Raw genomic sequence first — 461,373 nt, 5'->3', positions numbered from 1 at the left:
GCGAGTTCTGGCTCAGAGACCGGCTCGAGCATTTCGACATGGTGAATCCGGCCCAGATCGTCGGTCAGCTCGACAATCAGCCAGCCTTCGGCCTCCTTGCCGTCATGTTCGGCTGTCAGGGTGTCTTCGACCCGGACATCGACCACCTTGATGGTGTGGGCGTGCTGAAAGCCCTCGTCGTAACCGAGCGCCTTCCACAACAGCCAGAAATCGGTGCGCAGATGGTTTCCAGCAGCGTCGAAATGGGGGGCGATCCGGGTGACGGTGAAGCTGTCCACCAGGGTGTCCAGAAAGAGATCCCCGGATTCTCTGACCGTCATGCGGCTGCCCCTGCTGTTGAACCAGTGCAGCGATTCCTGCAGCCGCCGTTTCTCCTGTTCGATAAAGTCCTTCATGGTCATTGTTTGCGTTTGCTCCAGCTTTGCGAGGTATGGACGATGTCCTCCACCTTGCGCCCGTCGGGCAGTTTCTTGATGCCACGCCGGGTGAAACTCTGGATGATCTCCCGGCGTTCGTTGTCGCTTCTGGCCACGATGAACTCGATGTTGTCCAGCAGCGTCACCGAGTATTTGAAGATGGTTTCGTTGCCATGGCGCTGCGAGAACCGCTTCCAATCATCGATACTGGCTCCCCGGTTGCGCTGCACGTAGTCGTCGATCACCTTGCCGTAGGCGTCATGGTCATAGCTGATGGCGTCCATGCGCCGCAGCATCTGTTTCTTGAAGTAGAGGGCCGGTGAGGCGTCGCTGGCCGGTTGCTTCTTGATTCGGGTGAAGAAATAGCTCGCGCCGCCGGTCTGCATGTCGGCCACCGGGGACATTCCTCCCGGAGCCACGCCCATGCGCATTTTCTCGACCGTGCTGACCATGGCTCCGTTGTTTTCCATGATCAAGTCGATAAAGCCGGACATGCTTTCGCCGTTGGTCAGATCGTGGACCAGCGAGTAGCCCTTCATCTGTTTTTCCAGGTCCTCCTCGGTGATGTCGAACCGGAACTGGTGCCGGTATCCGCCCTTGGCGTCGCGGTCCAGAAAGCCCGCCTGGTATTCGCCCAGCGGGTTGTATCCGGAAAGCTGGGTGATGTCCTGGACACCCAGTTCCTTTTGCCAATAGCCGCGCAGAGCCTGGACCCGCTCGGTGGTGGTGGCGTTGCGGTCATCGAGGGATTTCTGCAGCCGTTTGAAATCGGCGCTTTTGTCGCTCTTGCGGATGTAGGCGAGCTTTTCGAGGTACATCTGCTCCGCGTTTTCCGCCGTGGCCACCCGGGTGTCGATCCCAAGCTGTTCGAGCTTTTCCAGCATCGCCTCGACCCGTCCGGGGGTGGCGTCGCCATCCAGGATCATTTCCAGCTCGCCGCGCTGGGCATAGAGGTTGGTGTCGGACCAGGGGCGATAGCGGACCCGGGTGCCGTCCTCGAAGGTGACGGTGTACTGGTGCCCGTCCTGCATGCGGGAGTTGTGATTGAACAGCGTCCGGTTGTCGATGTCGTCGGCCTCGACGGTAATGGTGCCGGACCCGATCCTGCGCTTGGTGTGGGTCACCTTGCCGCGTTCCACCTTGAACGGCGGTTTCTCCTTGGGTTTCTGCGCGTCGAGCTTGGGCAGGTACTGCTCGAATACGCCGTTGGTGGCCCGGTCCCAGTCGACGGACTCTTCGATCTCCTTGACCCATTTCAAATAGTGGTCCGCCATCTCCTTGACCTTGGGGTCGGCGCTCTTTTGCAGGGTTTCCAGTTTCTTCCGCAGGCGCAGGGCCTTGTCGATCTTGGTCCGGTTGTACTTGCCGTCGCCCACGTGGAAGTTGACGTTTTTGACGGCGTCCAGAATCGTCGGAAAGAAGCTGTCCTCGGCCAGCGGTTGTCCCTTTTCACAGGCCGCCGTCTGCACATACCTGCGCAGCACCTCGTCGATGCGGCGGTCGGTGTCCGGCCGGATCTTCATCTTGACCACGGTGCGCTTCTTCCCCTTGAAGCTCTCGGTGAAGATCAGCGCGTTCTGGTCTTCCACGTCGCCGCTGTCGAAGGGCAGCGTCTTGCCCTGCCAGCCGAGCTTGCGGGCCTCCTCGACCAGGGCTTCCTCTGTTGAGGAGAGCAGCTTTTTCTTGCCGGTGGCGGTACTCAGCTTGTCGAAACGGAAGCCCCGATCCCCCAGCACATCTGCGTAATAGCCCTCGAAGTCCCGCCGGAGATTGTGTTTCCGCTCCAGGACCTGATCGTAGAAATGCCGCAGCCCGGCCGGGTCCTTGGCGAACCGTCCCTCGGCGTAGGGTCGCAACAGATCGAGGTAATCCTCGTCGGCGATCTTTTCGACTTCCTGGATGTAGCGCAGGGTCGCGTTCGGATCGACCCGTACCTTCCCTTCCTTGGCCGCCCGGAAGACCTTGTTGTAAAAAGGCTCCTCCTCGCCGCAGACGCCGTTGGGGTGATAGTCGAGCGAGAGCTTGTCCTGGCCCAGAAACTTGAAGGCCTGGCCTTTGTCGATTCCGTAGACGCGACCGTCCCGGGCACGGATGAACTGCTTGGAATGTCCGTCGTGATTGGCGATCAGCCAGTCGACCACATGCTCGCGCTGGATCTGCTCCAGTTCGATGGTGGTCAGATCCTGGGGCAGGATGTTGCGAAAATCGAAGTCTTCCCGCAGATCGGTGCGCCATTTCTGGATGGAGCCGGTGCGGCCGTTCAATTGGATGGTGCGCACCTCGATGGAATGGGGGTCGATCAGGCGGCCGATCTTGTAGACCGCTTCCTCTCCGAAGGCGATGAACTCATCGTCCTTGCGGCCATGAGGCTTGAACAGCCATTTGTCGCCGTTTTCATCAGTCCAGAACTCCTTTTCATGTGCGCCGCCGACAGCGGCCTTGCCGGTTTTCTTGAACTTCGAAGGCAGACCCTTCTGCTGCCACGAGGCATCGACGGTGGCGAACTCCGCGCCTTTCTTGCCGATCTTGGGCTCGGGCGGCTTGACCGGGCTCGGCTGCGGAGCCGGTTTCGGCAGTTCCGTCTTCGGCGTGGCGGGCTTGGCCGGTACGGTTTTCTTCTTGCCTCCATGCTTTTCGGCCCAGGCCGCGTGCTTGGTGTCGATGCTGGCCTGAACCGCCTTGATTTTCGCGGGATCGGTCTCGGTGAAGAGCGTGGTCAGCTCGTCTTTGTTGGCCCACTGCCAATACTGGACCTTGGTCTCCTTGGCGAGCGTCTTGAGCTCCGCCGATTTCAGTTTGCCGACCTGATCCTGGAAGAGCTGTTTTTTGAGGGCGATTTCCTTGCTGTGGGCCGCAAGCAGTTCCTGGGGCAGATCGGTGCCGCCGGAAACCGCCTGTTCCGCCTTGGCAATCGCGTCGAGGAAATCCTTATAGCCGGTCGGCGTGTCGGGAACGACAACGGCCTTGGCGGCGTCTTCGAGGGCCGTTTTCTGTTTCAGGATCAGCTTTTGTTTGGCCTCGTCGACCGCCTTTTTCTTGACCGACTCGGCCATGTCGGCACCGGCCTTTTTCTGCAGCGCCTCGACGAGCTGCTGCTTGTTCTTGAGGATGCCGATGCCGTGCTTCTGTTTGGCCGCCGCGAGTTCCTTGCCCATCAGGCCGCTGTGGTCCACGCCGGGTTCCAGCTTGTCCAGCAGCTCGATGGTCTCCTGCTTGGTCATGTTGAGGGAGATGCCGTTCTCCTTTGCCATCTCCTTGAGCTGCTGGGCGGTCATGCCTTCCAGCCCCTCGGTGGGAGGGATCTTCGCCATCTGGGCGGCGAGCAGCTTGGCCTGTTTGAGTTCCGCCTGCTTCAGTCCGAGCAGCTCGACCAGTTCTTCCTTGGTCCGCAGCAGGCCGATCTTGTGTTCCTTGAGCTTGGCGCTGAGCGCCGCTCCGGCCAGGTCACCGTGATCGATCCCCGGTTCAGCCAGATCGAGCAGCTTGATGAAATCGGCCTTGGTCCGGGCGATGGCCACGCCGTTCTGTTTCGCCAGAGTCTGAAGCTGTTTGACCGTCAGCGAGCCGAGGTCGGCAATGTCGCCGTTTTCAAAGGCGCTCTTGAGCTTGGCGTTCTCCTTGGCCTGGGCGTCGGCCAAGCCTTCCAGCACGTGGGGCGGGAGAATGCAGGCGTCCCCCTGCGATGCCTGGGCGGCGGCCTTGGCGGCCATCTCGCTGCCGCAGACGGTCATCGGCCACGCCACGATGTTGGTGCAGCGGCAGTGCGGATGCGCGGGTTGCTGGGGGAACTTGTCGATGGGAAAGGTCTTGCCGTCCAGGCCGCCGCAGACCGGGCACATGCGCTCGTCCTCCATGGCCAGCCATTCCAGTTTCTGGATGCCGACCCGCTCGTGGAACTTGAGCCTGCCCATGTTGTGGGCGCGGAGGACCTCGGTGCGGGCGATCATCTCCATGCGGTACTGGGCCTTGCTGAACACCCGGCTTCCGGCCTGGCGAAAGGAATCCTTGTCGATGATCACCTTGCCCATGTCCCGGACGATGTCGTCGGCTCCCTTGCCCGTGGCGACGCCGTTCAGGATGGTGCGCTTGATGCCGTCTGCGAGTTCGCGGTGGACGTCACCGGCGAGCGTGAGGTTGTACTGCGCCATGAAGTCGAGGGCGTTGGTGTCGACGATGGTGAACACCTTGGTGGCCAACTTGTCGATGCCTTCGGGTTTGAGGTCGGCGTAGAACGGCAGCGCCGCGTCGGCGAGCTCTCCGATTCCCTGCTGGATGCCGAGTTTGAAGGAGTCCTTGGTCGTCTTGCGAAAGACCAGGGTCTGCTCCCGCTTGAGCCGCTTCATGGTGTCGTCGAGTTCGAGCTGAAGCTTTTCCAGCCCCTTGAGGGCGGCGAGCTTGTTGTCCGGCAGGGAACCGAGGGAGCGGTACTGGAGAATGGCGCGGGCGACCTCGTCTTCGGCCTGTTTCAGCGCCTGGGTGAGCTGGGCCGTGACCTGGTCGTTGTAGCGGTTGCGGGCCGTCAGACTCTTCAGGGTGGCCGCCTGGATGCGCTGCTTCAGGTCCGACGGCATCAGCGGGGCTCCCGGCGGTCGATGAAGCGACAGGCCGGGGCGTCGAAGGTGCGCTCGCTGTTGTGGACCCGGCAGTGGTTGGTGTCAGCTATGAAGTGGCTGCACTCGTCGCACACGGCAGCAATGCCGGTGGATTCCAGGTCGCCCGACCAGACTAATGCCGCCTCCGCCGTGGGTTCATCGTCCTCAGCCGGAATCCCGAGCATCTTCCGGGCGCGAGGCACGCTGAGGATGCCGGAGACGACCATATCCACCACCGGCTTCACCTGCTTCTCGTCCATCAGGTCGATCTGCTTGCGTTCAGTCTCGCGGTTGGCGGCCTCGATGTCCGGGTCCAGGTCCATCTTGAGCTGAAGGCTGGAGCGGCTGATGAGCTTGCGGTCGTAGAGTTCGATGAGGAGCTTCTTGAAATCGACCGCGTCGCTGGGGTCGAGGTCGTTGAAGATGAACTGGATGCTCTTGTCGCCGTGGTCGTTAAGTTCCATCCAGTCGTCGAACACCCAGTCGAGGAGCTTGCGAGCGGCCTGTTTGATCTCGCGGATCATGACCATCATCTTCTGCATGCTCACCGAGGCGGTGGCGAAGTTCGGACCGTCGCCGGTCACCAGCGAGCGTGACAGCCCCAAGGCCACCACGATGTCTTCCTTCACCTCTTTGACCTTGTCCTCGACGTTGAGGACCTGGCCGTCGGTGCCGTGGGTTTCGACGTTGACGTAGAACGGGACCACCAGGCCGCTTTTCATGTCCATCTTGTTGACCATGTCGCGAACCTGTTCGAGCATCCGCTGGTCCGGCATCACCATCTTCTGGCCGAACGCGCCGCCCACCTTGAGCAGACGAAAGGGCGTGGCCCAGCGCTTGGCGATGGCCTGTTCGGCCCGGCGGTAGTCGCGCAGCAGTTCGATGGCTTGAAAGGCGGGAAGCACGAGGGAGTTGCCTCGGGGCGAGAAGGCCGGTGCGTCCCATTTGAGGTGGACCACCTGCTCGACGGGCAGCGGAATGGATTCGCCGCCGCCGGGTGTGTCCTCGGGAAATTGCCGGGCCTCGATCAGTTCGCCCTGGGCGTATTTGACCTTGACCGAAACCGGGTTGACACAGACCAGCTCCTCGATGTCCTGGCCGGACTTGGTGAAGCGCTTGAAGCCGATGGCGTCACCTTTCACCAGAAGCTGAAGAACCATGTCCTTGATGAACTGCGAGACGTTCAGCCGCCAGGCGGCATCCAGGGCCTGCTCCTTTAGGTTCTCGTCATCGCTGGTGATTTTGATCTCGTCGCCCACGGCGAAGGTGCGCCAGGAGTTGACGCAGTTCTTCACCAGCGGCTCCTCGACGTAGTATTCCCAGGCCTTGCGGGCGCGTTCTTCCCAGGTGGCCGGAATCGCTTCGGCGGCGTTCACCTTGGCGAAGGCGGCCGAGTCGAGCGCGGCCGCTGCTGCCATCGGCGCGATGACAAAGCCGGTGGTGTCCAGGCTTTCGGGTTGTTCGTCCTGATGGGCGGTGCTTTCCACGTGATCCTCTCGGTAGTTTCGGCCATGACAGCCGCACATCCGGCCCGTGTGGGCCGAATCCGGCTCGATGCCGGTTACTTACCGGAGCGGGGTGGAAAGCGTCGGAGGATGCGGTCAGATGAAGACCGGATTGGTGAGCACCGGCTTGAGGGAGACCACCTCTTCACCGACCGGGTCGAGGTTGCCTTCCTCCCGGATCAGCATGGCGCAGCGCACCGCGTCGATGATGTGGTCGTTGCCCTTGGAATAGATGATCTTGCCGTCCCGCAGGGTGTAGGTGTGGGTGGTGAACTGGTCTTCCACCTCTAGGTCGTCCGAGGGGAAAATGAGCTGCTTGCGTTGCAGCGCCCCGTTGATGAGGCTGGTCATCAGCTCCTTGGTCCGTTTCTTGATTTCCTTGCCGTCCCGCACCGCCAGCCGGGTCATGCCGCCGAAGTCGTATCCCTTGAGCCTGCCTTCCAGCTCCAGCCCTTTGTACTTGTCCAGGGTGAGCAGCTCCTGAACCACGGCCAGACCGTTGCCGCCATTATCCACGCCGATGCCCGCCGGGGTGTAGTAACGCTCCAGCAGCGCGATGATCTGGGCGATGTGCGGATAGGATACGTGTTCGAGATGGACGCGCAGGATCATCTTCAGCAGCGTCCGCTCGCCGATTTCCGTCTCCTGGAATACGACGATCTCGGTGGGGTCGTTGGTGTAGCCCAAGTCGCCGCCGACCCAGAACTGCCCGCTGCGGGGAGTGAGGTTGAGCAGCATCTCCAGCCGGTCGTGGGCCGCTTCCTCGGTGTCGCAATCGCGCAGCTCGGAATCGGTGATGACGATCTTCTGGTACTCCAGCAGATCCTGCCGACAGAGGTTGAACTGTTCGACATTGAAGGCCCCATAGGAGGGCTTGCCGTGTTCACCGGCCACCTCGTGCTGCCAGCCGGAGCTGTCGCGGCCGCCGTAGAACTCCAGCAGTTCGGCCTCGCGATCCTCGGTCCACAGGGGGTTGAGCCAGGACGGCCAGCGGAACACATGGAACTGGTCCGACGAGGTGAGCCGGTAATAGGTGGTGTCGCGCAGGCCGTTGGGCGTGGAGTAGATGCGTAGCGTCCCCCCGGCCTTGAGGCACTGGCGCAGCGCCTTCCAGGCCCGTTCGGTCAGCCAGGCTCCTTCATCGACCCAGACGCGGCCCACGTGCAGGGACCGGAAGGCGTCGCCATAAGCCCCGGCCGGGCGGAAATAGAGCACCGAACCGTTGGTGAACTCCAGCCGGAAGTAGGGTTTGCGGTGGATCTTGGGCTTGCCGTACTTGGTCAGGGCGATGCTGTTCATCAGATCCGGGTTGCTGTCGAGCTGGAACTCGATCTCCTCGATGATGGTGTCGAGGTGCCCCTGGTGCGGAGCCGCGATGAGGCCCTGGCCGCCCCGGGTGGTGAAGGCGTAATGGAGCGCGTCGGTCGAGAGCACGATGGACTTTCCCACGTCCCGGCCGTCGAGGTGGATGATGTTCTTGGCCGGGCAGCGCAGGTCCTCCACCTGGTGCGGCCAGTAGTCGCGGCCTGAGCCATCCCGGTTGTAGAGGTAGGCTTGCCCCCACAACACGGGATCGCTCAGGGTCGCCGCGAGTTTGCGCTCCTTGTCGGTTACCGCCATCAGTGCATTCCCGTCCTCAAGGCGCTGCCGAGGATGGTGCCCACCAGTTCCGTCAGGATCTGCTGCACGGCCAGGGTGTTCTTCCGGTCGTGGACAGCCTCCTGAATGTCGATGATGGCCTGGTCCAACTCCGCCCAGGCCCGGTACTGCTGCTGGGCCGCTTCCAGACGGCCGAGGGCGTTCTCGATCCGTCCCGCCGCCAGTTCGGTGCCGATTTCAACCAGGGCCTCACCGGCCTGGCGAACGGCATCGCTGTTTTCCTGAAGGATCTCTTTCATTGGCCTGCCTCCTGGTTCGCGCCGTTGGCCCACTGGTCAAGGGCGTCCACGGCGGTCTGCAGACGCAGACCGACTCCGGTCAGGCGCTCGGCGTCCGGGTGGCCGACCTCGCGCAGCGCCTTGTTGGCCTCGGTCACGTACTCGGGCGTGTGGCGGTTGACGGTGGCCACCGCCGACTGGATCTGGGCCGGAGGCCGGTAGGTGGCGCAGCCGGTCATGATCCCGGCCAGGGCCAGCGGGATGGTCCATTCGAGGGTCTTCTTCAACATGTTGATCTCCTTTGGGTTATGGGTTTGGGGCACATGCAGAAAGATCTCTGCAAACACTTGATTTCCAATGAAATAGAAGCGTCATTGGATGTGACGCGGGATGGTCCCGCATCCACGAAAACCGGAACCGGAGGCAGGCCATGACCTACGACAGAAACCGCCAGCAGGCACTCAAGGCGTACCGAGAAAAGCAGGAGAACATCGCCCGGCTGATAGAGGGCATTCGCGGCAAGCTCGAAGCGGACGCGAAGCAGCCGGACATCACCTGGGCAAGCGTCGGTTCCCTCGGCCACGTCGAGGAACTGCTGCGGGAGCTGGACGAGTTCCTGTCCTGAACACACCGGGCCACCGACAAAGGAGACATCGACATGACCGAATGCACCGTGCATCAAGCCGCCGAGGCTTTCATCGGCTACCTGCGGGAATCCGGAAAGAAAGAGCGGACCCTCTACACCTACCGGAAGGATCTCGACGTGGTTGAGTCCTTCTTCGGCGCGGATCGCCAGCTCGCCGAGATCCGGCTCCCCCAGGTCGGCAAGTTCTACAAGTCGGACCTGCTGCTCAAACTCCCCGACGGCAAGGAGCGGGCTGAACGCACCGTCGCCAAGACCGTCCGGGTGTTCCGCATGATGATGGTCTGGGCCAGGGAGTCGGGGCGCATCGAGGAGCTGCCGCTGCCCAAGAGCACACCCATGGGCCACAGCCGGGTGAAGGAGTCCAGCGATGAGCAACCGAACGGCTGACCTCGACCTGACGGGCGCGACAGAGGCGTTCTGTGCCCGCCTGTCCGCCGAAGGACGCGCCACTGCGACCATAGCCGCATACCGCCGGGACCTCGCCCTGGTGGCCCGCGTTGCCGGGGAGCTGGCCCCGGGTATCGTCTGTCGGGCGGTCACGGCAGGATTCCTCGACCAGGTGTTCTCCGCTGGGGCGGTCACCGAGAGTGAGCGCGGCCCACGCTCGGCGGCCTCGCTCCATCGGATGAAGGCGGCGGTGCGGGCTTTTTTCGCCTGGGCCGTCGAAGTGGGCGTGGTCGATGACAATCCGGCCCGGTCCATCCGCATGCAGCGACTGCCGAGAAAGCTGCCGGTTTTCCTGACCACCGCCGAAAAGAAACGACTGCTCAAGGAACTCAAGGGAAGGACCGACTTCTCCGCGCTGCGCGACCGCGCCATGATCGAGGTGCTGCTGGGCACCGGGATCAGGCTTGGCGAGCTGGCCGCGCTCGACATGGATGACATCGACCTCGACGCCAAGCATCTGCGGGTGCGGGCCAAGGGGAATGTGCCGCAGGTCAAGTTCATCAAGACCGACCTCCGCACATTGCTGCGCCGTTACCTGGCCGAGCGACGTCGACACGGCCGCCCGGAAATGGAAGCCCTGTTCCTGTCGAACCGGGACGGCAGACTCTGCCAGCGGCAGATTGCCAACCGGCTCGCCCACTGGCTGCGGAAGGCCGGGATCGAGAAGGAACTGACGCCGCACGGGCTGCGGCATACCTTCGCCACCCACCTCTACGGCGCGACCAACGACCTGCTCGTGGTGCAGCGGGCCTTGGGGCACCGGGACGTGTCCACCACCCAGATCTACACCCACCTCGTGGACGGTCAGCTCGAGGAAGCCCTCGAACGCCTTTGATCCTTCCGGACCCGACGATGGGAGCGGCCTCGGCTGCTCCTGTTTTCGTTGGGCGAGACAGTGTCGAAGACAGTGAATGACAGTGCCCGCAAAAGAACACATCCGCCGATGATGAATGATCATGACGATGGTTCTCAGCCTCTCGGGTGGAGCGGGAAATATCGATTGACCGGAATTTCTCCTTTTCTGTCTGTCGGCCGCACATGGCTATAACTGCTTGGCTTGTGCGCTCTCGGCGCGGAACACACATGGCAATATCTGCTTGGCATGTGCGAGGGCCGCTGCCGAAGGAATGGCTGTGTGCGGGGCTTGGCCGGTTCTGCCTGGAGCACGATATGCCCATATTTACTTGGGTTGTGTGAGAGAGCCCCGGCGTGAACATGCCAATATCTACTTGGCTTATGCGGCTCGGCTTATGCGCACACATGCCAAGCGGATATCGAGAGTCGCAGGAAAAAATCAAGGAGTGAAAATGATGATCGGCAGCCGGAGATTGCCGATTCCGAAAGTGCAAGGAACACGTCTTATCCGCAATTCCTGGTGAAGCTGTCTGCTGCAAGTCGCCGTGTGCCGGGGTCATCGGAAAAGCCCTCCATGGTGTTATCCGCAATTCTTTCCGCGTTTCTTGCGGCCGGAGGGTTTCGTGCCCGGGACGTTGGCGGCCTCGGCCACCTTCTCAAGCAGCGCCGCCGCCCATTCCGCCGGAGAGGTCTGCGGGCCTTTCGGCTCCTCACCCTCGCGGGCGATCTTGGTGGTCTTGAGATCCTTCATGTGGCAGCGGATCATCCGGTCGAGTTTTTCGGCGGCGTCCGTGTTTCCCTCGATCTGGGCGCGGACCAGCTTCACCGAGTAGACGCCCACCAGCTCCACCTGCAGGAAGTCGCTGGACTTGTTGAACTCGAAGTCCTGGTTCAGGCGGTCGATGATCGCGTCGAACATGACCTTCTCTTCCGGCGTCAGACATCGGTCGGCGAAGATGCCGTGACGCAGCCGGTTCTGGTTGCCCTCGGGCGCACCAGGCCCGCGCCGGGGCGGTTCGGTCTTGCCCTCGTTGCGGTGCCAGCGGTCCAGCGTCTCTTTGTCCGGTTTGTTCAGTGCCACGTGGAAATCCTGCCGAATATTGTTTTCCCAAGCCGGGATGCGGGGCGGGAGGCCGATTTAGCCTCCAAACGCGCTCCCGCCGGTTCAGGGGTTACTTACCGGAAGCGGCGGCCAACTGTCGGTCCCGGTCCTGTTTTGTTCGCCCCATCCCTGGGGCTCACCCCTCCGGGGCTGGCGCGAAAAACTGCTCCTGGCAGTTTTTTCGTTCGGCGGCGATGATCTGGTTGACCCGGCGGGTGGTCACTCCAGCGAGGTTGGAGATCTCCTGGCTGCTGATCCCCTGCAGATGAAGGGCAAGCACCAGGTCGCGGCGCTCCTGGTAAAAGCGGCTCGGTGCCGGGACCCAGAGAATCCCGGTGTAGTGCTTCTGGATCTGCTCGAAGAGTTCCTCGGGCAGGACATCCTTGGCGTTGGCGTAGCGTTTCTTTTTCTTCACGGCTCAATCCTCCACTTTCTTCATCCACGGCTGCGGCACGTCCGGGTTGTAGAACCGCAGCGTGCTAGGACGCCCGGACTTCGGCCCGTGGATAATTTCGATAGAACGCTCGGTGACCTCGCCAATCTCCTGATCGCCATCGACGAAGCAGACCAGGCCGTAGTCCTCGCCGCAGGGAAACCGGAAGCGGCCCTGGTTCCGATAGAGGCGTGCCTCGGACCAGCCCTTGGCCATGGCCTCCTCACGGATGGCGTCGACCTTGGCGACAGCCTGGGAAGTCACCGGCTGCTTACATTTCCAAGCTTGGTTCCCGGGATAAATCCAGTCCTTTCTGGGAACTTCGACGGGTTTCTCCTGGGGCTCGGGACGAAGCGCGGGTGGTTGATAGTTCTTTGGAGAAAAGGACTGCAGGACCTCTTGAAGGCTTTCCTTGCCGAACTCCCGGATGGCCAGCTCCTGCAGGGCGTTGAACCTCTGCCGCAGCGTGTTCCAGGCATCCTCGGGGAGCTTTCCGGCCTTGTGCGCGGCTTGGGCGGTGACCATGCGGGAACGTAGCCAAGCAAAGTATTCAGGCGACAGACGGCGACACAGCGTTCCGTTGACCTCCCTGTCTTCAGGCCAGTCACTGGCGTCCTCGATCTCGTGGACGTCGAGCCCGGTGGAGACATAGATGGCGGGCTGCGGTGGTTGCGGTGGTAATAATGGGACTTCACATCCGGCCGAGGCGTCCTGTCCTCCAGCGGTGTGCTTGATCATGGTTTTCAGAAGGCTCATGGCTTCGGGCTCCAGAAATACGGGTTAATCGCTTTTCCCGTTACTTACCGGAGCAGCCCTGAAACCGTCGGTGACCAATAGCTGCGGTGGATATGTGCGGTGGCTGCGGTGGTCGTGCGGTGGAGGGTTTTCTCGTCCCACCGCAGGGGGTGGTGCGTTGTTTGTTTATTGTTTTTCGATAGTTATGAAGAAAGAGAAGATAGAGTGCGGTGGTTGCGGTGGTATTTTGGGAATGTCTCTCACGCTGGGCCGGAATTTCCCTGGCGTGGGATGCCAGGCTGGAAGGTAGAAAAAATATTTCAGCCCATAGGGGGTGAGACCTCTGGATTTACCACCGCATCCACCGCAAAGGCCATGAAAGCCTTGTCTGGTAAGGGTTTGGCGTGCGGTGGTCATCCACCGCAAGGGACAGCGGTGTTCACCGCACCACCGCAAAAGAAAAGGACGCCCGAGAGCGTCCTGGATGATTGGGAGGGCGAACCGATTGGGGTTCAGACCTGGAGAATGTTTTCGACCAGCTTGTAAACCGTGGTGCCGCCAAGGGCGCGTGGCCAGTCAGCGCAGGGAGGATTGTCGCGCAGCCTGGCGCGGTGGATGGCTTCATCGATCCGGTCGCGGGTGATCTTGCGTGCGTCGATCCCCTTGTCGTAACCGGGAAGGTGCCGCTTCAGCCGGTCGCTGCAATCCCGTGACGATGCGATGCCGGTGCCATCCTCGAAGTGGAGCAGCAGCCAGTATTCGAACTTGGGATTGCTGAGGGCGAAGCCGTAATTGTCGCGTGCCTGAGCCCAGTCACGAAGCTGGTCCAACTGTTCGTCGGTCCACTGATCCTTGTCCACCACGAGCCAGGCCTCGTCGGACGATCTCAGCTCCTCCTGCCGGAGATGATCTTCCATCCGCTTCAGTACCTGCGGAGGAGAGCTATCGTGGCTGCCTTTGAGGCAGTTCACCCGGATTACCGATTGCTGGTCATTGAAGATGGCGAAATACTGCGGCTCGGTCTTCACGCCTTCCACCGCGATCACGAACAGTTTGCGGTAGCGACGCTCGCCAATGGGTCTCTGGAATTTGCGTCTCTTCGGGGGCATCAGTCATCCCCCTCATTTTCCTCGGTGAGGCAGGGATTGGTCAAAGCGCCTCCCAAGAGAATCCGGGGAATCCCACCCAGTCGCCCCTGCAGGTAGCTTTTGCGGATATCCTTGTCATACCGGACATCCTTGTACTCGCTGAAGGAGAGCAGGTTCGAGGCTCCGGTGGCGTCTCTTTCGGCGACCCACATCTCGTCACGGCGCAGGAGTTGCTGATCCATGAGCAGCACGTCATGGGTGGTCAGCAGCAATTGCGTTCTGGTTTCCGTGGAGCAGTTGGCCAGGTACGCCTCGAGCAATCTGCGTGTCAGCAGCGTGTGCAGGCTGCGGTCGACCTCGTCGATCACGTAGACCTTCTTCGAGACCTGGGCCGAGAGCTCAAGAAACGCGGGCAGCAGATCGATCACCCGCTGCGAGCCGTCGGACTCCTGACGGATCTCGAACTTGGCTTCAGTGCCGTCCGCCTTTGGATGATAGGTCACCAGCTTCTTGGCGATCAGCTCGCCACCTTTGCGGGTCACCACGAACCGTTCGTTGATCGGCTCGGTCAGCAGACGAACGGTCATGCCTTCCTTCACGTCTTCCTGCAGCTTGGTCTTCAGCGGCTCGGGCAGCGGAATGTTTTCGAAGGGGATCTCCTCGCCACCCAGGTGCGCGATGCCGGTGTCGAGCTGCGGCAGCATCTCGTTCATGGTGGAGTAGAGCGGATGCCCCTCGTCGAGGAATTGCTCGAAAGGTTCGAAGCGGGAATCGGGCGCGACCAGCTCGAGCGTGTCCTTGAACCAGTCGTAGACCGGCCGGAAATTGTCGACCTTCTGGGAGACCGAGTTGGTCAGGAAGAGTTGGTTGTCCCGGGTCCCTTTGAAAGCGAACTGGAGGAACTGGTCCTTGGCCAGGGAATCATCGAAGTTGGGCTTTCCTTCCCGACGGTGGTAGAGCACCTTTTCACTGGTGCTTGTAATGGCCACCAGCTTCTCTTCCAAAATCGCCTTGCGAGTCACCGCGAAGCTGAACTCGTAAATGATCTCATCGATCAGCAGCTCGAAGCCAAACCGTGACGGCTGATCGGCCACCTTGGCGTCCAGCCGGAACGGCTCGACAGGAATCAGGCTGTCGGGCTGGGTACCCTTGACGACCAGCGCCTTGGCGAAACTCAGGGCCTTGAAAAAGTTGGTCTTGCCCGACGCGTTGCCGCCGTAAATTGCCGCAACCGGAAGAACTCTCGTCTGGTACTTGCCGAGCTTGGGAACCCTGTCTCCATGCTGGCGCTCCCTGCTGGCGACCATCGAAAATGTGACCTGGTTGCGGAAGGACATCCAGTTTTCGAGTGAGAAACTGACTATCATCTTACCGCCTCCTAAAGTGAAATATTCGCTTTATCATGCCTTTAATATAGGCATTGGCGGCCTGAAAGTCAATCTAAAAGAGAAAATGTCTCGTTAAACACCTCTGCAACCGATGCGGTACTCGAAGTTCTTGGTGTGGGCGTTGCGCTGCCGGTCGATGTCGAACCCGGCGTCCCGGATGACGTCCAGGTCGTTGCTGATGCGCCGACCGAGCTGGGCGGGTTTTTTGTATTCGAACTCGAGGTTGAATTCCCGGCCGACCCTACGCAGCGCCGCGAGCAGCCGTCCCGCCGATACCGGTTCCATGGTGTTCTCGTTCTCGAACCTCACCTGGTAGCGTTCGATGAACCCGACGACGTGGTTTGCCCGGTCGTCCTCGCCGTAGCGGGCCTTCTCGTCCAGCTCCACCGCGTTCCGATAAGCGTGAAATAGTGACGCCAGCGCCGTTGCGATGGGGTTCGACTCCCGCGCCATCTCCTGGCTGGTGTCGTTGATGGAATGGATCTGCTCGATGAACAGTGGGCTCAGCTCCTCGAGTCCGGTGGTCACCTCGTGTTCCTCGGACCCGGCCAGCATCATCAGGTACATCAGGCTCAGATAGTCGTTGCACCGGCGTTTGCCATGGGTCGGCATGGTTCGGTGCAGCAGGCGCATGACCTGCTTCTGGGCTCCGTCCCGGATCATCGCCAGCACATGGCTGGTCCGCTTCATGATGGCCGAGATGATCAGATCCCGGTTCTGCTGGATGGCGGAGATGACCTCCGATTCCAGAAAACAGTCGCTGGCCTGGTTGGCGAGGTCGAAGTTGATGACGAAGGACCTCGACAGGATCTCCGAAAGCTCCCCGCACAGCGGCTCGATGCCGGTGGTGTTCAGCAGGCATTTGGTCCGCTCCGTGATGGTCTCGCTGTCGGTGCCGCTCTTGCGTTTCTCCTTGGCGATGCCGGTGATGCTGGTCAGCATGAAGGTGGTCAGGTCCTCGGTCATCTGCTTGACCTCGATGTTGTCGAGGACGATGAGCGGGTTCTGCGAGCCATCGGTGTAGTTCGCCGCGTCGGTGGCCTTCTTGTGCTGGGGCTCGCCGTAAAGCAGCGTCGACGTGATCTTGCTGGCGGTAGTCTTGCCCGATCCGGCCGAGCCCTCGAAGCGGGTCATGGGCCGCGTCCCGGCGAAATCGATCAGCAGGAAGCAGGAGAGCCAGGAAAGGATGAGAAAGCGATCCCCCTGCGGACAGGTCATGTTGCCCACCAGCAGATCGACCAGGAGCCGGTCCGCCTCTTCGAGGTCGGCGTCGGGCAGGAATTTCAGCGGCTTCATCTTCCGCGAGCCGTCCAGGATGATGCCATCCTCGTTGCCGCCGTTTTTCATGATCTGAATCTCGTCCGGGGTGATCTTGGCGATCTCGTGCTCCGGATTGTTCAGATTGAAATAGACGGTGTAGGAGGCCACATCGGTGTGCAGCCAGGAGAAATGGTCGCGCACCTGGCCACGGATCATGGCCAGACTGGGCAGCACCTCGAAAAATGTCCGTCCGCCGCCCGTGGTCGGCACCATGCCCGTGTGCTTGTAGAGCATGGCCGCGTAGTGGCGCTTGCGGCCCCGGTCCGGCGAATCCATCCAATAGATGGCGTTATCGAAATACATGAACGGCTCGCCCTGCAGGGTGTGAAAGAACTGGGCACCGTTGGCGTTGAACCAGTCGTAGGCGGCCTCGGCGGCCAGGGTGTAATCAGGAGCTCCGTTCTCCAGCTCCGTGTCGATCAGCACCTCGTCGACCCGGGCGCGGCATGATCCGGGCATCGCGCCGGACATCCGCTTGGCCTTCTTCTTTTCGTTGCGGAACTCTACCTTGCGGTCCTTCTGGATGGCGCGGATCTGTTCCTTCAGGGTGGCCATGGAAACACCACCGCCGATGCGCTCCTGCACCAGCTTCAGCAGACGGGCCTGTTCCAGCGGCGACTGCTCGGAAATCTCTCCAAGGATCGGTTCGAGCAGGCGGTTGCGTTCCTCCTCTTCAGCGCCCTCGGGTAGCGAGCGCACGCCGAACTCGATGGGCGTGCTGGCTTCGGCGAGCAGACGTTCGAAATCCTCCCGGGTATGCCCGGCGGCAATGTAATCGTTGACGTCGATCTTGGCGGTGGCGAGAAGCGCCTCGGCCGCCTGAATCTCTTCGGCGGGCCGTCCCGCCAGCAGCTTGGCCAGCTCCTTCGGCCCCACGCTCGCCGTCAGGCCGAAGCGTTCGGTCAGCTCCTGCCGGGCCGAGATTTGTGTCTCCGACAGAGGCAGCGTTACCAGACGGGTGTCGATCTTGTGTTCGGCCAGGGTGCGGGCGGTTTGCAGCGCCCCCTTGAGACCGGCCTGGGAAAGTTCGTTGTCCTGGCAGATGTAGACGGTTTCGACGCCGCGCAGCTTGGGGATCAGGCGCTCCCAATCGGCGGCCCGGATGCGGACGGTGACCGGCGACACGGTGGGCAGTCCCAGTTGCATCAGCGCCAGGCAATCGGTCACCCCCTCGGTGATGATGACCTTGCCGGGCCTTGCCAGCAGACAGTCCTCGTTGAACAGCAGCGCGTTGTTGATGAAGTCGGCGACGTAGGGCCGCTGGTGCTCGTCGTGAACCGGCAGCTTCTTGTATTTCCCTTGCTCCCAGCCCACGTCCGGGGTCCACGGCGTCTTGCGGCCGATCATGAACACCACCCGGCCACGGCTCCAGTAAGGAAAGACGATGCGGCGCTCGAAAAATGGCGTCAGCCCGTCCTGGCTGGTGGGCCTGAAAGCGCCGGTGGCGGCGAGCTCTCGCTTGGAGAAGCCGTCTTCACCTCCGGTCAGTTGGGCGACCGCGCCGGACGCGTTGTCCGCATAGCCGATCAGGAGATCGTCGATGGTTTTCTCGCTCAGGGCATATTTTGATTTCAGCCAGTCGAGGACCTCCGGCGACTCCTTGAGTCTGGCGTGGTAAAGCCTGGCCAGCGCCGTCAGCGCGTCCTTGACCCGCAGCTCGAAGGCGCGGTCCGCCTCCGTCTGAGCCAGACGCTCCTGGCTCAGGCCATAGCGCGACAGTGGCGGCAAGCCCGCCTTTTTGGCGAGATAGTCCCGGGCCTGGCGGTGGCTGTCCGGCATCGGACCCGATTGCCCGGCGGTGACCGAGCCCGTCTGAATGAACTCCACGAGCTGCAGCACATCGCCGCCAACCCCGCAGCCGAAGCAGTACCAGCCCTGCTTGTCGAGCATCACGTGCAGCGACAGGCGCGACTGGCTCTGATGGTTGGGGCAGTCGCACATCAAGCGCTGGCCGGTCTCCTGGGTGATCCGTCCCGGCAGGAGTTCCCGGGCCACGTCACCGATGTCCATCTCGGTGACGAGCCGGTAATACTCCCTGACGTTATCCGTTCCGCCCATGCTCATTCGGCCTCCGCGATACGGGCGAAATCGGCTTCCTCGTGCTGGGCGGCGTCCAGAAACAGGGGCAGAAAGGTCCGGCGGTCATCCACCTGGCATCGCTTGGCGCAGTTCTGGATGCCCCAGTGATCACCCAGAACAATGGCGGTGCGCCGGGCGCGGGTCACCCCGGTGTAGAGCAGATTGCGGTGGTGCATGAAGGAATGCGCCTTGTGAACCACCACCACAGCGCAGGGGAACTCGGAACCCTGAGTTTTGTGGATGGTGAGCGCATAGGCGAGCTGTAGATCCTGCAGGTCGGGCGACCCTTTCTCCAGTTCCACCGGCATGCCGTCGAAGTCGATGACCAGAGTGCCGTTCGCGAGAACATCGACCACATAGCCGATGGCACCGTTCATCACGTTCAGGTCGTAATTGTTCCGGGTCTGGATGACCTTGTCGTGCTTGAGAAACGGGGCGCGGCGGCCCAAGGCGACCGGCGGCACCTCGGTGTTCCAGAGCTTGCGCTGGATGAGCCGCTGCAGTTCCTCATTCAATTCCTTGGTGCCGAGTGGCCCCTTGTGGGTCGGCGTCAGCACCTGCACGTCCTTGATGATGTCGAAACCCAGGGCATCGAGCCGCTCCTGAAACAACTCCAGCAGGAACGAGCGTGCCGCCATCGGGTCGGTGAACTGATCCACCAGATACCAATCCCGGCATCCGGCCACCGACGCCTCGCTGGTCTTGCGCACCTCGCCCTTGAGAACGGCGGTGCAGTTCTCCTTGAGGACGCCAGCCTGACGCACGACCTTGTCGAGGATGACCGTGGGGATGGCGCGTGTCTGGATCAGATCGCGCAGGATGTTCCCTGGTCCCACCGGCGGAAGCTGGTTGTGGTCCCCGACCAGCAGCACCGTGGTCCGCGACAGATCGACCGCCTCGAACAGGTGCCAGGCCAACGGCACATCGACCATCGAAAACTCGTCGACCACCAGGACATCGGCATCGATGGGGTTCTCCATGCTGCGCGAGAAACCCTTGCCGTCATAGCCGAGCAGACGGTGGATGGTGGTGCCGCTGCGACCGCTGACTTCCTCCAGGCGCTTGGCCGCCTTGCCGGTCGGCGCGGCGAGCACGACCTCCAGATCGCTCTCCTCGCAGATGGTGTTGATGACCGAAATGGTGTAACTCTTGCCCGAACCGGCTCCACCCGAGATCAGGCTGATGCTGTGCTGGAGGGCCGAGCGCACCGCTTCGAGCTGCTTCTCGTTCAGCGTTGATGCGCAGCGCCGAATCAGGGCATCGAGTTTCTTGACGGACTGGAAATGCGGGTTGGGTGTTTCGGCCTGTCCGAACAACGAGGCCAGCTCCTGCTCCATGCGGACGATCTCCGGCAGAGCGACCACGAAACGTTCGCCGTGGGAATCGCAGGCAAGCGCCTGTTCTTCGATGAGCGCGTCGAGGGCGCTTTCGATACGGACCCGGCTGTCCAGGGCATCCATGACCAGCAGCAGATTGGCCTGGTCCACCAGATCCTCGTATTCGATCCAGCAGTGGCCATTGTCCAGGGCTTCTCGGACGCAGAAATTCAACCCGGCCCGGATACGAGGGGTATGGTCCTTGGGGGTGCCCAGCTTGCGGGCAATCTTGTCGACCTTCTTGAAGCCGAATCCCCGGATCTCCCGAATGAGGATGTACGGGTCTTCCTTCAGGATATCGAGGCAGTTGCCGCCGAGTCTTTCGACCAGAGTGGTGACCTGATGATGGGTCAGGCCGAATGCCGACAACCAGGCCATGACGGCGTTGACGCTGCGGTTCTTCAACCATTCGTCACGCAGCCGCCGGGCAGCATCCAAGGGCAGCCGAGCTTTGAGCGCGATGCGCTCGGGGTCGTTCAGAAGGGTTTCTTCAAAGGCGTCGCCGAAACTCTCGACGATCAATCTGGCCTTGCCCGGACCAATGCCCTTGATCTCCGGATGGTTGGCCAGATAGTGGATCAGCCCCTCCGGATCGAGTTCGAGGTCGTGCTCCATCCCGTCGACCTTGAACTGACGGCCGTATTTGGGATGGGTGGCCCACGACCCGAGCAGGACCACAGGCTGATTTTCCCGGGCGAACAAATTGCCCGCGAACTGGACCTCCTCACCGGTCGGGGTGAGCAGTCGGCCTGCGGAAAACTTGGGTCCGGCATAGTAAACGCGCTCTATTCTTCCCCGGAGTCGCGCCGGGTTACTCTCATTTCTTTTTGACATCTCGCGATCCTCCGGTGAAAACGTGTCAGGTACTCCTCGACAAAACGGCAGGCGGCCTGCCGGTCCGAGCAGAAGTAGACGGGGACACCGAAGTCGACGACGATGGAGGCGACCGTTCCGATCAGCGCGTGCGGGTGGGCATCGCTGCGGTAGCGGCCATCGACCAGATCGCGAAAGTTGCACTCGACAACCACGCAGGCGGATTCGTAGGCAGAGAGCTTTTCCAGCTCGCGGTGGAACCGCTTTCGCCCCCGGATGACGGTGGAGACGAAATCCGTCAGGGATTTACGCTCCACCGCCACCCGTTCCTCGAGGCCGACCAGTGAGTAATCACCGGCGGGCAGCGCTTTGCGAACTGCCGAAACCTTGTCTGTATCGAAGCTGTAGGGCTCCTGTTCGCGGGTGTCGACGACAACGGTGATCCGGTCCATCATCAGAACGGGATCATGTCGTCCATCGCCGCGCCGGGAGCCCCGGCATCGTCGGCCATGACAATGCGACGGTTGAAGTAGATGTTCTCGTTTTCACCGCGAGTGCGTTTGGTCACCTCCAGCTTGATGTTGAGAAGCTGCTCGAGGTGGCCCGGCAGGTCGGAGAGCTTCTGAAGCTGCAGCCCGCAGGTGTAGAGGTCCTGCTTGAGCCATTTGATGTTCTCGTTACTGGCCATGACGTTGTTGCGCCAGAGCAGACGGCCCTTGTGGGTCGGCGCAAGAATGCGCAGGGTCCACTTGAGCATGGGATTGCCCGAAGTCTGGGCGCGGGTCAGTTCGACCCGGTCGACGTTGACCTGGTACTTGCCGTCGGGGACGGCCTCGAACTCACGCTCCTCGACTTCGGCTGTTTCGAAGGCGTCATCAAACTGCGCCAGGTCGAGGTTGCTGTTGGATTGGTTTTCGTAGTGTTCCATGGTCGGATCTCCTTACTGTTGGGGTTTCGCCGCCGCACTCGCGGTCGGCTCCGGCTTCGGCCGGGCGGCACTCGCCGCAGCTCCGGCTGCCGTGTTGTTGAACGCTTTCATGAAGCTCGGAAAATCGAGGGGGATGACTTCGGGGAGCCGGCCGGTGCGGTCACCGGCGTCGTAGTTGGGACTGGGCTTGGTGCGCATCACGCGCTGCCAGACCGGCTTGCCGTCCTCGCCGGTTTTCATGTCCAGGTCGCAGAACAAGATCAGGTCCACCAGACCGGTGACCAGTTTCCGCGCCTTCTCCGGCAGCGTCGGCACGATGCGGGTGTGCTTGCCGGTCCGGGTCTCGATGTCCCGCTCCTGGGAGTGGGAGATCAGGATCAGCCCATAGGGCAGGAAGGCGAGCTTGTTGATGACGCGCTGGAACTCGTTGTTGATCAGCGCGTAGCCCTTGCCGTAGCCCAGGTCGGACTCGTGCTCGATCTTGAATTTCTTGCAGACGTAGTCCGAGCACATCTTGTAGGCGTTATCCACCGTGTCGACGACGATGGTCTTAAATTCGTGCTTGCCCTCGGCGATCTCGGCGCAGGCCTGCAAGAGGTCGTCCCAGCAGGTGATCGGGGTCTGGAACACCTCCAGGGCGTTCAGGCCCGGCTCGGTCGCCAGGAACAGTGCGTCATCGGCCTTGGAGCACCAGGTGCTCTTGCCGATCTTGCTCGGGCCGTACACCAGGGCGGTGAGGTCCGAGAGCGTGTGTTTGGGTTTGCTTTTGGTCTTGGGAAGCATGGCTTCGTCTCCTTATGGTTGGGATTTCAAAACACCGGAGCGGCGTCTTCACCGGCTCCGTCCCGCAGCTCTTCGTGCGGGGCGATCCGTTGGAAATGGTTTTCGATGACGTTGGGGTTGCCGCCCGAGCGGCAGAGCTGGAAGTAGGCGCAGGGTCTTCCGTACTGGAAGCAGTAGCTGGTGTTGCGGTAGAAGGTGTCGCGCCGACGGGCGTCGAGCATGGCCTTGGAGAGTTCCCACAGCTCCGCCCGCAGTTCCTCGAACTGGTCTCGGGAGATGTAGAGCACCTCGCGATGGAACATGCCCGGCTCGAGGTACTTCTCCTGGAGCCGCTGCTGGAAGGTGTCGTCGTCCTCCGGCAGCTTGCGCTTGGCGCTGCTCTTGCCGGTTTTCGACTTGGCGAGCAGCTCCGCCCGGCGGGCCTCGAATTCGGCCTCGGTCTCACCCTTGCCCTGGCGCAGCTTGGCCTTGACCAGAACGTTGTAGATGATGCCGCTGACCGTGATGCCGAGGGTCTGCTCCAGGTACCAGGCGTAGAGGATGATCTGGAAATCGGTCCACAGCCGCTCCAGGTAGCTGGCGTCGATCTGTGAAGCGGTTTTGTGTTCCAGCAGGAAATGCTGACCATCTTGACGGACGATGCCGTCCACCTTTCCGGCGAGAATGAAACTGCGCGAGGTCGCGCCTGTCGCCGGGTTGACGATGGGACCTTCGAAGGTCTTTTCGAGCGCGACGACCTCGAATTCTTCGGCCGGGTAGTGTTCCGCATAGGCGCTCATCATGGCTCGGGCGAGATGCCAGTCGGCCTGTTGATGATCGTCCTGCGCCCGGTTCGGATATGTCCGGTCGATGTGGTCGAGGACCTTGGCCAGATCCCGCTCGCCGTGCCAGCACTCCAGGCAGTCGTGAATGACCGAGCCGAAGGCCAGATTGGGGTCGCGCTCGAGTGGTACCAGCTCGTCGATATAGCGCCACTTGCAGGCCATGCGGCAGTTGCGGAACAGCCGCCACATGGAATAGGTGGTGGTCATCAGCTCGCTCATACCGCCACCCCCGCTTCGGCAGCGGCGGGCGCTGCGCGATGCTTTGAGGCACAGGCGCAACCCGACGGCTGGGTACGTTCGATCAGGACCGAGCGTTCGCCGTATTCCTTGGTGGCGAAGCCGGTGAAGATGCGGGCGAGGTCGCTGCCGACATCGGTGGAGGCGTCGATCACGCAGGTGCGTCGGGCCTTGTCCAGATTGAACCGGCTCTCCATCCGCACACGGGAACTGCCATGCAGGCTTTCGACAGCCAGCATCGCCAGCATGAAAGTGTCTTCCAGTTCCTGGGCCGGGACCGACTCGTCAAAACGGTACTTGTAGGTGTCGTGAGTCATGGTTGAACTCCTCTTTTGTTCAGGTTCTGATTTCCGAGGCCCCGGATAGCCGCACCATGCGGCACGGTGCTTACTTACCGGAGCCGGAGTCGATGCGTCGGAGATCACAGGTAGTCCGTCAGGCCAGCCTCGATGAACGCCTCCCGCAGCTTGCTCAGCCGGTCGTAGAGGGTGGTTCTGGGAATGCCCATTTCCCGGGCGATTTCGGCCATGGTGCTGTCGTGTAGGCGCACGCACAGATCCCGGAGCTCCTCCGGTAGCGAGGCGATGGCCCGGTCGAGATCCATGCGGATCTCATGGGCGAGACGCTCCCTTGTCTCGCGGGTGCCGCTTCCCAGGGAGCCCTCGCTGTCCAGGAAGTCGATCCGTTCGGTGGTGTCGCCTTCGCCGTTGTCGAGGGGTTCGTTGAGTGAGGTTTGGCAGAGCCGCCAGTCCCGGCATTGGGCGAAACGGGCCTCCAGGATGGTGGAGATGTGACGTTCGACGATTCGGGCCATGAAGGTGGTCTTCTTGGCCTTGGCTGGATTGAAATGCCGCATCCGCTGCAGCAGATCGATCATCAGTTCCTGTTCGAGGTCGGGTCTGTCGTCCTCGGTGAATCCGGCCTTGCCTACGAGTTGACGTGCTTTGTGCCGAATGAGGTCGGCGGCATACTTGTCGATGCCGTCGTAAGAATTCTGTGAAACCATCGGGGCCTCCTCGGAGCGAGGAGGAGGTCCGCGTGGGTGTCGGCACGGGCCAGATCACAGGACAAAGCTGTCGCGTGGGCGAAGGGGTCGCAGGTACGCCGCCAATTGCCGTATTCGGCTCGGCGACACCCACAACAGCCTCCGCCATGCGTCCAGCTTGTTGTCCAGTGTCTAAGGGTTCAGGTCGTTACGTGTTCAGGCTGCCCGTTCCTCGATGCGCATCAGGAACGGGAGACCGTGCTTGATCTCGAGCAGGCAGACTTTTCCGCTGCCCATCTGCGCGAGGTGCTCCAGCAGCGCTACGACCTCTTGCTTGAGGATGAAGTCATCCTGGTCGCGCTCGGGCCGGGGACCGCTCTGTCCGCCCAGCTTGATCTCGCGCTCGATGACCGTGTCAGGGGTGAGTTCCGGCTCGCCGTCGCGGACCGGAATGTTGGAGATGCGGCCGAAGTTGATGTCCTGCATCAATTCGATGAGTCGCCGCTTCGGTGGGGTGAGGTGTGCTTTGCTTGTCTGGTTCATGCCGAACCTCCTTCATTTCTGGACCGACCGGGAGACAGGTCCGGCATGAATTTCCCGGGTAGCGGTCGTGAACTTTTTGTGTTCACCAGACCTGTCACCCTGCTTTGGCGAATTTTCGTTGCGACCCCGAAAAACGCCCTGGCTCAAGAAGGAGGAAAGCCCGTAAGGCTCTGATTGGTGGTGGATTTACAGAGGAAAACTTTTTTAACTTTTTTTGCCCGGACCCAGTGAAATTTCACCGAGCGGGCCTCCAAGACGCAAAAAGCCCCGATCCAGAATCCTGAATCGGGGCTATAGATTTGTCGGGCGCAAAAAAGGGTGGTCAGTAAACCTCGGCACCTTCCGGGAGGATGCGGAACTTACACCGGTAGGTCTTGGTATCCTTGACCCATTCGATGGGATCGTCATCGAGCCGGAAGAATTCCCGCAGGTGCTTCGACAACTCTTGCTTCTGTTTCTTCAGTTTGTCCGACGCGTATCGGCTGCGCCAGTCGATCTCGCCACGGGAGTTGGCAAACCCCTCAAGCAATTTCCATTGCTCGGTAGGATTGCCATTCTTCCTGCTCGCCATTCCCATTTGCGTATAGGTGTATCGACCGCTCTGATCTCCCGCCCATATTGTGACGGTATGGCCATCACGGAATTGAATCTTGATTTGCGCCCATGTGGTACCCGGCGGTGTTGAAAAAAACACCGTGCCGCCAGAATCCGGCTCAGGCACCTGGCCGATAAGGGGTGCGAATATTGCGGCCTTGTCCCGACGGGTCATAAACCGTGGTGCATCTCCCAGGTGCAGCTCTTCGTTCAGCGCAATGAAGGGGCTGCTTCTCTGCGCCAGCAGTGTTTCAACTGCAGGACTCAGATGAAGGCGCGTGGGCGCGATCAGGACAAAGGGCTTGGGGATCGAGAGACATAATGATCGAACGACCTCTGCCAGCGCATCCATGCTGTCCTGCATCGTCAGAACAACCGGGAAGTCCATCCCCGCCGTGGGTATGAAATCGCCCAGTCTCCATGTATGAGGCAGTCCATCGAGTTTCGACTCTCGGTGTTCTATTCCCAAGGCCGCGCAGATAGCGCCATTGATGGCTGACTGCTTGAGCCGGTAGATCAGGGTCTGCCTTGTGGTGAGTTGGACGGCTGGATATTCCTTTTCATTGCAGATGGCCCGGATGTTGGTCTTCACATGGGTGACAACACTCCGTGGGCATCCGAGGCCACATTCCGTTGGGCAATCCACGGCGGTCGCGTGATTCTTGGTCAGTTGAAGGAAGTGATCCCGAAACAACGGGTATCGGTCCCAACCGGAGAGCGCCTTATCCCAATCGAACAGCGCCGCCGACTTTCCAGGCAATCTCTCCAGATATGCCCAGACGGGATCACTCATCCGAAACGCCCCCGGCTCCGACGATGAAACCCCTGAGTCCAAGCCACCTCTCGATAATCTCGGCATCACCATCACGTTTGAATTGCGCCCGGTTGCCTGAACTCAAAATCACAGATCTTGGAGTCTTGGACCCCTCGAACTTAATCTGAAAACTTGCTTTGATGATTTTCCCTCCGCCCGGAAGTGAAACTCCTCGATCACGAAGGGATGCAAAAATGTCTTCAGACCTGCGGATTTCGACGTCCTTGTGAGCGCCGCCCCAAAAGACCTGAACTTCCTTGAGCCTGACATACTCGATGCCATCGACGTCGTCACATAGGAGCGCGTCCTCACCAATTTGCCGCAAAGGTTCCAGGTCAAATCGGCTGCGCTCGTTGAAAAACTCTTCGTCTCCGAACAGGTGGAATCCGAATTTCTTGCGGTAGAGCTCCTTCTCCCCCTTGGTTTCAGCGTTCATGCGGATTTCCCCGATCACGGGGTTGTAGGCAAGCACGTCGAATTTTTCAGGACGGAAGTATTGGCTGGTGGACTCACCGGCCTCAATGACCGCCTCACGGGCATAGGGCTTGCCATGGCGTACGAGGAACCATGTGTGGCCCTCTTTGGGATAGACGAACACCTTGGAATACTTCCCCCGACGCTTCTTGGAAAACCATTCGTCGAGATCGGCTTCGAGGGCCGCGAGGGTTTCCTCGGATGGCAGCACGAAATCCGGCAGCGGGTTTTTCTTGGTCTTAAAATACTCGAAGGACCTGACGTTCATGAAGAACTGCTCGGCGTGTACCTTCTCGATGATTTCCCGGTCAGCCATCCAAACCTGGATCGCCAAGTCTGCAGGGGCGGCGTTCTCGCCAATTTCCACGTCGATGTCCGTTCCGGCGATCTCATCCTGAATGGAGTCAAAACCCTCGGGGGTCGAAACCTCATTCACATAAAACAGCGCCTCGGCCAGATCATCCGGGGTCGTACTGTCCGGCGTCAGCAAAAGGTGGCTGAGGGCGTTGTAGTCCAGGCCATCTTCCTGCTGGACTGGTGGCAACTCTACGCCGCGAGCTGAAAAATAAGCGGCATGAGGTTCCAGAAAGGCAATGAGATGCTTCCTGTCGATTCGCCGGAGCATCTCCGGCTTCGAAAAGCGGCGTAGGTTAAAAGTTGCCATCAATTACTCCTGTCGTTTTGTCGTTACTCTTCCATGTCTGTCTCGATCAATTCCGTTTCCATCCAACGACCTTGCCTAAAACTCGAAGGTCATCCTCCGGCCTGATCCGGATCTTTCGTACCTCCGGGTTCTCGGGCACCAATTCGATGAGCTCGTCTTTGATTTTCAGCCGCTTGACGGTTGCCTCGTTGTTGAGAAGCGCGACAACGATGTCTCCGTCCTCGGCGATGGGCTGCTGCCGCACGATGATCAAATCACCATCGTTGATACCGGCACCGACCATGCTGTCACCCACCGCACGGAGTGCGAAGTGCTGACCGGAACGAACGACGTCCGATTCGACCAGTACTTGGCCGGTGACGTTCTCTTCCGCCAGGATGGGGCAGCCAGCGGCCACCATACCCACAACAGGTACTGAAACCAGGGAGGCAGCCATCTCGCTGGGACGGCGGGCGACGGCAATGCCGCGAGACTTCCCGTCCTCTCTCTTCAGGTATCCCTTGCGCACCAGTTGGTTGATCCGGTCATGGGCACTCGCCGGGCTGATTTCAAAGATCTCGCTCAGTTCCTTCACCGTTGGAGGGAAGCCCTTGGCATCGACAAAACGACATATCGCTTCGAGCGTTTTCCGCTGCAACGGCGTTATCTCATCCGTCTTCGCTTTGCCCATGGCGTCTCCATTTCTGTTGAAAGACAAAAAGGCGCAATGCGCCAGCAAACCCTAATAATATAAACCTGATGCATATCAGGTCAAGAAATAATCTCACACCTGATTTCCGACACTTCCACGAGCCCCTCGGTAGGTAAGGCATTGAAGAATGCCGGTTTGAAACCGGACGAACAGTTAGAAACCAGATAACCGACCAGAGGCGGAGCTGAGGCGGTTGTGGGTGCCATCGAACGCGCATCCCGACCGCCACCGTTTTCTGGCATCCACACCATCCAGCCCCCCGGTCCCACCGGAGGTGTTCGATGTTGGATGTACAGGAAATGAATGATGGGCCGGGGCTTGATGACCTTGGCGAAAACGGCAAACCCGGCCGCCTGTCGGGTGAGGCGAGGCTCCAGTCAGCCGCCTCCATTCTGGCCACGGCGGTCCTGCGCCGAAAGGCCAAAAAAGCATGTGTTGGCAATGAGTTAGATGTTTTCAAAGATTCTTCCCCTGTGCTCGGAGAAGGACTTGATTCATTGCCGGAACAGAGCATTCATTCATGACAACTCGTCCGGAAACCAAAATAAGGAGTTGAAAATGAATGAGTTACAGAACGCCGCCACCGGCGGCAAGAACCAGGACCGAACCCGAAACTCGGTTCTTCGGCAGATGGCCCTGCTGCAATCCATGTCCCTGGAGCAGCTCCGGGAAAAATGGCTCGACCTCTACGGTGAAGAGCCGCCCCAGTACAAGAAGCAATTCCTCATCAAGAGGCTGGCCTATCGCATCCAGGAGCTTTTCTACGGCGGGCTGTCCGAGCAGGCCAAGGTCCATCTCCAGCAGGCCGCCAAGGAGGACCCGGTCGCCACTGTCAATCGACGCATCCCAGAGGGGCGGAAATCGAACGAGGCGATCCTGCCTGGAACCAGACTGGTGCGGGTCTGGAACGACCGGCGCTATGAGGTGATCGTCCTTGCCGATGGCTACGAGTTCGAAGGTCGCACCTTCCGGTCGCTCAGCGCGGTGGCCAGGGAGATCACCGGGACGCGCTGGAACGGCAAGGTCTTTTTCGGACTGAAGAAGGTTTACGGCAGAAAAGCCGAGGGAGGGTCGGATGCTTGATAACAGCAATGTCGCGCCGGGAAAGAAAAAGACCCTGCGCTGTGCCATCTACACCCGCAAGAGCCACGAGGAAGGGCTCGAACAGGAATTCAACTCGTTGGATGCGCAACGGGAATCGGCGGAACACTATATCGAAGCCCAGAGAATGCGTGGCTGGACGGCTCTGCCGGATCGCTACGACGATGGTGGTTTCTCGGGTGGGAACATGGAGCGCCCGGGGCTGCGCCGACTGCTGGCGGACATCGACGCCGGGAAGATTGATGTGATCGTGGTCTACAAGGTCGACCGACTGTCCCGCTCGCTGCTGGACTTCATGAAGATGATCGACCTCTTCAACGAAAAGGGCGTCAGCTTCGTTTCGGTCACCCAGCACTTCAGCACCACCGACCCCACCGGCCGAATGTTTCTCGGCATCCTGATCACCTTCGCCCAGTACGAGCGGGAGGTCATTGCCGAACGCATCCGGGACAAGGTGGCGGCAGCCAAGCGCCGGGGGAAATACTGCGGCGGCGTACCCATCCTCGGATACGACGTCGACAGGGACAACAAGAAGCTGCTGGTCAACCCAGATGAAGCCAGGACGGTGCAGTACATCTTCCGCCGGTTCATCCAGATCGGCTCGGCCAAGAAGCTGGGCCAGGAATTGAACGAACAGGGATACCGCACCAAGGCCTGGACCACCAAGAAAGGAAAGGTGCGCGATGGCTCCGAATGGAACACCGCCCACATCTACCGGCTGCTCAACAACCGAATCTATATCGGCGAGATCGCCCACAAGGATCGCAGTTACCCCGGCGAGCACGAAGGGATCATCGACCGGGCGACCTGGGACAAGGTGCAAGCCATCCTGGAGGACAACAAACCGGTCAAGGTATCCATGGCCAGAACCAAAATGGTCGCCCCGCTGAAAGGCGTCATCCGCTGCGGCCACTGCGGATGCGCGATGGGACCGACCTACGCCCGCAAGAACGGCCGCCACTACACCTATTACATCTGCCAGAAGGACAGCAAGCGGACCGTGAGCCGATGCCCGCTCAAGCGGATTCCCGCCGGGGACATCGAGCAGGCGGTAATCGAGCAGTTGAGCGCCGTGTTCCGCACACCGACGCTGGTGGCCAAGACCTACTTCGCAGCCCGGGACATCGAGCAGGCGGAGCGAGAGCGGCTGTTCAAACAGAACGCCCAGCTCGAGATTGAGCTGTCGCAGGCGCGAGAGCAGGCACTTGAACTGATGAAGCCCGGCAACGATCAGCCGGGCAAGGCCGAGATGCTGACGACCGTCAACCGCCAGGCGGTCGAGCTCTCAAAACAACTGACCCATGTGAGCGAGCGATGCAGAGCCTACCAGGGGAACAGCATCACGGAACAGGATGTGTCGGAGGCCTTCCAGAATGTGGAGGGGTTCTGGGAAGACCTTTTCCCGGTGGAGCGGAATCGCCTCATCCGCCTCCTGGTGGACAAGGTGGAGATCCGCGAGACCGGAATCGACATGGAGCTGCGCACCAACGGGCTGACAACGCTAATCGCCGAGCTGGCCGGTCTGGCATGCGAAGTCACGGAACGGAGGACAAGCCGATGAAAATGAAGCCGACCATTACCGTTGCCGACAACGGCAACCTGCAGATCCACATCCCGATGCTGATCCGGCGCATGCGCGGCCGCAAGACGGTCATCGCTCCCCAGGCCCTGGATGGAGAAATCACCGGAGCGCAGGAACCGGTGCAGTCCGCCGTCCTTCAGGCGCTGGGAAGGGCCTTTTCCTGGGCCGACATCCTCGAATCCGGCCAGATCAAGTCCATCAGCGAGCTTGCCCGTACCCTCGACGTCGATGGCTCGTATGTGGCCCGCATCCTCAAGCTAACGACCCTGGCCCCCGACATCGTCGAGGCCCTGATCAACGGCGAGGAACCAAACGGGTTATCGCTGGCCAAGCTGACCCAGACCTTTCCCGAGGACTGGGCCGAGCAGCGCCGCCAGTTCGGCTTCGCCACCGACTGACGACCGGACCGGAGACCGCCCCAGAGAGCCGACCATCAGCGTCGGCTTTTCTTCTTTAGGGGGCAGGAAGCCGGAGTTGACCGCGCTTCTTTTCATGGCCGAGGCGGGCGATTTCGAAAAAAACGTCCGGTTGCGGCATCGAACGATGACCTAAGACAACCGCCCAAAATGGCAATCAGCCGCAAACCCATATCAATCAAGGATGTAGCTTTCCGGACGAGCTTCGGACTTGGTCCGGAGAAAACAGAGAATCAGGGGCCAAACAGAGAAAGAAAGGCTGGAAGATGGGGAGAATCGATGGTGCGGAGAGGTGCCTTGGAAAGATGTGAAACGGGCGCAAACCCTTTAGAAACAAGGGGAAAAAGAAAACCCGTCACCCCGGAGAATGACCCCAGAGAGACGGGTTTGTCTTTTCTAAATGGTGGAGGCGGCGGGAGTTGAACCCGCGTCCGAAAGCATTCCGCCTAGGCTTCTACATGCTTATCCCGCATTTTGAGTTTCGCTCCGGAAGCCTCCCACGGGCAGGATGCCGCCTTCGCTAGCCCGCAGAGTCTCGTTCGCGGCGCTGCAGGCAACACGCCGAAAACCATCCCGCTGAGTCGACGCTCCGTACGGCCTCGCAGGAGAAGGCCGCGGGAACGGTAGCCGCTTACGCGGCTACGGCGTACGCATAATCGTCTGCGTTTGTGTTTAGCCCCAACGGTTTTACGAGGAGTCAGGACCTCGGCATGCAACGTAAGCTTCTTTACCTCCGTCGAACCCGTTTCGCCCCCATTTCGGCAGGAAAACAGACGATGGCAATCGTATATTAACCCTTTGGCCCGTTAAGTCAAGCTGCTACCGAAAGCCGCGTGCGTCAGACCGCGTGCGTCCGGCTCTCCGAGCCGTCTTATTCATTGCCCCGACCGCGGGTTCGAGAGTGACGGCAGCTCGCGCGGGCGGATTCTCGGCAGTCCTTTTCTACAAAATCGCCGCCGAGCGCGACGGGAGCTCGCACGCGGATTCTCCAACCTGGTGAACCATATGATGGAATCGGGGTTCGGCAGAGTCCCGGGCATGCGGATTCCCGGTTTGAAATCCGAGGCGGACGCGGCGTCGTCACGGCTGGGGTTCGCGCGGGCGGGATCTCGTTGGTTGTAAAACTAGGCCAGTCCTAGCTTTATAGCTAACCGCGGTTCGCGCGGGCGGGATCTCGTTTGAGTGCCATGGCTTTTTCGGGAGGGATGACGGCACTGTCCCGCCCGGGCGGATTCCGGCGCAGGACAATCCGTTAGAGGTCATGACGTCGCGCATCGTCCCGCGCGGGCGGATTCCGCAAGTGGAAGCCGGTTGTTGAAGCCATATGACTTGCCCGTCGCAGTCCAAATTTGCTATGTTTCCAGGTTGGCTGTCCGACGACGGCCCGCGCGCATTTGTGGCGCCGTGCGCCCGTGCCGGCGGATAATCCGGCGGGCTGTAGACAATAAACCCTTGCCGGGCGTCGGATGGAGTGGCACCTGTTCGACACGAATCCAGCGGGGTTGTCGTTGACGTGGAGCGCCGGTAGGAATCGCCGGCGGAGCACCGCCCCGGAGACGGTTGGTATGACCAGACGGAAGAAAATGACCCTGTGGGCGGGTGGCGGAGCCGCATTACTGCTCCTAACGCTGGTGGCCGCCCCCTTCATCGCCTCGCGGGTGATCGGCCTGGAATCGGTCAGGGAAAAGCTGCTCACCGACGTCCGCGAGCAGACCGGCCTTCACATCGAGTTCAGGAAACTCGAGCTTTCCTTCCTGCCCACTCCCAGGCTCCTGATTCATTCCGGAGGCCTGACGCTCCCCGGAAAACTGGACGGCACCGTTGACACCCTCGTCCTGGTCCCCAGGCTCCTGCCGCTTTTCAAGGGCGAGTTGAAGGCGGACATCATTCGGCTGGAGTCTCCCAAGTTCTCCATCACGCTTCCGCAGCCGAGAGTGGAAGCGCAGCCCGAGCCCACGAGCTTCAGCAGAAGGTCCGCCGAAAAGGGGGTTCGAGCCCTCATTTCGCTGCTCAAACCCGAGACCCACGAAATCACCATACGGATCACCAACGGCAGCTTCGAATGCCGGGATGCCGCGGGCAGTCGCTTCTGGTTCCGCGAAGTGAACGCGCGCGCCGCCATGACCTCCGAACGGCTTGAATTGAGCGCCGACTGCATGCGGTCCAACCTCTGGGAAAGCCTCATCGTCAGCGGCTGGATGAACCCCAGGGATCTGTCGAGCAGCGGCCGGGTGATTCTCCACGGTTTCTCGCCGGAACCGCTTTGGGCTTACCTTTTTCCCGGCGCCGCGATGCGTTTCGGCGAATCGAGGCTGGACCTGGACGCGACCCTGGTGAGCGAAGGTCCACGGAACATGCGGGCATTCTTTCAGGGTTCCGCGCCGATCGTCACCCTCATCGAAACCGACGACGACCAGCTTGCCCTCAAGGGCGGCGCCGTCCAAGGCTCCTTCGCGCTGGAAGGCCGCAGACTCGAAATCGACCTGACGCGACTCGATTTTCTGTACCCCCAGGCCAACCTTACCGGCCATTTCTTGCGGGACCCCGCCTCATCCACGGTCAGCCTGGAACTGGAAGGCCGGGACATGGGGGCTTCGTCTGTGCGCGAAGTGGCCCTGGCTCTACAGGGAGAACGTCGCGTCGTCCAGAATATTTTCGAGATCATCCAGGAAGGCCAGGTGCCTCGGATCACCTTCAGCACGCGGGGCAAGCGCATGGGAGATCTGCGGAAGCCCGAGAACATCGTGATCAAGGGCAACATCCACCACGGCAAGGTGTACATCCCGAAAATCAAGATGACGGTGGAAGACGTCGTGGGCGATGTGGTCATCACCAACAACGTTCTCGAAGGAACCAGCCTCATCGGCCGCACGGGCAACTCCCGGGGAAGGGACGGTTTCCTCAGGGTCGGCCTCACCAAAGACAACTCGACCTTTCACCTCGACATCCTGATCGACGCGGATCTCGCCGACCTGCCCCCGGTTCTCGACAATACGGTGAAAAGCGATGCTTTCCTGCAGGAACTGGCCATCATGAAGAACGTGGAGGGCAAAGCCACGGGGAAACTGATCCTGGGGGAGAGCCTGCGGGACGTCAACACGCGGGTGGAAGTCGGAGCGTTCGAGCTGTCCGGAGACTACGCGCGCATTCCCTATCGCATCGATCTCAAAGGCGAATCGCTCCTTTTCGACGAGCGGATGATTTCGACGTCGGGCTTCAGCGGTTCATTCGGGAAGACCTCCTTTTCCCGGATCAACCTGCTCTATCGCTGGGGGGAACAGCATTACATGGAGATCACCGCCCGGCAACAGGGGGCGAAGATCAACATTGACGAGGTCCACCCGTTGTTGAGGGGCGTTGAGAAGAACCGCGGGATTCAAAGACCCTTCGACGTCGTGAAAGGGACCCTCTCCCTGGACGCCCTTGATTTCAAGGGCCCCATCCTCTACCCCAAGGAGTGGATCTTCACCGGCAAGGGAAGCGTCGACGACGCGGTCGTGCAGATTCCGGTGTTTCCCGCGCCGTACAACGTCAAGCGGGGCCGCCTCGAAGGCGACCAGGAAACCCTCTTGCTCCAGGATTGCCAGACCCGGTTTCAGGACGCCTCGGCTTCCGTTTCCGGAAGTCTCAAGGGATACATGGAAAACCTCAGCTCCATGGACTTGACTTTCCAGGGTAACGTGGGCGTCGACGCGAATCGGTCTTTCCACGACTTTATCGACCTTCCGGCCACGTACCGCAACGCCGCGCCCGTAGCCGTCTCCGACGCTCACCTGGTGTGGGAAAGGACGGGCAGGACACTCTTCGAAGCGAACATGGTTCCGAAAGGGGGGCCGCGTGTGTCCATGGAATTGGAAAGGATTCCGGGCCAAATCGACATCCGGAGGCTGAGCATCAAGGACAACGATTCCGACGCGTTCCTGTCGCTCAAGATCAGGGAAAAAGGTTTCAAGCTGGGTTTCTACGGAGTCCTGAGCAACAAGACCGCGGATCGTCTCCTGATCCGGAACGAGCTCCTCGGCGGCTGGATACGGGGCAACTTCAAGACGTATATCCGCCTGAACAAGCCAATGAATTCCACAGCCTGGGGGCAACTCGAAGCGGCGGGCTTCGTCTACTCGCACAAGCTCGGAACACCGGCCCGGATCGAAACCGCCAGGCTCACGGCCAACGGCAACAAGCTGAAAGTGCGATCCGCCCGCGTGAACTGGCTGGACGCCAGGATGAATGTCGTGGGAAGCGTCAAGTTCACTCCGAGCGGATTCAAGCTCGACATGGACCTGTCCGCCGACAGAGTCGACTTCGAGAAGCTTAAAGGGATCTGGGACGACACCCGCAAGGCGCCCGTCCCTGCCTCGACTCCGAAAACGAGCGAAAAACGCAAAGACCTCAAGCTCCGGGGAACACTCAGGACCGGGATCGACAACTTCACTTTCGGGAGCCTCAACTGGAGTCCGGTCCAGGGCACCGTGCGCTTTCTCGAGAACGAGGTGCACATCGACATCATGCGCGCCGACCTGTGCGGCATTCCCACCCCCGGCACCGTGAACATCGCCGACGGGCGCATGCAGATCAATCTCAAACCGGGGGGAAGCGGCCTCGACCTGGACTCGACCCTGACCTGCCTGTGGAACAGGAAGGGCCTCCTGAGCGGCACTTTCGACCTCAAGGGGAACGTCTCGGCCGCGAATGTGAACGACGACGCGCTCGGCCTGCTGTCCGGGAACCTGGAGCTGCTGGCCCGCAAGGGCCGCATGTACCGTTTCGAAATCCTCGCGAAGATCTTCACTCTGATCAATTTCACCGAGATTTTCCGCGGCAGGCTTCCGGACCTGCTCACCGAAGGATGTTCCTACGACACCATCAAGGCCGCGGGAAAGCTCCAGGACGGCAAGCTGATCCTGGACAACTCGGTGGTGGACGGCTCGTGCGTGCGGATGGTCTGGAAAGGCGAGGTCGACCTGGTGAACAGGAAAGTGAACCTCATCGTCATTGTGGCGCCGTTCAGGACCGTGGACCGGATCATCGACAAGGTTCCGGTGGTGGGCAAGCTGATGAACGGCACCCTCATTTCCATACCCGTGCGGGTCACCGGCGACCTGGCGGACCCCACCGTGATCCCTCTGTCGCCCTCCGCGGTGGGTTCGGGTTTGCTCGGCTTCATGAAGCGAACTTTCGAGCTTCCCTTTTCCCTGCTTGAGCCCTTTCGCAATCAAGAATCTCCCGAAACCTCCCCCAGCGGCGCGCCGCCCGACACCGAAGTGAAGTGAAATCGCACCGCGGCCGCGTTCTATTCCGGGACCCAATGCATTATATTACATAAGGCACCGGGCAGCGGGGCGTAACGACACTTCATCGCGGTTGCGAGCGCCGGCGGGGTTATCCGGGCACACGGCGACGCGACGTTTGCGCGGAGTGCCGATCGAAGGAAAAAGAAGAGGGAAATCGCGCTGATGGAAAGGATGGCCTTTCGGATCAGGGGCATGTGCTGCGGGGACGAGATCTCCGTTCTGAAGAGGCAGGTAGGGCCTCTGGTCGGCGGCGAGCTGAACCTGTCCTTCGACTTGTTGAACGGCAAGATGACGGTGGTGTCCTCCGGCCCCCCCATACGCGCGGAGGAGATCACGGCGGTGGTGGCCGCGACGGGGATGCAGGCCGTTCCATGGGTCGATTTCTGTTCGGGCGGCGTGTGCGCGGTCGAGGAAGGCCTGTGGCGGCGCCACGGCCGCCTTCTGCTGTGCTGCGCCTCCGGTCTGTTGATCGTCGCGGGATTCCTCCTTCACGTTTTCCAGAACGGGAGCTTCCTCGAGGCGCTGGCGGGCGGAGAACACGCCGGTCGGCCGTTTCCCCCGGGAACCGTCATGCTCTACGCCTGCGCCATCGTCGCCGGCGGCTGGAATATCGCGCCCAGAGCCTTCTTTGCCGCAAGAAATCTTCAACCCGACATGAACCTGCTGATGGCCGTCGCGGTTGTCGGCGCCATATGGATCGGCCAGTGGACCGAAGCGGCGTCCGTTACCTTTCTTTTCTCGCTGGCCCTGCTGCTCGAATCCTGGAGCGTCGGGCGCGCCCGCAACGCCATCCGCGCACTCACGGACATTTCACCCCGGACGGCCCGGTTCATCTGCCCCACGGACGGAGATATCGAAGAAAAACCGGTGGACGACGTCCCGGTGGGCGCCACCGTTCTGGTGCGCCCGGGCGAAAAGATTCCCCTGGACGGCACCGTCACGGCGGGTGCCTCATGGGTCGACGAAGCGCCCATTACGGGCGAATCCCTCCCGGTGGAAAAGCGAATGGGAGACCCCGTATTTGCGGGGACCGTCAATGGCGAGGGCGCGATCGAGTTCCGCGCGACGCGACCATCCGGCGACACCACTCTGGCACGCATCATCCGGATGGTCGAGGAAGGCCAGGCCCGTCGCGCGCCCGCCGAACAGTGGGTCGAGCGGTTCGCACGGTTCTACACGCCCGCCATGATGATCCTGGCGGGACTGATCGCCGTGGCCCCCCCGCTGGTGTTGGGAGGCGATTGGACCGGGTGGTTCTACCAGGCCCTTGTCATCCTGGTGATCGCCTGTCCCTGCTCCCTGGTCATTTCAACCCCGGTGAGCGTCGTCTCCGGGCTGACCGCCGCCGCCCGCCATGGAGTCCTGATCAAAGGCGGAGCTTTCCTCGAGGCTCCCGCGCACCTGCGTTCCATCGCCTTCGACAAGACCGGGACTCTGACGCGGGGAGAACCCCGCATTCAGGAAATCATCCCGATGGACGACCACACCGAGAGCGGTCTGCTGTTGAATGCCGCCGCCCTCGAATCGCACAGCACTCACCCCCTTGCGCGAGCCATTCTGAACGCGGCGCAGGCCAGGGGCATCGAGTACACGCCGGCCCGGGACTTCACGATTCTTCCCGGCATGGGAGCCAGAGGGGTGATCGACGGCAGGCCATACTGGATCGGCAGTCATCGGATGCTGGAAAGCCTCGAGCGGGAAAGCCCGCTGTTCCATGAAATGGCCTGCCGCCTCGAAGACGCGGGACATTCACTGGTGGCCATGTGGTGTGACGATCACATCTGCGGCGTGATGAGCGTGGCCGACATGGTGAGACCGGAGGCCGGGGAGGTCATCCGGGAATTGAAGTCCCTCGGTGTCCGCCGGGTCGTCATGATCACCGGCGACAACCACCGGACCGCCGCACAGGCGGCCCGTGCGATCGGCGTCGATGAATTCCATTCGGAATTGCTGCCGGAAGACAAGGTTGAGCTCGTGTCGAAAATGGAGCAGGAATCCGGCCCCACCGCCATGGTGGGCGACGGAGTGAACGACGCGCCCGCCATGACCGCCTCCTCGGTATCCATCGCCATGGGCGCCATGGGGTCCGACGCGGCCGTCGAGACCGCCGACATCGCCCTCATGTCCGACGACCTCACCCGACTTCCGTGGCTGGTCCGGCACTCCCGCAGGACCCTGGGGATCATCAAATCGAACATCGCCTTCTCCCTCGGGGTCAAGGCGCTCTTCGTGGTCCTGTCCGTCATGGGACTGGCCAACCTCTGGGGGGCCATCGCGGCCGACATGGGTGCATCGCTCCTGGTGATTTTCAACGGGCTGCGGCTGCTCGGCGATACCGTCCCCCGCTCGCCCGCGCTCACCGGAACAGCGGCATAGTCAAACACCCGAACACCACGCTCCATGACGGTTTCGTCACCCCGCGAGCAGACAAATCGGTGCTCTCCGTCAGTCCGTCGACATCCGTCTACTCCAGCACGCCGTCTTCTTTTTGGAGGATGGCGAGTTTGTCCGGCGAGGGCTCGGTTTCTTTTCCCCGCAGTCGTTTCAATCCCTCGCGGTACCACTTGAGCCCCGACCTGGTCCGAAGCCTCTGCCGGTCGAGATCCCTGGGCAGCTTTCCGCGGGCGCAGCGCTGCAGGACGTGCAGCTTGGTCTCGGCTTCCAGCGCGGTGTGATTGGCAATGTACTCCACGAGCGCGGCCCATTCGGCGGAGGAAGGCCCTCCCCACTGCAGGGTGACGGCGAACAGCCGATAGCACACCAGGGTCGCATCGCGGTCTTCCTCGGTGAGAAAGCGGCGGCCGCTGTAGAGGCGTATGGCTTCCTTGCCCACCTGGCTCGTGAAGGCGAGATGAAACCACCGCAACAGGAAGAAGTAACCCTCGCGGCTCAGTTCCTTGCCCGCCCAGTACATCGGATTTCCCAGGTTTTTCACGTTCAAGGCCCATCCCGCGATACGCTGCAGATGCGGATTCCTGCGCAGAATCCGCATGATGGGATGCTCGTTGAGCTTGCGGTACACCTGGTAGTAGCGCTGAAAGTCACTGAGCTTGCGGTTGCCGAGATACCGGAACGGAGGAGCCTGGGCAATCCGATTGATCCTGTTGGTGACCCGTCGGATCAGTTGAAGGGATTCGATGAGGGACGCTTCGTACTGCGGCACTTCGGCTTCGGGATGGTAGACCGCGCTGACGGCCCGCACGATCTTGACCGCCCGTTGATTGAGGGAATCGAGACCGAGCTCCAGCTCCACATCGGGAACGGACCAGACCTCGCGGCGCATTTCGCGGATGAGCTCCAGCGCCTGTCGGTCCGCCGGCCCGGGAGAGGGCAGGGCATCCAGCTCGTGATCCTCCTCGAACTGCTCATCGAGCATCCGCCTCAGGCGGCGCCTCAACCACCAGCGGGCCACCACCATTGCCAGGATGGTCCCCACAGTCAATGCCAGCAGGACGACGCTCACCCAGTGCCGGGACACCAGGTCCACAAAAAAATTCAGGCTGGATTGCTCGTTCATGGTTCAGCGGCCCAAAAAACGTCAAAACGGTGCGCAGTCGGCCTCCGCTGCCGTGTCGGGGCCCTCCTCCCCCGCCGGTTTTCCGCCTTCCATCCACTTGATCATGAGTCCCAAATGCTCGGATTCCCAGTGTGGCCCCAGCCTTTCGGACAGGAAACGGGTGTAGAGAACGTCCAGGACCGAGAACACTTCCTCCAGGAAGAACATCTTTTCGAGGAATTCACCGTCCTGATCCTCCTGATCCGAATCGCGTGCCTGCCTGGGCGTCTTCAGTCCCTTGAAGGTCCACAGCGCGCTGTCCAGGGTGAAGGTGTACTCGTTGTCGCCGACCACCAGGAACAATTGAATCTCGTGGACCATTTTGCCCTGCCGCAGCCCGGTGCGGGCTTCATGGAGCGAATTGGCCTGCGTCGTGCACACCACTCGTTCCATGCCTTCGCCCGGCTTGTTGAGCACGAACCGCTCGCCGAGGTGAAGCTCGGCGACCTTCCCCGGGATTTCGATCCTCCCACCGTGATGCTCGACAAAAAACCACAGCCATGTCAGGAATTCGTATCCAAGGAAACGCCCTTCGTCCATGGCGAGTGGAGACTGCACCGTGATCATGGAACCGAGGTGGTCCTTCTGGCGCCCGTCCAGGGGCAGCAGGTTGAGCGCCCAGTGAACGTGATACAGAGGGACCGGATACATGTGGAACATGTCTTCGAAATGCGTGAGAAAAACGTCCAGGAGCTTGGCGCTCGTGGTTCCCACGAGCAGCCATTTCCGCGCCGTGTTCCACACCACCTCGCAGGCCACGGGCTGGAAAAGCGCGCGGCTGAGCAGCCAGCTCCTGACGTTTTCCTGGATTTCGATCTTCTCGTGGCGGGCGGGCCACTTGCCTTCATTCTCATCCCGGTGCTTGCGCACCGCCTCGCGAACGTACTTTTTCAGAACGATCGGCGGCACCTTGCGCTGGTCGATGCGGAAATTGAAGGCCAGGTATTCACCTTTGTGATACGAGCCGTAGGGGAAGGACGATTCGAAGAAATCCTCCCAGGAAGTGAATCCCTGGGCCAATTCCTGGCCGTCGTCGGGGTCTTTGAACATCCCTTCGTTCAACTTCTCGTCCACGTAACTCCAGAAGTCCTCCCGGATTGCATCGGGAACAAAGAACCGGGTAAAGGTCGCTGAGGAAGACGAAATTGCCATGTGCGATTCATCCTGTAAGCTGGTTTTCGGGAACGGCGCAACGGCCGCGGCCTGCAAGCCCTCCGGCACGATAAAACATCATGCGGTTGCCGGGATGCGGCGTCAGCGACCCGTCTTCCCGGATTGTTCCCTGGCTCTGAGCTTCCTTGCCTCTTCCTTTCTCCTGCGGCGTCGGTCGATTTCCTTCCTTCTCTCGGTCTTCTTGTGCTTGGCCATGTACCCTCCCTGGTTGTCGGGATGCCGAGCGGCAAAAACAATAAAGCCGGGAAACACACCGGCTGCCTGTGCCCTGATCGGACATCCCGGAAAAGGATTATGCAAAAATGACGACGAGCCGTCAGACTAGTCGAAAATGCCTGCGGAGTCAAAAGCGAATGCGGCGAGGCCAGCGGGGGAAGGAAAACATCAGAATTTGACCGTTCTGACGATCATTTCGTACTCCTGGATTTCCTCAGGGCTCAGTTCACGCCGCAACAGCTTCTTGCTCACCATGATCGGGCATTTCTGATGAAGAGCCAGGGCCACCGCGTCGCTCGGCCGACTGTCGAAAACGGCCTCTTCACCCTGGATTCGAACGTATATTTTTGCGTAGTAAGTGTTTTCCTGCATGGCGAAAATCTCGACCCGTTCGATGACAACCCCGGACCGGTTGAGAATCGAGATGTAAAGGTCATGCGTCAAGGGCCGTTTCGGTTCGACGAGGCCTTTTTCTTTGGCAATGGCCGTGATTTCGGCGTCACCGACAAACATCAGGAAATAGTGGGTGTCATTTTCCGATTCCTTCAGGACCACCATATTCCCCTGGATCCGGTCCGTCTTTATGTATACTTCCCTGGCTTCGACAAAATCCTTCGACTCCATGGTTATCTCCCTCATGCTGTTTGTCGTCCGTTCGGAATTCCCGTTCCGGATTCCCGGTCGCAACGGCCCCCGCCCCGCGCCATCTTATGAACCTCAGGTGCGTCTGCCGGGCGCAGACGGCGCCGCACGGACCGTCACAATCACTGCATTGAGAACACTACCACTTATATATAGTACTTTGAAACCCGTTTTCAAGGAGTGACCCGCGCGCGCGAAAGCGCTCCGGAAAGCTCACGCGGGGCGTGGGGCAAGGAGCGCCCCATCGCGGCGAACGGCGGGACGGCGGAAATGCGCCGGCCTGAGGCGTGAGCCTCCGTTTCACGGCTCCGGCCGCCCCAATTCTTCGAGAGCTCCGGCGATGCTGTCGAATTCCTTCAACCGCTTCCGGGCCCGGTCAAGGAACGGCTCGGCCTCCGGGTTTCCGTGACGCTCCAGGGCCGCTGCGGCCGCATTCACCAGGTAGGGATTTTCGTGTTCGGTGAACTCGACGAGCAACCGGAAACCAGCCGGAGTGCGAAGATTTCCCAGCACGGCAAGAAGGCCGACCTTCAGCTCGTCGAAGGCTCGGTCTTCGTCGAGCACCGCCTCGATTTGCGGCAGAGCGCGCTCGCCGAACGATTCGATGTTCTGCAGGCATTTCTGGGAGAAATACGGAAACCGGAACATGGCCAGTTCCGCAAGCAGGCGAATGGAATCGTCCGTGCCGCAACCCCGCAGCAGGTCGGGCACGAACAGGCTGACCCAGGAAAACGTGTAGCACAACGGAAGAAGATAGGGAATGGCGGCGCTCCCCTGGGCTTCGATCTGCGCGAGGACGGGGGCCAGGGCCTCCCGCCGGGCTTCGAAACCGGCCTCCTGCCTGGCGGGAAACCGCTCCAGATCGTTGGCCGTCTTCAACGCATCGATCAATTTCAACAAATTTGCGTCGTCCCCGAGGGGGAACCGGCTGCGGTAGGTGCGAGCCCGCTGTGCGACCCAGAACTTGTCCAGCCACGTGGACGGAGAATAGAAGTGAACCGGCACGGACCGATCCAGCCCTTCCCTTTTGTGATAGCCGTTTTCCTGGTAGAAGATCTTCTCTTCGCGGGCAACCTGCCAGCGCGTCCGGCACAGGTGCAGGGCGCTGTCGTAGTCGCCCGTGGCCAGATGCACCGTGGCGACGATATCGTGCAGCCGGTCATCCTCTGGATAGGATTCGAGCAGGAGCGCGGCAAAACGGGCAGCCTTGGCGAAATCCCGGGAGAAGAGCAGCTCGAAGCCCTTCCTGATCTCTTTTTCGAGCCTCTCCCTGGCCTTTTCCCTCTGTTCCATCTCCAGCAACTGCTCGGCGGGAATACTCCGCCGCGCTTCCTCCCGCTTTGAGAGACAGCATTTCTTGTACTTTTTCCCCGAGCCGCAGGGACAGGGATCGTTGCGCCCGACCTTGCCCGCAAACAGGTTCTCCTGGAGCGCCATCCGGCGGCGCGACACCTGGTAGGCTTCCAGTCTCTTATCCAGTTCCTCGCGGCTGATTCCATATTTTTCACAGGCGGCGACCGGGTCCCCTCCCTTGAGGACTTCATAGACGGGAGCCATGGGGTCCGGCACGGCGGTTGGTCCGGATCTTTGCATAATTTTTCCTTTCAGACCGGGCAGGCGTAATCGGACGGCCAATTCCGGCCATCCGGAGTGCAGCGCTTTTTAACAACTTTGAGCAGCCATGTCAAAGGGATATGCGCCGGTCACACAGTGAAAGCGTATCCGTGGCCATGTGAAGAAGGACAATCCGCGAATCGCGGGGCACGTGCCGAGCCCCCCGCTCAATCGGCTTGACCGCGTTGTATCGCTTCACATAACATGGTATTTGATACTATTGGAACCCATGCAACCTGCTCTGCGCGGGAGTGCGGTCCGGGGCACGGGTTCGGAAGATTCCGTCTTGTCCGGCATATCTGATCGGAGCGATTCATCGATACGGTTTCTTCCTCACCTTGACGCATGCCACTCGAACGGGTAACTTAACGGAACCGGATCAAGAAAGGCGTTTTTTCAATGCTCCCAGACGATGAATTCCATGATGATCTGTCCGCCAGCCTGGAGGATTACCTGGAAGTCATTTTCCACCTGGAACAATCCAACCGGGTTGCGAGGGCGAAAGACATCGCCGACCAGATGAGCGTTCAGCGCGCTTCGGTGACGGGGGCGCTCAAGGCTTTGGCCGCCCGGGGGCTCATCAACTACAGTCCTTACAGCTACATCACCCTGACCACCGCCGGGCGCGACATCGCCCGCGACGTCATCCATCGCCACGACACGCTGAAGGAGTTTTTCGTCACCGCGCTCCAGCTCAGCGCCGAGGAGGCCGAAGCCAATGCCTGCCGCATCGAACATGCCATTGCGCCCCTGGCCGTGGAGCGCCTGGTTCGGTTCCTCGAATTCATCAACGCCTGCCCGCGCACGGGCAAGGACTGGTTCGACGCGTTCGCAAGGTACTGCACTCGCGGAGCCCGGACTTCGAACTGCGAGCAGTGCCTGAAGGACTGCTTCGAACGCAACAGCGCACCCGACGGGAAGGACGACGACTAGGACGTCGCCTGTCTGCGTTCAATCGCCGCCGGACCCGCCCTCCGAACATTTCACCACCGTCTCGTGGAGCACCGAGCTGTCCCGAAAGGCCCGGGAGCAGAACTCGCCCAGATACCGGGCGCTCCTCTCGAAATCCTTGACAAACCCGGACAACTCTTGTTTCTCGAACCATCCCCCGTAGAGCTCCAGACCCTCCCTGAGTTGGGCGAGGACTTCCCCCGTGCCGGGATTGCCCTGTATGATCGCCGAATACAGCTCCGGACTCTGGGCAAACAATCGGCCCACCTGGCTCAGTTCGACCCGGTAGCCGGGACTGGCGTATTCGAGGACCTCCGCCAGGTCGATTCCCATCCGACGCATCACCCTTCCCGTCAGCATGGTGGTCATGTGGAAAAGGACCTGGATGATGCTCATCATGCGATCGTGTTCCTCCGGGGTGCTCTCCTTGACTTCCATCCCCCCCGCGGACAAAAGGGAGCGCAGGCGAAGCCAGTCCGGAGTTGGAATGCGCGCGGGGCAGGCCACGATGGTCTGGCCCCGGAACGTGGAGATCCTGCCGCCGAACATTGGATGCAGGCCCACCACGAACGAGGCCGAGCGCAGCATTTCCCTCACCGGTCCAACCTTGAGGCTGCTCAAATCCAGCAGTAGTTGGTGCGGCTTCGCATAGGGGACCAAATCCCGGATGATGGCTTCGGTCCGGTGGAGGGGAACCGAGAAGAGGACAATGTCGGACGATTCCAACACTTCGCGGGCCGTGGGGTTCGTCCCGAGGTCGCCCACGTTCACCCGGAAGCCGCAGCTCTGGAAGAAACCGCTGAAAAGGCGTCCCATTTCACCTTTCCCCCCGATCACTCCCACCGTCGCTCCGGGGTCCAGCTTCACCTTGACCTCGCTCTCGCCTTGAATGAAATCGGACAACAGCATGCCTCCTCCCCTTTCGGAGCTGTCGAGAAAAACCCCGAGCGTGCCCGGGGACTTTACATCGTTCGGCCGATGGCGACCGCGACCCTGCGGCACTCTTCCATCATTACCGCAAACGCTTCGGGACGCAGCGACTGCGGACCATCGCTCAGCGCCTCCTCGGGCCGCACGTGGACTTCGACGAGCAGTCCATCCGCGCCCGCTGCCACGGACGCTCTGGCCATGGCGGGAACGAGGTCCGCTCGCCCCACGGCATGGCTCGGATCGACGATCACCGGCAGGTGGGTCAGGTTCTTGAGCAGCGGGACCGCGCTGATGTCGAGCGTATTGCGGGTCTCGGTTTCGAACGTGCGAATTCCCCTTTCACAGAGGATGACCTTTTCGTTCCCCTGGGCCGCGATGTATTCGGCCGACATGAGGAACTCCTTGATCGTGGCGCTCATGCCCCGTTTCAGGATCACCGGTTTGTCGATGTTTCCCACCTCGGTGAGCAGCCGGAAATTGGCCATGTTCCTGGTGCCGATCTGGATGATGTCCGCGTACTTGCAGAGCAGCACCGTATCTCTGGGATCCATGAGCTCGGTGACGATCATCATTCCGGTCCGCTCGCGCACGCCGGCCAGGAGCTTCAGCCCCTTCTCCCCCCACCCCTGAAAGCTGTAAGGAGACGTGCGCGGCTTGAAGGCGCCGCCGCGGAGAAAATGGACTCCCGCCGCGGTGAGCTCGCCGGCGATCTCTTCGAGCACTTCCCGGCTTTCCACCGCACAGGGTCCCGCGATGACCTGGATCTCGTCACCCCCTATTTGATGGCCGTTGACCTGTACGATCGTGTTTTCTTCCTTGAATTCCCTGCTGACCAGTTTGTAGGGTTTCAGAATGGGAAGAACCGACTCCACGCCGGGAAAGGATTCCATCGGGACCTCCCGAAGGACCCTCTCGTCTCCGATGGCCCCGATGATGGTCCTGTGCTCTCCCTTGGAGATGTGGGCGCCGAGGCCGAGGTCCTCGAGGCGCCGGACGATGCGGTGCAGATCGCTTTCCTTGTGGTCGGGTTTCAATACGATGATCATGATTCCAATTCCTCCCTGGAATTCCCGGCCGATCGCTCGAACCCGGGGTGATTCCCTGCCTTCTGAAGTCAGGCATCCTGCATGTTGGTTCCGCCGGCTCGGCAGCGACGTTCCCGATTCCCCACGACCGGATGCCTTGCTGTTCTTCAAAACAAAAAGGCCGTGGGGATCCAGGGGATACCCACGGCCTGAGTAGCGTCTTCAAATTCGGCTATGGCTTATGCGCACCCCTGCGTCTCCGGTAGGTGCCCGGATAATAGGTGCCGCAATAATAAGGAAAGCCACACATCCGATTGTCCATCCAAAACCCTCCATTCACTGCAATAATGTGGTAACATAGCCTTGCCGGGGAGGCGGGTCAAGAATTTTCTCGTCTTTTTCTTTGCCCTTCCCTCTTGGATCAACTTCCATTAAAAAGACTATTGCTGGAAGTTTTCCCCCGTGCCCGCCGGGAAACGCCCGCGTGCGGGCCGCGGGGCCGAACTGACGCATCCGGGGCTGCCGCAGCTTATGAAACCTCTATTCCGCGTCCTCGTAGTCGACGACGAGCCGTTGACCCTCCAACTGGTGGTCGAGAGCCTTACCGTCGAAGGGTATGACGTTCAGATCGTCTCCAGCGGCGCGGAAGCCATCAGCGCGTCTCAGAAAAACGACTTCGACGTCGTGATCACGGACCTTGCCATGCCGGGTATGGGCGGCATGGAGGTGCTTGCCCATTTCACCGAACACCACCCCGATACCTTTGTCGTTGTCGTGACCGGCTACGGGACGATCGAAACGGCGGTCGGCGCCATGAAACGCGGGGCGTTCGATTACCTGGCCAAACCGGCGAACCTGGACGAGCTCCTGTTCACCCTGAAAAGAGCCCAGGAAATCAGAAGCCTCAAGGACGAAAACGTCCTTCTGCGCACTCAGATCCAGGAACAGCACCGCTTCGACCGGATCATCGGTCAGAGCCAGCTGATGCAGTCTCTCTACCACATGATCCGGCGCGTGGCCAAATCGCATTCGACCGTTCTGATCATGGGCGAAAGCGGCACCGGCAAGGAGTTGATCGCCAACGCCATCCATTACCACAGCGAACGCAAAGACAATACCTTCGTACCCATAAATTGCGGGGCGATACCCGAAGAATTGCTCGAGAGCGAACTGTTCGGCCACGAACGGGGGGCTTTTACCGGGGCGCTCCGGGAGCGCCGCGGGCGGTTCGAGCTGGCCCATGGCGGAACCATCCTGTTGGATGAAATCGGCGAAATGAGCCCGAAGCTCCAGGTGAAGCTGCTTCGGTTCCTCCAGGAGAAGAAGTTCCAGCGCCTCGGCGGTTCCCGCACGATCGAGGTGGATGTGCGGATTCTGGCCGCGACCAACAAGAACCTCGAGAGAGCCGTTGCCGCCAGTGAATTCCGCGAAGACCTCTTCTACCGTCTCAACGTCATTCCCATCATCGTGCCCCCGCTCAGAGAACGTGAGGGCGACATTCCCCTGCTCGTCGATCATTTCCTGAGGCAGCATTGCCAGAAAAAGGAACTTTCACTGAAGCGCATTTCCAAGTCGGCGCTGGACGTCCTCGAAAGGTACAACTGGCCGGGCAATGTCCGCGAATTGGAAAATGTGATCGAACGACTGGTCATCATGACCGAAGACGGAGAGATCGAAGTCGATGATCTTCCCCAGAGGATCCGGGCCTACCAGGAAAGCGGCATCAAGCACCTGGAGATCGGAGAAGCAGGGATCAGCCTGAAAGACACGTTGGACGATCTCGAAAAGCGCCTGATCCTGGAGGCGCTGCAGAAGGCGGGCGGCGTCAAGAACAAGGCGGCCAAACTGCTCGGTTTGAATCGCACCACGCTGATCGAAAAGCTGAAAAAGAAAGGCATCGTCTGTCCGGACGGCGTGGCCTGATACCGGTCTCCTCCGGCACTTCGCGGCCTTTTCTCCGAAGGGTTCCCTCCTGGAAAATGGACATCAGGCGACAGCATTTCCTGCTTGCAAACGATTGAAAGAGCCTTATGATGGAACCACGCTGGGCGGCAAACTCCGTTCAACCGACAGAGCCCATATGAGCAAGCAATTGGCAGACATTCGGATATCCTTCTTGCAGGGATTGGTTGTTATTGCACTGTTGTCGATGTTGCTGTCCTCCTGCGGTAAGCAGGTCTATCAGGAACCCCCTTCCCCGGCGTACCCCCCGGGCGGCACCGCGACTTCTCCGCGACCATCCGTCTCGACCCCCGCCCCACGTTCCGGAACAGTCGTCGAAAAGCCGCTTGCCGATCTGGGAACTCCCCGCACGATCACCCATGAAGTCGGCCCGATGGAGACAATCTGGCGCATTTCCAGGATGTACAACGTTTCCCAGGAATCCATTTACGCCGCCAACGGCTTGAGACCCGGGGAGCCGATCGCGAAGGGACAGAAGCTCACAATCCCCAACGCGCGAGTCATGAAACACGTCATCGCCCTCTACCCGAATTCCCAGTGGAAATACATCATCATCCACCATACGGCCACCGATATCGGGAATGCATCGTTGATCGACCGGACCCACGAGGATCGTGGTTTCTGGTACGGCCTCGGGTACCATTTCCTTATCGACAACGGCACGTTGGGGAAGGGTGACGGCCAGATCGAAGCGTCGCCCCGCTGGGTCAAACAGCAATGCGGCGCTCACTGCAAAGCGGGCGGAATGAACGATAAGGGCATAGGAATCGCTCTCGTCGGGAACTTCAACGAGGAGCAACCCTCCTCCAGCCAGCTTCGTTCGCTCGACTATCTGCTCAAAACCCTGATGGACTATTATCGTATCCCTGCCGGCCGCGTCGTGGGCCACCGTGACGTGGACGGTGCCGCAACCGATTGCCCGGGCAGGCGGTTCCCCTGGCAGACCGTGCGCCGGTCTCTATCGGCGAGTGTCCTGAGTCATTAATTAGTTGAATAATTCAGTGATCTCCTGTATGCTCTGGCCACTTCTCACATGGAGGGCCATATGCGAACGGGGCGACCAAAGGCGGAACTCGAATTGAGCTTGGCTGAAAGAACGGAACTGGAACGGCTGGCACACCGGCCCAAAACGTCGCAGTCACTTGCATTGCGAGCTCGAATCGTCCTTGCCTGCGCCGAGGGTATTGCCAACGATGCGGCCGCCAGGCAACTTGGAATAACGAGCGCCACTGTTGGCAAATGGCGCATGCGGTTCGTCGAGCAGCGGGTCGATGGCTTGTTGGACGAGCCAAGACCCGGCATGCCGCGAAAGATTACCGATGAAGATGTGGAGCGTGTTGTGACGCTCACCTTAGAGTCGACTCCCCGAAATGCCACTCACTGGAGCACCCGTTCGATGGCCAAAGCCACAGGCATGAGCCAATCGGCGATAAGCCGGATTTGGCGCGCATTTGCGTTGCAGCCCCATCGAACTGAAACCTTCAAACTCTCCTCGGACGCTTTTTTCATTGAAAAAGTCCGGGACATTGTCGGACTGTACCTGAACCTGCCGGAGAAGGCCGTGGTACTGTGCGTGGATGAGAAGAGTCAAATACAGGCGCTTGACCGGATGCAACCGCTCCTGCCTCTACGGCCGGGACAGGTCGAGCGTCGGACTCACGATTACCGGCGCTACGGGACTACCTCGCTTTTTGCAGCTCTGAATACGGCAACCGGCGAAGTGCTCGGCAAATGCCACAGACGGCATCGCAGCGTTGAGTTTCGCAAATTCCTCGACCTCGTGGAGGATAACGTCCCCGATGGTCTGGATGTCCATGTCGTTCTTGATAACTACGGAACTCATAAGACTGCCATGATCCAGCGCTGGCTGGTCAAGAGGCCTCACTTCCACATGCATTTTACTCCGACCAGTGCCTCATGGCTGAATCTGGTCGAGAGGTGGTTTGCCGAACTAACGGAGAAACAGATTCGCCGCGGCAGCCACCGCAGCGTAAATCAACTTCAGAACGCCATCCGTAGATACATTGCCATTTGCAATGAGGATCCCAAGCCATTTGTCTGGACCAAAACCGCTGACGAAATCCTCAAAAACCTGAAGCGATTTTGTAAACGGATTAATGACTCAGGACACTAGCCGCCGATTGAATGATGTCGTCAATGACTGCGGAAGTTGAATCCGTGCACCGCAGCACTGAGCCAATACCTACAGACTGGATGAGAATAGGGGAACCTGAGATTGTCTGGATCCTTTATTGATGGAAATTTCATGCGCCAAGTTCAATCCAGAGGGTAAACCTTTCGGTGAAACCTGCTAACGGGGAATGTCCTAACGGCAGATAGCCGATTTGTGCTATACAAAGATGGATAATTCTCGAAGGGTGGGAGGGACGAAATGCGTGTAAACTCTGTCCGTTATAGCCCGGACGGGAAAATCTTCAGACTATCAAATGGTGAAATCCTCAAAACACACCGATATTCCTGCCTCGGTCCGAGCGATGACGTAATTGCAGACCAGTCACAAAATGCTCATGTAACATGCCAAAATGGCAAGGCACAAATTCTTCCAGCGTATTGCCGTAGTGATATTCTGAGAGTGGGTCCCCGGACGCTTCGTTTACAGATCAAGGAAATCCAAACAGAGGAGGAACTTGCAGGATACCATCAGTTAGAGGACTACCATTATCGAGGTAAAGTGCTCCATGGACGTAGAGCACCATTGATTGTACGGTCTGAAGACCCCTTGCTTCCCCGCGTATTGGGCTATGTCGAGCTGTCAACAGCCTTTTTAATGAATCGCGCGCGCGCGATGCTCCTCGACAGCGTATTTCATCATGCTTCAGGGGATATTTCCTGGACCACCTGGAAGAAGGCCACAGTTCGCAAATACACGAACCTCATTGTTCGGATAGCTCGAACAGTCGTTTCTCCTGAATTTCGTGGATTAGGTATCGCGCGAATTCTGGTCAAACACGCTGCACGATTTGCACGAGACCATTGGCATGTCGGAAAACTCAAGCCGTTGTTTATCGAAATAACAGCCGACATGCTCCGTTACGTCCCTTTTGTCGAATCATCAGGAATGCATTACATCGGCGATACAGAAGGGAATTTGGCGCGCGTCAATGAGGACATGGCCTATATCTTAAAGAATTTAGAACGGGTCAAGGCTGGGGAAATATTGAAGGAGGAGAGTGGCGGAATTGTTGACCTGCAGGTTTCTTACGCTACTCGCCTTGAACAAATTGAAGAAGAGCTGGCTGTTCCCCGTGAGCGTCTGTTAGACTTATTGCTCCGTTCACCTCAGCGGTTGTCCGACGAAAACTGGGCTTTACTACATAAAATTTTTCGACTCCCGAAACCGACATTTATAATGGGTCTGACGCGGGCTAGTGAAAACTTCGTCCGGAGGCGCATCGGTGAACGTGGTTTGCCGGATTATTACCCTGCCCAACAACCTCTTGTAAATGTTCCGCGCCTACAATCCCCTATTGACGTGCAAGAGTGTACGCTTACGCTATCGGCCCCCTTAATCCGCACCCGCTCGACAAGGAAAATTCAGCAGGCTTTTGGCGTAAGCCGCGAGATGTTAACCACCACATTGTTTGCCAATATAAACTTCACAATCCAGCCTGGAGACATTGTTCTGATTTGCGGACCCTCCGGTGCTGGCAAGACAACCCTATTAAATCTACTCGAAGGGAGTTTGAACGATCCTCAATATCGGCCTGAAGGCATGACTGGTAACATCAAAGTCCCCGATTCCCTCACGGTTACTTCACTCGGGCCTCTGCCAAGTTCTCGGCCTCTCGTAAATGCATTTGGCCGAATTTCTTTAGATCGGGCTCTTTTCGCTCTGAATGTGTCCGGCTTAGCGGAAGCACATCTCTATGTTAAACGCTTTCGCGAGTTGAGCAACGGACAACGCTATCGTGCTATGGTCGCCAAACTTATTGCGTCTGAATCAGATATTTGGGTTGCGGACGAATTTTGCGCAACCCTGGATTCGATAACGGCCAACATCGTTTCTCGCAATCTACGCCGATGCGCTAAACAGCTCGGGATTACCGTTATTCTTGCTGCTGCCAACTGGGCTGAGTTTATTCACGAGCTGCAACCTAATACTGTGGTACATTTGCGTGCACCTTGGGATTACCGGGTATTCTCATGGGATACCTTCCATGCCGCAATTCACGAGTCGCAAATTCTTGGACGCAGCACGAGCAGGCAAGAACTCGAGAAGTCCGGCCTTGGGGAGTTGAGTCAGGATGGTAGCCATAATGAAAATCGGTGACTCAGCTGTGCTTAGGGCAGGATTCCTTCGGCTCCTCTGCTACGTGGCGAATTAGTAGATGTGACACAGTGTTTTGAACCAGACGCATCATTATGAGCAGTTCTGCGCTGAGACATCTATTGGCATCTTACTTGATTCCGAGGCCCCAGAATGTCTCTCGAATGGATCAAGAATGTAATAGCTGCCCTTCCTGGGACAGAGGATGTGCTTTTCCAAAAATTGTGGAATGAGCGCCGACTTCTGTTTGATGGACAGAAAGCCGGGGATGCCGTTGATGACTGGAATGCACGTCTTATCGCATCTACACTCAGGAGCCACGAACGACTATTAATCACAGTCCCCGATTTTCGGCCCCATCGCCCTGCCTTTTCATTCGCGACAGCACTGATTCGTCATTTTTTGGATTCTCGGCTACCAGTTGGCAGTAACCCCATACCCCAAAGTGGTCCCGTCCTCTATTTTGGGTCTACAGTTGGAATCCGGGACCAGCTGCGCCGCACAGGCGTGCAAAACCTGGAGCTGAGTCTTGCGGAGGTGTTTTCTCAACAACATATTAGCCGCTGGGCATCAGGTTCAGGATGCCCAACATCTGATGCATCATCAGCAGTGGGCTTGCCTCGTGTGGTCACGGTTTATGCTCCAGCCGATCCCGAAGCAATCGTCCGAACGTACTGCCCATGTTGGATTGCTGTTGACTGTGGCGATGCGCCATCATTGAATTGGCTGTGGCCTTTGCTTGACGAAGCGGTTCGACGTGGAATTGCAGTGATCGCTTGGGGTCAAAATCCACTTTCCGAGTGCGTCAAAGACTTTGAAGGTCACGGGCAGACGTTTGTCTGGCCGCCGAGCATTCAACGCCCGAATATTGACCCATGCCAACTTCAATTGAACCCCGTCAACCTCTTAAATACTGATAAGAACACAGCACTTATTCCCATTATGCTCGCGGGGAGGGTGGTCAGCTCATTTAGCGACACTATTCGCGATGCAGGCCAAATGCTCGGTCGTGCTTCACAAAAGCTAGAAGGGCAATTCCAAAGAGATGCTATTGCAGTCCACTGGAGGTATCTGCGAGCTTTGGAATCTTTGGCCGCGCCATTAGACTTCTATGAAGCAGAAGCACCCAGATTATGGGGATTGAAGTCTTTTAACCAGCTAGGATCTGCCTGTGCTAATTTCCGAAATTCTTGTGAACAAGTTGCACGGAAACTGTATGGTGAACTTGAAAGAATAGGAAACCTCTTGAATGTGGCGAAAGATAACCTGGAGAACCACGGCTGTCCTCTATGGGAGGCGCTTAGCAATCTCTGCATCTCGGAACCACCCAATGGTGAGGCTCGGATTATCCTGTTCGCCAGTAATGCAAGGAAGAGACTATTCATTTTTGCTCTGCTCGCCCGCCATAATATCACCGAAGATGACTTGCTCGATTTCCACACTCATGTTGTGAGTCTAAACGACCTTCGGCGCTGGATTTATTGTCAGCACATGCCAGTAGAGACAGCAAATACAATTGACCTATTGATGCCTCCGAGAAGCTTTCTTTGGCATCCGGTTGTGGTTGGTCTCCCAAGCCCGGCCATAGCCGCACGGCTCTTGCCGGTATTCGTTCAGCCAAATGTTGATTTAGTGGTATACCCGCACCAATGCCCGTCGTTCATTCGCAGAGCGGCTGAGTGGTCGGATCGTTTAAGCACCAACAGGCGGACTATGGGAACAATTGCTCGGCTTGGAAAAATAAGAGAGCCGGAAATAAAGACCTTCCCATCGCGGTTAACTGTGACTGAAGCTATTGAAATGAACGCCGAAACCGCTGCGACGCTGAAGATAACTCCTTCTGGCCAGCTTTGGAAACCAGACGACGCTGTGGTTGAAGTTGCCAGAATTTTTCAGAATGAAGGGGATGAGTCGGCAGAAGAGGATTATCTCTGGGCTGATCAAGATGAAAATAGCACCGCAGATACTGTCTCAGACCCTGGCAATCTTTGGTGTCAAGAAGCGATAGAGGTGCAGTTTGAACAGGGCTGGTTTGCCCATTTCGCGCCGGATGACATCATAAACCTCGTTAGAAATGGCGCACTCGAACAACGGTATGTCCGTTCACTGAGAACAGGTGACTTCGTCTTGCTTATCCATGGGCAACAACGGCAGAGTCTTTATGAATTGATTATTTCTCGTGTCCACAAACATCCTTCTATAGAACTTCATCTCGCGATGATTCGTCGTTGGCAAGAGGATTTGCGTGTGCGGTTTGAGCAATGGCAGGCAAATAAAGGCGACTCGGCAGAATTGCGAGCTTTCGGGGTGCGAGATTTGAACGGGTTATTGCGACGAATGCAGGCAAGAGGAAGCCAACTTGTGTCCACTCTGACCTTGAATTTTTGGCTCAGGGGGATGGTATTATGTCCTCTTGATCCTGAAGATTTGCAGAGAGTGGCGCATGTGCTCAATATGAGCTTTGTACTACAATTCCATAAGTTCATCTTACAAGCTGCAAGCAGATTACGGGGGCTTCATCGAGGCTTATCGATGAAACTGAATCGCTGGTTGGCTGAGCACGCAACAGGGTCAGTATCCAAGAACGACGACGAAGTGATTGACCCTGACCTAGGTTTAACCTTTGGAGATGTGCGAAGTTCCTTATTGGTGTTGCACGTGATCCGGATACAGAACGTCGCCGGTCCTTTCTTGCGTGGTAGTCTGGGGCTGGCTCAAAAGGATGCATGAATATGAGCAATGGGAATTTGAATCAAGATGAGATCAGATTGGCGGAGTACTTGGTTGCCAATTTACGTGATAAAACCAGTGGTCGAAGCGAATCCGAATGTGTACGAAACTATCCACGAGATGTTTATTTCATAGGAAATCTGCGTCCATCTTTAGATGAACTTTCTGACCAGACTCAACCGGGTCACTTGCGCGAGTTGATGGTCAAGCTTGCACCAATGGCTTTCGGAGCCGAATTCCTTGTGAGACCCGAGCGCGAAACTGTAGAGGTCGATGTTACATTAAACTGGGCATGTTACTACCGAGTATTCCCAAGTTTCTCACAGCAATGCGAACACCAACGGCAGGATGTGGCAACAGGTCGCACAACTGGTGCAAAAACGGATGTGGCTGCACAAAATCAAGCTAATGAAAAAACTGGTTCCCCTGCACAGGATGACGAAACGATTGCAACTGAGCAAGAACGTGAGAATCAAACTGCAGAGGCAGATTCTCCCGAGATTGCTGATTCCGCTCGTGATCGACGTCGTGCGCGAACTCCACAGGATTCGCTTTTTCTCCGTTTCCGCAAGATTTCCTGCCAGGTTAATGGTCTTATCGTCGTTAATATTGATCAGGGCGGTTTTTGGGCGGTGGACAGTAGCAACTTACAAGCATTCTTGGATCAGGAAATGGCTCGTGCGCAGCAGATCGCTTTAACTGACCCTGACAGAGTGCAGACTGATGGGAATCCATATGCGAAAATACGCGTCCCTGTCACAGCATTGGCATCGGAGACGGTGTACCAGGAGTTTTTACAATCACTGCACGGGGCAGTGATTCCTGAATGGCATTGGCAAATACGAGCTGAAATCTGGGCAACTATGTCAACCGATCCCGCAGAACGCGTGATGGCTGTGGAGTTTGTAAATACTTCACCGATGCTTGCGGACTCACCTAATACAGAAGCATTCCTGTTCGATACGGTGGCCTCATTTGCCTTTGCAGGTCGAGAAGTGCGGCCATTTGAAGTTGATTTAGTGCCTAGAGGTTTTCGCTTTGATCGGTATGTCTGGGGTCGTGGGATCAATTGCGCAGTCGAAAGGGAAAATAATGAAATCCCAGGCTTTCAATTCGTAACAACCCACACACCCGTGTACCGTCAAATGCGCTTCGCAACACATACAGTTCCTCCTGCTAGGTTTGCCGATCTGGCGCAAAACCCCTTGCCGATCCTGAATTCGATACTGCAGTCAATGGAAGATTACAGACAGGAGTGGGGACAGGAGTTACAGCGGTACATTTCAAATAATTCGGGCTGGGAAATTCAGCACGGCGCAGAGTTTGATCGAGATCGGTTGAAATTCGAAGAGGAGATTGAATGGTTCAGGCGTGGCTGTGAACTCATTCGCCTAAACCCTGACGTACAGCTTGCATTTCAGCTCACGAATGAAACTTTTAATCGTGGCCCTAAAACAGAGTGGCGACTTTTTCAAATCGTTTTTTTGGTGAGCCAAATTCCAGGTATTGTTGCCTTGGCGGACCCAGAGGGAAGCGCCTCAGGGATTGGTGACCGAGAGAGAGTCGATATCATTTACTTTCCGACGGGTGGCGGCAAAACGGAAGCATATTTGGCAACAATTATCTTCCATTGTTTCTGGGACCGGTTGCGTGGGAAGGCATGCGGGGTCACCGCATGGACTCGATTTCCGTTGCGTCTTTTGACATTGCAGCAGACACAGCGTGTGGCAGATGTCATTGGCATGGCCGAGATTGTACGGCGTGAACAGAGCGACTCACGACTTGCAGGCAGTGGTGTGGATGGATTTGCAGTGGGATACTTCGTTGGGCAGGGCGGCTCGCCCAATGAGATTGTCAACCCTCAAGGGAATCCCCGTGCCAGTGCAGAAATTCAGGTCATTTGGAGCAAAGTCAATGACCCCGATGCAAGGCAAAACTGGAAACGTGTCGTGCGTTGCCCCTCGTGCAGAGCTTCGGTACAAATAGAATTCGATCCAACAAGCACTGAGTTAATTCATCGCTGCAGTGAGCCAACCTGCCGTTTCCCGCAGAGAAAAATTCCCGTCTATATCGTGGATAACGAGATTTATCGATACTTACCATGTGTCATTGTCGGCACAATTGACAAGCTTGCTGGCCTGGGCAACCAGCGGAAATTCGCGTTACTTTTTGGACAGGCAGATGGCCGGTGCTCCATTCACGGGTATTACAAAGGCCGCTGCTGCCAGAAAGATTGCTCTGATTTAAAACGCCTTCAGCCGACTTTACCTAGTGGCCTCTCGGGTCCAACGCTATTCGTTCAGGATGAGCTCCATTTGCTGAAAGAGGGTTTGGGCACATTCGATGCCCATTACGAAACCTTCACTCAGCAGCTACAACAAGAATTCGGGCAAACACAGCCATTGAAAGTAATTGCATCATCTGCAACAATCGAGGCTTTTGAGCGACAAGTTAATCAACTATATGGGAGAAGTCCTACCCTGGCGCGAGTCTTTCCAGGTCTAGGACCGACACTGGGGCGGTCGTTCTATGCAGAGACATTGCCCCATCCTCAGCGACTGTATGTGGGCGTAATCCCGCACAACAAGACAATCTTCAATTCTATTCTCGAACTGCTTGACTTTTATCATCGCGAAATTCAAGCTCTACAAAGACTTGCAACAGGTTCTCCAAACCCATATGGTGGTGCTTTTATGCCCGGCTCACCTGATTGGGAGCAACTCCTCGATGTGTACGCTACTTCATTGACTTATTTCTTGGCCAATCGTGAACTGAACTCCATCCGAACCGATATCGAGGGAGATGTTATTCCGCACCTATTACGTGACGGACTCCTGCCTGTTGAGATCTCTGAGCTTACCGGTAGCACCTCCACCGATGATGTATCACGCATTCTTGATAGACTGGAACGTGCGGCGCCTCCCAATAGTTCTCCAGATGCAGTGCTGGCAACGAGTATGGTTAGTCATGGTGTGGATGTTGACCGCCTCAATGCAATGATTTTTTACGGAATGCCTCGCCAAAATGCTGAGTATATACAGGCATCCAGCCGCGTTGGTCGAAGCCATGTTGGTCTTGTATTCACCTGCTTGCACCCTGTACGAGAAAGAGACCAGAGTCATTACGCATACTTCCTCAAGTTTCATGAGTTTCTGGGGCAGTTGGTGGAGCCAGTAGCCATTAATCGATGGTCCAAGTTTAGTATTAATCGCACTTTGCCGGGCCTATTCATGGCTGTGCTCCTTCAGCTTGTGGCAAATCGTTCAGGGGAAGGTAATCCCAACCGGTATTACATGCTCGATTTCGTTAGGGGTAAGATTAGCGATGGCAGCTTGCGGCCGGAGGATTTCATATCTTTACTGGAGCAAGCTTACGGTGTCCAAACTCCGACAACGCCGGGGGAAATCGTATTCCGAGATGAGATTCACCTTCGCGTGCGTCAGTATCTGGATTGGATACTGAGTCCAGCAGCAGGGCTTAGATTTGTTTCAGATGTTTTGATCCCAAAACCAATGCGAAGTCTTCGTGATGTGGACGAGGCTATTCCAATCGAATTGGATTCTCTCGGAACACAGTGGACTGGGCGCGCGGGTGGGCAATAGCGGAGGATATTGTGGCACGAACAATGACTCGTGGAAAACAACAAGTTCTATTTAATTACCTGCCCAACCGTACTTTCGATTTCGAGCGTGTCGCGGCCATTGCTCGGGTTGTTGAAATTCGTGGTGATCCGCGAACTGATCTAAATGCGTCTGTCATCCTCCGCAGGATTGCAGAAGAAGCTAGTGCTTGGCAAGAGGACTTTAGGCCCGTGCTTCGTGATGATGTGTTTAGGCAGGCGGATCGTTTTGTTCTCCTCGATCCCCGGAGCATTCAATCAGAGCTATTCCCAAAAGTTTTTTGGTGCCAAGATCGCCGATGTGGCCGGATTTTCGATTTCAGCAATAGAGATTCCTTGCCTCAGCAATGTCCATCATGCCGCCAAGGACGATTGGTGCAACTGCGTTTTGTGAAAATTCACCGCTGTGGTGCTTTACAACCACTGCTTCCACCACAATGCCGGCAGTGCCGCACTGCGAACCATATGGCTTTAGATACGCGTGGTAGCGAGCGTATATCTAACTTTCGGTGGGTCTGTCGCCGCTGCAATTCGGCACAGACTCCATATGGTGGGTACTGCGCCGAATGCCAGTGGCCGGACCAAAATCTCCGTGGCATGGACATCGAAGTACATCGAGCGGGGCGCACATTTTATGCTCATACAACCGTCCTGCTCAATATTCCCCATCGAAGGTTTGATTCGTTTTTTGCCTTACCTGAATGGCAAGCTATAGCTTCGGCGAAGTTACTGGAAATGGAAGAAGTTGCCGGTCATAATTTGACAGAGTATGGAACGAGGGCCCAAGCTTCGCAAGGCACTCAAAGTGCGGGCCTTTCAGGAGCTGACTTAGATGAACTCATGCGTCGGCAGGCCAGCGGCGAACTCACACCTGAGCAATTTGTTCATGAGATGCAGAGCCTCCGCGAGGTGCGGCAACAAGAACAACAAGCAAGTTCGCCAAGCGGTATTGTTCGAAGTCTTTGTGAGCGTACCGGTGTACCTTGGTCAATCTGGAATCGAGCCGGTCAGGAAATGCTGGAAGCGATTATGCCGATGGAAACTGGCCGACCAACGGAACTCGACATGCAGAATCCGACTGAACCGAGCACTATTGCACGGCAGATGGGATTTTCCAGGCTGGCTTTGGTATCTGATTATCCTATAATTACTGCCACCTATGGATTCAGTCGTGCTGAATATTCGCCAAATCAGTGCCGCTTGAATCCCTTTCCAGCTCACAAGGATCATGGCGGCAAATCCCCTATCTTTGTTGACCAAGTGCAGGCCGACGCTCTACTGCTCAGCTTGAGCCCCGAGCGCGTTATTATCTGGCTCGAAATGAACGGATATCACCCAGTCATTCCTCCTGGAACCGATCAACACCTTGCCCGAAAGGCATATTTTGTTCAGCTTCTCAGTGAGGCACCTGTCCGCGAGACGTTGCGTGCTGATCGCCCAGAAGCCAGAATGGTTTTTGGCTTATTGCACACGCTAAGTCATCTGTCAGTCCGCCAAGCGGCTCTCCTCAGCGGCTTGGATCGCACCAGTCTATCTGAATACGTGCTGCCTCGTGCACTTACGTTTGCTCTCTATTGTAATCACCGTTTTGGCGCAACAATCGGTGCACTGACCGCGTTATTCGAACAATCGCTGACAGAGTGGCTTCATGCGGTGCGGGAAACTAGCCCGGAAAATTCATAAATAGTGCTTGAAAAAGAAACGGACATCCTGTAACGTGTTGACTTGACAAGAGAAAACACGAAACAAAAGGAATGTCCGTTGAATACAGTCTGTCATAAACAACTCTCTTTTGCAAACCTTGATTCGCGCTCTGTTGTGGCCGAGTTTTCGGCCGGCCCAATGACCTCGGACGGCGGCTCATTGCTGCTGCGGGAAATCGATCGCGCAACGGATCTTTCTTCCTCCATGAGCCGGGCACTTTCCGACCGTCGCGATCAGGCCAAAGTGCACCATGGCCAGGAGGAACTCTTGCGCCAACGCCTTTTCGCCATTGCGATGGGCTACGAAGACGGCAACGATCATCAATCCCTGCGCTTTGATCCGGGGCTCAAAACCGCCGTTGGCAGGTTGCCCGAAACCGATCCGGCACTGGCTTCCCAACCGACGCTCTCACGTTTCGAAAACCGTGTAGGGAACTGTGAGCTTCGCCGCCTGAGCGACGCCCTGATTGACGCCTATGTGGCCGCACACCCGGCTCCGCGCAAGGTAATCGTGCTCGATATGGACGCAACGGATGATCCCGTTCACGGCTTGCAGCAACTCTCCTTCTTCCACGGCTACTACGATCAGTACATGCTGCATCCGCTGCTGATCTTTGACGGGCTCACCGGTTTTCCGGTAGCCGCGGTGCTGCGCGCGGGCAACGCACACGCGTCCAAAGGAGCGGCGGCAATCTTGAAGCGCATCATCCGCCGCCTCAAACATGCCTATCCGGGCGCCACTATTCTGGTGCGCGCCGATGCAGGCTTTGCCGTACCGGCCATCTACAGGCTCCTTGAGCGCGAGAAGGTCAAATACACGATCGGCCTGATCACCAATGACCGTCTTCGCAAACGTGCCGCCAACCTGGTGATCAAAGCCGAGAGGCAGTTCGCCAAAACCGGAGCGAAGCAAAGACTCTTTGGCAGCTTTTACCATCGAGCCGGATCCTGGCAACGATCACGTCGGGTTATTGCCAAGGTCGAGCGACTCTCCCGGGGCCTCAACACCCGCTTTGTGGTGACCAACATCCTTGAATCCGCCGCAGGGATTTATGACGGCATCTACACCGGCCGGGGCGATGCCGAGAACCGGATCAAGGAGCTCAAGGTTCATCTCAAAGCCGATCGGCTGAGCTGCACCCGGTTCCAGGCCAACCAGTTTCGGCTGCTGCTGCACACCTTCGCCTTCGTTCTGTTTTGGCACCTGCGCCGGAGCCTTGCCGGAACGGAACTGGCTGCCGCCACAGTCGACACCCTCAAGCTCAAACTGCTCAAAGTCGGCGCACGGGTGGTCCAGAGCGTGCGGCGCATCCTCTTTACCATGCCGCGCGCCTATCCCTATCAACGCCTCTTTGCCACCGCACTGCAAAATATTCGGCAAATGCCGCTCCGATGCTGAAGGCACGGCCTCCCGTACCGAAGCCTGATCACCATGAAAACCGATGTCAACACTACAGGTGCGCCCAATATCGGGCTGTCGGGCACAAAAATATGAGGCGAAAACCGAAACACAGGATTCGGGACCGATTCCAGTGCCTCTCAACAGCACGGACCACCGAAAAATCCGTCTCCGTCACTCATGATGGTCACATTCAACGGCTTTCTCGCCAAGCCTCGTGAATAATGCGGGCTAGGCGCTGTGTCTACGATCCGGTGTGTCGTGACAGAACCGGCAACTGTCATGCCTGCACTCATTTGGCTGAAACGAGTTGTCGTTTTTTCAACTTGAATCTTAGCCGCGCATTCTTGTTCGGCGGTTATGATGCTGAATTGGGCGAAATACCGGTTGGTTATTTTGACCCGACCTTACCGTGACAAAGCATGAGCGAATCATTTGAGCACATTGCTGAACTGGTAATAACCGCCCCAGAACCATTCGGTGCTTTGATGGCTTATCGTACCCGATGTCGGACTACTGTGGGCGCACTCACCCAACTCATAGCGGAGGCTAAGCAGCACGTCATCATTGCAGCTCCGTTCATGCAATCGGGCTATGGTCTTTCTTCGGGAACTTTAGCCGATGCATTGAGGGCGGCATTGCACCGAAGAGTAAATGTGGACATCCTGAGTACTAGCCAAAGTCAGCAAACCATAAATCGGGAGCATTTAATTCTGAATTCAAGCGGTACGCTACGTTTCTTCCAAGCCGCCGCTCATTTCGAAAACTGCCAACAGCTTGGTTCACATGCAAAGTTTTGCGTGGCAGATGGCCAAAGGGCATACGTGGGGAGCGCAAATCTGACCGGACCCGGTCTGTCAACCCAAGTAGAAATGGGAATTCTCATTGGCGGCGCTGTTGCCCAGCAGATTGAACAATTCTGGGAATATGCAGTTGAAATTGGTCTATTTTTACTTGTTACATCTGAATAACTTGTACTTTAACCCGGAAAATTCATAAATAGTGCTTGAAAAAGGAACGGACATCCTGTAACGTGTTGACTTGACAAGAGAAAACACGAAACAAAAGGAATGTCCGTTGAATACAGTCTGTCATAAACAACTCTCTTTTGCAAACCTTGATTCGCGTTCTGTTGTGGCCGAGTTTTCGGCCGGCCCAATGACCTCGGACGGCGGCTCATTGCTGCTGCGGGAAATCGATCGCGCAACGGATCTTTCTTCCTCCATGAGCAGGGCACTTTCCGACCGTCGCGATCAGGCCAAAGTGCACCATGGCCAGGAGGAACTCTTGCGCCAACGCCTTTTCGCCATTGCGATGGGCTACGAAGACGGCAACGATCATCAATCCCTGCGCTTTGATCCGGGGCTCAAAACCGCCGTTGGCAGGTTGCCCGAAACCGATCCGGCACTGGCTTCCCAACCGACGCTCTCACGTTTCGAAAACCGTGTAGGGAACTGTGAGCTTCGCCGCCTGAGCGACGCCCTGATTGACGCCTATGTGGCCGCACACCCGGCTCCGCGCAAGGTAATCGTGCTCGATATGGACGCAACGGATGATCCCGTTCACGGCTTGCAGCAACTCTCCTTCTTCCACGGCTACTACGATCAGTACATGCTGCATCCGCTGCTGATCTTTGACGGGCTCACCGGTTTTCCGGTAGCCGCGGTGCTGCGCGCGGGCAACGCACACGCGTCCAAAGGAGCGGCGGCAATCTTGAAGCGCATCATCCGCCGCCTCAAACATGCCTATCCGGGCGCCACTATTCTGGTGCGCGCCGATGCAGGCTTTGCCGTACCGGCCGTCTACAGGCTCCTTGAGCGCGAGAAGGTCAAATACACGATCGGCCTGATCACCAATGACCGTCTTCGTAAACGTGCCGCCAACCTGGTGATCAAAGCCGAGAGGCAGTTCGCCAAAACCGGAGCGAAGCAAAGACTCTTTGGCAGCTTTTACCATCGAGCCGGATCCTGGCAACGATCACGTCGGGTTATTGCCAAGGTCGAGCGACTCTCCCGGGGCCTCAACACCCGCTTTGTGGTGACCAACATCCTTGAATCCGCCGCAGGGATTTATGACGGCATCTACACCGGCCGGGGCGATGCCGAGAACCGGATCAAGGAGCTCAAGGTTCATCTCAAAGCCGATCGGCTGAGCTGCACCCGGTTCCAGGCCAACCAGTTTCGGCTGCTGCTGCACACCTTCGCCTTCGTTCTGTTTTGGCACCTGCGCCGGAGCCTTGCCGGAACGGAACTGGCTGCCGCCACAGTCGACACCCTCAAGCTCAAACTGCTCAAAGTCGGCGCACGGGTGGTCCAGAGCGTGCGGCGCATCCTCTTTACCATGCCGCGCGCCTATCCCTATCAACGCCTCTTTGCCACCGCACTGCAAAATATTCGGCAAATGCCGCTCCGATGCTGAAGGCACGGCCTCCCGTACCGAAGCCTGATCACCATGAAAACCGATGTCAACACTACAGGTGCGCCCAATATCGGGCTGTCGGGCACAAAAATATGAGGCGAAAACCGAAACAGAGGATTCGGGACCGATTCCAGTGCCTCTCAACAGCACGGACCACCGAAAAATCCGTCTCCGTCACTCATGATGGTCACATTCAACGGCTTTCTCGCCAAGCCTCGTGAATAATGCGGGTTAAAGGACTTTTATTCTTGTCTTGACCGGTGAAATGGCGAAAAATGCATTGCATGCCTCGTCTCGAAATCTGCCAAGAAAGCATCGACAGCAAGATCAGCCAGTTTACTGATTTCTGTGCTCTCCGGGTTCAGCAGGACCGGTGTTTTTGCATGGTAGGCAAACACAATCATAAAATGGCTATAAATCCAGCAAGTTGCACGCTGGGGTCAAATTTGGCGTGTGCCTACGTGTGAGAGGGTGTCGATTTGATATCCAGGACGGCCTTAGGCATTGGAATCTCAAGATATTTTAGGATTCGGACCAGCTCGGGAGACGGCTCGTTGCGCTGAAAGAATTGATTTTCGGGGGTCTGAAACTGCGTTGCCTGGAGCGTGGAAAGGACCCTTCGGATATGCGGCCAGGGCTGCTTGCACTTGAGCTCGGCAACCGGCTCGATGAGCAGGGCGAAGACGCACAGCTTCACGTGGGCTTCGATACGCTTGGGCGGCCAGTGGTACATGGGCTCCATTTTGATCCGGGTGCTTTTGAGGGTCCGGAAGGCCCTCTCGATCACAAGGAGTCCCTTATAGCCCGCGGCTGCGTCCTCTACGGTGACGGTATCGTCGTTGGTCTGGAGCACCCATTTGCCATCGTACTTTGACGCCTGAGAGGCAGCTTCACGGTCGAGCCGGATGCGGCCCTGTTTGTCGATTGTAAGGTAGCGCTTGTACGTGCCGGAGGCCAGAAGGTCGATAGCCCATCTGGCGGTCGCCTGCCGGTCGGGATGTGTTTTGAGCTCTTCTTCAAGCTCTTTGACAACTTGTTCCCTGTGTTTTCGCTCCCTTTCGGCCTCACGGGGATTGTGACACACGATATACCGGCGCCGAAGCTCTCCATTGCCGGCGACCACTTCCTTTGCCTGGAGGTTTTCAGCAATCGTTCGAAATCGGCCGGGCCGGGTGAGTACATCCTCCTTGATTTCTGAAACGCTTGCCATACGGGTTGCCAGGAGGTATTTTCCGCAGGCCCTGGCCAGCTCTTCCCGGTTTGTGCCGGAATTCATGCCGGAGTCGGCAACGAAGAGCGCCCGGCCAAGCTTCCATCCGCGAAGGTCTTCCCGGACTTTCTTTACCGTGTCCACATCGGAAGTGTTGCCGGGAAAAACCCAGCTTCTCACCGGCAGGCCTTCCCGTGTTACGGCAAGAGCGACCACGATCTGCGGACTCCATGTTCCGTCTTTTGAATGGCCGTACTTGCGAAAACCCCGTCCAGCTTGGGTATCTTCGTCCTCTTCGTCGATGGAGAAGCTTGCGGTCGTTGTGTCGTAGAAGATGACATCCACAACGAGGTTGAAAAGGTTCGCCGTGTGGAAGAAGATCGCATTCTCGACCTCCTCCACATTCCAGTTCAGCAGGTCCATTGCCTCATACATCTGGTAGAGCTTTACGGCCCCGCACGAAGGCATGTAGACCTTTTGCAGCCAACGGTCCCAGACTCCGAGCTTGGAGTCGGGTTCACACAGGCGGTTTGCAACCATGGCAAGAAGAGCCCGTTCGTGGAGATCGCCGCCTCCCGACTCTTCCATGACCTTGCGCAGGGTGGGGCCAATCTTCAATCGCTCCCAGAGCGTCTCGACCACCAGGGGAACACCGAGCTCAAAGGTTTGTATCAGCCGCACCTCTTCAGGCAGGCTGGAGGATTGCACACCGCTTGCAGGACATGCGGCAGATTCAATAGGATCATGAATCTCCAAGCCGAAAACCCTGGCGATGGAGCGACACAGCCGCACGAGATCATCCCGGTCGAGCTCGTCGGCCCGCCCGAAATTATGGATGATGTCGGCGACGGGTTTTCCTGTCACCGCATGGCGGACATTGTGAGCGAGCTGGTAGTACTCGACCACCGATCCATCTCTGTTTTTGCGTTTCGTTGTTCGTAGATACATGCCTACTCGTTTAGCATCTATTACATGGCAGAGTAAAGAATAAATACGAAAGTCGTGTGCCTACAGCTTTTTGAGTTTTTATGAGGTTGCGGGGTTGGAAACCCGCATGAAATCTAGGGGCACCTACAAAAATCGGGGCCAAATGTGCCTACTCGGCAAAAACGTCAGCCTGAGTCTGTAGCTCTCCCAGTTGCTGCTGATGATATCGGCGTTGTGCGTGACGCGGTCCAGGAGTGCGGCCGTAAGGGTCGGGTCGCCGAAGATTCTTGTCCAGTCCGCAAAGCCGAGATTGGTCGTGATGATGACCGATCCTCTTTCATGGCGTTTCGGCCCGCTAGGCGGCCCGTTTTCCGTCCGGTGACGTCCGGACGGGGCGGGGTTGTCAGCGGCGGCGCGAGACTGTAGAATGATGTCGGTGTTGCCTTTTTTGTGAATTGTTTTATATGATGGTGCCTCAGAGGGGTATTCTGTCCATATTGTCTTGGCGAGGGAGAACTCGATGAATGAACTGCTGGCACCCGGCGGAAGTCTCGAGATGGTGGAAGAAGTCTTTCGGCAGGGCGCCGATGCCGTCTACGTAGGCTCCAAGGGATTCAGCAGGCGCAAGTGCGCGTGGGAGCTCGAAGATTCTCAAATCCGGGACGCCGTCGCCATAGGGCGGCGGATGAACGGCAGAATCCGTGTTGCCGTCAATGCCGAGGTGCCGCGGGAAAAGTCCTCCATTGTGATGCGCAAGATCGGCAAATACGCGGAGTGGGGAATCGAGGGAGTCATCGTCAAGAGCCCTTTTATCATGGAAATGGTAAAGGAGGGTTTCCCGGAGCTGGTCATCCATGCCAGCGTGGGGTGCAATATCCGGACGCCCGAACAGATGTCCGAATACAAGGCATATGGGGCAACCCAGGTGGTGGCTTCCACGGAAATCGACAGCGTGACGAAGTTGAGAGCGTTCAAGGAGTCCGCCGACAGGCTCGGACTCGGCACGGAGGTCCTGATCCACGGCAACCGTTGCCTGGGCGGCGTGGGCAACTGCATGTTCCACGAGCTCATCAGCGACTCGTACATCAAACGTATCCACCACGACGAAGAAGGCAACGAAATCGTGGAGTACGAAGGCTGGCCCGACCGGAGCGGCAGCTGTTTCCGGCTGTGTCTTTTGACCGATGCGCAGCGGGAGAAGGTACTGCGGCAGCGCCGCCATCGCGATGAGGAAATTCGGGCGATCAACGAGCGTATCCGGCTGCACCCCAATGTCGCATTCATGATCAACGGCGAGGAACTCTGGGACTACCTGGGGATCGGGCTTCACACGGTCAAGGTCCAGGGCCGCGAGTATGCAACCCCCCTCATCGGGCGGATGATCGGAATCTACCGCAGGCTGATCGACGCTTTTGGTTCCGGCAGGGCTTGTGCCGAACCGGAACTCGTCGCCTTGCAGCGTGAGCTGGCCGAAATCGCCGCCGACCGGGACCGTGCCCGCATGGAAAAAACCCGGGAGCTGCATCGCAACATCAAGGGCTTGTACGCCTGACGCCTGCCCGGCGGCAGCCGCACGCCGCCCTCAATGCCTTGCCCCCCTCACGGCTACTCCCGTAAACGATTGGAGCGACGACGACCGGCAAAAAGCAATCGTTGCGATCCGGTAAATCGGCGAATCCGTAGCTCATGAATCATTCCCCGGTGTTCCGGGGCTCGGGCACCCCGCCCCTTCCCGAAGGTCGACCGCACCGGGTCATCCTTTCCAGAATCAACCGGGCCAGTTTCGGGCCGGGACCGGGGTGTGACGCCATGAACTCGATTGCGGCCGTCCGCATGCGCTCCCTTTTCGCGGAATCGGCGAGGCAGCTTCGCATTGTGTTTTCGAGTTGGGCGGCATGGGGCACGCAACAGGCACATCCGGCTTCAAGCAGGTCTTTTTCGATCTCTCTGAAATTGAACAGATGAGGTCCCCACAGGGCGGGCTTCCCATGCCGGATCGCCTCCAGGGGATTGTGCCCGCCGAACGGGACCATGCTGCCGCCGATATAGGCGACATCGGCGAGCGCGTAGAATCGGCTCAATTCTCCCATGGTATCCAGGAGATAGACGGACCCGTCGTGAGCGGTCCGGCCGCTCGACCGCGCAACCGCGCTCAAATCGTGGCTTTCGCAAAGGGCGAGCACTTCGGACCTTCGCGTCGGCTGACGCGGGGCGAGGATCAGCAAAAGACGGGGGTGTTCGAGCAGGAGGGAGCGATGGACCCGGAGCAGGAGGTCCTCTTCTCCTTCGTGGGTACTTCCTGCAATCCAGACCGACCGGCCGGGATCAATGCCCGCGCTTTCGCGCAGGGCGGCCGATTCCTCCGCCGTCGGGAGGGAACCCGAAGCATCGAATTTCAGATTCCCCGCCGCGACCACCTTTTCCGGCAAGGCCCCCATCGCCAGGTACCGCTCCCGGTCCTCAGCGGACTGGGCGAAAATGAGATCGAAGGCTCGGTAGAGACCCCCGATCCACGCCTTCCAGGGGACAAGCTTCCGAAACGATCCGGGCGAAATCCTCCCGTTGAGAAGCAGGGCGGGGATGCGACTCCGCCTCAGGGAGGCCAGCAGGTTGGGCCAAATGTCCGTTTCCACGAGCACGAAAAGATCGGGTCGAATCCGTTCGACCACTTTCTTCATCGCCCATGGGAAGTCGTGAGGCAGGGTAAAAAAAAGGGCGGCAAAGGGTGCCAGTTGGTCTTCGGCAATCCTGCGTCCCGATTCGGTGGCGCTCGACACCACCACCTCGAGCTCCGGGCACCGGATTTTCAATTCCTTCACCAGGGGCGTCACCGACACGGTTTCCCCCACAGAGAGTGCGTGGATCCATATGCGGCGCGACGTGCGCGAAGACCGCGGCGGCAGGCTCACGCCCATCCGCTCCCTCAGGTTGGACCGGTATTTTCCGTCCGTCTTCGAACGCACCAGGTAGTAAAGGAGTAACAAAGGCCAGGAGAGGGTCAACGGTGCGTTGTAGAACATCCCGGCAAGGGGCGCTGCAACCGCGGCCGGCTTCATGGTTCGAGCATCCTCAGAGCCATCGTCGCCACCCGCCGGGCGACGCCCGGTTGCCCGAGGCGCTCCCGAATCCCGGCGAACGCGCGCCTCTGAGCGGCCGGCAACGCCGGGTCCCGCAGGAAATCCAGCACCCGTTCGCACACGATGTCCGCCCGGGCTTCCTGTTGCAGGAGCTCGGGAACCACGCCCCGACCGGCAATGAGGTTGGGCAATCCCACGTACCGAACGCGGATGAGGTCCCGTCCGAGGGTGTAGCTCAGCCTGGAAACGCGGTTTACGATGATCATGGGAGTGTCGAGCAGGGCGGCTTCCAGGGTGACCGTGCCCGATACGGTGACGATGAGATCGCAGGCCCGTATGACTCCGTAGGTATCCCCGGAGACAACCCGGGCGGGCAGCTTCGCTTCGGCCAGGGCCGAGCGAATGGGTTCGGGAGCCAGGGTGGGCGCCGCGGGGACGATGAATGAAAGCCCGGGCATGCGCTCCCGCAGCCGACGCGCAGCCTCGATCAGGACGGGAAATACGAGCCTGACTTCACTCTGCCTGCTCCCGGGCAGCAGGCCGATCAGGAGCGACCCGTCGGCTGCGCCGTAACGCGTCAGGGCTTCATCCCGCGGCGGGGCGTTTCGGACCGCGTCGAGCAGAGGATGCCCCACGTAGCGGACCGCCATTCCATGACGGCGGTAGAAGTCCACTTCAAAGGGCAGGATCACCGCCATTTCATCGACGACGCGCTTCAGCGTCCTGACCCGGCCGCTTCTCCAGGCCCAGACCTGGGGGCTGACATAGTAGAGGATTTTCATCCCGCAACGCCTGGCAAGACGCGCGAGCAAAAAGTTGAAATCGGGAAAGTCGATGAGAACGATCAGGTCCGGCCTCTGCCGCACGATGTGATTGCGAATCCGCTTCCAGGCGTTGAAGATGTCCTTCGCATGGCGGAGAACTTCCGTGAGCCCCACCACCGCGATCTCTTTGTTGTCCGCCAGGACCTCCGCTCCGGCGTTCCTCAGCATCGTTCCGCCCAGGCACGCAACACGCACGTCCGGCCGAAGCTCCTTGAGCGCCCGCACGAACCCGGCCCCGTGCAGATCACCAGACGCCTCACCGGCACTCAGAAAGACCCTTGGAGGACGTTGCGCGAAAGCTCCCATTTCTCCCGCATCTGCTCGTCGATTTGCCGCGAAATGCTCAATGCCACGTCCAGCGCACGGCGCCCGTCGTTCCCGTCGACTCGGGGCCTGCCGCCGGTTTTGACCGCTTGCAGGAAAGCGTTCACTTCCTCTTCGAGCGCGTCGCGTTCATCGATCTCGATCTCTTCCATGGACATTTCAGGATAGCCCGAATCATCGGCCTCCTCTTCCCGGTACACCGCGTAGGCCCGCTTCCGGCCGTAGTCCGCCGCGACATAGCAGTCTTCCTGGAAGATGCGGAGCTTGCGCAGGTTCTTCAGCGAGATTCGGCTCGCAATGAGATTCGCCACGGCCCCATTGGCAAATTCCATGCGCACGTTGGCGATATCGGGCAGTTGCGTGAGGACGGAAACCCCCGAGGCACGGATCTGCTTCAGGGGAGACTGGACGATGTGAAGCGCGATGTCGATGTCGTGGATCATGAGGTCGAGGATGACATCCACTTCGAGGCCGCGTTCATTGAAGAGGGCCAGCCGAGTGGACTCCAGGAACATGGGGTTCTTGAGCCTGGGAAGGATGGCCGTGAAAGCGGAATTGAACCGTTCGAGGTGTCCCACCTGCAGCACGCAGCCCTTTTGTTCCGCCAGTGCGATCAACCGGTCCGCTTCCTCGATCGTCGTGGTCATGGGTTTTTCGAGCAGCACGTGGACTCCGGCGGCGAGAAAATCCCGGGCGATGGCGAAGTGATTGGGAGTGGGCGTTACGACGCTGACGCAGTCCACTTTCCCCATCAGTTCGCGATAGTCGGTCAGGGGGGCGGCGTCCACCTCGGCGGCCACCCTGGCCGCCTGTTCGGCGTTGATGTCGACCACGCCCATGAGTCGCGCTTTGGGCAACCGGGCATACTTGTGGGCATGAAATCTCCCCAGATACCCCACGCCCACAACACCCACCCGCAGTGCATCGGGCCTCGACTGCCGGATCAGGACCGGGGTCTGATCCGTTCGAAGAATCGATTGCGCGGAACCCCGGCCCATGAAATCCGGCAGTCCGATCTTGGACGGCCGCTCATGGACTTCGGGAAGCGTCTCGTCGGGCTGCACCAGGATCGAAATCCCCGCCGCGTCCGCCGCATCGATCATCTTCTCCCGGTCGAACATGAGCGTCTTGCCCGCCTCGACGGCCAGAACACGGGCTTTCACCCGCTTCATCGTCTCGATGGTGTCATACCCGACGGCCGGCACGTCGAAACGCAGATCCTGGATCGGCTTGCTCACCTTCACGATGATGGCGCCTTCCCGGCACAGCCGCCCGCCCCTCAGGATGGTGGAATCGGTCCCGTCGATCCCTTCCACCGCCAGGACCGCCTGGTTCTTGACGACCAGGCACTGCCCGATGTCCAGCCCACCGATCACCTTGGCCATCTTCCAGCCGAAAACGATGTCGACCTGCTCCCGATGATTGGGCTTGCGCCGGGTCAGGATGCCTTCGGGAGCGAGCAGAGACGGCAGGAACATGGTGGAAGGCTCGATCTTTATTCCTTCGCTTTCGAGCTCGTCCGCAAACGCTCTGAGCAGGGAGTCGTCCTTCTTGTTCCTCAGGCTGTTCAGAAACTTCACCGCACGCCAGTCAGGCCTTATGCGCGTGTAGAGTTTCGTTTTGTTGATCGCGCCCGCCATGGCGGCCCGGGTGATTCCCGCCCTGCGAAAAGCGTTGATCATCCGGCTCAGCTGCCCAAGTTTCAACATGTGAAACTCATTGACATACTTGGACAATGCGGGATCGGTTTCCCCCTGGAACCCGAGGGCCACGACCTCCACTCCGGCCTGCCGCGCCGCGTGAGCAAAAAGGAGCGGAAACTGCCCGCTCCCCGCGATCAATCCGATTCTTTCACGAATCGGATCACCGGTCTTCAGGTCAAAATCGGCCATATAGATTTACCTTATCACGCCTCGCTTCGAGCTTCCCACGAATTCGAGCAGGAGTTCCACTTCCGCGCACGTTTCCACTTCCACGCGAATCTTATCCACGGCGTCCCGGACGTTCAAGCCTGAACGGAACAAGATTCTGTAGCTCTTCTTCAGGGCGCTCAGGACATTCGCGGAAAAGTCGTGCCGCTTGAGGCCGGTGGTGTTGAGACCGTAGAGCTTCGCGGGACGTGAACCCACCACCAGCATGTATGGGGGAACGTCCATGCTGATGCCGGACCCTCCACCGATGAAACTGTACGTGCCGATCCTCACGAATTGGTGAACGGCGACGGCTCCGCCGAGGGCCGCGAAATCCCCGATTTCGACGTGCCCGCCGAGCACCGCGACGTTGGCCATGACGACGTTGTCCCCGATCTGACAGTCGTGGGCGATGTGCGCCGCGGACATGATGTAGTTGCGGCTGCCGACCCGTGTGGTGCCCCGTCCGCGCCGCGTGCCCCGGTGTATGCTGACGTGTTCGCGAAAGACGTTGTCGTCGCCGATGAGCACGCGGGTTTCTTCGTCCCGGTAGCTGAAATCCTGGGGAGGATGCCCGATGGCAACGAATGAACACACCTGATTCCGGGCGCCGATCGTGGTCCAGCCGTCGATGACGGCATGAGGTCCCACCGAGGTGCCGGGACCGATTTTCACGTTCGGCCCGATGATGCTGTATGCCTTTATGACAACGTCGTCAGCCAGTTCGGCTTTGGAATCCACAATGGCCGTAGGATGAATTTGCATTGACGCTGGTTCTCCTCGAAACCTGCAGGGGCACTCGCGCGCGGACCTTCGCCTAGGCTTCCCGTTCGGATTTCGCGGCGCCGATGGTCGCCAGCAGTTCGGCTTCGGCCACCAGTTGCTCCTCCACGAAAGCTTCCGCGCTCATCTTGAACGTCGGTCCCCTGCGCTTCAAGATTTTCAGCTTCAAAATCAACTGGTCTCCAGGCCGAACCGGCTTGCGGAAGCGAACCTTGTCCATCCCCATGAAGTAGATGGGCTTGCCGCGGAAATCGGAGACGAGCGTGAACGCGAGGACCCCCCCGGTTTGCGCGAGCGCTTCGATGATCAGCACTCCGGGCATGATCGGTTCCCCAGGGAAGTGCCCTTGGAAGAAGGGTTCGTTGATCGTCACGTTCTTGAGCCCCACGATCTCTTCCGAGGTCAGCTCGAGAATCCGGTCCACCAGGAGGAACGGATAGCGATGCGGCAAGTATCCCATGATTTTTGCGATGTCCATAAGGTCATTCCCCGTCGAGTGCTTTTTCGATCCGTTGCACTTTCTCGACCAGCAGCCGCAATTCCTCCCGAAACCGCGCGAGACGCTGGATATTGGCGTAGGTTCTTTTCCATTCCCTGGCCGGTACACCGGGTATTCCCAGGATGTCCTCGCCGGCCCCGACGGAATGATGCACCCCCGACTTCGCGCCCACGCGCGCGCGGTCCCCTATTTCAATGTGCCCCGCCACACCGACCTGGCCGGCGAGAACGACGTGACTGCCGAGTGTGGTGCTCCCCGAGATGCCCACCTGGGCCACAAGGATCGCGTGTTCACCGATCACGACGTTGTGCGCGATCTGGACCTGGTTGTCGATCTTGGCGCCCCTCCGGACCCAGGTCCGGCCGAAAGTGGCCCTGTCGACGGTGCAGTTCGCTCCGATTTCCACATCGTCGTCAATCTGCACGATCCCCGTCTGCGGAATCTTGACGTGACGCCCTTTCTCATCCTGGGCATACCCGAATCCATCGCTGCCCACGACCGTTCCGCTGTGAACGGTCACGCGATTTCCCAAAAGGCATCGGTCCAGGATCACGGCTCCGGGATAAAGCATGCAGTTCTCACCCACCCTTACGCCGGGACCCAAGTAGGCCGAACCGTAGATGCGCGTTCCCGGCCCAACGACGCAGTCCTCCCCGATGTGCGCCTGCGGACCGACCGATACCCCTTCCCCCAAATGCACATTGGGCCCGATGTACGCGCCGGGATGGACCCCCGGAGCGAGAAAGGGAGGCTCGGCGAACAGCTGCGCAGCCCTGGCGAAGACCACATACGGGCGTTCGGCGACGAGCAGAGGGAACTCCAGCTCCGCCAGGGCGGGAGACACAATGATGGCCGCCGCCCTGCATTTCGAAAGCAACGGCTTGTAGCGGACATCCGTGATGAAGCTCAACTCGTCCGGAAGCGCATCTTCCAGAGAATTGACTCCACGGATTCGAATGGCGGGATCGCCTCGGACGGCGGCTCCCAGAATCTCCGCAAGCTCCGAAAGCGAGTAGGACTTCCTGGAATCACCCTGGAAACAGCTTTCCATCGGATTTTCTCAATGAATGGGCCATGGACGAGCAGGGGGATCAGCGGGCTGGGGCCGGCGCAGGGAGAAACGCCCTCCCTGCCGCCGGCCTCTGCATTTTCTTTCCTGACGAACACCGGCCTGAGTGCCCTCGCCGGGGAGGCCTATTTCTGGGGCGATCGATCCAACTCTTGAATGATCCTCTTGGTCAGATCTTCCTTGTCGTTGGCAAAGACCAAACCCGCCCGCTCCCGCTCGAAAATATAATCGAACTTGTCCTCTCTTCCGATTTTCTTCACGATCTCCAGGATCTTGTCGATCAACGGAGCGCTCAGCTCGTTGGAGAGCTTGTTCATCTTGGCGTTGGATTCGGACAGCAGCTTCTCGCCTTCCATCTGCATGTCCTGGAGCTCTTTGAGCTTCTTTGCCCTGGTTTTTTCGTCGAAGACGTCCTTCTTCCTGTCGAATTCTTCCTTGGCGGTCTTGTAGGACTGAGCCTTCGTGTCGACTTCTGCCTTTATCTTTTCCCCCTGTCGCTTGAATTCCTCATTGGAGCGCTTGCCCCACTGAGACTGCTGCAGAACCAAAGGGATATCGAAATACCCGATCTTAGGATTGCCTGCGGCCAGGACCGGCATGGAGGACGCCAGGAAAATCCCCAGGAACAACAAGATCCACATCGACTTCTTCATTTTCATGTTTTCCACTCCTTAGAAAAAAGCACCTGCTGAAAACTGCCATTGGTAATTGTCTTCACCCGGTTCTGGATCGAGGTTTATACCGATTTCCATCCTGAGCGGTCCGAATGGAGAGTTCCACCTGATACCGGCACCGGCGTCGGTCCGAAACTTGGAGACATCAAAACTCTGGTCTCCGGTAAACGCATTTCCGGCGTCGAAGAAGACCACTCCGCGAATCCCCATCTTCTCGGCTATGGGAAAAAGCAACTCCGCGGTCATCACTCCGTACTTCACACCGCCGACGACATTCCCGTAGGCATCCCGGGGGCCGACATCCCCCCAGTTGAAACCGCGCAGGTTGTTGATGCCTCCCAGGAAAAATCTTTCATAGATGGGAACCGGATTGTCAACGGGATCGATCTGATAGAGATACCCGTATTCGCCGCGCAGAAACCCGATGAATTTCCAGACATGCAGCGGGACGTACACACCCGCGTGCATTTCATATTTCAAGAAGTTGCTGTCACTGCCGAAAGCCGGGCTGGCGTACTGGCCGGTCGCCGCGAGGACGGTTCCCTTGGTCGGCAGGAACGGATGATCGGTGGTGTCTCTTTCGAATCCCAGGGTGAACGCGCTCAGAGTGGTCCACCCGACCTGCGATTGGATATACGGGTCATCGACGCTCACATCGGTCACGTGCGCTCTTTCCCAGGAGTAGTACGCCAGCAGCCGGCTGTACTGACCGAACGGATAGGCGGTGCGAAGCCTGAATCCGGTGGAATCCTTGACGAAAGTGTCGTAATCGCGCAGCCAGTTGTACAGATCGATGCCCCCGGCCACCTGGTAGCCGAACAACCATGGTTCGGTGAAACTGAAGATGTAGCGCTGCGCCTCCTCCCCGAAGTAGGCCTTGACGCCGATCGTCTGGCCCCGCCCGAAGAGGTTCCGCTCCATGACCGCGCCGCTGGCGAACAAACCGTCGTCGGACGAGAAGCCGCCGCCCACGCTGATCGACCCGGTCAGCTTCTCCTTGACCTTGACCTGGAGGTTCATGACGCTGGACGTTTCCGTATCGAGCGGCACGATCTGCACATCTTCGAAATAATCCAGCTTCTTCAGCCGGGAGAGGCTCTTCTCTATCTTGCTGGCGCTGAACATATCCCCTTCGAAAATCTTCAGCTCGCGCCGAATCACGTAATCGCGGGTCCTGGTATTGCCCGTGATAAAAATCCTTCCGATGTGCACCTGCTCGTTTTTCTTTATTCTGAACTCGATATCGCTCGTCTTGGTGCCGGTATCCCGCTGGATGGCGGGGTCGACCTCCGTGTGCGCGTAGCCGTCGTCCATATAGGTCTTGGAAATCAGGTCCATGTCATGCCTGACTTTCTCCCGGCTGAAGTGGTCCTTCACGCGCACGTCCATCTTTTTTTCCATGGCGGGGGTGCCTTCGATCATATCCCCGCTCAGCTTCACCGACGAGACCTTGTATCGCGCCCCTTCCTCGATTGGAATTTCGATATAAAACCCGTCGTCCTTGCGAACCACCTCGGGAGTGCCCACCTTCGCGTCCATATACCCCTCATCGTGGTAAAAGACGGTGAGGCGGTCGACATCGGTATCCAACACTTCCTTCTGGAGAATCCCGCGTTCGGAGATCATGGAAATGAGGAACATCTTCTTTTTGGTCTGCATCACCCCGCGCAATTTCCGCGCGGAGATGTGAGTGTTTCCGCGAAAGTTGATTTTCTTGATCCAGATTTTCTTGTGCTCTTTGATGTCGAAAGCGACCGTTGCTTTTCGGGGATCCTTCGGGAAGGTGATCGACGACTTCACGTCCGCGGCGAAGTAGCCCTTCTGCTGGTAAAGCTTGAGGATCTTCTGGACGTCTTCGGTCACCGTGGTCTCCTGAAGGATCGTATACGCCTTGGTGCCGATGGCCGCCAGGATGTCCTTCTCCTTGATCTTCTTGTTCCCCGCGATGCGCACTTCCTGGACGGTGGGATTTTCCTGAACGACGAAAGTCAGGACCTTGCCGGCGGGCGAATCCGATTCCTCCACGTCGACCTTTTCGAAATACCCCAGCTTGTAGATGGCCCTGATGTCCTCCCGAACCTGCCCGGGGCGGATCCCTTCCCCCTTCTTGCTCTTGACGGCGGCCTTGATGGCATCGGCTTCAATCCGGTCGTTGCCCCGGACCTTGATATCCGCGATGACGCCCTTGGACGTCGCTGCCATGGTCATCTGCTGCACGATCCGGCTGCTCGCCGCCGCCAGGTTTTCGATTCCCTTTTCCTCGGCGAACAGATTCGCCGTCCTTTTCTGCCCGGACACATCGCTCAGCTTTGCATCGAGACTGATGGTGTTGCCGAGCATATTGAAGCTGCCGAACAGAACGTAACCGGCCCCCAGTCTGCGCCCCAGGGCCCGCGCCTGCTCTTCGGTGCGCGGGGCTTCGCCCGGTTTGACGACCTTGCGGACTTCCGCGGAGTCGACAACTTTCACGCCTTCGGTGGCGGCGATGCGGACCAGAGTTTCCTCCACGGATTTCTGGATCGAAGCCTGATCTTTCGGACTGTGAACGACGAAAGGAAGTATGGCGACTCTCGGATTCTGCTCCTGGGCGTGTGCCCCCCAAGCCATCGTGAATACAGCCGCAAGGACCAGTAGTACCCTCTTGACGTATTTGTCGCTCACCATCGTATTATCCTTTGCCCCCTAAGCGCGTCCCGCCACTGCGGCCCCGTTCCCGACAGCCGCCTGGATTCCTGTCGTCGAAGGTATTGGAGAAATCGTGCCGAAACCCCGTGCCGCGATCCGTCCCCCTCCCGGAGCGGGGAATCGAACCGCACGCACAGGAGCGTTCCTTGTCCGGCGCCCGTCGGCATCGGCAAAAGAAAAAGAAGTGCCGGGCACTTCAAAAGAGAGCCCGACTATACCACCTTCTCCCGTTCATCCCAACAGAATTCTCTGAGAACGACCGTACTTGCGCCGGACATCGACCGGCACGGCGAGAGGCCGTGGTTCGCCGTTCCGACCGAATCCGCGAGGTCACTCCTGCTTGAGCTGTCCGTCCACGAGATGGAGCACCCGGTGCATCATGGAAGCCAGTTCCGGGTTATGGGTGACGATGACCATGGTCAAGCCGAGCTCCTCGTTGAGCCCAACAAGCAGCTCGTGCAGCCTCCGCCCCGTGCGGCTGTCCAGGTTGCCGCTCGGCTCATCCGCGAGAAACAGGCTCGGCCGGAGCAACAATGCGCGGGCCACCGCCACGCGCTGCTGTTCTCCCCCGGAAAGCTCTCCGATCCTGTGTGTCAGCCGGTGCGTGAGGCCGAGCTTTTCGATCAGCACGAGCGCCTTTTCTTTCACCTCGCCCCTGGGCTGTCCCGCGATGAGACCCGGCATCATGACGTTTTCCAGTGCGTTGAATTCCGGCAGCAGGTAGTGGAACTGGAACACGAAGCCGATATGTCTGTTGCGAAACTGGGCCAGTTCCTTCTCTTCCCAGAGAAAGACGTCCTGCCCGCCATAGAGCACTTTCCCGCCCGTAGGCCGTTCCAGCGTGCCGATGATGTTGAGCAGAGTGGATTTCCCGGCGCCCGAAGCCCCCACGATGGCGATACGCTCCCCGCGGCGGATCACCATGTCCAGGTTCCGGAACAGCTCGATGGACTGAACGCTGCTGCCGAACACCATGGTGAGCCCAAGGGCGTGGACTTCTATGGACTGCCGGTCGTTATTCATATCGAAGCGCTTCCGCCGGATCCAGCTTGGCCGCCTGCCGCGACGGATAAAGCGTCGCGATGAGGCTGATCATGATCGCCGCCAGAGCGATGAACGCCACGTCGGACCCCTCGATTTTCACGGGCAGCTTGGAAATGTGATAAATGCCCGGCGGCAGATCGATGAACTTGTAACGTTCCAGTATTCCGCAAAGGCCGAATCCCCCGAGCAGCCCGAGGATCGTGCCCGAGACGCCGATCATCAATCCTTCCAGCACGAAAATCTTGCGAATGCTGGCCGTGGTCGCCCCCATGGCCTTGAGGATCGCGATGTCGCGCCCCTTCTCCATGACCAGCATGATCAGCGAGCTCACGATGTTGAAAGCGGCCACCAGGATGATCAGGGTCAGGATGACGAACATGACGACCTTTTCCAGTTTGAGCGCCGAGAAGAGGCTCCGGTTCATCTGCATCCAGTCGCGCGCCCAGTAGGGGGCGCCGAGCCGCTCACGCAGGGACTCGGACACCTTTGCCGCCTCGTAGATGTCTTGCAGGCGGATCTCGACCCCCGTCACCGTATCCCCGATTCCCAGGAACTGCTGGGCGGCCGGCAGGTCCACGTAGACAAGGGTATTATCGTACTCGTACATCCCCGATTGCAGCATCCCCACCACTTGGAAAAGCTTGCTCTTGGGGGTTTGCCCCATCGGCGTCAGCCGGCCGGTCGGGGAAATCATGGTGACCCAGTCCCCGGTCCTGACCCCGAGATTGCCGGCCAGTTCCGATCCGAGGATGATCGCCGGCGGGGCATCGGCGTCCCCACGCGGCGACGAGAGATCCGCCAGGTTGCCGATCATGTTTTCCTGGAGCCGGATGACCTTCGAGGCGGACAAAGGGTCGATGCCTCGAAGGATGGCCCCCGAAATGCCCCGTCCGGAGGTGAGCATGACCTGGCTGTAGACGAACGGCGCGGCGGCGACGACCCCCGGCTCCTTTTCCACTTTGGCGATAACGTCCGGGTAGTTGTTCATCGCCCCCGTGAGGCTCCCCACCACCACGTGCGACGTCACTCCGAGAATCCGGTTGCGCAGATCTTCCTGGAAGCCGTTCATCACGGCCAGGACCACGATGAGCGCCGTTACGCCCACCGCCACCCCCGCGATGGAAATCAAGGTGATCAGCGAAATGAACGTCTGGCGCCGTTTTGCGAAAAGATAGCGCAAACTGACGAAAAGTTCGAAATTCATGGTCGCCTAGATCTTCTTCTCCGGCCTGAGATGTGGGAACAGGATCACGTCGCGGATGGATGGAGAATCCGTGAACAGCATCACCACCCGGTCGATTCCGATACCTTCGCCCGCCGCCGGCGGCATTCCGTACTCGAGGGCACGAATGTAGTCCTCGTCCATGAAATGCGCTTCCTCGTCCCCTTCCTGGCGTGCCTGGAGCTGGAGGAGGAAGCGTTCGCGCTGATCGCGGGGATCGTTCAACTCGGAAAACGCATTGGCCATTTCCCGGCCCGCGATGAACAGCTCGAACCGATCCGTGACCGCTGGATCGGATTCGCTGCGGCGCGAGAGTGGAGAGACTTCCAGCGGGTAATGGCTGATGAACGTCGGCTGGATGAGCTTGGGTTCCACTGCGACGTCGAAGATCTTGGTCAGCAGCTTGCCGTGGCCTTCGAACCGCTTGGTTTCGATCCCCATGGACCGGGCGACGGCGGCGGTGTGCTCGGGATGCTCCAGGGCTTCCCGAGGGACTTCGCCGACCTCGACCAGCGAATCGAGCAGCCGGTAGCGTCGCCAGGGCGGCTTCAGGTCGATCGTCATATCCTGGTAGGTGACCAGGCGGCTCCCGCCGTTCACGGCGTCGCAGAGCACTCCGAACAGCTCTTCGGTGAGCTGCATGAGGTCTTCGTACGTGGCGTAGGCCTGGTAGAATTCGAGCATGGTGAATTCGGGATTGTGCTGCGTCGATACGCCTTCGTTGCGGAAGTTGCGGTTGAGCTCGAAAACCCGCTCGAACCCTCCCACCAGGAGCCTTTTCAGGTAAAGCTCCGGGGCGATGCGCAGGAAAAGCTCCATGTTCAGGGCATTGTGGAACGTCTTGAACGGCTTGGCGGTGGCGCCGCCCGGGACCGCCTGCATCATCGGCGTTTCGACTTCGAGGAAATCGCGCTCGGACAGGAACCGGCGCACGGTCTGCACGATCGTGGCCCGTTTGCGGAAGGCCTCGCGCACCGGCTCGTTGACGATGAGATCCACGTAGCGCTGGCGGTAGCGGATTTCCACGTCCTTGAGGCCGTGGTATTTTTCGGGCAGGGGCCGGAGGTTCTTGGTGAGAAGGCGCAACTCCCGGACGAGCAGCGTCAGCTCGTTGGTCCGGGTGCGGAAGAGCGTGCCCGTGACCCGGACGAGGTCTCCGATGTCGAGCTTTTTGGTCAGCGCGTAGGTTTCCTTGCCCACCTGGTTTTGCTGGACATAGAGCTGCACGCGGCCGCCGGCATCCAGGACATGCATGAAAATGGACTTGCCGAAGGACCTGAGCGACAGGATGCGCCCGGCCACGGTGAACGTTTCCGGAGACGCCTCTAGCTCTTCGGCGCTCTTGTCCGCATAACCGTCCAGGAGGTCTTTGATATGATGTGGAACCGGGTATCCGTTCGGGTACAGGGGAACGCCGCTCCCCTCCAACTCTTCAGCCTTCTGCAGCCGTTCCCGCATGACGATATTCAGATCTTCCATTCCGAACGAACCCTTTCCCTATCCTTACCATAGCCGTCAAAGCGCCCGTTTAAGTGGACGAACGTTAGTTTATTTGCGTCACCACGTCAAGGGCATTTCCCCCCGGGCCTTGCCCGGCATGGATTCGTTGGCCGGCCGCACGCGTCTTCGCACCCGGCGATCCAGCCGCCGGGGATGCCCATCGCCCGATCGTTTGAGCGCTCATCGCCTTCGGCTGCTCAACCGCGGCGTCGTGCTCACCCGCGCCCGTTCGATCGCCTGAGGGTCGTCCCGAGCCATGCCGATCACGAGGCCGTAAACGGAGCCCGCTCCCGATGGGCTCCGGGTCGTCAGGCTCCTTTCCGCGTCGGGTCGGCGGCGTTGAAGTCATGCCCGGCCGGCCGCGGGTCGCCCCTCGGCCTGGATGGACTCCGCGTCCCGGTGCCCCTCATCGGGCCGGCTTCGGATCGCGCATCGCACTAGGCGCCGCAACCGGCGAGACCCGCTCCAGCGGGTTCAGTCCTTCTTCTGCTTCGATTTGGCCATGGCGGACCAGGTGAAGGCAAGAATCAGGACGCTGATGACGAGAAGCGTCCAGTCCTCCCCGCGGGCCACTCTGAAAAGGCTGTAGACGAGCAGCAGCAGGCCTCCGGCAAGGGAAGCGTACTGCGTCTTTCGATCCATCACATCCTTGCTCCTTGATAACGTCCGAAAAACGCTATTTGCATCGGGTCAAAGTTTTTGATTTTTAGCGATTTTTTTTTGGAAACGCAAAGACAAAATACAACCGGGACCCGATGCGGCGGGCCGGGCGACGGGAACTCCCGCCGCCGGGCGCGGGTGCGCTCCCGCCGTGGCGTCGTTGCGGCGTGGCGTGAGACTGAAATGCCTTCCCCGCATGTGCGTGCTACTGGAAAACCCCGAGTTGAAACCCTGGAGATAATGGAGAATCTCCCGGGGGCGTGCGCTCTACCTGTCAATACGAATTGAGAATTAACCCTTAATTACGAATTGAATTTTTACCCCCTGGTTTTGATGAATGGTTTTGGTAACGGACTCCCGTCATTTTGGTTGAGAAATGAAGGGCGGAGCGTTGCGTCGTTGCGGCGTGGCGTGAGACAATAATGCCTATGCCGCACTTGCGTGTCGGCGCTGCGGGCACTGTGACCCGGGGTGAGGCAGAACCGGAACACGTATCTCCCCCGCGCGGGCCCGTATCGCAACGAGACAATGCCGGACCATGACGACACAACAACGCCGGAGGCTCCGTGAGCGCACGCGGCGAGGTCCCGTGCTTCGTGCAACCCCAATCATGAATAAGGAACTCGCCGAACGAGCCGGGACCGGCCGCAATCCTGGAAAATCATTGACAGGAAGCGCCTAAAACGACTATGTAGAGTCCAGCTGAAGTGTTCGCCTGCCCCGCCGGACAGGAGGGTCGGCTGCCCCCTCGCGGAGGACGAATCCGGCTCGAAGGGTGCCTTTGCCGGCCGCCGCTCTTGCAGATGCGTGTCCGGGCCAAATCCGGGGCAACGGGGCGAGGCCGGAGAACTCGAGGGGTCCGGTAATCTTCGATGGACACTGCCCAACCCGCGGAGGGCTTCGCCTCACCCGGGTACCTCCCATGCGCGCCTGTAGCTCAGTTGGATAGAGCAACGGACTTCTAATCCGTAGGTCGGGGGTTCGAATCCCTCCAGGCGTGCCAATTTGATATTCGGCAGATACTTCATTGCCTCATTTGCCGGCCTATTGTTAACCACAAATCTTTCATCGCCGCTCCAAAGAAGCTCAGCATTACGATTACCTAGAAAATAGACTCCCTCGGGAGTCTGTTTTCATGCTTCGCGGGTGAAGCGCAGCCTCATGGATAATTACCTAGAAAATAGATTCGCGGGTGTCGCGGGGGGCATGGATAATTGCGTTCAAGTTCTTTGTCTCAAGAAGGAGACGATCTCCTCCACTCACCCGGGAATCTCACATATGGTGCTCAAGAAACGAACGGACATCCTGTAAGATCTTGTCTCGACAAGAAAAAACATAAAACAAGAAAGATATCCGTCGAAAACACTCCGTCACAGACGACTCTTTTCTGCAAACCTTGATTCGCGTCCTGCCGTGGTCGAGTTCTCGGTCGGCCCCGTGACCTCGGACGGCGGCTCATTGCTGCTGCGCGAAAGTCTGTCCGCACCATTCATAATGACCGCATTCGAGGGATTTCCCGGCGAGCTTCGTGAACAATGCGCGCCAGGACGATTGGTGTGGAGTCGGCCCCAAGGCAGCTGGAGCCCCGGTTGTGGATGGGAGACATCTGCCGCTTGAGGCTCAATCACCCTGGCTATGCGATCTCCAGGACCCTCCGGACCGTCCCGGCAAGGCGCTGGAGGGTGACCGGCTTCATCAGCAAGGCCCTGATACCGATACTGTTGACGGCATCTTCCGAGATCTCTTCACTGAAGCCTGTACAGAGAATAATGGGGAAGTCGGGCCGGATCCCTATGATCTCTCTGGCAAGATCGATCCCCGTCATGCCGGGCATGGTGTAGTCAGTGATCATCACGTCGAACCCCTCCGGTTGTTGCCGAAACAGGGAGAGCGTGGCGACACTGCTTGTCATCGCGGTAACCTTGTATCCGAGATATTCCAGCATGCGCTTGATGGCGATAACCAGTTTTTCTTCATCATCCACCACGATGACGCTCTCACTTCCCGTAGCGATCGAGACAGGGGCCACCTCGATGGATGATGCTTCTCTTTCCAGCTTCGGCAGGTGCACGTGGAACACGGTTCCTGCCCCCGGCTTGCTGTGGACGGTAATCGCGCCGTTGCAGTTCTTGACAATGCCGTGAACCACGGCCAACCCGAGACCGGTCCCTTCACCGGAGCCTTTGGTCGTGAAATAGGGATCGAAAATGCGATCGAGGACGGTGCGGTCCATCCCATGCCCGGTATCCTGAACCGTAAGCCTGAGATACCGCCCCGGGCTGAGACCCATGACGCCGGCATCGTTCGCCGGGTCGAACGCCACTTGGGTCAGGAACACGGACAGAATGCCTCCATGCTCCCGCATGGCGTGAGCGGCATTGGTCGACAGGTTCATCAGGATCTGGTGGATCTGAGTGGGATCTCCCAAAGTCAGGTCCTCACCCTCCGGGAGATCGATCTCCCCGCGAATTTCAACGGTTGTCGGCAGAGTTGCTCGAAGCAGTTTCAAAGCTTCCTTGACAACCGGGACAGTGCGCAGCGGCCTCTTCTCCTGAACGTGCTTGCGGCTGAAGGTGAGGATTTGCGCCGTCAGACCCCTGGCCCTGCGCGTAGCCTTCAACACCTCGGCGATACTCTCTTTGGCGCTGGAGTCGAAAGGAAGATCGAGGTTGGCGATCTCGGCGTACCCCATGATGATCCCAAGGATATTGTTGAAATCATGGGCGATTCCTCCAGCAAGGGTGCCGATGGCCTCCATTTTTTGGGCCTGTGCCAGTTGAGCCGTCAGTCTGTCCTTCTCCTCTTCAATCTGCCGCTGTCTCGTGATGTCACGAAACGCCACAACCGCTCCCAGCACCTTCCCGCCCTCGATAAGAGGGGCGCAGCTGTACCTCACCGGGAAACTTGAGCCGTCTTTCCGCCAGAACGTGGCTTGCGTGAGCGAACAGGCTCTGCCGCTCCGATAGCTTTGATAGATTGGGCACTCTTCTTCAGGAAAACGGTCTCCGCTCTCCCTGGTGTGATGGTACATGTCGTGGCCCCGCCGACCGATGAGCTCGGCGGGCTCGAATCCCAGCATTCCCATGGCGGCGGAGTTGACAAAGGTGTGCCTCCCTTCCACGTCCAGCCCCAGGATGCCTTCTCCGACCGAGTTCAAGATGAGTTCGTTTTGACGCCTGAGCTGCTCGATTGCTTCCTCCGCCAGCTTCCGTTCGGTGATGTCTTCAACGAAACCCTCTATGTGGAGGATATTGTCGTGTTCGTCCCGCACCGTCCAGAGATGAATGTTGCCGATGAAGGACGTTCCATCCCGGCGCAGAAAGCGGCCTTCCGTCCGGACGGGCTTCCGGGTCTCAAGGAGTCTCTGGACGATCTCCTTCCTGCGGGCGGGATCATCGTAAACGCCGGCGAGATTGCCCACAGAATCTTTCATCTGTGCAGGCGATTCAAAACCGAACATGACGGCGAGAGCCGGGTTGGCATCGACAAGACTGCCCGTCGGCGTGGATCGGAAGATCCCGAGCACGGCATCCTCGAACAGCCTCCCGTACCTCTCTTCGCTCCGGATCAATGCCTCCCCTGCCTGCTTCCGCTCAGTGACGTCGGTGATGAATCCATGCCAGACGATACTTCCGTCATCCAATCGCTCGGGCGTCGAATTCCCCAGCATCCATCGGACGGGCCGGCCGGGAACCTGTACTCGAAAGGTACATTGCCAAATCGTCATCGATGCGGCAGACTCTCCAATGGAACGGATCACGCCACCCCAATCCTCGGCCGAGATCACGCCGGCTATGGGAGAGTAGTCCTCACGCACCGCTTCCGGAGTGCAGCCAAAAATTTCCCTTACGGCGTCCGTGGTGAACGGGACGCAATAGGTGCCGTCCGGCCTTCTCTTAAACTGATAGATCATTCCGGGAACGTGGGAGGAGAGTTTCTTGAACCGGTCGTCACGCTCTTTCAGTTCCTCTTCCGCCTGCTTGTGCTGGGTGATGTCGGTCAGCATCGCCAGAGCGCCCTCAAACTGTCCGGACGCACTCACAACAGGACTTGTCGAGACCATGGCCCACAGTTCGGAACCATCCCGCCGGACGAGCTTGAACTCGTAAGTCCCCGGCATCCCGCTTTCCCGCCCGGCCATCTTTTCCCGGGCAAGCAGCCGTCCTTCATCATCCATGAACTCCTCGATGTGCCGTCCCAGCATTTCACCGGGCTCGTACCCAAGCATCCGCTCGAGCCGGGAGTTGACATAACTGGTCTTCCACTGACGGTCTGTGAGCCAGATGCCTTCCTCGGTCGTCTCAATGATTCTGCGGTACCGCTCTTCGCTCGCCTGCAGGGCTTCATAAGCCTGTGTCCTTTGAACCGCGGAATCCTTCAGGCTGAGACGCATGGCTTCAAGGGTCCGGGCCAGGGTGCCGATTTCCCCTCCCCGGATGCCTGGCACCGGCTCTTCCAGATTGCCGGCGCCAATGGTGCGGGCGACCGCCTCGAGCCGGGACAAGGGAGCGGTGATGCGGGTGCTGACCAGGAGCCCCATGAGCGCGGCGGCTATCGCGCTGAAGAGCATCACGGCCATAATGATATTTCTCAGGTGCATCGCGGGGGCGTTGGCATCGGCCAGTGGTTGTTGCACCACCACCCCCCAGCCGCTCGGGGTGACGGGAGTGAAGGCCGCGAGCATCGCGATGCCCTCGAAGTCATAGGTGACCACCCCGCTTTTCAGGCTCATGGTCTCGCGAACCGGTGCATATTGGCTGAAATTCTGCTGTTCCAGGGAACGCCTCGTCTCCGGGTGAGAGATCACAATCCCCTGGCGGTCTACCAGAAAGGCATGGCCACGAGAGCCGATTTCGGCATCATGGATCACTTGATTGAAGTTCTCATGGTGAACGTCGAAGGTGGCGACCAAGACCCCAACCCTCTCTCCGAGTTGGTCGACGATGGGCATCGAAACCGCCACAGTGATGGTCTTATCCAGGGTCAGAATGCTGTCGGAGAAGAAACGGCGTCCCTCGTTGCGTGCCACCTGAAAGTACTCCCTCATGGCCAGGCTCTTGCCCACGTGTTCGGGGTGGTCCACGAAGGAGACGACCGTGCCGTTATGATCCAGGACGATAAAAGAGGTTACCCCTCGCTCCATCGTTCGGGCGGTACCGATCTCCTGATCCATCCAGGCGGGGTCCATTTGTTTGACCGAACGAAGCTGGACGATACCTTCCAACAGCGACAATTTGTCCTTGAGCAGGTTTCCCAGCGTGTCGGCCAAGGCATGCGCGAGGATGGACTGTGATTCCTTGGCCCTTTCCGTCAGCGTCTTCATTCCCCGCTCTACCGCGACAATTCCCAGCAACAGCAGGGCGATCACCACCAGGGCGGTAAAAGGAAAGGCGATTTTGAAGCGCAGACTCCCCAGGCATGAGCCTTCATGTCGTCCCATAATTGCCTCCATCCCGAACCAAGCGACTCATGAGCCGGTTGCTCGATGCGGGCGGGGGTGAAGCCCACTCCCACGCAAGAACTTGTGCACCTCATCGCAAGGGGCGAGGCAGGGTTTATTCCCGCCCGCCCGGGACGCAGTTCCGCACCGGGTTGGTGACACTGATCCCTCAGGTTGCCTCAATGAAAGACCCTCAGTTGGCGTTATGGAAAATGCCTGCTCGACTCACGGGGAAAGGAAGCCGGTGTCGTGATCCTTCCTCACCGTCGAAATGAGCTCGGCGATTCCCTTCAGACTCACCGGTTTCATAATCAAAGCGCTGATGCCCGCTGCCGCCGTTTCTTCTTCATCGAGCCGTTCGCTGAAACCGGTGGAAAGGATGATGGGAATGCTGGAGCGGATCTTCAGGATCTCTCGGGCGAGTTCCGTCCCGGTCATTTTCGGCATGGTGTAATCGGTGATTATCAGGTCGAAGGCTTCCGGCTGCCCGCCGAAGATTTCGAGGGCCTCCGGACTGCCCGTGACTGCCGTCACCTGGTAGCCCAGGCGTTCGAGCCTCTTCTTGAGGGCCTTGGCCAGGGCTTCTTCATCATCGACGAGCAGGATGCGTTCGTTTCCCCCGGGAAGGGTCGATGAGGGTGCCGGTGGTTCCACCGGCTCCACGCTCTCCAGCACCGGGAGATACACATGAACGACCGTTCCTTGGCCAGGCTCGGAGAAGACCCGGATTGCTCCGCCATGGTTCTTGACAATCCCGTGCGCCACCGACAATCCCAGTCCGGTTCCCTCGCCCGCCTTCTTGGTGGTGAAATAAGGATCGAAGATCCGTTCGAGGATATCCTGGCTCATGCCATGTCCGGTATCTTCAACCGCAAGGTCAAGGTATTTTCCCGGGCTGAGCTCAACCGGTCTGGTTGGATCAAGCGAGTCAAAAGAAACGGGGGAAAGCGCCACGCGCAGCCTTCCCTCCTTCCCGCGCATGGCGTGAGCCGCATTGGTCGCCAGATTCATCAGCACCTGGTGGATCTGAGTGGGATCGGCCAGGACCAGATCCCCAACTGCCGGCAATTCTTCGGCCTGATCCATTTCAATGGACGACGGCAGGGAAGCTCTGAGGAGCTTCAGCACTTCCTTGACCACCGGAACCAGTCGCAGGGGTTTCCGTTCGTATTCGCGCGTTCGACTGAAGTCAAGGATCTGTCTGACCAGTTCCTTGGCTCGATGCGTTGCCTTCAGCACCTCATCGATACTCTCCCGCGCGGTGGTTTCCCTTGGGAACTCCATCCTGGCGAGTTCGGCATAACCCATGATGATTCCGAGAATGTTGTTGAAGTCGTGGGCAATGCCACCGGCAAGAGTACCAATGGCTTCGGTCTTGTGCACTTGCCGCAACTGCAGCTCAAGAAGCTCCCTCTCCTCCTCCGCCCGTTTGCGCTCGGTGATATCCCGGATTGATTCGATGGCCCCCACGATCTTTCCCTTCGAATTGCGCAGGACGCTGGCTTTGCCGTAAAGACAGGCTCTTTCCCCCTTCAGGCTTGGCACAAATGCTTCCGCCTCGAGCATCGATTCTTTTATTGTCATGCCCTGGTACTCGCCTGCAAACTCGCATCCGTGATCGAGAACCAGGTCGATCAGGATAGGTCGCCTCACACCGTAAAAGGGCAAAGAGTATTCGTAGTTGCCTCGACCCAACATTTCCGAAGCCTTGACCCCCGTCATCTCCTCGATGGCCCGGTTCCAGGCGATGACTGTCCCCTCCTCATCCATCACAAAGGTGGCATCCGGCAGAAAATCGATGATATCCGACAACCGCTGTCGGGACTCCAGCAGCTCATCCTCCGCTCGCTTGCCGGCGGTGATGTTCTCGGAAAAGCCGATGATGCCGACCACCCGACCCGCGCTGTCCCGATAAGGTATCTTCTGGGTTTTGAGCCACAATGTCTTGCCATTGACCTGAATCTCCCCGAGGATATCCTTCTTGGCCCGGTTTGAAGCGATGACCTCCAGGTCGTCGCGGTAGAACCTTTCCGCATCCGCTTTCAGCAAGAATTCGTCCAGGGATTTGCCGATCACGGCTGCTTCGCTCAGACCAAAGGTTTCGAACCACAATTGATTGGCGCGCATCAGGCGGTTTTCCAAGTCCTTATAAAAGATCAAGGCCGGCACGGCGTCGAAAATCGTCTGCAGTGTTGTGCTCTGCCCCTGGAGGGCCATCTCCGCGGCCTTGCGCGCGGTGATGTCCTTCAGAATAAAGAGCCTGCCCTTCTGCGTCTGCGTTTCGACCTTCGCCGTAGAGAGCAGGACGTATTTCGCGGCGCCGGATTGCGTTCGCAGACGGCATTCGAGGTCCTGGACCTCGGTGCCGGCCGTCTGCAGATTCTGGATTTGGTCGCGATCCTCCAGGTCGTGCCAGATGTCGAGAACCATGAAGGGCCGGCCTTCAATCTCAGCACGGGAGAGACCCAAAAACCGGCAGAAGGACTCATTCACATCGACTACGGCGGCATCGTCGCCGATAGCCAGGGCCAAAGGCTCGGGAATGGAATGAAAGAGGATGCGGAATTTTTCTTCACTCTTGCCGAGCTCCCATTCGCGGGCTTTGATCCTCTCGGACATGATCCGGAAGGCCGAGGCAAGCTCGATAACCTCGGTGGGGCCGGTATCGACCTTGAAGTCCCACGATTCTCCGGGACCCTGGCGAAGTACCTGATCGCGAAGTCGTTTGATGGGAGCGGCAATGTAGCGCGAGAAGAACAGTACCGCGCAAAAAACCACCAGGATGAGACCTGCAAAAAGCAGGTTGTGGTGTCTCAGATCAGAATTGATGGCAACCATGGCGTCTTCCTGGAGGCGACTCGCGGACGCCACCCAGCCAGTGCCCAAAACGGGGACGAAGGCGACCAGGCGCTCTTTGCCGGTTAAAACGGAGGTAACGACGGTGGCGATTTCATTCCCGGCGAGAGCCTCTTTGATGGCGGGATAGCTCTTGAGCCAGTCGCGTTGTTCCGGGGTATAGTTTATGGGTGGGAAACGATACGCGTGCATGCCCCTGCTGTCCACCAGGCTCACGCCCGCATCCTGATGGCGCTTGATGGCCATGACCCAGTCCAGGTCGGCCGGTTGGACGGCAGCTGCCACAATCCCTGCCAGTTCGCCATGTTCCGAGCGAATTGCGCGGCTGATGACGAACAGTTGCCGGCCCGTGACCTTTCCGGAAAAAACCTCGCTGACGAACCACTCCCGCCCGCTCTTGATCTTTTTGAAAAACAGGCGATCGCTCACATCCATGCCGATGACGTCTTCGGGACTGGGCGCAATCACCTGGCCGTCCGGGTTGATCCAGTGAACGCGCCACACGGCGGGATTATCCGCGTTAAATTCCTCGACCAGGCGACGTTGATCCGCTTCCGACATGGGCGGAGAGACCGTGAGCGCCAGCCCGAGGACGAGTTCGCTGTGGACGACATCCCGCACGAACGATTCGAAATTCCTGGCGGTTGCCCGCGCAACCTCAAGATTTGCCTGAAGCTCCTCGCCGATGCGGGTCTGCAATTGTTGGTGATAGACGTAAATCCGGATCAGAATCGCTGGGATGAGCAGAATGAAAAGCAGCAAAACCAAGTTTCCCTGGATGCTTTTCCAAAAGCCGGGGGACGCAGATTCGGTCTTCTTGTTCATCGAGTTACGCATGGACCATGCCTTCTACAGTTCGTTCAATGGAGATCATCCAGCCGGGCACCCTGCTGCGGCAAGCATCCGGTCTCGAACCCGCAGGGCTTTGCGCCTCGGTTTGCACCGCCTCTCTTCAGTGGTTCCATTCGTTGTCAACCCTTGGGGCTAGGTTTTGTGTTGCAAGAACCATACGCGTTCAGGATGAGAGTTTTCACATAAAATTCACCGGCGCTTCTCCCGCAGGTATTGTCGGCCGTTTCACTCGCGGCGGCAGGGTCGTCGGCAAGGACGAAGATTTTCACGGAAAGGCACGGCGCTTGCTAAAGAAGCTTCACGCTCCGTAGCCTGGATTTTCGCCAAACGCAACGCTTTTTGTCAATGGCCGCCTGCTGCAAAACTCGGGATAAGACTGACGACATGATTCCGCGGCTGGACCGCTTCATTGGTGGATCATTCTTTGTGTAGACGTCGAGGGACGAAATGGACGCCTTCCAGAAAAGCTCCCCTTTCTCCTGCGAAGAGGACCCGGCAGCCGACAGCGCCGATGGTAATGCGCCTCTGATGTTCTCCGGCTGTGAATCCATTCGGGCCATGAGCGAGGCCTTGCGCCGGGCGAAAACCGACCCCGGGAACGGCGGGTTCGCGAAGGAAGGATTGTGGAACCGGGATGACGCCCGGGTCATCCGGCGGTTGCTGGTGGTGGATGACGAAGACTCGTATCGCACGTTGATCAAGAACATGGGTGAGCGGTTCGGCATCGCCTGTGAGGCCGCAGCGGACGCCGGGGAAGCCATGGAGATGCTTCGCCGGAACGCTTTCGACCTGGTACTCTCGGATATCAGGATGCGCGGCATGGACGGCCTCACGCTCATGCGGCGGGCTCAGAAGGAGTTCCCGCAACTCGATTTTGTCATCATGACCGGGTTTGTGCCGGACTACTCCTATTCGGAGATCATTGCCGCGGGGGCCGCGGACTTCATTGCCAAGCCCTTTCAGGTTGGTGAGCTCGAGGCCAAGCTTGACAGGATCACGCGGGAAAAACTCATCCTTCGTCAACTCCGCGAAACCTTGATGGAAATCGTTGAAGTCCTGACCTCGGCTCTGGAAATCCGCGATCCCTACACGGCCGGTCACCAGCGCCGGGTTGCCCGGCTCGCTCAAGCCATAGCCGCGGAAATGGGGTTGACGGAACCAACCCTCACGGCCGTCCGCATGGCCGGACTGGTCCATGATATCGGCAAGATCTCGGTGCCCTCGCAGATTCTTTCCAAACCGACTCAGCTCCATCTTGCAGAAATTCGCCTCATCCGCGAGCATTCGGAGGTGGGCTATGAAATCCTCAAAAAAGCCCACTTCCCGTGGCCCATCGCCCGCATTGTCCACCAGCACCACGAGCGCCTGGACGGTTCGGGTTATCCCCGGCAGCTTACGGGGGATGAAATCCTCCTCGAGGCAAAAATCCTGGCCGTGGCGGACGTTGTTGAAGCCATGAGCTCGCATCGACCCTATCGGGCAGCCATCGGCCTGGCGACGGCCCTGGAGGAAATCGGCCGACAGCAGGGGCGATTGTATGATCAGCGCGCTGTCCAGGCCTGTCTCAGGATTTTTTGTGAGAAAGAATTCCGGTTTGATTAGGACAAGCCCGGTTCGGCCATTCTCATCGGGGCGGACGGCTCATCTCGGTGCTTTGTTGATGGGGAGCCGTGCGTGATCACCCGGGGTCTGCCGATGGAAAGCAGGCCGGCTGGCCACAGCTTCGGGCGGCGAGCGCCCTCTGCGACCATCGCAGTGTTTTTCCTCCTGGAATTATCCGTTCGTATCCGTTACCATGATTCATAAGCGTTGCATTGTCGAACTCTCTCGCGTAATCCAAAGCATTGAAACAGGATTTGCTTTTGGCCAAGGTGTTGATCATCGATGACGATCCTGAGTTCTGCCGGGTGTTCTGTCGCATGGCGGGGCAATTGGGACATGCGGCCGTATCGGTCCAGCGGCTTGGCGACGGCCTCCTCAAGGTCTACGCTGAAGCCTTCGATGTCGTTTTCCTCGATGTTCGAATGCCGGACGGCAACGGCCTGGTGGACGGACTGCCTCAAATTCGGGAGGCGCCGTCCTGTCCGGAAGTGATTATCATTACCGGCTTTGGAAGCCAGGACGGGGCCGAGCTCGCCATCTGCAGCGGCGCCTGGGACTACCTGGAGAAACCCGCCTCCCTGGAGCGAATGATGCTGGCGCTCCTCAGGGCATCCCAGTACCGTGAGGCCAAGGCCTGCCGGAATACCGCCATGGCTCTCAAACGCGGCAACATTGTCGGCAACAGTCCCGGTTTGGCTGGATGCCTGGACCTCGTGGCGCAGGCCGCGGGGAGCGACGTCAACGTCCTCATCAAGGGCGAGACCGGTACCGGCAAGGAGCTTATTGCGGCCGCCATCCATGAAAACAGCCCTCGGGCAGCGGGAAACTTTGTGGTTGTCGACTGTGCGGCATTGCCCGAGTCCCTCATTGAGTCCATGCTTTTCGGCCACTGCCGGGGGGCTTTCACCGATGCAACCCATGACCGCGTCGGGTTGATCAAACAGGCCGATGGCGGCACCCTGCTGCTGGACGAAGTGGGGGAGCTGCCCTTTACCGTGCAGAAAGCATTTCTCAGAGTACTCCAGGAACGGCGGTTCCGGCCCCTTGGCTCGAGCCGGGAAATCAACAGCAACTTCCGCCTCATTGCCGCAAGCAACCGCGATCTCTACCAGATGGTCAAGGCTGGACATTTTCGAGAGGACCTCTTTTTTCGCCTGCAGACGATCACGATCGCGGTGCCGCCGCTGCGTTCCAGGGTCGAAGACATCCGTGACCTGGTGCTGCATCAAGTCCACCGCATTTGCCGCTATTGCCGCATTGACAGCAAAGGCATTTCTCCCGATTTCATCGAAGCCCTGGAAAGCTATGAATGGCCCGGCAACGTGAGGGAATTGATCCACGTGATCGAACGTACCATCACCCTCACCCGCGATGAACCGACCCTTTACGCCTGCCACCTGCCCCTTCATATCCGGGTGAAGGCGGCGCGAAACTCCGTATCTCATTCCCCGCCAGCCCAGAAAGCGAGCGACTCCCCGCCGACGCCGGGGTCGGCGGGCACTTCGGGGAACCATCCTCTCACGACGCTCCAACAGGCCCGAGAGAGTGCCGAGCGCCAGTACCTGGCGGACCTCATCCGCTCGGTCGGGCGTGATATCGACCGATGCTGCAGGCTCTCCGGACTCTCCCGTGCAAGGTTCTATCAACTCCTGAAGAAATATGAGCTGTAGGGGCCGGAGCCGATTCCGATGCGTGTCCGACATGTGCCTGAATTGTGCCGTGCGGTCGAAAGCGGGGGCCGGTAAAGCTCGAAAGACCCGGCCATTCCCCCCGCCTGCCGACGGGGTCTAATTTATTAGACGGCCGCTAGCCTTTGCCTCGTATGGATTTAGTTCTGTTTGTCATACAGCCGGGCCTGCTCCGTCTCGTTTATTGGACTGCTGGGTACTGCGCCGACACGGTGCTGACCGATGCTTTGCTTCGCCGCGCGCTGTAATTGACCTTTCGGCAGAACCGGAGATTCCTCCCTGCTGCAAAGGCCGGGTGAGGGGGGCGACTCTCTCGGTGGCATGGAATCTGCTTTGTGGAGGCTGGAGAGCGATGTCTCCTTCTGAAGAAAAGGCTACTGCGATGCATACGATCATTTTCTTTGTCCCCTCCGAAACGCTCTGGTTGAGGCAACTCATAGACGAGGTTGCCCGCCGCCTGCCCCGGGACACGATGGCTGTCTGTCGAACTGCCGAAGAGCTGATCGAGTCGGTTTTGACAAGCTTTTCTGGAGCAACCACCGTCGTCCTGGCTGTGTTGACTCACGACGATCTCGGCGCTGCAGTATCACTCAAGGGGCTGCTCAAGAGTGTTCGCAACCTGCTCATTCTGCCCGATGACAGCAGCGAAGCCTTGAACAAGGCTTTGTCCCTGCAGTGCTGCTATCATACGAGCGCGAACCGGAATCAACATGAGCTGGTGGCGGTTTTGGAAAAGATTTCGGCTCAGGAAGACGGACGGGGCGGCCGGGTTCCTGAACGCTTCCAAAGGATTTGAGGGCATCATGCAACCAGGTTCCGGTTTGGCAATCATGGTCCGGGGCAAGGGGGTGCAGCGAAGACGGCAATCCTTTTCTTCGATGATCGTTTCCTGAAGGGCTTCCAGGTCCAGCTTGATCTCATCCCACTCGAAATGATGTCCCCTGGTCTCCAGGCGGCCGTAGAGCTCCTCTTTGAGCAGGAGCGCAAGAACGCTGCAAAAGACATGACCCCGTATGGTTTCATCACGCCGCTGGAAGACGGGGCGCGTTTTCAGCACCGATTTCATCTCCCGGAAGATGTGCTCGACCTGCCACAACTCCTTGTACTTCAGAGCAAACTGCCTTGCGGGAAGGTTCGTGTTGGTCCGCAGCGCCGAGGTGGCTCTGGATTATATCGGGCGGCTCTATGCCATTGAAAAAATCGCTCGGGCAAAGGAGCTTTCCCCGGATGGAATCTTTGCCTTGCGCAAGGAAAAAGCCGAACCGATTCTTGAAGAGTTTAAAGCCTGGTTGGAAAAGCGCGTCAGCCAGACGCCGCCCCAAGGTCTTCTGGGGAAAGCCTTAAACTATGCCCTCTCGCACTGGGCAAAACTCATTCGGTACTTGGAGGACGGGCATATCAGCCCGGACAACAATGCCGCCGAAAATGCCATCCGGCGATTTGTAATCGGCCGGAAGAACTGGCTGTTCAGCGGGCATCCCAACAGCGCCAATGCCGCCGCAACGCTCTACAGCCTCATTGAAACCGCCAAGGTCTGCCGACTTGAAGCTTACCAATACCTGCGCTATTTGTTTGAAAGACTCCCATACGTTCGAACGCAAGAAGACCATCTCGAGCTGCTTCCCCAACGGTTGACACCGGACCGCCTGGCCCGTTTCATGGCCCACCAGTAAGCCGGCCACTCACTCTCCGGCATCCATGATCTGCCTCCATACATCCCGAGAAATCATGCCACAGCCTCGATGCGGGGAGAAGATGGGGTTTACCGAACGCTTACGGAAAAACATCATCGTTACCGACCACACGGACTGGTCGACTGATGAGATTGTAAGAGCAAGCCTGGATCGCTACCTGGTCGAAGAGGCATTCCGGCAGTCAAAAATGACGAGCTCGTCAGCGTGCCTCCCATGTCGCCCATGCGGCACTGGACCGACGGAAAGATTCGTTGCCACATTTTTACCTGTATGGCAGCCCTCACGTATCTGCGCATACTCGAGAACCGTCTGGCTCAGGCCGGAATCGGGCAAACCGCCGCTGCGGCAATGGAATCCATGCGCAACCTCCATTCATGCTTCTGCTGGTATGCCGGAAAGTCAAAACCCCAATGGATGATCGAGGAGCCCACCGAGAACCAAACCGACATCCTCAAGGCGTTCGGCCACAGAATCGCCGGTGGGGTCTTACAAAAACTAGGCGGCTAACTATTTGAATTATTTTCACTAATGCTCTATTCCGCCCTGGGATTCCTTGGACTCCCGACCGAGAATGACATACATCGCAACGATCATCCGTGGATAAACGGTGAGTCGTTCATGATTCAACCGTTCCAAAATGCATCCTTCCGAATCTAAAAGTTGTTGTTCTATTCCGGATGACTCACAATAGTGATTTGGAGAGAACAGCCAGACAGGAGGAAACCATGTTGCTGGTAGGTCTGATTCATACCGAGGCCGCTTCGGGTTTGCCACCTCGATCTCCGTTTAGATTCGATCCTGATTCATTTGTGAACTCAATCAGCAGTGGCTGCCGAAGCGCATTTTGCATCCGGAGTAGATGGTCTTGTTTTCCCGCCATTCTTCCCGCGTCACCGGGGCGCTCTGCTCCCGCTCCAGGGCGGCCGTTGCAGCCATGGTGTTCTCGAGGCCGCCGCCCCACTTACGGAAAGATAAACTGAAGCCCAACCCAAGAGCACTTCGCTCTCAACTTCAGGTAATCACTCATATTTCATGTAAAATCCGAAAATGGTTTGCTTTTCATCCGATTGCCGCACAGTGAAATACCCGTTGCAATTTGTGAAAGATAGTGCAAAATGCACCTTGCTTTCCACGGTTCTCGTCTTTGGCTTGGGCTTTCCTGTTTATTGGGTTCGTTGGAGGTTTTTCACTGCGGGACAAAACACCTGCCGAAGGGGAATCATGCGCTCGAGATTCCACACCGCAGCGGGCGGGCACAAAGCCCTCCCCTTGCTGCTGCATCTGACCGGCACATCGGTCCGCATACAAAAAGGCGGGGTTATCCCGCCCGCGTCGCCTCTCGCTGGGCAGGTGCCGTGTAATCTTGAACGCACCGCGGTATCGGAGGGGCAGGAGTGATACACGCTGCCGTAATCGGGTGTGCACCACCGAGAAGCGGAGACCAGCCGCCCGAGACGATTCAGGTCATCGATACACTCTCTCAATGCACAGATATTTATGACGCTCTGAACAATGGAAGTTTCAGCCTTCTTGGCCTGGAATTGGATTATGGGAGAAGTATTCAACACACCCCCGGCACGAAACACTGAGAACATCAAGGAGTGCAAGAATGAAAACATCAAGAATGGTGCTCATTGGAGCAGTGGTCAGCCTGGCAATCCTTACGGCCTCCGTCGCTCACGCGGCCGCGCCCGGGGTCCCTGCCCCTGTCTCCCCGTCAGGTAAGGTGGCCGGCTCCACCATCACCTTTCTCTGGAAAGCGGTTACGGGTGCGACCAAGTACCAACTGCAGGTGAAGTCCGGCTCCGTCATCAAGCTCAACACGATCTTCACCGCGGCCCAGGCGAACTGCTCGGATGGAACCGGAACCTGCTCCGCCCAAGCGACTTTTGGAGGCACAGCCGCGGCCCTGACCTGGAACCTTCGGGCAGGCAACACGGCGGGCTTCAGTGCATGGAGCGCCGCCAAGAACCTTGTCATGACCGATGAGATGAGAACCCCCATCTCGTCTCTTCCCTATACCATCAGCTCTCCCGGCTCCTATTTTGTCACGGGAAACCTCACCTCAACGGGCACCGGGATCACCGTGAATGCAAACGATGCCACCATCGACCTGGGCGGCTATGTTCTTACCGGGCCCGGCAGCGGGGACAACCACGGCGTTCATATGGTCGGCAGGAAAAATGTGGAGATAAGGAATGGGACGATCAAAGGCTTCGGAACGAATGGAATTTATGAAGCGAACGGCGGCTACTCCGACCCCGGCCACAGGGTCATCGGGGTCCGGGTGATTGAAAACGGTTCCAGCGGCATCTTTCTTGTCGGTAACCAGCACTTCATCGAAAACTGCACTGCCATCAACAATGCTCAATATGGTATCTATGTTGATTACTACTCCATCATTAGAGAGTGCACCTGTACAGGAAATCAAAATGGTATCTATTGCTACTCAGGATCAACAATTTCAGACAATATTGCTTCACAAAATAGTGAAAATGGAATACGTGCAATTGATGGGAATAGTGTAATCAACAACATAGCAATGGAAAACGGCAACCATGGAATAATGGCAGATGGATACAATACGATTAAAAACAACACGACTTCCTGGAACAAGTATAGTGGAATCCAGCTTGGCACCTACAGTGTGCTGGATGGAAACACCTCTTACCTCAACAACCAATCCGGAGGTGCCTATCCAAACATAAGCGATTGCGTGACTTGTGCATCGGGGATCAACGTGAAGTAGGAGTCAGGAATGCAGGACGCGGCTTCCTGCTTAGCCAAGCTTGAACCGCTGAACCCGACGTTTTTTTCCACGCCGATGGGGGCTGTCTTTGCCATAACTGACATCCAAGACATCTTCCGACTTGAAGCGAATGATGCCTGTGTCCATCTCCACATACCCGTCCGCCCAGCACGTGCCCCACTCGAACGGCTCGCCGTTACAGATGTCTCCCGCAAATGCATTTGGTGGCGGCGCCGGTGCCGGACCCAATTCCTTAACTTCGTCTCGTTCAATATCGATAACGTATAAGGTGCCGGTTGTGCTCCGCCCTCCAATGAAAACGATGTACCTGCAACCAGGGGCTGGTTATGACGGTCATCGCAAAGTAGCCCAACCGGTCAAAAACCGATGGTTCAAGTGAGTTCTTGTCCTCGCGCAGGTATTGAATGGAACACAGCGGAAGCCAAGCTCCGCGCTCCAGGATACCTCCCATGATATAGGTTTTGGTTGTTTTATTGAAACCGATACAGATCCAGTTGCCTTCGTATTCTTTGCTTAAGAGTACCTCACCGCCCGGTTCAGAACGCAGGACAAGGCTTGTTTTACAGAGACTCTGGCCATGCCTGGGCACGAAGGGAACATTGACTCGACTCAATTGAAGACTACTCCGTGTTCCTTTGGTGCAGTCGGCGGCATGGCCAGATGCTGAGAAGAGTGAAAAGACGAGGATAACTAATAAGTGTACTCGTAACCTCATTTCGATTTCCTATATGATTAACGAAATAACCGCAGTTCTGAGAAACATAAGGGCTGGTCAATCAAGAATATACACATGGCAATGGTGTAAACTTATGGGGTGTAAGCTATCTGAACATGGATCATTGTAGTTTTCACGATTGCACAAGTACTATAGTGCTTGATCGCGGAAGTGAACGTCATATGTGAAATGGCTTAATGTAAAGTTTTAAGCCCTTTCTTCATCGCGATTGTCTAATACGAAGTTGCGTTCAAGATGGATCTTTCAAGCACAAAAGAGCGGGGGAATGATTCCCCCGCACCCCCCAAGTTTCGGCCACACGCGCAAGCGCGTGAGGCCGAGTGCTCGGCGCTGTCGGCGACTGGCCGAAGGCCGCCGCCGCAGCGCCACACGGAGCCGCGAAGCGGCGAGGGGGTGTGGGGGATACGTCCCCCACACTTTTAGAGTATCATTTTGAACGCAATTATCCATGCCCCCCGCGACACCCGCGAAGCATGAAAATGGACTCACCCGGGAATCTATTTTCCAGGTAAATCCGTATAAGAACTTAAGCACTGGCTTGCGCTCACACCTGCGGCGCGCACGGCGACGGAGATGCCTTGGCTTTGCGCGAAGCGCTCCACCAGATCAGCAATCTGCTCCGTTCCGTTCTCGGCGCTCAGCGCTTGCCCGATCCGGCGCGCACGCTCGGCGACTTCCGGACGCAACAGGCCGCCGAGCGCGGCGGACAGACGTTTCGGCTCGAGCTTCTGGAACGGAAATGTCGTTCCCGCTCCGAGTTGCTCGATGCGCTGCCCCCAGAGCGGCTGATCGCTGAAGAGCGAGCAGACGAGGGTCGGCAATCCCGCGCGCAGCGAAGCGGCCGTGGTTCCGGCGCCACCGTGATGAACCGCTGCACGACAGCGCGGCAGGACGCGATCGTGATCGAACGCAGGCGCGATGAACACCGTCTCGGGCAGCGCGCCCCGGGCATACTCGGTCCAACCCGCCCCCACGAGCGCGCGGATCGAATGTTTTTCGCACAGCAGAACGACGTCACGCAGCACCGCTGCCGGGTCCAGCACAGGCAAGCTGCCGAATCCAAAAAAGACGGGAGGAGGTCCCGCAGCCAGCCATTTGTCAAGTCCGGGCGGGAGAGCCCTCTCCCCCAGCCGCTCGCGAAGCTCCGCCGACATGGTCGCGTAACCGCCCTGCCAGTGCGACCGGGGCACATCGTCAGGAATCGGGAGCACATGCTTGCTGTACATGTGGATGAAGGCACCGTCCTCCACGCGTGGGCGATGTTTCCATTCCGGTAGCCCCAGCGCCCGACGTGTGGCGTTGAACACGTGCCGTTGCCCGAGCCAATATGCCGCGATGTACAGGTCCCAGCTCAGCCGGTTGAGCCGGCCGGCGCGGTAATCGCGGATCGGCAGCAGGTAACTCGCGAAGCTCGCGGTTCTGAACATCGGCAGCGTGGCGAGGCATACGTGCGGCGCGCCGAGCGCCTCTGCGAAGCCGGCGCCGCGAAAGACGGTCACGATCGTCGAGCACACGAGGTCAGCTCCGCGACAGGCTTCACGACAGACCCGGATGATGTCGTCGTTGTGGCGCTCCTCCAGGGCGGCAAGCTCGCGAAACAGTGTCGACGATTTGCCTTTGGCGAGCAGCTGTTTTCCTCCCGGCGACTTCAAGAAAGCCTCAGCGTCCGGATGCATGGGAAGAATGTCGATGCCGCTGCGCTTCGCCCAGTCCGCGGAGTTCACGTTGACGGTGAGCCGGACCTCGTGTCCGCGGCGTCTCAAGGCATCCGCCACCACCAGCACAGGCTGAATGTCGCCACGCGACCCGTACCCCAGAATTGCGACCCGCATCTGTCCTCCTCTCCGAACCATGGATCCCGACCGTCAGCGGCACCCTGGGAAAGCTGGAAACAGCGTGGGCCGGAGCGGAAGAGCTCTGCGAACTTCTGCAGAAGTCTTGATGGGACTTGGACACCGGCACACCGCCTGCCCCCATGCGCCCCCATGAGAGCGCTCTCCCTCGCAGTCAGCCTCGCATCTCTCACCGCCCGCGGCTCATGCCACAAAAAACCCGAGCCCGACCAGTGGCCCTGATGGCCGTAGTACAAGGCCACGCGCGCAAGGCGTACACGATGAACAGCGCATCAACGCAAGTCTTTATAATACGGAAGTAAACATCCGTATTCTCTTGCTCCCCCCACTCCACCAGCTCAACAGAGACGGAGAGCGAAATGGTCGTCGCCCTTGTCGGATAATCGCCCATGCGGCAGGGGCACCGGAGTCGCCGGGGGATTTCATGCCGAAAATCTCTGCGATGATCTCCACCCTATACGAAAACCTTGGACAAAAGCAAAAGTCAAGACACCTCTCCTATATGGCTCAAGTTTAACGGTAGTAACTTTATTACATTGTACTTTCAATAAGATATAGAGCGTCTTATCGGTCTTGGCACTTCAATTTCCGGCTTCTTTGAAAAATTGTTCCAACCGATCCGTGGCCTGTGCAAGACGGTCGAACACAATCCCTCGTGCAGGCACAGTCCCTTCTCATGAGCCGGGTTGTAGGCGATTGGACAGATACTCCTTCAATGCCGCGGCGTTGTTGAATTCCGTGTCATGAGCGCTGTAGAGCAAAGTGACATTGCCCTTGCGGGCAGCCTCCACGATTGGTTGAATAGCGTCAGGCTTTCCATCCAGTTCGGCGAAGTAACGCTCCCGAAACTCGATCCACTTCGCTGGATCGTGACCGAACCAGCGTCGCAGCGCATCGCTCGGGGCCACATCCTTGAGCCAGGCGTCCATGTGGAGTGATTCCTTCCTCATGCCGCGCGGCCATAAGCGTTCCACCAGAAAGCGGGCTCCCTCATCGGCCCGGGGTGATTCGTAAACGCGCTTGACTCTTATCATCGTTTCCCCCGTTATTCCTGCGACCGTCCAGGAAACCGGCATGGTCAAGTCGTTTCAGCAACAGATGAAAATAAATGAGTCCTCCGTATGGGCTCCACGCAGCAATGGAGTCGCGCACTCCATGGTAATCGAGGGTTTCGGGCAGACCCAACCAGCGTTGGAGGTTATTGCGCGCCCCCACGTCATCCCCCGGAAAGACGTTGAGCCGCCCAAGCACGGGAAAAAGCGGGTCTGCCGGGGGGCGGCCCCGAAAAAGTGATCACCGATAAAGCCACTTTCCGTTTTGACGCCGAAACCAGGAAAATGTACCTCCACAGCATCTATCCCGGCTTCACCGCCGGGGCCGTCCAGGAGGAGATCGGCTTCAAGATCGATTTGACCAGGGCGGTCGAAGAACCAGCCCCGACCGAACATGAGCTCGATACCCTTCGAACGCAGTGCGATCCCGACAGGATGGTTCTAAAGAGTTGAGCGCGCGGCGGTCTTCGCGCTTTCAGGTCTCCTCAACGCCCCGGCAAGGCGGCGGATCATGGTCGGGAGCGGCCGCGGCAATTGGAACGAACAATGAGGCATACATGAGGGTTGCTGCCCGGAACCATCCGGAAAAGCCTCATCGTTACGGTTCCGGGCGTGCGTTCGGGCTTGAGAGCGAATGACGCGTGGAGCCCCGGTTTTCACCAAAACTTGGCGACGTCCACCATGCCTTTGAAGTATTTGAGCTCCTTGGTCAGCTCCTCGAACATCCTGGCATTGGTGATGGCCTGGGCTCCCAATTCTCCCACGGCACAGGCAAAATCGACCTCATCCATCGTGAACTGCCTGGGCTCGGAGGTCACCAGGCGCATCACTCCTATGACCTTTCCCCCCCTCGCCTTCATGGGGATAGTCAACATGCTGGCGATGCCCTCCTCCCTGGCCTGTTTCGGATACTGCATGCGAGGGTCGTTGCCCGCGTCCAGCACGAGCACCGGTGTTCCGGTCATGGCCTCCGCCACGCTCTTGTCCAGGTCCACCGCCCCCTTTTCGACATATTTCCGACTCACCCCAACCGAGGCCATCCATTCCAGGGTATTGGTCTTGGGGCTGACGAGGCGGATGGTACCCCCTTTCAGGCCCAATACCCTGGTGATTTCTTCTAATATGTAATTGAGAATTTCCGGCAGTTCCATGGTTGAGCTCAAAAGCTTGCTGATCTCCTGAAAACTCCTGAGAGCGACTTTTTCATCAAATGATGACATGGCAATTTCTCCTTATTTCCATTGAAGGCAGCCCAAAGAGAAAACCTGCACGGCCAGTGACTATAATGTTTCCCAACGCCGCGAGAGGCATTCTCGCAGGCGCAACGCTCCGGGTGCCGGCGAAGCCTTCTCTCCCGTTCATACTCACTCTTTGCCCCTCGGTTTCTTGAAGCTGATGGCCAGCAGAAAGCCCAGCACCAGAAGAACGGCCGCGACGTAGACCGCGATGGACTTGATTTGAGCGAATACAAGCGGCCCCACGATGCCGGCGCACCCCCAGGCGGTCAACATCATGCCGTAGACCTTTCCGATATTGGCCGGTCCGAAGGAATCGGCCGCGAAGGCCGGCATGGTGGCGAATCCGCCTCCGTAACAGGCGAGAAGGTAGCAGGCCACGACGGTGAACAATATCTGGTTCCCGATTTGGGGCAATGCCACGTAAAGGATGGCCTGGCTTGCAAACATGATGACGAAGACCATTTTTCTTCCGACGGCATCGGACGTCCAGGCCCAGAAGAGACGCCCCAAGCCGTTGAAGATGGAGGCGATCGCCAGGATCGTGCCGCCGGCCACCGCCAGGTCCTTGGCGGAGATATCGGTGCTGACCCTCTTGATCACATCCTGTGCCATCGGGGACAATTGAGACAGCAGACCAAGACCGGCGGTGATGTTCAAGAACAGCATCGACCAGAGCATCCACCATTGCGGGGTCTTGACGGCTTCATCGAAGGTGTAGGACTCGGTCACCTGAACGCCGCCTGCGCTGGTCTTTGGGACGAACCCCCTGGGCAACCACCCTTTGGGAGGATTCTTGTACAGTTGCGCGGCCGCGGTCACGGCCACGAGGAAGATCGCCCCCCAAATGTAGAACGTATTAGCCACTCCCAGAGAAATAATCATTTTGGGAGCAATGATGCCCATGAAAAACGCCCCGGCGCCGAAGCCCATGACGGCCAGCCCGGTCACCAGGCCTCGTTTGTCGGGGAACCAGCGGATCAGCGTGGCGATGGGGGTGATGTAGCCGAAACCGTTGCCCAGACCGGCAACCAGGCCGAAACCGAGATAGAGGAGCCAGATGCTGCCCATTTGATCGGCCAGGCCGGCCAACAGCGTTCCGATCCCAAAAAGGATGCCGCCCACGGTACCCACATATCTCGGCCCTTTCTTGTCGACCAGTGTCCCGCCGAAGGCGGCGGCCAGACCGATCACTCCGATGCAGATCATGAAGGTAACCTGGGTGGCCGTTTCCCCCCAACCGTGCGCGGTCATGATGGGTTTCTTGAAAACGGACCACGCATACACCGTTCCCAGACACAATTGCATGATGATTGCCCCAACGGCAATCCACCACCTTTTCCCTTCCAAATTTTCATTACTCATGAGGCGACTCCTCAAAAAGCATGGACCAGTTGGAAGAAGTGTGAAAAGAGACGGGGTTTCCGTGCCGTACACACAGTGTCTGATATCTGGATTTGATCCCGGACAGTGCGACAACTTGATCGCAAGCGGAAAGACAGGCGCTTCAGGCTCGCATTTCACCCGGAAGGCCTCTTGAAACAACAGGAGACATTGATTCTATTATCTTCGATTCACATCAAATGTTCAAGCGATATGCCGACTCATCCGGCACGGGCGCGTTCACGGCACGGCGGCGTGCTTTCGATGAAATGCTCATTGTCCCGCCCGGCAGTTCCGAACAGGTCTTGGACCGCGGGGAAAACCGGTTTCTATCTCCTTCCCCCCAGGATCGAACCCAACACCCCGCGGACGATCTGACGACCGATGGAACTGCCGATGGCCCGCAAAGTACTCTTCGCAAAGGCTTCCACGACGGTGTCGCTGGAACGTCCCGGCCGTCGCCCCGGAGCCGGTGCCCGGTAACCGGCCTCCGGCTGCTCTCCTGCCTGCCGGCTTTCCTCGATCCTTCGTTCTGTTCGCGCCCGGATCATTTCAAAGGCCGATTCCCGGTCGACCGTCTTCTCATAATTGCCGAAGTGGATCGAGCTTCGAATGATCGCGTCTCGTTCATCGGCCGTGATGACACCCACCCGGCTCTCGGGCGGACACACGAATGCACGTTCGACCACCGCCGGGGTCCCGTTTTCCTCCAGGAAGGAAACGAGAGCCTCTCCCACGCCCAGCTCCGTGATCACCTTCTCGATGTCGAGTCGCGGGTTCGGGCGGAAAGCCTGCGCCATGCTCCTGACCGCTTTTTGCTCCTGGGGAGTAAAAGCCCTCAACGCGTGCTGCACGCGGTTGCCCAGCTGGGCCAATACCTTGTCGGGAACATCCCTCGGGTTCTGCGTGACGAAGTAGACCCCGACCCCCTTGGAACGGACCAGCCGCACCACCTGTTCGATCTTCTCCAGCAGAGCCGGCGGAGCGTCTTCGAAAAGCAGGTGTGCCTCGTCGAAAAAGAAAACCAGTTGGGGCTTCTCCAGGTCTCCGACCTCCGGCAGGCGCTCAAAAAGCTCCGCCAGGAGCCACAGCAGAAAGGTTGCGTAGACTTTGGGCCGGGTTATCAGTTGATCCGCGGCCAGGATGTTGATGATTCCCCTTCCGTCCGAATGCGTTTGGATGAGATCGAAAATGTCGAGCATCGGTTCGCCGAAGAACCGGTCGCCCCCCTGCGACTCCAGTTCCAGCAAACCTCTTTGGATGGCGCCCACCGAGGCCTTGGAAATGGTCCCGTATTCGGTGGTGAATTCCCGGGAGTTGTCGCCCACGAATTGAACCATGGACCGGATGTCTTTCAGGTCCAGGAGCAATAGCCCATCATCGTCCGCGATCTTGAAGATCAACGTCAAAACGCCGGTCTGCACCTCGTTGAGATTCAAGAGCCGGCCCATGAGCAGCGGCCCCAGGTCGGAAACCGTCGCCCTCACCGGGTGACCGCTCTTTCCGAAAACATCCCAGAACGCCACCGGGTATTCCCGGAAGCGATGATCGGAAAGAGAAAGCAGCTTGACACGCTCCATGATCTTGGGATGCTCCGCACCCTTGCGGCTGATCCCGGCGAGGTCCCCTTTCACGTCGGCCAGAAAGACAGGCACGCCGTTTTGACTCAAGGTTTCGGCGATTCTCTGCAAGGTTACCGTCTTGCCCGTTCCCGTGGCACCGGCCACCAGCCCGTGCCGATTGGCCATGCGGGGGATCAGGCAGAACTCGACGTTCTTGGAACTCTTTGCAATGAGCATCGATTTACTCATTCTTGAAAACCTTTCTTTCCGGAAAGTGGTAACCATGTTGCGAGCACGCCGCCGGCGTCTTCACCGTCGCCCGCCCAACGGGAAACGTCCATTGCCGGGCGCTCCATATGGCCTTGATCTCAAAACAAAAAGCCATGATCCGCCATTCGGCCGCAACAATGCGCCTCATGGGCCGCCCGGGCCCGTCCTGACGATCCGCGCCCGAAGAAGCTCCCGGCCCACGCTCGGAGCCCGTCCAATCATCAAATATCCCTGTGGAAAACGCAAGAAAAAGGTCAAAGGCGCCGATTTGCCCGGTTCACGAGATAGGCCGGGGGAGGGCCTGTAGGCCGGGAAGAATCGCCGGTCGAACAGCCATCGCTCCGGACTTTTTCATGGGGCGGCTAAAGCCCCTTGTCGGCTATGCCGAATCATATTATTGTAATGTTCGGAGGCTCTTGCGCTCCGAGCCGATTAACCTGTAAAGGGCAAACCATCCGAAAGGGTGGGACGCAAAGCCGCTGGCCTAAGTCCCCCGCGTGGGATATGGCAGCAGGGTTGCCAGGGGAGGTTTCCCATGTTCAGAACTTTCAACTCCGGAACGTTGTTTCCCAAGAGAACCTTTCAGTCTTCATGTCAGCCCATTCGGGGCTCCACTGAAACCGGCCGTGAGAAGTGACTCGTAGAATCTCAACCGATTCATTTGAGAGAAGATATTGTGGGCATCTGGACGGTCCGCGGCGCCGACGTCAAGCCGGGGGTGTAAGGTCTGGCATTCAGGCCGGAGCTTTATCCGCAGGGCTGTGCAATCTCTTCCTCGAGCCGGCCGACCGGTGAAAGAGGCGATGAAAATGACTTCCGTCATTCCCAATTCCAGAATTGTCACTTACGCCAAGATCCAGAATCTGCTGAGGCATATCGATCGGCAGCGCCAGGCGGCCGCGGCCGCGGCCGAACCGGGGGCGCCCGAACCATTCGACAATGCCGGGCTGACGTGCGTTTCCAGCGACGGCCCACTCACCGTCCTCTGTGAAGCCAATTCAGAGGTGTGCTATTTTCATGGAGGACTGATCTTTCTCACCAGCAACGAGGATTTCAACCGGTTCGCGAACGGGCCGAATCCGGCGGAATACGGCCGGCCTTCTCCTTCCCGCCGGGACCGCAAGCTGAGCGTCATGGAGGTGGAATTCGTCCTCGGCATCGCATCCGTCCTGGACCCCCTCGCCTATTGGGTGATCCTTGGCAGCGATCTCGTGCTGTTCGTCGACCGGTACAAGAAAAAACTCAAGAAATGGACCGTTGAAATCCTGTCGCTCCTTCTCACGCAAAGGCTGCTGAAAAAACACGCCGGGGACTTCTACCGGAAAGTCTCCGCCCTGCTGACGGAAGGCGCATGGTCGAAGCTTTCGGAGGCGGTGCCGACGAACGATGCGTTCATCGCCCGGTTTGCCGGACACCTGCTCGGGACCTACGGATCGATGGAAGCCATGGAGAAAGCCCTGGATGCGCGATGGCATACCTCCCTGAATATCCTTCACAGCCTGGCCTTCCTGGTAAACATGAGCCCGAAAGACGGCTTGACGGCGGACAAGCTCCAGGGCAGGGCCGACATGCTCTGGGGTTCTTTCAAGAAACTGGGAGTCCATCTCACCAAGAACGAGGTCGAGGCTTTCTTCCGCGAGATCGAGCTCCAGCCGCACGAAATCAAGAAAGCCATCGAGATACTCGGGAAAGCCTTCGAAAGCAAAAACCCCTACCAGAATTCAGTGATCTATCCAGAGGCCGATTCCCGGTGAAATGCGACAGCGGCCGGCCGGGGGGAAGGCTATCGAGGAGAGCTGGGTTCCATTGGGGTTTGCGGGTATTCACAAGCATGACGTCGACACGGTGCGAGGTGCGGAACGAAAGTCAGGGGGCTCCGCTGAAGAAATGAGCGGGCCCCCCTTCCATTGCTGCTAGTTTCTTGCGAACGCTCCGTATTTTACGATGGTCAGGCATTCCACGACCGGCGTATAGTCCAGAGGCTTCTTCCATCCGTTCAGCTTGGCGTTGACCGCCGCGGGGTCAGTCGGGGCAACAGCCTGGAGCACCTGGGCGACATCCGCCTTGAGCGCCGGAGGAGTATTGGCCCCTGCCGCGATGCAGAATTCCGGGTAGAGTTGGGTGGTGTGAACGAACGGGAAGTTGTCGGCGGCCTGGTCGATCACCCTGAAATCGGCCATCTTGACCTTCCCGGCGGCAGCCATTTCCTCGAGGGTGCCCGCCATTATGGCACCGCCTTCAACCGCCCCGTTCAGTACCGCGTAGACCACGTGCTCCACTGACTTGGCCTCCTTGATCGCCTTGAATTCCTTCTCCGGGTCAATCCCCTTGTCCAGGAAATGACGCTTGGCAACCATCCACCCGGCAAAAGAGCTTTTCGCCCTCGTCATGAACTCCTTGCCTTTGAAATCCGCAAGCGTTTTGACGGGACTTTCCTTGCGGGTGAAGATGGTGCCGGCCAGGTATTCGGTCGGCTGGGTCCTGGTGGCTTTGACCATGGTGACCAAAACCTGTGCGCCGTATTGCTTGTTCATCTCCGCAAATATGGCGGGATTGGCATAGAAGAAGTCAATCTTGCCCTGCTTGACCCCCTCCATCAGTTCGTTGTCCGTGCAAGGCACCACCGTGAAGGTTTTGCCGAGCTTGGCCGTCAGGTAGTCCGCGGTCGCCTTCCACTCCTTCATGGCCGTGTCGGCCCCTTTGAACGCCTGTATCCCCAGCTTGTATTCCTGCGACCAGCCCGGAGACGGAAACGCACATGACATGACTGACAACACCGCGATCAACAAACCCTTCCGAATCATGATACTCCTCCTGTGTGAATGAGAACCCGAGTTGAGGGAACGATGCGCCGGCGCACGGAATCCCGGGCACGAAGGCGACAATCCACGCGAATGCAGACCGAGCTGCACAGGCCGACCCAGTGTCGGTGCGAACCGACAACGATATCCGGGAACACGAATACCTCTTTTGCTCCTCTGCCTGAGATCAAGAGTCCACACAAACAAACGAGGCCTTCGATCATGTTTTCGTCGCGTGCAACGGGGGCCCGACGCAAGATCAACCGCGGCGCCCTTCCACCACGCGGGAACGCTCACCACCATGGAATGCCTCAAACACGAAAACTCCGGCACCTCCGTCGGAATCAGACGAAATTCGGGAGCCTGCCTCCCGGAATCGACGAGCCCTTCTCGCCCCGCAGGGTTCCGACCGCTCAACTCGAGACCGGACGAACACCCACGCCTCGCGCGAAAGCCCGGCAATCTCAGCTCCGCACAAGCGCACCGGAGCGCGGCATATACGCAGCCTCTTCGGCGTGCTCGGTATTGAGCTTTTATTTCAACGCGTTATTAAATTCAGGAGTGATTCCGACTCACTCATACGAAGTTGCGTTCAAGAGATGGACCTTTCAAGCACAAGAGAGCGGGGGAATGATTCCCCCGCACCCCCCAAGTTTCGGAGCCGCGAAGCGGCGAGGGGTACGTCCCCCACGCTTTTAGAGTATCATTTTGAACGCAATTATCCATGCCCCCTGCGACACCCGCGAAGCATGAAAACAGGCTCCCGAGGGAGTCTATTTTCTAGGTAAATCCGTATCAGACAGCCGATCACCCCGGCCCGCAAGGCGAGGCGCAAAGAGAAAGATTAAATCCGACACCGCTCACGTTGCGCCGCCCATTAAACGAAACGCATCCTTGCCGCTTCCCTGACCGGCCTCGAAACCGCAAACCTTCGCATTGCCGGCAAGACCCCGCGGCGCCCCGCTGCAGGAATGCATTTCGCCGCCCCGGCGTTTCGGCTTCGGAAATTTCCTTCTATTTCAACGTCTTATTGTATATAAGAAAGATTACGGTCCTCGTATGCCGCTTATATATTCGGAACACAAAGAGAAGTACCTTAATTAAATATTAAAACGTTCTGCGTTCCGCTCATCCCTCGGTCTTGGGGCTCCGGCACCGCCCCTTTCAGGAAATTAGACCACGGGAATCCGACGGGGATTCCCTTGTCGGCCCAGGCACGGCCAACGCCCTTCCGGACCGCGGACGGCATTGAGCAGCGCCTCCCGGATCGCTTCTCATCGCGGTTCGCTCGATGTCCGCCCCCCTCCCCGACACCCCGGGATGATCTCTTCCGGCTGCAATGAGTGAGCATACAATACGGCCCGAAGTGCTTTCGTTAATGTCCGTCCCCCGTTTCGCCGATCGGCAAAGGCAGCGAATGACATCGGAGAATCGGGTGCTGGAACAGAGCGCTGTTTCTGAATTTCTGCAAGCGTCCGGTAGACTTCACCTTCCGGGCGGGTCCGTGGCATTGGATGATTTCACGGGTGCATCTTGTCGCGCGGGATGTCGGATTTGGGATTGACAAAATCTCCCCGCGCATCTAAGCTTCTATAGTTGCTGATGAAAGGATGCCGATGTTGAGGAATTTCGTGTCACGCACAGATCGTTTCGTCCCCGGTGGAAGCCTGCCGGAAGGGCCGGTTTTTGCGCCCTTTTTCGGCTTTTTCTTTTTCTTCTTTAGGAGCATCCACCTGGGATACTGATGTCTGAACAAGCCCCGGGTGGAGAAGAACCTCCCCCGGGGTTGCTTGATTTTGAAACCCCGAGGAAATTTCCTTGGGGTTTTTTTATTTTAAACACCCCAAAATGAAACGGAGGATTGGCCGTGATTCTTATCCTGAAAAAGAAGGCAACCGCTGAACAGATGGAAAGGCTCAAGGATGTCCTGCGCTCCGAGGGATACCTGGTGAAGGAGATCGCCGGCGTGGACGAGAAGATCCTGGGCGTCGTGGGCACGATGTACAAGGAGACGGCCTTCTATGAATCCCTGCCCGGGGTGGAGCGGGCGGTCCCCATCTCCAAGCCGTACAAGCTGGTGAGCCGCGAGCTCCATCCCGCCCCGTCGGTCATCAAGGTTGGCGACGTCACCATCGGCGGAGACCGGCTGGTGGTGATCGCCGGTCCCTGCGGTGTCGAGGACCGGAAGAGGACCCTGGATATCGCGCGCACGGTTCGCAAACACGGAGCGGTCCTGTTCCGGGGCGGTGCGTTCAAGCCCCGCACCTCGCCCTACTCGTTCCAGGGCCTGGGTGAGGAGGGCTTGAAGATTCTGCGGGAAGTGAGAGAGGAAACCGGCCTCGGAGTGGTCACGGAGATCACCTCTCCCAGCCAGGCGGACCTCATGGTGAAGTACGTGGACGTCGTCCAGGTCGGCGCCCGCAACATGCAGAACTTCGAGCTCCTGAAGTCGGTCGGCCGAATCGGCAAGCCGGTGCTCCTCAAGCGCGGGCTGTCGGCGACCATCGAGGAATGGCTCATGTCGGCCGAGTACGTGCTTTCCGAAGGAAACGACCAGGTCATTCTGTGCGAGCGGGGCATCCGGACGTTCGAGCGCTACACGCGAAACACCCTGGACCTCACGGCCGTTCCGGTCATCAAGAAACTCACCCACCTCCCGATCATCGTCGATCCGAGCCACGCCACGGGGATCCGGGAAAAGGTCAGCCCCATGGCCCGCGCGTCCATCGCGGCGGGAGCCGACGGGCTGATCATCGAGGTTCACACGGAACCCGACAAGGCACTCTCCGATGGTCCCCAGAGCCTCTATCCCGAACAGTTCGAGCAGCTCATGCGCGACCTCTACGTCATCGCCCCGGTGGTGGGAAAGCAGGTCGACTACGCCTACCTCGACAAGGCGGCCATCATGAAGCCTCGCAAGGGCAAAGGCAAGGCGGCCCCGATGGTCGTCTACAGCGGCGTCCCGGGTTCCTTTTCGCACAAGGCGTGTCTGCAGTTCTTCGGAACGGAGGTCCCGATCCGGGAATGCACATGCTTCAGGGAGGTTTTCGACTCCGTGGCCGGCGAACAGGCCGCCTTCGGCGTCATCCCCGTGGAGAACAGCCTTACCGGGAGCATTCACGAAAACTACGACCTGCTCCTCGAATACGCTATCATGATCGTCGGGGAACTGACCCTGCGCATCAAGCACAACCTTCTGGGACACCTGGACTCCTCCATCGAGGGAATCGAACGCGTATACTCGCATCCCCAGGTATTCCAGCAGTGCCGCGAGTACCTGGACAAGCATCCCGCGTGGGATCAGATTGCGTGCAAGGACACGGCCAGCGCCGTGCGCAAGGTGGAAGAAGCCGGCGATGCGAAAGAAGCCGCCATCGCCGGAGTCGGTGCGGTTCAAACCCGGCGGATGACGGTGCTCAAGGAAAGCATCGAAACCAATCCCCGGAATTTCACCCGGTTTGTGGTCATTTCGAAAAACGAGTCGCTGCCCGGGCCCAAGAACAAGTCCTCCCTGATCTATTCGGTAAGCGACAAGCCGGGCGCTCTCTTCGAGACGCTGCGCATCTTCGCGGAGAACAATATCAACCTGGTCAAGCTGGAATCCCGGCCCATCCACAGCAGGCCCTGGGAGTACCTGTTCTATGCGGATCTCGAGGTCGACGTCACGGAAGACGGCCGCAGGCACATCCTCGAAGGGCTCATGAGCAAAACCGAATTCTTCAAGTTTCTCGGCAGCTACCAGAAGGGGACCGAAGTGAGTCATTAGGAGCGGTGCCGGGACATGACGTTTTTTCAGAGAATCCTGCAAGAGCGCTGGCGCAGACTGCTCGGCCGACCTTGATCCTGCAGGGGTAAGCGCTCATTCAGGTGCCGTTCCGCGCCCTGAAGCGGGAATTGCGGCCATCCGAGCCTTTCTCCCACGGGCTCCCGCTGCGTGCCAGGGCGGCGGGACGCCGCGTGCCGGGTCACACGGCCTGGCCACGGCAAGCCAATGAGCTCGGGCGCACGGGGGCGTGGAGCGCCACGCCCTTTCTTTGCCTCCGGCAAGCCTGTCCTTCGAAGCCCCGCCTCACCTTCTATCCGTCGTTTGCGGTCGTCCGCTCCGGATTTTCCGGCATGTCCGCGGCGGGTGGTGCGGCGCCCTTTGCCTCCACCGGACGCCTTATGCCGCCGCCGGAATCGTCGGCAATGATCCGCACCCCGCCGTTCCGGTCCCCGGCGGTTGTTGACACGAAATATGCGTTAATCTAATATAGCCCATTGCGTTTCGATCAGTCCTGTCTCAAGGGTTTCAATTCACTAACGAACAAACCACCATGGAAGGAGAGGCATGATGAAAAGACTACTCGTCGTATCCGTTCTGCTCCTGGTCTTTGTGGGCACCCTCTGCTCGGCGCAAGCCGAAGAAGTCAGGCTGATTCTCGGCACGGGAGGCACCGCCGGGACCTACTACCCGCTCGGGGGCTCCATGGCCAAGATCTGGAATTCGAAGATTCCCGGCATGAACGTCACGGCACAGACCACGGGGGCTTCCGCCGAAAACGTTCGCCTGGTGAACAAGAAGGAAGCGGAGCTCGCGCTGGTCCAGAGCGACACGCTGGATTTCGCGTTCAAGGCCGAGCCTCCGTTCAAGGAGAAACTCACGGCCATGGCGGCCATTGCCGTGCTCTATCCGGAAGTCATCCAGGTCGTGGTGCGCGCCGATAAGCCGGTCAAGACCTTCGCCGATCTCAAGGGACTGAAGATGGGCGTGGGAGCCCCGGGCAGCGGAACGGAGGCGAATTTCCGGCAGCTTTGCGACGTGCACGGACTGGTAAAAGGCGACATCAACGCCCAGTATCTTTCCTTTTCCGAGAGCGCCGAACAGTTCAAGGACAAGCACATCGACGCCTTCCTCGTGACGGCCGGTCTCCCCAACCCGGGCATCATGGACGTCAGCACCCAGAACGACATTCGGATCCTCAGCATTTCCGACGATATGCTGAAGAAGATCACGACCAAGTATCCTTTCCTCTCTCCCGTGAAGGTCCCTGCCAATACCTACAAGAACGTCCCCGAAGCGAGCACCGTGGCGGTGAACGCCGTGCTCATCGTGAATTCGGGGATCAAGGAGGACGTCGTCTACAACCTGACCAAGGCTCTGTTCGACAACCAGCCGGAACTGGCCGCGGCCCACGCCAAGGGCAAGGAAGTGAACCTGCAGACGGCGGTCAAGGGTGTGTCCATCCCGTTCCACCCGGGAGCGGTGAAGTACTACAAAGAAAAAGGCGTCATGAAATAGGGAGCACGAGCCGTGGGCCTTCCCGGGACGGGGCGACCTTCCCGGGAGAGCCGCGACTCACCTCGTATGCGTCCTCGACTCGGTCTGGGCTTGCTTCTTGCGGGGATAGCGAGCGCCGTGCTCTTCTGGCCATGGACGAAGGTCCTGGAAGTTACGGCGGTCGCCACTGGAGATGTGAGGTGGTGCGCTTGCGTAGCCGAGGGCGATGAATTCGTCCTTTCCTTTATCCACTCCGTAAACAGACGACCGGTCCACGACACGCTGCGGGTCCGGCGCGAGCATATCGTCATCGTCAAGTCCCGTTATGACTCCTTCGGTGCGGGGATGCCGGGGACTTCCGACGAAGAAGGCACTTTCACCATTCTCCCCGGCGGATGGATCGAATGGACCGTGAACCGCGAGGTCCCCGAGATCACCGTGCGGGTGGGCAGGGTGGCGAACCATATCCTGAGCATCAAAGGGCGGGAGATCCCGCTCGCCGATCTTGCCGAGCCCGGAAGTGCGCTTTCCTTCAGGGTTCGCAGCAACTCCCTCTTCAGCGCAATGAAAGGCAGGTGCGTGCCGTGAGCGAACGCGAAAAAGACGCTGTCAGACCCCCGCAGGCCGAGTGTCCCACCGGCGCCGTACAGGAAGCCGACGAAGAGGTATCCAGAGAAGAACTCGAAGAACTGATGCGAAAGGTGGACCGGGAATCCAATGCGCGTAAGCTTTTCGGGATTCCGCGCTGGATCGTCTATTGGATCGCGGTCGCCTTTTCCTGCTTCCAGATCTACACGGCGGCTTTCGGGTTGCTTCCCGCGCAGTTGCAGCGCTCCATTCACCTCTCCTTCACCTTCGCTCTCGTTTACCTGCTGTTTCCAGCCCGACTCTCCAGGACCAGCGATCGGCCGGCCTGGCACAATTTATCTGTTGACCGCTTTCGCCGTCGCGGTCGGTCTCTACATTACCATCAACTATACGCGTCTGATGGAATCCGGCGGGGACTATGAGACCATCGACTTCATCGTCTCCTGGTTTGCCATCCTGCTCACCCTGGAAGCGGCACGGCGAGTGGTCGGGCTTCCCATCGTCATCATCGCCTCGACCTTCCTCGCCTATGCCTACTTCGGAGCCTATTTCCCCGGTTTTCTGAATCATCGCGGATATTCTCTTGAACGGATCGCATCCCACATGTACCTGACCACGGAAGGCATCATGGGGATTCCCCTGGGAGTTTCCGCCACATTCATCTTTCTGTTCATCCTGTTCGGTTCGTTCATGGAAAAGTCTGGCCTGGGACAGCTTTTCGTCGACGTTTCCAACGCCTTGGCCGGCTGGGCTTCCGGAGGGCCCGCCAAGGTCGCCGTGGTCTGCAGCGCGCTGGAAGGCATGGTTTCAGGGAGCTCGGTGGCCAACACCGTGGAATCGGGGAGTCTCACCATCCCCATGATGAAGCGGCTCGGGTACCGGCCCGAATTCGCCGCGGCGGTGGAAGCGTCCGCCTCCACCGGCGGCCAGATCATGCCGCCCGTGATGGGAGCCGCGGCGTTCATCATGGCCGAGTTCCTCAACATCCCCTACCTCGAAATCGCCAAGGCGGCGGCCATCCCCGCGTGCCTTTACTTTGCCGGGATTTTCATCGAGGTGCACTTCGAGGCCAAGCGATGCAAGCTGCGCGGCATGAGCAGGGACGAGCTCCCGCGGTTCTCCCGCGTCATGGCGGAACGCGGCCACCTCTTCATGCCGCTGGTGGCCATCATCGGTTTTCTCGTTGTGGGATACACTCCCCTCTATGCCGCCCTGATGGGCCTCGCCATGTGTATCCTGGCGTCATTTTTGAGGAAATCGACCAGGATGAGTCTCCGCGAAATCGTGGACAGCCTGGAAACGGGAGCCCGTAATGCCATAGGAGTCGCCACCGCCTGCGCCACCGCGGGCATCATCATCGGGGTGGTAACTCTTACCGGCCTGGGCCTCAAGATGGCCACCGGCCTCATCGAACTGGCCGGCGGCTACCTGCTGCCGACCCTTTTCTTCACGATGATCGCTTCCCTTATCCTGGGCATGGGAGCGCCCACGACCGCCAACTACATCATCACCTCAACCATAGCCGCTCCATCCCTCATCATGCTCAACGTTCCGCCCCTGGCGGCCCACATGTTCGTCTTCTATTTCGGAATCGTCGCCGACATCACCCCGCCCGTGGCTTTGGCCGCATATGCGGGATCGGGCATCGCAAGATCGGATCCGATGAAGACCGGGTTCACCGCGACCAAGCTCGCCATCGGTGCGTTCCTCGTGCCTTATATTTTCGTCTACAACCCCGCCATGCTCCTCATCGGAACCACACCCCTGGGCCTGGCTCAAAACCTGGTCACCGCCTCCCTCGGCATGTTCGGAGCGGGAGTGTCCATGATCGGCTTCTGTCTTGCGCCCATGACCTGGTACGAAAGGGTTTGGTTCTTCGCGGGAGGCCTTCTGATGATCGATCCGGGAACCCTCACCGATTTGGTTGGTTTGGGCATACTGGCGGCGGGAGTCTTCATCCAGTGGCGCAAGAGGAAATCGCTCTCCCTCGAAGCGGACTTGAGCCCGAACGCCTGAACCCGCGGGCGTGTCCGCGGCAGTCGGCCGAACCGTGGATCAGCCCTTCAGGACCGCCGCCGCGCCCGTCGTCCCGGCCTCGATGCGTCCGACCGATCGCTCACGTCGCCCGACACGATCCGGTGCCGGCAGCCCTCGTCGTCCCTGAGTATCAAAAGCCCTTCGGGATCGATGTCGAGCACCTCCCCGGCCAGGGTCCGGCCGATCATCTCCACCACGATACACCGCCCGATGATGCCTGAAAGCTCCTTCCACCGCTGCCTGAAGGGTTCGAAACCCTTCTGCGAAAAGATTGCGTAGGACGTTTCGAAATGTTCGAGGATGGCCCGGATCAGCCCGGCCCTCGCCAGGACCTGCCCGGTTTCGATGAGAACGGAGGTGGCCGACTCCCGGATCTGGGGATGAAGATCCTCGTGACGGTTGTTGACATTCACCCCGAGTCCCACGACCACATGATCGATCCGATCCATTTCGGTGCTGATCTCGGTCAGGATCCCGGCGATTTTCCTCCCGCCCACCATGAGGTCGTTCGGCCACCTGATCCTGACGTCCAGGTCCGTGAGCGAAAGCAACGCCTCGGCGGCCGCAACACCCGTCATGAGCGTGATCCCCGGAGCTTCGCTCGGAGTCATGGTCGGACGAAGGATCAGTGAAACATAAATCCCCTGGCGCGGTGGGGAAAACCATCCCCTCCCCTTGCGCCCTCGCCCCGCCGTCTGCATTTCCGCGATGACGATGGTCCCCTCGGAGGCTCCGCCCGCCGCCAGGTCCTTTGCCCGCAGGTTCGTGGAATCCGTCGCGTCCAGGTAGACGATCTCCCCGGCGCCGAAGATCCGGGTCCGCAACCCGTCCCGGATTTCCTCCGGCAGCACGAGGTCGAACGGCCCGCCGAGGAGATAGCCTTTCCTGGTGGATGTGGCGATGGGGTAGCCGACCTTCTGCAGGTGACGCACGTGCTTGTTGACCGCCGCTCTGCTGACCCCCAATTCACGACTGAGCCATGCGCCGGATACCCAGTTCCCGCCGCTCTGCTTCAAATGCTCGAGCAACATTTCCCTTGTGGTCTTCACCGGGGCCCCCACTTTTGCGCCCTCTATTGTAAACTCATAAAGAAAATATAGTTGACAATGCGCGGCGGTTCTGCTTTAACGTCGTCGTCCGCCGCTGCGCGGGCCTGCGTGAACGCGGCGGCCCGAGGCGGATTCCGAATGCCGCAGGTTAGCATATCGGCGGGAATCTTGAAAGCCCCGGGACAGCCCCGGGACAGCCTCAGGAAACAAAGGCCCGGCCAGGGTTCCCGTCTGCGGGCCGTGCCGTTCGCAATGCATTTCGGGAGCAAACAACGGGAGTCGCCGATGGTCATCTCCAATGCCGCAAGAAGCCGACTGGCCGCTCACGACAAGCAACATATCTGGCATCCGTTCACACAGATGCAGGAATACGTCGAGGAAAAGCCGCTCATCATCGAAAAGGGGAACGGATGCACACTGTTCGACATCGACGGCAACGCGTATCTTGACGGCGTCGCTTCGCTCTGGACCAATGTGCACGGGCACCGCAAGGCGAAGCTGGACAACGCCGTCAGGGACCAGTTGGATCGCGTCGCCCATACCACCTTGCTCGGTCTTTCGAACGTTCCCGCAATCAGCCTGGCTGAAAAACTGATCGCCGTCGCCCCCCGCGGGCTGACCCGCGTATTCTATTCGGACAATGGTTCCACCGCCGTCGAGATCGCCTTGAAGATGGCTTTCCAGTACACTCGGCAATGCGACGGAACCAATGAAAAAACCGGGTTCATCACTTTCCGGAACGCCTATCACGGGGACACGATCGGCTCGGTAAGCGTGGGGGGCATCGATCTTTTTCACGAGAAGTACAGCCCTCTGCTGTTCACTGCCCACAAGGCCGAATCTCCGTATTGCTACCGCTGCCCTTTCGGCCTTTCTCCTTGCGCCTGCGGCCTCGAATGCCTCAACCGCCTGGAAGCCCTGATGCGAGCCCGGGCGCGCGAGGTCTGCGCGCTGGTGATCGAACCCCTTGTCCAGGGCGCGGCGGGGATACTGGTCCATCCCCCGGGATTCCTGCGGAAAGTGCGGGAGCTCTGCACTCGCTACGATATCCTGATGATAGCGGATGAAGTGGCGGTGGGATTTGGAAAAACGGGCAGCATGTTCGCCTGCGACGTGGAGGACGTCGCGCCCGACATGATGACTCTGGCCAAGGGCATCTCGGGGGGATATCTGCCGTTGGCGGCCACCCTCACCACCGAAAAAATCTATTCGGGATTTCTGGGAAGATACGAGGAGTTCAAAACGTTTTTCCACGGGCACACCTACACCGGGAACCCCCTCGCCTGCGCGGCGGCGATCGCCAACCTGGAGGTTTTCGAGGAAGAGCGCGTCCTGGAACACGTTCGGGAGATCGCCCGACACATGGCCGAGCGGCTGGAGTCTTTCCGAACGCTCACTCATGTGGGCGATGTCCGACGCATCGGGATCATGGCGGGCATCGAGCTGGTGGCGGACCGTGCTTCCAGACGGCCGTTCGCGCCGGAGGAGAAAGTCGGTCACCGGGTGATCCTGGAGGCGCGAAGACGCGGCCTCATCATCCGGCCGCTGGGCAACGTCATCGTCCTCATGCCGCCGCTCGCCATCTCCGCCGAGGAGATCGACCGGCTTTGTCAAATCACGTTCGACTCGATCCGGGCCGTCACCGGACCATAATCCGGGGTGACCGCACATGCCGCCGAACCGCTCCCGCCACATGTCTCTCGAAGGCACTTTCGTGTTCGATCCCGAAGACCGGATCTATGGAGACCATTTCCCGGGCAGACCCGTCGTTCCGGGAAGCATGATCGTGCATGCCTTCACTCTGGCGGCGGCGGGCCTGGAGTTCTGCAGCGGGCCGTGCGCCGTCAGGAACTTCAGGTTCAGGAGGTTCATCGAACCGGGTGAGTATTCGTATCATATCGAGATCGCCGGGGACGAAATGAAATGCACCCTGCACGACGGCCACTCGGTGGTGGCGACCGGAGTCCTCGTGCGATGAAGCTCCGATTTTCCGGTCACCGCGTACTGATCCTGGGCGGCAGCTGCGAACTGGCCGGCAAACTGGCGGAGCGCCTCGTCGTCGAAGAGCTGCGCCCAATCCTGGCCTGCCGCGACGAACGTGGAGCGCAGCGGGTGCTTTCCTCACTGTCAGCCATTCCGGGGCGGTTCGACACCGCACGCATCGACTTCGCCGACCGTCGCACGATCTCCTCTGTCTTCGGCGGGATCGAGGGAGGACCGGACTTCCTGGTCGACTTCGCCCAGGGACACATGGAAACGCTCATCGGCGCATCGGACCCGGAACTCGTTCAACGCTACTTTGCCGAGAACGTTTCGTTCCGGGCGGAAATGCTGAGGACGGCCTGCAGGGTCATGCTGCGCAAGAAGCGGGGACGGATGGTTTTCATTTCCTCGGCCGCGGCCTCCAGGCCCAATGCCGGGCAGGGATTCTACGCAGCATCGAAGCTGGCCTCGGAAGCGCTCTACAGGAATGTCGGCCTCGAACTGGGCAGCCGCGGGATCACCTCGGTGATCCTGCGACCGGGGTATGTCGATGCCGGACGGGGAAGGAAGTACATGCGCTCTCATGCCGAGTCCTTCACCGGGCGCATGCCCCTCGGCAAAGCCCTGAGCTGCGAAGAAGTGGCCGATGCCGTAACGTTTCTTCTTTCGGACAACGCACGATTCTTCAACGCAACGGCGATCACCATGGACGGCGGACTGACGGCCGGCAAATGACGACGCGGGAGGCGATTCGCATGGATGTTTTCCAGGGTATCAGAGAATCACTGACGGAAATCCTCGACGTGGACACCGAAGAGATCACGCCGGAGACTTATCTCATGCGGGATCTCGGCGCTGAATCCATCGATCAGCTCGAGCTTTCTGTAGCCCTCAACGCGAGGTTCGGCATCGAAATCAACGACGATCAGCTTTTCCTCAGAACGCTGAGAGCCTGCCTCAACGAAGCCGCGGAACATCGCGGGGACGCGGCGGTCCATCTCGGCGAGCGTTTCCCGTTCCTCGGCCGGGACCGAATCGGCGAAGTCCTGGCGACCCTCGACGGCGGTCCGGTACTCAAGGTGAAGGATCTTGTCGCATACACCTCCTGGCGTCTCGGGACCGGACGATGAACCAACCGGGGGACTTTCTGGACGAAATCACGAGTGGGAGAAGAAGTGTCCGGAAATACCGGGCCGAGGTTCCCCCGCGCGGCGCGATCGAAGCGATGATCGAATGCGCGGCCAAAGCCCCTTCCCCTTCCAACAGCCAGCCGGTCAGGTTTGTCCGGATCGTGTCGCCGCCGCTTCTCGAAGCCCTGCACGGGGAGATGCTGCGGGCTCGCCGGGAGCTTCTGCAAAGGGTGGAGGCGGAAGGCGGCTCCAAGAAAACCAGGAACCTCGTCAACGCGTGCTTTCGCTGCTCGGAATTCATGTTCCGGGCGCCCGTGCTCATTGCCGCCGGCACCGTTCCCGTTCACGCCGGATTCTCTTCGAGGCTCGCCGAAGCGAAAATCCTCCGGGCGGATCGCCGAGGCGAGAGGGACCTCGACATCACTTTGGGATTGGCTCTTAAGGGATTTCTCCTCAAAGGCCGGGCGCTCGGACTCGGAACGTGCATTCTCACCGCTCCGCTGCTGTTTCTTTCCGACGTGCGGAAGACTCTCGGATTGGAGGATATCCGCATCAGCTGTTTCGTCACAGTGGGATTCCCCGACGATACTCCGCCCTTCATCGAGCGGAAAAGCGCGGCGGAGCTCTACAGGGAGATTTAGCGGGAACAGGCCCCCGGGACTTCAGCCCGGGGAGACTCCGGATCGGCGTTTTCGCTCCGGGCACTTCGTATCGAGCACCTGAAAGCGAGGTTGCGTGGCAAACAGAGTAGTCATCACATCCGTCGGGGTTGTATCCGCTCTCGGCTTTTCCACCGGTGAAATCGTCCGCAGCCTCGAAGACGGCGGTGCGGTCATGGTGCCCACCGGGTTCGAAGGGGATGTGTGGGCTTTCCCCCTCGAACGTGAATTTGACGTCAGGAGATTCACGGGGCGCTGCAGGAACGCGAGGTATCTCAACCGCGGCGCCCGGTTTTGCGTGGCGTCGGCCATGGCCGCCGTGAAGGGGGCGGAACCGGCGGGACACATGTGGGAGAGGGCCGGGCTCTTCGTCGGCGCCGGCCCCAACCTGGACATCGGAAACGAGTTCCCGGAAATCAGGAGCGGCGCGATCGATAGCAAGTCTCTGTCCGCGCTCTGGATTCTGAAGTTTCTTCCCAACACCGCCGCTTCCGTGATCGCCGACCTCGCGGGCATCCACGGCGAGAATGCCACCATCGGGACGGCGTGCGCGGCCTCTCTTCAGGCCATCGGCGAAGCTTTCCGCAAGATCCGGCACGGGGACCTGGACGTGGCGCTGGCCGGAGGCGGAGATTCGCGGCTGAGCCCCGGAGGGATCCTCGCATACCGCAAAGCCCAGGCGCTCCAGACCGAAGAACCGGGCCGCGGTCAAGAATACAGCCCGTTCAGCGCCGCCCGGGCGGGCTTTGTGCCCGGCGAGGGAGGGGCTTTCGTGGTGCTGGAAAACCTGGAACACGCCCGAAGCCGGGGCACCCGGATCATCGCCGAAATTTGCGGTTACGGCGCATCCATGGACGGGTACAACATGACGGCTCCCGACCCGTCGGGACGGTGGGCGGAAGCCGCCGTGCGCTCGGCACTGAACGAATCCGGCATGGCGCCTGCCCGGGTCGACGTCGTCTGCGCCCACGGTACCGGAACCGTCCTCAACGACGCCATGGAAGCCGACCTCATCGCCCGCGTGTTCGGCGAGCACCGCCCCATGGTCACTGCCTTGAAATCCCGCATCGGGCATCTCGCGGCGGCGTGCGGGGCCGTGGAGCTGTCCATCGGGCTCGCCTGCATGGAACACGGGTACGTGCCGGAGATCCGGCACCTCGAAGAGCCCTGCCGCGCCGGCATCGACTTCGTCCTGGCGCCCCGGAGCGCGCAGGTCTCCACGATGCTGATCCAAAACTTCGGATTCGGCGGTCAGAACAGCGCCCTGGTGGTGAACAAATGGGAAAACTAGCTTTCAATTCCGGGTTGTGCGGATTCCGCCTCATCGATGCCGTCACCGACGTGCATGCCCGCGGAATCGAAGGATTCAAGCGGTTCGTCCGCTCGCCGCCGTTTCTCGGCATCGAAGCCCTGGCTCAGCTGGGAGCGCTCCATGTGCGGTTCGTCACCGGTTTTGACAAACACGCCTTTCTTTTGACCCTCAAACATTTCTCGAAAGCGTCCGGGCCGCCTCTGGACGGCCCCTGTCGACTCCGGGGCCGATTGATCGGCCGCGGGGACTCCGCCTTTTCCTATCACCTGGAGGCTGTTCCGGAAGAAGGGCCTCGTATCGAAGGCGAATTCGTCTTCGCGACGATGGAGTACGACCGGGTTTTTCGACGCGAAATGCTGGCCGAACACTACCGGGAGGTGTTTTCATGTTTGCGGAACGGCTCCGGCAAAGGTTGTTGATGCAGCGGCAGGCGGGTCTTCACCGGAATCCCCCGGAGGCGACGGCCCGAGACGGCAAGTATCTTTTCTTCGGCAATCGGAAGGTGCTGAACTTCTCCTCGAACGACTACCTGGGGCTCGGCGCTTCGCCGAAGCTGAGGGAAAAGGTCGCCGCGAACTTCCGTCGCTACGGCACATCCTCTTCCTCGTCGCGGCTGGTCTCCGGCCATTACGCGCTGATATCCCGCGCGGAGGAAGCCTACGCCCGCCACTTCGGCTACGACGAAGCCCTGTTCTTTCCCTCCGGCTACCAAGCCAACCTGGGAGTCATTTCAGCGCTGTTCGCGCAGGGCGACACGGTTATTTTCGATAAGCACATCCACGCCAGCAGCGTGAAGGGCATGGCCTTGAGCAAGGCGGAATTCCTCGGCTACCGGCACAATTCCATGTCACACCTCCGCAAGCGGCTGGAAGCCCGCAAAGACGACCAGGCGGGCGTTGTGACCGAATCCCTGTTCAGCATGGACGGGGATTTTCTTGATGTCGAGGGCATCCGGAAGCTCAAGCGGGAGCACGGCTTCCTGTGCATCGTCGATGAGGCTCACGCGTTTGGCGCCCTGGGTGAAAATGGACGCGGCATCGCGCGAACGGTTGCGGACGTCGCGGTCGGCACATTCGGCAAGGCCCTCGGGCTGTTCGGGGCGTTCGCGCTACTGCCCGCGGGATACAAGGAATACCTGTTCAATTTTTGTTCGCCCTTGATCTATTCCACCACCCTTCCCGAAGCTCACGCCGCTTCCGCGCTGGATCTGCTCGAAATCCTCGGCGACAGCGACGCCGAAAGGGACAGTCTGCGCCGAATCAGCGTTCTCATGAGAGAAGCGCTGCGGGGCGAAGGATTCCATGTGGGCGGAGACGCGCACATCATCGTCGTCGAAATCGGCGATGAAGCACGGGCCGCCGCCGTTTCGCGCGGCCTGTTCGAGGGCGGCGTGTTCGTCTTCCCGGCCAGGTACCCGACCGTGCCCATGGGGCGGGCCATCCTGCGGATCGGAATGACGGCCCGGCACAGGGAGCAGGATGTGAGCTTCTTCGTCGACGCGCTGAAGGGAGTGTATGCGAGAACCCAACCGGAATCGCGGTAGCATTTTCGTCACCGGAACCGACACGGGAGTGGGCAAGACCGTGCTTTCGCTCCTCCTGATGCGATTCTTCCTGATGAGAGGGAGGACTCCTTTCTACCTCAAGCCGATTCAGACCGGATGCGTCGACGCGCATGACCGCGACAGCGACGCGCGGTTCATCTACGAGCACGTGCCGGCGCTGGCCGGAAAAGATCCGGGCGATTCGGTCGTATACTGTTTCAGGAGTCCCAAGGCCCCCTGGTTTGCCTCCGGACACGAGGCGGAAGCGATCGATCCCCGGAAAATCGCCGCTTACGCGGAGCGCAAAAGGTCCGCCCATTCGCACATCGTGCTGGAAGGGGCCGGCGGGCTGTTCGTACCGGTCACCGAAGACGTTCTGATGATCGACCTGATCGCCCTGTTGAACGCCAGGCCGATCCTTGCCGCGCGCGCCGGCCTCGGCACCATCAACCACACGATCCTTGCCGTGGAGGCGCTGAAAGCCCGGAGGCTGGACCCTCTCGGCATCGTGTTCATCGATTCCGGACCCATGGAAACCCCGGAGCAAATGGTCGCGGAAAACATCGAAGCGGTCGAACGTTTCTCCGGGGTGAAAGTGGCCGGAACGATCGGGAGAATCGAGCGGTGGTCGGAGCCGGGCCAGGAGTGCTACCGGCCGCTTGCGAGGCTGTTCGGCGAACGCTGACGCGGTGACGGTCCCTTCATGCGAAGTTGCGTTCAAGAGATAGATCTTTCAAGCACAAAAGAGCGGGGGAATGATTCCCCCGCACCCCCCAAGTTTCGGCCACACGCGCAAGCGCGTGAGGCCGAGTGCTCGGCGCTGTCGGCGACTGGCCGAAGGCCGTCGCCGCAGCGCCACACGGAGCCGCGAAGCGGCGAGGGGATGTGGGGGATATGTCCCCCACGCTTTTAGAGTACCATTTTGAACGCAATTATCCATGCCCCCTGCGACACCCGCGAAGCATGAAAACAGACTCACCCGGGAATCTATTTTCTAGGTAAATCCGTATCAACAGGTCGACAACCTTGCCCAAGCAGTCGAAGCCGCCTTCCTCGGCGAAAGTTGATGCCGTCACGGCCCCCTCAAGAGGGGAATTCCGGACACATGCCGTGCCGCAACGGATGTCGCGGCTATTGACAAACGGCCCGGCAGGCGGGTAATTTAACGTTTGAGCGGTTTTCATCCAGGCCCGGCTTCGCGCGACGGCGAACACCTCGCGGCGAACCGGCGCATCCGGGATGAAAAGCCGCGTGTTGAGGGTTATGCCAGGCACAAGCCACCCAGACCCAACGGTCGGGGTGGCTTTTTTATTGTCCGGGATGCATTCGGGAGGGGACCATGCGCCTTGTCGTCATAGACAATTATGATTCTTTCACCTTCAACCTCGTCCAGCTTTTCTTCGAATTCGACCTGGAGGTATCCGTGTTCAGGAACGACCGGGTGACGCTCGACGGGATCGATGCGCTGCGCCCGGACTGGATCTGCATTTCCCCGGGCCCAAGGAGCCCGGCCCATTCGGGAATCAGCAAAGCCGTGGTGGAACGGTTCGGTCCGACGATCCCCATCCTCGGGGTGTGCCTCGGGATGCAGGTGATCAACGAGGTCTTCGGTGGAAAAACGATCAAGGCCCCGGTTCCCGTGCACGGCAAGTGCTCGCGGGTGGATCACGAGGGCCGGAGCGTCTTCCGTGGAATTCCCTCCCCGTTTTGGGCGGCGCGCTATCATTCGCTGTGCGTCGAGCTGCAATCGGACTGCCTGCTCCCCGTCGCCCATGCCGAAGACCGGGTCCTCATGGGCATCCGGCACCGTTCCTGGCCGCTGTGCGGGGTCCAATTCCATCCCGAATCCTTCATGACCGAGCACGGGCTGGAATTGATCCGGAATTTCCTTTCTCTGCGACGCGGTTGGATTGCGCCCGATGACGCCGCCGATCCCGACCGGTTTCCGAGGATCGACACGCCGATCGGCTATCCCGACCGGCGCGAGGAGGCGGCATGAAAACGTCCACTCGTTCCGTGCACGTCGTGGAGCCGGTCCTCTACCGGGCCCTGGAGACCCCGGTTTCCGACCTTGAATTCATTGCCGTGGCACGCCGCTGCGCGGCGCAACCCGATAGCGTGGTGCTGCTGAGCGGCGGGAAGGTCCCGTTGGAAGGCGAGAGCCGGTACTCCATCGCCGCCTGGGACCCGTTCCTGCTGTTCAAAAGCAAAGGCTCGCGCTGCCTCGTGCACGGTCCTTCGGGGTCTGAGTCGCGGCGCGGGGACCCGCTGGCCGTGCTCGATGAGCTGTTCGCACGATTCTCGCCCGGCTACTCCCCGGTGATCCCGCCGTTTTCGGGAGGCGCGATCGGCTACTTCGCCTACGATCTCAAGAACGCCATCGAACGCCTGCCCCGGACCGCCCGTGACGACCTGGGCCTTCCCGACATCTGGCTCATGTGGCCCCGGCGCATTCTCGTGCACGACCGGATCGAAAAGCGCCTGCACTATCTCTATCTCACCCCGGCACCCGCCGGAAAACGAGGCCCACCACACCGGACGCCGTCGCCCGACCCGGTCGAAGCCTTCCTGGACGGGATTCCTCCGGTTCCGGAACCGGAGGAACGGGACAACGGGTTCCGCGTAAACGGACTCAGAAGCAATTTCTCCCGGGACGCCTATCTGCTTGCGGTGGAGAAAGTCCGACTCTACATCGGGGAGGGGGACATCTACCAGGCGAACCTCTCGCAGCGGTTCCAGTTCAGGCTTGACGGTGATCCCTTCCTGCTCTGGGAATCGCTCTTCCGGGCAAACCCCGCGGCATTTTACGCTTTCGTCGACGCCGGCGACCATCAAGTGCTGTCCACTTCCATGGAACGCTTCCTGTACCAGCGCGACGGGCGGATCGAAACACGCCCCATCAAGGGGACGGCCCGCCGGGGCGCCACCCCCGAAGAAGACGAGGCTCTGAAATCGGCCCTGCTCACCAGCCGCAAGGAAGACGCGGAGCTCTCCATGATCGTGGACCTGTTGCGCAACGATCTCGGGCGGATCTGCCTGCCCCGGACGATTCGTGTCCGGGAACACAAACGGCTCGAATCCTACCAAAACGTTCATCACATGGTCTCCATCGTCACTGGCCGGCCGAGGCCGGAACTGACCCCGGGGGAGTTGTTGCGGGCGGTGTTCCCGGGCGGCTCCGTCACCGGTTGCCCGAAAATCCGCGCGATGGAAATCATTGACGAGCTGGAACCCCACGTGAGACACGTATACACCGGTTCCATCGGATACCTGGGGTGGCACGGAAACATCGACCTGAACATCGCCATACGCACCGGCATCCTCCAGCGCGGCACGTGCCGTTTCTCGGTGGGCGGAGGCATTGTCCACGATTCGCGGCCCGAGGACGAATACCAGGAAACCCTGGACAAGGGGCAGACTCTTTTGCGGCTGATCGAAGCCTCCATGAAAGGCAAACCATGAACCCGCAGTCCCCGGAACACCCCGGAATCGTCTGGCTGAACGGCTCCTTTGTACCCGCGGGCGAAGCTTTCGTCTCGCCCCTGGACAGGGGGTTCCTCTATGGGGACGGGGTTTTCGAGACCATGCGCGCCGAGTGCGGGCGCGTGCTGTACCTGGGGGACCATCTCGAACGGCTGCACCGTTCGCTGGCAGCGTTGAGGATCCGCGTGTCGGCGGCGGCGCCGAACTGGGGCGAGGTGGTGCGGGAACTGCTGGAGCGCGCCGGGTTGCGCCGCTCCGTCGCGTCGGTGCGGATCACCGTTACGCGCGGCGCCGGGTTGTCGCCGGGTCTGCCCGAAGCCTCGGCCCCGACGCTTTGCATCACCGCGCGCGGATACGTTCCGCCCGCGCCGTCCGTCCACGCCGAAGGTTTCCGGCTGCATGTCTTCCGGAGCGGGTTCTCGCCGCCGCTTGCCGGCATGAAGACCCTCAACTACCTCTATTTCCTGTGCGCAAGGCAGGCCGCACTGGATGCGGGAGCCGACGAGGCGCTCATCCTCGATCCCGAAGGCCGCGTCGCGGAGACCTCCGCCGGTTCCCTCCTCGCAAGAACCGACGGGCGGTGGTGGACACCTTCCAGCCCGTTCCGGCTTCCGGGCATCACCATCGCGAGAGTCACGGACCTGCTCGCCGCCCGTGGACACAACGTCGAAGCGCGCCCAGCCTCCCTCGAAGAGCTCGTATCAGCTCAAACCCTCTGGGTCCTCAATTCCCTCATGATCGTCATGCCCGTTCGCTCCCTGGGCGAACACCGCTTCGTGCACCCGGCTCACGACGAGGCGGCCGAGCTCGCGCGGCGGTTCATCGCCGCGGGCGGGAACTGATCCCGATTCACTTGCAATATCGCGGAATAAGGGGTCTGCGGAAGGCGAGGCGGGCATGGACGGACCCCGCCCCTTGCACGACTTGCGCGATCGTACGAGGGGCAGGCTATATGCACGCCCCCGGTGTGTTTTCCCGCCTAGACCAATCGCTTCTCTGAGGCTCGGGAACCGGCTTGCTGTATCGGAATTCGAGGAACAGACCAAACCCGCGGCACAGGAGCCTTTTTATACCTGTCCGATGACTTTGCCGGTGCAGGAAGACCCGTAACCGGGAAGGGCGCTCAATTCCTCCCGCAAGGCGCGCGTCTGCATCACTTCGAGCAGAATCTTGACGGCCGGCAGATCCAGGAAATCGTGGGGAATGACCAGGTCGCACCGAACGGACTCGATGGGAACGAAGCCCAGTCCGTGTGCGGCCGCGACGGCTCGCAGCCCGAGGGCGGCATCGGCCATGTCGAGAGCGACCATCTGGGCGCACTGGTTGTGGCTCGATCCCTGCCGGTCGTAACCATTGACGGCCTCGCCCGAGAGCCCCACCTGCATCAGGCGCTCGTCAAGAAGAGAACGCAAAGCGGCTCCGGGCTCACGGTTGACGAATCGAATCCGCTTTCGAGCCAGGTCGCCGACATCCCGGATGTCGAGCGGATTTCCCGCGGCAACCATCAGACCTTCCTCGAAAATCGAGAAAGCGACCACCATGGCCCCTGTGCCCGCCAGCGCCGTCTTGGCCAGCACCACATTGGATTCGACCGACTCCCGGTTGTGCATGTGAGTGCCCGCGATGTGGGCGTGCCCGGCGGAAAGCCTCGCCAGTGCCAGGTAACTGGATGCAAAACGGCACTGCACGAATGCATCCGCCATCCATCTGGAGGCATGCGCGCTCAAGATGGCGAATGCGGGATCGCAGCCGAAAAGGAATATCTTCTTCTCAAGCGCCCTGCGCCCCTGGAAGAGACGCACATTGCAGCCGTCGGCCAGGAGCAGGCCGTCCGCGGAGTGGAATCCGTCGCTCAACAGCCATTTTCCGTCCACGGGGTAAGCAACGAGTCGCTCGCGCACACTGGCCACGGCAACCCTGGGGTTAGCCGCACCCGCTTTCTCGACCAAAGTGACGGGTTGTTCCTCTTCCGATTCCTCCAGGACGAACAGGTCTTCGACCCTGCAGCCGAGCTCTCTTGCGATGTAAAGCGCCAGGGCGGTGTTGGGCAGATACCGCCCGCTTTCCATGTCATAAATCGCCTGCCGCTTGACCCCCACTCTACCGGCCAATTCGCTCTGGGACAACCCCCTGGCTTTTCGCGCCGACTTGAGGTTACAGACCACCCGCTCTTTGACCGATCCCATGGACACCTCCGTGGCACCTCAACCCTTGGTTTGGATGCAAAAGGCTACAAAAATGTAATCTATAGTATACCTGTTGGCGTTGCCCTGGAGAAGTGCAAAGTTCCTTGTCGGCCAGGCAGCCGGGAGCGGCCCTGTTCCCCGCCGGCGGCCCGGTTTCCCATCGTCGGATGAAGGTGCAATCGAGGTAGAATCGCGCCGGAACGGGTCCGGCTCGGGCAATCGAAGCGCGCGTCACTGATTCGAGAGGATGAATGAGGTCGGCACGGAAGCATCCGGAAACGGTTCAAGCCATCCCCCTGACGGGGTGGCGCGACTGATGCGCCCGTCGATGCTTCCGTGCGATGAACGCGACGGCGCCGACACGGGCGTCGATCAGCACCATCGGCGGGCATGTTGGAGGGAGGCGGCGGGGCTTCTTCGCAACGGTCCATCAAATCCCGTTGCGAAGTGCCGCGGCGGGCGGGCCGCCGCGTGCCGCACCTTTCCCGACAATGTCCCGTCCACGCCTTGCGGCAAAACCTCAAACATCCTCCGGCCGCTCCCTCACGGGACCAGGACCACCTCGATCGTGCTCAACCCTTTCACATAACGGGAGCCGGTAAAGTAGTCCTCGGCGGATATGAGCTCGAGTCGCCCTGCCTCGTCGACCAGCGATTCGCCGTCCCTTTCCACCAGGATCATCACTCCGCCGCCGATCGGCGTGTTGAAAATCTCCTGCCAGGAGAACACGACCTTGAAGCCGTCGCGGGCCGAGACGATGAACAACATCTTCTTCGTGTCGTTGTGTTCCTCCTTGATCACCTCGGCCTTACGGATCACCTCTTCGAGCAGCACCCCCCGGCAGCTCCGGATACGGCCCTTGGGTGTTCCGCTGCCGCATATTACGGGCAAGTCCGTCACTTCCTCCGTGTTCATACTTTGGAGATCTTTCATCTCCAGCAAAAGGGGTTGCGCAACCCTTCCGGTAATCCGGATCGCGCCGTTCCCCCCGCCGCCGTTCCGATTGTCGCGTGTTCCATTCCCATCAGCATTCATATGACCCTCCGTATGCGATTCATTCTGTACGAATTGTTCTCATATTTCAACATGCCTGGAAGCGCAAAACCTGCGGCTCCTTTTTTTCACCTCCACCACCGGCCGACGGAGCATGACATGCGGCCTTCACCCCTTCGGTACGTCATCTCGACAACCTGAAGTGCACCGACAGGACGACCCATGTCGCCACGGCTTCCCCTCGGTGGCAGCCGGGCTTGAACCTCCATTTGTTGACGGCTTCCAGGGCGTTCCGCTCGAAGACCCCCGGGGGTTCCGCCCGGACAACGGAGGCCTCGCCGACGCTTCCATCCGTTTTGACGAGAAACCGCACCTCCACTCTGCCGCCAACGCCCATTCGGCGTGCCGCCTGGGGGTACTCCGGTTCGACCTTTCGTATGGGGCGGGGAGCCTGGTCCACCTGTTTGAGCTCGAACCTGCCGGACCCGGTTCCTCCTCCCCCGGGAGATCCTCCGCCCGGGAGACCGCCCGCGGCATGCCCCGCTTTTCCCCGGACGCCGTCCCCTCGGGCATGGCCGCCCTGCGCTTCGTCATCCCGGGCCGTCGATGATGGCTCGCCGGAGTTTGCATCGGAGGAGGGAGCGGCGGTAACGACGGAAGCCCCGGCGGGCGGAGCCGGCTTCGGCTTTCGCTCGGCGTCGGTTTTCTTCCTGTCTTTGCGTGCGGGAATTTCGCGCGGGGCCGGCGACAAAACACACGTCTTCACGGGATCGGCGGGCTCGCGGGGCGCTTCGGGTTTCATTTCCTTTGGCGACTCCACGGCGCACACTTGCGCCGCGGGCTCGCGCGACTGCGCCTCCTCGCGAGCGGCTCCAATGACCTCCGGCGTGAGCGGCCGCGGACCCGCCCCGGGGAGAGAATCCCCCGGCCCTGATCCACTTGGGCCTTTTTCGGATCCGACGCCTCCATCGGCTGCTCCGACAAGGGTGACCGTGATGAAGGGATCCCGGTGCTCCATTACCGGCGGGATATAGAGATGAAGAAGCAAGGCCAGGACCGGCACGGCCGCATGTATCGCCAACGCGAACCCCGCGGCGAGGATGAAGTCACCCCTGAGCGCCACGCGCGGCCTCAGAAACGAGAGGTCCCCTCCGGGTTCATTCTCATCCTCGCCTGGGAGCCTCGCCTGAAACCATTCCTTCCCCGCGGCAACGGATGGCGTTCCAGGGTCGTTTTCGTAGGTTCCCACGCTCCTCATGGCTTTGCGGATATCCGTGCCCTCCCGTTGTTCGCGCCCGGGTTCCGCGTTATCAACGAACGCGGCATGCAGGTTCTCAGCGTCCCGTTCACCTTCAGTATGCTGACCTCGGTGTTGTAGAGCCGGCAAACGGATTCATCGTTCATCACGTCGCACGGTTTTCCGTCTGCGATAACGGAACCCTTTTGCAGCATCACGACCCGGTCGGCGATCCACATGGCGTGATCCGGGAAATGGGTGGACTTGACGAAAGTGAAGCCGAGTCTTGAGAGGCCGGTTATCTGGTCGAGCAGTCTCACCTGGTTCCCGAAGTCGAGGCTGGTCGCGGGCTCGTCCATCACGAGGATGTCGGCGCCCTGGGCCAGGGCTCTCGCGATAAGTGTCAACTGGCGCTCCCCTCCGCTGATGTCGGTGTAACTCTGGTCCTTCAGATGCCCAATGGACAGCCGGTCCAGAGCCTGGAGCGCAACGTCCAGGTCATGCCGGGAATACCTGGAGAAGAAGGGCTTGTGAGGCGTCCTTCCCATCAGGACGACATCCACGACCCTGTAGGCGAAGGCCATTCGGTGCGTCTGGGGAACATAGGCGATGCGCTTCGCCAGTTCCTTCGGGGCGATCCGCGAGATCGGCCTCCCCTCGAGCAGCACGGAACCGCTCCCGGGCCGGTACAGGCCGAGGAGCACTTTCAGCAAGGTCGACTTGCCGCTTCCGTTGGGCCCCAGCAAAGAGACGATCTCTCCTTTTCGAACTGAAAGAGATACGTTGTGCAAAACCGGTGAACGTGAATAGCTGAAGGTGATTCCATCCGCCCGTATCAGCTCCATTGGCCCCATCCTTTCCTTGCGTTTCTCAGGATCAAGGCGAAAACGGGAACCCCGAACAGCGCGGTGAGGATTCCCAGGGGGGTCTCCACTTGGAAGAGCAGCCTGGAGACGTCGTCGACGACGAGAACGAATATGGCGCCGAGAACGGCGGTGACCGGCAGGAAAACGCGGTTGTCCGGTCCCACGAGCATCCGGCCCATGTGGGGAATCACCAGTCCGACCCACCCCAGCATTCCGCACACTGCGACGGTCAAACTGCTGATAACCGTCGAGATGAGGATGAACGTCATGCGCAACGCTTTCGTATTGACCCCCAGCGACCGGGCTTCCTCTTCTCCCATGGTCAAGACGTTGAGGTACGGGGAAAGCAGCAGGAGAGCGAGAACCCCCGCGACGATGGGGAAGAACAGGACGAGCGTGGTCTTTGCGTCCGCCAGCGCAAATCCCCCCATGAACCAGTAGGTGATGATCGGAAGCTGGCTATAAGGGTCCGCCAGGTACTTCATCAGGAAGAAGAGTGAATTGAAGAGCTCCGTGCTGATGATGCCGCCCAGGACCAGCAGGAGTATCCTGTCCCCGCGATACAGCCCGGCAAGGCCCACGGCAACCAGAACGGCCACGATGCCGAAGATGGAAGAGATCGCCTGCACCGCGACCCAGCTGAGCGACAGCACAGTCCCCAGCGCCGCCCCGAAGGATGCCCCGGCAAGAATCCCGAGCAGCCTGGGGGAAACGAGGGGGTTGATGAACACGGACTGCAAGACGGCGCCGGAGACGGCGAGGGCGGTCCCGACAAGCATCGCGCCAACGATGCGCGGAATCCTGATGTAAACGAGAACCGTTCTCAGAGTCTCCAGCCCCCCGGTGTCCGGCTCGCTCATCCCGAATACGGCGTGAGCCAGAAAACGGACGATTTCCCTCGGACCGACGGGGTACCGGCCCAGCGCCAGGGAGGTCAACACGGTCAGAACGAGCAGCACGAGAAGCAACGGGAACAGGATGCGGCGGTCCATCATTGATGCAGAACCTCGCGCAGGGCGTCATCATCCAGTTCGACGTTCAGAAAGAGGCGGTAGAATTCCCTGGTTTCCTTTGCGAGGTCCAAAGGATAACGGTCGGGATACAGAAGGTTCGTCAGCCACTTGATCCCGAGAAGACGCATGAACGAAGGGGGCCGGTCGAACCAGTTGAAAGGCGCCCCGGGAATCAGATGGACCCTCCCGTTCTTCACGGCGCGGATGGACTTCCAGCCGGGATCGGATCGGACACGATCGACGTACTCCTTCTCCTGGGCCAGGATCACCTCGGGATCGGCAAGCATGACCTGTTCGATGGAGATTCTCTCCATGCCGTAGTCGTCCTTGGGCGCGCACCGGTAAATGTTTTCGCCCCCGGCGAGGTTGATGAGCTCCGTGTGCGGGGATGCGTCGCACTCGGTGCTCAGCCCGTCCGGCGCTTCGGCGTAGTAGACGGAAACCCTCTTGCCCAGGGGAACAGCCGCCACGACCGGCTCGACCTCCGCCATGGTGCGTTTCGCATACTCGCTCAACTGCCGGCTCCGTTCCTCCCGGCCCACGAGACGCCCCATGAAAAGAAAGGCGTCCGAATACTCGCCCAGGTGGTCCAATCTCACGTAAACCAGGGGCAGGCCGAGAAGCCTCGCAACCTGTTCGATCTTCTCGTTCGCGGCTTTTGTCTTCCACATCCAGGCGACCATGACGTCGGGTTTGACCTTCAGCAGGGCTTCCTGGTTGGGAGTCCGGCCCTGGCCGAACCATCCCCCGATCACGGGAAGGGATACCACGTCGGGGCGCAGATACGTCCGCTCCTTGGGATTGAACGGATAGTTCAGGCCGGCGATGAGAGCCGGATCCACGGCGTAGAGCAGGTAGGTGGCCGGAGGAGACGCTCCGTAGACCTTGGTGACGCGGTCCGGCACGATCACCTTGCGCCCGGCCATGTCGACGATTTCCTTTCCTTCGGCCTGCACCGAAATGAGGACCGACAGGAACAGGAGGAACAATGATCCGACGATTTGCTTCCTGGACTTTTCGATCATGCGCACCACTCTCCGGGTATGGTCCCTTCCTTGTCCCACCACAGCACCGCCCAACGGACAACCCGCCGGTACGGCAGCTTCCAGCGGCCGTTCTCCCGGATGAGGTGGTGCCCGAGATAGCGGCGGAGCCTTTTCTCCTCGGTCGAGGTCATTTCGTAGATCATCCAGCGCACCGAATCGAGGGCATCCTCGAGGTCCCGGAAGGTCTTGTCGTCACGGCTGAGGGTAAAAGAGACGTTCGCATAGATCCCCATCTGCCTCAGGAGGTTGTAGACGAGGATGTAATCGGCGCCGTGATCGAAACTGCGGCCCACGGCTTCCACGATCCGGTGGTCGTATGGACCGCTGTCCACCAGGGTCGAAAGATATACCCGTTTCCTCGCGCGGCTTTCGAGCTTCGAAACGGCGGCTCTCAGGTCTTCCACGATGAGCGAGCGCGACGCGATGGCGACATCGTGGACGCCGATGCCGAGATCATCCCAGTCGTCCTCCCAGCAGCCCTCGACGATCCGAATATTGGTGATGCGTTGTTCCCTGCAGCGGTTTTCGAGCAGGGAAAGCATGGTCGTCGAGGGATCGAGGGCCGTTACCGACCTGACGATCGACGCAAGCGGCAAGGCAAGCGTGCCCGCCGCGCAACCTATGTCCAGTACGCTCCAGTGCGGCTCGGGTTTGAGGATGGCCATGAACTGTTCGACGTAACCGCTGCTGGATGCATGTTTGGCAAAGGACGGCGCCCTTTTGTTCCAGAACTCGGAATCGTGGTGAGGCGTGTGTTTTCTGGCTTGCGCCTCTTTCCACAGCTCGTTCCAGTCGATCTCCGAAAGACGCATCATGCGCTCCCTTTCCGAACCCTTCCGCGCGATGTCCTCGAAGCACCCGTCGCGGGTCTTCCGTCTTCCAGGGCGTAGTACGTTTGTCTGTCGGCGCACGGCCGGCACAGGATTCTGCCCCATCGATAAACCTCCCTCATGTCCCTCACCGCCTCACCGCAACGCTCGCAGATCACGCTGCTGAGGGGCTTGCCGGGAAGATCCCGCGGCCGGATGTTGACGATCACCCGGCCGATTTTGAGAACCTCCTCCTCCGGCATGGCGGCCAGAGCGGCAAGATATGCCGCTTCCTCACTTTCCGCGGTCTCATTCGCCCGCGCGATGCGCCGGACCTTCTCGTCCAAATCCGCCCGGACGCTGATCCTCACCGCCTTGCCGGTTCCCACATTGACGAATGTCGCCGCCATCTTCCCGTAGTCCAGCATCTTGAGGCTCCGCTTGCCCGGCGTCCTCCCGGTGACGGATATGATGGCATCGGTCGCGCAGCGGTCGATTTCGACGAAAATGACCAGGTCCCTGCCCTCCTTTCCCCTGGGCTCCTTGATGCCGAGCTCCCTCAAACCGGCCATGGCCATCCTGACACCGATGACCTGCCCGCCGCACAGGTGCCCATGGAATTTCACCGCCTCGTCGAGAAGCCTCTGAAAGTCAGCGTCCGCATTTTCCATTTCTTCCTCCCGCGACGTGATTCGCTGGAGCCGACATCGTTCCGAAGACGGCTCTAGAACTTGTATCGAAGGTTCACGAAGTAGTTGCGCCCCTCCAGGGGAAATCCCTCGTCGATGGCATAGTCTTCATCGGTGATGTTGTAGATACCGCCTTCAATGGAAAGGCCCTTGTACACTTCATAGATGGCCTTGGTGTTGACCAGCGCGTACTCCTGCGCCACGCGAACGCCGTCGCTGGAGCTGTACCGGTTGCCGTTGTACTCCACGGACCCGACGAGACTCAATCCGTCCAGAGGCGTGAAGTATTGCAGGTAGGCGAACACCTTGTTGTGCGGAATGTTGACCAGCCGGTCCGTCGAGTCTTCGTTGTCGTACTGGATGTGCGTGTAGTTGAACCCGCCTTTGAGGCACGACAGGATCTGACCGGATATGCCCAGTTCCACGCCGTATTGACGGATGTTCCCGATGTTCTGGTTCTGGTTGATGGTCATGCCCGGATTGTCGGGGTCGGGAATCGTCTTGAAGAGTATGAAATCGCTGATGTCCGAGTAGAAAACGTTTGCTTCGACCGTAATCCTTTTGAACAGCACTTCCTTGTACCCGATTTCATAGTTGATGGATCGCTCCGCGTTGAGATCCGGGTTGGGCAGGCTGGTGCCGAACCGGTAGGAATACTTGTCCTTCAGGGAAGGAAGCCTCGATTTCGCCGCGACCGCGGCATGGACCGTACCCGTGTCGGTGACCTTGTAGAACAACCCGCCCTGGGGGTTGAATGCATCGGTTGCGCTGAGCGGGAAATTCGGCATTCTCCCCGTCGCGGAATCCAGGTCCTCCGCCTCCACCGTCTCCAGCCTGTCGTAGCTGATTCCGATGATCGAATAGAACTTGCTTGTAAGATCGATGGTGTCTTCCAAACCCACGGAAATGATGCGATCCTCGAACCGCTGGCGGGGATTCCCCTCGTTGTGCTCCCTGTGAACGTCGTCCTTGAGGTGGATGGCCATCTTGAGAAAGTTTCTCGGCAGGAGTTGGGTGCCGGCCTCCGCGGAGCAGCCGATGGTGAAGTCATCGTAGTGACTTTTGAAACTGGATTTCTTGTCCTGAGTCGTATAGGTCTCGTCGTCGAAGCCGGAGAGCGCGTTGTCGAAACGGTCCCAGTAAATCCTCGTCTTCACGTAGCTTTTGTCGTAAATTGCCGTGTTCGAGTTGAAATACAGGCTCTCCTTGTCCCAATTCGGCCATTGCCAGAACCTGACCCATTCGCTCGGATCGGTCCCCGCGTACGGCGGTGACCCCTTCTCCGCTTTCTGATTGATGTAGCTGATGGCGTACTCGTCCGATTCGTTCGGAGTGAGCCCGACCTTCAGGTTGACTTTCCAGTCGCGTTGATAGGAGTTCACCCTTTCCCCGCTTCCCTGCACGCCCGTGGGCGTGAAATCGTCCGAAAGATCGAAATGATCCCGGTTGATGTAGGACGCTCCGGTCTGGATGTACCATTTGCCCTGATTGCTTCCGAAGTTGCCGAAAGCGTGGTAGGTCTGCCCGGAAGCATAGCCGGACCCGGCATTCATCTCGAATTCCTTGACGGGTCGGCGGGAAACCATGTTGATGGCGCCGCCCATGGTATTCGGACCGTACAGAACGGATGTGAACCCCTTGGAAACGATCACCTCCGAGAGATCGAACGTATTGAACCGGCTCAGGTCCGGGTAGCCGTCGTAAGGCACGTAGATCGGGATGCCGTCGAGAAAGATCGGGACGTGCTTGATGTCGAAACCGCGGATATAGACCATCTTTTCGTTTCTTGCCCCCGTTTCCGAGAGGGTCACTCCGGGCAGGAGATTCACGGCATCGGCCAGGTCGTTCCGGTCGAAAAGCCGCATTTCGTCGTCGTAGATTTTCTCGACCGTCGTGTTCCTGCTTTCTTCCATTTTTCCGACCACTTCGATCTCACCCAGGCTGAACACCCGGTTCCGCGTGCTTCTCGTCTCCTCGGTTTTCTCCTCCGGGGTTTCTTCCTCCCCGGCCCATACCCCCGGTCCCCCGCCAAACACGAGCAACAGGAGCATTGCGGCAAATACGGCGGCACCTCTCGTCACGAGCCTCGTCATCATGTCCCTCCCCAACCTCTTCTCGAATGCGATTTCAACTGAAAACGTGCTTGATTTTCCGATTCACACGGCATGCAGCGTGTTCCGGCGAATGGTCCCGGGTCTCCGGTCGCAGGGAGGGAGGCGAACGTGAGCGGTCCGGTTTCCCGGGCAATTTGAGGCTTTGCATGGTGAATTCCGGGTAATGGCGTGGAGATTAGTGTATTTTATAAATGTCTTTGCGTACGGTTTCACATTGTATAGATGACGCTTATGCATGTCAATTGTAATTTAAACAGTACTTTTAAAAACTCGAATGCCTCCACAAAATGGTGAAAACGACCACGTGCCGCGAGCGGGGCGGAGCGCCTCGGGCGAAAAAGCCGCGAACCCGGGAGCGATTTGCCCCGCCTTCCGGAAATTTGCGAAGCGCAGAAGGCTGCGAACCCGCGCCCCGGAGCTTCGGGCCTTCCAGCTTCTTCAAGCCTCCCGCGGGAACGCCGCCCTCTGAAAACGGCACCGCTTGAAGGCGGCATAAACAGGCTGCTTGCATCCCACTTTGAAATCGGGTAGAGATATCGTGTATAGACGACACAATGCACATTTTTGGCACTGAAAGAACAACTCTCGATTCACCCCGTGCGTCGGGAACACGACTTTCCCGACCGCGAAGGAAGACCGCCGGGGAACAACAAGGGGAGATGATCCGATGGAAAGACAGGAAAGCTTTCCTGTCCTGTACGGTCTGTCCGGCCGCCGCGGAGGAGCGAAACGCGGGACCCGCATGAAGCCGACGGCGGTTCCCGCGCCGGGCGCCGTGACCTGGGAGGCGCCGCCGTGACGCAAACCCTCGTCCCGTTGCTCCTGACCCTCAAAGTGGCCGGTTTTGCCACGCTGGGGGCCTCCCTGGTCGGCGTCTCCGTCGCTTTCCTCCTGGCTCGCGTCCGGTTTCGAGGCAGAGAATGGCTCGACGCCTTCCTCACTCTGCCCCTGGTGATGCCGCCGACCGTCCTCGGGTACTACCTGATCGTCATCATCGGGCGAAGGGGCTGGATCGGCAGCTGGCTCTACGAGACCTTCGGGGTGACCCTCATGTTCACCTGGCAGGGTGCGGTGGTGGCTTCCACCGTGGTCTCGCTGCCCCTGGTTTTCAAGGCCGCCCGCAGCGCCTTCGAAAGCATCGACCCGAATCTCGAAAAAGCCGCCCGCACTCTGGGACTGTCCGAAGCGGGGGTCTTCTTTCGCGTGTCGTTTCCTCTCGCCTGGCCGGGGATACTGGCCGGGACGATGCTCGCCTTCGCCCGGGCCATGGGCGAGTTCGGAGCAACCCTCATGGTGGCCGGCAATCTGCCCGGAAAGACGCAAACCCTCTCCCTCGCCGTCTACGATGCGGTCCAGGCGGGGAACGAGCGGATGGCCGCCACTTTGGTGATCATCACATCGCTGGTGTGCATGGCGGTTCTGGTTTTTTCCGGAAGAATGCTGAAAACCCGTTATCTCAAGGAGGTTGACCGATGAAGCATCATGTTGCCGCCCGTTTTTTCGTCGCCCTTTTTCTCGCCCTTGCCATCCTCCCCGCGCTGTACGTCGGCAGTGCCTGCGCCGAGCAGGAAATCATCGTCTCCGCCGCGGCAAGCCTGACCAATGCCTTCACGGAGGTGGGCAAGAAATTCGAGGCGGCCAACCCGGGAACCAAGGTAGTGTTGAATTTCGCGGCCTCGGGGCCGTTGCTGCAGCAGATCGAGCAGGGCGCGCCGGCGGACGTGTTCGCATCGGCGGATCAGAAAACCATGGACCAGGCCAACGAGAAGAAGCTCATCCTGACCGAAACCAGGAAAAACTTTGCCGGCAACGGGCTCGTTCTGATCGTCCCCGGCGACGCGAAAACCTCCATCAAGGCTTTGAAGGACTTGACCCTGAAGGAAATCACGAGGATTTCCGTGGGAAATCCGGAATCGGTTCCCGCGGGTCGTTACGCGGAGGAGGCCCTGACCAGCGAGGGTTTGTGGGAAACTCTGAAACCCAAATTCATCCTCGCCAATTCAGTCCGCCAGGTGCTCGACTACGTGAGTCGTGGGGAAGTGGACGCGGGGATTGTCTATGCGACCGATGCCGCCGTCGCCAAAGAGAAGGTGCGGGTTGCGTTGAAACTGGAGAAGCACAAGCCGATCCTTTACCCCATCGCCGTGGTCGCGGCGACCAGGAAGACGGATCCTGCCCGGCGCTTCATCGATTTCGTGCTGAGCGAGGAAGGCGTGGAAATCCTCTCGAAGTACGGATTCGGGAAACCGTGACATGGTCATCGAAGTCTCGGTGGAAAAACGCATGGAATCGAAGGCGAGGCATTTCAGGCTCGATGCCGCCTTTTCCTCCCGGGAGCAGTGCGTGGTCCTTTTCGGCCCTTCGGGTTCCGGCAAGACGCTCACGCTGCAATCCATCGCCGGTCTCGTGACGCCGGATGCAGGAAGAATCGCTCTCAACGGCCGCGTGCTGTTCGATACGCAGAGCGGGGTGAACGTCCCCTCGCGCCACAGGAAGATCGGCTACGTGTTCCAGGACTACGCGCTGTTCCCTCACCGCACGGTGCTCGAGAACGTGGGATTCGGACTGAAAAACGACTGGCCCTGGCGCCTGTCGCGCGACGACCGGCGCCAGGTCATGGAATTTCTCGAAGCTTTCGAAATCTCCCAGTTGGCGCAGAGTTATCCCTTGGACATTTCGGGTGGCCAGAAGCAGCGCGTGGCGCTCGCGCGGGCACTGATCCGGAAGCCGGACCTGCTGCTCATGGACGAACCCTTCGCCGCCCTGGACACGCTCCTGCGCGTGAAGCTCCGCGAAGAACTGGCGAAGATCCGGCGCGCGTTCGACATCCCGATGGTCATGGTCACTCACGACCCCGAGGATATTCGGGTCTTCGCCGAGACCCTCGTGATTTACGAAATCGGCCGGGTCCGCGAGTGCCTGCATTTTCTCAAGAGCGACGGGACCGACCTGGAAGAGGTGCTCGCCTCCTGAGGGACAGGCTCCCCCGTCGATCAATGAAGCGGCACCCCCATTGCACTCGGGACCCATTGCCGGACGGGCGCGTGGGTGTTTTCGCAACACCGTTTCCTCTTCAAGGCTTGCAGGAGTCAGACCCATCGTCCCCCCTTCACATGAGCCTGCCACAATACCGGGCTCGAGATTGAGCGTGAGCGAATCCTGCGAACCGGGCACAAATATCCGGACGCGTTCGTCATCCCCCGAGGAAAGCGGGACAAACATTGACGAATATTAACGTGTACTTTCCGCCTCACACTGCTAGAATGCATTCCGTAAGGTCACACCCTATTCATGAAGCTGAACCGGGCACATCAGGCGCGTGAGTCCCTGAGAAAAGGAAAGGAACGGACACGTCCGGCAGGTTTCATCAATGCGGCCGTTTCCGCTCTTCTGCACTGATTCCGCTGACGATCGAAAGACAATGCGCCCCGAGCCTCGGAAACGACGCGCGGGGCCGTGTGGATGCTTGCGGGGCACACATGTTGGACGAATTCCCGAAAGCCGGGCATCTCCCGTCGCTGGGATACAGTTCGGCTTCGACGGGGGCGTTCGCCCGAAAGACGGCAGGTATCGACTCAAGACCCGATTCCCGTTCCAACTTCCGCTTCTGTTCGATCCGGAACGCAACGACGCCGGAGGAAAAGCTCGACGTTCCGGGCAGGCGGACGAGGGGGTCGGCTCAATTCCACCGCTCCCCGGCCGTGCGTCCGAGATAAGGCAACTCGGAGCGGAACGCGAGGAAATCCGGTCCCATCCCGGGTAGCCCCGATGGTTCGCAGGCGGCATCCCTTGAGGTTTGCGGCGCCTGCGACCTTGAATGCAACGGGAAGGAAAGCCGCCGGAAAGGACCATCCGACGATTCGGCTGTCGGGGCGGTCGTTCCTGAACGCCAGGGCGCACTCAACCGTATCTCCAAGGAGAGAGGGTATGAAAAGAAGCGTGTTCGTTTTTTTGACCGCCGTTTTCGTCTTATCGGCATCCGTGTCCCTGTGTCATGCCCAAACGGATCGCACGGTGACGAATACCTCGAAAAAGGGAAGCCTTCTGGTTTGGCCTCTGATCCGAGGCGGCACGGCAGACACGATGATCAATCTCAGCAATGACTATTATGAGAGTGTCAAAGTAAAGTGTGTCTATCGCTTCCCTTCGTCCTGCGCGCGCACCGAATGGACTTTCACGCTTCAGCCCAATCAGCCCGTCTCCTGGATGGCGTCCACGGGGAAGGGACCGGACGGCAAAGCCGTGCCTCACACCGGCGTGCAGCCCAGCCCCCTGGCGCCCAGGACCCTGGCCGAGCTCAAATGCTGGGCGGTGGACAGCGCCGGAACGCAGCAGATTGCCTGGAATTGGCTGTCGGGAAGCGCGGTGGTCGGGGAAGCTCACGACCGTCACTGGGAATACAGCGCCTGGCGATTCGCCGTGAATTCAGCCACGACCGGCGTCGCGGCGGGTCTGCCGGGAGAGATGCTTCTGACGGGCGATTCCGGCAACTACGACGCCTGCCCGACGGGCCTGCTGTTCAACTTTCTGAAGCAGACCCGGAACACTTCGGGTGTCTTCCCCGCGGGGACCGTCGACAACAGGCTGGCCCTCGTTCCCTGCAGGGAACGGCTTGCGGGAAACCTCGACACGATGGTCTATACGAAGCTGGTGCGCCGCAGTGAAAAAGGGAAAACCCTTTCGACGGCGTCCGTGTGCGTGGGATGTGACGACACCACGACCCAATGGTTCTATCAATCCCTTGCCGGCCCCAAAGTGCATCTGGTCGCGGGCGCCGTCAACCCTTTCACGCACCTGTCGACCCGCAGCGGCACCATCTACGTGCACGGCAGGAAGCAGGCCGCCTGCGCGGGCAGCGTGGGCTCGCCGCTCCTGGGCGTCATGTCCATGCGGCTCTATTCCGGTGACGGACCCGTCGTCGGCGTGGCCCCGACCGCCGTAGGCCCAGGCCAGGCGTACATCAGGGACGCCAACGACGTGAACACCACGACCCCGGTTTCCATCACCTGGTAGCCGGAACCCGATCCGTGCGGCCCTTTCACGGCACGGCACGGATTTTTCGGCGCGTGCCCGTGAAACACCCGAATCCGGGGACACCGGTCCCGCCCGCGAGTGTGGTCCACGCGGAATGCCGGGCGGCTCGGGACTGAATATCGAGGAGGTCAGGCATATGAGAAGGTACATCATCGCAGCTTTGGTCACGGCTTTCATGATAGTCGCGGCAAGCCTCGACGGTTCGGCCCAGATCAACGGCGCCGCCGACACGTCCAAGGAGGGCAGTCTCCTGATCTGGCCAAAAATCCAGACCGACAACGGGACGGAAACCTATATTTTTCTCACCAACAATTCTTCCAACAAGGTTTGTGTGAAGTGTTACTGGGAAGTCAAGCAGGCACGGACCACTCCCGGCAGCCCGTGTCTGCTGTCCGATTTTGCCATGAGGCTGTCCGCCCGCAACAGCGTCATGTTCAGGGCCAGCGACGGCTGCGACCTGTCCGGCCGCGGAGTGGCCGCGGGGATGGGTACGGGCGAGGAAGGGGTCCTCAAATGCTGGGCTGTCGACCGCACCCTGCGCAAACAGATCTCGTGGAATCACCTGAGCGGTTTCGCCATTGTGACAAAGCCTTTCCTGGCCAGCCGTCCCCAGAACGCCTGGCAGTACAGCGCGTGGCGATTCGCTGCAAACGTCATCGAGAGTTCCGGGAACTTCGCCGACGGCTTCTGGGTTGGAGAGGTGACCGGCGTGGGCGGAGCCGACGTCAACATCATGTCCCTGAAGGCATCGCCGACGACGGTCGTCACTCCCGCCAATTGCCCCGGGCCGGATTACAGCGCCGCCGAGTGCAGCCTGCCGAACGCCGCCTACGATGCGTGCCCGAAATACCTGACCTTCGATTTCCTCGCGGAGCCCACTCAAGGAAGCACCACCGACGGGTTCGCCGTCAACAACCTGGCCCTTGTTCCGTGCAAGTCCGATCTCACCGGGGACACTCTGAGCCTGAAGACCAAGATCGAGTACACCATCTGGAATGAAGACGGCCTCCAGTACTCCGGGCTCGACCAATGCGCCGGCTGCGCCTATGAAAGCTACCTCGGCAAGCTCACCGTGCTGAGAAACTACAAACCTTTCCTGTTGAGCAATCTGCACACGCCGGCCGGGCGATTCCGCGTTGAAGGAACCGCCGGCGCCGGGTGCGGAGCGGGCGTTGAAGCCACCTCCATGGTCGGCGTGAGATCGTTCAGACGGGTCGGAGACACCCAGGTGGTCGGGACCAACGGCACGGCATCGGGCAAGGAAACGACGGACTACGGGTACATCCGGTGGCTTCCGACCGGAGGGTACTATCAAATGAAGCGCCGTTAGCGGCCCCATCCGATTCGAACGCCCGGCCCCTTCTAGCAGGGGAGGGGAAGTCGTTCCCCTCCCGCTTTTATCCGTGAGGCCGGGACCGGGCCTGCCGGTGATCAAACACCGATCCGAATCCACCGTCATTGGCAGTATGGCATGACGGCCCACCCGCGGCCAGCCGGGCCGCGTTGTATCCCCCGCCCCCCGGCGCGGTGTCGTCGCTTCGGCCTCCCCTGGACCCTTCTTTCACCACTTCCCAGCCGACACGGTCGGGACGGGCACGTCCTTTCGAGCCCTCGACCGGGACGCGCCGAAGAACGCGCGCGATTGTCGGCGGGACAAAATCGCTGAGGGCAAGTTGGAGCGCCTTGCAACTTTTCGCCGCATGTAGGAGAATTCCGGCTCCGAAGATAAGTTGCCGCAAGGCGCGGTCCAGGGAGCAGCTCTTGCCGCCGGCAGTGACCGCCTTGCGGCGGCGCTGAGTTTTCCCGGTTGGACCGGATGGCTCATCCCGAGGAGAATCTCCCCGGGGAGTTGTCTCAAGCGTTCTCCCGGTATTGGATTGGACCGGATAACCCACCTATAAGGAGATAAAACCATGGTCAAAATCATGCCGTGCCTGGATATGAAGAACGGTCGCGTGGTGAAGGGGATTCACTTTGTGGACCTCAAGGACGCCGGCGATCCCGTGGAAAGCGCCAGGCTCTATCAGCAGGAAGGCGCGGATGAACTGGCGATGCTGGACATCGCCGCAACCCTCGAAAATCGCAAGACCCGTCTTGACTGGGTGAGGGCCGTCTCGGGCGTCATCGACATACCGCTGACCGTCGGGGGCGGCGTTTCCACGATGGAAGATATCGAGCTGCTGCTGGGAGCCGGCGCGGACAAGGTTTCCATGAACAGCGCGGCGGTCAAGCGTCCGGAATTGATCCGGGAGGCCGCAGCCGGATGGGGATCGCAACGCGTGACCGTTGCAATCGATGCCCGCCGGAACGCAGCCATGCCGTCGGGTTTCGAACTGGTGGTTTCGGGGGGCACCCTGGCGGTCGGCAAGGACGCCGTCGAATGGGCCAAACAATGCGAATCGCTCGGCGCCGGCGTCATTTTGCCGACCAGCATGGATGGCGACGGAACGCGGGCCGGCTATGATATTCCCTTCACCCGGGCCATTTCGGAGGCAGTGAAGGTGCCTGTAGTCGCCTCGGGCGGGGCGGGCAGGCTCGAGGACTTTTACGAAGCCGTGACGCAGGGTGGCGCGACCATATTGCTTGCGGCCTCGGTATTCCATTACCGGCTTCTGAGCATCCAACAGGTGAAGACCTACTTGCGAGGGAAAGGCATAGGCGTTTCTTCATAGAGGACCTCGCCCGGGACCCTCGCGGAGGGTCGCCCGCCGTCCTCACTTTTCTCGACATTGCCATGGAAACGAGTGCCCGGAGGGCGCCGGCGAAAGGGGCCTTCTCGGGGCAGGCACGGCTTTGTGCCGCCATCGAGGCGGAGTCGGAGCTTCATGACGCCGGTGCGCCGATCCGTGTTTCGGGCATCCCCGGCTCCCCCTCCTGCGCCACGATCGATGTCCGGGTCGTTCGGGATGCGTTTTTGATCCGGCGAGCCCCGCCCATTGCAAGGAACATCAGGATACCCGACAGGACGCCTCCCGCATGGCAGGCGGGAACGGGCGACCCCATCAGCCCGAAGTGGAGGAATTCGAAGAACACGTGCCCCTGCAACACCTCCACGATGCTCTTGGGAACGACGATCCCGAAGCAGACCATTCCGGTGATGAAGCTCTTGCGATCCCCCCTCTCACCGGTCATGCACTCGAGGGCCGAAACGGCCATGAGACCGTGGGCGATGCCCGAAAGCCCGCACAGGCCCCGGACGGCGATGAGCGGGGTTGTAAGCGTGCTCAAAGCGAGGCTGCCCAGGCCGCACCCGATCACCCACGAGAGCCGCCTCCAACGCGACGGTTCGTCCAGCCCGGCATAGAGGAACAGGAACGCTCCCGCATCGAGCAGCAGGTGATACCAGCTCAAATGAACGAAGGGGTGGGCCGGCACGCGCCACCATTCCCCGGCCTTGACGGCGGCCGGGAAAAAGAGCGCGGACTCGAATATGCCGCCTGTGAGCAGGGGGAAGTTGAGCACCGCCAGGGCGACGCCGAAGACGAACAACTCGGGCGCTTGCCGTGGACGCCGGCTCGATTCATTTGCCGATCGCATGTTTTCCCTCGCTTTTTCTGAGTCGGGCACGACCGGGCGGCGGGGAACCTCTCCGCCCCCCGGTGCCCAAGGTCGCGGCATCTTCTCAAAGGCATGCCTTTTGCCTGGCCGCTCTGCCCCCGGCGCCCGGGGCGACGCGGAAAAAGCCTTTCCATGGCAGTTTCGAAACACCGGACCCGCGGGCTCGATCGTCAAACTGGGAAGAAGGAAGTCCCGGACACGGGAGCTCCCCCCTCCCCCCTTTTCTTTCATCGCGATTTGCGCTTCATTGCAGCCAGCCAGGCCACCAGCATCGCCATCAGAGGCCCCACCGGGCCGCTGCCGACCCCGGGCGCTTTTTGGCCTTGGAACATGCCTCCGTTCCCGGAAGCTTCATCGACGCGGTGATTCCTTACCGGTGCGTTGGCGCGCGCGGTCTGGGCCATACGCTCCCCGGCGACCCGGTCCGCGTTGTTTCTGCCGATTCCTTCGGCTTCCATCGCATCCTGCGGGATCACCACCATGGAAGTGTAGTCGGTCACCAGGGAGTACTCTTTGCCCAACCGGACCACCTTTTCGCGCAGCGACTCGCTTTCGCCCCGTTCCCGGATCATCTCCATGTGCTCCTCGATGGAGGACAAGGCCCAGAGTCTCTCCAATTCGGGATTTTCCTCATCCGTCTCGGGCAGAACGGCCTTGCAGCGCCAGGAACGTTCCTGCCCGGACACTTTGGCCTTCAGCTCGACCTCCACTTCGCCGTGTCCCTCGTAGCGGCCGAAGGCCACCAGTTGCCGGCCCAGGTGGAGGCTGCCCGGCCGGGCGGGAGTCAGCCGACTCACCTTTTCCCCGTGGAATTTCAGCACGACGCCGTGAAGACATTCGTGGAACACCTTCGCCTTGGCCTGGATGAGGCGACCCGCAATGTCGTCCGACTCGGAGACATTCATGGCAAATCCCCCCGATTCCTTGGCAAGCCGGTCCATGAGCGGCTGATTGGCGCTGTTGCCGATGACGAAGGTGAACAGTCGCACGTCATGCTGTTTGAGCAGGCCGAGGAATTCGTCATGTCGCGTGGGCCCGACGTTGCAGACCCCGTCGGTCACGAGGACGATGCCCGTCGTTCGTTCTCCGTCGAGCAGGCGGTAGGCGAGGTCGAGGCCGTCGAAGAGGGCGGTCGAACCTCCGGCCTGGATCTGTTTGACCCGCTGCATCCACGTCTGAACGTTTTCCGGACTCGCCGGGACGTACCCTCCGGTGAAATCCGCCGCGGTGGTGTTGAAGGTCACGATGCGAAAGCGATCGTTGGCCGACATCTTCCCCAGGACCCGTGAAACGCCTTCGATGAGGGTCGTTATTTTACGGCCGGTCATGCTTCCGGAGATATCGAGCACGAACGTCCAGTCCACGCCTTCGGCGATGCGCTTGAGAGACGCCGCCGGGGTCACCACCACCATGAACGTCCCCGCGCTGTCGGGGCCTTTGCGGTAAGGGATCAGTTCCACGCGGGCCGGAACTTCGTCATCCAGGCGGTAGTAGAGCACGACGTCCTTGTCCAGCCTCGCTCCCTCCGTGCTCTCCAGGGCAATCCGGTAAACGTCCCCGGGAGCTCCCCGCTCTCCCATGTTCGACTCTTTGCTGACCACGGCCCGGTCCTGGTGTTCCGGTAACCGGACGTCCTTGATCGGGAACGCGGACTTGAGCTCGACGTTCAACGCAAAGCTCCCCCGGACCGCGTTGTCCACGGTCCAAAACCGGTCCCGCTCATCGTCGACTCCCCCCTCGGCCAGCGGATACACATACCGGCCCACGTTCAAATCGATCTCCAGGGGCTGATAGTAGACGAACCGCACTCGCGTCTCCACCTGAGGGCGAACCACGCCCACGCGGATGTTGAACGTCTTGAAATCGTCTTTTTCAGCCAGGGCGGTATCGCTTCCCTGCGCCTTCCGGCTCTCGTAGACGGCCCTCGCCCGCTCCTTTTCCACGACCTCGCCGATGTTCTCCCGGCCATCGAACCACAGGCTCAGTTCGGACAGGCTCGCCTGCCCGGGAAGAGGCAGCGTGTAGACGGCTTCCAGGTCCTGCTGCCCGTCGTTCATGAAGACCTGGTCCACCTCGGTCCTTGCGAACCCGTTGTTGATGGTCACATTCACCCGGTGCGTTTTGATGTGGATGGCGGTGCTCCGGCCGTCCAGCGGCTTGAGCAACCCCGCGGCCCGCGCATCGCCGCACCAGAGGACGACGAACGCCGCCGCTCCCAGCAACACCCGCGCGCCCAATCTTGTCCATCTCCCCCGGACCTTCTTTTCCATAAGTTGTCTCCTTGCGCTGAGATCGCATGTCCTTCGTTTCGGATCGTTTCCTTTTGCACGCCCGCTTCGCCGTTGCCGCTCCGCGGGCTGACTCGTATGGACATTCGTCTGAGCAGGGACTGTGCCAAGCCGGTGTTCACATTGAAAACCAAGCGATTACAAGGCATTGTGATTCCAGTGCAAATTCGGAGCGCTCTATTGTACGCAAATAATCGTACATAAGATGTACATGTCGTATACATTCATTGTCAGAATATCGGAGCGTATCGGAATCACGGACAGGAATACCGGCAACGCGTCTGCGGCCCGACGCAGACCGCGTCCATGGCCGCCTCCCTTGAGGCCGTTGCCCGGCGTCAGGGAATTTTCTCGGGTACCCCTCGTGAAACAAGCCCCCTGGCGCCTCTTCCGTGCCTCGGCGTCGGTGGGAACAAACCGCCGCATACCCGCTCGCGTTGCATCGCAGACCGCTTCAGCCCCGTTCGGGAAAGGCTGTCAGCCACCACGAAAAAGGGGGCGCGGAGATCATGTTGGTCGAATCGCGGGTCTGCGGGCCTGCTTTGGAAACCGGGCCCCGATGTTGCTTGACAGACGGGAAAGCACGCGGTACAAACGGGTACGGACAGACCGACCGGTCTGTCCGTACCCGGAGTCGTTCGTGAAGGGGTTGCGCATGCGCCTGAAAGAACAGATCATTCACCAGTCTATGAGGCTCTTTTCTCTGCACGGTTTCCTCAACACGTCCATGCGCGACATTCTGGAGGCCGCAAACACGTCCAAGGGCGGTTTCTACAATCACTTCAAAAGCAAGGAGGACCTGCTTTTCGCCGTGCTGGGGGAAGCGCGAAGACTTTGGAAGGAACGGAGCCTGGCAGGCCTGGACCAGACCGGAAGCGCCGTCGAAAAGATCAGGAAGTTCCTCACCAACTACCGGGACAATTACCTCGGGGACAGGGACAGTATTCCCGGAGGCTGCATCTTCGTGGCGCTGGCCATGGAGTTGGCCGATCAGAAACCGCATCTGGCCCGGGAAGTGAGCGAAGGGATGTCGGGCCTGAAAAGGATGATTCTGCGTATATTGAAAGAGGGGATAGCATCGGGAGAAATCAGGGAAAATGTGAACGCGCAAGCTGCTGCCGAGCTGATTTTCTCGGGACTGTTGGGCGCCTCTCTCATTTACAGTGTGGACAAATCGATCGAGAACCTGGACCGATCCATCGGCATCTTCATCGACTATCTCGACGGGCTGTCCCCTTTGAATCCATCGGCAAGAACGCAAGGAACCGGTCCACCGAAGCATGAGAGGAGGAAATGACAATGGATTTCAGGTTTTCCGAACGGGAAGAGATGTTACGGAAATTCGTCAGAGAATTCGCCGAGAATGAAATTCCTCCCAAAATGGAGTCCATGGAAACCAACGGGAAGTTCCCGATCGAGCTTATGCCTTTCATGGCCCAGATCGGGATCACCGGGATCATCACGCCCACGCAATACGAAGGGGTGGGGCTGGGCTACGTCGCCCGCACCATTGTCCTGGAGGAGCTGGGCCGGGTCTGTGCCGCAGTTCCGATGGCCATGCAGGTTCATCATATGGCGTGCGCGGCGCTGGCCGATTTCGGCAACGAGACTCAGAAGAAGAAGTACCTGCCTCGTCTTGCGCGGGGCGACACAATGGGATGCGTGGCGGTCACGGAGCCGGGCGGCGGATCGGATGTGGCGGGCACGAAAACCACGGCCGACCTGAAGGGAGACAAGTACATCATCAACGGCCGCAAGTGCTTCATCACCAACACCCACACCTCGGACTTCTGGGTGGTGATCGCCCGGACCGGTGAAGGAGCGAAGGGCCTGAGCGCTTTCGTCGTCGACAAGAATGCGCCGGGAGCCAGGGTCGGCCGCGAGGAAAACAAGTTCGGCATGCGGGGAGCCAATACGGGAGAGCTCGTGTTCAACGACTGCGAGGTTCCGCGGGAAAACCTCCTCGGGCAGGAGGGGGGAGGAGTCGGCGTGGCCATGAAGACCGTCAGCGAGACGGGAAGGACGGGCATGGCCGCGGTGGCTTTGGGCATCCTCACCTGTGCGTACGAGGAGGCCGCCAAATTTGCCCAGGAACGCGTCCTGTACGGCAAGCCCATCGCCACGCTCCAGGCCATCCAGTTTTACATGGCCGAAATCTTCGCCCAGCTCGAGATCGCCCGGCTTCTGTGTTACAGGGCCAGTTGGATGAAGGACAACAACCTGCGCTTCGACACCGAATCCGCGCTGGCCAAGTGGTACACGTGCGAAGCGGCGGCGACGGCGGCCAAGCGGGCCGTCGAAATCCACGGCTCGTATGGAATCATGAAAGAATACACCGTGCAGCGTCTGTTGAGGGACGCCATGGTGACCATTCCGGCCGGGGGAACCGGCGAAATCGGCAAGCTGGTTCTCGGCCGCGCGGCGCTGGCCCCGTTCAAGAAATAGCGGCGCACGACGCCCGATCCGGTTTGCTTTTCCGGCCAGGGGCAAGGGAGAGGCCGAGCTTGAGCCCCTCCCCCGCCGGCCCCCGGCACCGAAGCTCTTTGATTCCACCAAGAAGGTGCTCGCATGAACAGGATCATCGTCTGCATCAAGCCCGTTCCCGATCCGAAGCATTGGCACAAGGTGTCGATGGATCCGGTTACGATGACGCTGAAGCGGGAGGCAATCCCCAACGTCATGAACCCTCTGGACAAGCACGCCCTCGAGGCCGCTCTGCGCATTCGCGAGACCAGGGGGGGCGAAGTGGTGCTTTTGTCCATGGCGCCCCCTTTTGCAGAGCGCATCCTCAAGGAGGGGCTGGCCATGGGCGCGGACAGGGCCGTCCTGATTTCGGACCGGGTGTTCGCGGGATCGGATTCCCTGGCGACTTCGCGAATCCTGGCCGCCGGCTGTCGCCGGATCGGGGAATACGACCTGGTGCTGCTCGGCAACTTTTCCATCGACGGTTCCACTGCCCAGGTGTGTTCCCAGTTGGCCGAATTCCTGGACCTCCCCAACGTGATGCATGTCGGCGAGCTGGACTGGGACGCCCGGGGGAACATGATCGTAACTCAAAGGATAGAAAACGGCCGAGTCAAGCTGCTGGCCGCTCCTCCCATAGTCCTTTCCGTTCGCAGGGAGCTCAACAAACCACGCTATGTTTCCTTTGCCGGGATTTTAGCGGCGGAGAAGAAGGACATTCAGGTTCTTTCGAACGAGGACCTGAGGCTGGAGCCGGCGACGGTGGGTTTTGCGGGCTCTCCCACGAAGATGGCCGGCCTGGAAGTGCGCCGGTCCGAGAGGGCGCGGGCCAGGATCGAAGGAACCCTGGAGGAGATGGTGCAGCAGCTGGCAGACCGGATTTTTCACTACTGCGTTGTTTGAACGGGAGTCGAGGTGATTTCATGAGCGTTGAAAAACAGGATGGAATCTGGATATTCGCGGAACAGCGGGACGGCGGGTTGCACACGGTCGGCCTCGAGCTCCTGAGCAAGGCGGCAGAACTGGCTGAGGGAGCCGGGGCATCGGTCACGGCGGTGCTCCTGGGCAGCGGCGTGGAAACCCTTGCGCAGGTGCTCGTCGATCATGGAGCGGACAGGGTGCTCGTGGCCGACGATCCCCTGCTGAAACACTATCGAGTCCTGCCTTACGCCTCGGTGCTCGAATCCATGGTGCGGGAGCGCGGGCCGTCCATCCTCCTGATGGGCGCCACCGCCATGGGAGTCGAGCTTGCGCCCCGGGTGGCGGCCAGGCTTCAAACCGGCCTGTCGGCCCACTGCATCGACCTCAAGCTGGACGGGGACGGACGTCTTCTCCAGGTGGTCCCCGGCTGGGAGGGAGGAGTGGTAGCCACCATCAAATGCCCCGACCACCTTCCCCAGATGGCCACCGTCATGCCGGGGATCATGCGTGCCCGACCCCCGGAGCACAGAAACGGGAGCATCACGCGCGTGGCGGTCGATCTCGCGGGCGTCAACCTCGGCCCGGAAGTCCTCGAGGTCAGCATGGAACCGCCGAAGGGGGTTCCCCTCGAAAAAGCGGAGGTGGTGGTCGCGGGGGGCTGGGGAATCGGCGGCAAAGAAGACTGGAAGATGATCGAGGAACTGGCCGAAGTCCTGAACGGCGCGGTCGGAGCCACCCGTCCCGCGGTCGATGAAGGCTGGGCGCATGAGGACTGCATGATCGGGCAAAGCGGCAAAACGGTGCGGCCCGCTCTTTACATAGGGATAGGCATTTCAGGCGTGATGCACCATATCGTGGGTATGGACCAGTCGAAGAACGTGATCGGCATCAACACGGACCCATCCGCCGAGATATTCGCCGTGTCCGACGTGATCGTCGTCGAGGACTATCGGAAGATCGTCCCGAAGCTGATCGAGGCAATCCGGGCACGGCGCAGCACGGGATACCGGGCGCTGGAATGCACGGACCCCGGTCTGAGCGCGACGTAGCCGCTCGCGGCGGCCTTGACCGCGGGAGCGGGCGCGCGTTCTCCCCCCGCGGCAGGCTCGAGGTCCCCCTTCGCTCGTGACGGCGCCGCCCCGAGTGCGGCCTGGTGTCAGTTCACCGGCCCCTTGACCAGGCGGATGTCATCGATCCATACGGTGCCGGTGCCGTTGACCACCAGGTTGAGCCTGACATTGTCGGGATTCTCACCCTTCTTGAAGAAAAACGGCGTCTCCTGCGCGGTCCACTCGTTGGTGCCCGTCAGCGGCGCCTGAAGCGCCCTGGAGAAAAATTCCCCCTTTCCCGGAAACCGGCACCACATTTCCAGGTAGACCTTACCGTCCACTTTCTCCGTGCGCAACTTGGCCCGGTAGATCAACTTCGCGTTCTCGATATCGATGTCGCCCGTTTCAAACAGCATCACCGTGGTCGGCTGCGTCGCCGTCACCTTCAGGCTGCCTTTCCCGTCTGCGGATATGCCTTTGTCGATCTCAACCCCCTTCCCGGTGATCACCCCGTCCAGGCTGTCGAGCGCATAGTGTTTGAGCTCGACCGTTTCCGCCGGGTTGGAGGAGCACGCGGACAAGAACACGCATGACAGCATCAGGCAAAAAATCAGTCTCGTTTTGATCCCCATTTCTCTCCCTCCGGATGGTTGCCGCTCTGCCCGGATGACTTCATCCCGCGAATCCTCGACCATGCCGCCTCGTGCGCCTTCCACTCTGCGGGAGAGGGCTCCGATCCGGGCCGGTCGCCAACATCGATGTCGAGTCCCGTGTTCCTGAAATGGAAAAGGTTGTCCGACTTTGAGGTTCACCGCCTCTTTTATTACAAAAGCGGGCTCGCCGCCAGAACAATAGAGAAGGCCGATGCGATAGCCCGCGGAAGGACGGGGAACCGTCCCGATGGGCTATGAAAAGCAGGAGGGATTGCAGATATCGGTATGCCGATCCCGCTTGCCTGGACCTTCCTCTCGATGGCCGCAAGCCGCGGGGATCGCAACGGAGGACAAAAAGGCGCCCGCCCCGAGCGTTTTGTGACAAAGCCCCATGAGCCGGAAACGCACGATTCTACCGGGGAATATTCCCGGAAGGTTCCCGCAGAAAGACTTCCAGGTTCAGAGGACACTCGTTGGGATCCAGAAATCGTCCGGATTCCCCGCACTTGATTCCACAGTCTCCGGCGCGCAGACAGCCTTCGAGGTAGGACGACCCCGAACCCGTCGAGCCGAGAGTTCCAACGCTGACCTTGACGAAGTCGTGTATTTTGGTGCAATAGAATTCCTGCATGGGTGTTCCTCGAACAATCCGGGCGATCCGTATACCGCGACAGAGACGACCGGTTTTCCCAAGGGTGCACGGCGTTCCCGAACAGGCGCCCCTTGCCTCGGGGGATCCCGAGCGACATGACCCGGTTGTCGCCGCCGAAAGCCGACGATCGCGTGGAGTACCGCAACCGCAAGAAGGAATGACTTGGTCGGAGCGATGCGGCCCCGGGGTCATCCTGCACCCCCGGAACGTTCCACTCCCTGATTCTGCGCAAATAATACGGCACCCTTTTCGTGCGCGAACTGGGGTCAATCGCGTATTTTCACCGCGCGAATCACGCATTCGGCGGCTACTGCGCAGTACCGCCTGCCGGCATCGACTCAAGCCGCCATCAAGACTCGACCTGAGGAGCCCACCCGGCGCTATGGCGTTTTTTTGCCGGGGGAAGGACTTCAGGAGCGGATCCTTACATATGGCTCCCCGTTCCTCCATTTTCCCTTCGCAAGCCCGGGGTCAACTGGTATAGACTTGGCGGTGTATTCCGGTTGCGGCCCGCGCGCGGTCCATTGGGCAGGTTTCGGCAGCCGTCCGCGAGTGCGCCTGCGTTGCGGGATGCGAGGTTTTTGCGACCCTCTTTGGGGAGATCACGAATGGGGCGTGTCGGCCTGCGTCGCTGTCTTAGGATTTTCACGGTGCTCCTGGCATTCGCGACGCTCGGGGTCTGCGGATGCGCGCCCGTATGCGGCCCCCGGGGCTCGGGGTGGCTTCAGGATGTCGCCGGGCACCCGCAGAAGGGCTGGTGGTCCGTTCGTTTCAAGATACAATGGCCTGAAGAGTGCGATGAGCCGCTGTGGCACGTCGATGCCCTGCTCGCCGACCGTGTGGTTGCCCCCGTTCTGAATCGCCGTCGAAGCGACGTCGTTCTGTGGCGCTTTCACCGCAGGGCGTCGCGGGATGACGCCGGACATCAGTTCAGTTTTGCCTTCTATGCGACGCGGAAAACCGCCGACAGGATTTATGACGCCATCCGGAACAATCGGCTGCTCAAGGCGCTGGAGGCTTCGGGCACGATCGTCGCGGTCAAGATCGACGACACCAGGATCGTCGCCAAACCCGATCCGTGCGATACCAGTGACGCCCGCTGGCCCTTTTCCATCAAGAAATCGTGGCCGTATTTCATAATGGGCGCCAGCGAAATGTGGCTCGACCTCATTTCTCAGGCCGCCCGGCGCTGCTCCGCAAAGGACGAACCATCCTCGCCGGAATCGGCCCTGGAATACTACCGCCGGGTGAACGAGCGCGTTGAAGAGCTATGGCGGCAGGAAGGCGGTCATGCCCTTCTCCATCACCTGAACGCTCTCTTCGGCTATGCGCCGTTGAAGATCGGGAACAGGGGACTGATGCGATTCTGAAAGGAAACGGCGGGGAAGCCGTGCCGGAGCGGACGAGCCTGCGAGCGCGCGCGGCACCGTCGAATCGGCGCGGCGGCGTCCCAACCCGAACGGCGTCGGGGGCACGTGTTTTTTCAATTGCCCGCATTCTCCTGCCGATATACATTCAACGCGATCCCAAGCGACCGGCACGGGAAAGGATTTGGCCTTCGGCCCACCCGGCCGTGATTCCACCGTCCACGGGCTCGACGATTGCGGAAGGCTTCGATTGTGCGTATCCTGGCGATCGGAACGAGGTGATGCAACCTACCGAAAAGGAGAGGAAGATGAAATCCATTTTTTGCGCCGCACTGGTGTTCGCATTGGTCGCACCATTCTTACCCACCGTCGCTTTTGCCGACATGCAGGATGATGTCAATCAAGCCGTCACCATTTTCCAGCGCTTCCAGGACATCCCCGAGCAGTCCGTGCCCAGGTCGGTTCTCAAGGATGCCAGGGGCATCGCCATACTGACGGTCTTGAAAGCCGGTTTCATCTTCAGCGGCCGTGGTGGTCATGGCGTGGTGGTGGCGCGGACCCGGAAGGGATGGAGCGGACCGTCGGCAATCGGCACGGGCGGCGCAGGATTCGGCCTGCAGATTGGAGCGCAGGTGACCGAGTTCGTGATGATCCTCAATACGGCTGAGGCGGTGAATGCGTTCTCCAGGGAAGGCAACATACAGCTGGGCACCGATCTGAGCGTCGCGGCCGGCCCCGTGGGCCGCACCGCCGCGGTGGGGATAACTCCGATGGCCGCGGTGTACACCTACAGCCGAAGCCAGGGGATTTTCGCCGGGATCTCCCTCGAGGGTACCGTGGTCGTCACCAGGAAGGATGCCAACGCGGCCTACTACGGCAGGTCGGTCGTCGCCGGCGATATTCTGGCCGGAAAGATCAAACCTCCCGCGGGAGCGAGGCGGCTCGTGCAGGTTCTCTCGAGATATTAGGCGCTGAATTTCGTCCGTTCCGACAGGCCCTTAACCGTCCACGCATCCCTTCGTACAATCGTGGACTTGCCGTCCCGGCCCCCCTGAAGTCTCGGCCCGCGCACAGAGACGCGCGAGGCCGGACGTTCGTCCTTTGCGGCGATTGTCCCGCACCGTGCGGGGCAATCGCCCCGGCGCCCCCCCGGATCGGGTTGCGACCAAGGGTGTGGGAGGCCCGGTTCCCCCGCGTTTTTATAAAGCATTTTTTTGCACCCTTTTTGAATGCCCTGCGCGGCATGGTTTCAGGCCATGCCCGGGCCGTACCCGCGCCTTGCCCCGGAACGATCGCCGCCGTCCCCTCCGCCTTCACCGGGCATGTTTCCCGTGTCGTTCCTTGTCATGCGGCCGCGAACCAACACGCCGGACAATTCCTTTCCCCGTCGAAAGCCCCTGCACCGTTCAACCGCGATGGCCCGTGCGAGCGGCATTTTCCCTCGCGGTCCCGAAGCAGGCATCCCGTGCAGGCCGGCAAAGGGGCAAAAATAGTCCTTGCATTTTTTGAGACAATCGTTTAATTCAAACGAACGTTTGATCTTGTACGGGAAGGAAACCCCATGTCCGTGATGCCCGAGAAATTGACCACGAAAGAACGGATCATCGAAGTCGCCGAGCACCTCTTCGCCGAAAAGGGGCTCGATGGGACGTCCATGCGCGACATTACCGATGGAGCCCGCGTCAACCTCGCTTCCGTGAATTACCATTTCGGGTCCAAGGATGGGTTGATTGCCGCGGTGTTCGACCGGCACCTCACGCCGCTCAATGAAGCCAGGCTGGCCATGCTCGACGCGGTCGAAGACGCGGCCGGCGATCACCCGCCCCCACTTGAAAAAGTCCTGGAAGCCTTCGTCCGTCCCGCGGTGGTCCGCACATCGGCTCCATGCCGGGAAGGCAACCCTTTTCTTCGCCTCATGGGCCGATGCCTCAGTGAACCTCCGGCATATGCCGAAAAGCACGTCTACCCCCATTTCAGTAATGTTGTGAGGCGGTTCCATTCCGCAGTGGCAAGGGCGGTTCCCGAATTGACCGGGGAAAAGGTTTTCTGGAGGCTGGCCTTTCTGGCCGGAGCGCTCCATTATTCTCTCCACGCGTGGAGCATGAACAACTTGCCGCTAAAGCCCGACAAACCGCTGGATACGGAGGAACTCGTCGAGCAGTTGATCGGCTTCGGCGCCGCGGGCATCCGTTGCGGGGCCGCGGGGCAGGTCATGGGAAGACCGGCGAGAACTGATGCTTGTAATAGAGGGCTGTCGGATCGATAATGCGTTTTTTCGAAAAAAGGAGCCGTGCGGAACGCAGTCCCGCGGATCGGGGTGCTGTGTCGACCGTATGCTTTGAGCCCCATCGGATATTCCGGAGGTCATGGATGCAGATGAACAAGACCGTTGGCGAATCGCTCAAACTGATCGTGTTTTTGATGATTCTTTCGGGAGGCCTTTTGACCGGCGGCTGCGGCCGCGGGAAGTCATCCGCTCCACCGCCCGCGGTGCCGGAAGTGTCCGTGGTGGCGGTTCAACCGGAGCAGGTGGTGCTCACCGTCGAGTTGCCGGGGCGCACGGCCCCCCACCTTGTCGCGGAGATCCGGCCCCAGGTCAATGGGATCATTCAGAAGCGCCTGTTCAAGGAGGGTTCCGACGTCAAGGCCGGCCAGGTGCTCTACCAGATCGATCCCGCTTCTTTCCAGGCCGCGCTCGACAATGCAAAGGCATCTCTGGCCAGGGCGGAGGCGAATCGACCGGCAATCAGGTTGAGGGTCGAGCGCTACAAGGAGTTGCTCGCCGACAAGGCGGTGAGCCGGCAGGACCACGATGACGCGGTCGCCTCCCTGAAACAGGCCGATGCGGAAGTCGAGCTCTGGAAGGCGGCGGTGGAATCCGCCCGGATCAATCTTGGGTACACGCGCGTCATGGCACCCATCTCCGGGCGAATCGGCAGATCCAACGTGACCGACGGGGCCCTGGTCACGGCACACCAGGCCACACCCCTGGCAACCATTCAACAGTTGGACCCCATCTTCGTGGATGTTCCGCAGTCGACGACCGAATTGCTGCGGCTGAGGCGCCGATGGGAAGACGGCCGCCTGAACCCGAACGGGACGAACCAGAAGAAGGTGAAACTCCTGCTGGAAGACGGTACGCCCTATCCTCCGGAAGGGACACTCCAGTTTCGCGAGGTCACGGTGGACCCGACCACCGGGTCCGTCATTTTGCGGGCCGTCTTTCCGAACCCCGAAGGAGTTCTCCTCCCGGGCATGTATGTTCGCGCGGTCGTGCAGGAGGGCATCCACGAGCAGGCTATCCTGATACCCCAGCAGACGGTGATGCGCGATCCCAAAGGGAACCCTTCCGTCATGATCGTGGATGCCGAAGGAAAGGTCCAGCAGCGGCCGCTCACGCTCGAGCGCGCCATCGGCGACAAGTGGCTCGTTTCGGCGGGACTGGCCTCGGGCGAACGTGTGATCGTCGAAGGGATCCAGAAGGTCCGGCCCGGTGCTTCCGTGAAAGTTGTGTCCGCCGAAGGCGATGGTCAGCAGGGTGTCGCCGTCCGCGGGAACGCATCACAACCCGCCGTGAAACTGAACTGAGGGAGGTGCGCGATGCTGTCGAGGTTCTTCCTGGATCGCCCGGTTTTTGCCTGGGTCATCGCCATCATCATGATGGTGGCGGGCGGTCTTGCAATCTACAATCTGCCGATAGCGCAGTATCCCCCCATCGCTCCGCCGTCCATCGCGGTCGATTCCTTCTATCCGGGGGCCTCGGCGGAAACTGTTGAAAACAGCGTCACGCAGATCATCGAGCAAAAGATGACCGGCCTCGACAAAATGCTGTACCTGAAATCCAGCAGCGATTCGTCGGGCGCCTCGCGTATCGAGCTGACCTTTGTCCCGGGGACCGACCCGGATCTTGCGTGGGCGCAAGTCCAAAACAAGCTGCAGCTCGCCATGGCCAGTCTTCCCGAAGTGATCCAGCAACAGGGCGTCAAGGTCAGCAAGTCGACCCGGAACTGGTTGATTCTCGTCGGCCTGATTTCCGAAGACGGCAGCATGGATGGAAACGACTTGAGGGACTACGCCAAGTCCAACCTCGAGAAGGTGCTGGCGCGGGTCCCGGGGGTCGGCGAGGTTGAGGCCTTCGGAACAGAGTACGCCATGAGGGTCTGGATCGACCCGGACAAGCTGACCAACTATCACCTGACCATAGAAGACGTCATCTCGGCGCTTCGGGCCTATAACGTCGAGGTTTCGGCCGGCCAGTTCGGCGGGGCGCCCGCGGTACAGGGCCAGCGCATGAACGCGTCCATCATCGTGCAGAGCCTGCTCAGGGCCCCTGAGGAGTTCGCCGCAATCCCCGTCCGGCTGAACCCGGACGGGTCCGCGGTGCGGATCAGGGATGTGGCGCGCACCGAGCTGGGAACCGAGACCTATGACGTCGTGGCGTTTCATAACGGAAGGCCGGCAGCCGGCCTGGCCATTCGTCAGTCCGCCGGGGCCAACGCCCTCGCCACCGCGGATGCCATCAAGGCAAAAATGGAGGAAATGAGCCGGTATTTCCCACCCGGCATGAAGGTCGTCTATCCGTACGACACCACTCCATTCGTCAGAGTGGCCATCGAGGAGGTGGTCAAGACCCTTTTCGAAGCGATCCTTCTGGTTTTCCTGGTCATGTACCTGTTCATGGGAAACATCCGGGCCACCCTTATCCCGACCATCGCCGTGCCTGTGGTGATCCTGGGGACCTTCGCCGTGCTGGGCCTGTTCGGATTCTCCATCAACATGCTCACCATGTTCGCCATGGTACTGGCGATAGGATTGCTGGTGGACGATGCCATCGTCGTGGTGGAAAACGTGGAACGGATCATGAGCGAGGAAGGGCTTCCCCCAAAGGAGGCCACGCGCAAGTCCATGGACCAGATCACCAGCGCTCTCATCGGAATCGGGCTGGTGCTTTCGGCCGTGTTCGGCCCTATGGCCTTTTTCGGCGGTTCCACGGGGGTCATCTACCGCCAGTTTTCGGTGACCATCATTGCCTCGATGCTCCTGTCCGTTCTCGTGGCCTTGATCCTCACCCCCGTACTGTGCGCTTCGCTCCTCCGGCCCGTGCCGAAAGGACACCAGCCTTCGGACCACGCGATCTTCTTCCTGCGCCCGTTTTTCCGGCTCTTTGACGCCGCCTTTTACCGCGCCAGGGATCTGTACATAAGAGCGGTAGGCCACGCACTTGCCAAGAAATTTCGATACCTTCTGGCCTTTCTGTTGATCGTGGCGGCGCTGGGGGTTCTGTTCCAGCGAATGCCCACCGCCTACCTGCCCGATGAGGACCAGGGGACCATGTACGTCCAGGCGATGCTTCCCGCGAATTCGACACTGGAGCAGACTCAGGAGGTCATGGCTGGAGTCAGGGAACATTTCCTGGTGAATGAGAAAGATGCGATCGAGACGGTCATGACCGTCTCGGGCATCGGTTTTGCCGGCAGGGGACAGAACCTGGCCCTGGCGTTCGTCCGGCTCAGGGACTGGGAGCTCCGCGACCGGCCCGACTTGAAGGTCGGCGCCGTGGCTGGCCGGGCCATGAGGGAATTCAGGAAGATCCGCAACGCCATCGTGGTGGCTTTCCCCCCGCCGGCCGTGGTCGAGCTGGGCACTGCCAAGGGTTTCGACTTCCAGTTGCTGGACCGCGGCGGGCTGGGGCACGAGGCGCTGATGCAGGCGCGCAACCAGCTCCTCGGCATGGCTGCCCGAGATTCCAGGCTGGCCTCCGTTCGGCCGAACGGGATGGAAGACGTGCCCGAGTATCGGATCGATGTGGATTGGAACAAGGCGGGCGCCCTCGGCGTGCCGATCACATCCATTCACAGGACCGTTTCCACGGCTTTCGGCAGTTCGTACGTGAACGACTTCATCCAGTCTGGACGGGTCAAGCGGGTTTACGTCCAGGCGGACGCCCCCCACCGCATGCTTCCGCAACACCTGGAAAATCTGTACGTGCGCAACACGTCGGGAAAGATGGTTCCTTTCACTTCTTTCGGTTCCGGGCACTGGACTTCCGGTTCCCCGAAGCTGGAGCGCTACAACGGTTTTCCGTCTATCAACATATGGGGTGAAGCTGCGCCGGGACTGAGCTCCGGCGAGGCGATGCAGGCAATGGAGGAAATCGTCGCCAAGCTGCCCCGGGGGACAGGCTTCGACTGGACGGGGCTTTCCTACCAGGAACGGATGGCCGGCGCCCAGGCGCCGATTCTCTACGCATTCTCCGTCCTCGTGATATTCCTTTGCCTGGCCGCCCTTTACGAAAGCTGGCCGATCCCGTTTTCGATCCTGCTGGTGCTCCCCCTCGGGGCCATCGGCGGGGTGATCGGTTCGAGTCTGCAAGGCCTGCCCAACGACGTCTATTTCAAGATCGGGCTGCTCACTACCCTGGGTTTGACGACCAAGAACGCCATCCTCATCGTACAGTTCGCCAAGGCCCAGGTGGAAGAGGGAGTGGGGCTGATCGAGGCCACCCTCGAGGGGTCCAGGCTCCGGCTCCGCCCGATCATCATGACCTCGCTGGCATTCGGCTTCGGCGTCCTGCCTCTCGCGCTTGCCTCCGGGGCCGGAGCAGGGGCTCAAAGGGCCATCGGGATCGGCGTGCTGGGCGGCGTGGTCACCGCCACCTTCCTCGTGACCCTGTTCGCGCCGCTTTTCTATGTTTTGATCTACAGAACATTCGGCAAAGAGAGGAAACGTGAAACGGCCGCAAGCGCTCTTGCGATTCCATCAGGGGATCACTGATATGAATGGAAGCCTGCTTGTTCTACTGAGTCTGATCGTCGCGTTCCTGAGCGGCTGCACTATGGCTCCGAAATACTCGAGGCCCGAAGCCCCGGTTCCCGCCACCTGGCCGAGCGGGCCCGCCTACGAGGACAGTCAGGCCGTTCCCGGCGCGCCCGAAGCGAGCGCGATCGGATGGCGGGATTTCTTTTCCGACGAGCGGCTTCATAAGATCATCGAGACGGCTCTGCACAACAACCTCAACCTGCGCCTCGCCGCCTTGAACGTCGAGATGGCCCGCGCGATCTACGGCATCCGCCGCGTCGAGCTGCTGCCGACCCTCGACGGCAGCGCCTCTTACGTCAAGTCACGGGTGCCGGCCGATCTCTCGGGTAAAGATCATGCCGTTACGGCCGACGCGTACGACGTCAATCTCGGCATCGCCGCCTGGGAGATCGATTTCTTCGGTCGCCTTCGCAGCCTGAAAGACAAGGCCCTGGAGGAATACCTCGCCACCGAGCAGGCTCGCCGCAGCGTGCAAATCTCGCTCATATCCGATATCGCCCGCATCTACCTGCTGCTCGGCGCGGACCGGGAACGCCTCGACCTGGCCCGCTCCACCGTCGAGACTCAGCAGACCGTCTACGAACTGGTTCGAAGGCGGCACGAAGTGGGACTCGCGCCCGAACTGGATGTTCGTCAGGCCCAGACGCGCGTGGAAGCGGCCCGTGTGGATGAGGCCCGCTACACGAGACTGGTTGCCGAAGGCGAGAATGCCCTGAACCTGCTGGCGGGCTCCCCGGTGGCGAGCGAGTTGCTGCCTGCGGACCTGAGCAGCATTGGCTCCAACTTGGAGATCTCCCCCGGTATTTCCTCCGAGGTGCTCTTGCGCCGCCCCGACATCCTCCAGGCGGAAAGCATGCTCAAGGCCGCCAATGCCAACATCGGCGCCGCCCGTGCGGCATTCTTCCCCCGCATCTCCCTGACGACCGCCTTCGGGACTGCCAGCGGCGAACTGGCCGGACTGTTCAAAGCCGGTTCGAGTGCCTGGACTTTTGCCCCTCAGATCGTGATGCCGATCTTTGACGCCCGCACGTGGTGGGCGCTGAAAGCAACGAAGGTGGACCGGGAAATCGCCGTCACTGAATATCAGAAAACGATCCAGACGGCCTTCAGGGAAGTGGCCGACGCCCTCGCCCTGTTCGGCACCGTGGATGACCAGTTGACGGCGCAGCAGTCCCTGGTGGACGCCAGCGCCGCAACATACCGTCTTTCCAACGCCCGCTACATGAAGGGGATAGACAATTTCCTGGGCGTCCTCGATTCGCAGCGCTCTCTCTACGAGGCGCAGCAGGCGCTGATCGGCACCCGCCTGGTGCGGCTCACCAACCAGGTGAGGCTTTATGCCGTGCTGGGCGGGGGAAGCGACTAGGCCGCGCCGCGCGGCCGGCCGGGCGAGACACGCCCCTCGCCGGTCGCTCACGGGCAGGTCCATCCAGCTCATGAGCCGAAACGAAGCCGAGGGTTCCTCGCCCGCCTCCGCCGGCTTTTTCGGGCCGCCGCCCACTCCCTCCGCCGCCCGTTCATGCATTTTCCCATTTTTTCCGTATTATTGATTGTCGTGCCGACCCGACAATCGCCGGATTGTTCGTTTGATATTGAGGGGCGTTCAACATTACACGACGCCTGCCCGGCGGGAGGTGACGCGGGCGGTCCGCACAGTGCGATCCGGGGACTGACTCCGAACGTGGAGCGGTCTTTGCGCAGCGACCTCTCGACGCGCAAAGACCGGATCGCCCGCTGTCCGGACGAAACAGGGGACTGTGCGTGATCCTCAAATTTCGACATGGAGCGAATATGAGAAAACCTGGACTGTCTTTCGTTATTTGCGCCCTTGTCCCGGTGCTGACCTGGTTCTGCGCGACCGCGCCGGCTGCCGTCGCCGCCGTCGGAAACCCAGTCCTCAAGTGGAAACACGGCGGCTGCTATTCCTCGTGGTGCGAAACGGGCTGGTATTCCTCCCCCGCGGTCGCTGACCTCGACGGCGACGGGAAAATGGAGGTGCTGGGCGCAGCTTACAGTCTTTTCGTCCTCAACGGCGAGGACGGCTCACAGAAGTTCAGCGTGACCGCCGGTTCCGGAGGCCGCGTATGGCCGGGCGTGGTGGTCGCGGACATCGACCGGGACGGCAAGCCCGAGATCGTCCTCGCCCAGGGCGGCGGCTACGTCACGGTGCTCGACCACGCGGGCAAGACCGTCTGGTCGCGGCAGCCCACGACCAGCGAACTGCGCGGCTTGAGCGCCTACGACCTGGACCGCGACGGATTTCTCGAAATCGTCGTGACCGGAGCAGTCGGCAGCAAGACCAACACGTGGGTGTACAACCACAATGGCCGCCTCCTCGACGGATGGCCTCAACTCGCGAACGACAACGGTTATGCCTGGGGCGTTTATAACAGCAATGCCGCGGTCTACGATTTGGACAAGGACGGGCAGGGCGAGATCGTCGTCCCGTCCGATGTGCACTACATTTGCGCCTACAATGCAAATGGTTCCCACATTCCTGCCAACAACACCATGTACGAGGGCAAGAGATGGGGACAGGTGGGGGTCTGGGAAAGCCTGGGCGTTGAAAAGCGCGGCTGGGGAACGTGCGAGCAGGGAGACCCGCGTTCCGAGCGCCACCGCCCCAATTTCGCCCACGGCGCCGCGACCATTGCGGACGTCAACGGGGATTCGAACCTCGAAGTCGTGGTGGCCGGCAACGTCTACGATTGCGCGACGGAAAATTACGACAGCAGGTACAACGGGATCTATATTTTCAACCGCGACCGCACCCGGTTCAACCGGGACGGTTTCGACTGGCGCAAGGTCCCATTGGATACGGGTGCGCCCTTGAGCGAGGATTATGAGGTGATTGAGAATTGTCAGCCGAACCCGGTCGTGGTCGACCTGGACGGCGACGGCAGGAAGGAGATCGTCTATTCCTCATACGACGGTCGGGTGCACGCATTCTGGCTCGACAAGAAAGAGCACGGAAACTGGCCTTTCTCCGTTTACGATTCAGGCGAGGGCATCATGCGCTTCGCTTCCGAGCCGGTTGTGGCCGACCTGGACAACGACGGTTGCGCGGAAGTCATCTTCACTTCATGGGTGGAAAAGAGCGCTCACCGGACCGGCAAACTCCACATTCTCGATTGCATGGGCAACCCCGTGCGTCAGGTCAGCCTGCCCGCCGCCTACGGAAGCCCGGACTGGAACGGGGCACTGGCGGCACCAACCCTGGCGAACATCGACGATGACCAGGCCCTGGAAGTGGTGATCAATACCGCTCATTCCGGGCTGGTCGCCTACGATCTCCCCGGGACGGCCAATGCCCGGATTCTCTGGGGCACGGGGCGAGGAAATTATCAACGCACCGGCACGGCCGATCCATCCCCTCTGCCCATCGTAACCGTCACCGCCACCAAGACCCAGGTGCCGGAATCCGGGGCAAGCGGCACGGCATTCCGCATCAGGAGGACGGGCGGCTCAGCTTCCGCGATCACCGTGAAATACACCCTGAGCGGCACCGCTCGAAACGGCATCGATTACGCGAAACTGTCGGGAACCCGGACACTTCCCGCCGGCGTCTCTTCGGCGCTGGTCAAGCTCACACCCGTCGACGACTCAAGAGACGAAAAAAACGAACGAGTCATCATGAGGATCTCGCCCGATTCATCCTACATCGTCCGCACCCCCGCAACCGCCGAGATCATCATCGTGGACAACGATTGACCCACCTTAAGCCCCTTCCGGCGCGCAGGCATGCAAAGTCTCCGCCCCGGACACTCCTCCGGTACCGCCCGCGGGCAGGCCGCGCCCGGCTGCCTCGCCGCCCTCCGGAGGAGTGTCGGGCTCTTCATTTCCCGCCGAACCGGCGAGGCGGGGCTCATCACCCCTGGTACATTCCGCCGACGACGTCGGCCATCTCGCAAGCGATTCCACGTTCCTCGAGCAACCGGACGATCTCCCCGGTTCGCGCCGGACTTTCCACAACGACTTCACTGCCCCAGGGTTCCTCGATGATTGAAAACCCTTCATCGTTCAGTGACCGGAGCGCGTCATCGAGCCGATCCACCAGGAGCCCCATCACCGAATAGTCCACCATGTAGAAGACGGGCAGCGGCCGGTCGACGGGACAAAATCCCCTTGAGCCGCAGCCTGCGTTGCGGCCGTTCCCCGCCTGTCCAGCCAGTATGGGCATTCTTCCCATATCGTTATCCTCCTTCGAGTTGTCCGGAACGACACAGACTCCAACACCAATCAGCAATAGATTATCATTTAAGAATTGTTCTGAGAGGACGCAAGCACATGGGCATTCCGAAAAGCCGGGAAAGGGTGGGAACCGATACGAAACAGGGATGATCGGAGTGGAGAGGGGGAAGGCGTATGAACAGGATGGCTCACAAAAGCGCATCCGGCCTTCACGGACAGTGTCGGCCGGGCCTGCAGGCCCTGGGAATGCCCGTGCGTCATCGGGGCATCCCCCGGTCATGGGTCTCCTCAGTCCGTCACCCTTTTTGCGGGTTTGACATCGAGGATGCGCTCGACCTCGGATTCCATGCCGGGCTTCACGACCCAACCGATGAAGTGATCGCCCTCGAGAAGCTCATCGTTCTCGGAACTGTCCACCTCTTCCATGCAATGCTCGATCTTGTGCCAGGTGACCCGGTCGACACGGGCACTGAGCGTATATCCGTCGATCGTCAGCCGATTGCCTCGGGAGTGGACTTTGACGAGGCAAATATTCTCCAGGTTGTCGCGGTCCCTGAGATCCTCCCTCAAGGCCAGCATTTTTCCCCAGTCGTCCCGGGCCACGTCGATCAGTTCGCCGGAGGCGTTGACTCCTTCCACGAATCCCCGTTCGGTTCTGCTGACCCGCCAGCCGGTGCACAGCACACGTTTTTCGTTCTTCTCCCCCGCTGGAACGATATGGGCGAAAACCTGGTGCACGGAATGTTCGTCCCGCTCTAGGGTGAAGCGCACCCTGGTTCCCATTCCGGTAGTCATTTCGAATTCCATCGGCCTGCCTCGCAATTGTTGTTGGGCCCTTCGGGTGCGTCCGTCGCGGTCCTTTCGGCCATTTCGCCCGGCGGTGGTCTTCCCGGCTCCGCGGGGGCGTCGCCCCCCCCGGGATATCCCTACGCCCGGGTCTCTTGCGTCGCAGCGGGACGAATCGGGGCGAAACCGGACAGGCCCGGGCTTGCGCCGCGTGTCAATTCATTCTTTTCCCATATAGATATTTATCTCACGGAACACCAGCAATTTCGACAAAGCGAACGGGAGCGTGTGCAGGGATGTCCTTCTTTGTCGGTGCGGAAAGTCCAGGCAGGTGTCGAGCATCGTCTTGACGGCGGTGATGGTTCAACTGGAAGGATGAGGGGCAATACCTCGCGAAAAGCCCGAAAAAGGCGGAACCCTTATTGGCGGACGGCTATGATTCCTTGTCCCCCGGCGAGCTGTCTTCGACCAGGGCATAACCGGCCTTGCGGAAAGTCTGCAGGAGTCTGGGCTTGTTCGGACGTTCCAGTTTCTCGCGCAGCCGGCAGATGTGAACTTCCACGACATTCGTGGCGGGCACGAAGTTATAGCCCCAGACGTTCTCGAGAATCTCCGCGCGCGTGACCACCCTTCCCTTGTTGCGCATCAGGTATTCGAGCAGGGCGAATTCCTGGGGCAGCAGCCGGAACTCCTCGTCACCGCGGAAAACGCGGCGGCTGACCAGGTCCAGCCACAGGTCGCCGGCCTTGAGCTGCACCGTCTCCTGGTTCACCTTGCTTCGACGGATGAGGCTCCAGACCCTCGCGAGAAGCTCGGCCAGTTCAAAGGGCTTGGTGAGGTAGTCGTCTCCCCCGAGCTCCAGGCCGCTCACCCGGTCGCTCACACTGCCCTTTGCGCTCAGGATCAGCACGGGCGTCAGGATCCCGCGATTGCGAAGCTTCTGAAGGATCTCCAGACCGTCCATTACGGGAAGGATGACGTCGATGATGATGGCGTCGTAGCTTTCCTTGAGCGCGAGTTCAAATCCTTGCGGGCCGTTCCAGGCCACATCGATCTTGAAGCCGGCCTCGGTCAACGCCCGTTCAAGGAAATCCGTGATCTGTCTGTCGTCTTCAACCACCAAAACACGCATGGAAATCGTTCCGCTCGGAAAGATTTGTACAATGAAAACATCGAACCGTCCGAATGCAAATACCGCCCGCCCCGTATTCCATCCCCGTGGCATGCATCACAGGCAAAGTCGCACCGCAACATGTCTTCTGATTGGTCTTCAAGGTACCAAACGGCAGAATGTGTCTTTTTCATTAATAAAATAAAATTAAAATAGTTTTAGGTTTCCTCATCCGCCTGCCCGCGGGCGCGGTGTTTGTATGCACTCGTTCAGCGCGGCAGGTGAGCAGCCGACGGCGCGACGCGAATTCCGGAGGGCTTATCGCTCCGCTCCCGATGTCCCCAGCGGGCTCGCAAACCGTGCCTTCCGGGTCGGTTTCGTTTCCCGTTTGGCCCCCCGCGCTCCGGCAGTGCCGCGTTCCATGCGGACCACCGAAAGAAACACGGTGAGCCTTTCCCGGTCCCACCGGCAGGTCACGCTTTGCATGTCGATAGCGCGCAAGAAGCGCCCGGGCTCTCCCCACACCCGATTGCGCAGGCGACGACCGGCCGCGTTCGATTCATCGCAGTCCTTTACGGCAAATCGGTTGCGATGTCGACACAATTGACAATCATTTTCTAGAACGTTAGCTTATCAATAAGTAATCCATGTCGCATTTTACGGAGGCTTTGAGATCGATGCTGGGTGATGGAATACAGAGCTTTCCCAGAATAACGGGGTCCAAGCGGCTTTGTAAACAGCATTGAACGGCATGGAATGGAAGACGTAGGCAGCGTTGTAAATCGCGACGCCGGGAGGAATAGCCATGAGAATGTTGCTAGTGGCTGTGGCATTGATGGCCGTGGTCGGCTTGGCGGTATACACGGGCGCAGGGGTAATGGCGTTTCAGAGCGGCCAGGCGCTGTCCCCGGAAGGAAACATCAGCAAATGCGAACAGGTATTCAAGAACCTGGACTCCGGAGGCAAAGGATACCTGACTTACAACGACTTTCGCGCCGGTGACGGTCTGGGCAAGCACAAGGGATATGGTCAGATCGGCGGCACTCACAGCGCGTTCATGTCCGCCGACACGAAAGGGGACGGCCATCTGACGATGGGCGAATTCTGCGCATGGAAAAATAGATCGTAACACTCGCCTGCATGGCAACGGAAGCGCATCCGTGGAGCTTCCGTTGCCACTACGAAATCCCACCCTCTTTGACGATTCGTCACTCTGCTTATCGTGGCCTTTTCGCAACTGGAAGCAGGCGTCGACAAACGGCAACGGCTTGATCGCGGTGCAATCTGCGAGTATTGTGATGAACAGCGGGACTTTCCGCGCTTTTTGGGAGCATCGGTTGTCCCGTTCTTGAACGCTGCCCGCCGCAAGGCATCGGGGGGCCTCCCGAGGATGAAGAATTGGAAGGGGAGTGAGACAATGGGTAAGAGAAGAGTTGGGATTCTCACGGGCGGAGGAGACTGCGCCGGTTTGAACGCAGTCATCAGGGGCATCACGAAGAGCGCCGTCAACAACTTCGACATGGAAGTCGTCGGCTTCTATGACGGGTTTCTCGGTCTCATCGAGAAGCGCTTCACGATCCTGACTTTCGAGATGGTTTCCGGCATCCTCACACAGGGAGGGACCATCCTGGGCTCGAGCAACAAGGCGAATCCCTTCGAACATCGGGTGCGCGAGGGCGGCCAGGAGCGTTGCGTGGACGTATCCGAGGAGTGCGTCGCCCTTTGCGAGGATCTTGCCATGGACGCCCTGATCTGCGTGGGTGGCGACGGGACCATGACAATTGCGGAGAAGCTGTCCCGCAAGGGAGTCAACGTCATCGGCCTGCCGAAGACCATTGACAAGGACCTTGCCGAGACGGACATCACGTTCGGCTTCGATACGGCCCGCACCGTCGCCACCGAGGCCATCGATCGAATTCACACAACGGCACAGTCCCATCACCGGGTCATGCTCATTGAAGTGATGGGAAGAAATGCGGGCTGGCTCGCCCTGGAGGCCGGGATCGCCGCGGGAGCCGACATTGTGCTGATTCCGGAAATTCCGTATTCCATCAAGGAGATCATTGGAGTGGCGCGAAGGCGAAGCCGCTTCGGGAGACAGTTCAGCATTGTAGTGGTGGCCGAAGGCGCGGCTCCCGTGGGAGGGACTCAGACCGTTCACAGAATCGTCAAGGACAGCCCGGACCCGATTCGCCTGGGCGGGATCAGCCACCGGATTGCGACCGAGATCGAGGAACAGACCGGGATCGAGTGCCGCGTCACCATTCTTGGGCACGTGCAGCGCGGAGGCACGCCCACACCCCTCGATCGCTTGCTCGCCACACGGTTTGCCGTAAAGGCCATGGAACTGGTGGAAGAACGCTGCTACAACCACATGGTCGCTTTCCAGGGAGGCGAAACGGTCCCGGTTCCCATCGAGAAGGTCGCGGGAAGACAGCGGCTTGTCCCGTTGGATTCCCCCCTCATCAAGACGGCGCGGTCCGTCGGTACCTCCCTGGGGTAGGTAAGTGCCGGGCCGCAATTCGACTGCCCCGGATCGCAGCCGGTCCGCTGCCGGTTTTTGGGGCCGCCGCCGCGTTCTTCGCGCGATGATTCGCACCATGCGTCGCGCGGCGCATACCGCAAGGGAGTGGTTTTTGCCTTTGGAGACAATATTCTGGTCGATATTTTGCTCATTTGTGTTAATAAGTTGAGCAATGGATACAATCCCGCTCGCGGGGCGGGCGACGTCGCTTATCGCGCCAGACGCAGGGAACGATGGGACTCCCGGTTGGCGGCAGGAGGAGAGTGTTCATGGATCTGATCCTTATCTCTCAGATATTGGCGGTCACCTTCTGCGTGGTTGTCGTTTTCGCCGCGGCCTACTACCTTGGATACCGCCGCAATGTGAGAAAATTCGAGACTCAATCGGAACAAGATCGTGAAGAGATGCTGACCATCGAGCGAGCTCTCAAGGAATTCTGGGATCACGAGAAGCAGAGGCTCGAACAGGAGAAGGAAGAGCTCAACCGACGCATCGGCTTCCTGGAAACCAGGCTCGACCAGTACCGGAGGAAGGCCGCGGGAATCGGCATGATGGGCCTCAGGAAGAGCAAGGTCACCGATATGTTCATCACGCTGCTCATCGAGAACGAGTCCCTCGAGGAAAAGCTTTTCCTTCAAAACCTGAAGCTGAAGCAGGAACGTGACGAATTCCTGGAGAACGAGCTTCGCAGCATCAGCTATAAGCGCATTCTGCTCTCCGAGCTCCTGGCGCAGTCGGAGGTCAGGCGGGAGTTGGAGCGCGCGATCAACGACAAGGGCCGCCTGAAGAGACTGGAAATAAAGCAGAAAGACATCGATCCGCTGGTCGCCGAGACTTCGGATGAAGCGGAGAAGACGGCCTAGTCCCGGTGGCTGCTCCTGCCTCAACTTGAGCGGACGCGATACAGGACCGCTTTGTTTTCGCCCCCCTTATCGGCATTCACCCCATACACGGCACGATGAACCATAGCCGGACGAGCATCGCGCATTTTCGGGCGATCGGCGCTCAGCGGCGGGCGCGCGGGAACGAAGGAAAACGCTCGCGCTCATCCCGGCGCAGCCGGCCGCTCGGGGAAAAACACCGGGTTCCGAAGCCGGGTCCGGAGGCCGGTCGGCGGTTCGCCGGAGTGGTGTCCGGGCCGGTCCTGCAAGATCGTTCGTCCCCCCCGGATTATGCCGCCGCAAAGGCCCCGGCACGGATAGCGAACCGGCAGCGACTGCGGTTGAAGGGGTTATCGCTCCGGTCATTCAGTAACCCGCCGATTTGGTGATGCTTTTGTCAGATTTCGCTTCCGGCGGGCATGCGTTCGTGCTATTGTTTATCAATTATACGCATTGAGATCTCATTCTCCTGTGGAATTGCCCTTTTCGCATTTCCTGTTCGATGTGCGGAGGTTCTGCTGCTGTGAGTGATGAACGCGACGGGAACAAGACACAGGCGGTGTGCTCTCCGCCTTTGAAATCCCGACAAGCCCGAGAAGAAATAACCGACGACGCCGGAGGCAGACCGCTCCGCGACCGCCCCCATATCACCCGCCGAAATCTCGATATCATTGAATTCCTTCCCGACGCCACTTTTGTCATCGATCGCGAGGGAAAAGTCATCGCGTGGAATCGAGCGATCGAGGAGATGACCGGGGTGAGGAAGAAGGACATCCTTGGCCGGGGAGATTTTGCATATGCGGTGCCGTTTTACGGCGAGCGCCGTCCGATCGTCATCGATCTGGTGATGGGTGCGGATTCGAAATTCGAGCGGAAATACCAGTATGTGAAAAAGCAGGGCGAGACGTATTTCGCTGAGGCTTACGCGCCAAATGCATACCGGGGCAAAGGCGCCTATTTGTGGGGCAAGGCATCCCCCCTGTACGACGGCAAAGGCAACTGGGTCGGCGCCATCCAGTCGATTCGCGACATAACCGACAAGAGGTTGGCCGATCAGGCTCTGGCCAGAAGCGAACGACAGTTTCGCATGCTGGTTGAGACCATGAACGAAGGGCTGTGCGTCCGCGATGCGAATGACCGGGTCCTTTACGCCAACGACAAGATGTGCCGGCTTCTTGGGTACGTCCGGGAGGAGCTCGTCGGCATGCAGGTATCGGCGCTTTTCGACAGCGCCAACCTGCTGATCCTTCAGCGTGAGATGGAGAAGCGCAGGAACCGGGAGGGCTCTCTTTATGAAATCCAGATGAAATCGAGGGACGGTCGGAACATCCCGGTGCTTGTTTCGGGCAGGCCGATGTTCGGCGAGCAGGGCGACTATCGGGGAACCATCAGCACGATGACCGATATCACCACGATCAAGGAAGCCGAAACGAAACTGCGCGAATCGGAACAAAAGTATCGCATGATCTTCGAGAATTCGCCCTTGGGCATTTTCCACTTTGATGCCGACTGCGTCATTACGACGGCCAACGAAAACATTTTCCGGATTTGGGGCACCACCGCCGAGAAGCTTGTGGGCTTCAACCTGAACACATCCTTGAAGAACAAGAAGATGAAGGCTGCGGTCATCGCGTGCATGTCCGGGAAGTCGGCACATTACGAGGGCAGCTACCTGTCGGTGACGGGAGGGAAGATTTCCAATTTGAAAGCGAACTACGGCCCGATCCTGTCGGCGGACGGCAAGGTGATCGGAGGTATCGGGATCATAGAGGATATCTCGGAACGCAAGCAGACCGAAGCGGCCCTGCAAGAGTCGGAGCGGCAGTTGCACCTCCTGTCGAGTCAGCTTCTGGCAGCCCAGGAACAGGAACGCAAGAGGATCGCCCGGGAGCTCCACGACGGCATCGGATCGTCTCTGAGCACAATCAAGTTCAGCCTCGAGGCGACGCTACGACGGATGAGGCAGGGTTCACAGAGTTACGAATCCCTGCAGAACGTCATCGTTCTCACCCAGCACGCCATAGACGAATCCAGAAGAATCATGACCGATCTTCGTCCTCCCATTCTGGATGACTTCGGCATCCTCACCACGATGGACTGGTTTTGCGCACAATTCAGGAAAGCCTACACGCACCTCCGGGTGGACAAGGAGATCGAGGTCGTGGAGGAGGACATTCCGGAGGCCTTGAAAATCGTCATTTTCCGGGTATTGCAGGAGGCGCTTCACAACACCGCGAAGTACAGCCAGGCCAGCCGGGTCAAGATCGGCCTTCGCAAGACGCCGGGAACGCTCGAGCTCAAAATCGGCGACAACGGTATCGGATTTGACCGGACCAGCGCCTCACGCCGCAGCGATTCCTCATCGGGTCTGGGTCTCCCCAGCATGAAGGAGCGAACCGAACTATCCGGCGGAACCTTCTCCGTCGAATCGACCGAAGGGGCGGGAACCACGCTTTGCGCGACATGGCCGCTCTGAGCCCGAAATTCCACACAGGCGCCCGCTTCTTGCCGCAGGGACATTGGTGGTTCGCTGTGAACCCTTTACGGAGAATGCCCTTCTTCCACCGGGCGGCCGATTTTCCTCCGCCCTGCCCCGATCCTTCCCGGCATCGCCGTTTTCTTTCAGCGTCCATCAGGCCCGATCGCCTCGCGGGCGGAATCAACTTCTACTGATCGGATTCTTCAGCGACCTCTTCCTCCTCCTCCTGCGGTTCCTCGTCGGGCTGAGGCTGGGCGGGGGGGGATTCAGCGGGCGTTCCGGGCCGAACGGTTCCGGAATCGGCACCCGGGGCGGCCATGGTCGCGTGACCCGCCCCTTCCGCTCCTTCAGGCATTGGAGGCTGCGCCGGCATCATCCTCCCCCCGGGCATCTCGGGAGGATGACCGGGCTGAGGCGGCCGAGCGGGCCGAGGCTGCGGTGGAACCGCCGCGGCGGCCGGCAGCGGAGTGACCACCTTGCCGTCGCTGAAAAGGCTTATGACGAAGACCTGGCCGTCCTTCTCGAGCGAGACGCTCTTGGATTCGATCTTGACGACCTGGTAGTCCCCGAAACGCTGGCCTTCCCGAACGGTCACGTACGGAGACCGGTCCTTCTTCTTTTCGGCTCCGGGGACTTGCCCCTTGTACCGCAAAAGGGCCTTCCTGGAATCGCCGTGGATGATGATCCCGTCCAGTTGGATCGCATTGTGGGAGGGGCCCGGTTTATTGGACTGGGCAGCCGGAGTGGCCGATTCGGGTGGAGGCGGTTTGCGGTCCTGGGCGAAAAGGTTCTTTTCCACCATCACCGGGGCTGCGACACAAAGGGAAAACAAGAGTAAAACCCCGCAAAAAACTGAGGCAACATACACGCCAAGTCTCATCATGTCGGGCTTCCGGCCTCCCGTTGAGATGAATTCGTGGGTTCACTGTGCTCAACAAGAATATTCTTTCCGATTCTGAGTATATTAGCGCTCATCCGGAAAGTCCACGGGTGTTTTCCGGGAGTTCCCGGCGGGGGTTCTGCGGCGGGGCGTCGCCGCGTTTTTCGGAGCCCCGCCGCGTCCGCTCATCCGACCACCGGCGGGAAGGACCGCGACGGGAAGCATTGAGCTCAACGCGCCGGGGCTTCGGAAGCCGGAGGAACGGCGACGTTTACTTTTGACGACCGATTTGTTAAGGAATTACCGGGAATTTCAAAGGACGAGGAGCCGATATGTCCGAGTCTTCTTCATTGCTCAGTGCTTTCCGGCGGGAGTTCAACCTGCAGGAGGAGCAGGTCTGTCAGTTGCGCGATGCCTATTTCATGGAGGGATTGCCTCTTGCGGACGCCTTCGAGCAGATTTCGGTGACCGATGAGAACCGCATCCTCCGCGTTCTGTCCCAGCATTTCGGGATCCCGCTGCTGGAGCGTGAAGATTACCCGGAGAAACCAGTGCTCCTCGAGGGCGTTTCCATGGTTTTTCTGCGCAAGCACGCCGTCCTCCCCATCCAGATCGAAAGCGGCAAGGTGAAGGTAGTGGTCAACAATCCCTTGAACCTGCCGGTGCTGAACCTCCTGGGCGGTTACTTCGCCGACATGAAACTCAGTCTGTGCCTTGGGCAGCGGGAGGAGATCCGAACGGCCATCGACCGGCTGTACGGGACCGCGGCAAGGGAGGCCGAAGAACAGTCCCGCTCCGGTGAAGGAGCGGTGCTCAACGGCAGCGCTTTCGAGGAGGATCTCGAGCACCTGAGGGGATTGGCCCAGGAAGCGCCTATCGTGAGGCTCGTCAACGTCCTGATCTCGCGCGCGCTCGACATGCGGGCATCCGACATTCATTTCGAGCCGTTCGAGCGCAGTTTCCAGGTCCGATGCAGAGTCGACGGTGTGCTCTTCGACCTCGATCAACCTCAGAAGAGCATGCAGGCGGCGATCGTCAGCCGCCTCAAACTGATGGCCAACCTCAACATCGCTGAACGCAGGCTGCCCCAGGACGGCAAGATCAAGCTCAAGTTCGGCAACCGCGAGGTCGACATCCGCGTTTCGACCGTTCCGACCATATACGGAGAGAGTATCGTCCTCCGGCTCCTGGCTCAGGAGGGGGTCGAATACAATCTGGCCAACCTGGGCATGGACGGGGAGGACCTCGCCTACCTGGAACAGCTTGTCGAACGGCCTTTCGGTATGATCCTCGTCACCGGCCCGACCGGTTCCGGCAAGACGACCACCCTTTACGGGGTCCTCAAAAAACTGAATTCCGTGGTGAGAAAAATCATCACGGTCGAGGATCCCGTCGAATACCAGATCAACGGCATCAACCAGATCCAGGTCAAGCCTCAGATAAACCTCACCTTCGCCAACGCGCTCAGGTCTCTTGTCCGGCAAGACCCGGACGTGCTTCTGATCGGAGAAATCCGGGACAAGGAAACGGCCGACATCGCCATCGAATCGGCTCTCACCGGTCACCTGGTGTTGTCGACCCTTCACACGAACGACGCGCCGGGCGCCATCACACGGCTCCGGGACATCGGGATCGAGTCTTTTCTGATGGCCGACTCCCTTCTGACGGTTCTCGCCCAGCGCCTGGTGCGTGTGCTCTGCCCTCATTGCAAGGAACCTTACACTGCGCGCGAAGCCGATTGGAACCGTCTCAACGAGATCATTCCCGACCTGCCTCGCTCCCTTACGCTTTGCCAGAACAAGGGCTGCGATCGATGCGGCTACACCGGATTCAGGGGCAGACAGGGAATCTTCGAGGTGCTCAAGGTGAATGAGAGCGTCCGATCGGCGATCGTCGCCGGGAAGGATGCCGGGAGCATTGCCCCGATCGCCTTCGAATCGGGCTACCGACCGCTTTTGCACCATGGCTATCGGAAGGTGATCGAAGGCATTACGACGCTCTCGGAGGTGCTGAGGGTGACAAGCCTGTCATGAGTCGGCCCGCGCCTCTGCGCCATTGTCCGTTGGACCCGCGGGCGGGTTGGAAACGGCGCGGGCGACCGACGACGACGCGAACGGGCGGAGGCGGTCGGCGATGAGCCGTGCATGCCCGGCCGGGAACCGGCAGCGGGCGAGATTCGCCGGAGCGGGGTCCGGGCGTTTCGTGGCGGCAGACACACTATCTCGGGTCAATCCGGCGTCGGCCGGATGAACGAGCAAACAGGACGGCATCATGGGATATTTCCAGTACCAGGCGCGGGACGGACAGGGTGAGACGCACCGCGGCGTCCTGGAAGCGCTTTCGGAGGGTGACGCCGCGAGGAAGTTGAAGAGCGGCCGCCTTTATCCCGTGAAGATCAAACCGGTCAAGAGTCACCGTCAGCGCAGGGTACCCGAGGAGCATCTCATTCGGTTCTTCTTCGATCTTTCCGATCTGCTCTCCGCGGGTCTCCCGGTGGACAGGGCGCTGGGCCTCATCAGCAGCAATCAGACCAACAAGGTCTTTCAGAGGATCAGCAAGGGATTGCTCGAAGAGGTTCAAGGCGGAAGCGACCTTTCCGGCGCTCTCGCCAAGTACCGTCACGTTTTCGGAAATCTGTCCGATCACATGGTGAGGGCCGGGGAAGCCAGCGGGACCCTCGGTCCGATCCTGAGGCGCCTGGCGGAATACCTCGAACAGCGCCGCACTTTCAGGCAGAGCCTCGTCTCCTCGATGATCTATCCTGCTATCCTTTTTGCCACGAGCCTTATTTCGATGGTGGTTCTGCTGGTTTATGTCATTCCAAATTTTGCCAAGATTTTCAATGATCTGCACCAGAAAATACCACCCGTGACGCAATTCCTCCTCGATGTGGGAATATTCCTCAAGGACTACGGCTGGGCTCTCGTTCTCGCCGCCGGGGTGGTGTTTTTCGGCGGGCGTCAGCTGTACCGGCACCCGGCAACACGAGGGGCTTTGGACCGCTTCCTGTTCCGCTTCCCTCTCACGCGATATCTCGTTCTCCACAGCGAGCTGACCCGGTTCTGCCGTACCCTCGGGACCATGATCCAGGCGGGCGTTCCGCTCCTGCGCGCGCTGAGCCTGGGACAGGAGTTGCTGACCAACACGGTCCTCAAACAGGCGATTTCACCCCTCTATCAGGAGATCAAGATCGGCCACTCGATGAGCAACTTCTTTAGATCGCGCGAGCTGTTCCCTTCCCGTATGGGAACCATGCTCCGCATTTCGGAGGAACAGGGCAACATGGGCGAAGGACTGCTCGGCCTGGGGGACCATTTCGAAAAGGAGCTGCAGCGGCGCCTCCAGAGACTTATGACCCTTCTCGAACCGGCCGTTATTGTGGTTACGGGTCTGGTGATCGGGTTGATGGTTCTGAGCATGTTTACCGCCATATTCGGTATCAACGACATCAAGTTTTAGCGTGATACGAACCTGCGCTGAGGATGGTAATGTTGACGGGAGGCCATAAAGCTCTCCCCCTCGTATTTTGCGCGGCCGACCGGCGCGCCTCCGCGGGCGATCTCTCCGGCACGGGGACACGGCATGACACGCCCGGCGAACCGGTGTTGTGTGATCTTGAACGCGGATCGGCATGAGAACCCGTTTTCGGACTTATTGTATGCAGGGAGCATCTCCGGGAAATCGTGCGGGGTTCACATTCCTCGAGCTCATGGTGGTCATGGTGATTATCGGCATCACGGTCGCCCTGGTCCTCCCTCGCGTCGGGGCGGGCTGGAGAAGGATGGAAGACCGGGAATTCCTCCAGGAGTTCGTCGATACGCTGAAGAGGTCGCGGTTGAGGGCCATGAATGCGGGAACGATCGTGTTTTTCAGAATCAATGGAGCGGAGCGGGTTTACGATTTCGAAGACCCGCCCCGCAGGCCCATTCCTCCAAACGTGGACATCTTTGCCGATCAACTGGAACGGGACCCGCAGACCGGGGATTACTGCCTGCTCTTCTTTCCGGACGGCAGCCTGTCCGGGGGCGACATCGAGATCGTGTTCGACAAGGTGCGTTCTTTCCGCCTGTACGTTCATCCCCTGTTCGGGACCGTTCACCTTTCGAGAGTGAGCTCATGATCGCAAGACCCGACTCCCGTTTATTGCGTGTCGCAAACGGTTTCACACTCCTGGAGGTCATGGTGAGCCTGCTGGTGGGGACACTGATTGTGGGCGGCGTCATGGGAGTCATTTCCGCATCGCTCCAGTTCAATCTGCGTCTGAAGGAGAAGAGCCTCATCCAACCGGTGCTGGAGGCCGCGGCCCAGGAGATTCTCGCCGATCCCGTCAAGGCGGAACAAGGGGATCTGACGTTGAACGACATGCCTGAAACGCCTACGGTCGCCGTCCGGTTGACGCTGGTCGAAGTGGGGCCGAGCGCGCCGTTCGGGGAACGGTCGCGCCCCTTGTATCGAGTGCAGTTGCTCTACCGGGGAGAACAGCTCGAATTCAGCCTGATGGTGCCCCGGGATAGGTCGAGGTGATCGCATGAGTCCCGCCTTCACCCGGAGAACAACCGTCAAGCCGTCGCGCGTGCTCCCCTCGCGCAGCGGTTTCACCCTGCTGGAGCTGGTCCTCGCGACATTGATCTCGAGCCTCGTCATCGGGATGCTCTCCGTGGCTCTGACTTTCTCCATGCGGGCCTGGGAGCGGGAACAGAACCGAAAACCGAGCGACATGCCGGCGATGCTCGATCTCATGAAGATGCAGCTTGCGCAGTTCGACCCGACGTACATCCGAATCGATGGAGAGTCCAGACCGTTGTTTCAAGGAAACGCTCATTCCCTGACACTGGCAACGGCCCATTCGGTGAAAGCCATTTCGGGAGGCGCCCCGGTGGTGGCCAGGTACCTTTTCGACGAGCGTGAGAAGAAACTGTTCTACGCGGAGATGCCGCTGGATACCCACCATACCGACGCCATCAAGGCGTTCATCGAGATCGGGCCGTCAACGAGCGAGGAGTCATGGCCGCGTTTCTTCTCCGTTGAGGTCTCCGCTCTCACGTTCACCTTCGGCGGCCAGGAGAAAGGCTCGTTTTCCGAATCCTGGGGAGAAGAGGAATCGCCCATGCCTTCCTTCGTGCTGGTGAAGTGGGTCTTGCCCGGAGACGCGGAAGCCGACGCGCGGTCTATCATTCCCAATTTCATTTTTCCCCTGAAAACGGACAGGAAGAACGCCGCAGGGGTGGCCCGGCCGACGCTCCCGGGCGCCGGCTCCGACAGCGAGTGATGCGAAAATGAGGGAGAACGCGGCGGCCTTATGAAGAAACTGCGGCTTGGGCAAGAAAGCGGTGTCGTGATTGTGGCGGTCCTGTGGATCTGCGCTCTGGTCATGTGGCTGGCGCTCCAGATCAGCGCCGAAACGCGGCTACGGGGTGAAGAGCAGACCCACCTGCTACGCAAGTCCCAGGCATTGCACCTTGCAATCGGTGGATGCTACGAGGCGCTGGCCCGAATGGGGCAGAGTCCCTCCCTCGGGCTGGATCGGAGTGGGGAGGACAACTGGCTGCCCGACGGCGCCCCCCACCTGGTGGAGTACGAAACCGGCCGCGCCGTGGTGATCATGGAAAGGGAAGACCAGAAGATCAACGTGAACCGCGCAAATCATGCCCAACTCAAGGCGGCATTCGTGAAACGGGGTATGGAAGGGGAGCCTGCGGAGGAATTGGCCGATCGGATCGCCGACTTCATCGACAAGGACGACTCTCCCCTGCTTCACGGCATGGAACAGGACCAGTACAAGCGTGCGGGAATGCACTACGGCCCTGTCAACGGCCCTTTGGTCAGGCTGGATCAACTCCTGATGATTCCCGGAATGAGTCAGCAGTTGTTTTACGGGTACGGGCCGAAGCAAGAGGATGCGGAAAGGGAGAAATCCGAAACGGATGAATCCGAAACGGATGGTTTCCAGTTTCCTGCAAGAGATTCGCTGTTCCAGATGCTTACGGTCTATGGTAGTAATACCGTCTTGATGGATAATCTGCCAGGGGAGGACCTTCGGCCGCAGGCGGTGTGGGTACGCGGTGGAGTATACCGTATCGTGTCTTGCGGAAAAGCCGGTTCCGGACCACCTTCGGTCACGGTCTGGCTGGTCGTGCGTTTTGCGCCCGAGACGCCCGAAGGGTACCAGGTGCTGTACCGCAAGATTCTGTGATCCGGACAGGAAAGCGAGAATAAAGAAGGATGCTGAAGGGTCTTGTCAAGCATCGTCCCGGGAATCTTCTGGCGGTCTATGTCGAGCCCGGTCAGATTGAGCTCCTGCGTGCATACCGGCAGTGGCGAACATGGAAGATCGACTCCACGGAGCGCTTCGCGATTCCCGAGGGGGAACCCGTCCATGAATTCCTTCAGCGCCTTAATTTGCGGCCCCGCGGAAAAAGAGCCGGAGCCCTGGTTCTGTTCCTTTCCCGCAGTTACTACACTTTCCATCGCGAACACTACCCCGCCGCGCTCCAGGAGCAGTTGGAGGAAGCACTGAACTTCGACTGGCAGGAAAATGTCTTTCACGAGCAGGACCGGACCCTGCATTTTTTCGGTCCTGCCGTGCTCGTCGACAGCCAGCTCTCCGTCCCGATCTTTTCGATACAGAGGGATGTCTATGACAAGTTCTACCAGGCGCTGGGCGGTGGGGTTTACGACAGCTTCTCGGTAATCCCCGGCGCCCTGATGTACAAGGCGTTTGTCCCGGAACTGCGCGCGGAAGAGGACGTCTTTCCCATCGAGATCATGGGGCGCATCATCGACCCTGAGCATGTCGAGATGCACCGCTTTTACAACGGGTTTCTCCTCGATTCCACGTTGCTCGGCAGGAACTGGGACAATCTCGGGCTTTTCCGGGAAAGCCTGCTTTGCCTGGGAGAAGGTCCGGACCGGCAGGAAGTCCGCATCCATCTGCTTTGCTCGGATGAGGAGTGCAACGACACCGAGAGCTACGGCCGGGAATGGAGGAACGAGAAGCTCCCGATGGGCGTCCATCCGGTCGAAGAAAGCCTTGTTCACCAATGGGTGCGATACATCCTGGAACAGGATAGCGTTCGAACGTTCGAGACGGAACTGGTGCTCAAACCCTGGCAGGTGCCCAAGGTTGCCTACCCCGTGCTGGCGCTCGTCGCCGTTTTCACCGCCTTTTCCTTCTACCAGGTGTATGCCGCAAACCGGCTTGTGGAAGACAGCAAACGGCTTCAGAAACAGGTGCTTCAGCTGGAAACGCAGTGGAAGCCCATCGAGGAGCTCCAGAACCGGATCGCCAAGTTCGAGCAGGACCAAAAGACCCTCACCCAGTTCAATCAGCAAGGCTACCCCATCCTGGAGGTTCTCAGTTTCCTCACGCAGGTGACGCCTGAAGATACCTGGCTCAATTACCTGTCCATCAAGAAGGGACAGTTGATGCTGAGGGGCGAGAGCAAATCCGCCATCAAGTATCTGTCCGAGCTCTCCAAGGTCGATGGGCTGGCGGACGTGCGATTTGCCTCGCCCGTCACCAAGAATCCTTCTTCGGACATGGAACGGTTCAACGTGCAGGTCCAGATCGAATCCGAGAAGATGATGAAAACCCTCGAAGCACTGCCGCCGGAAAAGCCCGACGACCAGGCGCCGAGCGTCGCTCCGGCGCCCGCATCCACATCTCCTCCGGTCGGAAAATCGGCCCCCAGGCGCCAGTTGCCGGACGAGGAGGCCGTGGATGAGGACTTCGCCCCGGAAGAGGACGAATAGGACGCAGCCATGATGAAGCACAAGGTATCCTGGTCCGACGTAAAAAGGCAGCGCACCGCGATCCTGGTGGTTACGGCGACTCTTGTGGGAATCCTGGTGGTCTATGCGATCTGGGTCAACCCTCTCCTTGTCCGTAAGGAGGAACTGGCCGCCCAGGTGAGACAAAAGAGCGACCTGGCGAAGAAATATCAGGATAAGCTCAACCAGGCCCAGAGCATCAAAGACAACCTGGTGAAGCAGGAACAGGAGCTCAAAGAGATGCAGAAGCGCCTGTTCCGCGGCAATGATCCTTACCAGTTGGCCGCTTCGCTGAGCGACATGCTGTCCGCCAAAGGCGGCCGGAAGCTCGACATCAAGACCTACCAGGTGCTTGCGAGCAAGGAATATGGCCTCTACCAGGAAGTCCACCTGCGATTCAACTTCATGACGACGGTGGACGGGCTTCATTTCTTCCTGGACAGGGTCAAGAACTTCGAGGCGGCCATCCTGGTCCAGGAGATCAATATCCAGAAAATACAGCGCAGCAAGGGACCGGACCTGATCATCAACGTTATCCTTGCCGCACTCATGGAAAAGGGGGACAAGTCCTGAACGTGAAGTCCGCGCAGGCGATCGGCCCGGGGCCGGTTGCTCCTCAACGATTGTTTTGCATTGCGGACCGTTTCTCATTTATACTGGCGCACCGACGATATCCCTGCTCACGAGGCCTTTTGGGTATTGTATGCATGGGGGGGAAACCATGAAGATATGCCGGGCCATAGGGGTTGTTTTGATGGCCTCTGTCCTGTTGTCCTGCGGTACGGCGGGCACTCCGCCTCCACGGGCGCCGCGCACCGTCTGGGGAGCAGTCCCCGAGCAGAAAGCGAAGTCACCCGCCGAGGTCCTGAGTCCCGTCGCCCTGGATTCACCCAAAGAGAAGCAGGTGTCGCTGGACGATCCGAAGAAAGACTCCGATGCAGCCAAGAAAAAGCCCGTCCTCCCGCGCCACGAGGGGAAGACGACCTCCGGCCTGCTCACCCCGCCCGCCGGGGGAAAAGGAGAGAGAGTTCCAGTCGGGGAAGGCGAACGTCAGAAGGTCGTCTTCAATTTCGACAAGGCCGACCTGGGAGAGGTCACAAGCCAGGTATTCGGCGATTACCTCAAGCTCAACTATGTGCTGGACCCCACTCTTCAAGGCCGGATCAGCATGTACCTGGAGGGCGAGTTCAACAGGACCGAGCTGCTCCAGATGATCATCAAAGCTTTCGAGGCAAACAACGTTTCGATCACCCCCCAGAAGGGACTCTACTATATTCAGCCCTTGCAGCGCAGCGCCAGCAGCAGCCTGTCCCTCGCCGACACCATCACGTTGAAGCCGGACAAGGACGGGGTGAGACCCGTCATCGTCATCTACAAACTGCGCTACCTGGACGTCAAACAGGCGCTCAACACCGTAAAATCCTTCATCACCCCCGGGCGGCCCCTCATTTCGGACACCATGTCCAACAGCCTCATCTTCGTCGAGAGCAGCGACAATGCCCACTCCATCGTTGAAGTCCTCAGAACGATGGATATGAACATCCTTCAGGAAGTGAGCATGGAGGTCGTTCAGCTGCAATCCATCGCTCCGCAGGACGCCGTCCAGGGGATGGACGCCCTTATGGGCAAACTGGGCCTCTTCAAGGAGACGAACCTCAAGAACAATCTCGCGTTCATCCCCCTGGTGAATTTCCGCGGCGTGCTGGTCCTGGCCCAGACACCCGAGTTGCTCAAGACCGCCAGGCAATGGATCAACGCCCTGGACACCCATGGCGGCGAAGTGGGAGAGCAGATCTACGTCTACTACGTCCAAAACGGGCTGGCCAAGGACATCGGAGACATTTTGCTGCAGGTGTACGGAATCGCGGCACCCGAAAGGCGACCGGAAAAACAGGTCGTCCAATCGACCACCGGGAGGAGAACCTTCGGCAGCGGCTCGTCTTTCGGAGGTGGGTCGACTTCCTCGGGTTTCGGCACCTCGTCGAGCGGTTCGTCCTTTGGCAGCTCATCGAGCAGTCGATTCCGCTCGGCGTCCTCGGACTCATCCGGCCAGTATGGGGGGACCGGCTCGGCGTTCGGACAAACCACTGGCAGCGGGGCTTCGGCTCAGCGCGCGGCGCGCAGCGCCGCGGGCCGCGCGGGAGGACAGAGTCCGCCGACATCGGTGTCCCCCGAAGTGATGATCATCCCCGATGAGGTCAACAATGCCATAGTGGTCCGTGCAAACGCCACCGACTACGCCAAGATAAAGAAGACCATCGAAGCGCTGGATATCCTGCCCCGCGCCGTCCTGATCGAGGTCATCATTGCCGAGGTCGCGCTGACCAAGGATTTCGAGTACGGGCTGAAATGGTACTTCAGCCATGCGGAAGTCGGAGCCGGCGTCGGGCAAGGCTCCCTCAACGGACTGGGAGGCGTGTCCGACATTGCTCTCAACCTGGCCGGCATATCCTCCGCGGGCGGCATGGCACTGGCCTGGGTCAGCAATGCCAAAGACATGGCGGGGGTCTTGAGCTGGCTGTCCTCGAAAACCAAAGTGAAGATTCTCTCCACGCCCACCCTGCTGGCAACCGACAACAAGGAAGCCGCCATCCAGGTGGGTGGACGGACGCCCGTACCGAGCGGGTCCTACACCGGGGGGACCTCGACCACCCTCGACACTGTGTTCAGCACCATCGAATACGAGGAAACCGGCACCATACTTACCGTTACACCTCACATCAACGCCGGAGGCCTGGTCCGCCTGGAAGTGGAACAGACCATCCGCCGGGTCGGCGCCAATGCCACCGTCGGGGTCAACAACACCGCGCCCACCTTCACCGAGCGAAACCTGAAGACGACGCTGCTGGCCCAGGACGGCTCCACCGTGGTCATCGGCGGCATAATCGACGAAATCGACCGGGACACCACCACCGGCGCGCCGATGCTGGTCGATGTTCCCATTATCGGCCCGCTTTTTGGGCAGAAGGGCAAAAGCAGGGAACGCACGGAACTGCTCATTGCGATCACGCCGCGGGTCGTCGAAAGACGCGGGAGTGATTCTCTGCGGGAATTCGTGGGCAAGATGAGAGATCTAAGGCAGCTTATCCATCCCAACCCCTGATGGATCGGAACGGCCCGCTCCTTCTTTCTGGAGCGAAATCCTTATTCGTTCGAGCAGACCGGCAAAATCGGGCGGCAGCGGTGCCGTGAATGAGAGGTCCGCTCCGGAAACGGGGTGCCGGAACGCCAATCCGACCGCATGAAGCATTTGGCGGTCCACCTCCATCAACAGCTCTCGCAGGACATCGGATTTGACCGCGCGAGCTTTCCGTTTTCCGCCGCCATAGGTTTCGTCGCCGACCACCGGATGTTGCATATGGCTCAGATGAACCCGGATCTGGTGGGTTCTCCCCGTCTTGATGACGACCCTGAGCAGGCTCACCTCACCCCAGGCGACTGCGACCTTCCATTGAGAAACGGCTTCGCGCCCGCCTTTTTCCAGCACGGCCATTCTTTTCCGATCCACCGGATGGCGACCCATTCCCGTCCGTATCTCCCCTGACGCCCCGGCCATCGTGCCGTACACCAGCGCGAGGTACTCCTTGCCGACCTCATGGTGCTTGAACTGCCGGATCAGCTCGAGGTAGGCCCGCTCGCTTTTGGCCACCATCAAGGCGCCCGAAGTGCCGCGGTCCAGGCGGTGAACGATGCCGGGCCTTCTGGGAGCGCCCCGGGAAGCCAGCCTGGAACAATGGGCCAGCAGACCGTGAACCAGCGTCCCTTCCTCATGCCCCGCGCCGGGATGCACGATGACCCCGGGCGCCTTGTTCAGCACCAGCACATCGTCATCCTCGAACAATATCTCCAGGGGCATGGGCCGAGGCTGCAGCGAATCCTCCCCGACGGCCTCCGGCAGCCACACCGCGATGCAGTCGCCGGATCGGATTTCATAGCTCGCCTTGACCGGCAATCCGTTCACGGTCACACGACCTTCCCGGATCAGCTTCTGAACCTGGCTTCGCGAACAATCCGGGCTCCGGGCGCTGAGGAATACGTCCAGCCGGCGGAGCTTTTCCTCGACGTCCACATGGAACGTCAGGTCAGGGGGAGAATTCCGTGTTCCCATCGCGTCATACGAAGTTGCGTTCAAGATGGATCTTTCAAGCACAAAAGAGCGGGGGAATGCTTCCCCCGCACCCCCCAAGTTTCGGCCACACGCGCAAGCGCGTGAGGCCGAGTGCTCGGCGCTGTCGGCGACTGGCCGAAGGCCGCCGCCGCAGCGCCACACGGAGCCGCGAAGCGGCGAGGGGGTGTGAGGGATACGTCCCCCACGCTTTTAGAGTATCATGCGAGTCACGGCAAGGGGAAGGCTCTATGCCCTCCCGCCCAATGCACTCATCTCCAACGCGCCCCGGCATCAAGGAACGACCCCGGTCTTTCCCTTTATCGCTCACGGACAGGGTACAAGCACTCGACAAAACTTTCATTGGTGGGAGCAAACGCCCCCTCGGTTCATGACCGTTGAACGCGAATCGGTCTCAAGACATCGCACACCCATGCCGGGAAATCGTTTACGAACGCATTCACGCAAAAGGCGGGACATTTCTGACCCGCCCTCGACACGAACAAACCCCGGGGAATCCGAGGGTCAATGCTGGTGCCGGCTGACCTCCGCATCCTTCAACGTGGTGAAAATCAAGCGTCCCGCGGTGGTCTGCAGTATGCTCGTCACGGAGACTTCCACTTCCTTCCCGAGGTGCCGACTTGCATTCTCCACGACCACCATGGTGCCGTCCTCCAGGTAGGCGATGCCCTGCCCCTGTTCTTTCCCCTCCTTGAGAATCTGAAGGCGAAGGACCTCGCCCGGAAGAACCACCGGCTTCAATGCGTTGGCCAGCTGATTGATGTTCAGAATCCGAATGCCCTGCACCTCGGCGACCTTGGACAGATTGTAGTCGTTGGTCACGATCTTGGCGTTCAACCGGAGAGCCAGCGCAACCAGCTTGGCATCGACATCCGACAGGTTGTCGAAATCCTGCCGGTCGATGCGGACCTCGATCATCTTTTCCTGCTGCAACCGTTTGATGATGTCGAGACCGCGCCTTCCCCTCACGCGCCGGGTGGGATCGGGACTGTCGGCAATGTGCTGGAGCTCCTGGAGCACAAATTCCGGGATGATCAGAATTCCGCCCAGGAAGCCCGTTTCCACGATATCCGCGATCCGTCCGTCGATGATCACGCTGGTGTCCAGGATTTTCATGGTCTGGCCCGCGCGCGAATTGCCCCGCGTAAACCACGACCAGTTGGGAATCCGCAACTCTTCGATCTTAAAGCTGCCCAGCACCATTCCTATATAACCAAAAATGCATGATAAGATGACATAGATTGCGACGCTGATAGTGGTATTGGGCAATGTGGTGAAAACGTACCCGAGCAGCTTGACGAGGGACAGTCCCAGCACCAGGCCGACGGTACCGCCAAACAAGACCTTGAGAGGAATGTGTTTGATGAGCTTCTCAACCGACAGGGTGAGCATGGCAAAAACGATTCCGGCTCCCACGCCGGCCCAGGGGCGCCACGCATAATCCCTGAGGCTTTCCGTCTGATCGGCGATGAAATAACCTCCGACGCCGCAGATGATGAACAACAGCATTTTCAGAATAAACCAACCCCATTTCAAACGACTCACCTCCCCTCACGAAAAATTCGATGGTGTCCGGAAACTATGAAAGAATGCCAACAAAACCTGGAACTGTGGAAGGTATTCCTACGGGAGAGCGCAGCACCCCTTCAGATCAGGTCACTGCAACATATCGCGTATGCCCTTATCGACTTCCTCTTCACTGATGTCCTGCACGATGGACAGCTCCTTGAGCAGGAGCGTTCTGGCGGTGTCCAGCATTTTCCTCTCTCCGAAAGAGAGTTCCTTGTCTCCTTTCAGAACGGTCAGGTCCCTGAGGACTTCGGCCAATTCGTAAATGGAGCCCGTCTTGATCTTCTCCATGTACTCGCGGTATCGCCTGTTCCAGGTCCCGCCGTTAACGGAAACCTCCCTTTTTTGCAAGATATCGTAAACCTTGGAGATATCCTCCAAGCCGATCAAGCCGCGCAATCCCACCGTGTGTGCGTTTGGAACCGGAATCATAATCTTCATGTCGTTGTCAAGAATGCGCATGATGTAGAAATCCTGCTTCTTACCCCCGATACTTTTGGTCTCGACGGATTCGATCTTCCCTACCCCATGCGCTGGGTAAACGGCCAAATCCCCTATCTTAAACATCATGTCCTCCATGTTCCCAATCGCTCAAGGGTTTTCGATATAGGGATGACAAATTATTTTACCACCAACCCACACCGATGCAAAGGAGAAACACGATAAACAGGACAGGAGACAGAAAAAGTGAATGCGAGAATTTCTATAAAAAAAGGCAGGTTAGGGACTGTCAAAGGGCCTCGGAAGCGCTTGCGCACGCATCCTCCCTCCTCGCACGCGCGAGTCGGCGCGGTGCGGGAAAATTTCACGCATGATTCTTCAACCGACCTCCTTGCGCGCCGGAGGAAGATCATTCCCGATTATTCATCGGACGCCTTGCGATTGTAATCGTTCATGCTCGACGACAATCCGGCCGCCAGCACCGAGCGCACCACCTCTTCGCCCAGAAGGATCATGTCCTCAAACTTTCGCGCGTCTTCGGCGTATGGAGGCTGGAGCACGTAGGACTCGACCGGTTCTCCATGAAGGGGACGGCCTATGCCCAGTTTCAGTCTTGGAAAATCCCGGGTGTTGAGGTGGGCCATGATGGAGGCTATACCCTTGTGACCGCCCGCTCCGCCCTTTCTGGCCAGCCGGACCCGGCCGCAGGGCAAATCAAGGTCGTCGTGCACGACCAGGACCCGTTCCGACGGAAATCCGAAATACTTGAGGATTTCACCGACCGCGGCGCCACTGAGGTTCATGTAGGTCAGAGGCTTGGCAAGGAGGACTTTCCTGCCTTCGACAAACCCCGTCCCCCAGCTCGCACGGAACTTCCGCTCCTGCATGGCGATGCCGAACCCGGCAGCCAGCCTGTCCACCACCATGAAGCCCGCGTTGTGGCGTGTGTGTTCGTACTGAGGCCCCGGATTGCCGAGCCCGACAACCGCGACCACCGGCTCGTCCATCTCCGAATGCAGGGTCATGCTTTTCCGGCAGCGCCTCGGGACTCCTCAGGAATCCCGGGCCTGGAGGCTCATTCTTCCGCAGCTTCTGCGTCTTCTTTTCCGGCGCCTTCAGGAGCAACCACGTTGACAACCGCCATCCCACCGTCGTCCGTAAGCTCAAAAGGCACGATCGTCCGAAGCTGCTCGACCTGGATCGACGACCCGATGTCCAGCTTGCTCACGTCAACCTGCACCTTCTCAGGAATCTCCCCCGGCAGGCAGCGAACCGACAGCATGCGTTGAATGAGATTCAGCGTTCCGCCCTTCTTCACTCCGACGGGCTCACCCAAGAGCTCCACCGGCACCTCGACCACGATCGGATGATCGAGCGGGACCTCGTAGAAATCGACATGCAGAAAGCGCCTGCGCACAGGATGGACTTGGACTTCCCGGATCAGAACCTGTTTCATCTCCGCCGTTCCGTCGCCCTCGACGGTCAGGCGCAGCAACTTGCTTTCCTCCCCCATGTCGCGGAGCAGCCGTTCCAGCCTCTGCCTGGGTACCGAAAGAGAGACCGTTTCCGCCTTGGGACCGTACAGAACCGCGGGCACCATTTCGTTGCGTCGTAACGCCCTTGCGGGTCCCTTGCCGCTTTTCGTCCTGGTTTGCGCAACCAATTCAATATCCATGCTCATTTGCCTCCTGAAATATTTAAGCACCGCGCTCGAGGCGTGCTCATGTTCTCGTGAACAGCGAACTCACAGATTCTTCATAGTGCACCCGCCGGATGACTTCCGCCAGCATGGATGCCACGCTCACCGTTCTTATCTTTTCGCACCGCGCGGCTTTTTCATCGCGCGGCACGGTGTCCGTCACAGTCAATGATTGAAGCGCGGAGGATTCGATCCTCTCGACGGCATCGCCCGACAACAGAGCATGCACCGCACAGGCCTCAACCGATGCGGCGCCGGCGGCCACGGCTCCCTCGGCAGCCCGGATCAGCGTCTGACCCGTGTCCACCATGTCGTCGAGGATAACCACCCTGCGGCCGCGGACATCCCCCACAATCTGCGCGTACGGCCCGGCTTCCGCCCGCCGGTAATCCAGTATGGCAAGAAACGCGCCGAGCCGTTCGGCAAAAGTCCGTGCCCTTTCGACCCCCCCCGCGTCGGGAGCCACTATGACCTCGTTTCCCTGCAGACGCACCTTCAAATCACTCAACAGCACTTCGGTGCCGTACAAATGATCGACCGGAATATTGAAGAATCCCTGGATCTGATCCGCGTGGAGATCGACGGTGATCACCCGGCTTGCGCCCGCGACCACCAGGAGGTCCGCCACCATCTTGGCGGTCAGGGCCACCCGCGGTTTGTCCTTCTGGTCTTGCCGTCCGTAGCCGTAGTAAGGGACGACGCAAGTGACCCTGCGGGCGGAGGCCCGTTTAAGGGCATCCATGATCACCAGGAGCTCCATGAGGTTCTCATTGACCGGAGGGCAGGTGGATTGCAGCACATACGCATCCTTGCCCCTGACGTTCTCGCCGATCTCTACGCGAACCTCCCCGTCGCTGAACCGCCCCACGAGGGCCTCACAGGACTCTATTCCCAAATGGGAGCATACCTGAAGAGCAAGCGGTCGGTTGGAATTGCCAGCAATCAGAACAATCCGGCCTCGCATGGCCACTCCGTCTCACTCTTCTCCAAGCAGGCAATCCTGCCGGTTCATCAGCCTGATGATCACAAGAGAAATGGCTGGGGCGGGAGGATTCGAACCTCCGGGTGCGGGTTCCAAAGACCCGTGCCTTACCGCTTGGCGACGCCCCAAGCAATCGGAGTCTATGATCGCGCGGAAACCGGAGTCCCCAGAACGCGTGTCACGTCAACCCGGCAATCTTTCCAAACCCGGCGAGCCAGTTCCCCCGCACCGTCCGCCAAACGCTGCTCCGCAAAGACCCCAAAAACAGTTGGACCGCTACCGCTCATCAAAGACCCCACAGCCCCGTTTTCCATGAGCCAGCACTTGATTTGCCCAAGCTGAGGGTATTCGTTCAGGGTAACGGTTTCCAGGTCGTTCCGGAGAACCTCGGACAAGTGCCAAGGCCTGTCCAGAAACGAACGGAGTTTAATGCGGCTTTCTCCCCTTGTCAACTTCAAACTTCCGTAAACCCAGCCCGTGGAAACGGATATGGGCGGCTTGACGAGCAGCAGGGGGTAATCGGGAATCCCGTGCACCGGCAACAGTCGCTCCCCGATGCCGGTCGCCAGGGCCGGAACACAATGGAGGAAAAAAGGGACATCCGCGCCAAGGCCCACGGCGAGCCGATGCAAAACCGCTTCGGACAGCGGATTCTCGCTCAACCGGTTCAGCGCGAGAAGCACCGCCGCGGCGTCTGAACTCCCTCCACCCATTCCCGCGCCCACCGGTATGTTTTTCTCCAGCCGAATCGAAACTCCACGAGTGACCCCCGCAGCTTCGAGATAGGCGTCCGCGGCCCGCCAGGCAAGGTTCCCGCGATCATCGGGCACCTCGGCGCTGTCGCAGCTCAGGCGAACGCCCCCTTCGTGACTCCAGGCCACTTCGACGTGATCGTAAACCGCCACCGGAAGCATGAGGCTGGACAGGTCGTGGTAGCCATCCTCCCGTTTCCGGACGATCTCGAGCCATAGATTGATTTTCGCGGGAGTGCCGACCCTAAGTGCCAATGCATGTCCCTTCCGGATTCCTCGCATCCGGGAATTCCCGGCTACTTGCCGCTCTTTTGAACATAACGCAGCCGCAGATCGTAGAGGACCGTCTTCAGAAGACGATCCTCATCGGGATCCAGATTGCCCCTGGTTTTTTCCTGCAGCATACCCAGGGTGTCGATGATCTGCTTTGCCAGGGGCAGATCGACCCGCACGCTCTGAGACTCGGGATCGGGCACTTCTCCAAGATGCACCAGGGCAGAGGAACTCAGGGAAAAGACAAAGGTGGCGAGGGTCACCTCGGGCAGCGGAACGTGGCGAGATTCCTCACCCGAGGGAGCTCTTTCGCCCTTCGCCTCCGCCTCTCGGTCTTCCTTGCCGGCGGTTTCCGGACCGGCCGCCGCTTCGGGTTGCTCGGACTCCTCCCGGGCTACTTTGCGACGATCCTTTACCACGAATCCTTTATCTTCTTTTTCTTCCATGGTCCACCCTCTCTGTGTGAGGTCAAAGTTCAATGGCCTGAACGACGTTCACATTGTCCATGGCCAGCAGTTCCTCCTTCACGTGGCCCGGAACGGGAGTGTCGGTCCGAAGGAATATGATGTTTTGACCGCGTTCGAGCACCTGTCCGACATCCATCATGGAGATGTTGATGTGGTGTTTCCCGAGACAGGTCCCGATCGCTCCGATGGTGCCGGGAGTGTCGATGTTGTAAATGAGCAGCAGGTGACCTTCGAGGGCGGCCTCCAGGCGGAAATCGTTGATCCTGACCATGCGGGGGTCTTTCTTCCCGAAGAACGACCCTGCCACCAGGTTCTCTTCTTCCGAGGTTTTCACGTGAATGCCGATCAGGTTGGTGAAGTCCTCGGCCTCGCTGCGCACGGATTCCGTCACCTTGATGTTCCGCTCGCGGGCAAGGACCGGAACGTTCACGAAGTTGACCATATCTCCCATTATCGGGGTGAGCATCCCCTTCAGTATGGAATAGGTCAAAGGCTGGGTCTCCATGGACGCCACTTCCCCGATGTATTCGATGGATACCTTTTGAATGGCTCCCCGGGTGATCTGAGTGAGGACGGAACCAAGCTTCTCGGAGAGCTTCAGGTAGGGACGAAGCCGGGCGAGCACGGCGCCGTCGATATTGGGGGCGTTCACGGCATTCCTTATGGTGCCGCGCACCAGGAAATCGATGACCTGGTCCGCCACCGCGATGGCGACGTTCTCCTGCGCCTCGTCCGTGGATGCCCCCAGGTGCGGCGTAGCGATGACGCTGTCGAGGGCCAGGAGAGGGTTGTCCTTGGGCGGTTCCTGAGCGAAAACGTCGAGAGCCGCACCGGCCACGATCCCGGCCCGTATGGCGTCATGGAGATCCTGTTCGTTGACGATGCCTCCCCTGGCGCAGTTGATGACGAAAACACCTTCCTTCATCTTTTTGAAAGCTTTTGCGTTCAAGATGTCCCGGGTTTCCGGCGTCATCGGCGTATGGACGGTGATGTAGTCGGAGCGCGTCAGCAGGTCGTCGAGGGCGACCGCCTCTATGCCCGAAGACTCCAGCACCTCGGAGCTGATGTACGGGTCGAAGGCGATGACGTTCATTTTCAAACCTTTGGCCCGATCGGCCACAATGCGCCCGATGCGTCCCATCCCGATGATACCGAGTACTTTGTTGAACACCTCCCGGCCCATGAAACGTTTCTTCTCCCACTTGCCGCTCTTGATGGAATTGGTGGCCTGGGGAATGCTCCGGCTAAGCGCCAGGATCATGGCGATGGCGTGTTCCGCGGTGGTGACGATGTTCCCTTCCGGGGTGTTCATCACCACAATCCCGCGCTTGCTGGCGGCTTCGACGTCGACATTGTCCAGGCCGATGCCCGCCCTGGCCACAACCTTGAGATTGTCCGCAGCGTCTATGATGTCCCGGGTCACCTTGGTCGCGCTACGGATCACCAGGCCGTCGTAGTCCTTGATGATCCCGCGGAGTTCGTCGGGCGTCAGACCGGTTTTCACATCCACTTCAAATTGTTGAACCTTTCTGAGCTTCTCAACGCCCGACTCAGCCAGGTTATCGCTGACCAGAATCTTCATCACTCCCTCCTAGAACATTGAAGAATATCCGCATGCTGTCATAACTCCCGCGATTCGCGCGCCTTCGATCGGACCCCGACGTGGTGCGAACGATCATCAGACGACCGGTTAGGCTAACCCACGCAGATGGGATCGTCAAGAGCGAAGCTATCGTTGTTCGGGGTTGTCAGGGCCGGCTTCCCTGGCCCGGGGTGACACGGTGAACCGTCGCGGCTGCGACCTTGCGGGCGTCATCGTCCGGCCGCTCGGACCGGACCGAAGCCTCTAGGATTTTCCCTTCGGTTTGTTCAGTTCTTCCTCGATGATTTTTTCAAATCTTTCGAAGGAGGGCCCCCCGACGATCAGCTTCCCGTTGACAATGAATGAGGGCGTCCTGTCCACGCCGATCCGCACGGCCTCTTCCACGTCCCGTTCGACCGCCGTCTTGTATTTCCCGCTGTCCAGGCATTCATCGAACATCCGGGTGGAAAGTCCCAGGTCCCGAGCAAAACGCTTGAGCTGAGTCACATCCAGTTCCTGCTCCCAGGCAAACAGAACATCCTGGTAATCCCAAAACCTGCTCTGATCGCCCGCACACCGGGCGGCTTGCGCAGCCAGGTGCGCATTCTTGTGGCGCTTCAACGGGTAGTCCTTGAACACCAGCCTCACTCGGTCTCCAAAGTGCGATTTGACCTTCTTCACACCTTCCTGGGTGGCCCGGCATGCCGGACACTGGTAGTCGGAGAACTCCACCAGAGTCACCGGCGCATCCGCAGGGCCAAGACTCGGACTCCCGTCGAGTTTCACCTCGACAATGGGATACTGCGGCTCTTTGAGATAAATCGCGGCGCCGTATTTCGGCTCAAGAGATTTCCCGTATGCCCTGATCGCATTGAAACGTTTCTGCTGTTCGAGGAAGCCCCTGATGCGCTCCCTCAATTCCTCGTAAGTGCCGGTCCATTCACGCATCCGGTCCCTGTTCTCCCGGATGTACCCATCGATCTCGGCCTCTTCGATAGTGACGCCGTTCGGCACGATGACCTGATTGACGAAGTCATCGAAGGTCATTCCGCGGGATGCGGCTTCTTTCTCGATGAGCTGGTCAAGAAGTAAATGGTCGATTCGGTCCTTCTTGAGCTTGAAAATTTCCTTTTTCAAGTCGTAGAGACGCGCCCCCAGCATGATTTCGATTCTCCGGTCGGTCACCGATTCCCCCGCTATCTTCGCGATGACCTCGGAGTTGTCCGGTCCGCTGAAAATCTTCCTCAGCCCGGCAGTGTCCGCCAGGAGAAAGAAGGAAAGCACGAACGACAATGAAGCCGCCGACACGGTCTGCCAGGTCAGATGCCTCTGGAATGCAACGACCTGAAGCATCAGCACGATCACCAGGTTGGCCACGCAGAACAGGCACGGCAAATCCAGAGAGATCATCATCCAAACAAGAGTGACCTCCACCCCGGTCGCAACGGCCGCAAGCCAGGCCACCCCCTTCCGGAGCTTCCAGGCGGCAAGGCCCAGCAGGAGATAGAAACCCACGCCCCAGGCCCAGAAAGGCACTTTCAGGAGGGTGTACCTTACGGTGTCCGCGCACCCGTCGGAAACACTCCGGCACATCACCTGCAGCCAGGGCAGGACCTCCGAGAGGCCTGCCATGGCGGATATCACGAATCCGGCTACACTGAGCCCAAACAATACCCTGCCTTGCAGTCGTTCCCCAAACATCGGATTCCACCTCGAATACGCGACTGAGCCGTTCCGCACACCCCTTCAACGCGAGCTTACCGGCGGGCCTGATGTGACACGCTCTCCTTCTTCTCCTTCTCAAGCACTTTGATGGTCTTGTCCAGCTCATTCATCTTTTCAACCGAATCCCTGAGCAGCACTCGGGCCTTCTGGTAGTGGAACAAGGCCAGCTTCAGGTCCTGCTTGCTTTCGTAATAGTGCCCCAGATGGTAGTGAGCCAGTCCGATGCGGTTGTTTTGCCCCAGAATGATCCCCATCTGGTAGTCGATATCGGGAAAAGACAGGGCATATCTCTGAATGCTCTGAAGGTGCTCCAGGGCCTCCTCCCGCTTCCCCTGGTCCTGGAGGACAAGCGCCAGCCTGTATTGAGCGATGATCGTCGAAGAATCCATCAACAGGGCGGTCTGAAGCGCTTTCTGCGCCTCGGGAAGCCTCCCCAGCTGGTGATACACCTTGCCGAGGCTGCTCAGGATGAACGGGCTGCCCGGCCGAAGCCTGACCGCTTCCTGCAGCATGGACAGGGCCTGTGCGTTGTCTCCCTGCCGCATGTAAAGCCTTCCCATGCCGTAGAAGGCTTCCGCCTCTCTTTTCTTGACCCCGGCCGTGAACCGTTCCATGGCTCGTGCAGGCTCTGAGTAATCGGCAATGAGCGCCGCCTTCATGAGCGGGAAATCCATCGCGGTGGGCGACACCCTCTTCTTCCCGAACCATTCCTTGTGAGAGTACGCCAGCTCTTTCAGGTACTGGACCCGCTCCGCCACAGCGGGGTGCGTAGACAGGTAACTCGGTATCCTTGCGTTGTTCAGAAATCTGAACTGCTCGAGCCGTTGCATCGCTTCAGCCATGTCCTTCGGGTCGTACCCCGCCTCGCACAGGTTTCTCAGCCCGATCTGGTCCGCCTCGGTTTCGAATTCGCGGCTGTATTTCAAGGCGGCGCTCTGAGCGCCCGCGGCACCTCCGAGAGCCAGGGCGGGGCTCGCACCGGTCTTGCTGGCAAGCAGAATCCCGGCCAACAATCCCGCCAGCGAGGCAACCGACAGGATGCGGCCTTCCTTCATCCGGCGTTCGATGTGACGTGCCTGCACGTGAGCCAACTCATGACTCAGAATGGAGGCCAACTCCCCTTCGTCTTCCAGCACTTCGATGAGTCCCCGAAAGACGAAAACGTAACCGCCGGGGATAGCGAACGCGTTGGGCACCGGTTCATTGATGACGAAGAACCGGAATTCGTAGGGAGTGGTCCCCAGATGCTCGACGATCCGGTTCCCCACGGACTGCACGTACGTGAGCACTTCGCCGTCCTCGACCAGTTGCATGTGCTGCCTGATCTTTTCGAGAAGCTTTCGCCCCAGTTCGTTCTCTTCGCTGAGCGTGAAGGCGAAGCTTCGGGAGAGCGGCGCCACCGCATTCGTGAAGGTGAAACAAACCACGGTTGCGATCACGAGACACACCCGTGCGGCTCTGGTCAGTGGTTTCATAAGAATTCCTCCGCCTTCACGGCATCGGCTCGATCCGATCGTTCGTTCCAGCGCACCGTCTCGGCTTCAGACCAAAGGCTCTCCAGGTCGTAGAAAAATCGAACGGGTTCATAGAAAACATGGACGATCACGTCGCCGTAGTCCATCAATACCCATTGACCTTCTCGAAGGCCTTCGACTCCCAGAGGCCTGATCCCCGCTTCTTTGAGACTCCGTTCGATACTGTCGGCGATCCCCTGTACCTGGCGGCCGGACTTTCCACTGCAGATGACGAAATAATCGGCAAAAGAAGAATACTTCGACACCTCGAGCAACACCACGTCGGCGGCTTTGAGCTTGTCCGCTTCCTCCGCACAAAGGAAGGCTTTGCTCTTCGAGTCCATCGGCTTCTTTTCGGAAACGGATCCGATCCCTCCGGAAAGTGCTGTTTTTTTCTTAGGTTGCGTCATGTTGCATCATTTCCCCAACGGTCTCAACGCCGGCGTTCCAGCCTGCATACAGTTTATTCTGAAAAATATAACGCATAACTTGCGGCGGAACCAGATACCTGATGGAACGCCCCCGCGCCACCAATTCTCGAATCCGTGTCGATGAAATCTCCAGGTGCGTATTGCACAGATAGTGGACGGGGAGCAGGCCGGGGTGCGCGAACGCCTGCGCGCCGGGCTCCCAGGCGTAGTCGGGAGACACCTTGGAACGCAGGAACGCCTCGATGGCCGTCTCGTCATAAGGGGGACGCCTGAGGACGCACATGCGGGCCAGCTCGAAAAGCTCCTGAAAGTGCCACCAGGTGTTCAGTTCAAGAAACGCGTCCAGTCCGACGAGAAAATAGAGATCCACGCCGTTTGCCCAGTCCTGGAGCAATCTGCGCAGGGTCACCACCGTGTAGGATTTGCCGGGAAGCTTGCGTTCGATGTCGGACAGGGCGAATTTCGGGTGATCCTGGATGGCGAGTTCGAGCATTCGCCGGCGATGATCGAAGTCCAGGATCGCTTTACCCCCCTTATGAGGCGGCGTGGCGGCGGGAGTGAAGTAAAGGGCGTCAAGCTCCAGGGCCTCGACGGTTTCTTCCGCTGCTCGAAGGTGACCGAAATGAACGGGATCGAAGGTCCCTCCCATTATGCCGATGCGCTGACGCATTCTGAATCGCTCCGTCCGTTCCGGACCATCAACTGCGGAGCTGCCCGTTTCCCAACGCGATGAACTTGGTGGTGGTCAGTTCCTCGACCCCCATCGGCCCGAACGCATGCAACCGCGACGTGGAAATCCCGATTTCCGCTCCGAGGCCGAGTTGAAAACCGTCATTGAAGCGCGTCGATGCGTTGACGAGCACCAGCGAGGACTGCACCTCCTGCAGAAAACGGTGGGCCCTCTCGAAATTCCCGGTCACGATCGCCTCGGTATGCTGGGACCCGTACCGGGTGATGTGTTCGATGGCCTCTTCCATGTCGTTCACGACCCGGATCGCGAGAATCAGGTCGAGGTATTCGGCGTACCAGTCTTCCTCGACGGCCTGCGCGCAGTCCGCAACGATCCGCCGGGTCCGTTCGCATCCGCGAAGCTCGACCCCCGCCGCCCGAAAGGCCTCCGCCATCGGAGGCAGAAACCGCTGCGCGATGCCGGCGTGCACGAGCAGAGTCTCCATGGCGTTGCATACCCCGGGCCGTTGCACCTTGGCGTTCATGCAAATGCGCATGGCCATATCCGGATCGGCTTCATCATCCACGAAAACGTGGCAGACTCCCTTGTAGTGCTTGAGCACGGGCATCCGGGCGTTCTCGGCGACAAAACGGATGAGGTCCTCTCCCCCGCGCGGGATCATGACGTCGATGCATTCTTCGAGTTTGAGCAAATCCAGCACGGCCTCCCGGTCGGTCGTACCGACCAGTTGGACGGCATCTTCGGGGAGCCCGGTTTCCACCAGCGACCGCCGGAGAATGTCCGCCAGGCAGCGATTCGAATGGAACGCTTCCGAGCCGCCGCGCAGGATCACCGCATTCCCGGCCTTGATGCACAGGGCCGCGGCATCCACGGTCACATTCGGGCGGGATTCGTAAATGATGCCGATGACGCCGAGCGGTATGCGCATTCGCCCCACGCGAAGCCCGTTGGGACGAGTCCACATGCGGGTGATCTCCCCGACCGGGTCGGAAAGCCGGGCCACTTCCTTGAGCCCGCACGCCATCTCTTCAAGGACCTTTGCATCGAGCCGGAGGCGGTCGACCTTGGCCGCCGGAAGCCCCTTGGCGACGGCGGCCCGGATATCCTTGTCGTTGGCTTCGCGGATCGCCGCTTCCGCGCCTTCAATGTTCAAGGCCATGTGCTCGAGGGCTTTGCGTTTATGCACGTCTCCGACTTTGGCCATGTGATGTGCGGCCTGTCGTGCCCTCTTCCCCATGGTCAACACTTCCTCACGCATCCGGCCCTCCGTCCGTTTCTTCCATCATTTCCCCGGCCAACACGAAGTTGTTCCGGTGAATCACCTCGTCGGAATGCTTGTAGCCGATGAGGGTTTCGATCTCCTCGCTGCGATGACCCTTGATACTCTCGATCTCGGCCGACCTGTAGTTGCTCAGTCCGACGCCGACGACGTTCCCGGCCTCATCCAGGCACCGCACGGGCGAGCCCACTCCGAAAGTCCCCCTCACCTCGCGGATGCCGATGGGCAGCAGCGACTTCCCCTTCTTCCTCAGGGCCAGGACGGCTCCCGCATCGAGAACCAGGTCGCCCGCCGGCTTCGGCAAATTGGCGAGCCACACCTTTCTGCCCTGATACACCCGCTTTCGGGGAAGGAAAACGGTGCCGAGCATTTCGCCGTCAAAGAGCCTCAGCAGTATATCACGTTCCCTGCCCGGGGCAATGATCATGGGGATTCCCGAAGCAAGGCACTTCCTCGCCGCATTGACCTTGCTCAGCATGCCCCCCGTTCCCACCGATCCCGGCTGCGGCGTGGCGCAGGCCAGGATTTTCGCATCCACGCGGTGCACCACGGGGATCAGGCCGGCCGAGCTGTTCAGGCGCGGATCGCAGTCATACAGCCCCTGAGTGTCCGTCAGGTTGACCACCAGATCGGCCCCGATCAGACCGGCGATCATCGCCGAGAGCTGATCGTTGTCCCCGAACTTGATCTCTTCCACCACTACCGTATCATTCTCGTTGATGATCGGCAATATTCCCCAGGACAGCAAGGTCTCCAGGGTATTGCGCGCATTCAGGTACCGGTGCCGATGCGCGAGATCCTCACTGGTGAGAAGCAGTTGGGCGACGAGCAGGTCGTACTTGTCGAAAGCGCCTTCCCAGGCCTCCATCAACGCGCCCTGGCCCACGGCCGCCGTCGCCTGCTTGTGCGGAATGGTCCGGGGCCGTTCGCTGAGCCCGATCTTGCGAATGCCGGACGCAACCGCCCCGGAAGTGACGATCACCACCTCCCGGCCGCGTTCCCGCTCCAGGAACTCGGCAATCTGGTCGCTCAGCCGATGGATCATCACCCGGTTCAACCCCCGGGGCCCGGTCAACACGGCACTGCCGACCTTGATCACCACCCGGCGGCAGCGGCTGAAAAACTTTTTGCGATCCTGCAAATCCTGCATCGGCGCTCGGTTCCTCCCTGCTCAGAATGCGATTCGCAACGTCATATGCCCGGCCGTTCTTCCCCCGAGATCGGGCACAGTCCCCGCAAGGGAACGTTTTTTCTCAGCAAATCAATGCATATACAAAAGAGCCCGGCAGGGCAAGGCATTTTCCGGGTCTCGAGCCGGCCGATCCCTTCCCCCGGCCATTCGAGCCCGTCCGTGCGAGGCTCCCGGAACCCGGTGGAAACGCCGTTGCCCCGGCAACCCGAAAGGCCCTCGGAGGGCAGACCCGGCACCCCGGCCCCCCGCTTTGAGGCTCGGAACAACCGCCGAATGTGAGCCCGCCCCTTGTACGTCGGCCATGACGGCAGGGGCAAGGGTATCGGGACCGTGGACTGCGCTGCCGCGCATCCCACCCTTGCTGCGCGACTCAAGAGTTGACAAAGAACACCGTTGCCGCGGAATCGGAGTCGGTCACGCCCTCCGCGCTCACATCCCTGAAGGATTTCCTGGAAAGACGTCACTTCCCGACATGCTCCTCGACATCCTCCACGGGCAAAGAGACTCCCGATTCCGAGAGGATTCTCACGAGAGCGCTCAAAAGCTCGCCGAGCCCCTCCTTCGTCCGGGCCGAGACGGGAAAAACGGGATGGCCCAGTTGTTCGTAGCGGGATACCAGGGCTTCGAGTCGATCCCTTTCGGGTACAAGGTCGACTTTGTTGAGGACGATCACGCGCTTCTTCTCGCCCAGCCGCGCCGAGTAGCTTGCGAGCTCGCTTTCGATGAGCCGGTAGGGCCGTAGCGGCTCCTCGGGACTCAGTTGACTGATATCGACAAGGTGGGCCAGGATGCGCGTCCGCTCGATATGGCGCAGGAACCGGATCCCCAGGCCCGCGCCGTCGTGAGCTCCCTCGATGAGTCCCGGAATATCGGCCATCACGAACGGCGGCGCCTCCCCGTGTCGAACGACCCCCAGGCAGGGAATGAGCGTGGTGAAGGGATAATCCGCGATCCTGGGACGAGCCGCCGACACAACCGAGATCAGGGTGGATTTCCCGGCATTGGGAAGCCCCACCAGGCCCACGTCGGCCATGAGCTTCAACTCGAGCACGAGCTCTCTGTCCTCACCTTCCCGGCCGTCCTCAGCGATGCGGGGCGCCTGCCTGGTCGATGAAACGAACCGCGCGTTGCCCCGGCCTCCCCGTCCTCCCCGGGCCGCAACCCACCGATCTCCGGGATGGGACAGATCGACGAGCGGCTCTCCCGTCTCGGCGTCTTTGATCACCGTGCCCGCCGGCACCTCCAGAACAAGGTCCCGGCCACCCTTCCCGTGGCGGTTCCGTCCCTGCCCGTGTTTGCCGGACTCAGCCTTGAACAGGTGGCGGTAACGAAAGTCAAGAAGCGTGTTCTTCCCTTCGGAGGCCACGAATATCACGCTCCCCCCCTCCCCGCCGTCCCCGCCGTCGGGGCCGCCCCTGGGGACGTACTTTTCGCGCCGGAAGCTCACGCACCCGTTGCCGCCGTTTCCGGACAGAACATGGACTTTGACTTCATCTACGAATTTCATGGAAATCCTTCTCCGGCATCATTGCGGCCGCCGGTCCGCATGCCAAACCGGGTCCCGGCCCGGGGGAAACCGGCGCAAGGGCCGTCCGGCGCGGGAACGCCGGCCGCTTCCCACGGGCGGCCGAAAGCCCGCTCTTCCCCTCTTGAGGCGGGAAGCCGAAGGGGAAAGCGGGATCAACCTTTCGAACGAGGTCCGAAATGCCTTCAGGAGAAGGAAGGAAGGCAGACTATTCTTGCGCGGGGATCGGGTAGACGCTGATCTGCTGGCGGGTCTTGTCCTTGTATTCGAATGCCACAATCCCGTCAATCATGGCAAACAGCGTATAGTCTCGACCCAGGCCGACATTCTTGCCCGGGTGGAACTTGGTCCCCAACTGCCGCACCAGGATATTCCCGGCCCGGACGAACTCCCCTCCGTATCGTTTCACTCCCCTGCGCTGGCCCGCACTGTCACGGCCATTTCTGGAACTTCCGCCGGCTTTCTTGTGTGCCATGGATGGATCCTCCCAATATGTCGATTTCGGCACCCGGGTTCGCGTTTCCGCGGTCGCCGGGGATTACTGCCCAAGGGTTACGATTTCCTCGACCCGCACAGCCGTGTAGTGCTGCCGGTGCCCCTGCTTCTTGCGGTAGTCCTTGCGTCGCTTGTGCTTGAATATCACTATCTTCCGGTGGCGTCCCTGCTCCACGATCTGTCCCTGGACGGCGATGTTCGCCAAAACGGGCTGCCCGACCTGGATGTCGGTGCCATCGGAAAACAGCAGGACCTGATCCAGCGTGACCTTATCCCCGACCTCGCCGAGAAGCTTCTCCACCTTGACCACCTGCCCGGGTCTCACCTCGTACTGCCTGCCGCCCGATTTCAAAACTGCATACATGGGAACATCCTCCAACCGTTTTCGCATTCAGTATTTCCGGACCGCTCCAGCCCGCCCCGGATTCCGGATAAAAAAAGCGGCCTCGCGGCCGCCATGAGAGTGGCGGGTTGCCCGGTTCTCACATCGTGGCATAAATGCCTTGCTTTAAGATCAATTCCTGGTATTCTCGCAGTCTTTCGCATTCTTCCAGGCACTTGTTCTTGTCCTCGTTGGCCCGATCACAGTTTATGCACGGACTCTTCAGCATGGTCTCAATGCCTCCTTATCGGAAAAATATTGAAACACTTTTATATAGTAAAGGCGGTTACCCACTGTCAAGGCCTTTTTGAGATGTGAGCCGTTCCAATGAAGGAAACCGTCTTCGTCAGGCCTCCTGCGCCGCACATCCTGTGGACGCTCCTGCTGGTCGGAATCCTCGCGATATCCTGCGCCTCCATTTTCATCCGGCTTGCCGAAGCCCCTCCCCTGGCGATAGCCGCATACCGGGTCGGCATCGCCGCGCTGATCATCGCGCCGTACACTCTATACAAACGGCCCCGGGCCGACGATCGTTGGAATTCCCGGAGGCTGTTGCAGGCCATTCTGGCCGGCGTCTTCCTGGCCCTGCACTTCGCCTTCTGGATCAAGTCCCTTCAGATGACGTCGGTGGCGAGCGCGGCCACGCTGTGCAACACCACGCCCCTGTTCACGGCCCTCTACGCCCGGCTGTTTCTCGGGGAACGGCTTCCGGCCCGGGCGACGGCCGGCATCCTGGTGGCCGTGGGCGGCGGCGTGCTCCTTGCGGGAACGGATTTCCTTCTCACCGCGGAGGCGCTCCAGGGAGACCTGCTGGCAGTGTGCGGAGCGATGGCGGCAACGGGATATCTCCTCGCCGGCAGCGCGCTCAGGCCGTGGCTCAGCTTGCCCGCCTACACCCTGGCCGTCTACGGAATCGCCGCGCTGGTCCTGCTCGCCTGGAGCGTCGCCTCGGGAACGACGCTGAGCGGCTTCCCCGCGCAGACATATCTTTATCTCGTCCTGCTGGCCGTCATCCCCCAGCTGATCGGCCACACGACTTTCAACTGGGCCCTGCGCTTTCTGTCGCCCACTTCCGTCGCCATCCTCGTCCTCGGTGAACCGGCGGGCGCGACCCTGCTCGCCTGGCTCTTCCTTGGCGAATCACCGACCCTGCTCAAATCCGCCGGCCTGATGACACTCGGCGCGGGCATTGTCCTGAGCTCGCTTTCAATGCCCTCAAGGGAAAATGCCGATCCGGCCGCCTGAGCGCGCCGCGCAATGCCCACGGCGACTTCGAGTTGACAGCGGGGTGGAAAAACAGTAGTTTCAAGGCGTGAAAAAACAGGGAATGGCGGTCGGCAACACAACAACGCGAACGGCAACAGGTGGTTCATGTCCTTCTTCGGTTATATGATCCGGCAAGTGGCGGAGATCGTCAATACGGTTCTGAGTCTCTACATTTACGTCATCATCGCGCGAGCGCTTCTGTCCTGGGTCAACCCGGATCCGTACAATCCCATCGTTCGAGTCATCCACAACATCACCGAACCCGTGCTGCTCGCCATTCGCAGGCGCCTGCCGGTGTTTTTCGGGGGGATTGATTTCACGCCTTTGCTCGTCATTGCGGGCATCGTGCTGCTCCAATCGGTGATCGCCAGACTTGCCGTCATGATGTAAACCCGATAGGACCAAGAACCGTGGACTCGACATCTGACGATATCAGAAACAAGACGTTCCGGTCTTCCTGGAGAGGCTTCGACCCGAAGGAAGTCTCGGCTTTTATCGAGCAACTGACCGAGGAAATCAAAGAGCTGAAGATCGAGAACGCCGGTTTGAAGAAGACGATCCAGGAGCATGAAAAGGAACTGAAGGATTACAAGGACCGGGAGAATACCATTCGCAACGTCCTGGTCAACGCTCACAACACCGTCGAGCAGATGAAGACGAACGCCGAGAAGGAAGCGAGGCTGATTCTCTCGGAGGCGGAACTGAAAGCGGAGAAACTGGTTCAGGACGCTCAACTGCGGCTGGGCAAGGTGCATGAGGACATCGCCGAGCTCAAACGTCACCGCATTCAGCTCGAAAGCAGGCTCCGCGCCACCATCGAAGCGTACCAGCAGCTTCTCGGCATGGACAAGGCTGAAGAACACCAATAGAAGGCGGCGCCGGCAACGGGGCAAAGGCTCCGAACACGCATCGATTGCGCCTCTGGGGGGAACATGACCATAAGCCAGGAATTGCTCGACATTCTCGCCTGCCCCAAGTGCAAGGGAGATATCCGCTTGAACGAAACGCAGGACGGCCTGATCTGTGATAAGTGCAAGCTTTTGTACGAGATCCGCGACGATATCCCGATCATGCTCATTGATGAAGCAAAACCGTTTCAGGCCTAGAACAGCCGATCTTATGCCCAACCATCCCGATTTGACCGCGAGCGAGAAGCAGCGTCTGCGCGAGGCTGTATCGTCCTTTCCTCAGTTTCATCTCCTTGTTGCCGGGGACCTGATGCTCGATACGTTCATCTGGGGGGAAGTGCGCAGGATTTCGCCCGAAGCCCCGGTACCGGTGGTCGAGGTCAGGGAGGAAACGCGCTTGCTCGGGGGAACCGCCAACGTCGTCCACAACGTTTCCAGGCTGGGAGGAAAGGTTTCGGTGGTCGGAGCCGTGGGGGACGACTCGCCGGGACGCCTGCTGCGAAGGCTTCTCGACGAGATATCGGTGGAAACGGACGGATTGATCACCATCCGGAACCGGCCCACCACGGTGAAGACCCGCATCATCGCCCGCAATCAGCAGGTCGTGCGCATCGATCACGAGAGCAGCGTTCCGGTTTCCGGAGACTCCACGGAAGGAATGCTCGACTTCATTCGGAACAATCTCCCGCGGATTGACGGCATCGTGATTTCGGACTATGCCAAGGGGGTGGTCACGCCGGAATTCATGGACGCGGTGCGTGCGGCGACACGCGGACTGGACATTCCGGTCATCGTGGACCCGAAGGTGAAGCACGCGGAGATCTACCGCGAGGTGACCATGGTCACGCCCAATCACCATGAAGCCGCGCGCATGGCCGGAATCGAAATCCACGACGAGGACTCCCTGGTCAGAGCGGGCCGGCATCTGCTCGAACACCTCAACTGTAAGGCGGTCCTGATCACCAGGGGCAAGGACGGCATGAGCCTGTTCCATCACACGGGCGGCATGGATCATATCCCCACCGTCGCCCGCAGGGTTTTCGACGTCACCGGCGCCGGAGACACGGTCAGCGCGGTCCTCGGCCTGGGGGTCGCTTCCGGTCTGACCATGAAGGAATCGGCCCTGCTCGCCAATCTCGCGGCCGGGATCGTCGTGGGCGAAGTGGGCACTGCCGCGGTATCGGCCGCGCAACTGTTGTCGGCCCTCGACACCTACTGACGAAACCGAGGTCCACATGAGCCGCCCCAAGGAACCCCCTTCCGCAAAACTCATCATGGGGATGCTTTTTCGTGATGCCCGGGTCCACCGGCAGGCGCTTGCCGCGGCGACGGACCTCTTCGGCCCCCTCGATTTCGCCACGGAACCCGAGCCGTTTCATTTCACCACCTATTACGATCGCGAAATGGGACCGGGAATCCTGCGCCGCACGATCGGCTTCCTCGATCCGGTCCGCCCCGAATCCCTGCCGGACATCAAGCTGAGGACGAACGGGATTGAAGACCGGCTTGCAGTGGACGGCAAACGACAGGTAAACCTGGACCCGGGACTGTTGAGCGAAGAACGGATCATCCTCGCCTCGGGGAAAAACTACACCCACCGGGTCTACCTCCGGGACGGCATCTACGCGGATCTCACCCTCATCTATCAGAAAGGCGCCTACCAGTGCCTTCCCTGGACGTACCCGGACTACAGGAGCCCGATTCTGCTGCACTTTTTCGGTATCCTGCGACGGAAGCTCGCTTTCCAACGCAGCGGGAAGCTCCCTCGAAAAATCGTGCCCCAAGGAGGCCCCATTTGATAGCCAGCATGACGGCATTCGGACGAACCCAGAAAGAAACCTCGGGATATTCGATCACGGTCGAGGTCAGGACGCTGAACGGTCGAGGCCTGGACATCGTTCCGAGGCTGCCGAAGAATTTCCTGGAATTTGAGGACGCCTGTCGAAAGCTGGTCTCGCAGAGCTTGCGGCGTGGGCGCGTGGAGGTTTTCGTCCAGATCGAATCGACCAGCCCCGAGCTGAAGGCCCCCCGCCTCAACCTGCCTTTGGCGCGTCACTACTGGGAACAATTGATGGAATTGCACCGGTCGCTCCCGGCCAGCGCGCCCCCGATGCTCGACAGCCTGCTCCGTGTGCCGTACCTGTTCGAAGCCCGCGAGGACGATCCCGACCGGGAGCTCATCCGGGAACTGCTCACGGGCGCATTGTCGGAAGCCCTGGAACAGGTTCGATCCATGCGGCTGGTGGAAGGCGAATCCCTGCGCAAAGACTGCCTGGAACGCCTCGAAGTCCTGGCCCGCGATCTCGCCCTGATCGAAAGCCGCAAGGATCTGGTCGTTCTGGAGTATCAGCAGAAGATACGGGACCGAATTCAGGAGTTGCTTTCGGACACCGAAGTCGACGAAAACCGCCTGCTGCAGGAAGTCGCCTACATCGCCGAACGAGCCGACATCAACGAGGAGATCGTCCGCCTGAAGAGCCATTTCGATCAACTCCGCGAGCTTCTCTCGGAACAGGCGCCCTCGGACGGCAGGAGGCTCGATTTCCTGGCGCAGGAGCTGCACCGGGAAGTCAATACGATCGGGAGCAAGACCGGCGACCTGGAAACCGTTCAAGCCGTGGTGCGCATGAAAACCGAAATCGGGAAAGTGAAGGAGCAGGTCCAGAATATCGAATAGGCCCGCCGGCGGCGCCGTCCCGGTCCCCGGTTCACGGGAATGCCCCGCGGCCGAAAAGTCGGCTCCCGCCGGACAAAACGCTTGCTTTTGCCCGGGGCTTCAACGAATATTCTCGAACACCCCGCGTTCGGTTTTGCAGATCGGCGATCGTCCGACCGCGGAGCGCCTCTCTCGCCCGCAGGAGGCGGTGATCGAAGGCGCCCACGATTCGGAGCGGTCGCCGATGCCGTGACCGTCGAAGATCGCCTTTTGTTTGGCGAACACCGCAACAGATGCCTGAGGGGTCATTCATGGAAGTAAAACTGCTCAACATCGGATTCGGAAACACGGTTATCGCCAATCGAGTGATCGCCATCGTTTCGCCGGCATCGGCTCCCATGAAGAGGCTCAAGGAGGATGCGCGGCAGGCGAACAAGCTGATCGACGCCACCATGGGCCGCAGGACCCGAGCCATCATCGTCACCGACAGCGATCACATCATCCTTTCGGGCGTCCAGGCCGAAACCATCGCACAGCGCCTCTTGACCGAAGGGGGAGTGCGGGACGTGAACCTGCTCAAGCAGGCAAAAGATTAGCCATGTCCCGCCCAGCCTATTCCGGACAGATTTTCATCGTCTCCGCCCCATCGGGTGTCGGCAAGACCACCATGATCCGCGCCATCCTGGACCGGTGTCCCGAGCTGCGTTTCTCCGTGTCGTGCACCACGCGTTCGCCGCGCCCCGGAGAAGCGGACGGAAAAGATTATCATTTCCTGACGCAGCGGGAATTCCTGGACGGCATTTCGGCCGGCCGGTTCCTGGAATGGGCGGAAGTCCACGGGAACTTCTACGGCACGGACGGGAACCAGGTGGAGGAATGGATCGCGCAAGGCCGGGACGTGCTGCTCGATATCGACGTTCAGGGGGCCAGGCAGGTCCGGTGCACCTACCCTTGCGCGCACACCATCTTTATCGTGCCGCCGTCCATGGAAGTCCTCGAGCAGAGGTTGAACATGCGGGGCACCGAATCCCCCCGGCAGATCGGCGAACGTTCGGCTGCGGCACGCCGTGAAATGTTGCAGGCTCCGTGGTACGACTACCTCATCGTCAACGACGTTCTGGCGGACGCGGTCGCCGACCTGCACGCGATCCTGCGCGCCTGTCGCTGCCGCCGCGACGTCCGGATGGGGCGGCTCAAGCCGTTTTTCATGTCCCGGCTGCCCTCCTGACGGTTCATTTGCCCGGATCGTTGATTTCCATGAGAAAGACGCATTCAAGCACGCCGCCTCATCTCTGGGTCTCCGGTTTCAACCCGGTGCGGGAAGTCCTGCTGACGGGTCGCGTCGAAGTCCTGGAAATGATCGTGGCCAGGTCGGACCAGCGCGTCCGGGAACTGGTGGAACTGGGGGCTCTGAGGGGCATTGCGCCCCGGCAGGAAACACGGGACGGCCTTTCGGCCCTGGTGGGGCATGCGCACCACCAGGGGGTTGCGCTGCGCATGCGCGAATTCCCTTATGCCGCCCTGGAGGCACTGCTGGAAAAGCCCACGGGGGAGCGGGAGCCGCTGGTGATTCTCGATTGCCTGCAGGATCCGCAGAACCTGGGCGCCATGCTGAGGAGCGCCTGTTTTCTGGGCGCGCGCGGCGTGATCGTTCCCAGGGACAGGTCGGCCCGGGTCACCTCCACGGTCATCAGAATCGCCGCGGGAGCCACCGCGTACCTGCCGGTCATCCAGGTGAACAACCTGGTGAGGGCTCTGGAACAATTGAAGGAATGCGGGCTGTGGATCTTCGGTCTCGACGCGCAGGCCGCTCAGACGATCTACGACGCGGACCTCACGGTCCCCCTGGGACTGGTTGTAGGCAACGAACAGAAAGGACTGCGACCGCTCGTCGCAAGAGCCTGCGACGCCATGGTCCGCATACCCGAACATGGACCGCTGCAATCCCTCAACGCCGCGACTTCGGGGGCCATTGCACTGGCCGAGGTGCAACGCCGGCGCCTCATGGGGAAATAGCCGGACGCCCCCCGAAGAGCGCCGTCCCGATTCTCACCAGGGTCGCCCCTTCCTCGACGGCCACCTCGAAATCATTGCTCATGCCCATGGAGAGCTCGGTGAGCTCGCCGGGGCGGGGAGCGATCCCCCTCAAGCGCTCCAGCAGCTCCCGCAACAACCTGAAAAAGGGGCGTACCTCCTGTGCGTTTTCGAAGTAGGGGGGAAGGGTCATGAGACCGCGAACGCTCAGCCCGGAGAGCGCTGCGACGGCTTCGAACAGCTTCGGGAGGTCATCGGGCGACACCCCGCTCCTGCTCTGTTCGTCGCCGACGTTGACCTGGAGCAGAACGGGGATCACGCGGTTTCTTTTTCTCGCCTGCCGGTCGAGCTCGACGGCCAGGCGCAGCCGGTCCACCGTATGAACCCAGTCGCAGTATTCCGCCGCCACCCGAGCCTTGTTCGATTGAAGGTGGCCGATGAAATGCCATGACACCGCCAGATCTTCCAGGGCTTCGATTTTTCTTCGCGCTTCCTGGATGTAATTCTCCCCGAGCAGGGTCAGGCCCGCTTCCACGCCTTCCCTGATGCGGTCGGTCGGGACGGTTTTCGTCACCGCCACCAGCCGCACGGCGGCGGGGTCCCGCCCCGCCCTGGAGCAGGCGGCGTTCATGCGCTCCTGAATTCGTTCGAGGTTCTCAGCCACGGTCGCCATGGCGGTCCATGCCTCCTTGCGCCTTCCGGTCCGCGTGCCGAACGGCGCTCAGGAACGTTCTTCCGCAACGGGTGCCACAACCCCGCATTCGACCAGCAGATCCAGGACTTCGCTCAAGGGCAGTCCCACCACGTTGGTATAGGATCCTTCGATGGATGCCGCCAGGAAAGCTCCCATCCCCTGGATTCCGTATGCGCCCGCCTTGTCCAGCGGCTCCCCGGTATTCACATAGGAACGGATTTCGGCCGGGGAAAGCCGCTTGAAGCGCACCGTGGTCGTAACCGAACGTGTTTCGATCATGCGCCGGCTTCGATTCACCAGGCAGAATGCGCTGATCACCTCGTGGGTCGCTCCGCTCAGTTGCGCGAGCATCCGCAACGCTTCCGCGGAATCGGCCGGTTTCCCGAAAACGGTCGCGCCGAGCGCCACGACCGTGTCCGCGCCCAGCACCCAGGAATCCGGGAACAGCTCGGCGACCGCTTCGGCCTTCTCCCGGGCGCAGCGCGCAGCGAGCTCCACCGGGGGACCGAAGACCCTGCCCGTGGATTCTTCAATTCCGCTGACGATCACATCAAAGGTCAGTCCCATCAACGTGAGCAATTCCCTGCGGCGCGGAGAGGAAGAGGCGAGAACGAGGGGCCGGACTGTGCGGAACGGAGGGGGCCCGGTGCCGGACTCAAGCAGGATCATTCCGAGTCCGCCGCGTCGGAAAAGCCGTCCATTCTGAAGACCCGCTGGGCGTTGAGCGTGGTCTGGTCGGCAACGACCGTGAAGGGGCAACCGCGCAATTCGGCCACTTTCCGCGCCGTGTGGTAGACGAACGCCGGTTCGTTGACTTTCCCCCGGTGAGGGATCGGGGCCAGGTAGGGAGCGTCCGTCTCGACCAGCAGGCGGTCCAGCGGGGCCCGCCTCACCACGTCGTGGAGCAGCTCGGCTTTCGGGAACGTCACCGTGCCCGGTATGGAAAGGTGGAAACCGAGATCGAGGCACCTCTCCGCGGTGGTCCAGTCCCCGGAAAAGCAGTGCATCACCGCCCCGACCAATGAAGGAAGGTACTCGGGCACAATCCGGAAAAAGTCATCGAATGCCTGTCGGACGTGAAAGACGACCGGAAGCTTCTCGTCGGCGGCGACTTCGAGTTGCCGACGCAGGCACTTCCTCTGGATGGCACGGGGCTGGTAGTCCCGGTAGTAGTCCAGGCCCGCTTCGCCGATGGCGAGCACCTTCTCCTGCCTGCTGAGCTCACGGAGAATCTCCGTTGCTTTTTCGTCGAGGAGGAAAGCGTCGTGGGGGTGTATTCCCACCGTGGCGTAGACACCGGGGTAGCGGCCGGCAAGGCCGACGGCTTCGCGGCTGCTTGCCAGGCTGATCCCGATGGTGATGATTTTCCGGACGTCGGCCTTTGCGGCCCGCTCCAGCACGGCAGGCAGATCTTGAGCAAATTCCGGAAAGTCCAGATGAGCGTGAGTATCAATCAGCATATCGGTACCCCTCGATGATCTTCAATCCATTCCCGTGTGCACTTCGTTTCGTTCTCCCGCAGAGCCTGTCGATCGCGGTCCGAACGGTTCTCCGGAAGGCCGCTTTGCCGAACCCTGCGGGCTTTTTCCTTGCTGCTCATACCCTGCGCCATTATAATGCCTCTCACCCGGGTCGGAGAATAACCGCATCCCGGTGACAACCGGTTTTCCCCGGCCAATCTCTTGACGGCTGTTCCGGACAAGCATTTCCAATGATACGAGAGGCCCATCGAAATGAAAAAAGCCCTGTGCATTTCCACCGCAGTGTTGTTTTTTACCACGTTTCCATTGCCTCAGGCAAGCTGGGCGGCAAAAGCCTACACGACCGACGCTCAGGAAATCCCCATGAGGTCCGCCGCCGGCGCTCAAAACCGCGTTCTGCTCACGATCCCCAAGGGAAGTGCGGTGGAACTGGTGAAGACCAACGAATGGACCCAGGTTCGATACACCCCCCCCGACGGAAAGTCGAAGGAAGGATGGGTGCAGAGCAAATTCCTCGAATCCAGGCCCTCGGAATCCGCGGCCATAAAGGAATTGAAAGGCGAAAACACGTCGCTCAGGGAACAGCTGCAGGAAGCCGAGATGGCCAGGGCCGCCCTGGCGCAAAGAGAAAGGGAGGTCTCCGAGAAATTGACGAAACTGGAGGTTTCCTACGAGGAGTTGAAGGGCGGAGCCGCCAGCTATCTCAAGCTCAAGGGCGAATACGACGCGGCCAGGGCTACCCTGGCCAGCACTCAGGAAAGCGTCCAGGCGCTCATCCAGGAAAACCAGGGCCTCAAATTCACGCGGACCATGTACTGGTTCGCCCTGGGAGCCGTGGTGTTCTTTGCGGGCCTGCTCGTCGGCATGTGGTTCCGAAGAAAACGCAAGACGGGGCCGACCTATCGCCTGTGATCCATGAGATGTAAACGGGCCGGGACTTCACCTGCGCGGGCGGGGAACCCCGTGGCCCAAGGGTTCCGGACGGCGGGCGGTTCGGGTTCCCCCCCTCGCGCAGGCGATGAGCTCAGAGGTGAACTGCGGCCGGATGAACCCTTTTTCTTGCCAAGCCCGCCGAAATCGTCTAAAGATAACCAGCCTGCAAGGCGGCACGCGGCGCCGTTACGGATCGGCCGCCGGGTATCGGAAATGCTTCCGCGCCGGGGGTCGCTCCGGGCGGATCACTCATAACGCCCCCGTAGCTCAGGCGGATAGAGCACGAGATTCCTAATCTCGGTGCCACAGGTTCGAGTCCTGTCGGGGGTACCAGAAAATCAACGGGTTAGCGGTTCATCCGCTAACCCGTTTTTTTTTGGTTCAAGCGGGAGTCTGCGTGGCCCTCTTGTCGATTCCCGGGGAGGTCCCTTCCGATTTGCCTTCGTTGCGGGACCGGCGCTCGGTTGTTTTCCGATCTTCGGGCTCCGGCGTCTTTTGAACTGCATGGATGAGCGAGGATTTCCCTGCAGGCGCCCCGCGCCTCAAACCGGCCGTTCCCTGGGACGAAATATTCGCCATGACGCTGACTGCCTTGACACAGACAATCTTCCTGATTTCCTTTATCTTGGGTCAGATATGAATCCTGGACCAGGGTGGATGAACAGCCCCAACCCACAAACCGCCTTGACGCTTGGCAAGCACCGGTTCCTTTCGACAAGAAAGGAACTTCATCAAAGGGGCGCTTTGGGGACGGCGCTCGGTATTCTTCGCGTTGGTCGCGCACCGGGGTGTCTTTCAATGACAAAGCGCATTTGAAAATGGATCGCCGCAGTCGAGAGGAGTCGCTCATGAATGACTTGCGGGAATCGCGCAAGGGCCGGAACGTGTGTCGCATCGTTCTGGTCTTCTCAATAATCGCCGTGTTGTCCGTGCTGCACTACGGCACTGCGACCCGCCACATGGAATATCATATTCTTTATCGAGAACTGTATTTTGTTCCCATCGTAATGGTAAGCCTCTGGTACGGCCTGAGGGCAGGCGTGTACTTTTCCCTCCTGGTCGTCATTCTTTACACGCCTCACGTGATGATGACCTGGAGTGGCCAGCCCGGCGTCAATGTAGGGAACCTGTCGCAGATCATCGTATTCATCCTGGTGTCTGCAATCACCGGCACCCTTTCCGACCGGGAGAGGAAACGCCAGCTGGAAATCAGGGAAGCCCAGAATCTGGCATCGTTGGGAAAGGCATCACTGGCGATGACTTCCGAGCTGCGAGAAGTTCTCGACGCACTGAAAGAACTGATGAAGGACCGCGAAATGCCGGCGAGCCCCAATTTCAGCCAGAGGCTGAAGAATCAGGTGGACAGAATCACGACGTTGGATCACACCTTGTCGCATTTCACTCTGGAGCGCTCCGAAGCCCAGAAAGATTTTGCCGAAGTCGACAGCTCCGTTGAACGTGTGAAAAGCAAACTGAAGCCCTTGGCCGAGCGTTCGGGAGTGACCGTTGAAACGCGGCTGGAGCCGGCTTTGGGCCTGCTCGCAGTCAACGAGCTCGATTTCGTGTGGATGATCGAGGAACTCACCACGAACGCAATCGAAAGCTCGACGGCCGGCAGCACGGTGACCATCGCTTCCAGGTGGTCCGAGGGACAGTGTGAGGTCGAGGTCCATGACCGGGGAATCGGTATTCCTCCCGAGAATCTGTCGAAGATTTTTGTTCCGTTCTTCACCACAAAGGAGAGGGGGACCGGTCTGAGCATGGCGGTCTGCAAAAAGATCATGAAGGATTGCGACGGGGAAATACGCGTGGACAGCGACCGGGCCGAAGGGACCAGACTTGTTCTGGTCTTCCGGCGGATACATCCCCAAACCCGCGGTTGATCACCGGCGTTGAGGCCGGAACCCGTGTTGAGATCATTACTATTGGGGTCGGGTATCGGGGTGCTTGAATGCGCACGAGCAAGGCGTGACAAGACTGCCGGCCATCACGCATCCCGGGGCGTTCTTTGAAGGATCAACCCCCGCAAAGCTTCTCCGCCGTTTTTTCCGCCGGCATCATCACGTCTTCGCGCGCCGCTACTTCCCCCGGCTCATTCACGCCGAAAGCACGGATGAGTCGATGATCGACAAAGCCGTAGGCTTTAAAGAAGTATTCGATTTTCCGGAAAATATCGGGGAAGCTGCTTCGATCCCGGTTGTTTTGGAGGGAACAACCAGGTTCAACCACGGCTCATTCAATTTCGACATCGCCCTCGACGATATTGTCTCTGATGATCGGCCGCGGCGAGTTCTCCTTGCTCTGCAGGTTTCCCTTCACATGGTTGCCCGTGATCACACCTCTTCCACGATTCTTGAAAAACTGGAGGTCCCCATCGATCCGGTTGTTCCTGACGGCGTAAGGACCACTGTAATTTTCAACAAATTGAACATTCCCACCAACCCGGCTTGCCAGAACCCGCGCACGTCCGGCGCTTTCTTTCGGCTGCACGTCTCCATCCACCGTGGACAAATTGACCAAAAGAACGTCCACGTCAATGGGAGCGAAGCCTTCATCGATCTGAACATTTCCTCCCACGAACGTGCCGCCCCTCACAAGAACGGAGCGTGTGTACTTTCCCTGAACATTCCCACCCACCGAGGTCCGCTGCCTCAAGTCAACCAGCCTGGAACGGTAGCCCTCAACATTGCCGGTTATGTGCGCGCCATTGGCAAAGACCTTTGCGCCGCGGAGAACGCGCAAATTGCCCTTGATGGTTGTGCCGTTGAGCGTGGCGGTGGCGTCGCGCGGAACGTAGGCATTGTCATCAATGATTCTGGGTCCCACCGTGCCGGTCAGCCGCACATCGGCCAGGGCTGGGGCTGTCATGAGCAGCACAACCGCAGCAATGAAAACATACTTTGTGAATACTCGCATGTCCTTTCTCCTTTTGTCGCGTCCGTGACGCGTTGCGGCTGGGATTCATTGCCTGTTGAATCCGTCCGGAGTTTGTGGGATCAGCATCAAAAGCTTCTTGACACAAAATCTTCTCGACTCGATGACGAAGAAACAAAAAGCCGGGCTACCCTTTGTCAGGCAACCCGGCCATCTCCATGAGACCCGCGGCTTTCCGTCCCCGTCTCGCAACAGGGTTGGCGTTTTCTGACGAGCTCCATTAAGTACCGCTAATACATAGACCACATACATCGTACATTTTAATGTCGCCAAGCTTCGCACGCAAGGGAAATCCAACGGGCATTGGGGAGCGTTATCAATGCCTAGAGATTGCATTTAATCTAAGTATATGCCGGCAAGCTTCGCCTCCCCTCCGCTGCGTTGCCGATACGCCGGTATCCCCTATGCGTGAATCCTCGAGCGAGTTATCCGCGCACTCTCGTCGGGCAACACATATTTTTCGACGACGATCGATCTCAAGATTCAACCCCCGCAAAGCTTCTCCGCCGTTTTTTCCGCCAGCATCATCACGTCTTCGTGCGCCGCGACTTCCCCCGGCTCATTCACGCCGAAAGCACGGATGAGTCGACGATCGACGAAGCCGTAGGCTTTGAAGAAGTAGTCGATTTTCCGGAAAATATCGGGGAAGCTGCTTCGATCCCGGTTGTTTTGAGCGAGGATGCAGACCAGTTTCTTGCCCGGCGCGAGCCGGGACTTGTTGGGATTGGTGATGAAATCCGGAACCAGGTACGAGAAGGTGCGGTCGATGAAGGTCTTGAGCTGGCCGGAGATATCCCAGAAATAAACCGGGGAGGCCATCACCAGGACATCCGTCTCGCGGACGGCCTCCAGGACTTCGGTGAGGTCGTCTTCCAGTACGCACTTGTCCAGCCCGGTCTTGCAGGCCATGCAACCCTGACAGCCGCAATATTCGAGCTTGTTGAGTGTGTAGGTCCGTATTTCAGCGCCGAGCTTCATCGCCCTGTCACAGAAACGTTTGGCGATCAGGGCGCTGTTGCCGTTTTCGCGCGGGCTTCCGAGCACGTTGACGATTTTCATTTCTTCCTTCCCTGTCCCTGGTGTTTTTCCTCTTGCCGCGGTCTGGCCAAAAGGCTTTCGGACGAGCCCGGCATGCGCTTTTGCAGCAGGCCCTTCCCGGAAATTAGTGGGATTCGCCGATAGAAATCGTACAGATCACTAACGCTCTTGACTACTTCCTCTATCCTCGTCATTCTTTTCAAGCTCCAAGATGTCCACGCGATCCCGGGGTGAGTTTCGAGACCTTCTGAGCCATACCAGGTCCAACCTGGCGGCGATGGACACCGTCCCGATTCTCGATTCCGCATGATCGGCGTCGCGGATTATTCTATACTGTTCTTCGGAATCGGCCACAAGAGTATCAACCATGATTCCATCCTCCCCTTCGATCTTCAAAGATCGATGGAGCGTGAGCGTCGAATTGTCGAGCTTCCGGGGTTCGGCCGTCTCTTCAAACCCCAGTTCATCCATGGCCGTCCTCAAGAGATCCATGTCGTCGCCAGGAACCAGGACATCAATATCCCGGGTGAATCTTGGAACGGCATGAAAAGCCAAGGCGATGCCGCCAATCACCGCATACCTGATTCGAAGTCTATCGAACAGCAATGCGATCGAGAAAAACACATCATAGAGGCTCACAGGCTGTCAAACCTCCCTGTCGGCTTGACTCCGCACGGCTTGACTCCGCACGGCTTGACTCCGCACTTGAGTTTCAGTCTCCGCTGGTACATACTCCGCGCAGCGACCCGCATGGTGGTCTCCAAACCCCGTATGCGACACCCCGCCGCTCCATTGCGCGGTTCAGCTCAACCCGACGTTCGACATCGGTCGCACGATAATGAACGTCCGTTTATTCAATAGGGCCGTCATGACCGACAGAACAAAACCCGACGATTTGCATCCGCGAAAATTCGGCACTTTTGGCGGTGTTTTCACGCCAAGCCTTCTGACCATCTTCGGCGTGATCATGTTCCTGCGTCTTTCCACCGTTGTGGGTTACGCCGGGTTGTGGGACGCTCTCCTGATCCTTGCCTGTGCAAAGGCGGTCTCGCTGATCACGGGCCTTTCCATCGCCAGCATTGCAACCAACATGCGCGTCAAGGGAGGTGGCGCCTATTACCTCATCAGTCGCAGCCTCGGCGTGGAGTTCGGCGGCGTCGTCGCGATCTTTTTCTATATCGCTCAAGCCGTAGCCGTCACTCTGTACGTGGTCGGTTTCACCGAGGCCCTCCTCTCCGCGTTTCCCGACATGGGAGCGTCCTTCAGGACGGTCGCCACCCTCACCAATATCGTCGTTTTCGTCTGTGTCTATATCGGCGCCGCATGGACAATCCGCATCCAATACTTCATCCTGGCCATGCTCCTGCTTTCATTCTTCTCGTTTTTCCTCGGGGCGGGCACCGGCTTTTCGCCGGAGATCCTCCGTGCCAATCTGTCTGCGCACTGGTCACCGGAGCATGAGTTCTTTTCCGTTTTCGCCCTGTTCTTCCCTGCCGTCACCGGCATCATGGCGGGCGTCAATATGTCCGGCGACCTCAAGGATCCGGGCCGATCCATACCCCGCGGCACATTCGCGGCAATCGGCGTCTCAACGATCGTCTATGCCGCCATTGCTTTCATGTTCGCCGGCAGCGTCACCCGCGCGGATCTGCTCGGTCACGGGTTCGTGATGAAAGATCGCGCCTTTTTTCCCTCCCTCATCTACGCGGGGGTGATCTGCGCCACGCTTTCCTCGGCTCTTGGCAGCATGATGGGCGCCCCCCGCATCCTGCAGGCCTTCGCACGCGATAACATTTTTCGCCGCCTGCGGTGGTTCGCTCGCGGCAGCGGGCGCTCCGGCGAACCCCGCCGGGCCGTCGTCCTGACCGTCATCATCGCGCAGGCCGGCGTTCTTGCCGGCGACCTCGACACCATCGCGCCCGTCATCACGATGTTCTTTCTCTTGACCTACGGCACCGTCAACCTTGCCTGTTTTTTCGAGGGCCGGTCGAACAACCCCAGCTTCCGCCCCACCTTTCGCTATAACCACTGGTCCGTGGCGCTCCTCGGAGCCTTGGGATGTCTTGGGGTCATGTTCCTGATCGATGCCGTGTGGGCTTCCATCGCTTTGGTGCTCGCCGGAGGGCTCTACTTTCTCATCGCCCGCGCCGAAATCCGCGTCAAATGGGGCGATCTGGACAGCGGCCTCGCTTACCAATTCGCACGCAAGGCGCTCCTGCGCCTGGAGCGGGAACGCTATCATCCCAAGAATTGGCGTCCTTCCATCCTCGCTCTCAGCGGCGGCGCTCACAACCGCCTTCACCTGGCGGAATACGCCTGCTGGTTCACGGCGGACAGCGGCATCGTCTTCATCGGACAGGTCATTCGCGGGGAACTCGAGGAACTGCTCGACCGTCGCCGCGAGGCAGAAGCCATCCTTCGAAGGTTCATCCTCAAAGAAGCCTTGCCGGCCTTCCCCGTCGTCATCGTCGAAGAAGACATTCACGCGGCCATCAAGGCGCTTCTTCAGTGCCAGGGGATCGGCGGCATGCGACCCAATATCGTCTTGCTGGGAATGAGCCGGGACCCCGAGAAAGCCGAAGTCTTCAACGAGACCATCAAGACCGTCAAGAAAATGAAGCGCAGCCTCATCATTGTCGCAGGCGAACAGGAACGTGAGACAGGGCATGTTCCGGAAGGCGTCATCAATCTCCAGTGGGATTGCGCCAGGAACGTTGAACTGATGCTCCTGCTGGCTTTCATGCTCAAGAAGAACCGCGAATGGCGCGACCACCCCATCCGGATCATCCGACCCGTGGCACCGAGTGCCGATGTGGAGAACATCCAGAGCCAAATGCGCGAATTGCTCGCCAAAGCCCGAATCGAAGCCGAACTTCTCATTATACCGACCGAAACCCCTCTCGATGCCGTGCGTTGGAGCATGCAGCCTTCCGCCGTACTTTTCGTCGGGTTTGAGCCCGGTGCCGGTGACGCGGACGAAAACATCTCTTCCCGGTTTCAGGATTCCATGGACCTTCCGGGCGACGTCATCTTCGTGTACAACGCCGGAGACGTCTCCGTCGAGGCGTGATGCCGGATTGCGTTCAACACGGCAGCTCCGGGCGGTTTTTCGTGCGCGGGTGCCGGGAAAGGCGCTGTTGCCGGCATGGCCGCCCCGTTGGATACCGGGCGGGCTTCCCGCACTTGATTGACGGCCTCCATTGCGCTACTGTGAAACGGATCGTCAGGGAAGAACAGGACCATCGCTTCACAGTGCAAGACCGGAAGATGGTGGACCAGGCCCTCCCTTCATTGCAGGCAAAAATGCCGTCCCTGCCCCTGGAACCGGCCCGCCGGAGGGGCGGCTCTCGCCCACCGCGCCGGAACCGTCGTCAACACCGCGAACCGAAAGGAAGACCGTCATATGATCAAGGAAATCACTCTGCAGGAACTGGACACGGAGCGCTTCATTGCCGAGAAGGTGAGAGGCATCAGGGAAACGGTGGGGGATGGGATCGCGATCAACGCCCTCTCGGGCGGCGTCGATTCGTCCACCGTCACGCTGCTCGGACATCGTGCCCTGGGAAATCGCCTCAGGACCGTATTTATCGAGAACGGTCTCATGCGCGAAGGGGAAGCCGCACAGGTGGCGGGTTGGTTTCGCGAGCTCGGCGTGACGGTCGACGTCGTGGAGGCCCGCGACGAGTTCTTCGCCGCCCTGGCCGGGATCGCCGACCCGGAAGAAAAGCGCGAAGCCATTACACAGACCTTCTACCGGGACGTGTTCGGGCGCATCGTCAAGGAAAGCGGCGCCAGGTACCTGCTGCAGGGAACGATTCTCACGGACATCGACGAAACCATAGCCGGAATCAAGCGGCAGCACAACGTGTTCGAGCAGTTGGGGATCGACCCCCAGGACGCCTTCGGGTATCGGATCATCGAACCGCTCATCGAGCTGCGCAAGGACGGCGTTCGAGCGGTCGGCAAGGCTCTTGGGCTTCCATCGGAAGTGTTTACCCGCATCCCGTTTCCGGGACCGGCGCTTTCGGCGCGGGTGATCGGCGCGGTAACCCCGGAGCGCATCGAGACGGTTCGCAAAGCCACCGCCGTTGTCGAGCGCATGCTCGGGAACACGGGGGCGTTCCAGTACCTGGCCATTCTTCACGAGGACCGCGTGACGGGAATGCGCGACGGAAAACGGGATTTCGGCCTGCAGATCGAGGTCCGCTGCTGGGACAGCGTCGACGCGCGGGTGGCCGAACCGACCCAGGTCCCGTTCGACACGCTCAAGACGCTGGCCCTGGAGATCATCCGCGCAGTGCCCGGGGTGGTCAGCGTAACCTACAATATCGCGCCCAAGCCTCCTTCGACCATCGAGGCGATCTGACCCGCAGGACGGAGCGTATCGCCGGCCGGCGTGCCGATCCCGCCGGCATGGGAAGTCGGGACCGCCCGGTTCGGCGATGCCGTGCGTGTCGACAGCCGGCGTGCGGGTCCCGCCGAGATGTGGGTTCTTCCCGGACTGGAGCCCCAGGCGGGCAAAACCGGATCGGCCCCGCCTCCAGTTTCATACGGATTTACCTAGAAAACAGACTCCCTCGGGAGTCTGTTTTCATGCTTCGCGGGTGTCGCAGGGGGCATGGATAATTGCGTTCAAAATGATACTCTAAAAGCGTGGGGGACGTATCCCCCACACCCCCTCGCCGCTTCGCGGCTCCGTGTGGCGCTGCGGCGGCGGCCTTCGGCCAGTCGCCGACAGCGCCGAGCACTCGGCCTCACGCGCTTGCGCGTGTGGCCGAAACTTGGGGGGTGCGGGGGAATCATTCCCCCGCTCTTTTGTGCTTGAAAGTTCCATCTCTTATGAACGCAACTTCGTATCACACGGTCCCGGTGTTGAGGCTCGGCCGGGCAAGGCCGGGGCGCTCGATGCAAACGGCGGGATGGATGCGGCCCCTGGACGGGCGCAGGCCGGCGCCCGCTCCGAAAGAGGCGGGGCATGCCTGCCTCTTCCGGTTCTATCTTCCCGCCGAGAGGATCTCCTCGGCCTGTCGCCGTGCCTTCTCGAAGGGTTCCAGCAGCGTTTGGGCATCGTCCGTGTCGCCCGTGTTGCCCGTCAGCACGAAGTAGAGCGACTGCACCAGGAAGAACATCCATACCCCCAAGGCCCATGCCGCCGTGGAGTGAGGAGTGAAAGACGCGACCAGCGCCGCTCCCCCCATGCCCACCAGGACTTCCGCCCCGATCGCTTTCCACGGCGACTTCCGAAAGCACACGCCGCTTCTGATCCAGCCCAGGACGAGCACCGACAGGAAGAGGAAATCGTACCCGGACCTCAGCCAGAACGCCAGGGCGAGGAGGAACGCCACCGGAAAGCCGCACGCCGCGAGGCCCGCTCCCGTCCACCGGCACAGCATGAGAGCATACACGGCCACGAAGGACCAGAACGTGAGCCGGAATGCCGCCGGCCACGGAAGAAAAAGGTTCAATGCGGCGCTGACCGGGACGAACAGAAGCCCGAAGGCCAGCCCCGTCACGATAGTCGTCCGAACAGGTTTTCCCGGCCGGTTCATTCTTCCTTCCCTCCTTTCACGCCCGCCTTCCGACGCATGAGCTCCAGCTCCACTTCGGCCTCCGAGGGCTCCGAGCAGAGACCGTGGGGAATGGCTCCCGCAACGGCCTTCTCCCATTCCTGCCGCTCGGCCCGGCGCAGGTGTTCGGAAGCCTTCAAGCGGAGCTGTTCGTACATGAGCCGCTGTTCGTCCAGGACGGTCCGAAACTGGGCGATGTCCCTGTCCAGGGCTTGCACATGCCGCTCCAATTCATCGCGATGGAGGGCCAGAGGTTTCATCTTGCGAATGAGCGTGCGAGCGATGTCGTCTTTTTCCTTGGCGACGGCCAGGCCCAGGTCCCGCTCCAGGGCCTCGTGCTCCCGGGAACGTTCTTCCCTCTCGCGTTCCGTCTCCTCGCGCAGGGCCAGCATCCCGGCCATCCGAGCGTCCTTCCTGTCCAGTTCCTCCCGCATGTCCCGGAGATGTTGCTTGAGGAGCAGGCCCTTGTCCTCCATCTGATCCATCACCCCGTGGATATCGGCCTTACAAAGCCTGACAAAGCGAGTCATGATGCCCATCTTGCGCTCCTTTTTCCGTTCGGCGATTCCTTCAATTCTTCGACCTTCTTCCCTGGTATCCTTCAAACTGCATGCTCTTGGCGTTGGCTTTCTGCTTGCGGGCCGCCTCCTCGGGCGCGCCCGTAAAGGAATCCGCCACGGTCCGGCGAAGCGAGCCGACGTCCTTCTCCAGGTTGCCCTTCACCGCGGAGGAGCCGACCACCGCATTGGCCGCCTGCTGGCGCGTCACGTATCGATCGATCTGCTGCACGGCCTCCTCTCGCTTGCCTTCCTTCACCGATGCTGCCACCTCTTCGCGCAATCGGTTGTAGTCCTCCCGTATGACCTTGTCCTCCCACTGGGCCTTGTCGATGGAGGCCATGGCCTCGCTCGGGTCGCGCACGCACGCCACGCGCAGAGGTTGGGGCAGCGACGCGGTATAGGCCCGTTCGCCGGAACGGTAGTGTGCGCTGATGGCGCCGATGTCCCATGTTTTCTCCTCGCCCACGGGGATTCTCAGCGTGAGGAAGAGTTTGCGGGACTGCCCGAAACGTAGGTCTCCGGGCCGGAAGACCGCTCGTCCCTCCCCGACCTCGATGGGGTAACCGGCGGCGTGGACGAGGGTCATGCCGGGAGACAGGGGCACATGGACCTCCACGGACGAGGCGACCACGGTGCCGGCGTCCCGGAACTCCTTGTCAAACACCTGCGCGAAAGCGGACGCGCTCTCCATGAACGTGTAATTGCCGGCTCCCTTGTCCGCGATGGAGGTCATGAGGTGCTCGTTGAAGTCGAGCCCCACTCCGACGGTGCTCACGGCGTAACCTCTCTCGGCGGCAACCGATGCCATCGTCCCCAGGGCCGAGGGGTCGGTGACGCCCCGGTTGGCAAGCCCGTCGGAAATGAGAATCAGACGCGAGAGACGCCCGTTCTGCTGCAACTCCGCGAGTTGACTGATGCCCTCCTGCAGACCCCCGCCCAGGTTGGTGGCGCCGCCCGGTTGAATCCCGCGAACGATCCTTTCCAATGTCGCCCGGTTGGCCGGGGTGATGGGAAGCAGCCCGCCGTGTCTTTGCACATGGTCCGAATAGGAAACCAGGGCGAAGCGGTCCGTCTCCGAAAGCCGGGACAGGAGATTTAGAACGGCCTGCCTGGCGTGGGTGAGCTTGCCCGCGTCGGCCATCGACCCGCTGCGGTCCATCACCACCACCATGTCCAGCTCCCGCCGGGCCTCAACGTTTCCGCCCGGAGCGCGGTCGCACTCGAGCGTGAGAGCGACGGTCACGGTACCATCCCCGCCCATGTGCACCTTGTCCTGGATCAGGCGACCCGACAGGTTCACGGTCCCTGCCCTTGCGAGGCCCGGATCGGGCGGTTTGCGTCCCGGCGCCGCGGCCAATCGTCCGTCTCTGCCGGCGTACGTCATCGCCAGGCATGAGAGGGCGAGAAGCCCTCCCACCAACGTCAACGTTCTTCGATGACTCTTTTTCATGGTTTTTCCTCCTTTTCATCGATACGGGCGACCTGCCGTCCCGTGGCGTCAAGTATCGGAGGGCCGAAAACCAAAGGCAATTCAAAGAATTGCAAAACCGGGGAGTCGATCCTTTTGCATAAGTTTTGCGCTGAGAACACGGATTGCCTGCTATAATGCGCACGGGAACGAAGATCACTTGCGCGCAGGGCGCTTGAGGAGGGTTGTTTCGACGTGATGACGGCATCCAATCGAAAATCCAGGGCAAGCGTGCTCGTCGTGGAGGACGATCCGGCCATCCTCCGGGGGCTTCTCGACGTATTCGTGTTCCACGGCTACCGGGCCGAAGGCGCCGAGGACGGGGTCGAGGGCCTGAGGCTCTGCCTCGAGGGCTCCCACGACCTCATCCTTCTCGACGTGATGCTCCCCGGCGTGGACGGACTCACCATCTGCAGGGAAGTCCGTAAAGCCAAACCCCGACAGGCGATCATCATGCTCACGGCCAAGGGGCGCGAGGGCGATATCCTGGAGGGTTTCAAAGCGGGGGCCGACGACTATGTGAGCAAGCCGTTCTCGCTGAGGGAACTGCTGATGAGGGTGGAAGCGGTGCTCAGGCGGGCGGGCAAAATCGCGGGCGACGAGCAGGTCATGGTGTCCGGTATCCTCTTTGACGGCGGGAATCTGCTCGCCTCGTTCCGGGAGCGCACCGCCGAGCTCACGCGCCGCGAGATGGACATCGTCGCGTACCTGCACCGCCATCGCGACCGCGTCGTGTCCAAGAAGGAACTGCTCAAGGAGGTTTGGAACTACGCGGACCCCGATGTGGAAACCCGGACCGTGGACATCCACATGCTCAAGCTGCGCAAAAAGATCTGCGCCCTGAACCCCGAGATCGCCCTTCTCCCCACGGTACGGGGTGAGGGGTACCGTCTGGAGCCGCTGCCGTGAAGCGCCTGCGAATGCTTATCCTGGTGTTTGTCATGGCCCTGGTCGTGCCGCTGGGGTACCTGGTCTTTCGGACCCACCACAGCCTCGAACAGGAGGAAACCGCGGAGCTCCGCTTTTTCGCGAACACCCTTTTCGACCAGATGGAGCAGGACCTGGCGGCACTGGTGCAGCGGGAAGAGCGCCGTCCCGTCGAGGAGTATCTGCCCTCCCTGCCCTCCACCGGCAACCCGCCGGGCGAGGGAGCCCGTTCGCCGCTGGCGCGGCCCGCGGTGGAGCCCTACATACTGGGCTATCTGCAGAACAACCCGGACGGTTCCTTCAGCACGCCCATGGCGGCGGACGGAGCCGCGGCGTCAGCGGATCGGGGCGCTCTGGTGAGACACCTGGAGGATATGAACCGGGTCTTCAATACCAGGCGCGCCATGCCGCCCGAAAGCTCCGATCGCACCTCCGCGGAGACGCTTTGGAGGAAGAGCGGATCGGAAGAGAAGGACGCGAGGGTCAAGAAGGAGTCGAGCGCGGTTTTTGCCGAAAAATACCTGGATGTCGCCCGTTCGTCGAAGCAAAAGGATTCTCTGGGCCAGACCGGAAAGCGAGTGGAGCAGATTTCTCCCCGGCAGGCCATGAACCTGGCCCAAAGCGACGAGCAGGGGAAGGCTGGCGTGGAGAAAGACCGGTCGGCCTCTCCCGCCGAGCGCCGGACGGCGGCCGGCGACAAGGGCCAGGCACCGGATGCCGCGACTCCGTCGGGACGGTCGGCGCCCGGGAGCGTTGCCGGCGTTTCGTCCCTTCCGACCTCCGCGCACGCACCCGTGTCGCCCGCCCCCGAGGATGCCCTTCGAGCGGAAATCGACCCCCTCCAGTCGATCAGCCTGGACAACGGTCAAGCCCTGTTGTTCCGGCGCATCGTCATCGGCAACCAGGTGTACCGGCAGGGGGTAGTGATCCGGATGGAAGCGCTCCTCGATCAGCTCAAGAACACACATTTCACCGGCCAGCCCATGGCCCGTTTCACCAGCCTGACCCTGACCTCCGTGCACGGCGGACGGGAGACCGCGCGCATCCGGGAGGGGGCTCCGGTCGCCCATCCGCGTTTTTCCCTGGAGCGCAGCTTTCCCCGTCCCTTTTCATTCGTGCGGGCAACCCTCACCTGCGAAGTCATTCCACGATCTCCGGGCCGCGCCACGCTTTACGCGATGGTGGCGGTGCTGGCCGCGGTGATCCTGCTGGGGCTCCTTGCCATCTACCAGAGCGCCCGGGTCGTGACGGATCTCTCGGAGCGCCGCAGTGGTTTTGTTTCCTCGGTGACCCACGAGCTCAAGACCCCCCTCACCAACATCCGCATGTACGTCGAAATGCTGGAGCACGGCATCGCCTCCGACCCGGAGCGGGAAATGGAATACTACCGCATCCTGGGATCGGAGAGCGCTCGTCTTTCCAGGCTCATCAACAACGTGCTGGAGTTTTCCAAGCTGGAGAAAAAGCAGCGCCGGCTCGACCTTCGCGAGGGGCTGCTCGACGACGTTCTTGCCGAAGTGCGTGATGTCATGCAGGAGCGGCTCCGCCAGGAAGGGTTCGCGCTGGCCGTGCAGAACCGCCTGGACCGCTGCTTCCCCTACGACCGGGAGGTCATGGTCCAAGTGCTCATCAACCTGATCGAGAACAGCATCAAGTTCGGCAAAGGATGCCCGGAACGGAAAATTTCGGTGCGCGTGCGGCCCGAGGGAAGCCGGGTGGCGATCGCGGTGTCCGACACCGGCCCGGGCATCCCCCGCCACGCGCTGAAAAAGATCTTCGACGACTTCTATCGAGTGGACAACGATCCGACCCGCGCCGCCAAAGGGACGGGAATCGGCCTCGCCCTCGTGAGGCGCTTCGTGGAAGCCATGGGAGGGCGTGTGTTTGCCGCCAACAACGACGGCCCCGGCTGCACCATCACGATATCGCTTCCGGGGACGCCTCCTTCGTCACCTCCCACCTCCTGACTCCGGGTTTCCCGCCTTCAGCCCGGAGTGCCGATTCCAGGGTGTGTTCCGCCTTCTTCACCTCGTTTCCCGGACCTACGGGTGCTGTGACTCCGCGAGAACCTCGGAACGTTGGATGACTTCGCTCACGAAATTGGACAGCGCTAAGGTAAAAGGACTTGCTTTTTCGCGTTCGGTCAGCGTGCGCCCCAGATCGGAGGCTTCCACCAGGCGGGGGTCGAAGGGCAGCGCGCCCAGAAAGTGGACGTTCATTTGTTCGGCGGTTCTCCTGCCGCCGCCCCGGCCAAACAGGGGACTCTCCTGCCCGCAGTGCGGACAGACATAACCGCTCATGTTTTCCACCAGGCCCACGATAGGCATTGCGAGGTGGTGGCAGAAATTGATGGACTTGCGAACGTCCGCCAACGCGATCTCCTGGGGGGTCGTGACGATGACGGCGCGGGTGCCTTCAATCGTCTGGGCGACGCTGAGCGGTTCGTCACCGGTCCCGGGAGGTGAATCGATCACCAGGTAATCCAACTCGCCCCAGTCAACCTCCGAAATGAACTGCTTGATCACCCCGTGCTTCATCGGACCACGCCAGATGACGGCTGCATCCCGGTCCTCGAGGAGGCATTCGATGGACACGACCTTCAGGTGATCTTCGTATTCATGCGGCATTAAAGCCTTTTCCTTTTCGCTGAAACGAAACATCCCGGAGATGCCGAGCATCCTTGGAATGCTGGGACCGTGAAAATCCACATCGAGCAGTCCCACACGGTTCCCCAAGCGCCCCAGGCCGATGGCCAGGTAAGCGGCCACACTGCTCTTGCCGACTCCCCCCTTGCCGCTCATGACGATCAGTTTGTGCCGGATGTGCGAAAGCCGTTCCCGAACCTTGATGATCTCCTCGCCCGCTTCCTCATGATGCGCATGATCACATGCGTTTCCCACGTTTGTTTCACCTGTTTCCATTGCTTTGAGCTCCCGTTTTTCGTTTCCCTCAGGATTGATCGTTCCGGTCAGTCTCCTTCCGGAGTCGGTCGGGAGAGGGAAAGGGTGAAATCTTGCCTTCATGCCGCAGGCTCGAGTCCGCCCTTATCTCTCCCAAGGGCCTGTGTGAAGGGTTACTGTGGAATCGAGACAGGTATCCGGGGAGGAACGACCTGCCCGACCGCCCTCACTGAGAAACAAGAACAATGCCAATTCAGTCTCTCCGTGTGTCTATCGGCTGATTTCAACGGAGAAACGGTCGGCGAAAGGGATGCGTGGCGGGAAGGGGAAATGATCCGGGAACAAAATGCACCTTGGCGAATTGCTCTCTGATTCGAAATGAACCCTGTACGAGACTCCTGACAAGAAGAGCGGGGACCCAGGGGTACGGAAACCGGCTTCCGGATCGAGGCTTTCAGGTTTCCGCCGCTCGGATCGACGCCTCCGCGGTTTGGAAGGGATCCGGTTCTTCCGTCCTGCCGATGAACGTCAGGAAACGATCTTGCGTTTGGGGATCGGGAAAAGGCGTGATGTCCCAGCGGCCGGCAACGTACTGAAGGAGCGTCGTCTGCCGGGGAGCGGAGAGTTCGATGAGGCCCTTGACACGAAAAATCGGAGAAGGCAGCGATTCGATCGCTGTGATGAAAGCCTGGCGATCCAGGACCCGCGGCACACGGATGGTTCGGGAAATGAGGTGATCGTGCGCATGCGTGTGATGAGGCCGTCCGTCGTCGCCCGCGGCCGCCGGTCCATTCCTGTCGTGTACCGGCCTCGACCGGTCATCCAGGCCGAAGATCAACGCCGGCTGCACATCCCCTCGACAGCTCACAACCACCGGAGCATTCGGGTTGAGCTGCCGCAATCGACGGCGCAAATCCCTCAATCGCATTTCGTCGACCAGGTCGCTTTTGTTGAGGATGAGCACGTCCGCAACGGCGACCTGGTCGGCGACGATGCGGTAATCCTTGAGGCCGGCGTCGAAGTTCAGGGCGTCCACCATGGTGACGGTGGTGTCGAATCTGACCCATTCCGCCAACTCCTCCAGTTCGTCCAACAGGTTCTTGGGGTTCGCCAGCCCTGAGGTTTCAAGGACGATGGCGTCGGGGGAGAAGCTTTTGAGGATGCCTTGAACAGCCCGTTTGAGGCTGCCGATAAGGCTGCAGCATACACAGCCTTCATCGATTTCGGTCACCGTGTAATCCAGGAGCTTTCCATCCAGGGCGACTTCACCGATCTCATTCTGAATCACCGCGACAAAGCGGCTGCGTTGGGTCTGGTATTCGATAAAATGTTGCAGGAAGCTGGTTTTGCCCGAGCCGAGAAAGCCGGTGAGAATGACAAGCGGCGGGCGTTCGTCGAGCGCCGGCAGTTTCTTGCCGATCGTCTTGCCCGGACCGAGCCGGTGTGCCTCCCACCAGAGCCGCTCCGAGTAGTCCGGCGGGCGCGGTTCGGGTGAATGCCAGCGCAGGCAATGGATGGGAGGCCGGTTGGTATCGGGGTCGGCTTCCTCCAGGTTCTCGAACCGGCTTTCACCATAGCCCAGGAGAAGGATTGACTTCCAGACGTCGCCGACCGCAACCGATCGCGTTACGCCCGCGCGGTCGTAGACGATCTGCTCGGCGGGAAAGCGGCGCTCGCTGAGGTGGCACGGGGGTTGCCCGAGATTGAAGGTGATCGAGGCAGCCAGTGTGTCGAAAAGCCCGGACGCCGTTTCCATGGCGGGAAAATCCTGGTCGCGGCCCCCGGGGGCGATCATCGGCACCGGTTGTCCGTTATCGGAGAGGAAAACCCCGTCCTCGGCGATTGTTCGAATTGAGGAAAGGCTTTCCAGTTTCAGCGCCAGCGCCCTGCCGCCTGGATGGACGGCGAGGCCGAACAGGCCGATGCCGAAGAGGTCGCTGAATTCGCCATGGGAAGGGAAATCCCTGACGAGGTGGAGATAGTCCGGTCTTTGGGTCGATTCAACGGCCCGAAGCGAGAATTTCTCGACCAGGTCTTCGTCGGGATCAGGAAAATAATACAGGAGAAACCGGCCTCGGAACCAGGCGGGGCACGATTCGAGTCCGCCGAAAAACAACCCGAACACCCCCGCAAACCCGTTGATCCTGACCGTCCAGCACTCTCCCTCCGCCATCACCTGTTTGAGGCCCCGCCAGCCGACGCGCCGGCGGACCGCCGGGACGAAGTTCGCTCGCACCAGGACGGCCCGCAGGAGCTCCTGGATGCCGTCTTCCGGGCGGGAATGAAGATCGCCCTGAAAAAAACGGTTCAAAAACATATCCGGCTTCATGACCTCCCGCGCATGTTTTCGCAGTGCTAACGTCCAGCGCCCGCGGCCCCGAGAAACTCCAGGGAGATGATGCGTCCCCCCTTCCATGCCACCCGGTAGACCTGGACCGCGTCGGCCGGGATCTCATTGGAAGTACCGACCGTGCGGCCCTGGACCGTGTAGGTGATCACCGCCCCGTCGCGTTCCACCCGGATCACCGAAGGTTCCTTGATCACCAGCAGGGCCATGGCTCGGCGTATGAGACCCGGGTCGGCGTATTTCGCGATCACCGCGGCGTACTTCTCCCGGGAATCATGAGACTGCATGCACTCACGCATTTCCGGGATGATTTCCGCGGTCGACCGGCTTTTTGGCCCGAAAAATTCCAGTGAAACGATTTTGCCGTTATCCCAGCACGCTTTATAGACCTGGGTCGTATCCGAAGGGATTTCGCTGCTCGTCTCGACCAGGATGCCTTCGACCGTGTAGCAGACGGAAGATCCCCTGGTTTCGGTTTGCATCACCGAGGGATTCTTGATGACCAGCAGCCCCATGGCCTGGCGAATGATGCCCGGGTCGGCGTATTTTTTCAACACGGCCAGGTATTCCTGCTGCGAGCCGTGGGCGGCCATGCACTCCTTCATCGGAGGAATCACCTCCGCCGCTCCCGGAGCTCCGACAGGAAACATGGACAAGCACAAAAACAGCATCAACAAGGTTTTCATCGGAAACTCCTCGTTTCATCCGCGAAAACGTCCGCAATCAGTACTCGACTTTGCCTCCCTTGGGGCCGCCCCAGGCAAAGCCGACAATCCTGCCGTTCTTCCACCCCAGGACGAATATGCGCACCGTCCCGGCGGCCGCCTCGGAGTGTTCGCACTTCTCGACCCGGGACTCCAGGGTATAGTAGGTGATGCCGTCCCTTTCCTCGGAAGCGGTAACCACCGGCCTGGCCATGTCGCACATGGTCAGTTCCCGGGGCACCACACCCTGTTCCCCGTATTTTTCCAAAACCGCAGCCCGCTGAGTCTGATTGCTGAACGCGTCGACCAGTTCTCTCATTTGCGGAACAAGTTTTGGCCCGAAAAAACCCATCGTGCCGACGGCAAGCATGATCAACAACAGGCATCTTGCATTTTCTCTCGGAGTCTTCACCATCATTCACCTCCCGGAAGAACAACGCGCCGGAAAGACAGCGCATTCCCACCATGGTTGCCGAAGAGGTCCTCACACTTCGATCCCGAAGCCGATCTTGTCGCCGTTGCCAAGGTAGTTGGTTTCCTTGGTCCGGAAACGCGCCGTCCCCTTGACGACGGGATAGCCGCCTTCGACGAACTTCTTGGCACAGAGCAACCCAGTGCAGTGGTTGCATCCGATCTTTTGAAAGCCGTATTTCCCGAGGGAGAGCACCAGGTCGTCATACTTGGGGTCCCAGTCCTCGAAAGGAGAGATGTGCAGACCGCCGTAAATGCCGAAGAGCTGATCCTTTTCGTACTTGACCTCCTTGAAAGCCGTCTCGGCAAATTGGATGATGCCCTGGTGGCAGCATCCGGTGATGCTGACCAGGCCGTGGTCCTTCACGTTGACGTAGATCGACTGTTCCCCGTAGACGCGACAGATAATGGGAACGGCGAAAACAAAGGTTGCCAGGCCGGAGATGATGGGATTGAGACCCGGTTTGACTTTGATCAGCTCTCCCTTGTGACCGGCATCCTTGAGGTACTGCAGCCCTTCGGGATAGAACCCTTCGGGGATGTACGTGGTAATGGCGGGATCGTACTTGTAGGTGACCGGAATTCCCCAAAAATGGTCAAAGTGCTCGTGAGAAATGATGATAGCCTCGATTTCCCGATTCATCAGCATCCGGTCGATGCCCTCGCGTTTGAAACACTCGTCCATCCACTTGTAGGACCAACCACTGTCGAGGAGGAATTTGCGCGTCCTGCCGTCCAGTTCCTCCAGTTCAATCAGGCAGGCAAAGCCACCTGCATTTTCCGGATGAACGGCCAGTTTTTCGGCCACGGCCCACGCTTCCTCGAGGTTGTTCGGAAGGAAGCGCCGAATCCTGCCCACGCCGCTCTCATAGGTTCCTTTTCCCAGGCCCGTACCATCACCGAAGGGCGGCCAGTTGTAGCTGTATTGATTGACCAGGAGCCCACCCGCGCCTTTGATGTCACCCATGAGCACCGAGTTTTCGAACCAGCTGGTCTCCGAAATGTTCGTCACCTTGACGGACTTGCAGGTGCCTATGTCCGTGAGCTTACGCCCCACTTTCGGCAAGTAGTCCTTGCGCCAGGGGGAATAGGAGAAAAGGCCCATCCCCAAAGCAGCGCCTCCCAGAACGCCCATGGCCGCTCCCTTGAAAAAATCCCGGCGGCTGATTTTGGCTTTTTCTTCAGACATGGATGCTCCTTTTCTCGCGTCATTTGATGACAGTGATGGATTTGTAGGCCCAGGGAAGAACATTCAGGACAAAGAAGTAGAAAGCCACCCCGCACACGGTCCCGACCCCCAACCCCCAGCCCAGAGCCGGACTCCACATGATTTCAGCCACTTGCGCCCGTTCGGCGGCATGGTCCCGAGCGATTTCGTCCGCGGTTTTCGGCTCCATCTTCCAGGCAGGCCAGTTGTCCATGAACCAGTGGTGCGCGAGCCAGATGTTGATCAACCAGATCGTGGGAATCATCGGGAACTGCTGTTCGTGCATGAACCCCTTTTGAGTTCCCAGGAAATCGTGGGAGGTTGCGTAGTAGAAAATGTAAAGCAGCACGGCGGCCGCGAGGGTGATCGCGGTGCGGATCAGCACGTTCACCGGCAGGCTGAAGCGCCGAGGCCAGTTGCCGCAATAAAAATTGAGAAACAGGGCTGGAACCAGGAAAAACACGGCCATTTCACCCACATGCAGCCAACGCCAATCGGGAGCATTGATGAGCCTGGTGCCGCGTATGGCCGGTCCCCAGGTGAGCTCCTGGGCAAAATAGAGAAAGAAGTGCATGGCCCAGGCAATGGCGATGATCCCGAAGAAAGCCGTGACGCGACGCAGCCAGTCTCTCCGGATGAGCTTGAAGGGAAAACGCTCCCAGATGGTTTCCACCAGCCACACTGTCACGGTACAGCACATGATCCAGGCCACGTGAAAGTTGCCCGAAACCGTGTTGGCGAATTTTTCCCAATAAGGCGGCGCGATGGAGGTGAAATACTGCCAGGGATAGTACAGAATCCCCATGTGGGAATGCATGGTCATGAAGAAGACCAGAGTGCTCAGGAAGAAGGTCATGACCAGAATGCTGATGCCCTTGCCCGGTTGGTTCATATCCTGCCAGGGAACCTCTTCACAGGCCACGACCCAGGCCGGGCTCAACCATGAGGCGATGGCGGCGAACATGAGGCAGGCCAGCGAGGCGTATTCAAGGGCGAAAAATTCCGTCATCTTGGGCAGTTTCATCAGGTTGTCGGGGTTGAAATAGGCAATCCCGTAGTTGCCCAGCAGAGATTCGAAGAAGCCCTTGATGAGCACCAGCAGAATCGCAACGGAAATCGCGGTGAGGACGACCCCTTTGACGACCGGGTGGGTCCTTTCCAGCCAACTGCGCTTGAATGGCCAGTAATTGAAAATGTAGACCATCCAGATCAGCATGATCAACCACCAGCGGGTGTACATGTAACCCACGTAAGGGGTGTACATCCGCAGCCACCCGCGAGGATCCTGAAAGATCCACCAGGTGGCGTAGAACACCGCCAGGGTCAACACAAGCGCCACAATGGCCGGGATCGGCTGTGGCCAGCGCTGAACGAGCTTGCGTTCTTCCAGGTATCGTGCACCGAAACGCTCCATTCAAGCCTCCTTATGACAATCACGTGGTTTTTGTCACGGACCCGAATTCCGGGCTGCTCTTTGCCGGTTCCTGAAAACGCTGGTGTGCGGGTTCCGCGAGGCGCGACCTTTGGATGCAGTCCCCGGCTGCTCCGCGTTCATCGTGAGCAGGGGAGGATTGAGCTTGGTTTGAGTAGGATCGAGCTGCTACGCCCAGGCCGCACTATCTTCGAACTCCACTCGTTGAAAGGGAAACCATGCGGAAGCAGGTTCGAACCTGCAACCCAAGTGGAGCACTCAACCTTTTAGCAACAGCGATGCCGTGCGAACGGAATTCAAGCAGGCCGGTCTAACATCATGATTCTAAAAGAAATCAATAAATCGCACGCCGCGCGGGGGAAACTCAGTGGAACAATATGCACCCGAGAACAAGCTCCAAATGGTGCATATTGTTCCTCTTCCCAAAGCTGGTCCGTCGCTGCTCGGGGGAGGTCATCGCACCGGTCGAATCAGGCATGCACGAGTTCAAGCGTGGAATCATGCCCCGTTGCCCTGAAGCTGGCGCAAGCTTTGCTACCCAAGGATCGGATGATACGGCAATGAAGAGAGTTTTCTTTCCGGGAAAGAGGCGCCGGGGAGAAGAGAGCTTGTTTGAAGAGTGGGAGGGTGAGATGAAGAGATCATGCCAGACCAGGGAGAGCGATATGGTGCCTGATATTGCGGAAGGGCTTTCCGCAAGCCTGGAAGACTATCTTCAGGCGATCTACCACCTCCAGGAATCCCATCGTGTGGCTCGGGTCAAAGATATCGCCGACCAGATGAACGTTCAGCCCGCTTCGGTGACGGGGGCATTGAAGGCGCTGGCCAACCGCGGGTTCGTGAACTACAGTCCCTACAGCCCGATTACCCTCACCGCTGCTGGACGCCGTCTCGGACAGGATATCGTGCGCCGTCACGACATCCTGAAGGAGTTCTTCATCAATACCCTGCAACTCCATCCGCAACAGGCGGAAGCCAACGCCTGCCGTATCCAGCATGCCATCGACGCCGTTGCGGTTGACCGACTGGTCCATTTTCTTGAATTCCTGAAACTGTGCCCACGCACCAACATGGAATGGCTGGAGGGTTTTGCGCTCTATTTGCGGAAAGGGCCACAGGATTCAAGCTGTAGAGACTGCCTCAAAGAGTGTCTCGACCGGGTTGACGGATCTCCCGCCCGAATGCAGGGGGAAGGCGACAATACAGCAGGTGTTTCGTTGCGGCTGAGAGGCCGGTCGACTTCCCTCCGCCGCGCCGTCCCGGGCTTCAGGCGGAAGGTGAACACGCGGGGGGCAGGCGAAAGAAAATGAGCCCTTACGTCTATGGACCCGTTCCTTCACGACGCCTCGGCAGGTCTCTTGGCATCGATCTCGTTCCGATGAAGACCTGCACGTACGATTGCCTTTACTGTCAACTTGGGAAAACGACCCTCAAGACCACCAGGAGGCGGGAGTGGGTCACCGTGGAAGCGGTTCTCACCGAACTGGAGGGCCACCTCGCCGGCGAGCCCGACTACATTACCATCTCCGGTTCCGGAGAACCCTCCCTTCACTCAGGGCTCGGCAGCCTGATCAGTGCCATCAAGGCAATGCCCCCTGCTCCCGTGGAGGTCCTGACAAACAGTTCCCTGCTTTGGCTGCCGGAGGTCAGGGAGGCGCTGAGCGGGGCCGATCTCGTCATTCCTTCACTCGATGCCGGCGAGGACCGTCTCCTCCGCCGGGTGAACCGGCCCCACCAGGAAGTCACCTTTCATCGCATGATCGACGGCCTGCATGAATTCCGCCGGGCGTTGGCGAGCGTGCAACCGCGGGCCGCTTTTTTCGATCCCCCGAGGCCGCTTGAGCCGCCGTCCCAGCTTAATCCGGCAACTCCGGAGCCCGCAAGGAAACAGGCTTCCCGAAGCAGCAACGGGAACAGATTGCCTTCATCAAAGCGGAATCAAGTCCTTATTGATGCTACGCCTATGAAACCTCGGGAAGAAACGGGCGGACGACGAAGTAGATTCCCAGCAACCCGATGGCGACCCCCGCAAACTTTCTGAACCAGGCCCCGCCCTCGTAAAACGAGCTGTTCTCGAGCAATTTCCTCACGGTCGCGGTCGAGCTCCCTGCAACCGCGATGGGGATACAGTGCCCGATGCCGAAAAGAACGATGAACAGCACGCCGATGAAGATTTTCTGCTGGATGGTGATAATGGCAAGGATCGGCGCGATGAACCCGAAGGTGCAGGAACCGGACAGGACACCGTAGGCGAGCCCCAGCAGAAAGGCCCCGGCGAGCCCCTTGATTTTTATCTTCGAGATGAGCCCGCCGGACATGGAACACCGGGTCAGGCCCAGCATATCCAAGGCCACCCAGATCAGTATGGCTCCAACGAGAATGGTCCAGTAGGGACCGATTTCGCCGAGCATCAGCCCCAGCAGCGAGCAGACGATGCCGACCAGGGCGATGGTGATGAACAAACCAACCGTAAAAGCCACCGCGTATTGAGCCGCGTGCCGCGCGTTGAGCGCCTTGTCCTGCCCTGCAACGTAGCTGATGATGAGGGGAATCGAAGCCATGTGGCACGGGCTGAAGGCCACGCTGATAACCCCCCACAGGAAACAACCCAGCGCGGCGAGCGCCGTTCCCGTCGACATCCAGGAATTCACCGTCAAGAAAAGTTGGTCGAGCATTACACCTCCAGCGTCTGCGAACGGTCTGCTTTGAACCGGCGAATGGAACGGTTCGGCGCTCGAAACCGAAACCGTTCGATGTCCATCCGGGCATCTTATCTTTGTCTGAAGCCGGGAGCAGGCTAGTCTTCCACTCCGAGTTCCCTGAATATCTCGACGATCCTCACTTTGTCCAGGAATCCTTCATGGCGTCTTACTTCTTTCCCTTCCTTGTCATAGAATATCTGCGTAGGTATCGCACGAATGCCGAACCTCTGTTCCTGCCCCTTGTTCTTCCAGACATCGATGAACACGATAGCGGCGCGGCCTTTATAGGCTTCACCCAATTCCCTCAGGATCGGCGCCATCATCCTGCAGGGAATGCACTTCTCGGCGCCGACGTCGACCATGGTGACCATACCCTTGACGGGCACCTCCGGCAGGGGCGGCTGCTCATCCGCTGCAAAAACGGGCGTGGTTAGAGTCAGCAGACCGAGCAATGCCACGAAACCGATTAACTTGTTCACTCAACCCTCCTTACAGTTTCACCACCATCCAAGCGAGAAACAAAACGATCAGCCACGCGCCGGCAAGGGTCCAGAGGACTTTCTTCCAGCGCTCTCCAAAATATCCCTTGGTGGAATTGACCACCCATGTCCAGTTCAGCCAGACGTGCAGGACCAGTAGTCCCAGCAGGAGAAACGCAAGGACCAGATGAATATCCCCCCACTCGTGCCGATGGAGGCCCATGAAAAACTTGGACGTGTCCGGCACTCTCCCGGACGGAATGACGAAAGCCAGCAACAACCCGATGGCGGCAACGGAGCACAAATCCACGAAAAGCAATGTATCGAGGAGATATTTCCAATCGTTTTTCTTCATGGTGCGCCTCCTTTTATGAAAATCGGTCTTCGGGCAACAAGCGCTTAGAAGAAAAGGTTCCCGAACCGATTCGGTCGGCCCACCGGGCATTCAACGCCGTGGTCGGGTCGCTGAAGTCATGGAACTCAGCGCTTCATGGGCGTCATTTCAGGCCGCGCCGGGCCGGCCGCCGTCCGTTATGAAATGCTTCCGGCGAAATCTCAGGGCCACGTTGACCAGGCTGATGAGGATGGGCACCTCCAGCAGGGGCCCGATCACCGTCGCGAAAGCCTGCCCGGACTGGATTCCGAAAACGGCGATGGCCACCGCAATGGCCAGCTCGAAATCGTTTGACGCCGACGTGAAGGAAAGCGTTGCGGACGTGGGATAGTCCGCCCGGAGCTTCTTTGCCAGAAAGAAAGTCGCAAAGAACATGAGCAGAAAATAGATGGCCAGGGGAACGGCGATGCGCAGCACGTCAAGCGGCAATGTAACGATATATTCCCCTTTCAGCGAGAACATCACGACGATGGTGAACAGCAGCGCGACGAGCGTGATGGGGCTGATCCGGGGGATGAATTTCTTCTCGTACCATTCTGCGCCCTTCATCGGGATGAGGATAAAGCGCGTGAGGAGTCCGCTGAAAAAGGGGATCCCGAGGTAGATCATGACGGTTTTCACCACATCGAGTATGGATACGTTGACCTTCATGGCAAAACCGAGCCCAAGCCATCGGGGCAGGACCGTGATGAAAAAATACGCATAGACCGCGTACAGGGCCATCTGAAAGATGGCGTTGAAGGCCACCAGTCCCGCGCAATACTCCCGATTGCCTTCGGCCAGCTCGTTCCAGACGATGACCATGGCGATGCACCGGGCAAGCCCGACCAGTATCAAACCGACGGCGTATTCCGGGTAACCCGAAAGAAAAACCACGGCCAGGACGAACATCAGGATCGGTCCGATCACCCAGTTGAGAACCAGGGACAGGCCAAGCACCCGTCGGTTCCCGAAAACACGATGCAACTCCTCGTATTTGACCCGCGCAAGGGGAGGGTACATCATCAGGATAAGCCCCACGGCGATGGGGATGTTGGTGGTTCCGACCTGGAACAGGTTGATCACCTCCTTGATGCCCGGGTAGAAATACCCCGCTCCCACCCCGAAAGCCATGGCCAGCACGATCCAGAGCGTGAGGAAACGGTCGAGGAACGAGAGTCTTCTTGTGGCCGGTTCTTCCATGATCCTCCTCCGGTTTCGATTCACTCATCCCGCGTCAGCACTTCAGGGAGTTTCTCAACGAATGCCTTGATTTCATCGCGCACCCGGCGGTAATGCATCATCGCCTCTTCTTCGGTTCGAGCACTCGCCGCGAGCCTGGGAGGATCATCGAACGGAAGGTGCAAAACCCTCGTCTTCGCCGGAAAGACGGGACAGGCCCGCTGGGCATTGTCGCAGAGCGTGATCACGTAATCGAATTCCAGATGTTCCAGGGTGTCCACGTCCTTGGACGACTGGCCGGATATGTCGAGTCCGGCTTCGGCCATGGCCTTGACGGCGCCGGGGTCGAGACCGTGAGGCGTCACGCCGGCGGACCGCGCTTCGATCAAATGCCCTTTCAAATGGTTGGTCCAGGCTTCGGCCATCTGGCTACGACAGGAATTGCCCGTGCAAAGATAGAGGATTCTTATTTTCGGTTCCGTGGACATGATGTGCCGTCCTCCCGCTTAACGACGTTGATTCCTTTGCGCCCCGCTTCCGCCGATTTCCTGCGAGCCCCGACCCGGAGACCGCCTCCTTTCATTCCAACTGAAACCGCTCCAGGTAACTCGCAAGCGTCTCCCTCTGCTCCCGGGTCAGTGGAGGACAGTTCTCGGGGCCTCTGCCGCCGTCGGCCACCTGAGTCGCAAACACCATGCAGGTCGGCTGCCCGCATTGCCTGCAGTTCGTTTTCGGCAGGAACCTGAGGATTTCGATGACCTTCGGCTTGGGAGCGCCTTCGAAACGAGGCTCTATCTCCGCGCGTCTTTCCCAGGCGTCATTGATTTCCCTCTTCAGCCATTCAAGGATTCGGTCTCCCTCTTCCTCGTCCCTCAGAGCGTTCACGGCGATTTTCCGAGGATGGACCGCGATCAGTTTCCCATGAACCTTGAACGATACGCAAAGAGGATCCTTCGTGAATTGAAACCCGCCCAGTACCGCGTTGAGATAAGGGATCACCTCGCCGATGTCCTCATCCAGGTGGGCGACGCAATGCACTGATTGGGCTTCGGGCCTGCATTCCGGGCGAACCACCTCCTTACGGTAACCTTTGAGCAACATGGGGCTGCCTCCTTCAAAAGGAAAACCGTTTGCGGCTCCCAGCGGCTCACTTTTCGAAAAGGAGCGCTTTCACCGCCTCTTTGACTCGCCGGATATCGTGGGAGCTCAGCTCAAAATTCTTGTTCTTCTCGATCCCAAGGTCCGTCAGCACCAGATAGCTTTTCAAAGGCACCCGGGCTTTTTCGAGAATCGCCTTGGCACATCCCACTGAACAGCCGTCGATCGTCACCATTTCAGGAACGTCTCGGGCCGACTGGACAAACCCGCTGAGCTGCCCGCCGATCCCGGCCAGGCAAAACATCTTGCCCACTCCTTCCCGAGTCAGCTCCACGGCTGCCTGATTCGAAAGCTGCCCAACGTTGGAACCGCCCGAACATGACAGAATCATGACAGTCCCACCGGGGACACAACAGTTCTCAGTCATCCGGTTGCTCCCTTCCTTGTCCGAAGCTACGCCATCCTGCGGCCCTCCGGGCCCTTACCGGTCCTCCCTGCGAACCGCGCCGACGACCAACGGCTCACTTGCCGATCCAGCGCTTGATCTCTTCCTTGGTGGGAATCTTGCCGACCGATTTCACCTCACCATCGATCACCACGGCAGGCGTGCCGAACACTCCGTATTCACCGATCTTCAGGATGTCGGTCACTTTCTCGATTTCGGCGTCCACGCCGCTCTCGGAAACCGCTTCCCTGACATTCTTTTCCGTCTGCCGACACTTGGGACAACCCGGACCCAACACTTTGATTTCCATGAAATTCTCCCTTTCGAATCGGGTACCGCCCGCGCCTTGCGCACGGCAGCGCCCCTTATGCAGCGTCAAGCCGAAACATCAAAACACTCAGCCATGCATCATGTTTCCCGCGGGTCTCAACCAGGAAAATAATACCCGAAGACCATCCCGCATGTCGTTGACATGATGATGACCAGGCTCACATAAACGATCGTTTTTTTCGTTCCCATCACGCTCCGAATGACCAGCATGCTTGGCAAGGAGAGCGCCGGGCCGGCGAGCAGCAACGCCAGGGCGGGGCCGTTGCCCATACCCGAACCGATAAGGCCCTGCAATATGGGGATTTCCGTCAGGGTTGCAAAATACATGAACGCCCCGACGACGGCGGAAAACAAATTGGCGCCGAAGGAATTGCCCCCCACCATCTGCTTGATCCACTGGGAAGGAATGATTCCTTCCGTGTGCGGCTGTCCCAGAAACAGCCCCGCAGCAAGCACGCCGCCCAAAAGCAGGGGCGTGATCTGTTTGGTGAACCCCCAGGTGGACAGAAACCACTCTTCCGCATCGCCGCGGGTCGTGGTGATGAGGATCGTCAAGGCGACAATGCCCGCTCCGAAAGCAATCAGCGGCTCATGGGGAAACGCATAGGCCAGGGCTCCCAGGATAATCCCCGCAATCGCCACCTTCGCCGCCTTCACGCGGAACCACAGGATGAGCTCGATGCCGAGCGCCGCCGCGAATGCTCCCGTCAACCACCACTTGATTTGAAACACGGCGTTCCAGAAGCCCTCGGGCTCGGCCGGCCTGCCCCAGGTCGCCGAGATCAAAATACCGACCATTGTGGCGAAATAAACGATATTCTGCCATAGGGGCCGCTCGACCTCCACCGGGGGCAGATGAACGGCCGCCTGCACCTTCCGCTCTTCTTCCTTGATGAACACAAAATGCATCATCAGCCCGATGACAATGCTGAACGATACCGCGCCCACCGCTCGCGCTATGCCCAGCTGCAAGCCGAGAATTCTTGCCGTGAGAACGATTGCAAGGATGTTGATGGCCGGCCCGGAGTAGAGGAAGGCGACCGCGGGACCCAGCCCGGCCCCTCTTTTCCAAATCCCGGCAAAAATCGGCAGCACGGTGCACGAGCACACCGCCAGGATGCTTCCCGAAACGGACGAGACACCGTAGGCCAGCGCCTTGTTCGCCGCCGGTCCCAGGTAGCGCATCACCGCGGCTTGTGAGACGAAACAGGAGATCGCCCCCGCAATGAAGAACGCCGGCACCAGGCAAAACAACACATGTTCCCGGGCATACCACCTGACCAGGGCCAGCGATTCAATGACGGCACCGGTGAAGCGCTTGCTGTCCATCGGCAGGTAGAAGCACACAAGGAAAGCTCCCACGACCAGCAGCATGGGCATCCAGATAATCTTCCAGTCTATCCGGCTCGGCTCCGCTTCCGAAGGAGTCTCCACCGCATCATCCCTCAACATTTTCTCTTCCGCGACTCGAGCATCGCTCATGATTGGTTCTCCCCGGGGGTCACCCGATCGGGACGGAAAGGTTCCACCTTTTCACTCCCTGAGCCGACCGGCATTATCCGAAAGCAGCCGTTCCGCGCCGAACCGATCCGGCCGATTTGAGCCGGCGGGCCGGCAAACCCCCGGAGCGATCCGGATGTCAGTAACGCACATCGCCCTCTCCTGAAACATCTCAGCGATTCTTCCCCGGGTTGGATCGATGAGCACTTTCAACCCTTTTCTGAAATGCTTCATCGCCTCTCCTTGTATATCGTTAAATGTGAATATACAAATACTAAGCTGCAATGGCAATATCTTTTTTCACCAGAGGACCATGAACCGAAGCGATGAACCGTTGTATCCCAGTCTCACGATGTTTGGTCGTGGGGATTGCCAAAGAAGTGCGCACCCGTCGGCGAGCATCGATGCCGGGACGGGACTGGGAAGCGTTCGGAGCGAACCGGAGAACCCGCCCGGTGCGATCCGCAAATGATTTCACGATGGAGGCGCCGGGGTAAAAAGGAGGGCGAGCGGTCCGAGGACGGTATCCCTTCTATCGGGAAGTCCCCGGACCATGAGCAATCCGGAATGCGGTGCGATGGGTGGAATCGGGGAAATGACGGCCGGCACGGAAAACCGCTCTTGTTTTTTCAGGGGCGCAATCAGCGACGGCATCCGCCCCCGTTGCGGCATTCGCAGCTGGATTGAGCGTCGAATTCGGCCAGTTTCCTGCCGAGGATGAGCACGATGTTTTGTCCCACCGTGCCGTGGACCGCACGATACACTTTGACCCCCTGGGCTCTGAGCCTCGTCAACGCTTCACTGCCGATGCCCCCGGCCACCACCGCATCGACCGCACGCCCCCCAAGGGCTTTCGACGGTTCGCACATGCCGTGAACGTGGCAGAGATCGCTGTTCCTGATTTCGTCAACGCTTTTTGCTTCCGTATCCACAATGACAAAGCCGGGAGCCGAACCAAAAAGGTCGAGAACCATGCTGGCGAGCCCCTGCGGTTTTTCCGTGGGAAAACAGATGATCACGCCGATTTCTCCATTCTCGTTTACAGATGATGCAGGCGGCAGTTCTTTGCCCGGGCTCACTTAACACAAAGTCATGCCGTAAATCCAGAATGAACTGCGCGAATGTCACGGGAACGCCCGGCCTTTCCTGCAAACCGCCATAAGACCGGAAGGCCGTCATCGTCATTGCCGCAAGGGCTTGAAGCCGGGCGCCGTGCGGTGGGGGTCCCGCGGGCTGCTAGAAATTGAACACCTTCGATTCAGCGGCCATGTCGATCAGGTGCGGACCGCCGTCGAGGGCCATGTTATGGTAGAATTTGGCCTCGTCGAGCTTGCGGTTTCTTGCGCAGGGGGTGCAGACACCCACTCGAACTTCATTCTCGACGAGGTAGGGCAGATAATCCCCCGGACAGTCTCCCGTCGTGGTTTTCAGGGTGAGGTCTCTCTCCTTGTTCGCCCACATCACCCCCGCGTCTATGAAGAAGAGATTGACCTCGTGCCCCTTGGAGTGAGCGATCCTGGCAAACTGGAAACACCTGGTGGCCGCTTCGTTCTCGTCCTTGCTCAAAATGAATAGAAAACTCGCCATACACTTCCTCCTTTTTCCAGCGGGTTGGGATTGACCCGGGCGTCCATGCACGTTACATCCGCACCTTCGGTCGTTCCCACGACTTCGGTTCCTCTGTCGGAAAGGGATCGACCTCCCGGTGATCCACCTGGAAACGCGGCTGTCGGATCGCGGTTTTCTCCACTTCGTAGAGCAACGGGCATGCCAGTTGCCATAGCGTCTCCCGTGTCGGAAGCGGAGAAAAAACCGCGTGCGTTCGGGACGACGAAACGGGCGGAAGCGGAGCCCCGTCCGGAAACAATCTGCACCCGCCTCTCGCCCACGGTCTAGGAACGCTGCGCGACCCCGGGTGGGATCGGGCGCGAAGCGGCGGGCGCTGTTGAATCCCCTGTTGCGTCGCCGGGAGCCAATGCCCGTGTTGTCGATGCCGTTTCGGCCCATCCATCAAGACATAGGCACATTTCTTGATAGCAGCTTCGAGTGGATGAGGTCCCGCACTTGCGCTCACGGAGAAACGATTGCATCCTCCGGCGAGCCCGGCCGCGGCAGGAAGGCGCCCGCCGGGGATGTTGTCCCCATGGCTCCGGCAGGTTGACCGCCGGAGATCGAGCGCTCCTGCAAAAAAACGATAAGACCCGATGTGGAAAAAGTCCACCGGGTGCGGCGCCGACCGCCGGATCGATTGGGGGGGCCGCGGACCGAATGCGTCCGATCGCATGCCGGTTGCGATTCCGGGCCGGCGATGATTTTGTCTCACATTGTTTCGGAAAGTGAAAGGTTGCGGAGTAGACCACAATGCTCGCCATACCGGTATTCCGCTCACGAGTCGCTCCAGTCCTCAACTGGTGTTCGAAGATTTTCATCATCCACGAGAATGAGACCGACGCTGCGGCGGGTCGTGAAATCGTCCTCTACGACATGAGCGGCTTCGACCGACTGCGGGCACTTCGGACAAGAGGGGTCGACACGCTGATTTGCGGGGCTTTGAGCCCGCGACTGCTGCATTATGGGGAAAACCTCGGCCTCCACATTATTCATGGGGTTGCCGGGCAAATCGATGAAGTGCTTCGGGCCTATCACGAGCGGCAACTGGACCAGCCTTTTTTCAGGCTGCCCGGATGTCCACCGGGGCGACACCACCTCGGGGGTAGGAACTGTGCGAGGAGTGACGCTCCGGAATGTGGGCTCGGTGGGCATCGGCGCCGCGCTCACGGTGGAGATCCCGATGGCGGGGATGTTGTTGCAGACCCCGGGCGGGAATCCGGTCTCAGCTCTGCAAAAGGAGACGCGCGGGAACACGCCAAAACCGAGCCGTGCGGTTTTTGCGTCTGTCTGCAATGTGGGGCGGAGCTTCCCCATGGACGCAGAGTTCCTTGCGTCCACAGACGCTGCCCGGTATGCGGTCACCCCATCGGCATGGAGTGATCTTACGCCTCATCCCATGCCGCGCCGCCGTCCTCTTCTCCCGGATGCCCGTCATCGGTCGTCCGCTCCCGGCCGCCGAAGACCAATAAGGAACAATTCGCACCCGATTCGGCCGTGCCGGGTACGGCTTGTTCCCTTGCCGACCGCGGCATTCGATCCATGCACTAAGAACACCCCCGGAAAACGCATCCCCCTTCCCCGATGAATTTCGCCCCTGAGCACCGGACGGGCCGGTCACCGGCGTGGGTGCTTTTCGACCGTGCGCGGAGCCCTTCGAACCGGACGGCGGGAGCTTCCGGGTTTTCGATTTCTCGAACATTTCAAAACGCTTCAGGTTATTGACGCGGTCCCTGCCTCCTGATTAAATGGAGAATAATGCCCCGGAAGCGGCCGCTGAAAAGCATGGGGCGAAACTTTCGGCCGATGAAAACCGTCTCCCCGGCGATGCCTTGGTGCTCGGGCGAGAGGACCTTTCACGGTTTTTCCGGAATGTGCGTGTCCCGGGCCGCCGGCCTGCCGGCTCGACCGGGCGCGATCCATGGGAAAGAGACGCTCCTCGGAGGGGAAAATCCAGTGGCTCAATCGGCAAAACAGCACATCTTGTCCCCGCAGACGGAAACCATCCTCGACAGTATTGCGGACGGGGTTTTCACGGTGGATCTCGACTGGCGGATCACATCGTTTAACCGGGCGGCTGAAGAGATCACGGGGGTTTCGGCATCGGACGCCATTGGACGGCCGTGTTGCGAAGTCTTTCGAGCCAACGTCTGCGAGTCCACTTGTGTCTTGAAGTTCACCATGGAAACCAGGAAGCCCATCGTCAACAAATCTGTTGCAATCCTCAGGGCCGACGGCAGGGAAATCCCCATCAGCGTGAGCACGGCTCTGCTCAAGAACGCATCGGGGCACACCATCGGCGGAGTGGAGACGTTTCGGGACCTCAGCCTGGTGGAAACGTTGCGAAAGGAAATCGACCGTCAATATCGTTTCCAGGACATTGTTTCCAAGTCCCCAGCAATGCTGGAGCTTTTTGCCATTCTGCCGGAGGTGGCGCGAAGTGAGAGCACGGTGCTCATTCAAGGCGAGAGCGGCACCGGCAAGGAACTGTTGAGCCGCGCGGTGCACAGCTTGAGCTCCCGTGCGGCGGGTCCTTTCGTGGCGATCAATTGCGGCGCCCTTCCCGATACTCTGCTGGAATCCGAGCTTTTCGGACATGTCGCCGGCGCATTCACGGATGCCAGGAAGAACCGCGCGGGCCGTTTCGCACAGGCGGAAGGCGGTACGCTGTTCCTGGATGAAATCGGGGACGTTTCACCCGCTTTGCAGGTGAGACTGCTGAGAGTTCTCGAAGAGCGGACCTACGAGCCCCTCGGTTCCTCCAGAACGGTAACGGCGAACGTTCGGATTGTCGCCGCGTCCAACAGGGACCTGGCTCAACTGGTCGCGGAAGGATCATTCCGCAAAGACCTGTATTACCGCATCAACGTGGTCAAGCTGGAGCTGCCGACGCTTGCCCGGCGCAAGGAAGACATCCCGCTGCTCGCGGAGCATTTCATCGCGCGCCTCAACAAGCTGCGGAACAAGAACATCCTTGGGCTGAGTCACGAGGCTTTGGCCGTTTTCATGCGTCACAACTGGCCCGGCAACATTCGAGAATTGGAAAACGTCATCGAATACGCGTTTATACTGTGCCGAGGAGGGTTGATTCAGCCGGCCTTCCTTCCGGAATACCTGCACGCTCACGCGTGCGTTCTTCCCGATTCGGGAGGACTGTCGCTCAGGGACAACGAGGCGCGCGCCATCAGGGACGCCCTCGATCGCAACCAGTGGCGGCGCATGGCCACCGCCAGGGAACTGGGGATCGATAAGAACACTCTGCGCCGCAAAATGAAACGGCTCAATATCCGCGCCGACGATCCCCGCCGTGACGAATGATCGCGAGAGCAAGTCCCGCAGGATGATGTTTTGATATTCGATGCCGGCCTGCGCTCGAGCCCTGCCGGAATGGCGGCGTGAGGGCATGCCTTTCGCGGAAGATCGGCTTTTGCCGCCATCGACCGGGCGCTTATCTTCCTCCCCGGGGATATCTCGACCGCATCCCCGCGCGCTTCCCAAGCCCGTTTTCCCGGCTCAACCCCTCATTTGCTTGTATGCGTTGATCAGGCCGTTGGTGGAGGAGTCGTGGGCAGCCACGGTCGTGCGATCGTTGAGCTCGGGGAGGATTCTCGCCGCCAACTGTTTGCCGAGCTCCACGCCCCACTGGTCGAAACTGAATATGTTCCAGATCACCCCCTGGACGAAGATCTTGTGTTCGTACATGGCAATGAGGCTTCCCAGCACCCGCGGGGTCAGCTTCCGGAACAGGATGGAATTGGTCGGTTTGTTTCCTTCAAATACCTTGTGCGGCCAGAGCCGCTGAATTGCGTCCTCGCTCCTGCCCTCTCTTCTCAATTCCTCGATGACTTCCTCCCTGTTCTTTCCGCGCATGAGGGCCTCGGTCTGGGCAAAGAAGTTGGAGAGCAGGATGGCGTGATGGTCTCCAACGTCGTTGTGGCTGAGGGCCGGGGCCAGGAAATCGGCCGGGACCAGCTTCGTGCCCTGGTGGATCAACTGATAGAATGCATGCTGGCCGTTGGTCCCCGGCTCGCCCCAGATGATGGGACCGGTCTGGTGGCGAACCCTCCCCCCGCCGCGGTCCGCGCTTTTCCCGTTGCTCTCCATGTTCCCCTGCTGGAAATAGGCCGGAAAGCGATGCATATATTGATCGTAGGGCAGGACGGCTTCACTCTCGGCGCCGAAGAAGTTGTTGTACCAAATACCGATGAGAGCCAGGATGACCGGGATGTTCCGCTCGAAAGGCTCCTCGCGGAAATGGCGGTCCATCTCGTGAGCCCCTTGCAGCAGATCCAGGAACCCCTCGAAACCGATGGCGCAGGCGACGGACAACCCGATGGCCGACCACAGCGAGTATCGCCCTCCGACCCAGTCCCAGAAGACGAACATGTTTTCCGGATCGATGCCGAAAGCCTTCACTCGATCCGTATTGGTGGAAAGGGCCACGAAGTGCCGGGCGATGTGCGCCGGGTCCCCCGCATGCTTCAGGAACCAGTCTCTGGCCGTGTGCGCGTTGGTCATCGTTTCCTGCGTCGTGAACGTCTTGGATGCGATCATGAAGAGGGTGGTTTCGGGGTCCAGGAGTTTGAGCGTCTCCACGATGTGGGTTCCGTCCACGTTGGACACGAAGTGGACCGACAGGCCCTTCGCGGCGTAGGGCCGAAGGCATTCCGCAACCATTTTCGGCCCCAGGTCGGAACCGCCGATGCCGATGTTGACGATGTCCCGGACAGGCTTTCCCGAATACCCCTTCCACCGGCCGGAGATCACGCGCCGGGAGAACTCCTCCATCTTCTTCAGGACGGCGTTCACCTCCGGCATCACGTCCCTGCCGTCCACAAAAACCGGGGCATCGGACCGGTTGCGCAGCGCCGTGTGGAGAACGGCCCGGTCTTCCGTTTCATTGATCCTCTCGCCGGTGAACATCGCTTCGACGCCATCCTTGAGGCCGACCTCCTCCGCAAGCCCCAACAGAAGCAGGAGCGTCTCCTGGTTCAGGCGGTTCTTGGAGTAGTCCACCAGAATATCCCCGAACCGGATGGAAAAACGCTGGAAGCGGTCTCCATCCTCGGCAAAGAGGTCCCTCATGTGAACGTCTTTCATCGTCTGGAAATGGTCCGACAGCTTCTTCCAGCCCGCCGTCTTCATCGGGTCCTGTTTTCGGAGCATGAGCCCGTCCTCCTCGAATAGTCGTTCGTTTCATACAACGTGTGATACCGACGTGCGTTCAAGATCACACAACACCTGCCCGGCGAAAGAGGCGACGCGAAAGGGGATAGACTTGGCCCCTGCGGACCGATGTGCCGGTCAGGTCCGGCAAGGGGAAGGCTTAATGCCCTCCCGCCCGATGCTACGGACTTGAACGCAACCTGGTGTGAATCGCGCAATGCCCGCGCCTGCGCGTCCCCGGCGTCATATGCCGGGGACGCGGGCCGGCCGGTATGCCCGGCCCTGATCCGACCGGTACTCACCCCCGGCCAACCCGTGTATTCTTGTGAAAAGAGTGTGTTTGTGAAAAGTGTAGGTTTGACCCCGAGGACGTCATCGGCACCTTGGCGCATTCATCACGTCGTCGGCGCAAAAGGTGAACATGATGTCGCACGAAAAGGCCGTGTAGCCCAGTCTCGTGACGCATGCGTCGTGATTGAAACAATCCCTGGTGTAGATCTTCACCTCGGGAACACCCGTGCACCTCACCCCGCACCTTCCGAAGCAACGCCTGCCGCCCACGACATGCGTATAATTGAAATACCTTCTCTCCAGGCAAAGCCCGAAGTCGTCAATGCACTTGAAGTAGCGCCCGGTGTAGGAATGACCGATCCTCCGGCATATGCTCGTCCATCCCTGCACCACGGCGATCTCTCTGACGTCGGTGGCGGTCACGTTCAGAGCCGGCGGGGCCATGCGTTCCACGGCGGGCCGGTCGAGAGGAACCAGCTTCACGGCTTCCGTGTTTCGTGCATTCAAATCCTTGCGCGGCATGACGGCGAGCTTCTCGCGTCCGACCGCGGACATGGCCTCGTCGCTGTCGTGCCAGATGAAAACCGCCATGTTGCTCGGCCAGGAAGAAAGAATATTGAGAGCGTGCAGGAACGTTTCCGTATGCTCTCCCAGGTCGATCTTCCCATTGTTTTCCAGCGCGTCCTTGAGAAGGCGCTTCTCGCCCGCCGTCAACCCCGTGAGCGCACCGGAGCCGGCAATGAATCCCTTGACGTAGAGCTCGTCCCGGCCGGCCTGGACAAGGAACGTCTTGTTACCGAGATAGAATTCAATCCGCGTCATCCGCTTTCCGAGAAGCTCGGCATCGAGCCGGGCCGGGCCACGCTCCATGATCTTCCATCCCGCCTGGATCTGAAAGCCCAGGTTCTCTCCCGGCAGAACTCCCACCGTTTCGTTCTCGGAAACCTGTGTCAAGACGATGCCCACGTCCCCGTCCGAGGCCTGCCCCACGGTCGCGGCGGCCAGTACGGTAATAACGATCCAAAAGATGCTGCAACCCTTTCCTGCGACACGCAACCTCATTTTCCCCTCCCTTGCCTCGGCGGAAGGAGCCTGGAAATCACGAGTCCACCTTCCGTCTCCGCGGTATGAGCCGTCCGTCGTCTCCCGATTCCGGGATTGAATGCCGTCGAGGTCTCGAACGTCACGGTGCCGGTCCTCCATCGAGGTGCTTTCGGATCCGGCGAAAATAAGGACCGGCAGCCGGAATCGACATGTTTTTTTATATCACTTCCCCGGATGGTTGACCACTCCCGCGGCGCCTCGCTCCGGGATGGCCCGTTCGAAGTGCGGCGGTTTCTTCGCGCAAATCCGGGGCGCGCGGATCTTCGTTGCGCGCCCGTGAGCGGGGTCCCCGGAGGAAACGCCTCCCGGACGTCCCGGCACGGGACCCGATGCCGGTTCTGCGCCGCGGTGGCGCGAACGCGAAGGAGAGAATTTTGCGCTCCGGTCAAGAATTGTCTTGACAGCAAACAACATTGCCAATAGGATTGTTAACAATTCCGATAGAAATCCCGGCCTTACGTACAAGCTCTTGTCGGCCTGGAATCGTTCCTGGAAAACGGTGACGCCCGGTGACGCGCTCCGGGAGGATGATTCTGTAGGAGTACCCAATGCCGGCATCAGTCCGCGATCGAATCAGGAGCGGCCGAAGGACGTCGGCGAACGATCCCGCGGCCTCCGGTTCGGACCTCGTTCGACGCCGGGAGGCTGTCTGTCGGAACCACCCGGAGACGGACCCGCTCAGCTCGGCAGCAATCGACCGTTCGCCCTTCGCCCCAGTCCTTTGGAATCTCCAAGCCCTTTTTTTCCTCAGCTTCCACCCGGTATTCCTCCCGTTCCGCATGATGGGCTTATCCTGGATGTCGACGAACCTCCGGTGTGTTGAAGGCGGTTCTCAGGACTCCACGCAAGGCGGTGAGGGAGCGATGCGCCGGCGGAAAGGGACGCGGGCTGCGTCGCACGTGCCGCTCCGACGCTGAACCCGCGCGAACAGGCAGGCGGAACTCCGAGGAGTACCCGGCCGATTCGTATGTGCATTAACCCGAAGCAAGGAGAAAAACCATGAAGAGTCATCACAGGTCCTTTCACGTCGTCTTCGCCCTGATCGTTGTATTCCTTTTGGCTTCAACGGTCAGTGTCCAAGCCGCGGAATACCGGATCCGGGTCGCCAACCCGGTGGCGGCGGATCATTCCTGGGGGCGGGGCGCGGAATTCTTCAAACAGGAAGTGGAAAAGGCGTCCGGCGGGAAGATTTCCGTCGAGGTCCATCATGCCGGAGCACTCGGCAAGGTTCGGGAGACCATGGAAATGGTCAGGATGGGAACCCTGGAATCGGCCCTGGGCGGGGTCGCCAACTTCCAGCGCAATGTGCCCGAGCTGGGCATCACCGTTCTTCCCTACCTCTGGAAGGACCTGAAAAGGCAGTTCGAAGTCCTGGAAGGACCTCCGGGCAAGGAACTCGAAAAGAGAATGCTTGCCGCCGGCTTCCACAGCCTGGGTTTCTGGGACAATGGGTTTCGGCACGTGTCCAACAACCGTAAACCCATCGAGACCGTGGACGATCTGAAAGGGCTCAAGATCCGGACCCTCCCCACCCCGGTTCACACGGGATTCTTCAAGGCATGCGGCGCCGCGCCCACTCCCATGGACTTCACCGAATTGTTCGAAGCGCTGAGAAGCGGCGTGGTCGACGCTCAGGAGAACCCGCCGTCCATGACGTACACGGCCAGGTTCTACGAGGTGCAGAAATACTATTCGCTCACCGGCCACGTCAACGAGGTCGGGTGCTTCATCATGAACAAGACGTTCTTCGACAAGCTGCCCAAGGATCTTCAGGCCGTCGTCGATGCGGCCGCCAGGAAGACCAGGGCCTGGCAATGGGCCGAGAACGACAAGGACAACGCAAAGTACCTGAAGGAAATGGAAAAGGCGGGGATGAAGGTCAATACCCTGAGTGAAGCCGAACTGGCAAAGTTCCGCAAGATCGCTTTGGAACTCTATCCGGAAGCCATCAAGGACTTCGGAAAAGACGGGAAGATGCTGACGGACATGTTCGTCAAGGCCAACCAATAGCCGAGGTTGAAGGGCGGGTGCTTTCCAATGCCCCCGCCCGTTTTCTCGAGAGGTGGCAAATGTTCTTCGACATACTCAATAAGGTGATCAAAGCGGCAACCGTCCTGATTCTCGCCGTCATCACGATTTTCGTGTCGGTCGAGGTCGTTCTGCGCTACTTTTTCGGGATGACGCTTTACATCACCGAGGAGTTCACGCGTTACTCCATGGTCTGGATGGTCTTCCTGGGCGCGAGCCTGGCCGTCAGGGAAAATGCGCACACCCGGGTGGAGCTCTTCGTCAACTTTTTCCCCGGCAAGGTCCGCGCCTGGTTGAATCTCGCCGCCCACCTTCTCTTTGTTTTCTTTCTGAGTTTTCTTGTCTACGAGGGGTGCATCGCCCTCTCCTTTCAGTTCGAACAGATCATTCCCACCCTCGGTATTCCCATGTTCTGGTTCTACCTGGCGCTCCCGGTGGGCGGGGTGCTCATGATCCTCAACCTGCTCCCCAAAATCTGGGAAAGCGTTCTGGTAATCTCCGGCAGGATGGCGCCTCCTGAAGAAGAATTCGAAATCCCCGTCATCGACGGAGGTCTTTCATGATCGCCCTGATCATCGCGTTTTTCGTGACGCTCATGCTTGGAGTCCCGGTGGCCTTCTGCCTCGGGCTCGCGGCCTTGGCTTTTCTTCTGTTCTGCGGCCAGGAATCCCTGTTGATCGTTCCCACGCTCATGTTTTCCGGCGTCGATTCCTTCCCGCTGATGGCCATTCCGTTTTTCATCATGGCCGGAGACCTGGCCGAGCGCAGCGGCATTCTGCCGAGCCTGGTCGGCCTGGCGAAGGCCCTGGTGGGGCATTGGCGGGCGGGCCTGGCCCATGTGAGCATCGTCACGGAGATGTTCCTGTCGGGGGTGACCGGCACGGCCGTTGGGGATGCGGCGGCCATCGGGTCTATTTTCATTCCGAGCATGAAACGAGAGGGTTATGACGCGCGGTTCGCCGCGACGCTGGCTGCCGTCGCATCCATCATGGGTCCCCTGATTCCCCCCAGCGTCGGGATGCTGATCTATTCCTTCGTTCAAGGAGGCACCGTCTCCGTCGCCGCCCTCTTCGTGGCGGGTGCCGTGCCGGGCGTGCTCGTCGGAGCGGGCCTCATGATCATTTGCACCATTCTGGCAAGGCGCCGCAACTACCCCGTCAGCAGCGAGCGGTTCAGCATTCGCAAGGTCTTTGAATGCTTCAGGGGAGCCCTGCTGGGCATCACCGCCATGGCGATCATCCTGGGAGGCATCCTCACCGGAATCTTCACGCCCACGGAAGCCGGAGCCGCCGCGACGGCCTATGTCCTGATCGTGGGGGCGTTTTTCACCCGGAAGCTGAAATTTTCCAGTATCATCGCGTCACTGCACATGACCGCCGTGGTCAGCTCCACCGTTTTGATCCTGATGGCCACCGCGAAGGTCTGCGCCTGGATCCTGACCAGCTCCCAGGTGCCTCAGAAGATCGGGGGCATGTTGATGGCCTTTTCGACGAGCCCGATCTTCTTCATCACGCTGGTAGTCCTCCTCCTGACGGTTTTCGGATTTTTCATCGAGGGCATCGCCATCATGATCATGTTTGTCCCGGTGCTGGCGCCGGCCGCCGATTACTACGGAATCGAGGCCCATCACTTCGCCCTGGTTTTCGTCATGGCGATCCAGATTGCGGTGATCACGCCACCCGTGTGCCTGAGCCTCTTCGTCACCTCGAAGATCGCGGGAATCAAGCTCGAGGATACCTTCCGGGAGGTCATGCCGTACTGGGTGTTCCTGGTTGCCCTGACCCTCATGGTGGCCTACTGGCCGGGCATGACGATGTGGCTGCCGAGGATGCTCGGGCTTCTGCATTAGCTCTGTCGGGAGAAGTCGGTGAGACGGGCCCTCGGAGAAACGGGGATTTCGAGTCGAGGGAATGCCTCGGCGACTCCTGATGCCATCTTGCGTTCAGGATGAGTGCACTGGGCGGGAGGGCATGAAGCCCTCCCCCGGCCACGGCTCCGAGCGCCGCCCGGCGTCAGCCGATGCCCAGCCCCTTCAACACGGAGAGCATGATGGCGGCAGCCATGATGGAACCGATCTGACCGCCCGTATTGGCGCCCATGGCATGCATGAGGAGCCAGTTGTTGGTGTCGTAGCGCCGGCCTTCCGTCTGGACCACCCTGGCGGCCATCGGGTAGGCTGAAATCCCGGCCGCGCCGACGAGCGGATTCACCTTTCCGTTGGTCAGGAAACACATCAGCTTTCCAAAAAGAACGCCTGTAACCGTGTCCAGGCAGATTGCCAGGAAGCCGAGCCCGAGAATGAGAAGAGTCTGGGGCTTGAGGAACGCCGAGCCTTCCATTGTGGCACCGATGGAGAGCCCCAGGAGCAGGGTGACGACGTTGGCGATCTCATTTTCCGAGGCTTTGGTGAGCCGGTTGACGACGCCCGATTCCTTCATGAGGTTCCCCAGCATGAGCATGCCCATGAGGGGAGTCCCCATGGGAGCGATCAAGCAGGTGATAACGGTCACCGCGATGGGAAAAATGATTTTGAGATTGGGGGAAACGGATCGTTCGGGATACGGCATCTTCACTCTTTTTTCCCGTTCCGTGGTGAGGAGCTTCATGATCGGAGGTTGAATCAGCGGGACCAGGGCCATGTAGGAATAGGCCGCCACGGAAACGGCTCCCAGCAGATGGGGCGCATACTTGGAGGTCACGTAAATGGAGGTCGGGCCGTCGCACGCGCCGATGATTCCGATGGAGACGGCGTCGAGCAGGTTGAATCCCAGGCCGATCGCCAGGAGCAGCGTGAGAAAGATCCCGAATTGTCCCGCCGCGCCAAGCAGCAGGATCTTGGGATTCTCCAGGAGGGGAGAAAAATCCGTCATCGCGCCGATTCCGACAAAAATAAGACAGGGAAAGACCTCCGTAATGACGCCGAAATCGTAGAACTGCTTGAAAAGGCCTCCCTCCCCCATCATTCCGGACAGGGGCATATTCACGAGGATCGCCCCGAATCCGATGGGAACCAGGAGCAAGGGTTCATAGTCTTTTCTGATTCCAAGGTAGAGGAGCATGCCGCCCGCGAGGATCATGACGCCGTTTTCAAGGGTGAGCGCGCTCACCCCCATAATCAGGCCGCCGAGGCCGGACTGAATCAGGTTCAGCATACTCGCCACCTAACCTTTCTGCCCTTCCTCTTCGCGGTAAGGAAAGAGCCTCTTGACCAGCTCCACGAACAACACGATGAAATAGAGACCAAGAATCGTCCCCCCCATGCCGACCAACGTGATTACCAATCCGTAAGTGAGCGTGTCCATGAGATCATGCCCCTCCTGTTGTGAAATGGTCCTTTCTTCCCGTCCGACATCCTCCGTCGGCAACACCAGGGGGACCGGCCGACAGGCCGGGGTGATGCCGCGACTTCTCGCGCGTGGATCGCTGCCCGATTATTGCCGGGGTTTTCATGAACACATCGCACAGTCCACCCCGAGCGTGACCCCGGCAGGACCGGGGTCCGGAAAGCCTTGGACAAGCTGGTTCCCGCCTGCGCGGGAATAGCGCCTCTATGGTCTTGGTTCGTTGTGAGCCGCCGGCCCCGGGCGGTTCGCGGGGAGAAGGAAGACAACTTCAGTAATCGTTGTGAGCCCCCGGCTCGCGGTGATACTCAGGAATGACGAAAAGGGGGAACCCGAAAGCTTCTCCGAGAGGCGGCTATCGCCTATCTCCCGGTAAACCTGGGTTTACGTTTCTCCAGAAACGCCGACACCCCTTCCCGTTTGTCCTCCGTTCCGCAGGACAGCGCGTGAAGATAGGATTCATGCGCCAGGCCCGCGGCAAACGACCCTTCGCAGTATCGGAGGACCGCCTCCTTGGCGTACTGTACTGCCATCCTTGGCTGTTCGGCAATAATTCGCGCCAGCTTTAGCGTTTCTTCCATCAGTTTTTCCCGAGGCACGACGCGGTTGACCAACCCCATGGAGAGGGCCTCTTCGGCGGGAATCGCCTCCCCCGTCAGGATCATTTCCATGGCACGCCCCATGCCCACCAGGCGCGGAAGTCTTTGCGTCCCGCCGGCGCCGGGAATGATGCCGAGCCTTACCTCGGGCTGGCCCAGCAGCACGCCCGCGGACGCCACGCGCATGGTGCAGGCCATGGCCAGCTCGAGACCGGTTCCCAATGCCCAGCCATTGATGGCGGCAATCGAGGGGATCTCCAACGTCTCGATGCGCGTGTAAACCTCCTGACGCCTCCGCGTCTCGATCCTGCCCAGCCGTGTGTCGCGCCTGGCCAGTTCCGAGATGTCGGCGCCCGCGACAAACGCCTTGTCCCCCGCTCCGGTCAGGATTAGAACGCGCGCGCCCTCGGCTCTCTCCAGCTCGGAAAGCGCGCGGTCGATCTCTTCCACCGTGGCGCCGTCGACCGCGTTGCGCTTGTCCGGACGGTTGACGGTCAGAAACGCGACGAGGCCATCATACTCCAATTTGATGTTTTCGAACATCACTTACCCTCTTCATAAGTATAAAAACCTTTACCGACTTTTTTGCCGAGACGCCCTTCGGCGATCATACGATCCAGCAGATCGGGATGCCTGTACCGGGGATCGTTCAGGAAAGCGCTCAGGGTCTGCATCTTGGCCCGATGCACGTCCAGACCGATGAGATCGATCAACTCCAGCGGCCCCATGGGATGGTTTGCGCCAAGCTTCATCGCCTTGTCGATGTCCTGCGGATCCGCAACGCCGGAGGCGACCAGCCAGGTGGCTTCATTGAGCAACTGTCCCAAGACCCGGCTGACGATTCCCGCGGGAGCCTCGTTCTTGCACACCACCGGATCCTTGCCGAGCTGCCTGGCAAATTCCGCCGCGGCCTCCACGGTTTCCCGGGAAGTTTTCTTTCCCGGCATGATTTCCACGAGCTTCATGATCACCGGCGGATTGAAAAAGTGCATCTGCACCACCCTTTCCGGACGCCTGGTGGCCTCCGCCATGGCGCTGATGGACAGGGACGTCGTGTTGGTGGCCAGAATAGTCTCCGGTGGCGACAGGTTGTCCAATTCGGCAAAAACCTTCCGCTTGATCGCGATGTCCTCGATCACGCTTTCGATGACAAACCGGCATACGGCGGCGGGACCGAGATCGCCCGCCGTTTGTATGCGCGACAGTATCGCATCCTTTTGCGCCGCGTCGAGCTTCCCCTGCTCGACCCTTTTCCGAAGCCCCTTTTCAATGCGTGCTTTCGCCTTGTCCGAAAGCTCCAGGCTGATATCGGCGATCACCACCTCGAACCCCTGCTGAGCACACAACTGGGCAATGCCTGCTCCCATGTTCCCAGCACCGACCACGAGAACTCCGTTTCTGGCCATGTTCCGTTCCTCCGTCCCTCCACGGGATTGATTCACTGTCTTCCGGGACCCCGGCGGCAAGGCATTCCGGCCTGCCGAACGCGCGGCCCCAGGGCTCGCGCCGCGGCGTGCCCGGGGTCGCCGCGCGGGCCTCAGTTCAGTCTTTCCACGACGGCGGCCACGCCGTTTCCCCCGCCGATGCACAGGCTCACCACGCCAAGAGTCACATCACGCTGCCGCATGGCATAGAGCAGAGTGGTGAGCAGCTTCGTTCCCGTGGCGGCCACCGGATGTCCTAGAGCGATCGCGCCCCCGTGAACGTTGACTTTCGTTCGATCCAGCTTAAGCTCCCGCTCGCAGGCAAGATATTGGGCCGCAAAGGCCTCGTTGAGCTCGATGAGGTCCATGTCCCCGAGTCCGAGACCCGCCTGCTTGAGCGCCGCCGGGATGGCCCTGACCGGCGAAAGCCCGAATCGCGCGGGATCGATCCCCACGAAAGCATATCCCCTCAGCAGGGCCAGGGGCTTGAGCCCCATTGACCTGGCCCGGCCCCGCTCCATGATCACCGCGGCGGAAGCCGCGTCGCACAAGGCGCAGGCATTCCCGGCAGTGACCGTGCCTCCCTTCTTGAAAACAGGCGGCAGCTTGGCGAGAGACTCCCCGGTCACGCCCTTTCGGAAAATCTCTTCATCCGTCACCAAGGTGACCTCACCCTTTTTCCCCCTGATCTCGATGGGAACGACCTCATCACGAAACTTCCCCGCCGCCGCAGCCGCTTCCGCCTTGTTGTGGGATTCGGCGGCAAAGGCATCCTGCTCCTCCCTGGAAATTCCCTTCTCCTCGGCGAGCCATTCGGTGATCTCGCCCATGAGACCGCCCCCAAGCGGACAGCGAAATCCATCCTTGTGCATCAGGTCCAGGATCTCGCCGTTGCCCATCCGGTAGCCCCACCGCGCGCGGGGAAGGCCGTAAGGGATCTGGCTGGTGTTTTCGGTCCCGCCGACCAGAACGGTGTCCACGTCCCCGGCCTTTATGGCCTGGGCGCCCAGGATCAATGCCTGGAGGCTCGAACCGCAACGGACGTTGACCGACACCGCCGGGGCGTCCACCGGAACACCGCCCATGACCGCGCTCAAGCGGGCCGCATTGGGACCCACTCCCGCCTGCCACGCATTGCCGAAAATTGTCTGTTCGACGACGTCCGATGGGATCCCGGAACGTTTGATCGATTCCCGGACGGCGGCGGCCCCAAGTTCCGGCGCGGTCACGTTTTGCAGCGAACCTCCGAATTGTCCGCCGATGGTGCGGGCTGCTCCCAGGATTACCACTTCTCTCATGGACTACTCCTTCCGATCTGAGGTTTGGGCCCATGCAAACCCGTTCGATCCAGTTCAAGCCGTTCGATTTCCGACGCTCACCCACTCCTGAAACCCGCGCGTCGTTTCTTCCTGCCGCAATCTGCGCGCGGCACAAGGCATTTTAGTACAAAAGCGTGCCGCCGGCTTGTTCGCGGGCTCCGGAGGATTTTCTTCGCTCGATCGCCGCTCCATGCCCTTGCGGGTACACCCCGGCACTGTGCCGTGAAGCCGGTCAGCTTTGGCGGTCCCCGACCAGCTTTTTCAGGGCTTCCATGCACAGCGGAGGGCTGGAGAGCACCGGGCGTTTGAGCTCCGACTGAAGGCTCTCCGCCAGGTGAGCCATGGACGCCTGGGCCAGGACCACGACGTCATTGCGGGCCGCCAGATCGGCACAGGCCTGACGTATGATCCTGTCGTGCTCGGAAACGTTCCCGGACAGCCGTGCCTGGAATGCCTCCGCCTCGAGCCGGGCATCCACCTCGACCGTTTTCCCCTGACGCTCCGCCTCGCTTTTCACCAGGGCGGCGCTGGGCTCCAGCGTGGTTCGGACCGTGGCCACGACACCGATTTTGGACCCGAGTCGAACGGCCGTCTCCGCCATGGGTTCATCCACCTTCAAGATGGGGACATCGGTGAGCGGCCGGATGCAATCGACGGCAGGGGATGTCGAGGAACAGGTGAACACGATGAGCTCGGCCCCCGCTTGTGCCGCGAGCACGGAATGTTCCAGAATGCGCCGCAGGACCTTCGGAGCCAGGACCCCATCCCGGAAGACTTCCCTGAGGATTCCCTCGTCCACCACGTGAAAGCACGCGACTCCGGACAGGTTCTCCGCAACCAGACTGGAAAAAGGCTCCACGAGAAAAGGCACCGTATGCAGGAAAGCGATGTTGCGTATCATTTGCGCGCTCCGACTCTCGGCGTCCTGCGCAGCAACTCGCCGTAGCCTTCCACCACATCGTTTATTCCGAGCAGTCTCATGAGATGCCAGGCGGTCGCCTGGTTCGATGTGACTACGGGCTTGCCGGAATCCCGTTCGATTTCCTCGATAACGTCACTGCAGCGGAAGTTGGTGCACGTGATGAATATTCCGTCCGCTTCGGGCACCACGGCCTCCATGGCCACTTGGTAGGCCTGGGAAGGCTTGGTCGCGCCGATATCGTAGAGGTCCTCTATGCCGAGTCCCACAACGTTCAATACGTCGAATCCCGACTGTTGATAGAAGATGCGGAACCTCTCATCCAATTCCTTGATGTACGGGCCGGCCAGAACGATCTTCTTGAATCCCATGAAATGCATGGCCTCTTCCGCCGCGGTGGCGGTCGTCGTGCAAGGAATCCCCCGGCTGTTCGCCTCCATCATTTCGATTTCCTTCTTGTCCCACCCGGGGCCCCCCACGAGCGAGCCCGCGGTACAGGCGAAAGCAATGGCGCTCCGCTTGCCGAGCACCGGAGACACCAGTCCCTCCGAAATGACGCTTGCAGCCGCCCCCAGGGGCGTACTCAGCTTGGAACATTCCTCGATGTTGACAACGGGTTCCATGTGAATGCGTGTTTCCCGCATCTGGACATAGCCCGGCAGCATCCGGGCGATTTCAGGGGTCGGGTTCAAATTGGGGCCGACGACGATCAGTCCGACTTTGGCCCGATAACCGTAAGGAACGTCGAAATTCTGTTGCGCTTGCATCCTAACTCCTTTCTCTCTCTTCGTGGTTCACCTGTCGCGGCATCACCTTGCCGACACCGGGGTGCAACGCCACGACGCACGCCAATTCCCCGGCCCGGATCACTGAAGAAGGCAGGAACCCGGATATGCCCCGGCCGTCGGAGCAATCACCGGGAATGAAGCGCCGCAGGCTCCCGCGCCACGACTCCCCAGGAACGTGCAGGACTTCCCGAAACCAGGCGTTCATGCGCTCTGCGGCGTCGTCGCGCGGCCTGTCGGCCTCAGTAGCGAGGCGGCCGGCAGATGGATATCCAGCATGACCTCGTCTTCAGGCCCCGGCAAAAGGTGCCCCCGGACCTGCCAGCTAAAAGGGGCGAGAAACTCGACTGCGCCGTTCCTGATGCAGAAGGGCCGGTCGTGTCCCGGCACCAGCACCTCGGACCTGGCCAGCACACGCCGGATGCTCCCCGCGGCGGCGGCACCGTCCACGCCGGCCGCCGACGGTTTTCCATTCAGCGCCTCCCAGGCATTCTTGATCGTGTCGCCGCAAAGCGCGACCGTCGAAGGACCCTGCCTGTAGACAACCAGGCCGCCGGGCGTGTGACCGGGCAGGACTTCGATCTCCGTGTCGTTGCTCAGCCGCAACGGCCCATCCACCAGCCTCACCTCGTGCGCTTCCAGAATACTCTGCCAGTCGTCAGGAACCGACGGATCCAGGAAATCCCCGTTCGAGACCCGGCGGGCATAATCCACCTCCGCCTTCGCCACGACGAGCGAAGCCTTCCTGAAAAGAGGAACGTTCAGCATGTGGTCGAAATGAAGATGGGAGATGATGACGTGTCGGATATCCTCGGGACGCAGGGAAACCTTCTCCAGCATTTCGAGCAGAAGGGCTCTGTCGCTGTAGTGGCCGGTATCGAACAACACCCAGCCATCCTCGCCGGGGAAAAGCACCACCGAGCAGTATCCGAACCAGCCTCGACTGCTTCTGCAGGGAACGCCGTGCAGCAGAATCCGCACATCCCCCAGCAGCTCGTGCCGCAGCGGCTTGAGCTCCATGTTCATCTCAACCTCCTCGAGGATTCGCGGCCACTCGCCGTCCCAAAGCGACCGTCGGGCGCATCGGGCAAGGAGCCCGAAACGGCGTCAGGCCTTTAGGGCGACCGCCGCATCAAAACCTTCCTTCACGGCCTCATAGATCGATCGGGGCTGCAGGGCATCCCCGATGACCGTCGCAGCGAACCGCGGGTCGAGACCCCGGGAGAGTGTCGCTTCACTCCTGTACCCCACCGCCATGACGATCGTATCAAAAGGGCCCAGAACAACGGGGCCCCCGGGGGTTTCAGCCCGCACCGCGCCGCCGTCCACGGAAACGAGCCTGGTGTTGGGCATCACGGCGACGTTCAGCCTCGCGAGGTTCTCCAGCATCAGGTTCAGCCGAGTTGCATGGAGGCCCCTGCCCAGTGTTTCCGTCATCTCGATCACTGTGACGCTTCCACCGTTTTCCGCGATGAATTCCGCCGTTTCCAGCCCGGCCGCGCCGCCGCCCACGACGATGTACCGGCCCCCCGTCGAAATCCGTCCCGAGCGCAACAGGCTCTCGACCAGGACCACCCTTTCGTTACCCTCCAGGCCGTCGGCCCTGAGCGCGATCGAAGCGCTGCCCGTGGCGACGATCACCCGATCGGGAGCAAGCGCCCGGATGTCCGAAGCTTCCACCGCATGCCCCGTCACGATTTCCACACCGCAGGCAGCAGCCCGTTTCACCAGGTAGTCGATGAATTCCTGGATCGGTTCCTTGTGAGGCGGGACCTTGCCGGCATTCAACATGCCTCCCGGCACGGCATCCTTTTCCACCAGCCTGACGGCGGCGCCCCGCTCGGCCGCGGCGGCCGCGGCGGCCAGCCCGGCAGGTCCCGCGCCGACGACCAAAACGTTGAGTCTCCCGCGCAGCGGCACCGGCCGGTAGAGATCGCGCCCCACAAGCGGATTGACCGCACACCGCACGTCTTCGCCGCGATGCAGGCACAGCAGGCAGTAGTTGCAGGCGAGGCAGGGCCTGATGTCCTCGTCCCTCCCGTCAAGGACTTTCGCGACATATTCGGGATCGGCGATGAGAGACCTTCCGACACCCGCAATGTCCGCGCAGCCCTCTTCCACCGCTTTCCTGAAGACCTCGGGGCGATCCAGCCGACCCACGCCGATGACGGGGACGGAAACGCTCCTCTTGAGCGCTTCGGCCAAGTAGAGCAAGGACCCGCGCGGGACCTCCATGGGTGGGCTCATGCGGTGCTGGGTCTTGCCGATCCCGCCCGAGGCGCTGAGGTAATCGACACCGAGCTTCTCGAGCCAGGTGCCGACCTGGAGCGTTTCCGACAGGGTCAATCCGTCCTCGACGAACTCCTCCATGCTCAACCGGACACCAAGGATCATCGAGTCGCCGACCGCCGACCGGATATCCCGCACGATCTCACGCAAGAGGCGGGACCGATTCTCCAGGCTCCCACCGTACGCATCCCGGCGATGATTGAAATGGGGGGAGAGAAAGAAATTCAACCAGTAATCATGGCAGGCGTGCAGCTCGATCGCATCGAATCCGCAGTCGCGCGCGCGAACCGCCGCCTCGACAAACGCTTTGCGGCAGACCGCGATTTCGGATTCCTTGAAGTCCTCGGGGAGTCTCTGAAGGCTTTTGAAGCTGAGCTGGACGCCGACCCGGGAGTACTTGCCGAGCGCTTGCGCCAGCTCGCTCAACCCCGTCTTGACCGCGTCCGAATGGATGCCCAGCTGCCTCGGGAAGCCTTTCCCATTCTCGTGCACATACACTCCCCCCAAAACGATATACCCGACACGGGCCCGCGCCCGGGCCAGGTAGAAGTTCCGGTAGGCTTCCGTTACCGAACCGTCCTCGCCCGCGCAGTTCGGAACCATGGGCGACATGGAGCAACGGTTGGGAAATACCCGTCCCTTTATGACCAAAGGGGAGGAGATCAACATATCCACGCCTTTCCTTCCCGGTCCGGGCGACCACAGGAATCCGCATTCGTTGAAAGACAGGCATTCGGAAAGCGGCATACCGCCGCTCCCGCGCGGAAGCCGACCGGTGTCGGGGAGTGTCGTGCAACCGGGAGCCGGCCGGCGTGCGATTGCTCCGCTTGCGGATTGGACATTGCGTGTACTCCACCACAGCACCGGCCATCATGTCGTAAACTGCCCGCCCCGGGCCTCGCGAAACACTCCGGAACACCACCGCACGCACTCGGCGGCACTGTTCACACGCCAGATTGTTAACAATACGGTAGACGATCTTGATGACACATGTCAACGGTTTTTTGGCGTTCCTCCGTTTTTTTGCGCCAGCGAAACTTGCGTAACCCTTGCGTTTATTTTCTTTGATTGTATACTTTGTCAATATTGATTTCAGAGATTGGACGGCCGCGCGCCGCCCTGCCCCCGGTATTCCAGCCGCTGGAATGGAGAAAATCATGACGTTTCCGAAGAAAAACCCGAAGCTCGAATTCGAAAGCCTGGTCGCAAAACTCGAAAGCATGATCCTCACCGGTTATTTCCACCCCCGCGAGCGGCTCATAGAACTCAACCTGGCCGCCGCTCTCAACGTCAGCAGGTTCTGGATAAGGGACGCCCTCAAAATTCTCGAAACAAGAGGGCTGGTCACCATTGTCCCGTACAAGGGAGCCATGGTGAGCAACCTGGACGAGGAGATCATCGAGGAGATATTCCAGGTCCGGATCAGCCTTGAAACCCTTGCCACGAGGCTGGCCTGCCAAAACGTGAAACCTGCCGACATCCGGGCGCTCAGACGGATGGCCAAACGCATCCGGGAGAGTTTCGAACTCAGGGACCTGGAAGCCATGGTCGCCTCCAACGCCAATTTTCATGACTACATCTTCAAACTTGCCGGGAATCAGACCCTCCTGCAGATCATCAACCAACTGAAGGCCCGTTGCCACATTCTGCGCCATTCGTCCTGGTCTTCGCAAGCCATCGTGAACCGGATACTCATGGAGCACGACGAGTATGTGACGGCACTGGAAACAAAGGACACGGCCAAACTGGATGAGTTGGCCAGACGGCACATTACTCACGCCAAGGATTTCTACCTTCTGCAGCTCCACACCAGAAAAGCGTTGACCTCGATCGGGTCCGGCCGAGGCGCCGATGAGCGACTGAGCTGAGAGAATACCCCTGCCAGGAAGTCGTGGAGAACATCTCCCCGGAGCGGCCCGGTGGCGGGCACGTTTCCCGTCGATCCCGGACCCGGCTTCCCGCCGCGCTTGACGTCACCGGGCGAAGCGCAGTTCGCCATTCCCGCGAACGGCCATGGGGCGTAGGCTTACGAAAGCACTCCGGAGTGACGTCAGAGAGCCTGCCATGCTGTTTGCGCCACGGGCGTGACGGATGCCATGGGCACTCTGGGGCGCGGGCCGGGTTCCATGACTTCGGGCTGCAGCCTCCAGGGATTGGGAAAGAAGATGCCGCGGTCTCGCCGCGGCATACCCGAGCCGACCTCCTGCAATAGCGCGCGCAAGGCCGAGTCCGCCCTCGTTTTCGTGGTCCCTGGAATAATCCTTGACAAAGATGCGCCGGGAGCCATACTTCGGTGTCCCCTCGTCATTGGACGAATGGGAGATCGACTCTTGATAAAAAGGAAAGCGGCACATATTTTTGTTAACAAAAATATTGACGATTTTGTCAACTTTGTCGATGATTGGACGGAAACCGGATGCCGGCCGCGCGGCACGAAGAACCGAAATCATGGACGGCCCATGTGGTGTGCCGTCCATGAAACGGCTTCCGGGACGCCCTGTCGCCGCCGGATCGTTCCCGAGGCCTTCGGAAAATACCGACGAGCGCTCCCTGCGCGAGCACCCGAGTGACGAACGGACTGCTTTTACATGGAAGCGATGAGCGAGCTCCTCAGTGTGACGACCCTCATCAAGGTGGGGGCCGTCACCGTGATCACCGTGGTCCTCTCCATTCTTGCGGAGGTGGTGAGTCCCAGGTTTGCGGGCATTCTCACGGGATTTCCGCTGGGGGCGGCAATCACCCTTTTTTTCATGGGAGTGGAGATCGATCCCGGCTTCGCCGCGGGAAGCGCTCTGCACACCGCCGCGGGGGTTGCGGCGACCCTGGCGTTCGGGTACTCCTACTACCGCGCATCCGTGCCCGCCGCGCGACTGAAGCGAAGGTTCCTCCACGTGGTGCTGGCCTGTCTGGCGGGACTCGCCGGTTATTTCGCCATGGCGGCGATCTTGAGCACCCTGACATTGAGTCTGCGCATGGCGCTCGTGGTTCCGGCCCTTTCCATCGTGGTCTTCACCTGGCTGGTCAGAAACATCGAGGACGTAAGGATTGACAAGAGAGTGAGGATGAGCCCGAAACTGCTGGTCGTCAGATCGCTTTTCGCGGCCGGCACCATCGTGCTCATCATATCCACGGCCAGGGTGGTGGGCCCGACCTGGGCGGGACTGTTCTCCGCGTTTCCCAACATCATGCTTCCGCTCATGGTGATCATTCAGTTGACCTACAGCCCGGAATACGTTTACGTGATCGTCAAGCATGTCCCGCAGGGGCTGGGTTCGGTGGTGATTTACGCGATCACCGTAAACCTGTGTTACCCGCTGTACGGAGTCTATGCGGGCACAGCGCTGGCGTACGGGGCCGCAACGCTCTACCTCGCGGCAACCCAGTTGGGAAAAAATCTGCTGGCAAGGACCTGGCGCGGCGCGGAACAGTGAGCGGGACGCTCCGGGGCCCGATCAAGGAATGTTCATGCCGGGCAGGACAAGCGACGCCTGACGGGCCCACGGGGTCATGGGAATCCGAGCGCTTTTTTCGACTGGGACTATTTCCGATTATGTGAATCCCGGATCAGTTGACCAATGGAAAAGCAAAACCATTCAAACGAATCTTCGGACGGGCACAAGTCCAGCCCGTTGTTCTCGTCCACCACGTTCTTACTGGCACTGGGTTCCCTGGGCGTCGTGTACGGCGACATCGGAACGAGCCCGCTCTATTCGATCCGGGAGTGTTTCCACGGAACGCATGCCATCGCCCTGAACGAGCCCAACATCTTCGGCGTGCTTTCCCTTGTTTTCTGGTCGATGACCATGGTGATCTGCGTCAAGTACGTCGTGTTCGTCATGCGCGCGGACAATCACGGCATGGGCGGGATCTTCGCCCTGCTTGCCCTGATCCCCGGCGACAGCGGCAGGATTTCGCCCAGGCTGCATGGGGTGGTGGCTTTTGCGGCAACACTCGGGGCTTCGCTCCTGTATGGGGACGGGGTCATCACGCCGGCCATTTCGGTCCTTTCGGCCGTCGAAGGGCTCGAAGTGGCGACCGAAGCCGCCAAACCCCTGGTGGTCCCGCTCACCTGCGTGGTGCTTCTTGCGCTCTTTCTCGTACAGCGTCGCGGCACCGGGGTCATCGGCAATGTGTTCGGCCCGATCATGATCGTGTGGTTCGTCACGATTGCCGCGCTGGGGGCCGGGAAGATCGTGGATAGACCGGACATCCTGCTGGCGGTCAACCCGGTGTACGCCTTCGAATTCTTCGCCGCCAACCGGTTCGTGGGGGTCGTTGTGCTCGGTTCGGTGGTGCTCTGCATCACCGGCGGCGAAGCTCTTTATGCAGACATGGGCCACTTCGGGCGCAACCCGATCCGGCTCTCCTGGCTCGGCCTGGCTTTTCCTGCTCTGCTGCTGAACTACTTCGGCCAGGGAGCCCTTCTTCTCAGCGACCCTAACTTCGCCTTCAATCCCTTTTACGGGCTGGTCCCCCGGACGCTTCTCTATCCCATGGTCTGCCTTTCCACAATAGCCACCGTCATCGCTTCCCAGGCGATGATCTCGGGGGTATTCTCCCTGACGCAGCAGGCCATCCAACTGGGGTTTTGTCCGCGCATGCGGATCATCCACACTTCACGAGAGACACGCGGGCAGGTCTACATCCCCGAAGTGAACTACCTGCTGATGATCGCCTGCCTCGGGCTGGTGCTTGTGTTCAAGAAATCGAGCGGTCTTGCCGGTGCGTATGGAATCGCCGTCACCGCCGACATGGCGCTCACTTCGATCCTTTTCTTTTTCGTCATCACCAGGACGTGGAAATGGTCGCTCGCCAGGGCCGTCCCCCTCCTGGTGCTGTTTCTGTTTTTCGACCTGTCGTATTTCGGCGCGAATCTCTTCAAGATTTTCGACGGCGGGTGGATTACCCTCACGATAGCGGCGATCGTCGCGACATCCATGATAACCTGGAAGGACGGCCGGGCGGCCCTGGCGCGTAAGATATTGAGCTCCCGCCTCCCGGAAAATCTGTTCCTTGAGGATGTGGCCAGGCACAATCCTCCCCGCGTGCCCGGAACCGCGATTTTCATGTCGGTCTCGCCCATGGGAATACCCGTTTCGCTCCTGCATCATTACAAACACAACCAAGTGCTGCACGAACAAGTGATCCTTCTTTCCATCACTTCCACCGACACTCCCACCGTCCCGGACAGGAAAAAACTGCACATCGTGGACCTGGGGCAAGGGTTCTACCGCATCATTGCATCGTACGGATTCATGGAAACGCCGAACATTCCGACGATCATGCGCCTTGCTTCCATGCAGGGCATCGTTACCGACCCCGCCAGGACGTCCTACTATCTCGGGAGGGAATCGCTGCTGACCGGGGGCGATTCGAAAATGATGCAATGGCGCAAAGCGCTGTTTGTCTACATGTCGAGGAATGCAGGAACCCCGACCGCTTACTTCGATATTCCTCCGGACCGGGTGGTCGAGCTTGGCCTGCAGATAGCGATATAGCGGGAGCGCGGTCCGGGACTGCAAATCCCGTGAGGACCGGATTGCGGGCCGCTCCCCCGGCGAACGTTCCCCTGGGTCGTTTCATTCGCGCCGGTGGAGCGGGGACTGTGGAAGCCCGGGCGCCCCGATGGTCCTTTGGCCGATTGTGCGAATACGCCACCCCGAACGCTGGAGGTCCGTGAAAATGAGCAACGAATCCTCTTCCCATGGAGCGGGGCTCAAGCTGTCCCTGCTCAGCGGTGTCTTTCTTCTGCTGTTGCTGGCCTTCATCGGCTTCAAGTTCAAGACCGCCGACGACGGCCTCGAGAGCCAGGTCCACAGACTGATCAAGAAGGAAGACCTTCTGTCCGGGATGAGAATCAACCTTCTGAAGTCGGTGGATATCGAAAAGGGCGCGGTCATGGCGGTCACGGACGAATTGTCCAGGACCCTCGCAGAACAGTCCAGGCAGATGGCGGACGCCGTCGAACGCGACCGCGTGGAGCTCGGCCGCATCATCGAGCAGGATCGATTGACCAGGGAAACGGCGCTTTATGAGGAGTTCAACACCTGCTGGTCGGAAATGCGCAGCCTTGACAAGCAGATCCTCGAGTATGCGGTGGAGAATACCAACCTGAAGGCATCGGCCCTCTCTTTCAACGAAGGCGGGAAGACCCTGGAGCGGTTCGAGCGCAGCCTCGCGGATCTCGGCAGAAATCTTCCGCTCACCGTTCAGGGCGGCCAGGCACAGACGCTCGCCTGGGAAGCCCTCAGGGCGGGATTCAAGGTCTACTTCCTGCTCCCGCCCCATATCGCCGCCTCGGACCCTGCCGAAATGGATCGGATCGAAAAGGAAATACGGCTCCATGAGGAATCGGTCAAGGAATCTTTGAAGGAACTCGAAATCGTCGTTCCCGAAGCGAATCGGCCTGCGTTACGGGAGGCCGCCGCAGCCTACGCCGACTTCCAAGCGGTCACCGCCGAGGTGATCAGGCTCTCGCGCCTGAACACCAACGTCAAATCGTTCGAGCTCTCCCTCGGAAGGAAAAGAAAAGTGGCCGCCCAGTGCGAAGAAATCCTGACCGGCCTGCAGGAAGCCGTGCGCAGCAGAAAGTTCGAGGCAACGAAGTAGAACCTCCCGCGCCGGCGAATGCCGGCGTCCTCCTTCTCCTCACGCACACCATGACGCACAGGCGCCTCCGGGTTGCGACGACCGGGCCGGGGGAGCTACTCGTCCTTGTACTCGCGGATTTTCCTGGCCACTTCGTCTTCCAACCGGCGGATCTTGACGCCGGCCTCGTCGAGTTTTCCCCGCCGGTCCGTGAGGTGCTCCTCGTTGGAGGCGAGGGCAGCAACCCATTTGGCCCGCAATTCCTGCTCCTTGGGCTGGTCCGAACGCAGCGAGCCGAGGTTGGACCGCACGCGTGACTGTTCGTCGCTCAGGCGCTGAACCTGCTGATTCCAGTCGTCGATCTGCCGTTGAAGGGCGGCTCTCTGAGCCATCAGGTCACCGAGATCCTTCATGAACGCCCTGGCACCCCCCGACAGATACCGCTGCGACGCGTAGAAACGGATCTGATCTTCACTGCTCTTTGCCAGTTGCACCGTTTCCCGAACGTCGCGTTTCTCCTCGACCACGAAATCCGTCGTTTCTCCGGCCTTGAGCGGCACCTCGAAGCGGTAGTGGTTGTCCACCTCCTTGAGCGGCTTTTCGGGCTTGCCCAGTCGGAAACCGGCGTTCTTGGGCTGGTTCAGCCACAGCGTGACCGGTTCCTTGCCGCGGTTGACGATTTTCCAGGTGCTGGTGAGGGTCTCGACACAGGTGAGCGTGAGGATGCCGTCCACGAGGCGGCCTTTGAAGTGCGGTTCACGCAGGGTCTTATGCTGCGGCACGACGTCCACCGAGGGGTCCAGGGCGTATGGGACGACCTCCTGGCTCCCCGGGGGGAGCGTGTGGTTGAGTATGCCCTCCCCAAGAGAGGTGCTGCCCTCGAAGAATGTGACCGCCCCGGCTTCCAGCGTCACGTCGGTGTCGTTGCGCATCACGAACGCGTTGGTGACCCTGGACGAGAAAGCCCTCTTGTAATAGGCGAGACGGCGGCCGTTGATCTGCTTTGAGAGGATCGGAACCATGGCGGCCTGACCGCGGGGAATGGAGACCTTTTCCCTGGCTTCGAAACTGAAGAGCTCTCCGACTTGCGTTCCCTGGGCCTCGTCGCCGGTGCTCGAAGCCAGAAGCTCTCCCATCGGCCTGGCAGGAGCGGCGCCCGGGGCCGGGGCCGGGAGAGCTCCGGCCCGATCCATGCTCTGGGCCGCCCCCGCGGGCGCGGACCGTTTTGCCTTCCGTGCCGGGCCTGGCCGCTCCTCCCTCACCATCGGCGCCTCATCTTCCTCGATCAGATCGGGCGACGAAGACGCACCCCAGTCCACCGCCAGGTCCTGAAAGCCCGGGATTTGCACCTGGGGGCGTCGCACGTAGTAGGGCGAATACAAATCCATCACGTAGGAGAGCGGATTCCCGGCGACAAAGGAAATCGTCACATCCTGCCAGTCGTCTTCGGTGGTGTTTTCGGCCAGTGCCCAGCCCTGGAGGAGCGGAGCGGCATCCTTCTTCTTCTCGTCGAATATGACGCGGTAGGAACATTTCCAGATGGGCATCTCGATGAGATAGCCGATGCGCAGCAGTCGCTCCCCCTGCCCCGCGGCACTCAACGTCAGCTTCTTGCGGTTGGTGTACTTGCTGTCGAGGGAAAGATCGAGCAGCCTGCGCAGATCCCGCTGAAGCGCGTCATCGGCCAGCATGAACTCGGAAATGCCGAACAGATCAAGCGACCGGATGGGACCGGCATCGGTCAGGAGCACCAGCCGGTAGCCTTTCCGGACCTCCTGGCCGCCGACCACCTCCGAGACCGGCTCGATGCCCAGAATGCGGCCCTCGACTACCTCTCCGGCCGCCTTGGCCGTCAGACGGGCACCCTTGAGCTGGGCCAGGAACTGGCTGAGCGCCGTCTGCTCGGGCACCGTGATGAGAATATCCTTGAGCTGCCTGGAAAGCGGGTCCCGGGTTTCGTACCGGACCGATGAAATCTTGCCGCCCCCCAGATCCACCGCAAAGAAGCTGGTCAAAAGATCTTTCATCTGGTCGGACCGAAACGCCAGCGAGAGGGTGGCGTTACCCTTGATCTTCCCTTCCCTCTCGACATAGCCCATGCCATGCTTGTAAAAAACAACCTTCCGCACGGGCAGCGGCTCGGACGGCACGGGAGCCATCTGAGCGGAGCACGGCAATGCCCAAAGGAAGAATATCGCAAACAACGAAGAGACGTTCCTCATCCCGATCCTCCTCTCTTTCGTGGATAGGTGTGACCGTCATTCCCGCAGGAACGGAAAGCCGGCCTGTCTTCTCGAGTTTCCGCCTGCGCGGGAATGTAAGCGGCGGTTTTCATGCTCCGCTGTGAGCCCCGGGTGATTTTCGTTGCCGGGGGCCGATCCCGTGATACCTCGCTCAGTGGGAAATAGACTCCCAGGTGAGTCGTTTTCATGCTTCGCGGGTGACGCCGGGGCCACGGGCAATTGCGTTCAAGACGAGTGCATAGGACGGGAGGGCATAAAGTCCCCCTCTCGTCTGACCGGCACATCAGCCCGTACGAGGGGCGGGTTTATCCCCGCCCGCATGTCCTCCCGCCGGGCAGGTGTCGTGTAATCTTATACGCACCTCCGCATGAGGACTTGAATCCCTCCTCACGGCAAAGCATTTTCCCGCTTGCGGGACATTCTAGTGGAAACCGGAAAGCGTGCAAGATCAAACGCGCGGGAGTGGGCGCAGCAGAACAAACACGATGGGTAAACGAAGTCCAAAAGTTCGAAGGGCCGCGGATATCCGCGCCGTTTCCCCCCCATGTGCCCGAAATCATCCTCGAATTTCCCTGTCGTCTTCGAATTTCCCTGTCCTCGAATTTCCCTGTCGTCTTCGAATTTCCCTGTCGTCTTCGAATTTCCCTGTCCTCGAATTTCCCTTGCAAGCGGCAGGTGCCACGGTTAACCTTTGCTCGTGACCGGCCTTGGCGAAGGGGCGCGTTTTCGCGGCGGTGGAGCGCCGCTCCCCGTCCCTTTGGCCAGGCACCTCCGCGTCCGCGGTTTCCCGGTGACGTCCGGCACGGGTCCGGCGACCGGTTCCAAACGTGGATGGAGCAGTCCGTTCGCTCCGATCGCGGCTCTTTGCGACTGCGGTGCAGGCGGGCGACCGATCACCGATACGGAGGCAATCCTGCGTTGTTGTCTCCGTTGTCGGCACCATCGTTCCGTCAGGGTTTTCCCGCGTTCACCTCATCATATGCTTTGCCGATGGAGGAAGTCATGACTCAACCACCCGGTATTGCAGGAAAAAGCATGGAAGGTTGCGTGATGCTGGCTCTCTCCACATTCAGAAGATCCGAAAGAGCCATCGATGTGGCAATCGAAAAAGCTCGAGAAATCAAGAAATTACTTGTAGTCTACGTCGCAGACTCCAATCTGGCCCGCTACATGGTCGATGCCGACCAGAGGCTTTTCGGTGAGCTGAGGGAGTCCGTCGAAGCCAAGGTGCTGGAAAAGCACGAGAAAGAAGGCTGGGAGCACGCGGAGGAAATTGCCGAACGGGCCGAGAAGGAAGGAATCGAAGTCAAGACACACGTCCAGGTGGGTCAGTTCGCGATCATCTGCCTGGAAGCGGTCAAGGCGAGGAAGCCGTCCCTCGTTGTGACAACGCGATCCCAAAGGCCCGCCTGGGTGAAGCGGTTTTTCGGGGCGCCCGTGGATGAACTCATCAAAGGCGCCTCATGCCCCGTCACGGTGGTTTGAAGCCCGAACGGGCATCCGCCGCATGTCCCCTCAAGGATATCCGGCTCAGGCGGTCTGACGGCAGGCGGTCGTATCGGAGAAGACACTGGCGGAAGTTATCCCCGGCAACGCGGGACACGGCGGCGAATTCGGCGGAATGCCCCGGCATGCCGGGCGGAAAGCCCTCGCGGGCTCCGATGGGAGAGCCGGCGGCTTTTTCCGCCGGTACGGCTCTTCCATCCCGGTCCCGGCAAGACACCGGGCGGGGCAAGGATTTCGGGTCTGCTTGCGCCGAGGCTGCGATGCCCGGCGTTCGCCGGGCGAATATTGACGGTGGGGGCTTTTTTGGGCGTGACATCCATTAATGTTCGTGTTATGTGAGAGCATTGACATGTGAGAGAAGTCAAACAGTTGAGGTAAAATATGTACACTCTCTGCCACAGAGCCTGGAATGCGTGTCTGGCTAGCAGCGCCGCGGCGGCGTTGGCAGCCCTGCGGCCCGTGGTTCTGAGAGGAGAGCGAACGGTCTAATCTCCAAAAAAAAACGAAAACTCAGGGCTGCGGGCAGACGGACGCAGCCCTTTTTGTTTGAGGGGCTGCGAAGGACTCGCGGCCTTTTTCATTTTGAGGCGATGGAGTCCGGGGCACACCGCGGCGAGACGAAACCAGGAGCGAGGGGGATCATGCGAACCGACATCGTACACAAGGGCGCCGGCAAACTGACATACGAGATCCGCAACATCATTGGAATAGCCGAAAAACTGCAGCAAATGGGGGTCAAGGTCAACCTGGAAAACATCGGCGATCCGGTGGCCAAGGGTGAGAAGATTCCTGCGTGGATGAAGGCAATCGTTGCCGACCTGGCCATGCAGGATGGCTCCTACGGTTACTGCCCGACGCAGGGAATCCTGGAAACCCGTGAATTCCTGGCACGGCGAAACAACCGTAACGGCGGCGTGCGCATCACACCGGAAGACATCGTCTTTTTCAACGGTCTGGGCGAAGCCATCACCAAAGTCTACGGGCTTCTTCGAAGCACCGCCCGCATCATCACGCCTTCGCCCACCTACACCACGCACTCGGCATCCGAAGCAGCCCACGCCGGCCAGCCCCCGGTTTCCTATCCTCTCGATCCTCACGACCACTGGTACCCGGACACCCGGGAACTGCGCCGCCGGGTGAAATACAACCCTTCCGTGGCCGGCATTCTGCTCATCAATCCGGACAATCCCACCGGAGCCGTCTACCCGGAAAGCATCTTGCGCGAGATCGTCGCCATCGCCGGCGAGTTCGATCTGTTCATCATTGCGGACGAGATTTATCAGAACCTGGTATACAACGGCCGGAAAGCGAAGCCGCTCGCCGAAATCATCGGGGATGTCCCCGGGCTCGCAATGAAAGGAATATCCAAGGAACTGCCCTGGCCGGGAGCCCGCTGCGGATGGATCGAATTCTACAATGCCGGCAAGGATCCGCACTTCGCCCGGTACGTGAGGAGCATCCACAACGCCAAGATGGTGGAAGTGTGTTCCACCACCCTGCCCCAGAAGGCCATCCCGCGTATCTTCGGGCATCCCGAATACGAAGGCTGGCTGGAGGAAAGGCGTCGACGCTACGAGAGGCTCTCGAACCTGGCCCACGAACAGCTGAAGAACGTTCCCGGAGTCCTGGTCAACCGCTCCGACGGAGCTTTTTACATGAGCGTGGTGTTCGAAGACGGAGTGCTGAACGGTCGGCAAACCCTGCCCATCGGCATCCGTGACGCCGGAAACCTGGTTGAGGAACTGACGCGCGACGGCGACATGCAGCCGGACAAGCGGTTTGTCTATTATCTTCTGGCTTCCAGCGGCATCTGCGTGGTTCCGCTCTCGTCCTTCAACACCGAGTTACAGGGCTTCCGCATGACTCTGCTGGAACAGGATGAGGCCGAGTTCCGCGGCATCATCGACAACCTGTCGCACAACATCCGGCTCTACCTCGCCTCGAGCCCCCGGGAGTCGCAACGGGATGCGCCCCGGTTCGGCTCCGCAGCGGCGTGAGCCCGCGTCCCTGAAACCGCCTCGAAGGCGGGCCGCGAAACGACCCGGAAGGGTCGCCTCCGGCGTTGTGACGGATCATCCCTGTTTGGTGGTCTTTGCAACGACGAGGTAGAATTCGCGTTCGTCCCTGAATGTGACGATTTCGAACCCGCGCGGCTCGAGCAGCGTCCTGGCAGCCGCCTCATCGGGCAATAGGTCCAGGTGAAAGGGCGTGTGTTTCTTCAGTTCGACGATAAAGCCTCTGCCCAGTGGATGACTGATGACCAGCCTGCCCCCGCATCGCAGCATGCGGTGCAGGTTTCTCAGGGCGTTCGGCTTGTCCATAATGTTGGAAAAACAAGCATTGATGAACACCACGTCCAGGCTGTCGTCGGGGAGCGGCAGGTCCCTGACGTCACACAGGTGGGTCTTGACGCGGGGGAATTTCTCCTTCACCGCCCGGAGCATGTTCCCGGCCAGGTCGCAAGCATGGATTTCCGAAGGCCCGTACTTCACGATGAACCCAATGAGGATCCCCGTCCCCGTTCCCACGTCCAGGACCGTTTCGCCCCGCGCAAGCCCGCTCGCCTTTACGGTCTCCCTCAAGCGTTCCGGCACCCCCCTCGGCAGAGGAGGCTCAAAAAGATCCACGTTTTCGTCAAAATACTTCTGCTGGAGCCGGTTGATTTCTTCAATCTGCTCGGGTGTGAAGCGGTCGGACATGGTCGACTCCAATGCCTGTCGTGCAGAGTGCCGTGTTTTCGAACCGTCCCGTCATCGCCGGGCGATCCGGGTCCGCATTCAGTGCCGGGTGCCCTCGCCCGCCCCGGAGCAGGGAAACCGCACGGACTTCGTTCGTCGCCTTATTTGCCGTGCTCCTCGCTCGCCGGCATGTCGAAAGGCAACAGGCGTCCGTCGGCATCGAAGACGATGGGAATCGGGGTTTCATCCACTTCGATGCTCTTATCCGCCCGCAATTCCTCGACCACTTCCCGGGTCACCCACAGATGTTCCAGCATCAGGGAGTTGAGTATGCGCGCCATGCGGACCCTGGAAACATCGGTCACATGGGCAAGGGCCGCGTCCAATGCGGCCCGCTCGCTCTCGAGGGCGATGGGCAAACGCACCGCGGCCCAGATACCGGTCGTGAGCGCGTTGGTGTAGGTGGCCTTGAGATCGAGCTTGTCCATGACCCTCCTGGTCGTGAGATCGGCCATTCCGATTCCGACCGCATTTCCCTGGGACTGCTCCGTAATGTCCAGCAGGATCAGTGTGCGGTAGTCCGGTGTGCGGGGTCCGCCTTCCCTCCGCCAGAAACCGATCACGTTGGGGTCGATCCCTCCCCCGCTGATGTTCTTGCCCATCTCGTTGACGATCAGCACGTCCAGTTGTTCCACGGGTATCCTCGGGAGAAGCCGCTTGGCCAACTCGAGAAGTTCCCGGTCCACATCGATGAACTCCTCGGGCCGCGCGATCCTGAAGGTGTGGGCCACATCGAGGGAGTTCTCCACGATGGCCAGGCCGCAGAGCACCGGAAGGCGATCGAGCATCACCCGGGCGGCCGGCTTGATGGAAGCGCCCAGCCCGAACTTGTGCATATTCAGAGCCCCGAGGTGCTTCCCACAACCCACCGTGAGCATCTTACACAAGCCGGACTCGACGTCGGAACGAAAGGCCGTGTGCGGCTTGACCCGGTTGATGACAACCACGTGATCGGCTTCGGCGATGTTCCTGGATACGAATACGTCCGCGCCGTTCTCGATGCGGCCAAGAGAAATCACCTCCATGTTGGAGACCACGGGAGCATTCACCGTCGCTTCGCTGATCCCCAGGTGTTTGAGCACTTCTTCCTGCCCGGCGGCGGTCGCTCCACCGTGAGACCCCATGGACGGCACGATGAACGGCTGCAGCCCGATGCTCCTGAGACACTCCACCATCGCGGCGACGATCATCGCCAACCGATTGATGCCGCGCGACCCGACCGCCACCGCAACCCTCTCGCCGGGGCGGACCTTCCGGGCAAAATCGCCCCGGGTGAATTCATCCCGAACCGCTTTCGGAATGTCGGCGATGGCGCTGCGATCGAAGCGCTGGCGAATGCGATACATCTTGGGATAGTCCGTGTGCATGCTGGGAATCGCCTTCTTTCTCCCGTCTACCGGGGGATGGACGTGTCAGTCGCCGCAGACCCCGCTGTCCGGACGTCGGCCCGGGCAGGTACCATGCCCGCCTCAAAGTGCCTGGCAGACGTCGGCGCGTGAACCGCCAGGCCGGCTCTTCCGCCAGGAACCCGTCCGTGCACGGTGCCACACACCCGAAACCGGGCGTCGCATCGACCGGCGACGCCCCCGGCCAAGAGGGAGACAGGCCCGGCCGGCCGCTGTGCCCGGCATGAGGGCAGTGCATTCATGCGCGCCGGCAGATTGTTAACAATCTTATTGGCTATTTTGTTAACTGTCAAGCCCATTCCGGACTTCAAAAAGAAAATCCGAGCTCGATCCGTCCCGGGGAAACGGTCCTGAATTGCGCCCGCCCAACAGCCTGGCGAACCGGCGTTGTGTAATCGTGAACGCGAGTTGGCATCAGTTCGCCAGCACCTTTCGCAACTCGTCGTAGAGATGTTGGGTGCTGTAGGGTTTCTGGATAAACCCTGCAAATCCGCGATCGCCATATCGGCGGGATACTTCGGCCAGGCTGTAGCCGCTGGCCAGGATCACCGGCATTTCGGGCTGAACGGCCAGTATGTGGCCGAACACGGTGGGACCGTCCATCATCGGCATGGTCAGGTCGAGGATCACGCACCGAATCTCACCCCTGTTGGCGCGGAAGACATCCAGAGCTTCCTCGCCGCCGGCCGCCGTCAAGACCTTGAAGCCGAAATGCCTTAAAATCGCCTCGCACACTTCCCGGACCATGTCCTCGTCGTCCACTACCAGGACCGTCCCGGAAGACAGGGCCGGATCCCCTTCCATGGAAGGAAAAACCGCGGGAGCCCGCGGCTCCGGCTGAACCGGCTTCTCTTCATGAACGCGGAACAGAAGCGTCACCTTCGTTCCCCGCCCCGGGGCGCTGTCCACCATGATCGCTCCGTCGTGGCCGCGCACGATGCCGAGCACCGCCGACAGCCCCAGGCCGCGGCCCACCGACTTGGTGGAAAAAAACGGGTCGAAAAGGAGCCTGCGCGTCTCTTCATCCATGCCGCACCCGCCGTCGGATATCTCCAGGCTGACGAACCGGCCCGCCGGTGGTTTTTCTTCCAGGTAGCTGCGCAGCAGTCCCTTCTCGTCGTATTCGCGCGCAGCCGTGGTGACCGTGATCACTCCCCCCTCTTCGCCCAGAGCTTCCGACGCATTGATGATGACGTTCATCACGATCTGCTGCATCTGTCCGGAATCCGCCATGATGAGAGGCAACTCCGGGGCGAGCCTGAGTTCCAGGGAAGCACTCTTGGATATGGAGACCTTCAACAGGCTGCCCATATCCCTCACCAGTTGGTTCAGATCCAGGGCATCCTTGAGGAAGATGCCCTTGCCCGAGTAGGCCAGCATCTGGCGGGTGAGCTCGGCGGCCCTGTGAGCGCCGGCGGCCGCGTCGGTGATGTTGGAGTGAGCGGGAGATCTTGCGGGGATGGACATCCGGGCCAATTCCAGGTTGCCGAGGATCACCATGAGCAGGTTGTTGAAATCATGAGCGATGCCGCCCGCCAGCAGCCCCAGGCTTTCGAGTTTCTGGGCATGCAGAAGGCGCCGCTCCATCTCCAGCCGTTCCGTCTCCGCATGTTTGCGCTCGGTGATGTCTCGCATGACGATCAACCGTCCGCTTTCAAGCCCGCGACGATCTTTCAACGTGGAGATGTCCATTTCGAGCCACAACGGGCATTCGGGGGAGCCGCCCATGAATTCCAGCCGTCCCTCGGTTCCGGCGAGAATCCTTCCCGTGTGCTCGAGGCCCAGCGCCGGCACCTCCGAGGCCGGTTGACCGATCGCTTCTTCCGTCGCCCCCAGAAACCGTGCGGCCACCGGATTCATGTCCGCGATGCGTCCCCGGTTGTCCAGCACAATGACCCCGTCGCGCATCCCTTCGAATACCGTCGCGCGGGCCACCGGCACGAGATCCAGGAGCCGGTGGCGGAACACCCCCCAGGCAAAGCCGATGCCGCTGAAGGTGAACGCCAGGGGATGCAGGTCGATGCCCCAGGGACTATACCCGGCCAGGTAGACGATGTTTGCCGCCCAGGGGACCACTGAGCTCACCAGCATGACGTCGGCCTGTTTCCTGTAAGGTTCCGGAACACGCAGGCGCATCCTGAGAAACAGGGTATTGGCGAAAAAGAAACAGGCGCTGATATATACCATCTGGACCCAGTACAAGGAACCCGGCGTAAAGGAATGGAGCGGCAAGGGACCGGAGTCGTTGATCCAGCCTGTCCGGTAATAGAGATGATGATACTCGTTCGTTTGGAAGAGCAGAAACGTAAGCAGGGGAATAAGGAACAGAAAGCCGTATACGGGCCTTGTCAACCACTTGTCCGCTCCAACGTGCTGAATGGCGAAAACGACATAGAGGGCGGGAATAAATGGAACACCGAGGTATTCGACTCTCAACCAGAACATCATGGCGGGGAGGGTCGTCACGGTGAGCTCGAACGCGTAGCCGAACGAATAGACGGCGCACGCCAGCATGAGCACGCAGAAGGCGGTCGCCCCACGGGCGTTTCGACGGCGCAGCCCGCTCCAACCGAGAAGAAACAGGACGGTTGCGGAACCGAATACTATCACTGCAAGCGGATTCAGCTGCAACAGAGTACCTCTCGACCATTACCGCCGTGCCTGAAAAAGCAGTCTCTGATCATCCTCCGCCCCGTCAATATTCAGGCGCTGGAAACGGCGCCGATAGATCAGGAACGCCAGGCTCTTTCGTCCATATGAAGCGAGCGTCCCGAAAGCAATCCTCCTTTTCCATGATATTCGCTCGACTATGAAGCCGGGCGATCATAGACCGCGCATGAATGTAGCACCAATGAAGAGACAAGACCAGTGTCAAGTGGCGCGGATTCGCCCAACGACACGGCAGCCCCGGCGGCGGCTCGCGCTTTGCGTTTGAAGGCCCAAACGGACAGTGCCGCCCTGCCTTGGTGGAAAACGGATTGCTTTTTGTGGCGAGATGTGGCTCATTCGTTCGAACGCCTTTTGAGTGCATGGTGAAATGAAGACCCCTTTTCAGAGGCGGATTGATGAGGCAGCGCAAACGGATCGTCCTGGCCCTGTTCACCATTTTGCTGTGCGTGGGATTCGACCAGATCACCAAGGGAATCGCCGCGGAACACCTGTCCCGGGGCAGGGAACTGTCCTTTGCGGGAGACGTGATCCGGTTCAGTTACAGCGAGAACGAAGGCGCCGTTTTCAGCTTCGAGTATTACCTGCCCGAAAAATGGCACGGCGAAATCGCCGGTGCCGCATCCGCGCTGCTTGTCGGCGCCATCGTTGCGTTCCTCCTGTTCGGTCCCGGCCTGCGGCCCCTCCCGGCCCTGGCCCTCTCGCTTTTCTGCGGCGGCAGCGTCAGCAACCTGCTCGACCGAATGGTCTTCGGGGGCAACGTGGTCGACTTCATCATCGTGACCTGGGGCGGTTTCCGTTCCTGGACCTTCAACGTGGCCGACGCCGCCATCGTTTCGGGCCTGACCCTGCTGATTCCATCCATCATCTGGCGCATGCTGCGATCGGGGCAGCGCGGGGGGCGAGGCGGCGACCCGCCGGCAGAGTCCCGGAAAATGACGTAATTTCAGGGAATTCTTCAATCAAAGAGAGGCCGCATGCGAGACTGACCCCGATTCTGCGGGGGTGGGTTCTCATTCAGGCACTCTTTCGAGCTCAAAGTGGGAAGTTGCGCGGGCCGGTCTTTTCTCCTGCGAGCCGCCGGGCGCCGTCCCGACGGTTCGCCGCCCATCCCGGCACCTTCTGGCGTTCTTGCATTGCGTTGACTATTTTATACCTGGACACGCGGCACGCTCCTCGCGGTTTCGTTGAGCGAACGTGTGCGGGAAGGCACTTGGAAATGCGTCCATTCTTGACGCGGAAAGGCGCGTTCATGAGAATACCGAACCTGTGGCGATGGTCGGCGGGGGCGGCGCTGGTGATTGTGCTTTCATGGAGCGAAGCCATGGGGGCCCAGGCGTTCTATGAATTCCCCCCTCACGGGGAAAGCCGCGACGATGTCGCCTTCGCCTGTCGCAGGCATGTTCCGGCCGGCACACCGCCCGATCTGGGCTGGCGGCAGCGTGTCCTGACCGACCGGGAGCTCCTGCAAATCACTGCATGCGACCCGGAGTTGAGCCCGAGCATCGCAAGACACATCCTGTCCAAGCTCAATGCCAGGGCGCCCTATTACATCGACGAGGACATCAAGGCCGGAAGGCCCATAAAGGTGCCCAACAGTTTCGAGGCCTATAAGAAATGGACGCCGCTGAAGGGATACCTGGCCGAGCTGAAGACGGTTCCGCAGTTCATCCTCATCTCAAAGGACCTGCATTTCATCGGCTGGTATGAGAACGGCAAAATGGTCGGCGATTCCTACATCTGCATCGGCAAGGAAGACGCCTGGACCAAAGCCGGTCTCTACACCGTGAAGAACAAGGACGCCGATCACGTTTCGCGAAGCTACAGGAACGCCGACGGGGTCTGGGCCCCCATGCCCTACGCGCTGAGGATATATGATCACGTCTGGGTCCACGCAGGCGACATCGAACGGGGGAACTGTTCCCACGGCTGCATCAACCTTCCCCTCATGCCGGCGCGGGATCTTTTCACCTGGGCCAAAGTGGGCACTCCCGTCCTGGTCGTGGATTCCCTCCGGGACATCGGCCCGATCCTGGCTCAGGACGGTGCCCGAAGGCTGCTCTTCGCCGAACCGTTCGATCCGCACCGCGACGGCGAGAGATAAGCCCTTCCTGCGGGCCGGCGCAGACATTGCCCGACGATTCGCCAAACCCGGGCGCAAAGGGAGGACCAAGGGGGCACAACTCCGTCGTGCCCGCGATGAGGGCGAACGCCCGGGTCTGTCTCACGACCCGGGCGTTGCGAGGCCCGGCACCTCTTCCCGGGCCGCAGGCTGCGCCGCGGCTCAGCCACCTTGATGGACTGCTGCATCTCACTGCCGGCCACCATGTGGAACATCGTCTTCCGCAAATTCCCGAGAACGTCTCGCCCCGGTTGTCCGGGTTCGCCGTTTGCCCCGGGCAACAGGCCGTTGACAGGACGCCCGTGATTTGCGAATATTCCGATCAGAGTCATTTACGGCCCGTCGACTGTTGACCGGAAATCATCGTGTCACCCAACGTCTGTCGACCGAAACCACGAGTAATGGCTTTCGGAGACTGGTTCCATGCGGTTTCCAGTGAGGCCGGCCGTAACGAATCCGCAATAGCGCCACCGGGTTGCCATCTCTCGCCTCGGGAACATGCGCGAGTTTTGCATTTCCGATTCCGTCCCTCGAAGAACCCGGCAGGCGCTCACCCGGTCGCTCTCGAACCTTGATCCAGAAAAAGACCGACGTCACGTTGCGCACGATTGCATTCGTGCGAACGATCCACGGGGGAAGCGACGGGGGGCGCCGGGCGCAGCCGGTTGCGGCACGATCGGGCGAATCGGATGGGAGAACCGATGGTCAAACGCATCCTGATTGTTGATGATGAAGAGCGCTACTGTGACGTCGTAAGGCAGATTCTGAGCTCCAGGGGCTACGAGACCGAAACCGCCGCGGCCCCCGCCGATGCTTTGCGGATGCTGCATGAAAGACCGTTCGAAATGGTCGTTTCCGACATCCGGATGAAGGGCAAGGACGGAATTCAAATGATGCGCGAAGCGCTCGAGGAATTCCCCGAGCTCGACTTCATCATCATGACGGGATATGCGTCCGAATACTCCTACACGGACATCGTGGAGGCGGGGGCCGGCGATTTCATCATCAAGCCCTTCAGCGCCCGGGAACTGGAGGCCAAGATCGGACGGATAGAGCGGGAGAGGCGGATGCAGGGCAGCCTTATCGAGACGAACCGGTATCTGCTCCGGGAAATTTCCCTGAACATGGCCATTGCCGAGCTTGCGAAGGCCATGGTGCTTCCGGTGTCCATGGACGAGCTGTCCGCGCTCGTTGTCAAACACGCCAGGCAGTTGACCGACAGCGGCATCGCTTACGTCGACTACATCAGCCTGGAGAAGAAATGCCTGATAAGCCCCGACCTGAGGGGGAACCAGTGGGACGATCCCGATCCTTCCATCAGGGAAGCCGTCCTGGAGCGCCTGTGCCGGTTGTGGAACAGGGTGTCGGAAGATCGAAAACCCGTCATGACGAATCTTCGCCGGGACGAGAACGAATTGCGGTTCAGGTTCCTGATCACCCCGGTGACGGCCGAAGATGTGCTGCTCGGAATCCTGGCACTGGGGACTTCCCGCCGCGATTACGACGAAAAGGACCTGGTGTTTGCCGGCAGGCTCGCCTCCCTCTATGGGATCGCCATCCAGCGGCGCTCCGCCGACGAAAGGCTCAACCACACGCTACGACAATTGCTGGGCGCTTTCGAGGAAACGGTCGACGCCCTGAGCTCCGCGTTCGAGATCCGCGACCCCTACACTGCCGGTCACCAGAAGAGGGTAGCCGACCTGGCCTCCCGGATCGCCACGGAAATGGGCTGCCCCGGCGAGGTGGTGGACGCGGTGAGGCTCGCCGGCCTGGTCCACGACATCGGAAAAATCGCGATTCCCGCCGAGATCCTCACCAAAATAACCCTCTTGAAGGACGTGGAAATGTCGCTGATCAGGCAACACCCGACAGCGGGCTACGATATTCTCAAGGGAGTGAAATTCCCGTGGCCCGTCGCCCAGGCGGTGTTGCAGCATCACGAAAGAATGGATGGAACCGGCTATCCCCGGGGACTCTCCGGGAAGGACATTCTGCTGGAGGCCCGCATCCTGGCCGTGGCCGATGTGGCGGAAGCCATGAGCTCCGGCCGGCCATACCGGGATGCCGTCGGGACCGACGGGGCCATCGAGGAGCTCTACAGAAACCGGAATACGCTGTACGATCCCGATGTGACGGACGCCTGCCTCAAAATCCTGGTCGAGCAGGGCTTCAAGCCCTGAAAACGGCGGAGAAACCGCCGGGACGCCCCGCTGTCGGGCCCCGCGGGTTTTTGCGGATTATCCTCGACAGCTTCCGGCAAACCCGGGGTGGAACGCAACGATCTACTGGGATTCTTTCTGGGCGGTCACGACCAGCAGCGGCGACCCGAAAGCAAACGGCCGGCCGTCGATGCCGCCGTGGGTCTCGAGGATCGAGAATCCCGCATTCTCGAGCATCCGCCTGATTTCAGCGAGGGTATAGACCCAGTGCAGTGACGTCCGGTTCTCCACTTTCCCGCTCTTCACAAACGTGTACTGCGTCTCAACGCAACCCAGTTCCACGCGGTAGCTGTTTTCCATGGCGAGCAGGATATCGTCCACCTGGAACCATTCGCGTTCGCGGAGGTTCGGCAGGATGGATTCGGCCGCCATGTGCGAGTCGAAGACAAAGCGTGCCCCCGGCTTGAGAGCCCTCGCGAGTCGTCGCAGGAAGGCCAGCATGTCCTGGTAATCGAAATAGCCGAAGCTGTTCCCCAGGCAGAACGCACCGTCGAATTCGGATATCCGCTGGATTTGACACATATCCCCCAGCACCCATTCGATGAGCACCCCTTGCGCCTTCGACAGGTTTTGAGCCTCCTGGATGAATTCCTCGGAGATGTCCAACCCGGTCATGCGAAAGCCGCGCTTGGCCAGTTCCAGCGAATGCCTCCCGTTTCCGCACGGCACGTCGAGCAGTTTCCCGTTCCTCTTCGCCTTCAGGGCCTTCGCCAGAAAAGCCGCCTCCGCCTTCGTCTGATCCGCCGAGATCGCCCTCCTCCACAGATCGAGCGCAACCCCTTGAAAGAAGTCCTCGTACCAGTTCAACTCCATGACTGTGGTTCCTCCGCCCGGGACGTTTCGTTTGTGGCCGGCACGCTTGCCCGCGCGCCGCACCGGCATCAGCTCGCGGGCACCCCTTCTCACGCCCCCGCCGCCCGCCTGCCGTTCCTCCTCTCCGGAGCGGCACAGGACATGCCGCCCCCGGGATATGGCACCGCCGCGGGGTATCCTTCCGTAAGTGGATACTGCCATTTCCGGTCAAGATCAAGGTTTTCTGCGGGGTCAAACCTACACTTTTCACTTTTCGCGAACCTGCATGAGCCGGAAATCTCGACGACGCATGAGAATCTCTCGGACTGAGAGTGTTTTCACATAAATTTTGTGGATCGCGGAGTCAAACCTGCACTTTTCACAAATGCACCCGGATCGGCCTCCGGGAGTGGCGGTGGAGATCAGAGCGGCGGCGGACAAGGCATCCTGTAAGAGCAGCAAGACTCGCCCGGCCGGTGCATGGACATTCGTTTCACAAGCCCGTGGCGGAAAAAGATCATTCCGAGGTGGAGTGCCGCGGCGGCCTTTTGAATTTCCGGTGGATCCGGCGCCGCTTTTCGATTATATCCATCGTCATCCGGCGGGAAACCGGGATCGGCGCGGCGCGGATGCCTTCCCCGGCTTTGAGGACAAGGCGGGCGCGGGTTATGCTTTTTATTGCGGCATCAGTCACCGCGACAGGATCCGATAATCCTTTCGATGGAGCATCGGTCATGACAGGCTTCACCTTTGACGACATCGCGGTGATTCTGGCCGCCTTGAAATTTTCCGCTCAAAGGCACCGTGACCAGCGGCGCAAGGATGCGGTGCAGACGCCTTACATCAATCATCCCATTGAAGTCGCCGATCTGCTCTGGCGCGTGGGCAACGTCCATGACCTTCGAGCGCTCGTCGCCGCGCTGCTGCACGACATCATCGAGGATACCGAAACGTCGCCTGGGGAGATTGAACGGTCCTTCGGGGGAGAGGTGCTGTCCCTGGTCCTGGAGGTTTCCGACGACAAGCGGCTGCCCAAGGCCATACGAAAATCGCTGCAGATCAGGCACGCTCCCAACCTGAGCCTGCACGCCAAGGCAATCAAGCTGGCCGACAAGATCTGCAACACGCTGGACATCACGCATTCTCCGCCCCACGACTGGCCGGTTGAGCGCCGACTGGAATACCTCGACTGGACGGAGAAAGTGGTGGCGGGGCTCCGAGGAAGCAACGCGGCGCTGGAGTCCCTCTACGACAGGGTCCTTGCGGAAGGAAGAGCAATCGTCGAACGCGCCGGCGGCAGCGGTGAATGACCGCCCGCGCAGGAGGATGAAGATGAACGACCGGAACAAGCTGCAGCCCGGAATCAAGGGAACCTCCCGGACCTCGGTCGATGCCGGGATTACCGCCCTTTCCATGGGCAGCGGCGAAATCGAGGTGCTTGCCACTCCGGCCATGGCCGCGCTTATGGAAGCCGCGGCCGTCAACTGCGTGAAGCCTTATCTGCCCTCAAACGAGACGTCGGTCGGAGTCCATATTGAAACCTCCCACATCGCGGCCACCCCGCCCGGGATGGGCGTCAGGGCCGAAGCGACCCTGGAAGGCGTCGAAGGCCGCAGGCTTTTCTTTCGCGTGGAAGCCTACGACGACCGGGAGAAGATCGGCGAGGGCCGCCACGAAAGAGTGATCGTGGACCGGGAGAAGTTTCTCGGCAAGGTGAACAAGAAATGCGCCGGGCCTTCCTGAGCAAGGTCTCCCGGCCGTTTTTCCCGCTCTCGTGGGCCAGGGGTACGCGCACCCCCTCCCCCGTTCCGGAACGAAGTGCGACCAAGAAAGGCTGAATCCCGCCTCCCCGGCGATTTCAGAATCCATGCTTCATGCTGCCGACCAAAGACCTTCTGCTGCTGACGGTCAGTTTCTCGACGATTTTTGCCGGCGTCCTGCTCCCGGGCTTCGGGGCATATTTTCAGCCGTATCCCCTGCACTGCATGATCGTGCTGCTTTTCGTCAGCTTCCTGTCCATCGATCTCTCGGAAATCTGGAAAATCATCCGGCATTCCAGTGCCAGGGTCGTCGTGCTCCTGGTTCTGAAATTGATCGTCCTTCCCGTCGCGGTCTTTTTCCTGTTCCGGCTGTTCCTGCCGGAATACGCCTTGGCGGTCCTGCTGCTGTGCGGCATGTCCACCGCGGTCATGACGCCCTATTTCGCCCAGCTTCTCCAGGCGAACAGCGCTCTCGTGTTCGTGATGCTGGTCGCATCCTCGATGCTGGTCCCGGTCACCCTCCCGGCGCTCGTCAAGGTTTTGCTCGAACGCATCATGGACATCTCGTTTGTCGAAATGATGCGCCTGTTGTGCATCGTCATTTTTGTTCCGATCGTCCTGGCAAGAACGACGATGAGCGTGGCGCCCGCCCTGGGAGCGATGTTGGAGAAGACGAAATACCCCGTTTCCCTGCTGTGTTTCGCGGTGACGAACCTGGGAATCTTTTCCCAGTATTCCGATTTTTTCCGAAGCGATCCGACGGTCATCCTGACGGCGACCCTGGTGGCCACGGGCCTGGCGGGCCTTCTCTTTCTGGCCGGCATCCTGGTTTCCCGCAAGGAGTTTCTCGACGATCAACTGGCGGTCATCATCAGCCTGGCCATGACGAACAGCGTTTTGGTCATCGTGTTCAGCTCCCGCTTTTTCGGACCCCTGGAACCGACCGTCGCCGCGATGTCCTCGATCCCCTTCTTCGCCCTGATCGTTCCGCTCAGGCTCTTTCGCGCCTATCGGCTAAAGAGCGCCGACCCGAAGTGAATGCGCGCACCCGCCCTACCGTACGGTCCACAAATGGACTTGCACCGGCGGAAGCATATGATCTGGGCGTCGATCGGGAGAGAGCCGCCCCGCATCATTCACAAGCATCGAACGCGCTTTCCAGCGTGGCGGTTATTCTTTCAGCGGAAGCGTTGATTGAAACCGATTTGATACGGCCCGTGATTTCTTCGTGCCCGATTCGCGGCCCCAGATTCCTGTATGGAATAAACCGAAGCCTCCTGCCTTCGAGCTCGATGGAGCACGATCGGGCCGATTCCGTAAACTCGGAATACGACGTCACACCGGCAAGTTTGAGAATCGGCTCGAACAGATTGGACGAACGCGCGGGGTGAGGAATATATTCTCTGGATTGTTCCAAGGCATTTTTGATGTGATTGACTTTGACCACATCATCTTCAGAAACGTCTATGGCGACAAACGGTTGAGTCGCCATCCAAATACCTGCCGTAGTCATCGATGAAGAGTGCAAGTATATAACATTTTTTCTTTTATATATATTTGCTCGCTTCATTGCATCGAATATCCTTATTCCATCATAATTATTGCCCTGTTGACCGACAGCCCACCATTCCCGCAAGATATAATAATATTCGATTATTGCTTAAGATTAATTGTCGCTGATGACATTGCGCGGGGATTCACCCGGTGGACACGGACACCCGCCGGTCTTTCCTGCGGAACGGGGAATCCGGGATTCTCCGGGTATCAAGTACCCCGGCTTTGGCCGGAGCGGCGGCTGCAATATGCCGCAAACAGCCCTGAGCCGGACGAACCAAAAAGAAGCACGACGATCATGACCGTCGTCATTCCTGCCTGGACGGCCCGGCACACGGAATAAGAACCGGGGGCTCACAACAAACCATGAAAATGAGCCGGATCCTGGGTATTTCGAAACAGACGGCCGTGAGCCGGAAACTCACGCGCGATGCTTTCCGTAATGCGCCCGGCTCCGGCAACCGGTCACACTCGTGGATGACGGAATGCCCCGGGCTCGATGAGCCGGCACCCCCATGGAAGATGATGCCCACGGGGCACACTCACGAAAATTGCAGTCCGGCGGCCCCAACGGCGCGGCGTCCTCGCTTCCTGGGCTCGACAGTGCCGACCGGTCTCACTCATGAGCGCTGCAACGCCGCCCGCCTGCTCGCGATCACAGCAGCCGCGGCAGGATTTCCCCGGCTTTCCCGGAAATACTGATATCGTAGGCGCCGCTGTACGGGGTCGGATCGAGATTGACTTCGGCCACCGTCGCCCCCTGCTTTCTGGCGATCACCCCCATGGACGCCGCCGGCTGAACGGTTCCCGACGTGCCGACGACCAGCATCACGCCGCAGTCCCGGATCGCCTCGTAGGCCTGATCGAGTATTTTGGGCTCGAGCATTTCTCCGAACCACACCACGTGAGGCCTGAGCAGTCCCCGGCACGAACCGCAGCGGGGCAACTCGGGCAGCGGAACGGTGCGGTCTTCGGTCAGGCTGCCGCACCGGGTGCAGCGAACCCACCACAGGTTGCCGTGCAACTCTAGGATGTTTGCGCTTCCGGCCTTCTGGTGAAGGCCGTCGATATTCTGGGTGATCAGCGTGAAGCGCGGTATCCTGCGTTCCAGTTCCGCAAGGGCATAGTGACCGGGATTGGGATCGAGCGGCGCCAGAAGCTGTCTGCGCCACCCGTAGAACTCCCACACAAGCTTGGGATCGTTCTCGAATGCCTCGGGAGTCGCAAGGTCGGTGGCCCGGTACGTGCGCCAGAGTCCGCCCTCCCCGCGAAACGTGGGAACGCCCGACTCCGCGGAAATGCCGGCCCCGGTCAACACCACGACGTTCTCGGCACCGCTCAGCTTCTCTTTCAGGGCGAGGACCTTGTTCTCGATGGATCGATCCCCCATTCTCGTTCCCTTTCCATTCTCAAGTTAGCGAGGCATGAATCCCGGCATTGAAATCGTGAATCGCCCATCCGCAAGGGCATCCCGGCAGCAGCCGTCGCGGGTCGGAAAGCCCGGCGCATTCATGCGGAACTATCCGCGGCTCATGGAGTTTTGTGAAAAGTGTAGGTTTGGCCCCATTGTCCGCTCAGTCGAGTTCCATGCCTCCGGTCCTCAGCAGGTCGTCGAAGTAGTCGATGGTCTTTTTCAACCCTTCGTCCAAAGGCACTTTGGGCTCCCAGTCCAGAACCTTTTTGGCAAGGCTGATATCGGGCCTGCGCATGATGGGATCGTCCTGAGGCAGGGGCTTATGAACGATCTGCGAACGGGATTTGGTGAATCCGATGACCTTTTCCGCCAGTTCGGCGATGGTGAATTCCACAGGGTTCCCGAGGTTGACGGGACCGGTGAATTCGTCCTTGGTGTTCATGAGTCTCCAGAACCCTTCGATGAGGTCGTCCACATAGCAGAAGGATCTCGTCTGGGTCCCCTCGCCGTAAATGGTTATGGGCTGCCCCTGCAGCGCCTGGACAATGAAGTTGGACACCACCCGCCCGTCCCTGGGATGCATGCGCGGACCGTACGTGTTGAAAATCCGCGCCACCTTGATCTTCAGGTCGTGCTGCCGGTGATAGTCGAAGAAAAGCGTTTCCGCGCACCGTTTGCCTTCATCGTAGCAGGACCTCAGCCCGATCGGGTTCACGTGTCCCCAGTAGGATTCCTGCTGCGGATGCACTTTGGGGTCGCCGTAGACTTCGGACGTGGAGGCCTGCATGATTTTCGCTTTCAGCCTTTTGGCCAGTCCCAGCATATTGATGGACCCGTGCACGTTCACTTTGGTGGTTTGAACCGGATCGTTCTGGTAGTGGATCGGGGACGCCGGGCAGGCGAGATTGAAAACCTCATCCACCTCGATGTAGAGCGGATAGGTGATGTCGTGACGGTAGAGCTCGAAATAGGGATTGTCGAGCAGGTGCAGGATATTGCGCTTGCTCCCGGTGTAGAAATTGTCGATGCACAGGACGTCACGGCCTTCGTTGAGGAGGCGCTCACAAAGGTGCGACCCGAGAAAACCGGCCCCGCCTGTCACTGCACTGCGTTTGCGAAGATGCATTTACATTCCTTTCGGATTGAAATCAGGAGGATCACGCCGCAACCGGAAATCCGGGGCAAATCCCCGCCGAGCGCGGCCAATGCCCGTAAGCGCCGGTAATTATATTCGTTTGCAGAACTTTGACAATCCTTTTGGTGTTCCGGCCCGCATCATTTTGCCGTGCCGCGCCGACGGTTGCCGCCACCCTTCCCCTGTGCGCCGCCGTGCCCCCATTGTGCCCTATGCCCTTGATTTGCCCAGATTTAGGTTGATATCGCACGCCCGTTGGGCTAGATAATCCCATCCGCAGAGTCGGCGGTCCGGCCCGGCAATCCCCGGGCCCGCCGGAAAATGAAACCATTCGCGGCAAAGCGACGAAAATATGAGACGAAAAATTCTGCCCTACCTCTGGCCGTATCGGTATCCATTCCTGTTCGCACTGGCGCAGGTATTCCTGATGAGCGGATGCGAACTGCTCAAGCCCTGGCCGCTCAAGATCGTCATCGACAGCGTGCTCGGCGACAGCCCCTCACCGTGGAACCTGCACGAGCTGTTCTCGAAGCAGGCATTGCTCGTCGCCGCCTGTGCGGGGCTGATCGTGATCTACCTGGTATTGGGCGGCATCACCCTGCTGAACAATTACACCACCATCAAGATCGGGCAGAGGATGGTGAACGATTTGCGCCGCGACCTGTACAGCCATCTGCAGCGGCTTTCCCTGGCATTTCACAGCCGCCGCCAGGTGGGCGATCTCATGTACCGGGTCACGGCCGACACCTACGCCATTCAGAGCCTCACCATGAACGGCGTGTTCCCGATCGCCACCGCCCTGGCGCTGCTGATCGGAATGTTCGCCGTCATGCTCAAGATCGACTGGCAGCTCACTGTGCTGGCCTTGAGCGTGTGCCCGGTCCTGTTCCTGTCGATTTCGCTGCTCAGCAAACGGATCAGCCTCGCCGCGACGGTGGCGCGCCAGCAGGAAAGCGAGGTCTACTCGGTGGTGCAGCGGGGGATGTCGGCCATGCGCATCATCCAGGCATTCACCAAGGAAGAGGAAGAACACCGGAAGTTCATGGCCGCGAGCAACCAGAGCCTCGATGCCAGCCTGCGGCTCTACACGCTTCAGACTTTCTATTCGGGCATCATCAACGTGGTCATGGCCCTCGGAACGGCTTTCGTGGTGTGGGTCGGCGCCCAACACGTGCTTTCCGGGAGTCTCACCGTGGGCGAAATCGTGATTTTCACGGCTTACCTCGCGTCGCTGTACGCCCCGATCAACACCATCAGCCAGACCTGGGGATTGATCCAGGGGGCCAAAGTCGGCGTGCAGAGGGTTTTTGAAATACTGGACGTGGAACGCGACCTGGCCGAGGGCAACCTGGTGTTTCCGGCATCGGGGGCGAGAGGCGACGTGTGGTGGGAAAACGTCTCGTTTCAGTATGTCCCGGATCAGCCGGTTCTGAAGAACGTCTCCCTCCACGTTCCCGCGGGCCGGAAGGTGGCCATCGTCGGGCCGACCGGGGTGGGGAAATCAACGCTCCTGAGCCTCCTCCCGAGATTCTACGATCCGCTGGAAGGCCGCGTGACCCTGGACGGCACGGACATCCGCGACTTCCAGTTGAAATCCCTGCGCACGCAAATCGCCATGGTGCTGCAGCCGCCCCTGGTGTTCCCGATCACGGTGCGCGAGAACATTGCCTACGGCCGCCCCGAAGCCACCCTGGAGGAAGTCGTCGAAGCGGCCAAACTGGCCCGCATTCACGATTCCATCGCTCGCCTGCCCCAGGGTTACGACACGCTGGTCGGGGAACAGGGCGCCACCCTCTCGGAAGGAGAGCGGCAGCGCATCACGATCGCACGGGCCATTCTGCGCGATGCCCCGGTGTTGATCCTCGATGAGCCGACCTCGTCCGTGGACGCCGAAACCGAAGCGCTCATCATGGAGGGACTCAACCGCCTCACCGCCAACCGCACCACTTTCATCATCGCGCACAGGCTTTCCACCGTGCGCAATGCGGACCTCATCATCGTCCTGAGATCGGGGGAGATCGTCGAGCAGGGAACTTTCGAGGAACTCGTCCACGGCAACGGTCCCTTCGCCCTGCTGTACCGGTCCCAGTTCAGTCTCGAGGAGTAGGCCCGCGGCCGGCATCGAGGCCCCCTTTCCGAAGTCCGCATGGATCGGCTCTCCTCCCGCAATTACAGTAGAAAATATTGTGTTTTTTTCTTTTCTTGCAAACAGAAGTTCTTTATAGTCTTTTTCAATCCGCACAGCCATTGATCAAAGCACATGACGTGCCGTCGACCGAGCCGGAGGAGGGCAGTCGCCACCGCGCCGGTCTCCGTGGGTGCGGCATCCCGCAGGAACCGTCCTGCGCCGGCGGATCCGCCGGGGGACACCTCCGTTGAAGCCGGTCCGGATGGCTGGAGGAGAAGGAAGAGCAGGGGGACGAACGACGCCGCCTGCGGCGGGGCGGACGCAGGAAAAAGAGGTGTCGCTCGGGTCTTTCGTCGGAGTTGCGCCAGGGGCTACCCTCGCCGGGGAAGGTATGGAACTGTGAAGCAGTGGGCCGCAGGATTGACCCTGATTTTTTTGTCTCTCGTCGTGCCCGGGAATGCGACCTCGCACTCGCAGGGCATCGCAGACCACGGCCGGATTTCATCGGCCGGGAAAGATGCAATGCCCAATCCCGATCGCGGCGGGGGGAAACTGCCGGCCGGCCTGACGACCCGGCCGTCGGACTTCAGCGCGTCGCCTTTTGCGTATATTTCCAGGAGGGACCTGGTGGTTCCCGAAGGCCTGCGCCTGCTGGTGTTCTCGCCCCATCCGGACGACGAGTCCCTGGCGGCGGGCGGCCTCATCCAGCGTGTGCAGGACAACGACGGGAAGGTATGCGTCGTGTTCGTGACCAACGGCGACGGCTACCCGGAGGGGGTGAAGCTTCGGATCAAGCGCGCGGTGGCATCGAGCAACGATTTCATCGAATACGGCCAGGGGCGGCAGGAAGAAGCCGTCCAGGCACTCTGTGAGCTTGGGCTTCCGCGCGAAGATGCGATTTTCCTCGGTTTCCCCGACTCCGGCATCGACGACCTCTGGGAAACCTACTGGTCCAGGGGTAAACCTTACACTTCCCCTTACACCCGCTTCAACCGCCCTTACGTGAAGGGAAAGCTCAGCCGGTGGGTGAAATACGCCGGGGTGGATCTCGAAGCCGAGATCGCCCGCGTTCTCAACGACTTCAAACCGGACTGGGTGGTTATCCCCGATCCCAGGGACCACCATCCCGACCATGCCACCACGGGAGTGTTCGTGCTCGATGCCCTGCGCAAGCTCAACCAGGAAGGTGAATTGTCCTTTTTTTGCACGCAGGTCCTCACCTACCTGGTCCACTTCAGGGACTACCCTCAGTCCGACTCGTGGTCGAAAGAAATCGACAGAGCGGGAGTTCGCGGCTCCTCGTCGGCTTCAAAGGTCCTGGCCGGCACGGAATGGCTGAACCTGCCGCTGACCTCCGATGAGCTCAACGGGAAGCGAAGGGCGCTCCAGGCTCATGCCAGCCAGTCCCCCGTGTTGGGCTATTTTCTCAATCTTTTCACGGGACCGTGCGAATTGTTCGGGCATCTCGATTCGGCCCAGATCATGGCGGTGCCGCAGGAATACGCGCTCTGCTTCAACCGGGCGGACGCCCGATGACGTAGGAACCCGTGCGACTGTCGTGTTCTTCGTTCCTTCCAGAAAGGTCCGAGGCCTTCCCGGCCGAAGGACCTTGTTTCGTTCCAGGGGACATGATGATCCGTCATCTTCTTCATTCGTTTTTGTCGATTCTGATCGCATGCAGCCTCGCCCTTGCGGGGGAAACGCCGGAAAAGCCGGCGGCATGGGGAACTTCGAAACGGGACGGCGTGTACTGGCTTGTCACTCCTGACGGGGCACCTTTTTATTCCAAGGGAGTCAATATCGTTACGGGAGGAAAGGACAGCGAAAAAAGCCGCCTGCGGCAGGCTTACTGCTGGAACAATTTCTTTTCCTCCCTCGAAGACTGGCGAAAATGCACGGGCGATCAACTCGACGCACTCGGTTTCAATACCCGCGGCGGCTGGTCCGATTCTTCCCCGCAGCTCGACCTGATGCTCACCGTCGATCTCGAATTGGGCCGGAATTCGAAGTTCCACTGGTTCGATCCCTTCGATCCTGCCATGGAGCAGATCACCGCCGACAAAGCCGTGGAATTGACCGCACCCTTCCGGAACGACCCGCGCCTGATCGGGTACTATTCGGACAATGAAGTGGGCTGGTGGAATTCCCCGCTCTTTGAATGGTATCTCAAGGCGGACTGGCACAACCGGACCAAGCGGGTCCTCTGGCAGCTCCTGGCCGAACGGTACCGCAACGACTGGACTCTGCTCCTGGAAGACTGGGTGCCCGCCGAAGGGATCAACGGGTTCGAGGACCTGAAGCAGCGGGGGGCCGCCCTCAAACTGCGCCCGGGGGGACACGGAATCCGCGTGGTGAACCGGTTCATGTACCTGGTCGCCAAAAGGTATTACCATCTTATGGTCCAGGCCATCCGAAAGGCCCATCCGGGAGCGCTGGTTCTCGGCGACCGTCTGCCGCTCTATTACCACCAGGACGCCTTGCTGGCCATCGGCAACAACGTGGACGTGATCTCGACCAACTACAACGTGGATACCCCCGACGGTTGGGTTGCCCCCTATTATTTCGAAGGCATGCAACGCCTGAACGACAAACCGGTCCTGGTGACCGAATTTTTCTTCGCCGCGCACGAGAACCGGAGCGGCAACCGAAACGAAACGGCCCGCAACAAGTACGCCAAGCCCGGCCACCTGATGACGGTGACCACTCAGGCCGAACGGGCCTGGGGCGCCGGAAACGCCATGCTGAACTTCGCCCGGTTCCCCAACGTGGTGGGTGCTCACTGGTTCCAGTACTGCGATGAACCGCTCGGCGGCCGGGAGGACGGCGAAGACTACAACATGGGCCTGATCGACACGGCCAACCGTCCCTACGAGGAAGTGACCGAAGCCTTTCGGAAACTCAACCCGGTGCTCGAAACCATCCACAAATGGAGTCGCACGGCCGTCGTGCAACTTCCGCCGGACGACGACAACGAAGGCACCGGGAAGAGGGCCGTCCCGATCTTTCGCGCCTCGACCCCCATCGACGTAACGGACCAGTCGCTGGTGGAATGGGACAAGGAGCGTTCGAGGGTCACGGGTTTTCGCGCGCCGGAACCATACGTTCCCTTCGGCGACGTGCATCTGGCCTGGAGGCCCGAGGGGCTTTACCTGGCAAGCCTGGCCAACACTTTCGTCGACCCGGCTTTCCTGGCCTACACGGGTGAGTTTCCCCGCTGCGAGGCGTTCCGGATCGACCTCAAATCGACGGTGCAGGGCGAAACTCGCCGCTTTGCCGTCTACCTCGTTCCCGCCGACAACCCGGATTTTCCCGACGGGTTCGAAATCCGCCCGCTGCTGTTTCAGTCCCTGGACGGCAAACCCCCTGAGCGGGTCCCGACGGCGGGCAGGGTCCAGAGACTCGACAAGTCCCTGCCCCACATGGCCGTTGAAGCTTTCATCCCCTCCGAGCTCCTCGGTGTTCCCGAGCTCCGCGAAGGCATGGAACTGGATATGAATGTGACCCTGGTGAGCTATTACCGGGAGTTCGTCATGACGTGGGCCGGAAAACCCGACGCTGAAGGAACCGTCAGCCCCGAGGGGGTGCGAAAGGTGGTCCTCGCGAGATAGCCGGATAATGGCCGGCTGTCGGGACTGACGATCCGCGCGAACGGCTCTGTCTGGAGTCATCCCTGCCCGGGCGTCTTTGCAGGAGGGCGCAAGCCGCCTGAGCCGCCACTCTTCGTCACCCCCCGAACAGCCGGCCGGCGAACCGGTTGGTGTATTTTTCCAGGGGCATCGTCCCCACGGTCATGATCGCGGTGATGGCACACGATGCCGCTATGTAGGCGGGCATTTCGAATTCCCGCAGGAGCTTTCCGAAATAGATCGCGTACGGCTGGTGCAGCAGGTAGAGGCTGTAGGAATAGACCCCTACCGAGGAAAGGAGCCTCGCGGCGGCCGGCCATCGATCCATCCGGACCGCCGCGTGCGCGATGATGATGAACAGGCCGGTGCCGATCAGCATGTCGGTGAAAATGTTGGTGAAGGTCGGCTGATAGCTGTAGGCGCCCAGAATATAGATCACGATGCCCGCGCCCGACGCCCGCCAGGAAAAAAGGCGACGTTCGGTTTCGCCGGTTCTCAGAAAGTATCGCCGCCCCACGACCATGCCGAAGGCGAACTCCCAGAGTCGCGCTCCGAAAAACGCCCCCTGCGCGTAATTGCCGTTCGCCTCCAGGACTTCGGACAGGAGATAGCGGCTCAACAGCGTAAACACCCCGCAGAGGATGAGAAACTTCACCTCCCCCGCTTTGTCCAGCAGCCTGGAGAAGAGGGGGAAAAAGAGGTAGAGTTGCAGGAGCAACCCGAAGAACCACCATGCCGGCACCAGGTAGTAAAAAACCGTTTCGGCGGGGTAGAATCTGTCGCCCAGGACACTCAGCACAAAACGAAAATCGATCGGGTCCTGCCGGTCCATGAAGGGGGAGACCAGGTAGATCAGATGGGCCAGCCAATAGATGGGAAACAGCCTCAACAACCGCCTGCGGTACCAGGAATTCCATCCGCCCGGCCGCCCGCCGCTCCCGGCCAGCGAGTAGGCGAGCCCGAACCCGCTCAACACGATGAAGACGCCCACCGCCTGGGAACCTCGCTCGAACACCACGGCGGCGATGCCTTCGAGGGCCGCGGAAATGGTCCCGAGGATCGAGCCGGAATGCTGCTCGGCAAGCCAGGCGGAAAAATTCCCGAAGCCGAGGAGCCACGGGAAGCGCCCGTTGTTGTAGGCATGAAAGAAGTGGAAGAACACGATCCAGAGGATGGAAATCCCCTTCATCATGTCCGGCCAGGTCAGCCTCTGCGGGGGTATGGGTCGGGTATGAGCGGTCTGCATCCTGTCGCACCAAAGCAGGCCGGCGGCGGAGGGCCGGAAGGCTCGCGGGTCTAGAGACCGGCCCTGTCCATCAGGCTCCTCAAGACCTTTTCGGCGCCGAAATATTCCTCTGCTATTTCCCGTGCCGCCCGGCACGCTCCTTCATAGTCGCTCTCGATGGCGTCCACCGCGGACAGGATATCGTCCATGGTGAGGAAGCCGAAAAGTCCCTTTCCGGTTGGCAGGTACTTGCTGAAACCCGTTTCCTGGGTGATCACGGGCCGGCCGGCGGCCAGGTAGGAGGCGCTTCGGTCGCTGAACCAGCCTGTCCGGGGTCTCACCACCTGCTCCTTGGTGACCGTGAACTCCCCCCTCGACCCCTGGATGTAGGCGCGATAACTGTCGACGCCCCGGGAAATCGGCAGGGATCGGACCGTCTCCCAGCCGTGCCGGGTCAGCATGCGGCGGGTGGGCTCGTTGATCTCCAGGGCCAGCTGAAACCGCACGTTGCGCCGCTCGGGAAGGTCGATAAACCTGACGAATTCGCGGCTCTTGGTCCAGTGGTACTTCTCCCCCCTGAAGACCAGGCTCTTGCCCTTGTTGTGCCACGTCGTGACGGTGGTAAACGCCGTTCCCGGCGCAGGGGGATTCGGATTGTCCCATAGGTCCGTCACCACGGGCTGTCGCGTGGGGAGCCATTTGAACCGTTCGAGGGGAAGATCGCAATCGGGCGCGCCCAGGTTCTCGCCGAAGCTGAAGTGCGTGTCGTGGGCCTCCAGGGCGGCGATGGTCGGCTCATCCCCCTCGGCCACTTTGACCTGGACGGCAAACGGATCCGATTCCACGTAGATCCGTCGCGGACAGGCCATGTGCTCCTCTCTGAGCTCCTGCGACGCGGTGACGTTCAGGAAAGCATCCGCCTCGCGATAAAGCGCCAGGATCTGCTCCTCGGTCATGCCGTAGCAGCTTCCGCCGGGATAATTGCCCCGAAAGGCCCAGCGACCTTTGAATCCATGAGCGTCGAGAATCGGAGCGACGGCCGCGACGTTGTCGGTGGCATCCGGAGAAAACAGGAACGTGTCGGCATTGTAGATCCAGCGGCCGGAATCCTCGACATAGTAAACGTCGTATCCCAGGCGCTTCAGGCCGATGAGATAGTGCAGAAACTGAAAGGTCACGCCGGCCAGCGGATACCAGAACATGATTCCGAAGACGATGATCTTGCCTTTCCCCTGCTTGCGCTCGCTCATATGGAACACGCCCCCTTCAAAAAGCGTCCTCGATGAACCGGGCCAGGACCTTGTCCGAATCGAAGTATTCGGCCGCAGCGCCGAGGGCGGCGCAGGCCTGGCGGGAATAATCCCTCTCCACCCGGCGGATCGCCTCCACCGCTTCCTCCGGCGTATTGAACGCGAGGATTCCCTTCCCGCAATCGAAGATGGAGCAAAATCCCGTGTCCTGCACGACCACCGGGCGGCCCGCGGCCAGGTAGCAGGCGGACCGGCAGCTGAACCAGCCGGTGCGCATGGCGACGTAAACGTGCTTGGCCGTCGAGATTTCCCCACGGGATTCGGCAATGAAGCGCTGATAGTCCGCGGGAGTCACCGTGGCCCCGGGTCCGTCCACCACCTCCCAGCCGTACTCGGCGAGCCGATCGAGCGGCGCATCGACGCCTCCCACCGCCACCTTGAGCCGCGCCTGTGCCTGTCGGGGCAGGTGCATCAGCTTTTCGAACTCGGTGCCCTTGCTGAAGTACTCCACTCCCTTGTAAACGAGTTTCCCCTTGAAGGCGTTCCAGGTCATGATGGTCGTCCAGGGCCTGGCGGAATCGGCCGGCTCTGCCGCAGGCCCGGACCAAAGGTCCAGGATGACGGGCATCCGGGTCGTCTTCCACGCGAAATCCATCCTGGGCACGATGCAGTCCGCCCCATGGATGTTCTCGGCGTAAGTGAAATGCCGATCGTGAGCGGCAACCGTCGCGCACCAGCGGTCCACGTTCTCCGACCATGACAGCCGCTCGCTCAGCATGATCTGATTGTAGCCGGGGTCCGTATCGAGGAACACCTTGACGCAGTTTGCGGACAGGTTTTCGGGGATCATGCACGCCCCGCTGACATTGAGGAAGAGATCCGCCGTGCGGGCGACTTCGTCGAATGCGCTTCGGTCCATCCCGTAGCTCCGGTCGTGCAGATGGAGATAATGCCACCGGCCGGTCAAATCCGGAGCGTAAGTCTTGAAGAAGTCGGCGATGTAGTCGACCGAATAGGTCGGATCCGCCGTGTAGGTCTTTTGGATGGGATGGTAGGGCCAGCTCCATGAGTCTTCATGGTAGTAAACATCATGGCCCAGGCGGGCAAAACCAACGATGTACTGAAGATAGTCCCACGCCACACCGCCCACCGGGTACAGCGCCGCGAGCCCGGTCACGATGATGCGCAGCCGCGAACCTGCCATAGAACTCCTCCGAACCGGAAATCCGCCCCCGAGAACCTTTCGGGTTTTCCATCGACCATGCCGCACCGCATGAGGAAGCCCTTCGGGCCGATCCATTCCCTTGAGGCTCAAGGGCTACACACCATGGGCCTTCCTCATGCGCGCGCACAATTTTATTATAATAACCGAAACATCGGCGGTACGGGAAGATATCACGGCCTGCGGGGTGAGAACAGTCCAAATTGGGAAGGGAAACCCGTCATCCCCGTTTTCTGCTTGATTGGACGATGAGGGCGGCGTCGCGAACGGCTTCGGACAGGGTGGGATGAGCGCGGACCACCCGAGCGAATTCCTCCGCCGTGGCATTGCGTTCCAGGGCCCCGGCGCATTCGCCGATCAGTTCCGACGCTTCCGGCCCGATGATGTGTACACCAAGCAGACGGCCGGTCCTGCCGTGGGCGATGACCTTGACGAAGCCGTCGGTATCCCCGATGCAGCGGGCTCGGGCGGAACCCGTGAACGGGCAGGACCCGGCGACGAAGCTGAGTCCCCTTTCGCGGGCCTGCTCTTCGGTGAGGCCGACGCCGGCGACTTCAGGCGAGGTGTAGATGACCGAGGGGATCGTGTCGTAATTCACTTCACCCGGAAGCCCGGCGATGCATTCCACGGCGGCGATTCCCTCAGCGGAAGCCTTGTGCGCCAGCATGGGGCCCGGCACCAGGTCCCCGACGGCATAGATCGACGCAACGCCGGTGCGATACCGTTCGTCCACCAGCACATGCCCGGTCCTCGGGTCCGTGCCGATGCCGAGTGCCTCCAGGCCGAGGCCCCCGGTGAACGGTTTTCTCCCAACCGCAACCAGTACCCGGTCGCAGGCGATGCGATCCTCCTTGCCGTCCGCGTCGAGCGTCAGGACCACCTGTTCGTCCGTAACTTCAGCCCCGGTCACCTTCGTGCGCAGGCGAAACTCGAGTCCCTGCCGGCCGAGCAGACGCTCGAGCGTCCGCGACACCTGGCCGTCTGCGACGGCCGCGATGCCCGGCATCATTTCGATGACGGTGACCCGAGCCCCCAGGCGGCTCCATACGGAACCGAGCTCCAAGCCGATAGTGCCGCCCCCGACCACCGCCAGGTGCTCCGGGACCCGATCGAAATCAAGGGCTTCCGTGGAGCTCACGATCCTGCAGCCGTCGAAGGGAAGGGAGGGCACCGGGACCGGCTCGCCGCCGGTGGCGAGCACGACGGCATCGGCCTCGAGCATCGTCTTTTCGCCGTCACGGGTCACCTCGACGCGGTGTTCCCCCGCGAGCCGGGCAGTTCCCCGGATGAGCGCCACACCCGCATTCTCCAGGAGCTTGCGGACATTCTCCACGAGACCGCGGACCACCTCCGACTTTCTGGCCATCATGACGGGCAGATCGAGCACCTGGTCGTCGAGCACGATGCCGTGTTCCTGGAATCGTTTTCTCGCGAGGGTGTAGTACCGGCTCGATTCGAGGAGCGCCTTGCTGGGAATGCAGCCCACGTTGAGACACGCGCCGCCGACCCGGTCGCTCTTTTCCACGCACGCCGCCCTGAGGCCGAGCTCCGCGGCGCGCAGGCAGGCGACGTATCCGCCGGGCCCCGACCCGATGACGATCACATCGTATTTCCCGTCTCCCGCCACCTTATATCTCCACCATGATCCGTTCCGGATTTTCGATGCATTCCTTGATCCGCTTCAGGAACGTGACGGCTTCCCTTCCGTCCACGATCCTGTGATCGTAGCTCAGCGCCACGTACATCATGGGACGAACGACAATCCGGCCGTCCACGACCACCGGGCGGTCCTCGATCTTGTGCAGGCCGAGAATGCCGCTCTGAGGGCTGTTCAGTATGGGAGTGCTCATGAGCGACCCGTATACGCCGCCGTTGCTGATCGTGAAGGTGCCCCCTTCCAGGTCCGACATTTCCAGCCGGTTCTCCCTGATCTTGCGCACATGGTCGAGAATGGCCTTTTCCAGGTCCGCAAAACCGAGCTTGTCCACATCGCGGATGACCGGAACCACCAGCCCGCGTTCAGCGCCGACCGCGACGCCGATGTGGATGTAGTTGTGATAGACGATTTCGTGGCCTTCGATGAATGCGTTCAGCTCGGGCAGTTCCTTGAGCGCGACCGCGGCAGCCTTGAGGAAGAACGACATGATCCCCAGGGACACCGAGTGCTTCTTCTGAAAAAGATCGCGGAACTGTTTCCTTATTTCCTGGAGCCTGCTCATGTCGATTTCGTTGAATGTGGTGAGCATGGCGGTGTTCAGGCGCGCCTGGAGCATATGGTCCGCGATTCTTCGGCGAATCGGGGTCATGGGCTTGCGGACCGTCAATTCCTCCGGGGCTAAAACGACCTGCCGCCGCGGCGGCACCCGGCGGGGCGCCTCGGGCATGACCGCGGGTTCCGTGACGGTCTTTTCATCCGGTTTTCCCGTCGTTTCTTGCCCTCGTTCATCGAGGAACGCGAGGACGTCTCCCCGGGTCAGCCTGCCCCCGGGGCCGCTTGGGGTAATCTGTGCGGCGTCCAGCCCCCTCTCGGCGAGGAGCTCCTTCACCGATTCGGACACGATCGGCCGGGGCGAGGCTTCCGCAGTGCCGGCTCCGGGCGGCGACGGCGCCCGGACGGGCGAGACGGGAACCGGTGCCGCCGCGGCCTCCCGTTCCGCCGCCTTTTCGACGACCTCTCCGGTTTTCTCCGCTTCCGGCTGCCGGGCGGGGAGGGGCTTCGCCTCGCGAGCCTCCGAATCGATTGTCGCTACCACCGTCCCGATGCGGACCGTCTGTCCTTCCGGGACCAGGATTTTCAGCAGCCCGTCCGCGTCTGCCGAGACTTCCAGCGTGACTTTGTCCGTTTCGATAATAAAGAGTATCTCGCCCTTGCGCACCATGTCGCCATCACGCCTGTACCACTGGACGAGCAGGGCTTCCTGCACGGATTCGCCGACCTCGGGCACTTTCACCTCGATCTGCATGGTCACTCCTCACTGGTTTGGCAGACGATTGACGGATCGGAAACTCCCCGGTTTCCAGGATGACCGAAGGATTCCGCGGAGAACACGCACCGACCGACCTCGCGCGCCTTCGCGCAAAACCGCCCCTCCAGGCGCGGAGGGATTCTTTTCCCGAGTTCCCGTTGCGTTTTGATACGGATGTGCGTTCAAAATGATACTCTAAAAGCGTGGGGGACGTATCCCCCACACCCCCTCGCCGCTTCGCGGCTCCGTGTGGCGCTGCGGCGGCGGCCTTCGGCCAATCGCCGACAGCGCCGAGCGCTCGGCCTCACGCGCTTGCGCGTGTGGCCGAAACTTGAGGGGTGCGGGGGAATCATTCCCCCGCTCTTTTGTGCTTGAAAAATCCATCTTGAACGCAATTATCCATGCCCCCTGCGACACCCGCGAAGCATGAAAACAGACTTCCGAGGGAGTCTATTTTCTAGGTAACTTCGTATGAGGTCATCGTCCCGACCCCCACACGGTAATACGGCGGTTCGCGGCACTAGAGCTTGAGCGCCTCCCTGAGAATGGCTTCCTGCTCGGCGAGGTGAGCGCGGTGAGAGCCTGTCGCGGGACTCGCGGCGGCCTTCCTGCCGATGAAGCCGACCTCTCGGCCGGTGAGCGCCTCCAGCCTGGGCCCCACGAATCCCCAGCCCCCCATGTTCCGGGGCTCCTCCTGGACCCAAACCCATTCCCCGGCACGGGAACGTTTTGCGGCAATTTCCTCGAGCAGCCGTTCCGGAAACGGATGGAACTGCTCGATCCTGATGATCGGAATGCGTCCGGTTCGAGCCTCGTCCCGTTTCCCGACCAAGTCGTAGTAAATCTTTCCGCTGCAGAAGAGCACGCGTTCCGGAGCCTCGCTTTCGCCCGGGTCGTCCAGCACTTCCCGGAAACGGCCGACGGAGAGGTCGGCCATTGCGGACACGGCGAGCGGATGCCGAAGCAGGCTCTTCGGGGCCATCACCACCAGCGGTTTTCGAACGTTGCGTTTCACCTGGCGCCTGAGCAGGTGGAAGTACTGGGCGGGAGTGCTCGGGTTGCAGACCTGGATGTTGTCCTCGGCGCAGAGCTGGAGAAATCTTTCCAGGCGCGCGCTGGAATGCTCCGCGCCCTGCCCTTCCAACCCGTGCGGCAGCAGCAGCACCAGGCCGCTTCGCCGCTGCCACTTGGTTTCCCCGCTCGAAATGAACTGGTCGATCATAACTTGAGCGTTGTTGGCGAAATCCCCGAACTGGGCCTCCCATATGACCAGAGTGCGCGGCTCCGCAAGCGAATACCCGTATTCGAATCCCAGCACCGCATTCTCGGAGAGCATACTGTCATATCCGCAATAACGGGCCTGACGCGGGCTCAGTGCGTTCAGCGGCGTGAAGCGCTCCCCCGTCTTCACATCCGTCAGTACGCTGTGCCTGTGGCTGAACGTACCCCGCAGGCTGTCCTGACCGCTCAACCGCACCGGCGTCCGCTCCTCGAGCAGTGTTCCGAAAGCGAGCAGCTCCGCCGTGGCCCAGTCGATCCCCTCGCCCTTTTCGACCGACTCCAGGCGCCTGGCGAGAATACGCTCGAGCCTGGGATGAACGGAAAAACCGCTCGGAAACGCATTCATTCCGCGGGCGAGGGAAACCAGCGTCTCTTCGGCAACCCCCGTTTCCACCGGCGTTTCCGGATCGTCGCGGCCGATGTCGTCCCAGCTTTCGATAAACCGGTTCACGGGGAGCGGGCAGGTCTTGTCATGAACGGAATCGAAGGCCTTCTCCAGGCACTCGCGGATACCATCCTGCATCGCCTCGATCTCGCCGTCCGAAACGACGCCCTCGTCCCTCAGCTTCGCGGCATAGCCGCGCCAGAGCTGAGGCCTTTCCTTGATGCGGTCGTACATCACGGGCTGCGTGAAGTACGGCTCATCCCCTTCGTTGTGGCCATAGCGCCGAAAACAGACCACGTCGATGACCACGTCCTTGGCGAATTCCATGCGGTAGTCCAGCGCAAGCTTGACCAGGAAGCAGGCGGCTTCCGGGTCCTCGCCGTGAACGTGGAAGATGGGGACCATGAGCATCTTGGCGACGTCGGTCGAGTAGCGCGTGGACCGGGCATGATCCGGGAGCGTGGTGAAACCGATCTGATTGTTGACGACCACGTGAATGGTCCCTCCCGTGGAATACCCTTCCAGCAGGGAGAGGTTCAAGGTCTCGGCAACCACGCCCTGGCCGGCGAATGCCGCATCGCCGTGAAGCAGGACGGACAACACTTGCCGGCGCAGACAGTCGCCGCAACCGTCCTGGCGCGCGCGGGCAATCCCTTCCACCACGGGGTCCACCGCCTCGAGGTGGCTCGGATTCGCGGCCAGGAGTACACGCAGCGAACGCCCCCCGGGGATTTCGAGATCGGCCATGTATCCCTTGTGATACTTGACGTCTCCGCTGCCAACCATCGACTCCGGGTCGTAATGATCCTCGAATTCGCAGAAGATGTCCGAATAGGGTTTGCGCAGAACGTTCACCAGGACGTTCAGACGCCCGCGATGGGCCATGCCGAGAATGACCTCGCGGCATTGCGCTTCCGCCGCGCGCCGTAACAGGCTGTCCAGCATGGCTGTCACGACTTCCGCCCCTTCGAGGGAGAACCGTTTCTGCCCGACGTATTTCGTATGGAGAAACTGCTCGAAGAGTGTCGCCCGGGTGAGCACCGAGAGAATGGCGAGCTTTTCGTCGGCAGCCGGGTCCGGGCGGTTTCGGATCGGTTCCATGCGGTCCTGGAGCCAGGCCCGCTCGGACGGGTCCTGCAGATGCATGTACTCCACACCGACCGACCCGCAGTAGGTGTCCCTCAGAATGGACACGATCTCCCGCAGCGGCATCCGTTTCGAATGCAGAAACCCGGGAGCCTGAACGTTGCGATCGAGAGCCGCTTCGGACAGGTTGAAGGACGAGAGTCTCAACAGGGGATGGTCGATGGGGCAGCTCGCCAGCGGGTCCAGGCAGGCGAGCAGATGACCGATGTCACGGTAGCGGTGGATGAGCTCCTGGACGCCGGCCTGGAGAAGAACCTCTTCACGATCGCAAATTCCCGAAGGTTCAGGAAAAGAAGCAAGCTCGAAGCCCTCGAAGAAAATCCGCCACTCCCGGGAGACTTTCTTCGGATCGGACTTCCAAAGCCGGTACTGAGCATCGATGTAGTCGGCATTCCAGCCGATTGAAAACTCCATGGGAAACAACCTCTCGGACGGACGTGCTTCTTCGTGCGGCCCTGCATGGGCTCATACCGTTTCGCATTCAAGACGGCAGCATCGGGCGGGAGGGCTTGAAGCCGTTCCTCACCGTTTCGCGAACCGCGGGGACGGTGCCCGTCCACATATGCCTCGCCTTCGGCAACTTCCCTGTTCCGCGATCTTGAAGGCGAACGGGTATCAGTCCTTGAAGCTAGGAATCGCACTCCGGGCTTGTCAAGTCGCGGCCCGGTTTCATCCGAACCCGATGCCGGCCGGAGAGGACGATGCAGTGGAGCTAACCCGGCGGCCGTCCGGCAAGGAAGTTGCCGACGACGACGGTCCGCGCCAAAATGGAAAGGGTGCCGCCCCGCGGGGAGCGACACCCTTTTCTCATTCTCGTCCGATTGACCGGATGCGGCCGATACAGGCCGCCGGCTTCATGAATCGTTCTCTGTCCCCAAGAGGCGCACCATCACCGACATGGCGGCGGAACACTCCTTGACGATCCAGATCATGAACAGGAAGGCGATGGCATAGAAGAGGCCGCACGCCATCCAGGCATGACTCAGGGCCGCGCAGGCCGCAAGAAACCCGAAGAGCAGGGTCACCGCGATTCCCGCCGTCGAACACCGGGGCCAGGTGCGGACGCGCACGAATTGCCTGCCGCCCCCGTGCTCCTCAACGGCCATGAGCACCCTGACGCTGCCGAGCAGCCCGCCGCGCAGCTCGAGGTCCCAGCGGTCGAAATCGCCGCCCCTGAGAACCACGGTCCGAAGTCCTCGGATGCCGGATTCGAGCGACTCCAGCCAGTCCAGCGGAGACCTCCACTGTTCGCTCCACACGGTGAACATCCTGGGCCACGGCCAGGGCTGGGCGATCCCCGGAACGGAGCAGTTCCGCCAGGGGGTGAGGCCGAGCCGCACACGGCCGACGAGCCGGGCCAGGGGCTGCATCAGGTGCAGCGTTGCGGTCAGGACGCGCAGCTTGAAGACCTGCCGGCGCGAGCCGCCGTGCTGGGAAAAATCCACGTGCATGGCGCACATGCATGCGTGCAGAACCGGCACGAAAACCGCGAACAGGAGCAGCGGCAGGGCCAGGAGCAGCGGCGACCATTCGATGCCCAGCACGGAGAAAACCGCGAGCGCCGCGATGATGGCGTACCACTCGGGCATCATCGGCAGGGACCAGAGCAGCGTGGGCGCGGGCTGATAGATCGACTGGAACAGGGCGCTGCCCCAGGTGCCCTGGTAGATACGGCCGCGCGACCAGCTGAGCAACTGCTCGAATCCCTTGAAGTAGAGGCGCCCGGCCCAGGGAACATGCCCGGCCGCGTTGTATTTTTCAGGCCATTTCTTCTCCAGGAAAGCTTCCGCTTTCCCGTAGTTCTTCTGCTGCTTCCAGTAAGCCTTCACCGAATTCCGTCGATGGTGCCAGACCATGGCGGCAGGGTTGAACCCGAGGGTCCAGCCTTTCTTCTGGAGCCGCCAGCAAAGATCCACGTCGTCGCCTGCGATCCGGAACCGGTGGTCGAAACCGTCGATGGCCTCGAGCGCCGATTTCCGAAAGGCCATGTTGCAACCCGGAATGTGTTCGGCCTCCTGGTCGGTGAGCAGCACATGGATGGGACCACCCGGAGAATTCGCCACGCAGGCGGCGATGGGACCGTCTTCCGGGGGAGGCAGATTGGGCCCGCCGACACCGACGTGGTCGGTGGTGAGGAACGTATAGGCAAGATAGGTCAGCCAGTGCGGGTCCGGGCGGGCGTCGTCGTCGATGTAGGCGACAATCTCGCCTTTGGCGGCTCGCATCCCCGTATTCCGGGCGCTGCTCAACCCGTGGTTGGTCGTATTGATCACCTTGAAACCATATTCCGCGGCAATTTCCCCGGTTCCGTCCGTGGAGCCGTCGTTGACCACGACCACCTCAAAGTTGGGGTAGTCCAGCCGGCGCAGCCCGTCGAGGCAGTTGCGGATGGTTCGCGACCCGTTGTAGGAGCAAACCACCACCGATATGCTCGGCCACTCCAGGTCCGGCGCGAACGGGATTTCCGCAAACGCTTTCCTGATCGCGTCCAGGGTCGGCTTGGGATTCCGGTCCCGGTCCGTCACGCCGAATCCCCAGTCGTCGATGTCGAACCCGCCCCGATGCCATTCATCCGTCCAGGAGAAAACGAACATCCCCGCGCAGCCGGTGGCGAACGTCGACCGGATCTGCCAGGAAAGCGTGGAAGCCTGGACATCCACTCCGTTTCGGATGCTGTCCAGCCCGATTTCCGCCATGACCAGCGGTTTCTCCCCGGCAAGGTTCTGCAGGCGGGCCAGGTATCCTTCCAGTTTCTCCCTCGTTTCCAGGTAAACGTTGAAGGAAACGAAATCCACGAATGGCAGCTGCAGATATTCGGTGGTGGGGAAGTTGACGTAGGTCACCAGCGCTTCGGGGTCTTCCGCCTTGGCCGCCTCGTAGAGCCGCTTCAGAAAGTTTTCCACCTTCCGGGCGCCGTACCAGCGCACGATCGAGGCCGGAATTTCGTTGCCGATGGTGAGGCACAAAAGCGCGGGATGGCCGGCGCATTCCTTCACCCCCAGGCGCACCCGCCTCTCGATGTCCCGAGCCATTTTCTTGCTGTCCAGAAAAGCGATGTGCTCTTCCCAGGGAAGCCCCACCATCACCCGCAACCCGTGTTTTTGCGCGATGTCGAGCAGCCAGCGCGGCGGAACCGTGTAGGTCCGTACCGCATTGATGCTGTTGGCGGCCATCTGAGCGAAATCCTTATCGACCACCTCGGGAGTATGGTACTCGCAACCGTCCTCTTCGGGGCGGAAAGGACCGTAGGTCACACCGCGAACGTAAAACTTGTCGTCGCCGACGAAAAGGAACTTGCCCTTCACCTGGGGCCTTACACCGTCAACCACGGGAATGGTTTTGGGGGGGCTCAGGAAGAACCGGGCAACACCCGTGGAATTCCCCGCCTTTGGAAAGACAGGTCTCAGAATTCCGGATTCATCGGATTGAATTTTGAAGGATAAAGGCTCTTTCTTCTCAGCGCCATCCTCGGTTCCCGTGCGTCCGTCGATCGGGACCGCATCCCTGGCGATTCTCGGGCGCAAGACAGTGGTTTCTTCCGCCCGGTTCTCCAGTGGCTCGATCCCGTCGCCGTCTTCCATGCGGTCGTCCGCCGCTAGGTCGAAAATCTTGTGTGCCGGCCTGGCCATGTTGTCCTCATAGGGTGGAATCGTTGATTGTTTGTTGCATCGGCGTCACACATCACGTAAAACGCGATGGAACCATAGAGCAAGGTTTGTGCCAAGAGTTCAATGAATTGATTACATTGGATTAATCAAACGGCGTCGGGGTCGTTCCGGGCCGCGGGTTACGATTCTTGCACACGCCGGTTACAATTCGTGCACGATCCGCGAGAACCGACGCCCGCAGAGACGGGAACCGGCCCCTTTTTTGACTTTGCTCCCGGTTTTTGATAGTATTTTTTTTCGATCCGGAACGGATCTTCCGTCGCGCCGTTCGGCGCGTCGGTCAACGACAACCTGCAAACGGGCGGAGTGCGGTGGATCAGCCGGGCGCGAATCGGGTTCTCCTGGAGGTCGACGACCTTCGAACGCATTTCTTCACCGAAAGGGGTGTTGCCAAGGCCGTCGACGGCGTGGGTTTGCGCCTCGATGAAGGCCGGATACTCGGCATCGTGGGTGAATCGGGATGCGGCAAGAGCGTCACCGCCCATTCCATCCTGCGCCTCGTTCCCTCCCCGCCCGGGCGGATCGTCGGGGGCGCGGTCCGGTTCAACGGCAAGGACCTGCTCGCGCTGAGCGAAAAGGAGATGCAGGAAGTCCGGGGCAGGGAGATTTCCATGATCTTCCAGGAGCCCATGACCTCCCTCAACCCGGTTTTTCGCGTGGAAGATCAGATCGTCGAAGTCCTGCAGCGCCACATGGCGCTCTCCCGGCGGGACTCCCTGGACAGGACGCTGGAGCTGCTGAAAATGGTCGGCATCCGCTCTCCCGAGATCCACATGAAAGACTATCCGCACCAGATGAGCGGAGGGATGCGGCAGCGCGTCATGATTGCCATGGCCCTGGCGTGCAGCCCAAGGCTGATCATCGCGGACGAGCCCACCACGGCCCTGGACGTGACCATCCAGGCGCAGATCCTCGACCTGCTCAGAGAGCTCCGGGAGAAGACCCGAACGGCCATCCTGCTCATCACGCACGACCTGGGCGTCATTGCGAACCTGGCCGAGCAGGTCCTCGTGATGTACACGGGCCGCGTCGTGGAAGAAGCCCCCGTGAGGGCCCTTTTCGAGTTTCCCTTGCATCCTTATACCCGGGGCCTGATGCGCTCGATCCCGGGAAGGGCCGCCGGCGGGGAAAAGCGGCTGGAAGCGATTCCGGGCGTGGTGCCGAACCTCCTGGAACTGCCGCGCGGCTGCAAGTTCAACACCCGCTGCCCGTCTGCCTTCGATCGCTGTTTCGAGGAAGAACCGGGCCTGCTGCACCCCGAAGGCGGGCACCCCGTCCGGTGCTGGCTCTATTGATGCGAATCGAACCGAATTCGGTCGAGAGGATTCGGAAATCGACGCGCGCACATCCCCTGGAGACCGGTTTCATGCAAACAGGACAACAGGAAACCTTGCTGGCGCTCAGCAACCTGAAAAAGCACTATCCCATCACCCGCGGATTCGTCCGCAGGCAGGTCGGAAGCGTCAGGGCCGTCGACGGCGTCGACCTCGCCGTCAGCCGGGGAGAGACCCTGGGGCTGGTGGGCGAAAGCGGCTGCGGGAAATCGACGCTGGGACGCCTGATCCTGCGCCTGGAATCGCCAACGCAGGGAGAAATCACCTACGATGGGAAAAACCTGCTGACGCTCCCGGCCCGGGAAATGCACGCCCTCAGGCGCAGGATGCAGATCATTTTCCAGGATCCCTATTCATCCCTCAATCCCAGGCAGACCGTGGGCAGAACCATCGGCGAAGGGCTGGTGATCCACCGCGTGGGCACGGCGGCCGAACGGCGGGAACGGGTTCGGGAGATCATGGAAGTGGTCGGCCTGAGGCCGGAGCAGATCAACCGCTACCCGCACGAGTTCAGCGGCGGACAGCGCCAGCGCATCGGGATTGCGCGCGCCCTGGCGCTCAACCCCGAGTTCATGATCTGCGACGAGCCCCTGTCCGCCCTCGACGTCTCCATCCAGGCGCAGGTGATCAACCTCCTCCTCGACCTGCAGGAACGGTTTCGCCTGACCTACCTCTTCATCTCGCACGACCTTTCCGTCGTGCGGCACATCAGCGACCGGGTCGCCGTGATGTACCTGGGGCGCATCGTGGAACTGGCGGAAAAGACGACGTTGTTCGACAGCCCGTGCCATCCCTATACGAAAACGCTCCTTGAGGCCATCCCGGTCCCCGACCCGAAAGCTTCCGGAAAGCGCGGACACGCCAAGGCGGAGTTGGAGCCGGACACCTGCGAGCTTGCGCGATGCGTGTTCAAACCGCGCTGCCGGGAGGCGACGCCCGCCTGTGACGATCGAGCGCCGCCATTGGTGGAACACGCTCCGGGACACTGGGTGAGGTGCTTTCGGCACGGCGTGGAATGACGCCGGGGCTCCACCGGAGTCGCGGACACGACGATGCGAAGTGATGCGAAGCGATGCGACCCTTGCGGCGCGTCGGAAAATGACGCCGGAAAGCCACCGGCCGGCAGGGATGTCATACCCCGAAAAGGCACCCTTGCCGTTGAGGAAAGACGGAGAAATTCGCTACCGTCTTCCATTTCCCCTTTGGCATTTCGGGCGAATTCCGGCAGCAGTGGACGTGATGGAACGAAATCGAGACTCGGGCCCGCTCCCCCGGGGAATGTGCGGTTCATCGGACTCGACACGCAAACTGAAGCGCTCTGCGTGACTCTCCCCGGGAAAGGTCGTGAACATGCATCCGGTTTTCTTGCTGATTCCAATCCTGGTCGTCGCGGCGGCCGTCCTCCTGATCCTGAGAAAAAAAGAACGCAAGCCCCCCGCCTCCTACGAGGGCGCCATCCGGTTCACCGATATCCGTGGCCGCGACATGCTGATCATCCGCAAGGAAGACGGGACGTTCGAGACGGTCGAGGACATGCGGGGGAAAAAGCCCTGAGCGCCGGCGGACGATCCCGGCCCATTCGGCCCATCCAGATTGCCGTCCCCTTTGCGGGGATCATGCCTCTGCAATGAAAGCTTCGAGGTCCCGCGTGAATTCCGCGGGTTTTTCCCAGTGAAGGGCGTGACCGGCGGCGTAGGTTTTGATGTTCGAAGCGGGGATCAATTCTCTCAGCCCGTCCTGGAACTCACGGGTGAAAAACCCGTCCTGCTTTCCCCAGGCGATCAGCGTGGGAACGACGATCTCGGGCAGCCGCGCGCTGTGGTCCTCGAGGAGCAGGGTGTGAAGCGTTTCGCGCCAGATACGCGCCGGTATTTTCAAACTCTCGGAGATGATGCCTTCCATGAAGTCCGCCGGAACGGGATTGGTCGTCGCCTGGAATTCGGCCACGAAGGCGCGGTCCACGGGATCGCTCAACCGGTCGACGGCTCCCTTCAGCTCCAGGAGAAGCGGATGATCTTTTGAGGTAGGCGCGGAACTGATGAGGGTGAGGCTCTTCACCCGCTGCGGCGCGATCATTGCGACGCGCTGCGCGATGAAGCTCCCCATGGAATGCCCGGCTAGGTTCGCCCGTTCCACGCCGACGGCATCCATGAAGGACACGACGTCCCGCGCGAAAGCATCGAGGGAATAGGCGCCCATGGGCTTTTCCGAATCCCCGTGCCCCCTCAGGTCAACGGCAACCGCGCGGTGCCGGGGCGAGAGCGCCGAAAGCACGCGACTGAAGGAAAACCAGGAATCCGCGTACCCGTGAATGAAGACCGTCGCCTCCGCCCCGGCGGGTCCCCGTTCCACGTAATGCATGCGGACGCCGGTCTCCAGCGCGACACCGTTGAAACGCAGGTCCGGCTCCAGCGATCCCACAGTCCCTCCCTGTCGAAAAAGCACGCACGAAAACGGCCCCGCCCCCCTTTGCCCGCAGTGGTCACCAGGGTGCGAAAAGGCGCCGAAAAAGAGGCCGGCCGCCGTGGCCCCCTTTTCGGCAAACAGTCCGAAAAGCCCGTCATGCCGCGCGGGCGGGCACTACAGCTTCCCTCCTGATCTTCCTCCACGCGTTGAACGCCATTGAAATGACGCCGATCGAGAGAATGGTCAGCAATATCGCAACAGCGGCCAACATGTAGTTCTGCTTGGGAAGATAGGTGTTTACAAGCAGACTGACCAGGGAATACAAGGTCGTCACCATCATGAAAATGGCCGGGATCACGGTAAACACGGCATTTTTCCCCTTGTTCACCAACCACACCGATACGGCTATCAGGGCCAGCGAGGCAAGCAATTGATTCGCGGAGCCGAACGCGGGCCATATAACCAGGAACGCATTGTTGTAGGCCAAAATATACATGAGGAACACGCAAAGCGCCGAGTTGAACAAATAGGTTTTCATGATCTTCGGAACATTCGTGAACATCACCTGCCACAGCTCTTCGAACAAGTACCGGTTGAGCCGAACGGCCGTATCCAGCGTCGTGACCACGAAACCCTCCACGAGAAGGATTCCGAAAATCGTTCCGTACACGGGCGATATACCAAGCCCTTTGTCGAACAGGCCGCCCGCGCCGGCGGCAAAGGCCAGGATCGGGTTCGATCTTACCCCGGCGGTCGTCGGGAACACGATGTTCGAATAATCCTGAAAGGCGATGCCGCATCCGACGGCGACCAGGACGCCGATGGCGAGCAGGCCTTCCAGCAGCATGCCCCCGTAACCGATTCTCCTGACGTCCGATTCTTTCGAGATCTGTTTGGACGACGTGCCGCCCGCAACCAGGCAATGAAAGCCCGAAATGGCGCCGCAGGCCACAGTAATGAACAGGAACGGCCATATGGGTCCCAGCTTGGCCGACCCCGCCGCGAGGTTCGTCAACGGGGCGTTGAAGGTAACCCCTTTGAAACCCGCCGCGATGCTCGCGATGAACAGTCCCGCAACTCCCGCGTAGAGCAGGAACGAGTTGGTGAAATCCCGGGGCTGCAAGATCAGCCAGACGGGAATGCCCGCGGCCAGCAACGTGTAAAAGCAGAGTATGATCATCCATGTGTTGGCGTTGAAGGAAACCGGAATTTCCATTCCAACGACAACGGAAACAATACATACGACGATCGCGATGGCGGAGGCGAGATATGCGTTGATTCCCTTCTTGTACACCAGAAAACCGAGAAAGGGCGCACAGCAGGTGATGATGATGACCGAGGTGGAGGCGATGCCGCCTATCTGCGCCTTGACGACCCCGCCGGCCTCTATGGTCTTCACCAGGGTTTGCGAAGGTTCGAGCTTGAGCACGTCCAGGGGCAGCAGGGAAGTCAGGGCCGTTGCCGTCAGGCCCAGAAATGCGGACGTGACCAGCAGGAGCATGAGTATGTTAAATGAAATGAAGAGAAAGAACCCCGTGTTTCCCAGGGTCGCCTTCGCGATTTCGGCAACGGATTTCCCCTTCTCCCGGACGCTTGCGAAAAGCGTCGTCATGTCGTGCACCGCACCGACGAAGATACTCCCGAACACCGCCCACAGCCATACGGGTATGAATCCGAAAAGCATGGCCACCGTGGGTCCGATGATGGGACCACCGCCCGCGATGCTGGCAAAGTGGTGCCCGAAGAGAACAATCGGCTTTGTGGGCACATAATCGCAATCATCCTTCATTGCGCATGCCGGTGTGGGATTTGCGTCGTTTTCCTCGAACACCTTGGAGATGTATTTCCCGTAAATACGATACGCAATGAAGAATAAAACGAATGCTACGACCATTAGAACTGCGGCGTTCATGTGCTTCTCCTTGTTTTACCGACTAAAGCAAACCGGTTCAATGATATCTCGATTTGTCTCGCCCAAGTAAAACCGTTACAGAGACATCTGATACTGAGGTGTGTTCAAGATTGCATAACACCTGCCCAGCGGGAGGTGGCGCGGGCGGCGATAAACCCCGCCCCTACGCACCGATGCACCGATGCACCGATCATACATAGCCCCTACGCACCGATATGTCGATCAGATATAGTCCCTATGGACCAATGTATCGATCATACGTAGCCTCTATGGATCGACATTTCGATCAGACATAGACCATACGGAGCGATATACCGGTCATACGTAGTCCATACGGAACGACGTGCCGATCATACGTATGGGAAGGCTTTATGCCCTCCCGCCCAATGCCGTCATCTTGAACGCAACCTGTGATGAAAAACTCCATACCTCCTTTCCGCGTTGATTTTTTCAACCTATTCAGCACACATATAGAAACGGTCCTTATCCTCTCCTGATTGCCCAACGCCCCGCGACCAACCGCACGAACGATGGTCCTCTTCCGGCACAGGTCTTGTGACGGCCGCCGATCATCACGTGATGCCGTCCGCCGGAAAACCCCATCCGCTAAGGTCTTCCCGGGGGTTCCGGTTTTCGGGTTCCCAAAATGGAGACTGCTCCCGGAGCAGGAATGTTCCGAACCGGGATCGGTTACCCCCAACAAAAGAGAGGATGGTATCCGCAAGGCTGTCAAAGGAGCAAGCGAGGCTTTTTCGAGAGCTTTCCGGCCCTCCGCGGTTCCCGGCAAGCTGTTCGGGTAATGGACCGCAACCGATTCTTCGGCCCTGCGGTCATGCCCTCTCGTTGAGGCCGGGCGGATCGTGTGGTCCTCCCCCGGATGGCCGGCGGCATTGCGGTCCGCATGTCTCGCAGCCGCCTTGGAAAGACCGCCGCCGAGCGGCCGGAACGGGACATGATACACGGGAGCCGAGCGTCTCGGACTGTCAGCCCCGTGTGCGGCGCGTTTCAGGAGCCTGAATCGCTCGCGTGCTCGCCGCGCGAGGGGAAAGTCGGTGGATGAGGCGATTTTGTCGTCCAGGGAGCCGATGGGAACTGACCGGTCGAGGCTGGGATGAATGGCCGCGCTCTGTCTTTCGCCAACTTCCGTCATGCCACCCCTCCTCGCTCCGATCAACCGGCAGCATAAAGCCGGAGCGTTGAGGCGAATGCAGCGTGGTTTTACGACCCGGTCACGCGCACTTCGAACCCGGACCCGCACGACCACATTTCCAGTGCCGTTCCTGATCGAACAAACACCAAGGGCATTGCCGGACCGACTTCCGGCAATGTCTTGAGAACGACGTTCCAAATCCCGGGAAGGCATCGCCAACATGCATTTCCGGGAGACAACCCAGGCCGGTGCATCGCATAAAACCGCGTGCATCCGCACGCATCAACCGGTCTGCTGAATTCAAAGGAACGTTGCAGCGCGGGCGCCGAACCCCGTCCGTCGGATACATTCGCTGCGGAATCTGCGGCCAAACGATCATTCAAACACGATCATTACCAAAATATTTTACACCTGATTGCAGAAATTTTCGCAGAAAAAAACCGACCGAACCGCAGGATTTTGTGCCGTGAAAAAATCCGGAAGGGCTCCTGAACCACTGCGCGGAGAAAACCGCAGGACCGACCCGCGCGGAGCCGTGGAAAGGGGGGGACCCACTGAAGGAAACGTTTCTCAGGCAAAAACACGCTCGGCCAGTTCACGCCGCAATTGCTGCGATCGCTCCACGATGACGCCGATGATATCGGAGGCGCCGTTCATTTCGGCCATTTGAGGCATGAGGGCGGAATAGAATTCCTTCTCCACCGTGCTGAGACGGTTGAGCGCGAGGAGGCAGTCGGTGCGGCTGCGGTAGGCCGATCTCACCAGTGCTTCGAAACTGCCGCCTTCGGAGCCCAGCAGATCCATGTAGTGTTCGGCGAGAACCCGGACCCAGGATTCGTACTTCTGCTTCGCGGGTCCGTCCGCAAGCGTGGACCGCGCGACCACCGCGCCGATATCCGGCGCCGTTCCCGCGTCTATCGCGTCCACGGAGGCATCCATCACCCGGCCGCGGGTGATCATGAACTCGTCGTTGAATCGCATCCGGCCATGCTTGTATTTCTGCATGCGGTAAATGAAGTAGAGGAAAAGGATGGGGATGAGCACCATCCAGTAGCTGACCTTCGGCTTCTCGAAGACCGCCGCGCCGACCTGGTTGGCGAATGCCCGCTCGCTCCCGAGGATCAGTTCCTTCCTGCGATTCAATTCTTCACGGTCGGCCAAGGCTAGTCCTCGTTCGGGGCGGACTCGAGGGCATGGCGTATGTATTCCGACCCCTCGTAGGTTTCCTCGAGGTCCGTGTAGTAGATGGCGGTGGCCCTGAGGCCCCGTTCGTCGATCACTTCCGCCATGTGATCCGCACCGGGAATGTACCTGGAGAGGGATCCGAAAACAAAGATGCACACCCAGACCAGAGCGAATCCGATCAGCAGCCTGAACCACGATTTCAGCCCCGTCCGCGAGGCTTCGACCTCGCGGACGGGGCCTTCAACACAGGAGTTCTTTGAAACCATGCGTTAGATCCCGGCGGTGACCTCGGGGAAGATGATATAGAACATGATGTAGGCGACGACCAGCGTCAGCATGAGCTGAAAGGACTGCCCGAACACGTACAGGGTCAAGGGCTTTCCGCCTTTGAAATACGGCCCGAATTCCCTGAAATTGGTTTCAAGGCCGATGGAAGTGAAGGCCAGGGCGAAAAACCACTCGCGCGCGATTCGCGTGAAGCCCCTCAGGACCCCCTGATCGATCATGACCGTGCTCATATCCTTCCCCATGCCCTGGTCGATGAAGGAGAAAACGATCGATGCCACGATGAACCCGATCACGAACTTGGGAAACCGGTACCACACTTCCCACCAGCTCACCTTGGTCCCGGGCGCGCACTCCACCTTGGCACACCAGTAGACGGCGACGCAGAACGCCGTAACGCCGATGAGCACGTTCTGAATCATCTTGATGGTGGCGGCCACGTAAAGCGCCTTCTCGCCGTAAAAGGCCCCGGCGGCGGCCACCGCGCCGGTGGAGTCGATGGTGCTCCCCATCCAGGCGCCGGCGAGAATCTGCGGCAGCCCGACAAGCTTGGCGAAGGCGGGCTGGGCCACCATGCAGATGGCGGTGAACACCATGGACAGGCCGATGGCCAGCGTCAGTTCCTCTTTCTTGGCCCGGCAGGCGGCCGCGGTGGCGATTGCGGCGGAAACGCCGCAGACCGACATGTCCGCGGAGATGGTGATGTTGAGGGTCTTGGACGGCATCTTGATGACCCTTTGCCCGAACCAGTAGGTCAGGATCAGGGTGATGGGCGTGCACACCCAGGCGACGAAGATTCCCGGTTTGCCGATGGCCAGGATCTTGTTGAAAAGGATTTCCGCGCCGAGCAGCACCAGGCCCGTCTTGATGAAAAACTCGGTTGCCACCGCGGGCTGAACCCATTTGGGCGTCCCGACGGTGTTACTGATGAGCAGGCCGAAGATGATCGCCCAGAGCGGAAAGCCGAATCCCCAGTAACTCATCAAAGACTGTGTCTCGGCCATGTACGCCAGTACCGCAAGGAGAAAAACAACGGGAAAGCCGAGCACGAACCTGCCGAAGGATTCTCCCATGACGGCCTTGCCGATTCCGAAAAAGACGGCCAGAATGGCACACAACCCGATGAGGTAATAAATTCGGTTGAAAGGTTTGTTGGAGGCACTCCCCTTGGCCTTGGAAGACTTTTCCTTGGCGGCCTGCCAAGCTTTGATTTCCTTATCCGCAGCCTCATTCAACCCCGTGTCCTTGAACCCCGCGGCCGCAGCCGCGGCCTGGGCCGTCTTCGCGGTCGCCAGGGCGCCGTCTTCGGCTGCTTTGGCCTTATCCGCCGCTTCCTTGGCCTTTGCGTTCATGGCGTCGGCCTGTTCCTTACTGCGGTAGACCGCATCCAGCGGATTCTCCGACCATTTGCCGGGAGCGGCAAAGAAATTCTGGATTGTCTTGCCGAACTCCTGATCCCTCGCCCGGATGCCCTTCTTGGCCGACGAGGCATTGTACCACTCGATGGTCTTGAAGGGGGCCTTGGCCGCCTCTTCCTTCATCGTGGCGTTGTACTTAGGGATTTCAGCGCTTTTTTCCGGCGGCTGGGGCAGGTAGATAGCCAGACCGATGATGAGGAGCAGGAAGCCCATCCAGATGGCCATCCAGTCCTCCTTGGTGTATAGATCCCTAAATGAGGTCTTGCCGCTCTCGATTACGACATATTCCGGTTCCTTACCGTTCTTGTCTGCCATAGTCTCTCCCTCCTCCCGAACCCGAACTGCGAACAGAAGAAATGATAAATCCAGCGGGATCCATGATTGAATCTATGAGGATCGGGTCCCAAACGCCATAATTCGCTTAAGATTCAATAAAAACACCAAGACGCATGACTGCGGACATCCGAAGATATTCTCCCTGCATCACCTCCTTCAGCTCAGAGGAAGTCAATTGTGGACTCCAATCGGGGGGACAACCACTCGATTCTCCTTTGTAATCATCCCAACAACGGTGGGCGGCCCGCCGCCGCGCCGGCCCACGTTTCGAGGCGGAAAAAGGCCCACGGCATAACGCCGGGGAAGGCTAGACTTATCAATAAATATGATATCTTTCCGAAAACATTCTTTCAATAAATAAAAAGGTCAGGCAGCGGGTGCAACGCCGGGGGCTTCCCGATCGTTCACGGGGGAGTGTCTCGGACTTCACTTCCTGTTGAGCGAGCTTCGGCAGGTTTCCGTAAGCGGCGATTCTCGATTTGTCCGGCCGGGTCGTCTCCGGCCCGCGGATGCTTTTCCATGGAGACGGTCGTTCATTCCTGCTCGGCCTCTTCCTTGATTCGCACGTACTTGGAGGTCTCCGTGATCCGCTTCCTCTCGGCGGCTTCTTTCTCCTCGACGGTCAGATGAATCTCCCCGCACTCCGGGCAGGCCACGTTGATGAACTCACCCACAGTGCGTTCCCTGATCTCGTCCACCGTCATGTGCCCGATGTAGCCGCACTTGGTATCAACCCGCTCGGCCCGGACCTTGATCTTGTTTCCCTTCTCTTTCACAGCCGCTCCTCTCAACCCGTCGCCGTCTCACGTCAATTCGCCTGCGTTCAACATCAACAATCCGGGATCGAGGAAACGACAAGGCGTATGGAGACAAATCCCGTCCCTCTTCACACAATCGAAAGGGTGAGCGTCGCGCACGCCCGCCGTCATGAGTTTCGAGCCCGACTCGACCTCAGCACATGAGTACTCTCCGGAGCACCTCGAAGCCCAAACGAAGCACCAGCCGGCTCGCCACCGCCAACCGTCTCGAACCGGACCTTGCGGAAACCCGGCATCATGGAATCACCGGCTGCAAACAACATAGTGATTCATTGCTCGAAAACAAGTGCGGCACCCCGGGATGAACCACGGCCGCGGGCCGTTCAACCGGAGCCGGCCACCATCACGCCCGATGCGTCAAAAACCCTGATCTCGATTCCCGGGCCGCCGTCCAGGCGGTGCGTCGCGCAGGAAATTCAAGGGTCGTAGGCGCGCACGGCCATCTCCACCCGATTGAGCAGTCCCTCGTCGACGTTTCCGTTTTGAATGAGGTCGCGGGCCGCCTTTTTCACGCTCATGTTGATGGGGGCGAGGTTGTGGGTGGTGCCCACAATCAGGTTCGCGCGGGTGATGCAGCCGCTTTCATCCGTGGAGTAATCATGAATCAGGGTGCCCCTGGGGGCCTCGACGCAACCCACCCCGCGGCCGGCCCGAGGCCACACCTCGTCTCTCACGCGCGGATCGGTGATGTCGGGCGACTCGAGCAGTTCCACGACCTTCTCACAGGCATGCAGCAGCTCGATCATCCTTGCCCGATGATAGAGCATCGTCGACTGGGCCGGTCTTCCGAACTCCGACCGGAATTCGACAAGCTCCGCCTGGGCGAGGGGTGTGTCGATGCGATCCGCCACGTTGATGCGCGCCAGGCAGTTGGTGCGATAGACCCCTCGAGGCTGTTCCAGATCCATGGAAAATCCCTCGCCCCATGCGTGGGCAAAGGGGAATTTGCCGTAAGACCAGGGTTCCACGTGTTCCCCGATGAAATCCGCGTATTCACGGGACGAGAACTCGTGGAAGGAACCATCCGGCCTCATCAGGCGCAGGAGGCCTTCGTAAAGGTTCAGCGAACCGTCGGCGGGGCTCACCGTGCCGAGAAACCCCGTGGTGATGTCCCCGATCCGCTTCGTGGTCGGATCGGTCGCCGAGAAAACCCGGCTTTTGGCGAAGTCCATGGCGTACCGCGCGAATTCGAGCTGTTGCCGGGAACCCGCCAGGAGCTCCTGCCGCTCGGATTCGACCATGGGCTTGGAAAACCCTCCGGGTACCACCGCCACCGGGTGAATCGCCTTTCCCGCGAATCGTTCCATCATCATTTGGCCGAGGTAGCGCATCTGCACGACTTTTTCGGCCAGTTTCGGGGATTTTTCGGCGATCCCCATGATGTTCCGAACGGAGTATTCACTGTCGGACCCCAGGAGGAAATCCGGAGCGGCCAGGAAAAAGAAATGCAGAATCTTGTCGTTGATGTGGGCCATCACCTGCATCAGCTCGCGCAGCTTCCTGCCGGCCGAAGGGACGGAAGCTCCGAAGCACCCGTCCACGGCTTTGCTGGATGCGACATGATGCTGCCAGGGACAGATCCCGCATATGCGGGTCACGATCCTGGGCACTTCCTCGGCCGGCCTTCCCTCGATGAATTTTTCGAAGCCGCGCATGGACATGATGTGAACCCTTGCATCGGCTACGTTGCCCTCATCGTCGAGGTGAACGGCAATGCGCGCGTGGCCTTCAATCCTGGTGACCGGCTGTATGTTGATGACTTTCCGGGCACCCTCGCCGTGGCTCTGTGTCGTGTCCGCGGGTTCGATCTGAAAAGCTTTTCCCATCGTGTGTCTCCGAGTTCCCGGGAAGAAAAGGGTATCCGGGCGAGGATCAGTGTTCCGCCGGGGAGCGGACGTCCCTGCCCTCGCCTCTCGGGCTTCTGCCGGACGCCCTGATAAGACGCCCGTGCGCTCCGGAAAACCTCAACAGCGAATGCCGGTCCGGGATACTCCGGACATCGATGCCGTTGCTTGCCAGGGCGTTGAGCATATCGAGCAACTGGTTGCCGTCCTGTTTGACCGGGCCGAAGCATCCCCGGCACGGCACCCTGGCGCTGATGCACATGGGCACGTTCCCGTGCAGGCCGGCGCAACCGGCGCGCGTCACGGGGCCCATGCACAGAAGCCCCTGTTCAAGGAGACACTTCATTTCCGAGAGCGGTTTCTCATTCTGGAATCGGGCACTTCGAGTGAAGCGCCGGATCTTCTGGACGTTGCCCTTGCCTTCCCGGCGCGTGGGGCAGGTGTCACAAACGCTCTTGGTCGGCATTTCCGGCCATTGCCCGTCGAGGAGCGTTCGGAACATCGCGCCGAGATAATCCGGATGCGGAGGACAACCGGCCATGTACACATCCACCCTGGCTTTTTCGTCCAGGGCGTAGGTCCGATCGAGGAACCTGGGGACGACCTCGTTGGGCGGAGCGGCCGCCTCGGTGGTTTCGCTGGTCCGGTAGTAGCGACGGAACAGGTCTTCGTCGGAGTACCGGTTCATGAGCGCGGGGATGCCGCCATGAGTGGCGCACGTCCCGAGGGCCACCAGGATTCGACATTGGGCGCGCACCTTCAGGGCCACTTCGAGCTGCTCCTCGTTGCGAATCCCCCCGCTGACGATCCCGATATCGGCTTCCGGAATCCCGATGAAGTTTTCCTCGCCGGCTTGGCCGAAATACTTGTGATCGAAGAGGAGAGGCATGTGAACGATGCGGATTTCCTTCAGCAATTCCAGGAACAGTCCGCCCATGTTGAGCATCGAGATTTCACACCCGGCGCAGCTGCTGAGGGATTCCGCCGCTACGGTGACTGGCATTCCAACACCTCCCGACCCGCCGCGCGCCCGGGCGGATCTCTGCGGTACGGCGACGGCCCGAAGTTTCTGACGGTCTGGGTCATGTCGCGAACGATGTTGACGAACCGGTCCGCTTCAGCCGAGGAACACCACACCAGTCGAAACCGGTCGGGTTCGAGCCCGAGCAGCTCGAGAAGCTCTTCGACCACGGCCATTCTCGCCTTGGCTTTCTGGTTGCCGTCCTGGTAGTGGCATTCGCCGAGGTGGCACCCCATGAGCAACACCCCGTCCGCTCCATACTGGAAGGCTTCGGCAATCAGGTCGGGGTGCACCATCCCGGAGCACATCACCCGCACCAGCCGGACCGTGGTCGGATATTGAATGCGCGCGGTACCGGCCAGATCCGCGGCGGCATATGCGCACCAATTGCACGCAAATACCAGAATGCGGGGTTCAAATGTCATAAGCAAACCTCTTTTCACCGTCGCTCAAAGCGGCTTTCACCTGCGCGGAAATCTGGCGGTAGGTGAACCCCGCGACGCTGATTCCCTCCTTGGGACACGTCGCCTGACACGCACCGCAACCCTTGCACCTGGCCGCCTTGACCACGGCGTGCTGCCTGCCGTTCGATCCTGGAATTTCCTCGAGCTGAAGGGCGCCGTAGGGGCACACATCAAGGCACAGAGCGCACCCGTCGCATGTCGTTTCATTGATCCGGGCCTTGACGTAGTCGAGGTCGATCCATCGCTGGGAAAGCACGGTGACCGCCCGTGAGACCGCCGCCTGCGCCTGGGCGATCGCCTCTTCAATGGGTTTGGGATAGTGGGCCAGGCCGGCCAGGAACAGCCCGTCGGTGGAAAAATCGACGGGACGCAGCTTCATGTGTGCTTCCTGGAGAAACCCGTCCGAATCCACCGGGAGCTTGTACAACCTGGCCAGATCCCGCACTTCGGGATTCGGGAGGATCGCCGTGGCCAGAACCAGTACGTCGGCCGGAATGCTGAACGGCTCGTGAAGCACGTGATCCCAGACCACCACCGAGAGACGATCTTCATTGAGCAGAACGTTCGGTTTCCGGTGCGTTTCATAGTTGATGAAAACGACGCCCAGCTCGCGCGCCTTGGTGTAGAGTTCCTCCCTCAGCCCGTAGGTGCGGATGTCGCGGTGCAGGATGAAGATGCGCCGCGACTGGTCTTCCTGCTTCAAGGCGATGGCGGACTGGATGGAATGGGTGCAGCAGACCCTGGAACAATAGGCCCGGCCCGGCTCCCTCGATCCCACGCACTGGATGAACACGAAGTTGTGCCCGTATTTGATGCGTTCATCCCCCACCAGATGGAGCTTGTCGAATTCCAGCGCGGTCAGGATGTTTTGAGACAGACCGTAGCCGTATTCATCCGGTTTCAGGGCCTGGCCGCCGGTGGCCAGAACGGCCACGCCGTGCTCGATCGTCTGCGGTCCCGTGGACTTCTGGATGGTGGAGCGGAAACTCCCGACGAACCCCTCCGCGTGTGAAATGGCGGATTTCAAATGAACCGAGATCAGGTCGTGTTCCTTGACCTGGGCGATCAGTTGCTCCACGTAGGACGGAATCGGCTCGTTCTTCCACGTCTTGAACAAATGCCGGGCGTTGCCGCCCAGTTGGGAAGCCTTTTCCACCAGGTGAACGGGAAACCCCTGATCGGCGAGGCCGAGGGCCGCGACCATGCCGGCCAGACCGCCGCCGATGACCAGCGCCTGCGGATTGATGCGCACCGAAACGGGAGCCAGCGGTTCGAGCAGGCCGGCCTTGGCGACGGCCATGCGCACCATGTCCATGGCCTTGGACGTGGCCGCCTCGGGCTCCCCGGAATGCACCCACGCACCCTGATTGCGAATATTGGCCATCTCGAACAGGCACTCGTTGAGCCCGGAGGCCCGCAGGGTCTCCCGGAACAACGCCTCGTGGCTCCTGGGAGTACAAGCCGCCACCACCACGCGATTGAGCTTCTTCTCCTGGACCCTGCGGCACATCAGATTCTGCGAATCCTGAGAACAGGCGAACAGCAATGTCTCGACGAAGGCAACGCGAGGAAGCGTGGCCGCATACGCCGCCACGGCGTCCACGTCCACCACGTCCGCGATATTGGATCCGCAGTGACACACGAAAACGCCGATCCTCAGTTCCTCGCCGCTCACGTCCCGCTCCGCCGGAAACGTCTTCTGGCGGGACAGACTGTACCGCACGTCGGAGAGCGGAGTTGCGGCCGCGGTGGCCGCGGCCGAGGCTTCGATGATGGACAGCGGAATGTCCTTGGGGCCCGTGAACACTCCGCAGGCATAGACTCCGGGCTTGCTGGTCGTCACCGGAGTAAAGGACGACGTGCGCGCGAACCGGTTCTGGTTCAACTCTATGCCGACGCAATCCGCCAGTTTCTGTATGTCGGCGGGACTGTCCAGTCCCACCGAGAGCACGACCAGGTCGAATTCATCCCGGATCTGCTTGTCTTCATCGGTGAGATAGCGGAAGTAAAGGTCTCCGCTCTCCTCGGCAGGTTCGATGGAAGGAACCCGGCAGCGGAAGAACTTGATGCCCCTCTGCCGCGCCCGCTCGTAGAAACGTTCGAAATCCTTGCCGTGCGTCCGCATGTCCGTGAAGAAGATCGAGATGTCCAGTTCCTTGACATGGTCCTTGGCGATCATCGCCTCCTTGATGGCGTACATACAGCAGACGGAAGAGCAGTAACCGCGGCCCGCCTTGTTGATGTCGCGGCTGCCGACGCACTGCACGAAAGCGATTTTCCTGATCTGCTTCCCGTCGGAGGGGCGGATGAGATGCCCGTCGGTGGGACCGGACGCCGCCAGGAACCGTTCCAGTTCCATGGCCGTGATGACATTGGGAAAAACGCCGTATCCCCAGTTCTGGATGCCGGACGGATTGAAGGGACGAAACCCCGGCGCGAGCACGATCGAGCCCACCTCGACCTCGACGATCGCCTCCTCTTCGTCGAACCGGACGGCACCGGAAGGGCAGACCTTCTCGCACCCGCCGCAGTCTCCGCCGCGAACCCGGATGCAGTTGCGGCCGTCGATCTGGTACTTGAGCGGAACCGCCTGCGGGTACTTGACGTAGATGGCCTTCCGGATGCTCATCTTCTCGTTGAACTCGTCCTTGACCTCCACCGGGCACACCTTGGCACACTCGCCGCACGAAATGCAGTGGTCCATGTCGACGTAACGCGGATGCCGGCGCAACGTCACCCGGAAATGCCCCAACTCGCCCTCGACCCGAATCACCTCGGTGAGCGTCATCAACTGAATGTTCAAGTGCCGACCGCACTCCACCAGTTTCGGCGACAGAATTCACATGGAACAGTCGTTGGTGGGAAAGGTCTTGTCCAGTTGAGCCATGGACCCTCCCACCGCGCCGGAGCGTTCGATCAGGTAGACGAAGTAGCCGCTGTTCGCGAGATCCAGCGCGGCCTGCATGCCGGCGACGCCTCCCCCCACGACCAGGACGGCGCCTATCTTTTCTTCGAGGATCAACATAGACCAGCTCCTAACTCCGGGAGCCTTCCGACTCACGGCCGGGAAGGACTAGCGATTCGGCCACGAGTTCCCAGAGGTACTTCACCTCGATATCGAGGTCATATTCCTTGCGAAGGCTTTTCATGATCTGGTCCCTGCAATTGTGACAGGAGGCGATCACCAGTTTCGCCTTGCAGTTCCTGATCTGCCGTGCCTTGAGACGGCCGTAGAAGACGCGTTCCTCCTTGAACGGCATGGCCCAGCTCCCGCCGCCTCCGCCACAGCAGTAATTGCCCTCCCGGTTCGGATACATCTCCACGAAGTTGGGAGCACACAGCCGCGTGATCTGCCGGGCTTCGTCAAAATACCCGTGGCCGAAGGTCTTGAGCGACTTGCGCCCGTAATTGCAGGCGTCGTTGAAGGTGGTCAGGCTCGTGTGACGCCTGGGATCCAGGCGGATGCGGCCCTCTCGGATGTATCGCATGAGCAGATCGAAAATGGATAGCACTTCAAAATTCCGAAGATCCTTCTGGAACCACCTCTGCAACCCGTACCGGGTCGCGTAGTACGCATGCCCTCATTCGGGCAGCAGCAGCGCCCTGCACTTCAATCGGTACATGTTCTCCACGAGGCGACCGACAATGGTCTTGAGCGCCTCCTCATCGCCCGTGAAAAACCCCCAGTTCACACCCTCCCAGTACCTGGACGGGATTGTCCAGGACTCCCCCGCGGCGTGGAAAATCTTCCACCAATGCTTCATGTCGTCGGGTTCGGCGAAAGGCTCCTTGGAGTTGACCGTGACCAGGATATTGGCGCCTTTGACATCGATGGGCACCGTGAACCCCGGGCACCCTTCTTCGCCCATCTCCCGGGAAAGCGCTTCGACAAGCGCCATGAAGTCCTCCCTGGGTATCCCGAGGTTGTTGCCCTTTTCCAGGCACATGAGCACGCCCTTGTGCAGAGGCCCGGGAACCTTGCCGCGATCCCTCAGTCCCCGCACCCGCTGAATCAGCCCGACGATCTCGACGTTCATCGGGCATGCCTCCTCGCACTTGCCGCACAGCGTGCACTTCCAGGGCCATTGCGATGCAATGAGCTCTTCCTCGAGTCCGAGCACGGCCATGCGGACCGCTTTTCGCGGATCGAAGCCGTCGATGCCGGAAATGGGACAGGCACTGGCACAGCTGCCACAGGTCAGACACGCGTCCCCGTAGTGGGCGTCGGGAAGAAGCCGGCCGGACCGCTCTCCGATCACCCTCACGTTCTGCTCGCTCAACGAGACTTCCCGGCTCATCACGGGAGTGCCCGGCACATGCTTGAGCTTCATCGCGGACCGCTCCAGGCCGAATTCCTGGCAAAGCTTCGCGAAATCGCTCTCCGTGATGAGATAACGTTTGCCCGACATGCTGCGGGCAGGCAACTTCCCGCTCCTCACCCAGTTGCGAATGGTGTTGCGATGGACCCCCAACTGCTCCGCCAATTGACCGATTCGAATGACTATCATGAATCCACCCCGACTTGCTCCAGCAACCATTCGCACGCCCTGGGCACCGCCGCCGCCACCTCATCGGAAATCCCCGGCCGCACCTCCTCCGGGAGCGCCTTCACCTGCACCGCGAGGACCCGCACCTCCACCCCCCCCTCGCTCCGGAGCTCCTCCAGCAGGTTGGTGGAAGGAAACTGGTGCACCGCAAAATCGTGTTGCTTCTGAACGCCAAGCTCGCTGAGATCCACTTCGAGGAGCTCCCCGGGCTTCCTCATCGGCCGACAAATCGAATCCACAATGAAAATCCGCTTGGGTTTGTCGGGCATCAGCACATAGTCGATGAGCAAATCCCGGATGCCCGTGCCCACATCGACGGCATAGACGTCATCGGGAAGCGTAAAGTGCTCCAGGAGGTATTCCACCACGGCGGGGCCGAACCCGTCGTCACCCAGAAGCACGTTGCCGCACCCGAAGATGAGGATGGGCTTCGTGAACAATTCTTCAATCATGACGCTCCGATCGTCCGATTTTGGGTATATTGGTATAAATAACACCGGCTCTTGTGCACAATGTGCAATGAGTGCAACAGCGATATTACCCGGACAATCGTCACTAAACAAGGTTTTTTTGCGCTATTGTCTTATTCGGAAAAAACGGCGGGCGGCATAAGGTGACTCGAAAATGCAGTGATTGCAAGGCCAAAACCTCATTTGTCATTTCATGAAATCAGCGCCTCGGCATTCGGAAACCGCAGAACGGCCGGTGCGCTCATGGAACGTACCGTACTTGTGCAAATTGTCAAGGAATTTGTGCGGCTTGCACTTCGGCCGCGGTGAAGTTTTCCAGGGGGAGCAAAACCGCGAACGGCACGTCGCGCGTCTTTGCCCCACGTGCAAAAGCGAACGTGCATTCGCGGAAGGACGCCGGAAATGCACCGGATCGCGCGAGCCGCGCATTTTGTCCCGAAAGGGCCTTCCGCGTCCCGGCGGTTCTAAACCCGCGTCCTGAAGGGCCGGGAAGGCTCAGCCGCCAACCGTTTTCGGAACCGTCGAAGGAAGCTGTCCCGCGCCCGGGACACACGACAGGCAGGGAACCCAACCCCTCACAGAACGCTTTTCGAGCTCCGAAGGGAACCGGCAAACAGGCCGATGCCGCCCACCAGCAGGACGAGAATGGTCAGCAGGTCGAATGCCGACATGTTCTGCAGGTGGAACCGGGTCTGCGCAATGACGCCGAATCCAAGCATCACCAGGGATGCGCCCGCCAGCAGCCAGCCGATCAGGCTGCTCCGGTCGTAGAAGATCAGGCCCACCCCGAAAATGAAGGGGACCAAAACCATCCCGCTGGTGATGCCGACCCCCCAGAAACTGAAATACTGGTAGCCAAGCCCGAACCCGACACTCACGTGAATGTTGTGCAAAAAGAGGTATCCCCCGGCCACCATCATGATGAGTCCGATAAAGAATCTCCCGATTCCCCCCTCCGTACCGCCGGCACCGCGCATGCGCTCCTCCTGTCGCCGCCTCATCCCTCGCCGTGTTTGGACTGTCCCGCAATCGAGCACATTACACCGAATGCGGCCCGCAAGACACTATTTTTGCGCGCCAAGGCCAATCCGGCCGGAAAACCGCAGGCTTCGGACTCCATCGCTCCAGTGGTAAAAAGCCGCTTCAGAATGTCCCCGCGCGCAACATCCACGGCGTCGCCCCCTCCTCTTCCGCTCAGGACGCCGGGGTTACAGGTCAAGCATGTTCAGAAGGGTCAACGCCACCTTTTCCGCAAATTCCGGATCGTTGATATTGTTGTCCATTTCGATCACCGGGATGGATGGCTTCAGATTCTTCTTGATGCTCTCGAAGCAGGCGCGATCTGCCTTCGGATCCCGGAAACAGCCGCCTTCGCCGCCCAGCGCGGATACCCCCTTCAAGGGCAGCAAAACAGCGACCGGAGCCGTGGCGGCGTTTGCCGCGGCGGCGATGATTTCGCCTATGCGGGCGTTTTCTTCGACGTTCGTGCGCAGCAGGGTGACGTTGGGGTTCAGCCGGTAGAGGTTGCGCCTCTTGTATTTCTCCGGCACCGTTTCCATTCCCGGGAAGTTGGCCGTGTCCACGCATCCCGGGACCAGAACGGTGGGGATACCTGCTCGGGAAGCCGCCATGCACCGGTCCGATCCGGCGTTGAACACGCCTCCGCACACGAAATCCGCAAGCTCCGTGGTGGTGATGTCCATCGAACCGACCACAAAACCGTCATCAACGAGGCTTTCCATGGTCCTGCCGCCGGCCCCGGTGGTATCGAACACCAGCACTTCGTACCCCATTTTCTCCATAACGCTGCGCGCGCGGTCAACACAGGCCGTCGTGTTCCCGGACATCGATGCCGCAACGAGAGGCTTCTCATCGAACGCCCGCGGAATCTCCATTTTCACCATTCCGGCAATCGCCCCGGCGGCATTGGCGAAAATTCTGCGGCTGATTCGGTTGATCCCGGCAATATCCACGATCGACGGGATGAAGGTGATGTCCTTGGTGCCCGCGTAGGTGCTCACGTCTCCGCCGCCCACCGTGGACACCATCACCTTGGGGAGACCGACCGGAAGGGTGCGCATGGCGGTTGTGGCCACGGATGTCCCCACGGCGCCCCCCATCCCGATGATCCCGTGCAGCCTGCCTTTTTCGTACAGTCCGCGCACGACGACCGCCAGCCCCGCAGCCATGGTATTCACGGCCTCATCCCCGTGCTCCCCGGATGCGAGCCCGGCCGGCTCCCCTCCCGCCGCCGCCGCCACCTCGCCGCGCGTGACGTTCGGCTTGAACGCCGGCTCACCCGTCATGCCGCAATCAACCACGAGGGTTTTCAGACCTTCCATTTCCACCAGGTCCCTGATGAAAGCGACCTCCTCCCCTTTGGTATCCAGCGAACCGACGATCACTACCGCTTTTTCCATCGCATCCTCCCCGAAGTGACTCTCACGCTCCCGTTGAGATTCTGAGATTACGAATCGGCAACGCGCGTCCCGATCATGAAATCCGGCCGATACGCCAGGCCCCTTCCGGTTTTGCGCCCTCCGGCGCTCGCGTTGCGGCGGACGGCGCTCGAGACGCAAACGAGACATCGTCCTCCGGTCGCCGATCGGTGCCTGGAACAGCTCGAAGAACATTACAAAGACTCTTGTCTAATGCGTTTTGGAGGTGTAGCCTTCCTGGTCTGATTGACGATTCGGAATCGCTTCTCAAAAAGACAAGACAAATTGCTGCCCCCCGGGACGGGCTTCGGTGTGAAACAGGCCGGCGGAAAGCTCGTCAGGCCGCCTTCGGCGGGACATGCCCGAAATCCGGAGCCCCCGCGACGGGCAGGCGCCCGAAAACGATCGGCATGGAAGTCATGAGCCAGTTCAACTTGAAGATCCTGCTTCTTCTGTCTTGCGGTCACATGGTGGTCGACATCTACCAGGGGGCGCTCCCGGCCATTCTGCCCTTCCTCAAGGACAGGCTGGACCTCAGCTACACCGTTGCCGGCACGATCTTGATCGCCTCCAACCTGACGTCGTCGGTGATCCAACCCCTTTTCGGGTTTCTTTCCGACAAGAAAGAAAAGGCTTACCTATTGCCGCTGGGCACGTTCGCCGCGGGAGCGGGATTCTCTCTTCTCGCCGGCGCCGGTCACTATCTGCTGATTCTTCTGCTGGTGGCGATCAGCGGATTCGGAATCGCCGCTTACCATCCGGAAGGTTTCAAGACGGCCCGTTTTTTCACGGGACAGAAGATGGCCACGGGCATGTCCGTCTTCGCAGTGGGCGGGAATTTCGGAAACGCGCTCGGTCCCATCATCGCCCTGTCCATCATCAACTACTTCGGGTTCTCCTCCCTGCCCTGGATGTTCCTGCCGGCCGCCGCCTTCACAATCGGCATCATCGCCCTGCGCAAGAGCGTGGCCATTCCCGCAAAGGACCGGCCCGCGGTTGCCGAAAACACTCCCCCGATTCCCCGGCGTGCGCATCGCGCCATGATCGTCATCATCTGCGTCATCATCATGAGGACATGGACGCAGATCGGCCTGATGACCTATATTCCCTTCTACTACATCGACGTGCTGAAACAGGACCCGGTTTTTGCCGGGAAGCTCGTGAGCATGCTGTTGCTGGGCGGAGCTTTCGGAACCCTTGCCGGCTCGCCGCTCGCAGACCGCTGGGGACACCGGCTCTGGCTTCGCTTCTCGATGCTCGGGAGCTTCTTTCTGTTTCCCCTTATCTTCCATCTCCAGGGCTTCCTGCTCTCGGTCGCCGTGACGCTTTTCGGGGCGGTCCTCATCTCCACCTTCTCGGTGACGGTGGTGATGGGACAGAACCTTCTGCCGCGCAACCTCGGTGTCGCATCGGGTCTCATCGTCGGCTTCGCGATCGGCGCGGGCGGAATCGGAGTGACCCTTCTCGGGATCCTCGCCGACCATTTCGGGGTCCCTTTCGCCTTTAAGTGCATCGGTTTCCTTCCCCTGGCCGGGTTTCTCATGAGCCTGCTCCTCGAGTATCCTTTGAAGAAAACCGCCTGATACGAAGTTACCTAGAAAATAGACTCCCTCGGGAGCCTGTTTTCATGCTTCGCGGGTGTCGCAGGGGGCATGGATAATTGCGTTCAAGATGGGTCTTTCAAGCACAAAAGAGCGGGGGAATGATTCCCCCGCACCCCCCCTAGTTTCGGCCACACGCGCAAGCGCGTGAGGCCGAGTGCTCGGCGCTGTCGGCGACTGGCCGAAGGCCGCCGCCGCAGCGCCACACGGAGCCGCGAAGCGGCGAGGGGGTGTGGGGGATACGTCCCCCACGCTTTTAGAGTATCATTTTGAACGCAATTATCCATGCCCCCTGCGACACCCGCGAAGCATGAAAATGGACTCACCCGGGAATCTATTTTCCAGGTAAATCCGTATGAGGCCGTCGCGGGGCGTCCTCCGTCGGATCGGGACAAGACCGGCAAAGGGGCTGTAACCGGCCGGGGAGTTGGCCGGTATTGTCCGAGGCCGGGGCGGGCGGGACAGGCGGCGTTGAATTTCCTGAAACGCGGAAGGATTCGGGGTTCGAAGCGCATTGGAAGGAGGGACTCGTTGCGTTGCGGCGCGGGCCGGCATTCGGCAGGACCGCGGCGCCCCCGCGATTTCCGGCGGCGTTCCGGAAATCCGGGCGGCGGCGGGTATTCCGCTCCCACAGGCGGGGCGACCTCTTTGCCAAATCGCCGTTGCCGCGGATGGAACCGCGGAGTGACCCTGACTCGATCACTTCTCCCGCGCCAGCACCACCAACCCCAGCGAAAGCCAGAAAGCTTCCCGGATGCGACGCAGGATGCCGAAGGCCGCCCCGAGGGCCGCTCCCAGGTTGAATCCGAGGGAAAGAAGGACGCCGCCGCCATCCTGCACTCCAATCGAGGCGGGGATGAGAAACCCGACGGCCGCAAAGAGCATGACCAGTGCATCCAGGCACACGGCAAGCCCCCAGCTGATGGGATGTCCCAGCAGCTGGAACACCAGGTAGACCTCCACGGCCTGGGCCGCCCAACTGGCGAGAACCAGCACGAAAGCCAGCAACCCGCGCCTCGGATACAAACGGTAGAATTCCGCAAGAAAGGCATCCAGCTTGGCCAGCTCCGATTCCTTCGCCCTCAGGCGGTCCGGGCAAAGGCGCAGCCGTTCCAGCAACCGGACGCCCATGAGGCATGGGCCCCTGCTCTGCAGGTAGACAAAAGCCAGCCCGCCGGCTCCCAGCAACAGTGTGCCGAGGCCGAGCACTTCCAGGTTCGAGGAGGTGCCGTGGACCAGAAACGGAGCCAGGACCAGGCCGAGCACAATATAAGTCACCAGGCCCAGGACCAGAATGCCCCTCTGTATAAGCACCGAGGCCGTGGCTTCCTCCCAGGGCACCCCCGCGGCGGTCAGGCGCACGGCCTTAAAAGGCTCTCCCCCCATGGTGGCCGTCGGGGTTAGCTGATTGAGAGATTCTCCGGCAAGGCGCAGCATGAAAAGCCTGCCCAATGACGGTCGAACTTCCGATGTCAGCAGCAGTACGCTCCAGGAAAGCGTCACCAGGAGATTGAGCAGACCGTACGGCAACAGGACCAGGGGCCAGTAGTACCCGATCCGGATGAACTGCCGGCTGATGTTGTCCCAGCCGATTTCATTCAGCATCCAGAACAGGAAGACCAGGGCGACGGCCAGCAAGATCAAGGTCACCCATCGCATGGGGTTGCGGGGCAAATCCATCCTTTTTCATCATCCTACATCGCGCGGCGGCATGCCGTCCGAAAACCGTCCTCCCGCGGCTTCACCGTCATTTCGAAACGCCCGGCGCACCCCGGCTTCATCGATGCGTTTCGGGCATGACATCAAAATAGTCGGTGTAGAACCGAAAGCATCGTGCCAGGGCATCGGGATCGAAACCGAATTCCTCGAGCGTGTAATGGTGCACACCGTGCTTGTTCATGCGGTGTCTTCCGGCAAAGGCCCTCATCGCCTCCTCGGCCTCGGGCGTAAGCTGCATCCCGAAATGGTCGTAGATGCGGCGGACCATCGCCACGGAATCCCGCACGAGGTCGACATACCCGACATCGAAAAACCGGTTCCGCAGGGCCGGGTGTTCTTCACGAAACCGGATGGCCGATGCCGCGGACCCCTCCCAGCGCCACTTCACTTCCTCGCCGAGTTGAGCCTTGTCCAGGCGATCGGTGAACGCCCCGCGCAACACGGCGGTGAAGCTGGTGCAGGAAGGCATCACCTTGAGCGGGTCCCTGTGGGTCATGATGATGCCCGCATCGGGATAGACCTGCAGGAGCGCATCGAGCGAGACCAGGTGACTGGGCGCCTTGAGCACCCAGTGCGTTCCGGGGCAGCGCCATTGCAGGTGCTGGAGGAATTTCCGGTGCCATTCGTAGGCCGGGCGTTTATCCGCCCTGTCGAGCCAGTTCCGATACGAATACACGTAATACATCGAATCGAACACGTAACTGATGAAAGACAGTCCGGTGATGGCGATGCACTCCTGGGGAAGCGTCGCCTCGATCAGGTGGACGGTGTTGAAATCAGGCATCAGAACGTCGATCCACCGCAGTTCCTTTTCAGTCCTGGCGATTCGCGGGTCGGTGCCATAAGCGGCTTTCTCCGGCGGAGGAGAAGGGTGCATCACTTCCCATACCTGCGGCGACCGGGCGGCCGGGTCCTGGGCCAGCAGCGCATGGAGAAAGGTCGAACCGGTTCTCGGCAGCCCCGTGATGAACAGCGGGCGTCGAATGACCTCACCGGATATCTCCGGATGACGCTTCACGTCTTCCACCAGGCGCAGCCGGTTCCGCAGGGTGCGGACAATGTCGTTGCGCACGCAGACCCGTCCGATGAAGTTCAGTTGCGCGTCCGCCTCCAGCGACCCGAGCAGAATTCTGAAGGGCTCACGGAAGGAATCCCCTCCAAAGTCGACCAGGCCGGTCGTTCGGCGGGCGCGCGCGAGCAGGCGGTCTTCATCCAGTCGCATCAGACCGTTGCAGGGAAACATCCGTGCGAGCGAATTCACGGCGCTCAGCAGCGGGTGCCGTTTCGGGAAAGCGGTCGCCTCCCGGACCGTCTTCCCGATGCTCACCGCGCGACTGCCGCGCTCCCCGCGCACGTCGCCCCGTGCGGGTTCTCCGCCGCCGGAACCGGTCGTCGTGCCGGACAATATTCCGGATTCATTGGTGTTTCCGGCCACTTTCTCCCCTTCGAATGTGAAGTCGGAACCCGCACCCCCGACATCCCCGACATCCCCGACATCCCGTTTCACGGGTGACAAACGAACATCCTATTCGATCGATAACAACAGCCCCGATCATCAAATGGCCCCACCCCGGCCGCGCGCCCGGCTCATCCATCTCCATGGTTCCCCGCCGGTTTGCCGCATACGACCTTTTATGCCAGGTTCAGGCTTCGCGGGTGACGCGGGCGCCATAGGCAATTGAGTTCAGGATGGCGGCATTGTGCGGGAGGACATAAAGCCCTCCCCTTATATGTCAGACCGGCACATCGGCCCATAGGGGCGGGATCTATCCCCGCCCGCCGGGCAGGTATTGGGTAATCTTGAACGCACCTCGGTCCCATTCCCGACGGGACACCGCGCGGCCTGCATCCGTATAGACCAAAGCGACCGTGCCGGCAACGAGCTTATCCGGAGGGGAGACACTTCGAGCCTCCAGCAACGGATAAGCGCCTGCTCTCCCACCCGCGGCAGATTCAAACGATCGTTTTAATTAAGCGATTGTTTTGCGTTATGCAAGCTAATTCTTTGCTTCGTCATGAATCGGCGTCGGGGTTTTGTGTCGGGCGCGGCACGCTCCCGAATCATCAACCGGTTGTCCCCGGAGCGGCACTTTCGATCGGTCGGCGGGGGGGATCGCCGCCCGTCCCCACACACCACCTTCCATATCGTTCCGTGCACAGGGAACCTTGATGGACTCCGCCAAAATCTCTCCGACCGCTCAAGGTACGACACAACGGACCCGCCAGCCCCGAAAAGCGGAGGACACCCCGCGCGATCACGCGGCGGACAGTATGTCCACAACCGATTCTCAGCAGGTTTCCGTCCACGGTATCGAGAATATTTGCGGCAGACCCTCCCACGCCTCATCCCGGTGAACGCCGGGGACCATCAATATTTCTCTCATTTTCCCCGGATTTCCGCCTGCGCGGGGATGAGGCCAATGGCCCCCTGCTTCGCGCTGTTCCCCGGATCGGGACAGCCTGTCACCCTGACGGCAACCATCCAAGGAGCAATCATTCACGGCAGTGTGTGTAGATCGACATTCCATACCGTTGCAAAACTTCAAGTACAGTTGTCCGCTTGTCCGGCATGCCCCGCTTGTGTGGGGTCGCCGTCAGCCAACCCGGGGGTTTGCCTGCGGCTTCCTTCAGATTCCTCCTCCCGATGGACGCCCTTGCCGTCCGGCTGACAGGTCCCCCTGTCCGGCCTTTAGAGGACTTGCACCTCCTGGTGAACGCGTCCTGCCGGGCGCGCAAAAAAAGGCAGGATCATTCCTGATCCTGCCTTTGAGAGTGTTCAGACTTGGCAGACCGACAGCTTCTAGTCCCCGTTCAACACATGGGGATTCCTGTGCTTGTGAGACTTGAGAGGTTTTTCATGATGCTCATACGTTATTAGATTATACTCGAAAAGATATGCTGTCGGATTCCAGTCGAGCATGCGAGGGCCGTTCACGCATTCCACGTCGTCGGAGAGCACAAGCCAGATTTTCGCACCCACGGCACCGGAAGGCTCCGTCGGATTGAAGTTTGCATCATATTCCGCCGGCAAACTCGTATTCAATTCGACATCGCCATGAATGTTGAGATTGCCGCTGCGGGGCGTGGTCCGGCCATGCCCAAGGCAAACCAAGCCGTTTCCCCGATCTCCCGGCCATGGGTCCGGATAGTAAATCAGTGTGTAGTTCGTCTCGGGAAGAAGCCCGCGTCCCGCAAAAGAGAACTTGAATTTGTCGCCCCACAGGCTGTAGTTCAATCTCCCCCATCTGCGGTTGTCGGGGAAAATGCGCCACGGACCGGTTCCCTCGTTCGGACAGCCGTATGAATCGTAACCTTCGGTGCCTATCAAGCTCTCATCACATTTCTGGTAGAGAAATAATCTCCCCGCCTTCGCTTCTCCATTCTGATCTGCCATCGCCAGAGACGAAACCATGGCAAACATCACGGCAATCACGAGAATCACGAATTTTTTCATGTTGTTCTCCTTTCGAGCGGAAATGATCTTTGAGCCTTCAAGAACTCTTGGCATCACATATTAGTTACAAATCCGAGTTTCAATGCGCTTGACCGGATTTATTTCCCCCCTGCGTCAAAGGTCGGGATCGGGGCCTGAATGGACCCCTCCAAAGGGCCTGTGCCTTGACTTGAAACTCCCTCGCGCCGTCATTCGCTAACGTTCACCACGTGGGAAAGGCCCTGGGGAACCATCTTCCAGCGGACACAATTGTCCGCCGCACCAATTCCTTGTGACCTGTTCTTCAAAAGGCTCGGTTTCCGGGCCGCCCAAACTGCTGAAGGGCAGGCCTTCACATAAACTCAAATCCTGTTGTTTTCACTATGAATAATGAATAGCCAATCATGGAAAAACGTTTCAGCTTGACCAGCAACGACCCCCGAAACGTACCCAGGAATTGGGTCGCGCTCCGAAGAACTTGCGGAGCAACCCACGCTCTCATAACACTGCGGAGTCGCGCTCCAACACACAATTGGCATGTCAACGGGGCTGGTTCACCTGTTTCAGGACACATTTGGATCGGTCATACGGCACCTCCGGCAACCCTGCCGCCCTATCCTCCCTCGGAAGACGTAGGCCAGTGGCTTTGCGTCCCACCCTTTCGAATGGTTTGCCTTTTTCGGGTTGTACATAGTCCAACTCAAGCGCATCATTACACAATACGGCGATGAAGGGATGAAAAAAGTCTACGCGCGCTGTGGGAAAAATTTGCAGTTCGCTATAATTATATAAAATATCTATGTTATTTTCGCGCACTCACCCTGCGTGATTTCCTGAAGGAAGGTAAAATCCCCTTTCCGGGAATAGCCCTTGCCCCCTGAAAGTCCGCTCCTGAACGATGATATGGACGTGACCCCTGATTCAATCAGTTTTTCTACCATACTCGAATCATTCCTGTCGATCATAAATTCCTGGATTTAAGCTTTCATCGACACGAGCGTTCCGGGAACGCGGGGCCGCATCTCATCCGATTCCCGGGCCCCCGGGCAACCGGGTTCACGGCTCCGGGTTCGATCCGTCCGATGTTTTTCTTGCCGATCCTCGAGACAGTTCCTCCCGGCCGGGCGCGTTCCCGCTCACCGCCGTCGGCGATTTGCATCCCGCGGCTCCCACGGCCCACGCCCGGAAACGAAAGCCTCTCCGTTGCCGAAGAGGCTTGATCCATCGGGGATTCCCACGGTAAGGCTCGAGGCGGGAGGATCGCGTTATTCCCGCACGTAAGAAGGGCACCGGCAAGGCTGCGCCGCCCGGTTCACGGACCATTCGAGACCGGTCCCCCGCCGCCGTCGGGAAAGGTCATGGGCGAGGCGGTTTGACCGATCCGTGGGCTCCGGTTTCTCACAGGGTCTGCTGCCCCCATCCTTTCGCCTTTATATATTCGATATACTTACTAATTTCAGTTGATACGCGGCTGTTGGAGTAGAGGTAATAAGGACGTCTGATCGGATAACTGCCATCGCTCACGGTGCCTCGACACGGCAGTACCGCCGGTCCATCGACGCCCGCCCTTATTTTCATGATCTTCGTTACGGCCTGCCCCGGACATTCAAGAGCATCCCGAATCCGCACAAAACCGATGGCTCCCGGAGTTCCGGAGACTCTCGTCATGACCCCGGCGAAATCGGGCATCACTTCAGCCCCTGACGCCAGAGGTTTGCCGAGGAAGTCCTCCTGCATGAAGACCAGTGTGCCGGGATGCTTCTCCCCAACACGGAAGACCTTCACGAGTGCCGGGGGCGCGCCGCATTCACTCCAGTTCGTGTATTCGCCGGACAGAAGCTTCTTGACCTGGTCCACGGTGAGATCGTTCAATGGGTTTGAAACGTGAGTGACAATCACGATGCCGCCGTACCCGATGAGGTTTTCCGTCAGCTCAACGCCCTTGGCTTTCGCGGCGTCCTTTTCAGCGGCGTTTATTTTTCTGGAGGCCAAGGCGACGCCGGTTTCTCCTCTCACCAACGCGGAAAAGACGGCATCCACGGTCGCCCCCCTGACGACTCTCACGTCCGTCCCCGGATTTTCTCTCTCGAACAACATTGAAAGGGTGTGAAGTCTGCCGAACATGCTGTCCGGACCCGTCACCCGTATGACGGTTTTGTCTGCGGCAGGCGCCATGGTAGCTGCGAGTACCTGGAGTGCCACCAAAAAAACCATGAACATCGCGTTCATAGCCGCCTCCTTGTCTGGTCGGTCTCTTCAGGAAAACCTGGCAGATCCACCCGAACCGTAAAAACAAAAAGACCCCTTTGAGGAATTCACAAACCTCGCAGGGGCCGGAGTCGGCATTTTCAATATCCGCCCTTTCATGGGCTTTCTCCTATAAATCACTCATTAATGATAATACTCCAATCTCAATCGCACAAGCTCCCCCCCTCGCCCACGAGGCAAGAGCATTGATTGGGTGTTTTGCCCGATGGTCATGTGGAACCGTTTTCATCCACGGAGAATGCGGACGGCAATCCCCCCACCGGGTATTCGGTCGCCATGCGGTTGTGGAAAGCACGCCGCGGACCACCGACAAGCCGAAGCATCGGGCGGGGCAGATTCCCGGCCACCCTCCGCGCGGGCCATTCCCGGGTTTCCCGACCGCTCCCGTCGGAGTCGCGGCGCCTCGCCGACCGGGACCCCGTTCCGTGAGTGTGGTGACACGGGGCTCACTCAGTGGAGCGCCTGGACAATACGGCGCACGCCCTCGGCAGCACCCAGAGGAATGGAAACGTGGGATGGTGCCGGAACCTGGTGATCGCGGGGATTGATGCGGATCAGAGTCCCCTTGAAACGTGCCGCCAGGTGTTCGGACTGATAGCGGACCGTCGCCACTGCCGTTCCCGCCCCCAGCTCGACAATCGCCAGTTTGCGGCGGGCATCCGACACTTCCTGCAGCCAGCGCCTCATCCGATCTCCCTGGCTGTGCGTGCGATCCGGATTCCACGACCAGTCTCCGAACATCAGGATATTCGGCCGTGCGTACCCGCCACAGCGCGGGCAGCGCGGCAACGGGTCCATGGCCAGGAAAGCGTCCTCATCGACGTGAATCTCCGTGCCGTGGGCGTCCCAGATATGGTCTCCGCAAGGTTTGGAACACTGGAAATGGTGAATCGAACCATGACATTCCTCGATCCGGTCCTCTTCGAATCCCGCCGCCTGGAAATGACCGTCGACATTGGATGTGAAGACGAAATACTTCCCGGGCACGGTCCGGCAAATCTCGAGCAGAGACCGGAAGCCTTCGTGGGGGCGTGTTGCGCGGTACAGATTGAGGCGGTGCCCATAAAAGGCCCAGGCCAATCCGGGATCGGTGTGAAACCAGCGGGGGTTCGCCATCTCCACAAACGATTTCCCCAGCCTGGCAATGGCCGGGTAGGCCTTCCAGAACCCCCGGTCGCCGCGAAAGTCGGGCAATCCGGAATCGACGCCCATCCCCGCTCCCGCTGCAATCAAAAGCGCTCCCGCATCGTTCAATACCGCCGCCGCCCGCTCGATGTCCTCACCAACGCTCATGCGATTGCCTCCCCGGCTCCGTCCAAGGTGAATAAGCGCTCCATCCCCGCGGCAATGCCCACCGCTTTGCGGGCGGGCGGGGTTCGGCGGGAGATGAGGAGCACCGGCCGAGACGATTTCAACTCAGTGGCCTTGCCTGGACAACCGTTCGGATTGATTTATCTTTCGCCCTATTGGATCTGTCTCTTGCGTCCTTAAAGGCTTTTCCTTTGAACAGTTGTGATCTCCGTGCTATTTTGTCATCAATCCTCAAAAAGAACAATTGAACGGTGATGACGCGAGTCAGTGGCGAAACGGGGGATGCCTATTGCGGAATGAGCGGGACCTGCCTTGCGAGAGGAACCTTTGAGCATGCCTAGCCGGGACGGTACCGTGCGAGCCGCCGCGCACGAGACCAAGCCCGTGACAACGCGCTCCGAAAAGGAGCAGTTGCGCGGTCTGCTGGTGAGACAGCTCTACGCCCTGGTGCCCGTCGGTCTCAGCGCCGCGGTGTCCAGCGGCGGCATTCTCGTGCTGGTGCTTTGGAGCGAGCTTCCCCACGGGCGCCTGTTGATCTGGTTGGCGGCGATGCTTTCCCTGGCGTTGTTGCAGTACCTGCTGATGATCGCCTACCGCCGCCGTCCCGCGGCCGCCGAATCCGCTTCCCCGTGGTTCGTCCTCTTTATTGCCGTCTTTGCATCAAACGGTCTGGTCTGGGGCTCGGCGGCCCTGTTCTTGTTTCCGCACGACTCATTGGCGCACCAGGTGTTCGTGGCGTTCGTCCTGGGAGGCATGACGGCCGGAGCGGCGGGAACCTTTTCCGCCACGTTTTCGGCTTTTCTGGCATTCAGCGCCCCCGCCTTCCTCCCGGTCGTCGTCAGATTCTTTCTCATCAACGATGACCTGCATCTGGCCATGGGAACGCTGCTTATCATCTTTGCCGGTTCGATGGTCGTGTGCGCCCTTCGCGTGAACCAGGCCATCGTGTCTTCCTTCCGGCAAGGTCTGAAGAACCTGGATCTCATCGCGGACCTCACCGAATCCAACGCACGGCTCGGACGCCTCAATGCGCTTCTGGAACACGAAATCGCCCAGCGCCAGAAGGCGGAAGAGGCGCTTCGGCAATCCGAGAGCATCTATCGGACCATTTTCGAACACACCGGCACGGCCACCTTTATTGTTGAAGAAGACGCAACGGTATCGATGATGAACAGTCAGTGCGAGAAGTTTTCGGGTTATTCGCGAACCGAGGTGGAAGGGCGGATGAAGTTCGACCAGTTCGTTGCGGAAGAGGACCTGCAACGGGTGAGCGAATACCACCGCATGCGGCGTCTCGATTCCGGGACGGCTCCCGAACGCTTCGAATTCCGCTTCAAGGACAGGTTCGGGCGTGTCAGGGACATCCTGGCGACAGTGGGCATGATTGCCGGCACCAGGCGCAGTGTGGCTTCCCTGGTGGACATTTCCGAGAAGAAGAAAGTGGAAGAAGAACACCTCAAGATCGAAAAACTCGAATCCCTGGGGATTCTTGCAGGTGGAATCGCTCATGATTTCAATAATATATTGACGGCGATCCTCGGCAACATCTCCCTTGCCAAAATATATGCCCGGGACAAGGTCCGCAAACGCCTGGAAGAGGCGGAACGAGCGAGCGCCAAGGCCAGGGATCTCACCCAGCAGCTGCTCAGCTTCGCCAAAGCCGGCGCACCCGTCAAGAGGACCCTGTCTCTCGCGGAGCTCATCCGGGAATCGGCGTCGTTCGGGCTGAGCGGCTCCAACGTCCGGTGCGAATTCTCCATACCTGACGGCTTGTGGCTGGTGGATGTCGATGAAGGCCAGATCAGTCGGGTCATCACCAACCTGGTCATCAATGCCGACCAGGCCATGCCCGAGGGCGGGACCATCGAGGTGTCCGCGGAAAACGCGGCTTTCCGGACGGCGGAAAACGCGAGGCTTCCGCTCCGGCCGGGCAAGTACGTCAAGATATCCGTTCGCGATCATGGGGACGGCATCCCCGGGGAACACCTGGCCAAGATATTCGACCCGTATTTTTCCACCAAGGAAAAAGGAACGGGGCTGGGTCTCGCCACCGTCTACTCCATCGTCAGCAAGCACGGCGGTTGCGTTGACGTGGAGTCGAGACCGGGTATCGGTTCGACCTTCCACTTTTATCTGCCGGCATCGAGGAAACAGGTTGTGGAAGGGATTGAAACAGCCAGGAGACCTTTGTCCGGCAAGGGAAGAATCCTCATCATGGAGGATGGTGAGGAGGTGAGGCGAATCCTTGCGGAGATGCTGGAGCACCTGGGCTACGAGGCGGATTCGGTGCGCAACGGAGCCGAATTGATCCGGATGTACAAAGAATCGAGGGCCATGGGTCGTCACTACGATCTGGTCATCATGGACCTCACCGTCCCGGGAGGCATGGGCGCCAGGGAGACGATCACGCAGCTCAAGGACCTGGACCCGAAGGCCCGCGCAGTTGTCTCCAGCGGATACTCCAACGATCCGGTAATGGCGGATTTCTCCGACTACGGCTTTGTGGACGTCATTTCCAAGCCCTACAAGATCGAAGAGCTCTCGGACCTGCTCAAAAAGGTGATGAGGGGAAAAGAAAGCAAGATGCTCCGGTTTCTGGCATCCTGACCGATTGTGCCCCGTGCGCTTTCGAACGGGCGGCATCGAAAGCCCGCCGTTCCCGACTCGCATCCGGGTGGCGCGGTCTCGCGCCGGCCGCACCGCTTTTCTCCAATCATACTCTGGCCCGAGGACAAGATTTGTGCTACATCTATGCCGGTGTGGTTGAAGAAACAGTGCCCATCAGGGCCGGGGAGACAAGGACCGTGGCACAGTGCCCTCGCTGTCAAGCAGAGATCGACGCGGAAGACCGGTTCTGCAGGGGTTGCGGAGCATCGTTGGCGGAGGCTCGCCCGGGCCGGTTCAAATCCATCCTGCCCACCGAAAATCTCGAAGGGTACCGTCAAAACTATTTCCGGCCTTTTTTCGTTGTCTGTGTGGTGTGCATCGCCGGTCTTTTCGGTATTGCCGTCCTCGTCCATCTGATCCGCGCTTACCTGGGCGGCCCATAGGAGCGCAGGCGGAGGCGGTAGGAATCGACGCGGGGAGGGTTCATCTCCCCACGCGGTTCACGCGGCCGGCATTGTCGCTTACTTCCTATCAAACGGGCTGCTCATGCCCGCACCAGTCGGCCACGATGATTTCATAATCCGGCCCCCTGTGTTCCGGAAACGACAGGAAATACCGTTCGAGGGCATTTTCAGGGGTTTCGCCGCATTCGCACCAGATGACTATCCTGGTGGGACCCGAAGAGGCGGCCGGCGCATTTCCCTCCGGATTCGGATCGTTCAGGGGAATCTCCTTTCCGTTACCGGTCAACCGAGTCAACACCGTCGGCTTCAGATTTCAGTGCGGCAAACCGTCGCATGCAGGTGGACCGACAGCATGAGAGGCCGGTGCGGGGCCGGTGGCCCCACTGCTCCCCAACCGACGCTTTTCGGTTTTCCTCCACCCCTTTGCCTGACACATTTTTTCGTTCGGGATGAGTGCATTGGGCGGTCGCGCATAAAGCCCTCCCTTTATATGTCTGATGGACCCATCGATCCGTACAAGGGGCGGGTTTATCCCAGCCCGCGTCACCTCCCGATGGGCAGGTGTCGTGTCATCTTGAACGCGCCTCGGCATGAAAGCGGCACTGCGTCGCCTCCGGCTTCTTTTCGGAAAAACGAGGTTGAGTGCGACTCGAACTGCGGATTCCGGGAGTTGTGACCTTCAAGCATCGCGAGATTTTTGCTAGAATGTCTGACTGTGGAATCCATTCGCCGTTTTTCGACACGTTCGGTTGTGTTCGGCCGTCCGGGAGCGTCTCCTTATGAATGACACAGATAAGACCAAAGAGCAACTCATCAACGAACTGGAGGAGTTGCGTCGAAGGATCGCCGAACTGGAAGGGCACGGGAGTTTCAGAACCCCAGCCGGACAGAGTCCGGGATCAGCGGAGCGGAGCGGCCCGATCCCGGAGAGGCGGCAGCCCGACCGTTCATGCGGCGATTCCGCGCCGAGGAAGCAGCCCCGAATTCCGCCCGTTCCATTCCCTCCCCCGGGAAGCCTCCTTGGAAAAACAATTGCCAGGCGCGGCCAGACCGAGGAGGCACTTCAAGTCGTCTGTCAGCAGCTCCTCGGGATCATTGATTTTCTTCCTGATGCCACCTTCGTGATCGATGAAGACGGGAAGGTCATCGCCTGGAATCACGCCATTGAGGAAATGACGGGCGTGAAGAAGGAAGATATCATCGGTCAGGGCGACTACGCCTACGCCGTCCCGTTCTATGGGGAGCGACGGCCCATACTGGTGGACCGGGTGTTCGACAAGGCGCTTCAGTTCAGGCATCATTATGATTTTGTGGTCGAGAAGGGGAACACGATTTATGCGGAGGCATATGTTCCCATGACTTTTCGGGGCAAGGGCGCGTATCTCTGGATCAAGGCATCTCCCCTCTGCGACGATACAGGCCGGATGATCGGGGCCATCGAATCCATTCGCGACGTCACCGAACGCAAGAAACTGGAGGAAGCCCACCGCATCAACGCGGAGAAGATCAAGCTTTTCGCCTATTCGGTGTCCCACGATCTGAAGAGTCCCATCGTCGGCATACACGGCCTGACCCGTCTTCTCTTCCGACGTTACCGGGACTACCTGGACGAGAAGGGAAAGCTTTACTGCGAGCAGATTTTGAAAGCCACCGAGCAGGCCGTGGCGCTGGTCGATGAAATCAACGTCTATATCAGGACGAAGGAAATACCCCTGCACTTCGAGGTGTTCAAGCCCTCCGAGACCATCAAGATGGTTCGAGACGAGTTCGGCGCCCTGCTCAGCATCCGGCGCATCGCATGGGTTGAACCGGACCCCGTTCCGGAGATCAAGGCCGACCGTCTTTCGCTTTTGAGGGTACTCAGGAACCTGGTGGACAATGCTCTCAAGTACGGCGGCAACCGGCTCACCGCCATCCGGATCGAATACGCCCAGACCGAGGACTTCCACGTCTTCTCCGTCTGCGACGATGGGGTGGGAATGAAGATCGAAGGAAGCGAGGAGATGTTCAACGCCTTCCAGCGCGACAAGACAGCGCGGGACGTGGAAGGAACCGGGCTGGGCCTTGCCATTGTCAAGGAGATCGCGGAGAAGCATCGCGGCAAGGTCCGGGTGGAGCGCGGCCCGGTCTGCGGCACGATCTTCCGCGTGTACCTCTCAAAGCACCTGTGAGGGCGGCGAAGAACGGAAGAATAAGCCTCAACGCACCCGGGTGTCACACGCCCTCATGGGCCGACCGGGCGTCACGGCTTGGCCGGGAGGCGTTCCGCGTATTGCGGGCCGCGCGAGATCGCAGGATGAAAGGCCGGTCAGGGCTTCTCCTTTTTCATGACTTTGGCCCACGTGTCACGGAGCGTGACGGTACGGTTCAAGACCAGTTTCTGAGCGGTGCTGTCCGGATCGACGCAGAAATAGCCCTGCCGCTCCAGTTGGTAACGGGTTCCCGGTGCGGCACCGGCAAGGCTCGGTTCAACCCGGCATGACTTCAGCACTTCGAGCGATGCGGGATTGATGTGGGCCTTGAAATCAAGACCGTCCCTCTCATCGTCCGGATCCGCCTTGAGAAAAAGATGATCGTAGAGCCGTGCCTCGGCTTCCAGGGCATGGTCCGCGGAAACCCAATGCAGGGTGGCCTTCACGGCCCTGCCGTCGGGAGCGCCTCCGCCGCGAGTGGCCGGATCGTAGGTGCAGCGTAGCTCGACTACTTTCCCCTGCGCGTCCTTGACCACGTCCACGCATGTGATGAAGTACGCGTAGCGCAGGCGGACCTCCCGGCCCGGCGCGAGACGATAGAACTTCTTCGGCGGAGCCTCCATGAAATCTTCCTGCTCGATGTAGATCACCCGCGAAAAAGGCACCTTCCGCGTCCCCATCCCGGGATCTTCAGGATTGTTCACCGCTTCGAGCTCCTCCACCTGCCCTTCGGGATAGTTGTCGATGACCACGCGGAGCGGCCGCACCACCCCCATGACCCGAGGCGCGCGGCGGTTGAGATCCTCGCGAATGCAGTGCTCGAGCAGCGCCGCGTCCACCATGCTGTCCCGCTTGCCGACACCGATGAGCTCACAGAAATTGCGAATCGCCTCGGGCGTATAACCGCGACGGCGGATTCCGGCCAGCGTCGGCATTCGGGGATCGTCCCACCCGGCCACATGTCCTTCCCGGACCAACTGCAAGAGCTTGCGTTTGCTCATCACGGTATGGCTCAGGTTGAGTCGCGCGAACTCGATCTGCTGCGGGTGGCACTCGACCTTCAGGACATCCAGAAACCAGTCGTAGAGGGGCCGATGGTCCTCGTACTCGAGAGTGCAGATGGAATGCGTGATTCCTTCGACGGAGTCCGATAGACCGTGGGCGAAGTCATACATGGGGTAGATACACCATTTGTTGCCGGTTCTGTGATGCTCGACGTGGCGAATGCGGTAAATCACCGGATCCCGCATGTTCAAATTGGGAGAAGCCATATCGATCCTGGCCCTGAGTACATGGGAACCGTCCTCGAATTCTCCGGCCCGCATGCGCGCCAGCAGGTCCAGGTTCTCCGCGACCGAACGGTTCCGGTAGGGACTGTCCTTGCCCGGCTGGGTGAGCGTTCCGCGGTATTCCCTGATCTCATCCGCAGTCAGGCTGCAAACGTAGGCGTTGCCGTCCCGGACCAGCTGCACCGCATACTCATAGAGTCGCTCGAAATAATCCGATGCGTAATAGAGCCTGTCGCCCCAGTCGAAACCGAGCCAGTGGACGTCTTCGATGATCGACTCCACGTATTCGGTTTCTTCTTTGCTCGGATTGGTGTCGTCGAACCGGAAATTGCACAGGCCTCCGAACTCCGCGGCAATTCCGAAATTCAGGCAGATGGACTTGGCGTGCCCGATGTGCAGATAGCCGTTGGGCTCCGGAGGAAATCGCGTGATGACCCGGCCGTAGTTTTTCCCCGACTGGACGTCCGCGGCGACAATGGCGCGAATGAAATTGGGTGGAGGGGTGGAATTGTTCGTCGACATCTCTTTCGGCTCCCTTCGAATCGACACTGTCATACCAAACAGAAACCGCACAAGGCGGCACGCGCGCCCTTCGGGCAATCCGCAAGGATCGAGGGCGGAAAGAAACCCGGGCGTTTCCGCCGGTGCTCCCTCGCATGCCGAATCCGGGAGGAAACACCGTGCCCCGGCGCCGGACTCCGCGATACCGCATATCCTCGCGGCAACCGAGCCGCTTTCACGGCAAGGACCTGCCGAATCATCTTGCCGGGACGCTCTCCGGCATGCGCCCCCCACGGACGCCGCGCGATCGTGGAGCTCGCGACGGCAGCCGAACGGGCTTTGCCTGGCCCGGAAGGGAGACGCCGCGTCGGATCGTTCGACTTGCCCGAAAGCACCAAGCCTGTTCAGGGCTTATTACATCAAATTCCATCCGCTTTGTGAAGAATTTGCTCTCCCCGAAAAATCGGAGGTGCCCTATGCCCGGAAACAAGCTCCTGAAAAGGAGCCGTCAACATCACGGTCACAGTCGCATGGAGATTGTCGTCATCCCCGCACATCCTTGTGAGCGTGGGTTATGGACACATGGGGCAACATCACCGGGGAAAGAAAGTGGGCGTGCCCATGGCGGTGGGACTGCGTTCAAAACGTTTCCGCGTCGTTGCGACCTCCAGGCCCGCGGCCATGGGGCAGGAACCGTGAAAGAAGGCCCGATCTCCGGGAAACGGGTGCTGCGTTATCTCCGACGGAAGGCCCCTCCCGCGGAGCGCTTGATACGGATTTACCTAGAAAACAGACTCCCGAGGGAGTCTGTTTTCTAGGTAACTTCGTATGAACATGCTGCCGAGATACAAACCGACGGAGAAAGCCTCAGGCAGCATCAAGCGCATGAGCGCCACGGATATCCCTAATCAGTTGTAAACACAGTGTTTTGTGTCCATACTGAAGCCAGGGCCCCAGGCAATAAGCTGTATGCGGCTCGAGTCGCGACCTGCCTATCCGCGCCTTGTGCATCTCGAACTTGCATTAGTCCTTGTTCTTGACTATATTTGCCCCGTTTGTGACGGGAAGATTGAGGAGTGGCTCTCTCTTGAAACGAATTATCTGTTGACGCTTGATTCGGAATTGCAAGTCCTTTGCATGCAACCGTGAAGAGAACGTGATTGCTGAGGGAATGTTGCCTGCCCCATTATTGGGGGTTCAATCCGAACGACGGTCCGGAATGGACCGGACATGAAGCGTTGACCGGCAGGGTTTCGTCGGATTGAAAAGACCGTCCATCCGGATGCTCGGTGAAGAAAGCTCAGGAGATGACTGACCGGTGGTTAAGAGACTGATCGGTTCTTTATGGTGTTTTCTGTTTGCGGTTGTCTTTCTGGGTGGATGTGCGTCCACCAAACAGGTGGACATGAGCCAGATCGACAACCTGGAGGAGGAGGCCTACAGCCGGCAGAAACCGCCCCCGCCTCCGCCCAAGGCGCCTCCGCCGCGCCGGCCGGCAAAAAAGACCGTGCTTGACAAACGTTGGACCGAGCGCGTCATCACGGAAAAAGAAATAGAGAAGATGGCCGAAAAGGACCCCGACCTGACTCCCGTCGCGTGCAAGGAAATACTGGCCCGACTCAATACCAAGGCGAGGTTTTACATTCCCGAGGATATCAAGAACAAGAGGAAGCTGAGGGTGCCCAGGGATTTCCGGGCGTACAAGAACTGGACCCCGATGCCTTTGTATATTCGAGAGGTTGCGGGCCTGCCCAAGTTCATCCTGATCGCCAAGGACATCCCTTTCCTGGGATGGTACCAGCAGGGAAAGCTGATCGGGGACACGCAAATCTGCATCGGGAAAATGTTCGGCTGGACGAAGGCGGGGGTCTACAGGGTACTGGACAAGGATATCGACCATATTTCCCAATCCTATACCAACGCTTTCGGCGAACCGGCTCCAATGCCCTATGCATTGCGGATCTACGAGCGCGTGTGGGTTCACATGGGCGACGTGATCGGAGGGTACTGTTCGCACGGTTGCATCAACCTGCCCATGGGACCTTCGGAGGAAGTTTACGAATGGGCCGACAAGGGGACCATGGTTGTGATCGTCGACTCTGTGGATGACACGACAAGAATGCTTCAGAGTTACTTCAAACAAATAAAACCCGTCGGACCCAATAAAAAGAAGAAAACTACCACTGAATCGTGATTTTTTTGAATATGCCGGACGTGTTTTGAAGAGATGGAGCTTGCAGAGCAATACCAATATGCGCTATTCTGCAATCCTCCGATTGAGCGTTTCTAATTGTATGGGGCAAAATGTAAACTTGACATGAATGGGGGGGACAGCAAGAAATGAAAAGGACAGGATTGCCGAAAAGAAATTGCGTGCTTATTGGGATCTTTTTCTCTTTGACAGTCGCATTTCTTACCTCTTGTTCGCTTTTTCAATGGGACACCCCCACCGGGCCGCGAGTGGCAAAATTGCCCCCGCCTCCGCCCGAACCGCCGAAAGAGCAGGTTCCATACACCGAGGTCAATCTCGACTGCCCGTTGTCATTGGTCTCAAATCCCAAGATATACGTTTACAAGAGCGACAGAAGACTCCTGCTCGTCAACAATGGGGTGCTGGTGAGAGAATATCCCATCGGCCTCGGCTTCAGCCCCAACGGCGACAAGTTCATGCGTGGAGACGGGCGGACTCCCGAGGGCCAGTTCTTCATCTGTGCGAAGAACCCTAACAGCCGGTTCTACAAATCTCTCGGGTTGAACTATCCCGACCCCAGGCATGCGGAGAAGGCGCTGGTTTGGGGGGCCATCAGCCTGGAAGATTTCCGCAACATTGTTGAAGCCTCGGAGGGCAAGAGGCGCCCGCCGTCAAATACCGTCCTCGGGGGCGACATTTTCATCCACGGCGGCGGGGCCGGCCGGGATTGGACCTGGGGCTGCGTGGCCGTGCGCAACAGCGCGATGGATGAGCTCTTCTCCATCGTCTCCGTGGGCACTCCGGTCGAAGTCATGCCTTGAGAACCGCTCGCAGCAGAGCCGACCGCGGCAAGTCCCCTCGCGAAAATCGCGGTTCGAACCTCGCACGGGGCGTAGCATGCCTGCGCGCCCCGAAATTCGCTTTCAAGGAACATCCCGATCACCATCCAAGAAGAGTGGCGACCGGCAGCTGGACGGAAGCCGGACATCCCGCACTCAGGTCGTTCGAGATCGAGACGCTTCGCCGTCGCCGGGGATGCTCCTTTTCGGACGACGCGGAACCCGGCTCCCGCGTCGGCGAAGAGACTTCATCGTTTACTCGCAAGACGCCCTGGGATCCTGTCAATTACACTGAAAAACAAACTCCCGGGGGAGTCTGTTTTCATGCTTTGCGGGGGGGGGCGGGGGCATGGACAATTGTGTTTCTCGTCCCGGCATAACGGTGGAAGAGGACCCTCTCTCGAAACCATAGGCGCGGCTCCCACCGGCCGAAACCAGTCTTTCCCATCCTTGTATTTCCCGCCGGGCACGCCCCGCCTCCATATGGCCGATGTCGTCGAGAACCGGTCGCGGAGGAAATCCAGAATCTTGCGGCTTCTACTTGACCGGTGTCTCTCTGAAGTCTACACTCATATGTCTTTTCGTTGGACAATTGGACCTCATTCCATTGACTGCCCCGCGCGTTTGCATCCGGCATGCATGTTGCTCCTTCCCGTCGATGGACGTGAGGCCGCTGCGACCATCCTCAACAAGTGCGACGGAAGCCGACCAAGCGACATGAAACACAGCCTGGGCCAACGGGGGAGGGAAAGATGGATTTTGGGATGTTTGGTCATTTCGAATTCACGTGGCAGTTCTTGACGGCGTTGATGAGCATCGTGGTGATCGACCTTGTGCTGGCGGGCGACAACGCCGTGGTCATCGCCATGGCAGTGAAGAACCTGCACGGACGCACCCGCACCATGGGCATCGCCTTGGGCGCGGGCGGAGCGGTTGTGGTCCGGGTTGCCTGCACCTTCGTGGTGGCCCAGCTTCTCATGATACAGTTCATCAAACTGGTGGGAGGCGCCGTGATCCTCTGGATTGCGGTGAAGCTGCTCGTTCAGGGCTCCGAGGACGAATCGCACAAGGAGGCGGGAAGTCTCCTGCAGGCGCTCTGGATCATCATCGTGGCGGACATGAGCATGGGAATCGACAACATGCTGGCCGTGGGCGCCGCCTCTCACGGCAACCTGTTTTTGCTCTTGTTCGGCCTTGGTCTGAGCATCCCGTTCGTGGTCTTCATGAGCTCGATTCTGGCCAGGCTCATGGATCGGTACCCGATCATCCTCTACCTCGGCGCCGGCATTCTGGGCAAGGTCGGCGGCGAAATGATGATCACGGACCCGTACGTGGAAAATCTTCTTCACCCGTCCAAACTGACCGAATATGGGGTCATGATTTTCTTTACGGTGGCGGTGATCGCCGTCGGCAGATTTATCGTGCTCGCCCAGCGAAAAAAGGAAACCGGCCAGAATCCGAATCACTTATCTGAGCCGGAGGCGGTGCCTATAGCAGCCGAGGATTAATACCGCATCGCTCCATGGAGTGCTCTCCGGGAACGTCGTCTGCGAAAATCGGAAGCGGAGATCCAGAGAAATGGCCTCCCATTTCCTCTGTACCTCCGCTTTTTTCGTCTGAACCGGAGCAGGCCCCCCGGAACCCCTTGCTCAACGATCCGTGTGCGGTACTGCCGTTCCCTGCAAATCCCCCTGAACACCGGCCTGATGCATTATGCCATCCCGGCGTGGAAGGCCAGGTCCCGCGCGCCCACGATCGGGCCAAGCTCGGCGATCGCCGGGTGAAAAAAGTTCACGCCGCCGCTCGTATCGATCGTGAACCGCTCGATTTCCATCCGGCACATGGGGGTTGTCCCCCGGAAGCGCGTCGGAAACCGGGATTTGATACGAAGTTGCGTTCAAGAGATGGATCTTTCAAGCACAAAAGAGCGGGGGAATGATTCCCCCGCACCCCCCAAGTTTCGGCCACACGCGCAAGCGCGTGAGGCCGAGTGCTCGGCGCTGTCGGCGACTGGCCGTAGGCCGCCGCCGCAGCGCCACACGGAGCCGCGAAGCGGCGAGGGGGTGTGGGGGATACGTCCCCCACGCTTTTAGAGTATCATCTCTTGAACGCAAATCCGTATGAAAAGGGGCGGATGCCAACGTTCGAAACGGGGACATCCGCCCCGTTCTTCATGCCACCGCGTACTGGTGGTATTTCTTGGGATCGTCCGTGACGATGTAGATCACCCGGACCTCGTCCGGGTTGAGCGCCATCGCCTTGGGAGTGGTCTTCTTCAACTCCTCGACGCGCTTCTTCACCATTTCGACGATGGCGTCCCGCTCTCCGAACGCCATCGCGCCGGTGGGACAACTCTGGACGCACGCCGGAATCCTGTTGTTGGTGATACGGTCAAGGCACATGGTGCACTTGAAAAACTCCTTGCTCTTGGCGTCCTGGCGAGGAATGTTGTACGGGCAGGCGCCCTTGACTTCCTCGAAAGGCGCCTCCTTCGATGCCGGTTTGAAGATCACCGCACCCGTCGCCTCATCCCTCATGGCACCTTCCGGCTGGTATCCCCCGATGGAATCCACGCACGGCGGTTCGAGGCAATGCCGGCATTGTTCCGAGAAGAAGTACCAGTAAGGTTTTCCGTTTTCCTTGATCCCCTCCGAGAACCGGACCAGCTTCCACGTTTCCGCGGAGACGTCCTGGGGGTTCTGATACGTGCCCAACTGCCTGGTCTTCGTGCCGGGCAAACCGTTCCATTGTTTACAGGCCACCTGGCAGCCACGGCAGGCGGTGCACCTGGAGGTATCAACCATTATGGATTTTCCCTTGGACATGTCTCACTCCTCCTACACCTTTGTCACATTAACCATGAAAGCTCTGTATTCCGGGGTCCCGGTGTTGGGGTCGCCGGCGGTGGGGGTCAGCAGGTTGGCGGAATCGCCGCAATCCTTGGGGAAAAGCCAGCCGTAGTTGTAGGTGATCCCCACCTGATGCAGGGTCTGTCCGCCCACTTTCAAAGGACGCAGCCGCGTAGTGACCATCGCCACGCATTCGACTTTGCCGCGAACCGATTCAACCTTGACCTTTTCACCGTTCTCGATGCCACGGAGATCCGCGAATTCCCTGCTGATCTCGACGTAGGCCTGGGGCATGGTCTCCGTGAGCCACGACTGCCATCTCGTATCCGCGCCCGTGCACCAGTGCTCCGTGCAGGAGTAGGTGGTACAGACCAGAGGGAACCTCGGATCGCACCCGGCAATCTTATCGCAATCACTATTGAATATCCTGATGACGGGACTGCTCAACTGTGCGGATATCAGGCTCTTGGAAAGCGGACTCTCGAGGGGCTCGTAGTGCTCGGGGAACGGTCCGTCCGCCAGCCCCGGACCGAACAGGGAGGCGACTCCGTCGGGCTTCATAATGAAAGGCAACTTTCCTTTTTCCTTGTCGCTCAGGGGCGGCCATGGCCCGTCGGGAACGTCGCCCACCCACTTTCCGTCGGCCCACTTGAGGACCGCCCGCCTGGGATCCCAGGGCTGCCCCTTCTCATCGACCGACGCCCGATTGTAGAGGATGCGCCGGTTCATCGGCCATGCCCACGCCCATTCGGGATAGAGGCCGAGCCCCGTCGGATCGTCTTTCTTCCTTCGGGCGATCAGGTTGGTTCCATCCTGTGTGAAGCTCCCGCAATGGATCCATATGCCGCAGGAGGTCTTTCCATCGGCCTGCAGGTAACTGAAGCCGGGAACACACTCCCCCTTTTTGAAAGACTTGTCTCCAACGGTGACGTCATCCAGGAAATATCCGTTCATCGCCTTGGCGACCGCCGTGGAATCATACATCCCCTTGACATCCGCATAATTCCATTGCAGATCGAGAATGGGATCGGGGAAGGTCCCCTTTTCCTTCTTGTAGAGGTCTTTGAGTTTCATTACCAGCCGGTACAGGATATCGCCCATCGAGAGGGCGTCTCCCGGCGGTTTCTCCGCCGTGTATTTCCATTGGAGCCAACGTCCCGTATTGGTCATGCTGCCCGCTTTTTCCATTTGAGCCGCCGCCGGCAGGAGAAAGACCTCCGTCTTGATCTTTTTCGGATCCATCCCCGGCCCCTTCCAGAAAGAGGCCGTCTCATTGTCGAAAATGTTGATGTGCACCATCCAGTCAAGGTTGGCCAGGGCCTTCCGGGTTTTGCCGGCATTGGGGTTGCTGCACGCCGGATTCTGGCCGACGCACGTAAAGCCTTTGATCTTCCCTGCATACATCTTGTCGATCATGTCCAGAAGCGTCGCATCCTGCCCGTCATCGATCTTAGGAAGGTATGAATAGGCAAAACCGTTCTCTTTGATGGCCTTGTCGCCGTACCATGATTTGAGGAGGCTCACCATGTACTTCGGGGTATTTTGATACCAGTTGGCCGACTGGGGCTCCCTGGTCTTGGGAGTGTTCCTAGCCAGGTACTCGTCCAGCGTGGTCAGTGAAGCCGCCGGCGTCTTGAGATAGCCTGGAAGAATGTGGGCCAGGATCGCCTGATCCGTCGATCCCTGGACGTTCGGCTGGCCGCGCAATGCATTGACACCTCCCCCCGCGATGCCGATATTCCCGAGCAGGAGCTGAACGATGGTCATCGTTCTGATGTTCTGCACCCCCACCGTGTGCTGGGTCCATCCGAGTGCGTAGAGGATCGTCCCCGCTTTATCTCTCACCCCGGTCGAGGAATACAGTTCATAAATGGTCTTGAGATCTTCCACAGGGGTGCCCGTAATGGACGACACCTTCTCAAGATCGTAGCGCGCGTAATGGGCCTTCATCATCTGCAGGACGCACCGTGGATTCTTGAGCGTCGGGTCCTTTTCCGGGACGCCGTTGGCATCGAGCCTGAACACCCAGGTCGACTTGTCGTATTTCCTGGCAGCGGGGTCGTAACCCGAGAAAAGTCCGTCCTTGAAGCTGAACTTCTCGTCTATGCTGCACGAGGCATTGGTGTAGTTCCTGACGTACTCCTCGAAGTACTTATTGTTGTCGAGAATGTACTTGATCATGCCACCCAGGAAGGCGATGTCCGTGCCTGCACGAAGGAACGCATGATGATCCGCTATGGCCGAGGTCCTTGTGAAGCGCGGATCGACGTGGATGATTTTCGCCCCCTTATCCTTGGCACGCACGGCCCACCTGAAGGTGATGGGGTGAGCTTCCGCCGCGTTGCCCCCCATGACGAGGACACAATCGCTGTTCCCGATGTCGATGGGATGATTGGTCATCGAACCACGTCCCAACGACTCAGCCAGCGAGGCCACGCTGGGAGCGTGACAGACCCGAGCCTGGTGATCCAAATAGACGAGACCAAGTGCCCTCATGGCGGTGGTGATCATCCAGCACTCTTCATTGTCCAGCTTGGAGCTGCCCATGTGAGCCAGGGCTTCGACACGGTTGACCACCTGCCCTTTGGCGTTCTTGACAATGAATTCCTTGTCCCGTACCGCCTTGATGTTCTTGGCGATCCTGGTCAAGGCCCAGTCCCACGTCTTGACCTCCCATTGGTTGCCGCCCGGTTTGCGATAGAGAACCCTGGTCAGACGGTTTTCATTTCTGGCCGACATCTGGAGCGACGCCGCACCTTTCGCGCAAAGCGATCCCTCGTTGATGGGATTGTCCGGATCCCCCTCGATGTTTATGATTTTGCCGGTTTTTGTGTCGGTGCTGCATATCAGCCCGCAAGTTACCGCGCAGTGGTAGCAGAGGGAATACATCTCCTTCGCGCTTTTCACTTTGTCGATTTTACTGAGCCCCTCCGCATAGGCCACCACCGGAAGCATGTCGACCCCCAGAGACGACAGTGCCAGACCGGCTCCCATGGCTCCCGAGATGAAAAGGAACTCACGCCGTGTGACTCCCATGTCTTTTTCTCCTCTTTTGATGAGTGGGCGAGTGGAAATGATCAACCCGCCCGGCGAATACACTTCCTCGAAATCCTACACAATCTTCTCGACCTTCACCGCACACGCTTTATATTCCGCCGTCTGCGTCACCGGATCGAACACCGGATTTGTCAGCCAGTTGGCGCAGGCCTCCCGGAAATGGAAGGCCATCCAGACATTGCCCTTTTGCATCCGATCCGTGACCCTCGCCTTGACTTTCACCTCTCCTCGACGCGAGCGCACGCGAATGTACTCGCCATCCTCGATGCCCAGCTCTGCGGCGTCCAAACGCGAGATGTCCGCCGTCTCCTCGCCCAGGAGCTCGTTCAACCCCTGACAACGGCCGGTCTGGGTCCGGGTATGATAGTGATACAGTCTCCGGCCCGTGCAGAATGTGAACGGGTATTCCGCGTCCGGGACTTCCTTCGGAGGCGTCCAGTCGACGGCCACGAACTGACCGCGACCGCCGGTGAATTTGCCGTCCTTGTGCATGACGGGCGTTCCCGGGTGGGTTTCCGTGGGAACCGGCCACTGCAGCCCGTCGCCCTCGATGCGCGAGTACTTGATGCCGGCAAACGGCGGCGACAGTACCGATATCTCGTCGTCCCACAGCTCTTGGCCACTCTCGGACTTCCAATCCTGGCCCATTCGTCGCGCTATCTCCTTGAAGATCCACCAGTTCGGCCTGGATATCCCCGGCGCCTCGCTCGCGGTGCGAACTCTGCTGATGCGTCTTTCGCTGCTGGCGAACGTCCCGTCGTTTTCGCTCCACGCGGCGGCCGGCAGGATCACATCCGCAAATCGCGTGGTTTCGTTCGGGAAGTTGTCCTGGCAGATCAGAAACTCGGCAGAGCTCAGGCAGTGTTCGACGTGCTTGATATCCGGTTCGCTGTTGGCCAGGTTCTCGCCAAAAATGTAAAATGCCTTGATCTTTCCATCCGCAAGCCCATCGAGCATTTGGGGCAGCATGATCCCGGGCCTGTCGGGCAGGCTTGCAACATTCCATGCGGCCTTGAACTTCTCCTGGGCCTTGGGATCATCAACTCTCTGGTAGCCGGGGAAAAGATTCGGCAAAGCCCCCATGTCGCAGGCACCCTGGACGTTGTTTTGCCCTCTTATCGGGTTCACGCCGCCGCACGCAAACCCCACATTGCCGAGGAGCATCTGCAGGTTGGCGCAGGAAAGCACGTTGTTCATACCGCAGGTGTGCTCGGTGATGCCCAGGGTATAGACCAGGAGCGCCGGCTTTACTGAAGCCAGGCGGCGCGCCACATCCCGAATCATCTCCGCGCTTACGCCGCAGATGCCCGCGGCCTTCTCCGGCGGATATTCCATCACCTTGGCCTTGAGCGATTCAAAACCGTCGGTGTACGAGGCCACGTACTGTTTGTCGTGGAGATTCTCGTTTATGAGAACGTTCATGACTCCATTGAGAAAGGCTATATCGCTTCCCACTTTTATCTGAGCGTGCAGCACGGCATGGTCGGCAAGCTCTATGCGTCGCGGATCGACAACGATCAACTCGGCGCCCTTGGCCACCGCGTTCTTCAAATACGTGCCCGCCACCGGATGTGCCTCGGTCGCGTTCGTGCCTATGGCCAGGATCATTTTCGCGTTGGCGAAGTCGTCAAACGAATTCGTCATGGCCCCGGAACCGAAAGATTTCGCCAGGCCCGCCACGGTTGGAGCGTGGCAGACACGCGCGCAGTTGTCTATGTTGTTGGTGCCGATGGCCGTCCTGAAGAGCTTCTGCATCTGGTAGGAATCTTCGTTGATGCTTCGAGCCGAGCTCACTCCGGCAACGGAGTCCGGACCATGCTTTGCAATGATTTTTTTGAGCCTCGAGGCGACGAGATCGAGGGCTTCATCCCAGGAGGCCTCGCGAAAACCGTCGTTGCTCTTGATGAGAGGCGTCTTGAGCCTGTCCTCCGAATAGATGAAGTCGTAGCCGAACCTTCCCTTGACACATAATCGCCCATGGTTGGGGGCGCCTTCCTCGACCCCGGTCACTTTGACGATCCTGCCGCCCTTGACGTGCAGCCACATCTGGCAACCCACACCGCAGTAGGGGCAGGTGGTGCGCACTTTCTTCATTTCCCACGCACGGCCCTTAAACCTCGATTTTTTCTCGGTCAGGGCGCCCACCGGGCATGCCTGAACGCATTGACCGCAGGAAACGCAGCTCGATTCCGCCAGGCTGGTGTTGTTGAACGTCGTGATGTAGGAATCCGAACCGCGAGCCGCGATATCGATGGCCCCGTTCACCTGTACTTGCAGGCAGGCCCTGACGCAGCGGCCGCACAGCACGCACTTGTTGTGGTCACGGACGATCATCGGATGTGAATCGTCCTTTATTTTGGGAACGAATTCCGACTTGATGCGAACATGGTCGATGCCGTGCTCGTAAACCAGGTTTTGCAGCTCGCAGCTGCCCGTCTGCTCGCACAGCAGACAATTATGGTCCCCGTAGGCGAGGAGCAGTTCCAGCACCGTTTTACGCACCCCGACCACCTTGGGTGAGTGCGTGTTCACAACCATTCCGTCGGTTGCCGGGGTGGTACAGGAAGGCGGGAGACCGCGCATGTTCTCGATTTCGACGATGCACAATCTGCATCCCCCGTAAGGCGGCATCCGGGGATGGTAGCACAGGGTGGGAACATGGATGCCGTTGTCCTTCAAGACTTCAAGTACGGTCTGCCCCCGCTTTCCCCGGATGTTCCTTCCTTGAAAATTCTTCCCGTTTACCGTCAGGTTGATGATATCTTCGCCCATCGATGTTCTTCTCCTTTGCTCCGTATGGTTGCAATAATGCGTTGAAAAGCCTCCGCCCCCGTCGGTCGATTGCAGCGATCCGGCATCCCGGAATGCAGGGGATCGGCGCATGACGCATTGGTCGCGGCCGGCATCCGAATCTGCATTCAGTCTGCCTGCCGACCCTGCGCCGCCCCCCCTTCATGCCGGAGCGCCGGAGAAAAGCCTCCCGCGGACCTTCCTGCCGGCGTCACCTCCCCGTGGCGCGGGCATGGTGATCGGGACAGACCTCCAGACCCCGGCAAAGCCGCCGAAAACAGCGACTCACCACTTTGCGCGAAGCGATGCCATGGATGCAGCGGAATTCGTGCCCCGTCAGTTTCGAATTGCCGGGCGGGAGCGCACCGGGGGGTCCCCGGCCGGCGCGACTACCTGCCCGGCAAGACTAAAAAGAACAGAACACGGAGGGTATTCCAGGATTGTTTTGCGAAGTTCGGATGGAGAGCGATCAGCTCGGCAAGCGGACTTCGCAACGCCGGTAACCTACCGGCCTGGAAGCCCCGCTTCACAAATGAAGTTTCATGAAACGTCTCCTGATTCAAAGAAAAGCCCAAACAACATGACAAACAGCGGCCACCGGAGGACCCTTCCCCTATCTCCCGGGAAAGGTGGAATCCTCGCTCACCGAACACACTCCGACATCGACAGGCTTTGTCTCTTGATCCGGATACGGCCTCAGCATTCCGCCGGCCAACAGGAAAGGCCGCTTGTAAATCCGCGCGAACCACCGAGACCACTGATGACGCGCGTCTATCCTATATCATGAATAGGAGTTGTCAATATCTTATTGGATAGGATTCCCGCATTTTTATTATGTTAGCATAAACATATGCTGAATTTTATATATCGGCGTGCCTATATGTTACTATTAGCATATATAAACACTTTTTCATACAAATCCATGTTGTTGAAATGACTCGTTGCTTTTTTGCAGGAAAATGCAGGGTGCTTTCCACCCGGCCGGGTTTGCACAGAGGTGGGAACCCGGGTTCTTCCAGGCTCTTGGGACCTGGCCCGCACGATGACGACGGCCTGGCTTTCGCATGAGGAAGCCGATACCAGGCGCGGGAACGCCGGCCACGGCGCAGCGAGTGCGGACTGCGACGGCCTTCAGCCGATCCGCGCGGTACGGACCCGGGCCCGTGCCTCGGCAATGGCCGCTTTCAGCGTCCGGGCCGCAACCCGAGGCTCGGGGCAGGCCATGATCGCCGACACCACCGCCAGGCCGTCCGCCCCCGCCCGTATCACGTCCGCCGCATTCTCCGCCTTGATCCCTCCGATTGCAACCAGCGGCAGGCGAACCGCCATCCGGATGGCCCGCAGCCCCTCGAGCCCGACCGCGGGAGGAGTATCCGTCTTCGTGGGCGTGCTGAACACCGGGCTCACTCCCAGGTAATCGGCCCCTTGCGCTTCGGCCTTCACCGCCTCCTCCACGCAACTCACCGAGACACCGACGATCCGGCCCCGCCCGACGATACGGCGGGCGCTCGCACAGTCCATGTCGTCCTGCCCGAGGTGCACCCCGGCGGCTCCACAGGCCAGGGCGACGTCCACTCGGTCGTTAACGATCAGGGGAACCCGGTACTCCCCGAGCAGATTCCGGAGAGCGACGGCGCACGCGACGAAATCCCTGACGGCAAGGTCCTTCTCACGGAGCTGCACCAGGGTTACCCCGCCCTCGACGCCTTCCCTGACAATGTCTTCGAAGGAACGACCCGCGGCAAGTCCCCGGTCGGTGACCAGGTACAGGGTATAATCCACGGGCGGGCTCACTGTTCCCATGAAACGGCAATTCGTCCTTTCTCTTCGATGTTCCGGGTTTCCATCGCATCGAGCGCATCCAGCAGAAGGTGATGAAACGTCCCCGGCCCGGGATTGTCCCGTGCGGCAAGCTCGCCTGCGATTCCGAGCACCGACAATCCCGCCGTTGCGGCCACCAGAGGGTCCGGATGAACCGCACAGAAGGCCGCCACGATCGAAGACGCCACGCACCCCGTGCCGGAGACCCTGCCCATGAGGGGATGCCCGTTGGCGACCCTGGCGGATTTTGGCCCGTTGGTGATGAAGTCCTCCGCGCCGGTGATCGCCACAACCGCCTTGTACACATTGGCCAATTCAACCGCTGCAGACCGTGCCTCGTCGGTTGCGTGCACCGAGTCCACACCCCGGGTCGTGCTGTTCAGGCCCGCAAGGGCCATGATTTCCGAAGCGTTCCCCCGGAGCACGGTGATCCCGAATTCATCGAGCAGGCGCCTGGCCGTATCCGTCCGGAAGGCGGTGGCGCCGGCTCCCACCGGGTCCAGAACGACGGGAATCGACCTTTCTATGGCCGCGCGCGAGGCCAGGAACATTGCGTCCACCCAGGGGGCGGAAAGGGTCCCGATGTTGATCACCAGGGCATCGGCAAGCTCGACCATGGCCTCGACTTCCTCGACCGCGTGAGCCATCACTGGGGATGCTCCGAGGCACAGCAACGCATTGGCGGTATAGTTCATCACGACGTAGTTGGTAATATTGTGCACCAGGGGGCGCTGCGCCCTTATCTTCTCGAGGCACCGAGCTGTTTCTGCAAGCATGGCCATCCCTTTCGATTTGCACGTTCAACCCGGAAAGAACCCGCAGTCATGACCTCACGAAGCCGAGTCTCTTTCATTTCTTGGGCGGCAGAGAGTCCATCACTTCGGCCACGAACCTCTCTCGCTGATCCGGATCGCCTATAACCAGGCCGACGACCTCATCCAGCCCGTCGAGGGTCCGCTGGGCCGCCGCCTCCCCCCTCTTGGTGCCGGAGGAATCCTTGGCTTCCAGCTGCAGCCACGTGACCTTTGCCAGCGAGAGCGCCAGGTCGCAGGAAGACCGATGGATGGATGCCATCTGCTCCCTTGCCTTCTCCGCCTGCCGGTTGAGCTCCTTGACCGCCTGTTCCCGCTCCCTGGCGGCTTCACTCACCTTCGCGGCATCGGCCAGCAAACTCTCCAGTTCCTTCTTCTGTGAATCGACTCTGCGGCCCATTTCCTCCAAATCCGAGAGGAGCTTGCCCAATTCTCCCTGACGCCCCTCGATCTCCGCGTTCAACCCTTGCACGGCCTGGTTCCCCACCTCTGCAATCTGCTCGCGGATGCCGAAGATATCGGGAACTTCCCATCGAGCCTTTCGAATCCAGTCGTAGTTGGCGATCGCAAGGCCGGAAAAGATGGAAAAGGCCAGGAACACCACCGTCAGGGCGATCCCGATCTTTTTCCTTATGGCCAGCCTGGCGGTGCCGACTCCAAATGCCAACAGCACGCACAATGCAACGACTTCCTTCATCCGACACCTCGCAATGACAGGAACGAACGCTCCACGGCCCGCGCGGGAACGCGGCACACCCGCGGCACGCCGGGCGGATTCCGGCGGCGCGCTTCTTTCCTTTCATCCGAACATTTAGCGGTTTGCCTGAAAACGCCCTCAGACATATCGCTTCAGAAAATACCCGAACAAAGCTGAATTTTCCATTCAATACTTGCAGTTCTGAGGAACCCGACGTTTCTTCCACTCCTGGTTCGCTTCATTTTCACCTTCGGCGCGGCCCGCAGGATCCGAACTTCCGTCGAAATCGGCAAAGACAGGCTGCAATCCCGCGATTTGATGCCATCAAAAAAAATTAATAAAGGAATCTTGATTTCCACTCGTTTCATGATTACGAAATAAGTGCCGTTTTCCTATACTGGTTCCCACAAGGCTCTCGGTTGAGGGCTGAGACGTGGCAAGCGCTCAAAGGAATGCACGTGACCTTCGGGCACTTTCGCGTGGGGTAAAAACGGTAATTCCGGGAAAGGGAGGTGCAATGCCTACCCAAAAAGTCGGCCTCTCGAGAATGTCGTTGGACTCGAGGGGCCATTCTATTTCAGCGGGCGAGAACGCACGGCGCCCCGGGCAGCCCTGATACAGGAACCGCGCCATGGAACACACCGGGGCGCTCCGGAATGAACGAAGTCCTTTTCGCCTCGTGTGATTCGGCAGGGCTGCGCCATCCCACCCGGTCGGATTAAACACGGTCGGATTAAACAATTGATAAAAGCCGTTTTTTCCTGTAGAAGAAAGCAGGTCCTTCCCTGGATGGTTCCCTATTCAAATCATGTGCTTATGAGCAGATGTGCGCACGGGAAAGGAATCGTCGCGGGGAATTGGTCCGTGTGAAACCGTACCGTGCCCCTGGAACCGGCCGATCCCCACGGCCCGCGCACAGGCTTGCGGAAAGGGTTTTGGCCTGCCCGCAGAGGCACGACCGGCCGGAAATCGCCGGTGGGCCGTTCATGAAGGGAGCCTGCGGCACCGCCGGCAGGGGACACTTTGGAGGTTGGGGGCTGTCGGCCGGCGAATGTGCGGCAAACCGCGGGAACCAATCCGCGCAATGCAGGATAACTCGCGTCCTCTCAAGAGCAAGCGACAGGAAGTGAAGTCAGGAAATGGCGGACGAAGGCGGTTTTGATTTCCCGAAGAATTGTGAGCGCGTCCCCTTCGTGGAGGAGGAGATTGTCGTTTTGAGGCAATCCATTGAGATCTCGGAGGAACTGATCAGCGACTACTACAAGGTTACCACCTCGGAGTGGAAACGTTACCGTTACGACATCCAATCTTTGCGGGACCTGCAGGAAGAGGAGGTCACCGATTCCGCCTTCGCCCAGATTCGCAGATACTTGCGATGTCCCAACGAGCGCCTGAGGGGAAGCGAACCCGGCGACTATTTCAAGATCTGTCTCCAGGACCACGTGATCCGGCGAGCGCTTCGGCGGGATCCGAAAATACTCCTGCTTCCCCTGACGACATACATCGTCACTCACGAGCTCATTCACGTGATTCGGTTCGCAAAATTTCTGCAACGATTCCTGGTGAGCCCGACCGAACGGGACTCAGAGGAGGTGCGGGTTCATGAGCTGACCCATCGCCTCCTCCACCGCCGCAAGATTCATGGCCTCGCCGAGGTCCTTTCGGCGTTCAGGGATTGTCGCAACATGGAAAATTTTCTCGGAGCCGTCGCATAGATCACGACGGCGGCCGCTGGCACCGTGAAGGGGAAACGCCGGCCGTGCCGGCGGTGCGCCATGGTCGGATGGCACAACGAATCATGAGAATCGTCAACGTCATCGTTGCGAGGGAGGGAGGAACAAACAGCCCGCCCCCCGGTTTTCGGCCGAAATGAGGGCTGCATTTCCCCACGAAGGCGGGATTGCACGATTGTCGGAATTTCGCGGTCTCAGGCCCCGCCGGAATGACGGTTGAATTCTCCGGCTCCAGCGGGTAGCCCGGTCAACGGCGGCACACTTTGCGGGGCCGCCCTTGTCCGTCTCCGCTCGGGGATCGTGCCCGGCATACAGGACGGAACGCACCCATAGAAGCAGGAACTCGATATGCAAGAGAAGATCAGCAGGGATGAAGTGAGGCACGTTGCCGGTTTGGCGCGGCTCGAACTGAGCGAGCGCGAAGAAATGCGCATGACCGAGCAGATGAACCGGATATTGGAGTACATGGAAACGCTGAACGAACTGAACACGGAAGGCGTTCCCCCCACGACTCACGCCATTCAGCTCCGGAACGTATTCCGTGCCGACGAAGTGCAGCCGTCCCTGGAGCGTCGAGACACGCTGGCGAACGCTCCGGAAACGGACGGGGCCAGCTTCGTTGTTCCCAAAGTCATTTGATTCAAACGAGAGGTCTCTCATGGAACCATACGCCCTGACGATGCACGAGCTGCACGACCTGCTCGTGCGCAAGGAGTTGAGCGTTACGGAGACGCTCACCTCCTTTCTCACTCGTATTGAAACGCTGGACCCGCGCCTCAATTCCTACCTGTCCGTTCTGGCGGAGTCCTCCCTGGCCGAAGCCGGGCGATTCGACCGAGGCGAGAGGGATCTGCACGCCTCTCCGCTCGCCGGCATTCCCCTGGCCATCAAGGACGTCCTATGCATGCAGGGGACGGTCACGACCTGCGGCTCACGCATCCTGGAGAACTTCGTGCCGCCTTACGACGGGACCGTCATTGCACGATTGCGCGAGGCCGGGGCGATTTTTCTCGGCAAGACGAACATGGACGAATTCGCCATGGGATCGTCCACGGAGAATTCCGCCTACGGAGTCACGCGCAACCCATGGGACCGCGAACGGGTTCCCGGAGGGTCGAGCGGTGGGTCGGCCGCCGCGGTTGCAGCCGATCTTTGCTCGGGTTCGCTCGGGACCGACACAGGGGGCTCCATTCGCCAGCCTGCTTCCTTCTGTGGGGTGGTCGGTCTGAAGCCCACCTATGGAAGGGTTTCCCGATTCGGACTGGTGGCTTTTGCCTCGTCCCTGGACCAGATCGGCCCGATCACCAAGGATGTCGAGGACGCCGCCATCCTGCTGCAGGCCATCGCGGGACACGACAGGAGGGACTCCACTTCGGTGGACCATCCCGTCCCCGATTACCGCGCATCCCTGCGGGAGCCGATCAAGGGACTTCGCCTGGGCATCCCGAAGGAGTATTTTGTCCACGGCATGCACCCCGAGATCGCGGACTCCGTTCAACGCGCGATCAACGTCTGCCTTCAGCTCGGCGCGGAAGTCGGTGAGGTTTCCCTGCCGCACACCGGATACGGTGTCGCCGCGTACTATATCATCGCCCCCGCCGAAGCCAGTTCCAATCTCGCCCGTTACGACGGGGTGAAGTACGGTCTGAGGGTGCCCGATGCCCGTGACCTGATCGGCATGTACCGGACGAGCCGCTCTCAGGGGTTCGGAGCCGAAGTGAAGCGCCGCATCATGCTCGGCACCTACGTCCTCTCCGCCGGATACTACGACGCCTACTACACGAAAGCCTCGCAGGCGCGGACGCTCATTCGGAAGGATTTCCTCGATGCGTTCGACTCATTCGATGCGCTCCTGGCACCGGTTGCGCCCGTTCCGGCGTTCAAGATCGGTGAGAAGTCCGATGATCCTTTGCAGATGTATCTCAACGACGCGCTCACCCTGCCGGCAAGCCTGGCCGGAGTCCCCGGAATCTCCGTCCCGTGCGGATTCTCAGGAGAAGGACTGCCCATCGGGCTCCAGATCCTCGGTCCCCACTTCCGGGAGGACCTGCTGCTGCGGATAGCCTACCAGTTCGAACAGGCCACCGCGCACCACCTGGCCAGGCCGGATTCCATCTGAAAGGGGTCCCGGGAGGAGAGGCCTCGAGCCGCGCAAAGGCCGGGGAAACCCGAGCGATCGCGGAACCCGCCGCCGGCACTGTTTTCCGCGGGTCCATCGGCTTCCCGTGCTGCCCCGTTTTGTCGTGAGAGGTTGGAAATGGCGGAAATTTTCGACGAATGGCCGGAGAAATACGATCAGTGGTTCGAGAGTCCCATCGGGAGCCTGGTCCGCGAATACGAGGCCGGGCTTCTTCTCGAAATGGCCCGTCCGGCTCCGGGGGAGCGGCTCCTGGACGTGGGTTGCGGCACCGGGGTCTTCACCCTCGTTCTCCTTGACGCCGGCGCGCGGGTCACGGGACTCGAGCTCTCGCTCCCCATGCTGAGGCGCGCCGGGAACAAAGCGACCGGCCGCCCCTTCCACATGGTCCGGGGCGATATGCGCACGCTTCCTTTTGCCGACGCCGCCTTCGACAAGACGGTGTCGGTGACCGCCATCGAGTTTCTCGACGATGCGCGCGGCGCCGTGGCCGAGTTATTTCGTGTGACGAGGCCGGGTGGGCTCGTCGTGGTCGCAAGCCTGAACGCCCTGAGCCCCTGGGCGACCAGGAGAACTTCCGCGGCCAGGGAAGGCCACGCCCTGTTCCGGCACGCGCGTTTCAGGTCCCCGGCCGAAATGGCCGGGCTCATGCCGATCCCGGCTCGCATCGGGACCGCCGTTCACTTTCAAAAACACGACCGCCCGGATCGGGCACGCGAGATCGAGGAGGACGGACACACACGAGGATTGGATACCGGGGCGTTCCTCGTCGCCCGCTGGGAGAAACCGGCGGATTGAGCGGCAAGGGTGAAATTCCTCTTCGATAACGGCGTGCTTCGGATGGTTGACCTGGAATCGCTGGTGTTCGCCTCGGAGCGACTGACGGACAAGCTCCTGCAGGCACCGGGATAAACACCGCGGGAGACGCTGATGGAAAGGCACGCGCATTGAGGCCGTCCCGACAAGCTGCGGCGCATGGCGGCGATCTCCGCTGGCTCGCGCTCTTGTGTACCGCCCGCCTGGGCTTCAGCTTCATCTTCACGGCCTATTCGGCCGCCCTGCCGCTCCTGATGAGCGACTGGACGATGAACGCCACGCAGGCCGGGATGGTTCAGTCCGCCTATCATCTCGGCTTCCTGATCTCGCTTTTCGCCGTCGGTTTCCTGGGCGACCGCTTCGGCGCAAAGCGGACCTACCTGTGGAGCGCCGTCGCCGCCGGCGTCAGCGCGCTCGTTTTTGCGCTGTTCGCATCCGATTTCATATCCGGGGCGGTCCTCTACGGGCTGGCGGGACTCTGTTCCGGAGGCTCCTATACACCCGGTTTGACGCTCATCGCCGAACGCTTTTCACCTTCCACACGCGGACGGGCCATGGGGTTTTACCTGGCCGCCGCCTCCCTCGGCTATGCCCTGTCGCTGATGCTTTCCAGCCGGCTTTTCCCCATCGGCGGCTGGCGCCTTTCCCTGGCCGCAAACTGCTCGATGCCCGCCGTGGGACTCGCGGTCTCCCTCTATGCCCTGCGCGACACACCCAACGTCGTTCACGCCGTTCAAAGCAAGCGGGATGTCTGGCGTGCCGTGCCGGCCGTGCTGAAGAACAAGCCCGCCCTCCTCTCCATGCTGGCCTACACCTTCCACAACTGGGAGCTCCTCGGCATGTGGGCCTGGTTGCCCGCTTACCTCGGCGCGGCGACACAGCTGAGCGCGGGATACGATGCGTCGCCCGCGAAGGCCATCGAGGTCGGCGCACTCCTTTCCGGCTTCACCTACCTGACGAGCATGCTGGGCAGTCTCATCGGCGGGGACATGTCCGACCGATGGGGAAGATCCTTTACCATCCTGCTCTTTTCCTGCATCAGCCTTGCAATCTCCTTCAGCTTCGGCTGGATGATCGGCTGGCCGCTCCTCGTCCTGTTCGCGGTCGCCGCCTTCTACAACCTCACTTCCATCGCCGACTCGGCCATCTACTCGACCGCGCTCACCGAGCTTGTGGAACCGCGCCATATCGGGGCCGCCTACGCCGTCCGTTCGGCCCTGGGATTCAGCGCGGGCGCCGTCAGTCCGTGGGTTTTCGGTTTGGTTCTGGATACGGTGCGGGGAGTTCCTTCGGCTCCGGCGAGCCTGGCCTGGGGCCTGGCATGGACCAGCCTTGGGCTGGGAGCCCTTCCGGGGCCTTTGATGAGTTGGTGGTTGAAGCGGCGCCCGGAAGCGGTGCGGATGGCCGGAGGACTCCGGTAGACGGTCCGGGGGTCAGATCTACACTTTTCACAAATCCGCATGAGACGCGATCTCAAGAAGCTTTTCGGAATGCGGCGATACAGATGGCGCACAGGCCGTGAGGATTCGAGATGAAAATGCCCTGGAACGACACATTGTCGCAGTTCGTTGTGACCGCCGATCATGGCGATCCAAGGGCACAACCGCCGTGTTTTCACACGAAGGACGGAATCCCGCGCGAACACATCGAGCCAACCGTCACCGTCACGGCGGCCGGGTTTTTCAGGTCGCCCTGAGAGAGAGAACGGTTTCGGCGATTTCCGCGAATCCCGCGCCGCCTTCGCGATCCGCCACGAACGCCGGCAGCCGGCTCATCCGGTCGGCGAATTGAAGCACGTTGCGAACCCCCGCGCTGTGCGGGAAGAATTCGAACATCGGTTCATCGTTGGGAGAATCTCCGCAAAACAGGTAAAAGCGCCGGTCCGCCTCAAGGTCGACGCCCCAGAGCTCGTTGGCCATGATTCGCGTCATGTGGAGCTTGTTGTAATCTCCGAACCAGCCGTTCACGTGGATCGAGGAGACCTTGCAGGTCGCGCCGTGCTTTCGGAAGACGGCGCAGATGCGCTCGACCGCCGGCCAGCCCAGAGGCTCCACGTCTTCACGGAAATCGATGGCAAGATCGGTCTCCCGGTATGGCTGATCGGAGGCGAGAGCCGTGCCGGGCACCGAGCTGAGGACATCCTTTTCGACGGCCTGCAGCAGGACTCGCTTTTCGCAGCGGACCGGGGCCGGGTCCAGGAAGCGTTTTGTGAGCTTTCCCGCCCGCTCGTCGAACCGGAAATAGAAAGCCCCGTTTTCCCCCACGACGGCGTCCACGGGCCACATGCGGGCGATATGATCGCACCAGCCCGCCGGCCTTCCGGTGATGGGAACGACTTTCAGGCCGGATTCCTTCAAAGTCCACAGCCCCTGGTAGGCGACCGCCGGGATCTTCCCGTTTGTGGTGAAAGTGTCGTCGATGTCGAAGAATATCCCCTTGAGGTTCCTCGCAGTCTCGACGTCGATGGCACGGATCGATGCAATCATCACGTGCTCCCCGTGGCGGGTCTGCCGCCCGCGGGCCGAACCCCGAGGGAAGGCCCACCGGCTGCCTTGGAGTCGAATCCAAATTGAGCGACGCCTCGCACGAGGCGATAGAAACACGATGCCCCGCGTGCGGGGATGAACCCGTCCCCTGTCCAACGGGACAGGTCAACCTCTCGCAGGGGCGGGTTTTGCACCCGCCCGAACAGGCGTTCCGGGCGTTCGAATCGCTCAACTCAAGTCGAATACGTCATCGCCGGCGCCTCCGTCGGGGCTTTCCGTCCGCCGCGTGCTTCACGCGGCCCGGCCCGGCGGAGCGGATGCCGTTGAGACCATAGGAGAGAGCCGGTCATTTCGCAATAGTTTTATCGTTCCGGCTTTTATGAGAGAATGCATTCGTCATTCGGGCGGAAACCGGGGGGGGGCGGGTCGTCTTCCGGGCCCCCTCACCCGGCGGAATGACGAACCGTTGCTGGAGGCCGGTTTCCGAGGATACTCCGGCCTGCCCCGCTCGTGAATGACGTCGCGGACTTTCGTGCCTCCTATTGAGCCGGGGATTCGAGGTGAAGCTTGCGGTGCTTCCATTCTCGCGGGCGGCCCCGCGGCTCACGCTCGCCCGCGATGACGGACGCGGGGGCAACGGCATAACGGCGCAAGGCCTCTCGACAGAAGGTGGACGAAATGAATGGTTCCGGAGGCAGGCTGAAGACGCAGGTGTTGATTGTGGGCGGCGGAATCGCAGGCACGGGCCTGGCCCGCGATCTGGCTTTGCGCGGCCTGGAATGCATCGTGGTGGAAAAGGGGCACATCAACTCGGGTGCGTCGGGCGCCAATCAGGGGTTGCTCCACAGCGGGGCGCGCTATGTTTCCAACGATCCGGTCACCGCGCGGGAATGCCGGGCGGAATCCATCCTGCTGAAACAATTGGCGCCCGCGTGCATCGAGGATACCGGCGGTCTCTTCGTTGCCGTCGCGGGGGACGACGAGCGCTATATCGCCGATTTTCCGCTGTATTGCGAACGAAGCGGGATCCCGGTTGAGGCGGTGGACCGGCTGGAAGCCCGGGAGCTTGAGCCGGGCTTGACGGAGGACATCATTGCAGCTTACCGCGTTGAGGATGCAACGGTCGATCCCTTCCGGCTGTCCTTTGAGAACATGGCCGATGCGGCAACCCACGGCGCCCGCCTGATGACCCACGCGCAGGTCGTCGGGATGGCACGACGCGGCAACCGCATTGAGGCCGTTCGAATCCGTTTGCTTCGGACGGGGGAGGAGGTCGAGGTCGAGGCGGAGCAGGTCGTGAACGCCGCCGGCCCCTGGGTGGGCAAAGTTGCCGGGCTTATCGGGCTTGAAATGCCCCTTCTGTGGTCCAAAGGCAGCATGCTGATCTCTCAGCTCAGGATATCCGATCGCGTGGTCAACCGGCTGCGTCCCCCGTCCGACGGTGATATCGTGGCGCCGGGCGGTACGGTTTCCCTCATGGGGACCACATCCGTCCGCGTGAGCGACATCGAGTCCCTGCGAACGGAAACCGGGGAAGTGGACTTCCTCGTGAAGGAAGCGTCCAAGATGTTCCCGGCCGTGCTCGGAACCTGCCTGGTGCGGGCCTTCGCGGGAGTCAGGCCGCTGGCCGGCGGGCATGCGGCCGCCGACGACCGCGTCGCCAGCCGCGGCTTTCAGCTCCTCGACCACGAAAAAAACGGCATCGCCAATTTCCTGACGATCATGGGGGGAAAGCTGACCACCTACCGGCTGACCGCCGAAGAAGCCGCGGACTTGGTTTGCAGGCGCCTGGGAGTGAATCCCCCCTGCCTCACGCGGGGGGTGCCGCTGCCGAACGCCGCCGAGAACAAGTGGGTCGAGGCAGGGCTGGCGCCGGTGATCTGGCTGCGCAAGAAGAAACCGGACGACGCCTTGCTTTGCGAGTGCGAAATGGTGCCCGCAAGCGCCATCGCCCAAATCGTCGCCCGACTCCGGGCCGACTCCGAAACCGTCGATCTCGATACCATCCGGCTGCACAGCCGCATGGGCAAAGGCTCCTGCCAGGGAGCTTTCTGCGGCCTCAGGACCATGGCGTTTCTCTACGATCTCGGCGCATTCGAAAAGGATGGAGGCATCCGGGACTTGCGGGCTTTTCTCGAAGCACGATGGAAGGGCCTTCGGCCGGTGCTCTGGGGAGGGCAACTGGCACGGGAAGAACTCCAGGAAGCCGTTCATTGCGGACTGTTCAACCTGGAATCGCTTCGGTAGAGAAGATTCTCGGGCTCCGATGCGGAATCGCCGATCGGGAAGGCCGCTGCCCCGCGGGGAGCCGCCGGAGAGCAGGATGATCGGCGCGCCCGGGTCGCGACGATCTTATACGAAGTTACCTGGAAAATAGACTCCCGGGTGAATCTATTTTCCAGGTAAATCCTTATCATTTGCCGGAGCGGTATCGGAGGAAACCTTCGACCGCGCCATGGGCGGTCGAAACGGCAAGCCCGGCGCCTGACTTGGTTCGTACCCAATCCTGGTGCGCCAGGATCGAACCCGCCGCAAACACGTTTTCGAAGGCGAAACTGCCGTCTTCCCCCAGCGGCCTGAAACGATCGTCGATCGCCAACCCGGCTTCGTTGACCGGATGCCCCCGCGGATCCAGGAAAGAACCGCGGTGCCACCGATCCCTCGATGGCGGCTGCACAACGGGCAGGCCGAACAGGGCCTCCGAAATCCCGTCTCGCGAAGCGCTCAGACCGCCTCCCAGAAAACGTCCGGTGGCCAGGATGATCCCCTGTGCCTCCATCGTTTCATGCCACTCCCCCGCCCCGCCGACGGTGATTCCCGCACAGAGGCGCTCCTCGGTCCGGGCGCAAAGCACCCGCCTTCCGTCGAAGATTTGGACACCCCTTTTCCGGAGGGCTTCCTCCATCGCGCTCTGCAGTCGAATGCCCGGAACTGAAGGCGGCATCGTGGGAATTTCGAAAATCCCCACTCCCAGGCGTTCTTCCAGGTCGGCGACGACGCGGTCTCCGGCCCGAATCCCGAGCACTGCCGGCATCCCGACCATGAGGACCCCGGACAGGTGCGGGCGGATGGCCTCGGCAAGCTTCGCCCGGATTTCCGAGGATTCGAGCGCCTCGGCGAGGAGCGGGTTGTGGCGGTCAATTCCCGGAAAACGGACGGGAAACGTAACGCGCAAGGCCTGGAGCCGCGGCCATCGGGATCGCAGCACTTCGACCATCGCCGCCGCGCTGAAATCCTTCATGCCCTCGAAATCGACGATCAGCGTGGGGAGGCGATCCTGAAGGGCCGTCACCCCGCGCCACATGGATCGTGGGACACGGTAGGCGGTTTTGAGGGTTCCCACGGCCGTGGCAATGGTCACGTTCCGTTCCGCCATGCCGCAATAGCGCAGGCCGGCTGAATCCGCGAAAGCGAGAAACTCCCCCATCGCCCGACGGACGGCGTCAACCCCGAGTACGGCATACGGGTGTCGGGGTGATCCCTCGATCAGGGCGGAGATACCTTCCCAGGGATCGTCCCGGACCATTTGCTCCCGCGGCGGGTATACTCCCAGAAGATCCAGCGGACCGCCGGCAAAGGCCAGCCCGCCGGCGTTTGCAGCGACCCGGGCGACGCTGAGTCCTCGTGTCGTTGCAAGACAAGCGGCGGCGGTGCCGGCAAGGCCGCCGCCGATGACGATCAGATCGAGCCTGGAATCGGGCCGACTTTTCATGGCGACCTCATGATTCGAACGCAGAAGACACGCCGGCTCCTCGACGCGGACGCAACCCTAGCCGAACACTCCCCCCGCCCTGGCCCCGGTGATCTTGTTGATGGCAAAGAGGCAGGTCGCCCCGAGAACGATGAGAATGAGCCCGAGGGCGGCTGCTTCGTTCACCGAACCACCCATGTAGAAGTTGAAGATGCCCACGGGCATCATTTCGTGGCCCGGGACCACGAGAAGAAGAGTGGCGGATGCTTCCTGGAGAGCGAGAATGAAAGAGTAGAGCGAGCCCACGAGGACCCCTTTCCAGATCAGCGGAAGGGTCACGTCCCTGAACGTCGCGGGTTTCCCGGCCCCGACGCTCTCCGCCGCTTCTTCAAACGATCGGTGCACGATCTGAAGCGAGGCGAACGTCCCCCGGACCGTGTAGGGCAGCCTCCTCACCCCGAGCACAAGAGGAACGACGACCCACATGCCGATCAGGGCCGTTTCGAAAAACGGGAGGGGCTCCCGGAAAGCCCGCAGGTAGGCAATGCCTATGCCGGTCCCCGGCAGCGCCAGGATCAGCGTCGTGAGCGAATCGAGGAGATCCCGGCCCGGCAGTTTCGTTCTGGCCATTACCCAGGCGATGGGAACTCCGATGACGATGCAGATCATCACCGTAATGCCCGAATAGAGCAAGCTGTTCAGAATGAACTTGGGCGTCTCGATGGAGACCCGCTGGAAATACTGGAGCGTATACTTGACCGGGATGGGAGTGAGCGCCCACCCTTTGCCGAACGAGTCGAGGACGATGCCCAGGTACGGAATGAACGCCAGGATGAGAACCGAGCTCAGGAAGACGACCACGCCCACCTTTCCCGACCGGGAAAGGCTCTTCCTTTCGATCATCGAATAGGAAAGCGAGCTGTAGTCCTTCATGGCGACATACCGCTTGGCGACGATGAGGAACAGGATGGCGAGCAGGATCATGATCGCCGAGATGACGATCCCCATCTTGAACAGCCTGCGATCCACGAACTGCACGATGTTCAAGTACGCCTGAGACGCCAGAAGGTCGTCGATGCCCACCACGAGGGGAGTGGCGAAGTCGGCGAAAGTCCAGATGAAAACCAGCAGAGCGCCCGACACATACCCCGGGGTGGTGAGCGGGAACGTGATGTCCCAGAATTTGCGCAACCCCCGGGAGCCCACGCTTTCCGCGGCTTCGTCCAGGGACGGGGAAATCTTTCCCATGGCGTCCACAATGCTCAGGGTCATGAGAGGAAACAGATGCAGCGTCTCGACAATCAGCACGCCATGAATGCCGTACATGAAGTTGACGGGTTTCGTGAATCCGAAATAATCCATCAGGATCACGTTCACCGTCCCCGCCCGTCCCATGATGAAGACGAACCCCATCACCCCGACCAGCGGCGGCATGATCATGGGAACGATGGACAGGTAAGAGAAGAGGTTCCGTCCCGGAAAGTCGTAACGCAGGAGCAGGAAGGCGAACGGGATGCCGATGAGGGAGGTGGTGATCACGGTGCCCACGCCCAGGAGCAGCGAATTCACAAGAGATTTCAAGTAGAACGAATCCGTGAAGAAATCGTAGAAATTCATGAAGGTGAATGTGTCTTCATACGTGGTGAAGGCATCGTAGAAAAGGCGGATGAGCGGATAGATGAGAAATATCGCCAGGAACGCCCAGATTCCCAGGTAGCAGGCGAGCCCGCCGATATTGCGCCGGATTTGCAGGCGGGCTTTCCCGACAGTCGTGGTCGCACTGCCCTGCAATTGCATATCCTGTCCCCGCATTTCTTTCACGCGGGAATAGCCAGGGTCGTCTTCGTCGAAAAGAAGACCCGGACTTTCTCGCCTATGGCGTAAGGCTTGTGGTTTCGGGGGTTCTGAACGTCGACCCTGAATATGGCGCCGCTCCCGATTTCAACGTCATAGCGAACGGCATTGCCTATGAAAGACGCAAAACTGACCGCGCCGCTCATCGAGTTGACGTCCTCCGGGGCAGATTCCGTTTCTCCGATGGAAGCCGTTTCCGGCCGCACACAAATCACGCACGGGTCCCCTGTTTCCAGCCTTACATCGGAGCGGCACAGAAAGATTCCGACCTCCGTACCCACTGTGATTTCTTCCCCCGCCCCGGCAGCTTCCCGCACCTGGCCGGGGATCAGGTTGTTGATCCCGATGAAGTCCGCCACAAAGGCATTCGCCGGCCGCTCGTAGAGATCCCACGGCGTGCCCACCTGCTGCAGTTTCCCCTTATCGATCACGGCAATCCGGTCCGAGAGGGTAAGGGCCTCTTCCTGGTCGTGCGTCACGTAGACCGTGGTGATGGCCAGGTCTTTCTGGAGCTTTCGAATCTCCGCGCGCACCTGCAGGCGAATCTTGGCATCGAGATTGCTCAGGGGTTCGTCCAGCAGGAGGACGTCCGGGTTCAGAACCAGGGCGCGAGCCAGCGCGACGCGCTGTTGCTGACCACCCGAGAGTTGGCCCGGATAGCGTTTTTCGAGCCCCTCCAGGTTGACCAGACCCAGGGCACGGGAGACCCTTTCACCGATGCTTCCCTTCGGGACTTTCTTGATCTTCAGCCCGTAGGCGACGTTATCGAAAATGGTCATGTGGGGCCACAAAGCGTAATTCTGAAAAACCATTCCGATGTTTCTCTCGTACGGCGGAATCCCCGTTACATCCCTGTCGTTGAAAAAAACAGCTCCCGCATCCGGGTTATGAAAACCGCCGACCAAACGCAGAATGGTTGTCTTGCCGCAACCCGAGGGCCCCAGCAGAGTGAAAAGCTCCCCGTCCCGGACATCGAGGGACACATGGCTGACCGCCTCCAGGGAACCAAACCTCTTGACGATATCTCGCAGCTCGATATTCATCTTGTGGAAACCGGGTTTTCCGCCTGCGTCAACGATGACTCCCTGCCTGTCCGACGCGGGCGCGGCAGGCGGGAGCGACATCCCCGGACCCCCGCGTTCGGCCTCCAGCCGGCTGAGGCCGCGTTCCGGGAAGTGTCAGAGGCCTCGGAGGAGGCCTTCCGCCCGTAAAAGGCGGCAAGGCACTCCCCGATGGATTGCACGTATCGTCCGGATGCTACTTTTCCTTGACAATGTCTTTGTGTTTTTCGGTGATCTCTTTGCGAAAATAGGCGTTGACCTCTTCAATGCGCTTCTTCTCGCCGGCGAGCTTGACGTCATAAACGTTGCCGACGGGAATGTCAAAGAACGACCTCATGCCGCCGGTGAAGGCAACCGCCTTTTCCTGGTTGGAACCGGGAGGGCCCTGGACCTTGTACTTGGCCGTGATGGGATAAACTCCCAGCTGCGAGACAAGCTTCTGGCCTTCCTCGGAGACCAGGAATTCGATGAAGGCGTGAGCGGCCCTGGGGTGCGGCGCTCCCTTCAAGACGGCCATCGGTTCGGGAGTGAGGTAGGCATTGGTGGGATAGACATACATGACATCGTAGCCGCCCAGAACCTCGGCAAACGCCATGTAGCTGGGCACGCCGAAACCGACGGCAAACTCCCCCTTGGCCACCACGCTCGGCACGTCGCGCGACCGGGCGGTAAAAATTCCCGTGTTGGCCGCCAGCCTGGTCAGCCATGCCCATCCTTTGTCCCACCCATGCGTCTGAAGGATGACCTCGATCGTCGCGTGACTCGAACTCGAACGGTCCGGCGTGCACTGCGCGATCTGTCCCTTCAACTTGGGGTTGAGCAAATCGTCCCAGTCTTTGATCTCAACACCCAGGCGCTTCAACAGCTTCGGCTGGTAGATGATCCCGTAGGGCTCGAGCATCGTTCCGACCCAAAACCCTTTCGGGTCCTTGAGCGGCAACGGCACCGGCTTTCCTATGCTCGCCGGGATTTCATCCCATGTTTTCTGCGGCAATTGTATTTTTTCCAACAGTCCCTGGGCGGCCAAGTCGTCGAAAAGCGTTCCTTCCCCGCCCCAGAAGATATCCGCCTGGGGATTCCCCTTCCATTCGAGGATCTGGCCGTAGGCAACCGGCGTGCCCTTCGGAATCGCGCTGGTCTTGACCTGGATGTTCCACTTCTTCCTGGCGTACTCGTCGAAGGCCTTAAGAACCGGGTCGTGGACATCCTTGGAAACGGGAGTGATCAAATAGAGCTCGTTCTCGATCGGCTGGGCCTGGACGCTACCCCAGCAACAAAAGATCAGAGCTGAAATCAGTACGGTCAAAATCCGGACTTTTCTCATTCTTCCCCCCTCTTGTTTGGTGTGGACGTCTGGAACAATGGTCTGATCGTCGATTTTCACTCGATGTCCGCAACTTTCCGGTTCGAAAACAGGGTCTGCCGATCGACGACGGATATTCACACAAGGCCTGTCCTGCCCGGGTCCGCGCCGCCGATCACCGGCGACGACGAGGGCTGCCGCCCCTGGCGCAGGAACGGCGCCGGTACGCGTCCCGCACATCTATCCCGAAACACGCCGAACCTGTGTAGAGTCTAAAGGAGACACGGGGATCCGTCAAGGCAATAGGGCCGTGCGGGGTCGTTTGAAATCGGGGCTCGCGCAGGGGCCAATCCCATGAAAATACCGAGGAGTAGCGATGAAGTCCCGGATGTTGAACCGCAGATCGATCCGCCGTTTGTCCGCGCTCCCGGCAATAGGACCTCCGGCGCATACGGCAGCGGTTCAGCGTGCGGAACGCCGGCCCCTTTTGGGGTGACGGCCGGCGGAGGAATGACCCCGGCCGGCTCTTTTCATGAAGAGGTCCTTATTTCTCCACTTCAAATTCACTGTCGAGGTTTTCGATGACACTGCACGCCGCAAGCCCGCTCTTCGTGTTCTTGAATACGCCTCCTCCGTCAGTCCCGGCGTAGATGATGTTCGGATGTGTGGGATGGATTGCCAGAGAATCGATACACATCGCCGAGAGGCCCGAGTTGGCGGGGGTCCAATTCCCGCCGCCGTTGGTGCTCTTGAACACGCCTCGGTCGCCGGTCCCGGCGTAGATGACATTCGGGTTCGAAGGGTCGACGGCAAGCGAATAGATGTCGTTGGTCGTGAGGCCCGAGTCCTTCAGTGCCCAATTCCCGCCGGCGTTCGTGCTCTTGAATATCCCGCCATAGTAAGCCCCGGCATAGATGACGTTCGGGTTCGAAGGATTGACGACAAGACAAGAAATCAGGGGCGCCGAGAGGCCCGAGTTCTTCTGGGTCCAGCTTCCGCCGCCGTTGGCGCTCTTGAACACGCCTCCGCCGGCAGTCCCCGCATAGATCACGTTCGGGTTCGAAGGGTTGACGGCAAGCGCACTGATGCAACTCTCGGTGAGGCCCGAGTTCTTCTGGGTCCAGCTTCCGCCGCCGTTGGTGCTCTTGAACACGCCTGCGCCGTCAGTCCCGGCATAGATGACATTCGGGTTCGAAGGGTTGACGGCCAGCGCATTGATGAAACTCTCGGTGAGGCCCGAGTTCTTCTGGGTCCAGCTTCCGCCGCCGTCGGTGCTCTTGAACACGCCTCCACCCGAGGTCCCGGCATAGATGACGTTCGGGTTCGAAGGATTGACGGCTAGAGCGTAAATGTAACCTACGGCAAGGCCCGAGTTCTTCCGGGTCCAGCTTCCGCCGCCGTTGGTGCTCTTGAACACGCCTTCACCCCAGGTCCCCGCGTAGAGGGTGGCCGGGGTCAAAGGGTCGACGACAATTGAAGCCACACCCGTCGCCGTGAGGCCCGAGTTCTTCCGACTCCAGCTCCCGGCGCGGTCGGTGCTCTTGAGTACGCCTCCGCTATCGCTTCCGGCATAGATGATGTTCGGACTCGATGGACTGACCGCAAGGAGATTCGCACTATTGGCCGTAAAGCCCGATATCTTTTGCGTCCAGCTCCCGCCCTGGTTGGTGCTCTTGAATACGCCTCCATACCAGGCTCCGGCATAAATGATGTTCCCATGTGAAGGATCGATGGCCAGACAATAGACGTAGGTCGCCGTGAGACCCGAGTTTTTCTGGGTCCAGCTCCCGCCGCCGTCGGTGCTCTTGAACACGCCTTCCCCGTATGTCCCGGCGTAAATGATGCTCGGATTTGAAGGGTTGACGGCCAGGCAATAGATCTTTGTCGCCGTGAGGCCAGAGTTTTTCTGGGTCCAGCTCCCGCCGCCGTTGGTGCTCTTGAATACGCCTCCCCCCCAGGTCCCGGCATAAATGACGTTCGGATTTGAAGGGTTGACGGCCAGAGCGTAGATAAAGGTCTCGGTGAGGCCCGAGTTTTTCCGGGTCCAGCTCCCGCCGCCGTCGGTGCTCTTGAACACGCCTCCACCATAGGTTCCGGCATAGATGACGTTCGGGTTGGAAGGATTGACGGCCAGCGAATAAATACTGCTCACCGTCAGGCCCGAGCTTTTCTGCGTCCAACTCCCGCCGCCGTTGGTGCTCTTGAATACGCCTCCACCCATGGTTCCGGCATAGACGACGTTCGGATTCGAAGGGTTGACGGCCAGACAATGAACCTTTGTCGACGTGAGGCCCGAGTTTTTCTGATTCCAGCTCCCGCCGCCGTTGGTGCTCTTGAACACGCCTCCGCCATCGCTTCCGGCGTAGACGACGTTCGGGTTCGAAGGATTGACGGCCACTGCACCGATATAACCGCCCTCAGGACCGATGCCGGCCCATTGCGCATGGGTTGGAGCCGGCCGACACAAACAAGCCGTGAAGAATATCGACAGCACGAACAGGAAGAGGGAGGCCGAACGCAGTTCTCTTTTGTCCAGCCTTTCCGACGCAACCTTGTGTAAACCATATCCGGACTTTGCCGCCTTCCCCATGACACCCTCCGCATTTTTGGAGATGTTTGGCCTGAAAGAACAAGCCGACTCTTGTATCAAGTCTTCAGGTCTTACATATATCAAGACTAGGCTAACTCCATGATTTTTACAATATTTTTTTCCCGGATGCTCATCCTGACGGGTGCTGTCGAATGTGATTCATCAACCAAATATGTTGTACATTCCAGCAAAGTCGGAGCTCTGAAACCGAACATGAGCGAAAGGGTTTGCACAGTGCAATGGAAGCTGCAAGTTGCAGCCTTTCATCGAGATTATCAATAGAACAAAATATATCCGTGCTTCCTCGTGCGTTTAAAAGTTGCCGCGAGGATTCCGCGTCGAATCCATCGACGGCCCGGGCCGACACCACGCGACACATCGGTAGAGACGGCGCGGCAACCGGGCAAGGACCGCCCGCAATGTTTATTCTGAAACATGCGCGGGTTCGGCACAGTTTCACGGTTTGCGGTGAGCCTCCGGCTCGTGGAGCTTTGTGCCGCCTCTGCGGAACCTGTTCTCAAGGACGCGCGAACCCGCGCATTCTCAGTCCTTGCGTGCCGGGGATGCCGCTGCGCCTTTGCGCGGATTTCCGAGCTCGGCATGCGTCCCGGATGAGTTCGGCTCCGACATGGCCGACTTGCTTCCTTCACTCCCGAACAAAACCTGCCGAATATACAGGGGATGATATTTCTTTCGATCACCTTTTCCTTTCAAAATCTGTGAGCATGTGATGTAATTTGTAGTCGGGCCTGCAACATCGCGGTATTGCGGCCTTCTATCGTGAGCGTTGCGCCGTTGCAGACCTGACCCCATTAGCAGAAAGGAGAAAACAGATGGCGGAGCAGCCCCAGAGCGCAGTCCCGTTGACCATTACCACTCCCGAAGGAATACGCCAGGAATTGGCGCTGATCGAACCCAAGGCCATCCAGGTGGTGCCGGCTCAAGATTCGGCCCTGGATGCGGTCGCCGAGGACTATGCCCGAAAGCTGATCGCATTCGGCAGGGATGACGTCGAAGCCCAGGAGCGAACCAAGCAGGCCGTCCTGAGCATGGGCGCCGCCTCTCAGCATCGGGCGGGACAGTTCAGCCGGATGCTCGATGAACCCATCCACACCCTCGCAAAACGGGGTGAAGACGGAGGCCCGGTGGCCAATGCACTGGTCGACCTGAAGATGAACGTCGAGGAACTGGACCCGGCACGGTTTGATTTCGAGGCGGGCTGGTTTTCCCGCATGGTCGGGTGGGTCCCCGGAGTCGGGCAGCCTCTGAAGCGGTATTTCACGAAATACGAAAGCACCAAAACTGTAATCGACGCCATTCTGAATTCCCTCGGCGAAGGGAAAAAACAGCTCCTGAGGGACAACGGCGTCCTGCTCGAAGATCAGAAGGGGATGCGCCAGGTGACGCTGCAACTGGAACAGGTCATCAAGCTGGGACAGCTCATCGATCAGAAACTGGAACGGATGCTTTCCACCGAGCTTGCCCAGGACGAGTTCCGCAAGGAATTCGTCAAATCCGAGCTTCTTTTCCCGCTGCGCCAGCGGATCGTGGATCTGCAGCAGCAGCTCGCCGTCACTCAGCAAGGCGTGCTGGCAACGGAGCTCATCATTCGCAACAACCGGGAGTTGGTGCGTGGGGTCGACCGGGCGCAGAACGTCACGGTTTACGCTCTGCAGGTGGCGGCGACGGTGGCGATGGCGCTTGCGCATCAAAAGAACGCCATCGACAAGATAGAAGCCATCAACGAGACGACTTCCGAACTGATATCCCACACCGCGGAGCAACTGCGCACCCAGGGAGCCGAAATACACAAGCAGGCGTCCACGGCGCAGCTCGACGTCGAAGCGCTCAAGAGTGCGTTTGCCGACATTCATGCCGCCATGGACGACATTGCGCGGTTTCGAAGCGAGGCGCTGCCCCAAATGGCCGGAGTCATCCTCGATATGGACCAAATGACGACCGAGGCGGAAGACAAGATCCGCCGGATGGAAGCGGGCAACCGGGCAACTGCCGCGGCCCTTCTGATCGACATTGACGCACCTCGAACCTGAGTGGCCGGAATCGTCGGAATTTCGCCAAAATAAAAAGGGGAAGGCCCATGAATCTCTCACATCGCGTTTCGCACGTCTACAAGGTGGTCCTGGTCGCAATGGTCCTGGCGGCCGTCTTCGGAATGCAGTGTAACGGAGCGCTTGCGGCGCAGAAACACCGCATCGCCTGGTCGCACTACACGGGGTGGGAACCCTGGGCTTACGCCGCTGATTCGGGCATACTGAAGAAGTGGGCCGACAAGTACGGAATCGAAATCGAGCTGGTTCTCGTAAACGACTATGTTGAATCGATCAATCTGTACACCGGAGGTCAATTCGACGGCTGCGTCATGACGAACATGGATGCCTTGACGATCCCCGCGGTGGGCGGCATCGACAGTACCGCCGTCATCGTGGGCGATTTCTCCGACGGAAACGATGGAATCGTCGTCAGAAACGGCACCTCGGTCAAGGACCTCAAGGGCCGCCGAGTGATGCTCGTCGAGCTTTCCGTCTCCCATTACCTGATGGCTCGAGCCCTCGAACAGAGCGGCCTCAGCGAACGTGACGTCACCACCGTGAACACCAGCGACGCGGACATCGCGGGACTCTTCCTCGCCAGCAAGGATCCAAAGGCGGCGGTCATTACCTGGAACCCGCTCCTCATGCAGGTGCGAAATGCCAAGGGGGTCAACCTTGTTTTCGATTCATCGAAGATTCCCGGAGAGATCATGGACTTGATGGTGGTCCGCACCAGTGCGCCCGACGCGCTCAAGAAAGCCCTGACCGGCGCTTGGTATGAAACCATGGCGATCATGTCCGGGCACAGCAAGACCGCGAAAGACGCCGTCCAGTTCATGGCGAAGACGGCGGGGGGCACTGAAGCCGAGTTCCGCGCCCAGCTTCGCACCACCAGGATGTTCTACCAGGCTGCCGAAGCGGTTGCCTTCACCAAGGGACCGGACGTCAAGAAGACGATGGACTACGTCCGGACGTTCTGCTTCACCCACGGTCTGTTCGGGCAGGGGGCGACATCGAAAGACCACGTCGGCGTTTCGTTTCCCGATGGCTCCATCCTCGGCGATCCGAAGAACGTCAAGCTCCGCTTCGAGGCCACGTACATGGAGATGGCCGCAGGCAATGCCCTGTAGCTGAGCGCGACGGCTCATGCCGGGTGAAGGGAAACCGCCTGTGAAAGACGGAAAGACACGACCGAAGATGCCGACATTCCTCGGTTTGCACGCACAGCCGTCCAGACCGCTCCAGGTGATGCTCGCCCTGCTGCCGTTCATTGCGCTTGTCTGCGTCTATCTGGGTGTTTCGGAAATGCGTTACCGGAACAACCCGGCCGACAAGGTCGTGCCTACGCTCGGCAAGATGGCCGAAGGCGTGAACCAGGTTGCCTTCACCGAAGACAAACGAACGGGCAAGGTTCTGCTGTGGGATGATACGCTGTCCAGCCTCAAACGGCTCGGGACGGGGATCGGTTGCGCAGCAGTCCTGGCGCTTCTCGCCGGTCTGAACATGGGTCTGTTCCCCGGGGTCCGGAACCTGTCGCTCGCTTTCATCACGTTCGTTTCCATCATTCCTCCCCTTGCCATTTTGCCTATTCTTTTCATTGTCTTCGGCGTGGAGGAAACCGCGAAGGTCGTCCTGATCTTCATCGGGACTTTCCCCATGATCACCCGGGGCGTTTACCTGGCCGCCAGGAAGATCCCGACGGAGCAGATCTTCAAGGCCCTCACCCTGGGCGCGTCGCAATTCGCCGTGGCGTACCGCATCGTGCTTCCTCAAATCATGCCGTGCCTGATCGATTCCACGCGGCTGTCCCTCGGAGCGGCCTGGCTCTTCCTCATCGCCTCAGAGGCGATTGCGTCGACCGACGGGCTCGGATACCGCATCTACCTGGTTCGCCGGTATCTGGCGATGGACATCATCATCCCTTACGTGCTCTGGATCACCCTGCTCGGATTCCTGTTCGACCGGTTGCTGCAGGCCTGGATTTCCAAGCGGTATTCCTGGTACCTCGTCACCAAGGAGTAAGTGGGAACCCCATGGAGGAAAAGACCTCGCTTCGCGCCCTTCGGGAAAGCGCTTCCCTGTACCTTGAGAATGTCCGCAAGTGCTACGGCCCCAAGGTCATTCTCAAGGACATAGACCTCGCCGTGAAGAAGGGCGAATTCTGCAGCCTCGTCGGACCGAGCGGGTGCGGAAAATCGACGCTGCTCCGGCTGATCCTCGGACAGGAGTACGTGACCTCGGGGACTTTCCTCATCGGCGGCAAACCGGTGGGCCCCCCCGATACGACCCGGGGCATCGTCTACCAGCGCTATTCGCTTTTTCCCCATCTCACCGTGCTCCAGAACGTGGTGCTCGGATTGAACCTGTCGAGCGGTCTCATCGACAGGTTTCGCATGAAGAAGCAATTCCACGATGAGGCCATGCGGTTCCTGGAAGAGGTCGAGCTTGCCGACCATTCCCACAAATACCCCCACGAACTGTCGGGCGGCATGCAGCAGCGGGTGGCGATTTCCCAGGCACTCATCATGAAGCCCGAGCTCCTCCTGATGGACGAGCCGTTTGGAGCGCTCGACCCCGGGACCAGGGAGCATATGCAGATCTTTTTGCTGGGGATGTGGGAAAAGTATAAGATGACGGTGTTCTTCGTCACGCACGACCTGGAAGAGGCCGTGTTTCTCGGAACGCGCATCCTCGTGCTCTCGCAGTACTGGTCGGACGGCAAAACGGACGTTGACGGTCCCGGTCACGGGGCCCGCATCGTCTCCGACTACCCGCTCGCTCGCCGGGCGACTTCGACGGCCGTCAAGAAGTCCGCCGATTTCGGGGAACTCATTCAGAAAATACGTCATGACGGGTTTGATCCCGAATACCTGCAGCACGTCACGGAATTCGATCTGCGGCATCCGGATTCCTTCCGGACGTTGGACGAGAGCGAGGCGGGATAGATTGCCGATTGCATTTTTCCGTGACAGGCCGTGGACGATATGCGCCGCATGGTCCATGGCGTTCCCTCTCCCCGGGAGATGTGACGGTCATGCCTGCGCGGACCGGCATCCGGGCCGTTCCGGCGGATTCGAGTTATTGCGGGAGCGTCGATGATGACTTTCATGCTTCGTTGAAACGCGCAAGGAGGTTGGCAATGCGATGGAATGGCAGGAACAGGGCTTTCTTGACGGTGCTGGGGCTCGGATTTCTGATTTCCCGATTCGCCTGGGGGGTACAATACGTCGACTCTCCGCCGCTCGTCAAAGTCGTGCACGGTCCGGTCGGCCAGGTTCAGAAAAGCGCGTCCGTCCAGGTCCCGCTGATCACCTGGGGTGGCGACATTGCCACCATCCTCGCCAACGGGAACGCGCGCGTCACCGCGAAGGGCAGCATATTCGACCGTCTGGGGCTCAACCTCAAGCTGGTTCGGGAAGATGATTTCAAGAAGCAGGTCGAAGCTTACCGCCGCGGCGATACCCCGTACCTGCGCGGGACCCTGGGCATGCTCGCCATGGCTTCGGAACTGCTTGCCGGAGATCCCCGCACGAAACCCGTCGTCATTTACCAGATGACGTGGTCCAGCGGAGGCGACGCGCTGGTGGTCAAGGAAGGGATCAAAACGGTGAGCGACCTCAAAGGCAGAACGATCGCCGTGCAGGCATACGGACCGCACGTTCAGCTGCTCACCGAAATGCTCCGCGACGCGGGTCTTTCCATCCGCGACGTGACCATCAAGTGGACGCGCGACCTCACCGGCACGGAGTCGACTCCGGCCAAGGCACTCTCGAGCCCGGACGTGCACGCGGCAACGGTCATCACCCCGGACGCCCTGATGCTCACATCCAACGGCACCGTGGGCACGGGGGCCGAAGGGTCCATCAGGGGAGCGCGCATTCTGCTCACCACGAAGACCGCCAACCGCATCATCGCCGACGTCTATGCGGTGAGGAGCGATTACTTCGCCGCCCACCGCGACCAGGTGGAAAACTTCGTCAGAGGGCTGATGCTCGCCGAAGAGGAGCTTCGCGACCTCTTCAAGAACAAGGAACCGCGCCTCAAGGACTATCAGAAATCGGTCGCCGCGGCGGCCGAAATCCTCCTCGACAGCGCCCAGGCCGTTGCGGACGCGGAAGCCATGTATAACGACTGCGAGTACGTAGGGTTCAGGGGAAACGTCCGGTTCTTCACCGACCAGAACTATCCCCGCAAGTTATCGAAGCTCAACGAAGAGGCACAGACCGCCTTCGCCTCCATCGGCCTGATCGGCAAAGGCATTCCCCTGGATCATGCCTCATGGGACTACGAACGATTCAAGACGGGCCTCAAAGACACGGCCGGCGTCGAAATTCAGCGATTCGACAAGGAGCGCGTGGCTTCGGTGATCACACGCAAGCAGCAGCAGGGAACCCTCGCCGAGGGGGAGCTGTTTTCATTCGAGGTCTACTTTCAGCCCAACCAGAACACCTTTCCCGCCGATCTTTATGCCGATTCTTTCGGTCGTGTCGTGGAACTGGCATCGACCTACGGCGGGGCGCTCATCTCCGTCGAGGGCCACAGCGACCCGATGGCGTACCTGAACGGAAAGAAGCAGGGCCAGCCGGAAGTCGTCCTGGGAAGAATCAAGCAGTCGGCCAAGAACCTCAGCCTGACAAGGGCTGCCGCTGTCCGGGACAGCGTCATCGCATATGCCAGGAACCGGGGAATCACGTTGGACGAAAGCCAGTTCGCCGTGGTGGGACACGGCATCATGCAGCCCAGGAGCGGCATTTGCGGCAGCGATCCATGTCCGCCCAAGACCGAGCAGGAATGGCGCGACAACATGCGGGTTGAGTTCCGCATCATCCAGGTGGAAGCGGAGTCCGCCGTTTTCAAGCCCTTATAGTGAAAAGAGGGAAACCCTATGAAGGCAAAGCGCACTGCAGTGATTGCCCTGCTGCTTCTCGGTCTGGTTGCGGGATTGCCTTCCTGCGACCAGGACACTTCGACTTCCCAGCCGGTTCAGTCGAGCCGTCAGCCCGCGCCGTCGCCCCCGACCCCGCCGGCGCAGCCGCAGGGACCGCCCCCATTTGATGCGCCGTGGCCGCCGCCCGCGAAGGGTGGCGGCGAAGTCGCGCTGTCCGACAACCTGCTGGCCAGGAACTACTACGTGATCATGGACAGCTCCGGAAGCATGAACGAGGTCCGCTGCTCCGGCAACAGAACCAAATCGGAGGCGGCCAAGACGGCCTTGGCGCAGTTCGCCCGGATCACCCCCAAAGACGCCAACATGGGGCTTGCGGTGTTCGATGCGTACGGCATTGCCGAAAGAGTCCCCCTCGGGCTCGAAAACAGGGACAAGTTCATCGCGGCAGTGAATGCCACCGCTCCGGGAAACGGCACCCCTCTTCATGACGCCTTGCTTCTCGGCTATCGGAGACTGGAAGAAACGGCCCGCCGCCAGGCCGGATACGGCGAATACCATCTGGTCGTCATCACGGATGGGCAGGCCTACCCGCAGAACCAGGACCCCACGCCCGTTGTCGCTTACATTCTCCGTCAATCGCCCGTTGTCATTCACACCATCGGCTTTTGTATCGGCACGGACCATTCGCTCAACCAGCCCGGTCGCACCGTATACAGGGCGGCGGACAATCCCCGCGAGCTGCAACAGGGGCTGGAGGAAGTGTTGGCGGAATCACCGGATTTCGATTTGGCCGCGTTCAAATAGAAAACGGAGAATGTCCTGATCCGGGAGGAATTCCATGACCAGACAAGCCACGGGAGCGCTGCTGTTACTGCTGGTCGGTCTTCTGACCATCGGCGGCGCCTATTACCTGAAACCCTATTTTCAGGAACGGGAACAGCGCCGAACGAGTGACGCCCGGGAGAGCAAGGGCAATATCAAAGTCGCCATGGACAACTGGATCGGATATTTTCCGCTCTGTTCCCCGGAGATGAAGAAGCGCATGCGGCAGCAGGGCTGGAACCTGGTCTGCGAGGACGACCAGGCCGACTACCCCCAACGCATGAAGCGCCTCAAAGATGAGGAAATCGACTTCGCCGTGGCAACGGTCGATTCCTTCCTGCTGAACGGGGCCTCGAAGGGATTCCCGGGGACCATTGTCGCGGTGATCGACGAATCCCAGGGAGGCGACGCCATTGTCGCGCGCAAGGACGCCGTGGCGAGCCTCAATGAGCTGAAAGGTCGAACCGACATCAACGTGGCGTTCACCCCCGCGTCGCCGAGTCACCATCTGCTCAAGGCGGCCGCCGAGCATTTCGACGTGCCCCAGCTGCTTCCGTCGGGCGAGAGGCTCATCCACACCAAGGGCTCCGAGGAGGCGCTCAAGAAGCTGCTCTCAGGCAAAGCCCAGGTCGCCGCGCTCTGGGAACCCGACGTTTCCCGGGCGCTCGCTCAGGACGGCATCGTCAAGCTCCTCGGCACCGAAGACACCAAGAGGCTGATCGTGGACGTGCTCATCGCCAACCGCGATTTTTCCAGGAACCGCCCGGAAATCGTCAGCCTGCTGCTTGCGAACTACTTCATGACCCTCAAGACCTACCGGGAAAATCAACAGATGCTGGAAGAGCACGTCATTGCGGCCGCCAATCTCCCACGGGACGCGGTGGAGAAGATGCTCAAGGGCGTGGCCTGGACGAACCTCACCGACAATTGCGAGAGGTGGTTCGGAATCTCCGTGCCGGGAAGCCAGGCGACGGACAGCCTTATCGAGACCATCGAGTCCAGTGTGCAGATTCTCATTCACAACGGCGATTTCACCGAAAGCCCCGTCCCTGGGGGAGATCCTTACCGGCTCACGCAGAGCCGGTTCGTGGAAGATTTGTATTTGAAGGGCATGACCGGATTCACCAGTCCCAAGGCGGGCACCGTCAAGCCGGATTCCGTCAACTCCCTGGAAACCGCCTTCGCTCCCCTGAGCCGTGACGCATGGAGCGCCCTGCAGGAGATTGGAACGCTCAAGACCGACCCCGTGGTCTTCCAGAGCGGCACCTCGGATCTGAGCTTTCAGGGAAAGCTGGAGATCGACAGGGCCGTGGAACGACTCAAGCACTATCCCAACTTTCGGGTGGTCATCAAGGGTCACACCGGTACCGAAGGGGACCCCGAAGCGAACAAAACGCTTTCCCGGGAGCGCAGCGAGGCGGTGGCCCGCTATCTCGAGGTGACCTACAATATCAATCCGAACCGCCTGCTCCCCGTCGGGTTTGGAGGCGAGAAACCCCTGCCGCGGAATCCGGGGGAATCCACTCGATCTTACAACTACCGGTTGCCGCGGGTGGAGATGGTGCTCGTTCGCGAAGTCTTCTAGGAGCGTGCAGGTCCACACGATGAAAAAAGATCAGGAAGAAAAGACCGCCCTGGCCGTCATCGAGGATTTCTCCCAACAGGCCATCGGCAAGGCCGTGCTCCGGAACACCATCCAGCATCCGCTGACGCTCTACCCCCTCGTCCTGGGAGTGCTCGGCACCGCGGCATCCCTCGTCCTGGAGCTCCCGTTCGCGGTCCTGCTCGGTTCCATCTCCGCAATGGGAGGCGGTGTGATGGGATGGGTGGTCAATTTCTTCTTTCGAGGCGACGCGTTCGCAACGCGATACATCCAGGGATGCCAGGAGGCCGTCGCGCTGCAACGCCACAGACTGATGGAGACGATGCACGAGGCGCTCGTGCAATGCCGATCGATCGCGGGAGCCGAGGGCCTGTGCGAGCAGGGGATCGCGCAACTGGAACAGGCGCAGAAAAGGCTGGCCAACCTTCGGGAAATCCTCGAAGAAAGGGTCCATTCCAATGAATTGATCTACACCCGCTACCTGGGGGCGGCGGAACAGGTCTATCTGTCGGTGCTGGACAACCTGCGGGATATGACGGCGATACTGAAAAGCGTGAGCGCCATCGACACGGAATACATCGCCCACCGAATGAACGAGCTCCGGCGGCTTGACAATCCCACCGACGCCGACCGGGAGGAAAACGAGACGCTCGTCAAAAGAAAGGCCCTTCGCGATCAGCAGCTGCATAAGGTCAACGTCCTGCTCACCCGCAACGAAGAGGCGATGACGCAGATGGACGACGCCGGTGCCGCGGTCGCGAACATGGATACGGACGACTCGCGAACGTCGCTCGACCTGGAAACCGCCATCGAGGAACTCCAGAAGCTCGCCAGGGTATCGCAACAGTTCAAGTAGCCGGGACCTCACACCGAGATGCGTTGCCCTCTGGAATGCAGGCTGGACTGATCAGGATTTGACGCAAGGTTATCGTCGTCACGATGATTCACCCGATCCGGGAAGAGCGGGGTGCCGGCCCGGCCGCGGATGCGGTCCTTGCGGGAGCCGCCGTCCTCCGCGGCGGGCATGCGGGGATTTCGGGCCGTAGTATCCCGGGCTATTTGAAATACGACTTGGGAACGACCACGATGCCCCGAGGGGTCACGTGAAACTGCTTTCGGTCTTCCTGGGGGTCAATGCCGAGCTGTGTGCCGGGGGGGATGATGTTGTGCTTGTCGATGATGGCCTTCTTGATCCGGCAGTGCCGCCCGACCTCCACGTTGTCCATGATGACCGATTCATCCACTTCGGCCCAGCTTCGCACCGTCACGTTGTACGACAGGACGGAACTGCGCACGGTGCCGCCGCTGATGATGGAACCGGAGGAAACGATGGAATCCACGGCGGTGCCTGTGCGGGGCTTGTTCGGATCCGCCTGGTTGAACACGAACTTGGCCGGCGGATACTGCTTCTGGAACGTCCGGATCGGCCACAAGGTTCCGTACAGGTTGAAAAAGGGGTCGATGCCGGTCAGATCCATGTTCGCATTCCAGTAGGCGTCCAGCGTTCCGACATCCCGCCAGTACTGTGAATCCCGCGTTTGATCCACCAGGCGCAGCCCCCTCACTCCATCAGGGTCGACCATGTGGATATAATCCCGGATCTTGTTGAGCCGGCGGTACGGATAGGCAATGACTTTGAAATCGTCGATCAGCCTCGGTATGATGTCTTTGCCGAAGTCGTCGTGGTCCGTCTTGTGAAGAAGCTCCAAAAGCAAGTCCGTTCGGAACAGGTAGATCCCCATCGAGGCCAGACTGCGTTCCGGGTCGTCGGGTATCGGTTTCGGGTCCTTGGGTTTCTCCTCCCATGCTCGAATCCTGAAATCATTGTCCACTTCGGCTATCCCGAACTCCGAGCCCTGGGCGCGATCCACCTCCAGGAGCCCCACCGACACATCGGCCCCTTTCTTTTCGTGGTACTCACGAAAAGCGGAGTAATCCATCTTGTAGACGTGATCCCCGGATAGAATCAGCACGTACCGCGGCTTCTCCCTCATGATCAGGTAGAGATTCTGCCTCACGCAGTCGGCCGTTCCGCGATACCATTCGGTTCCCGCCCTCTGCTGCGGGGCGGCGATGCGCAGATAGTGACCCAGGTCGCCGGAGAAGATGTTCCAGCCCTCCTCGAGGTGGTCCACCATTGACTGCGACTTGTACTGAGGGAAAACCAGGATCTTGTAAAGCTGGGAATTGATACAGTTGCTGAGCGGAATATCGATGAGGCGATAGATCCCCCCGAACGGGACGGCCGGCTTGGACCGGTCCTGTGTGAGAGGCATCAGCCGCTGCCCTCTGCCTCCAGCCATGATGACGGTCAGTACGTCCTTCATGCTCTCCTGCTTTCCGCGCAACCCCTTCCCCGGCAACCGGGGACCCCGGAGGCGCGATCCCCGGGCATGCCTGAAAAGATCATTTGAGTTTCAAAAGCTCCTTGACATTCCGGGGCAGTTCATTGGCCCGATAAAGAACCTTCCCCTCCTTGTCGACAAGGACGAACAACGGGATGCCCTGCACCTGATAGGCGCGACAGACCTTCTGATCTCCATCATAGAGCAGGGGATACGGCATGGGGTGGCCTTGCCGAAATTTTTTCAAACGCTCGATGGAATCCCCGCCGCCCACGTTGATGGCGAGTATCTCCAGGTTGCTTTCGGGAATATCCTTGCGGATGGACATGATGGCAGGCTTGGCCGCCATGCAGTGAGGGCACCAGGTCGCCCAGAAATAGAAAAGGACCGGACGATTGCCTTTGTACTTGCTGAGGGCGATCTTGTTGCCGTCCAAGTCGGGAAGTTCGAAGTCGGGGGCCTTGGGGTCGGACCCGAACAGGCCGGTCAGCATCATCTTCGCCTCGGAAGCGGATGCCGGCCCCACAGGGCATGCCAATCCCCCGGCAAAGGTCAGAGCAATCAGTGCAATGCAGCAGAAACGCCAGGTACCCCACCGATTCATAACCAGAATTCTCCTGTCTTGATGAAGAAATACTCAGCCGCGAGGATCATTATCACTCCGAAAAACCGTTGCACCCGTCTCATCCAGACCCCCGACCTGGGGAGGGAAGTCAGCAGTCCCGTGAACGTGCCCACGATGATAACGAGACTTCCGAGGCCATACGCGAAGGCGAAAAGCATGCCGATGCCCCAGGCCACGTCCTGCCTCGTGGCCACCAGGGTCAGCAGCACGCCCAGGATTGGAGTGGTGCAGGTGCTCACCACCAGGGCCGATGCTCCACCCAGGAGGACGCTCGTCAGTATGTCATGCCCCCGCATGTCCTTGACCTGCAGCCGATTGAGAAAGGCCGGCGGGGAAAGGGGAACGGCTTCCAGCATCGCCAAACCGAAGAAAAGGCACACGTTCCCGACCAGCAGATAGGTCCAACGGTTTGCGGTCAAGGTTCCGAAAAGTTGGCCCGACATGGCCGCGAACGCTCCGAGAGCGGAGTAGATCACCGCCATGCCCAACACGTAGAAAATAGAGAGGATGAATCCCCTCCATCGGCTCCCATTGGCCTTTCCACCGATGAACGCCACGGTGATGGGCATCATGGGGTACGTGCAGGGGGTGAAACTCGCCAGCACGCCGCCACAGAAAGCCAATAAGAGAGCCAGGAAAGGCGAAGTGCGTGCGATACCCTCAAACTGAGCTAACCATTCCAAACCGAATCCTCTGATCAGCCTGATGGTTCATGTCGAATGGGCCTGCTGGAGCAGCTTCAGGCTTTTCAATTCCTTCCTGATATGACCGCGGACCCAATCCAATAAACCATAAAACAACTGAACCTTCGTGTCATGCAAAAACCGGAGACGCCAGATTCTGTCCAACGACAGGCTTCGACACTGGCGAATCAACAGCAAAGTGCCCAGATCCAGTTCGAGGGCACGAACCCGCTCGACGGGATGATCGGGGCAGGCAAGCAAGCCCCGGTCCACCTGCCAGCACCACTTCGTCGCCGATCTCAATGATCGCCCGCAAATCCCGCAATTTTCCAGGGCAGGTAAATAACCCATCTTATCCTGGAAGCGGAAGATAAACAAGAGCGCCACATTCAACGAGTCCTTGTCTTCGCACAATTGCCGGAGGGTTTCCTTGAGCAGCTCGAACAATTCGGGCTGCGGATCGCCTTCGGGAACCATTTCTATAACGATTTCAGAGATCAGCGCGGCAATCCCCCACCGAATCAGCTCCGTGCGCAAAGACAGGAACGGTTCGAGGAGTTTGCAGGACTCAAGCCAGACCAGGGTCCCCTTTTCCCGGAATTGCAGTTCCACCAGGCTGCACGGTTCCAGGGTATTCGCAAATCGTTTGCGGCTCCGCCTGGCGCCTTTGGCAATTCCCTGCAGTCGTCCCCCGGACCTGGTGTAGAGGCCGACCAGCCGATCGGACTCACCGTGGTCCCTGGTGTTCAGGATAATCGCTTCGGTGCGGGTTGTCTTCATATCGGTCGTGAGCGGTTGCAGGCGGGATTGGAGCCGTGCGGGCCGGAAAACGGAGCAAAAAACATGGCCAGCTTCCCCGACGGACTTGTGAGCGGCGGAGCCCCTTGGCATGCAGTGCCCCGCATCAGCCTATTCTTTCACATACTGCGGGTCCGGAAGGTGAAAGCGCAGGACCTGCCCCGATCTTCCCGGGGCATCGACGGGACGTCCGTTCCAACTCATGCGGACGCCGCCAAGGTTGCCCACCACGACGCGCATGCCCTTCTCGGCTTTCCATTCCCGCGTCTCACCCGGGTGCAACATGGCACTCTGAGTGATCCTGCCGTCCATTTCCACCTGGATCCAGGTCTTCTCGGAAGCCGCCACCGCAAAGACGTGCTTCCTGGCGGTTTCGGACGGACCAGCGGGCTCGCCGGCGGCAAGCACCTCGTTGGGAAGGCCGCTCGCCTGGGCGGTCCTGACTTCCCCCGCCTCGACAACCTCTTGTTGAACCGGGGTCTCCGCGGGTTCCTTCACCGCAGGAGCCGCCGCGGTTTCGACGACGGGCGCGACAGGTGCCGGCTCCACTTTCGGTTCGGGCTTTGCGACGGGATTCGCTCTGACCGGAAGATCGGTGGGAAATTCCTGCTGGCTGTAAACCGTCTTGGCAATCGGAGGCGTCTGGCTCACCCGGGCACGTTTCTCGGCAATCCAAACCCCGCCTGACGCGAGGCCGGACAACCCTATCCCCAGCAAGAGCATTCCAAACGGTCCCAAACGCTTCCTTGAACGCTTGACTTTGCTCCACTTCGCATACCGTGCGAGGTATTCATTCTGCCGATTGCAGGCCCGAATATCCGCGGCATATTTTTCAAGGACCGCCGCAGAATCGATCCCCAGGGCCGAACAATAGGCGCGCACGAAATTCTTGACCAGGAGCAGGCTGTCGAGCTTGTCCCAATTGGCCGCTTCCAATGCCTTGAGCGTGCTCAGGCTCATCCCCGTGTTCCGGGAGATGGAATCCAGGGTGATCCCGCGCTCCAGCCTCACAGACTTCAAAAAAACCGCGAGTTCTCTCATGGACAGCACCGAGATTAGAGTGAGATCTTTACGAAAGACCGTGATTCCAGGTCCTTGATCCATTCATCGAACCTGCGCGCCATCTCCTGTTGGTAGAGCTGCCTGCGGGCCCTCTCGCGCATGTTTGTCGCCGGGGAATTTTGAGCGGCCTGCATTTCCGCCCTGCGAACATCGGTAACCAGGAAGATGTAATACCCGTCCCCGCCTTTCACAACATCCGACGGCTGATTTATCTTCAGATCCTTTACGTTCTTCGCGATAAAAGGGGCAAGTTCGTCAAGGCTGACGAACCCCACGTCTCCGCCGTCCTGTGCGGCCGGTCCCTTGGAGTATTGCCTGGCCATTGCAGCGAAATCCTCGCCCGCTTTCAACTTCTCCCGAATCTCCCGCGCCCGCTTTTCCGCCTGTTTGCCCTCAGCCCCGTCGGAGGCGGGAAGGAAAATGATCCCCAGCCGGTACTCTTCCTTGCCTCGGGGCTCCACTCTGACTTCCGGCGGCGATTGGCTCAAAAAAGCATCAATCTGCTTTTCGGAAATAAGGATTTTGGACTTGAGCACTCTTTCCAGAAGGCGGTCCCGCTCCAGATCTTTTGTGAGCACCTTACGAAACTCCTCCATGGACTGGCCGCTCTCCTTGAGCCTCGCCTCCATCTGGGCCTGGCTGACATTGTGGTCCGCCATCACAAAGGCGATGGCCTCATCCACGTCTTTCTTGGTCACGGTGATCTTGAGACGCTTTGCTTCCTGCTCGGTGAGCTTCTCGCGCGTCATCTGCTGCAACAGCTCCCGTTCGATCGCGGCCTTGCGGGCGGGATCGTTCGTTCTCGTTTCAGGAAGGCTCTTTTGAACGAGTTGCAACCGCTCCTGCAACTCGCTGTAAAGAATGATTTCGCCGTTCACCACCGCGACGATACGGTCCAAGGAGTCCGCAGCGCACCTGCCCGACGCCGCAATGACGCAGAACAACACCAACAGAACACAACCCGCCATCCGCATGAAAACACCCCCGGAATTGGTCTCTTAACCTATCGATTTGACTTGATATCACTATCACGTTCGGCAAGCTCTTGCAAGATTCTTTTCAGGCGCAGAACCTGCTGAGCCAAATGCCGACCCCAAATCTCCACCTTCACCCTGCGGTCCGTTTCGACCACGAAAGTGCATTTCTTCTCCCCAAGGAATGCCGCAACCCGATCGACGCTGACTCGCGGCGCAAAATGCAGGGAGAAAAAATCCTTGTCCCTGTCCAGGCGGACCACCCCCAGACGTTTGAAGAGCAGGCGCATCTTGGCCAGCATGACCAGGTTCCTGGCACCCTCCGGAAAGGGTCCGTAACGGTCTCGCCATTCGCCGGCCAGATCGTCCACCGCCGCCGGTTCCGCCAGCGTGGCGAGCCTCTTGTAGGCAATGAGCCTCTGGTCCTTGTCGGGAATGAAGGTCTCCGGCAGAAAGGCCGAAAGGGGCACGTTGATCTCGGGGTCAATGGACTCCGTTTCGCGCTCTTCTCCCTTCATTTCCTTGATCGTCTTCTCGAGAAGCTCGAGGTAGAGCTCATAGCCCACCGCGGCAATGTGCCCCGACTGGGAGGAACCCAGGATCGTTCCGCCTCCGCGGATCTGCAGATCGTTGAGGGCTATCTTGAATCCCGCGCCCAGCTCACTGAAATCGAGCAGGGCCCTCAACCGTTTCTGAGCATCCCGACTGATGAGATGTTCTCCGGGAATGAGCAGGTAGGCGAAGGCCTGTTCGCTCGACCGCCCCACTCGTCCCCGCAGCTGGTAGATCTGGGCAAGGCCGAACTTGTCGGCGCGGTTGATGATGATGGTGTTCGCCGCGGGAATGTCCAGGCCCGACTCGATGATTGTGGTGCAAACCAGGACGTCGATCTTTCTGCGGATGAAATCCAGCATCACCTTTTCCAGGTCCCGCTCTTTCATCTGTCCGTGGGCAACCGCTATCTTCGCTTCGGGAATCAGCCGGCCAATGGCATTTGCCGTCTGGTAGATGCTCTGAACGTGGTTGTGAACGAAGAAGACCTGCCCGCTGCGCCGCAACTCCCGATACACCGCCTCCCGAATGGTGAACTCGTCGTACTTGCAGATAAACGTTTCGATGGCGTGCCGGTCCTGGGGGGGCGTCTCTATGGTGCTCAGGTCACGGATGCCCGCCAGGGCCATATGCAGAGTACGGGGGATGGGGGTCGCCGTGAGCGTCAGAACGTCCACGGATACCCGCATTTCCTTCATCCGCTCCTTGTGTTTCACACCGAAACGGTGCTCTTCATCAATGACCAGCAAGCCCAGGTCCCTGAAGGCAACGTCGGACTGCAGCAACCGGTGGGTGCCCACCACGACGTCGACCGTGCCGTTCTTTAGCCCCTTCAGGACCAGCGTCTGCTGTGCCGGGGTCTTGAACCGGCTCAGAGTTTCCACAACGACCGGAAAGCCTTCGAATCGCTCGGTGAAACTCTGGTAATGCTGCTCGGCCAACACCGTGGTCGGCACCAGCATCGCCACCTGCTTGCCGTCCATCACGGCCTTGAAGGCGGCACGCAGAGCCACTTCCGTCTTCCCGTAACCCACATCCCCGCAGATCAGGCGATCCATCGGACGCCTGGATGCCATGTCATCCAGAACGTCGTCGATGGCCCTCATCTGATCCGGAGTCTCTTCGTATGAGAAAGTCGCTTCGAACTTCTGAAAATAGCTGTCCGGCGGAGAGAACCGGAAGCCCTCGCCGATCTGTCGCTTTGCATACAGGCTCAGCAGTTCCTCGGCGACACGCTCCGCCGATTCCAGCGCCTTCTTTTTGGCCGTCTCCCAGGACCTGCCGCCCAGCTTGTCGATCTTGGGCTGCTGCCCTTCCAGCCCGAGATACTTCTGAACCTTCTGCAGCTTGTCGACGGGAACATAGAGCCGGTCGCCATCCTGGTATTCGAGCAGCAGGAAGTCGCTTTCGATTCCCCGAACGGCAAGGTGCACCAGTTCCTTGTAGACTCCGATCCCATGATCCACATGCACCACGAAATCGCCGATGTGCAGATCCTGAAAGGAACTCAGAAAGAGCCCGGAAACGCTCTTCCCGGACCGGCGGCGCGTTCGTTTCCCGAAGATCTCCTCTTCCGCCACCACGGCCAGCCGTTCCGCGGGCCACACGAACCCGCGGTCCAGGGAGCCCACAATCACCTTGACGGCCGGCGCCTCATACGATTCCGCTCCGAAAGGAAGCAGGGTGAGAACGGTATCCGTGCCGTGCCCCTCGAGCAGTTCGCTCAGTCTCCCCGCCTGCTCTTTCTGACGGCAGACGAGGAAAGACAAAATGCCCTCTTCCCTCCACCGTTGGAACTGCCTGGCCAGAGGCTCGAGCAATCGCTCTTTCTCGGCATGCGCCCTGACGCTCAAAGCAAGCTGCTCGTGACCCGACGTCCCCATGTCAAAAACCGCGCGAGGCTCGGTCCCGCCCGACAGGGAATTGACGATCAACTGCTGAAAACTCTCCCCGTCGGCGATCAACCGCTCGGGAATCTCCAGCAGCTCCGACGGAGGCCTCCTCCATTCATGGGGCGAATGGTTCTCGTTCCAATCCCGGCTGGCATGAAGGAAGAATTCCTCCATGATCTTTCTGATCTGCAAGGCATCCGACCAGACCACAACCGTCGCCGGGTCCAGGTAATTCCACACGGTCACCGTCTTCTCGTAGAAGACGGACATGATCGATTCAAACGCCCCGAACTGGTGTCCTTCCTGAAGCTTGTCCAGCCAGACATTACCGGCCGCCGGCGTGAGGCGTCCCTCCCGCACGTCTGCGTAGACGGCCTCCCGGGCGCGTTCCCTGGCGGAAACATCCAGGATGACTTCGCTTGCGGGAAGCAGGACGGCATCTTCCAGAATCCCCATGGACCGCTGCGTGCTCGGATGGAAGAGCCGGATCGATTCAAGCTCGTCTCCGAAGAATTCGAGCCGCAGCGGCCACCTGTACAGCGGCGCGTAGACGTCCAACACTCCGCCCCGGATGCTGAAATCGCCGTATTCTTCCACGAGTGACACGCGATAGTAACCACGCTCCACTAGTGTCGCGCACAGCGTCTCGAGCTCGACGGTTTCCCCCTTGACCCGATAGTCGGAATGCGCGAGGAGAACCTCGGGCAGCAGCAGCCGTTCCATCAGGGCCACCGCCGAAGTCACGAACACGTTGGACCCGATGGACGCGCGGAAGGCATGAAGGGTTTCCATGCGGCGCGCCATCGTCGCCATTTTACCCAGGGACTGGGATTTCTGGCCGGAGCGCGAAGGGAGGCACCAGACTCTTCGGTCCGCGGGAACGTCCTGCCGGTGCAAGTCATTCCCGGCAAAGAAGGCTATTGTCTCGGCAAAGCTTTCTGCTTCCCGGTCCGTGGGGGTGACCAGCAGGAACGGCCTCTTGAGCGTCGCCATTCCCCTGGCGAGAAGATAGGCCACCGCCGGTTTCTGAGCCCCTCTCAGAACGGCCGATTCCCGCGATTCCCCCAGAAAGGCCAGTATCTCCCTGGAATCGGTCTTGAACGATTCCGCTCCAAAAAGCGTCTCAGATGGCCCGTACGATCTCTGATCGCGCACCAGTTCCACCATTAAATTCCGTTCTTCAAGCTTCCAGTGTTTTACAAATCACAAATAAATAAATATAACTAAGACGAAAAAAGAAAGGAAGCATTCTCGCGGTGCATCCCTTCTTTTACAGGCCGTTCGAGGAGGGGGGCAAGACGCCTTCTCGCGCTTCCCGCAAACGGCCACGAGCCCGGGATCGCAACGAACAGTGAAAATAAGCCCTCCCGGGGCACGGCCACGGGACCGACCATGAGCCGGCGATCGTGACGAAGCATGAGAACCGTCGGCGTCATTCCCGCAAAGGCCGCAGGCCGATAAAACCCTCCGGTACGCGGTTTTTTCGGCAATGACGCTTGCCTTCTTATGAATGACCGGTTGTGGTTTGTCCAGGTGACATTCGTTGCGGATGGTGCGACGCCCTCGTGAACCGATGCGCGACTCATGACGTTGAAGGTATAGCCGATGTCAAAGACTTCCATGCAAGATTTGCTTCGCCGTCTCCCGAGCGTCGATGCCCTGCTGCAGGCGGATGCCGTCCGCGAGGCCCTGGACCGACATCCCCGCAGACTGGTCCTTGACTGTATTCGCCAGGTTCTGGAAACAACCCGACAACGGCTGATCGAGGGGGCTCCGGGCGACGCCCCGGGAGAACCGGAGCACGCGACCCTGGTGCAGGCCATCCTGGAGCGGATCGAAGCCGCCGGCAGCTTTACGCTCCGCAATGTAGTCAACGCCACGGGCATCATCGTTCATACCAACCTCGGCCGATCCCTGCTTCCGCGGGAAGCGGTCGAGCGGCTCCAGCTCATCTGCCGGACCTACAACAACCTCGAATACAATCTCGAGCTCGGCCGTAGAGGATCGCGGTACGTTCACGCGGAATCGATTCTGTGTGAATTGACCGGAGCGGAAAGCGCCCTGGTGGTCAACAACAACGCCGGAGCCGTCTTCCTGGTGCTGAATACCCTCGCGAAGGACATGGAGGTCATCGTCTCCCGCGGACAGCTGGTGGAAATCGGCGGTTCCTTCCGGATTCCGGACGTCATGCGCTCGAGCGGCGCCCTCCTGCGCGAAGTCGGATGCACCAACCGGACGCATCCCCATGATTTCGTTTCGGCGATCAACGACCGCACCGCCCTGCTGATGAGAGTGCACACCAGCAATTACCGGATCCTCGGGTTCACCGCCGAAGTGTCTCTCGAAGAAATGGTGTCCATGGGAAGAGCGCACGGATTGCCCGTTGTGGAAGATCTCGGCAGCGGTTCCCTCATCGACCTGTCCAGGTATGGGCTGACGGGGGAACCCACGGTTCGGGAGGCCGTCCGCAACGGAGCGGACGTCGTGACCTTCAGTGGCGACAAGCTCCTGGGGGGACCTCAGGCGGGCGTCATCCTGGGGAGGAAGGACCTCATCGATCGGTGCAAGAAGAACCCCATCACCCGTGCACTGCGAGTGGACAAGCTCACTCTGGCCGCGCTCGAGGCGACCCTCCGCCTGTATCGCGACGAAAATCGGGCCATTGAGCGCATCCCCGTCCTCAGAATGATCGCGCTGTCCACGGATGCGCTCAACGATACCGCACAAGCGCTTTGTTCCCTGATTCGGCAAATCGACACGCAACAGCGGCTTGTCGTCGAAGTCCGGAGCAGCTCTTCCCAGGTCGGCGGGGGCTCGCTCCCTGCCCAGAATCTTCCCACACGGGTGGTAACCGTCCACGGGACGGAGATCTCCGCCCAAAAGATCGAGGGTTTCCTGAGAAACAACGACCCGCCGATCATCGGTCGAATCGAATCCGATCAATTCCTGATGGATACGCGAACACTGTTGCCGGACGATCTTCACACCATCGGCAATGCGTTCGCGCGGTTGCTGTGCAGCCCGTAGGATGCGGCGCTGTTTCCAAAAAGTACGGGCGGGGATTATCCCGCCCGTACTTGTGTTGAAATATCAGGATTTCGGATGCCCGGAAAGGATCACACCACCTGCAACTGAAGATAGAGGTCCCCACGGGTGAGGCCGCTCAAGGGACGTCCCATGTCCTTGAGGCGCAGCTTCATCCCGTTCCTCACTCCAGCCGGGATGGTGACGGCGACCCGCTTTCCGTCCTGGAGATGAGGAAGCTCGACCTCGACGGTGGTCCCTCTGGCAGCGTCGTGCGAAGAGATGACCAGTCTGTAGGTGATGTCGAATTCCCCCGGACGCGCCCGATCGCCCTGCGGCTCCTGGCCGAGCACCTTGTCGATGAGGTATCCGCCGATCTTCTTTCCGGCCTTATACAGGAGGGATAGCCCCTCCTTGACGATTCCCATGGGACCGGGAGCTCCGGGCCCATCCGCTCCGTCGCGACCGGAGGCGGTCCCGGGATGATCGGCAGCCGGAGAACCGGGCCGCCTCATGCTTGTGCTTCCCATGGGGCCGCCCCAGAAAAAGCCTTGAATGGTGAACGTCTTGTCACCGAAGAAGATCCGGTTGATGAAACGCTCGTCGAAGCGAAATCCCATCCTTTGGAATTCCCGCTGCATTTCCGCAAAAACATCATTGGCGTGACGGTTATTGACAAAATCCCGAAAGATCTCTTCCTGGGAATAGCCGAAACCGGGCCGCCCATAACCGCCGGGGCCCTGATGAACCCCCAGTCTCCGGTACTGATCGTACTGGGAGCGTTTGCCGGGATCGGACAGCACGCCGTAGGCTTCGTTGATTCTCTTGAAGCGCTCCTCGGCATTACGGTCGTTGGGGTTGCGGTCGGGATGCGTTTCTAGAGCCAGCTTGCGATACGCCCGTTTGATCTCCTCCGAGGAAGCTTCGGGCGAAACGTTCAACACCCCGTAGTAGTCTTGTTGAGGCATGTCTTCTCGTTCTCCGTGAAATTTGCCTGCCGGCGCCCATGCTGCAAAAAGCCGCGATCGATCACGAATTCAACTTCGACCTCAATTGAACGGTTCCGCGCACGGGACAATACGAACGCGGTGTGTTTCCGGACGGGGATAAACCCCGTGAACGGCGCTCGACGGGCTGGTTAGCCTCCGGCGGGAACGCCCTCTACGCCGCCCGAACCGGTGCGCCGTGCACTGAATTCGCTCACCTCAAGGCAAAAAATTATAAAGCCTAAATCGACCCAAATCAATGGATCCTTAAGAATCGCAAGCTCAAGGCGCGCAAGCCCCGCAACGGCGGCAATCCTCCTCCGGGCGGCATTCCGGCGTGCTTTCGCCTTTGAGGGCAAGCTCGTATTCCCGCCACAGGTAATCTCTCCTGACGCCGTGCTCGATCACTTCCCACGGGAACACCTCGTCGCGTCCCCTCTCGCGCATCACCCAGAAATCAGGGTTGATCACGTGCTCGCGCAATGCCTTGCTCCATGGGGTCGAACGCAAGGCCACCTTCTCCAGCAGGGTTCCCACCCTCCTGTCGCCCCTGGCAAGCAGTGCCTGCACGTAAGCCCACTTGGGCAGGTCGAAGTGCACCCGAACGTTGGGAACTTTCTTGAGAGCATTCCGAATCCATTTCGCCCGGTTCTTCAATTCCCCCACCCCGGCGAACGCAACCCATTGGAAAGGCGTGAACGGCTTGGGAACGAATGAATGCACGCTCAGAGTTATGGTTCCGAGTCGTTTCCGCCCCCGGCTGATCTTCAGGACATGGTGCTTGATCGCCTTGGCCGTATCCACGATCGCTTCCAGGTCTTCGGCGGATTCAGTGGGCAGCCCGATCATAAAATAGAGCTTCAGATGGAGAATCCCCTTTTCGGTGAGCCTCTCCGCGGCGGTCAGAATCTGCGTCATGTCGAGGTTTTTGTTGACGACCTTGCGAAGACGCTCGGACCCCGCCTCGGGAGCGATGGCCACCGCCTGGTGACGGCTCGATTCCAGGGCCGAGGCGATTTCCGGAGTGAGCGTATCCGCCCGCAGCGATGAAAACGACAGGGAACGCCCGTCTTCGAGCAGCGACCGGCAGAGGAAGCCAATTTCCGGATGGTCCGAAACGGCGGCGCTCACCAGGCCGATTCTCGGGTGCCGCTCACCTCCCGCGTTCAACGCCCGCAGCAGCCTTTCAGCACTGTGGAAACGCATTGGACGATAGACGAAGCCTGCCGCGCAGAATCGGCAACCTCTTCCGCACCCTCGCCCGATTTCCAGCAGCATCGTACTGCTGAATTCCGTATTCGGCGTGAGGATGACCGAATGACAGGGCTGAGCCCTGTCCAGGTCGGCCCTGCGATAGACCACCCGCTGAGGCGCACCGGTCCCGGGCAGCGGAGAGATGCGCTCGAGGGTGCCGTCCTCCCGGTACGCGGGTTCGAAGTGCGCAGGCACGTAAATCCCCGCGACTCTCTCGGAAAGCTCCCGGAGGAACTCGGAGCGGGAACAACCGCTTTCCCCCTTCTCATTGAGGACACGAAGGAAATCCGGGAGAATCGCTTCCGCCTCGCCGATAAAGAAGAAATCCAGGAAAAGGGCAAGGGGCTCCGGATTCAGAAACACCGCCACTCCACCCGCGGCGAGCAGGGGATGCTCGCGGTTTCGCTGTTCGCGACGCGCGGGAAATCCCGCCAGCTTCAACATCTCGATCGCGTTGACGTAGTCGTTTTCGTAGGCGACGGAGAAGACGAACAGGTCAAAGTCCCGTGCCGGGCGCTGGGATTCCAGGGACAAGAGGCGGCCAGGATTCTGCCGAACCGCGGGGAGGTCTTCGGATTCGGGGTAGAAAAACCTCTCGCACACGACGTCTTCAAAACCGTTCAGAGCGGCATACACCGTCTGGAAGCCCAGGTTCGACATACCGACGGCATACCGGTTCGGAAAAGCCAGACCGATCCGGACTCTTCCTCTCCAGTCCTTGATGACGGTGCCGGTTTCTTCCGACAGCCATCGCCGATGTCGCTGCCTCACGTTGAAGAGCATAGGAAATTCATACCGAAAGGGAGAGCCGGAACCCTGGAACCACGTCGTCGGGCGATAGCGGATCCAGGCTTCCGGGCCCCGGGGCAAGGGGAAAACAACCTGACTCCCTCCCCCCGGAGGAGGGGGGGAGGGCTGTGGCAGGGGATAGAGACTCGCTTTTTCAACCTTCTCCGGCGACGATGGAGAAGGGACGATCATCGAGCCGGCGGAAGCCTAGTCCGCCTGACGGCGAATAAAGGTCGGGATGCTCAGATCCTCTTCTTCGGCGTTGCCTCCCGTCAGTTTCTGCAGAAGAGTCCTTCTGCGGGGTTGTTGCTGTTCCACCTGGGCAGGCTCCCTGGGAGTGCGATGACGAACGAAGGCCGGCACCTGCAGGTAGTCGTAATCGGGGTCGGGAACGATTCCCTCCGGCTTGATTCTCTTCGGACGAGACGACTCGAGCCGTTGCGGCTGTTCCATCCGTCCGATGCCGGTCGCGATCACCGTGACCCTTATTTCATCACCCATGTTCGGGTCCATGACCATGCCGAGGATGATGTTCGCCTCCTCGTTGACCTCCTTCTGGATGATGGAAAGGGCTTCCTCGAATTCATGCATGCCCAGATCCGGACCGGCGGAAAGATTGATGAGGGCGGCACGGGCGCCATGGATGGAGATGTCCTCCAGGAGCGGACTGGAGATGGCCTGCTGTACCGCCTGAGTAGCCCTGTTCTCACCTCTTGCGACACCGGTTCCCATCAGGGCGAGGCCCATTTCCGCCATCACCGTCTTCACGTCGTTGAAGTCGACGTTGATGTATCCATCCTTGATGATGAGATCGGAAATGCCCTTCACCGCGTACAGCAAAACATCGTCGGCGCGCTTGATCATTTCGAGGAATGTGGCGCGGCGATCCGCCAGGCAAAGGAGCCGGTTGTTGGGAATGGTGATCAGGGTATCCACCACGTCCTGGAGCGACTTCAGACCGTCGTCGGCATTGCGTTGGCGCACCCGGCCCTCGACCACGAACGGCTTGGTCACCACCGCAACGGTCAGCGCTCCCATCTCCTTGCACACCTGGGCCGCAATGGGGGCTCCACCCGTGCCGGTGCCGCCCCCAAGACCCGCGGTGATGAACACCATGTCACTCCCGTCGACGGCTTCACGAATCCTGTCGATGTCTTCCTGGGCCGCTTTTGCCCCGATTTCCGGATTCCCGCCCGCGCCGAGCCCTTTCGTCAGGTTCGTGCCGAGCTGAATCTTGGTGGCGGCCTGGTTGCGGGCCAGCACCTGAAAATCGGTGTTGGCCGCGATGAACTGCACTCCATCAAGGCCCGCGTTGATCATGTTGTTGATGGCGTTTCCGCCTCCGCCACCAATCCCCAGTACGCTGATTTTCGCCCGGTTGACTGCCATGGCATCTGGTGTTTTTTCCATATTTCGTCCCTTCCCCCTCTTCTGTTCTTTCCTAGTCATATGAGCTCCATAGTCGCGAAGAGTTTTCCCCCTTGCCACATGACTTGTCGATAATGCCATCATCCGGATCGGCCCGGCGACAAGCGCCGGGGGACCGTTCATTCCGGCCGCGTTCGCACTGGCGAGCCGCCGGCCTCCACACCCCGAAAGCAGTCTCTTGCCCCGGAGGCCGAACCTCTCACCAGAATTCCTTGAACCAACGTCTCACCGATGCAAGAACCTTCTTGATCACGCTCGGTTCTTCCATCGGTCCCCTGTTTCCATGTTTCTTTCCATACAAAAGCAATCCCGTGGCCGTCGCATAGATCGGATTCTTGACCACGTCTCCCAGTCCGCCGAAGTTGTAAGGGACGCCTATGCGCACCGGCAGGTCAAACACTTTCTCCGCCAGTTCCCGAATCCCCGGAAGCAGGGAGACGCCTCCGGTCAGCACCACTCCCGCATGAAGGGATTCCACGTAACCGGACCGCACCAGTTCCCACTCTATGATCTTGACGATCTCCTCCACGCGCGCTTCGACGATCTGAGCCAGCACAGACCGCGCCAACTGACGCGGCTTCTGCCCGCCCACCGAGCCGACTTCGATCATGTCCTGCTGGTTGACCCATTCAACCAGCGCACAGCCATGCTTCTTCTTGATCTTCTCCGCTTCGTCGATGGACGTGCGCAAACCGACCGAAATGTCCGAGGTGATATGGTTGCCCCCGAGCCCCACGACACACGAGTAGCGAATCGCATGATCCATGAACACCGCGATGTCGCTGGTTCCGCCTCCGAGATCGACCAACGCGACTCCCAGGTGCCTCTCATCCATGTCGAGCACCGATTCGCTGGAGGCGAGGGATTCGAGCACGACGTCCTGCACCTGGAGCCCCGCCCGCTCGCAGCATTTGACGATATTCTGGACCGCGGCAATGGCCCCGGTGATGATGTGCACTTTCGCTTCAAGTCTCACTCCCGCCATGCCGGTCGGGTTTTGAATGCCTTCCTGGTCGTCCACGATGTACTGTTGGGGAAGCACGTGGAGAATCTGGCGGTCGAAAGGGAGAGCCACCGTCTTTGCGGCGTCCAGCACGCGATCGATATCGGCCTGAGTCACCTCACGGCTCTTGATGGCAATGACTCCGTGCGAATTCAGGCTCTGAACGTGCGTTCCGGCCACACCGGCATAGACTGAGGAAATCTCGCAACCGGCCATCAATTCCGCTTCTTCAACCGCCTTGCGGATTGAATGGACGGTCTGATCGATGTTGACGACCACGCCGCCTCTGAGGCCGATGGAAGGGTACGTACCCACTCCGACGATATCCATCCCTTCGGAGGTCACCTCACCGACCACAGCGCAAACCTTGGTAGTCCCTAGATCGAGGCCTACGATCAATTCCTCTCTTTTTCCCATCGATCCCCTTTCAGCATCAGCTTGACGATCATGAGCCCGGTCCGGCACGACCAGGGGGTTCCGCGCCCTCCGAATGGCGATTCAGGCGCCTTTGGCTGCCGGGAACGGCCCTCCCACATAGGCTCGATTTCCATAATTCAGGTCAATATACTTGACGGCACCGGTCCACTGCCGTTCCCCCAGCATGGCGAAAATCCGCTGAAGGCGATTCAGTTTCTCGCCGTAGTTCTCAGACCCGAAGTCAATGGGAAGCGAGGTCTGAGCCATGAACAGGGTGAAGCCGCCGGAACGCCACTGGCACTCCGAAATGCGTTGCACCGGCAACCACTGCCTGGCCTTTTCGAGGGCCGCCGCGAGCTCTCTTACAGCTTCCAGAGGTTCCCGGGGCAAATGATCCCCCTCCTTCAGCCCCTTGCCGGAAAACCCGGTAATCAGCAGCCTCTCGGGATCGGCGTCGCGGGTGGTCCGGGCAAACAGCGTTCCGTCCTTGTCCAGCAAGAGCAGCTCATCGGCCTGCACCATCGCGAGCGGCTCACGCTCGGTGATCTCCACCACCAGCCGCGTGGGAAGATCGAGGCGCACGATCACCGAGCGCACCTGCGGCAAAGACTCGAGTCGAGCCGCCAGTTCCTTCATCTTCAGATTCAAGACGCAGGCGTTCCTGGGAACGCCCAGCGCGTTCAAAACGAGGCCCTCTTCGAGATGTTTCAGCCCATTGATGCGCACTTCCTCCAACCTCAGCCAGGGTGCCTCCAACAGGGCATAGTAAGAGCGCGAAAGACCAGCACTAATGAGCACAACCGCGGCAACCGCCAGCAGGAGAGTCAAGACTGTCTTTCCCCAAAATTTGAGGATTTTCAAAGGCCTGGCCTTGTCTGGGCGATACCGGTTCTGCTTCTTCTTCATGAGTTCAGCATCTGATTCAGGGAATTTTTTTCTGGCGAGAGTATACGAATTTCTCGCTCCAAACGCACGCCGAATTTTCCAAAAACTTCATTTTCCACCAGGCTGATCAGGGCCAGGATATCCCGGGCCCGGGCACTGCCCAGATTGATGATCCAGTTCGCATGCTTGTCGGAAACCTGCGCGTTTCCCATCCGAAATCCCTTCAATCCCGCCCGCTCGATCAGCGCCCCGGCGGGAGCTTCGACGGGATTCTTGAACACGCAGCCGGCGGAAGGCCGCCCCAGCGGCTGTGTCGCTTTCCGGCGGACCATCAGCGACCGCATTTCCCTTTTGAGCGATCGGCCCGAAGAGACATGAAGGCGGAAGGCACCTCCCAGGATCAGCCAGGCTTCGGGCAGCCCCATGCTCCGGTACCCGGCCGGCAGGTCCGCTTTGAAAACGAGTTGTCTCTGCCCCGCTCCATCCAGGGCGTCGAGCCATTCAAGGGCTTCGGCGATGGTTCCTTCAGCCGTCCCGGCGTTCATCACCACCGCCCCTCCGACCGAGCCTGGAATCCCCACGAGGCATTCCAGGCCGCCCAGTTCGTTGCGGACACAGAACCTGAGCAAACGAGAAATCGGGACGCCGGCTCCGACAACCACGAGAGGTCGCGAGCTCGAGCGTCCCTTGTTGAAGGCAAGGCCCGCGGCCACGTGGATGAGTTGAATCACCAGCGCCGGGATTGGCCCGTCGGTTACGAGCACGTTGCTTCCACCGCCAAGCACCACATAGGGCACGGAATTCTCCCGCACTCTTTCCAGGAGCGCCAGCAAGGCGCTCTCCGAACGCGGACGCGCAAGACACGCCGCGGGCCCTCCCACTCGAAACGTGGTGTGGTATGCAAGCGGTTCGTGCCATTTGAATTCGACGTCCTGAAGCTCCCCCAGAACATTCCAGCACAGCGAAACAACAGCCGAATAACGATCGCATTCCTCTGCGCTCAACCCTTCCGGGAGTGAATTCAAATAACTGGACCCGCGCTTGTTGTCGATCATTTGAGCTCACCCGTGCCGCCGCTCCCGCCTGAAGACTTCAGCTTCGCCAGAAGCCACTCGCCCACCTGCCAGATGTTGCCCGCGCCCAGGGTGATCACCGCATCCCCGGGCTTCACCAGCTTCACCAGCCGGCTCAGCGCACTCTCCACCGTCTCGCAAAAATGCAGATCGTGATGCCCGTGCGAGGCGATCTCCTGGGACAGCCGCTCCCCCGTCACCCCCGGTATGGGAGTTTCACTGGCCGCATAGATTTCCGTAACCAGCAGCACGTCCGAATGATAGAAGCAGCGGGCGAACTGTTCCATCAAGGCCCGTGTGCGAGTGTAACGATGGGGCTGAAAGACGACGATGCGTCGCCGGTCGGGGTAGCAATCCGCGAGCGTCTGGAGCACCGCCCGGATCTCGCTGGGGTGGTGCCCGTAATCGTCGATCACCAGGACGTTTGCAGCTTCGCCCTTGATCTGAAACCGGCGCTGCACGCCCGTCATGTCCCTCAGCCCGTCCTGGATATTCGCCCAGTCCAGGTCCAGCTCCCTTGCCACCGCAACCGCGGCCAGTGAGTTCAAGACGTTGTGCCGTCCCGGGATCCTGATTTCGATTTCACCGAGCTCATCGCCGTGACTGTGTACCCTGTACGAGGAGAACAAGCCGCTGGTCCTCACGTCACGAGCCTGGAAATCGGCCTGGGACGAAAATCCGTACGTGGTGAATCGTTTCTCGACGCGCGGCAGGATCGACTGGATGTTCTCGTCTTCCAGACAGAGGACCGCCTGACCGTAGAAAGGGATCTTGTTGATGAACTGCAGAAAGGTCTCCTGGATGTGCGCGAGATCGCGATAGAAGTCGAGGTGTTCGAGATCGATGTTCGTCACGACTGCAATCGTCGGCGGAAGCAGCAGGAAAGTCCCGTCGCTCTCATCCGCCTCCGCTACCATAAAATCTCCGTTCCCCAGCTTGGCGTTCGTGCCCCATGCGTTCAACTTGCCGCCGATCACCACCGTCGGGTCCAGACCGCCTCTGGCCAGGACGGTGGAAACCATGGAAGTGGTCGTCGTTTTCCCGTGAGCGCCCGCGACCAGGACCGAATACTTGAGCCGCATCAGTTCCGCAAGCATTTCGGCACGGCGGATCACCGGCACCTTGCCCATTTCCCGGGCTGCGCGGTTTTCCGGATTGTCGTCGGAAATGGCCGAAGAGAGAACCACCACATCCGCGCCAAGCACATGCTCCGCACGGTGCCCCAGGTGAACCGCGGCGCCCATCGCCGAGAGCCTCCTGGTGATCTCGGTTTCCTTGAGGTCCGACCCGCTCACCCGATAGCCCAGGTTCAAGAGCAGCTCGGCGATGCCGCTCATCCCGATGCCGCCGATACCCACGAAATGGATGTGCTGATAGCGCTTGAACATTGCTAGTCCATCCGCCTTTCACCGCTTCTTGCTATGTTCATGAGGATGCCGATCGCCAGGCAGTTGGCCGTGAATGCACTGCCCCCGTAGGAGATGAAAGGAAGCGGCAGCCCCTTGGTCGGAACCAGCCCCAGCACGACCCCCATGTTGAGCAGGGCCTGCATGGAAAGAAGCATGGTCAATCCCAGCGCCAACAGGGTCCCCGTCAGCTCCGGGGCGGATCTCGAAATCCGGATTCCGGTAAGGAACAGAAAGAGAAAAAGCGTGCAGACAATCGCTATGCCGACGAAACCCAACTCCTCTCCGATCACGGCAAGAATAAAGTCCGTGTAGGATTCCGGCAGGTAGAAGAGTTTCTGCTGTCCCGCTCCCAGTCCCTTCCCGAACAGCCCCCCCGAACCGACCGCAATCCAGGCCTGGATGAGCTGGTATCCCGAATCGAGAGGGTCCGTCCACGGGTTGCGGTACGCCGTCACGCGCTCCCAACGGTATGGAACGAGATAGACGAACTTGTAAAATCCGACGGCCGCCACGGGCAGGCAGACGATGAGACTCCTCAACGGCACGCCCCCGGCGGCCAGCATGATGACGGTGAGGCAACCGATAATGAATGTCGTCCCGAAGTCGGGCTCCTTCAACAAAAGAGCGCTCAGAAGCCCGCAGAGCAGCATATGCGGCAGAAATCCGACGCTGAACTGCTTGATTTTCTCCTGCTTTCGCACCAGGGAAATACTCAGGAACATGACCCAAACCACCTTGGCGTACTCACCCGGCTGCAGAAGAAACGGCCTGAACTGAAACCACCGCTTCGCATTGTTTATTTCCGCGCCGATACCCGGAATCAATACCAGCACCAGCGAGACGATCGTGCCGATCATGATCCAGCCGATGTGGTTCCGGTACATGCGGTACGGAATGCGGCTGACGAACAGTATGGTCCCGATGCCCAGCCCGATGCACAGGAACTGCCGTTTCATGTAGTGGGCGGAGTCCGAGAATTTCTTCAACGCCATGATCGAACTGGCGCTGTAGATCATGATCAGGCCCACCGCTATGAGCAGGCAGACCTCGATCCACAGTTGCACTTCAAGGGAGAGGCCGGCCCAGGCTGCCGCCCGTTCCTCCCCGGAGCTATGTTCAACTATGAATGTAGGACTGTCTGCAACGGGCTTGGACATGACTTTCCATTTCGTTCGAGACTTGAAGTCAACACATGGAGCGCCGGGCCGTCATCAAACCGCGCGGACAGCCGGGGACGCCCGCCTCCGGCGCTTCCCCGCTCCTCCCCGGCGCTACCCCGGAAGGGCGGCTACGAGTTTCTTGAAATGGTCCCCCCTCTGCGCGTAGCTCTCGTACTGATCGAAAGACGAACAGGCCGGGGAAAGGAGCACGATGTCTCCCGCCTGCGCCCGTTCCACGGCGGCCGAGAACGCACCCTCCAAATCGGGAAACAACCGGATGGGAACCTTGTCGCGCAGTTCTGCGTGGATTCGTGGAGCCGATTCTCCGAACACGAACACCCCCTTGCCCCTGGTCCTCATCCGCTCGGCAATGGGAGCGTAGGAGCCCAGCTTGTCCCTTCCCCCCAACAAGAGGAGAACGGGTCGATCGAAATTTTCGATCGCCTTGACGACGGCGCCGACGTTGGTCCCCTTGGAATCGTCGTAGTAATCGACGCCCCCGGCCGCTCGAACCCATTCGACACGGTGGGGCAGGCCGCCAAAGGTCCCGGCGGCCCGCGCGACGGCCTCGGGGACTACGTCCATGGCCAGGCATGCAAGAATGGCGGCGAGCACGTTCTCCTCGTTGTGGACCCCTTTGAGCCGCAGATCCGCCAGGTCGAGACGGAACTCCGGCTTCCACGGAACGTTCACGACGATCCGCCCGTCCTCGACATGGGCGTGCGTGCGCGGATCATTCCGGCTCGAGGTCAGAAGCCTGCCCTTTCCGTTGAAAGGCCTCGAGCCGCAGACCGGGTCGTCCAGGTTGATCACCGCGACATCCGTGGACTCCTGGCGCCCAAACATCGAGAGCTTGGATTCCGTGTACTCTTCAAAATCGCGATATCGATCCAGGTGGTCCTCGGTCACGTTCAGCAAGACTCCCACCTCGGGCCTGAACAGGAACGCCGTGTCCAGTTGAAAACTGCTCACTTCGAGCACCATGCAGTCCACCCGGTCTCCGTCCAGCAGCCACCGGCTCAGCGGCGTCCCGATGTTGCCCCCCACGAACACGCGCGTGCCGGACGCTTTGATCATTTCCCCGATAAGAGCGGTGGTCGTCGTCTTGCCGTTGGTCCCGGTGACCGCGATCACGGGCGCGTCCACCTGGCGCCAGGCCCATTCGAATTCGCCCACGATCTCGATACCCCTGAGGCGGGCTTCACGCAGCGGTTCGAGCAGCGACGGCACTCCCGGACTCACAATGATCTGGTCGACGTTCAGGAAATCATCCGGGTGATGTTCCCCCAACCTTAACCGGCAGCCTTTCGCACGCAGCTCGTCCAGGGTGCCGCCGAACCGGTCGAGCGGCCTGAGGTCCGTCGCGACGACCTCGACTCCGTTGCGCAAGAGCAACTCGCACACCGACCGGCCGGACACTCCCATGCCGACGACCAGCGCCCTGCCGGGCATTCTGAACGGTCCACCGCGTCTCATCGCCCGAGCATCCCTTCCACAACCCGTTCCATCGTCATTCCCCGGGACCCTTTTACAAGTATCCAGGAAGCATCGATTTTCCGTTCCCGAAGCCACTCCACCACCTGGTCGTGGCTCTTGGCATGCCGACACGCAGCGGGCTTCATACCGGCCTCCACCGCGCCTTCGCCGATTCTCGCCGCAAGCTCTCCCAAAGTGATCAGGCCGCTCAACCCCATGGCACCGATCCGTCTGCCCAACTCACGGTGCAATGCGGCGCTGTCGGCTCCCAGCTCCCTCATCTCTCCCAGCACCGCAATGCAAGGCTTTCCCCGGCATACCGCCAACGCCGCCCGCACGGCGGCGAGCATCGATTCGGGGTTGGCGTTGTACGTATCGTCAATGAGCACCCGCCCGTCTTCCATGTGACGTATCTGCATCCGCTGCCCGACAGGTCGGTACGCCGCAAGCCCCGCGGAGATCGCCTCCCCCGGTTCCCCCATCGCCCAGGCGGCGGCAGCCGCGGCCAGCGCATTCCGGACATAATGGATCCCGACGGCCGACAGGACGACCGGCACGGTTTCCGTCCCCAGGACCATCCGAAAACGGGTGGAATGTTCATCGCTCTCGATCTCGCCGACCACTCGCACTCCCGCTTCAGGGTCCCGCACGGAGCAGGTCACCGTCCGGGCCGCCAATCGCTTCGAATAGGCTCGCAACCGCTGGTCATCAAGGTTCACGACGGCGATCCCCTCGGCATCGAGCGCATCCCACAGCCTGCCCTTTTCTTTCAGGATGCCGTCCAACGAGCCGAGCCCTTCGAGGTGCGCCGGTTGGATATTCGTGATCAGCCCCAGCGTCGGACCCGCAATCTCAACCAATCGGGCCATCTCGCCGGGCACGTTGATGCCCATCTCGATAACGGCCGCTTCATGGGTCGGATCCATGGTCAACAGGGTCAGAGGCACACCGATCTGGTTGTTGAGGTTCCCCCGGTTTTTCAGAATCCCGTGTCTGTGCTCCAGGATCGCCGCCAGCAGTTCCTTGGTGCTCGTCTTGCCGTTGCTTCCCGTAATACCCGCCACCGGGATCGAATACCGCGCCCTGTGGGTCCTCGCCAACTCGCCGAGAGCGTAGAGGGTGTCGTCCACCTCCACCACGGCGACACTTCCAGCTCGAACCGCCCCCTCTCCGCGGCCGGAGGCGACCACCACAACCGCCGCCCCCTTTTCGACGGCCGCCGAAATGAAATCGTGGCCGTCGAATCGCTCGCCCGCAAGCGCCAGAAAACAGTCCGAGCGCCGCAGGCTGCGCGTGTCGGTGGAAATCGCGTCGACGGGGAGAGCCGGATCGCCGGCCATCAGGCGACCTCGAACGGCATCAACGATTTGTGCGACGGTCCATTGCATACGTCCGGCCTTCCCCTCGCTTCATTCCCGCTCTCGCGCCAGGTACTGCGCGACCACCAGTCGATCGTCGAACGGCAGAACCTCGCCTCCGACAAGCTGGTACGTCTCATGCCCCTTGCCGCCGATGAACACCGTATCGCCCGGACGCGCCCACGCCAGGGCCTTCTCGATCGCCGATTTTCGGTCCACCTCCACGATGTAACCCCGAGCGCCGTTTCCAGGCTCAGCGGCAAGGATCCGTTCCAGGCCGGAAGCCCGGACTCCGGGCTCGATTTCATCGATGATTCTCTCCGGGACCTCGCTGCGCGGATTGTCGCTGGTCACGATCACCAGGTCCCCCAACGCCCCCGCCACCTTTCCCATGAGAGGGCGCTTGCCCCGGTCCCGGTCTCCGCCGCAGCCGAACACCACCAGCAGGCGCCCCGCGGTCATCTCCCTCAGACACCCCAGGCTTTTCTCCATCGCATCCGGAGTGTGCGCATAATCCACCACCACCTCAAAACCCGTACCGGGCGACGCAACGCGCTGCAAACGCCCATCCACGGAGGTAAGCCCCGCCACGCCCTCCCTTATCGCCGCTTCGGGGACGCCCATGGCCAGGGAAGCGGTCACGGCAGCCAGAATATTGTAGAGGTTCAAACGCCCGATCAGGGGCGAATGAATGTCCATGCTTCCGTCGGGCCCGCACAACCGGGCCTCGATGCCGGACGCGGTGAGTCGGGCGGACTTCACATGGGCGCGGGCCGCCTCGGAACCGGTTGAGTAACTCCAGGCCCCCGGGCCGGCTTTTTCCACGAGGCGCGCCCCGTACGGATCGTCCCCGTTGATCACGGCAACCGAACCGGTCCTGAGGTATTCCGAAAAGAGCAGGCTCTTGGCCGCGAAGTAGTCCTCCATGGTGACGTGATAATCGAGGTGATCCTGGGACAGATTCGTGAAAACGGCGGCGTCGAAGGCGCATTCGGCCACTCTCCCCTGGGCCAGGGCATGTGAAGAAACCTCCATCACGACATGGGTGACCCCGTCCTCGCGCATCTCGTAAAACAATCCCTGCAAATCCAGCGACTCCGGCGTCGTCATACCGGCCGTTTTGCTCTTCGCCCCCCAACGGTAGAAGAGCGTTCCCAAAACCCCGACCGAATGGCCGCCCCTCTTCAAAATACTCTCGAGCAGCAGCGTGGTCGTCGTCTTGCCGTTTGTTCCGGTAACCCCGATCATCTTCAACCCGGCGCACGGATGGCCATAGTAGTTGGCGGCCATGCGCGCCATCGCCTTACGACTGTCGGATACCCGCACCACGGTGGCAGGACACTCCGAAAACCCGACGGTCTCGGTAATCACGGCACTCGCCCCGCTACGGACCGCTTCCGGGATGAAACGGTTTCCGTCCACCCGAACTCCGGGCAACGCCACAAAAACGTTGCCTGCCTGAATCCGCCTGCTGTCGTAGGCAATACCCGTGACGGGCACGTCCAACGGTCCTGCGGTCTGCAGGATTTCGACGTCACGGAGTAGATTATTCAGTGCTCTGGCCATATCGGATGCCCCGGGTGAGAAACCGGATGTCCCCCAAACATTAAACTGGCATTCCTACACTATTGGGGAACGTTTATCAATCAACAAGTAATTTCAAAGTCGTTTCGCCGGCATGGGCAGGCTCCCGCTTTTCCCGCGGCACCGATCGCTCGGGCAGGGATGCGAGTGCGGCGCCCGCCCGTCCGGTCCCCTGATATGCTCCCGTCGCAGGGGTTTGCGCCTTCAATGAGTATTGCTCCAGGCCGGAAGCCCGGGTGACGGCCGGTTTCGCTTGAGACTTGGCGGTGATCCCGTCGCTCGCCCCGGCTTTCAGGGTCTTGTCCGCGTCTGGTTTCCCGGACCGAGCGGCGGCACCGACGGGTTTCTTGGTCTCGGCACCCCTGGCCGCGGCCTTGGATGCATCCGCCGAAGCTTTGGCGACGGACTGTCCGCTCTTGCCCGCCAGCCGCAGCCCCTTGGCCGGAGGAACGCTTTCGAGTGTCGGCTGGACTCCCAGATAAGGCAGGACCTTCGCGGAAATATTCTTGAAGACGGGAGCGGACACGACTCCTCCGTAGATCGCCCCCTGCGGTTCATGGATGACCACGGTCATGACCAGGCGAGGTTTGTCCGCGGGGACAAATCCGGTGAAAACGGCGGTATACTTGTTGGAAGCGTAACGCCCGGTGGCGGAATCCAGCACCTGTGCGGTGCCGGTCTTTCCTGCAACGGTGTAACCTTCAGGGACGGCGCTCGTGCCGGTTCCCCCCTCTTTGGTGACCAATTCCATCATAGCACGGATTCTGTCGGCGGTCTGCTTCTGCATGACCCGTCTGAGGGGTTTTGCACAGTACCGGCTCACCGGCTGGCCCTGGGCGTCCAGGATTTCCTTTGCGATCTGCGGTTCGATGAACTCGCCGCCGTTGGCGATCGTCTGGATGGCGGAGTTCAATTGCATGGCGGTGACGCCTATGCTCTGGCCGAACCCGGTAGTGGCCAGATCGATGGGCCGCCAACGCTTATGGCTCCTGAGAAGGCCTTTCACTTCTCCCGGAAGGCTGATGCCCGTTGGAGAGCCGAACCCGAACGCCTTAATGTAGCGTGCATAGCGTTCGTTTCCCATCTGCAGCGCCAGCTTCGAGGCGCCGATGTTGCTCGAGTATTTCACGACTTCCGGAATGGTGAGCCAGCCGTAAGGATGCGTGTCGTTGATGACGTGCCCTGCGAGCTTGCATTTTCCGTTCTCGCAGAAAATGCGGTCCTTCTCCTTGATGACTCCTTCCTCGAGCGCCGCACTGACCAGGAAGACCTTGAACGTCGACCCCGGCTCGAAAGAATCCGTGATGACCCGGTTGCGCCACGAATTCGGATTTCTCTTGTCGGGATGGTTGGGATCGAAGGGAGGCCAGTTGGCAATAGCCAGGACTTCGGACGTCTGGGCGTCGACGACGACCACTTCACCGGCTTTCGCCTTGTACTTGGCCATCGCCGCCTCCAGCTCGCACTCGCTCACATATTGGATGAACGTGTCCAGTGCCAGGCGCACTCCGAAGCTTTCACCCGGTTCAGGGGGAAGGCAGGGCCGCATCCAAAGGCATTTGCGGATTCCATCCCGCACCTGGCCCACCGACGTCGCGTTTTCGCGCAGCACCTGGTCGAAAGACTTCTCGACCCCTTCGAGCCCGACACCGTCCATTCCCACGAATCCGAGCACCTGCCCCGCCACCTGGCGATAGGGATAGAATCGCTTGTATTCCCTGGTCAGGCTCAGACCACGCCGGTTCATGGCTTCGATCGCGGCTGCCTGCTGATCCGTGAGATGCCGTTTGAGCCAGACGAAATGGCGGTTGGCGACCAGTTTCTTCTCAATAGCCGCTTCGGGTTCTCCCAGCAGCGCGGCCAGTTGGGCCGCCATTTTCTTCGGATTTTCGATCTGATCCCCATCCGCATACAGCGACGGCTGCGGCACGGAGTAGGACAACAGCCGGCCCTTGCAGTCATAGATGGAACCCCGGTAGGCCGGGACCTGGAAAGTGGTTTGGACCTGGTTGCGCGCCCTTTCGTCCCAGGTCGAGTATTCCAGGACTTGAAGGCGGAAGGCCTTGAACAGGATCAGACAGAAGCCGCCGATGACCAGAATGTTGAAGAGGAGGCAGCACGACCAGTAGCGCGCATTCAGAAATTTTCCGGGATTTCGTTTTTCCGCCATAAGCCCCTCCGACCTTCAGCCGGGTCAGCGCATCGTCATTTTCTGATCCGGCTTGGGAGGATTGAGTCCGAACTGTTTGCGTCCCATCTCTTCCAGCAGGTACGGGTCCTGAAACCTCGACCATTCGAGCCGCAGTTTGCGCTGAATCGTGATCAACTGGTCGTGCTCCTGGAAATACCTTGCCAGGCGATAGCCGTTCTGAACCTGCTGAATGTAGAGCCACACGTAAAAGATGGCGCATGTAACAAAGACCAGTACCAGGAAAGCCGATGACGCCAACCAGAGCTTCACCTCGATTCCGGACGTGCTCGTTTCGATCGGATCGAAATCGCCGCCGAATCTCAGTTTCGTATCCACCCGGAGGCTCATGGTTCGCTTCCCATCCCTTGGGTCACTCGAATCTCCGCCCTGCCGAAGCTTCAGGCAGGCACTCCCTGTTTCTCCACCGCGCGCAGCCGCGCGCTGCGGGATCGCGGATTGCGCTCCTTTTCCCTCTCGTCCGGGCGCACGGCCTTCCGTGTGAGCAACCGGACCAGGGGTCTTCCCTCACACCGGCACAGAACGGCTTCCCGGGGACACCGGCAGGATTTCGCCCATTCCTTGAACTGCCCCTTGACCATCCTGTCCTCCAAAGAGTGAAAGGACACAACGCAGAGCCGACCGCCCGTTTTCAGCAGGTCAAGCGCCCCGGAGAGAAACCTCTCGAGCGATTCCAGCTCCTGATTCACCGCCAACCGCAGTGCGAGGAAGGTCCGGGTGGCGGGGTGAATCCTCCTGCTGTCCCGGGTCGCGGGCACCGTCGCCGCCACAGTATCCGCCAGCTCCAGCGTTCGCTGGAATGGCCGTTCCCTTCTGCGCTCCACGACGGCCCGCGCAATCCTCCGGGACCACCGCTCCTCACCCAGCCGAAAGATCAGATCGGCCAGGTCCTTTTCCGGGAGCGTATTCACCATATCCGCGGCCGTTTGTGGAAGACCGGGATCCATTCGCATGTCCAAAGGCCCGTCCTTCGTGAAACTGAACCCGCGGGCGGCGTCATCGATCTGGAAGGCGGACACTCCCAGGTCCAGCACGATGCCGTCCACCTGCGCGAACCCATGTCGCGGGAGGACCTCCGGGAGCTCCGCGAAACCGGCCTTCGTCAGGATGGCCCGCCTGCCGTACGCGCTCAGCCGCCCGGCTGCCCGTCCGATCGCCTCGGCGTCCCAGTCGACCCCGAGCAGAATCCCGTCGGGCGCGCTGGCCCGGAGAATGGCTTCCGAATATCCGCCGCCACCCACCGTACCATCCACGTAGACTCCGCCCCGGCGACATGCGAGCAGCTCCAGGGCCTGCTCGAGCATGACCGGTATGTGTTCGAGAGCGGGCCCGGGTTCCATGATCTTCTACAACCCGGTGCCGGCCATGAATTCCATGATTTTCTGGTAACTGTCTTTGTCGAGCTTGATGTGGGCGTCCCACGTCGATTTGTTCCAGATCTCGAAATTGGTGAGCACGCCCGCCAGGAGCACATCCTGGGTAAGGTTCGCCTCCTCCCTCAGAAAAGGCGGAATCAGGATTCTGCCCTGATTGTCGAACTCGCATTCCTCCGCGCTCGAAATGAAATAACGCATAAAGGCGCGATGCTCCGGCTGGACCTGGGAGAACTCTCTCGCCTTGTTTTCGATCTTCTCCCACTCCTCCGGGGGATAGGCCAGGAGGCATTCTCCCATGCGAGTGATGACCAGAGCGTCCGTATAGTGATTTTGCAGCACTTCCCGGAATTTCGTAGGAATCCGCAGTCGCCCCTTGGCATCCAGGCGGTGGATCGATTGTCCCCTGAAATATGGCTTACCCAAAATGCCCACATTTCACCTCATCTTCCCACAATTTCCCACATTGAGCCTATTTATCACCGTAAATTTTGCTTTGTCAAATTCAAACTGCGCGAAAAAACACTTTTTTAAAAAAATTTCACCTGATTAACGCGCCTGGAAGGATCCTTGATTCGTGACATTGTTTTTCGTTCGGGGCCGGATATCCGATCGGAGCCGCACGTCAAGCCGCCCTAAAGGAGCCAAGCATATGGCCTCGAGGGATTTTCATTGCGGTTTCGCGAATGGATGTGTTAGAGAAAAAGGTGAGTGATGGGATGCCTTCCGGGGTATTCCATAGGACTCGAAAGCCTCTGCTTCAACCCTGTAAGGCCTTCCCTCCAAACAGCAGAGGCTTTTTCGTTGGAAAGGATCGTTCCATGCAGGCGGACGACGAAAAAATACTCAGAATGGCCAAGGAAATCATCGTGAAGTTCATCGAGCTCGGCAGGGTATCTCCGGGAAATTTCGATGAACACTTCAGGAGTGTTTTCTGGACGTTGAAAGACACCGTCATCAACGCCCAGTTGACCGGCATGGAAGAGAACGTCCTGAAAGGCGACCGCCCCGCACCCGCAGCTGAACCTCCGGAAGAGGATTCCTAACACCGAGGTGCGTTCGGGATTACTCAACACCTGCCCGGCGGGAGGCGACGCGGGCGGGGATAAACCCGCCCCTTGTACGGACCGACGGGCTGGTCAGCATACAAGGGGGCGCGCTGTCTCCGGCAAGCTTTGGCGGCCGACCGCGGGCGGTCTTGCGCAAACGATGAAAAAGCCCCGCCCGGTCTTCCCAACAGAATCGAGAAAACCGGACGGGGCCATACGAGTTTCACGCGACTCGGCACGAAGAATGAAGAGCGGGATCAAGCCGCCTTGTTCTTCGCCAGGTAATCGAAAATATCCTTCACGGTGCGAATGCTCTCGGCATCCTCGTCGGGAATCTCGACATCGAAAGCTTCTTCCAGCGCCATGACCAGCTCGACCACGTCCAGCGAATCGGCGCCCAGATCGTCCACCACGTTGGCCTCAGGAGTGATGATTTCCTTGTCGACGCCCAGTTGGTTTGCGATGATGTCAACGATCTTGACCTGCATTGCAGCTACATCCATCTTTGTCTCCTTCTTTCGTTAGATTGACCCGCTTCTTCACAAACCCGTAAAAGAGAACTTCAATGACTCCGGGCAATTCTTCCACCAGTGAGTAGGAACAGTCCCGCGCAAGCCATTTTTGAATGACGCCGTGGACAAATCCCATGACCCCGTAAAAGACGGTCTGAAAATCCACTTCCTTGAGAATGCCCTGCTGACTGGCTTCATAGGTTTTTTTCTTCAGTGCATGGATGCGACGCATGACCTTCTTGAAATAAAGGTCTTGGACGTGTTCGCCGAAATCGAGCCGCTCCTGGGCGATGAGCCTGTACAGGTGCTGGTTGCGGTCGAAGAACGCAAAATAGACCCGCAGGTACTTGGCGATCATGGTGAGCACGTCGTCCTGGCCGTCCAGGACCGCCGTCGCATTCCTTTCCAGTTCGGCCAGGCGCAGCTTGACCAGTTCGTTGAACAGGGTCTCCTTGTTGGCGAAGTAACGGTAAAGGGTCCCCTTCCCGACGCCTGCCTGGTCGGCAATTTCGTCGACCGTGGCAAGGTGAAACCCCTTTTCGGAAAACACCTCGAGCGCCGCGTCGAGGATCTTTTCCTTGGTGGACTGCTTGTGGACCGCCCGGTGAACGTCTTCCGATTCGCCGTCGACCACGGCTTTTTCGATCAAGGTCGAATAGAACAGGTCCGCATCGATGTTTCTCTTCCGAGCGATTCCAGAGAGCGCAACCATCAGTCGCGAAATGGAGAAGCCGGCCGGCAGCATGCCCTGTCTGAGCGCATTGCGAGCGGATTGGAAGCACCCGGCGAGGTCGTCGAGCACCTCGGCGCCGGGCCTGTGCGCGGGCAGGCTCGTTTCAAGGGCGCGCATCAGGGCCTCGAGGTTATCCGGTTCCTGAATGAGCGTCCGCAGGAAGACCTGCTTGAGCTGCTGTCGGGATTCATGCGTCACGCGATCGAGTCGCCTCCTCTCTGACGGACTGGTCAGTCATAAACCACAGAGCGCAGACAAAGTCAAGCGGGATATCCACTGGAAAAAAAGAAAGAAACGGCTGAACGGCAGGACCCGGACCGTTTGCGGCGTGAGTGCCGGCCGACGGCCGCAGGCGTTTGTCTCGATCGTCGACGGCGCATCGCACCGGTTCTTCCCCCGGGCGCTCTCGACTTCGCCGGGCAGGACAATTCACCGGGATTCATGGTGAAGCAACTGCATCAGAGGAAGGTGTCGTAGATGGGAGCGCGCGCGCCGCCGGTCCGGGCGAACGCCCTCCTGATGACATTTTCGGTGCCCCGGGTCATGGGGTAGCGCCCCAACTCGTCCAACGGCACGAACATGCAGCTCAGGACATCCGATGCCGGGCAGGGATCTCCCTCCGGGCTTTCGCAGAGGAAATCGAGGAGCACGTAATGATATTCCACCTTTCTGTTCTCGTCCCGGAAGACGCTGTCAAGGACGGCCACGAGGTCGACGACACTGACGTCGAGGTTGACCTCTTCGCCGACTTCTCGGCGTACCGCCGTTTCCAGGCTTTCACCCAGTTCCACCAGTCCGCCGGGAATGGACCATTTTCCGTAGGCGGGCTCCGTTCCCCTTTGCACGAGAAGCACCCGCTCGTCTCGAAAAATGATCGCACCCACGCCGACCAGCGGGTATTCGGGATATCTCCGATCCATAGACGACTCCGATGAGGCGGCTCGAGCGGGCTTGCCGATCGACGGAGCAAGCCCGCCCCCGGACCGTCTTCAGGGCTTGCACACCCGGCAGGGACGAAACCCGCGTTCCAGGGCCTCCCTGCGCGTTTCCAGGCGCAACCGGTTCCGGGCCGACGTGTTCCGTCCCAGTTCGCACGACGGCCGGTGGAAGACCAAGCTCCGTCGATTCAGAATGTAATATGACTCCTGCCTTACGGGGCAGGCGCCCCACATGCCCCTCCCCTCCGCCATCGCGTCCCGTTGGCGGGAAAGGAACCGCTCCGCCAGGCGGTGTCGGGGCAACGTCGTGAATACGCGTGCATGGCCCGACCCGAGCAATTCCGCGTTGACGCACCTCCCATCCATGGTGAACACGTAGGCGAGCAGCCGGCCGAAGCGGTCCCGTTTCTCGCGGTCGTATTCCAGGGTCACCCGTCGGTGAAGAACCATTGCCGCGTTGGCGGCTTCGGCTTCCCGGGCGTAACAATCCGCGGGTTCTCCGTCATGGGCCGGCTCCGGCGCGTCGATTCCCAGGTATCTGACTTTGTCGCCGCTGTCGAGCAGAATCGTGTCCCCGTCAAAAACCGCTGCCACCAGCGCCTCGCGCGGCAACGAGCGGGAATGCCCGGCCGAAAAGGAGAGCAAGACACAGAGCAGCGCAAGGGACGACACTGCAAGACGGCGGAAAACACTGAGTTCGGCGGATCGTCGACGGGCCATCGGCCATCCCCTGAAAGGTCCGCGGGACATGATGGGCGCGGGCCACCCGACGCCCTCGAAGGACATACCCGGAAATATCGTCGGATGTCAATACATCCGAAGCGATCCCGGGTTCGGCCTGAATCGACGGGACCGGACACGTCTCGGCCGACGGCCGTGAGGGCCTGCTTATCAAACCTGCCGGTCTTTGGAGCAGGAAAGGTCCGGTGCAAAAGGTCTTGACGAACCGATGCGGCATGCTATTCTCTGTCGGTGGCGGGTACAAAACGGGATTATGCAGCCTCATCCAGGATCGAAGACCACACTGACGGCTCCATCGAGCCTCGGGTGCGGTCTCGGGCGGACAGGACACGAAACCTGTGACTGCTGACGCGAATTCGGTGACTGAATCCTTTCCATCGCTGTTTTACCGGGCACTCACGAAAACCCGCGAATTTTTTTCCCTGGGATTTACGTGCCGCAGGCCGACCGAACGCCCCTGACTCCAACCGCCCTGCAACGTCCTCGAAATCGCTGCACAAATGATTCCCATGCGTCATCGGAGGTAACTCAATGGCTTCTCTTCCCGGGAAACTCCTGGTGGTGTTCCTGGTCGTGGCCGCGCCTCTGTTTTTCAGGCAGGCCATCGGGGCGCAGAAAGACAGTTCGGCGACGCCCCAGAATGCAGCGCCGCCCGTGGAGCAACCATCTCAGAAGCTGACCCTGAGTCAGGCGGTCATGTGCGAGAGGGTCGAAAACCTTGTCCCAAGCAAATCCGCCGTTGTGTTCTCCGTCATTGCGGGGCAGGTTTGCTGCTTCACCGCATTCGACCCGGTGCCCCAGCCCACGCTGGTGTACCACCGCTGGTACCGCCGCGACGAGCTCAGCACCCAGACCAGGCTCCGGGTGTATCCGCCGAAGTGGTCCACCTACAGCGTGATACAGCTCCGGGAAACCGACAAAGGCCCGTGGCGCGTGGAAGTCGTCGACCAGAACGGTCATGTCTTCGAAACGCTGCGTTTCAGCATCACTGACTGATTCCATACGATTGATCCGTTATGGCAAAGTTCCTGGCATTTCTTTCGAGCATCCGCTGGCAGGATCCGGTCGACATCATCATCATCAGCTACATCCTGCTGAGGGTGTACATTCTCTTCCAGGGCACAAACGCTTTCGGGGTGCTGGTCGGCATCACCTCGCTGTGGATTCTGCAGGAGGTCGCCGGTTCCATCGGTCTGATTCTCACCAGCTCGGCCATACAGGGCATTACAGCCGCCGCGGCCATCATCACCATCGTGGTGTTCCGCAACGAAATCCGTTCCGCGCTTCAGCTCCGGAACCTGAAGGCCTTCCTGTGGGGTTTCCCCAGCCGGGAGGAGGCGGCCCCCATCGACATCATCGTGGACAGCCTGTACCAGATGGGAAAGCGGCGCATCGGGGCCTTGATCGTTTTCCCGGGCAAGGAAGACCTGTCCGAGGCGATCCACGGGGGTATCCCCTGGAACGGGACGGTCTCCCAGGAAATGCTGCTCAGCATTTTCTGGCCGAAGAACCCGGTCCATGACGGAGCCGCCATCATCCGCGGGCGCCAGGTCGTGGAAGTGGGGGTTTTACTGCCTCTCTCCCAACGCCAGGACCTTCCCAGCTACTACGGCACGAGACACCGTGCGGCCGCGGGCCTGGCGGAGCGCAGCGACGCCCTCGTGGTGGCGGTATCCGAGGAACGCGGCCGGGTGACCGTCGCCAAGGACAACCGGATCAGCCCTGTGGCTCAACCCGAAGAGCTTCTGCAGATACTTCGCAGGCACCTCAACATCATGGACGGCGCTCCCGGGCTCCGGAAGAAACGGGAGCGGATCAGGCTGACCGTTGCAGCCGTGCTGTCCTTCCTGATCGTGACGGCGATCTGGTTCGGCTTCACCCGCAGCCAGGACACCATCATCGCGTTGAACGTACCCATCGAGTACGCGAACCGACCGCCGAATTTCGAGATCCTGGACACCTCGGTGGACGAAGCCAAGCTTCAGCTGTACGGGTCCAGCGCCCTGGTCAAATCTTTGCGGTCGGGACAGGTCCAGGTCCGGCTGGATTTGAGCAAAGCGTCCGAAGGCCGGAACGTGATTCCTCTCACTCAGGACAACATTGTCCTGCCCCCCGGTGTGGTGCTGAACAAGATACAGCCGTCCACCATCGAGGTGACCCTGGATGTTCCCACCACCAGGGAACTGCCCCTCCAGGTGGACTGGGTCGGGAAGCTGCCGGAGAACCTCGTCATGGTTCGAACCACCGTGTCGCCCGAAACCGTCAGGGTGATCGGAGGCAGCAAGATCCTGGAGAAGGTCACGACCATCTACACATCACCCGTTCGTTTGGACAACCTGAGCAAGTCCGGGACCGTGAACACCACCCTGGTGCTTACGCCGCCGTCGTTGAAACTGACGTCCGACTCGAGCGAACGGGTTACGGTGACCTATGTTCTGGAGGATCGCGGGCGAGGCGACAGGCGCTAGTGACGGACGTTCGGGGCGGAAAAAGCGGCTCCCGGCACATTTTCGCGTTCATGATCGAGGAGTGAGGAAGCAGCGAAAGGCGAGGCCGGGGAGGATAACTCCTTCCCCGCGGTCCGCGAAATTGCAGGGGAGGGCTCCGCGCCCTCCCGCGCGATGTTTTCGTCCTGAACGCGGGTCCGCATCAAGCACCATCCGGCGAAACATGCGAAGCAAAGGGGCATGAAGCTCCTGCGCTCGGATGCTCGATCACGGCTGCCGTCCGTCTTCCCCGAATCATTTCATTGTCTTCCGGTCGAATTGCCCAATACCCGTTTTCAATGCTTTCGCCCACTCGACGGTTTCCAATCCAACGGGTAGAATTATCTGGTCTTGTCGCATTCACGACGGAAATCCTGAAGGCGGAAAGAGAACCTTTGCACGGCACTGAGGATCGTAGACATCCCCGGCCGGACATTCCGCCAAGGAGGGTTGAGGTGGATGACATCCGCGGGCCCGATCGGGCAAGTTCGATTTCAACCGGAGTTCGAGTCTGGCCTTCGAAGCGATACGCGAAGATGCATCGGGATTCCATAGAGGATCCGGAGGCCTTCTGGGATCAGCAGGCCAGAAAACTTGAATGGCAAAAAACATGGGACCACGTCTTGGAGTGGAAGGAACCCTACGGGCGGTGGTTCGTCGGTGGAAAGCTGAACGCCTGCCACCAATGCGTCGACAGGCATGTTCACACATGGCGGCGAAGCAAGGTGGCCATCTATTGGGAGGGTGAGAACGGAGAGACCCGGGTACTGAGTTATTCCACGCTCTTCCGCGAGGTCAACCATTTCGCCCATATGCTCCTCAGCCTCGGCGTGACGAAAGGGGACCGGGTCGCCCTCTATCTTCCGATGATCCCTGAGCTTCCCGTTGCGATGCTTGCCTGTGCCCGAATCGGAGCCGTGCACACGGTCATCTTTTCGGGCTTCAGCGCGCAGGCGATCTGCGGCAGAATCGGAGACACCCGGGCCAAGGTGATCGTCACCTCCGACGGAGGCCTTCGCAGAGGAAAGATCGTGCCCCTCAAGGATATCGTGGACCAGGCGCTTCCCGCCTGCCCCAGCGTGGAAAACGTCATCGTGGTCCGGCGGACGGGACAGGCGATTCACATGCGGGAAGGACGCGACCATTGGCTTTCCAAGGACATGACCGGTGCTCATGTGTTCGTGGAACCCGTCGCGGTGGAATCATCCCACCCGCTCTATGTCCTCTACACTTCGGGAACGACCGGCAAGCCGAAGGGAATCGTGCACGGCACCGGCGGTTACATGGTGTTCAACTACGTCGCCTACCAGTGGGTGTTCGACATCAGGGAGGAATCCGTTTACTGGTGCACCGCGGACGTGGGCTGGGTTACCGGGCACAGCCAGATCGTTTATGCCCCGCTCTCGCACGGCGCGGCGGTCGTTCTCTACGAGGGGGCTCCGGACTATCCCGCGGTCGATCGGTGGTGGGATATCATCGAGAAATACGGAGTCAGCATCTTCTACACTTCTCCCACGGCCATCCGCATGTTCATGCGTCACGGCGAGAAGTGGCCGGCCAGGCACGACATGTCCAGTCTCAATCTCCTGGGCAGCGTGGGGGAACCCATCAACCCGGAGGCCTGGTACTGGTATTTCAGACATATCGGAGGGGAGCGCTGTCCCATTGTTGACACGTGGTGGCAGACGGAGACGGGCGGCATCATGATTTCGCCCACTCCGGGCATCGACCCGCTCGCCCTCAAGCCGGGATCGGCGACATTTCCCCTCCCGGGCGTCGATGTGGCCGTGGTGGACGCCCGGGGCAACGAGCTCGAAGCCGGCGAAACCGGGTACCTGATCATCAGAAAACCCTGGCCGGGTATGTTGCTCGACGTTTACGAAGATCCCGCGCGTTACCGGGAAGCCTACTGGTCCCGCTTTCCCGGGTCTTACTATACCGGGGATTTTGCCATGCGCGATGAGGACGGTTACTTCTGGCTGCTGGGCAGGGCGGATGAAGTCCTGAAGGTGGCGGGACACCGACTGGGAACCGCGGAGATCGAAGACGCCGCCATTGCCCACCCCGCGGTGGCAGAAGCGGGCGTCACCGGAAGGCCTGATGAGCTGAAGGGTGAAACGATCGTGCTGTTCGTCACCCTCAAGGAAGGCATCCCCCCTTCGGATGCGCTGAAAAAAGAGATTGCGGACCTGTTGCGGGAGACGATCGGCCCCGTGGCCGCCCCGGGCGAAATGTATTTCGTGGATTCCATCCCCAAGACCAGAAGCGGCAAGATCATGCGCCGGGTTCTCAAGGCAGTCGCTTCGGGAAAGGATATCGGAGACCTGACGACCCTGGAAGACGAGGCATCCGTCGAAGAAGTGCGCAACGCGCTGGCGCGTCTTGGTCATACCGGTGCGCCGCCGCCCGCAGATTCCTCCCATTGAACCTCGAGGCTATCCTTCGGCCTACCCTTTGGCATTACGTGGAAATCCGCTCTAACCGCGCCCTTTGCCCCGGCGGATGTCGCCCCCCGGCGACTGCCGCGCGCTCGACCGGTTCCGCGCAGGCTCCGGGATCGCCGCAAGCACGGGCATGCCGCATGGTATCTAAGCTTCCTCGAGGAGACTGCCGTTTCTCAGGGAATGGATGATCCGGTTGGCTCGTTCTTCAACCTCGGGGATCATTTCGGCCAGGGCTTTGAGGGAAGTGAGGATCTTTCTGGTCTGCTGCTTGTGAGGAATCGTCAAGGCGGGATGGTCGAGGAACTGCAGGATTTCATCGAGTACCGGCAGCTTGTCCGCCGAGAAATCGACGTATGCCAGGCGGGGCCAAATCGCTTTCAGATCCTCGGGAAGATGATTCACCTTTGACGCCAACCGGCTGTCGGTACCCATCCAGATGGCTCTCTGCAAGTTGTCGAGCAGGCGTTGAATCTCGCTTCGGCTTTCCGCCCACGCATCACTTTCCATCAAAAGCCTGCGCCACTTGGGGCGGATCTTGTTCTCCAGCCATTTCTCACTGGTCTGCGGCATGAGGGCCAGGCCGGCCATTTCCTCCTGCTCGCTCAGGAGCGCCCTGCCGATCTGCGCGAGCTTTCCCGTGCCGTTCACCTGGGGCAGCTGGAGCCGAACCAGCTCATTCAAGCGCCTGAGGATGGATTTCTTGCTTTCGAGCTCCGGGAAAGCCTTCTCCAGTTCAGCCTCCCATTGTTCGCGGAGGTAACTGATTTCGGCGTTGATGGCGGAAAAGATGAAACCCAGCTTGATCAGCGTGTTCCGGAGCTCGTGGGCCAGCACGTTACAGCTCTGCAACCGCTGCCGGGCCAGTTCTTTCTGAGCCTCCGACAGGGTTTCGCGTACATGGAGCGACAGGAGCTCGGTCCCGAGCGTCCGGGACAGTTTCTTGATGATTTTGGTGGAGCGGTCGCCGCGCCGGATACGATCGGATCGGAAGTGAATCTTGACCACCGCGACCACCACGAATTCGCAGTCTTTCCAGATCGGCTTCCCTTCATGATCGCGGGGAAGGTCGAGACCGCGCAGATCATCCCCGTACAGGTAGGACTTGCTGATGAGGACGGGTTCCATGTGATGGTAGTCCTCGGGTTCGTTCGTGAGCTGTTTCCTCACGCTACGATTGTCCTGATAGGGATCGTCCGCCGTCCAGCTCTTGCCCTTTTCCACGCACCAGGCCATGGCCTCGAGCACATGCCCCGGGCGGTCCCTGTACTGCTCCCAGGTTTTTCCGGGCGAATTGTAGTCGGAAACCTCGGGCAACCCCCACTGAATCTCATCCGAACCTTCGACGCGAATGCCCGATGTGATTCGAACTGCCCGGAGCGTCGGCATGGGGCCGATGCGATAGATCGTGCCCTTCGTCGCATCGCTCAGGCAGAACAGGATCGTTTCAATCATATCCTTGCAGGTCTTCTCAAGGATATCACTGTCGATGACCATTTTTGCAGCCTCTTGCGAGATTCGATCTCCCTAGGAATTCCATTGGATACTCTATCCTGAAACCAATACGCGGTCAATACGGATTCAACGGCACAATCCCCGTCACACGGCTTCCCACAGGCAATCACACGGTTTCGGAGGAATGGGTCCCGGACGGCTGCGTATCGGAGTCGGTCATTCCCTCCCCGGGGGTTCGCCCGTACGTTTCGGTGACTTCCAGGATGGAGGCCGCCAGAGCCGGGGTCAGGCTTTCGGCCTCGAGCCGCCACGCCCAGTTTCCAAAAGCCACGGCCGGCAGATTCATGCGGGCATCCCCCCCCAGGCCCAGATGGTCCTGCATGGGAATGATCGCGGCGTCGCACACCGACATCATCGCAAGCCTGATCAGCTCCTCGTGAGCGCGGTCTTCTTCGATGGTGCGGCCAAGGTATCGGAAGAGGCTCTTTTTCTCGGCCGCCGATGCGTCGTGAGCGAACCATCCCCTGGTCGTGTTGTTGTCGTGCGTCCCGGTGTATACGATGCAATTTCTGACGTGATTGTGAGGCACATAAGGATTTGAGGCTCCGCCTCCTCCGAACGCGAACTGCAGGATCTTCATGCCGGGAAAACCGTAGTGCCGGATGATTTCCCGAACATCGGGCGTAATGGTCCCCAGATCCTCGGCGACGAGCGGCAACCTCGGGAATCGGCGCAAAAGCGTGTCGAACAACGCGCGCGCGGGAGCGTCCACCCATCGCCCGTTCTGCGCCGTCTTCTCCCCGGCCGCAACTTCCCAGTAGGCCACGAAGCCCCGGAAATGATCCAGCCTGGCCAGGTCGAACAGGCGCAGGTTCCACGCCATGCGTTTCACCCACCAACTGAAATCCGTGTCCTTGAGGGTTTCCCAGCAGTAGACCGGATTCCCCCAGAGCTGCCCGGTCTTGCTGAAGTAGTCGGGCGGAACGCCGGCCACGAATGCCGGTCTCTTCCGCGCGTCAAGCTTGAAAACCTCCGGGTTCGCCCAGACGTCCGCGCTGTCGTGGCTCACATAGATCGGGATGTCGCCGAAAATCCGCCCCCCCTTGCTCTTGCAGTAGGCCTTCAGAGAAGTCCACTGCGTGAAGAACACGTACTGGCAGAATTTCTCCCGCAAAACGCTCTCCGCCAGTTCTTCCCCGGCCTTGCGCAGCGCGGCCTCCTCCCTGTTCTTCAGAGCGTCGGGCCAATCGCTCCAGCCGGCCCCCGAAAGCCGTTCCCTGATGCTGGTGAACAATGCGTAGTCATCTAGCCAGTCGGCGTTCTCGGCACAGAACCGCTGAAACTCCGCGTCGGCTCCGGCCCTTTCCCGGTACTTTTCGAAGGCGCGCCGAAGCAGCGCGGTTTTGAAGGGCTCGACGGCTTCGTAGTCCACCAAGCGCGATGCAAACGGGTGCCGGGTTTCGATCTCCCCCCGGGTGAGGAGTCCGTCCTCCACCAGGAGATCGAGGCCGATCAGCAAGGGGTTCCCCGCAAAGACGGAAAAACCGCAATACGGGGAATTCCCGCAGAACCCGGACGACGGCCCTATGGGCAGAACCTGCCAGATGCTTTGCCCGGAATCGCTCAGAAAATCCACGAAATCGTAAGCGCCCCGGCCCATATCTCCTATGCCGTGGTCGGACGGAAGCGATGTGAGGTGAAGGAGTATCCCGCTGCTTCTTGGAGTCATGAGATTCCCCCCGTTCTTCACACGGAAGAATCGGGCGATATGGGGACCGCTCCGGCGGTCACCCCCGTGGAAGCCTTCTTCGGGCCGAACGTCAATTCGTGCCTTCGCTCTTCAGGAACACCACGCCCAGGGGCGGCAGGACCAGTGAAAGAGACCAGGGTCTCCCGTGGCACGGAACAGGCGCGGCTTCGAGTCCCCCCGCGTTGCCGAGACCTCCCCCGCCGTATATTTCGGAATCGCTGTTGAGCATCTCCCGCCAGAAGCCGCCCCGGGGCACACCCGTCAGGTAGCCTTCCCTGGGCACCGGCGTGAAATTCGCCGCCGCGACGACGATGTCTTTTGTGCTACGACCCTTCCGCAGCCAGGACAAAACACTCGAATCCGCGTCACGAAAATCGATCCATTGGAACCCCTGATTTTCGAAATCCACCTCATGCATCGCCGGTTCGCCGCGATAGAAGCGGTTCAAGTCCCGGACCCACTGCTGCATTCCCTGGTGAGGCGGGTGTTCGAGCAGGTTCCAGTCGAGGCTTTTTTCATGGTACCATTCGTCCCACTGTCCGAATTCCCCCCCCATGAACAGCAGCTTCTTGCCGGGATGCCCGAACATGTAGCCGAACAGAAGCCGCAAATTTGCGAATTTCTGCCAGTCGTCTCCCGGCATCTTGTTCAGCAGGGACCCCTTGCCGTAGACCACCTCGTCGTGAGACAGGGGAAGCACGAAGTTTTCGTAGAATGCGTACCAGATGCTGAACGTGAGCTGGTTCTGGTGGTATTTGCGATGAATGGACTCCTTGGAAAAATAGTCCAGGGTGTCGTGCATCCACCCCATGTTCCATTTCATCCCGAAACCCAGCCCGCCGGCATAGGAAGGTCGGGAAACCATGGGCCAGGAGGTGGACTCTTCGGCGATCGTCTGGCAGTCGGGGAAGTCCCTGTAGACGATTTCGTTGAATCGTCTGAGGAAGTATATGGCGTCGAGGTTCTCCTTGCCCCCGTGCTCGTTGGGGATCCATTCCCCATCCTGCCGGGCGTAATCCAGGTAGAGCATCGAGGCCACGGCATCCACGCGCAGACCGTCCACCCGGTAGCGGTCCAGCCAGAACATGGCGCTGCTGATCAGAAACGACCGGACCTCGTACCTGCCGTGATTGAATATGTAGCTGTTCCACTCCGGATGATATCCCTTCTTCGGGTCGGCATGCTCGAAGAGGTAGGTGCCGTCGAAATAGACCAGGCCGTACTCATCGCTGGGAAAATGCGACGGGACCCAGTCCAGAATGACCCCGATCCCGGCCTGGTGCAGCCGTTGGACGAGGTGCATGAAGTCCTGGGGCGTCCCGTATCGCGACGTCGGCGCGAAGTACCCCACCGTCTGGTAGCCCCAGGATCCGTAGAAAGGGTGCTCCATGACCGGCAGGAATTCCACGTGGGTGAATCCCATGTCACGCAAGTATCCGGGCAGATCCTCCGCCATCTCGCGATAGTTGAGGGACCTGTTGTCCTGCTCGGGAACCCGCCTCCAGGAGCCGAGATGAACCTCGTAGATCGAACAGGGGGCGTCGAGCGCATTGCTGCGTTTCCGGTTTTCCATCCATTCTCCGTCGTTCCACGCAAAACTGCTGTCCCACACGATGGAACCGGTGCGCGGCGGGGTTTCCCAGTGGGTCGCGAACGGATCCCCCTTGTCCACCCGATATCCGTTTTCCCTTGAAACAATATGGTACTTGTAAATGTCTCCGGCCTTCACTCCGGCGACGAACCCCTCCCATATCCCCGAGCTGTCCTCCCTCACCCTCAAGGGATGAGCTCCACGGTTCCAGCCGTTGAAGTCTCCAATGACGGAAACCTGCTCGGCGTTGGGCGCCCAGACGGCGAACAGGGTGCCCGAAACGCCGTCGATCTCCATGAGATGCGCCCCCATTTTCTCATACAGCCGAAAATGATTTCCCTGCCTGAAAAGATAGATGTCCTGATCGGTCAGAAGACTGACGTCATATCTCATGCCGTTGGCGCTCATTCACGTTTCCTTCCTTGAAGCGTCTGCGCAGTGTCGCAAGGGATCACGAACATACTGGACCGATTCGTGCTCAAAAGCAATGGCCGAACAGTAAAGATAAGACCGGAAGCGGACAATGTACAAGGGACTGTCCCGCCGCCCGCCCGAAAGGGTGAAAAAAAGAGTCGGGGCCGCCTCCGGCGGCGCGATTCCCGCAGTCGAGCCCCCAACGTCACGGCCTTTCGACGTTCACCGATTGACAGGCTCCCGATTATCTGCATTAGTGATGCCCGCAAACGGCGTTTAACAGAACACATCGGCGCCCGGCCGGCCGAATGGACACGAGGACATGAAAAGCGACCGCAAGATTGTCTCATGGGCTCTTTACGACTGGGCCAATTCGGCATTCGCCACAACGGTGATGGCCGGGTTTTTCCCGGTGTTCTTCAAGGAATACTGGAGTGCCGGGACGGACGCCTCGGTGAGCACGTTCCATCTCGGCGCCGCCAATTCCCTGTCCAGCGTCATCGTCGCGGCATTGACCCCGATTCTCGGAGCCATCGCGGACCGGGGGAATTCCCGCAAACGCTTCCTGTTCTTCTTCACGGCCCTGGGAATTTTCATGACCGGCTGTCTCTTTCACGTCGGCAAGGGCAACTGGGAACTGGCGGCCGCCATATACGTGGTCGCTTCCATCGGTTTCTTCTGCGGGTGCATGTTCTACGATTCCCTGATCGTCAACGTTGCCGACGATCCCCGGCTCGATTACGTTTCAGCCCTGGGTTACGCCTACGGATACCTCGGCGGCGGACTGCTCTTCGCCCTGAACGTGGCGATGACTCTCTCGCCGGGCACTTTCGGCCTCGCTGGACCTGGCGAGGCGGTTCGCCTGTCGTTCGTCTCGGTGGCCGTCTGGTGGGCCGTCTTTTCCGTTCCGATTTTCGTCTTCGTGAAAGAACCCCGGCATGCCGTCACCCCTTCGGTCGTTCAGGCCGTGCGCGAAGGTTTCCGGCAACTGGGCGCCAGCGTCGCCAGGATTCGAAGCTTCCGGGTGGTGATCCTGTTCCTGCTCGGTTACTGGCTCTACATCGACGCCACATCCACGATCATCCGGATGGCGGTCGACTATGGCCTCTCGCTGGGCTTCTCCTCGCGGAGCCTCGTTCTCGCCCTGCTCATCACCCAGTTCGTGGCCTTCCCCTGCGCCATCGCATTCGGAAAGATCGGCGAACGCATAGGCGCCAAGAACGGCATCTTCATATGCATCGGGGTGTACTTCCTGATCACCTTGTGGGGCTATTTCATGGAGAACGAAATCGAGTTCTACATCCTAGCCGTCCTCATCGCCACCGTGCAGGGAGGAATCCAGTCGCTGAGCCGCTCGCTCTTCGCCCGTATCATCCCCAAGAGTCAATCGGGCGAATTCTTCGGTTTCTACAACATGCTCGGCAAGTTCGCAGCCGTCATCGGTCCCGTGCTCATGGGATGGGCGAGCCTGGTCACCGGCAGCCCCCGCATTTCCATCCTCACCGTCGGCATATTGTTCCTCGGCGGCGCGGCGGTCTTGACCTTTGTGGATGAAGCGGAGGGGAGAAGACTCGTCGAGCGCTTGGAAGACAACGAACAGCAAGCCCCGCAACCTGTCCTTCCGACCCGGTAAAGCAACTCCCGATCCGCGGAGCGGAAGACGGCCGGCGGGGTTTTCTCCCGCCCGGCCGTCTTCAACAGGAGATCTTTCGAGCCGAAACGATCCGTTACCTGGCGACCCCGATCACCCCGCAGGCCACCCGAGCGCCTGCCCCGCCCGTGGGCTGGGTTTTGAAGTCGTCGGGATCGGCATGCACGACCACGCCCCTGCCGACGATCGAATAGGGCCCTTCGAACTTAAGAAAATCGAACACCTTGTCGTATTTGGCCGGGCCGCTCTTGGGAGCTTCCACATTTCCAAGATCCCCCAGGTGGTGCTTCTCTGCGGTGGGTGCCGCGTGAGGCGCCCCCGCAGGGTTGAAGTGCCCGCCCGCCGATCCGGCATCCGGAGAGCTGCAGTCGCCATATTCGTGAATATGAAATCCGTGCAGGCCGGGTGTCAGTCCTTCGAATTGCGCCACCACGCGAATGCCGTTCTTTTCCTTGGTGAAGGTGACGAAGCCTTTGACTTTGCTGCCTTCCGTGGGATGCATCACGGCTATGGCCTTGTTCACCTCGACACTCGTCACATCGCTTCGCGAGCAGCCTCCGAGCGCCAGTACCGCCACCGCGAGCAAAACCAGCAATCCTGCCGCGCGACTTTTCCGCATAAGTTCACCCTCCTTATTTGTCTTGACAGCTCCAACAATGAATCAACCTTCCGGACAGACCACCGGGCGGAACGACTGGACACACAATCGGGGAGCGACGTCATTCCCCCGGCGAAGCCCCCGACCGACATCCCGGGCTGCGGGCACTGGCGGAGTCCCCTCCCTGGACGGACCAATCCACCGTGAACATCATCTATATAGTGGATGTCGTCTCATTAATAAAAGCACTATTCATCGGGAATCATAGTGGAGGATGAAAGAACCTGCCGAAATCGGAGAAGTCCCGGACCGGGGCGAGTACCGCAAGACCCGCCAAAGCGGTTCTTCCCCGCCCCCGTGGCGTGACCGGCCGGACCGTGATCCGCCCGATCACGCCCCGGCCCGCCTCGGATATCGTCGGCGCCCCGTTTCAGGCCGCCTTGCCGTTTCTTTTGAGCACTTCGCCTCGCACGCTCACCACGATCTCTTCCATGGGGACGGTCTTGCCGGAGGCTCCCATGCCCTTCTTCACGATGACGGGCATGGCCGAGCAGCAGGGCACTTCCATATCGAGCACCGTGACGGAACGAATGTTGGCGGTCCGGAAAATCTGCTCGAATTTCTGCACGTATTCCGCCGCGTTGTCGAACTTGGGACAGCCGAGCAGAACCACCTTGCCCGCCACGAACTTCCGGTGGAAGTCGGGATGGGCCACGGGCACGCAGTCGGCGACAACGAGCAGGTCGGCATCCTTGAGGAAAGGCGCCTGGGGCGGCACGAGCCTGAGTTGGACCGGCCAGTGCGCCAGCGCCGACGGCGCGGCGTTTCCCGGTTCCGCGGCGGTCGGGGGGGTCGAGGCGAGTCCCTGGAACACCCTGATCTGGCTGGAAGGACAGCCGCAGGCCATGGCGGGTTCCGCGGCCGATCGCCTTTTCTCGCGTTCCTCCAGGTGCCGCTCCACCGCTTCGGGATCGAATTCCGGGGCTTCCCTTTCCACGATTTTCAGAGCGCCCCGCGGACATTCCCCGAGACAGGCCCCCAGCCCGTCACAAAAGGAATCCTTGATCAGCTTCGCTTTGCCGTCGATGATCTCGACTGCGCCTTCCGCGCACTTCACAACGCATTGCCCGCAACCGTCGCAGCGCTCCTCGTCGATTTCTATGATCTTTCGCCTGCCTTCCATGACTCACTCCCATTCGCATGCCGGCGGACGGACCGCTCCGAAGGCGCCGTCCGGCTTCGAAATGCGCTCCGGTCCGCTATGATGTCGTCTTGCCCGGTTCCCCGCCGGCGCATCCCTTTTCCCGGATCGCGTTGATTTCCTTGAGGACCTCCTCCCTGCGGGCCGTCAGCTCGGGGGACAGCCCCCCGAGGCATTCCCCGGCAAATTGGCAGTAGGACGCACAGCCGAAATCCATCTTCGGATTGAGAACCAGGGAACGGCAGTTCCTGCATCTGCGCTGCGACTCGTCCTTGAAGAATTCCACCGCGTGGCCGCACTTCGGGCATTCCGTCTCGAAGATGGCGTCCTGCTTCCACGTTCGTTTGTCCTGGCCGGGGCATTGCATCGCGTTCCTCCATGATTCCCTCGCCCGCCGCCGCGCCGGGCGAGCCGCGGGACGGCCCGAACGGCTCGTCCCGCGCCCATCGGGTTATCCCAGGATGGCCTTGAGGTCTTCGTCCGGCGTGGTGATCGGTTTGATGTCGAAGTTCTTCACCAGAACGTCCAGCACGTTTCCGGAGACGAACGCAGGCAGCGAAGGCCCGAGCCGGATATTTCTGATGCCCAGGTAGAGCAGGGTCAGCAGGATCGCCACGGCCTTCTGCTCGTACCAGGAAAGCACCAGCGACAGGGGCAGATCGTTCACGCCGCAGTTGAATGCCTTGGCCAGGGCGACCGCCACCTGGATCGCCGAATAGGCGTCGTTGCACTGCCCCACGTCCATGAGCCGGGGCAATCCGCCGATGGTGCCCAGATCTTTGTCGAAGAACCGGAACTTGCCGCAGGCCAGGGTCAGCACCACGCAGTCCTTGGGCACCTTTTCCACGAATTCCGTGTAGTAGTTGCGCCCCGGCTTGGCGCCGTCACACCCTGCCACCAGGAAGAAGTGCCTGATGTTCTTGTTCTTCACCGCTTCGATCACCTTGTCGGCCACGCCCAGGATGGTGTTCCTGCCGAACCCGACCATGACCGACTTGCCGTTCACGGTTTCGGGGAAGCCGGGCAGCGCCAGCGCCCGCTCGATCACCGGGGAGAAATCGCGGTTGGTGACGTGGGGGACGTCCGGCCATCCCACGAGGCCCGTGGTGAAGATGTTCCCCGTGTAGGCCTGCTGGGGCTTCTGGATGCAGTTGGTGGTCATGAGGATCGCCCCGGGGAATTTCGAGAACTCTTTTTGCTGGTTCTGCCAGGCGGTTCCGTAATGGCCGTAGAAGTGCGCGTATTTCTTCAGGCCGGGGTAGCCGTGGGTCGGAAGCATCTCCCCGTGGGTGTAGATGTTGATTCCCTTGCCTTCGGTCTGCTTGAGCAGCTCTTCGAGATCCTTGAGGTCGTGCCCGGAGACCAGGATCGCCTTGCCCTGCTTGGGGCCGAGCGGGACGCTGGTGGGCACCGGATGCCCGTACACGCCGGTGTTGGCGGCGTCCAGGAGCTCCATGGTCCGCAGGTTCATTTCGCCGCACTTGAGCACGAGCTTCAGCCAGTCGCCGAGCTCGATGTCCTTGCGCAGGGTCGCGGCAAGGGCTTCGTAGATGAACGCGTAGACCGCGTCATCGTGTTGTCCCAGAATGTTCGCGTGGTCGGCGTAGGCCGAGATGCCCTTGAGGCCGAAAAGCAGCGTGTGCTTCAGGGAAACGATGTCCGGGGGGAGCTCCGGCTCGGACTTCAGCCCGACGTTGGCGCCCTGTGCCACGAGCCCTTCGAGGGTCTTGGCGGGAGTGAACGTCGCGGCCGGGTCCGCAAAATCCACCTTTCCACCCGCGGCCTTGACTTTCGCCTTGAGTTTTTCCCGGTATTCCACGACGCGGGGAATCAGGACCTGGAACCGGGCGGGGTCGAAGTTCACGTTCGTCAGGGTGGAAAAGAGCGCTTCGCAGGTGAAGACGTTGGTTTCGTGATCGTTGACGCCGACCTTGGCGCCTTCGACCGCATGGAGCGCGAGTCCTTTCAGGGCGTACAACAGCAGATCCTGCAGGTCGGCCACTTCCGGCTGCTTGCCGCAGACGCCGATTTTGGTGCATCCTTCTCCCTTGGCCGTCTGTTCGCATTGATAACAAAACATGATCCGTTCTCCCTTCTGTTGTGTGATGGATTTCAGTCCCTCAAATGCCGTTATCGTTCCAACGAAACGTTTGTTTCCTTCTCTGTGAGGCGTACTATAACCACCCCTGCGGTGGGGAGCCTTGACCTGAGTCAAAACTGCGAAGCTTTCAACAGGATTTTTTTCGGGTTTTCTTTTTGGCTGCCGCAACCTATTGCTGCTATAAAGGCAACGGCACGTGCAACCCGGTCATGGTTCGCAGTATAAGCATTGCCTTGCCGGTTGGCTTTGACCCGGGTCGAGATGACTGCAACTTTTTGCGCGGATGGAGCTTTCCTTGGAAACACGGGCGTCGATTGCACAAGTCCCCTTGTTTGAAGGCCTGCCGGCCGATCAACTGAGCAAGGTCGCGGATGTTTCCATCGAACAGAAGTTCGGCAAGGGACAGACGCTCTTTTCGGAAGGGGCGAAAGCCACGGGCTTCTATGTGATCGTGTCCGGGAGGATCAAGATCTACAAGCTGTCCCTCGAGGGCAAGGAACAGATCCTGCACATTTTCGGGGCGGGCGAGTTCTTTGCCGAAGTCCCCGTGTTCGCGGGAGGCGCCTTCCCGGCCCACGCGGAAGCGATCGAGGCGAGCCGCGTGCTGTTCTTTCCCCGCGCGGCCTTCATCGAGCTGGTGCGCAGCGAGCCTTCGCTGGCCCTCAACATGCTGGCGATCCTGTGTCAACGGTTGCGACGCTTCACGCACATGGTCGAAGACCTGTCGCTCAAGGAAGTCCCCGGAAGGCTGGCGGCCTACCTGCTCTACCTCGGGGAGCGCGCGGAAGGATCGGACCGGCTCGAGCTCGACACCACCAAGGGCCAGCTGGCAAGCCTTTTGGGAACGATCCCCGAAACCCTCTCGCGGATCCTGGCAAAGATGAGCCAGCAGGAATTCATCACGGTCGAAGGGCGCAGGATCACGATCCTCAACCGCGAGGCGCTCGAAAACCTGGCCGCCGGGGAAAAACTGCCGGGGTGAGGGACGGAGCACGGGGGTCACCCGACGGTCGGCGGCTCATGGTGTTCTCCGATTTCGTTGATTCCCGGGGCGCGGGGATCACCCTCCTCGCTTTCGACGGCGTCGCCGGCGAATTGCCTGGAAAGTGGACGCCCGGGGGAGTCTTTTTTCATGCTTCGCGGATGACCCCGGCGCCATGGGCAATTGCGTGGAGGCGCCGGACGCGGCCCGCGGACCTTCCGCCGACGGCTAGCCTTTCTTGATTTCCTGCCCGATACTGAACGCCGGGGCGACGACCTTCCCAATCGAACAATACGATTTTTTCGATCCGCTGCTGTAGATCAGCGGGTTGACCTTCATCACGTCAGGCTGCCCGCCGGTCACGCAGTCTTCCGACACGTGAACCTCCTCGATCAGGCCGACCAGCAGGGTGTGGCTTCCGAGATTGAGCATGTGCACGACCCTGCATTCCAGGTTGACCGGACACTGCTCGATGAGAGGAGCCCCCTTGAGCTTTCCGTAGAACACCTTGAAGCCGCAGACGGCCACCTTGTCTTCCTTGGCCCCGGTGACGATGCCGCAGTAATCCGTTTCCTTCACCTGGTCGACGGAAGGCACGTTGAGCGAGAAAGTCCCGTTTTCCCTGATCCCTTTGAGCGTGTACCGGTGGTGCTGAAGCGCCGCGGTGACCATTGGCGGGCTGCTGTTGCAGATCCCGCTCCAGGCCGCGGTCATGAAATTGGGTTTGCCGCCCACGTCGGCCCCGATCAGAAAGGCGGGCATGGGATAGATGAGCGTCTGCGGTCCAAGGGTGATCTTTTTCATGACGGATTGCTCCTCTTCAGGTTGATGCGCCTTCCATGGAAATCGCAACCTTTCTTTCCCGGCGGGCCCGGGCATCCGGACCTTGCTTCGACCCTCGAAGGAACGCGTGCCCCTCTCTACCCGCAGGCCGGGGAATTCAGGACCCACGGTGCCGGCGATGCGCCCCTTTCGTTGCAGGCTTCAAACCGCCCACGGTATGTCCCGGAGGGCCGAAACACCCGGCTCCCAAAGCACCGGGAGAACACCGTCCCGCCAGGTTTGAAAACCGCATGGCACCTGATTCATGAATCACGGGACGAAGCCGGGAACGAAACATCTCCCGGCGGCTCCGGAATCGCCCGGCACGGTGGATTTCTCATGCCCACAAACCTAGAACCTGCGGCAGGCAAAGTCAAGGAGGCGGGCAGGCCGGAGGCGTGCGGGAGAGCGGCCGGCGGGGCGCATCGGGCGTGATGGGACATGCCGAAAGGCATCCCGCGGGCGGGCCAAAGGCATCCCGCGGGCAGACCATCCGAAAGGCCGGGACTTTGCAGAGGACGTCGAGGATATTCCATCGCATCCCGCCGCGAGCGCGATTTAAAAGTCAACAATGGGAAACGGCATCGGCGAGGCCCTGATGGCATCCTGGGGGAGAGCGCGATCCGAAAGGATCCCGGGGAAATCCGGAAATGTGCGCGAACTGCAACCGCATCCCGCCGCGAGCGGTCCGGAAGGGGTCGCAAGCTATTGTGGCCAGTTCGGCTGCAACAGCTGTAATGCATCCCGCGGGCAGACCGATCCGGAGGGGGTTGCGAGGGTACCGGATCGAGGTGTCCGGGCCGCGGGTTTCCGGGCGGAATTCACGCCGTCATCCGCGGGCGGCGGCGCGTCGATTCGCGCGTCGATTCGCGCTTGACAGGCATCCACCCTCGTGTTACGAGTACGGGTCTACTCGGAAGTGGCAGCCCGGGCCGTTAACTCAGAAGGTAGAGTATCTGCCTTTTAAGCAGAGAGTCGCTGGTTCGAGTCCAGCACGGCCCACCAATTAACCTCTTGACATCCGCGGCCGCTTTCGTTAGATAGCACTTCTGCCTTGCGTCCCCATCGTCTAGCCCGGTCCAGGACACCGGCCTTTCACGCCGGCAACACCGGTTCAAATCCGGTTGGGGACGCCAACTCAAAAATCGAGCGGGGTACTTTTAGGGTACTCCGCTTTCTTTTTTGACCTCACTACAAGCCAGTTCCCGCCTCACCCCCAAACAGTCCATTGCCGGGTGCACGGCACCCGAAATCCTTATTTCGGCGTGCGTGCTTCCTGAGCACATCAATTCGGAGGAATCCAGGCGGCAACTGTCGATTGTGGAAAAGACCACGATGTAACAAGACGGGTCGAAAAAACGAAAGCCGCCGCGGTACAGAGATCCGGGGGCCATCAATTGGCCAAGGAGATGTACCGCGGCGGTGATAGTAACCTACTGATGAAAAACGATATTGTCAAGCCGACCTATGCGAGAGTCGCTCTATCCGGGAAGCACCGAGTTCGAGCAGCGAAGAAAAGACGCCCCGGAATTTCTTGATGACGGCCGGGTCACGGACGGACGGGTCTCTCCTTTGAAGCTATTTCAAGAGAGTGCGATACGTCCAGAAGAACCGCATCCCGAGCTGAAGCACGGCATCACTGGTGAAATGGATGCCGTCCTCCCGATAGCCAAGCGCGCTGTTGCTGACAACGAACATATCCCTGCCCGTCAACGCGGCATTGATCTTGGCCTGGTTCACCTGGTACTGGTGAGGGTATTTCTCCAGTACCGGGGAAACCTCCGAAGTCATTACAGGCATCTTCGGAGCTCCAAGATCCTCGCGCAGCCTGTTGACAAGGTTCCTCAAATTCTGCACGTACGCCCGGGCACGCTCCGGGTACACCGAGTCGTTCTCGCCCTGGACGAAAAGGAAGCCTCCCCACTCGACATCGCGGCCGTCCACGGCCTCGATGACAAAATCAACCAATATCCGGTATAAATCCCCCGTCCACTGGTCATATTCACCCGGCCATTTCGGCGACCAACGGGTCATCCCGGAGCCGTTTTTGACCATCTTGAGCAGTATGACCTCCCTCGACGGATTGGCCTTGACATAGAGCTGCACGAACCTCACTTCCGGACCGAAATGACTGCGCTGATCGAAAGTCTGCACTATCCTCGGCTTCTCGGAATAGTCCATGTCAAGGACGTGGTATTCCTTCAACTGATGCGGCGTCCTCAAATCACCGGTCGCCACTTCTTCCACCAGACCGCATTTGGCCGTGCTTTGACCGGCAACGATAAAGACTATCGGTTCTGACAAGGCAAACGAAGGATAGACCAGCATTACGGCAAGAATGGCAATGATTCGTATTTTACGCATAGGGCCTCCTTTGAGATTATGCTTACACATTGGTACATTTTAGCGAAACAAATGGGTGATTTCAAGATCTATTTGAGTTGAGAAATTGTACTAATGATTACTATTAAAGGTCGATTGCTTCATTCAAGGATGAGAATATATATTCGATAAAACACCGACTGGCCAAGTCAGGTTGTTTTCTCCTTCAGGGGAGCTCTGGCGGGTTTGCCCGGGGATCCGATCGCGGATGTTGCTGCCGGGCGCTTCCTCGGAAAGAAGGGGAGCCTGCGGCAGATTGCATGGACGGGGCATCCGGGACCGTTTCCACGGCGGTACGGTTGAAATTCAAGCATCCCGAAGCAGGTGGAAAGGGGACGTTTCGTGCGCGATCCGGAGACGGGACGCCCCGGCGCCGGGCCAGGCTCCCGCAACCGTGCAACCGCGCCGTCACATCCCCGAACGCATCCGCGACGAGGCAGCGGGCAGATCCTTGGGCCCGATGGAGCTCTCTCGTTATCGCAACCGGGAAACGACGGCCACCAACGGGAGGAAGCGAGCCGCCGTCGAAATCAGGGAACGGCGGCGTGGCGGCTTCTTTGCCTCGCCTGTCCGGGGCTCTCCGTCCGCATCCGCCCGTGACCGCCCCGAATGGAAAGACCTTCTTTCCTCACCGGGAAAGCTTGTAGGCCCCTTCTGCAGGAATTATAGTCCAGGTAATCAGTGGTGGCGGGTCGGAGCTTCGCGGGAGATTCCGAGCGAGGTTTCCCCGCCCGGTCGAACGTTCGAAACCTGCCGCTGAGCGAGGAATCAGCGGTGTGAGTATAGTGGAGGTGCAATATGTCTTCAACTCCCGGAATAGCCTGCAAGAACATCCAGGCCCAAGGATTCTGCGGTTTGGAGGATGAGGTCTGCACCCGGATCGATCATCCTCTGCGATTGTCGCCGGCAATCTGCATGGTCTGGGCGGCAGTTGGAACGGCGCTCGCCTCGCCGGCGATTTTATGGGCTCTGGTGCCCTTTGCAGCCCTGGGTGCGATTCTGCACGGGCACCCTTTCGACGTTTTCTACAATCACGGGCTGCGTCATTTGTCCGGTGCTCCGGCGTTGCCCCGCTACGGGGCCCGCCGCCGCTTCGCCTGTGCCCTGGCAACGATCATGCTCGCGACGGCCGCATGGGCGTTCCAGGCGGGGCTGCTTGCTCTCGGCTCCATTGTCGGCTGGTCGCTCGTGGGCGCCGCCTTCGTCAACGTGAGCACGGGGTTTTGCATCCCCTCTTTCATCGTTCGGTTTTTTTTCGGAAGGGTGGATTGCCGACAGGGCGGAGTGTGAACCTCGCCTGGAAAGGGACGCGTAACCCGTGAGCTCTTTTACGGAACGGCGTGCAGGAACCCCGTGACCTCTCTTAGGGAACAGCGTGCGGGAACCCCCGGCCTTGCGCCATCTTTCAAGAGGTCCCGTCCCGGTCCAATCCGCCGGAACGTGTCATGCCGGGTTCATCAGGGGTGGAACGGCCGCCGAAAGGCCCTTCACCCCGGCGACACCGGTCCGAAACCGGTTGGGGACGCATCATAAAATATAATAATTGAAGGCAAATATCCCATCACCTTCAGTTCCGAAAGCCGCCCGGTCGGGGATTACGGCTCCGCCGAGCGGCTTTTGTTTTTCGAAAGGACCCGCTCGGCCGGTCTGAGGTCCGCCGGGCGATGGAGCCGTCGTTCCAGGCGGGCATTTGTCCCGGCAGTCCTCCGGCGCGTTTTTGATGCGCACTTGCTTATGGGGACCGTCTGACGATTACGCGTCATCACCTGACGATTATCTGACGATCAGGCCTCAGGTCTTCGAGGGCAGGACGCATCGGGCCGATCGGCCGCCGCCCTCCTTTACAGTCAAACCCAGCTTCATGCGAAAGACCACGGCGGCACGCCGTCTTCCCCTGCCCGGTTTCCCCTGTCCGGAGTTATCCTTCACAAACCCTTCTTCTGACTATGGACGATCACGATTTTACGGTCTGCCCGGAGCTGTATTGTCCCCGTCTTGACAAGCGGGTCCTGTGCTTACGGACGATCACGACTGCGCGGTCTGATCGAGGCTATTTTGCTCCCGCCTTGACGAGCAGGTCCTTCATCTCGGAGCCGCCCATTCCGGATGCAATCGCCAGGGCGGTCTTCCCGTTCCCGTCGGCTGCGTTGACCTCGGCACCCTTTGCGAGCAGGGCCCGCGCCACCTCGAGGTGGCCGTTCTCGGCGGCGAGCATCAAGGCGGTCCGGCCGTTCTTGTCCCGCGCATTGACTTCGGCCCCTTTGTCGAACAGGAGCTGCAGGACCTCGTGGCAGCCGTTCGCGGAAGCCTGCATCAACGCGGTCCGGCCGTCATTTCCCCTGACGTCGATCCTGGCCCCCCTGGCGACGAGCACCGGCACCACCTCGGCGCGGCGCAGATTCATGAACGCAAGCATCAGCGCCGTGTACCCTTCCCTGTCCACGGCATCGACCTCGGCCCCCTTGTCGAGCAGCAACGCAACGATCCCGCTTCGTCCGGTCATGGACGCATACATCAACGCCGAGTTGCCGAACCGGTCCCGGGCATTGACGTCCGGCCCGCGGGCAAGAAGCACCTGCACGACCTCACGGTTCTCCGTGGCGACCAGGTGCTTGGGAAGCAGCCCGCAGGCGATCATCAAGGCGGTTTTCCCGTCCGCGTCCCGGGCGTCGATGTCGGCGCCGCCCGCCAGGAGCACCTGCGCCACCTCGTGGCGGCCGCTGCCGGAAGCGAACATCAGTGCCGTTCCGGATTCCTTCGTCGTCCTGGCGTTGACGTCGGCCCCTTTGGCGAGCAACGCCCGCACGACGTCGCGGTGCCCCTGCATGGCCGCCCAAACCAGGGCGGTCCTGCCGTCCTTGTCCCCGGCGCTGATTTCGGCCCCCGCGGCGAGGAGCCGTTCGACCTCGGGCAGATCGCCGCGACCTGCCGCTTTGATCAAATCGTCATTCACACCGGCGGTGACGACCGTCGTCCACAGCACGCCAACCGTCAACAACAGCGCGCACAACAACGCGCGCATCCCCGCCTTGTACCCCGTCCGTAAACGCGTTCCGAGTTCCATCGCCCCCCTCCTGTCCCGGTTAGAGGAACCAAGCCTGTTCGTCCCGCGCATGAAGAACTACCACCGTGGGCTGCGCTCCGCCCAGCCCACCCTTGTACGCGACTCAAGAGTTGACAAGGAACACCGTTGCTATGCTGTACTAAGGTTTGCCGCCGGTACGGTGCGCTTCCACCATCCGGTAGAATTCCTCGCTGTCCAGCACTTCTTTTTTCAGAAGCTCCGCCGCGGTTTCCTCAAGAAGCGCCCTGTATTGCGACAGCAGCTCGCGCACGCCCGCGGCCCTCTCGGTGACGATCTCCTTGACCTCTTCGTCGAGCCTGGCGGCGGTCGCTTCGCTGTATTCCTTCCCGGCCATCGGCATCTGTTCCGGGCTCAGGAACATCGGCCGGTTCTGACGCGGGTAGGTGGTCAGCCCGAGGGTCGTTCCCATCCCGTACTCGGAGACCATCGCGCGGGCGATGTCCGTCGCACGCTGCAAATCATTGTGAGCCCCCGTGGAAACCTCCCCGAAGATGATGTCCTCGGCCATCCTTCCTCCCAGGAGCACGTCGATCTTGCCCAGAAGCTCCCCGCGCGTCATCAGATAGCGATCCTCGGTCGGCAGCTGCTGGGTGTATCCGAGGGCGGCGATGCCTCTCGGGATGATGGAAATCTTGTGAACCTTGTCCGCTCCGGGGGTGAAGGCGGCGACCAGGGCGTGCCCGGTCTCGTGATACGCCACGATCTCCTTTTCCTTCGGGTTGATCAGGCGGTTCTTCTTCTCAAGGCCCGCGATGATCCGGTCGACCGCCTCGTCCAGGTCCTGCATGTCGATGGCGGCCTTGTTCTTTCTTGCGGCCAGCAGCGCCGCTTCGTTGATCACGTTCGCCAGATCGGCCCCGGAAAACCCCGGAGTCTTCTGGGCGATGACCTTGAGATCGACTTGCTCGCCGAGCTTCACTTTCTTTACATGTATCTTGAGGATGGCCTCCCGCCCGATGACATCCGGTCGATCCACCAGGACCTGCCGGTCGAACCTTCCCGCCCTGAGCAGAGCCGGGTCGAGGGTTTCCGGGCGATTGGTCGCCGCCAGGATGACCACGCCCACCCTCGGGTCGAACCCGTCCATTTCCACGAGGAGCTGGTTCAGCGTCTGCTCCCGTTCATCGTGCCCGCCGATGGTGAGCGCTCCCCGGGCCTTGCCGATGGCATCCAGCTCGTCGATGAAAATGATGCAGGGGGCCTTTTCCCGCGCTTGATGGAAGAGCTCGCGCACCCTTGCCGCGCCCACCCCGACAAACATCTCAACAAATTCCGACCCGCTGATGGTGAAGAAGGGGACGCTCGCCTCTCCGGCGACGGCCCTGGCCAGCAGCGTCTTGCCCGTGCCCGGAGGGCCGACGAGCAGAACCCCCTTGGGCATCCTCCCCCCAAGGTGCTGATAACGCCCGGGTTCCTTGAGATAGTCCACGATTTCCACCAGTTCCGCCTTGGCTTCATCCGCTCCGGCCACATCCTCGAAGCGGGTGTCGATCTCCTTTTCGGCGTAGACCTTGGCCTTGTTCTTCCCGAAGGACATCATGCCGGCACCGGGATTCAAGCGCTTCATCAGGAAAAACCAAAGGCCGAAGAAAATGAAGGCGGGCAGGACCCACGAGAGGAGATCCCGCAGAAAGGTGCTCTCGGGCTGCCCGCGAAACCTGATATTGTGTTTCGAGAGTTCCTCGGAAAGATCGGAGTCCACCCTGAACGTGGTGAACGGGATCTCCTTGCTTTGCCCCTCTTCCGTGACTTTCATCGTTCCGGCGATGCGCCCCTGGGTGATGACGACCTCGACGACGCGATCGTCCTTGAGGGCGCTCAGGAATTCACTGTAGGGCACGACCCTCGGCGCGTATTGCGAGGCGATGTAATTCTGCAGCGCGAGTATTCCCCAGATGGCGATCACCACGTACCAAAGGGAGAACTTCGTTTTCGTTTCCATGATTCATCCTTTCCACAGTTGTCTTCGCCGAACGGAAAATCCGGTGACCGGTCACCCGAGGGGGGGACGGGAAGTCCCGGCGCCTCGACGCGCTTTCTCCCATCCGCGGCGGCCATTCGGTTCGAACCCTTCGTGGCCGCCGGCGGGCATGCCAAACCGTTCTTCATTCCGTCTTCGTCCAATGCACCCGGGCTCTTCCTCTCGACCCGGAGACATCGGACGCCGCAAACCCTTTCCCCCTCACCGCACTCCTTTGGATCGGGAATGCTCGATACCGGGCAGGAAGTCGCATCTGATTTGAATGATTGGAAAAGCATCCGGGAACCACCGATTGGGTCGGCAACTCGAAGCATAAGCTAAATCCGAATGAGATGCAGTCAATGACCTCGGGGGACCCGAACCGCGGGGCGGCGTCCGAAACCCGGCCTCACCGGACGGCTCGACGATCGCCGACGCTCACCGTCCCGGTTTCGTGGTATACTCCATTGGCCGACGACGGGAGGGGGCAGGCCCGAGCGATCCCCGGCCGCCCGGGAACCCATTTTGCCGGGGGCCATGCGCGACCCCGTTCGAGACGGACGCACCGAGCGTCCTTGCAGAGGATCGACCGGTTTCCCGCTTCTCCGGTCGCAGATTTTAACCTGCGCCGCTGTAGAAGGTGCTTCGATCCGCCGATCCATTATTCGTACGGGCAGTTGAGTCAACACGGATCAATCCTTTGGAAAGAAGGTGCAAAGAAGAGGCTTATGAAATTCATACTCAAGTTTGTCCTGCTGGTTGTGGTCGTTGCGCTCATTCCGGCATCGGTGTGGTTTGTGGTCACCCAGCCGATAGTGACCATGCCGTCGTCGGCGCCGACCAAAGCGGCTCCCGCCGCCGTCGATACGGCGCGATTGGAAGGGCATGTGCGAACTCTCTCACAGACCCTTCACCCGCGAAACGGGGGCAACCGGGAGAACATGAATCGCGCGGCCGCATACATTCGGCAGGAATTCCAGAATGCGGGAGGACGGGTTGTCGAACAGGCGTTCGACGATGAGGGTTCGGTGTATCGGAACGTGAGCGCCCATTTCGGGCCGGAGACGGATGAGCGGATCGTCGTGGGGGCGCATTACGACGCGTTCGGGGATTCCCCGGGAGCGGATGCCAACGCCGGCGGGGTCGCGGGGTTGATCGAGCTGGCCGGTCTGCTCGGCAAAACCGGGTTGAAGACCCAGGTGGAACTGGTTGCTTACGCTCTCGCGCAGCCGCCCTACTGGGGAACGCCGAGAATGGGCAGCGCCGTTCACGCTTTCTCGCTGAGAACGCAGAACCGCGCGGTGCGGGTCATGATCTGCCTGGACATGATCGGTTGCTTCAGCGACAGGGAGGGGAGTCAGAAATATCCCGTGCAGCAGTTGGAATGGCTCTATTCGTCCAAAGGAAATTTCATCGCCGTGGTGGGGAACCTGGGCCAGATAGATGAGGTGCGCCGGGTCAAGACGGCCATGACGGGCGCTTCGCCCCTGCCCGTGTTTTCCGTCAATGCGCCCCTTTTCTTCTCGGGGATCGACTTTTCGGACCACCGCAACTACTGGCAGGCCGATTACCGCGCGGTGGCGATCACGGATACGGCCGCTCTGCGAAACCCGAATTACCGTACCGCCAGGGATACGGCCGATACCCTCGACTACAAACGGATGGGCATGGTGGTGCAGGGCGTCCATGCAGCGGTGATCGCCTTCGACAGATAAGCCCGGGACAAGGCGAATGCACTCGTCGGGCGCTCACGCGCCGGCCTGTTCCTTGCTCACGAACTTGTGGAGGAACTGCATTTTTGCCGAACCGACCTCGATCACGTCGAACTCCTTGAGCTTGACGGACTCCCGCACGGTTTCGCCGTTGACCTTCGGCTTGGCAAGCCCGCCGACGTAGCTGAGGTAATATCCCGTGGGCCGGTTGCTGACGGCGGCCGCGGTCCTGCCCACCAGCAGGCCGCTCACGACGATGTCGCTGAGCGCATCCTTGCCGATCTTGGTCAGTTTTTTCTGCAGCGTCATCTCACCGCTTCCGCCCGCAAGGAAAGACAGGACGCCCACTTCCTCCTTTTCGACCTCGACGCCGGAAATTTTCGGAGCACTTCGCGCAACCAGTTCCTGGCGTTTCTCGGAGCTCAGCATCATGGTCTGCTCGAGGGGAGACTCGTCATCTGCCCCGGGTCGAACCGGAGCGTCATCGCATATGAACGCCAGGGTATATTTGCCGATGGTGATGACTTCCCCGTGGCTCAACCAATGCGAAGTGACGGGCGCTTCATTGACGTAGGTGCCGTTCTTGCTGTCCAGATCCGTGAGCAGGAAGCGATCGTCCACGGAATCAATCTTGGCGTGGAAGCGCGAGACGCCAAGGTTGTCGATGACGACGTCGTTGCTCTTTTCCCTGCCGATGCTCAGGAACCCTCCCCTCCCGATCCAGAATTCCCGCACCGGCTCCCCCTCGAATTTCATCTTCACCATAGGCATGTCAGACACTCCTTTGAGCGAAAACCCATCGCCCTACGCTTTCGAAACCAATCTGCGCAAGCCGGCCGTTATCGTCGTCGCAAATCTCGACACAAAACCGGCACGACGGCCGACATTTTTCACCTTGATCACAATCACCGTGATGTTGTCGTCCCCCGCCCTCCGGTTGGCCAGGTCCACAAGCAGCCTGCACGCCGAGGCGGGACTGTCGCCGCGCACCACGTCCATGATTTCATCGGGATGCACGTGGTTGCTCAGGCCGTCTGAGCCGATGACCACGACATCGCCCGCAAAACACTGGGCCTCGCAGATGTCCGCCCGGACGGTCTCCCCCACGCCTATGGCCCTGGTGAGTATCCGGCCGAACCGCCGGCCGGCTTCTTCTCGTTCCGAAACCAGCCCCTCGGAAAGGACGGTGTGCGCAACGGACAGCATCTCTATGCGGTCGCCATGCACCAGCCAGATGGGGCTGTCCCCCACGTTGGCGGCGATCATTCCGCGGTCGGTGAACCGCACCGCGGCCACGGTGGAACCCATACCCCGCCATTCATCGTTGCTCAGGGCCTGCACGTAAACGGCTCGATTGGCCCGACGGATGCCGGCAAGGAGACGACCGGCTTCCGCGGAGAGTGTCGGGTCGGAAGGCACCTCTTCCCCGTCCTCCTCTCGCTCGCGGCTCCGGGCAACTCGCCCGCTGTTCCGAAAAAACCCGGACATGGATCGCACCACCAACTCGCTGGCCACTTCGCCCGCCCGATGCCCGCCCATGCCGTCCGCCACGACGTACAACTGCAGTTGGTCATCCACCAGCAAAGCGTCCTCGTTGTTCGCGCGCTCCTTACCTTTATCGGTAAGTCCCGAAGCCTCGACAACCATCATGCTCATTCACCTCAACGCGCCATTGGCGATCGGCGTTACACAGGCAAAGACGAACCGGCCGACCGGAGCGACTACATCGCCCGGGTTCGGCAGGATCGACTGCGAACCGTTGAGCAACACCTTTTGGGAAATTCTGTTTCGATCATCGAAATTCATTTCACGGTCGGGCTCTGCACATTAAATCGTCAAGAAACCGGCGAGGGATAAGGAAATCTCGAGGTTCGCGCCGGGAATCCGGGCACTTTCGAGCGCGCCGGCGAGACGTTCGTCCGGGTGTCGGAGGCGGAGTCCACTTCATTGGCAATATAACTGATTAATATTAATTAATATTATTCCGCCACAGACGCCCCGGAGCGAAAGGCCGGGAAGAACTCGATATCATCGGGAATGGGGAGAAAAAGTATAATCGATACAGGCAAGGCAAAGGAACTCGCGACGCACGGAGGCCGTCGCGCGCGAAGCGGGGACAAATCGGCATGTCCCGGCTGCCGCGAGGGGGGACCCCTCCCCGAGCCGTCGCGACCGTCGGGCGGGGTTGAAATCACGTTTTGCGGAACGCCTGGTGCCCCCACAACCATTCGTCACGCCAGCATTCCTCAAAACCCAGCGTCCGCAGCCGTTCGAGAGTCGGCGCAAAATCCCGGACGATGTGATGGGGGCGGTCTTCGTCCAGTTCCGCGTGAAACCGGCCGAACAGGTAACCTCCCGGTTTCATGGCCCGCCACAGATCGTCCACCGTCCGCACCGGGTCCACCAGGTGCTCGAAGACGTCCATCGCCACCACCAGGTCATAGGCCCCGGGTGGAAGCGTATCCGTCTTCAGATCCGTGAATTCCCCTTCGAGACCCCTGAGGTTGAAGCGCCACCGGCTGAAATCCAGCATGGATGTGCTGATGTCGGCCAGGGTAACCTTCAACCCGTTACGGGTGAAGACGATGCCGCCCGAGCCCACCCCCGCCCCGAAATCGAGCGTCGTTCGACAGCCGTGCAATTCGGCGAAATGCAGGGCCGTCACATAGGCCAGAGGAGAGGTATCCTCGCACAGGGTGTGCCACCACACGAGCTCATAGATCATGGCCCGGCTCTCCTCATAGAACCGTTCGACGGACCGCCGGTCCCCGGGGTCGACGGCCTTGTGCCATTCGCCTTTGACGTTGGCCAGGGCGTCCGAACACTGCAGCCGGGTGTGTTCCGATTCATCGTGTCCGAAGTAGAGGGCCAACTCGCCGATCAGGCTCGATTCCAGGTCGGTGTGGCCGCCGGTGAGGAGCGCCGCCTCCCACCGCTCCCGGTAGCCGCCCAGAAGCCGTTCCTGCTCCCGGGCGAACTCCTCCCGCGTCAACTGTCCGCGATCGACGCAGCGCCACAACTCTTTGAGTTGATCGGGCAGCAGCTTTCCCATTTCGGATGGCCCTTTCATGTCCCGGAGATTCAGTGAGTCCGGAGAGCAACGTCGTGTAAAGCGAGCGTGTGATGCTCACTCTACCGCAAAGGGGGATGATATCACAACCTCAATCGCGAATTTCGGCGCGTGCCGATTTCCATCTGCCGTAGCGGGAATGCGTCCTGACGGGTCCGGATGGGAGCCGTGGCGCGCAACCGCGCCCGGCCCCCGGTTTCGAGAATGGGAACACGACGGATCGGCCGGCTCGAAATCAGACCGCCCGCCCGCGCGTGACGTTCGAACCGGCGATTTCGGGCCGGGCATTCAAATACCTGTCATGCAGCCCCCGGAACAGGGCGAGCGCGGTCAGGGCCCCCAACGTGCACATGAACATGTCCCATTGCGTGTCCCAGACATCGCCCTGCGTGCCGAGAAAAGCGGCGGCGGCTTCGCCGGTGGCGAGCGCCGTCCACCATTCGAAGAACTCATAGAAGGCGCTGAGCCCGAGCACCGCGGACGCGATGAAAAAGAACCGCCAGCCGCGGCCTCGGATGATTTCCCGCTTGATCGCGACTTCCCGCATGATCAGCGCGGGAGTGAATCCCTGGGCGAAATGTCCAAGGCGATCGAAGTGATTGCGCTCGAAGTCGAAGAGGTCCTTAATCCAGTACCCCACCGGGACTTCGGCATAGGTGTAATGGCCCCCGATCATGAGAATGACCGCATGGATGCAGACGACGACGTATATGAAGTTGCTGAATCTGAACCGGTTCCAGGTGACGGCAAGGGCCAGGAGCGCCAGAAGCGCCGGCAGAACCTCAAGAAACCACGTGAAATAATCGTGCGGCGCAATGCCGGACCAGAGCAAAACGATGCAGAAAACCGACAGCAGTGCTTTCTTCGTGTTGTCCATGGCGCCATCCCGGTTGGAATTGAGCCTTGCGCATCGGCACGCTCGAGGCTTCGCCGGCAGGCATCTGCCCGATCCCGTGCCTCAAAAGGCAGAATCGACTCCGTGCAACGGATGTCCGTTTGCGTCCCGGAGCATGCACACGCACTTCTATGGCAGAAATCCGACACTGTCAACACCAACCCCGTCGCGATCCGAAATGCGGCTCCCGGCAACGCTTGCCGCGCCCGATCCCGA

General features: G+C 60.0%; 360 protein-coding genes, 5 tRNA genes, 1 other RNA gene, 5 pseudogenes and 3 riboswitches (1 of these 374 running past the window's edge). Of the genes and pseudogenes, 152 read left to right on the top strand and 219 right to left on the bottom strand.

What is annotated here, in order from left to right:
• The 6 genes from SFUM_RS19665 to SFUM_RS19640 form a co-directional block, all read right to left on the bottom strand.
• Window positions 1-401: the 5' portion of a hypothetical protein gene (locus tag SFUM_RS19665; protein WP_011700592.1), read on the bottom strand. It extends 112 nt beyond the left edge of the window; 401 of the gene's 513 nt are visible here — the first part of the coding sequence; it begins with the start codon at window positions 399-401; its stop codon lies beyond the left edge, outside the window.
• On the bottom strand, window positions 398-4,987 hold the full coding sequence (locus SFUM_RS19660; RefSeq protein ID WP_011700591.1) for a minor capsid protein: 4,590 nt from the start codon (window positions 4,985-4,987) through the stop codon (window positions 398-400). The genes SFUM_RS19665 and SFUM_RS19660 overlap by 4 nt, the downstream gene beginning before the upstream one ends.
• Entirely contained in the window at window positions 4,987-6,495 is a 1,509-nt protein-coding gene (locus SFUM_RS19655; RefSeq protein WP_041441093.1) for a phage portal protein family protein, read from the bottom strand. The genes SFUM_RS19660 and SFUM_RS19655 overlap by 1 nt, the downstream gene beginning before the upstream one ends.
• Window positions 6,496-6,609: 114 nt before the next feature.
• Window positions 6,610-8,133, bottom strand: coding sequence for a terminase large subunit domain-containing protein (locus SFUM_RS19650; RefSeq protein ID WP_011700589.1), 1,524 nt, complete (start codon window positions 8,131-8,133; stop codon window positions 6,610-6,612).
• Window positions 8,133-8,411, bottom strand: coding sequence for a hypothetical protein (locus SFUM_RS19645; protein WP_011366961.1), 279 nt, complete (start codon window positions 8,409-8,411; stop codon window positions 8,133-8,135). Before SFUM_RS19645 ends, SFUM_RS19650 begins: the two co-directional genes overlap by 1 nt.
• Window positions 8,408-8,680: a hypothetical protein gene (locus tag SFUM_RS19640; RefSeq protein ID WP_011367832.1), complete on the bottom strand. Its 273-nt coding sequence runs from the start codon at window positions 8,678-8,680 to the stop codon at window positions 8,408-8,410. The genes SFUM_RS19645 and SFUM_RS19640 overlap by 4 nt, the downstream gene beginning before the upstream one ends.
• A gap of 140 nt (window positions 8,681-8,820) precedes the next feature.
• Between SFUM_RS19640 and SFUM_RS19635 the strand changes: the two genes are divergently transcribed.
• The 3 genes from SFUM_RS19635 to SFUM_RS19625 are packed head-to-tail and all read left to right on the top strand — an operon-like array spanning window position 8,821 to window position 10,318.
• Complete coding sequence (locus SFUM_RS19635) at window positions 8,821-9,015, top strand: hypothetical protein (protein WP_011366959.1); 195 nt, start codon at window positions 8,821-8,823, stop codon at window positions 9,013-9,015.
• A gap of 33 nt (window positions 9,016-9,048) precedes the next feature.
• Entirely contained in the window at window positions 9,049-9,423 is a 375-nt protein-coding gene (locus tag SFUM_RS19630) for a hypothetical protein (RefSeq protein WP_011700588.1), read from the top strand.
• A complete protein-coding gene (locus SFUM_RS19625) occupies window positions 9,404-10,318 on the top strand; it encodes a tyrosine-type recombinase/integrase (protein WP_011700587.1) in 915 nt (304 codons plus the stop codon). The genes SFUM_RS19630 and SFUM_RS19625 overlap by 20 nt, the downstream gene beginning before the upstream one ends.
• Window positions 10,319-10,918: 600 nt before the next feature.
• On the opposite strand, the gene SFUM_RS19620 is transcribed toward SFUM_RS19625, so the two are convergent.
• The 17 genes from SFUM_RS19620 to lexA form a co-directional block, all read right to left on the bottom strand.
• Window positions 10,919-11,419 carry a hypothetical protein gene (locus tag SFUM_RS19620; protein WP_011700586.1) on the bottom strand — a complete coding sequence of 167 codons (501 nt, stop codon included), beginning with the start codon at window positions 11,417-11,419 and terminating at the stop codon, window positions 10,919-10,921.
• Window positions 11,420-11,576: 157 nt separating this feature from the next.
• Window positions 11,577-11,855: a hypothetical protein gene (locus SFUM_RS19615; RefSeq protein ID WP_011700585.1), complete on the bottom strand. Its 279-nt coding sequence runs from the start codon at window positions 11,853-11,855 to the stop codon at window positions 11,577-11,579.
• 3 nt (window positions 11,856-11,858) lie between these two features.
• Window positions 11,859-12,629: a hypothetical protein gene (locus SFUM_RS19610; protein WP_011700584.1), complete on the bottom strand. Its 771-nt coding sequence runs from the start codon at window positions 12,627-12,629 to the stop codon at window positions 11,859-11,861.
• A gap of 491 nt (window positions 12,630-13,120) precedes the next feature.
• On the bottom strand, window positions 13,121-13,717 hold the full coding sequence (locus SFUM_RS19605; protein WP_011700583.1) for an RloB family protein: 597 nt from the start codon (window positions 13,715-13,717) through the stop codon (window positions 13,121-13,123).
• Window positions 13,717-15,063: an AAA family ATPase gene (locus SFUM_RS19600; protein ID WP_011700582.1), complete on the bottom strand. Its 1,347-nt coding sequence runs from the start codon at window positions 15,061-15,063 to the stop codon at window positions 13,717-13,719. Before SFUM_RS19600 ends, SFUM_RS19605 begins: the two co-directional genes overlap by 1 nt.
• 93 nt (window positions 15,064-15,156) lie before the next feature.
• Window positions 15,157-18,468, bottom strand: a complete 3,312-nt coding sequence (locus SFUM_RS19595) for a CHC2 zinc finger domain-containing protein (RefSeq protein ID WP_011700581.1) — start codon at window positions 18,466-18,468, stop codon at window positions 15,157-15,159.
• Window positions 18,465-20,693, bottom strand: coding sequence for an SF1B family DNA helicase RecD2 (gene recD2 / locus SFUM_RS19590; RefSeq protein ID WP_041441088.1), 2,229 nt, complete (start codon window positions 20,691-20,693; stop codon window positions 18,465-18,467). The genes SFUM_RS19595 and recD2 overlap by 4 nt, the downstream gene beginning before the upstream one ends.
• Window positions 20,645-21,127, bottom strand: a complete 483-nt coding sequence (locus SFUM_RS19585; RefSeq protein WP_011367843.1) for an ERCC4 domain-containing protein — start codon at window positions 21,125-21,127, stop codon at window positions 20,645-20,647. The genes recD2 and SFUM_RS19585 overlap by 49 nt, the downstream gene beginning before the upstream one ends.
• On the bottom strand, window positions 21,127-21,600 hold the full coding sequence (locus SFUM_RS19580; RefSeq protein ID WP_011367844.1) for a DUF669 domain-containing protein: 474 nt from the start codon (window positions 21,598-21,600) through the stop codon (window positions 21,127-21,129). Before SFUM_RS19580 ends, SFUM_RS19585 begins: the two co-directional genes overlap by 1 nt.
• A gap of 12 nt (window positions 21,601-21,612) precedes the next feature.
• Window positions 21,613-22,383 (bottom strand): ATP-binding protein, encoded by a 771-nt coding sequence (locus SFUM_RS19575; RefSeq protein ID WP_011700579.1) that lies wholly within the window; start codon window positions 22,381-22,383, stop codon window positions 21,613-21,615.
• A gap of 26 nt (window positions 22,384-22,409) precedes the next feature.
• A complete protein-coding gene (locus tag SFUM_RS19570; protein ID WP_011700578.1) occupies window positions 22,410-23,426 on the bottom strand; it encodes a PD-(D/E)XK nuclease family protein in 1,017 nt (338 codons plus the stop codon).
• Entirely contained in the window at window positions 23,423-23,761 is a 339-nt protein-coding gene (locus tag SFUM_RS19565) for a hypothetical protein (RefSeq protein WP_011700577.1), read from the bottom strand. Before SFUM_RS19565 ends, SFUM_RS19570 begins: the two co-directional genes overlap by 4 nt.
• Window positions 23,762-23,865: 104 nt before the next feature.
• A complete protein-coding gene (locus tag SFUM_RS19560; RefSeq protein ID WP_011700576.1) occupies window positions 23,866-24,450 on the bottom strand; it encodes a sigma-70 family RNA polymerase sigma factor in 585 nt (194 codons plus the stop codon).
• Window positions 24,451-24,645: 195 nt separating this feature from the next.
• Window positions 24,646-24,972, bottom strand: coding sequence for a hypothetical protein (locus SFUM_RS19555; RefSeq protein WP_011700575.1), 327 nt, complete (start codon window positions 24,970-24,972; stop codon window positions 24,646-24,648).
• 322 nt (window positions 24,973-25,294) lie between these two features.
• Window positions 25,295-26,359 (bottom strand): hypothetical protein, encoded by a 1,065-nt coding sequence (locus SFUM_RS19550; protein WP_011700574.1) that lies wholly within the window; start codon window positions 26,357-26,359, stop codon window positions 25,295-25,297.
• Complete coding sequence (locus SFUM_RS19545) at window positions 26,352-27,518, bottom strand: hypothetical protein (protein WP_011700573.1); 1,167 nt, start codon at window positions 27,516-27,518, stop codon at window positions 26,352-26,354. Before SFUM_RS19545 ends, SFUM_RS19550 begins: the two co-directional genes overlap by 8 nt.
• A 46-nt stretch (window positions 27,519-27,564) precedes the next feature.
• The gene (lexA, locus tag SFUM_RS19540; RefSeq protein WP_011700572.1) at window positions 27,565-28,188 is read right to left on the bottom strand and encodes a transcriptional repressor LexA; all 624 of its coding nucleotides are present in this window, start codon (window positions 28,186-28,188) and stop codon (window positions 27,565-27,567) included.
• Window positions 28,189-28,490: 302 nt separating this feature from the next.
• Between lexA and SFUM_RS19535 the strand changes: the two genes are divergently transcribed.
• Genes SFUM_RS19535 through SFUM_RS19520 form a run of 4 tightly spaced genes read left to right on the top strand, consistent with a single transcriptional unit; the run spans window position 28,491 to window position 31,290 of the window.
• Window positions 28,491-28,733 carry a hypothetical protein gene (locus SFUM_RS19535; protein WP_011700571.1) on the top strand — a complete coding sequence of 81 codons (243 nt, stop codon included), beginning with the start codon at window positions 28,491-28,493 and terminating at the stop codon, window positions 28,731-28,733.
• A gap of 34 nt (window positions 28,734-28,767) precedes the next feature.
• Window positions 28,768-29,292, top strand: coding sequence for a DUF2924 domain-containing protein (locus tag SFUM_RS19530; RefSeq protein WP_011700570.1), 525 nt, complete (start codon window positions 28,768-28,770; stop codon window positions 29,290-29,292).
• The gene (locus tag SFUM_RS19525; protein WP_011700569.1) at window positions 29,285-30,871 is read left to right on the top strand and encodes a recombinase family protein; all 1,587 of its coding nucleotides are present in this window, start codon (window positions 29,285-29,287) and stop codon (window positions 30,869-30,871) included. Before SFUM_RS19530 ends, SFUM_RS19525 begins: the two co-directional genes overlap by 8 nt.
• Window positions 30,868-31,290 carry a hypothetical protein gene (locus tag SFUM_RS19520; RefSeq protein WP_011700568.1) on the top strand — a complete coding sequence of 141 codons (423 nt, stop codon included), beginning with the start codon at window positions 30,868-30,870 and terminating at the stop codon, window positions 31,288-31,290. The genes SFUM_RS19525 and SFUM_RS19520 overlap by 4 nt, the downstream gene beginning before the upstream one ends.
• Before the next feature lie 419 nt (window positions 31,291-31,709).
• Here SFUM_RS19520 and ssrA read toward each other — a convergent pair.
• Window positions 31,710-32,063: a transfer-messenger RNA gene (gene ssrA / locus SFUM_RS22715) on the bottom strand.
• A gap of 810 nt (window positions 32,064-32,873) precedes the next feature.
• On the opposite strand from ssrA, the gene SFUM_RS19515 reads away from it, so the two are divergent.
• Both SFUM_RS19515 and SFUM_RS19510 read left to right on the top strand, forming a co-directional pair.
• A complete protein-coding gene (locus SFUM_RS19515; protein ID WP_011700567.1) occupies window positions 32,874-36,578 on the top strand; it encodes a YhdP family protein in 3,705 nt (1,234 codons plus the stop codon).
• A 183-nt stretch (window positions 36,579-36,761) separates the two neighbouring features.
• A complete protein-coding gene (locus SFUM_RS19510; protein ID WP_011700566.1) occupies window positions 36,762-38,975 on the top strand; it encodes a heavy metal translocating P-type ATPase in 2,214 nt (737 codons plus the stop codon).
• Between the two features lie 88 nt (window positions 38,976-39,063).
• On the opposite strand, the gene SFUM_RS19505 is transcribed toward SFUM_RS19510, so the two are convergent.
• The 4 genes and pseudogenes from SFUM_RS19505 to SFUM_RS24170 all read right to left on the bottom strand — a co-directional run.
• A complete protein-coding gene (locus SFUM_RS19505; RefSeq protein ID WP_011700565.1) occupies window positions 39,064-40,116 on the bottom strand; it encodes a hypothetical protein in 1,053 nt (350 codons plus the stop codon).
• A 21-nt stretch (window positions 40,117-40,137) separates the two neighbouring features.
• A complete protein-coding gene (locus tag SFUM_RS19500) occupies window positions 40,138-41,307 on the bottom strand; it encodes a recombination-associated protein RdgC (RefSeq protein WP_011700564.1) in 1,170 nt (389 codons plus the stop codon).
• A gap of 405 nt (window positions 41,308-41,712) precedes the next feature.
• Window positions 41,713-42,168, bottom strand: a complete 456-nt coding sequence (locus tag SFUM_RS19495) for a bifunctional nuclease family protein (protein WP_011700563.1) — start codon at window positions 42,166-42,168, stop codon at window positions 41,713-41,715.
• Between the two features lie 1,356 nt (window positions 42,169-43,524).
• Window positions 43,525-43,596: pseudogene (locus SFUM_RS24170) on the bottom strand (SEC-C metal-binding domain-containing protein); the annotation flags it as partial.
• Between the two features lie 603 nt (window positions 43,597-44,199).
• On the opposite strand from SFUM_RS24170, the gene SFUM_RS19485 reads away from it, so the two are divergent.
• Entirely contained in the window at window positions 44,200-44,733 is a 534-nt protein-coding gene (locus SFUM_RS19485; protein ID WP_011700561.1) for a metal-dependent transcriptional regulator, read from the top strand.
• A gap of 18 nt (window positions 44,734-44,751) precedes the next feature.
• Here SFUM_RS19485 and SFUM_RS19480 read toward each other — a convergent pair whose 3' ends face one another.
• Window positions 44,752-45,660 (bottom strand): prephenate dehydrogenase/arogenate dehydrogenase family protein, encoded by a 909-nt coding sequence (locus SFUM_RS19480; protein WP_049766436.1) that lies wholly within the window; start codon window positions 45,658-45,660, stop codon window positions 44,752-44,754.
• 53 nt (window positions 45,661-45,713) lie between these two features.
• Complete coding sequence (gene aroF / locus SFUM_RS19475) at window positions 45,714-46,727, bottom strand: 3-deoxy-7-phosphoheptulonate synthase (RefSeq protein ID WP_011700559.1); 1,014 nt, start codon at window positions 46,725-46,727, stop codon at window positions 45,714-45,716.
• A 510-nt stretch (window positions 46,728-47,237) separates the two neighbouring features.
• On the opposite strand from aroF (SFUM_RS19475), the gene SFUM_RS19470 reads away from it, so the two are divergent.
• The 10 genes from SFUM_RS19470 to SFUM_RS19425 all read left to right on the top strand — a co-directional run bounded on the left by SFUM_RS19470 (window position 47,238) and on the right by SFUM_RS19425 (window position 64,825).
• On the top strand, window positions 47,238-48,629 hold the full coding sequence (locus SFUM_RS19470) for a sigma-54-dependent transcriptional regulator (RefSeq protein ID WP_011700558.1): 1,392 nt from the start codon (window positions 47,238-47,240) through the stop codon (window positions 48,627-48,629).
• Window positions 48,630-49,041: 412 nt separating this feature from the next.
• Window positions 49,042-49,653 (top strand): N-acetylmuramoyl-L-alanine amidase, encoded by a 612-nt coding sequence (locus tag SFUM_RS19465; RefSeq protein ID WP_049766435.1) that lies wholly within the window; start codon window positions 49,042-49,044, stop codon window positions 49,651-49,653.
• Between the two features lie 60 nt (window positions 49,654-49,713).
• Window positions 49,714-50,802 carry an IS630 family transposase gene (locus SFUM_RS19460; RefSeq protein WP_011700556.1) on the top strand — a complete coding sequence of 363 codons (1,089 nt, stop codon included), beginning with the start codon at window positions 49,714-49,716 and terminating at the stop codon, window positions 50,800-50,802.
• Window positions 50,803-51,060: 258 nt separating this feature from the next.
• Entirely contained in the window at window positions 51,061-52,959 is a 1,899-nt protein-coding gene (locus SFUM_RS19455; RefSeq protein WP_011700555.1) for a GNAT family N-acetyltransferase, read from the top strand.
• A 150-nt stretch (window positions 52,960-53,109) separates the two neighbouring features.
• The gene (locus tag SFUM_RS23025; protein WP_011700554.1) at window positions 53,110-55,686 is read left to right on the top strand and encodes a DISARM anti-phage system protein DrmE domain-containing protein; all 2,577 of its coding nucleotides are present in this window, start codon (window positions 53,110-53,112) and stop codon (window positions 55,684-55,686) included.
• A 2-nt stretch (window positions 55,687-55,688) separates the two neighbouring features.
• Window positions 55,689-59,288, top strand: a complete 3,600-nt coding sequence (locus SFUM_RS19440) for a helicase-related protein (protein ID WP_167321381.1) — start codon at window positions 55,689-55,691, stop codon at window positions 59,286-59,288.
• Between the two features lie 11 nt (window positions 59,289-59,299).
• The gene (locus SFUM_RS23020) at window positions 59,300-60,988 is read left to right on the top strand and encodes a DUF8724 domain-containing protein (RefSeq protein ID WP_150109576.1); all 1,689 of its coding nucleotides are present in this window, start codon (window positions 59,300-59,302) and stop codon (window positions 60,986-60,988) included.
• A 42-nt stretch (window positions 60,989-61,030) separates the two neighbouring features.
• On the top strand, window positions 61,031-62,407 hold the full coding sequence (locus SFUM_RS19430; RefSeq protein WP_100255602.1) for an IS1380-like element ISSfu1 family transposase: 1,377 nt from the start codon (window positions 61,031-61,033) through the stop codon (window positions 62,405-62,407).
• 422 nt (window positions 62,408-62,829) lie between these two features.
• Window positions 62,830-63,378 (top strand): phospholipase D-like domain-containing protein, encoded by a 549-nt coding sequence (locus tag SFUM_RS22705; RefSeq protein ID WP_011700551.1) that lies wholly within the window; start codon window positions 62,830-62,832, stop codon window positions 63,376-63,378.
• Between the two features lie 70 nt (window positions 63,379-63,448).
• Window positions 63,449-64,825 (top strand): IS1380-like element ISSfu1 family transposase, encoded by a 1,377-nt coding sequence (locus SFUM_RS19425; protein WP_150109575.1) that lies wholly within the window; start codon window positions 63,449-63,451, stop codon window positions 64,823-64,825.
• Window positions 64,826-65,282: 457 nt separating this feature from the next.
• On the opposite strand, the gene SFUM_RS19420 is transcribed toward SFUM_RS19425, so the two are convergent.
• Complete coding sequence (locus SFUM_RS19420; RefSeq protein WP_011700549.1) at window positions 65,283-66,983, bottom strand: IS1634 family transposase; 1,701 nt, start codon at window positions 66,981-66,983, stop codon at window positions 65,283-65,285.
• Window positions 66,984-67,106: 123 nt separating this feature from the next.
• A pseudogene (locus SFUM_RS24165) lies at window positions 67,107-67,310 on the bottom strand (ATP-binding protein); the annotation flags it as partial.
• Between the two features lie 172 nt (window positions 67,311-67,482).
• On the opposite strand from SFUM_RS24165, the gene SFUM_RS19415 reads away from it, so the two are divergent.
• Complete coding sequence (locus SFUM_RS19415) at window positions 67,483-68,514, top strand: U32 family peptidase (protein ID WP_011700548.1); 1,032 nt, start codon at window positions 67,483-67,485, stop codon at window positions 68,512-68,514.
• A gap of 139 nt (window positions 68,515-68,653) precedes the next feature.
• On the opposite strand, the gene SFUM_RS19410 is transcribed toward SFUM_RS19415, so the two are convergent.
• The 12 genes from SFUM_RS19410 to SFUM_RS23200 all read right to left on the bottom strand — a co-directional run bounded on the left by SFUM_RS19410 (window position 68,654) and on the right by SFUM_RS23200 (window position 83,215).
• Window positions 68,654-70,018: a 3-deoxy-D-manno-octulosonic acid transferase gene (locus SFUM_RS19410; RefSeq protein ID WP_011700547.1), complete on the bottom strand. Its 1,365-nt coding sequence runs from the start codon at window positions 70,016-70,018 to the stop codon at window positions 68,654-68,656.
• On the bottom strand, window positions 70,015-71,169 hold the full coding sequence (lpxB, locus tag SFUM_RS19405) for a lipid-A-disaccharide synthase (protein WP_011700546.1): 1,155 nt from the start codon (window positions 71,167-71,169) through the stop codon (window positions 70,015-70,017). The genes SFUM_RS19410 and lpxB overlap by 4 nt, the downstream gene beginning before the upstream one ends.
• The gene (gene lpxI, locus SFUM_RS23635) at window positions 71,130-73,079 is read right to left on the bottom strand and encodes a UDP-2,3-diacylglucosamine diphosphatase LpxI domain-containing protein (protein ID WP_011700545.1); all 1,950 of its coding nucleotides are present in this window, start codon (window positions 73,077-73,079) and stop codon (window positions 71,130-71,132) included. The genes lpxB and lpxI overlap by 40 nt, the downstream gene beginning before the upstream one ends.
• Window positions 73,080-73,085: 6 nt before the next feature.
• The gene (lpxA, locus tag SFUM_RS19390; protein WP_011700544.1) at window positions 73,086-73,862 is read right to left on the bottom strand and encodes an acyl-ACP--UDP-N-acetylglucosamine O-acyltransferase; all 777 of its coding nucleotides are present in this window, start codon (window positions 73,860-73,862) and stop codon (window positions 73,086-73,088) included.
• Window positions 73,863-73,914: 52 nt separating this feature from the next.
• A complete protein-coding gene (gene fabZ / locus SFUM_RS19385; protein ID WP_011700543.1) occupies window positions 73,915-74,358 on the bottom strand; it encodes a 3-hydroxyacyl-ACP dehydratase FabZ in 444 nt (147 codons plus the stop codon).
• Between the two features lie 4 nt (window positions 74,359-74,362).
• Window positions 74,363-75,430: a UDP-3-O-(3-hydroxymyristoyl)glucosamine N-acyltransferase gene (lpxD, locus tag SFUM_RS19380; RefSeq protein WP_011700542.1), complete on the bottom strand. Its 1,068-nt coding sequence runs from the start codon at window positions 75,428-75,430 to the stop codon at window positions 74,363-74,365.
• A 143-nt stretch (window positions 75,431-75,573) separates the two neighbouring features.
• Window positions 75,574-76,107 (bottom strand): OmpH/Skp family outer membrane protein, encoded by a 534-nt coding sequence (locus SFUM_RS19375; protein ID WP_011700541.1) that lies wholly within the window; start codon window positions 76,105-76,107, stop codon window positions 75,574-75,576.
• A 12-nt stretch (window positions 76,108-76,119) separates the two neighbouring features.
• Complete coding sequence (bamA, locus tag SFUM_RS19370) at window positions 76,120-78,786, bottom strand: outer membrane protein assembly factor BamA (RefSeq protein ID WP_011700540.1); 2,667 nt, start codon at window positions 78,784-78,786, stop codon at window positions 76,120-76,122.
• A gap of 351 nt (window positions 78,787-79,137) precedes the next feature.
• The gene (locus SFUM_RS19365) at window positions 79,138-79,830 is read right to left on the bottom strand and encodes an ABC transporter ATP-binding protein (RefSeq protein WP_011700539.1); all 693 of its coding nucleotides are present in this window, start codon (window positions 79,828-79,830) and stop codon (window positions 79,138-79,140) included.
• Window positions 79,823-81,055: a lipoprotein-releasing ABC transporter permease subunit gene (locus tag SFUM_RS19360; protein WP_011700538.1), complete on the bottom strand. Its 1,233-nt coding sequence runs from the start codon at window positions 81,053-81,055 to the stop codon at window positions 79,823-79,825. The genes SFUM_RS19365 and SFUM_RS19360 overlap by 8 nt, the downstream gene beginning before the upstream one ends.
• A 6-nt stretch (window positions 81,056-81,061) precedes the next feature.
• Entirely contained in the window at window positions 81,062-82,552 is a 1,491-nt protein-coding gene (gene lysS, locus SFUM_RS19355) for a lysine--tRNA ligase (RefSeq protein ID WP_011700537.1), read from the bottom strand.
• A 495-nt stretch (window positions 82,553-83,047) separates the two neighbouring features.
• Window positions 83,048-83,215, bottom strand: coding sequence for a hypothetical protein (locus SFUM_RS23200; RefSeq protein ID WP_153307224.1), 168 nt, complete (start codon window positions 83,213-83,215; stop codon window positions 83,048-83,050).
• A gap of 944 nt (window positions 83,216-84,159) precedes the next feature.
• Here SFUM_RS23200 and SFUM_RS19350 point away from each other — a divergent pair.
• Window positions 84,160-84,236, top strand: a tRNA-Arg gene (locus tag SFUM_RS19350).
• A 630-nt stretch (window positions 84,237-84,866) separates the two neighbouring features.
• Here the strand turns inward: SFUM_RS19350 and SFUM_RS22170 are convergent.
• Together SFUM_RS22170 and SFUM_RS22165 are read right to left on the bottom strand one after the other, a co-directional pair.
• Complete coding sequence (locus SFUM_RS22170; protein ID WP_011700536.1) at window positions 84,867-88,673, bottom strand: PAS domain S-box protein; 3,807 nt, start codon at window positions 88,671-88,673, stop codon at window positions 84,867-84,869.
• Between the two features lie 225 nt (window positions 88,674-88,898).
• On the bottom strand, window positions 88,899-92,366 hold the full coding sequence (locus tag SFUM_RS22165; RefSeq protein WP_083764150.1) for a PAS domain S-box protein: 3,468 nt from the start codon (window positions 92,364-92,366) through the stop codon (window positions 88,899-88,901).
• Between the two features lie 462 nt (window positions 92,367-92,828).
• Between SFUM_RS22165 and SFUM_RS19335 the strand changes: the two genes are divergently transcribed.
• The 3 genes from SFUM_RS19335 to SFUM_RS23015 all read left to right on the top strand — a co-directional run bounded on the left by SFUM_RS19335 (window position 92,829) and on the right by SFUM_RS23015 (window position 96,467).
• Window positions 92,829-93,983 (top strand): HD-GYP domain-containing protein, encoded by a 1,155-nt coding sequence (locus SFUM_RS19335; protein WP_011700533.1) that lies wholly within the window; start codon window positions 92,829-92,831, stop codon window positions 93,981-93,983.
• 260 nt (window positions 93,984-94,243) lie between these two features.
• Window positions 94,244-95,653, top strand: a complete 1,410-nt coding sequence (locus SFUM_RS19330) for a sigma-54-dependent transcriptional regulator (RefSeq protein WP_011700532.1) — start codon at window positions 94,244-94,246, stop codon at window positions 95,651-95,653.
• A 400-nt stretch (window positions 95,654-96,053) separates the two neighbouring features.
• On the top strand, window positions 96,054-96,467 hold the full coding sequence (locus SFUM_RS23015; RefSeq protein WP_150109574.1) for a hypothetical protein: 414 nt from the start codon (window positions 96,054-96,056) through the stop codon (window positions 96,465-96,467).
• A gap of 60 nt (window positions 96,468-96,527) precedes the next feature.
• Here the strand turns inward: SFUM_RS23015 and SFUM_RS24210 are convergent.
• Window positions 96,528-96,821 (bottom strand): annotated as a pseudogene (locus SFUM_RS24210) (IS1634 family transposase); the annotation flags it as partial.
• Here SFUM_RS24210 and SFUM_RS19320 point away from each other — a divergent pair.
• The 3 genes from SFUM_RS19320 (at window position 96,748) to SFUM_RS19310 (ending at window position 100,114) form a co-directional block, all read left to right on the top strand.
• On the top strand, window positions 96,748-97,344 hold the full coding sequence (locus SFUM_RS19320) for an IS66 family transposase (RefSeq protein ID WP_083764148.1): 597 nt from the start codon (window positions 96,748-96,750) through the stop codon (window positions 97,342-97,344). The pseudogene SFUM_RS24210 and the gene SFUM_RS19320 sit on opposite strands and share 74 nt — an antisense overlap.
• Before the next feature lie 225 nt (window positions 97,345-97,569).
• On the top strand, window positions 97,570-97,872 hold the full coding sequence (locus SFUM_RS23010) for a hypothetical protein (RefSeq protein ID WP_011700529.1): 303 nt from the start codon (window positions 97,570-97,572) through the stop codon (window positions 97,870-97,872).
• A 1,102-nt stretch (window positions 97,873-98,974) separates the two neighbouring features.
• Complete coding sequence (locus tag SFUM_RS19310; protein ID WP_011700528.1) at window positions 98,975-100,114, top strand: right-handed parallel beta-helix repeat-containing protein; 1,140 nt, start codon at window positions 98,975-98,977, stop codon at window positions 100,112-100,114.
• A 1,254-nt stretch (window positions 100,115-101,368) separates the two neighbouring features.
• Here the strand turns inward: SFUM_RS19310 and SFUM_RS22160 are convergent.
• Window positions 101,369-102,703 (bottom strand): glycosyltransferase, encoded by a 1,335-nt coding sequence (locus SFUM_RS22160; RefSeq protein ID WP_011700527.1) that lies wholly within the window; start codon window positions 102,701-102,703, stop codon window positions 101,369-101,371.
• Window positions 102,704-103,398: 695 nt separating this feature from the next.
• The gene (locus SFUM_RS19290) at window positions 103,399-103,758 is read right to left on the bottom strand and encodes a DUF488 domain-containing protein (RefSeq protein ID WP_011700526.1); all 360 of its coding nucleotides are present in this window, start codon (window positions 103,756-103,758) and stop codon (window positions 103,399-103,401) included.
• 255 nt (window positions 103,759-104,013) lie between these two features.
• On the opposite strand from SFUM_RS19290, the gene SFUM_RS19280 reads away from it, so the two are divergent.
• Entirely contained in the window at window positions 104,014-104,229 is a 216-nt protein-coding gene (locus SFUM_RS19280) for a glutaconate CoA transferase subunit B (protein WP_011700525.1), read from the top strand.
• A 203-nt stretch (window positions 104,230-104,432) separates the two neighbouring features.
• On the opposite strand, the gene SFUM_RS19275 is transcribed toward SFUM_RS19280, so the two are convergent.
• From SFUM_RS19275 to SFUM_RS19265, 3 genes are all read right to left on the bottom strand, one after another.
• Window positions 104,433-104,996, bottom strand: a complete 564-nt coding sequence (locus tag SFUM_RS19275) for a GAF domain-containing protein (RefSeq protein WP_011700524.1) — start codon at window positions 104,994-104,996, stop codon at window positions 104,433-104,435.
• Window positions 104,997-105,140: 144 nt separating this feature from the next.
• Window positions 105,141-106,376 (bottom strand): L-lactate MFS transporter, encoded by a 1,236-nt coding sequence (locus SFUM_RS19270; RefSeq protein ID WP_011700523.1) that lies wholly within the window; start codon window positions 106,374-106,376, stop codon window positions 105,141-105,143.
• Between the two features lie 347 nt (window positions 106,377-106,723).
• Window positions 106,724-108,205, bottom strand: coding sequence for a helicase HerA-like domain-containing protein (locus tag SFUM_RS19265; protein ID WP_011700522.1), 1,482 nt, complete (start codon window positions 108,203-108,205; stop codon window positions 106,724-106,726).
• 456 nt (window positions 108,206-108,661) lie between these two features.
• A riboswitch (cyclic di-GMP riboswitch) is annotated at window positions 108,662-108,750 on the top strand.
• Window positions 108,751-109,029: 279 nt separating this feature from the next.
• On the opposite strand from SFUM_RS19265, the gene SFUM_RS19260 reads away from it, so the two are divergent.
• A complete protein-coding gene (locus SFUM_RS19260; RefSeq protein ID WP_041441052.1) occupies window positions 109,030-109,980 on the top strand; it encodes a hypothetical protein in 951 nt (316 codons plus the stop codon).
• 159 nt (window positions 109,981-110,139) lie between these two features.
• Here the strand turns inward: SFUM_RS19260 and SFUM_RS19255 are convergent, their stop codons facing one another.
• Window positions 110,140-111,030 (bottom strand): phosphate/phosphite/phosphonate ABC transporter substrate-binding protein, encoded by an 891-nt coding sequence (locus SFUM_RS19255; protein WP_011700520.1) that lies wholly within the window; start codon window positions 111,028-111,030, stop codon window positions 110,140-110,142.
• A gap of 1,864 nt (window positions 111,031-112,894) precedes the next feature.
• On the opposite strand from SFUM_RS19255, the gene aroF (SFUM_RS19250) reads away from it, so the two are divergent.
• The 4 genes and pseudogenes from aroF (SFUM_RS19250) (at window position 112,895) to SFUM_RS19235 (ending at window position 118,891) form a co-directional block, all read left to right on the top strand.
• Complete coding sequence (aroF, locus tag SFUM_RS19250) at window positions 112,895-114,793, top strand: 3-deoxy-7-phosphoheptulonate synthase (protein ID WP_011700519.1); 1,899 nt, start codon at window positions 112,895-112,897, stop codon at window positions 114,791-114,793.
• 564 nt (window positions 114,794-115,357) lie between these two features.
• Window positions 115,358-116,308: a TAXI family TRAP transporter solute-binding subunit gene (locus SFUM_RS19245; protein WP_011700518.1), complete on the top strand. Its 951-nt coding sequence runs from the start codon at window positions 115,358-115,360 to the stop codon at window positions 116,306-116,308.
• A 66-nt stretch (window positions 116,309-116,374) separates the two neighbouring features.
• Window positions 116,375-116,875 (top strand): DUF1850 domain-containing protein, encoded by a 501-nt coding sequence (locus SFUM_RS19240; RefSeq protein WP_041441049.1) that lies wholly within the window; start codon window positions 116,375-116,377, stop codon window positions 116,873-116,875.
• 104 nt (window positions 116,876-116,979) lie between these two features.
• Window positions 116,980-118,891 (top strand): annotated as a pseudogene (locus SFUM_RS19235) (TRAP transporter permease).
• Window positions 118,892-118,938: 47 nt separating this feature from the next.
• On the opposite strand, the gene SFUM_RS19230 reads toward SFUM_RS19235, so the two are convergent.
• Window positions 118,939-119,961 (bottom strand): biotin--[acetyl-CoA-carboxylase] ligase, encoded by a 1,023-nt coding sequence (locus tag SFUM_RS19230; protein ID WP_208597078.1) that lies wholly within the window; start codon window positions 119,959-119,961, stop codon window positions 118,939-118,941.
• Between the two features lie 285 nt (window positions 119,962-120,246).
• Between SFUM_RS19230 and bioA the strand changes: the two genes are divergently transcribed.
• The 12 genes from bioA to SFUM_RS19170 all read left to right on the top strand — a co-directional run bounded on the left by bioA (window position 120,247) and on the right by SFUM_RS19170 (window position 130,913).
• Entirely contained in the window at window positions 120,247-121,614 is a 1,368-nt protein-coding gene (gene bioA, locus SFUM_RS19225) for an adenosylmethionine--8-amino-7-oxononanoate transaminase (protein ID WP_011700514.1), read from the top strand.
• Window positions 121,615-121,630: 16 nt separating this feature from the next.
• On the top strand, window positions 121,631-121,939 hold the full coding sequence (locus SFUM_RS19220; RefSeq protein ID WP_011700513.1) for an ApeI family dehydratase: 309 nt from the start codon (window positions 121,631-121,633) through the stop codon (window positions 121,937-121,939).
• A complete protein-coding gene (locus tag SFUM_RS22155) occupies window positions 121,936-122,679 on the top strand; it encodes an SDR family NAD(P)-dependent oxidoreductase (protein ID WP_011700512.1) in 744 nt (247 codons plus the stop codon). The genes SFUM_RS19220 and SFUM_RS22155 overlap by 4 nt, the downstream gene beginning before the upstream one ends.
• 20 nt (window positions 122,680-122,699) lie before the next feature.
• Window positions 122,700-123,074 carry an acyl carrier protein gene (locus tag SFUM_RS22150; protein ID WP_011700511.1) on the top strand — a complete coding sequence of 125 codons (375 nt, stop codon included), beginning with the start codon at window positions 122,700-122,702 and terminating at the stop codon, window positions 123,072-123,074.
• Window positions 123,071-123,715, top strand: coding sequence for a nitroreductase family protein (locus SFUM_RS19205; RefSeq protein ID WP_011700510.1), 645 nt, complete (start codon window positions 123,071-123,073; stop codon window positions 123,713-123,715). The genes SFUM_RS22150 and SFUM_RS19205 overlap by 4 nt, the downstream gene beginning before the upstream one ends.
• Before the next feature lie 94 nt (window positions 123,716-123,809).
• The gene (locus SFUM_RS19200; RefSeq protein ID WP_041441044.1) at window positions 123,810-125,024 is read left to right on the top strand and encodes a beta-ketoacyl-[acyl-carrier-protein] synthase family protein; all 1,215 of its coding nucleotides are present in this window, start codon (window positions 123,810-123,812) and stop codon (window positions 125,022-125,024) included.
• Window positions 125,012-125,464 carry a hypothetical protein gene (locus SFUM_RS19195; protein ID WP_011700508.1) on the top strand — a complete coding sequence of 151 codons (453 nt, stop codon included), beginning with the start codon at window positions 125,012-125,014 and terminating at the stop codon, window positions 125,462-125,464. Before SFUM_RS19200 ends, SFUM_RS19195 begins: the two co-directional genes overlap by 13 nt.
• The gene (locus tag SFUM_RS19190) at window positions 125,431-126,588 is read left to right on the top strand and encodes an aminotransferase class I/II-fold pyridoxal phosphate-dependent enzyme (RefSeq protein ID WP_011700507.1); all 1,158 of its coding nucleotides are present in this window, start codon (window positions 125,431-125,433) and stop codon (window positions 126,586-126,588) included. Before SFUM_RS19195 ends, SFUM_RS19190 begins: the two co-directional genes overlap by 34 nt.
• Window positions 126,560-127,273: a dethiobiotin synthase gene (bioD, locus tag SFUM_RS19185; protein ID WP_011700506.1), complete on the top strand. Its 714-nt coding sequence runs from the start codon at window positions 126,560-126,562 to the stop codon at window positions 127,271-127,273. The genes SFUM_RS19190 and bioD overlap by 29 nt, the downstream gene beginning before the upstream one ends.
• 654 nt (window positions 127,274-127,927) lie before the next feature.
• Window positions 127,928-128,587, top strand: a complete 660-nt coding sequence (locus SFUM_RS19180) for an anthranilate synthase component II (RefSeq protein ID WP_011700505.1) — start codon at window positions 127,928-127,930, stop codon at window positions 128,585-128,587.
• Window positions 128,584-130,050, top strand: a complete 1,467-nt coding sequence (gene pabB, locus SFUM_RS19175) for an aminodeoxychorismate synthase component I (RefSeq protein WP_011700504.1) — start codon at window positions 128,584-128,586, stop codon at window positions 130,048-130,050. The genes SFUM_RS19180 and pabB overlap by 4 nt, the downstream gene beginning before the upstream one ends.
• The gene (locus SFUM_RS19170; RefSeq protein ID WP_011700503.1) at window positions 130,047-130,913 is read left to right on the top strand and encodes an aminotransferase class IV; all 867 of its coding nucleotides are present in this window, start codon (window positions 130,047-130,049) and stop codon (window positions 130,911-130,913) included. The genes pabB and SFUM_RS19170 overlap by 4 nt, the downstream gene beginning before the upstream one ends.
• 225 nt (window positions 130,914-131,138) lie before the next feature.
• On the opposite strand, the gene SFUM_RS19165 is transcribed toward SFUM_RS19170, so the two are convergent.
• The 9 genes from SFUM_RS19165 to SFUM_RS19125 form a co-directional block, all read right to left on the bottom strand.
• Complete coding sequence (locus tag SFUM_RS19165; RefSeq protein WP_041441042.1) at window positions 131,139-132,257, bottom strand: XRE family transcriptional regulator; 1,119 nt, start codon at window positions 132,255-132,257, stop codon at window positions 131,139-131,141.
• Between the two features lie 543 nt (window positions 132,258-132,800).
• Complete coding sequence (locus tag SFUM_RS19160; protein WP_150109571.1) at window positions 132,801-133,172, bottom strand: hypothetical protein; 372 nt, start codon at window positions 133,170-133,172, stop codon at window positions 132,801-132,803.
• A 262-nt stretch (window positions 133,173-133,434) separates the two neighbouring features.
• Window positions 133,435-134,508 carry an energy transducer TonB gene (locus tag SFUM_RS22145; RefSeq protein WP_049766433.1) on the bottom strand — a complete coding sequence of 358 codons (1,074 nt, stop codon included), beginning with the start codon at window positions 134,506-134,508 and terminating at the stop codon, window positions 133,435-133,437.
• Window positions 134,505-135,332, bottom strand: coding sequence for an ABC transporter ATP-binding protein (locus tag SFUM_RS19150; RefSeq protein WP_041441040.1), 828 nt, complete (start codon window positions 135,330-135,332; stop codon window positions 134,505-134,507). Before SFUM_RS19150 ends, SFUM_RS22145 begins: the two co-directional genes overlap by 4 nt.
• Window positions 135,323-136,348 carry a FecCD family ABC transporter permease gene (locus tag SFUM_RS19145; RefSeq protein WP_011700498.1) on the bottom strand — a complete coding sequence of 342 codons (1,026 nt, stop codon included), beginning with the start codon at window positions 136,346-136,348 and terminating at the stop codon, window positions 135,323-135,325. The genes SFUM_RS19150 and SFUM_RS19145 overlap by 10 nt, the downstream gene beginning before the upstream one ends.
• Window positions 136,345-137,391 (bottom strand): ABC transporter substrate-binding protein, encoded by a 1,047-nt coding sequence (locus SFUM_RS19140; RefSeq protein ID WP_011700497.1) that lies wholly within the window; start codon window positions 137,389-137,391, stop codon window positions 136,345-136,347. Before SFUM_RS19140 ends, SFUM_RS19145 begins: the two co-directional genes overlap by 4 nt.
• Window positions 137,388-138,227, bottom strand: a complete 840-nt coding sequence (locus SFUM_RS19135; RefSeq protein WP_011700496.1) for a class I SAM-dependent methyltransferase — start codon at window positions 138,225-138,227, stop codon at window positions 137,388-137,390. The genes SFUM_RS19140 and SFUM_RS19135 overlap by 4 nt, the downstream gene beginning before the upstream one ends.
• Window positions 138,224-138,892, bottom strand: coding sequence for an FmdE family protein (locus tag SFUM_RS19130; protein WP_011700495.1), 669 nt, complete (start codon window positions 138,890-138,892; stop codon window positions 138,224-138,226). The genes SFUM_RS19135 and SFUM_RS19130 overlap by 4 nt, the downstream gene beginning before the upstream one ends.
• A gap of 53 nt (window positions 138,893-138,945) precedes the next feature.
• Window positions 138,946-141,006, bottom strand: coding sequence for a TonB-dependent receptor plug domain-containing protein (locus tag SFUM_RS19125; protein ID WP_208597077.1), 2,061 nt, complete (start codon window positions 141,004-141,006; stop codon window positions 138,946-138,948).
• 685 nt (window positions 141,007-141,691) lie between these two features.
• Here SFUM_RS19125 and SFUM_RS24015 point away from each other — a divergent pair.
• The 7 genes from SFUM_RS24015 (at window position 141,692) to hisF (ending at window position 148,730) form a co-directional block, all read left to right on the top strand.
• Window positions 141,692-141,823, top strand: coding sequence for a hypothetical protein (locus SFUM_RS24015; RefSeq protein WP_279614591.1), 132 nt, complete (start codon window positions 141,692-141,694; stop codon window positions 141,821-141,823).
• On the top strand, window positions 141,820-142,500 hold the full coding sequence (modB, locus tag SFUM_RS19115) for a molybdate ABC transporter permease subunit (protein ID WP_011700493.1): 681 nt from the start codon (window positions 141,820-141,822) through the stop codon (window positions 142,498-142,500). The genes SFUM_RS24015 and modB overlap by 4 nt, the downstream gene beginning before the upstream one ends.
• Window positions 142,497-143,276 (top strand): molybdate ABC transporter substrate-binding protein, encoded by a 780-nt coding sequence (gene modA, locus SFUM_RS19110; protein WP_011700492.1) that lies wholly within the window; start codon window positions 142,497-142,499, stop codon window positions 143,274-143,276. Before modB ends, modA begins: the two co-directional genes overlap by 4 nt.
• Before the next feature lies 1 nt (window position 143,277).
• Entirely contained in the window at window positions 143,278-143,997 is a 720-nt protein-coding gene (locus SFUM_RS19105) for an ATP-binding cassette domain-containing protein (protein WP_011700491.1), read from the top strand.
• Between the two features lie 954 nt (window positions 143,998-144,951).
• Window positions 144,952-146,037 carry a hypothetical protein gene (locus tag SFUM_RS19095; RefSeq protein WP_011700489.1) on the top strand — a complete coding sequence of 362 codons (1,086 nt, stop codon included), beginning with the start codon at window positions 144,952-144,954 and terminating at the stop codon, window positions 146,035-146,037.
• A gap of 157 nt (window positions 146,038-146,194) precedes the next feature.
• Window positions 146,195-147,388 (top strand): hypothetical protein, encoded by a 1,194-nt coding sequence (locus SFUM_RS19090; protein WP_011700488.1) that lies wholly within the window; start codon window positions 146,195-146,197, stop codon window positions 147,386-147,388.
• A gap of 583 nt (window positions 147,389-147,971) precedes the next feature.
• Window positions 147,972-148,730, top strand: coding sequence for an imidazole glycerol phosphate synthase subunit HisF (hisF, locus tag SFUM_RS19085; protein WP_011700487.1), 759 nt, complete (start codon window positions 147,972-147,974; stop codon window positions 148,728-148,730).
• A gap of 151 nt (window positions 148,731-148,881) precedes the next feature.
• On the opposite strand, the gene rrtA is transcribed toward hisF, so the two are convergent.
• Entirely contained in the window at window positions 148,882-149,595 is a 714-nt protein-coding gene (gene rrtA / locus SFUM_RS22140) for a rhombosortase (RefSeq protein ID WP_011700486.1), read from the bottom strand.
• Between the two features lie 248 nt (window positions 149,596-149,843).
• Window positions 149,844-151,886: a VIT domain-containing protein gene (locus SFUM_RS19075; RefSeq protein WP_011700485.1), complete on the bottom strand. Its 2,043-nt coding sequence runs from the start codon at window positions 151,884-151,886 to the stop codon at window positions 149,844-149,846.
• A gap of 673 nt (window positions 151,887-152,559) precedes the next feature.
• On the opposite strand from SFUM_RS19075, the gene SFUM_RS23410 reads away from it, so the two are divergent.
• The 4 genes from SFUM_RS23410 (at window position 152,560) to SFUM_RS19055 (ending at window position 156,337) form a co-directional block, all read left to right on the top strand.
• A complete protein-coding gene (locus SFUM_RS23410) occupies window positions 152,560-153,201 on the top strand; it encodes a TetR/AcrR family transcriptional regulator (protein WP_011700484.1) in 642 nt (213 codons plus the stop codon).
• A 2-nt stretch (window positions 153,202-153,203) separates the two neighbouring features.
• Window positions 153,204-154,349: an acyl-CoA dehydrogenase family protein gene (locus SFUM_RS19065; RefSeq protein ID WP_041441030.1), complete on the top strand. Its 1,146-nt coding sequence runs from the start codon at window positions 153,204-153,206 to the stop codon at window positions 154,347-154,349.
• 123 nt (window positions 154,350-154,472) lie between these two features.
• Window positions 154,473-155,270, top strand: coding sequence for an electron transfer flavoprotein subunit beta/FixA family protein (locus tag SFUM_RS19060; RefSeq protein ID WP_011700482.1), 798 nt, complete (start codon window positions 154,473-154,475; stop codon window positions 155,268-155,270).
• 20 nt (window positions 155,271-155,290) lie between these two features.
• Window positions 155,291-156,337, top strand: coding sequence for an electron transfer flavoprotein subunit alpha/FixB family protein (locus SFUM_RS19055; RefSeq protein ID WP_011700481.1), 1,047 nt, complete (start codon window positions 155,291-155,293; stop codon window positions 156,335-156,337).
• 107 nt (window positions 156,338-156,444) lie between these two features.
• On the opposite strand, the gene SFUM_RS19050 is transcribed toward SFUM_RS19055, so the two are convergent.
• A complete protein-coding gene (locus tag SFUM_RS19050) occupies window positions 156,445-156,969 on the bottom strand; it encodes a hypothetical protein (RefSeq protein WP_244148083.1) in 525 nt (174 codons plus the stop codon).
• Between the two features lie 433 nt (window positions 156,970-157,402).
• Window positions 157,403-157,621 (bottom strand): hypothetical protein, encoded by a 219-nt coding sequence (locus SFUM_RS19045; RefSeq protein WP_041441029.1) that lies wholly within the window; start codon window positions 157,619-157,621, stop codon window positions 157,403-157,405.
• A 629-nt stretch (window positions 157,622-158,250) separates the two neighbouring features.
• On the opposite strand from SFUM_RS19045, the gene SFUM_RS19040 reads away from it, so the two are divergent.
• The 7 genes from SFUM_RS19040 (at window position 158,251) to SFUM_RS19005 (ending at window position 169,539) form a co-directional block, all read left to right on the top strand.
• Window positions 158,251-159,012 carry a hypothetical protein gene (locus SFUM_RS19040; protein WP_011700478.1) on the top strand — a complete coding sequence of 254 codons (762 nt, stop codon included), beginning with the start codon at window positions 158,251-158,253 and terminating at the stop codon, window positions 159,010-159,012.
• Window positions 159,013-159,317: 305 nt separating this feature from the next.
• Window positions 159,318-159,977, top strand: a complete 660-nt coding sequence (locus tag SFUM_RS19035) for a YSC84-related protein (RefSeq protein WP_011700477.1) — start codon at window positions 159,318-159,320, stop codon at window positions 159,975-159,977.
• Between the two features lie 593 nt (window positions 159,978-160,570).
• Window positions 160,571-161,275 (top strand): TetR/AcrR family transcriptional regulator, encoded by a 705-nt coding sequence (locus SFUM_RS19025; protein ID WP_011700476.1) that lies wholly within the window; start codon window positions 160,571-160,573, stop codon window positions 161,273-161,275.
• A 104-nt stretch (window positions 161,276-161,379) separates the two neighbouring features.
• On the top strand, window positions 161,380-162,597 hold the full coding sequence (locus SFUM_RS19020) for an efflux RND transporter periplasmic adaptor subunit (RefSeq protein ID WP_011700475.1): 1,218 nt from the start codon (window positions 161,380-161,382) through the stop codon (window positions 162,595-162,597).
• Between the two features lie 12 nt (window positions 162,598-162,609).
• The gene (locus SFUM_RS19015; protein ID WP_011700474.1) at window positions 162,610-165,783 is read left to right on the top strand and encodes an efflux RND transporter permease subunit; all 3,174 of its coding nucleotides are present in this window, start codon (window positions 162,610-162,612) and stop codon (window positions 165,781-165,783) included.
• A gap of 1 nt (window position 165,784) precedes the next feature.
• The gene (locus SFUM_RS19010) at window positions 165,785-167,194 is read left to right on the top strand and encodes an efflux transporter outer membrane subunit (RefSeq protein WP_011700473.1); all 1,410 of its coding nucleotides are present in this window, start codon (window positions 165,785-165,787) and stop codon (window positions 167,192-167,194) included.
• 425 nt (window positions 167,195-167,619) lie between these two features.
• Window positions 167,620-169,539: an FG-GAP-like repeat-containing protein gene (locus SFUM_RS19005; protein ID WP_011700472.1), complete on the top strand. Its 1,920-nt coding sequence runs from the start codon at window positions 167,620-167,622 to the stop codon at window positions 169,537-169,539.
• Window positions 169,540-169,696: 157 nt separating this feature from the next.
• On the opposite strand, the gene SFUM_RS19000 is transcribed toward SFUM_RS19005, so the two are convergent.
• The 3 genes from SFUM_RS19000 to SFUM_RS18990 form a co-directional block, all read right to left on the bottom strand.
• Entirely contained in the window at window positions 169,697-170,017 is a 321-nt protein-coding gene (locus SFUM_RS19000) for a hypothetical protein (RefSeq protein WP_041441023.1), read from the bottom strand.
• A 290-nt stretch (window positions 170,018-170,307) separates the two neighbouring features.
• Window positions 170,308-170,814 (bottom strand): hypothetical protein, encoded by a 507-nt coding sequence (locus SFUM_RS18995; RefSeq protein WP_150109567.1) that lies wholly within the window; start codon window positions 170,812-170,814, stop codon window positions 170,308-170,310.
• Window positions 170,815-171,238: 424 nt separating this feature from the next.
• A complete protein-coding gene (locus tag SFUM_RS18990) occupies window positions 171,239-171,937 on the bottom strand; it encodes a response regulator transcription factor (RefSeq protein ID WP_041441021.1) in 699 nt (232 codons plus the stop codon).
• Window positions 171,938-172,721: 784 nt separating this feature from the next.
• Between SFUM_RS18990 and SFUM_RS18985 the strand changes: the two genes are divergently transcribed.
• From SFUM_RS18985 to SFUM_RS22135, 4 genes are all read left to right on the top strand, one after another.
• A complete protein-coding gene (locus SFUM_RS18985; RefSeq protein WP_011700467.1) occupies window positions 172,722-173,045 on the top strand; it encodes an EF-hand domain-containing protein in 324 nt (107 codons plus the stop codon).
• Between the two features lie 288 nt (window positions 173,046-173,333).
• Complete coding sequence (locus SFUM_RS18980; RefSeq protein ID WP_041441018.1) at window positions 173,334-174,419, top strand: 6-phosphofructokinase; 1,086 nt, start codon at window positions 173,334-173,336, stop codon at window positions 174,417-174,419.
• Between the two features lie 290 nt (window positions 174,420-174,709).
• Window positions 174,710-175,303 carry a hypothetical protein gene (locus tag SFUM_RS18975; protein ID WP_041441015.1) on the top strand — a complete coding sequence of 198 codons (594 nt, stop codon included), beginning with the start codon at window positions 174,710-174,712 and terminating at the stop codon, window positions 175,301-175,303.
• A gap of 541 nt (window positions 175,304-175,844) precedes the next feature.
• Entirely contained in the window at window positions 175,845-177,797 is a 1,953-nt protein-coding gene (locus tag SFUM_RS22135; protein ID WP_011700463.1) for a PAS domain-containing sensor histidine kinase, read from the top strand.
• Between the two features lie 190 nt (window positions 177,798-177,987).
• On the opposite strand, the gene SFUM_RS18965 is transcribed toward SFUM_RS22135, so the two are convergent.
• Window positions 177,988-178,683 (bottom strand): hypothetical protein, encoded by a 696-nt coding sequence (locus SFUM_RS18965; protein ID WP_041441013.1) that lies wholly within the window; start codon window positions 178,681-178,683, stop codon window positions 177,988-177,990.
• 329 nt (window positions 178,684-179,012) lie between these two features.
• On the opposite strand from SFUM_RS18965, the gene SFUM_RS18960 reads away from it, so the two are divergent.
• From SFUM_RS18960 to gspD, 9 genes are all read left to right on the top strand, one after another.
• On the top strand, window positions 179,013-180,713 hold the full coding sequence (locus tag SFUM_RS18960; protein ID WP_011700461.1) for a GspE/PulE family protein: 1,701 nt from the start codon (window positions 179,013-179,015) through the stop codon (window positions 180,711-180,713).
• Between the two features lie 238 nt (window positions 180,714-180,951).
• Window positions 180,952-182,139: a type II secretion system F family protein gene (locus SFUM_RS18955; protein ID WP_011700460.1), complete on the top strand. Its 1,188-nt coding sequence runs from the start codon at window positions 180,952-180,954 to the stop codon at window positions 182,137-182,139.
• A 199-nt stretch (window positions 182,140-182,338) separates the two neighbouring features.
• The gene (locus SFUM_RS18950) at window positions 182,339-182,800 is read left to right on the top strand and encodes a pilus assembly FimT family protein (RefSeq protein ID WP_041441010.1); all 462 of its coding nucleotides are present in this window, start codon (window positions 182,339-182,341) and stop codon (window positions 182,798-182,800) included.
• Window positions 182,797-183,204: a type IV pilus modification PilV family protein gene (locus tag SFUM_RS18945; RefSeq protein WP_011700458.1), complete on the top strand. Its 408-nt coding sequence runs from the start codon at window positions 182,797-182,799 to the stop codon at window positions 183,202-183,204. Before SFUM_RS18950 ends, SFUM_RS18945 begins: the two co-directional genes overlap by 4 nt.
• 4 nt (window positions 183,205-183,208) lie before the next feature.
• The gene (locus tag SFUM_RS18940; protein ID WP_011700457.1) at window positions 183,209-183,949 is read left to right on the top strand and encodes a PulJ/GspJ family protein; all 741 of its coding nucleotides are present in this window, start codon (window positions 183,209-183,211) and stop codon (window positions 183,947-183,949) included.
• Window positions 183,950-183,979: 30 nt separating this feature from the next.
• A complete protein-coding gene (locus tag SFUM_RS18935; RefSeq protein WP_011700456.1) occupies window positions 183,980-184,873 on the top strand; it encodes a type II secretion system minor pseudopilin in 894 nt (297 codons plus the stop codon).
• A gap of 29 nt (window positions 184,874-184,902) precedes the next feature.
• Window positions 184,903-186,432, top strand: a complete 1,530-nt coding sequence (locus SFUM_RS18930) for a PilN domain-containing protein (protein WP_011700455.1) — start codon at window positions 184,903-184,905, stop codon at window positions 186,430-186,432.
• 9 nt (window positions 186,433-186,441) lie between these two features.
• Entirely contained in the window at window positions 186,442-187,023 is a 582-nt protein-coding gene (locus SFUM_RS18925; protein WP_011700454.1) for a type 4a pilus biogenesis protein PilO, read from the top strand.
• A gap of 148 nt (window positions 187,024-187,171) precedes the next feature.
• Window positions 187,172-189,553 (top strand): type II secretion system secretin GspD, encoded by a 2,382-nt coding sequence (gene gspD, locus SFUM_RS18920; protein WP_011700453.1) that lies wholly within the window; start codon window positions 187,172-187,174, stop codon window positions 189,551-189,553.
• Here gspD and SFUM_RS18915 read toward each other — a convergent pair.
• From SFUM_RS18915 to SFUM_RS24010, 20 genes are all read right to left on the bottom strand, one after another.
• A complete protein-coding gene (locus SFUM_RS18915) occupies window positions 189,524-190,582 on the bottom strand; it encodes an RluA family pseudouridine synthase (RefSeq protein ID WP_150109566.1) in 1,059 nt (352 codons plus the stop codon). The two genes, gspD and SFUM_RS18915, sit on opposite strands and share 30 nt — an antisense overlap.
• A 498-nt stretch (window positions 190,583-191,080) precedes the next feature.
• Window positions 191,081-192,121, bottom strand: a complete 1,041-nt coding sequence (locus SFUM_RS18910; RefSeq protein ID WP_011700451.1) for a PIN/TRAM domain-containing protein — start codon at window positions 192,119-192,121, stop codon at window positions 191,081-191,083.
• 111 nt (window positions 192,122-192,232) lie between these two features.
• Complete coding sequence (locus SFUM_RS18905) at window positions 192,233-192,712, bottom strand: CarD family transcriptional regulator (RefSeq protein WP_011700450.1); 480 nt, start codon at window positions 192,710-192,712, stop codon at window positions 192,233-192,235.
• A 293-nt stretch (window positions 192,713-193,005) separates the two neighbouring features.
• Window positions 193,006-193,611: an aminoacyl-tRNA hydrolase gene (gene pth, locus SFUM_RS18900; RefSeq protein ID WP_011700449.1), complete on the bottom strand. Its 606-nt coding sequence runs from the start codon at window positions 193,609-193,611 to the stop codon at window positions 193,006-193,008.
• Between the two features lie 50 nt (window positions 193,612-193,661).
• Window positions 193,662-194,267 carry a 50S ribosomal protein L25/general stress protein Ctc gene (locus SFUM_RS18895; RefSeq protein WP_049766430.1) on the bottom strand — a complete coding sequence of 202 codons (606 nt, stop codon included), beginning with the start codon at window positions 194,265-194,267 and terminating at the stop codon, window positions 193,662-193,664.
• 40 nt (window positions 194,268-194,307) lie between these two features.
• Window positions 194,308-195,249, bottom strand: coding sequence for a ribose-phosphate pyrophosphokinase (locus SFUM_RS18890; RefSeq protein WP_011700447.1), 942 nt, complete (start codon window positions 195,247-195,249; stop codon window positions 194,308-194,310).
• 71 nt (window positions 195,250-195,320) lie between these two features.
• Window positions 195,321-195,395, bottom strand: a tRNA-Gln gene (locus tag SFUM_RS18885).
• A 12-nt stretch (window positions 195,396-195,407) separates the two neighbouring features.
• On the bottom strand, window positions 195,408-196,274 hold the full coding sequence (ispE, locus tag SFUM_RS18880; RefSeq protein WP_167321379.1) for a 4-(cytidine 5'-diphospho)-2-C-methyl-D-erythritol kinase: 867 nt from the start codon (window positions 196,272-196,274) through the stop codon (window positions 195,408-195,410).
• A gap of 41 nt (window positions 196,275-196,315) precedes the next feature.
• Window positions 196,316-196,738, bottom strand: coding sequence for a DUF1844 domain-containing protein (locus SFUM_RS22690; RefSeq protein ID WP_011700445.1), 423 nt, complete (start codon window positions 196,736-196,738; stop codon window positions 196,316-196,318).
• Between the two features lie 22 nt (window positions 196,739-196,760).
• A complete protein-coding gene (gene serA, locus SFUM_RS18870) occupies window positions 196,761-198,341 on the bottom strand; it encodes a phosphoglycerate dehydrogenase (RefSeq protein ID WP_011700444.1) in 1,581 nt (526 codons plus the stop codon).
• Between the two features lie 264 nt (window positions 198,342-198,605).
• Window positions 198,606-200,042 carry a thioredoxin domain-containing protein gene (locus SFUM_RS18865; protein ID WP_041441006.1) on the bottom strand — a complete coding sequence of 479 codons (1,437 nt, stop codon included), beginning with the start codon at window positions 200,040-200,042 and terminating at the stop codon, window positions 198,606-198,608.
• 56 nt (window positions 200,043-200,098) lie between these two features.
• On the bottom strand, window positions 200,099-201,541 hold the full coding sequence (locus SFUM_RS22130) for a M48 family metallopeptidase (RefSeq protein ID WP_011700442.1): 1,443 nt from the start codon (window positions 201,539-201,541) through the stop codon (window positions 200,099-200,101).
• On the bottom strand, window positions 201,538-201,924 hold the full coding sequence (gene rsfS / locus SFUM_RS18855) for a ribosome silencing factor (RefSeq protein ID WP_041443165.1): 387 nt from the start codon (window positions 201,922-201,924) through the stop codon (window positions 201,538-201,540). The genes SFUM_RS22130 and rsfS overlap by 4 nt, the downstream gene beginning before the upstream one ends.
• 52 nt (window positions 201,925-201,976) lie before the next feature.
• Window positions 201,977-202,681, bottom strand: a complete 705-nt coding sequence (nadD, locus tag SFUM_RS18850; RefSeq protein WP_011700440.1) for a nicotinate-nucleotide adenylyltransferase — start codon at window positions 202,679-202,681, stop codon at window positions 201,977-201,979.
• Window positions 202,682-202,709: 28 nt separating this feature from the next.
• Window positions 202,710-203,960, bottom strand: a complete 1,251-nt coding sequence (locus SFUM_RS18845) for a glutamate-5-semialdehyde dehydrogenase (RefSeq protein WP_011700439.1) — start codon at window positions 203,958-203,960, stop codon at window positions 202,710-202,712.
• A complete protein-coding gene (gene proB, locus SFUM_RS18840) occupies window positions 203,953-205,131 on the bottom strand; it encodes a glutamate 5-kinase (RefSeq protein ID WP_011700438.1) in 1,179 nt (392 codons plus the stop codon). The genes SFUM_RS18845 and proB overlap by 8 nt, the downstream gene beginning before the upstream one ends.
• A 502-nt stretch (window positions 205,132-205,633) precedes the next feature.
• Window positions 205,634-206,680 (bottom strand): GTPase ObgE, encoded by a 1,047-nt coding sequence (obgE, locus tag SFUM_RS18830; RefSeq protein ID WP_011700436.1) that lies wholly within the window; start codon window positions 206,678-206,680, stop codon window positions 205,634-205,636.
• A gap of 226 nt (window positions 206,681-206,906) precedes the next feature.
• Window positions 206,907-207,173, bottom strand: a complete 267-nt coding sequence (rpmA, locus tag SFUM_RS18825; RefSeq protein WP_011700435.1) for a 50S ribosomal protein L27 — start codon at window positions 207,171-207,173, stop codon at window positions 206,907-206,909.
• Between the two features lie 63 nt (window positions 207,174-207,236).
• On the bottom strand, window positions 207,237-207,557 hold the full coding sequence (gene rplU, locus SFUM_RS18820) for a 50S ribosomal protein L21 (protein WP_011700434.1): 321 nt from the start codon (window positions 207,555-207,557) through the stop codon (window positions 207,237-207,239).
• A gap of 118 nt (window positions 207,558-207,675) precedes the next feature.
• Complete coding sequence (locus SFUM_RS24010; protein WP_279614590.1) at window positions 207,676-207,804, bottom strand: hypothetical protein; 129 nt, start codon at window positions 207,802-207,804, stop codon at window positions 207,676-207,678.
• 98 nt (window positions 207,805-207,902) lie between these two features.
• Here SFUM_RS24010 and SFUM_RS18815 point away from each other — a divergent pair, with 98 nt between their 5' ends.
• From SFUM_RS18815 to rlmB, 10 genes are all read left to right on the top strand, one after another.
• Complete coding sequence (locus SFUM_RS18815; protein ID WP_011700433.1) at window positions 207,903-208,820, top strand: DMT family transporter; 918 nt, start codon at window positions 207,903-207,905, stop codon at window positions 208,818-208,820.
• 126 nt (window positions 208,821-208,946) lie between these two features.
• Window positions 208,947-209,231 carry a YggT family protein gene (locus SFUM_RS18810; protein WP_011700432.1) on the top strand — a complete coding sequence of 95 codons (285 nt, stop codon included), beginning with the start codon at window positions 208,947-208,949 and terminating at the stop codon, window positions 209,229-209,231.
• A 20-nt stretch (window positions 209,232-209,251) separates the two neighbouring features.
• Window positions 209,252-209,710: a DivIVA domain-containing protein gene (locus SFUM_RS22125; protein WP_011700431.1), complete on the top strand. Its 459-nt coding sequence runs from the start codon at window positions 209,252-209,254 to the stop codon at window positions 209,708-209,710.
• Between the two features lie 63 nt (window positions 209,711-209,773).
• Complete coding sequence (locus SFUM_RS22685) at window positions 209,774-209,947, top strand: Trm112 family protein (RefSeq protein WP_011700430.1); 174 nt, start codon at window positions 209,774-209,776, stop codon at window positions 209,945-209,947.
• 13 nt (window positions 209,948-209,960) lie between these two features.
• A complete protein-coding gene (gene rfaE1 / locus SFUM_RS18800; RefSeq protein ID WP_049766429.1) occupies window positions 209,961-210,968 on the top strand; it encodes a D-glycero-beta-D-manno-heptose-7-phosphate kinase in 1,008 nt (335 codons plus the stop codon).
• Between the two features lie 16 nt (window positions 210,969-210,984).
• Window positions 210,985-211,548 carry a DUF4416 family protein gene (locus SFUM_RS18795; RefSeq protein WP_011700428.1) on the top strand — a complete coding sequence of 188 codons (564 nt, stop codon included), beginning with the start codon at window positions 210,985-210,987 and terminating at the stop codon, window positions 211,546-211,548.
• The gene (locus SFUM_RS18790; RefSeq protein ID WP_011700427.1) at window positions 211,545-212,426 is read left to right on the top strand and encodes a YicC/YloC family endoribonuclease; all 882 of its coding nucleotides are present in this window, start codon (window positions 211,545-211,547) and stop codon (window positions 212,424-212,426) included. The genes SFUM_RS18795 and SFUM_RS18790 overlap by 4 nt, the downstream gene beginning before the upstream one ends.
• A gap of 290 nt (window positions 212,427-212,716) precedes the next feature.
• Window positions 212,717-213,001, top strand: coding sequence for an extracellular matrix/biofilm regulator RemA (gene remA / locus SFUM_RS18780; protein ID WP_011700426.1), 285 nt, complete (start codon window positions 212,717-212,719; stop codon window positions 212,999-213,001).
• 2 nt (window positions 213,002-213,003) lie between these two features.
• The gene (gmk, locus tag SFUM_RS18775) at window positions 213,004-213,633 is read left to right on the top strand and encodes a guanylate kinase (protein WP_011700425.1); all 630 of its coding nucleotides are present in this window, start codon (window positions 213,004-213,006) and stop codon (window positions 213,631-213,633) included.
• 29 nt (window positions 213,634-213,662) lie between these two features.
• The gene (rlmB, locus tag SFUM_RS18770; RefSeq protein ID WP_011700424.1) at window positions 213,663-214,421 is read left to right on the top strand and encodes a 23S rRNA (guanosine(2251)-2'-O)-methyltransferase RlmB; all 759 of its coding nucleotides are present in this window, start codon (window positions 213,663-213,665) and stop codon (window positions 214,419-214,421) included.
• Here the strand turns inward: rlmB and SFUM_RS18765 are convergent.
• From SFUM_RS18765 to SFUM_RS18755, 3 genes are read right to left on the bottom strand one after another with little or no spacing between them, the layout of a single operon-like run.
• Window positions 214,408-215,112, bottom strand: coding sequence for a YggS family pyridoxal phosphate-dependent enzyme (locus tag SFUM_RS18765; RefSeq protein ID WP_011700423.1), 705 nt, complete (start codon window positions 215,110-215,112; stop codon window positions 214,408-214,410). The two genes, rlmB and SFUM_RS18765, sit on opposite strands and share 14 nt — an antisense overlap.
• A gap of 48 nt (window positions 215,113-215,160) precedes the next feature.
• Window positions 215,161-215,802 carry a Maf family protein gene (locus SFUM_RS18760; RefSeq protein ID WP_011700422.1) on the bottom strand — a complete coding sequence of 214 codons (642 nt, stop codon included), beginning with the start codon at window positions 215,800-215,802 and terminating at the stop codon, window positions 215,161-215,163.
• On the bottom strand, window positions 215,799-216,593 hold the full coding sequence (locus SFUM_RS18755; RefSeq protein ID WP_011700421.1) for a TatD family hydrolase: 795 nt from the start codon (window positions 216,591-216,593) through the stop codon (window positions 215,799-215,801). Before SFUM_RS18755 ends, SFUM_RS18760 begins: the two co-directional genes overlap by 4 nt.
• A 273-nt stretch (window positions 216,594-216,866) precedes the next feature.
• On the opposite strand from SFUM_RS18755, the gene SFUM_RS18745 reads away from it, so the two are divergent.
• From SFUM_RS18745 to SFUM_RS23195, 4 genes are all read left to right on the top strand, one after another.
• Window positions 216,867-217,526: a TIGR04211 family SH3 domain-containing protein gene (locus tag SFUM_RS18745; protein WP_011700420.1), complete on the top strand. Its 660-nt coding sequence runs from the start codon at window positions 216,867-216,869 to the stop codon at window positions 217,524-217,526.
• A 277-nt stretch (window positions 217,527-217,803) separates the two neighbouring features.
• Window positions 217,804-217,880, top strand: a tRNA-Arg gene (locus SFUM_RS18740).
• A 515-nt stretch (window positions 217,881-218,395) separates the two neighbouring features.
• Window positions 218,396-219,430, top strand: a complete 1,035-nt coding sequence (locus SFUM_RS18730) for a sensor histidine kinase (RefSeq protein ID WP_011700419.1) — start codon at window positions 218,396-218,398, stop codon at window positions 219,428-219,430.
• An 85-nt stretch (window positions 219,431-219,515) separates the two neighbouring features.
• Window positions 219,516-220,643 carry a hypothetical protein gene (locus SFUM_RS23195; protein ID WP_153307223.1) on the top strand — a complete coding sequence of 376 codons (1,128 nt, stop codon included), beginning with the start codon at window positions 219,516-219,518 and terminating at the stop codon, window positions 220,641-220,643.
• Window positions 220,619-220,693: riboswitch (cyclic di-GMP riboswitch) on the bottom strand. It overlaps the preceding gene by 25 nt.
• A 271-nt stretch (window positions 220,694-220,964) precedes the next feature.
• On the opposite strand, the gene SFUM_RS18710 is transcribed toward SFUM_RS23195, so the two are convergent.
• Window positions 220,965-221,540 carry a flavodoxin family protein gene (locus SFUM_RS18710; RefSeq protein ID WP_011700417.1) on the bottom strand — a complete coding sequence of 192 codons (576 nt, stop codon included), beginning with the start codon at window positions 221,538-221,540 and terminating at the stop codon, window positions 220,965-220,967.
• 138 nt (window positions 221,541-221,678) lie between these two features.
• On the bottom strand, window positions 221,679-222,158 hold the full coding sequence (locus tag SFUM_RS18705; RefSeq protein WP_011700416.1) for a nucleotidyltransferase family protein: 480 nt from the start codon (window positions 222,156-222,158) through the stop codon (window positions 221,679-221,681).
• A 229-nt stretch (window positions 222,159-222,387) separates the two neighbouring features.
• Here SFUM_RS18705 and SFUM_RS18700 point away from each other — a divergent pair, with 229 nt between their 5' ends.
• Together SFUM_RS18700 and SFUM_RS18695 are read left to right on the top strand one after the other, a co-directional pair.
• Entirely contained in the window at window positions 222,388-224,589 is a 2,202-nt protein-coding gene (locus tag SFUM_RS18700; protein WP_011700415.1) for an amino acid permease, read from the top strand.
• A 333-nt stretch (window positions 224,590-224,922) separates the two neighbouring features.
• Window positions 224,923-225,885, top strand: a complete 963-nt coding sequence (locus SFUM_RS18695) for a GMP synthase (glutamine-hydrolyzing) (RefSeq protein ID WP_011700414.1) — start codon at window positions 224,923-224,925, stop codon at window positions 225,883-225,885.
• 628 nt (window positions 225,886-226,513) lie between these two features.
• On the opposite strand, the gene SFUM_RS18690 is transcribed toward SFUM_RS18695, so the two are convergent.
• Genes SFUM_RS18690 through SFUM_RS18680 form a run of 3 tightly spaced genes read right to left on the bottom strand, consistent with a single transcriptional unit; the run spans window position 226,514 to window position 229,096 of the window.
• Window positions 226,514-227,068, bottom strand: a complete 555-nt coding sequence (locus SFUM_RS18690; protein ID WP_011700413.1) for a hypothetical protein — start codon at window positions 227,066-227,068, stop codon at window positions 226,514-226,516.
• Window positions 227,065-227,625, bottom strand: coding sequence for a PspA/IM30 family protein (locus SFUM_RS18685; RefSeq protein WP_011700412.1), 561 nt, complete (start codon window positions 227,623-227,625; stop codon window positions 227,065-227,067). Before SFUM_RS18685 ends, SFUM_RS18690 begins: the two co-directional genes overlap by 4 nt.
• A gap of 31 nt (window positions 227,626-227,656) precedes the next feature.
• Entirely contained in the window at window positions 227,657-229,096 is a 1,440-nt protein-coding gene (locus tag SFUM_RS18680) for a vWA domain-containing protein (protein ID WP_011700411.1), read from the bottom strand.
• Window positions 229,097-229,312: 216 nt separating this feature from the next.
• On the opposite strand from SFUM_RS18680, the gene SFUM_RS18675 reads away from it, so the two are divergent.
• Entirely contained in the window at window positions 229,313-230,023 is a 711-nt protein-coding gene (locus tag SFUM_RS18675; protein WP_011700410.1) for a response regulator transcription factor, read from the top strand.
• Window positions 230,020-232,008, top strand: coding sequence for a sensor histidine kinase (locus tag SFUM_RS22115; protein WP_011700409.1), 1,989 nt, complete (start codon window positions 230,020-230,022; stop codon window positions 232,006-232,008). The genes SFUM_RS18675 and SFUM_RS22115 overlap by 4 nt, the downstream gene beginning before the upstream one ends.
• Window positions 232,009-232,083: 75 nt before the next feature.
• On the opposite strand, the gene SFUM_RS18655 is transcribed toward SFUM_RS22115, so the two are convergent.
• The 6 genes from SFUM_RS18655 to SFUM_RS18630 all read right to left on the bottom strand — a co-directional run bounded on the left by SFUM_RS18655 (window position 232,084) and on the right by SFUM_RS18630 (window position 239,084).
• A complete protein-coding gene (locus SFUM_RS18655; protein ID WP_011700408.1) occupies window positions 232,084-232,962 on the bottom strand; it encodes an Mrp/NBP35 family ATP-binding protein in 879 nt (292 codons plus the stop codon).
• A 433-nt stretch (window positions 232,963-233,395) separates the two neighbouring features.
• Window positions 233,396-235,270: a CobW family GTP-binding protein gene (locus tag SFUM_RS22110; protein ID WP_011700407.1), complete on the bottom strand. Its 1,875-nt coding sequence runs from the start codon at window positions 235,268-235,270 to the stop codon at window positions 233,396-233,398.
• Window positions 235,271-235,296: 26 nt separating this feature from the next.
• On the bottom strand, window positions 235,297-235,974 hold the full coding sequence (locus tag SFUM_RS18645) for a hypothetical protein (RefSeq protein ID WP_011700406.1): 678 nt from the start codon (window positions 235,972-235,974) through the stop codon (window positions 235,297-235,299).
• Window positions 235,975-236,011: 37 nt separating this feature from the next.
• Window positions 236,012-236,410 carry a hypothetical protein gene (locus SFUM_RS18640; protein WP_150109564.1) on the bottom strand — a complete coding sequence of 133 codons (399 nt, stop codon included), beginning with the start codon at window positions 236,408-236,410 and terminating at the stop codon, window positions 236,012-236,014.
• 66 nt (window positions 236,411-236,476) lie between these two features.
• Window positions 236,477-237,652 carry an MBL fold metallo-hydrolase gene (locus tag SFUM_RS18635; protein ID WP_011700404.1) on the bottom strand — a complete coding sequence of 392 codons (1,176 nt, stop codon included), beginning with the start codon at window positions 237,650-237,652 and terminating at the stop codon, window positions 236,477-236,479.
• 19 nt (window positions 237,653-237,671) lie between these two features.
• Window positions 237,672-239,084, bottom strand: coding sequence for a hypothetical protein (locus tag SFUM_RS18630; RefSeq protein WP_011700403.1), 1,413 nt, complete (start codon window positions 239,082-239,084; stop codon window positions 237,672-237,674).
• A 650-nt stretch (window positions 239,085-239,734) separates the two neighbouring features.
• On the opposite strand from SFUM_RS18630, the gene SFUM_RS18625 reads away from it, so the two are divergent.
• Entirely contained in the window at window positions 239,735-240,412 is a 678-nt protein-coding gene (locus SFUM_RS18625) for a metal-dependent transcriptional regulator (protein WP_011700402.1), read from the top strand.
• A complete protein-coding gene (locus SFUM_RS24160) occupies window positions 240,409-241,143 on the top strand; it encodes a radical SAM protein (protein WP_011700401.1) in 735 nt (244 codons plus the stop codon). Before SFUM_RS18625 ends, SFUM_RS24160 begins: the two co-directional genes overlap by 4 nt.
• On the opposite strand, the gene SFUM_RS18620 is transcribed toward SFUM_RS24160, so the two are convergent.
• The 13 genes from SFUM_RS18620 to SFUM_RS18560 form a co-directional block, all read right to left on the bottom strand.
• Window positions 241,064-241,777 (bottom strand): cytochrome c biogenesis CcdA family protein, encoded by a 714-nt coding sequence (locus SFUM_RS18620; RefSeq protein WP_041440983.1) that lies wholly within the window; start codon window positions 241,775-241,777, stop codon window positions 241,064-241,066. The two genes, SFUM_RS24160 and SFUM_RS18620, sit on opposite strands and share 80 nt — an antisense overlap.
• A 122-nt stretch (window positions 241,778-241,899) precedes the next feature.
• A complete protein-coding gene (locus tag SFUM_RS18615) occupies window positions 241,900-242,283 on the bottom strand; it encodes a thioredoxin family protein (RefSeq protein ID WP_011700399.1) in 384 nt (127 codons plus the stop codon).
• Between the two features lie 10 nt (window positions 242,284-242,293).
• On the bottom strand, window positions 242,294-242,638 hold the full coding sequence (locus tag SFUM_RS18610; protein ID WP_011700398.1) for a DUF4405 domain-containing protein: 345 nt from the start codon (window positions 242,636-242,638) through the stop codon (window positions 242,294-242,296).
• 147 nt (window positions 242,639-242,785) lie between these two features.
• Window positions 242,786-243,859: an ACR3 family arsenite efflux transporter gene (arsB, locus tag SFUM_RS18605; protein ID WP_011700397.1), complete on the bottom strand. Its 1,074-nt coding sequence runs from the start codon at window positions 243,857-243,859 to the stop codon at window positions 242,786-242,788.
• 20 nt (window positions 243,860-243,879) lie between these two features.
• Entirely contained in the window at window positions 243,880-244,326 is a 447-nt protein-coding gene (locus tag SFUM_RS18600) for an arsenate reductase ArsC (protein WP_011700396.1), read from the bottom strand.
• 91 nt (window positions 244,327-244,417) lie between these two features.
• Window positions 244,418-244,939: a (Fe-S)-binding protein gene (locus tag SFUM_RS18595; protein WP_011700395.1), complete on the bottom strand. Its 522-nt coding sequence runs from the start codon at window positions 244,937-244,939 to the stop codon at window positions 244,418-244,420.
• A 46-nt stretch (window positions 244,940-244,985) separates the two neighbouring features.
• Window positions 244,986-245,327 carry a putative zinc-binding protein gene (locus SFUM_RS18590; protein WP_208597074.1) on the bottom strand — a complete coding sequence of 114 codons (342 nt, stop codon included), beginning with the start codon at window positions 245,325-245,327 and terminating at the stop codon, window positions 244,986-244,988.
• A gap of 130 nt (window positions 245,328-245,457) precedes the next feature.
• Window positions 245,458-245,691, bottom strand: a complete 234-nt coding sequence (locus SFUM_RS18585) for a thioredoxin family protein (RefSeq protein ID WP_011700393.1) — start codon at window positions 245,689-245,691, stop codon at window positions 245,458-245,460.
• Window positions 245,692-245,807: 116 nt separating this feature from the next.
• The gene (locus tag SFUM_RS18580; RefSeq protein WP_011700392.1) at window positions 245,808-247,193 is read right to left on the bottom strand and encodes a permease; all 1,386 of its coding nucleotides are present in this window, start codon (window positions 247,191-247,193) and stop codon (window positions 245,808-245,810) included.
• A gap of 51 nt (window positions 247,194-247,244) precedes the next feature.
• Window positions 247,245-247,445 (bottom strand): hypothetical protein, encoded by a 201-nt coding sequence (locus SFUM_RS18575; protein ID WP_041440981.1) that lies wholly within the window; start codon window positions 247,443-247,445, stop codon window positions 247,245-247,247.
• A 407-nt stretch (window positions 247,446-247,852) separates the two neighbouring features.
• Window positions 247,853-248,230, bottom strand: coding sequence for a NifB/NifX family molybdenum-iron cluster-binding protein (locus tag SFUM_RS18570; RefSeq protein ID WP_011700390.1), 378 nt, complete (start codon window positions 248,228-248,230; stop codon window positions 247,853-247,855).
• A gap of 217 nt (window positions 248,231-248,447) precedes the next feature.
• Window positions 248,448-248,798, bottom strand: coding sequence for a DsrE family protein (locus SFUM_RS18565; protein WP_011700389.1), 351 nt, complete (start codon window positions 248,796-248,798; stop codon window positions 248,448-248,450).
• A gap of 798 nt (window positions 248,799-249,596) precedes the next feature.
• Window positions 249,597-250,136 carry a hypothetical protein gene (locus SFUM_RS18560; protein WP_041440979.1) on the bottom strand — a complete coding sequence of 180 codons (540 nt, stop codon included), beginning with the start codon at window positions 250,134-250,136 and terminating at the stop codon, window positions 249,597-249,599.
• 441 nt (window positions 250,137-250,577) lie between these two features.
• On the opposite strand from SFUM_RS18560, the gene SFUM_RS18555 reads away from it, so the two are divergent.
• Window positions 250,578-252,137, top strand: a complete 1,560-nt coding sequence (locus SFUM_RS18555) for a sigma-54 interaction domain-containing protein (protein ID WP_011700387.1) — start codon at window positions 250,578-250,580, stop codon at window positions 252,135-252,137.
• Between the two features lie 195 nt (window positions 252,138-252,332).
• Here the strand turns inward: SFUM_RS18555 and pgi are convergent, their stop codons facing one another.
• Both pgi and SFUM_RS18545 read right to left on the bottom strand, forming a co-directional pair.
• Window positions 252,333-253,985, bottom strand: a complete 1,653-nt coding sequence (gene pgi / locus SFUM_RS18550; RefSeq protein WP_011700386.1) for a glucose-6-phosphate isomerase — start codon at window positions 253,983-253,985, stop codon at window positions 252,333-252,335.
• Window positions 253,986-254,357: 372 nt separating this feature from the next.
• On the bottom strand, window positions 254,358-255,338 hold the full coding sequence (locus SFUM_RS18545) for a DUF8213 domain-containing protein (protein WP_011700385.1): 981 nt from the start codon (window positions 255,336-255,338) through the stop codon (window positions 254,358-254,360).
• Between the two features lie 1,041 nt (window positions 255,339-256,379).
• Between SFUM_RS18545 and SFUM_RS18530 the strand changes: the two genes are divergently transcribed.
• From SFUM_RS18530 to SFUM_RS18520, 3 genes are read left to right on the top strand one after another with little or no spacing between them, the layout of a single operon-like run.
• Window positions 256,380-257,390 carry a TRAP transporter substrate-binding protein gene (locus SFUM_RS18530; protein ID WP_011700383.1) on the top strand — a complete coding sequence of 337 codons (1,011 nt, stop codon included), beginning with the start codon at window positions 256,380-256,382 and terminating at the stop codon, window positions 257,388-257,390.
• A gap of 59 nt (window positions 257,391-257,449) precedes the next feature.
• Window positions 257,450-257,971, top strand: coding sequence for a TRAP transporter small permease (locus tag SFUM_RS18525; protein ID WP_011700382.1), 522 nt, complete (start codon window positions 257,450-257,452; stop codon window positions 257,969-257,971).
• The gene (locus SFUM_RS18520) at window positions 257,968-259,257 is read left to right on the top strand and encodes a TRAP transporter large permease (protein WP_011700381.1); all 1,290 of its coding nucleotides are present in this window, start codon (window positions 257,968-257,970) and stop codon (window positions 259,255-259,257) included. The genes SFUM_RS18525 and SFUM_RS18520 overlap by 4 nt, the downstream gene beginning before the upstream one ends.
• Window positions 259,258-259,420: 163 nt before the next feature.
• Here SFUM_RS18520 and SFUM_RS18515 read toward each other — a convergent pair whose 3' ends face one another.
• From SFUM_RS18515 to SFUM_RS18475, 9 genes are all read right to left on the bottom strand, one after another.
• A complete protein-coding gene (locus SFUM_RS18515) occupies window positions 259,421-260,560 on the bottom strand; it encodes a sodium ion-translocating decarboxylase subunit beta (RefSeq protein WP_011700380.1) in 1,140 nt (379 codons plus the stop codon).
• Window positions 260,561-260,569: 9 nt separating this feature from the next.
• Window positions 260,570-260,710, bottom strand: a complete 141-nt coding sequence (locus tag SFUM_RS23190) for an OadG family protein (RefSeq protein WP_153307222.1) — start codon at window positions 260,708-260,710, stop codon at window positions 260,570-260,572.
• Between the two features lie 401 nt (window positions 260,711-261,111).
• Entirely contained in the window at window positions 261,112-261,891 is a 780-nt protein-coding gene (locus tag SFUM_RS18510) for an enoyl-CoA hydratase/isomerase family protein (protein ID WP_011700379.1), read from the bottom strand.
• Window positions 261,891-262,754 (bottom strand): 3-hydroxyacyl-CoA dehydrogenase family protein, encoded by an 864-nt coding sequence (locus SFUM_RS18505; protein ID WP_011700378.1) that lies wholly within the window; start codon window positions 262,752-262,754, stop codon window positions 261,891-261,893. Before SFUM_RS18505 ends, SFUM_RS18510 begins: the two co-directional genes overlap by 1 nt.
• A gap of 131 nt (window positions 262,755-262,885) precedes the next feature.
• Window positions 262,886-264,070, bottom strand: a complete 1,185-nt coding sequence (locus tag SFUM_RS18500) for a thiolase family protein (RefSeq protein WP_011700377.1) — start codon at window positions 264,068-264,070, stop codon at window positions 262,886-262,888.
• Between the two features lie 253 nt (window positions 264,071-264,323).
• Window positions 264,324-264,992, bottom strand: a complete 669-nt coding sequence (locus SFUM_RS18495; protein ID WP_011700376.1) for an aspartate/glutamate racemase family protein — start codon at window positions 264,990-264,992, stop codon at window positions 264,324-264,326.
• Window positions 264,989-265,777 carry a maleate cis-trans isomerase family protein gene (locus SFUM_RS18490; RefSeq protein ID WP_011700375.1) on the bottom strand — a complete coding sequence of 263 codons (789 nt, stop codon included), beginning with the start codon at window positions 265,775-265,777 and terminating at the stop codon, window positions 264,989-264,991. The genes SFUM_RS18495 and SFUM_RS18490 overlap by 4 nt, the downstream gene beginning before the upstream one ends.
• A 222-nt stretch (window positions 265,778-265,999) precedes the next feature.
• Window positions 266,000-266,821 (bottom strand): MBL fold metallo-hydrolase, encoded by an 822-nt coding sequence (locus SFUM_RS18480; RefSeq protein WP_011700374.1) that lies wholly within the window; start codon window positions 266,819-266,821, stop codon window positions 266,000-266,002.
• Window positions 266,822-266,902: 81 nt separating this feature from the next.
• Window positions 266,903-268,831 (bottom strand): oxidoreductase, encoded by a 1,929-nt coding sequence (locus SFUM_RS18475; protein ID WP_011700373.1) that lies wholly within the window; start codon window positions 268,829-268,831, stop codon window positions 266,903-266,905.
• Window positions 268,832-269,241: 410 nt separating this feature from the next.
• Here SFUM_RS18475 and SFUM_RS18470 point away from each other — a divergent pair, with 410 nt between their 5' ends.
• The 4 genes from SFUM_RS18470 (at window position 269,242) to SFUM_RS18450 (ending at window position 274,693) form a co-directional block, all read left to right on the top strand.
• Window positions 269,242-269,952 (top strand): GntR family transcriptional regulator, encoded by a 711-nt coding sequence (locus SFUM_RS18470; RefSeq protein ID WP_011700372.1) that lies wholly within the window; start codon window positions 269,242-269,244, stop codon window positions 269,950-269,952.
• A 720-nt stretch (window positions 269,953-270,672) separates the two neighbouring features.
• The gene (locus SFUM_RS18460; protein WP_011700370.1) at window positions 270,673-271,515 is read left to right on the top strand and encodes a hypothetical protein; all 843 of its coding nucleotides are present in this window, start codon (window positions 270,673-270,675) and stop codon (window positions 271,513-271,515) included.
• Window positions 271,516-271,659: 144 nt separating this feature from the next.
• Window positions 271,660-273,582, top strand: coding sequence for a potassium transporter Kup (locus SFUM_RS18455; RefSeq protein ID WP_011700369.1), 1,923 nt, complete (start codon window positions 271,660-271,662; stop codon window positions 273,580-273,582).
• Window positions 273,583-273,766: 184 nt separating this feature from the next.
• Window positions 273,767-274,693 carry a BAR domain-containing protein gene (locus tag SFUM_RS18450; RefSeq protein ID WP_011700368.1) on the top strand — a complete coding sequence of 309 codons (927 nt, stop codon included), beginning with the start codon at window positions 273,767-273,769 and terminating at the stop codon, window positions 274,691-274,693.
• Window positions 274,694-274,788: 95 nt separating this feature from the next.
• Here SFUM_RS18450 and SFUM_RS18445 read toward each other — a convergent pair whose 3' ends face one another.
• A complete protein-coding gene (locus SFUM_RS18445) occupies window positions 274,789-276,894 on the bottom strand; it encodes a hypothetical protein (protein ID WP_011700367.1) in 2,106 nt (701 codons plus the stop codon).
• A gap of 1,023 nt (window positions 276,895-277,917) precedes the next feature.
• Here SFUM_RS18445 and SFUM_RS18440 point away from each other — a divergent pair.
• Window positions 277,918-278,400: a universal stress protein gene (locus SFUM_RS18440; protein WP_011700366.1), complete on the top strand. Its 483-nt coding sequence runs from the start codon at window positions 277,918-277,920 to the stop codon at window positions 278,398-278,400.
• Window positions 278,401-279,062: 662 nt separating this feature from the next.
• Window positions 279,063-280,418, top strand: a complete 1,356-nt coding sequence (locus tag SFUM_RS18435; protein ID WP_011700365.1) for a pyridoxal phosphate-dependent aminotransferase — start codon at window positions 279,063-279,065, stop codon at window positions 280,416-280,418.
• Between the two features lie 75 nt (window positions 280,419-280,493).
• Here SFUM_RS18435 and SFUM_RS18430 read toward each other — a convergent pair whose 3' ends face one another.
• The 3 genes from SFUM_RS18430 to SFUM_RS18420 form a co-directional block, all read right to left on the bottom strand.
• A complete protein-coding gene (locus SFUM_RS18430) occupies window positions 280,494-281,120 on the bottom strand; it encodes a class I SAM-dependent methyltransferase (RefSeq protein WP_011700364.1) in 627 nt (208 codons plus the stop codon).
• A gap of 140 nt (window positions 281,121-281,260) precedes the next feature.
• Window positions 281,261-282,526: a nickel pincer cofactor-dependent isomerase, group 22 gene (locus SFUM_RS18425; RefSeq protein ID WP_011700363.1), complete on the bottom strand. Its 1,266-nt coding sequence runs from the start codon at window positions 282,524-282,526 to the stop codon at window positions 281,261-281,263.
• A gap of 453 nt (window positions 282,527-282,979) precedes the next feature.
• Window positions 282,980-285,196 (bottom strand): histidine kinase N-terminal 7TM domain-containing protein, encoded by a 2,217-nt coding sequence (locus tag SFUM_RS18420; protein ID WP_011700362.1) that lies wholly within the window; start codon window positions 285,194-285,196, stop codon window positions 282,980-282,982.
• A gap of 434 nt (window positions 285,197-285,630) precedes the next feature.
• Between SFUM_RS18420 and lspA the strand changes: the two genes are divergently transcribed.
• The 3 genes from lspA to SFUM_RS22095 all read left to right on the top strand — a co-directional run bounded on the left by lspA (window position 285,631) and on the right by SFUM_RS22095 (window position 289,534).
• Window positions 285,631-286,176 carry a signal peptidase II gene (gene lspA, locus SFUM_RS22105; protein WP_011700361.1) on the top strand — a complete coding sequence of 182 codons (546 nt, stop codon included), beginning with the start codon at window positions 285,631-285,633 and terminating at the stop codon, window positions 286,174-286,176.
• Window positions 286,177-286,484: 308 nt separating this feature from the next.
• Window positions 286,485-287,336 carry a L,D-transpeptidase gene (locus SFUM_RS22100; protein ID WP_167321378.1) on the top strand — a complete coding sequence of 284 codons (852 nt, stop codon included), beginning with the start codon at window positions 286,485-286,487 and terminating at the stop codon, window positions 287,334-287,336.
• Window positions 287,337-288,055: 719 nt separating this feature from the next.
• A complete protein-coding gene (locus SFUM_RS22095) occupies window positions 288,056-289,534 on the top strand; it encodes an HD domain-containing phosphohydrolase (RefSeq protein WP_011700359.1) in 1,479 nt (492 codons plus the stop codon).
• Between the two features lie 102 nt (window positions 289,535-289,636).
• Here SFUM_RS22095 and SFUM_RS18400 read toward each other — a convergent pair whose 3' ends face one another.
• Complete coding sequence (locus SFUM_RS18400) at window positions 289,637-290,386, bottom strand: class I SAM-dependent methyltransferase (RefSeq protein ID WP_011700358.1); 750 nt, start codon at window positions 290,384-290,386, stop codon at window positions 289,637-289,639.
• Window positions 290,387-291,099: 713 nt separating this feature from the next.
• Here SFUM_RS18400 and SFUM_RS18390 point away from each other — a divergent pair.
• From SFUM_RS18390 to SFUM_RS18380, 3 genes are all read left to right on the top strand, one after another.
• Window positions 291,100-291,675 (top strand): HD domain-containing protein, encoded by a 576-nt coding sequence (locus SFUM_RS18390; RefSeq protein WP_011700356.1) that lies wholly within the window; start codon window positions 291,100-291,102, stop codon window positions 291,673-291,675.
• 22 nt (window positions 291,676-291,697) lie between these two features.
• Window positions 291,698-292,108, top strand: a complete 411-nt coding sequence (locus tag SFUM_RS18385) for a thioesterase family protein (RefSeq protein ID WP_011700355.1) — start codon at window positions 291,698-291,700, stop codon at window positions 292,106-292,108.
• A gap of 131 nt (window positions 292,109-292,239) precedes the next feature.
• Window positions 292,240-293,163 carry a bile acid:sodium symporter family protein gene (locus SFUM_RS18380; RefSeq protein ID WP_011700354.1) on the top strand — a complete coding sequence of 308 codons (924 nt, stop codon included), beginning with the start codon at window positions 292,240-292,242 and terminating at the stop codon, window positions 293,161-293,163.
• Between the two features lie 94 nt (window positions 293,164-293,257).
• Here SFUM_RS18380 and SFUM_RS18375 read toward each other — a convergent pair whose 3' ends face one another.
• The 3 genes from SFUM_RS18375 to SFUM_RS18365 all read right to left on the bottom strand — a co-directional run bounded on the left by SFUM_RS18375 (window position 293,258) and on the right by SFUM_RS18365 (window position 296,219).
• A complete protein-coding gene (locus SFUM_RS18375) occupies window positions 293,258-293,695 on the bottom strand; it encodes a hypothetical protein (protein ID WP_150109560.1) in 438 nt (145 codons plus the stop codon).
• A 639-nt stretch (window positions 293,696-294,334) separates the two neighbouring features.
• Window positions 294,335-295,069: an SIR2 family NAD-dependent protein deacylase gene (locus tag SFUM_RS18370; RefSeq protein ID WP_011700352.1), complete on the bottom strand. Its 735-nt coding sequence runs from the start codon at window positions 295,067-295,069 to the stop codon at window positions 294,335-294,337.
• Window positions 295,070-295,253: 184 nt separating this feature from the next.
• The gene (locus SFUM_RS18365) at window positions 295,254-296,219 is read right to left on the bottom strand and encodes a UDP-glucuronic acid decarboxylase family protein (protein ID WP_011700351.1); all 966 of its coding nucleotides are present in this window, start codon (window positions 296,217-296,219) and stop codon (window positions 295,254-295,256) included.
• Window positions 296,220-296,580: 361 nt separating this feature from the next.
• On the opposite strand from SFUM_RS18365, the gene SFUM_RS18360 reads away from it, so the two are divergent.
• From SFUM_RS18360 to SFUM_RS18350, 3 genes are all read left to right on the top strand, one after another.
• A complete protein-coding gene (locus SFUM_RS18360; protein WP_011700350.1) occupies window positions 296,581-298,335 on the top strand; it encodes an ABC transporter ATP-binding protein in 1,755 nt (584 codons plus the stop codon).
• A 543-nt stretch (window positions 298,336-298,878) separates the two neighbouring features.
• Entirely contained in the window at window positions 298,879-299,892 is a 1,014-nt protein-coding gene (locus tag SFUM_RS22090) for a PIG-L deacetylase family protein (RefSeq protein WP_011700349.1), read from the top strand.
• Between the two features lie 92 nt (window positions 299,893-299,984).
• Window positions 299,985-301,964 (top strand): hypothetical protein, encoded by a 1,980-nt coding sequence (locus SFUM_RS18350; RefSeq protein ID WP_049766425.1) that lies wholly within the window; start codon window positions 299,985-299,987, stop codon window positions 301,962-301,964.
• Between the two features lie 115 nt (window positions 301,965-302,079).
• Here SFUM_RS18350 and SFUM_RS18345 read toward each other — a convergent pair whose 3' ends face one another.
• The 7 genes from SFUM_RS18345 to SFUM_RS18315 all read right to left on the bottom strand — a co-directional run bounded on the left by SFUM_RS18345 (window position 302,080) and on the right by SFUM_RS18315 (window position 315,086).
• Window positions 302,080-303,228: an acyltransferase family protein gene (locus SFUM_RS18345; RefSeq protein WP_011700347.1), complete on the bottom strand. Its 1,149-nt coding sequence runs from the start codon at window positions 303,226-303,228 to the stop codon at window positions 302,080-302,082.
• Window positions 303,229-303,278: 50 nt separating this feature from the next.
• Window positions 303,279-304,457 carry a hypothetical protein gene (locus SFUM_RS18340; RefSeq protein ID WP_011700346.1) on the bottom strand — a complete coding sequence of 393 codons (1,179 nt, stop codon included), beginning with the start codon at window positions 304,455-304,457 and terminating at the stop codon, window positions 303,279-303,281.
• Between the two features lie 16 nt (window positions 304,458-304,473).
• Window positions 304,474-305,661 (bottom strand): glycosyltransferase family protein, encoded by a 1,188-nt coding sequence (locus SFUM_RS18335; protein WP_011700345.1) that lies wholly within the window; start codon window positions 305,659-305,661, stop codon window positions 304,474-304,476.
• A 238-nt stretch (window positions 305,662-305,899) separates the two neighbouring features.
• Window positions 305,900-307,306 carry a dihydrolipoyl dehydrogenase gene (gene lpdA / locus SFUM_RS18330; protein WP_011700344.1) on the bottom strand — a complete coding sequence of 469 codons (1,407 nt, stop codon included), beginning with the start codon at window positions 307,304-307,306 and terminating at the stop codon, window positions 305,900-305,902.
• Between the two features lies 1 nt (window position 307,307).
• The gene (gene odhB, locus SFUM_RS18325; protein WP_011700343.1) at window positions 307,308-308,642 is read right to left on the bottom strand and encodes a 2-oxoglutarate dehydrogenase complex dihydrolipoyllysine-residue succinyltransferase; all 1,335 of its coding nucleotides are present in this window, start codon (window positions 308,640-308,642) and stop codon (window positions 307,308-307,310) included.
• 523 nt (window positions 308,643-309,165) lie between these two features.
• Entirely contained in the window at window positions 309,166-311,871 is a 2,706-nt protein-coding gene (locus SFUM_RS18320) for a 2-oxoglutarate dehydrogenase E1 component (protein WP_011700342.1), read from the bottom strand.
• 440 nt (window positions 311,872-312,311) lie between these two features.
• Entirely contained in the window at window positions 312,312-315,086 is a 2,775-nt protein-coding gene (locus SFUM_RS18315) for a glycosyltransferase (RefSeq protein ID WP_011700341.1), read from the bottom strand.
• A 350-nt stretch (window positions 315,087-315,436) separates the two neighbouring features.
• Between SFUM_RS18315 and SFUM_RS18310 the strand changes: the two genes are divergently transcribed.
• From SFUM_RS18310 to SFUM_RS18300, 3 genes are all read left to right on the top strand, one after another.
• Entirely contained in the window at window positions 315,437-316,420 is a 984-nt protein-coding gene (locus SFUM_RS18310) for an ABC transporter ATP-binding protein (RefSeq protein WP_011700340.1), read from the top strand.
• 71 nt (window positions 316,421-316,491) lie between these two features.
• Complete coding sequence (locus SFUM_RS18305; RefSeq protein ID WP_011700339.1) at window positions 316,492-317,478, top strand: ABC transporter ATP-binding protein; 987 nt, start codon at window positions 316,492-316,494, stop codon at window positions 317,476-317,478.
• 331 nt (window positions 317,479-317,809) lie between these two features.
• A complete protein-coding gene (locus SFUM_RS18300; RefSeq protein ID WP_041440949.1) occupies window positions 317,810-318,013 on the top strand; it encodes a hypothetical protein in 204 nt (67 codons plus the stop codon).
• A gap of 60 nt (window positions 318,014-318,073) precedes the next feature.
• Here the strand turns inward: SFUM_RS18300 and SFUM_RS18295 are convergent, their stop codons facing one another.
• From SFUM_RS18295 to SFUM_RS18215, 14 genes are all read right to left on the bottom strand, one after another.
• Window positions 318,074-318,880: an alpha/beta fold hydrolase gene (locus tag SFUM_RS18295; protein WP_011700338.1), complete on the bottom strand. Its 807-nt coding sequence runs from the start codon at window positions 318,878-318,880 to the stop codon at window positions 318,074-318,076.
• A gap of 139 nt (window positions 318,881-319,019) precedes the next feature.
• On the bottom strand, window positions 319,020-320,777 hold the full coding sequence (locus SFUM_RS18290) for a carbon starvation CstA family protein (RefSeq protein ID WP_011700337.1): 1,758 nt from the start codon (window positions 320,775-320,777) through the stop codon (window positions 319,020-319,022).
• A 1,720-nt stretch (window positions 320,778-322,497) separates the two neighbouring features.
• On the bottom strand, window positions 322,498-323,088 hold the full coding sequence (locus tag SFUM_RS18280; protein ID WP_041440945.1) for an NF038143 family protein: 591 nt from the start codon (window positions 323,086-323,088) through the stop codon (window positions 322,498-322,500).
• A gap of 2 nt (window positions 323,089-323,090) precedes the next feature.
• The gene (locus SFUM_RS18275) at window positions 323,091-323,378 is read right to left on the bottom strand and encodes a hypothetical protein (RefSeq protein ID WP_041440943.1); all 288 of its coding nucleotides are present in this window, start codon (window positions 323,376-323,378) and stop codon (window positions 323,091-323,093) included.
• Between the two features lie 3 nt (window positions 323,379-323,381).
• Window positions 323,382-325,130 (bottom strand): YeiH family protein, encoded by a 1,749-nt coding sequence (locus tag SFUM_RS18270; protein ID WP_011700334.1) that lies wholly within the window; start codon window positions 325,128-325,130, stop codon window positions 323,382-323,384.
• 554 nt (window positions 325,131-325,684) lie between these two features.
• The gene (locus SFUM_RS18265; protein ID WP_011700333.1) at window positions 325,685-325,927 is read right to left on the bottom strand and encodes a hypothetical protein; all 243 of its coding nucleotides are present in this window, start codon (window positions 325,925-325,927) and stop codon (window positions 325,685-325,687) included.
• 458 nt (window positions 325,928-326,385) lie between these two features.
• Window positions 326,386-327,795: a Ni/Fe hydrogenase subunit alpha gene (locus SFUM_RS18260; RefSeq protein WP_011700332.1), complete on the bottom strand. Its 1,410-nt coding sequence runs from the start codon at window positions 327,793-327,795 to the stop codon at window positions 326,386-326,388.
• A gap of 46 nt (window positions 327,796-327,841) precedes the next feature.
• The gene (locus tag SFUM_RS18255) at window positions 327,842-328,816 is read right to left on the bottom strand and encodes an NADH-quinone oxidoreductase subunit B family protein (protein ID WP_011700331.1); all 975 of its coding nucleotides are present in this window, start codon (window positions 328,814-328,816) and stop codon (window positions 327,842-327,844) included.
• Entirely contained in the window at window positions 328,801-329,259 is a 459-nt protein-coding gene (locus tag SFUM_RS18250) for a hydrogenase iron-sulfur subunit (RefSeq protein ID WP_011700330.1), read from the bottom strand. Before SFUM_RS18250 ends, SFUM_RS18255 begins: the two co-directional genes overlap by 16 nt.
• A complete protein-coding gene (locus SFUM_RS18245) occupies window positions 329,249-332,323 on the bottom strand; it encodes an FAD-dependent oxidoreductase (RefSeq protein WP_150109558.1) in 3,075 nt (1,024 codons plus the stop codon). Before SFUM_RS18245 ends, SFUM_RS18250 begins: the two co-directional genes overlap by 11 nt.
• A 10-nt stretch (window positions 332,324-332,333) precedes the next feature.
• Window positions 332,334-333,806, bottom strand: coding sequence for a helix-turn-helix domain-containing protein (locus tag SFUM_RS24005; protein ID WP_083764131.1), 1,473 nt, complete (start codon window positions 333,804-333,806; stop codon window positions 332,334-332,336).
• Window positions 333,803-334,297 (bottom strand): hydrogenase maturation protease, encoded by a 495-nt coding sequence (locus SFUM_RS18225; protein WP_011700325.1) that lies wholly within the window; start codon window positions 334,295-334,297, stop codon window positions 333,803-333,805. The genes SFUM_RS24005 and SFUM_RS18225 overlap by 4 nt, the downstream gene beginning before the upstream one ends.
• A 593-nt stretch (window positions 334,298-334,890) precedes the next feature.
• Entirely contained in the window at window positions 334,891-335,292 is a 402-nt protein-coding gene (locus SFUM_RS18220) for a hypothetical protein (protein ID WP_011700324.1), read from the bottom strand.
• Between the two features lie 231 nt (window positions 335,293-335,523).
• On the bottom strand, window positions 335,524-336,735 hold the full coding sequence (locus SFUM_RS18215; RefSeq protein WP_011700323.1) for a Tm-1-like ATP-binding domain-containing protein: 1,212 nt from the start codon (window positions 336,733-336,735) through the stop codon (window positions 335,524-335,526).
• 437 nt (window positions 336,736-337,172) lie between these two features.
• On the opposite strand from SFUM_RS18215, the gene SFUM_RS18210 reads away from it, so the two are divergent.
• Window positions 337,173-338,336 (top strand): MFS transporter, encoded by a 1,164-nt coding sequence (locus tag SFUM_RS18210; RefSeq protein WP_150109557.1) that lies wholly within the window; start codon window positions 337,173-337,175, stop codon window positions 338,334-338,336.
• 717 nt (window positions 338,337-339,053) lie between these two features.
• Here SFUM_RS18210 and SFUM_RS18205 read toward each other — a convergent pair.
• The 5 genes from SFUM_RS18205 to SFUM_RS18180 all read right to left on the bottom strand — a co-directional run bounded on the left by SFUM_RS18205 (window position 339,054) and on the right by SFUM_RS18180 (window position 347,067).
• Complete coding sequence (locus SFUM_RS18205) at window positions 339,054-340,034, bottom strand: flippase-like domain-containing protein (protein ID WP_011700321.1); 981 nt, start codon at window positions 340,032-340,034, stop codon at window positions 339,054-339,056.
• Between the two features lie 97 nt (window positions 340,035-340,131).
• Window positions 340,132-341,580, bottom strand: a complete 1,449-nt coding sequence (locus tag SFUM_RS18200; RefSeq protein ID WP_244148128.1) for a sulfotransferase family protein — start codon at window positions 341,578-341,580, stop codon at window positions 340,132-340,134.
• A 1,293-nt stretch (window positions 341,581-342,873) separates the two neighbouring features.
• Window positions 342,874-343,527: a hypothetical protein gene (locus tag SFUM_RS18195; protein ID WP_011700319.1), complete on the bottom strand. Its 654-nt coding sequence runs from the start codon at window positions 343,525-343,527 to the stop codon at window positions 342,874-342,876.
• A gap of 574 nt (window positions 343,528-344,101) precedes the next feature.
• Window positions 344,102-344,191, bottom strand: a riboswitch (cyclic di-GMP riboswitch).
• 713 nt (window positions 344,192-344,904) lie between these two features.
• Window positions 344,905-345,735 carry a substrate-binding domain-containing protein gene (locus tag SFUM_RS18185; RefSeq protein ID WP_011700317.1) on the bottom strand — a complete coding sequence of 277 codons (831 nt, stop codon included), beginning with the start codon at window positions 345,733-345,735 and terminating at the stop codon, window positions 344,905-344,907.
• Window positions 345,736-346,224: 489 nt separating this feature from the next.
• Window positions 346,225-347,067, bottom strand: coding sequence for an SIR2 family NAD-dependent protein deacylase (locus SFUM_RS18180; RefSeq protein ID WP_011700315.1), 843 nt, complete (start codon window positions 347,065-347,067; stop codon window positions 346,225-346,227).
• Between the two features lie 351 nt (window positions 347,068-347,418).
• Between SFUM_RS18180 and SFUM_RS18175 the strand changes: the two genes are divergently transcribed.
• The 3 genes and pseudogenes from SFUM_RS18175 (at window position 347,419) to SFUM_RS23185 (ending at window position 350,135) form a co-directional block, all read left to right on the top strand.
• Window positions 347,419-349,692: a hybrid sensor histidine kinase/response regulator gene (locus SFUM_RS18175; protein WP_011700314.1), complete on the top strand. Its 2,274-nt coding sequence runs from the start codon at window positions 347,419-347,421 to the stop codon at window positions 349,690-349,692.
• A 152-nt stretch (window positions 349,693-349,844) separates the two neighbouring features.
• Window positions 349,845-349,958 (top strand): annotated as a pseudogene (locus SFUM_RS24155) (zinc-ribbon domain-containing protein); the annotation flags it as partial.
• Window positions 349,959-349,961: 3 nt separating this feature from the next.
• Window positions 349,962-350,135: a hypothetical protein gene (locus SFUM_RS23185; RefSeq protein WP_153307221.1), complete on the top strand. Its 174-nt coding sequence runs from the start codon at window positions 349,962-349,964 to the stop codon at window positions 350,133-350,135.
• An 88-nt stretch (window positions 350,136-350,223) separates the two neighbouring features.
• On the opposite strand, the gene SFUM_RS18165 is transcribed toward SFUM_RS23185, so the two are convergent.
• The gene (locus tag SFUM_RS18165; protein WP_041440932.1) at window positions 350,224-350,442 is read right to left on the bottom strand and encodes a hypothetical protein; all 219 of its coding nucleotides are present in this window, start codon (window positions 350,440-350,442) and stop codon (window positions 350,224-350,226) included.
• 493 nt (window positions 350,443-350,935) lie between these two features.
• Between SFUM_RS18165 and SFUM_RS18160 the strand changes: the two genes are divergently transcribed.
• The gene (locus tag SFUM_RS18160) at window positions 350,936-352,327 is read left to right on the top strand and encodes a sensor histidine kinase (protein WP_011700313.1); all 1,392 of its coding nucleotides are present in this window, start codon (window positions 350,936-350,938) and stop codon (window positions 352,325-352,327) included.
• Between the two features lie 137 nt (window positions 352,328-352,464).
• Here SFUM_RS18160 and SFUM_RS18155 read toward each other — a convergent pair whose 3' ends face one another.
• Entirely contained in the window at window positions 352,465-354,159 is a 1,695-nt protein-coding gene (locus SFUM_RS18155) for a glutamine--tRNA ligase/YqeY domain fusion protein (protein WP_011700312.1), read from the bottom strand.
• Between the two features lie 1,297 nt (window positions 354,160-355,456).
• Between SFUM_RS18155 and SFUM_RS18150 the strand changes: the two genes are divergently transcribed.
• The 3 genes from SFUM_RS18150 (at window position 355,457) to SFUM_RS18135 (ending at window position 358,676) form a co-directional block, all read left to right on the top strand.
• The gene (locus SFUM_RS18150) at window positions 355,457-356,332 is read left to right on the top strand and encodes a L,D-transpeptidase (protein WP_011700311.1); all 876 of its coding nucleotides are present in this window, start codon (window positions 355,457-355,459) and stop codon (window positions 356,330-356,332) included.
• Between the two features lie 266 nt (window positions 356,333-356,598).
• Entirely contained in the window at window positions 356,599-357,150 is a 552-nt protein-coding gene (locus SFUM_RS18145) for a L,D-transpeptidase family protein (protein WP_167321377.1), read from the top strand.
• Between the two features lie 770 nt (window positions 357,151-357,920).
• Window positions 357,921-358,676 (top strand): TerC family protein, encoded by a 756-nt coding sequence (locus SFUM_RS18135; RefSeq protein WP_011700308.1) that lies wholly within the window; start codon window positions 357,921-357,923, stop codon window positions 358,674-358,676.
• Window positions 358,677-358,879: 203 nt separating this feature from the next.
• Here the strand turns inward: SFUM_RS18135 and SFUM_RS24000 are convergent, their stop codons facing one another.
• From SFUM_RS24000 to SFUM_RS18105, 7 genes are all read right to left on the bottom strand, one after another.
• Entirely contained in the window at window positions 358,880-359,011 is a 132-nt protein-coding gene (locus SFUM_RS24000) for a hypothetical protein (RefSeq protein ID WP_279614589.1), read from the bottom strand.
• 328 nt (window positions 359,012-359,339) lie between these two features.
• Entirely contained in the window at window positions 359,340-359,993 is a 654-nt protein-coding gene (locus tag SFUM_RS18130; protein WP_011700307.1) for a 4Fe-4S dicluster domain-containing protein, read from the bottom strand.
• Between the two features lie 12 nt (window positions 359,994-360,005).
• Entirely contained in the window at window positions 360,006-363,053 is a 3,048-nt protein-coding gene (gene fdnG, locus SFUM_RS18125) for a formate dehydrogenase-N subunit alpha (protein WP_011700306.1), read from the bottom strand.
• 75 nt (window positions 363,054-363,128) lie between these two features.
• Entirely contained in the window at window positions 363,129-365,846 is a 2,718-nt protein-coding gene (gene fdhF / locus SFUM_RS18120; protein WP_011700305.1) for a formate dehydrogenase subunit alpha, read from the bottom strand.
• A gap of 1,149 nt (window positions 365,847-366,995) precedes the next feature.
• Entirely contained in the window at window positions 366,996-367,667 is a 672-nt protein-coding gene (thiE, locus tag SFUM_RS18115; RefSeq protein ID WP_011700304.1) for a thiamine phosphate synthase, read from the bottom strand.
• Window positions 367,655-368,461: a hydroxyethylthiazole kinase gene (thiM, locus tag SFUM_RS18110; protein WP_011700303.1), complete on the bottom strand. Its 807-nt coding sequence runs from the start codon at window positions 368,459-368,461 to the stop codon at window positions 367,655-367,657. Before thiM ends, thiE begins: the two co-directional genes overlap by 13 nt.
• A gap of 73 nt (window positions 368,462-368,534) precedes the next feature.
• Window positions 368,535-369,194 carry a hypothetical protein gene (locus tag SFUM_RS18105; RefSeq protein ID WP_011700302.1) on the bottom strand — a complete coding sequence of 220 codons (660 nt, stop codon included), beginning with the start codon at window positions 369,192-369,194 and terminating at the stop codon, window positions 368,535-368,537.
• Window positions 369,195-370,333: 1,139 nt separating this feature from the next.
• On the opposite strand from SFUM_RS18105, the gene SFUM_RS18095 reads away from it, so the two are divergent.
• The 5 genes from SFUM_RS18095 to SFUM_RS18075 all read left to right on the top strand — a co-directional run bounded on the left by SFUM_RS18095 (window position 370,334) and on the right by SFUM_RS18075 (window position 375,301).
• A complete protein-coding gene (locus SFUM_RS18095) occupies window positions 370,334-370,909 on the top strand; it encodes a hypothetical protein (RefSeq protein ID WP_011700301.1) in 576 nt (191 codons plus the stop codon).
• A gap of 366 nt (window positions 370,910-371,275) precedes the next feature.
• Entirely contained in the window at window positions 371,276-371,566 is a 291-nt protein-coding gene (gene gatC, locus SFUM_RS18090; protein ID WP_011700300.1) for an Asp-tRNA(Asn)/Glu-tRNA(Gln) amidotransferase subunit GatC, read from the top strand.
• 19 nt (window positions 371,567-371,585) lie between these two features.
• The gene (gene gatA / locus SFUM_RS18085; RefSeq protein ID WP_011700299.1) at window positions 371,586-373,046 is read left to right on the top strand and encodes an Asp-tRNA(Asn)/Glu-tRNA(Gln) amidotransferase subunit GatA; all 1,461 of its coding nucleotides are present in this window, start codon (window positions 371,586-371,588) and stop codon (window positions 373,044-373,046) included.
• A gap of 138 nt (window positions 373,047-373,184) precedes the next feature.
• Window positions 373,185-373,862: a class I SAM-dependent methyltransferase gene (locus SFUM_RS18080; RefSeq protein WP_011700298.1), complete on the top strand. Its 678-nt coding sequence runs from the start codon at window positions 373,185-373,187 to the stop codon at window positions 373,860-373,862.
• Window positions 373,863-374,011: 149 nt separating this feature from the next.
• Window positions 374,012-375,301: an MFS transporter gene (locus SFUM_RS18075; protein WP_011700297.1), complete on the top strand. Its 1,290-nt coding sequence runs from the start codon at window positions 374,012-374,014 to the stop codon at window positions 375,299-375,301.
• A 261-nt stretch (window positions 375,302-375,562) separates the two neighbouring features.
• On the opposite strand, the gene SFUM_RS18070 is transcribed toward SFUM_RS18075, so the two are convergent.
• Window positions 375,563-376,366 carry an HAD-IIB family hydrolase gene (locus tag SFUM_RS18070; protein WP_011700296.1) on the bottom strand — a complete coding sequence of 268 codons (804 nt, stop codon included), beginning with the start codon at window positions 376,364-376,366 and terminating at the stop codon, window positions 375,563-375,565.
• A 678-nt stretch (window positions 376,367-377,044) separates the two neighbouring features.
• On the opposite strand from SFUM_RS18070, the gene glpA reads away from it, so the two are divergent.
• Window positions 377,045-378,613, top strand: coding sequence for an anaerobic glycerol-3-phosphate dehydrogenase subunit A (gene glpA / locus SFUM_RS18065; RefSeq protein WP_011700295.1), 1,569 nt, complete (start codon window positions 377,045-377,047; stop codon window positions 378,611-378,613).
• Window positions 378,614-378,779: 166 nt separating this feature from the next.
• Here glpA and glpB read toward each other — a convergent pair whose 3' ends face one another.
• The 5 genes from glpB to SFUM_RS18040 form a co-directional block, all read right to left on the bottom strand.
• Window positions 378,780-380,078: a glycerol-3-phosphate dehydrogenase subunit GlpB gene (glpB, locus tag SFUM_RS18060; RefSeq protein WP_011700294.1), complete on the bottom strand. Its 1,299-nt coding sequence runs from the start codon at window positions 380,076-380,078 to the stop codon at window positions 378,780-378,782.
• Between the two features lie 57 nt (window positions 380,079-380,135).
• Window positions 380,136-381,848, bottom strand: a complete 1,713-nt coding sequence (locus SFUM_RS18055; RefSeq protein WP_167321376.1) for an ABC transporter permease — start codon at window positions 381,846-381,848, stop codon at window positions 380,136-380,138.
• Between the two features lie 26 nt (window positions 381,849-381,874).
• On the bottom strand, window positions 381,875-383,035 hold the full coding sequence (locus SFUM_RS18050; protein ID WP_011700292.1) for an ABC transporter ATP-binding protein: 1,161 nt from the start codon (window positions 383,033-383,035) through the stop codon (window positions 381,875-381,877).
• 133 nt (window positions 383,036-383,168) lie between these two features.
• Window positions 383,169-384,296 (bottom strand): extracellular solute-binding protein, encoded by a 1,128-nt coding sequence (locus tag SFUM_RS18045; RefSeq protein ID WP_011700291.1) that lies wholly within the window; start codon window positions 384,294-384,296, stop codon window positions 383,169-383,171.
• 523 nt (window positions 384,297-384,819) lie between these two features.
• The gene (locus tag SFUM_RS18040; protein WP_011700290.1) at window positions 384,820-386,865 is read right to left on the bottom strand and encodes a hypothetical protein; all 2,046 of its coding nucleotides are present in this window, start codon (window positions 386,863-386,865) and stop codon (window positions 384,820-384,822) included.
• Between the two features lie 833 nt (window positions 386,866-387,698).
• On the opposite strand from SFUM_RS18040, the gene SFUM_RS18035 reads away from it, so the two are divergent.
• From SFUM_RS18035 to SFUM_RS18000, 8 genes are all read left to right on the top strand, one after another.
• Complete coding sequence (locus SFUM_RS18035; protein WP_011700289.1) at window positions 387,699-388,916, top strand: toxic anion resistance protein; 1,218 nt, start codon at window positions 387,699-387,701, stop codon at window positions 388,914-388,916.
• A 47-nt stretch (window positions 388,917-388,963) separates the two neighbouring features.
• Window positions 388,964-390,046, top strand: coding sequence for a putative urea ABC transporter substrate-binding protein (locus SFUM_RS18030; RefSeq protein ID WP_011700288.1), 1,083 nt, complete (start codon window positions 388,964-388,966; stop codon window positions 390,044-390,046).
• A 67-nt stretch (window positions 390,047-390,113) separates the two neighbouring features.
• Window positions 390,114-390,938: an ABC transporter permease gene (locus SFUM_RS18025; RefSeq protein WP_041443086.1), complete on the top strand. Its 825-nt coding sequence runs from the start codon at window positions 390,114-390,116 to the stop codon at window positions 390,936-390,938.
• A gap of 11 nt (window positions 390,939-390,949) precedes the next feature.
• A complete protein-coding gene (locus SFUM_RS18020; protein ID WP_011700286.1) occupies window positions 390,950-391,861 on the top strand; it encodes an ABC transporter ATP-binding protein in 912 nt (303 codons plus the stop codon).
• Window positions 391,862-392,055: 194 nt separating this feature from the next.
• Entirely contained in the window at window positions 392,056-393,783 is a 1,728-nt protein-coding gene (locus SFUM_RS18015) for an ABC transporter substrate-binding protein (RefSeq protein ID WP_041440922.1), read from the top strand.
• Between the two features lie 18 nt (window positions 393,784-393,801).
• Window positions 393,802-394,608: a vWA domain-containing protein gene (locus SFUM_RS18010; protein WP_011700284.1), complete on the top strand. Its 807-nt coding sequence runs from the start codon at window positions 393,802-393,804 to the stop codon at window positions 394,606-394,608.
• 34 nt (window positions 394,609-394,642) lie between these two features.
• Window positions 394,643-396,211, top strand: a complete 1,569-nt coding sequence (locus SFUM_RS18005; RefSeq protein ID WP_011700283.1) for an OmpA family protein — start codon at window positions 394,643-394,645, stop codon at window positions 396,209-396,211.
• 19 nt (window positions 396,212-396,230) lie between these two features.
• Window positions 396,231-397,085, top strand: coding sequence for a hypothetical protein (locus SFUM_RS18000; RefSeq protein WP_011700282.1), 855 nt, complete (start codon window positions 396,231-396,233; stop codon window positions 397,083-397,085).
• Between the two features lie 199 nt (window positions 397,086-397,284).
• On the opposite strand, the gene glgC is transcribed toward SFUM_RS18000, so the two are convergent.
• The 7 genes from glgC to mfd form a co-directional block, all read right to left on the bottom strand.
• A complete protein-coding gene (gene glgC / locus SFUM_RS17995; protein WP_049766422.1) occupies window positions 397,285-398,556 on the bottom strand; it encodes a glucose-1-phosphate adenylyltransferase in 1,272 nt (423 codons plus the stop codon).
• Between the two features lie 79 nt (window positions 398,557-398,635).
• A complete protein-coding gene (locus SFUM_RS22085) occupies window positions 398,636-399,178 on the bottom strand; it encodes a peroxiredoxin family protein (RefSeq protein ID WP_011700280.1) in 543 nt (180 codons plus the stop codon).
• A complete protein-coding gene (locus SFUM_RS17985; RefSeq protein WP_011700279.1) occupies window positions 399,175-399,882 on the bottom strand; it encodes a cytochrome c biogenesis protein CcdA in 708 nt (235 codons plus the stop codon). Before SFUM_RS17985 ends, SFUM_RS22085 begins: the two co-directional genes overlap by 4 nt.
• A gap of 27 nt (window positions 399,883-399,909) precedes the next feature.
• Window positions 399,910-400,662 carry a DNA repair protein RecO gene (gene recO / locus SFUM_RS22080; RefSeq protein WP_011700278.1) on the bottom strand — a complete coding sequence of 251 codons (753 nt, stop codon included), beginning with the start codon at window positions 400,660-400,662 and terminating at the stop codon, window positions 399,910-399,912.
• Window positions 400,663-400,791: 129 nt separating this feature from the next.
• Window positions 400,792-401,784: a helix-turn-helix domain-containing protein gene (locus SFUM_RS23000; RefSeq protein WP_150109555.1), complete on the bottom strand. Its 993-nt coding sequence runs from the start codon at window positions 401,782-401,784 to the stop codon at window positions 400,792-400,794.
• Window positions 401,736-402,710: a peptidylprolyl isomerase gene (locus SFUM_RS17970; protein ID WP_167321375.1), complete on the bottom strand. Its 975-nt coding sequence runs from the start codon at window positions 402,708-402,710 to the stop codon at window positions 401,736-401,738. The genes SFUM_RS23000 and SFUM_RS17970 overlap by 49 nt, the downstream gene beginning before the upstream one ends.
• A 35-nt stretch (window positions 402,711-402,745) precedes the next feature.
• The gene (gene mfd, locus SFUM_RS17965) at window positions 402,746-406,327 is read right to left on the bottom strand and encodes a transcription-repair coupling factor (protein ID WP_049766419.1); all 3,582 of its coding nucleotides are present in this window, start codon (window positions 406,325-406,327) and stop codon (window positions 402,746-402,748) included.
• Between the two features lie 438 nt (window positions 406,328-406,765).
• On the opposite strand from mfd, the gene selA reads away from it, so the two are divergent.
• Window positions 406,766-408,187 (top strand): L-seryl-tRNA(Sec) selenium transferase, encoded by a 1,422-nt coding sequence (gene selA / locus SFUM_RS17955; RefSeq protein ID WP_011700273.1) that lies wholly within the window; start codon window positions 406,766-406,768, stop codon window positions 408,185-408,187.
• An 89-nt stretch (window positions 408,188-408,276) separates the two neighbouring features.
• On the opposite strand, the gene SFUM_RS17950 is transcribed toward selA, so the two are convergent.
• The 15 genes from SFUM_RS17950 to mraZ all read right to left on the bottom strand — a co-directional run bounded on the left by SFUM_RS17950 (window position 408,277) and on the right by mraZ (window position 427,023).
• Window positions 408,277-409,152 carry a DnaJ domain-containing protein gene (locus tag SFUM_RS17950; protein WP_011700272.1) on the bottom strand — a complete coding sequence of 292 codons (876 nt, stop codon included), beginning with the start codon at window positions 409,150-409,152 and terminating at the stop codon, window positions 408,277-408,279.
• A gap of 300 nt (window positions 409,153-409,452) precedes the next feature.
• Complete coding sequence (locus SFUM_RS17945) at window positions 409,453-411,207, bottom strand: radical SAM protein (protein ID WP_041440914.1); 1,755 nt, start codon at window positions 411,205-411,207, stop codon at window positions 409,453-409,455.
• A 213-nt stretch (window positions 411,208-411,420) separates the two neighbouring features.
• A complete protein-coding gene (gene ftsZ, locus SFUM_RS17940) occupies window positions 411,421-412,623 on the bottom strand; it encodes a cell division protein FtsZ (RefSeq protein ID WP_041440912.1) in 1,203 nt (400 codons plus the stop codon).
• A 217-nt stretch (window positions 412,624-412,840) separates the two neighbouring features.
• Window positions 412,841-414,061 (bottom strand): cell division protein FtsA, encoded by a 1,221-nt coding sequence (gene ftsA, locus SFUM_RS17935; protein ID WP_011700269.1) that lies wholly within the window; start codon window positions 414,059-414,061, stop codon window positions 412,841-412,843.
• An 81-nt stretch (window positions 414,062-414,142) separates the two neighbouring features.
• On the bottom strand, window positions 414,143-414,967 hold the full coding sequence (locus SFUM_RS17930) for a cell division protein FtsQ/DivIB (protein WP_011700268.1): 825 nt from the start codon (window positions 414,965-414,967) through the stop codon (window positions 414,143-414,145).
• Window positions 414,964-416,001 (bottom strand): UDP-N-acetylmuramate dehydrogenase, encoded by a 1,038-nt coding sequence (murB, locus tag SFUM_RS17925; RefSeq protein ID WP_011700267.1) that lies wholly within the window; start codon window positions 415,999-416,001, stop codon window positions 414,964-414,966. The genes SFUM_RS17930 and murB overlap by 4 nt, the downstream gene beginning before the upstream one ends.
• Window positions 415,998-417,407, bottom strand: a complete 1,410-nt coding sequence (gene murC / locus SFUM_RS17920; protein ID WP_011700266.1) for a UDP-N-acetylmuramate--L-alanine ligase — start codon at window positions 417,405-417,407, stop codon at window positions 415,998-416,000. Before murC ends, murB begins: the two co-directional genes overlap by 4 nt.
• A 2-nt stretch (window positions 417,408-417,409) precedes the next feature.
• Window positions 417,410-418,585, bottom strand: a complete 1,176-nt coding sequence (gene ftsW, locus SFUM_RS17915) for a putative lipid II flippase FtsW (protein ID WP_011700265.1) — start codon at window positions 418,583-418,585, stop codon at window positions 417,410-417,412.
• Window positions 418,586-418,699: 114 nt separating this feature from the next.
• Complete coding sequence (murD, locus tag SFUM_RS17910; protein WP_083764125.1) at window positions 418,700-420,064, bottom strand: UDP-N-acetylmuramoyl-L-alanine--D-glutamate ligase; 1,365 nt, start codon at window positions 420,062-420,064, stop codon at window positions 418,700-418,702.
• Window positions 420,061-421,452 (bottom strand): UDP-N-acetylmuramoyl-tripeptide--D-alanyl-D-alanine ligase, encoded by a 1,392-nt coding sequence (locus tag SFUM_RS17905; protein WP_011700263.1) that lies wholly within the window; start codon window positions 421,450-421,452, stop codon window positions 420,061-420,063. Before SFUM_RS17905 ends, murD begins: the two co-directional genes overlap by 4 nt.
• 21 nt (window positions 421,453-421,473) lie before the next feature.
• A complete protein-coding gene (locus tag SFUM_RS17900; RefSeq protein ID WP_011700262.1) occupies window positions 421,474-422,988 on the bottom strand; it encodes a UDP-N-acetylmuramoyl-L-alanyl-D-glutamate--2,6-diaminopimelate ligase in 1,515 nt (504 codons plus the stop codon).
• Window positions 422,989-423,064: 76 nt separating this feature from the next.
• On the bottom strand, window positions 423,065-425,176 hold the full coding sequence (locus tag SFUM_RS17895) for a peptidoglycan D,D-transpeptidase FtsI family protein (RefSeq protein ID WP_011700261.1): 2,112 nt from the start codon (window positions 425,174-425,176) through the stop codon (window positions 423,065-423,067).
• A gap of 24 nt (window positions 425,177-425,200) precedes the next feature.
• Window positions 425,201-425,545, bottom strand: a complete 345-nt coding sequence (locus SFUM_RS17890; RefSeq protein ID WP_011700260.1) for an FtsB/FtsL family cell division protein — start codon at window positions 425,543-425,545, stop codon at window positions 425,201-425,203.
• Between the two features lie 50 nt (window positions 425,546-425,595).
• Window positions 425,596-426,555, bottom strand: coding sequence for a 16S rRNA (cytosine(1402)-N(4))-methyltransferase RsmH (rsmH, locus tag SFUM_RS17885; RefSeq protein WP_011700259.1), 960 nt, complete (start codon window positions 426,553-426,555; stop codon window positions 425,596-425,598).
• 6 nt (window positions 426,556-426,561) lie between these two features.
• Window positions 426,562-427,023: a division/cell wall cluster transcriptional repressor MraZ gene (gene mraZ, locus SFUM_RS17880; RefSeq protein WP_083764124.1), complete on the bottom strand. Its 462-nt coding sequence runs from the start codon at window positions 427,021-427,023 to the stop codon at window positions 426,562-426,564.
• A gap of 386 nt (window positions 427,024-427,409) precedes the next feature.
• Between mraZ and SFUM_RS23615 the strand changes: the two genes are divergently transcribed.
• The gene (locus tag SFUM_RS23615; RefSeq protein WP_208597072.1) at window positions 427,410-427,634 is read left to right on the top strand and encodes a hypothetical protein; all 225 of its coding nucleotides are present in this window, start codon (window positions 427,410-427,412) and stop codon (window positions 427,632-427,634) included.
• 260 nt (window positions 427,635-427,894) lie between these two features.
• Here the strand turns inward: SFUM_RS23615 and acpP are convergent, their stop codons facing one another.
• From acpP to SFUM_RS22070, 4 genes are all read right to left on the bottom strand, one after another.
• Window positions 427,895-428,140 (bottom strand): acyl carrier protein, encoded by a 246-nt coding sequence (gene acpP, locus SFUM_RS17870; RefSeq protein WP_011700256.1) that lies wholly within the window; start codon window positions 428,138-428,140, stop codon window positions 427,895-427,897.
• Window positions 428,106-429,080, bottom strand: coding sequence for a TetR/AcrR family transcriptional regulator (locus SFUM_RS22075; RefSeq protein ID WP_011700255.1), 975 nt, complete (start codon window positions 429,078-429,080; stop codon window positions 428,106-428,108). Before SFUM_RS22075 ends, acpP begins: the two co-directional genes overlap by 35 nt.
• Before the next feature lie 260 nt (window positions 429,081-429,340).
• Window positions 429,341-429,802, bottom strand: a complete 462-nt coding sequence (locus SFUM_RS17860; RefSeq protein WP_011700254.1) for an NUDIX hydrolase — start codon at window positions 429,800-429,802, stop codon at window positions 429,341-429,343.
• Window positions 429,803-429,871: 69 nt separating this feature from the next.
• Window positions 429,872-430,540 carry a thermonuclease family protein gene (locus tag SFUM_RS22070; protein WP_011700253.1) on the bottom strand — a complete coding sequence of 223 codons (669 nt, stop codon included), beginning with the start codon at window positions 430,538-430,540 and terminating at the stop codon, window positions 429,872-429,874.
• Between the two features lie 552 nt (window positions 430,541-431,092).
• On the opposite strand from SFUM_RS22070, the gene SFUM_RS23610 reads away from it, so the two are divergent.
• The 3 genes from SFUM_RS23610 (at window position 431,093) to acs (ending at window position 435,473) form a co-directional block, all read left to right on the top strand.
• Entirely contained in the window at window positions 431,093-431,557 is a 465-nt protein-coding gene (locus tag SFUM_RS23610) for a DUF2914 domain-containing protein (protein WP_011700252.1), read from the top strand.
• A gap of 20 nt (window positions 431,558-431,577) precedes the next feature.
• Window positions 431,578-433,029 (top strand): diadenylate cyclase, encoded by a 1,452-nt coding sequence (locus tag SFUM_RS17845; protein WP_011700251.1) that lies wholly within the window; start codon window positions 431,578-431,580, stop codon window positions 433,027-433,029.
• Between the two features lie 473 nt (window positions 433,030-433,502).
• A complete protein-coding gene (acs, locus tag SFUM_RS17835) occupies window positions 433,503-435,473 on the top strand; it encodes an acetate--CoA ligase (RefSeq protein WP_011700250.1) in 1,971 nt (656 codons plus the stop codon).
• Between the two features lie 162 nt (window positions 435,474-435,635).
• On the opposite strand, the gene SFUM_RS17830 is transcribed toward acs, so the two are convergent.
• From SFUM_RS17830 to glgB, 3 genes are all read right to left on the bottom strand, one after another.
• Complete coding sequence (locus tag SFUM_RS17830) at window positions 435,636-436,985, bottom strand: hypothetical protein (RefSeq protein ID WP_011700249.1); 1,350 nt, start codon at window positions 436,983-436,985, stop codon at window positions 435,636-435,638.
• A gap of 124 nt (window positions 436,986-437,109) precedes the next feature.
• Complete coding sequence (gene malQ / locus SFUM_RS17825) at window positions 437,110-438,672, bottom strand: 4-alpha-glucanotransferase (RefSeq protein WP_011700248.1); 1,563 nt, start codon at window positions 438,670-438,672, stop codon at window positions 437,110-437,112.
• A 91-nt stretch (window positions 438,673-438,763) separates the two neighbouring features.
• Window positions 438,764-440,692 carry a 1,4-alpha-glucan branching protein GlgB gene (gene glgB, locus SFUM_RS17820; protein ID WP_011700247.1) on the bottom strand — a complete coding sequence of 643 codons (1,929 nt, stop codon included), beginning with the start codon at window positions 440,690-440,692 and terminating at the stop codon, window positions 438,764-438,766.
• A gap of 328 nt (window positions 440,693-441,020) precedes the next feature.
• On the opposite strand from glgB, the gene SFUM_RS17815 reads away from it, so the two are divergent.
• Window positions 441,021-442,331: an MFS transporter gene (locus SFUM_RS17815; RefSeq protein ID WP_011700246.1), complete on the top strand. Its 1,311-nt coding sequence runs from the start codon at window positions 441,021-441,023 to the stop codon at window positions 442,329-442,331.
• 94 nt (window positions 442,332-442,425) lie between these two features.
• On the opposite strand, the gene SFUM_RS17810 is transcribed toward SFUM_RS17815, so the two are convergent.
• The 4 genes from SFUM_RS17810 to hcp form a co-directional block, all read right to left on the bottom strand.
• Window positions 442,426-442,968: a superoxide dismutase family protein gene (locus SFUM_RS17810; RefSeq protein WP_011700245.1), complete on the bottom strand. Its 543-nt coding sequence runs from the start codon at window positions 442,966-442,968 to the stop codon at window positions 442,426-442,428.
• A gap of 409 nt (window positions 442,969-443,377) precedes the next feature.
• Window positions 443,378-444,130, bottom strand: a complete 753-nt coding sequence (locus SFUM_RS17805; protein ID WP_011700244.1) for an ATP-binding protein — start codon at window positions 444,128-444,130, stop codon at window positions 443,378-443,380.
• Between the two features lie 76 nt (window positions 444,131-444,206).
• Window positions 444,207-444,515: a hypothetical protein gene (locus SFUM_RS17800; RefSeq protein ID WP_011700243.1), complete on the bottom strand. Its 309-nt coding sequence runs from the start codon at window positions 444,513-444,515 to the stop codon at window positions 444,207-444,209.
• An 84-nt stretch (window positions 444,516-444,599) separates the two neighbouring features.
• Complete coding sequence (gene hcp / locus SFUM_RS17795; RefSeq protein WP_011700242.1) at window positions 444,600-446,228, bottom strand: hydroxylamine reductase; 1,629 nt, start codon at window positions 446,226-446,228, stop codon at window positions 444,600-444,602.
• A gap of 316 nt (window positions 446,229-446,544) precedes the next feature.
• Between hcp and SFUM_RS17790 the strand changes: the two genes are divergently transcribed.
• Window positions 446,545-447,231 carry a Crp/Fnr family transcriptional regulator gene (locus tag SFUM_RS17790; protein WP_011700241.1) on the top strand — a complete coding sequence of 229 codons (687 nt, stop codon included), beginning with the start codon at window positions 446,545-446,547 and terminating at the stop codon, window positions 447,229-447,231.
• A 228-nt stretch (window positions 447,232-447,459) separates the two neighbouring features.
• Here SFUM_RS17790 and SFUM_RS17785 read toward each other — a convergent pair whose 3' ends face one another.
• Window positions 447,460-448,035 (bottom strand): flavin reductase family protein, encoded by a 576-nt coding sequence (locus SFUM_RS17785; RefSeq protein WP_041440902.1) that lies wholly within the window; start codon window positions 448,033-448,035, stop codon window positions 447,460-447,462.
• A 947-nt stretch (window positions 448,036-448,982) separates the two neighbouring features.
• Here SFUM_RS17785 and SFUM_RS17770 point away from each other — a divergent pair.
• Together SFUM_RS17770 and SFUM_RS17765 are read left to right on the top strand one after the other, a co-directional pair.
• Window positions 448,983-449,058 (top strand) — tRNA-Lys (locus tag SFUM_RS17770).
• A 53-nt stretch (window positions 449,059-449,111) separates the two neighbouring features.
• Window positions 449,112-449,189, top strand: a tRNA-Glu gene (locus tag SFUM_RS17765).
• A 442-nt stretch (window positions 449,190-449,631) separates the two neighbouring features.
• Here SFUM_RS17765 and SFUM_RS17760 read toward each other — a convergent pair.
• On the bottom strand, window positions 449,632-450,417 hold the full coding sequence (locus SFUM_RS17760; RefSeq protein ID WP_011700238.1) for a sialate O-acetylesterase: 786 nt from the start codon (window positions 450,415-450,417) through the stop codon (window positions 449,632-449,634).
• 816 nt (window positions 450,418-451,233) lie between these two features.
• On the opposite strand from SFUM_RS17760, the gene SFUM_RS17755 reads away from it, so the two are divergent.
• Window positions 451,234-451,725 (top strand): DUF4395 family protein, encoded by a 492-nt coding sequence (locus SFUM_RS17755; protein WP_011700236.1) that lies wholly within the window; start codon window positions 451,234-451,236, stop codon window positions 451,723-451,725.
• Window positions 451,726-452,485: 760 nt separating this feature from the next.
• Here SFUM_RS17755 and SFUM_RS17750 read toward each other — a convergent pair.
• Together SFUM_RS17750 and ftsH are read right to left on the bottom strand one after the other, a co-directional pair.
• Complete coding sequence (locus SFUM_RS17750) at window positions 452,486-453,499, bottom strand: ankyrin repeat domain-containing protein (protein WP_011700235.1); 1,014 nt, start codon at window positions 453,497-453,499, stop codon at window positions 452,486-452,488.
• 139 nt (window positions 453,500-453,638) lie between these two features.
• Window positions 453,639-455,462: an ATP-dependent zinc metalloprotease FtsH gene (gene ftsH, locus SFUM_RS17745; RefSeq protein WP_011700234.1), complete on the bottom strand. Its 1,824-nt coding sequence runs from the start codon at window positions 455,460-455,462 to the stop codon at window positions 453,639-453,641.
• Between the two features lie 746 nt (window positions 455,463-456,208).
• On the opposite strand from ftsH, the gene SFUM_RS17740 reads away from it, so the two are divergent.
• On the top strand, window positions 456,209-457,195 hold the full coding sequence (locus SFUM_RS17740) for a M28 family peptidase (protein ID WP_041440896.1): 987 nt from the start codon (window positions 456,209-456,211) through the stop codon (window positions 457,193-457,195).
• Window positions 457,196-457,228: 33 nt separating this feature from the next.
• On the opposite strand, the gene SFUM_RS17735 is transcribed toward SFUM_RS17740, so the two are convergent.
• From SFUM_RS17735 to SFUM_RS17720, 4 genes are all read right to left on the bottom strand, one after another.
• A complete protein-coding gene (locus SFUM_RS17735) occupies window positions 457,229-457,963 on the bottom strand; it encodes an FHA domain-containing protein (protein WP_011700232.1) in 735 nt (244 codons plus the stop codon).
• Between the two features lie 33 nt (window positions 457,964-457,996).
• Window positions 457,997-458,842, bottom strand: a complete 846-nt coding sequence (locus tag SFUM_RS17730; RefSeq protein ID WP_011700231.1) for a PP2C family protein-serine/threonine phosphatase — start codon at window positions 458,840-458,842, stop codon at window positions 457,997-457,999.
• Window positions 458,843-459,383: 541 nt separating this feature from the next.
• Window positions 459,384-460,244 (bottom strand): class I SAM-dependent methyltransferase, encoded by an 861-nt coding sequence (locus tag SFUM_RS17725; protein ID WP_011700230.1) that lies wholly within the window; start codon window positions 460,242-460,244, stop codon window positions 459,384-459,386.
• Between the two features lie 253 nt (window positions 460,245-460,497).
• On the bottom strand, window positions 460,498-461,139 hold the full coding sequence (locus SFUM_RS17720; RefSeq protein ID WP_011700229.1) for a DUF2238 domain-containing protein: 642 nt from the start codon (window positions 461,137-461,139) through the stop codon (window positions 460,498-460,500).
• Window positions 461,140-461,373 lie beyond the last annotated feature (234 nt).

Source organism: Syntrophobacter fumaroxidans MPOB (assembly GCF_000014965.1).
Classification (GTDB): Bacteria; Desulfobacterota; Syntrophobacteria; order Syntrophobacterales; family Syntrophobacteraceae; genus Syntrophobacter; species Syntrophobacter fumaroxidans.
This window is presented reverse-complemented; position numbering and strand designations above follow the sequence as displayed.

What these genes read in the sequence shown, in the direction of transcription:
- SFUM_RS22100 (WP_167321378.1), top strand. Translation starts at nt 286,485, where the DNA reads ATGAGAATACCGAACCTGTGGCGATGGTCGGCGGGGGCGGCGCTGGTG.
- SFUM_RS18300 (WP_041440949.1), top strand. Translation starts at nt 317,810, where the DNA reads ATGCATCCGGTTTTCTTGCTGATTCCAATCCTGGTCGTCGCGGCGGCC.
- SFUM_RS19335 (WP_011700533.1), top strand. Translation starts at nt 92,829, where the DNA reads ATGGACGCCTTCCAGAAAAGCTCCCCTTTCTCCTGCGAAGAGGACCCG.
- arsB (WP_011700397.1), bottom strand. Translation starts at nt 243,859, where the DNA reads ATGGAAGAACCGGCCACAAGAAGACTCTCGTTCCTCGACCGTTTCCTC.
- SFUM_RS18050 (WP_011700292.1), bottom strand. Translation starts at nt 383,035, where the DNA reads ATGTCGCTCCCGCCTGCCGCGCCCGCGTCGGACAGGCAGGGAGTCATC.
- SFUM_RS18700 (WP_011700415.1), top strand. Translation starts at nt 222,388, where the DNA reads ATGACCGACAGAACAAAACCCGACGATTTGCATCCGCGAAAATTCGGC.
- SFUM_RS23410 (WP_011700484.1), top strand. Translation starts at nt 152,560, where the DNA reads ATGCGCCTGAAAGAACAGATCATTCACCAGTCTATGAGGCTCTTTTCT.
- SFUM_RS18510 (WP_011700379.1), bottom strand. Translation starts at nt 261,891, where the DNA reads ATGTTCGAAAACATCAAATTGGAGTATGATGGCCTCGTCGCGTTTCTG.
- SFUM_RS18895 (WP_049766430.1), bottom strand. Translation starts at nt 194,267, where the DNA reads ATGAGCATGGATATTGAATTGGTTGCGCAAACCAGGACGAAAAGCGGC.
- SFUM_RS18495 (WP_011700376.1), bottom strand. Translation starts at nt 264,992, where the DNA reads ATGATACGCAACATCGCTTTCCTGCATACGGTGCCTTTTCTCGTGGAG.
- SFUM_RS17785 (WP_041440902.1), bottom strand. Translation starts at nt 448,035, where the DNA reads ATGAAAAAGATCACCCTTGGACCGCAGACGCTCATCTATCCCATGCCC.
- SFUM_RS18400 (WP_011700358.1), bottom strand. Translation starts at nt 290,386, where the DNA reads ATGGAGTTGAACTGGTACGAGGACTTCTTTCAAGGGGTTGCGCTCGAT.
- SFUM_RS19195 (WP_011700508.1), top strand. Translation starts at nt 125,012, where the DNA reads ATGGGAAAACTAGCTTTCAATTCCGGGTTGTGCGGATTCCGCCTCATC.
- SFUM_RS18595 (WP_011700395.1), bottom strand. Translation starts at nt 244,939, where the DNA reads ATGTTGCTCAAAGGTTACCGTAAGGAGGTGGTTCGCCCGGAATGCAGG.
- SFUM_RS23015 (WP_150109574.1), top strand. Translation starts at nt 96,054, where the DNA reads ATGCATACGATCATTTTCTTTGTCCCCTCCGAAACGCTCTGGTTGAGG.
- SFUM_RS18380 (WP_011700354.1), top strand. Translation starts at nt 292,240, where the DNA reads ATGCTGCCGACCAAAGACCTTCTGCTGCTGACGGTCAGTTTCTCGACG.
- thiE (WP_011700304.1), bottom strand. Translation starts at nt 367,667, where the DNA reads ATGGGAACAGTGAGCCCGCCCGTGGATTATACCCTGTACCTGGTCACC.
- remA (WP_011700426.1), top strand. Translation starts at nt 212,717, where the DNA reads ATGGAAGTAAAACTGCTCAACATCGGATTCGGAAACACGGTTATCGCC.
- pabB (WP_011700504.1), top strand. Translation starts at nt 128,584, where the DNA reads ATGAAAACGTCCACTCGTTCCGTGCACGTCGTGGAGCCGGTCCTCTAC.
- hcp (WP_011700242.1), bottom strand. Translation starts at nt 446,228, where the DNA reads ATGTTTTGTTATCAATGCGAACAGACGGCCAAGGGAGAAGGATGCACC.
- SFUM_RS19560 (WP_011700576.1), bottom strand. Translation starts at nt 24,450, where the DNA reads ATGGTTTCACAGAATTCTTACGACGGCATCGACAAGTATGCCGCCGAC.
- SFUM_RS19365 (WP_011700539.1), bottom strand. Translation starts at nt 79,830, where the DNA reads ATGAATAACGACCGGCAGTCCATAGAAGTCCACGCCCTTGGGCTCACC.
- SFUM_RS19020 (WP_011700475.1), top strand. Translation starts at nt 161,380, where the DNA reads ATGCAGATGAACAAGACCGTTGGCGAATCGCTCAAACTGATCGTGTTT.
- SFUM_RS19150 (WP_041441040.1), bottom strand. Translation starts at nt 135,332, where the DNA reads ATGGAGCTGATACGGGCGGATGGAATCACCTTCAGCTATTCACGTTCA.
- SFUM_RS19645 (WP_011366961.1), bottom strand. Translation starts at nt 8,411, where the DNA reads ATGAAAGAGATCCTTCAGGAAAACAGCGATGCCGTTCGCCAGGCCGGT.
- SFUM_RS19270 (WP_011700523.1), bottom strand. Translation starts at nt 106,376, where the DNA reads ATGAGTAATGAAAATTTGGAAGGGAAAAGGTGGTGGATTGCCGTTGGG.
- murB (WP_011700267.1), bottom strand. Translation starts at nt 416,001, where the DNA reads ATGATCGACAACAAGCGCGGGTCCAGTTATTTGAATTCACTCCCGGAA.
- SFUM_RS18755 (WP_011700421.1), bottom strand. Translation starts at nt 216,593, where the DNA reads ATGCTGATTGATACTCACGCTCATCTGGACTTTCCGGAATTTGCTCAA.
- SFUM_RS18490 (WP_011700375.1), bottom strand. Translation starts at nt 265,777, where the DNA reads ATGCAAGCGCAACAGAATTTCGACGTTCCTTACGGTTATCGGGCCAAA.
- SFUM_RS23190 (WP_153307222.1), bottom strand. Translation starts at nt 260,710, where the DNA reads ATGGACACGCTCACTTACGGATTGGTAATCACGTTGGTCGGCATGGGG.
- SFUM_RS19265 (WP_011700522.1), bottom strand. Translation starts at nt 108,205, where the DNA reads ATGAGTAAATCGATGCTCATTGCAAAGAGTTCCAAGAACGTCGAGTTC.
- SFUM_RS19005 (WP_011700472.1), top strand. Translation starts at nt 167,620, where the DNA reads ATGAGAAAACCTGGACTGTCTTTCGTTATTTGCGCCCTTGTCCCGGTG.
- SFUM_RS19530 (WP_011700570.1), top strand. Translation starts at nt 28,768, where the DNA reads ATGAATGAGTTACAGAACGCCGCCACCGGCGGCAAGAACCAGGACCGA.
- rfaE1 (WP_049766429.1), top strand. Translation starts at nt 209,961, where the DNA reads ATGCCCAACCATCCCGATTTGACCGCGAGCGAGAAGCAGCGTCTGCGC.
- SFUM_RS19465 (WP_049766435.1), top strand. Translation starts at nt 49,042, where the DNA reads ATGGAGACAATCTGGCGCATTTCCAGGATGTACAACGTTTCCCAGGAA.
- SFUM_RS18960 (WP_011700461.1), top strand. Translation starts at nt 179,013, where the DNA reads ATGTCCGAGTCTTCTTCATTGCTCAGTGCTTTCCGGCGGGAGTTCAAC.
- ftsH (WP_011700234.1), bottom strand. Translation starts at nt 455,462, where the DNA reads ATGGAAACGAAAACGAAGTTCTCCCTTTGGTACGTGGTGATCGCCATC.
- SFUM_RS18365 (WP_011700351.1), bottom strand. Translation starts at nt 296,219, where the DNA reads ATGCATCTTCGCAAACGCAGTGCAGTGACAGGCGGGGCCGGTTTTCTC.
- SFUM_RS17805 (WP_011700244.1), bottom strand. Translation starts at nt 444,130, where the DNA reads ATGGAAGGCAGGCGAAAGATCATAGAAATCGACGAGGAGCGCTGCGAC.
- SFUM_RS18095 (WP_011700301.1), top strand. Translation starts at nt 370,334, where the DNA reads ATGGCGGACGAAGGCGGTTTTGATTTCCCGAAGAATTGTGAGCGCGTC.
- SFUM_RS19525 (WP_011700569.1), top strand. Translation starts at nt 29,285, where the DNA reads ATGCTTGATAACAGCAATGTCGCGCCGGGAAAGAAAAAGACCCTGCGC.
- SFUM_RS23615 (WP_208597072.1), top strand. Translation starts at nt 427,410, where the DNA reads ATGCAGGCGGACGACGAAAAAATACTCAGAATGGCCAAGGAAATCATC.
- SFUM_RS18320 (WP_011700342.1), bottom strand. Translation starts at nt 311,871, where the DNA reads ATGGAGTTTTCAATCGGCTGGAATGCCGACTACATCGATGCTCAGTAC.
- SFUM_RS18440 (WP_011700366.1), top strand. Translation starts at nt 277,918, where the DNA reads ATGACTCAACCACCCGGTATTGCAGGAAAAAGCATGGAAGGTTGCGTG.
- SFUM_RS19410 (WP_011700547.1), bottom strand. Translation starts at nt 70,018, where the DNA reads ATGAAGCCGGCCGCGGTTGCAGCGCCCCTTGCCGGGATGTTCTACAAC.
- SFUM_RS22130 (WP_011700442.1), bottom strand. Translation starts at nt 201,541, where the DNA reads ATGAAACCACTGACCAGAGCCGCACGGGTGTGTCTCGTGATCGCAACC.
- SFUM_RS18340 (WP_011700346.1), bottom strand. Translation starts at nt 304,457, where the DNA reads ATGAGCGAGCGCAAGCAGGGGAAAGGCAAGATCATCGTCTTCGGAATC.
- SFUM_RS19570 (WP_011700578.1), bottom strand. Translation starts at nt 23,426, where the DNA reads ATGAGCGAGCTGATGACCACCACCTATTCCATGTGGCGGCTGTTCCGC.
- rlmB (WP_011700424.1), top strand. Translation starts at nt 213,663, where the DNA reads ATGAGAAAGACGCATTCAAGCACGCCGCCTCATCTCTGGGTCTCCGGT.
- SFUM_RS18435 (WP_011700365.1), top strand. Translation starts at nt 279,063, where the DNA reads ATGCGAACCGACATCGTACACAAGGGCGCCGGCAAACTGACATACGAG.
- aroF (WP_011700559.1), bottom strand. Translation starts at nt 46,727, where the DNA reads ATGATCATCGTATTGAAACCCGACCACAAGGAAAGCGATCTGCACCGC.
- ftsZ (WP_041440912.1), bottom strand. Translation starts at nt 412,623, where the DNA reads ATGGAAAAAACACCAGATGCCATGGCAGTCAACCGGGCGAAAATCAGC.
- SFUM_RS19220 (WP_011700513.1), top strand. Translation starts at nt 121,631, where the DNA reads ATGCCGCCGAACCGCTCCCGCCACATGTCTCTCGAAGGCACTTTCGTG.
- SFUM_RS17860 (WP_011700254.1), bottom strand. Translation starts at nt 429,802, where the DNA reads ATGGATCGGAGATATCCCGAATACCCGCTGGTCGGCGTGGGTGCGATC.
- SFUM_RS22155 (WP_011700512.1), top strand. Translation starts at nt 121,936, where the DNA reads ATGAAGCTCCGATTTTCCGGTCACCGCGTACTGATCCTGGGCGGCAGC.
- hisF (WP_011700487.1), top strand. Translation starts at nt 147,972, where the DNA reads ATGGTCAAAATCATGCCGTGCCTGGATATGAAGAACGGTCGCGTGGTG.
- SFUM_RS18370 (WP_011700352.1), bottom strand. Translation starts at nt 295,069, where the DNA reads ATGGGGGATCGATCCATCGAGAACAAGGTCCTCGCCCTGAAAGAGAAG.
- pgi (WP_011700386.1), bottom strand. Translation starts at nt 253,985, where the DNA reads ATGCTCCGAAAACAGGACCCGATGAAGACGGCGGGCTGGAAGAAGCTG.
- SFUM_RS19135 (WP_011700496.1), bottom strand. Translation starts at nt 138,227, where the DNA reads ATGATGCGTCTTTCGGAGATCGACTGGAACGAGCTGTGGAAAGAGGCG.
- SFUM_RS17760 (WP_011700238.1), bottom strand. Translation starts at nt 450,417, where the DNA reads ATGCGTAAAATACGAATCATTGCCATTCTTGCCGTAATGCTGGTCTAT.
- SFUM_RS19055 (WP_011700481.1), top strand. Translation starts at nt 155,291, where the DNA reads ATGAGCGTTGAAAAACAGGATGGAATCTGGATATTCGCGGAACAGCGG.
- SFUM_RS19515 (WP_011700567.1), top strand. Translation starts at nt 32,874, where the DNA reads ATGACCAGACGGAAGAAAATGACCCTGTGGGCGGGTGGCGGAGCCGCA.
- SFUM_RS19420 (WP_011700549.1), bottom strand. Translation starts at nt 66,983, where the DNA reads ATGTATCTACGAACAACGAAACGCAAAAACAGAGATGGATCGGTGGTC.
- rpmA (WP_011700435.1), bottom strand. Translation starts at nt 207,173, where the DNA reads ATGGCACACAAGAAAGCCGGCGGAAGTTCCAGAAATGGCCGTGACAGT.
- SFUM_RS18950 (WP_041441010.1), top strand. Translation starts at nt 182,339, where the DNA reads ATGCAGGGAGCATCTCCGGGAAATCGTGCGGGGTTCACATTCCTCGAG.
- SFUM_RS18025 (WP_041443086.1), top strand. Translation starts at nt 390,114, where the DNA reads ATGCCGACATTCCTCGGTTTGCACGCACAGCCGTCCAGACCGCTCCAG.
- SFUM_RS22170 (WP_011700536.1), bottom strand. Translation starts at nt 88,673, where the DNA reads ATGGGACGACATGAAGGCTCATGCCTGGGGAGTCTGCGCTTCAAAATC.
- SFUM_RS18515 (WP_011700380.1), bottom strand. Translation starts at nt 260,560, where the DNA reads ATGCTGAACCTGATTCAGTCCGGCCTCGGCGGCCTGATTATGGGGGTG.
- SFUM_RS19360 (WP_011700538.1), bottom strand. Translation starts at nt 81,055, where the DNA reads ATGAATTTCGAACTTTTCGTCAGTTTGCGCTATCTTTTCGCAAAACGG.
- SFUM_RS19550 (WP_011700574.1), bottom strand. Translation starts at nt 26,359, where the DNA reads ATGAGTGATCCCGTCTGGGCATATCTGGAGAGATTGCCTGGAAAGTCG.
- SFUM_RS18675 (WP_011700410.1), top strand. Translation starts at nt 229,313, where the DNA reads ATGACGGCATCCAATCGAAAATCCAGGGCAAGCGTGCTCGTCGTGGAG.
- SFUM_RS18610 (WP_011700398.1), bottom strand. Translation starts at nt 242,638, where the DNA reads ATGAAGAAAAACGATTGGAAATATCTCCTCGATACATTGCTTTTCGTG.
- SFUM_RS18620 (WP_041440983.1), bottom strand. Translation starts at nt 241,777, where the DNA reads ATGCTCGACCAACTTTTCTTGACGGTGAATTCCTGGATGTCGACGGGA.
- SFUM_RS19505 (WP_011700565.1), bottom strand. Translation starts at nt 40,116, where the DNA reads ATGAACGAGCAATCCAGCCTGAATTTTTTTGTGGACCTGGTGTCCCGG.
- SFUM_RS19485 (WP_011700561.1), top strand. Translation starts at nt 44,200, where the DNA reads ATGCTCCCAGACGATGAATTCCATGATGATCTGTCCGCCAGCCTGGAG.
- SFUM_RS18270 (WP_011700334.1), bottom strand. Translation starts at nt 325,130, where the DNA reads ATGGCAGACAAGAACGGTAAGGAACCGGAATATGTCGTAATCGAGAGC.
- SFUM_RS18455 (WP_011700369.1), top strand. Translation starts at nt 271,660, where the DNA reads ATGGAAAAGCAAAACCATTCAAACGAATCTTCGGACGGGCACAAGTCC.
- SFUM_RS18305 (WP_011700339.1), top strand. Translation starts at nt 316,492, where the DNA reads ATGCAAACAGGACAACAGGAAACCTTGCTGGCGCTCAGCAACCTGAAA.
- SFUM_RS18640 (WP_150109564.1), bottom strand. Translation starts at nt 236,410, where the DNA reads ATGATGGTGAAGACTCCGAGAGAAAATGCAAGATGCCTGTTGTTGATC.
- gspD (WP_011700453.1), top strand. Translation starts at nt 187,172, where the DNA reads ATGAAGATATGCCGGGCCATAGGGGTTGTTTTGATGGCCTCTGTCCTG.
- SFUM_RS18105 (WP_011700302.1), bottom strand. Translation starts at nt 369,194, where the DNA reads ATGAAGGAAGTCGTTGCATTGTGCGTGCTGTTGGCATTTGGAGTCGGC.
- SFUM_RS19145 (WP_011700498.1), bottom strand. Translation starts at nt 136,348, where the DNA reads ATGATGGACCGCCGCATCCTGTTCCCGTTGCTTCTCGTGCTGCTCGTT.
- SFUM_RS18765 (WP_011700423.1), bottom strand. Translation starts at nt 215,112, where the DNA reads ATGGCGACCGTGGCTGAGAACCTCGAACGAATTCAGGAGCGCATGAAC.
- gatC (WP_011700300.1), top strand. Translation starts at nt 371,276, where the DNA reads ATGCAAGAGAAGATCAGCAGGGATGAAGTGAGGCACGTTGCCGGTTTG.
- SFUM_RS19190 (WP_011700507.1), top strand. Translation starts at nt 125,431, where the DNA reads ATGTTTGCGGAACGGCTCCGGCAAAGGTTGTTGATGCAGCGGCAGGCG.
- SFUM_RS18430 (WP_011700364.1), bottom strand. Translation starts at nt 281,120, where the DNA reads ATGTCCGACCGCTTCACACCCGAGCAGATTGAAGAAATCAACCGGCTC.
- SFUM_RS18040 (WP_011700290.1), bottom strand. Translation starts at nt 386,865, where the DNA reads ATGGGGAAGGCGGCAAAGTCCGGATATGGTTTACACAAGGTTGCGTCG.
- SFUM_RS18745 (WP_011700420.1), top strand. Translation starts at nt 216,867, where the DNA reads ATGAAAAAAGCCCTGTGCATTTCCACCGCAGTGTTGTTTTTTACCACG.
- SFUM_RS18220 (WP_011700324.1), bottom strand. Translation starts at nt 335,292, where the DNA reads ATGCGCGGTGCCGGCGGTACGGAGGGGGGAATCGGGAGATTCTTTATC.
- SFUM_RS19625 (WP_011700587.1), top strand. Translation starts at nt 9,404, where the DNA reads ATGAGCAACCGAACGGCTGACCTCGACCTGACGGGCGCGACAGAGGCG.
- SFUM_RS18930 (WP_011700455.1), top strand. Translation starts at nt 184,903, where the DNA reads ATGCTGAAGGGTCTTGTCAAGCATCGTCCCGGGAATCTTCTGGCGGTC.
- SFUM_RS18955 (WP_011700460.1), top strand. Translation starts at nt 180,952, where the DNA reads ATGGGATATTTCCAGTACCAGGCGCGGGACGGACAGGGTGAGACGCAC.
- SFUM_RS18450 (WP_011700368.1), top strand. Translation starts at nt 273,767, where the DNA reads ATGAGCAACGAATCCTCTTCCCATGGAGCGGGGCTCAAGCTGTCCCTG.
- SFUM_RS19260 (WP_041441052.1), top strand. Translation starts at nt 109,030, where the DNA reads ATGAAAATGACTTCCGTCATTCCCAATTCCAGAATTGTCACTTACGCC.
- SFUM_RS18480 (WP_011700374.1), bottom strand. Translation starts at nt 266,821, where the DNA reads ATGAACATGGAGCTCAAGCCGCTGCGGCACGAGCTGCTGGGGGATGTG.
- SFUM_RS17890 (WP_011700260.1), bottom strand. Translation starts at nt 425,545, where the DNA reads ATGAGCCTCCGGGTGGATACGAAACTGAGATTCGGCGGCGATTTCGAT.
- SFUM_RS19105 (WP_011700491.1), top strand. Translation starts at nt 143,278, where the DNA reads ATGGTCATCGAAGTCTCGGTGGAAAAACGCATGGAATCGAAGGCGAGG.
- SFUM_RS18345 (WP_011700347.1), bottom strand. Translation starts at nt 303,228, where the DNA reads ATGCAGACCGCTCATACCCGACCCATACCCCCGCAGAGGCTGACCTGG.
- SFUM_RS19650 (WP_011700589.1), bottom strand. Translation starts at nt 8,133, where the DNA reads ATGGCGGTAACCGACAAGGAGCGCAAACTCGCGGCGACCCTGAGCGAT.
- murC (WP_011700266.1), bottom strand. Translation starts at nt 417,407, where the DNA reads ATGTTCAAGCGCTATCAGCACATCCATTTCGTGGGTATCGGCGGCATC.
- SFUM_RS18315 (WP_011700341.1), bottom strand. Translation starts at nt 315,086, where the DNA reads ATGGCCAGGCCGGCACACAAGATTTTCGACCTAGCGGCGGACGACCGC.
- SFUM_RS22110 (WP_011700407.1), bottom strand. Translation starts at nt 235,270, where the DNA reads ATGAAGCCGGATATGTTTTTGAACCGTTTTTTTCAGGGCGATCTTCAT.
- SFUM_RS18070 (WP_011700296.1), bottom strand. Translation starts at nt 376,366, where the DNA reads ATGATTGCATCGATCCGTGCCATCGACGTCGAGACTGCGAGGAACCTC.
- SFUM_RS19575 (WP_011700579.1), bottom strand. Translation starts at nt 22,383, where the DNA reads ATGCTTCCCAAGACCAAAAGCAAACCCAAACACACGCTCTCGGACCTC.
- SFUM_RS19065 (WP_041441030.1), top strand. Translation starts at nt 153,204, where the DNA reads ATGGATTTCAGGTTTTCCGAACGGGAAGAGATGTTACGGAAATTCGTC.
- SFUM_RS18005 (WP_011700283.1), top strand. Translation starts at nt 394,643, where the DNA reads ATGACCAGACAAGCCACGGGAGCGCTGCTGTTACTGCTGGTCGGTCTT.
- SFUM_RS18565 (WP_011700389.1), bottom strand. Translation starts at nt 248,798, where the DNA reads ATGGCGAGTTTTCTATTCATTTTGAGCAAGGACGAGAACGAAGCGGCC.
- SFUM_RS24000 (WP_279614589.1), bottom strand. Translation starts at nt 359,011, where the DNA reads ATGTGCCGGATGGAAATCGAGCGGTTCACGATCGATACGAGCGGCGGC.
- SFUM_RS18155 (WP_011700312.1), bottom strand. Translation starts at nt 354,159, where the DNA reads ATGTCGACGAACAATTCCACCCCTCCACCCAATTTCATTCGCGCCATT.
- rplU (WP_011700434.1), bottom strand. Translation starts at nt 207,557, where the DNA reads ATGTATGCAGTTTTGAAATCGGGCGGCAGGCAGTACGAGGTGAGACCC.
- SFUM_RS17845 (WP_011700251.1), top strand. Translation starts at nt 431,578, where the DNA reads ATGGCAAAGTTCCTGGCATTTCTTTCGAGCATCCGCTGGCAGGATCCG.
- SFUM_RS19630 (WP_011700588.1), top strand. Translation starts at nt 9,049, where the DNA reads ATGACCGAATGCACCGTGCATCAAGCCGCCGAGGCTTTCATCGGCTAC.
- SFUM_RS19205 (WP_011700510.1), top strand. Translation starts at nt 123,071, where the DNA reads ATGAACCAACCGGGGGACTTTCTGGACGAAATCACGAGTGGGAGAAGA.
- SFUM_RS18375 (WP_150109560.1), bottom strand. Translation starts at nt 293,695, where the DNA reads ATGAAGCGAGCAAATATATATAAAAGAAAAAATGTTATATACTTGCAC.
- SFUM_RS17725 (WP_011700230.1), bottom strand. Translation starts at nt 460,244, where the DNA reads ATGGGAAAGCTGCTGCCCGATCAACTCAAAGAGTTGTGGCGCTGCGTC.
- SFUM_RS18995 (WP_150109567.1), bottom strand. Translation starts at nt 170,814, where the DNA reads ATGACTACCGGAATGGGAACCAGGGTGCGCTTCACCCTAGAGCGGGAC.
- SFUM_RS18205 (WP_011700321.1), bottom strand. Translation starts at nt 340,034, where the DNA reads ATGGATTTGCCCCGCAACCCCATGCGATGGGTGACCTTGATCTTGCTG.
- SFUM_RS18560 (WP_041440979.1), bottom strand. Translation starts at nt 250,136, where the DNA reads ATGGGGAAGCTCCGCCCCACATTGCAGACAGACGCAAAAACCGCACGG.
- SFUM_RS22685 (WP_011700430.1), top strand. Translation starts at nt 209,774, where the DNA reads ATGACCATAAGCCAGGAATTGCTCGACATTCTCGCCTGCCCCAAGTGC.
- SFUM_RS22145 (WP_049766433.1), bottom strand. Translation starts at nt 134,508, where the DNA reads ATGAGGAGCGTGGGAACCTACGAAAACGACCCTGGAACGCCATCCGTT.
- SFUM_RS19010 (WP_011700473.1), top strand. Translation starts at nt 165,785, where the DNA reads ATGAATGGAAGCCTGCTTGTTCTACTGAGTCTGATCGTCGCGTTCCTG.
- obgE (WP_011700436.1), bottom strand. Translation starts at nt 206,680, where the DNA reads ATGAAATTCGTAGATGAAGTCAAAGTCCATGTTCTGTCCGGAAACGGC.
- SFUM_RS19640 (WP_011367832.1), bottom strand. Translation starts at nt 8,680, where the DNA reads ATGTTGAAGAAGACCCTCGAATGGACCATCCCGCTGGCCCTGGCCGGG.
- SFUM_RS18530 (WP_011700383.1), top strand. Translation starts at nt 256,380, where the DNA reads ATGAAGAGTCATCACAGGTCCTTTCACGTCGTCTTCGCCCTGATCGTT.
- SFUM_RS22090 (WP_011700349.1), top strand. Translation starts at nt 298,879, where the DNA reads ATGCCCAATCCCGATCGCGGCGGGGGGAAACTGCCGGCCGGCCTGACG.
- SFUM_RS18475 (WP_011700373.1), bottom strand. Translation starts at nt 268,831, where the DNA reads ATGCCGCTTTCCGAATGCCTGTCTTTCAACGAATGCGGATTCCTGTGG.
- SFUM_RS18600 (WP_011700396.1), bottom strand. Translation starts at nt 244,326, where the DNA reads ATGTCCACGGAACCGAAAATAAGAATCCTCTATCTTTGCACGGGCAAT.
- lspA (WP_011700361.1), top strand. Translation starts at nt 285,631, where the DNA reads ATGAGGCAGCGCAAACGGATCGTCCTGGCCCTGTTCACCATTTTGCTG.
- fdnG (WP_011700306.1), bottom strand. Translation starts at nt 363,053, where the DNA reads ATGGGAGTCACACGGCGTGAGTTCCTTTTCATCTCGGGAGCCATGGGA.
- ftsW (WP_011700265.1), bottom strand. Translation starts at nt 418,585, where the DNA reads ATGTCCAAGCCCGTTGCAGACAGTCCTACATTCATAGTTGAACATAGC.
- SFUM_RS18425 (WP_011700363.1), bottom strand. Translation starts at nt 282,526, where the DNA reads ATGCACACGGACTATCCCAAGATGTATCGCATTCGCCAGCGCTTCGAT.
- SFUM_RS24015 (WP_279614591.1), top strand. Translation starts at nt 141,692, where the DNA reads ATGGAAAGACAGGAAAGCTTTCCTGTCCTGTACGGTCTGTCCGGCCGC.
- SFUM_RS17755 (WP_011700236.1), top strand. Translation starts at nt 451,234, where the DNA reads ATGTCTTCAACTCCCGGAATAGCCTGCAAGAACATCCAGGCCCAAGGA.
- recD2 (WP_041441088.1), bottom strand. Translation starts at nt 20,693, where the DNA reads ATGTCAAAAAGAAATGAGAGTAACCCGGCGCGACTCCGGGGAAGAATA.
- SFUM_RS19605 (WP_011700583.1), bottom strand. Translation starts at nt 13,717, where the DNA reads ATGCCCCCGAAGAGACGCAAATTCCAGAGACCCATTGGCGAGCGTCGC.
- SFUM_RS18925 (WP_011700454.1), top strand. Translation starts at nt 186,442, where the DNA reads ATGATGAAGCACAAGGTATCCTGGTCCGACGTAAAAAGGCAGCGCACC.
- modA (WP_011700492.1), top strand. Translation starts at nt 142,497, where the DNA reads ATGAAGCATCATGTTGCCGCCCGTTTTTTCGTCGCCCTTTTTCTCGCC.
- SFUM_RS18215 (WP_011700323.1), bottom strand. Translation starts at nt 336,735, where the DNA reads ATGGAAAAAGCGGTAGTGATCGTCGGTTCGCTGGATACCAAAGGGGAG.
- SFUM_RS19275 (WP_011700524.1), bottom strand. Translation starts at nt 104,996, where the DNA reads ATGTCATCATTTGATGAAAAAGTCGCTCTCAGGAGTTTTCAGGAGATC.
- SFUM_RS18985 (WP_011700467.1), top strand. Translation starts at nt 172,722, where the DNA reads ATGAGAATGTTGCTAGTGGCTGTGGCATTGATGGCCGTGGTCGGCTTG.
- SFUM_RS17810 (WP_011700245.1), bottom strand. Translation starts at nt 442,968, where the DNA reads ATGCGGAAAAGTCGCGCGGCAGGATTGCTGGTTTTGCTCGCGGTGGCG.
- SFUM_RS17970 (WP_167321375.1), bottom strand. Translation starts at nt 402,710, where the DNA reads ATGGCGGGTTGTGTTCTGTTGGTGTTGTTCTGCGTCATTGCGGCGTCG.
- SFUM_RS19510 (WP_011700566.1), top strand. Translation starts at nt 36,762, where the DNA reads ATGGAAAGGATGGCCTTTCGGATCAGGGGCATGTGCTGCGGGGACGAG.
- SFUM_RS18035 (WP_011700289.1), top strand. Translation starts at nt 387,699, where the DNA reads ATGGCGGAGCAGCCCCAGAGCGCAGTCCCGTTGACCATTACCACTCCC.
- pth (WP_011700449.1), bottom strand. Translation starts at nt 193,611, where the DNA reads ATGACCCTGCATTCGGAGATGGACGAGCCGGTGGTCGCGGTTGTCGGG.
- SFUM_RS18185 (WP_011700317.1), bottom strand. Translation starts at nt 345,735, where the DNA reads ATGAACGCGATGTTCATGGTTTTTTTGGTGGCACTCCAGGTACTCGCA.
- recO (WP_011700278.1), bottom strand. Translation starts at nt 400,662, where the DNA reads ATGAAGACAACCCGCACCGAAGCGATTATCCTGAACACCAGGGACCAC.
- SFUM_RS18760 (WP_011700422.1), bottom strand. Translation starts at nt 215,802, where the DNA reads ATGATCCTGCTTGAGTCCGGCACCGGGCCCCCTCCGTTCCGCACAGTC.
- SFUM_RS17815 (WP_011700246.1), top strand. Translation starts at nt 441,021, where the DNA reads ATGAAAAGCGACCGCAAGATTGTCTCATGGGCTCTTTACGACTGGGCC.
- SFUM_RS18685 (WP_011700412.1), bottom strand. Translation starts at nt 227,625, where the DNA reads ATGGGCATCATGACTCGCTTTGTCAGGCTTTGTAAGGCCGATATCCAC.
- lpxA (WP_011700544.1), bottom strand. Translation starts at nt 73,862, where the DNA reads ATGCAAATTCATCCTACGGCCATTGTGGATTCCAAAGCCGAACTGGCT.
- SFUM_RS18710 (WP_011700417.1), bottom strand. Translation starts at nt 221,540, where the DNA reads ATGAAAATCGTCAACGTGCTCGGAAGCCCGCGCGAAAACGGCAACAGC.
- SFUM_RS18080 (WP_011700298.1), top strand. Translation starts at nt 373,185, where the DNA reads ATGGCGGAAATTTTCGACGAATGGCCGGAGAAATACGATCAGTGGTTC.
- malQ (WP_011700248.1), bottom strand. Translation starts at nt 438,672, where the DNA reads ATGACTCCAAGAAGCAGCGGGATACTCCTTCACCTCACATCGCTTCCG.
- SFUM_RS22070 (WP_011700253.1), bottom strand. Translation starts at nt 430,540, where the DNA reads ATGGCCCGTCGACGATCCGCCGAACTCAGTGTTTTCCGCCGTCTTGCA.
- SFUM_RS19610 (WP_011700584.1), bottom strand. Translation starts at nt 12,629, where the DNA reads ATGAGCCTTCTGAAAACCATGATCAAGCACACCGCTGGAGGACAGGAC.
- SFUM_RS19255 (WP_011700520.1), bottom strand. Translation starts at nt 111,030, where the DNA reads ATGATTCGGAAGGGTTTGTTGATCGCGGTGTTGTCAGTCATGTCATGT.
- lexA (WP_011700572.1), bottom strand. Translation starts at nt 28,188, where the DNA reads ATGGGCAAAGCGAAGACGGATGAGATAACGCCGTTGCAGCGGAAAACG.
- SFUM_RS18890 (WP_011700447.1), bottom strand. Translation starts at nt 195,249, where the DNA reads ATGCGAGGCCGGATTGTTCTGATTGCTGGCAATTCCAACCGACCGCTT.
- fabZ (WP_011700543.1), bottom strand. Translation starts at nt 74,358, where the DNA reads ATGGACATCGCAAAAATCATGGGATACTTGCCGCATCGCTATCCGTTC.
- SFUM_RS17950 (WP_011700272.1), bottom strand. Translation starts at nt 409,152, where the DNA reads ATGCCTCAACAAGACTACTACGGGGTGTTGAACGTTTCGCCCGAAGCT.
- SFUM_RS18945 (WP_011700458.1), top strand. Translation starts at nt 182,797, where the DNA reads ATGATCGCAAGACCCGACTCCCGTTTATTGCGTGTCGCAAACGGTTTC.
- SFUM_RS19470 (WP_011700558.1), top strand. Translation starts at nt 47,238, where the DNA reads ATGAAACCTCTATTCCGCGTCCTCGTAGTCGACGACGAGCCGTTGACC.
- SFUM_RS18010 (WP_011700284.1), top strand. Translation starts at nt 393,802, where the DNA reads ATGAAGGCAAAGCGCACTGCAGTGATTGCCCTGCTGCTTCTCGGTCTG.
- SFUM_RS19290 (WP_011700526.1), bottom strand. Translation starts at nt 103,758, where the DNA reads ATGATAAGAGTCAAGCGCGTTTACGAATCACCCCGGGCCGATGAGGGA.
- SFUM_RS19140 (WP_011700497.1), bottom strand. Translation starts at nt 137,391, where the DNA reads ATGATCGAAAAGTCCAGGAAGCAAATCGTCGGATCATTGTTCCTCCTG.
- SFUM_RS24010 (WP_279614590.1), bottom strand. Translation starts at nt 207,804, where the DNA reads ATGCTGAAGAGTCCGTGCATAAACTGTGATCGGGCCAACGAGGACAAG.
- selA (WP_011700273.1), top strand. Translation starts at nt 406,766, where the DNA reads ATGTCAAAGACTTCCATGCAAGATTTGCTTCGCCGTCTCCCGAGCGTC.
- SFUM_RS18905 (WP_011700450.1), bottom strand. Translation starts at nt 192,712, where the DNA reads ATGTTTAAGATAGGGGATTTGGCCGTTTACCCAGCGCATGGGGTAGGG.
- SFUM_RS19165 (WP_041441042.1), bottom strand. Translation starts at nt 132,257, where the DNA reads ATGGGATCGGTCAAAGAGCGGGTGGTCTGTAACCTCAAGTCGGCGCGA.
- SFUM_RS18965 (WP_041441013.1), bottom strand. Translation starts at nt 178,683, where the DNA reads ATGATGAGACTTGGCGTGTATGTTGCCTCAGTTTTTTGCGGGGTTTTA.
- SFUM_RS18975 (WP_041441015.1), top strand. Translation starts at nt 174,710, where the DNA reads ATGGATCTGATCCTTATCTCTCAGATATTGGCGGTCACCTTCTGCGTG.
- SFUM_RS22160 (WP_011700527.1), bottom strand. Translation starts at nt 102,703, where the DNA reads ATGCGGGTCGCAATTCTGGGGTACGGGTCGCGTGGCGACATTCAGCCT.
- lpxD (WP_011700542.1), bottom strand. Translation starts at nt 75,430, where the DNA reads ATGGAAAGCTGTTTCCAGGGTGATTCCAGGAAGTCCTACTCGCTTTCG.
- SFUM_RS18175 (WP_011700314.1), top strand. Translation starts at nt 347,419, where the DNA reads ATGCCTAGCCGGGACGGTACCGTGCGAGCCGCCGCGCACGAGACCAAG.
- SFUM_RS19460 (WP_011700556.1), top strand. Translation starts at nt 49,714, where the DNA reads ATGCGAACGGGGCGACCAAAGGCGGAACTCGAATTGAGCTTGGCTGAA.
- SFUM_RS17750 (WP_011700235.1), bottom strand. Translation starts at nt 453,499, where the DNA reads ATGGAACTCGGAACGCGTTTACGGACGGGGTACAAGGCGGGGATGCGC.
- SFUM_RS18020 (WP_011700286.1), top strand. Translation starts at nt 390,950, where the DNA reads ATGGAGGAAAAGACCTCGCTTCGCGCCCTTCGGGAAAGCGCTTCCCTG.
- SFUM_RS18630 (WP_011700403.1), bottom strand. Translation starts at nt 239,084, where the DNA reads ATGGAGCGTTTCGGTGCACGATACCTGGAAGAACGCAAGCTCGTTCAG.
- SFUM_RS18590 (WP_208597074.1), bottom strand. Translation starts at nt 245,327, where the DNA reads ATGATTCTGTCATGTTCGGGCGGTTCCAACGTTGGGCAGCTTTCGAAT.
- SFUM_RS18195 (WP_011700319.1), bottom strand. Translation starts at nt 343,527, where the DNA reads ATGAAAAAATTCGTGATTCTCGTGATTGCCGTGATGTTTGCCATGGTT.
- SFUM_RS18815 (WP_011700433.1), top strand. Translation starts at nt 207,903, where the DNA reads ATGAAGGAAACCGTCTTCGTCAGGCCTCCTGCGCCGCACATCCTGTGG.
- SFUM_RS19060 (WP_011700482.1), top strand. Translation starts at nt 154,473, where the DNA reads ATGAACAGGATCATCGTCTGCATCAAGCCCGTTCCCGATCCGAAGCAT.
- bioD (WP_011700506.1), top strand. Translation starts at nt 126,560, where the DNA reads ATGCGAGAACCCAACCGGAATCGCGGTAGCATTTTCGTCACCGGAACC.
- SFUM_RS19440 (WP_167321381.1), top strand. Translation starts at nt 55,689, where the DNA reads ATGAGCAATGGGAATTTGAATCAAGATGAGATCAGATTGGCGGAGTAC.
- SFUM_RS17740 (WP_041440896.1), top strand. Translation starts at nt 456,209, where the DNA reads ATGAAATTCATACTCAAGTTTGTCCTGCTGGTTGTGGTCGTTGCGCTC.
- SFUM_RS18555 (WP_011700387.1), top strand. Translation starts at nt 250,578, where the DNA reads ATGCCCCGGAAGCGGCCGCTGAAAAGCATGGGGCGAAACTTTCGGCCG.
- SFUM_RS19600 (WP_011700582.1), bottom strand. Translation starts at nt 15,063, where the DNA reads ATGATAGTCAGTTTCTCACTCGAAAACTGGATGTCCTTCCGCAACCAG.
- SFUM_RS18250 (WP_011700330.1), bottom strand. Translation starts at nt 329,259, where the DNA reads ATGACATTTGAACCCCGCATTCTGGTATTTGCGTGCAATTGGTGCGCA.
- SFUM_RS19585 (WP_011367843.1), bottom strand. Translation starts at nt 21,127, where the DNA reads ATGATGGACCGGATCACCGTTGTCGTCGACACCCGCGAACAGGAGCCC.
- murD (WP_083764125.1), bottom strand. Translation starts at nt 420,064, where the DNA reads ATGAGACGCGGTGGACCGTTCAGAATGCCCGGCAGGGCGCTGGTCGTC.
- SFUM_RS23000 (WP_150109555.1), bottom strand. Translation starts at nt 401,784, where the DNA reads ATGGATCAAGGACCTGGAATCACGGTCTTTCGTAAAGATCTCACTCTA.
- SFUM_RS17930 (WP_011700268.1), bottom strand. Translation starts at nt 414,967, where the DNA reads ATGAAGAAGAAGCAGAACCGGTATCGCCCAGACAAGGCCAGGCCTTTG.
- SFUM_RS18290 (WP_011700337.1), bottom strand. Translation starts at nt 320,777, where the DNA reads ATGAACGCCGCAGTTCTAATGGTCGTAGCATTCGTTTTATTCTTCATT.
- SFUM_RS19535 (WP_011700571.1), top strand. Translation starts at nt 28,491, where the DNA reads ATGTTGGATGTACAGGAAATGAATGATGGGCCGGGGCTTGATGACCTT.
- glgC (WP_049766422.1), bottom strand. Translation starts at nt 398,556, where the DNA reads ATGAAGGACGTACTGACCGTCATCATGGCTGGAGGCAGAGGGCAGCGG.
- SFUM_RS23200 (WP_153307224.1), bottom strand. Translation starts at nt 83,215, where the DNA reads ATGGATCGAAAGACGCAGTACGCTTCCCTTGCCGGAGGCCTGCTGCTG.
- thiM (WP_011700303.1), bottom strand. Translation starts at nt 368,461, where the DNA reads ATGCTTGCAGAAACAGCTCGGTGCCTCGAGAAGATAAGGGCGCAGCGC.
- SFUM_RS17720 (WP_011700229.1), bottom strand. Translation starts at nt 461,139, where the DNA reads ATGGACAACACGAAGAAAGCACTGCTGTCGGTTTTCTGCATCGTTTTG.
- bioA (WP_011700514.1), top strand. Translation starts at nt 120,247, where the DNA reads ATGGTCATCTCCAATGCCGCAAGAAGCCGACTGGCCGCTCACGACAAG.
- SFUM_RS19320 (WP_083764148.1), top strand. Translation starts at nt 96,748, where the DNA reads ATGTGCTCGACCTGCCACAACTCCTTGTACTTCAGAGCAAACTGCCTT.
- SFUM_RS18030 (WP_011700288.1), top strand. Translation starts at nt 388,964, where the DNA reads ATGAATCTCTCACATCGCGTTTCGCACGTCTACAAGGTGGTCCTGGTC.
- SFUM_RS19415 (WP_011700548.1), top strand. Translation starts at nt 67,483, where the DNA reads ATGAATGAACTGCTGGCACCCGGCGGAAGTCTCGAGATGGTGGAAGAA.
- SFUM_RS18335 (WP_011700345.1), bottom strand. Translation starts at nt 305,661, where the DNA reads ATGGCAGGTTCGCGGCTGCGCATCATCGTGACCGGGCTCGCGGCGCTG.
- SFUM_RS19635 (WP_011366959.1), top strand. Translation starts at nt 8,821, where the DNA reads ATGACCTACGACAGAAACCGCCAGCAGGCACTCAAGGCGTACCGAGAA.
- SFUM_RS19520 (WP_011700568.1), top strand. Translation starts at nt 30,868, where the DNA reads ATGAAAATGAAGCCGACCATTACCGTTGCCGACAACGGCAACCTGCAG.
- rsmH (WP_011700259.1), bottom strand. Translation starts at nt 426,555, where the DNA reads ATGGAACCCGGGCCCGCTCTCGAACACATACCGGTCATGCTCGAGCAG.
- SFUM_RS19455 (WP_011700555.1), top strand. Translation starts at nt 51,061, where the DNA reads ATGCGTGTAAACTCTGTCCGTTATAGCCCGGACGGGAAAATCTTCAGA.
- nadD (WP_011700440.1), bottom strand. Translation starts at nt 202,681, where the DNA reads ATGCGTCAGCGCATCGGCATAATGGGAGGGACCTTCGATCCCGTTCAT.
- SFUM_RS18635 (WP_011700404.1), bottom strand. Translation starts at nt 237,652, where the DNA reads ATGTCTGAAGAAAAAGCCAAAATCAGCCGCCGGGATTTTTTCAAGGGA.
- SFUM_RS19095 (WP_011700489.1), top strand. Translation starts at nt 144,952, where the DNA reads ATGAAAAGAAGCGTGTTCGTTTTTTTGACCGCCGTTTTCGTCTTATCG.
- SFUM_RS18350 (WP_049766425.1), top strand. Translation starts at nt 299,985, where the DNA reads ATGATGATCCGTCATCTTCTTCATTCGTTTTTGTCGATTCTGATCGCA.
- glpA (WP_011700295.1), top strand. Translation starts at nt 377,045, where the DNA reads ATGAATGGTTCCGGAGGCAGGCTGAAGACGCAGGTGTTGATTGTGGGC.
- SFUM_RS18695 (WP_011700414.1), top strand. Translation starts at nt 224,923, where the DNA reads ATGATCAAGGAAATCACTCTGCAGGAACTGGACACGGAGCGCTTCATT.
- SFUM_RS19545 (WP_011700573.1), bottom strand. Translation starts at nt 27,518, where the DNA reads ATGGCAACTTTTAACCTACGCCGCTTTTCGAAGCCGGAGATGCTCCGG.
- SFUM_RS18505 (WP_011700378.1), bottom strand. Translation starts at nt 262,754, where the DNA reads ATGGCCAGAAACGGAGTTCTCGTGGTCGGTGCTGGGAACATGGGAGCA.
- SFUM_RS18980 (WP_041441018.1), top strand. Translation starts at nt 173,334, where the DNA reads ATGGGTAAGAGAAGAGTTGGGATTCTCACGGGCGGAGGAGACTGCGCC.
- SFUM_RS18730 (WP_011700419.1), top strand. Translation starts at nt 218,396, where the DNA reads ATGAATGACTTGCGGGAATCGCGCAAGGGCCGGAACGTGTGTCGCATC.
- SFUM_RS18275 (WP_041440943.1), bottom strand. Translation starts at nt 323,378, where the DNA reads ATGGTTTCAAAGAACTCCTGTGTTGAAGGCCCCGTCCGCGAGGTCGAA.
- SFUM_RS18680 (WP_011700411.1), bottom strand. Translation starts at nt 229,096, where the DNA reads ATGAAAAAGAGTCATCGAAGAACGTTGACGTTGGTGGGAGGGCTTCTC.
- SFUM_RS18135 (WP_011700308.1), top strand. Translation starts at nt 357,921, where the DNA reads ATGGATTTTGGGATGTTTGGTCATTTCGAATTCACGTGGCAGTTCTTG.
- SFUM_RS18360 (WP_011700350.1), top strand. Translation starts at nt 296,581, where the DNA reads ATGAGACGAAAAATTCTGCCCTACCTCTGGCCGTATCGGTATCCATTC.
- SFUM_RS18865 (WP_041441006.1), bottom strand. Translation starts at nt 200,042, where the DNA reads ATGTTTGGGGAACGACTGCAAGGCAGGGTATTGTTTGGGCTCAGTGTA.
- SFUM_RS19075 (WP_011700485.1), bottom strand. Translation starts at nt 151,886, where the DNA reads ATGGAAAAGAAGGTCCGGGGGAGATGGACAAGATTGGGCGCGCGGGTG.
- SFUM_RS19375 (WP_011700541.1), bottom strand. Translation starts at nt 76,107, where the DNA reads ATGAAAATGAAGAAGTCGATGTGGATCTTGTTGTTCCTGGGGATTTTC.
- SFUM_RS22085 (WP_011700280.1), bottom strand. Translation starts at nt 399,178, where the DNA reads ATGAATCGGTGGGGTACCTGGCGTTTCTGCTGCATTGCACTGATTGCT.
- SFUM_RS18500 (WP_011700377.1), bottom strand. Translation starts at nt 264,070, where the DNA reads ATGAGAGAAGTGGTAATCCTGGGAGCAGCCCGCACCATCGGCGGACAA.
- SFUM_RS18525 (WP_011700382.1), top strand. Translation starts at nt 257,450, where the DNA reads ATGTTCTTCGACATACTCAATAAGGTGATCAAAGCGGCAACCGTCCTG.
- SFUM_RS18255 (WP_011700331.1), bottom strand. Translation starts at nt 328,816, where the DNA reads ATGCCAGTCACCGTAGCGGCGGAATCCCTCAGCAGCTGCGCCGGGTGT.
- SFUM_RS18210 (WP_150109557.1), top strand. Translation starts at nt 337,173, where the DNA reads ATGAGCCAGTTCAACTTGAAGATCCTGCTTCTTCTGTCTTGCGGTCAC.
- SFUM_RS22690 (WP_011700445.1), bottom strand. Translation starts at nt 196,738, where the DNA reads ATGGAAGAAAAAGAAGATAAAGGATTCGTGGTAAAGGATCGTCGCAAA.
- SFUM_RS19090 (WP_011700488.1), top strand. Translation starts at nt 146,195, where the DNA reads ATGAGAAGGTACATCATCGCAGCTTTGGTCACGGCTTTCATGATAGTC.
- SFUM_RS18390 (WP_011700356.1), top strand. Translation starts at nt 291,100, where the DNA reads ATGACAGGCTTCACCTTTGACGACATCGCGGTGATTCTGGCCGCCTTG.
- SFUM_RS18690 (WP_011700413.1), bottom strand. Translation starts at nt 227,068, where the DNA reads ATGAACCGGCCGGGAAAACCTGTTCGGACGACTATCGTGACGGGGCTG.
- rrtA (WP_011700486.1), bottom strand. Translation starts at nt 149,595, where the DNA reads ATGCGATCGGCAAATGAATCGAGCCGGCGTCCACGGCAAGCGCCCGAG.
- SFUM_RS18130 (WP_011700307.1), bottom strand. Translation starts at nt 359,993, where the DNA reads ATGTCCAAGGGAAAATCCATAATGGTTGATACCTCCAGGTGCACCGCC.
- SFUM_RS18575 (WP_041440981.1), bottom strand. Translation starts at nt 247,445, where the DNA reads ATGAAGCATTTCAGAAAAGGGTTGAAAGTGCTCATCGATCCAACCCGG.
- lpxI (WP_011700545.1), bottom strand. Translation starts at nt 73,079, where the DNA reads ATGGCCGATTTTGACCTGAAGACCGGTGATCCGATTCGTGAAAGAATC.
- serA (WP_011700444.1), bottom strand. Translation starts at nt 198,341, where the DNA reads ATGAAGATTCTGGTCAGCGATAACCTGGCTGAGTCGGGCGTTGAGAAG.
- gmk (WP_011700425.1), top strand. Translation starts at nt 213,004, where the DNA reads ATGTCCCGCCCAGCCTATTCCGGACAGATTTTCATCGTCTCCGCCCCA.
- SFUM_RS24160 (WP_011700401.1), top strand. Translation starts at nt 240,409, where the DNA reads ATGAGCCCTTACGTCTATGGACCCGTTCCTTCACGACGCCTCGGCAGG.
- SFUM_RS18385 (WP_011700355.1), top strand. Translation starts at nt 291,698, where the DNA reads ATGAACGACCGGAACAAGCTGCAGCCCGGAATCAAGGGAACCTCCCGG.
- SFUM_RS19245 (WP_011700518.1), top strand. Translation starts at nt 115,358, where the DNA reads ATGATGAAAAGACTACTCGTCGTATCCGTTCTGCTCCTGGTCTTTGTG.
- SFUM_RS18445 (WP_011700367.1), bottom strand. Translation starts at nt 276,894, where the DNA reads ATGAGGAACGTCTCTTCGTTGTTTGCGATATTCTTCCTTTGGGCATTG.
- SFUM_RS18585 (WP_011700393.1), bottom strand. Translation starts at nt 245,691, where the DNA reads ATGGAAATCAAAGTGTTGGGTCCGGGTTGTCCCAAGTGTCGGCAGACG.
- SFUM_RS19660 (WP_011700591.1), bottom strand. Translation starts at nt 4,987, where the DNA reads ATGCCGTCGGACCTGAAGCAGCGCATCCAGGCGGCCACCCTGAAGAGT.
- SFUM_RS18645 (WP_011700406.1), bottom strand. Translation starts at nt 235,974, where the DNA reads ATGAAAACCTTGTTGATGCTGTTTTTGTGCTTGTCCATGTTTCCTGTC.
- SFUM_RS17800 (WP_011700243.1), bottom strand. Translation starts at nt 444,515, where the DNA reads ATGCAATGCCCCGGCCAGGACAAACGAACGTGGAAGCAGGACGCCATC.
- SFUM_RS18795 (WP_011700428.1), top strand. Translation starts at nt 210,985, where the DNA reads ATGAGCCGCCCCAAGGAACCCCCTTCCGCAAAACTCATCATGGGGATG.
- SFUM_RS19480 (WP_049766436.1), bottom strand. Translation starts at nt 45,660, where the DNA reads ATGCTGTTGTCCGATTTCATTCAAGGCGAGAGCGAGGTCAAGGTGAAG.
- mfd (WP_049766419.1), bottom strand. Translation starts at nt 406,327, where the DNA reads ATGGTGGAACTGGTGCGCGATCAGAGATCGTACGGGCCATCTGAGACG.
- SFUM_RS18180 (WP_011700315.1), bottom strand. Translation starts at nt 347,067, where the DNA reads ATGAGCGTTGGTGAGGACATCGAGCGGGCGGCGGCGGTATTGAACGAT.
- SFUM_RS19240 (WP_041441049.1), top strand. Translation starts at nt 116,375, where the DNA reads ATGCGTCCTCGACTCGGTCTGGGCTTGCTTCTTGCGGGGATAGCGAGC.
- SFUM_RS22095 (WP_011700359.1), top strand. Translation starts at nt 288,056, where the DNA reads ATGGTCAAACGCATCCTGATTGTTGATGATGAAGAGCGCTACTGTGAC.
- fdhF (WP_011700305.1), bottom strand. Translation starts at nt 365,846, where the DNA reads ATGGGCGAAGATATCATCAACCTGACGGTAAACGGGAAGAATTTTCAA.
- SFUM_RS18015 (WP_041440922.1), top strand. Translation starts at nt 392,056, where the DNA reads ATGCGATGGAATGGCAGGAACAGGGCTTTCTTGACGGTGCTGGGGCTC.
- lysS (WP_011700537.1), bottom strand. Translation starts at nt 82,552, where the DNA reads ATGGAAGATCTGAATATCGTCATGCGGGAACGGCTGCAGAAGGCTGAA.
- SFUM_RS19565 (WP_011700577.1), bottom strand. Translation starts at nt 23,761, where the DNA reads ATGACTCACGACACCTACAAGTACCGTTTTGACGAGTCGGTCCCGGCC.
- SFUM_RS18000 (WP_011700282.1), top strand. Translation starts at nt 396,231, where the DNA reads ATGAAAAAAGATCAGGAAGAAAAGACCGCCCTGGCCGTCATCGAGGAT.
- SFUM_RS17730 (WP_011700231.1), bottom strand. Translation starts at nt 458,842, where the DNA reads ATGATGGTTGTCGAGGCTTCGGGACTTACCGATAAAGGTAAGGAGCGC.
- SFUM_RS19555 (WP_011700575.1), bottom strand. Translation starts at nt 24,972, where the DNA reads ATGAACCAGACAAGCAAAGCACACCTCACCCCACCGAAGCGGCGACTC.
- SFUM_RS17945 (WP_041440914.1), bottom strand. Translation starts at nt 411,207, where the DNA reads ATGCTCTTCAACGTGAGGCAGCGACATCGGCGATGGCTGTCGGAAGAA.
- SFUM_RS22705 (WP_011700551.1), top strand. Translation starts at nt 62,830, where the DNA reads ATGAGCGAATCATTTGAGCACATTGCTGAACTGGTAATAACCGCCCCA.
- proB (WP_011700438.1), bottom strand. Translation starts at nt 205,131, where the DNA reads ATGCAGGATTTGCAGGATCGCAAAAAGTTTTTCAGCCGCTGCCGCCGG.
- SFUM_RS17735 (WP_011700232.1), bottom strand. Translation starts at nt 457,963, where the DNA reads ATGCCTATGGTGAAGATGAAATTCGAGGGGGAGCCGGTGCGGGAATTC.
- SFUM_RS23610 (WP_011700252.1), top strand. Translation starts at nt 431,093, where the DNA reads ATGGCTTCTCTTCCCGGGAAACTCCTGGTGGTGTTCCTGGTCGTGGCC.
- SFUM_RS23025 (WP_011700554.1), top strand. Translation starts at nt 53,110, where the DNA reads ATGTCTCTCGAATGGATCAAGAATGTAATAGCTGCCCTTCCTGGGACA.
- SFUM_RS19050 (WP_244148083.1), bottom strand. Translation starts at nt 156,969, where the DNA reads ATGGGGATCAAAACGAGACTGATTTTTTGCCTGATGCTGTCATGCGTG.
- bamA (WP_011700540.1), bottom strand. Translation starts at nt 78,786, where the DNA reads ATGGTGAGCGACAAATACGTCAAGAGGGTACTACTGGTCCTTGCGGCT.
- SFUM_RS18470 (WP_011700372.1), top strand. Translation starts at nt 269,242, where the DNA reads ATGACGTTTCCGAAGAAAAACCCGAAGCTCGAATTCGAAAGCCTGGTC.
- acpP (WP_011700256.1), bottom strand. Translation starts at nt 428,140, where the DNA reads ATGGATGTAGCTGCAATGCAGGTCAAGATCGTTGACATCATCGCAAAC.
- gatA (WP_011700299.1), top strand. Translation starts at nt 371,586, where the DNA reads ATGGAACCATACGCCCTGACGATGCACGAGCTGCACGACCTGCTCGTG.
- SFUM_RS19580 (WP_011367844.1), bottom strand. Translation starts at nt 21,600, where the DNA reads ATGGAACACTACGAAAACCAATCCAACAGCAACCTCGACCTGGCGCAG.
- SFUM_RS18810 (WP_011700432.1), top strand. Translation starts at nt 208,947, where the DNA reads ATGTCCTTCTTCGGTTATATGATCCGGCAAGTGGCGGAGATCGTCAAT.
- SFUM_RS18045 (WP_011700291.1), bottom strand. Translation starts at nt 384,296, where the DNA reads ATGAGAAAAGTCCGGATTTTGACCGTACTGATTTCAGCTCTGATCTTT.
- lpxB (WP_011700546.1), bottom strand. Translation starts at nt 71,169, where the DNA reads ATGGGAGCTTTCGCGCAACGTCCTCCAAGGGTCTTTCTGAGTGCCGGT.
- rsfS (WP_041443165.1), bottom strand. Translation starts at nt 201,924, where the DNA reads ATGGACTCGAAGAGCAAAGCCTTCCTTTGTGCGGAGGAAGCGGACAAG.
- SFUM_RS19000 (WP_041441023.1), bottom strand. Translation starts at nt 170,017, where the DNA reads ATGGGAAGAATGCCCATACTGGCTGGACAGGCGGGGAACGGCCGCAAC.
- SFUM_RS18545 (WP_011700385.1), bottom strand. Translation starts at nt 255,338, where the DNA reads ATGAGGTTGCGTGTCGCAGGAAAGGGTTGCAGCATCTTTTGGATCGTT.
- SFUM_RS18225 (WP_011700325.1), bottom strand. Translation starts at nt 334,297, where the DNA reads ATGATTGAAGAATTGTTCACGAAGCCCATCCTCATCTTCGGGTGCGGC.
- SFUM_RS18260 (WP_011700332.1), bottom strand. Translation starts at nt 327,795, where the DNA reads ATGGGAAAAGCTTTTCAGATCGAACCCGCGGACACGACACAGAGCCAC.
- SFUM_RS18460 (WP_011700370.1), top strand. Translation starts at nt 270,673, where the DNA reads ATGGAAGCGATGAGCGAGCTCCTCAGTGTGACGACCCTCATCAAGGTG.
- SFUM_RS19025 (WP_011700476.1), top strand. Translation starts at nt 160,571, where the DNA reads ATGTCCGTGATGCCCGAGAAATTGACCACGAAAGAACGGATCATCGAA.
- SFUM_RS18160 (WP_011700313.1), top strand. Translation starts at nt 350,936, where the DNA reads ATGAATGACACAGATAAGACCAAAGAGCAACTCATCAACGAACTGGAG.
- SFUM_RS19130 (WP_011700495.1), bottom strand. Translation starts at nt 138,892, where the DNA reads ATGGAAAATGCGGACGCTGACTTTCAGAGGCTTCTCGACGAGGCGGTG.
- SFUM_RS19500 (WP_011700564.1), bottom strand. Translation starts at nt 41,307, where the DNA reads ATGGCAATTTCGTCTTCCTCAGCGACCTTTACCCGGTTCTTTGTTCCC.
- SFUM_RS17905 (WP_011700263.1), bottom strand. Translation starts at nt 421,452, where the DNA reads ATGCAATGGACCGTCGCACAAATCGTTGATGCCGTTCGAGGTCGCCTG.
- SFUM_RS19015 (WP_011700474.1), top strand. Translation starts at nt 162,610, where the DNA reads ATGCTGTCGAGGTTCTTCCTGGATCGCCCGGTTTTTGCCTGGGTCATC.
- SFUM_RS18845 (WP_011700439.1), bottom strand. Translation starts at nt 203,960, where the DNA reads ATGCGTGAGGAAGTGTTGACCATGGGGAAGAGGGCACGACAGGCCGCA.
- SFUM_RS19180 (WP_011700505.1), top strand. Translation starts at nt 127,928, where the DNA reads ATGCGCCTTGTCGTCATAGACAATTATGATTCTTTCACCTTCAACCTC.
- SFUM_RS18655 (WP_011700408.1), bottom strand. Translation starts at nt 232,962, where the DNA reads ATGGAAACAGGTGAAACAAACGTGGGAAACGCATGTGATCATGCGCAT.
- SFUM_RS17830 (WP_011700249.1), bottom strand. Translation starts at nt 436,985, where the DNA reads ATGGTCATCGACAGTGATATCCTTGAGAAGACCTGCAAGGATATGATT.
- odhB (WP_011700343.1), bottom strand. Translation starts at nt 308,642, where the DNA reads ATGCAGATCGAGGTGAAAGTGCCCGAGGTCGGCGAATCCGTGCAGGAA.
- SFUM_RS19035 (WP_011700477.1), top strand. Translation starts at nt 159,318, where the DNA reads ATGAAATCCATTTTTTGCGCCGCACTGGTGTTCGCATTGGTCGCACCA.
- SFUM_RS18935 (WP_011700456.1), top strand. Translation starts at nt 183,980, where the DNA reads ATGAAGAAACTGCGGCTTGGGCAAGAAAGCGGTGTCGTGATTGTGGCG.
- glpB (WP_011700294.1), bottom strand. Translation starts at nt 380,078, where the DNA reads ATGAAAAGTCGGCCCGATTCCAGGCTCGATCTGATCGTCATCGGCGGC.
- SFUM_RS18520 (WP_011700381.1), top strand. Translation starts at nt 257,968, where the DNA reads ATGATCGCCCTGATCATCGCGTTTTTCGTGACGCTCATGCTTGGAGTC.
- SFUM_RS19125 (WP_208597077.1), bottom strand. Translation starts at nt 141,006, where the DNA reads ATGATGACGAGGCTCGTGACGAGAGGTGCCGCCGTATTTGCCGCAATG.
- SFUM_RS19595 (WP_011700581.1), bottom strand. Translation starts at nt 18,468, where the DNA reads ATGAGCATGGGCGGAACGGATAACGTCAGGGAGTATTACCGGCTCGTC.
- SFUM_RS17900 (WP_011700262.1), bottom strand. Translation starts at nt 422,988, where the DNA reads ATGGCCAGAGCACTGAATAATCTACTCCGTGACGTCGAAATCCTGCAG.
- SFUM_RS18625 (WP_011700402.1), top strand. Translation starts at nt 239,735, where the DNA reads ATGAAGAGATCATGCCAGACCAGGGAGAGCGATATGGTGCCTGATATT.
- SFUM_RS18940 (WP_011700457.1), top strand. Translation starts at nt 183,209, where the DNA reads ATGAGTCCCGCCTTCACCCGGAGAACAACCGTCAAGCCGTCGCGCGTG.
- SFUM_RS19040 (WP_011700478.1), top strand. Translation starts at nt 158,251, where the DNA reads ATGGGGCGTGTCGGCCTGCGTCGCTGTCTTAGGATTTTCACGGTGCTC.
- glgB (WP_011700247.1), bottom strand. Translation starts at nt 440,692, where the DNA reads ATGAGCGCCAACGGCATGAGATATGACGTCAGTCTTCTGACCGATCAG.
- SFUM_RS22165 (WP_083764150.1), bottom strand. Translation starts at nt 92,366, where the DNA reads ATGCGTAACTCGATGAACAAGAAGACCGAATCTGCGTCCCCCGGCTTT.
- SFUM_RS18580 (WP_011700392.1), bottom strand. Translation starts at nt 247,193, where the DNA reads ATGAGCGATGCTCGAGTCGCGGAAGAGAAAATGTTGAGGGATGATGCG.
- SFUM_RS18990 (WP_041441021.1), bottom strand. Translation starts at nt 171,937, where the DNA reads ATGCGTGTTTTGGTGGTTGAAGACGACAGACAGATCACGGATTTCCTT.
- SFUM_RS19310 (WP_011700528.1), top strand. Translation starts at nt 98,975, where the DNA reads ATGAAAACATCAAGAATGGTGCTCATTGGAGCAGTGGTCAGCCTGGCA.
- ftsA (WP_011700269.1), bottom strand. Translation starts at nt 414,061, where the DNA reads ATGGGAAAAAGAGAGGAATTGATCGTAGGCCTCGATCTAGGGACTACC.
- SFUM_RS19170 (WP_011700503.1), top strand. Translation starts at nt 130,047, where the DNA reads ATGAACCCGCAGTCCCCGGAACACCCCGGAATCGTCTGGCTGAACGGC.
- SFUM_RS22150 (WP_011700511.1), top strand. Translation starts at nt 122,700, where the DNA reads ATGGATGTTTTCCAGGGTATCAGAGAATCACTGACGGAAATCCTCGAC.
- SFUM_RS19160 (WP_150109571.1), bottom strand. Translation starts at nt 133,172, where the DNA reads ATGAACACGGAGGAAGTGACGGACTTGCCCGTAATATGCGGCAGCGGA.
- SFUM_RS17895 (WP_011700261.1), bottom strand. Translation starts at nt 425,176, where the DNA reads ATGGCGGAAAAACGAAATCCCGGAAAATTTCTGAATGCGCGCTACTGG.
- SFUM_RS19495 (WP_011700563.1), bottom strand. Translation starts at nt 42,168, where the DNA reads ATGGAGTCGAAGGATTTTGTCGAAGCCAGGGAAGTATACATAAAGACG.
- SFUM_RS19045 (WP_041441029.1), bottom strand. Translation starts at nt 157,621, where the DNA reads ATGCAGGAATTCTATTGCACCAAAATACACGACTTCGTCAAGGTCAGC.